At 71.1% G+C, this 453,919-nt stretch carries 420 protein-coding genes, 12 tRNA genes, 1 other RNA gene, 15 pseudogenes and 1 riboswitch (2 of these 449 cut by a window edge); of the genes and pseudogenes, 249 read left to right on the plus strand and 199 right to left on the minus strand.

Features of this window, described 5'->3' with window-relative positions; translation table 11 throughout:
• Both pks13 and C3V38_RS07685 read left to right on the plus strand, forming a co-directional pair.
• Positions 1-1,755 carry the 3' end of a polyketide synthase Pks13 gene (gene pks13 / locus C3V38_RS07680; protein ID WP_106385453.1) on the plus strand. The gene continues 3,309 nt to the left of window position 1, outside the view, so only the last 1,755 of its 5,064 coding nucleotides appear in the window; the start codon falls outside the window, past its left edge; it ends in the stop codon at positions 1,753-1,755.
• A 56-nt stretch (positions 1,756-1,811) separates the two neighbouring features.
• On the plus strand, positions 1,812-3,305 hold the full coding sequence (locus C3V38_RS07685) for an acyl-CoA carboxylase subunit beta (protein WP_106386405.1): 1,494 nt from the start codon (positions 1,812-1,814) through the stop codon (positions 3,303-3,305).
• 341 nt (positions 3,306-3,646) lie between these two features.
• Here the strand turns inward: C3V38_RS07685 and C3V38_RS07690 are convergent, their stop codons facing one another.
• From C3V38_RS07690 to C3V38_RS07725, 8 genes are all read right to left on the minus strand, one after another.
• A complete protein-coding gene (locus C3V38_RS07690; protein ID WP_106385454.1) occupies positions 3,647-7,006 on the minus strand; it encodes an arabinosyltransferase domain-containing protein in 3,360 nt (1,119 codons plus the stop codon).
• 22 nt (positions 7,007-7,028) lie between these two features.
• Positions 7,029-10,406, minus strand: a complete 3,378-nt coding sequence (locus C3V38_RS07695; RefSeq protein WP_106385455.1) for an arabinosyltransferase domain-containing protein — start codon at positions 10,404-10,406, stop codon at positions 7,029-7,031.
• 23 nt (positions 10,407-10,429) lie between these two features.
• Positions 10,430-12,373 (minus strand): arabinofuranosyltransferase, encoded by a 1,944-nt coding sequence (locus C3V38_RS07700; RefSeq protein ID WP_106385456.1) that lies wholly within the window; start codon positions 12,371-12,373, stop codon positions 10,430-10,432.
• A gap of 2 nt (positions 12,374-12,375) precedes the next feature.
• The gene (locus C3V38_RS07705) at positions 12,376-13,137 is read right to left on the minus strand and encodes a decaprenylphospho-beta-D-erythro-pentofuranosid-2-ulose 2-reductase (protein ID WP_106385457.1); all 762 of its coding nucleotides are present in this window, start codon (positions 13,135-13,137) and stop codon (positions 12,376-12,378) included.
• Between the two features lie 50 nt (positions 13,138-13,187).
• A complete protein-coding gene (locus C3V38_RS07710; RefSeq protein WP_106385458.1) occupies positions 13,188-14,636 on the minus strand; it encodes an FAD-binding oxidoreductase in 1,449 nt (482 codons plus the stop codon).
• Positions 14,637-14,810: 174 nt separating this feature from the next.
• Complete coding sequence (locus C3V38_RS07715) at positions 14,811-16,208, minus strand: lipase family protein (protein ID WP_165001082.1); 1,398 nt, start codon at positions 16,206-16,208, stop codon at positions 14,811-14,813.
• A 291-nt stretch (positions 16,209-16,499) separates the two neighbouring features.
• Positions 16,500-18,089, minus strand: coding sequence for an IS1182 family transposase (locus tag C3V38_RS07720; protein ID WP_106385459.1), 1,590 nt, complete (start codon positions 18,087-18,089; stop codon positions 16,500-16,502).
• A 64-nt stretch (positions 18,090-18,153) separates the two neighbouring features.
• Complete coding sequence (locus tag C3V38_RS07725) at positions 18,154-18,336, minus strand: hypothetical protein (RefSeq protein ID WP_106385460.1); 183 nt, start codon at positions 18,334-18,336, stop codon at positions 18,154-18,156.
• Between the two features lie 335 nt (positions 18,337-18,671).
• Between C3V38_RS07725 and C3V38_RS07730 the strand changes: the two genes are divergently transcribed.
• The 3 genes from C3V38_RS07730 to C3V38_RS07740 all read left to right on the plus strand — a co-directional run bounded on the left by C3V38_RS07730 (position 18,672) and on the right by C3V38_RS07740 (position 23,233).
• Entirely contained in the window at positions 18,672-19,220 is a 549-nt protein-coding gene (locus tag C3V38_RS07730) for a GtrA family protein (protein ID WP_106385461.1), read from the plus strand.
• Positions 19,221-19,225: 5 nt separating this feature from the next.
• Complete coding sequence (locus C3V38_RS07735) at positions 19,226-21,292, plus strand: DUF6541 family protein (protein WP_106385462.1); 2,067 nt, start codon at positions 19,226-19,228, stop codon at positions 21,290-21,292.
• A gap of 69 nt (positions 21,293-21,361) precedes the next feature.
• Positions 21,362-23,233 (plus strand): glycosyltransferase, encoded by a 1,872-nt coding sequence (locus C3V38_RS07740; RefSeq protein WP_106385463.1) that lies wholly within the window; start codon positions 21,362-21,364, stop codon positions 23,231-23,233.
• A gap of 14 nt (positions 23,234-23,247) precedes the next feature.
• On the opposite strand, the gene C3V38_RS07745 is transcribed toward C3V38_RS07740, so the two are convergent.
• Positions 23,248-23,820 carry a CPBP family intramembrane glutamic endopeptidase gene (locus tag C3V38_RS07745; protein WP_217354163.1) on the minus strand — a complete coding sequence of 191 codons (573 nt, stop codon included), beginning with the start codon at positions 23,818-23,820 and terminating at the stop codon, positions 23,248-23,250.
• Positions 23,821-23,893: 73 nt separating this feature from the next.
• Between C3V38_RS07745 and C3V38_RS07750 the strand changes: the two genes are divergently transcribed.
• Together C3V38_RS07750 and C3V38_RS07755 are read left to right on the plus strand one after the other, a co-directional pair.
• A complete protein-coding gene (locus tag C3V38_RS07750; RefSeq protein ID WP_106386408.1) occupies positions 23,894-24,544 on the plus strand; it encodes a hypothetical protein in 651 nt (216 codons plus the stop codon).
• A 107-nt stretch (positions 24,545-24,651) separates the two neighbouring features.
• Entirely contained in the window at positions 24,652-25,653 is a 1,002-nt protein-coding gene (locus C3V38_RS07755) for a hypothetical protein (RefSeq protein ID WP_106385464.1), read from the plus strand.
• A gap of 33 nt (positions 25,654-25,686) precedes the next feature.
• Here C3V38_RS07755 and C3V38_RS07760 read toward each other — a convergent pair whose 3' ends face one another.
• Both C3V38_RS07760 and C3V38_RS07765 read right to left on the minus strand, forming a co-directional pair.
• Complete coding sequence (locus C3V38_RS07760) at positions 25,687-26,889, minus strand: TerC family protein (protein WP_007633392.1); 1,203 nt, start codon at positions 26,887-26,889, stop codon at positions 25,687-25,689.
• 121 nt (positions 26,890-27,010) lie between these two features.
• A complete protein-coding gene (locus C3V38_RS07765; protein WP_106385465.1) occupies positions 27,011-27,484 on the minus strand; it encodes a PaaI family thioesterase in 474 nt (157 codons plus the stop codon).
• A gap of 139 nt (positions 27,485-27,623) precedes the next feature.
• Between C3V38_RS07765 and C3V38_RS07770 the strand changes: the two genes are divergently transcribed.
• Positions 27,624-27,815 (plus strand): ferredoxin, encoded by a 192-nt coding sequence (locus C3V38_RS07770; protein WP_061229493.1) that lies wholly within the window; start codon positions 27,624-27,626, stop codon positions 27,813-27,815.
• A 26-nt stretch (positions 27,816-27,841) separates the two neighbouring features.
• On the opposite strand, the gene C3V38_RS07775 is transcribed toward C3V38_RS07770, so the two are convergent.
• The 4 genes from C3V38_RS07775 to C3V38_RS07790 form a co-directional block, all read right to left on the minus strand.
• Positions 27,842-28,450: a TIGR03086 family metal-binding protein gene (locus C3V38_RS07775; protein ID WP_061916231.1), complete on the minus strand. Its 609-nt coding sequence runs from the start codon at positions 28,448-28,450 to the stop codon at positions 27,842-27,844.
• A gap of 129 nt (positions 28,451-28,579) precedes the next feature.
• Positions 28,580-29,557 carry a glycosyltransferase gene (locus C3V38_RS07780; protein WP_061229491.1) on the minus strand — a complete coding sequence of 326 codons (978 nt, stop codon included), beginning with the start codon at positions 29,555-29,557 and terminating at the stop codon, positions 28,580-28,582.
• On the minus strand, positions 29,547-30,365 hold the full coding sequence (locus C3V38_RS07785; RefSeq protein ID WP_106385466.1) for an ABC transporter ATP-binding protein: 819 nt from the start codon (positions 30,363-30,365) through the stop codon (positions 29,547-29,549). The genes C3V38_RS07780 and C3V38_RS07785 overlap by 11 nt, the downstream gene beginning before the upstream one ends.
• A gap of 12 nt (positions 30,366-30,377) precedes the next feature.
• Positions 30,378-31,265: an ABC transporter permease gene (locus C3V38_RS07790; protein WP_061916228.1), complete on the minus strand. Its 888-nt coding sequence runs from the start codon at positions 31,263-31,265 to the stop codon at positions 30,378-30,380.
• Between the two features lie 66 nt (positions 31,266-31,331).
• Here C3V38_RS07790 and C3V38_RS07795 point away from each other — a divergent pair, with 66 nt between their 5' ends.
• From C3V38_RS07795 to C3V38_RS07820, 6 genes are all read left to right on the plus strand, one after another.
• Positions 31,332-32,348, plus strand: coding sequence for an NADP-dependent oxidoreductase (locus C3V38_RS07795; RefSeq protein WP_061916225.1), 1,017 nt, complete (start codon positions 31,332-31,334; stop codon positions 32,346-32,348).
• A 92-nt stretch (positions 32,349-32,440) separates the two neighbouring features.
• Complete coding sequence (locus C3V38_RS07800; protein WP_061229487.1) at positions 32,441-33,808, plus strand: polysaccharide pyruvyl transferase family protein; 1,368 nt, start codon at positions 32,441-32,443, stop codon at positions 33,806-33,808.
• A 103-nt stretch (positions 33,809-33,911) separates the two neighbouring features.
• Positions 33,912-35,270 carry a TrkH family potassium uptake protein gene (locus C3V38_RS07805; RefSeq protein ID WP_061229486.1) on the plus strand — a complete coding sequence of 453 codons (1,359 nt, stop codon included), beginning with the start codon at positions 33,912-33,914 and terminating at the stop codon, positions 35,268-35,270.
• 19 nt (positions 35,271-35,289) lie between these two features.
• Positions 35,290-35,928 carry a TrkA family potassium uptake protein gene (locus C3V38_RS07810; RefSeq protein WP_061229485.1) on the plus strand — a complete coding sequence of 213 codons (639 nt, stop codon included), beginning with the start codon at positions 35,290-35,292 and terminating at the stop codon, positions 35,926-35,928.
• A gap of 141 nt (positions 35,929-36,069) precedes the next feature.
• Positions 36,070-37,050 carry a nitronate monooxygenase family protein gene (locus C3V38_RS07815; protein ID WP_061229484.1) on the plus strand — a complete coding sequence of 327 codons (981 nt, stop codon included), beginning with the start codon at positions 36,070-36,072 and terminating at the stop codon, positions 37,048-37,050.
• Positions 37,051-37,054: 4 nt separating this feature from the next.
• The gene (locus C3V38_RS07820) at positions 37,055-37,648 is read left to right on the plus strand and encodes a PadR family transcriptional regulator (RefSeq protein WP_061229483.1); all 594 of its coding nucleotides are present in this window, start codon (positions 37,055-37,057) and stop codon (positions 37,646-37,648) included.
• On the opposite strand, the gene C3V38_RS07825 is transcribed toward C3V38_RS07820, so the two are convergent.
• Complete coding sequence (locus C3V38_RS07825; RefSeq protein WP_106385467.1) at positions 37,606-38,883, minus strand: LLM class flavin-dependent oxidoreductase; 1,278 nt, start codon at positions 38,881-38,883, stop codon at positions 37,606-37,608. The genes C3V38_RS07820 and C3V38_RS07825 overlap by 43 nt on opposite strands.
• Positions 38,873-38,972: riboswitch (TPP riboswitch) on the minus strand. (Overlaps the previous gene by 11 nt.)
• A gap of 6 nt (positions 38,973-38,978) precedes the next feature.
• Positions 38,979-40,025 carry an NAD(P)H-quinone oxidoreductase gene (locus C3V38_RS07830; RefSeq protein ID WP_061917616.1) on the minus strand — a complete coding sequence of 349 codons (1,047 nt, stop codon included), beginning with the start codon at positions 40,023-40,025 and terminating at the stop codon, positions 38,979-38,981.
• A 116-nt stretch (positions 40,026-40,141) separates the two neighbouring features.
• On the opposite strand from C3V38_RS07830, the gene C3V38_RS07835 reads away from it, so the two are divergent.
• Positions 40,142-40,227, plus strand: a tRNA-Ser gene (locus C3V38_RS07835).
• A gap of 27 nt (positions 40,228-40,254) precedes the next feature.
• Here C3V38_RS07835 and C3V38_RS07840 read toward each other — a convergent pair.
• The 3 genes from C3V38_RS07840 to C3V38_RS07850 all read right to left on the minus strand — a co-directional run bounded on the left by C3V38_RS07840 (position 40,255) and on the right by C3V38_RS07850 (position 44,331).
• Positions 40,255-41,181, minus strand: coding sequence for a S9 family peptidase (locus tag C3V38_RS07840; RefSeq protein ID WP_083961735.1), 927 nt, complete (start codon positions 41,179-41,181; stop codon positions 40,255-40,257).
• Between the two features lie 221 nt (positions 41,182-41,402).
• Positions 41,403-43,148, minus strand: coding sequence for a bifunctional UDP-sugar hydrolase/5'-nucleotidase (locus tag C3V38_RS07845; protein ID WP_232303201.1), 1,746 nt, complete (start codon positions 43,146-43,148; stop codon positions 41,403-41,405).
• 118 nt (positions 43,149-43,266) lie between these two features.
• Positions 43,267-44,331: a histidinol-phosphate transaminase gene (locus tag C3V38_RS07850; RefSeq protein ID WP_007633350.1), complete on the minus strand. Its 1,065-nt coding sequence runs from the start codon at positions 44,329-44,331 to the stop codon at positions 43,267-43,269.
• 104 nt (positions 44,332-44,435) lie between these two features.
• On the opposite strand from C3V38_RS07850, the gene C3V38_RS07855 reads away from it, so the two are divergent.
• Together C3V38_RS07855 and C3V38_RS07860 are read left to right on the plus strand one after the other, a co-directional pair.
• Positions 44,436-44,527: transfer RNA gene (locus C3V38_RS07855), tRNA-Ser, on the plus strand.
• 52 nt (positions 44,528-44,579) lie between these two features.
• Positions 44,580-44,652, plus strand: a tRNA-Arg gene (locus C3V38_RS07860).
• On the opposite strand, the gene C3V38_RS07865 is transcribed toward C3V38_RS07860, so the two are convergent.
• Complete coding sequence (locus C3V38_RS07865) at positions 44,618-44,917, minus strand: helix-turn-helix transcriptional regulator (RefSeq protein WP_106385468.1); 300 nt, start codon at positions 44,915-44,917, stop codon at positions 44,618-44,620. The genes C3V38_RS07860 and C3V38_RS07865 overlap by 35 nt on opposite strands.
• Positions 44,918-45,010: 93 nt before the next feature.
• On the opposite strand from C3V38_RS07865, the gene C3V38_RS07870 reads away from it, so the two are divergent.
• From C3V38_RS07870 to C3V38_RS07970, 24 genes are all read left to right on the plus strand, one after another.
• On the plus strand, positions 45,011-45,199 hold the full coding sequence (locus tag C3V38_RS07870) for an AlpA family transcriptional regulator (protein WP_106385469.1): 189 nt from the start codon (positions 45,011-45,013) through the stop codon (positions 45,197-45,199).
• Positions 45,196-45,375, plus strand: a complete 180-nt coding sequence (locus C3V38_RS07875) for a hypothetical protein (protein ID WP_106385470.1) — start codon at positions 45,196-45,198, stop codon at positions 45,373-45,375. The genes C3V38_RS07870 and C3V38_RS07875 overlap by 4 nt, the downstream gene beginning before the upstream one ends.
• On the plus strand, positions 45,372-45,560 hold the full coding sequence (locus C3V38_RS07880; RefSeq protein ID WP_106385471.1) for a hypothetical protein: 189 nt from the start codon (positions 45,372-45,374) through the stop codon (positions 45,558-45,560). The genes C3V38_RS07875 and C3V38_RS07880 overlap by 4 nt, the downstream gene beginning before the upstream one ends.
• Positions 45,557-45,757 carry a hypothetical protein gene (locus tag C3V38_RS07885; RefSeq protein ID WP_106385472.1) on the plus strand — a complete coding sequence of 67 codons (201 nt, stop codon included), beginning with the start codon at positions 45,557-45,559 and terminating at the stop codon, positions 45,755-45,757. The genes C3V38_RS07880 and C3V38_RS07885 overlap by 4 nt, the downstream gene beginning before the upstream one ends.
• 543 nt (positions 45,758-46,300) lie before the next feature.
• Positions 46,301-46,540 (plus strand): hypothetical protein, encoded by a 240-nt coding sequence (locus C3V38_RS17590; protein WP_165001083.1) that lies wholly within the window; start codon positions 46,301-46,303, stop codon positions 46,538-46,540.
• A complete protein-coding gene (locus C3V38_RS07890; protein ID WP_165001084.1) occupies positions 46,537-46,824 on the plus strand; it encodes a WhiB family transcriptional regulator in 288 nt (95 codons plus the stop codon). Before C3V38_RS17590 ends, C3V38_RS07890 begins: the two co-directional genes overlap by 4 nt.
• Positions 46,817-47,092 (plus strand): HNH endonuclease, encoded by a 276-nt coding sequence (locus C3V38_RS07895; protein ID WP_106385474.1) that lies wholly within the window; start codon positions 46,817-46,819, stop codon positions 47,090-47,092. The genes C3V38_RS07890 and C3V38_RS07895 overlap by 8 nt, the downstream gene beginning before the upstream one ends.
• Before the next feature lie 204 nt (positions 47,093-47,296).
• Positions 47,297-47,689: a hypothetical protein gene (locus C3V38_RS07900; RefSeq protein WP_174705766.1), complete on the plus strand. Its 393-nt coding sequence runs from the start codon at positions 47,297-47,299 to the stop codon at positions 47,687-47,689.
• Entirely contained in the window at positions 47,646-49,061 is a 1,416-nt protein-coding gene (locus tag C3V38_RS07905; protein ID WP_106385475.1) for a hypothetical protein, read from the plus strand. Before C3V38_RS07900 ends, C3V38_RS07905 begins: the two co-directional genes overlap by 44 nt.
• Before the next feature lie 222 nt (positions 49,062-49,283).
• Positions 49,284-50,441, plus strand: a complete 1,158-nt coding sequence (locus C3V38_RS07910; RefSeq protein ID WP_165001085.1) for a phage portal protein — start codon at positions 49,284-49,286, stop codon at positions 50,439-50,441.
• Positions 50,438-51,181 (plus strand): N-acetylmuramoyl-L-alanine amidase, encoded by a 744-nt coding sequence (locus C3V38_RS07915; RefSeq protein WP_106385477.1) that lies wholly within the window; start codon positions 50,438-50,440, stop codon positions 51,179-51,181. The genes C3V38_RS07910 and C3V38_RS07915 overlap by 4 nt, the downstream gene beginning before the upstream one ends.
• A complete protein-coding gene (locus tag C3V38_RS17595; protein ID WP_165001086.1) occupies positions 51,178-51,318 on the plus strand; it encodes a hypothetical protein in 141 nt (46 codons plus the stop codon). Before C3V38_RS07915 ends, C3V38_RS17595 begins: the two co-directional genes overlap by 4 nt.
• Positions 51,315-51,620, plus strand: a complete 306-nt coding sequence (locus tag C3V38_RS07920; protein WP_129591176.1) for a hypothetical protein — start codon at positions 51,315-51,317, stop codon at positions 51,618-51,620. The genes C3V38_RS17595 and C3V38_RS07920 overlap by 4 nt, the downstream gene beginning before the upstream one ends.
• Positions 51,551-53,359, plus strand: a complete 1,809-nt coding sequence (locus tag C3V38_RS07925) for a hypothetical protein (RefSeq protein WP_129591177.1) — start codon at positions 51,551-51,553, stop codon at positions 53,357-53,359. The genes C3V38_RS07920 and C3V38_RS07925 overlap by 70 nt, the downstream gene beginning before the upstream one ends.
• A gap of 2 nt (positions 53,360-53,361) precedes the next feature.
• Positions 53,362-53,724 carry a hypothetical protein gene (locus tag C3V38_RS07930; RefSeq protein WP_106385480.1) on the plus strand — a complete coding sequence of 121 codons (363 nt, stop codon included), beginning with the start codon at positions 53,362-53,364 and terminating at the stop codon, positions 53,722-53,724.
• Positions 53,724-54,071, plus strand: a complete 348-nt coding sequence (locus C3V38_RS07935) for a hypothetical protein (RefSeq protein ID WP_106385481.1) — start codon at positions 53,724-53,726, stop codon at positions 54,069-54,071. Before C3V38_RS07930 ends, C3V38_RS07935 begins: the two co-directional genes overlap by 1 nt.
• 5 nt (positions 54,072-54,076) lie before the next feature.
• On the plus strand, positions 54,077-54,508 hold the full coding sequence (locus tag C3V38_RS07940; RefSeq protein ID WP_106385482.1) for a hypothetical protein: 432 nt from the start codon (positions 54,077-54,079) through the stop codon (positions 54,506-54,508).
• Between the two features lies 1 nt (position 54,509).
• Positions 54,510-54,902, plus strand: a complete 393-nt coding sequence (locus tag C3V38_RS07945; protein ID WP_106385483.1) for a hypothetical protein — start codon at positions 54,510-54,512, stop codon at positions 54,900-54,902.
• Between the two features lie 19 nt (positions 54,903-54,921).
• Positions 54,922-55,230 carry a hypothetical protein gene (locus C3V38_RS07950; RefSeq protein ID WP_106385484.1) on the plus strand — a complete coding sequence of 103 codons (309 nt, stop codon included), beginning with the start codon at positions 54,922-54,924 and terminating at the stop codon, positions 55,228-55,230.
• A gap of 35 nt (positions 55,231-55,265) precedes the next feature.
• Positions 55,266-55,388: a hypothetical protein gene (locus tag C3V38_RS18190; protein ID WP_256386836.1), complete on the plus strand. Its 123-nt coding sequence runs from the start codon at positions 55,266-55,268 to the stop codon at positions 55,386-55,388.
• Entirely contained in the window at positions 55,381-57,474 is a 2,094-nt protein-coding gene (locus C3V38_RS18230) for a phage tail tape measure protein (protein ID WP_106385485.1), read from the plus strand. The genes C3V38_RS18190 and C3V38_RS18230 overlap by 8 nt, the downstream gene beginning before the upstream one ends.
• On the plus strand, positions 57,467-58,894 hold the full coding sequence (locus tag C3V38_RS07960) for a hypothetical protein (protein ID WP_106385486.1): 1,428 nt from the start codon (positions 57,467-57,469) through the stop codon (positions 58,892-58,894). The genes C3V38_RS18230 and C3V38_RS07960 overlap by 8 nt, the downstream gene beginning before the upstream one ends.
• A 14-nt stretch (positions 58,895-58,908) precedes the next feature.
• Positions 58,909-59,496 carry a hypothetical protein gene (locus C3V38_RS07965; RefSeq protein WP_106385487.1) on the plus strand — a complete coding sequence of 196 codons (588 nt, stop codon included), beginning with the start codon at positions 58,909-58,911 and terminating at the stop codon, positions 59,494-59,496.
• Positions 59,497-59,517: 21 nt separating this feature from the next.
• Positions 59,518-60,531 (plus strand): DUF4185 domain-containing protein, encoded by a 1,014-nt coding sequence (locus C3V38_RS07970; protein WP_106385488.1) that lies wholly within the window; start codon positions 59,518-59,520, stop codon positions 60,529-60,531.
• Here C3V38_RS07970 and C3V38_RS07975 read toward each other — a convergent pair.
• Genes C3V38_RS07975 through C3V38_RS07990 form a run of 4 tightly spaced genes read right to left on the minus strand, consistent with a single transcriptional unit; the run spans position 60,521 to position 63,281 of the window.
• The gene (locus tag C3V38_RS07975) at positions 60,521-60,886 is read right to left on the minus strand and encodes a hypothetical protein (protein ID WP_106385489.1); all 366 of its coding nucleotides are present in this window, start codon (positions 60,884-60,886) and stop codon (positions 60,521-60,523) included. The two genes, C3V38_RS07970 and C3V38_RS07975, sit on opposite strands and share 11 nt — an antisense overlap.
• On the minus strand, positions 60,883-61,716 hold the full coding sequence (locus tag C3V38_RS07980) for a tyrosine-type recombinase/integrase (RefSeq protein ID WP_106385490.1): 834 nt from the start codon (positions 61,714-61,716) through the stop codon (positions 60,883-60,885). The genes C3V38_RS07975 and C3V38_RS07980 overlap by 4 nt, the downstream gene beginning before the upstream one ends.
• A gap of 12 nt (positions 61,717-61,728) precedes the next feature.
• Positions 61,729-62,937 (minus strand): hypothetical protein, encoded by a 1,209-nt coding sequence (locus tag C3V38_RS07985; RefSeq protein ID WP_254425917.1) that lies wholly within the window; start codon positions 62,935-62,937, stop codon positions 61,729-61,731.
• Entirely contained in the window at positions 62,937-63,281 is a 345-nt protein-coding gene (locus tag C3V38_RS07990) for a PadR family transcriptional regulator (protein ID WP_007633348.1), read from the minus strand. The genes C3V38_RS07985 and C3V38_RS07990 overlap by 1 nt, the downstream gene beginning before the upstream one ends.
• A 331-nt stretch (positions 63,282-63,612) precedes the next feature.
• Between C3V38_RS07990 and C3V38_RS07995 the strand changes: the two genes are divergently transcribed.
• On the plus strand, positions 63,613-65,103 hold the full coding sequence (locus C3V38_RS07995; RefSeq protein ID WP_371412147.1) for a DUF222 domain-containing protein: 1,491 nt from the start codon (positions 63,613-63,615) through the stop codon (positions 65,101-65,103).
• 88 nt (positions 65,104-65,191) lie between these two features.
• On the opposite strand, the gene C3V38_RS08000 is transcribed toward C3V38_RS07995, so the two are convergent.
• The gene (locus C3V38_RS08000; RefSeq protein ID WP_061229918.1) at positions 65,192-65,659 is read right to left on the minus strand and encodes a hypothetical protein; all 468 of its coding nucleotides are present in this window, start codon (positions 65,657-65,659) and stop codon (positions 65,192-65,194) included.
• A gap of 153 nt (positions 65,660-65,812) precedes the next feature.
• On the opposite strand from C3V38_RS08000, the gene C3V38_RS08005 reads away from it, so the two are divergent.
• Both C3V38_RS08005 and C3V38_RS08010 read left to right on the plus strand, forming a co-directional pair.
• Positions 65,813-66,733: a DMT family transporter gene (locus C3V38_RS08005; protein WP_061917507.1), complete on the plus strand. Its 921-nt coding sequence runs from the start codon at positions 65,813-65,815 to the stop codon at positions 66,731-66,733.
• Between the two features lie 58 nt (positions 66,734-66,791).
• On the plus strand, positions 66,792-68,741 hold the full coding sequence (locus C3V38_RS08010; protein WP_106385492.1) for a DUF2339 domain-containing protein: 1,950 nt from the start codon (positions 66,792-66,794) through the stop codon (positions 68,739-68,741).
• Here C3V38_RS08010 and C3V38_RS08015 read toward each other — a convergent pair.
• A complete protein-coding gene (locus tag C3V38_RS08015; protein ID WP_106385493.1) occupies positions 68,696-69,157 on the minus strand; it encodes a hypothetical protein in 462 nt (153 codons plus the stop codon). The two genes, C3V38_RS08010 and C3V38_RS08015, sit on opposite strands and share 46 nt — an antisense overlap.
• A gap of 183 nt (positions 69,158-69,340) precedes the next feature.
• On the opposite strand from C3V38_RS08015, the gene C3V38_RS08020 reads away from it, so the two are divergent.
• Positions 69,341-71,794, plus strand: coding sequence for a glycoside hydrolase family 65 protein (locus C3V38_RS08020; RefSeq protein ID WP_106385494.1), 2,454 nt, complete (start codon positions 69,341-69,343; stop codon positions 71,792-71,794).
• Here the strand turns inward: C3V38_RS08020 and C3V38_RS08025 are convergent.
• On the minus strand, positions 71,781-72,320 hold the full coding sequence (locus C3V38_RS08025; protein WP_106385495.1) for a PGPGW domain-containing protein: 540 nt from the start codon (positions 72,318-72,320) through the stop codon (positions 71,781-71,783). The genes C3V38_RS08020 and C3V38_RS08025 overlap by 14 nt on opposite strands.
• A 46-nt stretch (positions 72,321-72,366) precedes the next feature.
• Positions 72,367-72,996: a hypothetical protein gene (locus C3V38_RS08030; RefSeq protein WP_106386409.1), complete on the minus strand. Its 630-nt coding sequence runs from the start codon at positions 72,994-72,996 to the stop codon at positions 72,367-72,369.
• A gap of 147 nt (positions 72,997-73,143) precedes the next feature.
• On the opposite strand from C3V38_RS08030, the gene C3V38_RS08035 reads away from it, so the two are divergent.
• On the plus strand, positions 73,144-74,454 hold the full coding sequence (locus tag C3V38_RS08035) for a cytochrome P450 (RefSeq protein ID WP_106385496.1): 1,311 nt from the start codon (positions 73,144-73,146) through the stop codon (positions 74,452-74,454).
• A 55-nt stretch (positions 74,455-74,509) separates the two neighbouring features.
• Complete coding sequence (locus tag C3V38_RS08040; protein ID WP_254425919.1) at positions 74,510-75,121, plus strand: putative glycolipid-binding domain-containing protein; 612 nt, start codon at positions 74,510-74,512, stop codon at positions 75,119-75,121.
• On the opposite strand, the gene C3V38_RS08045 is transcribed toward C3V38_RS08040, so the two are convergent.
• The gene (locus C3V38_RS08045; protein ID WP_106385498.1) at positions 75,105-76,070 is read right to left on the minus strand and encodes a prephenate dehydrogenase; all 966 of its coding nucleotides are present in this window, start codon (positions 76,068-76,070) and stop codon (positions 75,105-75,107) included. The two genes, C3V38_RS08040 and C3V38_RS08045, sit on opposite strands and share 17 nt — an antisense overlap.
• A 36-nt stretch (positions 76,071-76,106) precedes the next feature.
• On the opposite strand from C3V38_RS08045, the gene C3V38_RS08050 reads away from it, so the two are divergent.
• The 4 genes from C3V38_RS08050 to C3V38_RS08065 all read left to right on the plus strand — a co-directional run bounded on the left by C3V38_RS08050 (position 76,107) and on the right by C3V38_RS08065 (position 77,612).
• Entirely contained in the window at positions 76,107-76,634 is a 528-nt protein-coding gene (locus C3V38_RS08050) for a tRNA adenosine deaminase-associated protein (protein ID WP_106385499.1), read from the plus strand.
• Positions 76,635-76,660: 26 nt separating this feature from the next.
• Positions 76,661-77,092: a nucleoside deaminase gene (locus C3V38_RS08055; protein WP_254425920.1), complete on the plus strand. Its 432-nt coding sequence runs from the start codon at positions 76,661-76,663 to the stop codon at positions 77,090-77,092.
• Positions 77,093-77,215: 123 nt separating this feature from the next.
• Positions 77,216-77,419: a CsbD family protein gene (locus C3V38_RS08060; RefSeq protein ID WP_007627815.1), complete on the plus strand. Its 204-nt coding sequence runs from the start codon at positions 77,216-77,218 to the stop codon at positions 77,417-77,419.
• 102 nt (positions 77,420-77,521) lie between these two features.
• Positions 77,522-77,612, plus strand: a tRNA-Ser gene (locus C3V38_RS08065).
• A 299-nt stretch (positions 77,613-77,911) separates the two neighbouring features.
• Here C3V38_RS08065 and C3V38_RS08070 read toward each other — a convergent pair.
• Positions 77,912-78,526: a TetR/AcrR family transcriptional regulator gene (locus tag C3V38_RS08070; protein ID WP_106385501.1), complete on the minus strand. Its 615-nt coding sequence runs from the start codon at positions 78,524-78,526 to the stop codon at positions 77,912-77,914.
• Between the two features lie 134 nt (positions 78,527-78,660).
• Here C3V38_RS08070 and tgt point away from each other — a divergent pair, with 134 nt between their 5' ends.
• A complete protein-coding gene (gene tgt / locus C3V38_RS08075; protein WP_174705767.1) occupies positions 78,661-79,941 on the plus strand; it encodes a tRNA guanosine(34) transglycosylase Tgt in 1,281 nt (426 codons plus the stop codon).
• Here tgt and C3V38_RS08080 read toward each other — a convergent pair.
• The 3 genes from C3V38_RS08080 to gluQRS are packed head-to-tail and all read right to left on the minus strand — an operon-like array spanning position 79,929 to position 82,101.
• Positions 79,929-80,252 carry a CHY zinc finger protein gene (locus C3V38_RS08080; RefSeq protein ID WP_106385502.1) on the minus strand — a complete coding sequence of 108 codons (324 nt, stop codon included), beginning with the start codon at positions 80,250-80,252 and terminating at the stop codon, positions 79,929-79,931. The two genes, tgt and C3V38_RS08080, sit on opposite strands and share 13 nt — an antisense overlap.
• Positions 80,249-81,124: a queuosine precursor transporter gene (locus tag C3V38_RS08085; protein ID WP_106385503.1), complete on the minus strand. Its 876-nt coding sequence runs from the start codon at positions 81,122-81,124 to the stop codon at positions 80,249-80,251. Before C3V38_RS08085 ends, C3V38_RS08080 begins: the two co-directional genes overlap by 4 nt.
• Before the next feature lie 53 nt (positions 81,125-81,177).
• Complete coding sequence (gene gluQRS, locus C3V38_RS08090; RefSeq protein ID WP_106385504.1) at positions 81,178-82,101, minus strand: tRNA glutamyl-Q(34) synthetase GluQRS; 924 nt, start codon at positions 82,099-82,101, stop codon at positions 81,178-81,180.
• Positions 82,102-82,230: 129 nt separating this feature from the next.
• Here gluQRS and C3V38_RS08095 point away from each other — a divergent pair, with 129 nt between their 5' ends.
• On the plus strand, positions 82,231-82,587 hold the full coding sequence (locus C3V38_RS08095; protein WP_061229690.1) for a 4a-hydroxytetrahydrobiopterin dehydratase: 357 nt from the start codon (positions 82,231-82,233) through the stop codon (positions 82,585-82,587).
• Positions 82,588-82,968: 381 nt separating this feature from the next.
• Here the strand turns inward: C3V38_RS08095 and C3V38_RS08100 are convergent.
• Positions 82,969-83,056, minus strand: a tRNA-Ser gene (locus C3V38_RS08100).
• A 96-nt stretch (positions 83,057-83,152) separates the two neighbouring features.
• On the opposite strand from C3V38_RS08100, the gene ffs reads away from it, so the two are divergent.
• The 5 genes and pseudogenes from ffs to recR form a co-directional block, all read left to right on the plus strand.
• An RNA gene (gene ffs, locus C3V38_RS08105) (signal recognition particle sRNA small type) lies at positions 83,153-83,247 on the plus strand.
• A gap of 63 nt (positions 83,248-83,310) precedes the next feature.
• Positions 83,311-84,585 (plus strand): aminotransferase class I/II-fold pyridoxal phosphate-dependent enzyme, encoded by a 1,275-nt coding sequence (locus C3V38_RS08110; RefSeq protein WP_106385505.1) that lies wholly within the window; start codon positions 83,311-83,313, stop codon positions 84,583-84,585.
• A 534-nt stretch (positions 84,586-85,119) separates the two neighbouring features.
• A complete protein-coding gene (locus C3V38_RS08115) occupies positions 85,120-87,603 on the plus strand; it encodes a DNA polymerase III subunit gamma and tau (RefSeq protein ID WP_106385506.1) in 2,484 nt (827 codons plus the stop codon).
• Between the two features lie 135 nt (positions 87,604-87,738).
• Entirely contained in the window at positions 87,739-88,074 is a 336-nt protein-coding gene (locus C3V38_RS08120) for a YbaB/EbfC family nucleoid-associated protein (protein WP_106385507.1), read from the plus strand.
• Positions 88,075-88,187: 113 nt separating this feature from the next.
• Positions 88,188-88,793 (plus strand): annotated as a pseudogene (gene recR / locus C3V38_RS08125) (recombination mediator RecR); the annotation flags it as partial.
• 153 nt (positions 88,794-88,946) lie between these two features.
• On the opposite strand, the gene C3V38_RS08130 reads toward recR, so the two are convergent.
• The 4 genes from C3V38_RS08130 to C3V38_RS08145 all read right to left on the minus strand — a co-directional run bounded on the left by C3V38_RS08130 (position 88,947) and on the right by C3V38_RS08145 (position 93,581).
• A complete protein-coding gene (locus C3V38_RS08130; RefSeq protein ID WP_174705768.1) occupies positions 88,947-89,876 on the minus strand; it encodes an amidohydrolase family protein in 930 nt (309 codons plus the stop codon).
• Positions 89,877-90,082: 206 nt separating this feature from the next.
• Positions 90,083-90,937, minus strand: a complete 855-nt coding sequence (locus C3V38_RS08135) for a type 1 glutamine amidotransferase (RefSeq protein WP_106385509.1) — start codon at positions 90,935-90,937, stop codon at positions 90,083-90,085.
• Positions 90,934-92,292 (minus strand): MurT ligase domain-containing protein, encoded by a 1,359-nt coding sequence (locus tag C3V38_RS08140; RefSeq protein ID WP_254425921.1) that lies wholly within the window; start codon positions 92,290-92,292, stop codon positions 90,934-90,936. Before C3V38_RS08140 ends, C3V38_RS08135 begins: the two co-directional genes overlap by 4 nt.
• Positions 92,293-92,318: 26 nt before the next feature.
• Positions 92,319-93,581, minus strand: a complete 1,263-nt coding sequence (locus C3V38_RS08145; RefSeq protein WP_254425922.1) for a serine hydrolase — start codon at positions 93,579-93,581, stop codon at positions 92,319-92,321.
• A 6-nt stretch (positions 93,582-93,587) separates the two neighbouring features.
• Between C3V38_RS08145 and C3V38_RS08150 the strand changes: the two genes are divergently transcribed.
• The 3 genes from C3V38_RS08150 to C3V38_RS08160 all read left to right on the plus strand — a co-directional run bounded on the left by C3V38_RS08150 (position 93,588) and on the right by C3V38_RS08160 (position 96,464).
• Positions 93,588-94,529 carry an exonuclease domain-containing protein gene (locus tag C3V38_RS08150; RefSeq protein WP_106386413.1) on the plus strand — a complete coding sequence of 314 codons (942 nt, stop codon included), beginning with the start codon at positions 93,588-93,590 and terminating at the stop codon, positions 94,527-94,529.
• Positions 94,530-94,663: 134 nt separating this feature from the next.
• A complete protein-coding gene (locus C3V38_RS08155; protein ID WP_106385510.1) occupies positions 94,664-96,025 on the plus strand; it encodes an aspartate aminotransferase family protein in 1,362 nt (453 codons plus the stop codon).
• Between the two features lie 7 nt (positions 96,026-96,032).
• Positions 96,033-96,464 carry a phage holin family protein gene (locus C3V38_RS08160; RefSeq protein WP_106385511.1) on the plus strand — a complete coding sequence of 144 codons (432 nt, stop codon included), beginning with the start codon at positions 96,033-96,035 and terminating at the stop codon, positions 96,462-96,464.
• Positions 96,465-96,537: 73 nt separating this feature from the next.
• On the opposite strand, the gene C3V38_RS08165 is transcribed toward C3V38_RS08160, so the two are convergent.
• From C3V38_RS08165 to C3V38_RS08185, 5 genes are all read right to left on the minus strand, one after another.
• Entirely contained in the window at positions 96,538-97,638 is a 1,101-nt protein-coding gene (locus tag C3V38_RS08165; protein ID WP_106385512.1) for a peptidoglycan recognition family protein, read from the minus strand.
• 249 nt (positions 97,639-97,887) lie between these two features.
• Positions 97,888-99,747: a 2-isopropylmalate synthase gene (gene leuA, locus C3V38_RS08170; protein WP_061229660.1), complete on the minus strand. Its 1,860-nt coding sequence runs from the start codon at positions 99,745-99,747 to the stop codon at positions 97,888-97,890.
• A gap of 159 nt (positions 99,748-99,906) precedes the next feature.
• Positions 99,907-100,344, minus strand: a complete 438-nt coding sequence (locus tag C3V38_RS08175; RefSeq protein ID WP_106385513.1) for a GNAT family N-acetyltransferase — start codon at positions 100,342-100,344, stop codon at positions 99,907-99,909.
• A 124-nt stretch (positions 100,345-100,468) separates the two neighbouring features.
• Positions 100,469-101,266, minus strand: a complete 798-nt coding sequence (locus C3V38_RS08180; RefSeq protein ID WP_082767814.1) for a trypsin-like serine protease — start codon at positions 101,264-101,266, stop codon at positions 100,469-100,471.
• Positions 101,267-101,354: 88 nt separating this feature from the next.
• Positions 101,355-102,299: a DMT family transporter gene (locus C3V38_RS08185; RefSeq protein ID WP_106385514.1), complete on the minus strand. Its 945-nt coding sequence runs from the start codon at positions 102,297-102,299 to the stop codon at positions 101,355-101,357.
• Between the two features lie 71 nt (positions 102,300-102,370).
• On the opposite strand from C3V38_RS08185, the gene C3V38_RS08190 reads away from it, so the two are divergent.
• A complete protein-coding gene (locus C3V38_RS08190; RefSeq protein WP_106385515.1) occupies positions 102,371-103,633 on the plus strand; it encodes an aspartate kinase in 1,263 nt (420 codons plus the stop codon).
• A gap of 132 nt (positions 103,634-103,765) precedes the next feature.
• On the opposite strand, the gene C3V38_RS08195 is transcribed toward C3V38_RS08190, so the two are convergent.
• On the minus strand, positions 103,766-104,311 hold the full coding sequence (locus C3V38_RS08195) for an SRPBCC domain-containing protein (protein ID WP_106385516.1): 546 nt from the start codon (positions 104,309-104,311) through the stop codon (positions 103,766-103,768).
• A 117-nt stretch (positions 104,312-104,428) separates the two neighbouring features.
• Here C3V38_RS08195 and C3V38_RS18310 point away from each other — a divergent pair.
• Positions 104,429-104,566: pseudogene (locus C3V38_RS18310) on the plus strand (BTAD domain-containing putative transcriptional regulator); the annotation flags it as partial.
• Between the two features lie 176 nt (positions 104,567-104,742).
• Positions 104,743-105,777 carry an aspartate-semialdehyde dehydrogenase gene (locus C3V38_RS08205; protein WP_106385518.1) on the plus strand — a complete coding sequence of 345 codons (1,035 nt, stop codon included), beginning with the start codon at positions 104,743-104,745 and terminating at the stop codon, positions 105,775-105,777.
• Positions 105,778-105,926: 149 nt separating this feature from the next.
• Here C3V38_RS08205 and C3V38_RS08210 read toward each other — a convergent pair whose 3' ends face one another.
• A complete protein-coding gene (locus tag C3V38_RS08210) occupies positions 105,927-106,868 on the minus strand; it encodes a DUF2382 domain-containing protein (protein ID WP_106385519.1) in 942 nt (313 codons plus the stop codon).
• Positions 106,869-107,077: 209 nt separating this feature from the next.
• Between C3V38_RS08210 and C3V38_RS08215 the strand changes: the two are divergent.
• Positions 107,078-107,248: pseudogene (locus C3V38_RS08215) on the plus strand (enoyl-CoA hydratase/isomerase family protein); the annotation flags it as partial.
• A 107-nt stretch (positions 107,249-107,355) separates the two neighbouring features.
• Positions 107,356-107,505 (plus strand): annotated as a pseudogene (locus C3V38_RS18035) (aspartate-semialdehyde dehydrogenase); the annotation flags it as partial.
• A 33-nt stretch (positions 107,506-107,538) separates the two neighbouring features.
• Here C3V38_RS18035 and C3V38_RS08225 read toward each other — a convergent pair.
• Positions 107,539-108,438: a 3-hydroxyacyl-CoA dehydrogenase gene (locus C3V38_RS08225; protein ID WP_106385520.1), complete on the minus strand. Its 900-nt coding sequence runs from the start codon at positions 108,436-108,438 to the stop codon at positions 107,539-107,541.
• Positions 108,439-108,757: 319 nt separating this feature from the next.
• Between C3V38_RS08225 and C3V38_RS08230 the strand changes: the two genes are divergently transcribed.
• From C3V38_RS08230 to C3V38_RS08240, 3 genes are all read left to right on the plus strand, one after another.
• The gene (locus tag C3V38_RS08230) at positions 108,758-109,024 is read left to right on the plus strand and encodes a BatC protein (RefSeq protein ID WP_106385521.1); all 267 of its coding nucleotides are present in this window, start codon (positions 108,758-108,760) and stop codon (positions 109,022-109,024) included.
• Positions 109,025-110,242: a cupin domain-containing protein gene (locus C3V38_RS08235; protein ID WP_106385522.1), complete on the plus strand. Its 1,218-nt coding sequence runs from the start codon at positions 109,025-109,027 to the stop codon at positions 110,240-110,242.
• A gap of 92 nt (positions 110,243-110,334) precedes the next feature.
• Positions 110,335-111,138, plus strand: a complete 804-nt coding sequence (locus tag C3V38_RS08240) for a sucrase ferredoxin (protein ID WP_174705797.1) — start codon at positions 110,335-110,337, stop codon at positions 111,136-111,138.
• Positions 111,139-111,152: 14 nt separating this feature from the next.
• On the opposite strand, the pseudogene C3V38_RS08245 reads toward C3V38_RS08240, so the two are convergent.
• Positions 111,153-112,131, minus strand: a pseudogene (locus tag C3V38_RS08245) (VOC family protein).
• A 614-nt stretch (positions 112,132-112,745) separates the two neighbouring features.
• Between C3V38_RS08245 and C3V38_RS08250 the strand changes: the two are divergent.
• Positions 112,746-114,026 carry an ATP-binding protein gene (locus tag C3V38_RS08250; protein ID WP_254425923.1) on the plus strand — a complete coding sequence of 427 codons (1,281 nt, stop codon included), beginning with the start codon at positions 112,746-112,748 and terminating at the stop codon, positions 114,024-114,026.
• A 2-nt stretch (positions 114,027-114,028) separates the two neighbouring features.
• Here C3V38_RS08250 and dcm read toward each other — a convergent pair whose 3' ends face one another.
• Positions 114,029-115,987 carry a DNA cytosine methyltransferase gene (dcm, locus tag C3V38_RS08255; RefSeq protein ID WP_106385524.1) on the minus strand — a complete coding sequence of 653 codons (1,959 nt, stop codon included), beginning with the start codon at positions 115,985-115,987 and terminating at the stop codon, positions 114,029-114,031.
• A gap of 146 nt (positions 115,988-116,133) precedes the next feature.
• Here dcm and C3V38_RS08260 point away from each other — a divergent pair, with 146 nt between their 5' ends.
• Genes C3V38_RS08260 through C3V38_RS08280 form a run of 5 tightly spaced genes read left to right on the plus strand, consistent with a single transcriptional unit; the run spans position 116,134 to position 123,275 of the window.
• The gene (locus tag C3V38_RS08260; protein WP_106385525.1) at positions 116,134-118,749 is read left to right on the plus strand and encodes a Z1 domain-containing protein; all 2,616 of its coding nucleotides are present in this window, start codon (positions 116,134-116,136) and stop codon (positions 118,747-118,749) included.
• Positions 118,746-119,774 carry a PD-(D/E)XK motif protein gene (locus tag C3V38_RS08265; protein ID WP_129591178.1) on the plus strand — a complete coding sequence of 343 codons (1,029 nt, stop codon included), beginning with the start codon at positions 118,746-118,748 and terminating at the stop codon, positions 119,772-119,774. Before C3V38_RS08260 ends, C3V38_RS08265 begins: the two co-directional genes overlap by 4 nt.
• The gene (locus C3V38_RS08270; protein WP_165001087.1) at positions 119,771-121,588 is read left to right on the plus strand and encodes a hypothetical protein; all 1,818 of its coding nucleotides are present in this window, start codon (positions 119,771-119,773) and stop codon (positions 121,586-121,588) included. Before C3V38_RS08265 ends, C3V38_RS08270 begins: the two co-directional genes overlap by 4 nt.
• Entirely contained in the window at positions 121,585-122,457 is an 873-nt protein-coding gene (locus C3V38_RS08275) for a hypothetical protein (protein WP_106385528.1), read from the plus strand. The genes C3V38_RS08270 and C3V38_RS08275 overlap by 4 nt, the downstream gene beginning before the upstream one ends.
• On the plus strand, positions 122,454-123,275 hold the full coding sequence (locus tag C3V38_RS08280) for a hypothetical protein (RefSeq protein WP_106385529.1): 822 nt from the start codon (positions 122,454-122,456) through the stop codon (positions 123,273-123,275). The genes C3V38_RS08275 and C3V38_RS08280 overlap by 4 nt, the downstream gene beginning before the upstream one ends.
• Here C3V38_RS08280 and C3V38_RS08285 read toward each other — a convergent pair.
• The 3 genes from C3V38_RS08285 to C3V38_RS08295 form a co-directional block, all read right to left on the minus strand.
• On the minus strand, positions 123,223-123,747 hold the full coding sequence (locus tag C3V38_RS08285; RefSeq protein ID WP_311201251.1) for a very short patch repair endonuclease: 525 nt from the start codon (positions 123,745-123,747) through the stop codon (positions 123,223-123,225). The two genes, C3V38_RS08280 and C3V38_RS08285, sit on opposite strands and share 53 nt — an antisense overlap.
• A gap of 204 nt (positions 123,748-123,951) precedes the next feature.
• Positions 123,952-125,052, minus strand: coding sequence for a hypothetical protein (locus C3V38_RS08290; protein ID WP_174705770.1), 1,101 nt, complete (start codon positions 125,050-125,052; stop codon positions 123,952-123,954).
• 35 nt (positions 125,053-125,087) lie between these two features.
• Entirely contained in the window at positions 125,088-126,242 is a 1,155-nt protein-coding gene (locus tag C3V38_RS08295; protein ID WP_254425925.1) for a phosphotransferase family protein, read from the minus strand.
• Between the two features lie 339 nt (positions 126,243-126,581).
• On the opposite strand from C3V38_RS08295, the gene C3V38_RS08300 reads away from it, so the two are divergent.
• Genes C3V38_RS08300 through C3V38_RS08310 form a run of 3 tightly spaced genes read left to right on the plus strand, consistent with a single transcriptional unit; the run spans position 126,582 to position 129,819 of the window.
• Positions 126,582-127,562, plus strand: a complete 981-nt coding sequence (locus C3V38_RS08300; protein WP_106385531.1) for an LLM class flavin-dependent oxidoreductase — start codon at positions 126,582-126,584, stop codon at positions 127,560-127,562.
• Positions 127,563-127,577: 15 nt separating this feature from the next.
• Positions 127,578-128,261, plus strand: coding sequence for a trimeric intracellular cation channel family protein (locus C3V38_RS08305; RefSeq protein ID WP_106385532.1), 684 nt, complete (start codon positions 127,578-127,580; stop codon positions 128,259-128,261).
• Between the two features lie 58 nt (positions 128,262-128,319).
• Positions 128,320-129,819, plus strand: a complete 1,500-nt coding sequence (locus tag C3V38_RS08310; RefSeq protein WP_106385533.1) for a glutamine synthetase beta-grasp domain-containing protein — start codon at positions 128,320-128,322, stop codon at positions 129,817-129,819.
• Between the two features lie 55 nt (positions 129,820-129,874).
• Here C3V38_RS08310 and C3V38_RS18040 read toward each other — a convergent pair whose 3' ends face one another.
• The 3 genes and pseudogenes from C3V38_RS18040 to arsB form a co-directional block, all read right to left on the minus strand.
• Positions 129,875-130,267 (minus strand): arsenate reductase ArsC, encoded by a 393-nt coding sequence (locus C3V38_RS18040; RefSeq protein WP_371412148.1) that lies wholly within the window; start codon positions 130,265-130,267, stop codon positions 129,875-129,877.
• 39 nt (positions 130,268-130,306) lie between these two features.
• Positions 130,307-130,711, minus strand: a pseudogene (locus C3V38_RS18045) (low molecular weight phosphatase family protein); the annotation flags it as partial.
• Positions 130,708-131,820, minus strand: coding sequence for an ACR3 family arsenite efflux transporter (gene arsB / locus C3V38_RS08320; protein ID WP_106385535.1), 1,113 nt, complete (start codon positions 131,818-131,820; stop codon positions 130,708-130,710). The gene arsB and the pseudogene C3V38_RS18045, both read right to left, overlap by 4 nt.
• Positions 131,821-131,918: 98 nt before the next feature.
• Between arsB and C3V38_RS08325 the strand changes: the two genes are divergently transcribed.
• Positions 131,919-132,269: a helix-turn-helix transcriptional regulator gene (locus tag C3V38_RS08325; protein ID WP_069390034.1), complete on the plus strand. Its 351-nt coding sequence runs from the start codon at positions 131,919-131,921 to the stop codon at positions 132,267-132,269.
• A 53-nt stretch (positions 132,270-132,322) separates the two neighbouring features.
• Here the strand turns inward: C3V38_RS08325 and C3V38_RS08330 are convergent, their stop codons facing one another.
• From C3V38_RS08330 to C3V38_RS08340, 3 genes are all read right to left on the minus strand, one after another.
• Positions 132,323-133,063 (minus strand): Fic family protein, encoded by a 741-nt coding sequence (locus C3V38_RS08330; protein WP_106385537.1) that lies wholly within the window; start codon positions 133,061-133,063, stop codon positions 132,323-132,325.
• A complete protein-coding gene (locus C3V38_RS08335) occupies positions 133,044-133,232 on the minus strand; it encodes an antitoxin VbhA family protein (RefSeq protein WP_067716182.1) in 189 nt (62 codons plus the stop codon). The genes C3V38_RS08330 and C3V38_RS08335 overlap by 20 nt, the downstream gene beginning before the upstream one ends.
• A 112-nt stretch (positions 133,233-133,344) precedes the next feature.
• A complete protein-coding gene (locus tag C3V38_RS08340; protein WP_106385539.1) occupies positions 133,345-134,139 on the minus strand; it encodes a phosphatase PAP2 family protein in 795 nt (264 codons plus the stop codon).
• A gap of 220 nt (positions 134,140-134,359) precedes the next feature.
• Between C3V38_RS08340 and C3V38_RS08345 the strand changes: the two are divergent.
• Positions 134,360-135,037: pseudogene (locus tag C3V38_RS08345) on the plus strand (acyl-ACP thioesterase domain-containing protein); the annotation flags it as partial.
• A 179-nt stretch (positions 135,038-135,216) separates the two neighbouring features.
• Here the strand turns inward: C3V38_RS08345 and bioD are convergent.
• The 4 genes from bioD to bioB are packed head-to-tail and all read right to left on the minus strand — an operon-like array spanning position 135,217 to position 139,616.
• Positions 135,217-135,996 (minus strand): ATP-dependent dethiobiotin synthetase BioD, encoded by a 780-nt coding sequence (gene bioD / locus C3V38_RS08350; protein WP_106385540.1) that lies wholly within the window; start codon positions 135,994-135,996, stop codon positions 135,217-135,219.
• A complete protein-coding gene (locus C3V38_RS08355) occupies positions 135,993-137,177 on the minus strand; it encodes an 8-amino-7-oxononanoate synthase (protein WP_106385541.1) in 1,185 nt (394 codons plus the stop codon). Before C3V38_RS08355 ends, bioD begins: the two co-directional genes overlap by 4 nt.
• Positions 137,174-138,538 (minus strand): adenosylmethionine--8-amino-7-oxononanoate transaminase, encoded by a 1,365-nt coding sequence (locus C3V38_RS08360; RefSeq protein ID WP_106385542.1) that lies wholly within the window; start codon positions 138,536-138,538, stop codon positions 137,174-137,176. The genes C3V38_RS08355 and C3V38_RS08360 overlap by 4 nt, the downstream gene beginning before the upstream one ends.
• A gap of 1 nt (position 138,539) precedes the next feature.
• Positions 138,540-139,616, minus strand: a complete 1,077-nt coding sequence (gene bioB, locus C3V38_RS08365; RefSeq protein ID WP_106385543.1) for a biotin synthase BioB — start codon at positions 139,614-139,616, stop codon at positions 138,540-138,542.
• Between the two features lie 106 nt (positions 139,617-139,722).
• On the opposite strand from bioB, the gene C3V38_RS08370 reads away from it, so the two are divergent.
• Positions 139,723-140,259, plus strand: a complete 537-nt coding sequence (locus C3V38_RS08370; RefSeq protein ID WP_061229771.1) for a TetR family transcriptional regulator — start codon at positions 139,723-139,725, stop codon at positions 140,257-140,259.
• Positions 140,260-140,312: 53 nt separating this feature from the next.
• On the opposite strand, the gene C3V38_RS08375 is transcribed toward C3V38_RS08370, so the two are convergent.
• The 4 genes from C3V38_RS08375 to C3V38_RS08390 form a co-directional block, all read right to left on the minus strand.
• Entirely contained in the window at positions 140,313-140,882 is a 570-nt protein-coding gene (locus C3V38_RS08375; protein WP_061229770.1) for a CAP domain-containing protein, read from the minus strand.
• Between the two features lie 157 nt (positions 140,883-141,039).
• Positions 141,040-141,663: a CAP domain-containing protein gene (locus C3V38_RS08380; protein WP_106385544.1), complete on the minus strand. Its 624-nt coding sequence runs from the start codon at positions 141,661-141,663 to the stop codon at positions 141,040-141,042.
• A 182-nt stretch (positions 141,664-141,845) separates the two neighbouring features.
• Positions 141,846-142,379, minus strand: coding sequence for a CAP domain-containing protein (locus C3V38_RS08385; protein ID WP_106385545.1), 534 nt, complete (start codon positions 142,377-142,379; stop codon positions 141,846-141,848).
• Between the two features lie 406 nt (positions 142,380-142,785).
• A complete protein-coding gene (locus tag C3V38_RS08390; protein WP_254425926.1) occupies positions 142,786-144,405 on the minus strand; it encodes an MFS transporter in 1,620 nt (539 codons plus the stop codon).
• 138 nt (positions 144,406-144,543) lie between these two features.
• Between C3V38_RS08390 and C3V38_RS08395 the strand changes: the two genes are divergently transcribed.
• Both C3V38_RS08395 and C3V38_RS08400 read left to right on the plus strand, forming a co-directional pair.
• Positions 144,544-145,683: a hypothetical protein gene (locus C3V38_RS08395; RefSeq protein ID WP_106385546.1), complete on the plus strand. Its 1,140-nt coding sequence runs from the start codon at positions 144,544-144,546 to the stop codon at positions 145,681-145,683.
• 163 nt (positions 145,684-145,846) lie between these two features.
• Positions 145,847-146,644 (plus strand): SurA N-terminal domain-containing protein, encoded by a 798-nt coding sequence (locus C3V38_RS08400; protein WP_254425927.1) that lies wholly within the window; start codon positions 145,847-145,849, stop codon positions 146,642-146,644.
• A 36-nt stretch (positions 146,645-146,680) separates the two neighbouring features.
• Here C3V38_RS08400 and C3V38_RS17600 read toward each other — a convergent pair whose 3' ends face one another.
• The 3 genes from C3V38_RS17600 to C3V38_RS18050 all read right to left on the minus strand — a co-directional run bounded on the left by C3V38_RS17600 (position 146,681) and on the right by C3V38_RS18050 (position 149,048).
• Complete coding sequence (locus C3V38_RS17600) at positions 146,681-146,833, minus strand: hypothetical protein (RefSeq protein WP_165001088.1); 153 nt, start codon at positions 146,831-146,833, stop codon at positions 146,681-146,683.
• 3 nt (positions 146,834-146,836) lie between these two features.
• Positions 146,837-147,730, minus strand: a complete 894-nt coding sequence (locus tag C3V38_RS08405; RefSeq protein WP_106385547.1) for a class E sortase — start codon at positions 147,728-147,730, stop codon at positions 146,837-146,839.
• Positions 147,731-148,760: 1,030 nt separating this feature from the next.
• Complete coding sequence (locus C3V38_RS18050; RefSeq protein WP_254425928.1) at positions 148,761-149,048, minus strand: hypothetical protein; 288 nt, start codon at positions 149,046-149,048, stop codon at positions 148,761-148,763.
• Positions 149,049-149,158: 110 nt separating this feature from the next.
• Here C3V38_RS18050 and C3V38_RS18055 point away from each other — a divergent pair, with 110 nt between their 5' ends.
• Positions 149,159-149,314: a hypothetical protein gene (locus tag C3V38_RS18055; protein ID WP_254425929.1), complete on the plus strand. Its 156-nt coding sequence runs from the start codon at positions 149,159-149,161 to the stop codon at positions 149,312-149,314.
• 68 nt (positions 149,315-149,382) lie between these two features.
• Here the strand turns inward: C3V38_RS18055 and C3V38_RS08415 are convergent, their stop codons facing one another.
• A complete protein-coding gene (locus tag C3V38_RS08415; RefSeq protein WP_106385548.1) occupies positions 149,383-150,237 on the minus strand; it encodes a universal stress protein in 855 nt (284 codons plus the stop codon).
• Positions 150,238-150,370: 133 nt separating this feature from the next.
• On the opposite strand from C3V38_RS08415, the gene C3V38_RS08420 reads away from it, so the two are divergent.
• The 3 genes from C3V38_RS08420 (at position 150,371) to C3V38_RS08430 (ending at position 152,964) form a co-directional block, all read left to right on the plus strand.
• Positions 150,371-150,808 (plus strand): Fur family transcriptional regulator, encoded by a 438-nt coding sequence (locus C3V38_RS08420; RefSeq protein WP_106386419.1) that lies wholly within the window; start codon positions 150,371-150,373, stop codon positions 150,806-150,808.
• Positions 150,809-150,863: 55 nt separating this feature from the next.
• Positions 150,864-152,390, plus strand: a complete 1,527-nt coding sequence (locus C3V38_RS08425) for a catalase (protein ID WP_106385549.1) — start codon at positions 150,864-150,866, stop codon at positions 152,388-152,390.
• Between the two features lie 91 nt (positions 152,391-152,481).
• Positions 152,482-152,964: a Dps family protein gene (locus C3V38_RS08430; protein ID WP_061914111.1), complete on the plus strand. Its 483-nt coding sequence runs from the start codon at positions 152,482-152,484 to the stop codon at positions 152,962-152,964.
• 349 nt (positions 152,965-153,313) lie between these two features.
• On the opposite strand, the gene C3V38_RS08435 is transcribed toward C3V38_RS08430, so the two are convergent.
• Genes C3V38_RS08435 through mbhE form a run of 15 tightly spaced genes read right to left on the minus strand, consistent with a single transcriptional unit; the run spans position 153,314 to position 167,822 of the window.
• Positions 153,314-153,796, minus strand: coding sequence for a Na+/H+ antiporter subunit E (locus tag C3V38_RS08435; RefSeq protein WP_106385550.1), 483 nt, complete (start codon positions 153,794-153,796; stop codon positions 153,314-153,316).
• Complete coding sequence (locus tag C3V38_RS08440) at positions 153,793-155,586, minus strand: proton-conducting transporter membrane subunit (RefSeq protein ID WP_061914115.1); 1,794 nt, start codon at positions 155,584-155,586, stop codon at positions 153,793-153,795. The genes C3V38_RS08435 and C3V38_RS08440 overlap by 4 nt, the downstream gene beginning before the upstream one ends.
• Positions 155,583-157,133 carry a complex I subunit 5 family protein gene (locus C3V38_RS08445; RefSeq protein ID WP_106385551.1) on the minus strand — a complete coding sequence of 517 codons (1,551 nt, stop codon included), beginning with the start codon at positions 157,131-157,133 and terminating at the stop codon, positions 155,583-155,585. Before C3V38_RS08445 ends, C3V38_RS08440 begins: the two co-directional genes overlap by 4 nt.
• Entirely contained in the window at positions 157,130-158,638 is a 1,509-nt protein-coding gene (locus tag C3V38_RS08450) for a complex I subunit 5 family protein (RefSeq protein WP_061914117.1), read from the minus strand. The genes C3V38_RS08445 and C3V38_RS08450 overlap by 4 nt, the downstream gene beginning before the upstream one ends.
• The gene (locus tag C3V38_RS08455) at positions 158,635-158,958 is read right to left on the minus strand and encodes an NADH-quinone oxidoreductase subunit K (RefSeq protein ID WP_061914119.1); all 324 of its coding nucleotides are present in this window, start codon (positions 158,956-158,958) and stop codon (positions 158,635-158,637) included. The genes C3V38_RS08450 and C3V38_RS08455 overlap by 4 nt, the downstream gene beginning before the upstream one ends.
• On the minus strand, positions 158,955-159,932 hold the full coding sequence (locus C3V38_RS08460) for a hydrogenase subunit MbhD domain-containing protein (protein WP_106385552.1): 978 nt from the start codon (positions 159,930-159,932) through the stop codon (positions 158,955-158,957). Before C3V38_RS08460 ends, C3V38_RS08455 begins: the two co-directional genes overlap by 4 nt.
• Positions 159,929-160,225 (minus strand): monovalent cation/H(+) antiporter subunit G, encoded by a 297-nt coding sequence (locus tag C3V38_RS08465; protein ID WP_061914123.1) that lies wholly within the window; start codon positions 160,223-160,225, stop codon positions 159,929-159,931. Before C3V38_RS08465 ends, C3V38_RS08460 begins: the two co-directional genes overlap by 4 nt.
• Complete coding sequence (locus tag C3V38_RS08470; protein ID WP_232302992.1) at positions 160,222-160,500, minus strand: hypothetical protein; 279 nt, start codon at positions 160,498-160,500, stop codon at positions 160,222-160,224. Before C3V38_RS08470 ends, C3V38_RS08465 begins: the two co-directional genes overlap by 4 nt.
• A gap of 15 nt (positions 160,501-160,515) precedes the next feature.
• A complete protein-coding gene (gene mgtE, locus C3V38_RS08475) occupies positions 160,516-161,901 on the minus strand; it encodes a magnesium transporter (RefSeq protein WP_061914127.1) in 1,386 nt (461 codons plus the stop codon).
• 1 nt (position 161,902) lies between these two features.
• Positions 161,903-162,253 (minus strand): monovalent cation/H(+) antiporter subunit G, encoded by a 351-nt coding sequence (locus C3V38_RS08480; protein ID WP_063935410.1) that lies wholly within the window; start codon positions 162,251-162,253, stop codon positions 161,903-161,905.
• 5 nt (positions 162,254-162,258) lie between these two features.
• Positions 162,259-162,531, minus strand: coding sequence for a monovalent cation/H+ antiporter complex subunit F (locus C3V38_RS08485; protein ID WP_061227546.1), 273 nt, complete (start codon positions 162,529-162,531; stop codon positions 162,259-162,261).
• Entirely contained in the window at positions 162,528-162,860 is a 333-nt protein-coding gene (locus C3V38_RS08490) for a Na+/H+ antiporter subunit E (protein ID WP_061227545.1), read from the minus strand. Before C3V38_RS08490 ends, C3V38_RS08485 begins: the two co-directional genes overlap by 4 nt.
• On the minus strand, positions 162,857-164,425 hold the full coding sequence (locus C3V38_RS08495; protein ID WP_061227544.1) for a proton-conducting transporter membrane subunit: 1,569 nt from the start codon (positions 164,423-164,425) through the stop codon (positions 162,857-162,859). The genes C3V38_RS08490 and C3V38_RS08495 overlap by 4 nt, the downstream gene beginning before the upstream one ends.
• The gene (locus tag C3V38_RS08500) at positions 164,422-164,754 is read right to left on the minus strand and encodes a sodium:proton antiporter (protein ID WP_061227543.1); all 333 of its coding nucleotides are present in this window, start codon (positions 164,752-164,754) and stop codon (positions 164,422-164,424) included. The genes C3V38_RS08495 and C3V38_RS08500 overlap by 4 nt, the downstream gene beginning before the upstream one ends.
• On the minus strand, positions 164,751-167,822 hold the full coding sequence (gene mbhE, locus C3V38_RS08505; RefSeq protein ID WP_106385553.1) for a hydrogen gas-evolving membrane-bound hydrogenase subunit E: 3,072 nt from the start codon (positions 167,820-167,822) through the stop codon (positions 164,751-164,753). The genes C3V38_RS08500 and mbhE overlap by 4 nt, the downstream gene beginning before the upstream one ends.
• Before the next feature lie 181 nt (positions 167,823-168,003).
• Here mbhE and C3V38_RS08510 point away from each other — a divergent pair, with 181 nt between their 5' ends.
• Positions 168,004-169,476, plus strand: a complete 1,473-nt coding sequence (locus C3V38_RS08510) for a hypothetical protein (RefSeq protein WP_061914132.1) — start codon at positions 168,004-168,006, stop codon at positions 169,474-169,476.
• 111 nt (positions 169,477-169,587) lie between these two features.
• Here C3V38_RS08510 and C3V38_RS08515 read toward each other — a convergent pair whose 3' ends face one another.
• The 4 genes from C3V38_RS08515 to C3V38_RS08530 form a co-directional block, all read right to left on the minus strand.
• Entirely contained in the window at positions 169,588-171,678 is a 2,091-nt protein-coding gene (locus tag C3V38_RS08515; protein WP_106385554.1) for an acyl-CoA dehydrogenase, read from the minus strand.
• A gap of 89 nt (positions 171,679-171,767) precedes the next feature.
• Positions 171,768-171,841 (minus strand) — tRNA-Pro (locus C3V38_RS08520).
• 52 nt (positions 171,842-171,893) lie between these two features.
• Positions 171,894-172,877 (minus strand): metallophosphoesterase, encoded by a 984-nt coding sequence (locus C3V38_RS08525; RefSeq protein WP_106385555.1) that lies wholly within the window; start codon positions 172,875-172,877, stop codon positions 171,894-171,896.
• A 62-nt stretch (positions 172,878-172,939) separates the two neighbouring features.
• The gene (locus C3V38_RS08530; RefSeq protein ID WP_106385556.1) at positions 172,940-175,318 is read right to left on the minus strand and encodes a transglycosylase domain-containing protein; all 2,379 of its coding nucleotides are present in this window, start codon (positions 175,316-175,318) and stop codon (positions 172,940-172,942) included.
• Positions 175,319-175,586: 268 nt separating this feature from the next.
• On the opposite strand from C3V38_RS08530, the gene C3V38_RS08535 reads away from it, so the two are divergent.
• On the plus strand, positions 175,587-175,964 hold the full coding sequence (locus C3V38_RS08535; protein WP_174705771.1) for a WhiB family transcriptional regulator: 378 nt from the start codon (positions 175,587-175,589) through the stop codon (positions 175,962-175,964).
• Between the two features lie 440 nt (positions 175,965-176,404).
• Here the strand turns inward: C3V38_RS08535 and C3V38_RS08540 are convergent, their stop codons facing one another.
• Together C3V38_RS08540 and C3V38_RS08545 are read right to left on the minus strand one after the other, a co-directional pair.
• Positions 176,405-177,559 (minus strand): ArsA-related P-loop ATPase, encoded by a 1,155-nt coding sequence (locus C3V38_RS08540; protein ID WP_106385557.1) that lies wholly within the window; start codon positions 177,557-177,559, stop codon positions 176,405-176,407.
• A 1-nt stretch (position 177,560) separates the two neighbouring features.
• Positions 177,561-178,616 (minus strand): ArsA-related P-loop ATPase, encoded by a 1,056-nt coding sequence (locus tag C3V38_RS08545; RefSeq protein WP_106385558.1) that lies wholly within the window; start codon positions 178,614-178,616, stop codon positions 177,561-177,563.
• 65 nt (positions 178,617-178,681) lie between these two features.
• Between C3V38_RS08545 and C3V38_RS08550 the strand changes: the two genes are divergently transcribed.
• From C3V38_RS08550 to C3V38_RS08565, 4 genes are all read left to right on the plus strand, one after another.
• Complete coding sequence (locus C3V38_RS08550) at positions 178,682-178,852, plus strand: DUF4177 domain-containing protein (protein WP_007629907.1); 171 nt, start codon at positions 178,682-178,684, stop codon at positions 178,850-178,852.
• Positions 178,852-179,331: a RidA family protein gene (locus tag C3V38_RS08555; protein WP_106385559.1), complete on the plus strand. Its 480-nt coding sequence runs from the start codon at positions 178,852-178,854 to the stop codon at positions 179,329-179,331. Before C3V38_RS08550 ends, C3V38_RS08555 begins: the two co-directional genes overlap by 1 nt.
• 2 nt (positions 179,332-179,333) lie before the next feature.
• On the plus strand, positions 179,334-180,215 hold the full coding sequence (locus tag C3V38_RS08560) for an MBL fold metallo-hydrolase (protein WP_106385560.1): 882 nt from the start codon (positions 179,334-179,336) through the stop codon (positions 180,213-180,215).
• A gap of 231 nt (positions 180,216-180,446) precedes the next feature.
• Positions 180,447-181,436 carry a type IV toxin-antitoxin system AbiEi family antitoxin domain-containing protein gene (locus C3V38_RS08565; RefSeq protein WP_061227533.1) on the plus strand — a complete coding sequence of 330 codons (990 nt, stop codon included), beginning with the start codon at positions 180,447-180,449 and terminating at the stop codon, positions 181,434-181,436.
• 133 nt (positions 181,437-181,569) lie between these two features.
• On the opposite strand, the gene C3V38_RS08570 is transcribed toward C3V38_RS08565, so the two are convergent.
• On the minus strand, positions 181,570-182,274 hold the full coding sequence (locus tag C3V38_RS08570) for a Crp/Fnr family transcriptional regulator (RefSeq protein WP_007629917.1): 705 nt from the start codon (positions 182,272-182,274) through the stop codon (positions 181,570-181,572).
• A 324-nt stretch (positions 182,275-182,598) separates the two neighbouring features.
• Here C3V38_RS08570 and nth point away from each other — a divergent pair, with 324 nt between their 5' ends.
• The 4 genes and pseudogenes from nth to C3V38_RS08590 all read left to right on the plus strand — a co-directional run bounded on the left by nth (position 182,599) and on the right by C3V38_RS08590 (position 186,231).
• Positions 182,599-183,390, plus strand: coding sequence for an endonuclease III (nth, locus tag C3V38_RS08575; protein ID WP_061227532.1), 792 nt, complete (start codon positions 182,599-182,601; stop codon positions 183,388-183,390).
• Positions 183,387-184,079, plus strand: coding sequence for a thioredoxin family protein (locus C3V38_RS08580; RefSeq protein WP_007629921.1), 693 nt, complete (start codon positions 183,387-183,389; stop codon positions 184,077-184,079). The genes nth and C3V38_RS08580 overlap by 4 nt, the downstream gene beginning before the upstream one ends.
• A gap of 89 nt (positions 184,080-184,168) precedes the next feature.
• A pseudogene (locus C3V38_RS08585) lies at positions 184,169-184,834 on the plus strand (CoA pyrophosphatase); the annotation flags it as partial.
• A gap of 200 nt (positions 184,835-185,034) precedes the next feature.
• Positions 185,035-186,231 (plus strand): MarP family serine protease, encoded by a 1,197-nt coding sequence (locus tag C3V38_RS08590; RefSeq protein WP_106385561.1) that lies wholly within the window; start codon positions 185,035-185,037, stop codon positions 186,229-186,231.
• Positions 186,232-186,323: 92 nt separating this feature from the next.
• On the opposite strand, the gene C3V38_RS08595 is transcribed toward C3V38_RS08590, so the two are convergent.
• The 4 genes from C3V38_RS08595 to C3V38_RS08610 all read right to left on the minus strand — a co-directional run bounded on the left by C3V38_RS08595 (position 186,324) and on the right by C3V38_RS08610 (position 190,673).
• Positions 186,324-187,193, minus strand: coding sequence for an alpha/beta fold hydrolase (locus tag C3V38_RS08595; protein WP_174521495.1), 870 nt, complete (start codon positions 187,191-187,193; stop codon positions 186,324-186,326).
• Positions 187,194-187,288: 95 nt separating this feature from the next.
• The gene (locus C3V38_RS08600; RefSeq protein WP_061227529.1) at positions 187,289-187,807 is read right to left on the minus strand and encodes a phage holin family protein; all 519 of its coding nucleotides are present in this window, start codon (positions 187,805-187,807) and stop codon (positions 187,289-187,291) included.
• Between the two features lie 81 nt (positions 187,808-187,888).
• A complete protein-coding gene (gene acs, locus C3V38_RS08605) occupies positions 187,889-189,856 on the minus strand; it encodes an acetate--CoA ligase (protein WP_061227528.1) in 1,968 nt (655 codons plus the stop codon).
• Between the two features lie 154 nt (positions 189,857-190,010).
• Positions 190,011-190,673: a PRC-barrel domain-containing protein gene (locus C3V38_RS08610; RefSeq protein WP_070722898.1), complete on the minus strand. Its 663-nt coding sequence runs from the start codon at positions 190,671-190,673 to the stop codon at positions 190,011-190,013.
• 146 nt (positions 190,674-190,819) lie between these two features.
• On the opposite strand from C3V38_RS08610, the gene C3V38_RS08615 reads away from it, so the two are divergent.
• Positions 190,820-191,578 carry a hypothetical protein gene (locus tag C3V38_RS08615; RefSeq protein WP_061227526.1) on the plus strand — a complete coding sequence of 253 codons (759 nt, stop codon included), beginning with the start codon at positions 190,820-190,822 and terminating at the stop codon, positions 191,576-191,578.
• Between the two features lie 461 nt (positions 191,579-192,039).
• Here C3V38_RS08615 and C3V38_RS08620 read toward each other — a convergent pair whose 3' ends face one another.
• The gene (locus C3V38_RS08620; RefSeq protein WP_106386424.1) at positions 192,040-192,873 is read right to left on the minus strand and encodes an HAD family phosphatase; all 834 of its coding nucleotides are present in this window, start codon (positions 192,871-192,873) and stop codon (positions 192,040-192,042) included.
• A 435-nt stretch (positions 192,874-193,308) separates the two neighbouring features.
• On the opposite strand from C3V38_RS08620, the gene C3V38_RS08625 reads away from it, so the two are divergent.
• From C3V38_RS08625 to C3V38_RS08650, 7 genes are all read left to right on the plus strand, one after another.
• Positions 193,309-194,379, plus strand: a complete 1,071-nt coding sequence (locus tag C3V38_RS08625; RefSeq protein WP_129591179.1) for a chromosome partitioning protein — start codon at positions 193,309-193,311, stop codon at positions 194,377-194,379.
• Positions 194,369-195,547 (plus strand): TadA family conjugal transfer-associated ATPase, encoded by a 1,179-nt coding sequence (locus C3V38_RS08630; RefSeq protein ID WP_043567754.1) that lies wholly within the window; start codon positions 194,369-194,371, stop codon positions 195,545-195,547. Before C3V38_RS08625 ends, C3V38_RS08630 begins: the two co-directional genes overlap by 11 nt.
• The gene (locus C3V38_RS17375) at positions 195,544-196,506 is read left to right on the plus strand and encodes a type II secretion system F family protein (protein ID WP_061914150.1); all 963 of its coding nucleotides are present in this window, start codon (positions 195,544-195,546) and stop codon (positions 196,504-196,506) included. The genes C3V38_RS08630 and C3V38_RS17375 overlap by 4 nt, the downstream gene beginning before the upstream one ends.
• The gene (locus C3V38_RS08635) at positions 196,503-197,195 is read left to right on the plus strand and encodes a type II secretion system F family protein (RefSeq protein ID WP_165001089.1); all 693 of its coding nucleotides are present in this window, start codon (positions 196,503-196,505) and stop codon (positions 197,193-197,195) included. Before C3V38_RS17375 ends, C3V38_RS08635 begins: the two co-directional genes overlap by 4 nt.
• A 138-nt stretch (positions 197,196-197,333) precedes the next feature.
• Positions 197,334-197,534, plus strand: coding sequence for a DUF4244 domain-containing protein (locus C3V38_RS08640; RefSeq protein WP_082767577.1), 201 nt, complete (start codon positions 197,334-197,336; stop codon positions 197,532-197,534).
• The gene (locus C3V38_RS08645; RefSeq protein WP_106385563.1) at positions 197,531-197,893 is read left to right on the plus strand and encodes a TadE family type IV pilus minor pilin; all 363 of its coding nucleotides are present in this window, start codon (positions 197,531-197,533) and stop codon (positions 197,891-197,893) included. Before C3V38_RS08640 ends, C3V38_RS08645 begins: the two co-directional genes overlap by 4 nt.
• Positions 197,894-197,991: 98 nt before the next feature.
• Positions 197,992-198,333: an Rv3654c family TadE-like protein gene (locus C3V38_RS08650; RefSeq protein WP_311199411.1), complete on the plus strand. Its 342-nt coding sequence runs from the start codon at positions 197,992-197,994 to the stop codon at positions 198,331-198,333.
• An 85-nt stretch (positions 198,334-198,418) separates the two neighbouring features.
• Here the strand turns inward: C3V38_RS08650 and C3V38_RS08655 are convergent, their stop codons facing one another.
• Positions 198,419-200,752 (minus strand): DEAD/DEAH box helicase, encoded by a 2,334-nt coding sequence (locus tag C3V38_RS08655; RefSeq protein WP_063935389.1) that lies wholly within the window; start codon positions 200,750-200,752, stop codon positions 198,419-198,421.
• A gap of 214 nt (positions 200,753-200,966) precedes the next feature.
• Here C3V38_RS08655 and C3V38_RS08660 point away from each other — a divergent pair, with 214 nt between their 5' ends.
• The 3 genes from C3V38_RS08660 to C3V38_RS08670 all read left to right on the plus strand — a co-directional run bounded on the left by C3V38_RS08660 (position 200,967) and on the right by C3V38_RS08670 (position 202,704).
• Complete coding sequence (locus C3V38_RS08660) at positions 200,967-201,170, plus strand: cold-shock protein (protein WP_007628711.1); 204 nt, start codon at positions 200,967-200,969, stop codon at positions 201,168-201,170.
• Between the two features lie 103 nt (positions 201,171-201,273).
• A complete protein-coding gene (locus tag C3V38_RS08665; RefSeq protein WP_063935388.1) occupies positions 201,274-201,861 on the plus strand; it encodes a hypothetical protein in 588 nt (195 codons plus the stop codon).
• Positions 201,862-201,918: 57 nt separating this feature from the next.
• The gene (locus C3V38_RS08670) at positions 201,919-202,704 is read left to right on the plus strand and encodes an NRDE family protein (RefSeq protein ID WP_061914157.1); all 786 of its coding nucleotides are present in this window, start codon (positions 201,919-201,921) and stop codon (positions 202,702-202,704) included.
• Positions 202,705-202,780: 76 nt separating this feature from the next.
• Here the strand turns inward: C3V38_RS08670 and C3V38_RS08675 are convergent, their stop codons facing one another.
• Both C3V38_RS08675 and C3V38_RS08680 read right to left on the minus strand, forming a co-directional pair.
• The gene (locus tag C3V38_RS08675) at positions 202,781-203,851 is read right to left on the minus strand and encodes a 2-oxoacid:ferredoxin oxidoreductase subunit beta (RefSeq protein WP_061914159.1); all 1,071 of its coding nucleotides are present in this window, start codon (positions 203,849-203,851) and stop codon (positions 202,781-202,783) included.
• A gap of 26 nt (positions 203,852-203,877) precedes the next feature.
• On the minus strand, positions 203,878-205,872 hold the full coding sequence (locus C3V38_RS08680) for a 2-oxoacid:acceptor oxidoreductase subunit alpha (protein ID WP_061914161.1): 1,995 nt from the start codon (positions 205,870-205,872) through the stop codon (positions 203,878-203,880).
• Between the two features lie 449 nt (positions 205,873-206,321).
• Between C3V38_RS08680 and topA the strand changes: the two genes are divergently transcribed.
• Entirely contained in the window at positions 206,322-209,321 is a 3,000-nt protein-coding gene (gene topA / locus C3V38_RS08685) for a type I DNA topoisomerase (protein WP_106385564.1), read from the plus strand.
• A 15-nt stretch (positions 209,322-209,336) separates the two neighbouring features.
• Here the strand turns inward: topA and C3V38_RS08690 are convergent, their stop codons facing one another.
• Positions 209,337-210,983 (minus strand): adenylate/guanylate cyclase domain-containing protein, encoded by a 1,647-nt coding sequence (locus C3V38_RS08690; RefSeq protein WP_061227514.1) that lies wholly within the window; start codon positions 210,981-210,983, stop codon positions 209,337-209,339.
• 72 nt (positions 210,984-211,055) lie between these two features.
• Here C3V38_RS08690 and C3V38_RS08695 point away from each other — a divergent pair, with 72 nt between their 5' ends.
• The 3 genes from C3V38_RS08695 (at position 211,056) to C3V38_RS08705 (ending at position 213,458) form a co-directional block, all read left to right on the plus strand.
• Positions 211,056-212,273 (plus strand): DNA polymerase III subunit delta', encoded by a 1,218-nt coding sequence (locus tag C3V38_RS08695; RefSeq protein WP_106385565.1) that lies wholly within the window; start codon positions 211,056-211,058, stop codon positions 212,271-212,273.
• Positions 212,274-212,395: 122 nt separating this feature from the next.
• Positions 212,396-212,468, plus strand: a tRNA-Thr gene (locus C3V38_RS08700).
• 186 nt (positions 212,469-212,654) lie between these two features.
• Positions 212,655-213,458 carry a crotonase/enoyl-CoA hydratase family protein gene (locus C3V38_RS08705; protein WP_061914167.1) on the plus strand — a complete coding sequence of 268 codons (804 nt, stop codon included), beginning with the start codon at positions 212,655-212,657 and terminating at the stop codon, positions 213,456-213,458.
• 26 nt (positions 213,459-213,484) lie between these two features.
• Here C3V38_RS08705 and C3V38_RS08710 read toward each other — a convergent pair whose 3' ends face one another.
• Positions 213,485-214,183 (minus strand): IclR family transcriptional regulator, encoded by a 699-nt coding sequence (locus tag C3V38_RS08710; protein ID WP_106386425.1) that lies wholly within the window; start codon positions 214,181-214,183, stop codon positions 213,485-213,487.
• 256 nt (positions 214,184-214,439) lie between these two features.
• On the opposite strand from C3V38_RS08710, the gene C3V38_RS08715 reads away from it, so the two are divergent.
• The 4 genes and pseudogenes from C3V38_RS08715 (at position 214,440) to C3V38_RS08730 (ending at position 218,956) form a co-directional block, all read left to right on the plus strand.
• Positions 214,440-215,606 carry an acyl-CoA dehydrogenase family protein gene (locus C3V38_RS08715; RefSeq protein WP_106385566.1) on the plus strand — a complete coding sequence of 389 codons (1,167 nt, stop codon included), beginning with the start codon at positions 214,440-214,442 and terminating at the stop codon, positions 215,604-215,606.
• A 104-nt stretch (positions 215,607-215,710) separates the two neighbouring features.
• Positions 215,711-216,772: an acyl-CoA dehydrogenase family protein gene (locus C3V38_RS08720; protein ID WP_106386426.1), complete on the plus strand. Its 1,062-nt coding sequence runs from the start codon at positions 215,711-215,713 to the stop codon at positions 216,770-216,772.
• Between the two features lie 12 nt (positions 216,773-216,784).
• Positions 216,785-217,983: pseudogene (locus C3V38_RS08725) on the plus strand (CaiB/BaiF CoA transferase family protein).
• An 82-nt stretch (positions 217,984-218,065) separates the two neighbouring features.
• Entirely contained in the window at positions 218,066-218,956 is an 891-nt protein-coding gene (locus C3V38_RS08730; RefSeq protein ID WP_061227509.1) for a hypothetical protein, read from the plus strand.
• Between the two features lie 102 nt (positions 218,957-219,058).
• Here C3V38_RS08730 and C3V38_RS08735 read toward each other — a convergent pair whose 3' ends face one another.
• On the minus strand, positions 219,059-219,892 hold the full coding sequence (locus tag C3V38_RS08735; RefSeq protein WP_061227508.1) for an HNH endonuclease family protein: 834 nt from the start codon (positions 219,890-219,892) through the stop codon (positions 219,059-219,061).
• 572 nt (positions 219,893-220,464) lie between these two features.
• Between C3V38_RS08735 and C3V38_RS08740 the strand changes: the two genes are divergently transcribed.
• The 3 genes from C3V38_RS08740 (at position 220,465) to C3V38_RS08750 (ending at position 225,789) form a co-directional block, all read left to right on the plus strand.
• Entirely contained in the window at positions 220,465-222,450 is a 1,986-nt protein-coding gene (locus C3V38_RS08740; RefSeq protein ID WP_106385567.1) for a hypothetical protein, read from the plus strand.
• A gap of 119 nt (positions 222,451-222,569) precedes the next feature.
• On the plus strand, positions 222,570-224,759 hold the full coding sequence (locus tag C3V38_RS08745) for a DUF6541 family protein (RefSeq protein WP_165001090.1): 2,190 nt from the start codon (positions 222,570-222,572) through the stop codon (positions 224,757-224,759).
• Positions 224,760-224,850: 91 nt separating this feature from the next.
• Complete coding sequence (locus tag C3V38_RS08750; protein ID WP_106385568.1) at positions 224,851-225,789, plus strand: SDR family NAD(P)-dependent oxidoreductase; 939 nt, start codon at positions 224,851-224,853, stop codon at positions 225,787-225,789.
• 11 nt (positions 225,790-225,800) lie between these two features.
• On the opposite strand, the gene C3V38_RS08755 is transcribed toward C3V38_RS08750, so the two are convergent.
• From C3V38_RS08755 to C3V38_RS08775, 5 genes are read right to left on the minus strand one after another with little or no spacing between them, the layout of a single operon-like run.
• The gene (locus C3V38_RS08755) at positions 225,801-226,565 is read right to left on the minus strand and encodes a hypothetical protein (protein ID WP_106385569.1); all 765 of its coding nucleotides are present in this window, start codon (positions 226,563-226,565) and stop codon (positions 225,801-225,803) included.
• 11 nt (positions 226,566-226,576) lie between these two features.
• Positions 226,577-228,229: an alpha/beta hydrolase gene (locus tag C3V38_RS08760; protein WP_165001091.1), complete on the minus strand. Its 1,653-nt coding sequence runs from the start codon at positions 228,227-228,229 to the stop codon at positions 226,577-226,579.
• A complete protein-coding gene (locus C3V38_RS08765; RefSeq protein WP_106385570.1) occupies positions 228,226-228,507 on the minus strand; it encodes a hypothetical protein in 282 nt (93 codons plus the stop codon). The genes C3V38_RS08760 and C3V38_RS08765 overlap by 4 nt, the downstream gene beginning before the upstream one ends.
• 8 nt (positions 228,508-228,515) lie before the next feature.
• Positions 228,516-228,902, minus strand: a complete 387-nt coding sequence (locus C3V38_RS08770; RefSeq protein WP_106385571.1) for a DUF2304 domain-containing protein — start codon at positions 228,900-228,902, stop codon at positions 228,516-228,518.
• Positions 228,899-229,663: a glycosyltransferase family 2 protein gene (locus tag C3V38_RS08775; RefSeq protein WP_254425931.1), complete on the minus strand. Its 765-nt coding sequence runs from the start codon at positions 229,661-229,663 to the stop codon at positions 228,899-228,901. Before C3V38_RS08775 ends, C3V38_RS08770 begins: the two co-directional genes overlap by 4 nt.
• Positions 229,664-229,726: 63 nt before the next feature.
• Between C3V38_RS08775 and C3V38_RS08780 the strand changes: the two genes are divergently transcribed.
• The 3 genes from C3V38_RS08780 to C3V38_RS08790 are packed head-to-tail and all read left to right on the plus strand — an operon-like array spanning position 229,727 to position 231,387.
• Positions 229,727-230,623, plus strand: coding sequence for a glycosyltransferase family 2 protein (locus tag C3V38_RS08780; protein WP_106385572.1), 897 nt, complete (start codon positions 229,727-229,729; stop codon positions 230,621-230,623).
• 7 nt (positions 230,624-230,630) lie between these two features.
• A complete protein-coding gene (locus C3V38_RS08785; protein WP_106385573.1) occupies positions 230,631-231,008 on the plus strand; it encodes a hypothetical protein in 378 nt (125 codons plus the stop codon).
• Between the two features lie 25 nt (positions 231,009-231,033).
• Positions 231,034-231,387, plus strand: a complete 354-nt coding sequence (locus C3V38_RS08790) for a hypothetical protein (protein ID WP_311201268.1) — start codon at positions 231,034-231,036, stop codon at positions 231,385-231,387.
• A 64-nt stretch (positions 231,388-231,451) separates the two neighbouring features.
• Here the strand turns inward: C3V38_RS08790 and C3V38_RS17605 are convergent, their stop codons facing one another.
• Together C3V38_RS17605 and C3V38_RS08805 are read right to left on the minus strand one after the other, a co-directional pair.
• Positions 231,452-233,173 carry a WXG100 family type VII secretion target gene (locus C3V38_RS17605; RefSeq protein ID WP_165001092.1) on the minus strand — a complete coding sequence of 574 codons (1,722 nt, stop codon included), beginning with the start codon at positions 233,171-233,173 and terminating at the stop codon, positions 231,452-231,454.
• Between the two features lie 218 nt (positions 233,174-233,391).
• Positions 233,392-233,973 (minus strand): DUF3558 family protein, encoded by a 582-nt coding sequence (locus C3V38_RS08805; RefSeq protein WP_165001093.1) that lies wholly within the window; start codon positions 233,971-233,973, stop codon positions 233,392-233,394.
• Positions 233,974-234,227: 254 nt separating this feature from the next.
• Here C3V38_RS08805 and C3V38_RS08810 point away from each other — a divergent pair, with 254 nt between their 5' ends.
• Complete coding sequence (locus C3V38_RS08810; RefSeq protein ID WP_106385577.1) at positions 234,228-235,604, plus strand: HNH endonuclease signature motif containing protein; 1,377 nt, start codon at positions 234,228-234,230, stop codon at positions 235,602-235,604.
• A 56-nt stretch (positions 235,605-235,660) separates the two neighbouring features.
• Here C3V38_RS08810 and C3V38_RS08815 read toward each other — a convergent pair whose 3' ends face one another.
• From C3V38_RS08815 to C3V38_RS08825, 3 genes are read right to left on the minus strand one after another with little or no spacing between them, the layout of a single operon-like run.
• The gene (locus C3V38_RS08815) at positions 235,661-237,652 is read right to left on the minus strand and encodes an arabinofuranosyltransferase (RefSeq protein WP_106385578.1); all 1,992 of its coding nucleotides are present in this window, start codon (positions 237,650-237,652) and stop codon (positions 235,661-235,663) included.
• On the minus strand, positions 237,649-238,989 hold the full coding sequence (locus tag C3V38_RS08820; protein ID WP_063935247.1) for a hypothetical protein: 1,341 nt from the start codon (positions 238,987-238,989) through the stop codon (positions 237,649-237,651). Before C3V38_RS08820 ends, C3V38_RS08815 begins: the two co-directional genes overlap by 4 nt.
• Positions 238,967-240,361 (minus strand): M1 family metallopeptidase, encoded by a 1,395-nt coding sequence (locus C3V38_RS08825; protein WP_106386431.1) that lies wholly within the window; start codon positions 240,359-240,361, stop codon positions 238,967-238,969. The genes C3V38_RS08820 and C3V38_RS08825 overlap by 23 nt, the downstream gene beginning before the upstream one ends.
• A gap of 168 nt (positions 240,362-240,529) precedes the next feature.
• On the opposite strand from C3V38_RS08825, the gene C3V38_RS08830 reads away from it, so the two are divergent.
• Together C3V38_RS08830 and C3V38_RS08835 are read left to right on the plus strand one after the other, a co-directional pair.
• A complete protein-coding gene (locus C3V38_RS08830) occupies positions 240,530-240,979 on the plus strand; it encodes a hypothetical protein (RefSeq protein WP_061227491.1) in 450 nt (149 codons plus the stop codon).
• Entirely contained in the window at positions 240,976-241,365 is a 390-nt protein-coding gene (locus tag C3V38_RS08835) for a transcriptional regulator (RefSeq protein WP_082767563.1), read from the plus strand. The genes C3V38_RS08830 and C3V38_RS08835 overlap by 4 nt, the downstream gene beginning before the upstream one ends.
• Positions 241,366-241,380: 15 nt before the next feature.
• Here C3V38_RS08835 and C3V38_RS08840 read toward each other — a convergent pair whose 3' ends face one another.
• The gene (locus tag C3V38_RS08840) at positions 241,381-245,262 is read right to left on the minus strand and encodes a Pls/PosA family non-ribosomal peptide synthetase (protein WP_106385579.1); all 3,882 of its coding nucleotides are present in this window, start codon (positions 245,260-245,262) and stop codon (positions 241,381-241,383) included.
• 38 nt (positions 245,263-245,300) lie between these two features.
• Here C3V38_RS08840 and C3V38_RS08845 point away from each other — a divergent pair, with 38 nt between their 5' ends.
• The 3 genes from C3V38_RS08845 to C3V38_RS08855 all read left to right on the plus strand — a co-directional run bounded on the left by C3V38_RS08845 (position 245,301) and on the right by C3V38_RS08855 (position 247,473).
• Positions 245,301-246,194, plus strand: a complete 894-nt coding sequence (locus tag C3V38_RS08845) for an SDR family oxidoreductase (protein ID WP_106385580.1) — start codon at positions 245,301-245,303, stop codon at positions 246,192-246,194.
• A gap of 146 nt (positions 246,195-246,340) precedes the next feature.
• Positions 246,341-246,547, plus strand: a complete 207-nt coding sequence (locus C3V38_RS08850; protein ID WP_106385581.1) for a PspC domain-containing protein — start codon at positions 246,341-246,343, stop codon at positions 246,545-246,547.
• 50 nt (positions 246,548-246,597) lie between these two features.
• The gene (locus tag C3V38_RS08855) at positions 246,598-247,473 is read left to right on the plus strand and encodes a crotonase/enoyl-CoA hydratase family protein (RefSeq protein ID WP_106385582.1); all 876 of its coding nucleotides are present in this window, start codon (positions 246,598-246,600) and stop codon (positions 247,471-247,473) included.
• Between the two features lie 122 nt (positions 247,474-247,595).
• On the opposite strand, the gene C3V38_RS08860 is transcribed toward C3V38_RS08855, so the two are convergent.
• Entirely contained in the window at positions 247,596-248,108 is a 513-nt protein-coding gene (locus C3V38_RS08860; RefSeq protein WP_106385583.1) for an inorganic diphosphatase, read from the minus strand.
• A gap of 183 nt (positions 248,109-248,291) precedes the next feature.
• On the opposite strand from C3V38_RS08860, the gene dacB reads away from it, so the two are divergent.
• The 4 genes from dacB (at position 248,292) to C3V38_RS08880 (ending at position 252,867) form a co-directional block, all read left to right on the plus strand.
• Complete coding sequence (dacB, locus tag C3V38_RS08865; protein ID WP_243699667.1) at positions 248,292-249,686, plus strand: D-alanyl-D-alanine carboxypeptidase/D-alanyl-D-alanine-endopeptidase; 1,395 nt, start codon at positions 248,292-248,294, stop codon at positions 249,684-249,686.
• Positions 249,673-250,686, plus strand: coding sequence for a tRNA lysidine(34) synthetase TilS (tilS, locus tag C3V38_RS08870; RefSeq protein ID WP_106385584.1), 1,014 nt, complete (start codon positions 249,673-249,675; stop codon positions 250,684-250,686). The genes dacB and tilS overlap by 14 nt, the downstream gene beginning before the upstream one ends.
• Positions 250,687-251,244, plus strand: coding sequence for a hypoxanthine phosphoribosyltransferase (gene hpt / locus C3V38_RS08875; RefSeq protein ID WP_070722341.1), 558 nt, complete (start codon positions 250,687-250,689; stop codon positions 251,242-251,244).
• 87 nt (positions 251,245-251,331) lie between these two features.
• Positions 251,332-252,867: an acyl-CoA synthetase gene (locus C3V38_RS08880; protein WP_106385585.1), complete on the plus strand. Its 1,536-nt coding sequence runs from the start codon at positions 251,332-251,334 to the stop codon at positions 252,865-252,867.
• Between the two features lie 317 nt (positions 252,868-253,184).
• Here C3V38_RS08880 and C3V38_RS17610 read toward each other — a convergent pair whose 3' ends face one another.
• Together C3V38_RS17610 and C3V38_RS17615 are read right to left on the minus strand one after the other, a co-directional pair.
• A complete protein-coding gene (locus C3V38_RS17610) occupies positions 253,185-253,346 on the minus strand; it encodes a hypothetical protein (RefSeq protein ID WP_165001094.1) in 162 nt (53 codons plus the stop codon).
• A gap of 145 nt (positions 253,347-253,491) precedes the next feature.
• Positions 253,492-253,656, minus strand: coding sequence for a hypothetical protein (locus tag C3V38_RS17615; protein WP_156482520.1), 165 nt, complete (start codon positions 253,654-253,656; stop codon positions 253,492-253,494).
• A gap of 213 nt (positions 253,657-253,869) precedes the next feature.
• On the opposite strand from C3V38_RS17615, the gene C3V38_RS18315 reads away from it, so the two are divergent.
• Positions 253,870-254,214, plus strand: coding sequence for a sigma factor (locus C3V38_RS18315; RefSeq protein WP_371412149.1), 345 nt, complete (start codon positions 253,870-253,872; stop codon positions 254,212-254,214).
• On the opposite strand, the gene C3V38_RS08890 is transcribed toward C3V38_RS18315, so the two are convergent.
• Positions 254,159-255,520, minus strand: a complete 1,362-nt coding sequence (locus tag C3V38_RS08890; protein WP_254425932.1) for an amidase — start codon at positions 255,518-255,520, stop codon at positions 254,159-254,161. The two genes, C3V38_RS18315 and C3V38_RS08890, sit on opposite strands and share 56 nt — an antisense overlap.
• 152 nt (positions 255,521-255,672) lie before the next feature.
• Between C3V38_RS08890 and ftsH the strand changes: the two genes are divergently transcribed.
• From ftsH to C3V38_RS08945, 11 genes are all read left to right on the plus strand, one after another.
• On the plus strand, positions 255,673-258,150 hold the full coding sequence (gene ftsH / locus C3V38_RS08895) for an ATP-dependent zinc metalloprotease FtsH (RefSeq protein ID WP_106385588.1): 2,478 nt from the start codon (positions 255,673-255,675) through the stop codon (positions 258,148-258,150).
• A 33-nt stretch (positions 258,151-258,183) separates the two neighbouring features.
• The gene (folE, locus tag C3V38_RS08900; RefSeq protein WP_106385589.1) at positions 258,184-258,807 is read left to right on the plus strand and encodes a GTP cyclohydrolase I FolE; all 624 of its coding nucleotides are present in this window, start codon (positions 258,184-258,186) and stop codon (positions 258,805-258,807) included.
• 41 nt (positions 258,808-258,848) lie between these two features.
• Positions 258,849-259,667, plus strand: coding sequence for a dihydropteroate synthase (gene folP, locus C3V38_RS08905; protein WP_106385590.1), 819 nt, complete (start codon positions 258,849-258,851; stop codon positions 259,665-259,667).
• A complete protein-coding gene (gene folB / locus C3V38_RS08910; RefSeq protein WP_106386432.1) occupies positions 259,667-260,062 on the plus strand; it encodes a dihydroneopterin aldolase in 396 nt (131 codons plus the stop codon). Before folP ends, folB begins: the two co-directional genes overlap by 1 nt.
• Complete coding sequence (gene folK / locus C3V38_RS08915; RefSeq protein WP_106385591.1) at positions 260,059-260,589, plus strand: 2-amino-4-hydroxy-6-hydroxymethyldihydropteridine diphosphokinase; 531 nt, start codon at positions 260,059-260,061, stop codon at positions 260,587-260,589. The genes folB and folK overlap by 4 nt, the downstream gene beginning before the upstream one ends.
• A complete protein-coding gene (locus tag C3V38_RS08920) occupies positions 260,586-261,062 on the plus strand; it encodes a DUF3180 domain-containing protein (protein ID WP_106385592.1) in 477 nt (158 codons plus the stop codon). Before folK ends, C3V38_RS08920 begins: the two co-directional genes overlap by 4 nt.
• 122 nt (positions 261,063-261,184) lie before the next feature.
• Positions 261,185-262,381 (plus strand): DUF6779 domain-containing protein, encoded by a 1,197-nt coding sequence (locus C3V38_RS08925; protein WP_106386433.1) that lies wholly within the window; start codon positions 261,185-261,187, stop codon positions 262,379-262,381.
• Between the two features lie 146 nt (positions 262,382-262,527).
• Positions 262,528-263,481 (plus strand): Rossmann-like and DUF2520 domain-containing protein, encoded by a 954-nt coding sequence (locus tag C3V38_RS08930; protein WP_106385593.1) that lies wholly within the window; start codon positions 262,528-262,530, stop codon positions 263,479-263,481.
• On the plus strand, positions 263,478-264,464 hold the full coding sequence (gene panC, locus C3V38_RS08935; protein WP_106385594.1) for a pantoate--beta-alanine ligase: 987 nt from the start codon (positions 263,478-263,480) through the stop codon (positions 264,462-264,464). The genes C3V38_RS08930 and panC overlap by 4 nt, the downstream gene beginning before the upstream one ends.
• The gene (gene panD / locus C3V38_RS08940; protein ID WP_007630228.1) at positions 264,465-264,890 is read left to right on the plus strand and encodes an aspartate 1-decarboxylase; all 426 of its coding nucleotides are present in this window, start codon (positions 264,465-264,467) and stop codon (positions 264,888-264,890) included.
• Positions 264,891-264,907: 17 nt separating this feature from the next.
• Positions 264,908-265,678 (plus strand): type III pantothenate kinase, encoded by a 771-nt coding sequence (locus C3V38_RS08945; RefSeq protein WP_106385595.1) that lies wholly within the window; start codon positions 264,908-264,910, stop codon positions 265,676-265,678.
• 33 nt (positions 265,679-265,711) lie between these two features.
• On the opposite strand, the gene ygiD is transcribed toward C3V38_RS08945, so the two are convergent.
• On the minus strand, positions 265,712-266,503 hold the full coding sequence (ygiD, locus tag C3V38_RS08950) for a 4,5-DOPA dioxygenase extradiol (RefSeq protein ID WP_106385596.1): 792 nt from the start codon (positions 266,501-266,503) through the stop codon (positions 265,712-265,714).
• A gap of 237 nt (positions 266,504-266,740) precedes the next feature.
• Here ygiD and C3V38_RS08955 point away from each other — a divergent pair, with 237 nt between their 5' ends.
• Genes C3V38_RS08955 through lysS form a run of 3 tightly spaced genes read left to right on the plus strand, consistent with a single transcriptional unit; the run spans position 266,741 to position 269,836 of the window.
• Entirely contained in the window at positions 266,741-267,181 is a 441-nt protein-coding gene (locus tag C3V38_RS08955; RefSeq protein ID WP_106385597.1) for a rhodanese-like domain-containing protein, read from the plus strand.
• A 39-nt stretch (positions 267,182-267,220) separates the two neighbouring features.
• Positions 267,221-268,180 carry a glutaminase A gene (gene glsA / locus C3V38_RS08960; protein WP_106385598.1) on the plus strand — a complete coding sequence of 320 codons (960 nt, stop codon included), beginning with the start codon at positions 267,221-267,223 and terminating at the stop codon, positions 268,178-268,180.
• 21 nt (positions 268,181-268,201) lie between these two features.
• A complete protein-coding gene (lysS, locus tag C3V38_RS08965) occupies positions 268,202-269,836 on the plus strand; it encodes a lysine--tRNA ligase (protein WP_061227470.1) in 1,635 nt (544 codons plus the stop codon).
• 16 nt (positions 269,837-269,852) lie between these two features.
• Here the strand turns inward: lysS and C3V38_RS08970 are convergent, their stop codons facing one another.
• Positions 269,853-270,335, minus strand: a complete 483-nt coding sequence (locus tag C3V38_RS08970) for a hypothetical protein (protein ID WP_106386434.1) — start codon at positions 270,333-270,335, stop codon at positions 269,853-269,855.
• Positions 270,336-270,502: 167 nt separating this feature from the next.
• Positions 270,503-273,082, minus strand: a complete 2,580-nt coding sequence (hrpB, locus tag C3V38_RS08975) for an ATP-dependent helicase HrpB (protein WP_106385599.1) — start codon at positions 273,080-273,082, stop codon at positions 270,503-270,505.
• Positions 273,083-273,299: 217 nt separating this feature from the next.
• Here hrpB and C3V38_RS08980 point away from each other — a divergent pair, with 217 nt between their 5' ends.
• Both C3V38_RS08980 and C3V38_RS08985 read left to right on the plus strand, forming a co-directional pair.
• Positions 273,300-275,951, plus strand: coding sequence for an ATP-dependent Clp protease ATP-binding subunit (locus C3V38_RS08980; RefSeq protein ID WP_106385600.1), 2,652 nt, complete (start codon positions 273,300-273,302; stop codon positions 275,949-275,951).
• 174 nt (positions 275,952-276,125) lie between these two features.
• On the plus strand, positions 276,126-276,698 hold the full coding sequence (locus C3V38_RS08985) for a hypothetical protein (RefSeq protein WP_254425933.1): 573 nt from the start codon (positions 276,126-276,128) through the stop codon (positions 276,696-276,698).
• Positions 276,699-276,747: 49 nt separating this feature from the next.
• Here C3V38_RS08985 and C3V38_RS08990 read toward each other — a convergent pair whose 3' ends face one another.
• Genes C3V38_RS08990 through C3V38_RS09000 form a run of 3 tightly spaced genes read right to left on the minus strand, consistent with a single transcriptional unit; the run spans position 276,748 to position 278,406 of the window.
• Positions 276,748-277,140, minus strand: a complete 393-nt coding sequence (locus C3V38_RS08990; RefSeq protein ID WP_061916548.1) for a DedA family protein — start codon at positions 277,138-277,140, stop codon at positions 276,748-276,750.
• 42 nt (positions 277,141-277,182) lie between these two features.
• Positions 277,183-277,497, minus strand: coding sequence for an antibiotic biosynthesis monooxygenase (locus C3V38_RS08995; protein WP_061227465.1), 315 nt, complete (start codon positions 277,495-277,497; stop codon positions 277,183-277,185).
• A 24-nt stretch (positions 277,498-277,521) separates the two neighbouring features.
• A complete protein-coding gene (locus C3V38_RS09000) occupies positions 277,522-278,406 on the minus strand; it encodes an A/G-specific adenine glycosylase (protein WP_165001096.1) in 885 nt (294 codons plus the stop codon).
• 38 nt (positions 278,407-278,444) lie between these two features.
• On the opposite strand from C3V38_RS09000, the gene C3V38_RS09005 reads away from it, so the two are divergent.
• Together C3V38_RS09005 and C3V38_RS09010 are read left to right on the plus strand one after the other, a co-directional pair.
• Complete coding sequence (locus C3V38_RS09005) at positions 278,445-279,098, plus strand: carbonic anhydrase (protein WP_061916542.1); 654 nt, start codon at positions 278,445-278,447, stop codon at positions 279,096-279,098.
• Positions 279,099-279,182: 84 nt separating this feature from the next.
• Positions 279,183-279,839 (plus strand): hypothetical protein, encoded by a 657-nt coding sequence (locus C3V38_RS09010; RefSeq protein ID WP_061227463.1) that lies wholly within the window; start codon positions 279,183-279,185, stop codon positions 279,837-279,839.
• 12 nt (positions 279,840-279,851) lie between these two features.
• On the opposite strand, the gene disA is transcribed toward C3V38_RS09010, so the two are convergent.
• A complete protein-coding gene (gene disA, locus C3V38_RS09015; protein WP_061227462.1) occupies positions 279,852-280,910 on the minus strand; it encodes a DNA integrity scanning diadenylate cyclase DisA in 1,059 nt (352 codons plus the stop codon).
• Between the two features lie 52 nt (positions 280,911-280,962).
• Positions 280,963-281,532 carry a hypothetical protein gene (locus tag C3V38_RS09020; RefSeq protein WP_106385601.1) on the minus strand — a complete coding sequence of 190 codons (570 nt, stop codon included), beginning with the start codon at positions 281,530-281,532 and terminating at the stop codon, positions 280,963-280,965.
• Positions 281,533-281,729: 197 nt separating this feature from the next.
• On the opposite strand from C3V38_RS09020, the gene C3V38_RS09025 reads away from it, so the two are divergent.
• Genes C3V38_RS09025 through rlmB form a run of 5 tightly spaced genes read left to right on the plus strand, consistent with a single transcriptional unit; the run spans position 281,730 to position 285,979 of the window.
• Positions 281,730-282,224: a CarD family transcriptional regulator gene (locus C3V38_RS09025; protein WP_061916532.1), complete on the plus strand. Its 495-nt coding sequence runs from the start codon at positions 281,730-281,732 to the stop codon at positions 282,222-282,224.
• Positions 282,225-282,246: 22 nt separating this feature from the next.
• The gene (ispD, locus tag C3V38_RS09030) at positions 282,247-283,065 is read left to right on the plus strand and encodes a 2-C-methyl-D-erythritol 4-phosphate cytidylyltransferase (protein ID WP_244881614.1); all 819 of its coding nucleotides are present in this window, start codon (positions 282,247-282,249) and stop codon (positions 283,063-283,065) included.
• Positions 283,062-283,544 (plus strand): 2-C-methyl-D-erythritol 2,4-cyclodiphosphate synthase, encoded by a 483-nt coding sequence (gene ispF / locus C3V38_RS09035; protein ID WP_106385602.1) that lies wholly within the window; start codon positions 283,062-283,064, stop codon positions 283,542-283,544. The genes ispD and ispF overlap by 4 nt, the downstream gene beginning before the upstream one ends.
• Positions 283,545-283,572: 28 nt before the next feature.
• Positions 283,573-285,009: a cysteine--tRNA ligase gene (gene cysS / locus C3V38_RS09040; RefSeq protein ID WP_106385603.1), complete on the plus strand. Its 1,437-nt coding sequence runs from the start codon at positions 283,573-283,575 to the stop codon at positions 285,007-285,009.
• Position 285,010: 1 nt separating this feature from the next.
• A complete protein-coding gene (rlmB, locus tag C3V38_RS09045) occupies positions 285,011-285,979 on the plus strand; it encodes a 23S rRNA (guanosine(2251)-2'-O)-methyltransferase RlmB (RefSeq protein ID WP_061227457.1) in 969 nt (322 codons plus the stop codon).
• Positions 285,980-286,314: 335 nt separating this feature from the next.
• Here the strand turns inward: rlmB and C3V38_RS09050 are convergent, their stop codons facing one another.
• From C3V38_RS09050 to otsB, 5 genes and pseudogenes are all read right to left on the minus strand, one after another.
• Positions 286,315-287,331 carry an aminoglycoside phosphotransferase family protein gene (locus C3V38_RS09050; protein WP_254425934.1) on the minus strand — a complete coding sequence of 339 codons (1,017 nt, stop codon included), beginning with the start codon at positions 287,329-287,331 and terminating at the stop codon, positions 286,315-286,317.
• Positions 287,332-287,354: 23 nt separating this feature from the next.
• Complete coding sequence (locus tag C3V38_RS09055; protein ID WP_061227456.1) at positions 287,355-288,203, minus strand: metal ABC transporter permease; 849 nt, start codon at positions 288,201-288,203, stop codon at positions 287,355-287,357.
• Positions 288,203-288,964, minus strand: a pseudogene (locus tag C3V38_RS09060) (metal ABC transporter ATP-binding protein); the annotation flags it as partial. The gene C3V38_RS09055 and the pseudogene C3V38_RS09060, both read right to left, overlap by 1 nt.
• Before the next feature lie 148 nt (positions 288,965-289,112).
• Positions 289,113-290,144 (minus strand): metal ABC transporter solute-binding protein, Zn/Mn family, encoded by a 1,032-nt coding sequence (locus tag C3V38_RS09065; protein WP_254425935.1) that lies wholly within the window; start codon positions 290,142-290,144, stop codon positions 289,113-289,115.
• Positions 290,145-290,299: 155 nt separating this feature from the next.
• Positions 290,300-291,058 (minus strand): trehalose-phosphatase, encoded by a 759-nt coding sequence (gene otsB, locus C3V38_RS09070; protein WP_061227453.1) that lies wholly within the window; start codon positions 291,056-291,058, stop codon positions 290,300-290,302.
• A gap of 182 nt (positions 291,059-291,240) precedes the next feature.
• Between otsB and ehuB the strand changes: the two genes are divergently transcribed.
• From ehuB to C3V38_RS09105, 7 genes are all read left to right on the plus strand, one after another.
• The gene (ehuB, locus tag C3V38_RS09075; protein WP_106385606.1) at positions 291,241-292,137 is read left to right on the plus strand and encodes an ectoine/hydroxyectoine ABC transporter substrate-binding protein EhuB; all 897 of its coding nucleotides are present in this window, start codon (positions 291,241-291,243) and stop codon (positions 292,135-292,137) included.
• Positions 292,138-292,143: 6 nt separating this feature from the next.
• Positions 292,144-292,875, plus strand: coding sequence for an ectoine/hydroxyectoine ABC transporter permease subunit EhuC (gene ehuC / locus C3V38_RS09080; RefSeq protein WP_106385607.1), 732 nt, complete (start codon positions 292,144-292,146; stop codon positions 292,873-292,875).
• Positions 292,872-293,516 carry an ectoine/hydroxyectoine ABC transporter permease subunit EhuD gene (gene ehuD / locus C3V38_RS09085; RefSeq protein WP_106385608.1) on the plus strand — a complete coding sequence of 215 codons (645 nt, stop codon included), beginning with the start codon at positions 292,872-292,874 and terminating at the stop codon, positions 293,514-293,516. The genes ehuC and ehuD overlap by 4 nt, the downstream gene beginning before the upstream one ends.
• A gap of 85 nt (positions 293,517-293,601) precedes the next feature.
• Entirely contained in the window at positions 293,602-294,363 is a 762-nt protein-coding gene (gene ehuA, locus C3V38_RS09090; RefSeq protein ID WP_106385609.1) for an ectoine/hydroxyectoine ABC transporter ATP-binding protein EhuA, read from the plus strand.
• A gap of 85 nt (positions 294,364-294,448) precedes the next feature.
• Entirely contained in the window at positions 294,449-295,918 is a 1,470-nt protein-coding gene (locus C3V38_RS09095; RefSeq protein ID WP_106385610.1) for an amidase, read from the plus strand.
• A complete protein-coding gene (locus tag C3V38_RS09100; RefSeq protein ID WP_082767558.1) occupies positions 295,915-296,664 on the plus strand; it encodes a GntR family transcriptional regulator in 750 nt (249 codons plus the stop codon). Before C3V38_RS09095 ends, C3V38_RS09100 begins: the two co-directional genes overlap by 4 nt.
• Positions 296,665-296,849: 185 nt before the next feature.
• A complete protein-coding gene (locus C3V38_RS09105) occupies positions 296,850-297,125 on the plus strand; it encodes a WhiB family transcriptional regulator (protein WP_063935329.1) in 276 nt (91 codons plus the stop codon).
• 126 nt (positions 297,126-297,251) lie between these two features.
• On the opposite strand, the gene C3V38_RS09110 is transcribed toward C3V38_RS09105, so the two are convergent.
• The 3 genes from C3V38_RS09110 to C3V38_RS09120 form a co-directional block, all read right to left on the minus strand.
• Positions 297,252-298,715: an NAD-dependent succinate-semialdehyde dehydrogenase gene (locus tag C3V38_RS09110; protein ID WP_061227447.1), complete on the minus strand. Its 1,464-nt coding sequence runs from the start codon at positions 298,713-298,715 to the stop codon at positions 297,252-297,254.
• Positions 298,715-301,792 (minus strand): FAD-binding and (Fe-S)-binding domain-containing protein, encoded by a 3,078-nt coding sequence (locus C3V38_RS09115; protein ID WP_106386436.1) that lies wholly within the window; start codon positions 301,790-301,792, stop codon positions 298,715-298,717. The genes C3V38_RS09110 and C3V38_RS09115 overlap by 1 nt, the downstream gene beginning before the upstream one ends.
• 92 nt (positions 301,793-301,884) lie before the next feature.
• Entirely contained in the window at positions 301,885-303,174 is a 1,290-nt protein-coding gene (locus C3V38_RS09120; protein ID WP_106385611.1) for an aspartate aminotransferase family protein, read from the minus strand.
• A gap of 86 nt (positions 303,175-303,260) precedes the next feature.
• Between C3V38_RS09120 and C3V38_RS09125 the strand changes: the two genes are divergently transcribed.
• Both C3V38_RS09125 and thpD read left to right on the plus strand, forming a co-directional pair.
• A complete protein-coding gene (locus C3V38_RS09125; RefSeq protein WP_106385612.1) occupies positions 303,261-304,271 on the plus strand; it encodes a D-2-hydroxyacid dehydrogenase in 1,011 nt (336 codons plus the stop codon).
• Between the two features lie 108 nt (positions 304,272-304,379).
• Positions 304,380-305,243, plus strand: a complete 864-nt coding sequence (gene thpD / locus C3V38_RS09130) for an ectoine hydroxylase (protein WP_106385613.1) — start codon at positions 304,380-304,382, stop codon at positions 305,241-305,243.
• A gap of 4 nt (positions 305,244-305,247) precedes the next feature.
• Here the strand turns inward: thpD and C3V38_RS09135 are convergent, their stop codons facing one another.
• On the minus strand, positions 305,248-306,168 hold the full coding sequence (locus C3V38_RS09135) for a LysR family transcriptional regulator (RefSeq protein ID WP_061916490.1): 921 nt from the start codon (positions 306,166-306,168) through the stop codon (positions 305,248-305,250).
• 154 nt (positions 306,169-306,322) lie between these two features.
• On the opposite strand from C3V38_RS09135, the gene C3V38_RS09140 reads away from it, so the two are divergent.
• Positions 306,323-307,636: a Glu/Leu/Phe/Val dehydrogenase dimerization domain-containing protein gene (locus C3V38_RS09140; RefSeq protein WP_217354138.1), complete on the plus strand. Its 1,314-nt coding sequence runs from the start codon at positions 306,323-306,325 to the stop codon at positions 307,634-307,636.
• Between the two features lie 312 nt (positions 307,637-307,948).
• On the opposite strand, the gene kstR is transcribed toward C3V38_RS09140, so the two are convergent.
• Positions 307,949-308,707 (minus strand): cholesterol catabolism transcriptional regulator KstR, encoded by a 759-nt coding sequence (gene kstR / locus C3V38_RS09145; RefSeq protein ID WP_061916493.1) that lies wholly within the window; start codon positions 308,705-308,707, stop codon positions 307,949-307,951.
• Positions 308,708-308,922: 215 nt separating this feature from the next.
• Here kstR and C3V38_RS09150 point away from each other — a divergent pair, with 215 nt between their 5' ends.
• From C3V38_RS09150 to C3V38_RS09170, 6 genes and pseudogenes are all read left to right on the plus strand, one after another.
• Positions 308,923-311,094 carry an acyl-CoA dehydrogenase gene (locus C3V38_RS09150; RefSeq protein ID WP_106385614.1) on the plus strand — a complete coding sequence of 724 codons (2,172 nt, stop codon included), beginning with the start codon at positions 308,923-308,925 and terminating at the stop codon, positions 311,092-311,094.
• A 102-nt stretch (positions 311,095-311,196) separates the two neighbouring features.
• Positions 311,197-312,240: pseudogene (locus C3V38_RS18320) on the plus strand (acyl-CoA dehydrogenase family protein); the annotation flags it as partial.
• 45 nt (positions 312,241-312,285) lie between these two features.
• Positions 312,286-313,500 carry an acyl-CoA dehydrogenase family protein gene (locus C3V38_RS18325; RefSeq protein ID WP_311201247.1) on the plus strand — a complete coding sequence of 405 codons (1,215 nt, stop codon included), beginning with the start codon at positions 312,286-312,288 and terminating at the stop codon, positions 313,498-313,500.
• A gap of 60 nt (positions 313,501-313,560) precedes the next feature.
• Positions 313,561-314,673, plus strand: coding sequence for a bifunctional MaoC family dehydratase N-terminal/OB-fold nucleic acid binding domain-containing protein (locus C3V38_RS09160; RefSeq protein ID WP_106385616.1), 1,113 nt, complete (start codon positions 313,561-313,563; stop codon positions 314,671-314,673).
• Complete coding sequence (locus C3V38_RS09165; protein WP_371412114.1) at positions 314,670-315,119, plus strand: MaoC family dehydratase; 450 nt, start codon at positions 314,670-314,672, stop codon at positions 315,117-315,119. The genes C3V38_RS09160 and C3V38_RS09165 overlap by 4 nt, the downstream gene beginning before the upstream one ends.
• Entirely contained in the window at positions 315,116-316,294 is a 1,179-nt protein-coding gene (locus tag C3V38_RS09170; RefSeq protein ID WP_106385617.1) for a lipid-transfer protein, read from the plus strand. The genes C3V38_RS09165 and C3V38_RS09170 overlap by 4 nt, the downstream gene beginning before the upstream one ends.
• A gap of 20 nt (positions 316,295-316,314) precedes the next feature.
• Here C3V38_RS09170 and C3V38_RS09175 read toward each other — a convergent pair whose 3' ends face one another.
• Positions 316,315-317,394 carry an alpha/beta hydrolase gene (locus tag C3V38_RS09175; protein ID WP_061227436.1) on the minus strand — a complete coding sequence of 360 codons (1,080 nt, stop codon included), beginning with the start codon at positions 317,392-317,394 and terminating at the stop codon, positions 316,315-316,317.
• A gap of 186 nt (positions 317,395-317,580) precedes the next feature.
• Here C3V38_RS09175 and C3V38_RS09180 point away from each other — a divergent pair, with 186 nt between their 5' ends.
• Positions 317,581-319,233 (plus strand): AMP-binding protein, encoded by a 1,653-nt coding sequence (locus C3V38_RS09180; protein WP_106385618.1) that lies wholly within the window; start codon positions 317,581-317,583, stop codon positions 319,231-319,233.
• 105 nt (positions 319,234-319,338) lie between these two features.
• Here the strand turns inward: C3V38_RS09180 and C3V38_RS09185 are convergent, their stop codons facing one another.
• Both C3V38_RS09185 and treS read right to left on the minus strand, forming a co-directional pair.
• A complete protein-coding gene (locus tag C3V38_RS09185) occupies positions 319,339-320,730 on the minus strand; it encodes a hypothetical protein (protein ID WP_106385619.1) in 1,392 nt (463 codons plus the stop codon).
• Complete coding sequence (gene treS, locus C3V38_RS09190; protein WP_254425936.1) at positions 320,727-322,541, minus strand: maltose alpha-D-glucosyltransferase; 1,815 nt, start codon at positions 322,539-322,541, stop codon at positions 320,727-320,729. Before treS ends, C3V38_RS09185 begins: the two co-directional genes overlap by 4 nt.
• Positions 322,542-322,575: 34 nt before the next feature.
• Here treS and C3V38_RS09195 point away from each other — a divergent pair, with 34 nt between their 5' ends.
• Genes C3V38_RS09195 through C3V38_RS09205 form a run of 3 tightly spaced genes read left to right on the plus strand, consistent with a single transcriptional unit; the run spans position 322,576 to position 324,228 of the window.
• A complete protein-coding gene (locus C3V38_RS09195; RefSeq protein ID WP_106385620.1) occupies positions 322,576-322,833 on the plus strand; it encodes a hypothetical protein in 258 nt (85 codons plus the stop codon).
• Positions 322,830-323,174 carry a hypothetical protein gene (locus C3V38_RS09200; protein ID WP_106385621.1) on the plus strand — a complete coding sequence of 115 codons (345 nt, stop codon included), beginning with the start codon at positions 322,830-322,832 and terminating at the stop codon, positions 323,172-323,174. The genes C3V38_RS09195 and C3V38_RS09200 overlap by 4 nt, the downstream gene beginning before the upstream one ends.
• Before the next feature lie 10 nt (positions 323,175-323,184).
• Complete coding sequence (locus tag C3V38_RS09205) at positions 323,185-324,228, plus strand: LLM class F420-dependent oxidoreductase (protein WP_061227559.1); 1,044 nt, start codon at positions 323,185-323,187, stop codon at positions 324,226-324,228.
• A 17-nt stretch (positions 324,229-324,245) separates the two neighbouring features.
• Here the strand turns inward: C3V38_RS09205 and C3V38_RS09210 are convergent, their stop codons facing one another.
• Both C3V38_RS09210 and kstD read right to left on the minus strand, forming a co-directional pair.
• A complete protein-coding gene (locus C3V38_RS09210) occupies positions 324,246-325,106 on the minus strand; it encodes a MaoC/PaaZ C-terminal domain-containing protein (protein WP_106385622.1) in 861 nt (286 codons plus the stop codon).
• A gap of 1 nt (position 325,107) precedes the next feature.
• Positions 325,108-326,814, minus strand: coding sequence for a 3-oxosteroid 1-dehydrogenase (gene kstD / locus C3V38_RS09215; RefSeq protein WP_061227558.1), 1,707 nt, complete (start codon positions 326,812-326,814; stop codon positions 325,108-325,110).
• 60 nt (positions 326,815-326,874) lie between these two features.
• Here kstD and C3V38_RS09220 point away from each other — a divergent pair, with 60 nt between their 5' ends.
• A complete protein-coding gene (locus tag C3V38_RS09220; RefSeq protein ID WP_174705772.1) occupies positions 326,875-327,660 on the plus strand; it encodes a 2-keto-4-pentenoate hydratase in 786 nt (261 codons plus the stop codon).
• On the opposite strand, the gene C3V38_RS09225 is transcribed toward C3V38_RS09220, so the two are convergent.
• Positions 327,657-328,418, minus strand: a complete 762-nt coding sequence (locus C3V38_RS09225; RefSeq protein WP_106385625.1) for an IclR family transcriptional regulator — start codon at positions 328,416-328,418, stop codon at positions 327,657-327,659. The two genes, C3V38_RS09220 and C3V38_RS09225, sit on opposite strands and share 4 nt — an antisense overlap.
• Positions 328,419-328,539: 121 nt before the next feature.
• Between C3V38_RS09225 and C3V38_RS09230 the strand changes: the two genes are divergently transcribed.
• From C3V38_RS09230 to dmpG, 3 genes are all read left to right on the plus strand, one after another.
• The gene (locus C3V38_RS09230) at positions 328,540-330,060 is read left to right on the plus strand and encodes an HNH endonuclease signature motif containing protein (RefSeq protein ID WP_165001097.1); all 1,521 of its coding nucleotides are present in this window, start codon (positions 328,540-328,542) and stop codon (positions 330,058-330,060) included.
• A gap of 83 nt (positions 330,061-330,143) precedes the next feature.
• Positions 330,144-331,061: an acetaldehyde dehydrogenase (acetylating) gene (locus C3V38_RS09235; protein WP_061916017.1), complete on the plus strand. Its 918-nt coding sequence runs from the start codon at positions 330,144-330,146 to the stop codon at positions 331,059-331,061.
• Positions 331,062-331,066: 5 nt separating this feature from the next.
• Positions 331,067-332,131 (plus strand): 4-hydroxy-2-oxovalerate aldolase, encoded by a 1,065-nt coding sequence (gene dmpG / locus C3V38_RS09240; protein ID WP_106385626.1) that lies wholly within the window; start codon positions 331,067-331,069, stop codon positions 332,129-332,131.
• Between the two features lie 57 nt (positions 332,132-332,188).
• On the opposite strand, the gene C3V38_RS09245 is transcribed toward dmpG, so the two are convergent.
• The 4 genes from C3V38_RS09245 to C3V38_RS09260 all read right to left on the minus strand — a co-directional run bounded on the left by C3V38_RS09245 (position 332,189) and on the right by C3V38_RS09260 (position 335,533).
• Entirely contained in the window at positions 332,189-332,710 is a 522-nt protein-coding gene (locus C3V38_RS09245) for a flavodoxin domain-containing protein (RefSeq protein WP_106385627.1), read from the minus strand.
• Between the two features lie 24 nt (positions 332,711-332,734).
• A complete protein-coding gene (locus C3V38_RS09250; protein WP_061227425.1) occupies positions 332,735-333,796 on the minus strand; it encodes a ferredoxin--NADP reductase in 1,062 nt (353 codons plus the stop codon).
• A 118-nt stretch (positions 333,797-333,914) separates the two neighbouring features.
• On the minus strand, positions 333,915-334,310 hold the full coding sequence (locus C3V38_RS09255) for a hypothetical protein (RefSeq protein ID WP_061227424.1): 396 nt from the start codon (positions 334,308-334,310) through the stop codon (positions 333,915-333,917).
• The gene (locus C3V38_RS09260) at positions 334,310-335,533 is read right to left on the minus strand and encodes a Rieske 2Fe-2S domain-containing protein (RefSeq protein ID WP_061227423.1); all 1,224 of its coding nucleotides are present in this window, start codon (positions 335,531-335,533) and stop codon (positions 334,310-334,312) included. Before C3V38_RS09260 ends, C3V38_RS09255 begins: the two co-directional genes overlap by 1 nt.
• A gap of 190 nt (positions 335,534-335,723) precedes the next feature.
• On the opposite strand from C3V38_RS09260, the gene hsaA reads away from it, so the two are divergent.
• The 5 genes from hsaA (at position 335,724) to C3V38_RS09285 (ending at position 340,885) form a co-directional block, all read left to right on the plus strand.
• Entirely contained in the window at positions 335,724-336,899 is a 1,176-nt protein-coding gene (hsaA, locus tag C3V38_RS09265) for a 3-hydroxy-9,10-secoandrosta-1,3,5(10)-triene-9,17-dione monooxygenase oxygenase subunit (protein WP_070722274.1), read from the plus strand.
• 33 nt (positions 336,900-336,932) lie between these two features.
• Positions 336,933-337,835: an iron-dependent extradiol dioxygenase HsaC gene (gene hsaC, locus C3V38_RS09270; RefSeq protein WP_106385628.1), complete on the plus strand. Its 903-nt coding sequence runs from the start codon at positions 336,933-336,935 to the stop codon at positions 337,833-337,835.
• Between the two features lie 89 nt (positions 337,836-337,924).
• On the plus strand, positions 337,925-338,509 hold the full coding sequence (gene hsaB / locus C3V38_RS09275; RefSeq protein WP_106385629.1) for a 3-hydroxy-9,10-secoandrosta-1,3,5(10)-triene-9,17-dione monooxygenase reductase subunit: 585 nt from the start codon (positions 337,925-337,927) through the stop codon (positions 338,507-338,509).
• Complete coding sequence (locus tag C3V38_RS09280; protein WP_106385630.1) at positions 338,506-339,690, plus strand: hypothetical protein; 1,185 nt, start codon at positions 338,506-338,508, stop codon at positions 339,688-339,690. The genes hsaB and C3V38_RS09280 overlap by 4 nt, the downstream gene beginning before the upstream one ends.
• A gap of 13 nt (positions 339,691-339,703) precedes the next feature.
• Positions 339,704-340,885: a sulfotransferase gene (locus C3V38_RS09285; protein WP_106385631.1), complete on the plus strand. Its 1,182-nt coding sequence runs from the start codon at positions 339,704-339,706 to the stop codon at positions 340,883-340,885.
• Between the two features lie 3 nt (positions 340,886-340,888).
• Here C3V38_RS09285 and C3V38_RS09290 read toward each other — a convergent pair whose 3' ends face one another.
• The 8 genes from C3V38_RS09290 to C3V38_RS09325 all read right to left on the minus strand — a co-directional run bounded on the left by C3V38_RS09290 (position 340,889) and on the right by C3V38_RS09325 (position 349,465).
• Entirely contained in the window at positions 340,889-341,710 is an 822-nt protein-coding gene (locus tag C3V38_RS09290) for an inositol monophosphatase family protein (protein WP_106385632.1), read from the minus strand.
• Positions 341,707-342,897, minus strand: coding sequence for an acyl-CoA dehydrogenase family protein (locus tag C3V38_RS09295; RefSeq protein WP_106385633.1), 1,191 nt, complete (start codon positions 342,895-342,897; stop codon positions 341,707-341,709). The genes C3V38_RS09290 and C3V38_RS09295 overlap by 4 nt, the downstream gene beginning before the upstream one ends.
• Positions 342,894-343,892 carry an acyl-CoA dehydrogenase gene (locus tag C3V38_RS09300; RefSeq protein ID WP_106385634.1) on the minus strand — a complete coding sequence of 333 codons (999 nt, stop codon included), beginning with the start codon at positions 343,890-343,892 and terminating at the stop codon, positions 342,894-342,896. Before C3V38_RS09300 ends, C3V38_RS09295 begins: the two co-directional genes overlap by 4 nt.
• Positions 343,893-343,911: 19 nt before the next feature.
• Positions 343,912-345,081 carry an acyl-CoA dehydrogenase family protein gene (locus tag C3V38_RS09305; protein ID WP_106385635.1) on the minus strand — a complete coding sequence of 390 codons (1,170 nt, stop codon included), beginning with the start codon at positions 345,079-345,081 and terminating at the stop codon, positions 343,912-343,914.
• 3 nt (positions 345,082-345,084) lie between these two features.
• The gene (locus tag C3V38_RS09310) at positions 345,085-346,026 is read right to left on the minus strand and encodes an enoyl-CoA hydratase (protein WP_106385636.1); all 942 of its coding nucleotides are present in this window, start codon (positions 346,024-346,026) and stop codon (positions 345,085-345,087) included.
• A gap of 47 nt (positions 346,027-346,073) precedes the next feature.
• Complete coding sequence (locus C3V38_RS09315) at positions 346,074-346,883, minus strand: SDR family NAD(P)-dependent oxidoreductase (protein ID WP_106385637.1); 810 nt, start codon at positions 346,881-346,883, stop codon at positions 346,074-346,076.
• Positions 346,880-348,517, minus strand: coding sequence for a FadD3 family acyl-CoA ligase (locus C3V38_RS09320; RefSeq protein ID WP_106385638.1), 1,638 nt, complete (start codon positions 348,515-348,517; stop codon positions 346,880-346,882). The genes C3V38_RS09315 and C3V38_RS09320 overlap by 4 nt, the downstream gene beginning before the upstream one ends.
• Positions 348,518-348,613: 96 nt before the next feature.
• Positions 348,614-349,465 (minus strand): mycofactocin-coupled SDR family oxidoreductase, encoded by an 852-nt coding sequence (locus C3V38_RS09325; protein ID WP_061915962.1) that lies wholly within the window; start codon positions 349,463-349,465, stop codon positions 348,614-348,616.
• 77 nt (positions 349,466-349,542) lie between these two features.
• Here C3V38_RS09325 and C3V38_RS09330 point away from each other — a divergent pair, with 77 nt between their 5' ends.
• The 4 genes from C3V38_RS09330 (at position 349,543) to C3V38_RS09345 (ending at position 353,519) form a co-directional block, all read left to right on the plus strand.
• On the plus strand, positions 349,543-350,790 hold the full coding sequence (locus tag C3V38_RS09330; protein WP_174705773.1) for an acyl-CoA dehydrogenase family protein: 1,248 nt from the start codon (positions 349,543-349,545) through the stop codon (positions 350,788-350,790).
• Positions 350,787-351,593 (plus strand): SDR family oxidoreductase, encoded by an 807-nt coding sequence (locus tag C3V38_RS09335; RefSeq protein ID WP_061915959.1) that lies wholly within the window; start codon positions 350,787-350,789, stop codon positions 351,591-351,593. The genes C3V38_RS09330 and C3V38_RS09335 overlap by 4 nt, the downstream gene beginning before the upstream one ends.
• Before the next feature lie 147 nt (positions 351,594-351,740).
• A complete protein-coding gene (locus tag C3V38_RS09340; RefSeq protein WP_061227407.1) occupies positions 351,741-352,322 on the plus strand; it encodes a TetR/AcrR family transcriptional regulator in 582 nt (193 codons plus the stop codon).
• A 27-nt stretch (positions 352,323-352,349) separates the two neighbouring features.
• Positions 352,350-353,519: an acetyl-CoA C-acetyltransferase gene (locus tag C3V38_RS09345; RefSeq protein ID WP_061915956.1), complete on the plus strand. Its 1,170-nt coding sequence runs from the start codon at positions 352,350-352,352 to the stop codon at positions 353,517-353,519.
• Positions 353,520-353,604: 85 nt separating this feature from the next.
• Here the strand turns inward: C3V38_RS09345 and C3V38_RS09350 are convergent, their stop codons facing one another.
• The 6 genes from C3V38_RS09350 to C3V38_RS09375 all read right to left on the minus strand — a co-directional run bounded on the left by C3V38_RS09350 (position 353,605) and on the right by C3V38_RS09375 (position 358,654).
• Positions 353,605-354,162 carry a hypothetical protein gene (locus C3V38_RS09350; protein WP_061227405.1) on the minus strand — a complete coding sequence of 186 codons (558 nt, stop codon included), beginning with the start codon at positions 354,160-354,162 and terminating at the stop codon, positions 353,605-353,607.
• Between the two features lie 166 nt (positions 354,163-354,328).
• On the minus strand, positions 354,329-354,922 hold the full coding sequence (locus C3V38_RS09355) for a hypothetical protein (RefSeq protein ID WP_061227404.1): 594 nt from the start codon (positions 354,920-354,922) through the stop codon (positions 354,329-354,331).
• Between the two features lie 162 nt (positions 354,923-355,084).
• Positions 355,085-356,167: a nitronate monooxygenase family protein gene (locus C3V38_RS09360; RefSeq protein WP_106385639.1), complete on the minus strand. Its 1,083-nt coding sequence runs from the start codon at positions 356,165-356,167 to the stop codon at positions 355,085-355,087.
• Complete coding sequence (locus C3V38_RS09365) at positions 356,164-356,934, minus strand: CoA-transferase subunit beta (RefSeq protein WP_106385640.1); 771 nt, start codon at positions 356,932-356,934, stop codon at positions 356,164-356,166. Before C3V38_RS09365 ends, C3V38_RS09360 begins: the two co-directional genes overlap by 4 nt.
• A complete protein-coding gene (locus tag C3V38_RS09370; RefSeq protein ID WP_106385641.1) occupies positions 356,934-357,863 on the minus strand; it encodes a CoA transferase subunit A in 930 nt (309 codons plus the stop codon). Before C3V38_RS09370 ends, C3V38_RS09365 begins: the two co-directional genes overlap by 1 nt.
• Positions 357,860-358,654: an enoyl-CoA hydratase family protein gene (locus C3V38_RS09375; protein WP_106385642.1), complete on the minus strand. Its 795-nt coding sequence runs from the start codon at positions 358,652-358,654 to the stop codon at positions 357,860-357,862. Before C3V38_RS09375 ends, C3V38_RS09370 begins: the two co-directional genes overlap by 4 nt.
• A 77-nt stretch (positions 358,655-358,731) precedes the next feature.
• Between C3V38_RS09375 and C3V38_RS09380 the strand changes: the two genes are divergently transcribed.
• Both C3V38_RS09380 and C3V38_RS09385 read left to right on the plus strand, forming a co-directional pair.
• Positions 358,732-359,505, plus strand: a complete 774-nt coding sequence (locus tag C3V38_RS09380) for an SDR family oxidoreductase (RefSeq protein WP_106385643.1) — start codon at positions 358,732-358,734, stop codon at positions 359,503-359,505.
• A gap of 23 nt (positions 359,506-359,528) precedes the next feature.
• Positions 359,529-360,446: an SDR family oxidoreductase gene (locus C3V38_RS09385; protein WP_106385644.1), complete on the plus strand. Its 918-nt coding sequence runs from the start codon at positions 359,529-359,531 to the stop codon at positions 360,444-360,446.
• Positions 360,447-360,556: 110 nt separating this feature from the next.
• Here the strand turns inward: C3V38_RS09385 and C3V38_RS09390 are convergent, their stop codons facing one another.
• The 4 genes from C3V38_RS09390 to C3V38_RS09405 form a co-directional block, all read right to left on the minus strand.
• Positions 360,557-362,074 (minus strand): hypothetical protein, encoded by a 1,518-nt coding sequence (locus tag C3V38_RS09390; RefSeq protein WP_106385645.1) that lies wholly within the window; start codon positions 362,072-362,074, stop codon positions 360,557-360,559.
• Positions 362,075-362,374: 300 nt separating this feature from the next.
• On the minus strand, positions 362,375-362,878 hold the full coding sequence (locus C3V38_RS09395; protein ID WP_371412115.1) for a nitroreductase family deazaflavin-dependent oxidoreductase: 504 nt from the start codon (positions 362,876-362,878) through the stop codon (positions 362,375-362,377).
• The gene (locus C3V38_RS18330) at positions 362,875-363,444 is read right to left on the minus strand and encodes a GNAT family N-acetyltransferase (RefSeq protein WP_371412150.1); all 570 of its coding nucleotides are present in this window, start codon (positions 363,442-363,444) and stop codon (positions 362,875-362,877) included. Before C3V38_RS18330 ends, C3V38_RS09395 begins: the two co-directional genes overlap by 4 nt.
• Positions 363,445-363,461: 17 nt before the next feature.
• Complete coding sequence (locus tag C3V38_RS09405) at positions 363,462-364,628, minus strand: steroid 3-ketoacyl-CoA thiolase (RefSeq protein ID WP_106385646.1); 1,167 nt, start codon at positions 364,626-364,628, stop codon at positions 363,462-363,464.
• Positions 364,629-364,794: 166 nt separating this feature from the next.
• On the opposite strand from C3V38_RS09405, the gene C3V38_RS09410 reads away from it, so the two are divergent.
• Positions 364,795-366,039, plus strand: coding sequence for a cytochrome P450 (locus C3V38_RS09410; RefSeq protein WP_106385647.1), 1,245 nt, complete (start codon positions 364,795-364,797; stop codon positions 366,037-366,039).
• Between the two features lie 249 nt (positions 366,040-366,288).
• On the opposite strand, the gene C3V38_RS09415 is transcribed toward C3V38_RS09410, so the two are convergent.
• From C3V38_RS09415 to C3V38_RS09435, 5 genes are read right to left on the minus strand one after another with little or no spacing between them, the layout of a single operon-like run.
• Complete coding sequence (locus C3V38_RS09415; RefSeq protein WP_106385648.1) at positions 366,289-367,194, minus strand: TIGR03619 family F420-dependent LLM class oxidoreductase; 906 nt, start codon at positions 367,192-367,194, stop codon at positions 366,289-366,291.
• A 1-nt stretch (position 367,195) separates the two neighbouring features.
• Positions 367,196-367,714: a nuclear transport factor 2 family protein gene (locus C3V38_RS09420; RefSeq protein ID WP_106385649.1), complete on the minus strand. Its 519-nt coding sequence runs from the start codon at positions 367,712-367,714 to the stop codon at positions 367,196-367,198.
• Positions 367,714-368,895, minus strand: a complete 1,182-nt coding sequence (locus C3V38_RS09425) for a thiolase domain-containing protein (protein WP_106385650.1) — start codon at positions 368,893-368,895, stop codon at positions 367,714-367,716. Before C3V38_RS09425 ends, C3V38_RS09420 begins: the two co-directional genes overlap by 1 nt.
• Positions 368,892-369,956: a thiolase domain-containing protein gene (locus C3V38_RS09430; protein ID WP_106385651.1), complete on the minus strand. Its 1,065-nt coding sequence runs from the start codon at positions 369,954-369,956 to the stop codon at positions 368,892-368,894. The genes C3V38_RS09425 and C3V38_RS09430 overlap by 4 nt, the downstream gene beginning before the upstream one ends.
• Before the next feature lie 10 nt (positions 369,957-369,966).
• Positions 369,967-371,028 (minus strand): Zn-ribbon domain-containing OB-fold protein, encoded by a 1,062-nt coding sequence (locus tag C3V38_RS09435; RefSeq protein WP_254425938.1) that lies wholly within the window; start codon positions 371,026-371,028, stop codon positions 369,967-369,969.
• A 90-nt stretch (positions 371,029-371,118) separates the two neighbouring features.
• Here C3V38_RS09435 and C3V38_RS09440 point away from each other — a divergent pair, with 90 nt between their 5' ends.
• Positions 371,119-372,153 carry an LLM class F420-dependent oxidoreductase gene (locus C3V38_RS09440; protein ID WP_106385653.1) on the plus strand — a complete coding sequence of 345 codons (1,035 nt, stop codon included), beginning with the start codon at positions 371,119-371,121 and terminating at the stop codon, positions 372,151-372,153.
• An 81-nt stretch (positions 372,154-372,234) separates the two neighbouring features.
• On the opposite strand, the gene C3V38_RS09445 is transcribed toward C3V38_RS09440, so the two are convergent.
• Positions 372,235-373,074 (minus strand): DUF1707 domain-containing protein, encoded by an 840-nt coding sequence (locus tag C3V38_RS09445; protein ID WP_106385654.1) that lies wholly within the window; start codon positions 373,072-373,074, stop codon positions 372,235-372,237.
• A gap of 165 nt (positions 373,075-373,239) precedes the next feature.
• Here C3V38_RS09445 and C3V38_RS09450 point away from each other — a divergent pair, with 165 nt between their 5' ends.
• Positions 373,240-374,919: an acyl-CoA synthetase gene (locus C3V38_RS09450; protein ID WP_174705774.1), complete on the plus strand. Its 1,680-nt coding sequence runs from the start codon at positions 373,240-373,242 to the stop codon at positions 374,917-374,919.
• Positions 374,916-376,376, plus strand: a complete 1,461-nt coding sequence (locus C3V38_RS09455) for an aldehyde dehydrogenase family protein (RefSeq protein ID WP_106385656.1) — start codon at positions 374,916-374,918, stop codon at positions 376,374-376,376. Before C3V38_RS09450 ends, C3V38_RS09455 begins: the two co-directional genes overlap by 4 nt.
• Positions 376,377-376,382: 6 nt before the next feature.
• Here the strand turns inward: C3V38_RS09455 and C3V38_RS09460 are convergent, their stop codons facing one another.
• The 7 genes and pseudogenes from C3V38_RS09460 to C3V38_RS09475 form a co-directional block, all read right to left on the minus strand.
• Complete coding sequence (locus tag C3V38_RS09460) at positions 376,383-377,447, minus strand: cell wall metabolism sensor histidine kinase WalK (protein WP_129591180.1); 1,065 nt, start codon at positions 377,445-377,447, stop codon at positions 376,383-376,385.
• The gene (locus tag C3V38_RS18075; RefSeq protein ID WP_254425939.1) at positions 377,444-377,926 is read right to left on the minus strand and encodes a hypothetical protein; all 483 of its coding nucleotides are present in this window, start codon (positions 377,924-377,926) and stop codon (positions 377,444-377,446) included. The genes C3V38_RS09460 and C3V38_RS18075 overlap by 4 nt, the downstream gene beginning before the upstream one ends.
• 78 nt (positions 377,927-378,004) lie before the next feature.
• Positions 378,005-378,211 (minus strand): annotated as a pseudogene (locus tag C3V38_RS18080) (hypothetical protein); the annotation flags it as partial.
• Between the two features lie 46 nt (positions 378,212-378,257).
• Positions 378,258-378,458: a hypothetical protein gene (locus tag C3V38_RS18085; RefSeq protein WP_254425941.1), complete on the minus strand. Its 201-nt coding sequence runs from the start codon at positions 378,456-378,458 to the stop codon at positions 378,258-378,260.
• A 107-nt stretch (positions 378,459-378,565) separates the two neighbouring features.
• Positions 378,566-378,820 (minus strand): annotated as a pseudogene (locus C3V38_RS18335) (HEAT repeat domain-containing protein); the annotation flags it as partial.
• A gap of 492 nt (positions 378,821-379,312) precedes the next feature.
• Positions 379,313-379,666: a response regulator transcription factor gene (locus C3V38_RS09470; RefSeq protein WP_007632417.1), complete on the minus strand. Its 354-nt coding sequence runs from the start codon at positions 379,664-379,666 to the stop codon at positions 379,313-379,315.
• 88 nt (positions 379,667-379,754) lie between these two features.
• The gene (locus C3V38_RS09475; RefSeq protein WP_106385659.1) at positions 379,755-380,561 is read right to left on the minus strand and encodes a crotonase/enoyl-CoA hydratase family protein; all 807 of its coding nucleotides are present in this window, start codon (positions 380,559-380,561) and stop codon (positions 379,755-379,757) included.
• 81 nt (positions 380,562-380,642) lie between these two features.
• Between C3V38_RS09475 and C3V38_RS09480 the strand changes: the two are divergent.
• From C3V38_RS09480 to C3V38_RS09495, 4 genes and pseudogenes are all read left to right on the plus strand, one after another.
• Positions 380,643-381,290, plus strand: a pseudogene (locus tag C3V38_RS09480) (AMP-binding protein); the annotation flags it as partial.
• Positions 381,291-381,401: 111 nt separating this feature from the next.
• Positions 381,402-382,376, plus strand: coding sequence for an IS481 family transposase (locus C3V38_RS09485; protein WP_106385357.1), 975 nt, complete (start codon positions 381,402-381,404; stop codon positions 382,374-382,376).
• Positions 382,373-383,368: pseudogene (locus tag C3V38_RS09490) on the plus strand (AMP-binding protein); the annotation flags it as partial. The gene C3V38_RS09485 and the pseudogene C3V38_RS09490, both read left to right, overlap by 4 nt.
• 2 nt (positions 383,369-383,370) lie before the next feature.
• Positions 383,371-384,477: a nitronate monooxygenase family protein gene (locus C3V38_RS09495; protein WP_174705803.1), complete on the plus strand. Its 1,107-nt coding sequence runs from the start codon at positions 383,371-383,373 to the stop codon at positions 384,475-384,477.
• Between the two features lie 119 nt (positions 384,478-384,596).
• On the opposite strand, the gene C3V38_RS09500 is transcribed toward C3V38_RS09495, so the two are convergent.
• Genes C3V38_RS09500 through C3V38_RS09515 form a run of 4 tightly spaced genes read right to left on the minus strand, consistent with a single transcriptional unit; the run spans position 384,597 to position 389,337 of the window.
• Positions 384,597-385,316: a hemolysin III family protein gene (locus tag C3V38_RS09500; protein ID WP_254425942.1), complete on the minus strand. Its 720-nt coding sequence runs from the start codon at positions 385,314-385,316 to the stop codon at positions 384,597-384,599.
• Positions 385,317-385,350: 34 nt separating this feature from the next.
• Complete coding sequence (locus C3V38_RS09505; protein ID WP_106385661.1) at positions 385,351-387,015, minus strand: AMP-binding protein; 1,665 nt, start codon at positions 387,013-387,015, stop codon at positions 385,351-385,353.
• Complete coding sequence (locus C3V38_RS09510) at positions 387,012-388,073, minus strand: acyl-CoA dehydrogenase (RefSeq protein WP_106385662.1); 1,062 nt, start codon at positions 388,071-388,073, stop codon at positions 387,012-387,014. Before C3V38_RS09510 ends, C3V38_RS09505 begins: the two co-directional genes overlap by 4 nt.
• 1 nt (position 388,074) lies before the next feature.
• Positions 388,075-389,337: an acyl-CoA dehydrogenase family protein gene (locus C3V38_RS09515; RefSeq protein ID WP_106385663.1), complete on the minus strand. Its 1,263-nt coding sequence runs from the start codon at positions 389,335-389,337 to the stop codon at positions 388,075-388,077.
• Between the two features lie 107 nt (positions 389,338-389,444).
• On the opposite strand from C3V38_RS09515, the gene C3V38_RS09520 reads away from it, so the two are divergent.
• The 12 genes from C3V38_RS09520 (at position 389,445) to C3V38_RS09575 (ending at position 401,119) form a co-directional block, all read left to right on the plus strand.
• Positions 389,445-389,639, plus strand: a complete 195-nt coding sequence (locus C3V38_RS09520; RefSeq protein WP_061229450.1) for a ferredoxin — start codon at positions 389,445-389,447, stop codon at positions 389,637-389,639.
• Positions 389,640-389,646: 7 nt separating this feature from the next.
• Positions 389,647-390,564 (plus strand): 3-oxoacyl-ACP reductase, encoded by a 918-nt coding sequence (locus C3V38_RS09525; RefSeq protein ID WP_106385664.1) that lies wholly within the window; start codon positions 389,647-389,649, stop codon positions 390,562-390,564.
• A 268-nt stretch (positions 390,565-390,832) separates the two neighbouring features.
• Positions 390,833-391,597 carry an ABC transporter permease gene (locus tag C3V38_RS09530; RefSeq protein WP_061229438.1) on the plus strand — a complete coding sequence of 255 codons (765 nt, stop codon included), beginning with the start codon at positions 390,833-390,835 and terminating at the stop codon, positions 391,595-391,597.
• Position 391,598: 1 nt separating this feature from the next.
• On the plus strand, positions 391,599-392,450 hold the full coding sequence (locus tag C3V38_RS09535; protein ID WP_061229437.1) for an ABC transporter permease: 852 nt from the start codon (positions 391,599-391,601) through the stop codon (positions 392,448-392,450).
• 10 nt (positions 392,451-392,460) lie between these two features.
• The gene (locus tag C3V38_RS09540) at positions 392,461-393,699 is read left to right on the plus strand and encodes an MCE family protein (protein ID WP_106385665.1); all 1,239 of its coding nucleotides are present in this window, start codon (positions 392,461-392,463) and stop codon (positions 393,697-393,699) included.
• Positions 393,696-394,751: an MCE family protein gene (locus tag C3V38_RS09545; protein ID WP_106385666.1), complete on the plus strand. Its 1,056-nt coding sequence runs from the start codon at positions 393,696-393,698 to the stop codon at positions 394,749-394,751. Before C3V38_RS09540 ends, C3V38_RS09545 begins: the two co-directional genes overlap by 4 nt.
• The gene (locus C3V38_RS09550; protein ID WP_106385667.1) at positions 394,744-395,883 is read left to right on the plus strand and encodes an MCE family protein; all 1,140 of its coding nucleotides are present in this window, start codon (positions 394,744-394,746) and stop codon (positions 395,881-395,883) included. Before C3V38_RS09545 ends, C3V38_RS09550 begins: the two co-directional genes overlap by 8 nt.
• Positions 395,880-397,145 carry an MCE family protein gene (locus C3V38_RS09555; protein WP_061229434.1) on the plus strand — a complete coding sequence of 422 codons (1,266 nt, stop codon included), beginning with the start codon at positions 395,880-395,882 and terminating at the stop codon, positions 397,143-397,145. The genes C3V38_RS09550 and C3V38_RS09555 overlap by 4 nt, the downstream gene beginning before the upstream one ends.
• On the plus strand, positions 397,145-398,383 hold the full coding sequence (locus C3V38_RS09560; protein ID WP_106385668.1) for an MCE family protein: 1,239 nt from the start codon (positions 397,145-397,147) through the stop codon (positions 398,381-398,383). The genes C3V38_RS09555 and C3V38_RS09560 overlap by 1 nt, the downstream gene beginning before the upstream one ends.
• Positions 398,380-399,798, plus strand: coding sequence for an MCE family protein (locus C3V38_RS09565; protein WP_106385669.1), 1,419 nt, complete (start codon positions 398,380-398,382; stop codon positions 399,796-399,798). Before C3V38_RS09560 ends, C3V38_RS09565 begins: the two co-directional genes overlap by 4 nt.
• Positions 399,798-400,340 carry a hypothetical protein gene (locus C3V38_RS09570; protein WP_106385670.1) on the plus strand — a complete coding sequence of 181 codons (543 nt, stop codon included), beginning with the start codon at positions 399,798-399,800 and terminating at the stop codon, positions 400,338-400,340. Before C3V38_RS09565 ends, C3V38_RS09570 begins: the two co-directional genes overlap by 1 nt.
• Positions 400,337-401,119, plus strand: a complete 783-nt coding sequence (locus tag C3V38_RS09575; RefSeq protein ID WP_106385671.1) for a hypothetical protein — start codon at positions 400,337-400,339, stop codon at positions 401,117-401,119. Before C3V38_RS09570 ends, C3V38_RS09575 begins: the two co-directional genes overlap by 4 nt.
• A gap of 16 nt (positions 401,120-401,135) precedes the next feature.
• On the opposite strand, the gene C3V38_RS09580 is transcribed toward C3V38_RS09575, so the two are convergent.
• The 3 genes from C3V38_RS09580 to C3V38_RS09590 form a co-directional block, all read right to left on the minus strand.
• The gene (locus C3V38_RS09580; RefSeq protein WP_106385672.1) at positions 401,136-402,584 is read right to left on the minus strand and encodes a trehalose-6-phosphate synthase; all 1,449 of its coding nucleotides are present in this window, start codon (positions 402,582-402,584) and stop codon (positions 401,136-401,138) included.
• A gap of 34 nt (positions 402,585-402,618) precedes the next feature.
• Complete coding sequence (locus C3V38_RS09585; protein ID WP_007633643.1) at positions 402,619-402,801, minus strand: hypothetical protein; 183 nt, start codon at positions 402,799-402,801, stop codon at positions 402,619-402,621.
• A gap of 69 nt (positions 402,802-402,870) precedes the next feature.
• Positions 402,871-404,253 (minus strand): threonine/serine exporter ThrE family protein, encoded by a 1,383-nt coding sequence (locus C3V38_RS09590; protein WP_254425943.1) that lies wholly within the window; start codon positions 404,251-404,253, stop codon positions 402,871-402,873.
• Between the two features lie 79 nt (positions 404,254-404,332).
• Here C3V38_RS09590 and C3V38_RS09595 point away from each other — a divergent pair.
• The 3 genes from C3V38_RS09595 (at position 404,333) to C3V38_RS09605 (ending at position 405,355) form a co-directional block, all read left to right on the plus strand.
• Positions 404,333-404,405 (plus strand) — tRNA-Thr (locus tag C3V38_RS09595).
• 166 nt (positions 404,406-404,571) lie between these two features.
• A complete protein-coding gene (locus C3V38_RS09600) occupies positions 404,572-404,946 on the plus strand; it encodes a nuclear transport factor 2 family protein (protein WP_106385674.1) in 375 nt (124 codons plus the stop codon).
• A complete protein-coding gene (locus tag C3V38_RS09605; protein WP_254425944.1) occupies positions 404,930-405,355 on the plus strand; it encodes a nuclear transport factor 2 family protein in 426 nt (141 codons plus the stop codon). Before C3V38_RS09600 ends, C3V38_RS09605 begins: the two co-directional genes overlap by 17 nt.
• A gap of 33 nt (positions 405,356-405,388) precedes the next feature.
• Here the strand turns inward: C3V38_RS09605 and C3V38_RS09610 are convergent, their stop codons facing one another.
• Positions 405,389-405,817: an HIT family protein gene (locus C3V38_RS09610; protein WP_106385675.1), complete on the minus strand. Its 429-nt coding sequence runs from the start codon at positions 405,815-405,817 to the stop codon at positions 405,389-405,391.
• A 124-nt stretch (positions 405,818-405,941) separates the two neighbouring features.
• Between C3V38_RS09610 and C3V38_RS09615 the strand changes: the two genes are divergently transcribed.
• Complete coding sequence (locus C3V38_RS09615) at positions 405,942-406,646, plus strand: TetR/AcrR family transcriptional regulator (RefSeq protein WP_254425945.1); 705 nt, start codon at positions 405,942-405,944, stop codon at positions 406,644-406,646.
• A 58-nt stretch (positions 406,647-406,704) separates the two neighbouring features.
• Entirely contained in the window at positions 406,705-407,961 is a 1,257-nt protein-coding gene (gene purD / locus C3V38_RS09620; RefSeq protein ID WP_106386444.1) for a phosphoribosylamine--glycine ligase, read from the plus strand.
• Positions 407,962-408,040: 79 nt separating this feature from the next.
• Here the strand turns inward: purD and idi are convergent, their stop codons facing one another.
• Together idi and C3V38_RS09630 are read right to left on the minus strand one after the other, a co-directional pair.
• Positions 408,041-408,616, minus strand: a complete 576-nt coding sequence (idi, locus tag C3V38_RS09625) for an isopentenyl-diphosphate Delta-isomerase (protein ID WP_106385677.1) — start codon at positions 408,614-408,616, stop codon at positions 408,041-408,043.
• A gap of 147 nt (positions 408,617-408,763) precedes the next feature.
• A complete protein-coding gene (locus C3V38_RS09630) occupies positions 408,764-409,903 on the minus strand; it encodes an acyl-CoA dehydrogenase family protein (protein WP_106385678.1) in 1,140 nt (379 codons plus the stop codon).
• 146 nt (positions 409,904-410,049) lie between these two features.
• On the opposite strand from C3V38_RS09630, the gene C3V38_RS09635 reads away from it, so the two are divergent.
• The 10 genes from C3V38_RS09635 (at position 410,050) to C3V38_RS09685 (ending at position 422,630) form a co-directional block, all read left to right on the plus strand.
• Positions 410,050-411,687 (plus strand): AMP-binding protein, encoded by a 1,638-nt coding sequence (locus C3V38_RS09635; protein WP_106385679.1) that lies wholly within the window; start codon positions 410,050-410,052, stop codon positions 411,685-411,687.
• Between the two features lie 49 nt (positions 411,688-411,736).
• Complete coding sequence (locus C3V38_RS09640; RefSeq protein WP_061229014.1) at positions 411,737-413,185, plus strand: family 43 glycosylhydrolase; 1,449 nt, start codon at positions 411,737-411,739, stop codon at positions 413,183-413,185.
• 131 nt (positions 413,186-413,316) lie between these two features.
• Positions 413,317-414,924, plus strand: coding sequence for a DASS family sodium-coupled anion symporter (locus tag C3V38_RS09645; RefSeq protein WP_106386445.1), 1,608 nt, complete (start codon positions 413,317-413,319; stop codon positions 414,922-414,924).
• A gap of 250 nt (positions 414,925-415,174) precedes the next feature.
• Positions 415,175-416,350 carry an aminotransferase class I/II-fold pyridoxal phosphate-dependent enzyme gene (locus C3V38_RS09655; RefSeq protein WP_106385680.1) on the plus strand — a complete coding sequence of 392 codons (1,176 nt, stop codon included), beginning with the start codon at positions 415,175-415,177 and terminating at the stop codon, positions 416,348-416,350.
• A gap of 67 nt (positions 416,351-416,417) precedes the next feature.
• The gene (locus C3V38_RS17620) at positions 416,418-416,561 is read left to right on the plus strand and encodes a hypothetical protein (protein WP_165001098.1); all 144 of its coding nucleotides are present in this window, start codon (positions 416,418-416,420) and stop codon (positions 416,559-416,561) included.
• A gap of 21 nt (positions 416,562-416,582) precedes the next feature.
• Positions 416,583-418,040, plus strand: coding sequence for an adenylosuccinate lyase (gene purB / locus C3V38_RS09665; RefSeq protein WP_061229011.1), 1,458 nt, complete (start codon positions 416,583-416,585; stop codon positions 418,038-418,040).
• 262 nt (positions 418,041-418,302) lie between these two features.
• Positions 418,303-418,500, plus strand: a complete 198-nt coding sequence (locus C3V38_RS09670; protein WP_129591181.1) for a hypothetical protein — start codon at positions 418,303-418,305, stop codon at positions 418,498-418,500.
• A gap of 55 nt (positions 418,501-418,555) precedes the next feature.
• Positions 418,556-419,419: an alpha/beta hydrolase gene (locus C3V38_RS09675; RefSeq protein WP_106385683.1), complete on the plus strand. Its 864-nt coding sequence runs from the start codon at positions 418,556-418,558 to the stop codon at positions 419,417-419,419.
• Between the two features lie 71 nt (positions 419,420-419,490).
• Positions 419,491-420,384, plus strand: coding sequence for a phosphoribosylaminoimidazolesuccinocarboxamide synthase (locus C3V38_RS09680; protein ID WP_106385684.1), 894 nt, complete (start codon positions 419,491-419,493; stop codon positions 420,382-420,384).
• A complete protein-coding gene (locus tag C3V38_RS09685) occupies positions 420,381-422,630 on the plus strand; it encodes a S9 family peptidase (protein ID WP_061916060.1) in 2,250 nt (749 codons plus the stop codon). Before C3V38_RS09680 ends, C3V38_RS09685 begins: the two co-directional genes overlap by 4 nt.
• Positions 422,631-422,788: 158 nt before the next feature.
• Here C3V38_RS09685 and C3V38_RS09690 read toward each other — a convergent pair whose 3' ends face one another.
• Together C3V38_RS09690 and C3V38_RS09695 are read right to left on the minus strand one after the other, a co-directional pair.
• Positions 422,789-423,343 carry a hypothetical protein gene (locus tag C3V38_RS09690; RefSeq protein ID WP_106385685.1) on the minus strand — a complete coding sequence of 185 codons (555 nt, stop codon included), beginning with the start codon at positions 423,341-423,343 and terminating at the stop codon, positions 422,789-422,791.
• Positions 423,343-423,618, minus strand: a complete 276-nt coding sequence (locus C3V38_RS09695) for a helix-turn-helix transcriptional regulator (RefSeq protein ID WP_061229006.1) — start codon at positions 423,616-423,618, stop codon at positions 423,343-423,345. The genes C3V38_RS09690 and C3V38_RS09695 overlap by 1 nt, the downstream gene beginning before the upstream one ends.
• Before the next feature lie 63 nt (positions 423,619-423,681).
• On the opposite strand from C3V38_RS09695, the gene C3V38_RS09700 reads away from it, so the two are divergent.
• From C3V38_RS09700 to purQ, 4 genes are all read left to right on the plus strand, one after another.
• A complete protein-coding gene (locus C3V38_RS09700) occupies positions 423,682-424,179 on the plus strand; it encodes a glutathione peroxidase (RefSeq protein ID WP_061229005.1) in 498 nt (165 codons plus the stop codon).
• An 87-nt stretch (positions 424,180-424,266) separates the two neighbouring features.
• Positions 424,267-424,971, plus strand: coding sequence for a DUF2334 domain-containing protein (locus tag C3V38_RS09705; protein WP_106385686.1), 705 nt, complete (start codon positions 424,267-424,269; stop codon positions 424,969-424,971).
• Between the two features lie 97 nt (positions 424,972-425,068).
• On the plus strand, positions 425,069-425,323 hold the full coding sequence (purS, locus tag C3V38_RS09710; RefSeq protein ID WP_106385687.1) for a phosphoribosylformylglycinamidine synthase subunit PurS: 255 nt from the start codon (positions 425,069-425,071) through the stop codon (positions 425,321-425,323).
• Complete coding sequence (gene purQ, locus C3V38_RS09715) at positions 425,320-425,997, plus strand: phosphoribosylformylglycinamidine synthase subunit PurQ (RefSeq protein ID WP_106385688.1); 678 nt, start codon at positions 425,320-425,322, stop codon at positions 425,995-425,997. The genes purS and purQ overlap by 4 nt, the downstream gene beginning before the upstream one ends.
• 93 nt (positions 425,998-426,090) lie before the next feature.
• Here purQ and C3V38_RS09720 read toward each other — a convergent pair whose 3' ends face one another.
• Entirely contained in the window at positions 426,091-426,294 is a 204-nt protein-coding gene (locus C3V38_RS09720; protein ID WP_106385689.1) for a hypothetical protein, read from the minus strand.
• A gap of 394 nt (positions 426,295-426,688) precedes the next feature.
• Between C3V38_RS09720 and C3V38_RS09725 the strand changes: the two genes are divergently transcribed.
• From C3V38_RS09725 to purM, 7 genes are all read left to right on the plus strand, one after another.
• A complete protein-coding gene (locus C3V38_RS09725) occupies positions 426,689-427,900 on the plus strand; it encodes a trans-acting enoyl reductase family protein (protein WP_106385690.1) in 1,212 nt (403 codons plus the stop codon).
• A gap of 72 nt (positions 427,901-427,972) precedes the next feature.
• On the plus strand, positions 427,973-430,273 hold the full coding sequence (gene purL / locus C3V38_RS09730; protein WP_106385691.1) for a phosphoribosylformylglycinamidine synthase subunit PurL: 2,301 nt from the start codon (positions 427,973-427,975) through the stop codon (positions 430,271-430,273).
• A gap of 39 nt (positions 430,274-430,312) precedes the next feature.
• Positions 430,313-430,981: a YoaK family protein gene (locus tag C3V38_RS09735; protein ID WP_106385692.1), complete on the plus strand. Its 669-nt coding sequence runs from the start codon at positions 430,313-430,315 to the stop codon at positions 430,979-430,981.
• 120 nt (positions 430,982-431,101) lie between these two features.
• Positions 431,102-432,643, plus strand: coding sequence for an LssY C-terminal domain-containing protein (locus C3V38_RS09740; protein WP_106385693.1), 1,542 nt, complete (start codon positions 431,102-431,104; stop codon positions 432,641-432,643).
• Positions 432,640-433,026, plus strand: a complete 387-nt coding sequence (locus tag C3V38_RS09745; RefSeq protein ID WP_063934955.1) for a sterol carrier family protein — start codon at positions 432,640-432,642, stop codon at positions 433,024-433,026. The genes C3V38_RS09740 and C3V38_RS09745 overlap by 4 nt, the downstream gene beginning before the upstream one ends.
• Before the next feature lie 154 nt (positions 433,027-433,180).
• Positions 433,181-434,812, plus strand: a complete 1,632-nt coding sequence (gene purF, locus C3V38_RS09750; RefSeq protein WP_106386446.1) for an amidophosphoribosyltransferase — start codon at positions 433,181-433,183, stop codon at positions 434,810-434,812.
• A gap of 65 nt (positions 434,813-434,877) precedes the next feature.
• Positions 434,878-435,960: a phosphoribosylformylglycinamidine cyclo-ligase gene (gene purM, locus C3V38_RS09755; RefSeq protein ID WP_061228999.1), complete on the plus strand. Its 1,083-nt coding sequence runs from the start codon at positions 434,878-434,880 to the stop codon at positions 435,958-435,960.
• A gap of 158 nt (positions 435,961-436,118) precedes the next feature.
• Here the strand turns inward: purM and C3V38_RS09760 are convergent, their stop codons facing one another.
• Entirely contained in the window at positions 436,119-436,304 is a 186-nt protein-coding gene (locus tag C3V38_RS09760) for a DUF3073 domain-containing protein (RefSeq protein WP_007630683.1), read from the minus strand.
• Between the two features lie 184 nt (positions 436,305-436,488).
• Positions 436,489-437,652: a folate-binding protein YgfZ gene (locus tag C3V38_RS09765; protein WP_106385694.1), complete on the minus strand. Its 1,164-nt coding sequence runs from the start codon at positions 437,650-437,652 to the stop codon at positions 436,489-436,491.
• 38 nt (positions 437,653-437,690) lie between these two features.
• Between C3V38_RS09765 and C3V38_RS09770 the strand changes: the two genes are divergently transcribed.
• The gene (locus C3V38_RS09770) at positions 437,691-438,599 is read left to right on the plus strand and encodes an aminodeoxychorismate lyase (protein ID WP_254425947.1); all 909 of its coding nucleotides are present in this window, start codon (positions 437,691-437,693) and stop codon (positions 438,597-438,599) included.
• A gap of 104 nt (positions 438,600-438,703) precedes the next feature.
• Here C3V38_RS09770 and C3V38_RS09775 read toward each other — a convergent pair whose 3' ends face one another.
• From C3V38_RS09775 to C3V38_RS09790, 4 genes are all read right to left on the minus strand, one after another.
• A complete protein-coding gene (locus tag C3V38_RS09775) occupies positions 438,704-439,393 on the minus strand; it encodes an FABP family protein (protein WP_174705777.1) in 690 nt (229 codons plus the stop codon).
• Positions 439,394-439,512: 119 nt separating this feature from the next.
• Positions 439,513-440,013 (minus strand): hypothetical protein, encoded by a 501-nt coding sequence (locus C3V38_RS09780; protein WP_063934952.1) that lies wholly within the window; start codon positions 440,011-440,013, stop codon positions 439,513-439,515.
• Positions 440,014-440,058: 45 nt separating this feature from the next.
• A complete protein-coding gene (locus C3V38_RS09785) occupies positions 440,059-440,889 on the minus strand; it encodes a sulfurtransferase (RefSeq protein WP_070722313.1) in 831 nt (276 codons plus the stop codon).
• Positions 440,890-440,899: 10 nt separating this feature from the next.
• Entirely contained in the window at positions 440,900-441,637 is a 738-nt protein-coding gene (locus C3V38_RS09790; RefSeq protein ID WP_070722311.1) for a DUF2993 domain-containing protein, read from the minus strand.
• Between the two features lie 82 nt (positions 441,638-441,719).
• Between C3V38_RS09790 and C3V38_RS09795 the strand changes: the two genes are divergently transcribed.
• The 6 genes from C3V38_RS09795 (at position 441,720) to pstB (ending at position 447,536) form a co-directional block, all read left to right on the plus strand.
• Positions 441,720-442,409, plus strand: coding sequence for a winged-helix domain-containing protein (locus C3V38_RS09795; protein WP_070722307.1), 690 nt, complete (start codon positions 441,720-441,722; stop codon positions 442,407-442,409).
• Positions 442,406-443,344, plus strand: a complete 939-nt coding sequence (mshD, locus tag C3V38_RS09800; protein ID WP_061228993.1) for a mycothiol synthase — start codon at positions 442,406-442,408, stop codon at positions 443,342-443,344. The genes C3V38_RS09795 and mshD overlap by 4 nt, the downstream gene beginning before the upstream one ends.
• Positions 443,345-443,596: 252 nt before the next feature.
• Positions 443,597-444,706 (plus strand): phosphate ABC transporter substrate-binding protein PstS, encoded by a 1,110-nt coding sequence (gene pstS, locus C3V38_RS09805; RefSeq protein ID WP_106385695.1) that lies wholly within the window; start codon positions 443,597-443,599, stop codon positions 444,704-444,706.
• An 80-nt stretch (positions 444,707-444,786) separates the two neighbouring features.
• Complete coding sequence (gene pstC, locus C3V38_RS09810) at positions 444,787-445,836, plus strand: phosphate ABC transporter permease subunit PstC (protein ID WP_106385696.1); 1,050 nt, start codon at positions 444,787-444,789, stop codon at positions 445,834-445,836.
• Entirely contained in the window at positions 445,836-446,750 is a 915-nt protein-coding gene (gene pstA / locus C3V38_RS09815) for a phosphate ABC transporter permease PstA (RefSeq protein ID WP_061228991.1), read from the plus strand. Before pstC ends, pstA begins: the two co-directional genes overlap by 1 nt.
• Before the next feature lie 9 nt (positions 446,751-446,759).
• Complete coding sequence (gene pstB / locus C3V38_RS09820; protein WP_061228990.1) at positions 446,760-447,536, plus strand: phosphate ABC transporter ATP-binding protein PstB; 777 nt, start codon at positions 446,760-446,762, stop codon at positions 447,534-447,536.
• Positions 447,537-447,670: 134 nt separating this feature from the next.
• Here pstB and phoU read toward each other — a convergent pair whose 3' ends face one another.
• The 3 genes from phoU to C3V38_RS09835 all read right to left on the minus strand — a co-directional run bounded on the left by phoU (position 447,671) and on the right by C3V38_RS09835 (position 449,857).
• Positions 447,671-448,453, minus strand: coding sequence for a phosphate signaling complex protein PhoU (phoU, locus tag C3V38_RS09825; RefSeq protein ID WP_061228989.1), 783 nt, complete (start codon positions 448,451-448,453; stop codon positions 447,671-447,673).
• A gap of 79 nt (positions 448,454-448,532) precedes the next feature.
• Positions 448,533-449,711, minus strand: coding sequence for a tRNA dihydrouridine synthase DusB (gene dusB, locus C3V38_RS09830; RefSeq protein WP_106385697.1), 1,179 nt, complete (start codon positions 449,709-449,711; stop codon positions 448,533-448,535).
• Between the two features lie 70 nt (positions 449,712-449,781).
• Positions 449,782-449,857: transfer RNA gene (locus C3V38_RS09835), tRNA-Lys, on the minus strand.
• Positions 449,858-449,960: 103 nt separating this feature from the next.
• Between C3V38_RS09835 and C3V38_RS09840 the strand changes: the two genes are divergently transcribed.
• The 5 genes from C3V38_RS09840 to C3V38_RS09860 all read left to right on the plus strand — a co-directional run.
• Positions 449,961-450,033: transfer RNA gene (locus C3V38_RS09840), tRNA-Glu, on the plus strand.
• Positions 450,034-450,237: 204 nt separating this feature from the next.
• A tRNA-Asp gene (locus C3V38_RS09845) sits at positions 450,238-450,314 on the plus strand.
• A gap of 47 nt (positions 450,315-450,361) precedes the next feature.
• Positions 450,362-450,438, plus strand: a tRNA-Phe gene (locus C3V38_RS09850).
• 83 nt (positions 450,439-450,521) lie between these two features.
• A complete protein-coding gene (locus C3V38_RS09855) occupies positions 450,522-453,761 on the plus strand; it encodes an arabinosyltransferase domain-containing protein (RefSeq protein ID WP_106385698.1) in 3,240 nt (1,079 codons plus the stop codon).
• A gap of 74 nt (positions 453,762-453,835) precedes the next feature.
• On the plus strand, positions 453,836-453,919 hold the beginning of the coding sequence (locus C3V38_RS09860; RefSeq protein ID WP_061228987.1) for an enoyl-CoA hydratase. The gene runs 702 nt beyond the window's last position; the window shows 84 of its 786 coding nt (coding positions 1-84); its start codon is at positions 453,836-453,838; its stop codon lies beyond the right edge, outside the window.

A 453,919-nucleotide genomic window follows, 5' to 3' on the forward strand; every position in this document is an offset into this window, starting at 1 on the left:
GGCGCGACCCTCACCGCCGTCGACCGGCCCGGCGTCCTGCCCGCCTCGGGGTCGGTCACCACGACCCTCACCCCGCACCCGGGTGGGGCGTCCCTGCAGGTCCACGTCCGGTCGGACGAGGAGTCCGCGCCGTTCGTGCTGGTCGCCTCCGGCGCGGTCAGTGGTGGCGCGCCGATCGATCCGTCGACGGCGCCGGAGATGCCGCACTTCGAGTCGGCCGAGTCCGACGCTCCGGTGGTCGGCGAGGACGAGGACGACGACGAGGCCGACACCCGCTGGAACCCCGCCTCCGGCGAGTTGATCAGCGACAGGCTCGCCCGGATCATCGGCTCCTCGATGGGGTACAGCCCCGACGACCTGCCGAGGGAGCTGGCACTGCTCGATCTCGGCCTGGATTCGCTCATGGCCGTGCGCATCAAGAACCGCGTCGAGCACGAGTTCTCCATCCCGCCGCTCGAGTTGCAGGCCATGCGTGACGCGTCGCTGAACGACGTCGCGGAGATGGTCCGGTTCGCGGTGGAGAACCCGGAGCAGGTCGGCGAGCTGGCGGCCCAGCAGGCCCGCGTTGAGGGAGCGGTCGATGTCGCGGCGCTGCGCGACGGCGACGCCGCCGACGGCTCGGGTGCGGCTGACTCCGACGGTGCGGCCCCGGCCGGCGACGCCGTGTCGGTCGCCCCGCGCGACGACACCGAGCGCATGGCGTTCGGCGCGTGGGCGGTGGTCACCGGCGCGGCGGCGCCCGGCGTGACCGGGGCGCTGCCCCCGATCGACGAGGCCACCCGCGAGGCGCTGGCCCGGCGACTGTCCGACCGGTCCGGCGGTGACATCACCGCCGATCAGCTGGCCGGCGCGTCGACGATCGCCGAGGTGGCCGATCTACTGCGCCCGTTCACCGAGGTCGCCGTCGAGGGCAACATCCGCGTGCTCGCCGAGGGGCAGGAGGGGCGCACGCCGCTGTTCCTGTTCCACGCGGCCGGCGGATCGTCGTTCGTCTACGAGCCGCTCGTCGAGCGCCTCGACGAGGGCACCCCGGTGTACGGCGTCGAGCGCGTCGAGGGCCCCCTGGAGGCGCGGGCCGCGACCTACCTCGACCGGATCCGCGAGCTCGCCGCGGGCCGCCCGGTGGCGCTGGGTGGCTGGTCCTTCGGCGGCGCGCTGGCCGTCGAGGTGGCCCGCCAGCTGCGGGCCGCGGGCGACGAGGTGTCGCTGGTGGTCCTGCTGGACACCGTGCAGCCGTCCGAGCCGATCCCGGACACGCTCGACGAGGCCGAGGCGCGCTGGAAGCGCTACTCGGAGTTCGCCAAGCGGACGTACGGGCTCGACGTGGAGGTGCCGCGCGACTTCCTCGCCGAGCACGGCGAGGACGGCGTGCTGGACATGTTGATGGGGGTGCTGGGCGCCGAGGCCAACGCGATGGGCGGCGGCGTGATCGAGCACCAGCGGGCCAGTTTCGTGGACAACCGCATCCTGCAGAGCGCGGACATGGGCTCGTGGGCCGGCGTGGGCGCCGAGGTGCCGTTCGTGCTGTACCGGGCCGAGCGGATGCACGACGGGGCGATCGAACTGGAGCCGCGCTACGAGCGCATCGACCCGGACGGCGGCTGGGCCGCCGTGGTGACCGATCTGGAGGTGGTCCACCTCGAGGGCGACCACCTCGCGATGGTCGACGAGCCGGTGGTCGGTACGGTCGGTAAGCATCTGGCGCGTCGACTCACGGAGCTCGACGCGGGCGTACGGAAGGGAACGAACGCGTGACGGCGAAGACGACCGCGGAGAAGCTCGCTGAACTGCGGGTCAGGACCGAGCAGGCCATGGACCCGGGCAGCGAACGGGCCAAGGCCCGCCGCGACGCCGCGGGGCAGACCCCTCCCCGCCAGCGGATCGCCGAGCTCCTCGACGCGGGCAGCTTCGTGGAGATGGGCCAACTGGTCAAGGCGCCGGGCAACCCCGACAACCCGTTCGGCGACGGCGTGGTGACCGGCCGCGGCACGATCGACGGTCGCCCGGTAGCGGTGTACGCGCACGACAACACGGTGTTCGGCGGGTCCGTCGGCGAGGGCTTCGGCAAGAAGGTCTGCGCCATCATGGATTTCGCGATCAAGGTCGGCTGCCCGATCATCGGGATCAACGACTCGGGCGGCGCCCGGGTCCAGGACGCCGTCACCTCGCTCGCGTACTACTCGGAGATCGGCCGCCGTCAGTACCCGGCGTCGGGCCACGTGCCGCAGATCTCCATCATGCTCGGCAAGTGCGCGGGCGGTGCCGTGTACGCGCCCGTGACGACCGACTTCGTGGTCGCCGTCCAGGACCAGGCGTACATGTTCGTCACCGGCCCCGACGTCATCCGTCAGGTGACCGGCGAGGACGTCACGATGGACGAGCTCGGGTCCGCGCTCGAGCAGGCGAAGCGGGGCAACGTCAACCACGTGGCCGTCAGCGAGCACGACGCGTTCATGTACGTGCGTAATCTGCTCAGCTACCTGCCGTCGTCGGCCAGCGAGAAGGCCCCGCGGATCAACCCGGGACTCGAGCCGGAGACCACGGAGTCGGACCTGCAGCTCGACACGATCATCCCGGACTCGGACAACGCCGCGTACGACATGCACGACGTGCTGATCCGGATGTTCGACGACGGCGAGTTCATGGAGACGTCGGGGCAGTTCGCCTCCAACATCATCACGGGCTTCGCGCGCGTCGACGGTGAGCCGGTGGGCGTGATCGCCAATCAGCCCCTGCACCTGTCCGGCGCGCTGGACATCGACGCCTCCGAGAAGGCGACCCGGCACATGATGCTGTGCGACGCCTACTCGATCCCGCTGGTCTTCGTGGTGGACACCCCCGGCTACCTCCCGGGTGTGGAGCAGGAGAAGCTGGGCATCATCCACCGTGGTGCCAAGATGGGCTTCGCGGTGGCGGCGTCCTCGGTGCCCAAGGTGACCTTCGTGGTGCGCAAGGCCTACGGCGGGGCCTACGCGGTGATGGGCTCGAAGAACCTGGGCGGTGACCTCAACTTCGCGTGGCCGACCGCTCGCATCGCGGTGATGGGCGCCGAGGGCGCGGTCGATCTGCTACAGCGCCGTCAGATCGAGGAGGCGGGTCCCGAGGAGGGGCCGAAGCTCCGCAAGCAGCTCATCGACATGTACAACGAGTTCATCGCGACGCCGTACACGGCCGCCGAGCGGGGCTACATCGACGCGGTGATCGAGCCCTCGCACACGCGGCTGGTGTTGCGTAGTGCGCTCGAGCAGCTCCGGGACAAGACGCGGGTCGAGCTGCCGCGCAAGCACTCCATCTTCCCGCTGTGATCCGATAGCAACAGCGCGCCAACGGCACCAGCGCACCGACGGGCGGCCCACCGACGAGGGGGCCGCCCGTCCCGCATTTCTCCGCCCCGCAGCCGCCTCTGAACCTGGCGTCTCGCTCCCGCTTCTGCCCGCGTTGGCCGCAGCCGCTCCTCGGCCTGGCGTCTCGCCGTCACCGCGGTGCGCGCGAGACGCCATGTCGGCGGGCGGCTGTGCTGGCGACGAGGTCTCAGGCCGGGGCCGCGCCAACGATCGAGGGCCCGCCGGTGGCTGCTGCCTCCGGCGGGCCCTCATCGGACCGGCGGGCCCTATTCAGGCCGGCGCGGTCCCGCGCGCTGAGCGGGTCACTCGGGGTCGGTCACGAAGATCGGCCCTTCGGGCTGCCACCAGCCCCAGCGCGTCTCGGTGCCGGTGGTCACCTCGGCTGGCGCCGGCGGCTCCTCCTGGTACGTGCCCAGCGGGGTGTAGGCCTCGATCGAACCCCAGTCCCGGTTCCAGTCGTGCCGCAGGTAGGACGGGATCGTCCGCGCCCGCTGCGCGGTCTCCACCCAGCCCAGTGGCCCGCCGGCCTCGTACGACATCCAGGTGCTCGTGGCGCTGACCGCCAGCGGACGGTCCGGCAGGATCCGGTACTCCGGCAGCTCGGCCACGCCCGCGTAGTGCGCGAACGGACGCTGGCACGGGAACTGCAGGCTCACCGCCCAGTCCAGCAGGACCGGCGACTCCGACCCCACCATCTCCTGGACCGTCACGAGCTCGGGAGCGCGCGGGGGCGTGATCGCGGCCCACTGCTCGGGGGTGAGGTCGTTGTCGTCGACCCGGACACGCATCACGTCGGCGTCGGCGGGGGCGTCCTGCATGTCCACCCGCAGGTTCCGCCACGTGGGGGCGGGGCCGATGTCGAACGGGACGACCGGCTCGCCGACCGTCTCGACGCCGGCCTCGCCCGAGCGGCCGAACTCCACGACCACGCTCTGGCCGTACTTGTAGATGCCGTCCGCGTCGAAGCGGCCGATGCGACCCGCCGCCGAGATGACCAACAGCGGATGCGACTCCCGGTTCTCCGGCAGGCGGTACCAGCCCGTCTCGAGGCTGGCCTCCCGCTGCGGGCCCACGAGGAACGAGCCGAGCACCGGTGTCGTGGCGGGATCGAGCCCGAAGGGCAGTGCGACGGTCGAGGAGTTGACGCCCTCGGCGCCCCGGCCGCCTCCGGTCCCGGCGCTCTCGCCGGTGTTGACCGACGGGCCGCCGCCGGGCTCGGACGTGGTGTTGGCGGCGCCGGGATCGGCGACCACCGCGTCGGCGGACAGGTCGGGCGCGACACCGTCGGGCGTGAACCCGGTGTTCCCGCCCGCCTCGATGGCCGCGGCACGGTCCTGCGGGTCGACGGTCCCGTCGGGCAGGGGAGTGGCGTCGAGCGGGGTGAGCATGCCGGCGTTGGTGTCGGGCTCGACGAGGACGCGGTCGGCGAGCATGCAGGGGTTCCCGGCGAGCGCGGACAGGTTGCCGGCGGCGATCGTGTACGCCGGGAACTGCTTGTGGACACCCTTGACGAACGACGCGATCGAGAAGATCACCAGCAGGCCGGCGACCACCGCGATCGGTGCCGCGGCGAAGGTCCGGACGCGGCGTCGGCCCTCGGTGGTCCGGGGCGCCTTGTCGCCGGTGTAGTCACGACGCAGGTGCTGCCACGCGGCGTAGGCGAACGTCAGCACCGCCAGGACGAGCAGCACGGTGGCGGCGTCGATGCCGCGGATGCTCGGCGCCTTGTCCCACCAGGGGATGCCGTAGCTCGAGACGTACCACCAGCCGTTGGGGCCGGCGAACGCCAGCGCCACCACCACGAGGATCACGCCGAGGAACAGCGTGCGGTTGCGGGCGGTGCGGACGGCGGACGCGGAGATCGCGAGGGCGCCGAGGGCGGCGATCGCGCCGCCGATGCCCGCGTAGACACCGAAGTGGTGGGTCCACTTGGTGGGCGAGAACATCATGAAGAAGGCCGTGCCCACGACCACGCCGACCAGGCGCCAGACCGGGCCCGAGGCGGCGCCCGGGACCTTGCCGCGGCGTAGGAGGGTGCCGACGACGACGGCGAGGCAGAGCAGCACCAGCAGGACCGGCAGTCGACGGGCGAGCGAGCCGTCCACCGTCGGGATCATGAGGTAGTAGTAGCGGACGAACTCCTCGAACCAGCTCAGGCTCGGACCGATCTCGCCGCGGACCCGGATGGCCTCGAGCACGGCGGCGAGGGTCTGCACGCCGAACACGCAGATCAGCACCATCGTGCCGGAGGCCAGGACGGGCGCGATGAGCGCGAGGTGCGAACCGATCACGCGGCCGCGGACGACGACGGTGCGCACGACGGCCCGCAGGCCCATGAGCAGTGCTGCGACGGCCATGAGCCCGGTGGGACCGGTGGCCAGCGAGAACGACGCGATGATGACGGCGATCGCGAACGGCAGCATCCGCCGGGTGGCGATGGCCCGTTCCACGGAGACCCAGGTCAGCAGCGCGCCCAGCGCGATGATGGGCTCGGGCCGCAGGCCGTTGTTGAAGGCCATCCAGAAGGCGAGGAAGACGGCGGCGGCGCTCCACACGACGACCGGGGTGGTGCGGGCGGCGCGTCCGAGGCGGGGCAGCACCTCCCGGCTGATGACGAGCCAGCACAGTATCGCGGCCAGGAGGGCGGGCAGCCGCATCCACGGGCTCGCGGTGGACACGTGGGAGAACAGCGTCAGCAGGTCGTAGTAGGGCGAGCCGAACGGCGACTCGGGGACCCCGTACCACCGGTAGTAGTTGGCCATGTAGCCGGCGGGATCGGCGGCGCGGGCCATGGACAGGATGTAGCCGTCGTCGGAGGTGTTGCCGCCGACGAAGTGCCAGACGCCGAGCGTGCCGATCACGGCGATGTCGGGCGGCCGGATCCGGAACCAGCCGCGGGGCAGGAAGCGGCGTGCGCGGCGACCGTCGGTCTGGTCCAGCGCGTGCAGCGCCCACAGGGCGACGGCGGTCGACAGCAGCCCGATGACGATCGCCGCCCACTTCCACGCGGTGGGGTCGGTGGTGAAGCGGGAGTCGACCTGCACGGTGACGTCGAGGCCCTCGGGCACCGCGGTGTCGGCGGGCAGGTCGGTGTAGACGCCCACGACCATGGGGCGCAGGTCGTCGGCGTCGACACGGCGCGCGGCACCGTCGATGCCGTCGAACGACGCCTCGACGTAGGTGGGCGCGGCGACGACGCTGAGCTGCGTGCAGTCCCCGGCCTCGACCCGGTCGCGGGGTGCGGAGACGATGACGCGGTTGCGGGAGACCACGTCGACCGTGTCGGCGGAGGCCCGGACGAACAGGGCGCGGTCACCGGCTTCCTCGCCACCCGCCGGGGCGGTGGACAGCAGGATCCCCCCGTCGACGGGCAGCTCACCGACCAGGTCGCACGGCGCGGTGGCGGTGAACCGCTGGGGCGAGTGCGCCATGAGGGGCGCGGTGACCGAGCCGACCGACCCGTTCTGCGGCCACTGCACGGTCGAGGTGGTCTGGGAGACCGGCAGGAACGGCAGGGCCAGGAAGCACAGTGTGCCCACGAGGCCGCTGACGATGGCGATGAGCCGGAGCCTCGCGACCCGCGGGTCGGCGGCGATCGCGCCGGAGGCCGGACTGGGAGCCGGGGGATGAGCCGGGGACGGTTCCGGGGAGGAGTCTGACACGACAGCCGATTCTAGGCGACGATCAGTTCATCGGACCCGGCGTGGTCCAGCCCCAACGCACCTCGCTTCCGCGCAGGAGTTCGGCGGGAGTGGCGTCCGGGTCGAGGGGTTCGAACCGCTGCAGCGAGCCCCAGTCGCGGGCCCAGTCGTGGTCGAGGTAGGTGGGGACGGTGATGGCCTCGACGGTCTGCCTGGTCCACAGGAGCGGGCCGCCGCCGCCGGCGCTCTGCCACCAGTTGGCGGCGGACGACGACTCGCGGTCGGCGAGGATCCGGTAGCGGGGGATCTCGGCGACGCCCCCGTTGTGGACGAACGGCCGCTGGCACGGGAAGGCCAGCGCGACGACCCAGTCGATGAGCACGGGGTCGGTGTGGCCGACGACCTCGTCGAGGGTGCGCAGCCGCGGGTTCCGCGGCGGGGTGACGGCCAGCCACTGGTCGGGGTCGAGATTGCCGTCCGCGGCCACCACGCGCACGACCTGGGCGTCCTCGGGGATCGAGTCGAGCGGGATGCGCAGGTTCCGCCAGGCGGGCGCGGGGCCGACGTCGATGGGGGTGGTGGAGCCCATGACCTCGAAGTCGGTGGGCCCGGTCGCGCCCACACGGCCGGGGCGTCCGTACTCGATGCGCAGGGCGCCGTTGCCGATGCGACCGGCGGCCGCCATGACGAGGAGCGGGCGGTTGGCGCTGCGGGCGGGCAGCTCGTACCACGCCGAGGTGAGCTCGGCCGCGACCTGCGGGCCGCGCCGGTAGGAGCCCAGGACCGGGGTGGTGTCCGGGTCGAGGCCGAACGGCAGCGCGACGGTGGAGCCGTTGACCGTGACGGCGCCGCGGCCGCCGGTGGTGCCGGCGTCCACACCGTCGCCGGGGTCGCGTTCGCCGGACTCGGAGGTCGCGAGCGCGCCGGAGGCCTCCGCGCTGTCGACGGTGATGGAGTCGGGGAGGCCGTTGGGGGCGAAGCCGTTGACGACGCCCGCGCCGAGGGAGATCTCGGGCCCGGCGCCGACCGCGCTGAGCAGGCCGTCGTTGGAGTCCTCCTCGACGAGCACGGAGTCGGCGAGCGCGCACGGCTCACCGGACAGCGCGCGGATGTTGCCGCGGCCGACGCTGTAGGCGGGGCTCTGGACGAACACGGCGGTGACCGCGGAGACCAGCTCGAAGATCACCACGGAGAACGCGACCACCGTCAGCGGGGTGCCGCCGATCCCGCGGCTCCGGCCGTCGGCGCGGCGGCGGGCGGCGGGGGTGTCGGCGTGCGTCCGCAGGAACGGCGCCGCGCGCCGGACGCGGCGCCACAGGGCGGCGCCGGGTTCCTCGGGCACGATCCCGGAGTGGATCAGGCCGGCGACGAGCAGGCACACCAGGGCGCCGATGAACGCGACGTACTGGACCTGGACCCCGCCCACGGCGGGGAAGGAGTCGGAGAAGGGGATGCCGTAGTCGGAGACGTACCACCAGGTGTTGTTGGTGGCGGTGGACAGGCCGACGACAAAGCACAGCGCCGCCCACACCAGCCAGCGACTCCGATTGAGCGAGACCGTCGAGGAGCGCAGGGCGATGACGGCGAGGACGGCGAGCGCACCCGCCAGACCGGCGAAGACCCCGAAGTGGTGGGTCCATTTGGTGGGGGTGAACACCAGGAACAGCAGCGATCCCGCGAGGACGCCGATGAGTCGGCGCGAGGGCCCGGCGGCCGCGCCGGGGATCTTCCCCCGCCTCAGCATGACGGCGGTGACCAGGACCAGGCACATGAGCATGAGCAGGACGGGGAAGCGGCGGGCGACACCGCCGTCGGCGGAGACCCCGAACAGCGCCTCCCACCGCTCCTTCTCCCCGTACCAGGGCAGGCTCGGACCGAGCTCGGTGCGGATGCGGGTGGCCTCGAGGACCGCGGCCAGCGTCTGGTCCGCGAACACGGTGTAGAGCAGCGCGAGACCCACGGCCAGGACGGGGCCGAGGATCGGGGCCCACCCGACCACCCGCGCGCGCCGCCGGGCCATGCTGAGGAACTCGCGGGCGCCCGCCGCGAGCGCCGCGACGCACATGAGCCCGGTGGGGCCGGCACCGAGGGAGAACGCGGCCACGCCGATCGCCGCCACGCCGGGCACGAGCCGGCGGGTGGCGATGGACCGCTCGACCAGCGACCACGTGAGCAGGGCGCCGAGCGCGATCACCGGCTCGGGCCGTAGCCCGTTGTTGAACGCCATCCAGAAGGCCAGGAACAGGGCGGCGCCCGTCCAGCGCGGCCCGCGCCAGGTGCGGGCGAGGCGGCCCAGCCGGGGCACGACCTCGCGGCTGATGATGAGCCACGACAGGATGCCGCACAGCAGGGTGGGCAGCCGCATCCACGGGCTGGCGGTGGAGATCTCGGCGAACACGCGCAGGATCTCGTAGTACCAGCCGACCGGGGACTCGGGGGAGCCGAGCCAGCGGAAGTAGTTGGCCATGTACCCGCTGGGCCCGGCCGAGCGGGCCATGGTGAGCAGGTAGCCGTCGTCGGAGGTGTTGGCGCCCACGAGGTGCCAGAAGCCCAGGACGCCGATGACGACCCCGTCGACCCCGGACAACCGCGACCAGGACCGCGGGACGAAGCGGCGGTGCGAGCGGCCGTCGATGCCGTCGAGGCGGTGCAGGAACACCACGGAGGCGAGGGTGGCGAGCACCCCGATCACCATGAGCACCAGCTTGAGCGCGGTGGGGCTGGAGGAGTACCGGGAGTCGACGGTGACCTCGACCGTGGACGCGCCGAGGCCGTCGGGCGCGGTCACGGGCGTGAGGTCGGTGAAGACCCCGGTGACCTGCGGGCGCATGGCCCCCGGGACGGCGGCGCGGACCGCGTCGTCGGCGTCGTCGGGGTCGCGCTCCAGGCCGGTGAACTCGGCGACGAGGATGCCCGTCTCGGCGCGCACGTTCAGCGTCTCGCACCCGGGGTCGCGCAGGGTGGACAGCGGCACCGACAGCAGCGTGATGTTGCGTACCGCCACCTCGATGACCGGGTCGCCCGCCGCGTCCTCGGCGCGCTGGACCACCAGCCCGTCGGAGATCCGCCCGGGGGCGCCCTCCGGCAGGGTGGAGAACACGATCGTGTTCTCGGGGACCTGCGCCAGCGGCGCGCACGGTGCGGTGATGGTGAGGTCGAGCGGTCGCCCGGAGACGAGCGGGGCGGTGACCGAGGCGTAGTCGGGCCCGGCCGTCCACTGCACCCGCGTGGTGTCCTGGTGCACGGGGAGGAACCCGGCGAGGATCGCCAGGACCGCTCCGAGGAAGCCGGTGATGACCGCCCACCGGCGGTCGCGGTCCATGCCGGGGTACGGGTGCAGACCGAGTGGACGCTCGACGTCGGTGTCGCGCACCTCGTCGTCGTCGCCCCGTCCCACGGTTCCCGTCCGCTCCGCTGTCATCGCCTGATCACCGCACAGCCTCCTCACCGCACCGTGATCACGGCGAACGGACCCACGTCGTGGACCTCGAAGTGGTCCCCCTCGACGGCCTCCCCGGGGATGGTGACGCCGAAGCGGCGGACGTTGGGGTCGTTGGGGTAGGTGTCCTCGGCCAGGCGCAGGGAGAAGCCGTCGCCCGACCGGCGCGTGACGATCGCGTCGGGGCCGCGCCACGGCGTCCCACGCATCATCGCGAACAGCTCGTCACCGCTGGTGGCGTCCTGCCACGCGACCATGGACTCGTTGCGGTCGGCGTACCGCCCCAGCGGATTGGCGTAGTGCGAGGTGACGGCCTGGTAGGCGAAGTACGGGTGGTAGGCCAGGAACGCGTCGGCGGTGCTGGCGACGACGAGGTCGGTCCGGTCGCGGCCGGGGAACGACTCCCGGATGACGCGGTCGACCTCGGCGTAGTGGGACTCGGGGCCGGGCGGGTAGCGGTCGGCCCGCTCGCCGTGACCGTCCGTGTCGGTGTAGGCCAGCCGGATCTCGTCGTGCAGATGGTCGGGGATCCCCTGCGCGTGGGCGAGCACGGCGAGGGCGGACAGCACACCCACCACGGCGCCGGCGCGCCGACGACGGTCGGCGGCCTCCGCGGCGGGCCGGGCCTCACCGGCCTGACGGCCGGCCGCGCGCACGACGAGCCCGGCGACGTCGACGACGGCGAACACCCCGGCCACCACGAGGAGGAGGATGAGCACCGGTTCGAGTCGGAACCCCAGCATGGTGGTGCCCAGGACGGTGACGGCCATCGAGGCGAGGCACCACAGGTAGACGGCCACGACGCCCAGGCCGAGCGCCTGCGCGCGGCGCGAGGTCCACGCCCGCGCGATGATCCACACGAGGCCGGCCAGGCACACGCAGCCGGCGAGGCCGCCGGCGGTCATCGGCAGCGGCAGCCGCGCTCCGGCCTCGGGCAGGTAGTGCATGGCGGTGCCGGAGTCGGCGGGCTCGCCGCGGAGCGCGGCCAGCAGGTAGGGCGCCCACACGAGCAGGGCGATGAGGATCGACCCGGACCCGATCACCGCGAGCCGGGCCGCGGGCAGCCAGAGCGGGATCACGCGTCGACCGCGCCGCGCGGCGAGCACCGCGGAGACGGTCGCGACGAGCGCCATGAGGACGACCGTGCCCGCCGCCAGGCCGGTGTACAGCGTGTAGGTGCACGCCGACGCCCCGAGGAACAGGGTCGTGGCCACGGTGGCGCCGCGGCCGGCGTGGCGGGCCGTCGGGCTGACCGCGTGCCACGCGAGGATGAGCACCGGCGGCAGGAACAGGGCCACCACGGCGCCGTACGGCTCGGGGCTGCCGTAGGCGAGCACGACGGAGGTCGAGACCAGGCCGACCGCGGCGCCGAGGTCGGTGCGCAGGATCCGCGTCCACAGCACGGTGACCAGCGCGGCCGCGACCGCCAGCGACAGGATCGCCCACGGCTTGAACGCCGCCCAGCCCTCGAGGCCGACCAGGTTCGCGAACCGCCCGCCCAGCCAGAACCACCCCGACGGGTAGAACGACGGCAGGTCGATGTACGCCATGTCGGGCAGCCCGAGCGAGGTCGCCGAGCGGCCGAGGAACTGGGTGCGGAACTCCTGGTCCACGCTCACGCCGTGCAGGTACAGCCGCGACGCCGCGAGCGGGATGCCCAGCGTGGCCGCCACGAGCAGGGCCGACCCGGTGGGGGCGGCGAGCTTGCCCAGCCGCACCAGCGTGGGCCGACCCCCAGGCCGCTCCCCGGCGCGCGCGGCGAGGATGCCTGCCGCCACCAGCGCGACAGCGGCGGTCTGACCGACCACGGTCAGGGCCCGCAGGACGTTGGAGTTGCCGTAGGCAGGGAAGGAGACGAGCGAGAAACCCACCAGGACCACGGCGGTGACGGCTGCGGCGAGCAGCGTCGCCGCCCCGGCCAGACCGGGTCCGCGCAGTGCCGGCGGCATGCTCAGAAGGGGAGCTTGCGGAAGATGGGGCGCGGCACGTGCGTGAGCACGGCCATGACCCCGCCGAACGCGGCCGGGGCGAAGACCGCGCCCTTACCGGCGCCGGCGTTCTTCACCGCGATGCGCGCGACCTCCTCCTTGTTGATGGTCAGCGGCGCCTCCTTGACGTGCGCTGACATCCGGGTGCGCACCTGGCCGGGGCGGATCACCAGGACGTCCACCCCGTGCTCGTCGAGCGCGTACCCGAGACCGGTGTAGAAGGAGTCCAGACCCGCCTTGGTGGAGCCGTAGACGAAGTTGGAGCGGCGGGCCCGCAGGCCGGCGGCCGAGCTCATGGCGATGATCCGGCCGAAGCCCTGGGCCTTCATCCGCTCGGCGAGCAGCACGCCCACCGAGACGGCACCGGTGTAGTTGATCTGCGCGATCTGGACCGCCTTGCGCTGGTCGGACCAGAGTTCCTCGTTCTCCCCGAGGAGGCCGAACGCGACGATCGCCACGTCGACGTCCCCACCGGCGAAGATCGTCTCGAACGTGGCCGGGTGCGTGTCGGTGGCCGCGGCGTCGAAGTCCACGACCTCCACGGCGCTCGCGCCGGCGGCCGTCATCTCCGCCCGCGCGTCCTCCACGCCGGGGTCGCCGGGCAGGCACGCCAGGATCACGCGCATCGGGCCCTGCTGCAGGTACTCGGCACAGATGGCCAGGCCGATCTCGGAGGTTCCACCGAGCAGGAGCAGGGTCTGGGGGACGCCGACGGCATTGATCATGGGCAGGAGTCTACCGACGGGGCCCGACACCCCTGGGGGCGCTCACCCGCTCAGAGCAGTTCGAGCCGCCGGCCCATGTCGGAGGCGAACACCCCGTGGGGGTCGATGCCGCGGCGGGTGGCGATCCACGAGTCGATCTCCGGGTACATGGCGTGGAACCGCTCGGCCGGGACGCGCGAGTCCTTGGCCGTGTAGAGCCGTCCGCCCATCGACATGACCTTGGCGTCGAGGTGGTTGACGAAGCTGTTGAGCCGGTCGTTGATGGGGAAGTCCACGCACACGTTCCACCCCTCCATAGGGAAGGACAGCGGGGCCTGGTTCCCGGGGCCGAACAGCTTGAACACGTTGAGGAACGAATAGTGCCCCGAGCGCTGGATGTCGCCGATGAGCTCCTTGAAGCCCTCGACCGCGCCGGGCGGGACGATGAACTGGTACTGCAGGAACCCCTTGGATCCGTAGGCCCGGTTCCACTCCGAGAACAGGTCGAGCATGTGGTAGAACGCCGGCAACGTCTTGATCTGGTTCCGCGACGTCCCGCCGAGCCGGTAGTAGACCTCGCCGATGGGGCCGAAGGTGTACTTGTTGGCCAGCCCGTTGGGGAACACGTCGGGGAACGTGATGAGCGGCTTGGCGTCCATCGCCAGCGGGTTCTTCGCCAGCTTGGGCGCGTACTCCTCGAGCTGGGCCAGCGTGGCCAGCGACCCGCGCGAGACCGCGGCCCGGCCGAGCTTGGGGGGCGCGCTGATCGCGTCGAACCACGCGGACGAGTAGGTGTACTTCGACTCCGACCCGTCGGTGTGCAGGGCGATGGTCTCGTCCAGCGAGCCGGTCTGGTCGGAATCCGCCAGGAAGTAGGCAGTCTCGGTGCGGGTCATGGCGATCCACACCTTGAGGATGATGCCGGTCAGTCCGTTGCCACCGACGGTCGCCCAGAACAACGTTCCATCGGGGTCGTCGGCGGTGCCGCCCGGCTCGAGTGTGAGCACGCGGCCGTCCGCGACGAGCAGCTCCATGCGCGTGACGTGGTTGCCGAACGAGCCGGCGGAATGGTGGTTCTTGCCGTGGATGTCGTGGCCGATCGCGCCGCCGACGGTCACCTGTCGCGTGCCCGGCAGGACCGGCACCCACAGCCCGAACGGGAGGGCCGCGCGCATGAGCTGGTCGAGGTTGACGCCCGCGTCGACCACTGCCAGCGCCTTCTCGGCGTTGAGTTCGTGGATGCGGTTGAACCGGCTCATGTCCACGACGAGTCCGCCGGAGTTCTGGGCGCTGTCGCCGTACGAGCGGCCGAGGCCGCGGGCGACCACGCCGCGCCGCAGGTGGGCTGGGGAGGAGGCGTTGGAGTCGTTGACCGCCGCGACGGCCGCGGAGATCTCGTCGACCGAGCGTGGGGTCAGCACGTGGCTCATCGCCGGGGCGGTGCGGCCCCAGCCGGTCAGGCGCCGGAGTTCGGTGTCCAGCGCGGTCGGGGCCGGTGGGGTGTTCTGCGCGGTGCTCACGCGGTCGAGGTTACCGCCCGGTGGGGCGCGGCCGCCGCGTCGCCGCGCCGGGGTGTGACGCGACCGACCGCGGGATCACGGTGGGATGACGGGGCGACGAGAGAGACGAGAGAGATGCCGACGACGACGAGGGGCGCTCGCTCGCCGGGGGCCCGCCCTCCTGGGCCGCGCCGGTCAGTCGGGCCGGCAGCCGGAGTCGAAGGGGACGCCGCGTGCCCGGTCGTCGACCCAGTCCAGCGCCGGGCCGACCGCGGTGTAGGCCGCGAGGATGTGTTCGCCGGGCACCGGCGTGTATTCGACGTCGGCACCGGCCGCGCACCACTCGTCCGCCAGCCGACGGGCCGTCCACTCGGGGACGAACGGGTCGCCCGGCCCCCGCGAGGACCCCGGTCCGGGGCCGATCGGCGCGGCGGCGTCACCGTGCCAGACCTGGACCGGCCCGGTCGGTACCTCCCGCGGGTCAGCGCCATGGGCGGGGTCGGGGGTTCCCAGGCGGTTGCGGGCCAGGACGGCCGCGACCGTGGGGTCCGTGCGGGGATCGACGTCGGTCAGGGCGGACAGCGGCGCGGGGATGAGCCCCCCGGCGGTGTTGGCGGCGGCGCAGGCATCGCGGAGGTGGTGCGCGATCACGTCGCCGGTGGCGTTGAGAAGGGGGTACATCTCGGGGTACTCGCGAGCCAGGCCGAGGACGGCGGCGCGGTAGAGGCCGGAGGCGATGGTGCCGTCCATCGTGTCGAACAGGTCGGAGTAGTCGGAGGGCACGCCGCCGACCGATGAGCCGACGAGCACGCCGGTCAGCTCGGGGGCGTACACGGGCTGCAGCTGCGCGGCCCAGCCCGTGGCGATGCCGCCGCCGGAGTAGCCGACCTGCACGACCCGCGAGTCGGCGAACAGCGGGTCGGCCTCACCGGGCGGGATGAAGGCGCGGGCGGCGCGGATGCCGTCGAGGACCGCGCGGCCGTTGGCGCGCCCCGCCGCGTAGGCCGCCCTGGGCCCCTGGAAGTCGGTGACGACCAGGCCGTAGCCGCGGTCGGCGAGGATCTGCAGGAACGGCGGGAGCTCGAGGTTGAACGTGTGCGGCAGCGTGTGGGACGGCATGCAGGTCAGGCCCAGCGAGTCGATCGTGACGTTGAACGACACGAGCGGCCGAGGATCGGGCCCGGGCCACGGGGTGGCCGGCTCGATGAGCGTCGACACGATCTGCTGCGGGCGGTCGTGGGAGTCGGTGCTCTGGACCAGGACCTGCCAGCCGCGGCCGAAGTTGCGGACGTTGTGCGGCGGGATCGTCACGTCCCGCGTGGCGAGGATCGTCCCCGGGGCGGTCGCGGGGTCGACGGCCGGCGGCGACGAGTACCAGGGGTCCGGGGACGGGCTGGGCAGGTAGCGCTCGGGCGTGCGCTCGTGCTCGGGCACGGGCCGGAGCGCGGCGAACGGGTCGGGGACCGTGACCGCGGACGACGCCGCACCGGTGGGCTGAGCGGCCCCGGCGGGCGCCGCGGTGAGCGCGCACGTCAGCGCAAGGAGTGCCGCCGCGACCGCGCGGCCGGGACGGAGGGGACGCCGCGACCTCATGCGCTCACGGTATACGGCGCGGTCGGCGGCGGACGAGTCGCGCGCGCCGGGGGTGACCGGCGCGCGCGAACAGCGGGTTCGGGGGTGGGCTCGTCCTAGGAGGCTGCTGAACAAGGCGCCATTGGGGGTTGCGGTGGTGTGAGCGGCTTGCGGATCGGTCTCGGTGGGCCGTCAAGCGGCGATTCAGGTCAGCGCTCTGGGTACGGCGACTGGGAGCGATGCGCCCGCCTGTGGTCCTCGTGTGGCTGACCGGCCTGCAGCAGGGAGGTTCATGAGGCCCTGGTTACTGGGTCAGGCCAGGGCCCAGGTCCCGTTCTTCATGGTCAGCCCCATGGCGAGCAGGCGTCGTAGGTTGAGGGCGGCGGCGCGGTGGTGGAGCCAGTTATTGTTCTTGTCCACGCCGCGATAGGGCACTCGTCGGGCGCCTCGGGTGAGCCAGGCGATGGAGCGTTCCACCATCGGGCGATGCTGCCGGTAGGTGGCCCGGAAGTCCTCGCCCTGTGCGCGCTGGCGGTGCTGGCGTTGCAGCACATGGTGCTCGCCCAGCAGCACCGAGCGGCCGGATTGTGAGGTGGTGCACCGCTGGCGCAGCGGACACTGCCGGCAGGCCGCACCGAACTTCGCCCGGCCCTGCGGCGACACTGTCCGCGTGACATCAGCCGGGCAGGTCAACGTGTTTGCCGCGGCATCGAAGGTGAAGTCATCGAGACCAAACCCGCCCTCCACAGCGGGCCTGGTCGGCCAGGGTTTGACCAGCGGCAGCCACTGCTTTCCGGCGAGGGTGGCCAGCATGTCTCCGGTGGCGTACGCCGAATCGCCCAGCACCTCAATGTTCTCGACGTCTGTAGTGGTGGGATCTGTGGTGACCAGGTCCGCGCCGACAGTGGCATCGGAATTGTCCGGGCCGCTGGCCCGGGCCAGCCGGGTCGCGGTGGTCAAGCCGGTGTCGGGTTCGACCACGATGTGGGCTTTGAACCCGTCCTGGCGACGCTGCTGGGTCTTGTGCGCGTGCCGGGCATCAGGATCGACAGTGGAGATCACCCGATCCGGGGCGGTACGGCGCGCGATGCGCCACCGCCCGTCGGTGCCATCGGAATCCTCGGCCGGTTCGACGTCCTGACCGGCCACCAACGCCAAGAGAGCGACCGCCTCGGCCGGCCTGCCACCAGCGGCGGTGATCGCCTCGACGTTCAAAGCCTCCAGCAGTGCCAACGCATCGGCTACCAGGGCGGAGACCAGCTCGTCGCGGGCGGCCTGGTCGTCCCACGCGATACGTGGTTTGCCCGCCGTCTCGTATCCGTGGCCGGTCACCTGGGCCAGGCGGGTGCACACGCTGGCGATGAGGTCTTTGGCGTCGGGGACCTCGCGGCCCACCCGACGGATCTGGGCGATCAACTGGGTGATCGTGTCCTGACGGGCAACCGCATCGTCCAGCACCGTCGAGTCCAGTGCCCGGCGGGTCTTGGACTTGACCGCCCCGGTCTCGGCGATGACCTGACGTACCACCTCGAAGATCCGCTGCGGACGCTCGCTGGCCGCCAACCGGCGCCGCCAATAGGTCAACGTCGACGAGTCAAAGCCCTTCGCATCGACCGCGTACCCGCAGGCAGCCTTCCACCGCAGATCGAACGTCAACGCATCCACGGCCTCACGGTCCGAATGGCCGTACAGGGCTTGCAAGACGATGACGGAGGCGATCACCTCACCCGGGATCGACGGCCGGCCCCGACCCGACCGGAACAGGTCGGCGAACAACTCCGCCGGGAACAACCGGTCCCGATGCTCGGCCAGCAATGCGAACACGCTGCCGGGCTCGAGCAGATGCCCCGCCACCGACTCCACATCCAGCAATTCCCGTTGCCGATCCGACTCACCCTGCATACACGCAGTATTTCAGGCGCCCCGCCAACCCGAGGTGCGGACACCCGGATTGTTCAGCAGCCTCCTAGGCGGAGCCGCGGGTGGCGGGCGTCGACAGGACGGCGCGGCCGGTGGGCGTGTACGACGGCGACGCCGGGCGACGGTTGGGCGTGCGCAGCGGCGACGACGGCGGGATCGCCCGCCCGGTGGGCGTGTAGGAGAACGCGGTCGGGGCGTTGTTCATGGCGGGACTGCGGTACTGCGACATGGGACTCACTCCTGGTCGTGGAAGGACGACGGGCCCGGCGCGTCACCGCTCGGGGCGGGGCGACGACGGGGGTCGTTCGCGTGCGTGGGGGTGGAGGCGACGGCGGCTCACCCGGGGAGAAGGCGCGGACCTCGTGGCGTGGGCGCCGGGAAGAGATGGGGTGTGCCGCGAGCGGATCGCTCCAGCGGGGTCGGACGTGGTCGGCGGAGGTGTCGCCGGACGGTTCGACCGGAAACGGGCTGGTGTGCCCGCGATGGAGAAAAGGATGACACGCCCGCCGGGGCCGCACAAGCCCCCTGTGTGGATGTTCACTCGTCGGAGCCGCGGCCTACCCTGTGCTGGTGAGTTCTTCCCCGAGAGACGCCGGCGCCAGGAGCGACTCCGCCGATTCCGCCGACCCGGTCGATCCCGTCGATTCCGTCCTCGACTCCCTGCGCGGCGCGGTGGACCCGCTGGAGTCGCGCCACGAGTCCGACCCGCGGGAGGGCACCGATCTCAAGACGCAGATCCTGCGGTTCTTCCTCACCGGGGTGCTCTCGGCGGTCGTCGACTACGGCCTGCTGCAGCTGCTCATGCTGGCCGGTCTGGGCTACGGCCCGGCCAAGGCGCTGTCGTTCGTCGCGGGCACGCTCACCGCGTACGGCATCAACCGCCGGTGGACGTTCCGGGCCGAGCCGTCGCGGGCGCGGTTCATCGCCACGATGTGCCTGTACGCCCTCATGTTCGGCGTGCAGTGGGGCCTGTTCATGGTCCTCGTGCCGTTCTTCCACGGACTGGACTGGAGCACCTTCTGGGCCACGACCATCGGGTACGTCATCGCCCAGGGCGTCGCGACCGTCACCAACTTCATCGTCCAGCGGACCGTGATCTTCCGGGTCCGCTGACCGGCATGTCCGTCGCGCTCCTGCTCGCCGCCGCGCTGGCGCTGCTGGTCGTGCCGGGCGCGCTGATCTGCCTGGCCGCCGGCGCGCGGTGGCGGGACGCGCTCGCCGCGGGCCCCGCCCTGACCACCGCTGTGGTGGCGGTCGGGTGCGCGGTCACGGCCGCCGCCGACGTGCGGTGGGGCCTCGCCTCGGCGGGCGTGACCGCCCTCGTGGGGCTGCTCGCCGCCGCCGCGCTCGGGATCGCCGCCCGGGTCACCGACCGGGGGACGTGGCGGCGGGGTGAGGAGTCCGACGTCGACGACGAGGTGCGCGGTCGCGGGCCGGGCCCGGGGGTGGTCGACCTCGTCGTCGTCGCTCTGGCCCTCGTCCCGGCGGTCCAGGTCCTCGTCGCCACCCGCGCTCTCACGGCCATCCCGCAGGGCTGGGACGCGATCTTCCACGGCGGCGCCACGCGGTTCATCGCCGAGACGGGGCGGGCCGGTCTCACCGACCTCGCGCCGGTGAGCCAGCCCGCCAACCCGCACTTCTTCTACCCGGACACCTACCACGCCCTGGCGTCCCTGCTGCTGGGCGTGGGCGGCGGCCTGCCGGAGGCCCTCAACGCGGTCTCGGCGGTCACCGGCGTGGTGTTCGTGCTGGGCGTCGCGGTCCTGGCGGGGCAGCTGTGCGGCGGGTCGCGGCTCGCGGCGGTCGGCGCGGCGGTCGTGGCGGGCGCGGCGTGGACCTTCCCGTACCTCGCGCTGGGCCGCGGCCCGGTGCTGCCGTTCGCGCTGGGCGTGGCGGTGATCCCGGGCCTGGTCCTGCTGGGCGAGCAGCTCGCCGCGCGGCGGCCGCGCATGCTCGCGCACGCGGCGCTGCTCGGGGCGGGCATGGCGGGGGCGTGGTCGGTGCACCCGTCGGTGGCGCTCGCGGCGGCGATCCCGCTGGCGGCCCAGGCCGTCGCCGCGGTGGTCGCCGCGCCCGGCGCGCGGCCCAGGTTCGCGGTCCTCGGCGGCTTCGCGCTGGCCGCGGTCGCGGCGGCCCCGTACGTGCTGTGGTCGGTGACCATGGTCTCGGCCGGGACCACCGAGTCGCTCGCCGGGTTCTCGTGGCCGCGCGAGGTGGGTGTGCCGCGCGCGGTGGCCGGGGTGTTCGACCTCGGGCCCACCGCGCTGTCCTCGATCGGGATGGCGGTCGCGGTGCTCGTGGGCCTGGCGGTGGCGGTCGTGGACCCGCGGCGCCGTCGCCCGCTCGCCGCCCCCGCCGCCGCGCTCGTGGTCTACGGCGCGCTGTACGTGCTGGCCGCGGCGGTGCACGGCGACTGGGTGCGGGTCTTCACCGGCTTCTGGTGGGACGACTTCTACCGGTTCGCCTCCCTGCTGGTGCTGCCGTCGGCCGTGCTGGCCGGCGCGGGCGTGCGGGCGCTCGTCCCGCTCGGTTCGGCCCGCCGCCCGGCCGCGCGGACCGGCGTCGTGGTGGTGGCCGTGCTGGGGCTGCTCACGGTCTCCGGGCACGCGGTCCTGGCCCGCGACCTGCGGGTGTGGGGCTACGGCGACGGCCCGGCGGTCAACGCCCGCGAACGCGCGGTGCTCGACGCGCTGGGGGAGCGGCACGAGGGCGGCGTGGTCCTCAATGACCCGTTCGACGGCACCGCGTGGGCGTACGCGCTGCACGGGGTGCCCGTGGTGTTCGGCGCGCCGCTCGCCGACGACCCGGTCGGGCAGGTCGGCGCCGACCGCATGATCCTGTACACCTCGATCAACCGCTACGGCTTCGACCCGTCGGTCACGCACGAGGTGCTGCGGCAGGACGTGCGCTGGGTGATCGTCGGCACCGGCGTCGTGGGCGGGCCGGGGCGGCCGGGCGGGTTCATCGGGCTCGACCTCAACCCCCACCTGCGGCTCGTCGAGGGCAACTCCGGCGCCCGGCTGTACGAGGTTCTGCCGGTGCCCGCGGACCACCCGCCGCTGCTGCCGCCGCCGGGGATCCCCCCGGTCACCCCGCCCGTGCAGCCCCCGAACACCGACTCACCGGTCGTCGACGCGGCCGCCGCCGGGCCGGCGACTAGCCTGGACGGCGCGACCGGGCCCTGAGCGGCCCGCCGCCGCGCGGCCCCGACGGGCCGTGTCCCCGCACCGACCCCACCAGGAGCGCATCGCCTCATGGACGCCACCACCGTGACCGCCGCGGGCACCGACACCGCCGCCCCGCAGCCCGAGCGCGACTTGTTGCTCCAGCGCACGCTGTTCTCGGGCCCGCGCCGGTGGGTCAACGACGACCTGTACTCGCGCATCGTGCGCGGGGTCGTGCGACGTACCCGCGCCGAGCTGCACATGGACGCCGGCGCGATCGTCGACACCAACACGTACTTCGGCCGGTTCGAGGCCTCCTACTGGCAGCGGTGGACCTCGGTCACCGAGCTCACCGTGCGCGTGTCCGTGGAGACGACCGGGCAGCTGGACGTGCTGGTCCGCGCCTCCGACATCGGCTCCCACGTGCGGACGGTGGACGTGGTCCGCCACCACGGTGACGGGATGGCGGTGCTGCACGTGCCGGTGGACGCGTTCACCGACGGTGGCGCGATGTGGCTGGAGCTGCACGCCGTGGACGCGCCGGCGACCGTGTCGGAGGTTGTGTGGAGTACGACGACGACGAGGCCCGCCCGCCGCGCCGCCGTGGCGATCTGCACGTTCAACAGGGCGGACGACTGTGCGGCCACCGTGGACTCGCTGGCCTCGGATCCCCTCGTCGCGGACCTCGTCGACGACCTCTACGTGACGGACCAGGGCACCGACCTGGTGGAGACCCGCGAGCCGTTCCAACACGCGGCCGAGGAGTTCGGCGACCGGCTGCACTACCTGCGCCAGCCCAACCTCGGCGGCGCCGGCGGCTTCAGCCGCGGCCTGTTCGAGGCCACCGCGCCGGGCGCCGCCGGGCCCGTGGACGTACTGCTCATGGACGACGACGTCCGGGTGGAGCCGGAGACGGTCCTGCGACTGTTCGCCTTTGCCGCCGTGACGCGCGAGCCGATGCTGGTCGGGGCGCAGATGCTGTACCTGTACAACCCCGACTACCTGCTGGTCTCGGCCGAGCGCACGCAGCTCGACGAGCTCCGCGGCGGCCTCGACGCCGACGAGTACGCGCTGCGCGACGAGTCGGTGGTCGAGAACCGGCAGGAGCGGCGGATCGACGCCGAGTACAACGCCTGGTGGTCCTGCCTCGTCCCCGGCGAGGCGGTGGAGGAGGTGGGCCTGCCGATGCCGTACTTCTTCCAGTGGGACGACATCGAGTACGGCCTCCGGTGCCGTCAGGCCGGGATCCCGACGGGCACGCTGCAGGGCGCGGCCGTGTGGCACGCCGACTTCTACTGGAAGGACGGCGACGACTTCGGCCAGTTCTTCTCCCAGCGGAACTCGCTGGTCACCGCCGCGATCCGGCAGGGGATCGACCCGAAGAGCATGGCCAAGAACCTCGGGCGCAGCGTCCTTCGGGCGATGGTGGGCATGCAGTACGGGCTGGCGGCCACGCGGATGCGGGGGATCGAGGCGTTCCTCGACGGGCCCGACGGCTCCCGCGGGGTGGGCGACGGCGGGCAGGCCGCGCTCGCAGCGATCCGGGCCGAGCGCGCGGAGTACCCCGAGACCGCCAAGCTCGCCGTGGAGGCGCTCCCCGCGGGGATCAGAGTCGAGCGCAAGGTGGGCATCCCGCGCGAGGACCGCGAGGACCAGGTGCTGGCCAAGCGGCTGCTCACCCAGAAGCTCGGTCGGCAGCGCCGCGGCGTCGTGGCGATCCCGTACGAGGACGCCGCCTGGTGGCACGTGTCGCTGTTCGACGAGGTCTACGTGACCGACGCCTCGCAGACCGGCGTGCACCACCGGAAGGTCGATCCGGCGCGGGTCTCCGAGCTGCAGAAGCGGCTGGCGGCGCTGCTCGCCCGGTTCGTCCGCGAGGCGCCCGCCGCGCAGCGGCGGTGGCGCGCGGCCCAGGCCGAGCTCACCACCCGGGAGAACTGGGCGCGGCTCTACGGGGTGTAGCGGCGCCGCCGCGTTCAGGCGGTGACGAGTCCGGCCACGACGTTCGCGACGACGTGGACGACGGCACCGGGCACGAACGTCCCGGTCCGGTGCCGGAGCCACCCCAGCGCATAGCCCGCCGCGAACTGGATGACGACGATCGGCCACAGGCCGGCGTCGATCAGGAGCAGGGCGAGGTGCGGGACGACGAACGCGGCCGCCTGCAGCAGGGTGCCCCGTGCGAATCCGAGTCGACGCACGAGGACGCCGCCGAGGAGTCCGCGGAAGAACACCTCCTCGCCCACCGCCCGCAGCGCGACGCCGACGACGGCCCCGGCCGACGTGACCCGGGCGATCGTGACGCGGGGATCGTCCACCACCTCGGCGGGCACCAACGCGAGCGCGGACCAGCTCGCGGCCACCAGGGGGAGGAGCAGGACGAGCGCCCACCCGTAAGCCGGGGGCGCGCCCCATCGCGCCCCGATCCTGTCGAGCGCGGCCGCCGTCGACCGGTCGCCCCGACGCGACTGCACGACCACGTAGATCACCGCGGGAGCGCAGAAGAGCACGAACTCGATCACCGGCCCAGCCTGGATCCACAGGGACACCTCAGGCTGTTGTAGGCGTGACATCATAAAGTGTGAACCACATCACTCACCGTCTCGCCGAAGGGTGGTCACCATGTCCACGCGCATCCCTCCCGTCCCCGAATACGCGTCCACGCCGATGCAGGACCGCGTGCCCTCGCCGATGCCGTCATCGGTGTCCACGGTCACGCCGCGATCGGTCGAGGCGCCCGGACCCGCTCCCGAGCGGGCCCACGGCGGGGTCATCCCCCACGTGCGGGTCCGGCTCGGTGGCGTCCTCGCGTTCGCCGGACTGGCGGTCGCGCTGCTCAGCCTGTACCTGCCGTGGCTGTCGGGCGGCGGTTCCCCGGTCACCGCGATCGCCCTCACGGACGTCCTCGATCTGAGGGCGATGATGCCGATCAACTTCCTCGGCCTCATCGCGCTGTGCGCGCTCACCTCGATCACGCTCGTCACCCGGTTGGGTGTCTTCGCTCTGCTCAACGCCGCGGTGGCGACTCTCGTGCTGATCGCCCACTGCGCCTTCGTCTGGGTGCTCATCGGCTCGACCGGCGCCTCCGACCCGCTGATCTCGGGCCTGCCCGCGGGCACCTCGGTCTCGTACGGCCCGTACATCTCCGCGCTCGGCTTTCTCCTGGTGATCGCCGGGTCGGTCTGGGCCGCGCGGGCGGCGGAGTACCGGTGGCCCGACCGCGCCGAGGGGCACGCTCTGATGAAGGCGATGAAGGAGGCCGTCGCGGGGTGATCCCTCCGGCGGCCCGCTGATCCACAGCCGCCCCGAATTCCACATCTGGCCGGCCCCGGCCCCGAGAACGGCCGGGGCGCGGCCGTGTCCGGGGGCAGAGTGGGGGCATGAACACTCCGACCTCGCCCCCGGCCGCGCCGGCGACCGCGGCCGACGTCCTCGGGTTGCCGCCGGGGCCGCTCACCACGGCCGAACTGGCCGCCGCCGTCCCCGACGCCCGGGACCGCGGCCGCTACGAGCGCATATGGCACGGGATGTACCGACGCGATGACCAGCCCGACGACCTCCGGCTCCGCAGTATCGCCCTGGCGCGGACCTGGCCGGACGGGGTGCTGCGCGGCCGCAGCGCCGCCCTGCTGTGGGGCGACGACTCGGTGCCCGCGGATGCCCCACCCGAGATCTGGCTGCCCTCGACGCGTCGGTCCCGCCCGGGTCGGATCTACCGCTACGGCACCCTGCCGCCGTCGGCTGTCACCGAGATCGACGGGTTGCGGGTCACCACCCCGCTGCGGACCTGCCGGGACCTGGCCGGCGACCTCGGGTTCGAGGATGCGGTGGTGTCGGTGGAGCGGCTGTGCGCGATGGTGCCCGAGCTGCCGGGCCAGCTGGCGGGCGCGCTCGAGCACCCCTCCGGCCGCGGCGCCCGGGACTTCGTAGCCGTCGCCCGCGCGGCGGACCCCCGGTCGGGTTCGGCCGTCTCGACGCGGGTACGACTGGAGCTCCGAGCGGCAGGGCTCGAAGGCTTCCGGCACGGGCACACCATGCGGATGGGGCACTTCACGGTGGAGCTGCCGCTGGCCGATCCCGATGCCCGCTGCGTGGTCTTCACCGCCGGGGACTCCGCGACGCCACCGAACCCGGGTCGCGGCGCCGAGCGGTACCGCGAGCAGTTGTCGCACGCAGGGTGGACGGTGATCGTGGTCCACGGAGCCGCCGCCCCGGGAATCGCGGCCCCGGCCGCGGATGACTACAGCGCGACTGACACCGGCGCGGGCCGCCGCGCGGCCGCCGTGCTGCGGGCCCGGTGGCCGTCGTCCGAGGTCCGCTACCCGCCGGCCGATGACCCCGCGGCCGACCCGCACGGGATGTGGTCCGGCCCGCGGCGCTGAGGCCGCGGGCCGGGATGCCGTGGGTACGGCGGATCAGCGGGTGTAGTCGGTGGCCTTCTCGTAGCGGCCCTGCTCGTCCCAGACCCGGCGCAGGAGCTGCTCGAGCTCCCACACGTCGCCCTCGCTGCCGAAGTACTTGCGGTCGATCGTGCCGAGCTTGTCCTCGTTCTCGAGGATCTTGCTCCACAGCCGGGCGCGCTCGACCGGGTCGTCGGTGAAGTCCTTGTTGAGGTACTCCCGCGAGTAACGCTTGAGGTTGCCCAGGACGGTGAGGGCCTTGCCGGCGGGGCTGACCAGCGACGCCACGATGGTCACGACGAGCACCACCACGATCACGCCCAGCGACAGCAGCGTGGGCACCTCGACCACGTCGACGTGCTCGCCACCGTTGATGAACGGCAGGTTGTTCTCGTGCAGGGCGTGCAGCACCAGCTTGACGCCGATGAAGCCCAGGATCGCCGCCAGGCCGTACTTGAGGTAGACCAGCCGGTCGAGCAGGCCCTCCAGCAGGAAGTACAGCTGGCGCAGGCCGAGCAGCGAGAACGTGGTGGCGGTGAAGACGATGAAGACGTTCTGGGTGAGGCCGAAGATTGCGGGGATCGAGTCCAGCGCGAACATGATGTCGGTGCCGCCGATGGCGACCATGACGATCATCATGGGCGTCATGACGCGCTTGCCGTTCTCGACGGTGAACAGCTTGTCGTGGTCGTAGTGGTCGGTCGCCGGGATGACCTTCTTGGCGAACCGGACCATGACGTTGTCGACCTCGTCGTCGTCCTCATCGTCTTCGGCCAGCAGGCGGCCGGCGGTGACGATGAGGAACAGGCCGAACACGTAGAACAGAGCGCTGAACTGGTTGAGCAGCGCGGCGCCCACGAAGATGAACGCGGTGCGGGCGATGATCGAGAAGACGATGCCGAACAGCAGCGCCTTCTGCTGGCCCGCCTTGGGCACCTTGAAGCTCGTCAGTAGCAGGAGGAACACGAAGAGGTTGTCCACCGAGAGGGCTTTCTCGGTGAGGTATCCGGCGAAGTACTCGATACCCATGTCCGTGCCGCCGAAGATCCACACGGCGAAGCCGAACAGGACCGCGACGCCCACGTAGAGCGAGGACCAGATGGCCGACTCTTTGATCGTGGGAATGTGCTCCTTGCGCACATGGAAGAAGTAGTCGAACAGGAGGAGTGCGACGATCAGGCCGACTGACAACGACCATGCGAGCGGGGTGGCTCCCAACGGGGTTTCCTTTCCGGGGAGGGCCGGTTGACCGGATCATCCTACCCGCGCCCGGCGGTGTCGACCCCCCGACAGATGGTCGCCGCCTGTCGGCGCGGGTACGTTCGCGCAGGTGGCGGCGCTACTTGCGGCGGCGGATGAACATCGTGTGTCGCGCCTCGACGACCGTCCTGCCGCGGCTGTCGGTCACAACCGCGGTGTGGACCACGCTGGTGCTGGACCGTGTGGTCAGCTGTTCGCGGATCGAGTCCGCCTCCGCGTGCGGCACCTCGACGACGCACCGGAGCCGGCCGCGGCCGGGGGAGCGGAAGTCGATCGTCGCGCTTTTGGTCCACACCTGGTAGCCGGCGCCCAGGTGCCCGGACAGCAGCGCCCCGTAGAGCACATCGGTCGCGGCGAACAGCGCGCCGCCGAACGCGGTGCCGTTGGTGTTGGCGGTCCACGGGGCCACGTGCATGTTCAGTTCCCCGCGGGTCCAGTCCGGGGCGACGTGCCGGATGCGGATCCCCGACCCCAGGAGCGGCGGGTAGAGCGAGGCCAGGACGGGGAACGCACGGGGGCTCGAGGTGTAGCGGTGCAGCATCGTCGTGGTCACCGCCCGATAGTAGTACCGAGGAGTCAGTTCGGTTCCCGGCAATTTGGCTCATTCTCTGGACACGGCACCGTGTTTTGTCTACTTTCAGGGCCACAACCATCGACTACGGGGCCCGGGGCCCTCGGCGGGGAGGCGTGACATGAGGATCATCGTGGATCCGGACCGGTGCGAGGGACAGGCGGTGTGCGTGGGACTGGCGCCGGCGGTGTTCGCGCTGGATGACGACGACGAGGTGGTGCGCCTGCTGGTCGACGACATCCCCTCCGAGCACGAGAAGCGCGCCCGCAAGGCCGTCGCCAAGTGCCCGATGGCGGCTCTGCGCGAGGCCTGAAGGGCACGGTGCCGCGGCCCCGCGACCTACCGGGCCGGCCAGGCCGAGGGATCGCGGCCGGTGAGCGCGAGCACCTCGTCCCGCGCCGACACGTCCGGGCCGTCGAAGCCCGGGACCGCCGGGTCGAACAGCTCCGGCGCCGGGTTCTCGGCGAGGTCGGTCCGGACGAACTCCACCACGGCCCGCTCGAGATCGTCGCCCCAGTGCAGGTCCATGCCCTGCGAGGAGGCGATGTCCCACGCGTGGACGGCCAGGTCGAACACCTGCTGGGCGAGGTAGTGCTTCGCGGGAGCGAGTCCGTACGACAGATGCACCTCCGTGTCCGCGCCGCCGGCGCACGTCCCGCGCCACGCCGCCCCCACCGGCGCTGTGACCGACTCCCAGTCCTCCACCAGTTCGGGACCGGAGGCGTCGCGCAGGCGACGCAGGCGGTCCTCGAGGTCGTCGGCCACCTCGTCGACCGTGCCGCCGGCGAGCAGGCCCGGCACCCACAGTTGCTCGTCCACCACGTGGGCCAGCACCTCGCGCGCGGTCCAGTCGCTACACGGGGTGGCGGCGTCCCAGTCGGTGACGGCGGGCAGCACCTCGTCGTAGAGGTCGGCGGCGCGGGACTGCAGCGCGATCCAGTCGGTCATGCCCCCATCCTGCCGCATGCCGGCACTCGGGCACCCGGGCCCGGCCCCCCGAATCCGCTACCTTCCCTCGGGATCCGCTACCCCTCAGGGCGTAGCGGATCCGGAGTCGGGGTAGCGGATTCTCGCGGGTCAGGCGCCGGGCTTCTCGAACCGCTCGCCCGCGCCCATGCGCTGCAGGCGCAGCCACTCGCGGAACCCCGCCGGATCACGCCGCGAGACGAGGAAGTACCAGCCGAATCGCACGATCTCCTGCGGGATGAGCCGCCGGTTGCCGGGCTGGGTGAGGACGTAACCGCGGTTGCGGTAGGTGAAGTGCCGCTTGACCGGGTCGTCGGGGAACTGCGTGTGCATGCGGCCGCCGAGGATCGGCTTGAACTCGTCCGAGCCCTGCGGGTGCAGGTACGCGGTGGTCAGGCACGTGCCGAACGGCAGCCCCGAGCGGACCAGGCGCCGGTGCACCTCGACCTCGTCGCCGCGGATGAACAGGCGCAGGTCGGGCACGCCCACGCGGTCCAGGCACTCGGCGGTGAACAGGGCGCCGTTGAACAGCGACGCGATGCCGGGCAGCAGGTCCTCGGTGGTCTCCCCGTCGCCGGCCGCGCCCGCTCCGGTGAACAGCTCCGAGCGCCGACGCCGCCACACCACGCCGCGCCGCAGGGGGAAGGCCAGTCGGTCGGGGTCGGCGAGGTCGCACACCACCGGCGAGACCTCGGCCAGGCCGTGGCGGTCCATGCAGTGCAGCAGCGTGGCCAGGACGTCGGGGCCCTCGGGGCGGCCGTCGTCGTCCGCGCACCACACGAGGTCCGCGCCGGTGGCCAGCGCGTGCAGCATGCCCAGTGCGAAGCCGCCCGCGCCGCCGAGGTTGTGCTTGGAGCCGATGTACGTGGCCTCGACCGGCTGCGACTCGACGAGCTCGCGTACGGCGTGCTCGTCGGCGTTGTCCACCACCACCAGGTGGTCGATCGGGCGGGTCTGGCCGCACACGACGGCCAGGGACTCGCGCAGCTGCTCGAGCCGGCGGTGGGTGACCACGACGGCCACGACCCGGCGGGCGTCGGCCGCTTTTCGGCCCGCGTCTCCCGCGGCGGCCCCGCCCTCAGCTCTCATGACGCATCCTGCCGATGTACTCGCCGATCGAGCGGCCGGCCTCGGGGCCCTCGTAGGCGGTGACGATCTCCTCGATGCTGCCGCGCTGGCGGATGCGACCGTGGTCGATCCACATGGCCGAGTCGCACAGCTGCGCGAGGAACTCGTTGGAGTGGGAGGCGAAGACCAGGATGCCCGAGCGGGAGACGAGGTCGGCGAGCTTGACCCGCGCCTTCTTCATGAACTCCGCGTCCACGGCGCCGATGCCCTCGTCGAGCAGAAGGATCTCGGGGTCGATCGAGGTCACCACGCCCATGGCCAGCCGCACGCGCATGCCGGTGGAGTAGGTGCGCAGCGGCATGTCCAGGTAGTCGCCGAGCTCGGTGAAGTCGGCGATCTCGTCGACCTTGGCCTTCATCTGCTTGCGCGTCTGGCCGAGGAACAGTCCGCGGATGATGATGTTCTCGTACCCCGAGATCTCGGGGTCCATGCCCACGCCCAGGTCGAACACGGGCGCCACGCGGCCGCGGATCCGCGCCGCGCCGCGGGTGGGTTCGTAGATGCCGGACAGCAGCCGCAGCAGCGTTGACTTGCCGGAACCGTTGTGCCCGACCAGGCCCACGCGGTCCCCCTCGCGGAGGGAGAGGGTGATGTCCTTGAGGGCCTCGACGACGACGACGTTGGACGCGTTCCGGCCGATCGCGCCCCCCGCGGAGCCGAGGACCGCCTTCTTGAGGGAGCGCGATTTGGCGTCGAAGATCGGGAAATCCACGCACGCGTCCACGCAGTCGATGGACACGCCGCCGGGGGTGGGCGCGACGGAGCTCATGGGATGTACCTCCTACACCCAGTACGGGACTCGGGAGCGGAACCGGCGCAGCGCCACGAACGCCAGGAGCAACCCGACGGCCGTGCAGGCCAGGACGATCCACCAGTGGTAGGCGTCGACGGACTGGCCGAGCATGGGCGCGCGGACGATCTCCAGGTAGTGGTAGAGCGGGTTGATCTCGGCGATGCGGGCGCGGTCGGCGATCTGCCCGCCCTGCTCGTACAGCGTCTGCGTGGTCCACACGATGGGGGTCATGTAGAACAGCAGCTGCACCATCGAGTCCAGCAGAGGGGCGATGTCCCGGAACCGGGTGGCGAGGATGCCGAAAAGCATGGACACCCACACACCGTTGACCATGAGCACCGCCAGCCCCAGCACGGACAGCAGGAGCTCCCAGCCCAGCGGCCGCGGGAAGACCACCATGAGCACCACCCAGATGACCAGGTTGTGGCACAGGAACAGGAACTGCCGCCACACCAGCCGGTAGACGTGCACGCTCAGGGCGCTGGGGAGCTGCTTGATGAGGCCCTCGTTGGCGATGAAGACCTCGGCGCCCTCCTTGATGCAGCCGGAGATGAAGCCCCACATGATGAGGCCCACGGTGACGTGCGGGAGAAAGTCGGCGAGCGGGATCTGGAAGAGGATCGAGTACAGCAGGCCGAGCGCCACGGCCATGACGCCGGTGGCGATGGTGATCCACAGCGGGCCGAGGGTAGAGCGGCGGTAGCGCTGCTTGATGTCCTGCCAGCCCAGGGACAGCCACAGTTCGCGCTGGCTCAGCCCCTGGCGCAGGTCGGCCACGGCCCGGCGGAAGGTGTGGGAGTCGTTGACGATCTCGCCCCGCACGCGCTCGTCGGGGAGCGTCGCCGAGGTCGGATCGGGAAGGGACTGGTCCTGCACGAGGGCTCAGCGTACTAGAGGTTCCGCCGGTGGCAGCCCCGCCGCGAGGGCGCGTAGACAGGAGAGATGACGACCAGTACGCAGATCCAGCTCGCGAGCCGTCCCACCGGATGGCCGACCCACGACAATTTCCGCACGGTCACCGTCGACCTCCCCGAGCTCGCCGAGGGCGAGGTCCGGGTGGCCAACGAGTTCATCTCGGTGGATCCCTACATGCGGGGCCGGATGAACGAGGGACGCTCGTACATCCCGCCGTTCGAGCTCGACGAGACCATGACCGGCGCGGCCGTGGGCAGGATCGTCGAGTCCCGCTCGGACGACCACCCGGTCGGCGCGGTGGTCCTGCACAACGACGGGTGGCGCGACGTCGCCCAGGGCGACGCCCGGCAGTTCCGCGTGGTGCAGGAGATGGACGGGGTGCCGATCTCGGCGTATCTCGGCGTCCTGGGGACCACGGGCCTCACCGCGTACGTCGGGCTGTTGCACATCGGCCGGTTCCAGGCCGGCGAGAGCGTGTTCGTCTCCGGCGCGGCCGGGTCGGTCGGTTCGGCGGTGGGGCAGATCGCCACGCTGATGGGCGCCTCGAAGGTCGTCGGCTCGGCCGGCAGCCCGGAGAAGGTGGCCACGTGCGTCGAGCGCTACGGGTTCGACGCGGCGATCAACTACAAGGAAGGCCCGGTCCGGAAGCTCCTGCGCGAGCACTTCGGCAGCGAGAACGGCGAGGGGATCGACGTCTACTTCGACAACGTGGGCGGTGACCACCTCGAGGCCGCGCTCGACCTGATGAACGACGGGGGCCGACTGGCCCTGTGCGGCGCGATCAGTTCGTACAACGCCACCGAGCGTGCGCCGGGGCCGGACAACATGTGGCAGGCCATCACCCGCGGCCTCACCCTGCAGGGCTTCACGGTGAACAAGTACATGCATCTGTTCAAGGAGTTCGCGGAGAAGGTCGGCCCGTGGGTCGCCTCGGGCGAGATCGTGTTCGACGAGACCGTCGTCGACGGCATCGACAACTCGGTCGACGCGTTCCTCGATCTGATGAAGGGCGCGAACGTGGGCAAGATGCTCGTGCGGATCTGATCCCACCGATCTGACCCCCAGTCCGGTCCGGCGGCCGGCGGCGGTCTGACCCGGGCGGCGGGGCCCCACGGGGGTGCGGCAGGGTTGACGTCATGACGCCGACTCGCCGAGCCGCGCCCGCCGCCCGCCTGAGACGACGGGCCCGACGCCGGCTCGACGCCGTGCGCGCCACCGCGGACGCGCGGTGGGGCCGGCCGCGGGAGGGCCACCGGCCCGTGTACCTCGTCGCTCCGGCCGGCCACCCCAACCACGGCGACGAGCAGCTGTTGGCGGGGTGGCTGCGCTACCTGCGGCACGCACTGCCGGGGACGCCCGTCGTGGTGGACTGCCACACGCCCGGCCAGGCGGCGGTCCTGCACCATTCCGAGCACCCGGACGTGCTCTTCACCGACACCCTGTGGCGCCTGGCCTCCGAGCACACCGGCGCCGACGAGGCGATCGGGTTCTGCCGCGCCGCGATGGGCGACCCCGGGCTGCGTCCGGCGCTGGCCACGGGAATCGACCTGCTACGCAGCGCGTCTGTGGTCCACCTCATCGGCGGCGGCTTCGTCAACGACCTGTGGCCGCATCACCTGGGCGTGGTCGCGGCGGCGGGGGAGGCCGGCCGGGCGGCGGGCGCGCGCGTGGTGGCCACCGGTCAGGGGTTCGTGCCGTGCGGGGACGCCGGACGGTTGGCGGGGGCGTTGCGCGACTACGACCTGGTCACCGTCCGTGACGCCGACTCGTTCGAGCTCCTCGCGGGCACGGGGGTGCCGGTCCGCCACGTGGCCGACGACGGCTGGCTCGCCCTGTCGGCGGCGGGTGTCGTCGAGGCCGGCGACCACCCCGTCTACTCGCCCGACCCGGACGCGTGCCGCGACCTGGTGCTCTGCGCCCAGTCCGACCTGGTGGAGCCGGAGGTCCTCGCCGCCACCGTCGCGCGGATCCTCGCCGCGTGGGCGGTGCCGGGCGAGCGGATCACCGTCGTCGAGTCGATCCCCGGTGGGGACCGGGTGGTGTGGGACAGGGTGTGTGCGCGCGCCGCGGCCGCGTCCGGTGCCGACGGTGGACGGGGCGGAGACAGCGACGACGACGAGGTGGGCCGCGCCCTGGCTGACCTGCGGTTGGCCCGTGCGCGTTTCGTACCGTTCCAGGAACTGTGGGCTACGGGTCTGCCCGCCCGGCCTGGGCAAGTCTGGCTGACCACCCGTTTCCATCCGCATCTCTTCGCGGCGGCCCGCGGGGCCTCCGGGGTGGCATTGCGGTCGGGGTCGGCCTACTACGACGTCAAGCACGGGTCGCTGCTCGCCGCCGGGTCGCGGTGGAGTTCTGTGGCGGCGGACGAGGACCCGCGCTCCGTCGTCTCCGGGGTGCCCGCGGCGGGTGGCGTCGATCCGGCCGCCGTCGCCGCGCTCGTGGAGGGCGCGGAGCGGTTGGCGCAGGAGATCTACGCGGGGGTCGTGGGCCGCACGCTGCGGTGATACGCAGGCGGATCACCGGGCGCGAACACCTACTGTTCATCGGGGGCGCCGAGGTCTACTGTCTGACCTCGTGACTGCGTATGGGCGGGTGTCACCGTCTGTGATGCGGCGGTGGGCGGGCTGGGCGACGTTGAGTCCGGTCCGGGTCGTCGCCCTGAGTTTCGCTGCGGCGATCGCGGTGGGGACCGGGTTGCTGCTGCTGCCCGCGGCGGTGGCGTCCGGCGGCGCCACCAGTGTGACCGCAGCGCTGTTCACGGCGACGTCGGCGATGTGCTTGACCGGGTTGATCGTGGTGGACACCCCTGTGCACTGGTCGGGATTCGGTCAGGCGGTCATTCTGGGGCTGATCCAGGTCGGTGGCCTGGGGATCATGACCATGGCCTCGTTGGTGGGGCTGATGTTGGCGCACCGGATCGGACTCAAGGCACGGTTGAACACCGCCGCCGAGGCCCGGGCGGCCGAACTCGGCGACGTGCGGGGCGTGGTCGTGGGCGTGGTCCGGATGAGTCTGCTGATCGAGGCGGTCACCGCGGCGGCGCTGGCGATTCGTTTCGCGGTCGGGTACGACGAGCCGGTGCTGCGGTCGCTGTGGCTGGGCGTGTTCCATTCGGTCTCGGCGTTCAACAACGCCGGGTTCGCGCTGTACAGCGACAACGTGATCGGCTTCGCCACCGATCCGTGGATCTGTGTGCCGTTGATGGTGGCCGTGATCCTGGGCGGGTTGGGCTTCCCGGTCCTGTTCGAGGTGGGGCGGCGCATCCGTCGGTCCGGGTCGGCGGCCAGGGAGCACCCGCGGTGGAGCCTGCACACCCGGCTGACCGTGCACGTCACGGTGATCCTGCTGCTGGCGGGGTTCGCGGCGGTCCTGGCGCTGGAGTGGACCCGCACGCTGCAATCGTTCGGTTTCGCCGACAAGGTCCTGGTGGCCGCGTTCCAGGGGACGATGCCCAGAACCGCCGGCTTCAACAGCGTCGACTACGCGCAGATGGACGATGCCACCCTGCTCGTGACCGACGTGTTGATGTTCATCGGAGGCGGCAGCGGAGGCACTGCGGGCGGGATCAAGGTGACGACCTTCGCACTTCTGCTGTTCGTCATGGTCGCCGAGGTGCGGGGCGAGAAGACGGTCACGATCTTCGACCGTCGTGTGGACACCCGCGTCCAGCGCCAGGCGTTGGCCGTGGCCCTCATCGGTATCGGATTGGTGACGGTCTCGACCATCGTGCTCCTGGCGGGGACGCCGTTCGGGCTTAATGAACTGCTGTTCGAGGTCACCTCCGCGTTCGCCACGGTGGGGCTGTCCACCGGCATCACCGCGCAGCTTCCCGAGTGGGGTCAGTGGATACTGATCGGACTGATGTACCTGGGCCGGATCGGCCCGATCACCATGGTCAGTGCCCTGGCCGCTCGCCAGCGCGGACGACGGTACGACCTTCCCGCAGAAAGGCCTCTCATTGGCTAGGAAATCAGCGCCGGACGCCGTGGCAGTGCTCGGTCTGGGTCGGTTCGGCAAGTCGCTCGCTCTGGAGTTGATGTCCCAGGGCGCGGAGGTGTTGGGCGTCGACGCGAGCGATGCGGTCGTGCAGAAGATCGCCAACCGCCTCACGCACGCGGTGGTGGCCGACACCACGGACGAGGAGTCCCTACGTCAGTTGTCGGTGCACGAGTTCGATCGCGCGGTGGTGGGGATCGGCTCCGACCTCGAGGCCAGCCTGCTGACCGCCTCGGCCCTGATCAATATGGGCGTGGCGAACGTGTGGGCCAAGGCGATCAGCAACTCTCACGCCAAGATTCTCACGCAGATCGGTGTGCATCATGTCGTGCGGCCGGAACACGACATGGGCAAGCGGGTGGCCCACCTGGTCCGCGGCCGGATGATCGACTACATCGAGTTCGATGACGGATTCGCCATGGTCAAGACGACCGCCCCCGCGTTCGCGACGGGTCGCAGTCTCGGTGCGACCTCGATCCGCACGGACCACGGCGTGACCGTGGTGGCGATCAAGCGTCCCGGGGAGGGCTTCACCTACGCCGCCGCCGACACGATCCTGCACCCGGGGGACACCATCATCGTCTCCGGAAAGGTGCGCGACACCGAACGCTTCGCGGAGCTGTCCTAGACCGCGATTCCCGTCCGTGAGGTGTGGGTTCTGTCGCTGACGCGAGGCGGACGTCTTTTGTGCAACTAGTTGCACAAAAGCCGGCGCGACCGTACGGTCGGGGGAGAAGTCTGCTCCGCCCCGCTCTCGAAAGGACTGCTCATGGCCCTTCCCTCCGTGCTCGCCGGCCCGCTCACCGTCCCGGTGGTCGCCTCGCCGATGTTCATCTACTCCGGCCCCGAGCTGGTGGCCGCGCAGTGTCAGGCGGGGGTGATCGGGTCGTTCCCGGCGCTCAACGCGCGGCCGCAGTCGGCGCTGGCCGAGTGGATCGAGCAGGTGCGGGAGAGCAACGAGGCGTTCGCCGCCGCGAATCCCGACCGGTACGTCGCCCCGTTCGCGGTCAACCAGATCGTCCATCGCTCCAATGATCGGCTCGAGCAGGACCTGGCCACCGTCGTCGAGCACGAGGTGCCGATCGTCATCACCTCCCTCGGTGCGCGCGAGGAGGTCAACGAGGCCGTCCATTCGTACGGCGGCATCGTCCTGCATGACGTGATCAACGACCGGTTCGCCCGCAAGGCCGTCGAGAAGGGCGCGGACGGGCTCGTCGCGGTGGCCGCCGGGGCCGGGGGCCACGCCGGCACGCAGTCCCCGTTCGCGCTGGTGCAGGAGATCCGCGAGTGGTTCGACGGGCCGCTGCTGCTGTCCGGGGCGATCGCCCACGGGCGGTCGATCCTCGCCGCGCAGGCGGCGGGCGCGGACCTCGCCTACGTCGGCTCCGCGTTCCTGGCGACGGAGGAATCGCGGGCCACGCCGGAGTACAAGCAGATGATCGTCGACAGTACGGCCGACGACATCGTCTACAGCAACCTGTTCACGGGCATCCACGGCAACTACCTGCGGGGCAGCATCGAGGCCGCCGGCCTGGACCCGGACAACCTACCGGAGTCGGACCCGTCGGCCATGGACTTCGGCTCCGGCGGGTCGAACGACTCCAAGGCGTGGCGCGACATCTGGGGCGCCGGACAGGGCGTGGGCGCCGTCCGCTCCACCGGCACCGTCCGCGACCTGGTCGACCGCCTGCGGGGCGAATACGACGAGGCGCTGGACGCCCTCACCGCCGGCGTCGGCGCGCTGCGCTGAGCCGATGTCGCTGAGGTTCGCGATCCTCACCTCGCTCACCGAGCGGGAGGGCAGCGGGATCGAACTCGCCCGACGCTTCGACAGGTCGATCGGGTACTTCTGGCCCGCCACCCACCAGCAGATCTACCGCGAACTCGACCGGCTGGCCTCGGCGGGCCTGATCCGGGAACTGCCACGGGACGGCCCGCCCCGGCGCGGACAACCCAGGCGGTTCGCGGTCACCGACGACGGCCGCCGATCGCTGGTCGAGTGGATCGGCGAGGACGACGCCCCGGACGTGACGCGGTCGACCCTCGCCGTCCGCGTCCGGGCCGCCGCCGCCACGGGCCGGACCGACGAGGTCCGTCGCGCCCTCGAGCACCACCGCGCCCGGCGGCAGGACAATCTCGAGCGGTACCGCGAAATCGAGAAGCGGGACTTCTCCGCCGTCGACCCGTCCGATCCGCGGGGCGTCCTCCAGCACCGCGTCCTCTCGCTGGGGATCGAGGAGGAGCGGGCCTGGCTGAGGTGGTGCGACGAGACGTTGGAGGCGCTGGACCGGCTGCCGCCGCCGGCTCACCGGGCGAGTAGCTCTCGGAGGGTCGACGCCCCGTCGTAGCTCGTCCGGAACAGTCCGCGGCGCTGCAGGACCGGGATCACGAGATCCACGAAATCCTCCAGACCGTCCGGGTAACTCGGAGGCATGAGGTTGAACCCGTCGGCCGCGCCCGCCCGGTACCAGCGCTCGATCTCGTCCGCGATCGATTCGGGCGTGCCGAGCATCGTGCAGTGCCCGCCGCCCGCCGCGAGGGTACCCAGCAGCTCACGCACGGTGGGCGAGTCCTTGCTGATGATCCGGAGGATGGTCTCGTAGCGGCCCTGCGGTCCCGCGAACTCGGCCAGCGGCGGCAACTCCGGAACAGGCGCGTCGAGCTCCCAGTCGGAGCAGTCCTGCCCGGTGAACATCGACAGCTGGGCCAACGACTCCTCGACCGGCAGCAGGGCGTCGAGCTCGGCCTTCTTCTGACGGGCTTCCGCCACAGTCGACCCGACATACGTCACCAGTCCGGGCATCACGACCAGCGAGTCCGCGTCCCTGCCCGCCGCCCGCGCCCGCCGCCTCAGGTCCGCGGCGTACGCCGACGCGGACTCGTCGTCGTACGCGACGGCGTAGATCCCCTCGGCGTGCCGCGCCGCCAGGTCCCGGCCCGGATCCGACGACCCGGCCTGGAACAGCACCGGCCGGCCCTGCGGCGACCGCGGCACGGTGAGTGGTCCGTCCACCAGGAAGTGCTCGCCCGCGTGGTGCACCGCCCGCACCTTCGCCGGATCGGCCCACAGTCCGCCACGGTCGAGGACCAGCGCGTCGGCGTCCCACGACTCCCACAGGGCGAGGGCGGCCTGCACGAACTCCTCGGCCCGCTCGTACCGCTCGGTGTGCCCCGGCAGGGCGGCCATCCCGTGGTTGCGCGCCTCCGCGTCGAACATGGAGGTCACCACGTTCCAGCCGACCCGTCCACCGCTGATGTGGTCGAGCGACGCCAGCATGCGGGCGGCGTGGAACGGTGTGAAGAACGTAGTGGACACGGTGCTCACCAACCCCACGTGCCGGGTCGCGCGCGCCATCGTCGACAGTGCGGTCAACGGCTCCAGGAACCACCACGAGCCGCTGGCGGGATCTCCGACGGAGTGGCCGTCGGCGAAGAACACCGCGTCGAGGCAGCCCCGCTCGGCCGTCCGGGCCAGCTCCTCCCAGTAGGCGATGTCGCCCAGTCGCTCCACCGGGGAGTCGGGTCGGCGCCATGCGGCCGAGTGGTGGCCGCATCCGAACAGGAACGCATTGATATGCAGCATGGGACATCCCTTCGCCGGCATTACCCGGAGCAGGTTCGACGGGTCTCATCTCAGCCGCCCCCTTCTGGGCGGCACCCCGTGTCGTGACCCCGAGACTAGACCCCGTCGACGGTCAGCAGGATCTTCCCGTGCGATTCCCCGGACTCCAGCAGGGCCAGCGCCTCGGCCGCCCGCTCCAGGGGGATCTCGCGCGAGACCCTCGTGGTGACATCGCCGGCGGCGATCATCGGCCACACGTGATCCACGACCTCCTGGCAGATGCCGGTCTTCCCGCCGGGGCCGTCCACCGGCCGCGCCCGGAGGTTCGTGGCGAGGACGCCGGCCCTCCTGGGCAACAACATGCCCAGATTGAGCTCCCCCTTGACCCCGCCCTGGAGTCCGATGACGACCACGCGACCGTCCGGCGCCAGGGACGCGATGTTCGGCTCGAGGTACTTCGCGCCCATCACGTCGAGGATCAGGTCGACGCCTCTGCCCCTCTCGTCGTCGTCGGTCCATTCCCCGACCCGTTCGACGAAGTCCTCGTCCCGGTAGTCGATCACCAGCTCGGCGCCCAACTCGCGGCACATCGCCACCTTCTCCGGCCCGCCGGCCGTGGTGGCGACCCGGGCGCCGAGCACGCGGCACACCTGGATCGCGTGGGAGCCGATGCCACCCGCGCCGCCGTGGATCAGCACCCGCGGTGCGCCCAGCTCGGTCCCGCCCCAGTGCGCGTCCGCCGCGAGGACGCCCCGACCGAGCCCGCCCGTCATCGCCAGGTTGGACCACACCGTGCACGCCACCTCGGGAAGCGACGCCGCCTCGTGCAGCGAGACACCCTCCGGAACGGGCATGACCTGGCCCGCCGGGACGGCGACCCTCTCGGCGTACCCACCGCCGGCCAGCAGGGCGCACACCTCGTCGCCGACCGCCGGGCCCTCCACGCCCTCGCCGACCGCCGAGATGCGTCCGGAGCACTCCAGGCCCGGGATCTCCGAGGCGCCGGGCGGCGGCGGGTAAAGCCCCTTGGTCTGCAGGAGGTCGGCACGGTTGACGGCCGACGCCGCCACGTCGATGATCACCTCACCCGCGGCCGGGACCGGATCGGCGACCTCGGTCAGATACAGGGAGTCGGGACCGTTGTCGTACGCGATGGCCTTCATACCCTCGACCGTAGCCGGGCTGGGTGAGGGCGGGTGAGGTGAACTAGCATGGGCGACGTCGTACAGCCGGTTCCACGTGGAACGGGTGTGGCCGCGCGTGTCGTGGCCGGCGGCGGGGAAGTGTGGCAGAGCGGCCGAATGCACTCGCCTTGAAAGCGAGCGTGCCTGAACAGCACCGGGGGTTCAAATCCCTCCACTTCCGCAAGGGGCCCGGTTCTCGATTGCCGGGTCAGGCGGTGGTCTCGCGCAGATCGGACGCCGAGACGTAGCGGATGATCTCGAGGATCCGCGTGTAGGAGCGGGACTTGCCCGACACGATCGAGGTGTGGTCCTCGTCCTCGAACATGACGACCTTGGCCCTGCCGCCCCGGCGATCGACCTCGTCGACGTAGCGCTGGGAGTTCTCCGGCGCCACGGTCGCGTCCTGCCTGCCGTGCAGGGCGATCACCGGGGTGCCCGTGTCGATGTTCTGGATGGGATCCACCGATGTGTATCGGCTCGACACCTCGTCGGGTGTGCCCCCGAGCAGGGTGACGATCCTGTCATCCCCGTGGGTGGCCCCGTAGGTCATGTCCAGTGGCCCGGCGATCGAGATGGCGCGGGTGGGGCGGAAGCTCGGCTTGGAGCCCACCTCCCCGTCCTCGAGCCGATGTCGGGTCGCCGCCCAGACGGCGAGTTGTGCGCCGCTGCTGTGGCCCACCACCACCTCGTCGTCGGTCGTGATCTGCGGGAACCTTCTGTCGACCTCGGTGACGTGGTCGAGCGCGTCGGCCACGTCGCGGAAGGTGACGGGCCAGCCGCCGCCCGACCCGATGTGCCGGTACTCGACGTTGTAGACCGCCATCCCGCGGCTGGCGAGATCGCGGGCCAGGTGATCGAACGAGCCCGCCCCGCTCTCCTTGTGCCAGGACCCGCCGTGGATGAGCACGGCAAGAGGGATGGAGTCGACCTTCTGGTCACCTGCCGGTAGGTAGAGGTCGGCCCAGTTGTGCTCCGGGTCGGGGGCGGGATAGCGGGTGGGATACTCGAAGCGCTGTACCGTCACCTCGTCCAGCCGGACGGGACCCGCGTACGTCGGTTCGACCGCAGGGGCCGCGCTCGTCGCCATGCATCCCGCGAGGAACATCGAGCCGACCGTCAGGGCCGCGCCGAGCACGGCCGGCCGTCTGTATCTGCTCGGATCTCGCCCTGACATGGCGCCCACTTCCTCAGGAGTAAATAAGGCTGTAATCCCTTTTTCTCCATGGGGGCACGTCAGCGAAGCGCGGACGTGTGGCCGACGGTGCGGAGAGTGAAACCCATCTTACAAATATGTGGAGCGATTCGGCGTAGTGGGTGTCCCCGGCTTCCTCCGCGCCCGGGTACGCGGATCTGCTGTCAGTCGATCACGCGGACGCGGCCGGGCTCGGGCGCCCGCAACGGGCCCGCATCGGTCGCGTAGCGGATCACCGCGTCGAGATCGGTCAGGCCGGCCTCTCGGCGGTCCCCGCGCTCGGCCAACACCGAGCCGCCCCACTCCGGGGAGGAGAGGAACTCGCTCACCACGACGGTGTACTCCCGCCGGGGATCGATCGGCTCGTCGTCGACCTCTATCTCCGTCACCCGGTCGCCCGCGGGCCGCCCGGCGTCGACGGTGTAGCGCACGTTGGCCGACACCGCGGGGCCGTTGCGGCCGATGTCGTCGGCGAAGTGGTTGAAGGCGGCGCGGAGTTCCCCGCCGGTGACGGTGACCAGGTACAGGCGGTCGCCGTACGGCTGCACGGTGTGCAGGGTGGCGTAGTCGAGCGGGCCCGCGGGCAGATCGGTGCGCAGCGAGTCGGGGTTGGACACGGCGAGCTGCGCGCCCCGGCCGCGGGTGGCGGAGAGCTGCGCATCGGCGATGAGGTCGGCCAGCGGGGACTCCCCGTCGGCGTTCATGGCGCGGCTGATCGTCTCGTCGGCGGTGCCGATGACCTCGCGGGCCTCGGGCGCCGCGGCGGCCTGTGCCTGGCGGACGAGTTCCTCGGTCCCGGGGTCGGGCTCGATATCCAGGTTGACCGTCTGGTTGAACGCCGAGGTCTGCGGGCGGACCACGTCTCCGGTGGCGGTGTCGACGGCGAGGTCGACGACCGTGACCGACCGGCCGTGGGACGCCGGCGCCACGACGATCCGCTCGTCGTTCTCCGAGTCGAAGACGCGGCACGTGGCCGGGCCCCCGGAGGCGCCGACGATGAGGGCGTCGACGGTCGGGTTGAGGTCCTCGACCAGTTCGAGGTCGGTGAGGGCCTCGGGGCACGAGCCGGGGTCGAGGTTGCCGTGGGCCGTATCGGACTGGACCAGGGCGACGATCGTCTCGACGCCGAGGAACCGCAGCGACTCGACGGTCTCATCGATCGCCCGGAACGGGTCCGCCAGGCGGGTCGTGGTCTCGGGGACGGACTCGGACGGCGCGGTGACCGCCACGACCCCCACCCGGACGTCGCCGACGCGGTGGATGGCGAACGGGAACGTCGGGGCCGCGTCGTGCGACGGGATCACGTTGGAGGCCAGGAACGGGAAGGCCGCACCGCGGAAGGGCGGCAGGGGCGGGTCGACCCGACAGTCCTCCTCCGTGAGGCAACCCGGCTTGACCAGTGAGCGGACGTGGTCGGCGCCCTTCTCCAGCTCGCGCCGGCCGATGCCGGCCCCGTCCACGCCGAGCCGGTTGAAGAACTCGACGGTCGGACGGTCGCCCAGGAGCCCGGCCTCGGTCGCGGTCCCACCGATCGAGTCGCCAGTGGCGAGCAACAGCGTGTTCTCGGCCTGGGCGCGGAGCTTGCCGATCGTGGCGGCGAGGTGGGGACCGCCGCCGGCCGGTCGGACGTTACCGGAGCCGTCCCGCAGTTCGCCCTGGAAGCCGACGGGGCGGGAGAGCGCGCCGGAGAACTCGCCGATCCCGAGGATCCGCACGGTCGTGGTCTCGGCGGCCGGGCTCCACGGACGCCCGGTCTCGCTGGTCCGGGCGTCGGCACCCGGCACGGCGACCAGCGCGGACACGAGGGGCGCGAGGGCGAGGGGGATCAGTGCCCGGCGGGCGGGGCGTCGGGATGTGGGCGTGGGCGGGGCTGCGGGACTCGCCTCACGGCGGGGACCTCGCAGCTGCACACCGACTCCTGGGGGATCGTGACCCACGGCTCTCGCGGGACGGGCGCGACGACCGGGGCGTCGCGTCCAAACCCGACCCATCGTGCCGCCGCGAGGTCACGGGACCCCGCCGGAAGCATCACATTCTGGTCACAAATTTGCGGGCGGCCGCGAGGAACCGGTCGTTCTCGTCCGGGTCGCCGATCGTCACCCGCACCCCGTCGCCGGCGAAGCACCGAGTGACGACGCGGTGGTCGCGGCAGTGGGCGTCGAAGTCGGACGCGGCCTCCGCGAGCGGGAGCCAGACGAAGTTGGCCTGGGTGTCCGGGACCGCGTGGCCCATGTCGAGCAGCGCGTCGCGCACCCGCGAACGCTCGGCGACGACCGCGTCGGTGCGCGCCCGCAGTTCGTCCCCGGCCTCCAGGCAGGCGATCGCCGCGGACTGGGCCAGCGAACTCACGGAGAACGGCACGACCATCTTCGCCACCGGCACCACCAGGTCGACGGGCCCGACGAGGTAGCCGACGCGCAGGCCGGCGAGCCCGTACGCCTTGGAGAAGGTGCGCAAGGAGACCACATTGCGACGGGCCATCACCTCCGCGACACCGTCCACCTTGTCGTCGTCGTCGCCCCTCACGTACTCCACATAGGCCTCGTCCAGCGCCACCGTGACCCGCTCGGGGACACGGTCCAGGAACGCGCGCAGTTCCGCGCGCGGAACGGCCGGCCCCGTGGGGTTGTTGGGGGTGCAGACGAAGATCAGGCGGGTCCGGTCGGTGACGGCCCCCGCGATCGCGTCGAGGTTCAGCGACCCGTCGGCGCGGTTCGGGATCGACACGGGCACGGCGTGGGCGATGCGGGAGATGATCGGGTACGCCTCGAAGGAGCGCCAGCCGAAGATCACCTCGTCGCCCGGGGCGCACACCGCCTGGACCAGCTGCTGGCACAGGGCCACCGAGCCGCAGCCGGCGGTGACGTTCTCGGCGCCCACGTCCAGGAAGTCCGCCAGGCGCTCGACGAGTGCGCGGGAGGTGATGTCCGGGTACCGGTTGGCCGCCGCCGCAGCGTCGGCGATCGCCGCGGCCACGCTCGGCAGCGGGCCGGCGGTGGTCTCGTTGGACGCGAGCTTCACGGCGCCGGGCACGGACGCACCGGGCACGTAGGCGGGGATCGCGTCGAGGTCACTGCGCACGTCAGGGGACATGCCTACAGAGTAGGACCAGCGGTTCTCGGGCCGGTGTCCGGCCGTTTTGCGAACCGGCGGGACGTGTGTGTACTGTAAATCCTCGTTGGCTCGCAGAGCCTCCAGGAGGCGTGCCAGAGCGGCCGAATGGGACTCACTGCTAATGAGTTGTCCTCCTAAAAGGGGACCGGAGGTTCAAATCCTCTCGCCTCCGCCATGCCGGAAGCCCGGGAGACCGGACTTCTGGCACGACAGAAGAATATGAATATGCGCCCGTAGCTCAATGGATAGAGCACTTGACTACGGATCAAGAGGTTAGGGGTTCGAGTCCCTTCGGGCGCACACCAGAAGCGCCCCCGTCATCGGACGGGGGCGCTTCTCCCGTTTCGATCCAATGCAGCGAGACGCCGCACGCGAGCGCCCATGCGATGAGCACCGGTCGCCGCGGGGTGGTCGCGCCCTGCTCGACGCGCGCGATCGTATTCCGCGCCACCCCGATCGTCTCGGCGAGTTGCGATTGATTCAGCTCCGCCACCTCGCGCGCCTTTCGAGCGCGATCCGCGAGGTTCCAAGTCGGGACACGCCCGCTGTCAACTGCCCTGGTCATAAGCCAAACGGTAAGGCTTATGCGTCATTTGACGCAAGGGGCAATATCGTTCTCCGTTGACACAAAGGTGTCATCTGACCCACTATGTAGAGCATGACCACCGAACTGATAGGGGCGAGTGAGGCAGCTCGCATCCTCGGCGTCGCTCGGCAGACCGTCGCGCGCCAGGCCAACGACGGCCTTCTGCCGACACTGGGCCGCATTGGTCCGCGTGAGGCGTTCGTGTTCCAGAGGTCCTCGATCGAGGCGCTCGCCGCCGAGCGGGCTGGGGTCAAGCGGTGAGTTCCGCCGACGCCCTCCGCGCCCTCCGCGTCGCCGCGCGCGGGTTCGCCCATGCCGAGACCGAGGCCGCCAAGGCTGACGGTGACGTGCACGCCGACCCGACCGAGGCGCTACTCGCGCTCTCGTCCGCCGCGATCGCGTACACGTCCGCCCTCCGGGCCGAGGTGAACCGATGACCGACTATCAGATGGTCTCGCCGTCCGGTTCCGTCACCGCTTCTGTTCGACAGTCCGGTGATGAGGTCCAGTTCCACGTGGACATCGACACGAGCGCGGGCGCTACCGCCGTTCACGAATCACTCGTCGTCCTCGACAATCTCGCCGCCTCGATCCGCGAGCAGTTCGGGGTGACCGACCGATGAGCCTCGACTACTCGCGTCCGTGGCACCCGAGGTCGTTCCCGGCCTCGAACGTCCGGTGTCGCGTGTGTGACCGCAAGTTCCAGGCCGGCCACGTGCCCGCTGGTGACCCCGTGTGCGCCGAGTGCGTACACGAGGTGACCGCCGGGCACGAGGCCGGCCTGTTCGACATCGAGGGCCGGGGTGATGCCCCAGCCTGACCACGCCCGCGAGCACGTGGCACCCGGTCACGCTGCACGCACCGTCGCTATGTTGCGAGTCCGACGTTAACCGACCGCAGGCGAGTATCGAATGCCCACATTGACCCCGTAGCGGGTCCTGGACGCCTCGCCCGTCCGCATCGCTCCACCGCCGCAGGCCAGCGCAGGGGGACCGATGGAATACCGACTGCTCTCCCAAACCGGGAGGGCTAGAGGTGCTGGTAGCGGCGAGCGTGGGAGGAATTTATCGGCGAAAGCCGGGTGACCTAGGGCTGCTCCGGGAGAAGTGCACCTACAGCGACCCACCACCCCGCTACCCACCGCCGAGCGATAGGAAACCTCGATGAGTAAGCGCCGCACTCGAACACAACGTAAGACCGCGAGCCCGGTCGGGACGACCGAGAGGACGCGGGCCCTCACCGCCGAGTTCGGACCTAAGCCGAACTTCCTCACGTGGAAGGCGTACCACTTCCTCGCCGTCGAGGACCCGGACAAGCTCCGCGCCCTCTGCTCTCGCCGGCCTGCCGCATTGGAGACGCACCGATGACCGCCCGCCCCGCGCACGCCGACGAGCTGGCCGTGTCGCTGCTCCGGCTGCACACGCTCCGCGCCACGCTGACCGACTTCACCGAGTCGCTGTCCGGCTCCGAGGCGCTATGGGATCACCTCGACCCGATGACCAAGACCCGCGCGCTCCAGCTGCACGACCTGACCAACCTCATCGGCGAGGACCTGGACGCGATCAAGAGCCGCATCAACCACCCCGCCGGCGGTGCGCTATGAGCTGGCGCGACCGTGCGGGCTGTCTGGGCCGTGAGTGGCCGCCGTACGACCTGCCGGACATGTCGGTGGCCGAGCGCCGCAAGGTGGCCCGCTGGTACTGCCTGGAATGCCCTGTGGTCCGCGAGTGTGCCCGCGACGCCCTCGACCGCGGCGACGTGTCGGTCATCCGCGCCGGCCTGTGGCTCGCTCCCGCGTCCACGCATCAGTCGCGCTCCACCCGCGCCGCCCTCGCCGCCGTGGCCGAGGGGGCCGAGCCCGCGCCTGCCGGGGTGGACCATGGGTAAGGCGTGGGGTGGCCGGCACTCGCAGATGCTGGTCGCGCTGACGTTGCTCACGTACGGCGATCGTTGCCACCTGTGCGGGACCACCGGGGCCACCACGGCGGACCACCTGGTGCCCCGCTCGAAAGGTGGTAGCGACACCCTGGCCAACCTCCGCCCCGCCCATGCCTCGTGCAACTACTCGCGCCAGGCCGAGTCGGTCGAGGCGTGGCGTGCGCGAACAGGGTTCGGTGTCGAGGGATCGGCGAACGTCAACGGTCGCAAGTGGTGACGAGTCGATGACCGCTCGCGCTCTCGTCGCCCCTCGGCCGGAAAGTCTTTTGAGACGAGACCGGCCTCGGAAGCCCCGCGCCCCCTTTTCTCCCCCCCACGACCAAACAAGGGGGGTACGGGGCATCCCCCCACCCCCCACCCCCCTCAAACCCGCGAAACGCGACCCGATCGAGCCCGACACCGACCACGAGAGGACGGGGCCATGAGCGAGACGACACCCGAGGACGACGGGGCCCTGTTCCCCGAGCCGGTCACCCCGGACGGCCGGCACGCGACCGCGTTCCGCCGCGCGTTCACCGCCGCCGAGGACTCGAACCTGCTCGGCGACGTGGACGCCGCCCTCATGTCGGTGGCGCTGGCCGGTGCTGCCGCCCTCGACCGGGCCGAGGCCATGCCACCCGGCAAGTCGGTGTACCCGGTCGCGCAGCTGCTCGGCCCCACCCGCGAGGTCCTGGAATCGCTCAAGCTCTCGCCCACCGTCCGTGACTCCCAGATCGATGACGAGCTGAAAGCCGCCCTCAATGCCCTCAACGAAACCACCGGCCCCGCCGATGCCGACCCCTCGGTACCTCACCCCGAGGACGCCGGGCACTAGGACGTACGGGCCGGCGATCAGCAAGACCGCCGAGCTGCTGGGAACGCCGTTCATGCCGTGGCAGAACGCCGCCGCCGACCTCATCGGCGAGGTGGACGCCGCCGGCCGACACACGTTCTCGCTGGTCGTCATCACCGTGCAGCGCCAGGCCGGCAAAACGACGCTGCTCGGCGCGAACAACATTCACCGGTGCCTGACCGGGCCCCGCCGCAAGGTGTGGCGAACCGCGCAGACCGGGCAGGACGCCCGTAAGAAGTGGATCGAGGTCGCCGACGCGGTGCGCGCCTCACCGCTCGCCCCCCTGGTCGAGGTCAAGCGCACCAACGGGTCCGAGGCGATCCTGTTCCGCAACCGCTCGGCGTTCCGCCCGTTCCCGCCGACCGAGGACGCGCTGCACGGCGAACAGTCCGATTGCGTGGACGTGGACGAGGCGTGGTCGTTCACCGAGTACGAAGGCGACTACCTCATGCAGGCGATCGAGCCGACGCAGGCGACCCGGCCCGGTGCGCAGACCATCATCGTGTCCACCATGGGCACCGCCGACTCGTCGTGGTTCCACAACCTCGTCTCGCGTGGCCGGGCCGGCGAACCGGGGATCGCCCTGATCGACTTCGGTATCCCCGACGACGCCGACCCGATGGACCTCGACCTCGTGGCCGCCGCCCACCCCGCGTTCGGGCACACCATCGACCTCGCCGCCCTCAAACGGGCACAGACCCGGCTGACCCCGGCACAGTTCGCCCGCGCCTACGGCAACCGGCAGACCGGCGCGGCCGAGCGCCTTATCACCACCGCGGCACTCGATGCCGCCGCCGTGACCGCCGAGTTCGACCGGTCCCGAGCCCCGATCGCGTTCGGTGCGGCCGTGGACCTCGACCGCACCGAGACCGCGATCGTCGCCGCCGCCGAGGTGGACGGGCTCCCGGTCATCGAGGTCATCGAGCGCCGCCCCGGCACCGCCTGGGCCCCCGGTCGACTGGTCGAGCTGGTCGGCCGCTGGTCCACGGTCGGCCTCGTCATCGACCCGACCGGGCCGTCCTCGACCCTGCACGACGCGACCCGCCGCGCCGGCATCGAGCCGCTGGCGTTCGCCGCCCGCGACCGCTCGACCGCCGACACCGACCTGCTCGACCGGTTCCAGCACCTCGACCCGGACGACGGCACGCCGGCCCCGCTGGTCCGGTTCGTGCGCTCGGCCGACTTCCTCGCCGCCGTGGACATCGTGACCATGCGCCGCCTCGGCGACTCGCTCGCGTTCTCCCGCCGGGGCTCGCCCGGCCCGATCGCTGTCCTCGAAGCCGCCTCGAACGCCTGCTACGCGCTGGCGCATCGACCGGCCGACCCCGTAGCCCCTGAAGTGAGGTTCGCATGATCGCCGTCGAAGTCACCGCCTGGTCGCGCCTGGTCACCTGCTCCGAGTGCCCGTCGTGGCGGCACCTGACCGGCACCCGCGCCGGCGCGTGGCGGGTGGCCGCCGAGCACCTGTCACGCACCCATGGCGACGTGCACGCCGCCACCAACGCCCGCCACGCTGCCGCCGAGGCCGAGCGCCGCGTCCTCGGCGGGCGTGCGAGGTCTACGGATAGTGACCGGCGTGGGATTCCTCGACACGATCCGAACCGCCGCCCGGCTGCCCGAGCTGCTGGCCGCGTCGTCGGCGACGCTGCCCCCGGTGCACCTGGCCTCACCGTGGGCCCCGTACCCGAACCACCTGCACCCGATTGTGGTGGGGGACGTGTTCGACCTGGCACACCAGACGATGACCCGCGACGCCGCGATGCGAGTCCCCACGGTGGCCCGCGCCCGCCGGCTCATCTGCACGACGATCCCGAGGTTCCCCCTCGTGGCGATCGGCAAGGACGGTAAGCCGCTCGAAGAGCAACCGCCGTTCCTGACCCGCTCGGACGGCACCCTCTCGGCGTACCACCGCGTCCTGTGGACAGTGGACGACCTCATGTTCCACGGCTGGTCGCTGTGGGCCGTCAAGCGGTACGCCGACACGGGCAAGGTCTCGGCCGCCGAGCGAATCCCGTTCCAATCCTGGTCATTCGGCGACGAGGGGACGATCCTCATTCACGGTAAGACCGTCGACCCGGCCGAGGTCGTGCTCATCCCCGGCCTGGACGAGGGACTACTCGCCTACGGCGCGGACACGATCCGGCACGCCGAACGGCTCATCAAGGCCGCGATCACCGCCGCCGAAACGCCCTCGCCCACGCTCGAACTGCACCAGACGACGCCGGCCCCGATGAGCGAGGAAGAGATCGACCGGCTCATTCAGCGGTGGGCCGACGCCCGCCGGGGCAAGAACGGCGGCGTGGCGTTCACCAACTCCGCGATCGAGGCCAAGGAACACGGCGCGGCCGACGAGCACCTACTCGTGGAAGGCCGCAACGCCGCCTCGGTCGACGTGGCCCGCGCCGTGGGCATCCCCGCCGCCATGGTCGACGCCACCGGCCCCCAGTCCTCGCTGACCTACCAGACCGTCGAGTCGCGCAACGCCGAGTTCGTGCACTACGGCCTCGCCCCGTTCATGGCCGCAATCTGTGGCCGCCTCGGCATGGACGACGTAGTGCCCGCCGGCGTCCGGGTCGAGTTCGACCTCGGCGACTATGCCAGCCCGCCCGGTGGCACGCCCACGGTGTCCAGCCCCGACGACCACCGCCCCGTGCCCGAGGCCGACCGCCCCGAGAACCGCACCCCACCCGAGCAAACCGTCCGGGTCAAGATCGACGGAGGCACCACCACATGAAGGACTGGCACACCCTAGAGCCCGACCTGTACAGGCTCATGAACAAGCACTACACGCCGGGCCGGCCGTCCTCGATCCGGTGCATCGTCAGGCACCACAACGCCGGCGTGAACCTCACCACCGGCGACGTGTGGAACATCTGGCAGTCGCGGCAGGCGTCCGCCCACTATCAGGTCGAGGTCAACGGCAGGATCGGCCAACTCGTCAACGATTGGGATACCGCGTGGCACGCCGCCTCGGCGTCCATGAACGCGCAGTCGATCGGGATCGAGCACGCCAACTCCGGCGGCCCGCCCGGCTGGCCGATCAGTGACGCGACGATCCGCGAGGGCGCCCGCCTCGCCGCCGCCCTGTGCAAGGCGTACGACCTCGGACGCCCCCACTACGGCACCAACATCCGCGACCACCGCGAGTTCACCTCGACCTCATGCCCGTACGCGCTCGCCCCCGGCGGCCCGTACCACCAACGGTGGATGGACGAGGCCGTCCAGTTCTACGACGAACTGACCACCGGACCCAAGCCGCCGGCCCCGCCGGCACCGACCTCGAAAGAGGACACGATGAACGCCGAACAGTCCCACCAGCTCGCCGACGTGACCGGTCAGCTCACCGGCTCGCCCACACCGGGCGAGTTCCCCGGCTGGCCGCAGCTCGGCAACCGAACCCCCGTCGACGCACTGGCCGTCATCGGCAAACACCTCGGCCTGCCGGGGTTCTACGACCCGAGGACCCGCAAGTGAGCACCGCCGCTGTGGTGCTGCTGCTGGCCGCCGGGTTCGTGGTCGGCGCGCTGTCCGTCGCCGTCGCCGTCGCCGTGTGGCTCGCCCGCGTCGTCCGGGCCGCCGGCCTCACCACGAAAGGGACCCCGAGTGCATGACTTCCCCGCTCCAAGTACCGGCCACCCCGCCGCCGGAAGAGCAACCCACGCAGGTACAGCGCCCATGGCGGGCCACCCTGCGCACCGTCTCGGCCGCCGTGTGGGGGCTCATCCCGCTGTGGCCGATGATCGTCCGCGAGACCGGCCTGTCGACCACGATCCCGTGGGTCGCCACGTCGCTGGCCATCACCGGGGCGATCACCCGGATCACGTCCACGCCGAGGTTCGAGGCGTGGCTCGCCGAGTGGCTGCCGTCGTTCTCGGCCGACCCGAGCGCCGGCGCGAAACACCGCCGGGGGTAGTCCTCGCCGACGCCGCCGACGAGGACACCGCGACCGTTGTTACCTCGCCCTCGGCGTCCGGCGTCGCCGCCTCGGCCGCCGCCCGGCAGATCACCGCCCTGGTCCTGCCCTACGGGGTGCCGGGCCGGCTCACCCAAGGCGCATACCGCGTCACCCCCGGATCGGTGGTCGTGCCCGACGACCTCAAGCGGGTCAAGCTGCTCAACCGCCACCGCAACGACCCGGCCGGCGCGACCTCGGTCGGTCACCTCGTCCACGCCGAACACACCGCCGCCGGGCTGGCGTGCACGTTCCAGCTCGGCACCTCACCCGAGGCGACGCAGGCCCTGGCCGACGCCGCCGACCACACCCGCGACGCCGTATCGGTCGAGCTGTCCGAGGTCATGTTCTCGGCCGACACGATCACCAGGGCTCGGCTCGACGCCGTGGCCCTGGTCGACGTGCCCGCGTTCGACGACGCCCGCGTGGTCACCGTGACCGCGCACCGCCGCGCCCCTGCCGCACCACCCACCCCCGCACGAAAGGCACCCACCATGGACCCCAAGGCCCTGTTCCAGATGCTCCGCGAGGCCGGCCTCACCGACGCCGACGCCCGCGCCCGCGTCGCCGAGGCGTACTCCCAGGCCGAGGCCGACGCCCTCGAAGCGGTCGACGTGCCCGGCGAGGGTGACCCCGCCGGCGACGGCGACGGCGACGGCGACGGCGATCCTGCCGGCGATGCCGGTAACGGCGGTAACGCCGGTAACGCCGGTAACGTTTCCGGTTCCCCGGCGGCTGCCGCGGTCTCGGCGTCGCGCCGGCCGGCCCGCGCGCCCCGCGGACTGACCCACATCGCGCAGCGGCCGACCGAACTGTCGTTCTCGGCGGTGATGGACACGCTTATCTCGGCCCGCCTCGGCGACCGATCCAACGCCGTGTTCGCCGCGCTGGCCGACATCACCCAGACCGCCACCATGGACACGCAGAACGCCAAGTGGCTCGGCGAGCTGTGGTCCGGCGGCGAGTACGAGCGCAACGTCGTCCCGCTGGTGACGAACACGCAGCTGACCAGCCCCACCGTCACGGGGTGGCGGTGGACCACCGAGCCGACGATCCAGCCCTACGCCGGCAACAAGACCGAGATTCCCACCGGCCCGGTCGGGTTCGAGAAGATCAGCACCGAGGCCAAGCGCCTCGCGTTCGGTAACGACATCGACCGGATTCACTGGGACTTCGGGCAGACCGAAATCATCGAGTCGTGGTTCCGCAAGCTCGCCGAGTCCTACGCCCGCGTCACTGACGAGATCGTCGCCGACTTCATCTCGACCAACGCCCGCGCCGTCACCGGGGCCGGCTCGACCGGCACCCCCGCGCCCGACATGCTCCGCGCCGCCGCGATCGGTGCCCGCCGGGTGAAGATCGACGCCCGCACCTCGGCGTCGTTCGTCCTGGTCAACCCCGAGGACATGCTCACCCTGCTCGACTTCTCCAAGCTCGACAGCCCCGAGTTCCTCGACGTGCTCGGCATCGCCCCGACCCGGTGGGTCTCGTCCGAGTTCGTGGACCCCGGAACCGTCCTGGTCGGCACGAAACAGGCCGTGCAGTACAGCGAACTCGGCTCGGTGCCCATCCGAGTCCTGGCCGAACACGTCAGCCACGGCGGCCGAGACGGGGCCGTGTTCGGCTACCACGCCGAGCTGCTGACCTCGAACAAGGGACTGGTCAAGGTCGCGTTCGGCTCCGCACCGGTGGGCGGCTGACCATGACCAGCCCGATCGTCTCGCCCGGCGGGGATGCCGACGTGCCCCCGCCGGGTGAGGCCACGGTCGAGGCCGTGCAAGCGTGGCTCGGCCCGATGGACGAGGACGCCGAGGTCCTGGCCGACACCGTGGCGGCCGTCAACTCGCTCATCGTGACGTGGCGCGGACCCCGGCCCGAGACCGGGTGGCCGGCGCACGTGGTGCGCGGGCTGAACATGCTCGCCGCCCGCCTCATCCGCCGCCGCAACTCCCCGGCCGGCGTCGAGGCCGCCGGCGAGCTGGGGCCGCTGTACGTCCAGCGCAACGACCCCGACGTGGCGATGCTGCTCGGCCTCGGCACCTACACCCGCCCGGCGGTGGGCTAATGGGCCACCTCGACGTGCTCGACCAGCTCGGCCGCCTGCTCACCGAGGCCGGCGTCCCGGCCGACGCCGACCCGCGCAACCTCCGGCCGCCGTGCGCGTGGCTGTCCCTGCGCACCCTCGACCCGAACATTCTCACCGGCGGCACCGTCCGGGTCGACGTGTTCCTCATCGCCCGAGACGCCGGCGTGGCCGCCGCCCACGCCGCCCTGTCCGACATGCTCACCCGCGCGTTGACCGTGGTCGACGCCGATGAGCCGATCGCCCTCGACCAATCGGTCACCCTCTCGTCCGGTGGGCCGCTCCCGGCCTACCGGCTCACCACCGACATCGAGTTCTGCGAGGAGTAGACACCATGCCCGCAACCTTCATCACCACCGGACCCGGCACCCTCAAGTTCGGCCCCACCGGCTCCGGTCAGATCGACGCCTCGTGCCAGGTCACGAGCATGTTGGTCGACTCGGACACCAACGCCGAGGACCCGATCCACGTCCTCTGCGGCGATACCGTGGCCGGGGAAGAGACCACCGCGTTCACCCTCAAGGCGACGTTCCTACAGGACGACCTCAAGACCGGCGGGCTCACCGCCTACACGTGGACCAACGCCGGCAAGACCGTCGACTTTGAGTTCGTCCCGAACACCGCGAACGCCGCCAAGGTCGCCGGCAAGGTCACCGTCCGCCCCATGCCGATCGGCGGCGAGGTCAAGAAGCGCAACACCCACGACATCGAGTGGGCGATCGTCGGCACCCCTACGCCCACCTGGTCCACCGCGTCGGCGGGCTGACGTGACCACCCCGGCCGGCGGCTCGCAGATCAAGGTCGAGGGAGGGGCCCGGCTCCGGCGCACGCTCCGGCAAGCCGGGGCCGACCTCGGCGACCTGACCGCCGCGCACTCGGCGACCGCCCGCATGGTCGCCGCCGCCGGCCGGGCCCGCGCCCCCAAGGTGTCCGGCCGCCTGGCCGACACCGTGCGCCCCTCCGGGACCAAGACCAAGGCCGTTGTCCGCGCCGGGTTCGCCCGCGTCCCGTACGCCGGCCCGATCCATTGGGGCTGGCCGGCCCGCAACATCTCCGCGCAACCGTTCCTGTCCGACGCCGCGACCTCGACCGAACCGGCGTGGCAACAGATCTACCTCGACGCCCTCGACCGCACCATCTCCCGAGTCGAAGGCGCATGACGAAAGGCACCACCCCGCCATGAGCAACTACATCAACCTCACCATCGAGGACGCGGCCGGCACGGCCAGCGAACACACCGTCGCCCCGCGCCCGTTCGACCAGTTCGGTTACCTCAAGTGGGCCGGCCCGGCCCTCGGCGTCGACTCGATCCAGGACGACCCTATGGCGTTCGCCCTGTACGGGGCGATCCGCGCGCTAAGGCGCACCGGCCATCTCGACACCGGCGAGGACATGGCCGCGCAGATGCAGCGCGTGGTGTCGATGGACTACACCGACGCCGACGCCGAGCCGGGGGCCGCCGTGGACCCTACGACGCCGGCACCGTAGAGCGCGTTCTCGCCGGCCTGGCGCTGGCGTGGGGGATGCCGCCTCACGAGCTGGCCGGCGCTACTGCTGCCGAGTTCTACGACTGGCGCATGGTCGCCACGATGCAGGACCTGATCGATGAACGCGCCGAGGCAATGAAGGAGGCCAGAAGTGGCTAAGACCGCGATCCTCAAGGTCGACATCATCTCGGACGCCCGCAAGGCCAACCAAGGGTTCGACCAGGCCGCGAGCAAGGTCTCGGCGTTCGAGCGAGGGCTCGCCGGCGCGAACCGGGCCGCGACCGTCGTCGGTGCCGGCATGATCGCCCTCGGCGTGCAGGCCGTGCGCGCCGCCTCGGACGCGCAGCAAGCCGCCGGTGCGGTCGAGTCCGTGTTCAAGGGCAACGCCCGTCAGGTGACCCGGTTCGCCGAGAACGCCGCGCAAGCGGTCGGGTTGTCCCAGTCGGCGTACTCTAACTTCGCCGCCCGCGTCGGGTCCCAGTTCAAGAACCTCGGCGTGCCCATGGATCAGCTCGCCGACAAGACCAACGACCTGATCGTCCGCGCCTCGGACCTGGCCGCCACGTTCGGCGGCACCACCGCCGATGCCGTCGACGCCCTCTCGGCCGCGTTCCGAGGCGAGTTCGACCCGATCGAGCGGTACGGCATCTCGATCCGCAAGAGCGACATCAACGCCCGGCTCGCCGCCAAGGGGCTCGACAAGCTCGAAGGGGCCGCCCTCAAGGCCGCCGAGGCGCAAGAAATCTCGGCCATGATCGCCGAGCAATCCGCCGACGCCCACGGGCAGTTCGCCCGCGAGGCCGACACCGCCGCCGGTCAACAGCAACGCCTCACCGCCGAGTGGGAGAACGCGAAAGCCGAACTCGGCGAGGCGCTGCTGCCGCTGCTGACCGACTTCGCCGAGTGGCTATCCAAGGCCGCCCGGTGGCTCGCCGACAACAAGGAAGCGGTCAAGAAATGGGCGGTCGCCCTGGGCACCGCCGTCGTGGCAATCAAGGGCATTTCGGCCGCGATCAAGACCTACAAGACCATCTCTGCCGGGGTCAAGACCCTCAAGGCCCTGTTCGGCCTGGGGCAGACCGCCGCCATGGCCGGGCAGGCCGCCGGCGTCGCCACCGCCCACGCCACCGCCGCCACCGCCACGAGCACCGCCTGGGCCACCGCCGGGACCGCCTCGACCACCGCCGTCGGAGCGTTCGCCGTCGCCGCCGGTATCGAGGCCCTGGTCATCTCGGCCGCGCTCATCGCCGCCGCCGTCGCCTCGGCCGCCGCCTGGGCCGAGCGCAGCGACGAAATGGCCGGCGACCTCGGCGAGCTGTCCACCACCGCCACCGCCACCGCCGACACCATCCGCGAGTCCTGGTCCGGCGTGTTCAGCGGTGCGGCGAACGCCCTCGGCTGGGCCGTGTGGAACGCCACCACCCTCGGCACCACCCTGTCCGGTCAGGTCGGCACGCTCGCCGAATGGGCCGCCGCCTGGGCCAGCGCCGGGGCCACCGCCACCAACGCCGCCTACGGGGTCGCCGTCGCTCTCGGCCTGGTCTCGATCGCCGGTGCCCCGGTGGTCGCCATGCTCAACAACGCCGCGATCGCCTCGCAGCTGTGGGCCGCCGTGTTCCTCGGTGTCACCGCCTCGATCGCCGGCGGGCTCGGCCTGGTCACCGCCCTCATCGGCGGGGTGATCGGCGCGGTACAGCGCGCCCTCGGCCCCACCGGGCAACTCGGCAACGTCGGCCGGCTCGCCGGCGCGGCAATCTCCGGGGCCATGTCCGCCGCGGCCGGCGTCATCAACGGGCTGGCCGGCGCTGCCTACCGGGTCATCGGCGCTCTACAGTCGGTCATCGCGTGGGCACGCTCGGCCGCCTCGGCGGTGGGCCGGGTGCGATTCTTCGACGGGGGACTGTCCGCCCGGTTCGGCGCGGTCCCGCCCGAGGTGACCGGCGTCGCCGCCGCCGGCGTCCGGTTCCTGCCGCCCGACACCGTGTTCGCCGCCGCGAACGCCGGCACCTACTTCCTGCCGCCCGACACCGTGTTCGCCGCCGCCGCCGAGGGCTGGCTCGGCGCGCTGTCCGGGTCGGCCGGCACGGCTACGAGGGTCGACGCCCGCACCTACATCACCATCGACGGGGCCCTCGATCCGCAGGCCGTCGCCGACCAGGTGCGCCGGGTGCTGTCCGACACCGACCGCTCGCGCGGGTCCCGCATGGCCGGCTCGCTGACCCGGACGGTGGGCGGCCGTGTTTAGACCTCACCCCGACATCCTGTTCGGTCAGACCGCCCTCTGCGCACCGCGCACCGTCGACGGGCTGCCCGTCCTCGCACACGACGAGGCAACCCTCATCGATCGCATGTCGATCACGTGGGGCCGCGAGGATCACTGGGACCAACCCGAACCGGCCACCATCCGGTTCACGTTCTTCGACCCAACGACCGACTGGGCCCTCAAGATCGGCACGAACAACGCGATCGGGCTCGGCGTGCACGTGTCGATCCGGCTCCCGGACGGGCACGGCATCGCCGAGGCCCCGACCGGGACGTACGTCATCTTCCAAGGATTCACCACGAAAGTAGAGGCCGAACGCCGGCGGGTGAACACCACCGCCGGCAAGCGCACGGGGTGGGTCGTCACCGTCACCGCCGGCGACCGGACCTCGGCGCTGGGCAACGTGCCGTTCACGTTCGAGAACTGGCCGCCCGAGCGCATGATCGACCGGGCGATACGGCTCCGCGACCGCGCGGCCGGTGTCGGAATCCGACAGTTCTACTTCGACGCCGACCACGTAAACGGCACCGTCTCGGCCCTAGAGGTGCGCGACCTCACCGGCCTGGACGTAGCGCAACAGCTCTACACCAGCTTCGGCCACCAGTGGACCTACCACCCGAACCGCAACGTCGTCATCCGAATCCCCGAGCACCGGTTCCCCGACTCCCCGCACCTGGTAGACACCGGCGACGGCACGGTCATCCCCCGGATGCCGGACCTCGCCGACTGGACCGGTGCCGAGGACCCGATCGACCGGGCCGTGCACGTGGGCACCGCCGTCGACGGGTGCACCGTCGAAAGCGACGCCCACCTGTCCACCGATCAGCTGTCCTACGTCACCCGCGTGGAATGCAAGTGGCAGAACCGCCACGACGCGAACCGCACGATCCTGACCTACCAGACCAAGCTGTTCGCCGTCGCCCCGTTCCGCACCCTCAAGTACGACTCGTGGTTTGACGACGGGATCACCGTCGACCCGGTGCTGCAACGCACCGCCGACAAGGCGTTCTACCAGGAATCGGGACCGCATCACCCGGCGATCACCTACCGGACGAAACCGTTCGGCGGGTTCACCGACGCCAAGCACGCCGTGTGGTTCCTCACCCCGGCCGAGCGGCGCGGGTATGCGTTCCTGTCCGGCTCGCCGTGGATCGCCGACCTCGGCGGCGTGCCCCCGATCGTCACCCCGTGCGGCGGCACGATCACCTACGCCGCCGGCGAGTGGACCGTCACCACCCGACTACTCCGCGGCCACCGCACCACCATCGGGACCGGCCTGACGTGGGCGGTGGTCGACGGCTCACTGACGTGGGACGCACCCGCCCCGGCCCGCCGGTTCGCCGATCCCGTCACGTGGGGCGACACGTGGTTCATCCGCGACCCCGCTATCCGCACCGCCTGAGAGGACCCCGACCGATGACCAGCTACACACCGCTCTACGGGCTGCCCTACCCCGACGCCTCGGACCCGATCCGCGACGGCGCGGCGACCATGCGCTCGCTCGCCGAGGCGCTCGAGAAGGCCATGCGCGAGCTGCCGGCCACCGGCCCGGTCCCGCCGCCGGTGACCGCGACGCTCACCCGCACCACGAACCAGACGATCCCGAGCGCCGTCGACACCGACCTACAGCTGACGACGACGCTGTACTCGCTCGCCCCCTCCGGCAAAACCTGGTCCGGCACCACCGGCGCGCTCACCGTGCCGGTCAAGGGCATCTACCGCGTCACCGGCAACGCGGTCTACAACGAGCCGACCCCGTTCAACACCGCCGGCGTGCTCTCCCGCACCCGCATCAGCACACGGACCAACCTCGCCGCCACGACCGGCCCCGGATCGAACAACGCCGGCCCCATCAACATCACGACCGAGGTCGCCCTCAACGCCGGCGACGTGCTCCGGTTCGCCGTCTACCAGGGGTCGGGCACGAACAAGACGATCGGCAACACGTGGTTCGGCGGCGAGTCCTGGCCTCGCCTCTCGGCAACCCTCATCGCCTACCAGTAACCCCACCCGAAAGGAACCACCATGGCAATCCGCACGAGAACTCTGACCGGCCCGGCAGAAACCGGCGCCTGGGGATGCGGGGCGACTGACCTCGGCATCCTCCGGGACCTCGGCAACGGCCGGGTCCTGGCCGTGTTCGGCGACACGTTCGACGGCGATCGGGTCGGCGTCGGCGCGTGGCGCTCCCCGGTCGGACTGCGAGGCACGATCGGCGGCGACGGCCTGCCCGTGTTCGACCAGGCCGCCGGCACCGATCCGAGGTGGGCCCGGCAGTTCTGGGACTACCCGCACGACAACCCGACGTTCTCGACCGTGCTGCCCTCCGACGTGGTGCGGCTGCCGGACGGGGCCCTGGTCCTGCACGTCATGGTCAACAAGGGGCTCGGCAACGTCGTGTGGACCGAGCTGTGGCGCTCCACCGACAACGGCACCACCTGGGGACACGCCGGGTTCACGATGGACGCCGGCTGGGACGGCGGTAAACGTCAGCTCTGGACGATGGAGTACAACCCGGCGGACGGCTACGTCTACGTCATGTCGACCGGGTTCCAGCGGGACAAGGGCATCATCCTGTGGCGCTCCCGCTGGGACCGCATGTGGCAACTCGGCGAGTGGCAACCGTGGACGTTCAAGAACGGCCGGTGGCAGTGGGGCCAGGTCGGCGACGTGCCCGGCGAGATCGTCGGCGGTAAGTGGGGCGAGCTGAACCTGCGCATCGTGGACGGCACCTGGTGCCTGACCGGGTTCGACGCCGCCGCCGGGCAGATCGTCACCCACGTGCTCCGCGGCGGGCCGACCTCCGACTTCCGATACATGCCCCGCGTGGTCCACGCGCAGAACGGGCCGTGGGAGGCCGATGGACTGCTCAACATCTGCGCACAACCCTATGGCGGGTACGTGGTGCCGGGATCGCGCCTCGGCGTCGACGGCGGGTTCAAGGTCGTGGTGTCCCAGTGGAACACCCACGCCTCGGCCGCCGGCCCCGAGGGGTGGCCGTACCGGTGCCTCGGCTACTCCGGTCGGGTCAACCGGTGACGCACTCGGCCACCTCACTGACCCGGCGATCGCCCGGTGACAGTGGCCCGGCAGGCCAGTCGGTGAACGACTGAGCGAGGTGGTCGACCGCTGAGACCATCCCGTCGCCGGCGAGGGAGTTCGTCCACCACACTCCGGTGGCGGGCTCCCCGCCGGCGACGAACTCGACGGCCACGAGGTGCCCCTCGTCAGTCGGGGTCGTCGCCGCCCGCCCGGTCGTCTCGATCGAGGGACTGTCCCCGCCGGCGATACTCGCCACCACCTCGGCGGGGACCTCGCCGCACGCGGGGCGATCCTCGCCCGCGCACCCGGCGAGACCGACGACCAGGACGACGGCGACGAGGACGCGACTCATGCCGCCGACCCTATCGCGTTCACCGTGGCCCGCAGCCGATCATCGGGCACCACGACATACCGCCGCGTCGTGGCGGGCGAGGCGTGCCCGAGTAGCTGCTGCACGGTGAACGTGTCCCGGTCCACGCCGTACGCCCGCGTGGCGAACCGGTGCCGCAGCTGGTGCATGGTGGTCTCGCCGGGCAACAGGTCGGCGACGATCTTCCCGACCCACCTCGGCGACAGGTGCCCGCCGGCCGCACCGGGGAACAGGAACCCGCGCTCGACGTGGCCGCGCAGCTCGGCCGCGAGCGAGGCAGACAACGGCACCAACCGGTCCCGGCCGCCCTTGCCGTGGACCCACAACGACCAGCCCTCAAGGTCCTCGACCAGATCGCGCGAGTGCACGGCGGCGACCTCGGCCCGTCGCAGGCCCGCCTCGGCCGCGAGCCGCAGCATGAGCCGGTGCGCCGGCTTGCGTGCCGCGAGCAACGCCCGCGCGTACTCGGATTCACCGGCGGGCCGGGGGCACGGCGGGGCCGGCCGCACAGTCGGTAGCGCCTCGGCCGGGTTCGTCTCGGTGCGCCCGGCCGCCACCGCCCACCGGTAGAACGCGAGCAACGACCCGCGCACCCCGCGCCTGGTCTCGGTTGCCCAATCCTGCCGGCCGCACCACGCCACCAGACGATCCCCGTCGACCTGCCACGGCGACCCGCCGAGCCCGCGCGCCACCCGGTGCAAGTGCGCGCGCCGCGTGGCCGCTGTCGTGGCCGGCGTCCCGCCGGCGCGTAGTGCGGTGAGGAAATCATCAACGGCTGCCACCCACGCGGCCGGGACTGGACGTGTGCTCATGGCTTGTGGATATTAACCAACCATCCGCGCCACGGCCGGGACAGCCTCGACCGGGCTACTAACCCACCGGCGGTCCCGGTACTCATCGATCCAGGTCACCGCCTGGTCCTCGCCAGAGCAAGAGGTTAGGGGTTCGAGTCCCTTCGGGCGCACAAGTGCAGGAGACCCCGCCACCGGCAGAGATGCAGGAGGCGGGGTCTTCTCGTCGGCGGTGGGGGACGGCCCGGGCCGGCGTGACTCGTTCACAGAGTGGCGCCGGAACGTCCGCACGGTCTCGACCTGGTCCCACACCACGATCACCCAGACGGCCGCGACCAGCCCCCAGCGGATGGCGGTGGCGAGGCCGCCGTCGCCGTCCGCGGGGACGAGATCCGGGTGCAGCACGGTCTGCTGGCTCAGGACGAGGGCGGTGAGGAAGACGCCGAACACGATGTCGGTGGCCATCTCGAGCGCGAGGCGGCCGCGCGACCGTCCCGGCCGCGCCAGGCGCCACACCTGGATGAGCGCGAGCGCGCCGATCAGGACCAGGTAGCTCACGACCCAGCCGGTCGGGATGCCCGGGTTGATCAGCGGCTCGCCCCCGTTGAGGTGGCCGATGTAGAGGAACGTCGACGGGATGAACGGCACGCCGGCCAGGAGCGCCAGCATCACGAGCGAGACGATCGCGTCGGCACGCGTGTCGGTTCCGCTGCCCGGGCGGTCGAGGTCGTCCGGATCCCAGGTCGGCGTCCGCGAGAGCGCGTTGCGTGCGCCCTCCGGGGTGGTTCGCTCGATGATCACCACCACGAGTGTCCACGCCGCGAAGGTCCAGAGGAGGGCGGCGGACGCGGAGGTGATGAGCTGGGCGATGAGGTCGCCGAGCTGGGGGACAGGCGTGGTGGAGACGTAGAGGATGCCGCCGGCCACCGCGGCGATCGTGCCGACGACGGGCACAAGCCACCGCAGAACGCGAGACCACACGGGGTAGACGTCGGGCCCGACGAGGTACTGACGCACGCCCGAATACCGGCGCGCGAGCTGCGCGGGGTCGCCCAGGCGACGCAGGACCGTGTGCTCGGCGGTGGCGGTATCGATCCGGCCGTCGGGGCCGGTGTCGGCGTCGAGTTCGGCGGCGATCATGTCGTCGATGGTCGCGGCGATCTCCTCCGAGATGTCGCCGCGCTGGCCCTCGGGGAGGTGGCGGACCACCTCGGCGATGTAGCGATCGGTGAGTCGGGGCATCACGCATCCGCCTTCCGCAGATCGTCGTAACCGGCGCCCAGCGCCAGCCATTCGGTGTGCAGCCGCTCGGCGGTCTCGGCGCCGAGGGCGGTGGTCTCGTAGTACTTGCGGGGCCGGGGGTCGTCGGTGCGCCAGGTCGACGTGAGCAGGCCCTGGCCCTCCAGGCGGCGCAGCAGCGGGTACAGGGTGTTGGCCTCGGTGACGATGCCGACGTCGGCCAGCGTGGTCAGCAGTCCGTATCCGTACTTGGGCGTCCGGCACGCGATGAGGCTCGCCAGCACCACGGATCCCCGCCGGATCTCCTGGAGGTGGGTGCCCTGTACTGCGTCTACCTCGTCGTCCATGTCTCACACCATAGTGTGCGACGCACACTATGTAAATGGCGCACACCGTGTCCGCCGCGCGGGGTCGCCCGCGCGGGACCGTGGCATCTCTCCAGGGGGGTATGACGGGGGCGACGACGACGAGGTCGCCGCTCGCCTACGTGTGCGCACGCTCGGAGCGCGTGGATCTGCGCCATTCGAACCCTTGTGCACCTGTCGGCGCGCCGGTATGATCGAACTATAGTTCGACATTGGTGGTCATTGTTCGGTGTGGCGCTCGGCGGGGGGGTGGGGGTTGGTGACGACGGCGAGGACGTTGTTCGCGGTCCCTGAGGGTCTGGGCGCGTTGGACATGGCGGCGGTCAGTGAGGCGGCTCGCGCGGCGACGCTGGCGCAGAACCGAGCTGGTGCGACGCGGTTGGAGGCTGCGTATGTGTTGGTCGCGCAGTTCACCCGCGCGGCGCAGACCGAGGACGAGCAGGGGCCTGCGGGGTCGGGTCGGCCGGGGTATGCGCGGTTGGCGCCGGCGGCGCGGGCGCGTGATCATCTGGTGGCGGCGTGTCAGTTGACGTGTTGGCATGCCGAGCGGCTGGTCACGGCGGGGGTGCAGATCCATACCCGTCTGTCCCGCCTTGCGTCGGTGGTGGCGCGGGGGGTGATGCCGGAGCAGATGGCGGTCGATATCGCGTGCCGTCTGGCCGAGGTGCCCGATGCGATCGTGGCCGATGTGGAGGACGAGGTGCTGGCCCGGTTCGCCGGCGATCTCGAGGGTGGGGATCGGCCGAGCCGGTCGGCGGTGGACTCGGCGATCGATGAGGCGGTGGAGCGGTGCGATCCGGCCGGGGCGCAGGAGGCGGCCGAGGCGGCCGCGCAGACCCGCCGGGTCCGGTTCCGCGGTGGGCGTGACGGGATGGCCACGATGTGGGCCAAACTCACCGCCGCTGATGCGGAGTTGCTGCGCCGGCGGATCGATACCGATGCCGCGGTGGCGGCCGCGGACGGGTTGGACCGGCCGATCGATCAGCTGCGCGCGGACGCTCTGGCCGCGCTGGCGGTCTACCCGCCCGACACCGCCGCCGGCGATACCGCCACCACCGACGCCGCCGCGACCGACACCGCCGACGCTGCGGCTGCTGCGGTGGCTGAGGAGTGTGGGATCGAGCTGGGGCAGGTGCGTGCGGGGGCGGATCTGCCGCGGCCGTCGTTGGGGAACGCGGCGCGGGCGGGGGTGCCGATCCGGATCAGTGTGATCGCCTCGGCGGTGCGGGGTCTGCCGAACCGGGTGGAGTTCGTCCACGGCACCTACAGCAGTTTCGAGTGGTTGTGCACGGAGTTGCTGGAGGGCGATGAGGCCAGTGTGCGGTTCGAGCTCATCGACCCCGCGCCGGGCGCGCTGGACAGCCCCGAGCACGCGCTGCGGTACATGATCACCCCGGCGATGGCCGAGCGGATCCGGCTGCGCGACGGCACGTGTCGGCACCCGGGGTGTTCGGTGCCGGCCAAGGACTGCGATGTGGATCATGTGATCGCGTTCAACAAGGGTGATCCGGAACTGGGTGGGCCGACCCTGGAGTGGAACCTGGTGTGCTTGTGCCGCAAGCATCACCGGGAGAAGGCGTTCGGCACCAACACCTACCGGACCGGGCCGCTGGGTGAGTTGATCATCTGCACCGACACCGGGCACGAGCACCGCACCAGACCCAAAGGCCCCCTGGCCCGGGCCCGCGACGCCATCGCCGAACGCGAGTGGGAGGCCTTCGCCGACCGCATCATCGCCGACGACGGCACCCTCATCAACCCACCAGGCCACCCCAGACACGGCCCCCACACCCGCCCCGCCTGACACGCCGCGGCGGCGCTTCCGGCGTGCGTGAAAAGCACCTCGACGGGCCGGCCGGCGTGTGACCGGGCCGGGTCACACGCCGTCGGAATCACCACTGTGGCTCGACGACGATCCACACCACCATGCCGTCGAGCCCCCACAGCGCATCACTGGTGTCGCTCAGGTCGTCGTCGCTTTCGAGGTGCCCTTCTTCCAGAAGAGCGGCCGGGTGAGCAAGCGCCGCCTCGTAGACGGTTCGCGCCTGCGGGCCGGTGAGCATTCCGCAGCCGCGCGGGGCAGGTGTAGGTGCCGGCAACTCGAATTCCGCCGGCGGGGGGCCTGGCCACGCGGGGACGTCGTCGGCGGTCGAGGCGGTGTCGACCATCCCCGGTTGGCACACGATCACGCTCTCCGGGGCGGCCGGCTCCTGCTGGGCGTCGGACGAAACCGAACTCTCGACGGTGGCTTCCGGCGTCGGTGGCGGTCGGAGGGAATCGCCGCTGCCACTGCCGCATGCCACGAGCAGTCCGGTCGCCGCCAGTCCCGCGCCGACGGTGGTGACGAGTCGAGTGCGCATCGCGGCCCCTGTCCGGCGTGAGGAGTACCGGCTGATCGTGTCACACCCCGCGCGGGCATCGCTGTGCGTCGGCTCGGCCTGTCCCCCTCGCGTGAGGGGGTGGTGTGAAGCGGGTCGACGACGGCGAGGGCGGCTGCTTCATAAGGTGTGACGATGCCCGAGTCCGCGCGTCAGGCGCTCCGCCGGAACGGCGGCCATCTGGCGTCGGTGGCGCTGGTGCTCATGTGGAGTTCCGGCTACGTCGGCGCGGAGCTCGGCACCCGCGCCGGCGGCACACCGCTGCAGCTGCTGGCCTGGCGGTTCTCGATCCTCGGCGTTCTGCTGGTGAGCGTCTGCCTCGTGCTGCGGGTGCGGCTGGACGACCGTGCGTCGTGGACCCGGCAGGCCGCCCTCGGCCTGTTCAGCCAGGCCGTGTTCCTGTTCATGATCTTCGAGGGGGTCGCGCGCGGCGTCGACGGCGGCACCGCGGCCCTCATCGCCGCGCTCCAACCGCTGCTCGTGGCCACCGTCGCCGGTCGTGTGCTCGGCGAACGCACGACGGCCGGCATGTGGATCGGTATGGCCCTCGGACTGGCGGGCGTCGTGGTGGTCGTCTCCGGCGGCCTGGACGCGGGGTCCGCACCGTGGTGGGCGTACCTGTTCCCGGCCGCGGGCATGCTCAGCCTGGCGACGGGCACGGTCCTCACCCAGCGCCTGCGGCCCACCGAGACGCTGCTGCAGTCCATCACCATGCAGTCCGTCGTCGCGGGCGTGGTGCTGATGGTCGCAGCGGTGCTGACCGGTCAGGCTGCGCCCGAGGCGGAAACCGACTTCTGGACGGCAGTGGCCTGGCTGGTCTTCCTGTCGACGCTGTGCGGATACGTCCTCTTCGTCTTCGTCACGCGCACGCGCGGCGCCACCGTGGCCAGCGTCCTGCTGTACCTCACCCCGCCCACGACCATGGTCTGGGTGTGGCTCATGTTCGGTGTCCCGATCACCCTCCCGGCGGTGGTGGGGATGGCCGTCAGTGCCGTCGGCGTGATCCTCGTACTACGGTCGCGTCCGGCACCGGCGGCTCAGCGCGCACGGCGGTAGCGCCCGGGCCCGGACGTGACATGTGGACGCCGTGGCCGGGGCGGGAGATGATTCGGGGGTGAACCCCGAGCAGCCTGACCTGCAGCGCGCCCTCGCCGACCTCGACGCCCGCCTCGGGCACATCACGGCGGAGGTCGCGGAGGTCCGGGCCGGGCTGATCGCGCTCGGTCGGCACGCCGGCCCCGCTCAGGCCCCGCAGGCGGCCAGGCCCGGGTCGCCCTGGCAGCCGCCCGGACGGCCAGCGCCCGAACCGCCAGCGCCCGAACCGCCAGCACCCGTACCGCCAGCACCCGTACCGCCAGCGCACGGGGTGCGCCCGGGCCGACCGTGGCAGCCGCCCGCGCGCGAGCACGCATGGCAGTCTGCGCCGCCGCAGCAACCGTGGGCGCCGCCGGCCGAGGCGCGTCCGCCGCGGGCGCCGCGGGTCACCGTCGCCACCGTCATCGCGGCGATCGGCGGATCGGTCATGCTCGCCGGCATCGCCTTCCTGCTGGTCGTCGCCATCCAGGCCGGCCTCTTCCCGCCCATCGCGCGGGTGATCGGCGCCGCCGCGCTCGCGGTGGTCCTCATCGTGCTCGGCCTGCGACTGCAGGCGCGCCACGAACCGACGGCCGAGGCCCCGGTCAACCCCGGCGCGCTCGCGCTCGTGGGGACCGGGCTCGCCGCCGCGATGCTCGACGTCATCGCCGCGACCACCCTCTACCTGTGGATCCCCGTCCCGGCCGCGTTCATGTTCGTCGGCGGACTCGCCCTCGGCGGCGTGGCGCTGGCCCAACGGTGGGGCTCGGGGCTGCTCGCGTGCCTCGTGTCCGCGGGCACGATGCTGCTCGCGCCGTTCATCTCCACGGACGTCGAACTGCCGGTCTTCGTCGCGATCGTCGGCATCGCCACCGCCGCCCTCGCCGCCGATCTCGGGGTGGCCGTCCGCGTGGCGTGGTCCGTCCTCCCCGGCGTCCTGCTGGCCGGATACCTCTCGCAGGCCGCACTCCACTCCCGCGGTGAACAGATCGCGCTCATCGCGACCGCGCTCGTCTTCGCCACCGTCGGAACAGGGGTCGCCTGGTACGACTCACTCCGCCGTAGCCCCGCCGTCGAGAACGCGGCCCTCGTCGTCGTCCCCACCGCGCTGCCCCTCGCGCTCCTGCCCGCCACGTACCTCCTCCGGCCCGGCTGGCCGTACGGCCTTCTCCTCGCCGCGGCCTACCTACTCGTCGCCGGCCGCGCCGGCCGGACCGGCACTAACCACACAGTCCACACAGGTCACACGGACCGCGACCGTCCTGCCACACACCTGTCCGCCGTGACCGGCATCGTCGGCAGCGCGCTGCTGCTGCTCACCTGGGTCGAGCTGGGCGGGCGCGAGATGACCGGCTTCGCCCTCACGCTCAGCGCGCTGACGTACGTCGCGGCGGCCGGTGTATGGGGCCGGCGGTGGCTGCACTGGGTGGCCGGCGCCGCGTCCGTGCTCGCCCTGCTCGTGTACCTGGGTGTCAACGAACCGCACCTCGCGCTCAGCGAACGGCTCGCGGTGCGTGAGTTCAGCTACTGGGACGTCGTCTCCGCGCTCGCCGCCACCGCGCTGGCGGCCGCCGTGACCTGGTGGGTGCGGCGCCGACTGCCCCGCGAGGCCGGGCGCGTGACGATGGTCGGTGCGGTCGTCGCCCTGGCCACCTTCTCGGTGATGATCGTCGCCGCCGGCGTGACGATCGGCGACCTCGCCGGTGCGGCGCGCACCGGCTTCCTCGCCGCGCACCTCGTGGTGACGGTGCTGTGGATCTGCTGCGCGGCGTGGCTCGTCCTCACCCCGAGCCCCCGTATCGCCGACGCCCGCCGGCTCGGGTTCGTCCTGGGCGCACTCGCGCTGGCGAAGCTGCTCCTGCTCGACCTCGCCACGCTGCCGGGCCTGTTCCGCGTGCTGTCGTTCATCGCGGTCGGCGCCGTGATGCTCGCGGTGGCCGTGCGCTACCGCAAGGAGACCGACCCGTCGGGCAGCGGCTCGCCCACGTAGATGAGGAAAGCCCGCGGCTCGGAGCCGGACATCAGCACCTGCACCTCCGGGTGGTCGACCTCGTCGGGATCGTCCGACGGCTGGCTCCACACGACCTCCCCCGCGTCGGTCAGCTCGCGGAGCGCCATCCGCGTGGCGCGCACCCACCGCACGCGCTTGAGTGCCGGCTCGTCCCGGAGCAGGTCGTCCGCCAGCCCCTCCCGGTCGCGCAGATCGACCATGAGACGCTCACCGTCCGGGCACTCGTACGCCATACAGACCTGGTCGACCAGGACGGCCAGCGGCCACGAGGGCGCCGAGCCGAGCAGATCGACGATGATCATGCGCGCGTCCTCCACCTGGCAGGCCGTCGGCGTGGTGAGGATCTGCATGCGGTCGGCGACGCCCTCGGTGATCTCGATCAGCTGAACGGTCATGGTGAACTCCCGGGTCCGACGAGACGGTCCACAAGGGGTTTCGCGGCGCGGCCCGAACCGTCCCGACTGTGACCTAGATCATAGCGCATCGGCGCAGTCGGCGGGTCTCGGCGGGATGACGATCCCGAGAACCGGATCGCCGACCGGGCCCGCCGACGACTCGGGTGTGGTTGTGTCACAGGTGTGACCATCTCGCACACCGGTCCCCTGGACACCACCGGCGACACCGCCGGTGATACCGACGCCGCCTTCACCCTCGCCTACGACGGCGTCGAGCCCCGGGACGAGGGCCTGCGCGAGACCCTCACCTCCACCGGTAACGGCTACATGGCGACCCGCGGCGCGGCCGAATGGGAGGAAGCCGACGACGTCCACTACCCCGGCACCTACGTCCACGGCCTCTACGACCGCGCCACCACCCTGCTCGGCGGCGTCCCGGTCCACAACGAGGACCTGGTCAACCTGCCGAACTGGCTGCCGCTGAAACTCCGCGTCGACGGCGCGGAGGTCCTGCGCCTCGCGGACGTGGAGGTCCTCGACTACCGGCACCGGCTCGACCTCCGCGCCGCCGTGCTCACCCGGCACCTGCGCTTCCGCGACCGCGAGGGACGGGAGACCGAACTGGTCAGCCGCAGGTTCACCTCCATGGCGTCGATGCACCACGCCTACCTCGAGTGGACCCTCACCCCGCTCAACTGGTCCGGGCCCGCCGAGGTCGTCAGTGCGATCGACGGGCGCGTCACCAACGACGGCGTGCCCCGCTACCGCGACCTCGAGGGCACCCACCTCCACCCGGTCGGAACGGAACTCCCGGAGCCCGAGGTGATGGCGCTCAAGACCCGGACCCGCCAGTCCGAGGTCACCGTCAGCGTCGCCGCCCGGACCCGTGTCCTCGCCGTGGGCCAGCAGGTCGAGGTGTCCCGCACCGACTTCCGGACCCCCGACCACGTCCAACAGACGCTGCACCTCGACCTCGAGCGCGGGGTGCCGGTGACCGTGGAGAAGTCGGTGGCGCTGTTCACCTCGCGCGACCCCGCGACGGGCGAAACGCTCGTGCGGGCGCACCGCTCGGTGACCCGGTCGCGCCCGTTCGAGTCCGCTCTCGCGCACCACCGGGAGTCGTGGAGCCGCCTGTGGCAGGCGTGCGACGTGCAGGTGTTCGGCGACGACGAGGCCCAGCACCTCCTGCGCGTCCACATCAGCCACATCCTGCAGACGTGCTCACCCAACACCGCCGATCTCGACGCCGGCGTCCCCGCCCGCGGGATCAACGGCGAGGCCTACCGCGGCCACGTGTTCTGGGACGAGCTGTTCGTCCTGCCGTTCCTCACGTACCGGCTGCCGGGTGTCACCCGCAGCCTGCTCATGTACCGCTACCGTCGCCTGGCCGAGGCGCGCGCCGCCGCCCGGGCCGCCGGCCGCGCCGGCTTCATGTTCCCCTGGCAGAGCGGATCGCTCGGCACCGAGGAGACCCAGGAGGTCCACCTCAACCCGATGTCGGGGACGTGGGACGTCGACCTGTCCCACAACCAGCGGCACGTCAGCGCCGCGATCTTCTACAACGTCTGGCAGTACATCACCACCACCGAGGACACGATGTTCCTCGAATCCCACGGCGCGGAGCTGATGCTCGGCATCGCACGGTTCTGGTCGTCGGCCGCCCACTACTCGTCCGACCGGGAACGCTACGAGATCCACGGCGTGATGGGCCCGGACGAGTACCACGAGAAGTACCCGGGCGCGGCCGAGGGCGGCCTCCGCAACAACGCCTACACCAACGTCTTCGTGGCGTGGATCTGCGACATCTCCGCGCACCTGCTCGACCTGCTGCCCGCACCGCGCGCGGACGCCGTCCGCGCCCGGCTGGAGCTCCGCGACGAGGAGATCGAGCGATGGAAGGACATGAGCCGCCGGATGTTCGTGCCGTTCCACTACGGGATCATCAGCCAGTTCGAGGGCTACGCCGACCTCGAGGAACTGGACTGGGACGCCTACCGCGCGAAGTACGGCGACATCCAGCGCCTCGACCGGATCCTCAAGGCCGAGGGCGACACCCCGGACCGCTACAAGTTGGCCAAGCAGGCCGACGCGGTGATGCTGTTCTTCCTGTTCGGCGACGAGGAACTGCGCCGTGTCTTCACCCGGCTCGGCTACGAGTTCCCCGACGACGCCGCCCGCCGCACGATCGAGTACTACGACCGTCGGACCTCGCACGGATCGACCCTGTCGTACATCACCCATGCCGGAGTCCTCGCCCGCTTCGACCCGGACTCCTCATGGGAGCGGTTCACGGTGGCGCTGCGCAGCGACGTGAGCGACATCCAGGGCGGCACCACCAGGGAAGGCATCCACATGGGCGTCATGGCGGGCACGGTCGACCTCGTGCAGCGTTTCTACGCCGGCATGCGGGCCGAGGGCGGGATGCTCCACCTGGAGCCGAATCTGCCGGGGGCGATCGACGGTGTCTCGTTCACGGTGATCTATCCGTGCTCGCCGCTCACCGTGACGGTGATGCGCGACGAGGTGGTGATCCGGCATCGCGACGGCGTGATCGACGCGACGCCGGTGCGCGTCCGCGTGGCCGGTGAGGAGCGACTGGTCGCGGTCGGCGCCGAGGAACGGTTCAGCCTGGTGTGACCTCGGCACGGGCGTGGCGTCGCGCGGCACGCGCCCGGCGACGTTCCTCGCGACGCTGACGGTCGTGGACCGTCTCGGCCTCGTGGTCGTACGGGCTCCCCCGGAACCGACGGAAAGCGTAGACGAGCAGCGCCAGTGCCACGAGCCCCGAGAAGATGAGGGTGCCGCCGGTGCCCCACCCGCCGACCAGCCACATATCCGGGGAGAGCGGCCACCATCCCGGCACCGCGGATCCGATGCCCCAGAAGAGCCCCAGCCCGATCAGCCAGGCCACGCCGAGCGCCGAGCCGGCGATCCTGGGCCACGACTGGACCCCGCGGGAGGCGCCCTCCATGGCGAGCCGCTTGACCGTGAGGAGGCGCCGGTCGAACCACTCGTACTGTCTCGAGAGCACGACGGTTCCGGCGAAGAGCATGAGTAGTCCGGGGCCGGGCAGGAACAGCGCGGCGACGCCCAGGGCGACGAGCGTCCAGCCGAGCACCTCCAGGCCGAGGCGCCTCGCCGCGACGTAGCCGAGTCTTCTCACCGGACCATCGTGACAGAAACCAGGGGCGGCACAGGGTGTGTGGGGGTCAGGCGGGGACCGTGGATCGGTACTCGTCGGCGGCGCGGACCCCCGCCTCGAGGTCGACCTCGGGCCAGCCGTCGGGAGAGTGGAGCACCGCGGCCAGCTGCGCGGCGGTGAGTCCGGCCCCGGCGTCCAGCAGCGCCTCGACGGCGTCCGGGTCGGGGTCGTCCAGGAGCGTGGAATCGGCCAGGTCGTCGATGATGTCGTGCAGCGCCGCCCGCGTCACGGGAAATAGTTCGGGGTCGAAGCCGTCGTCGACGGGCTGGTCCAGCCGCCACCAGCGCGTCCCGTCCCAGCCGTACAGGAATCCCAGGTACGCCCCCCGGAACCGCGCGTGTTCGGCGCCGCGGCGCCACCAGCCGGGTGCGTCGCCCACGAGGTCGGTGCCGGCCTCGCCGGCGCGCCCGCTGCCCTCGGTGAGGGAGAACTCGTGGTGCCAGCCGGCGAGGAGGGCGCGCCCGTCACCGGGCCGCAGGAGGGCCATCCACATCCCCTCCGCGCCGGCCCAGTGCAGGGCCGTGGCGGTGGGCGGATCGTGCTCGAATCCGACCGCCGCGCGGACCGCGGCGTCCACGGCGAGGAGGGCGGCGATGTCGTCGGGCGTCGAGTCCGTGTCCACCGGGAGCAGGGCCATGCGGCCCAGGTTAAACCCGATCGACGACGACGAGGTGACGATCGCGGTGAACGTCCGGCGCCCCGCGGGTGTCACAGGGGTGCACGACCGCGCGGATCGTGGAGCGAACCCGCTGCGGCCGGCCCGGGCGGCTCGTACGGTGGACGCATGACCAGTGACACCGCACACAGGCTCCCGCCGGGCCCGCGGGCGCCCCGTCTCCTGCAGGCGGTGCTCGCCCTCGCCGCCCCCGCGGCCGTGTTCCCCGCGGCGGCCCGCCGGTACGGGGTGCCGTTCACGCTCGATCTCATGCCCCGGGGGCGGAAGGTCGTCGCGGTCTCCGAGCCCGCGCAGGTCAAGGACGTGTTCGCCGGCTCGCCGTCGGTCTTCCACGCCGGTAAGGGCAACGAACTGCTCCGGCCCCTCCTGGGAGATCACTCGCTCCTGCTGCAGGACGGCGACGAACACGCCCGCGCGCGGCGGCTCCTGGCGCCCGCGTTCGGGCGGCGCGAGATCGCCGGCTACCGCGAGCTCGTCGAGGAGGTGACCGCCGAGCAGCTGTCCCGGTGGCCGCGATCGGGGCGGGTCCGCGCGCACGTCCTGCTCAACCAGCTCACCCTCGAGGTGATCCTGCGGGTCGTGTTCGGCGTGACCGACTCCGCGCGGTTGGACCGGATACGGCCGATCGTCGCCCGGGCGGTCGACGCCGGGCCGGTCGTGATGATCGGCCTCGGGATCGGTCCGTTGCGCAGGCTGTGGCCGTGGAGCCGCGAGGTGCGCGACCTCGAGACCATCCACGAGTTCCTCGGCGAGGAGATCGAGGCCGCCCGGCGCGACCCGGCGCTCGCGGAGCGGCGGGACCTCATGGCGCTGCTGGTGCGCGCCTCGGCCACCGACGCGCAGGGGCTCTCGGACGCGGAGCTGCGCGACCAGCTCATGACCCTCGTCGCGGCCGGGCACGAGACCACGGCCACGGCCATGGCGTGGTCGATGCTCGAGCTGGCCCGCCATCCGCGGGTCCAGGAACGCTGCGTCGCCGAGATCGCCGGGGACGGGGCGGAGTACCTCGACGCCGTGCTCAAGGAGGTCCTGCGACTGCATCCGGTCGTGCCCATGGTCATGCGGGAGCTGCAGGAACCGGCCACCATCGGCGGGCGCACCTATCCGCGGGGCGTGACCGTGTCGCCGTCGATCGTCCTGGCCCACCGCTCGTCGGGGACCTATCCGTCGCCCGGCGACTTCGACCCGGGGCGGTTCCTGGGCGAGGTGCCCACGCCCACGGAGTGGCTGCCGTTCGGTGGCGGGGCGCGCCGGTGCATCGGTGCGTCGTTCGCGATGATGGAGGGCGAGGTCATCCTGCGGCAGCTTCTCGGGCGGTACCGACTGGAGCCGGTCGGCAGCGGGCGGGAGTGGCCGCGCTCGCGCAATGTGACGCTCTACCCCTGGCGCCGGGCGCGCGTGGACCTGCGTCCACGCTGAGGTGGCGGGGGAGATCGATGTGCGTTTTACTGAAGATTTTCCTACCGTGGTCGGTGTGAACGCTCCTCAGTCGTCCTCCCCGCCGTCCGAAGCGCCGCGCGCCTCAGCTCCCCGCATGTACACGTGGATCTCTGAGACCGGCAGGGTGATCGAGCAGGTCAGAGTCGTCCCCAGGGGTGAGTCCGCGCGTGCCCGTGGGCGGATCGTCTCCGCCGCGCATCCCGAGCACGTGGCCTTCACGGTCGAATACGACGCGGAGATCGGCTCGGATCAGGCCCTGCGTCGGGTCGGGCTGACGGTGAGCACCGAGGAGTACGAGCGGTCCATAGACCTGGCCTGCGACGACGAGGGCGCCTGGCTTCTCGACGATCCGAGCGGCACCCGGTCCCGCGTGGTCGACGACGGAGTGGTCGACGTGGACGTCACCTACAGCGTGTTCTTCGCCAGCGTCATGATCCGGCGCCTCGGGCTGCACGCCCAGCCCGGATCCGAGGAGCAGCGCGTGCTCTCGGTGGACTGCATGACTCTCGACGTCACCCAGGACACGGTCACCATGTCGAGCGACGACGAGCAGGTCCACGGGTTCACGGCGACCGCCTCGACCAGCGCGACTGTTGACGCCGACGGCGTCATCATCGACGTGCCGGGGCTCAGCCGCCGGGCCTGAACGGCCTGCCGCCGGGCCTGACCTCCCGGCCCGCCGCCCCCGCCGCGCGCAACTCCTCGAGCCACCCCGCGGCTCCCGGCGTGACCTCCACCGGCCCGCCGGTCCCGGTCTGCGCCTCCTCGTAGGCGCGGCGTGCGCGGTGCCCGTCGTCGACGAGCGGTCCCAGCGTTCCCCGCTCGGCCAGCGACGCCCGAGCGTCCCGGAGATCGGCCAGGCAGTCGTCCAGCACGCCCAGTAGCGCGTCCCGGTTGGGCTCACAAATGGCCCGCACCAGATCGGGGGCCGTGCTCGCCACGCGTGTGCCGTCGCGGAACGATCCGGCCGCCAGTGCGAGCGCGAGGTCCCCGCCCCGCCCACCGGCCAGCGCGAGCGCCTCGGCGAGGACGTGTCCGAGGTGGGAGATCCGGGCGACCGCCGCGTCGTGCTCGGCCGACGTCGCCGAGAGGATCCGCGCACCGGTGTCGGAGGCGAGGCGCGCGACCCGCGCCCAGGTGTCTGGGTCGGCGTCGTCATCCGCCGCGACGAGCCACCTGGCGTCGCGGAACAGGTCCGGGTCGCTTGCGTCCCAGCCGGAGTGGGCGGTGCCGGCCATGGGGTGCCCGCCCACGAACCGCGCCCCGAGACCGTGCCGCCGCACCGCGTCCAGGACGGGCCCCTTGACGCTGATGACGTCGGTGAGGGCGGTGCCGGGCGCGTGCTCGGCCACCGCGCCCAGGACCGCGTCGAGGGCGGGGAGGGGGACGGCGACGACGACGAGGGCATCGGCCTGCCGGGCCCGGCGGAGCGTGTCGTGCAGGTCGGTGGTGACGGCGAAACCGGCGGCGGTGGCGGCCTCGGCGCCTGCGGCGGAACGGTTCCATCCGAAGATCCGTTCGGGGCCGAGGGCCCGCATCAGCGAACCGCCGATCAGACCCGCCCCGAGCACGCACACGTCCGCCGTCACCGTCACCTGACAAGGTTCTCACAGCAGACTACGGTTGAGCCCATGGCCAGCAGCTCTGACCGACACGCCCGCGACTCCGACGACGACTCGGTGACGGGCATCGCGCTCGGGGTGGTGCAGGACGGCGGGTCGTGGCAGGTCACCCGCCTGGAGGACGCCGCGCTGGCGAGTCTCGACGACGCCGCGCGGCAGGTCCGCGCGCTGCGGGCGGAGGGGCCGTCGTTCGGGCTGGTGGACGTGGACCACGAGTTCTTCGTGATCCTGCGCCCGGGGCCGTCCGGCATGCGGCTCATGCTCTCCGACGCCACGGCGTCGCTGGACTACGACATCGCCGCTGACGTGCTCGACGAGCTCAACGTGGATGTGCCCGACATGACCGACGAGGAGCTCGAGGACACCGATCCCTGGGGCGAGGGCGACATGGCGATCCTCGAGGACATGGGCCTGCCGGCCGGGGTACTAGAGATCATCGTCTCCGAGGTGGACCTGTACGCGGACGAGCAGTTGCAGTCCGTGGCAGAGCGGATGGGCTTCGGCGACGAGTTCGAGCGGCACCTGCCCGACTCGTGAGGGCGCACCGGGCGAACGAGGCCCTCGTGCGTCGTGCGCTGGCCGTCGCCGCCGGGACGCCGCCGGAGGATGTGCCCGTGGGCGCGGTCGTCGTCGGTCCGGACGGTACCGAGTTGGCCGCCGCCACCAATCGCCGGGAAACCGACGGTGACCCGTTCGCGCACGCCGAGGTGCTCGCGCTTCGCGAGGCCGCCCGGGTGCTCGGTGACGGCTGGCGGCTCGAGGACTGCACACTCGTGGTGACGCTCGAGCCCTGCACGATGTGCGCGGGGGCGGCGGTCGCGGCGCGGGTGGGCCGGATCGTGTTCGGGGCGTGGGAGCCGCGGACCGGGGCCTGCGGCTCGCTGTGGGACGTCGTGCGCGATCGGCGGCTGGTGCACCGACCCGAGGTGTACGGCGGCGTGCTGGAGGACGAGTGCGCGGCTGTTCTCGAGGGTTTCTTCCGCGCCCGCCGCTGACGCCGGTCCGCCCGCCCGGTGATCCGATCGTGACCTGCGCGCGGTGGAGGCCTCGGCCGGGCGTGGATACGGTGGATCTCGAGAGGCGCCGGGCCCCGGCGCCGCGATCGAGAGGAGTACCACATGGGAGTGGGAGACAAGTTCTCGAACAAGGCCGAGGAGCTGGGCGGCCGCGCCAAGGAGTCCGCGGGCGCCGCGACGGGCGACCGTGATCTGCAGGCCGAGGGTCAGGCCGACCAGGGCGCGGCGGGCCTGAAGCAGGGCGCCGAGAAGCTCAAGGACAAGGCCAACGAGGCCGCCAGCAAGCTCACCGGCAACGACAAGTGAGTGCGCGCCCGCGCCGCCGCCGGCGGGGCGGGCCCCGGTAACCCGGGAGCGCAGGGCGCGCCGATTTTTCTCCGCGGGCCCTCGTGCAGTAGCCTGATCGGCGGTGGCGTGTCCGAGCGGCCGAAGGTGCAGCACTCGAAATGCTGTGTTGGGTAACCCCCAACCGTGGGTTCAAATCCCACCGCCACCGCCACGGGGAGAGCCCCGGATCTCGAGAGAGGTCCGGGGCTCTCGCCATTTCCGCGGTCGGGCCCGCCGCCGCTCCAGGCCCGCAACCGCCACCTCGGCCCCGCCGGGCAGCCGCTCCCGCGCCTGGCGTCTCGCTCCTGTGCCTGCTCGCGTCGACTGCTCCCGCCCCTCGCCATGGCGTCTGGCCCGCCCCGCGGTACGCGCGAGACGCCATGGCGAGGGGCGGCGGCTGCGAGGGGCGGTTACGAGTGGGGGGGCGGCTGCGAGGGGCGGGCGCGCGGTGGGTCGGGGCCGTGGGCAGGCTCAGGTGTGGTCTGCGGCGCAGGTGACATCGTCGACGAAATCCGGGAGCGATACGACCGCGTTGAGCGTCGCCAGTGCCGAATCGATCACCGCCGCCTGCGGGAGCCCGGACTCCTCGCCCAGCAGCGCGAGCTCCTCGACCCCCGCGAGCCAGGCACGCGTCAGCACCAGCGCCATCGGGCCCGCCCCGTCCACCCCGATGCTGTCGAGGATCCGCAGACTGATCGTGCGGTGCATGCCGTCGACGACCTGCTCCAACGCCGGATCGACCGCCCGGCCCGAACGCAGGACCGCCACGTAGTTGTCGCGCCGACGCTGGATGTAGCGGACCAGAGCCGTGACGATCGCGCGGGTGCAGTCCTCCGCGCTGGTGCCCTCCGGGACCTCCGTCAGCGACAGCACGTGGTCGGCCGCCGCCCGGACGACAGAGGTGAGGTAGTCCAGCTTGGTGGGGAAGTAATGGAACAGCAGACTGCGGGACACACCGGCCCGCTCCGCCACGTCGTCCAGGGACAGAGCATGGAAAGGCACCGTCTCCAACAGCCGGATCCCCAACACGACCAGTTGCGAACGGCGTTCCTGCTTGGAGAGCCGTCGTCCTCCCGTTGCGGTCATGGCACACCTCGTCGTCGTACTCATCGACGCGCGCGTCGCGCCCCCCGGCGTCGCCACCCACGTCCCCCGGCCGACGCACAGCTCCATCTTAGGGTCACGTCCACGATCCCGGACCGACATGCCACGATGGAGTGATGCCCGACAGCGCCGCACCCGACACCCGCCCCACCACCTTCGACGTGGGGGAGCGGATGGTTCTCGACGGCACCGCCGGCGGGCGCACCGGCGTCATCCACACGCCCCACGGCGACATCGCCACCCCGGCGTTCATCCCCGTCGGCACCAAGGCCACGGTCAAGACGCTCACACCCGAGCAGGTCCGCTCGACCGGCGCGCAGGCCGTGCTGGCCAACGCCTACCACCTGTACCTGCAGCCCGGCCACGAGATCGTCGACGCCGCCGGCGGTGTGGGCGAGTTCATGCGCTGGGACGGGCCCACCTACACCGACTCCGGCGGGTTCCAGGTGATGAGCCTGGGCGTGGGGTTCAAGAAGATCATCGAGATGAGCGCGGGAACCAAGGCGGCCCCCGACGACTCGGCGACCAACAAGGGCCAGGGCCGGCTCGCGAAGGTCGACGAGGACGGCGTCACCTTCACCTCGCACCTTGACGGCTCGCGGCACCGCTTCTCGCCCGAGGTGTCGATGCGGATCCAGCACTCGCTGGGGGCCGACATCATCTTCGCCTTTGACGAGCTCACCACCCTGATGAACACCCGCCGGTACCAGGAGAACTCGGTGGAGCGGACCCGCCGGTGGGCGCAGCGCTGCCTCGACGAGCACGAGCGGCTGTCCACTGAGCGGACGCATCGGCCGGGGCAGTCGTTGTGGGGAGTGGTCCAGGGCGCGCAGTTCGAGGACCTGCGGCGGCAGGCCGTGCGCGGGCTCGTGGAGATGAGCGAGCGCGCCGAGGACCAGGGGAGGCGCGGGTTCGGCGGCTACGGCATCGGCGGCGCGCTGGAGAAGGAGAACCTCGGCACGATCGTGGGCTGGTGCACCGAGGAGTTGCCCGAGGACCGGCCACGGCACCTTCTGGGCATCAGCGAGCCCGACGACATCTTCACCGCGGTGGAGAACGGGGCCGACACCTTCGACTGCGTCGCGCCCACCCGGCTCGCGCGCCATGGCGGGATCTACACGCTCGACGGGCGGGTCAACATCACCCGCGCGCAGTTCCGGCACGATCACACGCCGCTCGACCCGGAGGGCCCGTCAGAGGTTTCGCGCGAGTACAGCCGCGCCTACCTGCACCACCTGTTCAAGGCCAAGGAGTTCCTCGGCTCCACCCTGCTGACACTGCACAACCTCGCCTTTGTGGTGCAGCTCGTCGACGAGGTGCGCGCGGCCATGGCGGCCGGGCCCGACGAGTACCTCGCCTACAAGACCGAATTCCTGGGCCGGTACTACTCGAAGTAGATCGAGTGGTGCAGGGAGCAGCCCGGGTTGAACGGCGACGCGCACGACGGGCAGGAGTCCGCCTCCAAATAGTCGCTGATGGAGAGCGTCGACCGACACACCCCGCACAGGATCGCGGGGGTGTCGAACCGGTCCGCCGGCCACGCCGAGACCGGGTGGTCGACGGCGTCGGCGTGGCAGCGGAAACACGGGTAGAACTCGCCGCAGCAGTGAAAGCGGATCGCGACGATGTCCAGCGGGCCGGCGTAGTGGACGCAGCGGGTCTGATCATCGACGGTCGCGCCGAGGACCGTCACGGCGGGCGGGGTCATGCCGCCGATTGTGACAGGGCCGACCCCGACAGTGCGGCCTGGTAGCTGGGCTCGCGCTTCTTGATCCACGCGATGACCAAGTACGTCACGGGCAGGAGCACCGCTTCGACGAGGGTCTTCCAGACGAACCCGATGACGACGTAGTTCCAGTAGTCACCCGACCAGAGCGCCATGCCCAGTGCCGGGGCGGCGATCGTACAGAAGACCGTCGTGTCGGCGAGCTGGCCGACCACGGTCGAGCCGAGCAGCCTCGCCCACAGACTCCGCTCACCTGTGCGCCGCTTCATCCACACCAGGACGTACGAGTTGAGCAGTTCGCCCACCACGTACCCGGCGAGCCCCGCGAGGAAGAACTGCGGAATGACGCCCGCGACAGCCTCGAACGCGTCCTGGTTCTCGTAGAACGGCGCGGCGGGCAGATACACGGTGGCCGTGAAACTCAGTGCCGCCAGGGCGAGGACCGCGAACCCCGACAGCACGACCTGGCGCATCGCGCGGAAGCCGTACACCTCGCTGATCACGTCGCCGAGCACGTAGGCCAGCGGGAAGAGCAGGAAGGCGCCGTCGGTCACGAGACCGTCGACGGACACGAACCCGAGTTGGAACGACAGGTCGGGGAAGAGGAGGACGCCCTTGGTCCCGGTGACGTTGCTGATGAGCATCACGCCGACGAACAGGGCGATGAGGTAGGCGAAGTAGGGGCTGCCGAAGGTGGCGAACGCGGGCTGGCTGCGGTCGGGGGTCCGGGTGCGGTCGGGGGTCCGGGAGCTGCGCGCCGGCTCGGGAGTGATCCCGTCCGGCCGCCCAGTCCCTCTCGATAGCCCGGTCCCGTGCGGATCCCGGGGCTCGGGGGTCTGCGATGAAATGGTCACGAGCGACGATTATCCGGGCAGACGCGCGCCCGCGACGAATCCGGCCCGCGGAGTCACGCCACCACCCAGGGGCCGGATCGCAGGGACTCGGCCGTGACCACCCCACGCAACGCCTCGATCGAGTCCGCGCCCTCCGGCCCACCGAGCGAGGCCACGATCCGGGCGATCGCGGCCCTCGTCGTCGTCCCCTCTTGCGCCAGGTCGGCCAGCGTCACCGCGCCGTCCCGCTTCGCCAGCCGCTGACCCGCGGCGTTCACCGCGAGCGGCACGTGGACGTACTGCGGATGCGGGAGGCCGAGCAGATCCGCGAGGTGCACCTGACGGGGAGTCGAGGAGAGCAGGTCCTCGCCGCGTACGACCTGGTCCACGCCCTGCTCGGCGTCGTCGACCACCACCGCCAGGTTGTACGCCCACACGCCGTCTCCGCGGCGCAGCACGACATCGTCGACGATCCCCGTGTAGTGCCCCTGGACGAGGTCGGGGATCGTCAACTCGTCGACCGTCGCGCGCAGCCGCAGTGCCGGCACCCGGCCGGGACCGAGCGCCGAGCGGCGACGCTCACGCTCCGCCTCGGGCAGATCCCGGCACGTACCCGGATAGGCGCCGGGCGGGGAGTGCGGCGCCTGCGGGGCCTCGGCGATCTCTCTACGCGAGCAGTAGCACTCGTAGACCAGGCTCTGGTCCGCCAGCTGGTCGGCGGCCGCGGCGTAGGCGTGCGAGCGCGCGGACTGCCACATGATCTCGCCGTCCCAGTCGAGGCCGATCGCCGCCAGGTCCGCCAGCTGCCGCTCCGCCACCCCGGGCCGGGCGCGCGCGGCGTCGAGGTCGTCGACCCGCATCCGGAACGACCGCCCCGAATCCCGCGCCAGCACCCACGCCGCCACCGCCGTGCGCAGATTGCCCAGGTGCAGGTCGCCGGAGGGACTCGGAGCGTAGCGGCCGGCGCCGGGCGGGAGGAGGCTAGCGGGAGTTTCCACGTCAACAGGGTAGGTGGCGCGGTCGTGGAGGGGCGCGGGGCGCAGGGGCGCGCCGGGTCGTGGTGGGGCGGGGCGCGTGGGCCGCGCGCCAGGACCGCCCGCCGCGCGGCGAGGTGCCAGACTGGAGGAATGAGCGCAGACGCCGACAACTCACGCCCCGACGCCGACGACCAGACCCGCCTCACCGAAGAGCAGATCGCTGAGGGCCTCGCCGACCTGCCCGGCTGGGCCCTGTCCGAGGGATCGCTGACCTACACCGCCGTGTGCGAGTCGCCGCAGGCCGCGATCGACCTGGTCGCCGCCATTGGCCAGGCCGCCAACTCGCAGAACCATCACCCCGACCTCCTGTGGAGCTACGACGAGGTGACCCTTGACCTGCGCAGTCACGACGTCGACGGCGTCACCCGGCGAGACCTGCGGCTGGCGCGGTCGATCTCGGCGCTGTCCGGCGAGTTCGACGCGACCCCGCTCGGCCTGGGGGAGTAGGGCCGGAGGTCAGGGGCCCGGTCCTCTGCTCGGCGTGGAGGCGGCGTCCGGGGGGGGCGCGGCCGTGACGCGGCCTACCCGGCGAACGCGGCGGCCGCCCCGGCGAGGTCGAGCAGCGGCTGCGGCATGATCCCCAGCAGGACCCTCACGATCGCCGGGACCGCCACAACCGTGTCGGACATCTGACCTCATCTCCCTACCCAGCGCTGGTGGAATGGTCCCGTGGGCCAGCGTGAGTGGGGCCGGATGCGCTGGCGGTGTGCCCGGCGGGGCGCGGGGACTCGGGCGCGTGGGGGTGCGAGCGGGTATGCCTTGCCAGGCGGCGTACCGGGAAATGTGCGACGCGGCCCGGTGCTCGAGAGCTCCGGGCCGCGTCCGCGGCGGAGGATAGGGGATTTGAACCCCTGAGGGGCTATAAACCCCAACCCGCGTTCCAGGCGAGCGCCATAGGCCACTAGGCGAATCCTCCGTGGAGGACAATACCGAGGAAGGCCGAGCGGAGGCAAACCGTCATCCTCCGGGGTGGGTGGCGTGCGGGCTCGGGGGTGACCCGGCTATACTCGTACCCGGACCCCGCGCGGCGTCCATCCTGTGAACTCCCCCAGGGCCGGAAGGCAGCAAGGGTCAGCGGGCTCTGGCGGGTGCGCGGGGTCCCCTTATGTCTTGGGACATGTCTTAGGGCACTAACACCACCGATGTAGTCGACCCCCGCCGGAGGCCACCGTGGCGCTGTCCGATCTCCCCGCCGACGACCTCGCTCGCATCGAGTCGCGACTGGCCGCCGAGTACGACGCGCTCGCGGACAAGGGTCTCGCCCTGGACCTCACCCGCGGGAAGCCCTCGCCCGAGCAGCTCGATCTCTCGGAGGCGCTGCTGTCGCTGCCGGGGGAGGGGGACCACCTGGCCGGCAAGACCGACGTGCGCAACTACGGCGGCGGCGCCGGGCTCCCCGAACTGCGATCGATCATCGCCGAACTGCTGGGCACCGAGACGGGCAGGGTGATCGCCCAGGACAACGCCAGCCTGTCGATCATGTACGACCTGCTCGTCTTCTCGATGCTCTTCGGTACGCCCGACTCGCAACGGCCCTGGAAGGACGAGCCCGCCCTGCGCTGGCTGTGCCCGGTGCCCGGTTACGACCGCCACTTCTCCATCACGCAGGCCCTCGGCATCGAGATGATCCCCGTGCCCCTCGGGCCCACGGGTCCGGACATGGACGAGGTCGAGCGCCTCGTGGCCGCCGACCCGTCCATCAAGGGCATCTGGTGCGTCCCGATCTTCGCCAACCCCACCGGCGCGGTCTACGACGACCACACCGTCTCCCGCCTGGCCCGTATGGCCACCGCGGCACCCGACTTCCGCGTGGTGTGGGACAACGCCTACGTCGTCCACACGCTCACCGAGGACTTCCCCAAGGTGCCGGACGTGGACGCCCTGGCCGCGGAGGCCGGGCACCCCAACCGCTTCTGGCAGGTGTGTTCGACCTCCAAGATCACCTTCGCCGGCGCGGGCGTGTCGTTCCTGTCGTCGTCCTCGGCGAACCTGGACTGGTACCTCGGCCACACCTCTGTGCGCACGATCGGCCCGAACAAGGTCAACCAGCTCGCGCACGCGCGCTTCTTCGGCGACGCCGAGGGGGTCCGCGCCCATATGCTCCGCCACCGCGAGGTCATCGCGCCGAAGTTCGAGGCCGCGGCCGCCGCGCTGGCCCGCCGTCTCGGCGAGTACGACGTCGCCCGCTGGACCCGGCCCGAGGGCGGCTACTTCATCGACCTCGAGGTGGTCGACGGGACCGCGACCGAGACCGTTCGCCTGGCCAAGGAGGTCGGGGTCGCGCTGACCCCCGCCGGCTCGGCCTATCCCTACGGGCAGGACCCCGACGACCGGCACATCCGTCTGGCGCCCACCCTCCCGCCGCTCGCAGAGGTCGAGACCGCCATGGACGTGGTGGGTCTGTGCGCGCTACTCGCGGCGTGCCGCGCGACGCTCGCCGGCTGACGTCCCGGTGGGCGGGATCGCTGTAACAGTTGGCTCGCTGTCGTTAATCCAGGCCCCTACCGGAGCAGGCTGCTCTCCGGCGATGGCGCCGCGCTCGATCTCGAAGTGACCAGCGGTTCTACCTGCGAGTGATCTCAGACACGTTCTCGCATGATGGACGTTGCGATCCGCAGGTTGGGCGACCCTGTGACGTGGGCAAACGCCTGAACGGCTGACTGTTGAGCAACTGTCAGCAACAAGAACGTCTTGGCGCGGGAGTGGGTCATCTGGTTGTATCTATCCCGTCCGGGCCAGAGGGATGCGGACACCGGAGTACAGCTGAGGGGCTGTAAGGGGCCGGTGTCAGGTATCGGTTCGGGAACCGTGCTGCGGGGGTCTGAGGGGGCCCGATCCGCGCGCGAGGGACGTCGGGAGGGGCTGCGCAGAGCGTGGCCCCTCCGGTCATTTCCGCACTCATATGCGCACACCCCGCGGGGTGCCTGCCGGGACGCGATCGGTCTCATCGTCGTCGTACCCCCTGGGTACCCTCTAGGCGTGGCTCTCTATCGGAAGTATCGCCCCGCCTCCTTCGCCGAGGTCGTGGGCCAGGAGCACGTCACCGAACCGCTGTCGGTGGCGCTGTCCTCCGGCCGTATCAACCACGCCTATCTCTTCTCCGGGCCGCGCGGCTGCGGCAAGACCTCGTCCGCCCGTATCCTCGCGCGCTCACTCAACTGCGTGCAGGGCCCCACCGCGACCCCGTGCGGCGAGTGTGACTCGTGCGTGGCGCTCGCGCCCGGCGGCAACGGGACGCTCGACGTCACCGAGCTCGACGCGGCCAGCCACGGCGGTGTCGATGACACGCGTGACCTGCGCGAGCGGGCGTTCTTCGCGCCGGCGTCGTCGCGGTACCGGGTGCTCATCATCGACGAGGCCCACATGGTCACCAACGCGGGCTTCAACGCGCTGCTCAAGATCGTGGAGGAGCCGCCGGAGCACCTCATCTTCATCTTCGCGACCACCGAGCCGGAGAAGGTGCTGCCCACCATCCGCTCGCGCACGCACCACTACCCGTTCCGGCTGCTCACGCCGTCGTCGATGCGGGGGTTGCTCGAGCGGATCTGCGACCAGGAGGGCGTGAAGGTCGAACCGACCGTGTTCCCGCTGGTCATCCGCGCGGGCGGAGGCTCGCCGCGTGACACCCTCAGCGTGCTCGACCAGCTCATGGCCGGCGCCGGCGAGGAGGGCATCACCTACCCGCGCGCGGTGAGCCTGTTGGGGGCCACCGAGGTCGCGCTCATCGACGACACAGTGGACGCCCTTGCCGCCGGCGACGGCGCCACGTTGTTCCGGACCGTCGACAAGGTCGTCGAGGCCGGGCACGACCCGCGCCGGTTCGCCGCCGACCTCCTGCAGCGGCTGCGCGACCTCATCATGGTGCAGTCCGTGCCACAGGCGATCGAGCGCGGTCTGGTCGACGCCCCGGTCGAGCAGGCCGAGACCATGAGGCGGCAGGCCGAGCAGATCGGCCCCGCGACCCTCGCACGCTGCGCGGACATGGTGCACGAGGGGATGGCCTCGATGCGCGGGGCCACTTCACCGCGGTTGCTGCTGGAGATCCTCTGCGCCAAGCTCCTGCTGCCGTCGGCCGACGACTCCATGGCAGCCCTGCTCCAGCGCGTCGAATCGCTGGAGTCGGGATCCGTAATCCCGGGCACCGCGCCGGTCGCCGCGGGTGGCGCAGGTGGCGCGGCCGCGTCGGGTGGCGGGGTAGGGGGCGACGACGACGAAGCCCGCACCGCCCCCGCCGGCGGGCCCACCCCACAGTCTTCGGCACCCGCGGAGGGGCGACCCAAGTTCGTCCGCCGGTCGCAGCAGCAAGCCGCGGAGACCGCAGCGCAACCGGCGCCGCCCGCCGCCGCGCCGGCGGCTACCAAGCCTGCCGCGCCGCCCGCCGCGCCGCCCGCCGCTGCGCAGGGGCCGACTACGTCAGCATCGGCCCCGTCTGCGCCGCCCGCCGCGGAGCCCGCGCCCAGCCAGCCGGCCGTGGCCGCCGATCCCGCCGCGCCGGCCGTGCCCGGCGAGTCCGTGGCCGAGCAGCAGGCGGCCCACCAGTCGTCGCCACCCACCGGTTACCGGGAGCCGTATCAGGCGGAGCCCCAGTCGCCGGAGCCCGCTCCCGCTCCCGCTCCCGCTCCCGCTCCCGCGGCCGACGGGGGATCGGCGGCGGAGACCGACGACCCGTGGCGGGACCGGCCCGCTCAGCAACTCGAGCCGGGGGCCCCGTCGCAGCCCACGCAGCGGCCCTCCGCTCCGGGATCGCTGTCGCCGACGCCCACCGGTCCCGAGCCGGGCCCCGAGGCCGCGCCCGAGTCCGGACAGTCGGCGGCGGCCCCGGCTCCCGGTATCGAGGCCGAGGACATCCGCCGCGCCTGGCCGGCGATCCGCGAAGCCGTCCGTACCCGTACCCGCACGGTCGAGGTGATGCTCGCCGGTGCGACGGTCGCGGGCGTGGACGGCCGGGTGATCCACCTGGTCCACGACTACGCGCCGCTGGCCAAACGACTGTCCCAGCCGCACAACGCGACCGCGATCACGGACTCGATCACGGAGGTCGTGGGCGGTGACTGGACCATCCGCTGCACCTCCGGAGGCGCGCCCGCAGGTGCCGGAAGCGCTCCCGCTGCCCCGGAGGCGGTTCCACCGGCACCCGTGCGGGGGGCCGCCGCGGACCCTACTGACGCCCCCGGTTCTCCCCGACAGGGTGAGCCGCGGGGCTGGGAGCGTCGTCTCCGCGCCGCGGACGCCGCGCAGGGCGAGAGCGGCGGTCGAGGTGGCTACGACGACATCCCGCCTCCGCCCGAAGAGCCCGACCCCGAGCCGGGTGAACCGGACAGCCCGCCCCCGCCGCCGGTCAGCGAGGACGAGATGGTCGACGAGGCACGAAGCGGCCCCCAGAATCTCGACCACCGCACCGGCGAGGACATCGCGTTGGCCCTGCTCAAGGAACACCTCGGGGCCCGTCCGCTCGAGCGCTGACCCACCCGGATCGCCGCGCGCCGGGGCACGGTGTCCCAGCTGGCGGTTACGCTGGACGTCGACCGACCGGGGCCGCCCCGGCAGGAACAGGCACGACCGCACCACCGCCCGCACACCGCCGAAAGGACCCCAGTTATGCAGCCCGGACCCGACATGAACGCCCTGCTCCAGCAGGCCCAGCAGATGCAGGCCCAGCTCGCCGAGGCGCAGCAGGAGATCGCCGCGAGCACGGTCGACGGCCAGGCGGGCGGCGGGCTCGTCACCGTCTCCATGCGCGGTACCGGCGAGGTCACCGGCGTGACCATCGACCCGAAGGTGATCGACCCCGAGGACGTCGAGACGCTGCAGGATCTGCTCGTCGGCGCGTTCGGCGACGCCCACACCAAGGTGCAGGAACTCGCGGAGTCCCGCCTCGGCCCGCTCGCCTCCGGCGGCGGCCTCGGCGACATGATGGGCGGCCTGGGCATGTGAGCCCGCGGGACCCGGTGTGCACCGGGCCCCGCCACCCGGGGCCGGGGCGCCCCGGGACCCCGCCACCCGACGACGCAGCCGTCGCCGGGCCAGCAAGAACACAGGAAAGCGCGATGTACGAGGGACCGGTCCAGAACCTGATCGACGAGTTCGGCAAGCTGCCGGGCATCGGGCCGAAGTCCGCGCAGCGCCTGGCCTTCCACCTGTTGCAGGCCGAACCCGAGTCGGTCGAACGCCTCCGATCCGCGCTGCAGGCCGTGGTGGAGGGCGTCACCTACTGCGAGGTCTGCGGCACCGTCGCGGCCGCCGAACGGTGCCGCATCTGCTCCGATCCCCGCCGCGACCCCACCCTCATCTGCGTGGTCGAGGAGCCCAAGGACATCGAGGCCATCGAGCGCACCCGTGAGTTCCGGGGGCTGTACCACGTGCTCGGCGGAGCGCTCGACCCGATCAACGGCATCGGACCCAACGAACTGCGCATCGCGGGACTCATGCGGCGGGTCGGGGCCGAGGTCGAGGGCGAGGAGATCGCCGAGATCATCATCGCCACCGATCCCAACACCACCGGCGAGGCGACCAGCACCTACCTGGCCCGTCTCCTGCGACCGTTCCCCGACCTCATCGTGAGTCGCCTGGCCTCCGGTCTACCGATGGGCGCCGACCTGGAGTTCGCCGACGAACTCACCCTGGGCAGCGCACTGTCCGGGCGTCGCATCCTCTCCGGCGGTCCCGCGCAGCCGTCGCGTTCGGGTGGCGTGCTGCGGCCCGAGCAGGTCGACCCCGCGCAGCCGGCAGTGCCCGCCCCGGACCCGGGTGTCCCGGCTCCGGCCGATTCCGCCGCGGGGCCGGAGGACGGCTACCCGGGCACGGAGTCAGAAGCAGAAGAGTCGCGCGGCGTTTCCGTGCCACACCGCCCGTAGCCAGTCATCGCCCAGCCCGAGCCCTGCCAGGGCCTCGAGTTGATGGGCGTACGGGTACGGGATGTTCGGGAAATCGGTGCCCAGGAGCACCTTGTGGCCCAGGTCGGCCAGCCGAGCGCGCTCGGCATGCGGGAAGGGCATGGTCTCCTCCACGAAGTCCGTGAAGGCCATCGTCGTGTCCAGGTAGACGTTGTCGTACCGCTCGGCCAGATCGAGGAAAGCCGAGTACTCACCCATCCCCATATGGGCGACGATCAGCGGCAGCTCGGGGAAGCGCTCGAGCACGGCGGCCACCGGCTCGGGGCCCGTGAACTCGCCGGCCACCGGGCCCGAACCGCAGTGGATGACCGTCGGCACCTGCGCCTCGGACAGCACGCCCCATACGGGGTCGAGCAGCGGATCGCGGGGGTCGTACTCGCCCACCTGGATGTGCGATTTGAACACCCGCGCACCGGCATCGACGGCATCCCGGACGTAGTCGCCCGCCGTCGGCTCGGGGAAGAACGTCGCCGTGTGGAGGCAATCCGCGTGGCGTGAGGCGAACTCCGCCGACCACGCGTTGAGCCACGCCCCCATGTCGGGCTTGTGCGGGTACAGCATCGACGAGAACGCCAGAACCCCGTACGACCGCAGCCGCTCGACGCGCTCGTCCTCGGCCTCACGGTAGGTGATGGGCCACGGGCGGCCGATCTTCGGCCCGGCGGCGTCGAAGTAGTCCCACACCTTGGCCATCACCCGGGGCGGCATGAAGTGGGTGTGCACGTCGATGATGCCCGGCAGTCCGAGCGGCTCCCACAGGGCGCGGACCTGCGCCGCCTCGACGGCGGGATCGGGAGGGGTCACGGACCCGGTGAGGGTGGCGGTGCCGTGGTGTTCACACATGCGTCCGAGGGTATGTCAGCGAACCCGGCCCGCCCGGAAAACGCGGCGCGGACTCCGGTGTCACCCCCGAGGCGCGAGCCGGCCGAGAGCTGGGCGGGCCTCGTCACGAGCCGCGCTCCGGTCACCTGGGCCAACAACGCCGCCTCAACCCGCAACGCAGTCTCAACCCGCAACGCAGCCTCGCGGGCGCCGGCCGGGTCGGCTGGTCAGCGCCGGGCGGGCGCGATCCGCTCCCGGCGCAGCCGCTCCACCGCCGGCACCTCGACCGGCGGCAGCGAGTCCACGCCCAGCGCGCGGCACAGCAGCAGGTCGGCGAGCTGCGGATTGCGGGCCAGCACCGGTCCGTGCATATAGGTGGCGATGATCGAGCCCTGCACCACGCCCTCGGCCAGCCCGCCGGCGGGGACCGGTCGCCCGGCAGGCACGCCGTTGCCCACACCGGAGGTGACCCGGCCCAGGGGAGCGGCGTCGGAGCCCAACACGGTGGCGCCCATGTGGTTCTCGAAGCCCGTGAGCGGCTGCGTCAGGCCGTCGACCTGCGGCGCGACCACCAGCTCGCCGATCGAGCGGGTCGCCTGCGGAGACGTGGTGACGTCCAGCAGTCCGAGCCCCGGCGCGCGCGAGCCGTCCGAGACGACGAACCACTCACCGAACACCTGCATCCCGGCGCAGATCGCCAGCACCGGCGCCCCACGCTCCACCGCGCGTTGCAGCCCCGGCGATGCGGACAGGTGCCGGGAGGCGAGCTTCTGCGCCGCGTCTTCGCCACCGCCGACCGTGTACAGGTCGCACGAGTCGGGGACGGCGTCCTCGAGGGTGATCCGCACGATCTCGGCGTCGTAGCCGCGCCAGCGCAGCCGCTGGCGCAGGACCAGGGAGTTGCCGTCGTCGCCATAGGTCCCCATGACGTCGGGCAGGACGAGGCCGATCCGCACGGTCGACTCCGTGGGCGGGGCCGAATCCGGGGCGACGGTGTCCAGCGGGGAGGCCGACGCCCCCTCCCGGCGGGCCCCCGCGTCGCGCGGGTCCGGATTGCCCTCGCCGGAGTGATGCTCGCTCATCGTCCCTGCTCCTTCTGGGTGGCCGCGGTGCCGGGCCCGGCGTCAGCGCCACGGGTCTCCGGGTCAGCGGGACGGTGCCCGGCGGCGGCCATGGCCCGCCCGAGGTCACGGAACGCCGTGTAGTTGGCCAGCACCTCGACCCGCCCCGGGGGACAACGCCGGATCGCGGCCAGCGGATCAGGTTCCAGCTCGTGTCGGACCCCGGCGTACGTCAGCCGCACAGACAGATCCGCCGCCCGCTCGCCCGAGGCGTACACGGTCACGCCCTCGAAGCTCTCGAACCGCACGTCCCACAGCCATGACAGGTCCACACCGTCGGCGACCTGCCCGTTCACCGCGATCACCAGGCCGTCGGCGGACGTGTCGATCATGCCCAGAGCCTCCTGCCAGCCGGCCGGGTTCTTGGCCAGCAGTAGATGCGCGGACCGCCCGTTCACGTCGACCGTCGAGTAGCGCCCCGCCACGTCGTCGACCTGCTCGACCGCCCGCACCGCGGCGGCCGGGTCGGCGCCCATGGCCACCGCGGCGGCCACGGCCTGGGCCGCATTGCCGCGGTTGGCCCGCCCCGGTATCGCCAGCGACAGGGGAGCGGTGAACCCGCCGGGGCCGTGGATCGCCTCGTCGTCGACCCACCAGTCCGGCTCGGGCCGCGCGAACTCCCGGCCGTCGGGAAGGGTACCGGTCGACCGCCACCGCACCGCGCCCGTCTCGTCGATCGTCCGAGTGATCGGCTCCCCGGTGCGAGGGCAGCTCACCGAGTCACCCGCCCACGCCGACCCGGCCGCCACCCACACGACCGCCGGGTTGTCGTAGGCCACCGAGGTGATCATGACGTCGTCACAATTCGCCACCACCGTCGCCTGCGGCTGCGCCGCCACCCCGGCCCGGAGGCGTCGCTCGATCGCGTTGATCTCGCCGACCCGGTCGAGCTGGTCGCGGCTGAGGTTGAGCAGCACGATCGCCTCAGGGGAGGTGTTCTCCGCGACGGCCGGCGTGTGGAGTTCATCCACCTCGATGGCGGCCAACCCGGCCACACTGTCGGCCACGAGCGCGGAGACGATCCCGGCGTCCATGTTGTCGCCGCCGGTGTTCGAGGCGACCCGGCCCACGGTGGACAGGGCGGAGGCGACCATCCTCGTCGTCGTCGACTTCCCGTTGGTCCCCGTGACCAGCACCGTTCGCCGGCCCGCCGCGAGCTGGCGCATGAGGCCCGGGTCGAGCTTGAGTGCCACGAGGCCGCCGATCATCCCACCCGACCCGCGCCCCGACACCCGCGACGCCCAGGTCGCGAGGCGGGAGACGGCCACGGCCGCCCGGCCGCGGGGGGTGAGTGCGGTGTTCGCGCGGGAGGTCATGCAACGAGTCTAGGCAGCCCGCCCGGTCAGAACGGCGCCGCACCGCCGAGCGCGGCCACCACGTCGGACCCCAGGTGCGTCATCACCTCGTCGGGCCCGGCGGCCATCGAAGACGCCGAGCCGATCACCGCGATCGCGTACCGGCCGGACGCGGTGTTCACCACGGCGATGTCGTGCGATTCCGTGTCGGTCTCGCCGGTCTTGTTGGCGGCCGTGCCCTCGGGCAGCAGGCCGGGCAGCTTCCACCGCCGTTCCTGCCGCAGCATCGTGTCAAGCACCGTCCGTGCCACCGCGGGCGAGGTCAGGGCGGTGCCTCGGGGTGCCCGGCCGTCGGCGGCGCGCACCAGCTCGGTGAGGTACTCGACGCTGCCGCGGGCGCTGACCCGGCTCCAGTCGCCGGTCCACCCGAAGCGGAACGCGCCGCCGGTGTGGAACTGCTCGGACAGGCCCACCCTGTCGGCGATGGCGTTGAGGGCGGTCACCGGATCGTCGGTGGCCGCCGCGTCGGGACCGGTGGCGGACAGGTCGTAGAGGAGGTTGGCGGCGTCGTTGTCCGAGACCGTGAGGGCCGCGTCGAGCAGGTCGCCGAGTTTCCCGTAGGGGGTCCGCGCGTCGAGGTCGTCCTCCCACGCCTCGAGCGCGCCCACGGCGAAGGCCACCTTGATCACCGAGGCGGCGTAGCGCGGTTCGTCGTCGCCCGCGCACACGAGCCGCTCGTCAGGCGAGTCGATGGCCAGTACGCACGCCGCGATCTCGTGCCCCTCGGCCGCGGCATCGGCGACCGCGCGGTCGAGCAGGGGGCGCACCTCGGCCCACCGCGCCGGGAGCGGGCGCTCTACGCGGCCCGGATCCCAGACGTGGCCGTCCGCGGCGCGCGCTCGACGTGGGGAGCCGGCATCCCGGTCGGCTGCATCCCGGTCGGCGGCGTCCCGCGAGACCGCGGCGTGGGACTCGGCGCCGGAGTCGAGACGTCCGCCGGGGGACCCGCCCGGCGCGGTGTGGGCCAGCGCCACGACCACCGCCACCCCCACCGCGAGGTACGCCGCCAACGCGAAACCGACCCGGCGGCGGGTACGACGCCGCGCGCGGCCGGGCGCGTCACGCAGCCGCGCCGCGGGGGTGTCGGCCCGGTACCGCCGCACGGGACCCCCTCCGGTGCGCCGGATCCACATCCCGCGCGGTTCGAATGGGTAGACCCTAACCCGCCGGCCCGACACCGGGGTGTCGGCGGAGTGAACGCCGTGACCGGCGACGGTCGCGGCCGGGATGTCGGAGGGGTCTGAGACCATGTGGGCATGTCGGGTTGGGTCGTGGTGGACGTCGAGACGTCGGGGATGACGCCAGCGGTCGACCGGGTGTTGTCGGTGGCCGCGGTGGTGATCGGGGACGACGGCGAGGTGGTCGAGGAGTTCACGACCCTGCTCAACCCGGGGGTCGACCCGGGGCCCGTCCACGTGCACGGCCTCACCCCGGCCCTCCTCGCGGGCAAACCACGCTTCTCGGACGTGGCGGCGGAGTTGGGCCGGGTGCTCGACGGGAGGACGGTCGTCGCCCACAACGCGGCCTTCGACGCGTCGTTCCTCGCCGCGGAGGCCCGGCGGGCCGGGCTCGTGCCACCGCTCGAGCGGTTCGTGTGCACCCTCGACTTCGCCGGTCGCCTCCACCTGTCGACCGCCGATCTCAAGCTCTCCACCCTCGCCGCGCACTTCGGGGTCCGGCAGCGGGCCGCGCACGACGCCCACGACGACGCCCTCGTGCTGGCCGGTGTGTTCGCCGGGCTGCTCGAGGTGGCCACCGCCAAGGACGTGCGGCCCTCGGTGCGCGAGCTCGACGCCATGATCGCCCACCCGGAGACGGGCTACCTGGTGTCCACGGTGTGGGCGGAGGCCCTCGCCGCGCCCCGGCTGTGGCGACCGGCCGGGAGGCTGAAGCGCGGCGGCGGGCTGGTGCAGGGCATGGAGGTGGTCTTCACGCAGGACGTGGATCGCGACCCGGAGGAGATCGTCTCCCTCGTCGTCGACTCCGGTCTCTACGTGGCCGACCGCATCTCGTCCCGTACCTCACTCGCGGTGTGCGACGCACCCTCCGCGGTGCGCGGGCGCACCGCGTTCGCGCGGAAGAAGGGGCTCGAACTGGTGCCGTACGCCCGGTTCGAGGACATGCTCGCCGACGTCGCCCCCGGCCGGCCGGTCGCCGGCGCGCAGGCCGTGGACAGCGCACAGGAGGCGCTCTTCTGACGGCGTCGGTCTACGCACCGGGCGACGGCGGCCGCAGCAGCTGATTCCGCATCGTGGAGTGCTCGCCCGGGGGTGCGTTGCGAAACTGACATGATGTCCGAGGACAACGCCGTCGACCACAGGAGTATCTCCCCGTGCCCGCACCCCAGAACGCCGCCGCCCGAGAGGTCTACGAGAAGGAACGCGCCCACGTCCTGACCCCGTGGTCGGCCTGGGGCACGACCGATCCGATGGTCGTCACCGCCGCCGAGGGCTGCCATCTGACCGACGGCGACGGGAACCGCCTCCTCGACTTCACGTCCCAGCTGGTCAACACCAATATCGGCCACCAGCATCCGGTGGTCGTCAAGGCGATCCAGGACCAGGCCGCCGAGCTGTGCACCATCAACCCGGCGCACGCCAACGCCGCCCGCGCCGAGGCCGCCCGCCTCGTCGCCGAGGTCGCGCCCGCCGGGATGAACCGCGTGTTCTTCACCAACGCCGGCACCGAGGCCGTCGAGCACGCCGTCCGCATGGCCCGCCGCCACACCGGCCGCCACAAGACCCTCTCGGCGTTCCGCAGTTACCACGGCGCCACCACCACCTCGATGAACCTCACGGGCGACACGCGCCGCTGGGCCAACGACCTCGGCAACACCGGTGCCGTGCACTTCCACGCCCCGTTCCTGTACCGCTCGCAGTTCTACGCGGAGAACTCCAAGCAGGAATGCGACCGTGCGCTCGAGCATCTGGACTCGCTCATCGGGCTCGAGGGGCCCGACCACTTCGCCGCGCTCATCATCGAGTCGGTGCCCGGCACCGTCGGCATCATGGTCCCGCCGGCCGACTACCTCCGTGGCGTGCGTGAGATCTGCGACAAGTACGGGATCGTCATGATCTGCGACGAGGTCATGTCCGGGTTCGGCCGCACCGGCGAGTGGCTGGCCCTCGACAACTTCCGGTCCGGCGACGACGACTGGGCACCCGACCTCATCACCTTCGCCAAGGGCTCCAACTCCGGGTACGTCCCGCTCGGCGGCGTCATCCTCCACGACCGGATTGCCGCGTCGTTCGAGACCACGCCGTACACCGGCGGCCTCACCTACGCCGGACACCCGCTGGCCTGCGCGTCGGTCGTCGCGACCATCAACCTCATGCGCGACGAGAAGATCGTCGAGAACGCGAAGATGATCGGCGAGGACGTGATCGGTCCGCGCCTGCGCGAACTCGCCGAGAAGCACCCGTCGATCGGTGAGGTCCGCGGCCTCGGCGTGTTCTGGGCGGTGGAGATGGTGGCCGACCGCGAGACGCGCGAGCCCCTCGCCCCCTACGGTGGATCATCGGAGGCCATGGCCCGCACGTTCGGAGCGGCGAAGAAGGACGGCCTGCTGCTGTTCATGAACTACAACCGATTCCACGTGGTGCCGCCGTGCATCATCACCCCGGACGAGGCCACCGAGGGCCTCGACATCTTCGACCGCGCACTCGACGTGGCCGACGAGTACGTGAGGAGCTGATCATTCGATGGCGCTGATATTGCGGCTGATCGTCAACGCTGTCGCCCTGTGGGTGGCGACGCTGATCGTGCCCGGCATAACCCTGCACGAGATCTCCGGGGCCGCAGCCTCTGGCGCCGGCGACATCGAGAACGAGGTGAACGTCCCCACCATCACGGCGCTGCTCGTCGTCGCGGTGGTGTTCACCATGGTCAACGCGGTGATCAAACCGATCGTTCAGCTGCTGTCGCTGCCGCTGACGATCCTCACCCTGGGCCTGTTCCTGCTGGTGGTCAACGCGCTGATGCTCATGCTCACCGGCTGGATCACCACCACGTTGCAGCCCTTCGGGGCCGAGTACGTGGTCAGCGGGTTCTGGGCGGCGTTCTTCGGGGCGATCGTGATCGGCCTGGTCAACTGGGTGCTCGGAATGCTGATCCCCAGCCGCACCCGCGACTGAAGCGCCGGCGGCCCGGCCCGCGCCCCGCGCCCCGCGCCGGGTCCGCCGCCGGGCCGGCGCGGCCCAGCTCAGGTCAGGAGCCGAACGCCGCCGAGGAGACGGCGGTCGGGGCCCAGCCCCGCGCGGCCTGGTCGCGGATGAACTGCATCTGCGGGTAGAAGGAGTTGCCCGGGCATGCCGTGCCGCCCCAGTCGCGGTGACCCGAGACCGCCATGATCGGTCGCGTCGCGCCGCCCTGCGGATTGCGATAGGTGATGCCCGCCCGCGGGTTGATGCCCGTGGCATTGCAGAGGGCACGCACGCAGTCGATGGTCGCGCCCACGGCGGCGGCGGTCGGCGGGGCGCCGGTGAAGTCGCCCAGCAGGCTGATGCCGATGTTGCCGTTGTTGACGCCGCCGACGTGTCCGGCGGTGACGACCGGGGGAGCGATGCCCGCGACGGGCGGGACCTGGAACACCGGGTTGCCCACCGGTGTGCCGCCGCGGCCCTGGTAGATCCGGCCCTCGGGATCGATGATCAGGTGGTACCCGACATCGCCCCAGCCCAGGGTGTTGGCGTGGTAGTTGTAGATCGCCCGCACGCTGGCGGCACGGTCCGGCCCGGGAAGGACCGCGGTGTGGTGGATGGTGATGGACTGCGCGGGGAAGTAGGTCGGCGCCCACCGGAATCCGGAGACGTCGCCGGCGCCCCACGCGGCACGCGGGATCACCGGCAGGCCGGCCAGACCGATGCTGCCGAGGCTGTAGTTGCGCGGGGTTCCCCGGCCGTCGTCGAAGACGGTGGCCTCGGAGCCCGCGGGGGCGTCCACCTCGTAGCCGACGGCGCCGTCGGGCGCGGCGACGAGCTCCGCGGCGGGCGTGCTGCCGGCGTCCGGCGCGGAATCCATGGCCTCGAGCGGCAGCCAGTCGCCGACGGAGCCGTCGGGGAACGCGAACCGGATGCGGCCGGCGATCTCCTCCGGGCTCGGGAAGGTGACGCCCACGAAGCCGAGCGGTCCGTTCGGCTGGATCATGCCGCTGCCGGTGGAGATCGACTGCATGAGGTCCTGGGCCACGCCGAGGGAACCGGTGGCGAAGGGATCGGCCCCGGCTACGGGGCCGCGGACGGAGGTGGCGACGGCGGCGCCCACGCCGACCGATGCGGCGGTGAGGAATCCACGGCGGGTCACGGACATAACGGCTCCAGACAGACGGGTAGGGAAGGCGACGCCGTACCTATCGGCGCGACCCGACGCCACATTACGCGTTTGTTGTGATCGAATCGAGACCATCGTTACCGGAGTGATACATGTGAAGGATGAGGTTCAGGAGGCGTCGTACGCTGGCGCACGAGAAGACCGTTCCGCACACCGCCACTCGGGCGATGTCTGCGGAACGGTCTTGTCGATGGGGGACTGCCGGGCGCGCCGGAGCCGCTCAGCCCGTCAGGGCGCCCAGGTGCGCGCGCCCTCGACCGAACCCACGGCCTCGGCGCCCTCGGCCTCGTCGGCGTACGCACGGTTCACGGCGGAGACCACGGCGCGCAGGGACGCGGTGGTGATGGAACCGGCCCGGCCGACACCCCAGAAGACCCGGTTGCCGAACTGCACCTCGACGTACGCGGCTGCGGTCGCGTCATCCCCGGCGGTCATCGCGTGCTCCGAGTAGTCGAGGATGCGCACCTCGTCGTCGAACATCTCGTTCAGGGCGGCGACGAACGCCGCCAGGGGGCCGTTACCGGACCCCGTCAACTCGCGCGTCTCGCCCTTCCACTTGATGACGGCCTCGATGAAGTCCTCGCCGTCGTCGGTCTCGGCCGGCGAGAGCACCTGGGACATGCGCTCCATGGGCGAGATGCGGTCCAGGTACTCGAGGGAGAAGATGTCCCACATGGCCTTGGGCGTGACCTCGCCGCCCTCGGAGTCGGTGACGTTCTGGACGATCTGTGAGAATTCCATCTGCAGGCGCCGCGGCAGCTGCAGGCCGTAGTCGCTCTTCATGATGTAGGCGACGCCGCCCTTGCCGGACTGCGAGTTCACGCGGATGACGGCCTCGTAGGTGCGGCCCTCGTCCTTCGGGTCGACGGGCAGGTACGGGACCTCCCACGTGATGTCGGTGATGTCCTCGCCGCGGGCATCGGCCTCGGCCTGCAGGGCGTCGAAGCCCTTGTTGATGGCGTCCTGGTGCGAGCCGGAGAACGCGGTGAAGACCAGGTCGCCGCCGTAGGGGTGACGCTCGGGCACGGGCAGCTGGTTGGCGTACTCGACCGTGCGGCGGATCTCGTCCATGTCGGAGAAGTTGATCTGTGGGTCGACGCCGCGGGTGAGCATGTTCATGCCCAGCGTCACCAGGCACACGTTGCCGGTGCGCTCGCCGTTGCCGAACAGGCAGCCCTCGATGCGGTCGGCGCCGGCCTGGAAGGCCAGCTCGGCGGCGGCCACGCCGGTGCCGCGGTCGTTGTGCGGGTGCAGCGACAGGATGGTCGAGTCGCGGTGTGCCAGATTGCGGTGCATCCACTCGATCTGGTCGGCGTAGACGTTGGGCGTGGCCATCTCGACCGTCGCCGGCAGGTTGATGATGATCGGGTTCTCCGGCGTCGCGCCCACGATCTCGGTGACCGCGTCGCAGACCTCCTTGGAGAAGGCCAGCTCGGTGCCGGTGAACGACTCGGGGGAGTACTCCCAGCGCCAGTTGGTGTCGGGGTAGTCCTTCGCGATGGTCGTGACCAGCTCGGCGGCGTCGGTGGCGATCTTCTTGATGGCCTCGCGGTCCTTACGGAAGACCACCTTGCGCTGCAGGATCGACGTCGAGTTGTAGAAGTGCACGATCACGTCGGACGCGCCCTCGCACGCCTCGAACGTGCGACGGATGAGATCCTCGCGGCACTGGACCAGCACCTGGATGGTGACGTCGGAGGGGATCGCGGCGTCCTCGATGATTTCGCGGACGAAGTCGTAGTCCGTCTGCGAGGCGGACGGGAAGCCGACCTCGATCTCCTTGTAGCCCATGCGCACCAGCAGGTCGAACATGCGGCGCTTGCGCGCGGGGCTCATGGGGTCGATCAGGGCCTGGTTGCCGTCGCGCAGGTCCACGGCGCACCACTGGGGGGCGTGGGTGATGACCTCGTCTGGCCAGGTGCGGTCGGGCAGCGAGACGTCCTCGACCTCCTCGGCGAACGGCCGGTACCGGTGCCACGGCATGGAGGAGCCGCGCTGTTTGTTCCACGACGGCTGGTCGGGGCGGCCGGGCTTGGAGGGGGGCGTCAGGGTCGACGACGACGAGACGAAGGCATCAGCGGGATTCATCGTAGGGGCTCAACTTCCGTGGAGTTCGATCGTTTCAGGATCGGACCGGCGCGACGAGATCCCGCGACGGGGAGCCGGTCCGCTCTAGCGGGCCCCGCCGCGGCATCCAAGAAGGAGCACGCGCTGCATGCAGGTCACCATACACCTTCCCGCCAGACGTCACGGAATCGGAATGACGAAGGTGGTGGGGCCGGCGGTGACGTCGTTCGGGGTGCGCAGAGGGGAGCCGGGGCACAGGTCCCGGACGTCGTCGTCGTGCATCGATCCCCAGACGCGTCGACAGCCGGCTTCCTCGGCCACCGAGACGGCCTTTTCGACGAGCCGGTGCGCGATGCCCTGGCGGCGCAGGTCCTCGCGGACGCGGATGCCGTAGACGAACAGGTCGGGGCTGTCTCCCAGGTGGCCGGTCTCCACGGCGACGAGCATCGCCACCGGGACCCCGTCGTGGAGGGCCATCAGGAGCAGGTTCGAGCCGCGGTCGAGGAAGTCCTGCGTCCACTCGGCGGTGGGCGGGGAGTCGAACAGGTCGCCCGCGGACAGCACGAGGTCCAGGTCTGCGCGCGAGGCGCGACGGATCAGGAGCTCCGGCGGGGTCATTTCTCCAGTGTGGCAAATAGCGCCGTGGTTCGGCACGGGCGCGTCGCCGGCGCACGTCGCGGGGTCGGGGCGGCGGGTCGGTCGGCGCATCTGTCTGCGTCTCGGGTGGGGGAGGGGCCCGCTGTCACCGGTGGGTGATCATCCAGTCGATCCACCCGTTCTGGGCCGGGATCGATTCGTACCACGCGGGGTTGGTCCCGTTCGGCTGGCGGCGACCGTGGTCGGAGCCGGAGTGGATGCCGACGAGGCGGTCGCCCTGGAAGACGGGCCCGCCCGAGTCGCCGAGGCCGTAGCCGCCCTCGATGGTGTGCGAGCGGCCGATCCGGGAGCCGCCGCGGGGTTCCATCCGGTCGAGGCGGGTGAGCCCGGTGCGCAGGTCGGCCGAGCGCAGGCCGCGGGGGGTGGTCTCGCCGAAGCCGTGGAAGCGCAGGACGGCGCCCGGGGCGGGGTCGACGCCGGCGCGCAGGACGGACGGCGACGGCGCGGGGTGGCGGAGCTTGATGAGCATGAAGTCCCCGGCGGGGGCCTTGTAGACGGCTTCCGGGGTGTGACGGCCGAAGCTGCCGGTGTCGAGGGAACCGAAGGCGCCGACGACCTGCGGGGTGGCGAGCGGGGCGGTGGTGGCGAAGCCGCCCGGCACGGTGGCCCAGTTGCCGAACCCGAGGGTGTAGGCGTTGGGGTCGGTGGGGCCGCAGTGGGCGGCGGTGGCGACCCAGCGCGGGTGGACGACGACTCCCGAGCAGGGCGCGCCGAGCACGCCGCCGAAGGTGGTGATCTGCACTGCCCACGGCGCCGGGCCCGAGGGTGCGCCGCCGACCACGGCGCCGGCGGTGGGGGCCGTGACGGCGAGCGTGGCGGCGACCGTCCCGACGGCCGCGCCGATCGCCGAGAGAAGCCGACCCGTGTGACGTGTGAGGCGCATGTGATTCAGCTTAGGCGATCGGGAGGCGAGGTCGGGCCGCTCGGCGAGAGTGCTCATGGCAGGAAAATCGCGTCCGCCGGTGCCCGCGTTACCGGGACGGCGGCTCCGCGCGGGTGTCGGGGGGTGTCTCCGACGGCGCCGCCTCCGACCCGTCCTCCGACCCGTCCTCCGACCCGTCCTCCGACGGCGCCGGATCGACCTCCTTGTGCGCGAGCCGCACCGTCGCCACGACCATGACGATGAGCGTGGCGGCGAGGATCGCCAGCTCGGGGCCGTCGACCGCGAACCACTCGCCGAGGACCACCACGCCCAGCGCGAGCGAGATCACCGGCGTGGTGACGGTCGAGGCGGGGACGGCCTGGTGGACGCCGCCGGCGGAGAACGACATCTGTTGCAGCGTCAGCGCGAGGACGGCGGCCACGACGAGCCCGTACACCTCGCCGGTGGTGGCCACGAGCAGCGGTCCGCCCTCGTAGAACCGGTCGGCGACGCCCTTGGTGAGGAGCGCGACGTAGGCGAACGCGGTGCCGCCGGCCACGCCCAGTAGCAGGGCACGGTTGCCGTCGGCGCGGAGCGCGCGGGAGAGGCGGAGGAGGACGACGACGACGAGGGCGCCCGCCGCGCAGGCCAGTGCCCACTGCCACCAGGGCGGATGTGCCTCGCCTCCGGTGGGCCGGCCGTAGATCACCAGGACGACCACGCATCCCGCCAGGACGTGCCCCCAGAACAGTTCGGTCTTGGTGACCCGCCGCCCTGTCACCCATGCGCCCAACGGGAGGGCGAAGGTAAGTGAGAGGACGGTGATCGTCTGGACCAGGATCAGCGAGCCGTAGATCAGCGCCAGCCCCTGGAACACGAAGCCGGCGAGGCTGATGGCCATGCCGGTCCACCAGTACCTGCTGGTGAGGATGTGGAAGTCACCCTCACGTCGACCCTGCGCGCGGCGCGGTGAACGGTGCCGCATCACGGTGCCGAAGGCCTGGCTGAGGGCGGAGGCGAGGGCGAGGAGTACAGCCGCCCAGGTTTCAGTCATCACTCACGAGTAAACACCTCCCGTAAAGTGGGTCTGCGTTAAGTCGATCAACACCGGAAGGGTGTGACCGCGTGGCACTCGTAGTGCAGAAGTACGGCGGCTCCTCCGTGGAGTCCGCAGAACGGATCCGTCGGGTGGCCGAACGGATCGTGGAGACCAGGAAGGCGGGCAACGACGTCGTGGTCGTGGCCTCGGCCATGGGCGACACGACCGACGAGCTGCTGGATCTGGCCGACCAGGTCTGTCCCTCGCCGCCGCAGCGCGAGATGGACATGCTGCTGACGTCGGGTGAGCGCATCTCCAACGCGCTGCTCGCGATGGCCATCAGCTCGTTCGGGATGGAGGCCTACTCGTTCACCGGGTCGCAGGCCGGCATCATCACCACCACCCGGCACGGCAACAGCCGGATCATCGACATCACCCCGGGCCGTGTCCGCGAGGCGCTCGATCAGGGCAAGATCGCCCTCGTCGCGGGTTTCCAGGGCGTGTCCCGTGAGACCCGTGACGTCACCACCCTCGGACGCGGCGGCTCCGACACCACCGCCGTCGCGATGGCCGCGGCGCTGGGCGCGGACGTGTGCGAGATCTACTCGGACGTCGACGGCATCTACACCTCCGATCCGCGGATCGTCCCGAACGCCCGCAAGCTCGACACCATCTCGTACGAGGAGATGCTCGAGATGGCGGCGGTCGGCTCCAAGATCCTCAACCTGCGCAGCGTCGAGTTCGCCCGCCGCTACCACGTGCCGCTGCGCGTCCGCTCTTCGTATTCGACCAACCCGGGCACTCTCGTGGCCGGAAAAGTGGAGGACATCCCCGTGGAAGACGCAGTCCTGACCGGAGTCGCTCACGACGCCTCGGAGGCCAAGATCACGGTGGTCGGCATCCCCGACCAGCCGGGGTACGCGGCCAAGATCTTCCGCGTCGTCGCCGATGCCGAGATCAACATCGACATGGTCCTGCAGAACGTCTCCAAGGCGGAGGGCAAGACCGACATCACCTTCACCTGCCCGCGCGAGGTCGGCGCCAAGGCGGTCGAGGTGCTGTCCAAGGCCAAGGACGAGCTGGGCATCGACCAGGTGCTCTACGACGACAACGTCGGCAAGGTCTCCCTCGTCGGCGCGGGCATGAAGTCGCACCCGGGCGTCACGGCGACGTTCTGCGAGTCGCTGTCCGAGGCGGGCGTGAACATCGAGCTCATCTCCACCTCGGAGATCCGCATCTCGGCGCTGGTCCGCGAGGATGAGCTCGCCGACAGCGTCCGCGCCCTCCACGCGGCGTTCGAGCTGGGCGGCGAGGAGGAGGCGCAGGTCTACGCCGGCACCGGCCGCTGACCCGCCCTTCCCCCGCCCCCGTCGAGAAGAGCGTTTCGCCCGGGCCTATCCGGGGTGGTCTCTAGGAGTGTTCGGAACGCTCTTTTCGACGGGGACCGTGCCGCGTTATGCCCCGCTGGCGCCGGGGCGTGCTCAGCGCCGCCGCGATACCTCGGCGGCCAGGGCCTCGTTCATCCGGTCGAACATAGGGAGAGTCGTCTCGCGGATAGAGCCGATCATCGGCGGCACCGCGATTCCGGAGAACCGTTCCTCCTGGTGCAGGACCACCCGGCCGTCGCCGGCGGGCTCGATGGTGAACCAGTGCTCGCCGTCGAAGATCCCCGGCAGCATCACCGAACCCTTCCACCGCAGCTCCCGGCCGGGCTCGACGGTTAGGACCGTCGGCGTGAACGTCATGCTCCCGCCGTTGGTGTCGATCAGCTCGTTGGTCAGCGTCCCGCCCTCGACCAGGTCGCCGGCAGAGGAGACGATGAAGGGATTCCACCGCGGGTACGACTCGCGGTCGGCAAGGACGGCCCACACCTCGTCAGCAGTGGCCTCGATCTCCAGGGCCGAGCTCATCTCGTAGTCGCGGGACACCGCCCAGATCGAGTACGCGACGGCCGGAAGCAGCACCGCCGTGGCGGCGATGGCGGTGAAGCGCAGGATCGGGCGTCGGCGTCTTGCGGCCTTGGCCATGGTCGTGTCCCCCTCGGGTGCCGGTGCCGCCGGGCGGCGACGCGGCCCACGGTAACCGTGCGGACGCACCGGTCTCGCCGCTCACTTTCGAATGGCTAAACGCGCACTCGGCGGCACTGTCCTCACGCTTTCAGCGCGTTCCGCCGTCAGATCGAGGCGTTGGACGTGTGCAGCCGACTCCGGACCACGCTCAGGGAGGAGTTCGGGGTGGAGCCCAGCCGGGCCACGCTGGAGTATCACGCGGGCCTCGGCTGACGGACAGTCCAGAACCTGTCCGCTCCGTCCTGTCCCCTCCCGGCCGGCTGTGACGCACGACTCTCGACCGAAACGCCACGGGCGGTAGCATGGGCGTTTGCCGGTCGCCCGTGCCCGGACGGAGATCCCGTCCGCGGGAGCCGGTCCCGAGATCTTCAAGGAGTTGATCCTCTCTCATGACCACTGTCGCCGTCGTCGGAGCCACGGGCCAGGTCGGGCGCGTGATGCGCACCCTGCTCGAGGAGCGGAACTTCCCGGCGAACGAAGTGCGGTTCTTCGCCTCCGCCCGCTCGGCCGGCACCACGCTGCCGTTCCGGGGCGAGGAGATCGTGGTCGAGGACGTCGCCGCCACCAGCGACGAGGATCTCGAGGGCATCGACATCGCCCTGTTCTCGGCCGGTGGCACGCTGTCCAAGGCGCAGGCCCCTCGGTTCGCCGCGGCCGGCGCCGTGGTCGTCGACAACTCCAGTGCCTGGCGCAAGGACCCCGACGTTCCGCTCGTCGTCTCCGAGGTCAACCCCGACCAGACCGTCAACCCGCCCAAGGGGATCATCGCCAACCCCAACTGCACCACGATGGCCGCGATGCCGGTCCTCAAGGTGCTGCACGACGCGGCGGGGCTGAAGCGGCTCGTGGTGTCCACGTACCAGGCGGTGTCGGGCTCGGGGCTGGCCGGCGTGGCCACGCTCAACGACCAGGTGACCAACAACGTGGCGGCCGGGCACGAGCTGGTGCATGACGGCAGCGCGCTGCAGGCCGGTGAGACGGGTCCGTACGTGGCGCCGATCGCGTTCAACGTGGTGCCGCTGGCGGGTGCGATCGTGGACGACGGTTCCGAGGAGACGGACGAGGAGCAGAAGCTGCGCAACGAGGCGCGCAAGATCCTCGACATCCCGGGGCTGCCCGTGGCTGGCACCTGCGTGCGCGTGCCGGTGTACACGGGCCACACGCTGACCATCAACGCCGAGTTCGACGAGGACATCACGCCGGACCAGGCGCGCGAGCTGCTGTCTAAGGCGCCGGGAGTGAAGGTCGTGGACGTGCCGACGCCGCTCGAGGCCGCGGGCAGCGACGAGTCGCTGGTCGGTCGCATCCGTCAGGATCAGTCGATCGAGGGCAACAAGGGCCTCAACCTGGTGGTTTCTGGCGACAACCTGCGTAAGGGTGCGGCGCTGAACACCATCCAGATCGCGGAGCTGCTGGTCAAGTAGCGCTTCTGCTGGTCGAGTGGCCAGGCGCGGGCTGAACAGGTCGGGAGTACAAGACGGCAAGGCCCCGCAGACGCACACAGGCGAGAGCCGCCGCCCGGTCACGCGGACCGAGCGGCGGCTCTCCTCTATCCGGGTTGACTCGGCCTACGTCAGCGACCGTCCGCCGTTCCCGGCCGGTCATCGCGATGTCCGCGGCCGCCGCGGTCCCCCGTCACGTCACCTTCGACGTCGATGTGCTCGGTACGGAGTTGATCGGACACGGTCTCGGTGTCGGTGACCTTCTCCTTGCCCACGTTGACGCGCTCGCGCTCGACGGTCTCCTTCTCCACCACCGGCCGCTCCTCGCGGAGGACTATCTCCTCATCGCGGTCGCCGTCGGCGGTCTCGTCGAGGCCGCCCTTACGAACCTTGCCCTCGACGTCCTCGCGCTCGACCACGAGCTTCTCTTTGGAGACCGGGACTTCGACTGTCTCCTTCTCGGTGGTCGTGTACTTGCGGAGCCGAACTCGCCCGACCTCCTCTTCGCGGGTGCCCACGTTGAGGCGTTCTTCGTGGGCGGTGACGGTCTCAGTGCCTTCGTGATCCCGATCGCCCCTGCGCCGATCGTCGGCTCCGGCGGCACCTGCTGTGCCGGCGGCTCCGGCGGCACCTGCTGTGCCGGCGGCTCCTGCGGCACCTGCTGTGCCGGCGGCACCCGCTGCCCCCGCGGTGCCGGCAGCACGATCATCGCGGTCGCCCCGTTCGGTGCGTGTACCGGTCCCGCCGCCGCGCCGACCTCCGTCTGCGAGTTGGTAGTGCTCGTACAGGCGATTCTCCTCGTCCGGGGAGAGGTGCCCGCCGGCGTCCACGCGGGGCGCGTCCTTGACCTGGTCTTTGGAGTACGTGACGTGGAGGTCGTCACCCTCCATGCGTGCGCCCTGCAGTGGGACGAAGCTCTCGGACATTCCGAACAGTCCCGTCGAGACGGTCGCGAACTTGGGCTCGTCGCTGCCGTCATCAAGGTAGATCGTGCCGATCTTGCCGATCTTTTCACCAGCGTGGTCGTACGCGGTCGCGCCGGTGAGTCGATCCAGTGAATCCTTGCCGATCATTTCGGACTCCTTATGTCGTCGGATCGTGCCGTTGCCGACGTTAGGAGTCACCATTGCCAGCCGCGACCGGAAGGTCGGCGACGAACATCGCGGACAACCCCGAAATGGTCACCTGTCCAAGGCTCTGGCCAGCATCACATCCGCTACACGAGGGGTTCGTAACGGTTGCACCTCAACGCGATAGGACTGCGACCCGGCCCGCAGATCTCGGCGGCGGCGCGATGCTCGCGATGGCCCACGACTACCGGGTGATGCGCGACGACCGCGCCATTACCGCGATGAGCACGGGCCACCGCTACCCCGGAGCCGAGGCGAAGGAGGCGGGCCTCGTCGACGACACCGCTGCGGAGTCCGACCTGACTTCCACAAGCTTTAGTGTCACTCTGCGTTGATCGCGTCGATGACGGCTCGTGCGGCGTCGGGGATTGGGGGTTCGACGAGCATTTCGTGGTCGCCGATGGCGACGGTGACGGTGCGCAGGGGCTGCAGGGGCATCACCCGGGACCAGGCCTGCGAGTTGCTGGGCAAGGCGGCCGTCGTGAAGGTCGTCGACGTGCCGACCCCGCTCGAGGCCGCCGGCATCGACGAGTCGCTGGTGGGCCGGATCCGCCGGGACCAGTCGATCGAGGGCGACAAGTGCCGAGGGGGCGGCGCCGCCTCGGCCCGTCGCTCAGTTGAGGTTCCAGTCCTCCACGGGCTCGATGATGTTGCCCTCGGAGTCGTAGCGATAGAAACCCTGACCGTCGCCGAGTCCCGCCTTTCCGGCGTCGATTCCCTCCTGGAGCATGTCGGCGAACTTGATCCTGGTGGGGTCGCCGGATGCGCGGGAGATGTTGGCGGCCACGTTGAAGCCGACCGTGTCGAACACCTGGAACGGGCCGTGCGGCGAGTTGGTGGCGGTGCGCCAGACGTTGTCGATGTCGGCGGGATTGGCGACGCCGTTGACGTAGAGGGCGGCGCCGGCGTTGAGCCACGGGACCAGCAGGCTGTTCAGGAGATAGCCGGGCGTCTCTTTGTGGATGGGCACCCCAACGAGGCCGATCTCGCCGGCGAACTCGAGGACCGCGTCGAAGTACTTCTTGTCGGTCTGCGGGGTGACCATCACCTCGCCGGTGTTGTAGCGCCACACGAGGTTGGCGAAGTGCAGGGCCAGGAACTTCTCGGGGCGGCCGGTATCGGCGGCGAAGTCGCTGGGCCGCAGCGTCGAGGTGTTGGTGGTGAAGATCGTCTTCTCCGGGGCGTGGTCTCCGATCTGCGCCCAGACCTGCTTCTTCAGGTCGAGCTTCTCCGGGATCGACTCGATTACCAGGTCGGCGTCGGCGACCGCCTCGGCGATGTCGGTGGTCGTCTTGATGGATTTGATGGCGTCATCGAAACGGGCCTCGTCGAAGTCGGGGAGGTCACGCCGGTAGTAGCCGCGCATCCACTCCCATCGCTCGGGCAGTTCGGCGAGCAGTTCGTCCGAGATGTCGTAGCCGGTCACGGTCTTGCCGTGGTAGGCGGCCTGCATGATGATCTGGGATCCGAGTACGCCGGTTCCGAAAACGGTTACGTCGGTGATGTCGGTCAAGGTGATTGCAGCTCCTCTCGTTCACGCTGATGCGTGCGGTGGTTCCGCGAGATCGACGTTACGCCGGTCCGACCTGGGTCGCAGGCTGACGGCAGCTTGCGTGTCGTGCGCCGTGAGAACCCCCGTCGGCCGATGCATGGGAACCGACTGGGGCCCGCGGAATCGGTTGCTGCGGGCCCATGGCGTGCGGTCGTGCCGAGGTCCGGCCGGTGCCATAGTGGGAACCGGAACGGCCATTGTGTCCGGAACCGCAGTCGGGCACATGGCGACACCGCACGATCGCGCAGGTCATCGACCTGCACTGACGAGAGGAACGCAGATGGCCATCAACGACGACGACATGACCACTTCCGCCGCTCAGGGCGAAGGGGTCGCCGACGGCGGTTCCAACCCGGGCGGCCACGACGGCGGCGCCGACGGGTCCGCCCACCACACCAAGGGCGAGGGCGAGGGTCTCGCGGACGGCGGCTCGAACCCGGACGGTCACGACGGCGGCGCAGACGGCTCGGCAGATGCCGGTGAGGGCGTCGCGGACGGCGGCTCGAATCCGGATGGTGCCGACGGCGGCGCTGACGGCACGCAGTAATTGCGGGCGCTTTTTCGGTGCGTCGCGTGCGGCTCGGATGAGTTCGCGGGCCAGGTCTGGGGTCGGCGCCCGCTACTGACCCGGGCGTCCGAGCTGCCGCGCGACTACTCCGACCTGCTGTCGCCGGCGATGGTCGACGAGATCATCGCCGAGCGCGGCGTGCGCACGCCGTTCGTCCGTATGGCGAGGGAGGGCACGCTCGTCGACCGGGCGAGCTTCACCCGGTCGGCGGGCTTCGGTGCGCAGATCGGCGACCAGCTCGACCCCGACGGCGTGCTCACGCAGTACGCCGCCGGGGCGACGCTCGTCCTGCAGGGTCTGCACCGGTTCTGGCCGCCGATCATCGACTTCGTCCGGGGCATGACCTCGGACATCGGGCATCCGGTGCAGACCAACGCGTACATCACCCCGCCCGCCAACCGCGGGTTCGATCCGCACTACGACGTCCACGATGTCTTTGTCCTCCAGGTGTCCGGGACTAAGCAATGGCGGGTACACGAGCCCGTCCACCACCATCCGCTCGCGGACCAGCCGTGGACCGACCACCGCGAGGCGATCGCCGACCGAGCGAAGGACGCGCCGGTGATCGACGCCGTGCTCGAGCCGGGGGACTGTCTTTACCTCCCGCGCGGCTGGGTGCACTCCGCCGAGGCGCAGGGCGAGACCTCCATCCACCTCACGGTGGGCGTGGCTCCGCTGACCGGGCATGACGTGGCCGAGGCTGTGCTCGAGGCCCTGGCCGCCGACGAGCAGGTGCGCGAGTCCCTGCCTTTCGGCCTCGCCTCGGTGGACGCCGCGCGGGCCTGGGAACCCACGCGGGAGGTGGTCGCGCATATCGCCAGGCTGTTGACCGAGAAACAAGACGAGCTGTCGAGGAAGGCCGCGGGCGAACTCGCCGAAAGGTACCTGGACCTCACCCGGCCCGCCGCGGTCCGACCCCTCGCCACGCTGGAGGCCATCGATTCACTCGACGCGGACACTGTGGTGCGGTGGCGGGACGGCCTGCACGGCGCGCTCGGCCCCGCGCCCGAGTCCGGCAGGATCGCCCTGCGCCTGCCCACCAAGTCGATCAGCTTTCCGGCGGAGTGCGAGCCCGCGCTACGGGTGATGATCGACGGCGACCCGGTCCGCGCCGGCACGCTCCCGGGCCTGGACGCGGCAGACGGCGTGGTGGTGCTGCGCCGGCTGCTGCGCGAGGGTGTGGTGGTGGCGCTGTGAGCAGGCCTGCGGACTGGGAGCCGTGCAGTGACTCGTCGCTGCGCCGCGGCGATCCCCTGGAGGGGTCGGGTTCGCGGGGGCTGCGGTGGCTGATGGTCGAACTCGCGGGTCCGTGGGGGTACTCGGCGTTGCTGGACTCCCCGAACCTCCTCCCGGCGGAGCTCGGCCGCGAGATCGCCGGCCGCGCCCAGGAGGCGGACGTCAGGGTGGCCGCGATCCGCCGACCGGGTCGTCGTCGTCACCCAGAAGAGCGACGCTGGCGGTGGGCGCTGGCCGACGCGCGGCCCGGGCACGAATCTCTGCGGTGGGGCGAGGTCGACGGGCCGGTCGGCTACGCCGAGATCCCCCTCGACGGCTCCGCCGGCTCTCCCGGCGGGGAGCCGCTGGTCGCGGTGTGCGCGCACGGTAAGCACGATCAGTGCTGCGCGGTGCGGGGGCGCAGCGCCGCGGCCCGGATCGCCGAGCGATACCCGGAGGCGACCTGGGAGTGCTCCCACCTGGGCGGGGATCGCTTCGCCGCGACGATGCTCGTTCTGCCGCACGGTTTCTTCTACGGCCGCATCGACCAGGCGGAGGATCCGGCCGACATCGTCACCCGCTACACCGAGGGCCGTGTCGACGAGCGGTACCTGCGGGGGCGCAGTAGTCATTCGGCGGCTGTGCAGAGCGCGCAGCATCATGCCCGTACGGTGATGCCGGACGACCGCATTGACGCCTTCGCCCCGGTCCGCGTGGTCGAACGAGACGAGCACGTCGAGGTGACGCTCGAGGGGCCGAGTGGTCCGGTCGAGGTGTGGCTGCGGGAGACCTACTCGGAGCCGATCTTCACGATGTGCCGGGCCCACGCCCCAGGCCCGGTGAGGCAGTGGGAGCTGATCGAGGTCAGGGGCGCGTAGGTCGCATCAGTGCGTCAGACGGTCTCCACCACGGGCTCGGACAGGGAGTCGGCCGCGGCCTCGGCGGCGGTCTCCTCGAGCGGGATGGTGCAGGCCAGGGGCTCGCTGCCGGACCAGTCGTGGCCCCAGTAGCTGTCGGCGGTGATGTTCTGCGGCAGGTACTGGTCCTCGTCCACCATGAGCCCGTCGTAACCGAACTCGATGTCCCAGCCGCCGGGCGCGCGCAGGTAGTAGGACACCATCTTGTCGTTGGTGTGGCCGCCGAGGGTGGAGGAGATGCCGAAGCCGTGCTCGGTGGTGCGCTCCATGGCCTGGGCGACCATGTCCATCTCGGCCACCTCGAGCATGATGTGGACGATCCCCGGGCCCATGTGCGGGGCGGGCATCACGGCGAAGCTGTGGTGGCGGGGGTTGACGCCCATGAACTGGATCCGCAGCGGCGGCATGCCGGGCGCGGAGGGGAAGGGGAACGCGCCGCGGGTGTGGAAGCCCAGCACGTCGCGGTAGAAGCCGATGGTGGCGTCGTAGTCGGTGGTGGGGACCACGAGGTGGCCCAGGCCCAGCTCGTCGGTGACGAACTCGGTGCGGTACCTGGTGGAGACCGTGGAGTGGTCCAGCTCGGCGCCGTGGAAGATCTCCAGGCGCTGGCCGCAGGGGTCCTCGAGGGTGATGGATGATGGCGCCGTCGACCTTGATGGCCTGTGCCTCGTCGTGGGTGAGGTCGCGGTAGGCGATGCCGTGCTCGGTGAGGGTGGCGCGGACGCGGTCGAGGGCGATCTCGTCGCGCACCTCCCAGCCCACCGCGGCGAGGTTGTCCTTCTCGGCGCGGCGCAGGGTGATGCGGCGGGCGCGCTCGTCGAGGCGCAGGTGGAGGGTGTCGTCGTCGCCGCCGGCGCCCACGCCCAGGTCCAGCACGTCGTGGGCGAGGGTGCGCCAGCGGTCAAGGTCGGTGGTGTCGATCCTGAGGTAGCCGAGGGCACGGATGTCGCCCATGGGGTGTCCTTTCGAGAGGTGGCCCGCGAGGGCCCGGGTGTCGCCGACGGGAGCGCCGCACGCGCGCCCGGGTAGGGATGAGGACACTGTGACCGTGATGTGGCGCGCGTCACCGCTCGATTCCGGTGGGTGGGAAAGGTGCAGGTGGGCTGGTGGGTTTTATGACGACGACGACGACGACGAGGTGCCCGCTCGCCCGGCCGACTTCGTCGACCCGGTGGCGCATCACTTCGGCGGGGGTGTTCGCCGAGCGCGGCGAGTCGGCTGGAACTTTCACCACGACGGTTCGGCCGGTCGGACGACTGACCGGCGGTAGTCGTCGTGGTCGGCCGATAGCCATTACGCGACCGCGGCGCCGTCGGCAGCGAGTCGCGAGCGGTGGGCGTCGAAGCGGGTGTTAATGTCACCGGAAGGCCGATGTCAGCGAGGTTGACTCCTGCGCCGGAGAAACCCGGTCGGGGCGGCTCGACCGAATCCTGTGGGTCGGCGGCAGTATCGGAGCGTCGCCGATGCTCGGCGGGCCCGGCCGGGCTCCGGTGTCTGACCTGTGGGCGACAATGGTCGTCGCCATCGGCTGAGCAGGTCAGTCTCGAGGAAGTAGAGAGAATCAACACGTGAACCCCGGAGTCGCCATCGCATCCGTCACCCCCTCGGCCGCGAGGCTCACGGAGTCCCTGAGGGATATCGGGTACGACTTCAGCTCGGCGGTGGCTGACCTCATCGACAACTCGGTGAGTGCCGGTGCGGAGAAGATCCGGGTCTTCATGGAGTTCGACGGCGAGGACTCTCGTGTCCTCATCTGTGACGACGGGCACGGAATGTCGGTGAACGGTGCTCTCGAATCGCTCCGGTTCGGCAGCCGCCGTGACTACGAGTTGGGGGATCTCGGGCGGTACGGGCTCGGACTGAAGACCGCTTCTCTCTCGCAGGGACGTTCGGTCACAGTCGTCAGTCGCACAGCCCGGATGAAGGAACCCCAGATCCAGAGATTGGATCTCGACCTCATCGCCGAGCGCGATGACTGGATCGTCGTGGTCCCGCATCCTGATGCCGCGACCACCAGAGCTCGTGAGCTGCTGGCCGGTGAGCCAGGGACCGTCGTGATCTGGGAGAAGCTCGACCGGATACTGCCGGCCAGGCAGTCAACCGGTGGGTGGGCGAAAAGGCGATTCGACAGCCTGCGTGAGAAGCTCATGGCGCACCTATCGATGGTGTTCCACCGCTTCCTGGCCGGCGAGGGGACCGCGCGGAAGATTGAGATCTGGGTGGACGACCAGCCGCTCACGCCGTGGGACCCCTTCCAGCGAAACGAGCCGGAGCTGAAGGAACTCGGCCCGGAGTCGTTCGAGGTGATGGTCGGCGACCATGCCGGAAAGGTTCATCTCCGCCGCTTCATCCTGCCGTCGCGAAACGCGTTCTCGTCGCCGGAGGCCTTCGAGGCGGCGTCTGGTCCGCTCAAGTGGAACCGCCAGCAGGGCTTGTATATCTACCGCGCCAACCGGCTCGTGCAATGGGGCGGATGGGCCGGGACCCGGGCGTTGGACGAGCACACGAAGTTGGCACGAGCCTCGGTCGACTTCGACACCGACCTGGACGCGGCGTTCAACATCAATGTTGCGAAGATGCGGGTCGCTCTCCCCCCACAGCTCAAGCAGATGCTGGGACGCCCGATCTCGGAGCTCTGCATCCTCGCCAACAACGCTTACCGCGTCGACGCTCCGCGTAGGCGTAACAATGGCGCAGCCGGCATGCCGAGCGAGGTGTCCAACGGCGCCGAGATCGGGCTGGCGATCAAGGCGGCGCTCGTCCGTACCGGCAACTTCGACGCCCTCAAGCAGATCTCGGACCTGCTGAAGAAGGAGTCGCCGGACATGGCGAAGTCGCTCGGGTTCTGACCTCAGAAAAGCGAGGTCGGTTCATCTCGTTTGTCGTTGGCGTACGCACAGTGGTCCGACAGCGGGCACATGCTGCACCGAGGTTGGTCGATGGTACAGACCGACGCCGCGAGCTCGATGAGACCGAGCTGGGCGTCACGCGACTCCTCACCTATACCGACCAGTCTGGCGACTGCCAGTCGGCCGTCGGTCAGCTTGTTGCGCTTGTCGACGTCGTTGCCCAGGAACCGACTGGCCACCCGGAGAATGCCCTTTCCGGTGAGAATGGGCTCCTCTGATTCCAACCCGTTCTCGTCGGTTGTCGGCACGGCCAGCTCGGCCAGGTCCGCGATGGACGCAGGGATCGTCGGAAGGGCGGTGCGGTCGATCGTCGGCGACCAGAGGGCATCCGGGGCATCGGCCATCTGTCCGGCCAGCTCACCGAGCTGGTCCGCGCGCGTCGAGCGTCCGACTCCCTCGGCCATGTTCTTGAGGATGGCCAGGGCGTCGTCCGCGGGAAGGGAGCCTCGGGGGACGTCGAGCGCTGCGATGGCGGGGAAGAAGCTGCGCGTGACGGTCCGTGACGCTCTGGCGAGGAGGATCTCACTGGCGACGAAGACCCACCGCGAGCCTGATCGGAACCAGGGGAGGGCGAGGTCGTCCACTCCGCGCCCCCGGTACCAGGTTGCCATCCTCGCCGATATCTCGCGTGTGTTGAACGGCATCGACCGGCCGGCAGCCAACGCTGATCTGATCGACTTGCCCACGGTCTCGGCGACCAAGGGGGGGACCGCGTTACCGATCTGCTTGAAGGCGGCGGACGGTGGTCCCGAGAAGCGGAAGTAGTCGGGGAAGGACTGGATGCGCGCGGCCTCGCGGACGGTGAGCGTCCTCGGCTGGCGGGGGTGGATGTACCAGTACCCGTCCTTGGCGATGTGCGCGGTGATCGTCCTCGAGAGGTCGTTCTCGTCGAGACGCTTGTACTTGTCGTCGAAGATGTCGTTGCGGTACCGCTGGTGCTCGGGCGCGAGGTCGGAATATTTGGTCTTGTGCGTCATGGTCTCGAACGCCGCACGATCGTCTTCACGAACCGGACGGGTTATGTGGTCGAACACCTTATGGGCGTCCGCACCCGCCACACCGCGCCGCATCCTCTGTTGATACTCGGTTACCGGACCGTCGTAATCCGCCCAGCCCTCGGCGCCACCCTCGGGGCGCCAGCCGCCCTCGACCTCGGGAAGCTCCCCGATCGCGTTCCACAGTGTCGTCTTGGTAGGGGCGTCGGCGGGCCACTCGAAGGCGACGCCGTCTCGCAAGGCGACCACGAGGAGGCGCTGACGCATCTGGGGAACGCCGTACCTCCACGTCTCCACGATGCGGGTGTGGACGGAGTAGCCGTCCTGTTCCAGCTCTTCGACGATCGACCGAAAGATGAACATCTCGCGGTCGAGTGCGAGGTCCGGAACGTTCTCCATGAGCACAGCGCGAGGCCGCGCGCTTCCGACGATCTCGAGGAATGAGCGCCAGAGATCCCGCCGTTCATCGTGGGGATCACGTTCTCCGAGCTGGACGCGGTGTCGGATCATGGATCGGCCGGCCTTGGAGAACGGTTGGCAGGGCGGGCCGCCGGCGATGATCTCGACCCGGGCCTCCTTGATGAGGCCCGCGACGCGTTCGACGACGTCCGCGTCCGCGAGATCCCAGTCCAGGGACAAACCCGCGAAGTGGTGGGCGTGGGTGCGGACAGCGGCTTCGTAGTGGTCTGCGCCGAGCACGACGTCGTAGCCGGCCTCCTCGAGACCGAGACTTATCCCTCCGGCGCCGGAGAAGAGGTCCGCAGCGAGATGCGCGCCACGCCCCCGCAGCGATTTGGTGAGACGCTTGAATTCCCCGACGTCCGCGGCGTGGTGCTCGTGCGGAGGCAGATCGAGGAACGGGCCGCGGATGAGTTTGACGCCATACGGCGTCGCCTTTCGGACCACGTGTCGCTCCTCTGTACGGGTGAATGACCCTCTACCGGAGAGTAGGCGCCACCCACGACATCGCGAAAAAACGGGGGCTCTCGCTACGAGTGTCGGAAGCAAACATTAGTATTCGGTAAGCAATTTTGACAAAGCTGGGAGGGCAAGTGTCATTCGAGGTCTCGGACGTCGACATCGAGGACTACCAGGATCAGGTCGACCTGGGTAAGTCGCCCGACCAGATCATCCGGAAGTTCGTCGCCCGCGGGCGAAGCGAGGAGCAGGTGCAGGCGATCCGCGCGGCGTTCGAGATCAGGGCGGGAAAGATCCGGAAGATGGAGTCGGTCGGGGTCATCTCCGCGCGAACGGAGAAAACCGGGACGTGGTACTCCGGAGTCCAGCTGGAAGACGTCGCCTGGCCGATGCTGCGCGCTCGGCTCGAATCGCAGCTGCCGACGGACGCCGTCCAGTCCATTCATGAGGCCTCGGACCGCGTGCTCGCGGAACTCGGCGCACCGGCCATCCCCGGGCGTGAGCTCCGCGGGCTCGTCCTCGGGTTTGTCCAGAGCGGGAAGACCACCAGCTTCATGTCTGTGATCGCCAAGGCGGCGGATCGCGGATACCGCTTCTTCATCGTCTTGTCCGGGATCACGGAGAATCTCCGGAGTCAGACGCAGCGCCGCATCGATGAGATGCTGATCGAAGGCAATCCGCAGTTCGTGACTCTCACGAATTCCGAGTCCGACTTCGAGGCGCCGGAACAGTTGAGCAAGATCGCAGCGGGGACCGACCTGAGGCTGATCGCTGTGGTGAAGAAGAACCCGCACCGTCTCAAGCGCCTTCTCGACTGGCTGAAGAGCGCTCAGCGAGATGCCGACGCGTTCCCGATTCTGATCATCGATGACGAAGCCGATCAGGCCAGCATCGACGTAGGTCAGGGTCGCGTCTCACGGATCAACAGCCTCATCCGGCAGCTTCTTGAGTTCGAGAGGTCGGGTTACATCGCCTATACCGCGACCCCGTTCGCGAATGTGCTCATCGATCCCGAGAACGCCAACGACCTGTACCCGAAGGACTTCATCGTCGATCTTCCCAAACCCGAGAACTACTTCGGCTCGGCTGAGCTCTTCGGGCGTGGGCTATTGGAGACCGATGAGTCCGAACCGGTCGACGGACTCGACGTGATCAGGTCGATCCCCGAAGAGCATGTCGACGAGGTGCGTCAGCCCCGCGGGAAGGGGGCGGTCGAATCGTGGGATCCGTCGGTACCGGATTCACTGCTCACCGCGCTGCGTTGGTTCATCCTGGCGACCGCGGCGAGGCGGGTGCGAGGAACGGGGAACAAGCACTCCACGATGCTCATTCATACCTCGATGCTGGGGCGGGCCCACGAAAAGCTGGCGGAGGTTGTCTCGGAGGCGATCGAAGCGGAGGCGGCCCAGCTCCGGGCCGGCTCGGCTCGACCACATCTCCGCGGCCTCTGGGCATCGGAGAGCGCGGCGATCGACTCTGCTCGCTTCGGAAACAGGCCGATCACGTTCGAAGCCCTGGAGAATGAGCTCGACGGCGTATTCGCGGATCTGCGGCTGGTGATCGATAACTACAGGTCCTCCGACAGACTGCACTACGGAGATGAGCCCCAGGCCGTGGTGGTGATCGGTGGCAATACACTGTCGCGCGGACTCACTCTCGAGGGGCTCGTGACCAGCTATTTCGTGCGAGCCTCGAACGCCTATGACTCCCTTCTCCAGATGGGCCGGTGGTTCGGGTACCGGAGGGGGTACGAAGATCTGCAGCGGGTATGGATGACAGACGAGCTGAACGAGTTCTTCGTCGATCTCGCAACGGTGGAAGAGGAGTTCCGCCAGTTCGTTAAGCAGTATGAGTTCGAAACGACCCCGGCGAAAGTCCGTCCAGTTATAAGGACGCATTCTTCCTTGCTCGTCGCGGCAAGGAACAAGACCAGATCCGCGCAGCGCGTCTTCGTCAGCTTCTCGCAGGAGGTGCTGCAGACTATTCTCTTCGAGCACCGAGACGCCGACTGGCTGCAGGCGAACAAGACGGCGACGTCCGAGTTGCTCTCCACGGCCGAATCGCTGGTCGGGCCGTGGCGCCCCTCGGGGATGACGGCATCCGCGAAGCTATTCCGTGACGTTCCGGTCGAGGCGGTATTCAGTTTCCTCGAGATGTACGAGTTCCACCACGCCGCCACCCGGATGAAGGGCGAGCTGATCGGTAAGTACATTCGCAAGCAGAATGAGCTATCGGCTCTACGAAAATGGAACGTCGCTGTGATGAGCAGCCCGAGTGGACGCCACGAGCCGATCGAACTCGCGCCCGGAATGGAGGTGGTGCCCGTCGAGCGTTCGAGGATGAAGCATCAGAACGGGAATCACGCCAACATCCGGACGTTGATCGGATCAATGGACCGCTTGGTTGATCTGGACGTCACTGCAGAGCAGAAAGAGTCGCTGCTGAGGGGTGACCTGTCGACCCCCGCGAAGAACCGACTCCGAGAGGAGCACGTCGGAGATCGAGGCCTCTTGATCGTCTATCCGATCGCAAAGGACTCGTCGCCGAAGTTGGACTACGCGGATACGAAAAAGGACTCGCAGAAAACGAGTCTCGATGCTGTTGACGACGTTGTCGGCGTCGCTTTCCAATTCCCGAAGGCGCATGACATCGGGTCCGCTGTCGAGTACATCTCAGTTCCACCGCCCGTTGAGGACTTCGAGGTGGACGACGTGTTCGCGCTCGATTCGGCCGATGAGGTTTACAAGTGACGCACGATGAGGTCCGAGAGCCGTCCAAGTCGACCTTCGCGTTTCTTGAAGCGGCGTTCAACCGCGGGGATATCGTCGTGCGTGAGACAGGCGTCGACGCTGAAGCCGGACCGATACGTCACGCGATAGATCCAGCAGGTCGCCGCATTCTCATGATCCCTATCTCGGAAGACGAGTTCGACGCCTTCGTCGACGACAGCGCCGGAACATCGGTCTCTCTCCGGCGAGAGAGATATGCAGAGGGGAATCGCATCGAGCCCTTCCTGGTGTTCCGATGCGAACCGGCATTTTTGCGCGACACATTCGCCGCGTTCATCGACGATGTTCTCGACGAGTTCGAATCTGGAGCGTCCGTCTCCAGTGGGTCGCCCGGGGCGGCTCGAGTGGTGCTCGACCGATGGAGGCGACTGTTCGCAACGCGCGGTGCGGGGCTGTTGGCCGACAAGAAAATCGTGGGCTTGGCAGCTGAGCTGCGCGTGCTCGTCGCACTTCTGCGTGAAATCGGCCCGACTGCCCTGGAGTCATGGAGCGGACCAGACGGTGCGGATCACGACTTCGTGCTGTTGGATTGCGCTATCGAGGTGAAGGGAACTCAGAGAAAGACGGGTATGGAGGTGGAGATCAACGGGGTCGGACAGCTCGACGTCCCTGACGATCGCCCGCTTTTCCTGGCTGCGGCGCGGGTCGCGTTCTCCCCGGCCGGCGACGTCTCGATTCCAGCGCTGGTGGATGCCGCTCTGGAACTCGGGGCGGAATCCGAGTCCTTCGCGGAGAAGCTAGAAGCGGTGGGGTATCACCACTCCCGCGCAGATGACTACGAGAAGAAGAAGATGGATTTCCTGGAGGATCGCTTCTTCCGGATCGTCGCGGATTTCCCGCGTATCGACCGCGCGAGGCTCCGCGATATCCCACATTCAGACAGAATCCGCAACGTCACCTATCTGCTCGACCTCACAGCCCATGAGACGGTAACGGGGTCCCTTGACGCCTACGACATCCATTCCTTCCTCGAGGAGATTCTGTGAAACCGCTTTTCAGGTGGTCAGAGCCGTTCGGCGCGCACGGCGGTTTTCACGCCCATTCCGCAGGGCAGACTCTCGGACGTCCGGACCTCGACCACCATTCTCTGCTCTTCCGAGAATCCGTCCAGAATAGCTGGGACGCCCGGAAGGATGAGCGACACGGGATCACGTTCCGGATGGACCTCCTCAAGCTGCCGGTGGCCGCGCGCCGAGCGTTGTTCGAGACGGTGCTGGCGGACTCTCCGGCGGCGTTGCACTACGAGAGAATCGGTCCTGAGCAGGCGTCGTCTCTGCTCGTCATCTCGGACCGCAGGACACGTGGTCTCGGAGGTCCGACGCGATCCGATGTGGCGTTCAGCGGACGCAAGGACTTCGTCGGCCTCGTGCGCAATATCGGGAGGAGCCAAGACAAGGCCGTGGGGGGAGGCACGTACGGCTTCGGGAAGGGGATTCTGTTCGAGACGAGCGCGGTGGGCACGATCGTCATCTACACCAGAACCCGCTTCGAGAACAGGCTTCAGAGCCGTTTCATCGCGGTCGGTATCGGCGATGACTACGAAGAGGCGGCGAAGCCGTATACCGGACGTCACTGGTGGGGGCGTCCAGACTCTGACGTGGGAGCCGAGCCGTACCTCGATACAGAAGCGGATGCCTACGCTGAGGCCATCGGCCTGGATCTCCTCGGTACGGATACCGGGACGGCCATCGGGATCGTCGCTCCGACCATCGATGGCGAGCTGATAGAAGCCGGGGACGTGGAGCGGCTGGCGAACGCCGCACTGGAGTGGGCGTGGCCGCACATGGTTGGAGAGCGTGGGAGGCCGACGATTCAGTTCGGGTTCAGTGCGGATGGCACGGAGCTGGCAGTACCGGAACCGAAACGCCATCCGCTGTATAAGCACTACGCGCGGGCGTACGAACTGGCGATCGCCGCAAATGACGCGAACACCCGTTCGTCGAACAAATTCGTCGACAAGTATCCGGATCTGGTCGCGAGGATATGGTCCGAGCGTCCGAAATTGGCATCCGGCAGTCTCGCAGTCGCCAGATTCACCCCGAGGGGCCTTGCGATCGATGAACCGAAGCTGTCGAAGGTGGCGTTGATGCGCAACCCTCGTTTCGTCGTGAAGTACATGGCGGTCGAACGCGATCCTTCCGATCTCGAGATGGCCGGGGTGTTCATCGCGGACCCGGGAGTGGATGAGCAGTTCGCCAAATCTGAACCGGTCGCCCATGACGACTGGCAGCCGGTCAGCCTCGGCAATCACCAGGCCAACATCGTCCGGATCACTCTGAACCGCATCAAGAAGATGTTCAGTGACAGGGGCGCCGGGAGCGTGAACGACCGACCTGAAGAGCGGCACCTCAAGGGCGTCGCCGCGCTTTCCGCTGCCCTGGGGGACGTCGTCTCGGGAATCGAGGGCGGTGGCCCCAGAGTGCAACGACCGTCCCCCCGCCGGCCTCGGAAGCCGGCGACGAACACCAAGCCACCGCTGGCACATTCGGCGCTCGTTGAAGCTGTCCAGCTGAAAGTCGCTGACGGCGCGACGGTGGCCGAGTTCACGGTCAGATTGCGGGTTGCGGAATCGCCTCTACCCGTCAAGTTCACCGCGACACCGAAGGTTGTTCTGGACGGGGGTGGTCTGGAGTCGATCAACGGCGTTCTCGGGTGGAAGGAATCCGGGGAAGAGGACGAGGCGGTCGGCGACCATCTCGTCTGGGAGGTGCCCGGTGAACATCTGGTGACCGTGTCGTTCCCTCAGCCTGATCAAGCGCGATTGACTCTGGAGGTTCGCACCGAGGTGGTAGGGCAGTGATCACAACGGCGGGCTTTCTCGAACCAGATCCGGGCCTCTTCCAACTCGATGAACCTGTTTTCTCGGTGAACGGTTTCGAGGTCGCCGACTCTGAAGCTATCGAGGGCTGGGACTACTCGGTTGATCTCGGCGTCAGCTGGGAGGTGGAGATCGACAAAGTCCGACTCCTCGAAGAGTGTGGACTCGGCCCGTCAACCGACATCCGACTCGGATTCCGATGGCGTTCGAGCAAGACTAACCTCTATAGCTCGGGTCTGGGCGGAGCGGTGGTCCACGGAAGCAACCGCATTCGTGCGTCGATACCTTCCGACCGGACGGGAGGAATCCTGCGGATCTCCCTCTACGCACTCGTGATGTCGGTTGAGCCCACGGAGTGTTCGCCTCTAGCGGCCAAGCGCCCCGGCTCAATTTTGTGGGCCGAGGACAGGCAGGTGTTCCTCGAGGGTGTGGGTTCGCGATTCCCGCTCGTCGCTGTCGAGTTCCCGGCGGGAGAGATGCAGAAGGGGATGTGGGAATTCGACCCCACCTCCGTCGACCTCGGCGCGAGCGCCATGGGCAGCTTCAACTTGCGGCTCAACACGGCGCATCCTTCCGTCCGGAAGCTTCTCGATTCACCGAACGCGGCGGAATCGAAAGTGCTGCAGGCGATCCTCAAAGCGGACCTGCACCGTAATCTGATCAGCTGGGCGCTGCGCGAGGGCCCACAGATTCGTTCCTACGACGATGACACCATCGGCGGCGTTCTCTGGGCGACGTTCCGCCGTTACTTCGCAGAGGCGGACTTTGAAGAGATGAGCAGTGCGATGGAGACGACTCCTTGGCGCGTAGAGGCGCGCATCCAAGCGGTGACCTCGGAGCCGGCGAAATGACGCGGGAACTGTCCTATCCCCGCATTCCGACTCAGGTAGCGATCGGGCTTCTGAGGGAATTCGAGGGGAAGAGCCTGGACGACCTCCGACAGTCATCTGCGACTGATCACCTTCGGGCCTACTTTCATCCGAATCACCCCTTCCAGGTGGAGGAGGAGACGCTGGAGACGCTTCGCGCCGGCGTCGAGGTGATCGCCCGGAAGTATGGGTATCCGGATGAAGCGGGAGGAAAGAAGTCCCCCGGTGATTTCGACCGCGATGTCGCTGCCTATCTCGTCGAGATGATGAAGATCCTCCCGGTCGAGGCCGCCATCGACGAGGTCTGGAACTTCTTCACCCTTGTGTTACTGCCTCATGTCGGTATGTGGCGGTATCCGAACAAGCCCGGCGACTACGAATACGAGCGTCTCATCGGTAAGCCCCGAAACGTGTTCCGCAAGCTATGGTGGCGGGCGTACGTGCTCGGTCCCGAACTGTCGAACAAACTCGGTGAGGACGAAACGGTCGGCATTATGGAGCGGTCCTCCGTCGGTGGGAACGTTCAGTTGGCGCGTGCAATCGTCCGATCGCATGATCGCGTGCGCTCCCAGTTCGACGGAGCGCTGTCTTCGTCAGAATTTCTCCGAACTGCCATGGTCAGAATCCGTGCGATTAACTCGGTTCGTGGGCTCACCTTTCTTCCGGATGACGTGCTGCAGCGAGAGATTGACACAGTGTTCAACGAGGTCCGTGATGCTTACATCAAGGCAGTCGAATCCGGTCAGGCTAAGTCGGGTCGCCACCTGAGGCGGCTCGTTGCATCAGGTGCTTTCGGATAGTCGAGGCGACGTGGTCCGGGTCCTCGTGTTCCCAGTAGCGGAGAACGGTCCAACCCCTGGCGCGGAGCAGCTCGTCAGTCCGCCTGTCCCGCTGGGCATTCGCGCGAAGCTTGTCGGACCACCATTCCCTGTTGTTCTTGGGCAGGGTCCCGTGGTCGGGGCAACCGTGCCAGAAGCAGCCATCGATGAAGACCGCCAGCTTCCGATTCCTCCACCCGATGTCCACTCGGAAACGCTGATCAGGCAAGGGGCGGAAATCGACCCGGTATCGGATCCCGGCGGCGTGAAGCAGTCGTCGAACCGCCATCTCACACCCGGTATCGCGTCGCTTCTGCCGAGCCATGTTGGCTCTGACAGTTTCCGAAGAGGCGGCCGGGCGCCCGGTCCGCGGGTGGGAGTGTCCGGGTTCTGGTGCCATCAGGTGGAGGGGCCGGCCGTCGTAGACCAGGAGCCGAACACGCCCACAGGGCATGAACCCTTGCTGGATCTCCCCCTGCGTGGAGTGCTCAATGGCCCCGACGCGGTGGTGCGAAAGATGCTCGACGTGCGCACCTCGAAACCGTGTCCTGCCGCACCGCTGAACTGCCGACTTGTGGTCACAGTGAAATTCTACGGAGTGAGTACGAGCGGGTGTCGGGCTTCGTCGGCGACGCTCGGGCGGTCACTGGTCCGGCTCTCACCCGGCCATATCGCCCCAGTCGGTGAACCCCGACGGATCGTGGCGGCCCAGGTTCGCGTGCTCGAACAGGCCCCAGCCCACGGAACCGTTGCAGGTCGCGCGGGCCACGTGGTCGACGGTGTTGAACGGCAGCATCGCCACCACATCGGGCGAAGTCATGTCGTAGGTGACCGACTCGCTCCAGTCGCGGCCCATCCAGCGGCCATGGGACCACGCCGGGTCGCCCACGTACCCCGAGCCCATGCTCAGCGGCACGCCGCCGAGCGTCTCGACCTCCAGCAGCAGCGGCTCGCCGCGCGGCGTGGTGAGGTGCAGACGAGCACAGTCGGGGTGACGGGTGCCGCTGCGGTAGTCGACCTCCATCCGCGGCCAGCCCAGCTGCTCGATCCGCCCGTCGGCGAACACCCGACTCGCGTGGTTGAGCGTGCGGTGCCCGTCGGGGCTCTCCTGCAGGATCACGACCATTGCGTAGTCGTCGAAGCGCAGCGGAACGTAGGTCCACCAGAAGCCCTCCCGCGGCTCGGCCGCCCACCGGCCGGCGGGATCCGACTCGCCGCTCGGCCGGATGCCCCACGAGCGGTCTCGCGTCCCCAGCCACACGTCGGGATCCACGGCGAAGTCGCGCCCGTCGACCGAGAGCGTTCCCGACCAACTGCCCACCTGCGCGAAGCGGCTCGCATCGAGCATCGCGCGGGTGCCCTCGAGCAGGACGTGTCGGTCCTCCAGCACCGCGTCGAACGAGCCCTCCCACGTCATCTCCAGCGACAGGTCCGGGTGCTCGCACACCAGCCGCAGAGTGCGCAGCGGTTCGATCACCTCGATCCGGAACCCGCCCACCGCGGGCGCGAGCGACCGGGAGTCGAGGGCGTCGGAGAACCGCACGGATCGCTGGGTGTCGCCGTGGCGGACGGTGACGAACGCGTCCACGACCCCTAGGTTGGGATACACACCGAACCCCGTCACGAGAAACACGTCGCCGGTGCGGTCGTACGCGTTGAAGTAGTAGCGGTCGTAGAAGTTCCGGTCGCTCGTGCCGACCTGGGCCATCGGCAGCGGCGTCTGGTGGACGGGGAACTCGTCGAGCGGGGTGGGTTTCACGTGGATCCTCGGGTGGTGCCGTGGGACGGGCGAGATCAGTCGGCGATCAGGCGGGCGAGCATGGGGTGGTGGAGGACGTACTCGTCTGGGTGGGAGGGGGCCTCCTGCTCACCGAAGTGGATACGACGACGAGTGATCCGCGACAGGATGATGGCCTGCCGAAGCCCGGCGTAGACGTAGTAGAACGGCAGGTCCCGGACGGTGGAGCCGGTCAGCTGCTCGTACTGCTCGACGACCTCGGAGTGGTCGAACACATCCGGGATCCCGGGGAAGCCGAAGGTCACCGCGAGGTCCTGGAACAGGTCGTGGAAGTACAGGAACCATCCGAGGTCGACCTCAGCGGACGCGATGGTCGCCATCTCCCAGTCCAGGACGGCGGTCGGGGCGGTGCCCTCGTAGAGGATGTTGCCGATCCGGGCGTCGCCCCAGCTCAGCACGTCGGGGCCGGTCTCGGCGGGCCAGTGGTCCTCGATCCAGTCGAAGGCCCGCTCGATGAGCGGGATCCTCAGCCCGTCCTCGCGGGTCGTCCACTCGTAGTAGGCGCGCTGCTCGTCGACGTGGGCGCGCAGGGCGCTCACGCCGGGCGCCGGGGCCAGCGCCGGCAGGAGGTTGGCGGGCGTGGGGATGCGGTGGATCTCCGCGAAGACCGCCACGGACTCGCGCTGGAGCTCGGCCCGCTGCTCGGGGGTCATCTCGAGTAGCCAGCCGTCGAAGACGTACGGGGGATTGTCGACCGGCGCCTGACCGGAGGCGCGGTCCATCACCAGGAACGGCGCTCCGAGCACAGCCGGGTCCTGCTCGAGCCAGCGCACTCGCGGCACCGGCAGATCGGTGGCCTCGCCGACCGTCCGCATCACGTCGAACTGCTTCTGTAAGTCGTAGACGGGGAACACTGGGAAGGCGTCGTCCAGCGGGCACATCCGCGCGACCAGGTGCGCAGACCGCCGTTCGGACGGGCCCGCCGGTGCGCTGGCCCCGGCCGGGGTCCACGTGGCGTCGAAGAGCACTGAGATGTTGGACATCCCCGAGCTCTCCGGTCGGCTCACCGCCGTGACCTCGACCCCGGCTGCAGCGTCGCCCTCGTCGCGCTCGGCCAGCCAGATCGTGAGGCGCTCACGGAATTCGTCGAGATCGGCCTCGCCGGAGGTGACCCGCTGGTGGAGCGGCTCATCTGAGCGTGGCTGCGTCATGTGATCGGACCTCATGTGCTCGGACCCTTCGTGCGGATCTGATGCGCGGGCGGGACCCCGCGCCGAGCCCAGTGTGACCCAAGGCACAGGGACGGAGGCCCGAAACGCCAACGCCCGCAGGCGGCCACGGGGTGTGGGACGGGAACCTCGTCGTCGTCGTCGTTCCGTTCCGGTCCCACGCATCACCGACGGCGGCACCCGTGTGACCCACGCCCGTCACGGGGGCGGGCGCGGTTGGCACCGATCCGTGACCCGTCACGGACCTCGCCGTATCGGTAGCCTCGACACACGAGCCGCGGATGTTCGCGGCGGTAACGGTGAGCTACGAAAAGGTGTGTTGTGTCGGTCCCCTTGAGCATTCTCGACCTGGTCTCCATCTCCGAGGGCGCCACCGCGCGTGACGGCATCGCCGCGTCGATGGAGTCGGCCCGCCTCGCCGACCGGCTGGGTTTCTCGCGGCTGTGGTTCGCCGAGCACCACAACACTCCCAACCTCGCCTCGAGCGCCACGTCGCTGCTCATCTCGCAGGCGGCATCGGTGACCGAGCGGATCCGCGTCGGCTCCGGCGGCGTCATGCTGCCCAACCATGCGCCGCTCATGGTGGCCGAGCAGTACGGCACACTCGCCAACATCCACGGCGACCGGATCGACCTCGGCCTGGGCCGCGCCCCCGGCACCGACGGCATGACCGCGCAGGCCCTGAGCCGCTCGTCGGCCGAGCCGCAGGCGTTCGCCCGCCACATCTACGACCTGCAGGGCTGGTTCGGCGAGTCCGGCACCGCCCACAGCATCCCCATCTTCTCCGCGGTCTCGCAGGGGATGGAGGTGCCGATCTGGGTGCTCGGCTCCACCGTCAACGGCGCCTCGATCGCCGGCCAGCTGGGCCTGCCGTTCTCGCTGGCCTCGCACTTCGCACCCGACCAGATCGATGACGCCATCCGCGTCTACCGCGACTCGTTCAGCACCGAGGCGCCCACCGCGCGCATCGAGAAGCCCCAGGTGATGGCCGGCATCAACGTGGTCGTCGCCGACACCGATGAAGAAGCCCAGCGCGAGTTCACCACGCTGCAGCAGATGTTCCTCGACCTCCGCGCCGGGCGCAGCCGCAAGATCCAGCCGCCCGTCGACCCCGCCCAGTTCGCCGGCGCCACCAACCCGATGCTCGACATCAGCGCTGTCGGCTCGCCCGACACGGTCAAGGCGCAGCTGGAGGAGTTCATCGAGCGCACCGACGCCGACGAACTCATCACCGTCACCTACGCCTACGACCCGGCCGTGCGGAACCGGTCGATCGAGCTGCTCGCCGACCTCTGGTTGTAGTCACGCGGCGCACCCGTGGAATTCCTCACCATACTGTTCCTCATCGGTATCACCGCCGAGGCGATGACCGGCGCGCTGGTCGCCGGTCGCGAGCGCATGGACCTGTTCGGGGTGGTGATCGTCGCGTGCGTCACCGCCATCGGCGGTGGCTCGATCCGGGACGTCCTGCTGGGCCACTATCCGCTCATCTGGGTGGAGAATCCGTCCTACCTCGCGTTGGTCGCGCTGGCCGCGGTCGTGACCGTGTTCGTCGCCCCGCTAATGCGGCACTTCAGGGTGCTCTTCCTCGGGCTCGACGCACTCGGACTGACCGTCTTCGCGATTTTCGGTTCCCGGATCGCCCTCGAGATGGGCCACGGCGTCCTCATCGCCGTCGCTGCCGCGGTCATCACGGGCGTGTTCGGGGGAGTCATGCGTGACCTGCTGTGCGACCGGGTGCCGCTGGTATTCCGGCAGGAGCTGTACGCCAGCATCGCCATTCTGGCCGCGCTCGTCTTTGTGGGCCTCAACGCTGCGGGCATCCCGGAGAACTGGAGCGCGGTGATCACCCTGGTCGTGGGGTTCGGCCTGCGCGTGGCCGCGATCCGCTTCAAGCTCGGACTGCCGGTGTTCGACTACTACCAGGAGGCCGAGCGCCGTCCACGTGGTCGTCGTCGACATCGCTGGAGTATCCGGGGCTCGTCGGAGGACCTGGACTGACACCGCGGACGCCCGGTCGACCGGAGGCGACCGGGCCCCGCCGCTGGTAGAACGGGGCATGGCCATCGACGCACTGGAACCCCACCCGCTCGTCCGACTACTCGGCACACCGACGGCCGACTTCACCGCAGCCGACCTTGTCCGGGCCGCCGAGCAGCTGGAGCTGAGCCAGGTCAACCTGCGCTACGTCGGCGGCGACGGCCGTCTCAAGACCCTCGCCTTCCCCATCAACTCGCGCGAGCACCTCCACGAGGTGCTCACCCGCGGCGAGCGAGTGGACGGCTCGAGTGTCTTCCCCGGCACCGACACCGAGGCCAGCGACGTCTACATCGTCCCGCGCCACCGCACCGCCTTCCTCAACCCCTTCGGGGAACGCACCTCACTCGACGTGCTCTGCTCGTTCTACGCACCCGACGGCACGCCGCTGCCCTACGCGCGCGAACAGGTCGTGCGCCGCGCCGCCGAGATGTTGACGCGGGAGACCGGCATGACGCTCGAGGCCTTCGGCGAGCTGGAGTACTACCTCGCCGCCGATCCCGAGCCGATCTACCCCGTCGAATCCGAGCGCGGCTACCAGGAGTCGGCGCCCTTCTCCAAGCACGAGCGGGTCCGCGAGCAGGTGCTGGGGCACCTCCGCGAGATGGGGGTCGCGATGAAGTACGTCCACGGCGAGGTCGGCAACATTCTGGAAGACGACCGACAGCTGGTCCAGCACGAGATCGAACTCCAGCCCGTCCCCCTGGAGCAGGCCGCCGACGCCATCGTCCTGACCAAATGGGTGGTGCGTCAGGTCGCCTACGCCCACGGCCTCGAGGCGACCTTCGCCCCACTGGTGAGCGGCGACGGCGCGGGCAACGGCCTGCACATCCACAGCCGCCTGGTGCGCGACGGCACCAACGTCATCGTCGACGACGCCGGCATCACCGACACCGCGCGCAGACTGATCGCCGGCTACCTCTCGACCGCCCGGGCACTGTCCGCGTTCGGCAACACCGTCCCCACTTCGTACCTGCGGTTCGCCGAGGGCGACGAGTCGCCCGAGGACATCTGCTGGGGCATGCAGGACCGCACCGGCCTGGTCCGGGTCCCGCTGGCCTGGGGCGGCAACGTCCTGGGCGACATGGTCGCTCACGCCAACCCGGGCAGCTCCGAGCCGATCCCCGAGCCCGCCACGCACCCCCAGACCGTCGAGTTCCGACTCGCGGACGGCTCCGCCGACGTGCACCTGCTCCTGGCGGGTATGGCCGTGGCGGCCAGGCGCGGGCTCGACGACCCGGGCAGCCTGGAGCAGGCCGAGCGCCTCAACGCCGCCGACGGCGAGGACTTCGAAACCCTGCCCACCTCGTGCGCGGAGTCGGCCGACGTGCTGGAGGCCGAGCGCGAGATGTTCGAGGCCGACGGTGTGTTCCCCGCCGCGCTCATCGACTCGGTGCTCGCGGGGCTATGCGGTGATGACGACGATGACGATGACGATGACGACGACGACGAGGTGGGCGACTCCGGAAGCGGCGACGCAGACCGCGAGGAGCTCATCCGCCGTCACTGGCACGTCGGCTGAACCCGCCCGGTCGGCGAGGTGGCCCGGGGGAGCGGGCCTGCCCCCTGCCCGTCCGCTACGACTCGGGCTCGAGCAGTTCGGAGATCAGCGCGCTGACCCGCCGCTTGATCTCGTCACGGATGGGCCGGACGGCCTCGATTCCCTGGTCCGCCGGGTCCGCCAGCTCCCAGTCCTCGTACCGCTTGCCGGGGAAGACCGGGCACGCGTCGCCGCAGCCCATGGTGATGACCACGTCTGACGCGCGGACGGCGTCGGTGGTGAGGACCTTCGGCGTGGCCGAGGTGATGTCGACGCCGTCCTCGGCCATCGCCTCGACGGCGACCGGGTTGATCTGATCCTTGGGTGCCGACCCGGCGGACAGGACGTCGATGCGTCCTCCGGCCAGGTGGGACAGGTAACCGGCGGCCATCTGGGAGCGCCCGGCGTTGTGGACGCAGACGAACAACACCCGGGGCCTGGACTCGGTCAGCTCGGCGAGCAGGGTGCGGACGCGGCGATCGATGTCGTCGCGGACCAGACGCATCCGCTCCATGCCCTCGATGCCCCGGTGCGACGGCTCGTCGGTGCGCCAGATTTCGAGCGCGCTGACCTCGTCGTCGTCGATCTCCCCGGCGGCCTCGTCGCCCAGTACGATCACCCGGTCCACCTGTCGCAGCAGGTCGGGGTCGACGGCCGTGGGGGTCTCGCCGGACATGTCGGCGCCGACCTCGGCGACCGCCTCCGCGGACAGCGCGTTGACCGCCGAGCCGGGCTTGGTGCCCGCCGAATGGACGGCGACGGCGTCACCGGCGTGCAGGCGCATGAGCGCCGCCGCCATCTGGGACTTGCCGCCGTTCTTCACGCACACGAACAGAACGCTGGGGAGGTGGTGCGCCTGCTGCTCGGCGGTCATGAGCGGGTCCCGGTCACCGAACGATCGGGCAGCGTCGGGTCGCCCGGGAAGAGTTTCGGTCCGGCCCACAGGGCGACGTAGACGAGCCCGATGAGGACCGGGACCTCGATGAGCGGCCCGACCACGCCCGCGAGGGCCTGGCCGGACGCGATGCCGAAGGTGCCGATCGACACCGCGATCGCCAGTTCGAAGTTGTTGCCCGACGCGGTGAAGGCCACGCTGGTCGACTTCGCGTAGTTCAGTCCCACCGCCCGCGAGGCGAACAGGCTGACGAGGAACATGAGGACGAAGTACAGCAGGAGGGGCACGGCCATCCGCGCCACGTCGAGCGGCTGGGACGTGATGGCATCGCCCTGCATGGCGAACAGCAACACGATCGTGAACAGCAGCCCGTACAGGGCCCACGGGCCGATCCGGGGGAGGAACGTCTCCTCGTACCACTCCCGGCCCTTGGCCCGCTCGCCGAACACTCGGGTGAGGAAGCCGGCCAGTAGCGGGATGCCGAGGAACACCAGCACCGAGAGCACGATCGCCCACACGGCGAACTCGGCCGTCGTGGTCTCCAGCCCCAGCCAGGAGGGCAGCAGCTGGAGGTAGAACCAGCCCAGGGCGCCGAACGCCACGACCTGGAACACCGAGTTGATCGCCACCAGCACCGCGGCGGCCTCCCGGTCCCCGCAGGCCAGGTCGTTCCAGATGAACACCATGGCGATGCAGCGGGCCAGGCCCACGATGATCAGCCCGGTACGGAACTCCGGCAGGTCGGGTAGGAAGACCCACGCGAGGGTGAACATGAACGCCGGACCGGCGATCCAGTTGAGGAACAGCGACAGCGTGAGCAGTTTCCGGTCACCGGTGACCCGGTGGGTCTCGTCGTAACGGACCTTCGCGAGGACCGGGTACATCATCACCAACAGGCCGATGGCGATCGGGACGGAGATCCCGCCGATCTTCACCGAGTCCAGCGCCCGGTCGAGGCCGGGGATGAACCGTCCGAGCAGCAGCCCGACGGCCATCGCCGTGAGGATCCAGAGGGCCAGCCAGCGGTCGAGGAACGACATCTTCTTGGCGACCGGTGCCACGCCGGGACCGGTCATCATGGTGCTCATCCGGGGAAACGTCCTTAGATCGATGATTGTCTATGGGGGAGGCTAGGCTGACATATCGGTGAGTGTCAATGTATCTTCGGGGGCAGGTGAGGTGGACGATGACAACAGTGGAACCCGGCCTGTCGGCGCCGGAGCAGGACGCGTGTTGTTCGATGTCGGCGGGGCCGGTGGACGCTCCCACCGCCGAGCGGATGTCGGCGCGACTCAAGGCGCTCGCGGACCCGATGCGGCTGCGCCTCCTGTCGCATATCGCGGCGCAGGGGTGTGACTCGGTGTGCGCATGCGACCTCCTCGAAGTGGTCGACATCAGCCAGCCCACGATCAGTCACCATCTCAAGAAGCTCGTCGAGGCCGGGTTGCTGGTGCGCGAGCAGCGCGGCAAGTGGGCGCACTACTCGGTGGTGCGCGAGTCCTTCGACGACCTGCGCAGCTTCCTCGACTTGTCCTGACCGGGCGCGACGACGCGGTGGGGAGCCCGGTGGGGAGCCCTGGCGACAGTCGGTTACCCGGTGCGGCCGTAGGGCGTGATGACCGCGGCCCTGTGGTGCTCGCGCATGGCGCGGAAGCGCGCGGAGGAGTCGAGCAGCGAGCGGTTGCCCAGGGTGGTGGCCAGGCGGCCCTCGGCGAGTTCTGTGGCCGGGTGGACGGCGTGTCTGAACTGGTCGGCGAGGTAGTCCGGCCGCCCGTACACCGACATATGGCGGGCGGCGTGGGCCGCTGAGGCGTCGATGCCGGCCCAGTTGACGGCCCACCCGGCGTGGCGGAACATCTGGTCGAGGAAGACTCGCTGAGTGCGGCTGTTCCCGTCGCGGAACGGGTGTACGAGGGTGAGCTCGGACCAGTGCTCGACGATGGTGTCGGTGGCCGCGTCGGGGTCGGTGGTGCTGGGCGGTCGGGTGGCGATCTGCCGGAAGACCCGGTCGAGCTCGTCGGGCAGGAACTGCGGGCGGGCATGAGGGATGCCGAGGGCGCGGGTGTCGACGGTGCGGAGCTCGCCGGCCCAGTCGAAGATGTCCTGGAGGATGTAGAGGTGGATCGCGCGGAGGTGCTCGAAATCGAATCGACCCTCCAGCGGGCTGAGTTCCAGTTCCACGACCCGGAAGAAGGCCAGGTCGCGCTCGTATTCCGCCAGCTCGGCGGGGTCGGAGATGCCCAGCCGGTTACGCAGAACCCCCGAGGGTTCCTTGTACGGATCTCGGGGGTTCGTGGGCGTGAGGGCAGCGTCAGGGAGCGGTGCGCTCACGCACCGCGGCGCGGATCTCGGCGAGAGCCCGGTCGCGGGTGAGGAGCCCGTCGGCGAACCGGCGGGTGATCTCGAGGGCCTCGGGTGACGGCTCCATGCCGGCCATGCGATGGCCGGCGGCGGCTCCTGCGAGTGCCTGGTCGGTGGTCGGGCGGATGCGGGTGGCCACACAGTCTCCTTGCATCGACGTGCAGCCGATTCTACCTGCTCAGCGGCACTAGAGGGCATCTGTGACCCGAACTGTGCGGCGAGACCTCGACGGTGATGGGGGTGACCGGCACTCAGCGCTCCCGACGGGGTGTTCGGACGAGCCGGTCGGTGCCGCCGCCCCGCCGGTGGTGCCACGCCTCGATGCGATCCAGGACGATGCGATCCAGGACCACGACGACCACTGCGACCCACAGCACGGATACGCACCAGCCCGCGATCACGTCGCTCGGGTAGTGGACTCCCAGGTACATCCGCGAGACCCCGACGGCGAGCACGTACACCGCCCCCGCGACCACGGCACTCCACCTCCACCGCGTCCCCCAGCCCAGGACCACCAGCGACGCCGCGAGCGCCATGCTGGCCATCGCATGGCCGCTCGGGAACGAGTAGGAGTTCTCCGTGACAAGGTGTTCCCAGAAATCGGGGCGGGACCGCTGGAAGACCGATTTGAGCGCGGTGTTGAGCAGTGTCGATCCGACGACCGCCGCCGCCAGCAGCGTGGCGTTCCGCCGAGAGCCGCGGCACCACAGCGCCACCGCCGCTCCGGTCGCAGCCACCGGGACCACGACGATCCCCCCGAGCAGCGTCACCGCCTCCATCACCGCCGTGAGCGAGGGGGTCGACACCGAATGGAGCCACAGCATCACCGGTCGGTCGAAGGGGAAGATCTCCTGCTCGGCCACGTCCTCCGCGAGCAGGACGAAGAACAGGAGTGGGAGGAAGAAGGCGAGCCCGGCCACCGCGAGAGCCGACACCGATCTGCGTGCCAGGCTCCGGCCGACGAGGTTCCCGTCCCGGTCGGTTCCCCGGTCGGCCACCGGCTCGACTTCCGGGTCGGCTTCTGGGCCGGTGTTGTCAGACGTCACGCTGACCAGCCTAGGGAGGTTCACCGAGAGCACTCGGATCGGACGAGCCCGGATCGGCGCGAGCGAGTGCTCCCGCCACGGCCCGTTGATCGGTACTCTGCTCCCACCACCGCCCGAGCTCACCCGCACAGCGGTCCGCCGCCCTGTGTGCCCGGTGGCCGGCGAGCTGTGGTGCTCGACGGTGTGGAAGGGGTCCCTCGAATGGACGATCTCGGTCGCGGTGCGTCACTGCACGCCCTTGAACCGCCGCCCTCGCCGGAGGCGGGATTCTCCACTCGCCGTCGGGTGCGGACGGGCGACGTCGATCCCCCAGCGCAGGCTCCGGCTGGACAGCGTCGCCCGCTACCTCCAGGACATCGCCGCGGACAACCTCGACGCCACCGGTCATGCCCGGACCGACCCGTTCTGGATCGTGCGCCGAACTGTGATCGACGTGATCGAACCGATCTCGTGGCCGGCCACCGTCGGACTCCAGCGGTGGTGCTCCGGCCTGTCCAGCCGGTGGGCGAACATGCGCGTGCGGCGGCTGACCGTCGAGGACTCCGAGAACCCTGAGGACCCCGACGGCATGCCAGCACCCGGCACCGCGGCACCCGGCCCCCCGACTCTCCGAGGCGGGCTGGTGGAGACCGAGGCGTTCTGGATCAACGTCACCGCGGCCGGGTTGCCCGCCCGGATCAGCGACTCCGGCATGGCCAGCCTGGCCGGCACCACCGACATCCACCGCCTCCGGTGGGCCGGCCTGACGCAGGGCTGCCCACCTGAGCGGCCCGGCGAGCCGCAGGACAGGCCGCACCTCCTGCGCAGCACCGACTTCGACCCGCTGCAGCATGTCAACAACGACGCGTATCTGGCGGTGGTCGAAGACGAGCTCCAGCAGCACGCAGACCTGCTGCAGCGCCGTCACCGGGTCGTCATCGAGTACCTCCGCCCGGTGACACCGGGGGCGACGATGACCGTCCGCCGCCGACGCGCGGGGGGACCGGCTCGAGCTGTGGTTGATGGTCGACGGCGTCGTGGCTGCCTCCGTCCTCGTCACCCCGATTCCCGCCGCCTCCGCCAGCCCCACCGCCTCCGTCAGGTACCGACCGCAGGAGTGACCTGCGCGCTGGGGTCGTCCCGCCGGAGGGCGGTCACCGGCCCCGACTCGAACCACCCCGGTGCGCGCCGCCCGAACTCGGCCGGCGACAGCGCCCCGGCAACCGCGGGCACCCGGCCGAGCACCGGAACCCCGGTCAGGCGGGGCAGGTCCTCGAGGTTGCAGCGCTCGGCGAGGTCCGGGTCGGCCGGCCAGGACCCGATGACGATCCCCGCGCACCGCAGACCCGCCGCCTCGATCGCGCGGACGGTGAGCTCGGTGTCCGACAGCGTGCCCAGTCCGGCCCTCGCGACCACGATGACCGGGGCGTCGAGTGACCGGGCGAGGTCGAGGACGGTGAGGCCGGCACCGAGCCGGACGAGCACGCCGCCGGCGCCCTCGACCAGATCCAGACGCCCGCGTGCAGGTCCGGAGGTCGCCGGGGAGTCGGGCACCGACCCGCCGGGCGCGCGGAGCCACGCGCGGATCGGATCGATCAACTCGGGCAGCGTGGACTGCGGCAGGCCGGCGACGCGGGCGGCGGTCTCGGGTGCCAGCGGATCGGGCAGCCGACGGACCTCCAGCACCCGCCGCACACCGGACAGGCGCGCGGCCTCGTGGGCGTCCCCGGGCTCGTCCGGCCCGACCCCGGTCTGGATCGGCTTGCAGATCCCCACGTCCAGGCCCTCCGACAGGCCGTGGGCGGCCAGCGCGGCGGTGGCGACGGTCTTGCCCACGTCGGTGCCGGTGCCGGTCACGACGACCGGCGTGCCCGTCACGCCGACACCCCGTCAAGCCGCGTGGAGACCGTGACCCGATGCCCGTGCTCGTCGAGCACTCGCGCGAGCACGTCGCTCGCGCGCTCGAGGTCGGCGCCAGACAGGTCCGCACGGGCGGTCAACCGCAGTCGGGCGGTGCCCTCGGGCACCGAGGGCGGCCGGAAGCAGCCCACGCGCACGCCCAGCTCGAGGCACCGGGCGGCCGCCGAGACCGCGCGGGCGGGGTCACCGAGGATCACCGACACCACCGCCGAACTCGGTTGCTCCGCCCCCGTCACGGCGGCCAGGCGCTCGGCCACCTCGAGCACCCGGGCGGCACGGGTGGGCTCCTCGCGCAGGACTCCCAGCGCCGCGCGGGCCGCGCCCACGGCGGACGGGGCGAGGCCGGTGTCAAAGATGAAGGTGCGCGCGGTGTCCACCAGGTGGCTGCGGACGCGCTCCGAGCACAGCGCCACCCCGCCCTGGGAGCCGAGCGCCTTGGACAGCGTCGCCGTGACCACCACGTCCTCCTGCCCGCTCAGCCCCAGCTCCTCGACGAGGCCGCGACCGCCGCTGCCGCGCACGCCCAGGCCGTGGGCCTCGTCCACCAGCAGCACGGCCCCGTGCGCGCGGCTCGTGCCGTGCAACGCCAGCAGCGGGGCCAGCTCCCCGTCGGCGCTGTACACCGAGTCGGTCACGACCAGCGCGCGTTCCTCGGAGCGCGCGGCCAGCGCACGGGCGACCGCGGCCACGTCACCGCGGTCGACGACCACGACCCGCGCCCGCGACAGGCGGCACGCGTCCACGAGCGAGGCGTGGGAGCCGCCGTCGGAGACTATGAGCGACCCCCGCCCCGACAGCGCCACGACCGCGCCGAGGTTGGCGGTGTAACCCGAGGAGAACACCAGCGCCGAGGGCTGGCCGCAGAACTCCGCGAGTTCGCGTTCGAGCGCGAGGTGGTCCTCGGTGGTGCCGGTGACCAGGCGCGATCCGGTCGCACCCGCGCCCCAGCGGCGGGTCGCCGCCACGGCGGCCTCGATCACCTCGGGGTGACGACCGAGGCCGAGATAGTCGTTGGAAGCCAGGTCGATCACCCCGTCGTCGGCGGGCCGCGGGCGCAGGACACGATGCAGGTCCCGGGCGGCCCGGTCGGCGGCGGCGTCGTCGAGCCAGTCAAGAACGGGGGACCGCCGCGCGCTCATCGGCCCGCCCCCGCAGCCGCTCCGGCCACCGCGGCCGCACAGATCAGGTCGATCTCCTCATCCGTAGAGGTGTACGGAGGCATCGTGTATACGAGGTCCCGGAAGGGGCGTAGCCACACGCCGTGGGAGGTGATCGCGCTCGTCGTCGTCGTCATCTCCACCGGCCGGTCCAGCTGCACCACACCGATCGCGCCCGACACCCGCACGTCCACCACGCCCGGCAGCTCGCGCGCGGGCGCGAGGCCGCGCCGAAGTCCCGCCTCGATGCGCGGCACCTGCTCGCGCCACTCGCCGGCCTCCACCAGATCCAGGGACGCGCACGCCACCGCGCACGCCAGCGGATTGCCCATGAACGTCGGCCCGTGGGCCAGGCCGCCCGCCTCGCCGGCGCTGATCGCCTCGGCCACGTGGTCGGTGGTCAGCGTCGCGGCGAGGGTGAGATACCCGCCGGTCAGCGCCTTGCCCACGCACATCACGTCCGGCGCGACGCCCGCGTGGTCGGCCGCCCACAGCTCGCCGGTGCGGCCGAAGCCGGTGGCGATCTCGTCAAAGATGAGCAGCGCGCCCGTCTCCTCGGCGAGCCGACGCAGATCGCGCAGGTAGTCGGGGTGGTGGAAGCGCATCCCGCCGGCGCCCTGGACGACCGGCTCCACGATGATCCCGGCCAGCTCGCCCGAGTGCTCGCGGATCACCCGCTCGAGCTCCGCGACATACGCCGCGTCGTAGTGGGCGGGCGGTGCGGGCGCGAAGACCTGCTCGGCCACGACGCCGCGCCACATCGCGTGCATGCCGCCCTCCGGGTCGCACACGCTCATGGGCGTCAGGGTGTCGCCGTGGTAGCCGCCGCGCCACGTCGCCAGACGGGTCCGCCCGGGGTGGCCGATCGAGCGCTGGTACTGAATGGCCATCTTGGCCGCGACCTCTACGGACACAGAGCCCGAGTCGGCGAGGAAGACCTTGTTCAGCGCGCCGGGGGCGAGGCGGGCGAGCCGCGTGGCCAGCTCGACCGCCGGTTCGTGCGTGAGCCCACCGAACATCACATGGCTCATCGTGTCGATCTGCCGGTGCGCGGCCGCGTCGAGGTGTGGGTGCCGGTAACCGTGGATCGCCGCCCACCACGAGCTCATGCCGTCGATGAGCTCGCGCCCGTCGGCCAGCCGCAGCCGCACACCCTCCGCCGAGACCACCGGCAGTGGCTGGGTGCTCGCGGGGAACCCGCCGTAGGGGTGCCACACGTGCTCGGCGTCGGCGGCGAGAAGGGCGGCGGTGCGCGCCTGCGCGGCGTCGGCGGCGAGGAGGGCGGAGGGGGTGTCGACGACGACGAGGCCCTCGGAGCGGCGGAGGTGGACGGAGGCCGACATGTCAGGCGTTCGCGGGCTCGCTCGTGCCGGCTCCGCGCGTGCGGATGGCCACCTTCTCCTCCCGCCTCCCGGGGGCCTCGACGGGCTGGTCCATCCGCAGGACCTCGAGACCGGCGTCGGCGATCATCTGCAGGTCCTGGGCGCCGGGCTGGCCCTCGCTGGTGAGGTAATCGCCCAGGAACAGCGAGTTCGCCACGTACAGGGCGATGCCCTGCAGGTTGCCCAGGTGTCGCTCGCGTCCGGCGGCCACGCGGATCTCGGTGTCGGGGGCGACGAAGCGGACCATGGCGAGGATGCGCAGGCAGTCGCGCGGGTTGAGCGTGTCGACGCCCTCGAGCGGGGTGCCGTCGAAGGGCAGGAGGAAGTTCACCGGGATCGAGTCGACCTCCTTGGCGCGCAGATCGAAGGCCAGCTCCACGAGCTGCTCGCGGGTCTCACCCATACCGGCGATGAAGCCCGAGCACGCCGACAGGCCCGCGCCGTGCGCCTGGGCGACGGTGTGCTCGCGGTCGGCGTAGGTGTGGGTGGTGCAGATGTCCTCGTAATGGCTCTCGGCCGTGTTGAGGTTGTGGTTGTAGGCGTCGGCGCCGCTCGCGCACAGCTTCTCGGCCTGGCCGTCCTTCAGTGCGCCCAGGCAGGCGCACACCTCGACGCCCGGGGTGTCGGACTTGATGGCCTCGATGATGTCGGTGACCTTGCCGACCTCGCGGTTGCTGGGGCCGGTGCCGCTGGCGACCAGGCACACGCGCGAGGCGCCGGCCGCGATGCCCGCCTTGGCGGCGGTGACGGCCTCGTCGGTGTTCAGCCACGTGTAGCGCAGGATGCCGGCCGTGGAGTTGAGGCGCTGCGAGCAGTAGAAGCAGTCCTCCGGGCACAGGCCGGACTTGAGGTTGACCAGGTAGTTGACCTTGACCTTGTTGCCGAAGTGCTCGAACCGCAGCCGGGACGCCGCGGCCACGACCTCCATGAGCTCGGAGTCCGGCGAGTCGAGGACTGCCAGGGCGTCCGCCGCGGTGACGGCTCCGCCGGCGAGGACGTGGTCCGCGAGCTCGTGCCAGCGGGGGGTGGTGACGGGCATGGCTTCCTCCTGAACGCCGTTCATCGAACGGTGTTCAAGCTAGCCGAGCGCCCCCGTCTTGTACAGCGTTCAGGAGGATCGGGGTGGCGCGGTAAGATCATCGATCGTGGCCCTGACAACGACAACGGTCGTCGACACCGCGCTCGACCTGCTCCGCGAGTCCGGGCTGCCCGGGATGTCGATGCGCACGTTGGCGACGCGGTTGGGCGTCCAGCCGAGCGCGCTGTACTGGCACGTGCCGTCCAAGCAGGCGCTGCTCACCGCGGTCGCCGAGCGGGTCCTCGCGGCCATGGGCTCGGTGAGCTCGGGTGCGTCTGCGGCCGCCGAGCTGCGGGAGGTGGGTGCGGTGCTGCGCGCGGCGGTCACGGGCGTGCCGGACGGCGCGGAGATCGTCGCACTCGGACTCGCGGCGGGTGCGGTGAACCCGGTCGCAGGGGCGGTCGAGGCCACCTGTTCCCGCCACGGCCTGGAGGATCGGGCCGCGGGCCTGACGACGGCTCTGACCTCCTACGTGCTGGGCCTGAGCCTGGAGGAGCAGACGCACCACAATCTCACCGTCGCCGATCCCGCGACGCCGCCGGTCGAGTTCGAGGCGCGGTTCGAGCTGGGCCTGGACGCGCTGCTCGCGGGCGTGCCCGCCTGACGCTCGCCGCAGCGCGCCACGGGCGGGCCGGCCACGTCGCGCCGCCGGCCGGATCAGTAGCGGGCGAACACCTGGGTGGCGTAGAGCTTGCCGTCTGCGGCCACGGCGGCGCCCATGCCCATCGAGGTGTGGCCCGGGTTGAGGAGGTTCGCGCGGTGGCCGGGGGAGGTCATCCACTGGTCCACCAGCTGCTGCGGCGTGGCGTGCGCATAGTTCTGCAGCACGTTCTCGCCGAAGTGGCGCCACCCGCCGGGGATCTCGTCGCGCACGTGCGGGTTGTGGAACATGCGGTTCTGAGCGGCCTGCGTACCGCTCCAGCGGACCGCCACGTCCGTCAACCCGCCGTGGCTCTCGAGCGGGCCGAGACCGTGCGCGCTGCGAGCGGCATTGGTGGCGTTCTCGAGCTGGGCGCGGTACTCGGCGGAGGCGGGATCCAGGGTGGGCGCACCCCCGGCGGGCGCGGGAGCGGCGAATCCGATCGTCAGGCCGGGCAGGTAGATCTGCGGCAACTGGATCTGGGGCGACTGAGCCGACGCCTGGGGTCCGGCGCCGAGGGCGACGGTGGCGGACGCCGCGGCGACCAGGATCAGGCCGCGGCGCAGATGGTGGAGGGCTCGGGTCACGAGGGTGGGTACCTTTCGTGTGCTGCGACCCGACGGTCGGATCGCCAGCCGAGACGGTAGGGCCGTCCGGCGCCCTAAGCCAGCCGTCATCACCCCGTGACCGGCCTGACCTGCACTCCGCCGGGGCGAGCGCACCCCCGCTGGACGGGTGTTCGTGTCAGTCGCGGGCGAAGTCCTGGACCACGTGCACGGTTCCGTCCTCCGCGGTGACCACTCCCACGCCGACCCGTGTGAACTCGCCGTCGAGCATGCGCTCCCGCATCCCGGTGTCGGTGAGCAGCGCGGACAGCGTCTTCTGCGGCGTCGCGCCGGCGGGCAGGGTCAGCACTGTGCGGTCGCCGGACTCCTCGCCCGCGGGAACCTCCTCCGAGTCGGCGTCCTCACCCGCCCGGGCGTCGGCGGGAACCGGGACGTCGCCCGTGGCCGGATCGCCCGCGGCGAGTTCGGCCGCGCGCTCACGGGCCGATGCCTCCAGCACCGGGTCGGTGACCAGTCGGTCCGCGCCCACCACGAGACGGGCGTCGTTGACCGCCGCCACCACGCTGCCCTCGAACGCCATCAGCCGTACCTCCTCAGGTAGGAGATCGGCCGTGGCGGGATCGGCTGCCGCGGCGCCGCCGGGCTGGGCGCCGGCGGGGGCGAGCGACGACAGGCCGGGGATCGCCAGGCCGAACGGCAGGGCGAACTCCAGCGATCCCTGGGCGGCCGCGGTGCCCGTGCCGGAGACGAGCAGGAGGGCTGCGGCGCCCGTGGCGACAGCGGAGCGGAAGTGGTGACGCACGCGATGGTCCTTTCCTCGGTCCCCGGCTCGCGCCGGGATTGCGTGGGCGAAGTGGGCTGGGCGGCGGGCTCGCCGCAAAGTCACTCCTGCAACTATCGCCACTCTAGTCACACGCGTTACAGGTATGCGATTCGTGAACGGGGCCTCGCCGCGCCGAGAGTGCGGCCGCACGGGCCGGTGGGTCAGCGCAGGCTGACGAAGTTCTGCGTGGAGTACAGCTTCCGGCTGTCGGCCACGTCCGCGCCCACGCCGAGGTGCGTGTGAGCGGGATTGAGAAGGTTGACGCGGTGCGGCGGCGAGTTCATCCACTGACGCACCAGGGTCTCGCCGCTGGCGCCGCACCAGTTCTGCAGCACGTTCTCGCCATAGCTGCGCCACTGTCCGGGAAAAGCCGCGGTGACCCGGGCGCGGATGCCGGGATTGTGGTACATCCGGTCCTCGGCGGCCATCTGTTCGCTCCAGGTCTGCGCGATTCCGTCCAGGCTCCCGAGCCGCTTGACGGGGGCCACCCTCGCGGCGGCGCGCTCGCGATTGGTGTGTTCGTGGACGTCCTCGATCACCTGCTCGAGCTCCGCGGGGGTCGCGGACTCGCAGGGCGCCGGCGTGGCCATGGTGAATTCGAGGGACTGGGCGCCGGTGGCCGGGGCGGCCAGGACGGTGAGGGTGGCGGCGGCGATGGCGACAGCGCGTACGCGGAGCCGGACGATACTTCTCATGAGGAGATCCTGAGGGGATATGGGGGATGTGAGGGTGGCGGAGGGGTCGCCACGACCTGAGGATAAGGTCACGTCCCGGCGGCCACGCGAGAATCCACCCCCGCCGGCCCGGGGGCCGGATCGCGAAAAGGCCAGGTCGGCACGACGAGTATCGCCCCGTCATCTAAACGATCGTCCAAGAGCGCCGAACGCGGCCCGCCGGGTCCACGGATCGAGGCCCTGACCCGGCCCGCGGTGCCCGGGCCCGACGGGACATGAATGAGCGTTCTCTCTCCTTTCGCACGGTGAGACGATCGCCACACCCGGTCAGATCAGCCCCGCGGCCACCCGGCCGGAGGGGGTGGGTCGATTCCCTCCGCCTGAACCGCCCATCCGCGCGGAGGCCGGGTGTCGCGGAGGCAGGGCGTCAGGCGCAGCGCTTCTCGCGGCGGCGATCCACCACGCTGAACGCCAACGCGCCCGCCGCCAGCATCGCGATGATGCCCAGCGCCGCGCGGAACGCCAACAGCCAGTCGCCCTGGGTCTCGACGATGCCGAAGAGCACCCCGGGCACGATCGCCGTGCCGACCGCCGTGCCCATGCGCTGACCGAGCGAGATGATGCTGCCCGCGACGCCGCCGTAGGCCGGATCCACGGCTCGCAGGGTGAGGGTCTGGTTGGGCGAGATGGTCATGCCCTGGGCGATGCCGATGAACGCCGCCGGGACCATGAACACCAGGTAGTGCAGCGCGCCGGATTCAACGAAGCCGGCCAGGACCATGAACGTCACCAGCGCGGTGATCGTGATGGAGAAACCGGTGATGACCATCCGCCGCCCGAGGCGCAGCACGAAACGTCCCGCGACCTGCGCGGAGATCGCCGCACAGACCGACGCCGGGAGGCTGATGAACGCCGAGTCGATGGGTGCGTAGCCCAGGTGGAACTGCAGGTACAGCGGCATGATGACCCACAGGCTGGTGCCGCCCACGAAGTAGATGGACACGATGATCATGCCGTTGCGGAAGCCCGCGTCGCGGAAGATGTCCGGGTTGACCAGCGGCGGCCGCCCGAGCCGCTCATAGCGCCGCTCCCACCACGCGAACACCCCGAGCAGGGCCAGCCCGGCCGGCACGAGCGCCCAGTACGCCGGATGCAGGTCGCGGCCGAGGAACGGCAGCATCACCGCCAGCACGGCCACACCGAGCAGCCCGATACCGATGGGGTCCAGATCGAGCCGCCGACGCCCGGGGACCCGCCCGGCCGCAGACAGACCTCGCGTGCCCGGGGTGTCCGCTCCAGTGGCGGAGCCGCCGGCGTCGTCGTCGTTGTCGTCGCTGTCGTCGTCACCCCGCCGGGCGGTGGCCCGCTCCGGGCGCGCCATCACCGCCGCGCGCGCTGTGGACCCGCCCACGTCCGGCCCGTCGTCGTCGGCGCGGGGGATGGTCCGGTCGTCGGCGAGCCAGCGCTGCCCCAGCACCAACGCCAGCACGCCCAACGGCACGTTGACCAGGAACATCGCCCGCCAACCCAGGTCCTCACCGAGCGCCTCGATGAGCAATCCACCCACCAGCGGCCCCGACGCGGTGGCGATCGAGACGGTGGTGGCCATGGTCGCGAAGGCGCGGGCTCGCGCCTCCTTGCGGAAGTACTTCTGGATGAGCCCGAACGTCTGCGGGTTGAGCATCCCCGAACCGACGCCCTGCACCAGGCGCGCGAGGTTGAGCATCTCGATCGACTGCGCGAAACCCGCGATCAACGCGCCGACGGTGAACACCGTGACGCCGGCCAGGAAGATCCGCTTGCGGCCGGTCGCGTCACCGAGGCGCCCCGACGGCACCAGGAGCAGGCCGAACGCCAGCGCATAGCCCGAGATCACCCACTGCAGGCTGCTGGAGTCGGCCCCGAACGTCGTGCCGATCACCGGCAGGGCCACGTTGATCACCGACAGCGCCAGCAGCGCCATGAACAACGGCACCATCAGCGGCGTGAGGATCCTCGCCGTGCTCACCGGCCGGGGGGTCGCGGTCTCCACACGTTGATCGGTCACTCCCGCGATGGTAACCGCGGCGCGGACGCACACCCCGGGGCCGGACCCGGCACCCACTGGCGCCCACCGGATGTCACAGCCCCGCAACAACCCGGTCACAACCTTCTCCCGCACCTGTGTCGTCGGTAACGTCAGGTCATGGCTGATCCAATCCGCACCGCAGAAGCAGATCCCATCCCGTACGCCGACCTCACCGAGCTGGGCGGCACCACCGGCCGGGCAGTGTCCATCTTCCTGCCCACGGCCCGCGGGGGCGCGGAGGTCCGCGAGAACCCCATCCGCGCCAAGTCGCTCATCAAGGAGGCCGAGGCCCAGCTCCGCGCCCACGGCGCCTCGGAGGAGGAGACCGCCGAGATCCTCGGGCCGCTGGTCACGCTCCTCGAGGACGACCCCTACTGGAACTACATGGCCGACGGCCTCGCGATGTTCGCCGCCAAGGGCATCTGGCGCGCGTACCGCCTGACCACCGATCTGCCGGAGGCGGTCCACGTGAGCGACCGGTTCGCGCTGCGTCCGATAGTGCCGGCGGCTGTCGGAGACCGCACGTTCCTGGTGGTCGCGGTGAGCCAGAACAAGGTCCGGCTCCTCGAGGGGACCGCGACGACGATCCGCGAGCTCGACCTGGGTTCGATCCCCTCGTCGGTGGACGACATGGCGGGTGACACGCAGCCGCCGCCGCACCAGCAGCAGCGCTTCAGCGCCGGGGCCGGCGCCGGACACGCGGGCAGCACCGCGGGTGGGGGAATCGTGCACAGTCACGGGACGGGCGCCGAGGTCGGCGACGTGCAGTTGGACAAGTTCCTGCGCCAGGTCGCGAACGGCCTGCAGGAGGTGCTCGAGCCCAACGACCGCCGCCTCGTCGTGTTGGCGTCCGTCGCCGAGTACATGCCGCGGTTCCGCGAGTACCTGAACTACGAGAACCTCGTCGACGAGGTCGCGGCCGGCAACCCCGATGCGCTGTCACCCGGGGACCTGCACGAGCGGGCGTGGAAGGTCGTGCAGCCCGCGTTCGGCCGTCTCGCCGAGCGCGACGCCGAGCGCTTCGGGGACGCGATCGGCGCCGGCCGAGCGATCGCCGGCGGCGGCTCGGACATCCTCCGGGCCGCGCAGGAGGCCCGGGTCGAGCGGCTCATCCTCACCCGCCGCCGCTGCGCCGCCGACCACGGCCCCGATGACCTGGACTCGGCGATCGGCCAGGTCCTGGCCACGTCCGGGTCGGTGATGGTGGTGGACTCGCTGCCGCAGGACGTGGCGGAGGGCGCGATCCTGCGGTTCTGACGCGCCAGGGTGGCGGGCGGCGCGGGTGGGGCCCGCGCCGCCCGCCGCGCTGTTCGCGCCCGGGTGCGGGTGCGCCGCGCCGCCCGCCGCGCGTACAGCTCCCGCTCAACTCGGATGTGTACCGTCGGCGTCTTCACGCACACGAACAACGTGAGGAGATCGAGTGCGCTCGAGGACATGGAGGGCGGCCGTCGCCGCCGCGGGACTCGCACTGGTGGTCGCGGGGTGCGGCGCCGGGGGCGACGACGACGAGGGCGGCGCCACGGCCGCGCCCGCAGCAGCCGAGCAGTCCGGACAGGCGGCCGGGCCGGAGCAGGGCGGCGAGCAGTCGCCCGACGGGCCCGACACGTCGGACATCCCGGACCCGGTGGCCGAGGTGAACGGCACCGAAATCTCGCGCGACGAGTTCCTGTCGGTGTTCGAGAATCAGTACAAGCAGATGAGCATGCAGGCGCAGATGACGGGCCAGCCCGTCGACGAAGCGCAGCTCAAGAAGCTCACCACCGACGGTCTGGTCGGCACCGAGCTGCTGACCCAGGAGGCCGAGAAGCGGGGCATCGAGGTCTCCGACGAGGAGATCAAGGCGGAGCTCGAGGAGTTCGCCGAGACCAACCAGGTCAGCGCCGACGAGTTCATCGCGGCGATGGGGGAGCAGGGTCTGGACCGCGACGCGGTGATGGAGCAGATCGACAAGCAGCTGCGCGTCGAGAAGCTCATCACCGCCGAGTTCGGGGAGTTCGAGGTGACCGACGCCGAGATCGAGGCCGCCTACGAGCGGATCGGCCAGCAGCAGGCGATGGCCGGCGGCGGTGCCGGTGAGTCCGGTGGTGGTGGGCTGCCGCCGCTGGAGCAGGTCCGCGGCGAGGTCTCCGAGCAGGTGCGGGTCCAGAAGGAGGCCGGGGCGATGGAGGAGTTGTCGCAGAAGCTCCGCGCGGACGCGGACGTCACCGTCCACCTCTGACCCCTGGATGCCGCGCGCCGGGCCTCCGCGCGGCACTTACACGGTGACGTCCGTATAGGGCATCTGCGCCGAGACCCACGGGAACACGACCTCCATGAGGAGCAGGATCACCGTCGCCAGCAGGGCCAGCGCGATCAATGCCTTCACCGGCCGCGGGCCGGGTAGCGATCGCCACAGGTAGGCGTACATCGGTCAGTCCTCCAACGCGGCCGGGCGGCCGTCGGTCTTGGCCGTGGTCTCGGTGAGCACGGCGTGCACGATCAGCCTCTCGGCATTCGAGTACATCGGGTGGCAGGTGGTCAGGGTGAGCAGGCGTTCGGGGGCTCCGGCGATCTCCGCCGCGCCGACCTCCTCCGCCGTACCCGCCGCGCTGGACCCGCCTGCTGCCCCCGGCACCGGCGCGATGACCTCCACCGCGTCCGGTGAGGTGACGTGCACGCCCCGGACGTGGGCGTAGTCGCCGGTCGCGATCCGATCCGACTGCTCCGGCGCGAGGCAGTTCTGCGCAGCAGCCAATCGTTCGGCGCTGCCGGCCTCCACCGGAAGTACGCGGTAGGTCAGCCACTGCGTGGCGGTCTCGATGACGACGGCGTCGCACGACCCCAGCCGGTCGAGATGCTCGAACACGGCGCCGGACCCGTTGCGGTGACCGGCCAGCGCGGAGTTGCCCACCTCGCCCGGCATCTGGGTCCCGGGATAATGTCCCGGCCCCGTGCGCAGGTCGTCCGCGCGCGTCCCCTCGACCACCGCGTAGGCCGCGTCGTCACCGAGCGTCGGCAGGTGGAGGCGGGCGAACGCCTCGCCCAGGGCCGGAACGGCGGGCGGCACCGGTTCGCCATCGGACGCGCGGGTGGCCGGGTCCGCGGACCCGGCGGCGGTCCCCGCGGCGTCAGCGGCGGCTTCTGAGACCGGGCCGCTCGACCATCGCTGCTCGAGCCCGGCGGCCGCCTCGTTCTGCAGGCGCCGCGAGTCGAGATTGCTCCAGAACGCCTCGTAGAACAGGTAGAGCAGTAGCACCGCGCCCACCGTGAGCAGCAGCTCGCCGACTATCCGGGCGGCGCCGAGTCGGCTGGTTCGTGTCGTCATCGACCCCCCGGTCGTCCGTGTGTCCCGTGTGGCCTGTGTCGCCCTTGTGGCCGAGTTTGCCCGGGCTCGCGCCCACCCACCGCCCGCGCTTGCATCGTCCAGCGCTGGAGAGATCGTCTCACGGCCACTCCACAGGCCCTCCCACTCGGATGGACGTACTCATGGCGGAAATGGACGTAGCCATGGCGGTGTACTGCCCGATTCGCCGCCAAGGTTGCGTCCAAATCGGGCCGGGACCGCGCGTACCGGGCCGCGCCCACCGGGCGGGGTGTCGCGGAATCACGGCATGGACGCGTCGACCCGGACTCTCGCAGCACTCCTCTCCTCTGCGGTGGTCGCCGCAGGCGTCAGCGCGGCGATGCCCCCTGCTGCCGTCGCTCAGCCGGCCTCCCCGCCCGGCCTCGGCCCCGCCCACCCCGCTCGCGCCAACGGTCAAGCTCTTCCATCCGGACACCGCGGCGGTGCTGGCGGAGGTGCAGCTGACCAAGGGCGCGCTGCTCGGCGGGGTCTACGGGTACCTCGACGCGCAGGACCGGGTGGTGGTCGCGGACGGGGACCGCAGGCTCCTCGCCGTCGGGCATCATCGTGCTCCCGACGGCTCCTGGCGCATGACGGTCGACGTCCTGGCCGACCTCGCGCCGGCCGTCCCTGACGGGGACGCGATCACCGGGCTCATGCCCGCCTTCGACGGGCGCGTGTGGTTCGCGACGTCCGGCGGGGTGGTGGGCACCGTGCGGCCCGGCGGTGCGAGGAGCGGCGGTGACGGAGGCGGTCACGCAACGGTCGGCGCGGACCACGGTGCCGGTGTCGACGACGACGAGCTCCGCTTCCTCGCCCTGCCCGCAGGGGAGAAGATCTCGAACGGGCTGACCGTCCGGCGGGGAGGCGCGTCGGTGATCACCACCCGCGCGCTCTATGAGATCGACACCTCGGCCGACGGGTCGCCGACCGTGCGCTGGCGGCGCGGATACGAGGTGGGCCCGGCGCGGAAACCGGGCCTGTTGGCGCACGGGTCGGGGACGACTCCCACCTACTTCGGCCCCGGCGACTCGCTGGTGGCGATCACCGATGACGCCGAGCACCCGGACCTCGTCGTCCTGAGTCGTGAGGACGGGACCGAGGTGTGCAGGATGCCCGCCTTCGCCACCACCGTGCGGCCGGACTCGGCGGCGGCCGACGGCGTCCTCATCGACGGGCCCGCCGCGACGGAGAACTCGATCATCGCGTTCGGCGGCGCCCTGGTGCTGGTCAACACGTACGGCTCCTCGACCGCGCGCACGGCGTCCCTGCCCAAGCTGACGACGGGTGACGGGCTCATCCACGCGCTGGCGTACGGTCCGCGGCGAACCCACACGCTCGGCTCGGCGGCGCTGCCGCTCGATCAGGGGCTGGCCCAGAAGGTCGGCGGTCGATGTCATCTCGACGGACGTGGAGACGGGCCGCGAGGTCGCCCGGACCTTCGTCGGCCACGCCCCCTACGACGAGCCGATGGAGCTGACCGGCACGATCGCCTCCCGCGGCGACGCCCCGGGCATCATGTGGCAGCCGATCCCCACCCGGATGCTGCGCATCGGCCCGGCCTGAGCTGCGATCCCGTGCAGGACCAGCCGGACCCGACGTCGCGGAGGATGTGGGGTCGGATGCGCGCAGGGTCAGGCGGTGGGGCGGACGACCGCGACCGGGCACGGCGCCGTCTGCAGCAGGCGCCGACTGACCGATCCCAGCAGCAGGCCGGCGAAGCCGCCGTGGCCCCGCGAACCGGTGACCAGCAACGGCGCGCCCGCAGCTTCGTCAGCGATCGTGACGGCGGGCTCGCCGACGACGAGGATGAGCTCGACCTTCACACCGGGATGGCGGGCCTCGTGCGGGGCGAGCGAGTCGAGGACCTCCTTCTCGTCCTCGGCGAGAATGCTCTCCGCGAGTTGATCGAGGTCGAACAGTGAGGCCCCCGGGAGTCGGGGCACCTCGACCGAGTGGATCGCCCGCAACCCGCTCCCGCGGCGCTCGGCCTCGGCGAACGCGTACGCGACGGCCGCGCTGCTGGCCTCCGACCCGTCGGCGGCCAACACGACCGGGCCCCCGGTGGGCTCCGCGGGCGTGTGCGGCGTGATGACGATGACCGGGCAGGGCGCGTGCTCGACGACCCCGGCCGAGGTGGACCCCATCGCGAAGTCCTCGCGCGCGGTGAGTCCGCGGCTGCCCACGACGATCGCCGACGCGTCGCGGCCCGCCTCGACCAGTGCCCCGACGGGGTTGTCGGCGATCACCCGATACGTGGTGGGGAGGTCGCCGACGAGATCGGCGAGCTGGTCACGCATGGCGCCCTCGACGTTGGCGCGGGCGGTGTCGTCGAAGGCGACCACGCGACCGACGGCGCGGTCGGCCGAGATCACCTCGAGAGAGGCGCCCAGCCCGCGGGCCCGCGAGGCGGCCCAGGCCACGGCTCGACGGGAGTCCTGCGAGCCGTCATAGCCGCACACGATAGGTCCGGTGGCGGTATCCGTCATGGCTTCCTCCTGCGCGTTCTCGGGTCGCGGGCCAGCCTAGTCGGCCGCGGCCGCCGCGCGACCCCGAGCATTTCCTATAACGGAGTCGTTCTCTTTCTGGACTAATTCCAAAAAGCGGGCTATGGTGGATGCCATGACGACAGCAGAGGAACAGGGAGCACTGCTCCGGCACGCCGGGTTGAGGGTCACCTCGCCGCGTCTTGCGGTCCTCGACGTCGTCGCCGGTCGTCCCCATATCGCGGCGGAGGACGTCGCCTCCCTCGTCCGGGAACGACTGGGCGCGGTGTCCACACAGACCGTCTACGACGCGCTGCGGGTGTGCACCGAGGTCGGTCTCATGCGCCGTATCGAACCCGCCGGCTCGCCGGCGCGGTACGAACGACGCACGGGGGATAACCACCACCACCTCGTGTGCCGGCACTGCGGGCGCATCGAGGACGTCGAATGCGCGGTCGGGCACGCACCCTGCCTCTCCGCAGACAGGGACCACGGCTTCCATATCGACGAAGCCGAGGTCACCTACTGGGGCGCATGTCCCGAATGCCGGACAAAGCAGTCCGCGCTCGTCTAAGACTGAGACCAAGATCAGACCCCCTCCACACCACTCACACGAGGAGAATCACGACGTGACCGTTCACCCCGCCGACCGCGGCGTTCGCGACTTCCAGCCCGGTTCGCACACCACCACCGACAGCGGCCAGCCCGTCCCCAGCGACGAGTTCAGCGCCCAGGTCGGCAGGAGCGGCCCGCAGCCGCTGCACGACTTCTACCTGATCGAGAAGCTCGCCCACTTCAACCGCGAGAACATCCCGGAGCGTCTGCCCCACGCCAAGGGCTCGGGCGCGTTCGGCGTCTTCGAGACCACCGAGGACATCTCCGACATCACCTCCGCCGGCCTGTTCCAGAAGGGCGTCAAGACCCCGATGCTCGCCCGCTTCTCCACCGTCGCCGGCGAGAAGGGCAGCCCGGACACCTGGCGCGACCCGCGTGGCTTCGCGTTGAAGTTCTACACCGAGGAGGGCAACTACGACCTCGTCGGCAACAACACCCCGATCTTCTTCATCCGCGACGCGATCAAGTTCCCGGACTTCATCCACTCGCAGCGCCGCAAGAACGCCTCCGGCCTGCGCAACCACGCCATGCAGTGGGACTTCTGGACCCTGAGCCCCGAGTCCACCCATCAGGTCACCTGGCTCATGGGCGACCGCGGCATCCCCGCCACCTGGCGTCACATGGACGGCTTCGGCTCGCACACCTACCAGTTCATCAACGCCGAGGGCGTGCGCCACTGGGTCAAGTTCCACTTCAAGACCAACCAGGGCATCAAGAACCTCACCCAGGCCGAGGCCGACAAGCTGGCCGGCGAGAACGCCGACTACCACCGTGAGGACCTGTACGAGGCCATCAAGAACGGTGACTTCCCGTCCTGGGACCTGCACGTCCAGGTCATGCCGGTCGCCGAGGCGGCCACCTACCGGTACAACCCGTTCGACCTGACCAAGACGTGGTCGCAGCGCGACTACCCGCTGCGGAAGGTCGGCACCATGACGCTGAACCGCAACCCGCAGAACCACCACGCGCAGATCGAGCAGGCCGCGTTCGCGCCGACCAACATCGTCAAGGGCATCGGCTTCTCGCCCGACAAGATGCTGCTCGGCCGCGTCTTCGCCTACCCGGACATCCAGCGTTACCGCATCGGTGCCAACTACCAGCAGGTTCCGGTCAACCGGCCGCTCTCGGAGGTGAACTCCTACTCCAAGGAGGGCGCCATGCAGTTCGAGTTCCCGCACCCCGCGCAGGCCGAGTACCACCCCAACTCGCTCGGTGGGCCGTCGGCCGACCCCGCCAAGGCGTACGACTTCGGAGCCTGGGACGCCGAGGGAACCGAGATCTACCGCGGTGACCTCACCCCCCACGCCGATGACACGGACCAGGTCCAGGCGACGATCCTGTACCGCGAGGTGATGAACGACGAGGAGCGCGAGCGCCTGGCGGCCAACATCGCCGGCCACGTGTCCGCGATCCACCCGGACGAGACCGAGCTGCTCGATCGCGTCTACGCCTACTGGGCCGCCGTCGACGAGGGCCTGTGCCAGGCCGTGAAGGCCGGCGTCGAGGCCGGCCCGCGCGGAAACCACCGGCTGCAGGACTGACGGCAGTCAACAGAACGGGCATACTGGGAACGTCCAGTGCACGATCCGATTCACCTCCACGACCCGGAAACCGGGTCAGAAGGGAGCCACGATGGCTGCTGATTCGAATGGTCTGTTCACCTCGTTCGTCCCCGCCGAGGCTCAGGAGGCGGTGACGAACGCGCTGCAGGAGTCGCTGGTCGACCTCATCGACCTGTCGCTCGTCGCCAAGCAGGCGCACTGGTCGGTCGTCGGTCCGCGTTTCCGGAGCATCCATCTCGCGCTCGACGAGGTCGTGGCGGACGCCCGCACCTTCGTCGACGAGGTCGCCGAGCGGGCCACCGCCGTCGGCGTCAGCCCGGACGGCCGCTCCGCGACGGTCGCCGCGAACAGCGCGCTCGACGAGGTCTCGGCGGAGTTCACCTCGGACGACAAGGTCGTGCTGGTCATGACCGAGGCCCTCGAGGCGGCCATCAAGCGCCTGCGGGCCAACATCGGCAAGGTCGGCGACGACCCGGTGACCGAGGACCTGCTCATCGGCATCAGCGCCCGGCTCGAGCAGCTGCACTGGATGTGGCAGGCCCAGTCGGTCTGATCCGGACGTCCTGGCGGCTCCCAGCCGCGAAGTCCGCTACTCCGCCTACGGATCCGCGCCCCTTACAGGGGTAGCGGATCCCGCGGCGGGGTAGCGGATTTCGTCATTTCGGCCGGGGACGACGACAAGGTGGACCCGTACCCCGGCGGCGCCCGGGCTCAGCGGGACCGGACCACCGCCAGCGCGTCCCGTGCAGACCCGCGAGGTCGCGGTAGAACAGCACCTCGCTCCGGTGCCCACCGTGCAGCGGCGGGCGCATGCCCTCGTCGGGATTCGGCGGCGTGATGTAGAGCGTCGGTGGCAGCCCGTCGCTCTACCGGGTGTGCGGCGCGAGCGGACGGAGTGCGGGTCAGCCGCCGACGATCCGGGAGATCCGCCTGGTGAGCTCCCGCCACGACCCCTCGGTGTCGAGGTCGGCGGACAGGACGTGCAGGTCCGCCCACTCGTCTTTCTCGTCCACGACCAGCGAACCCGGCATGAGGTTGACCATCCACAGGGCCAGACGCCGGCCCCCCGGGTGACGAACCCCGATCGGGACGCGGATGACATGCGGTGCGATGGGCAGCGTGGGCGAGAACGCGCGGTGCGCGACGTCGATACCACCGCGGATCGCCGACCAGACGAACCACACGATCAGCCCCGGGATCTCCCACGGCCGCCCCCGCTGCGCACTGTCGCGCCGGCCCGGGGGCAGGACACGCAGGCTCAGGGCGGTGGCCACGGCAGCCGCGGCCAGGCCGTAGTACCAGTAAGCGGGATCCCCGCCGGCTAGGATCCACCACAGCAGGAGGAGCCCGAGGAAACGGCCGATCGTGGACGCGAGACGGGTCATGACACCACCCCGGCCAGGGCCAAAACGAGACCGAACAGCACCACCACGGCACCGCTGCCCGCCCGGGACGTCAGGCCGGACTCGAGGGTGTCGAAGGCGCGGCTCGCCGCGGCCGACGGGATGACACGCGCGAGGTCTCTGTCCGCCCGGGCCCGCAGGTCGCGAACGGAGGCGACCGCCGAGCGGGACACGGAGCCGACAGCGCGGGCGAGGCGTTCCTCCGGCACGACGATGTCGCCGGGAGGGACGGCCCGGCCGTCCGCGCGGCGCGCCCACCCGGGCAGGAGAGCACGGTGGGCGAGCAGCACCGCCAGCGCGGCGATCGCCAGGCCGAGGAGTACGGGCCAGGTGGCGTCCCACAGCGTCACGGGATCGAGGCTGGGCACCGCCGTCAGCGGGAGCCACCTCTCGGTGACGACCCACGGCACCACGATCCCGGCGGCGACCAGCACGAGCCACGCGCCGAGCTCGGCGTCGGGCCGCGGCCGGACGTCCGGCTCGCGCCGGACGAGGAGCCAACCGGCGCGGAGCAGCAGCAGCGTGGAGCCGGTCGCGACCAGCGGCAGCAGATCCACCAGGTCGACGCCGCCCAGCTCGACTCCCTCCACGGCATTCTTGGCCGCGTACTTCCCCACCGAACCGGAGCTGAACGGCGCCCCTGCGACCGCAAGAGCCGCCCCGCCGAGGCCGACGGCCACCACCCACCGGCGGGCCCCGTGGGCATGATGCGACCACACGGGCACCCCGAGGAACAACGCCCCCTTGGCCAACGCGTGGTGGACGGCATAGGCGACCGCGGCCGGCGCCACCGCGGCGGCGAGTTCGGGGGAGGACAGGGCCACGCCCACGAGTGCGGCGAGGAACCCCATCTGGCTGATCGTCGAATAGGCCAGGACCACCTTGGGTTCGTTCTGCAGTTCGCCCGCGGGCACCGCGAGGAACGCTCCGGCCAGCGCCACCACGACCAGGGCCAGGCCCCACCCGGGCAGGTCCGCCTCGCCGAGTGGCAGGAAGCGCAGCCATCCCATGAGCCCGGCCTTGACCATGGCGCCGGACAGGACGGCGCTGGCAGCGGGTGGAGCGGCCGGGTGGGCGAGGGGTAGCCATACGTGGAGCGGCAGCGTGCCCGCCTTGACCCCGAACCCGACGAGCAGCAACGCCACGATGAGCGCGGTGTGATCCGACTCGGCGACGGCCCGCGGCGCGTCCTCGACGAGCGGCCCGCCGATGGCGGTGATGAGCAGGAGCGCGGCCAGGACGGCGCCTTCGCTGAGCACCGCCAGCACGATGTACACGCGCCCGGCCCGCAGCGCCTCCGTGGTCCGCGAGTTCACCACCAGGCCGTACGCGGCGAAACTCATGAGCCCGTAGCCGAGGTAGAACGTCGCGGTGTCCCCGGCGGTGAACACCACCGTGGTGCCCACATGACAGACCAGTAGGAACGCGACGAGGCCGCGCCCGCCCCGGTAACCCGCCCAGGCGACCGCGGCGAGTGCGGCGGCGTAGAGCAGCGCCGAGACCAGGACGAGGGGGCGGGCCAGGCCGTCCACGTGCAGGTGGGTACCCACGAGCAACCACGGCACCGTCAGCGACGCGCCGGGGATCGCGGTGAGGGCCATGGCCGGCAGCGCGGTGAGCGGCGCTATCGCGAGCCATAGTCGCTGCACCGGGGACTCTGGCGCGGGGACCGAGGCGTCGGCCGCCGGGCGTGGGGGAGCGGCGGTCACGCCGATGAGGGTGGCGATCGTCAGCGGCAGGATGAGGGCGAGGATCCACAGGGCGGTGGTCACGAGGGGAACACCCCCCGGGCGATGAAGGTGGCCAGCGCCATCGGCGAGTACGGGGCTGCGGCGATGATCCCTACGAGCAGCGAGGCCGCCGCGGTGAGCACCGCCGGGACGAGAAGGGCCGGTAGGGCCTCGGCCCGCCGGCGAGCGCGGTCCCGGATGGCCTCGTCCGGCTGGTCGGAGTCCGGTTCGTCACCGTCGGGCCGCTCGACGAACCACATCGAGTACACCAGCGGCAGGAAGTAGGCGCTGTTGAGCAGGGCGCTGACGACGAAGATCCCCAGCACCCAGGAGTGGTCGGAGTCGAGGGCGCCCAGTCCGAGCTGCCACTTGGAGACGAACCCGGCGGTCGGAGGTAGGCCGATCATGCCGAACGCGCCCACGGTGAACGCCGCGCATGTCCACGGCATCCGTCGTCCCAGACCCGCGAGTCCCGAGACGGTCTTGACGCCCAGGGTCTCGGCGAACAGGCCGGCGCAGAAGAACAGGGTGATCTTCATCAGCCCCTGGTGCACGAGGTGCGTGAGGCCGCCGGCGGTGCCGACCTCGGAGACCAGCGCGATCCCGATCGTTACGTAGGAGACCTGACTGACCGTGGAGTATGCGAGGCGCTTCTTGAGGTCTTCCTGCATCAGCGCGCGCACCGACCCGTAGATCACGGTGAACGACGCCAGGGCCAGTAGCGGCAGCAGCACCCCGAGTTCGTCGGCGACCCCGACGCCGTAGACGTCGTCCACCAGGCGGACCAGGCCGAACACGCCGGCCTTGACCACCGCGACGGCGTGCAACAGGGCGCTGACCGGGGCGGGTGCGACCATCGCGCGCGGCAGCCAGCCATGGAGGGGGAACAGGGCGGCCTTGACCCCTAGACCGCCCGCGATGAGCACGAAGATCGCGGTCGCCGTGGAGGGGTCCGTCGCGGCGAGTTCGGCCACCGCTGCCACACCGCCCGGTGTGAACTCCACGTCACCGACCAGCGCGGACAGCCACGCCACGCCCACGAGGACCGAGAGCCCCCCGCTCAGCGCGTAGCGCAGGTAGAGCCGACCGGAGCCGAAGGCCGCGGCCGTGCCGTTGTGCACGATCAGCGGGTAGGTCACCAGGGTGAGCAGCTCGAAGAACAGCAGGAACGTCACGAGGTTCCCGGAGAACGAGATGCCGACGGTGGCGGTGACACACAGCGAGAAGAACCCGAAGAAGCGGGCGCGGTGCGGCCGTCCCTCGAGGTACCCGATCGCGTAGATCGTGGTGAGCAACCACAGCAGCGAGCTCAGCCCGGCGAACAACAGGGACAGCGGTTCGACCCGCAGGATCAGGTCGATACCGGGCAGCAGGGCACTGCGCCATTCGGGTCGGGCGCCCGCCACGACGGCCGGGACGAGCGTCACGACGATGAGGAGTTTGACCGCCGCGCCGGTGACGTTGACGGTGGTGCGTGCCCGCGTGCGGGGGTCGGGGATGAGGAAGACGACGACGGCCACCAGGGTCGACAGCACGAGCGGTGCGACGGCGAGCAGGGAGGACTCGCCGACCCAGGACGGCGGGGTCATGACGTTCCTCCCGGGCACATGCCGAGGACCGCCAGATCGGCCAATGGTCCGGAGGCGACGATCGCGAGGGTGGCCAGCAGGGCCGCCGTGAGGGGCACGAGGGTGGCGGCGCGAGGGGCGGATCGGACGCCGCCACCCGTGTGCCCCGGCCGCTCCTCGCTGGATTCCCCGGGCAGTAACGTCTGGACAGGCCGCAACAGGTACGTGGCCGCGACGAGGGTGCCCGCCACCGCTACCGCCGCCACCCACCACCGCCCGGTGTCGACGGCGGCGAGGAGGAGCTGCCATTTACCGGCGAAGCCCAGGGTGATCGGCAACCCGGCCAGGCTCACCCCGGCCACCGCCACGGCCATCGTGACGATCGGCATGCGGCCGCCCTGATCGGTCATCGCCTCGATCCGGTCGGTACCCAGGCGGTCCTTCACCAGGCCGGCGGACAGGAACAGCGACGACTTGGCCAACCCGTGTGCGAACGCCAGGAGCGCCACGGCGACCCACGCTGCCCGCTGCTGCTCGGCCGTGTCTGCCGCGGCCGACAGCGGGAAGTAGAGGAACAAGTAGCCGATCTGCGAGACGGTCGAGTACCCGACCAGGCGCTTGAACCGCGGGGTACGCGCGGCGGCCACGCCGGCCCACAGGACCGAGCCGGCCGCGGCGACGCCGAGCATCGTTCCCACCACGGGGTCGGGGCCGGTGACCTCGGTCCACACGCGGAACAGCACGACGAACGACGACTTCACCACGAGGGCGGACAGCAGCGGGCTCACCGCCCCCGGTGCCCCGCCGTGAGCATCGGGCAGCCACCCGTGCAACGGGAAGAGCGCGGACTTGAAGGCCATGCCGGTCGCGGCGAGCGCGAGGATCACCGTCACGTGTAGTCCCGGCTCGCCGGCGGCCAGACGCTCGCCCGCCAGACGCAGGTCCAACGTCCCGGCCGCGGCGTACACCAGCGTCAGCGCGACCAGGAACAGCAGCGACCCGGTCACCGTGACGATGAGGTAGCGGAACGCCGCCCGCCACGCGTCGCGTCCGCCGAGCGCCACCAGCACCACCGCCGCGAGTCCGACGATCTCGACGGCCACGTACAGGTTGAACAGGTCCCCGGAGAGGAACACCGCCGCCAGACCCGACCAGAGGAGCAGCCAGGTGGGCCAGAACCAGTCGCGGGCACCCTCCGTGCCGGTCGACCGCGGGTGGATCGCGGCGAACACCGAGACCAGTGTCCCGACCACCGAGGTCAGCAACAGGAACAGCGCGGCCGGCCCGTCCGCACGCACCGAGATGCCCAGCGGCGGGAGCCGGCCGGCCAGGGCCGCCTCGAGCGGTCCCCCGGAGGCGACGGCGACGGCGATCGTGACCCCCACCGCCGCGGCGGCGACCGCCCCGGCGAGTCCGAACGCCGCCCGCGCCCGGGTGGGGACGAGGACGCACAGGACCGACCACGCCAGCGGGAGTAACACCGCCGTCGGCAGCAGCATGGCGGCCCAGGAGGGGGAGGGGGTCATGACGGCCCACCGCCGAGTCGGGTCCCGCTGCCCGCGCGGTCGTCGTCCGCGGACTCGGCCTCGTCGATCCGCCGGGCGAGCACCACCCCGAAACCGGTGAACGCCACGGTGATGACGATCCCCGTCAGTGCGAGTGCGTGGAGCACCGGGTCGGGGGCCGGATCCCGCCCCGCGACGGCCAGCAGGATCACCAGTGAACCGGCGGCCGCGACGTTGAGGGCCACCAGACGGCGGAACCGGTCCGCGGCCACGAGCATCGTCACCAGTCCCAGGGCGAGCAGGGCCGCACCGACCGCGGTGTACCAGGCGAGCGTGGTCACGGGCGCTCACCGCCGAGGACCTGATGCGGTCGACGTCGCACGGTGAGGAACAGGGTCGCGAGCGCGGCACCGATCGACACCGCCAACGCGGTCTCGACCGCCACCGTCGCCGGGGTCTCGAGCCCGGCCGGCATGTGGAGCCAGTGACCCGCCGTCAGGGCGCCTGCGCCGCCGGCGGCGAGGAACGCCAAGGGACCGACCGAGAGCACGACCCGGCCCCGGGCACCCTCGAGCACGGCGGGGGCCGCTCCGGCCCCGGCGGCGAGGATCGCCGTGCCGGCCAGCATCGCCCCGCCCTGGAACGCGCCGCCGGGTTGGTAGGCGCCGGCGAACAGCAACCAGGCGGCCAGCAGAAGCAGGACGGGCGAGGCCACGCGGAGGAAGTCCACGAGTGTCCCGGGAGGGCGGGTGGTGGACCCGGCGTCGCGCGCCGCCGGTGCGGACCCGGGCGGGGCCGCCGAGGCGAGCGCGTAGGCACCCACCACCGCGACGAGCAGCACCGCCACCTCCAGCAACGTGTCGTAGGCGCGGAAGTCCAGGAGCACGGCGGTGATGTCGTGCCCCACCGCCGCCGAGGGCATGGCCTCATCGACCACGCCGGTGAGCGGGGCGGCGTCGCCGGAGTCGTTGGCGGAGAGGACTCCGGAGACGAGGCCGACGACGAGGCCGGCCCCGCCGAACGCGGCCGCGGCCCACGCGATGATCCGTCCCCGGCCCCGCCCCGTAGTCGCCTCGGAGGACCGGCGATTGGCGAGGGCGTCGACGAGCAGGGCCGAGGTGACGCCCGTCCCGATCGCCGCCTCGGCCAGGGCGACGTCCGGGGCACGCACCGAAGCCCACAGGGCCGCCAGCAGCCCGCCGAGGAGGATGAACGTCACCACCGATGCGAGGCGGTCGCGCACGAGCAGCGCCACCGCCGCGGCCGTGATCACCGCGCCGCCCACGGTGAGGTCGAGGATTCCCGGGGCGGTCACGGCGACGCCTCCCTGTCGGAACCGAGCAGGGTCGCCCCGACCGCGGCCGCACCCATGCCGAGGACCCACACCAGGAGAAACGCCGCCGCGGCCCAGAGGCTGTCGGACGCCAGGGCCAGGGCGAGCATGACGAACCCGAGTCCGAGCGTGTCGGCCTTGGTGACGGCGTGCAGCCGGCTGCGCAGGTCGGGGAAGCGGAGCAGCCCCACGGTCCCGGCGGTGAAGAACAGTAGGCCCGCCGCGGCGGACAGGATCACCGCGACGTCGCGGGCCACGTGCAGCGTGTCGGTCATCGGCCCCCCGGTTCCGCGGTGACGATCGTGACCGTGACGACCAGAGCGAGCGCCACCAGGGCCAGGGCGGCCGACCGCACCGCCGGGGCGCCTGACAGAACGGACAGGGTGCACAGCAGCGCCGCGCCGGTGGTGCCCGCCAGCACCACGCCCGTCACCCGGTCGCGGTATGTGGGACCACGCACGACCCGCACGAGGCACGCCAGGATGTTGATGACGAGAGCGACCACGAGGAGTTGCAGCGCCACCTGCACACCGTCCATTGCTCGCGTCACCTCCTTCTCTCCTGTTTACAGGCCCAGGACGGCCCGCGCTATGAGGAAGTACACGACCAGCCCCGTGGCATCGACGAATGTGGTGATGAACGGGTTGGAGAACACGGCCGGGTCCGCGCGGACGGCCTGGGCGAGCAGCGGCATGAGCCCGCCGACCGTCGCGGCGATCGTGCACAACGCTAGCAGAGTGAGCCCGATGACGAGGCCGAGGTCGGCGTCGTAGACGAGCCCGGTGACCGCGAAGCCCACCGCACCCAGGACGAGTCCGAGGGTGAACCCGGCCCGGATCTCCTGGCCGAGCACCCGCAGGGCGTCGCGTGGGCGCACGTCGCCGAGCGCGAGCGCACGGGTGACGGTGGTGGCGGCCTGGTTGCCGGTGTTGCCGCCGGTGCCGATGATGAGCGGGACGAACAACGACAGCGCCACCACCTGCTCGATGGTCGCCTCGAACACCTCGAGGACCTGCACCGTCAGCGCGGCGCCGAACGCCAGCACGAGCAGCCACACGACGCGGGAACGCACCAGCGTCCGCACGGGCGTGGCGAGGTAGGGGCGCCGGAGCGGTTCGGAGCCACCGGCACGTGCGGTGTCCTCGGTCTCGGCGTCCTCGAGGATCCGCAGTGCGTCGTCGAAGGTGAGGATGCCTACCAGCCGGTCCTCGTCATCGACGATCGGGAGGGCGATGAGGCGCTCGTCCGCGGAACGGCGTGCGGCCGCCTCGGCGGATTCGCGGGCGCGTGCGGTGATCGCCGGGTTCATGAGTTCACGCACCGGCGTGCCCGGCTCCGCACGCATGATCGCGCGCAGTCCCACGATCCCCACCAGGCGCCGTTGGTCGTCGGTGACGGGGATCGCGTAGATCGTCTCCGCCTGGTCGATCCGTCGCCGGACCCGCTCGAGGGTCTCGCCGGCGGTGACGTCGGGGTGGGTGGAGACGAACTCCGGGCTCATCCGTCGGCCCACCGAGCCGGTGGGGTAGTCGAGCACCGCCGCGGTGAGCGCCTGCTCGTCGTGGTCGAGCTCCCGCAGGAGCCGCGTGGCCACGTGGGCGGGGAGCTCGTCGACGAGCCCGGCGCGGTCGTCGGGGTCGAGATCGGTGAAGAGCTGGTTGACACGGTCCGCGTGCAGTTCCCGGATCAGCTCGGACTGCAGCGGCGGGTCGAGCGCCTCGAAGACCACCAGGGCGGTGCCCTTGGGCAGGAGCCGGAAGACGACGGCCCGGTCCCTGGCGCCACTGCGCTCGAGGACATCCACGACCAGCGAGGGCGGCAGAGCCTCGACCATCTCGGCCGCGGCGTGCAGATCCCCTGCGCCGATGAGGGCGTCGAGCCGTCGTGCGGCCTCGGCCGGGTCGCGGACGGTCACCGCTCCCGGCGAACGCGCATCATCTGGCCCGGTCATGTCACCCCTCGTCGGCGATGTCGTCGTAGGCGGTCAGCGGGTCGAGCCGGCCGTCGGCGCGGTAGGCGGCCCGGGCCAGGGTGATGGAGGCGACCGTGGTGACGACCACCGTCGCGCCGAGCGCCACCAGTGCCATGAGGGTCGCCATCCAGGTGAACCCGGTGGTCAGCTCGTGCACGTACGCCGACAGGATGAACAGCATCATGCCCAGGCCGGTCGCCACGGACAGGATGTTGATGCGGGTCAGCGCGTCGCCGGCGCGTGACATGGTCACCGCGGCCACCAGGAAACACAGTGACCCGAGCAGGGCCAGGACGCCGATCAGCAGGTCCGTGATCATCGAGGTGTCCATCGCGATCACCGTTGTCCCCGGGAGAGCAACCGCGCGAGCGCGACGGTCGAGAGGATCCCGATGAGGGAGCCGAGCATGACGACGTCCAGCGCCACCGCGGACCCCTGGCGGATGACGAACAGCACGAACAGCGCCACCGCGCAGAAGTAGCTCAGATCGGCCATGACGGCGCGGTTGGCGTCTCCGGGCCCGCGCACGGCCCGGACGGCCGCGACCACCATGCTCGCGACGACGATCACGGTCGACGCCCCCAGAAGAACCGTCAGGAGCGGACTCACGCGTCATCACCTCGCAGGACGGACAGCACCCGGTTCTCCGTCTGACCGAGCAATTCAATCATCTCCTCCCGTGGACCGCCCAGCACCACGTGGACCCACATCTCGTCGTCGCCGATGACCGTCACGAGAGTTCCCGGCGTGACGGTGATGGCCCAGGCCAGCGCGGTGATCTCCACGTCGGTGCGGCAGCGCATGGGGTACCGCACCAGCACCGGGGTGCCGATGGGGCCTGGGGTGACGGCCTCCTTGGCCAGCGCCCACGACGACAGGACGACGTTCCACAGCAGCCAGCCCAGGACGAGCGGGGCGCGGAGCACGCGGCGGATCACGAGGCGCCCCCGATCGTCGACTCCGTCACGGCCTCCGGTCCGTCGAGGACGGCCGTGACGTAGGCGTCGGTGTCGACGAGGCCGGTGACCGCCCGGTCCACCTCGGGCGCGACCGCTCCGTAGCCGAGGAAGAACACCACGGACACGGCGGCGAGTGCACCGCCGGGCACGAGCAGTCCCGCGGGCACGCGGGGAGCCGGGCGGGCTTCATCGCCGTCCTCGTCGCCCTCCTCGTCCTCGTCGCAGGGATCGGCGTCACCCGTGTGTCCGAGCGACGGACCGCCCCACATGGTGCCGCGCCACAGCCGGAGCATGGCGACGAGGCCGATGAGGGAGGCGACGAGGACGACGACGACGGTGACGACCCCCCACGCGCCGCCCGCCCCGAGGGCGGCGTCGACGACCTCGAGCTTGCCGATCAGTCCCGAGGTGGGGGGCAGTCCGACGAGGGCCGCGATCGCGATCACGATGAGGACGGCCAGCGGGCGATCGCGGTACCACAGCCCGGACAGCCCGCCGAGCTGCCCGCTGCGGTAGACGTGCTCGGCGGCGCCGAACAGCATCACCAACGCGCCGATGGTCACCATGTGGTGGATCATGTAGACGATCGCCCCGCCGGGGGCTTGCGCGACGGCCAGGGCGGCGAGGATGACGCCGACGCCCGAGACCATCTGCCACGCGAGGATCTCGCGGACCCCGACCGGGGAGGCCGAGGCGACGGCGCCCCACAAGGTGGTCACGAGCGCGACCACCAGCAGGACCCGCCCCCACGCGGGGTCGAGGTCGAACACGGTCGCCCAGATGCGGATGACCGCGTAGAGGGCGACCTTGGTGTGCAGTGCCGAGAACAGCGCCATGACGCCGGAGGAGGTCCCGGGGTAGGCGCGCGGCAGCCAGCCGTGGACCGGCACGGCACCGGCCTTGATGCAGAGCGCGATCAGCACGACACTCACCGCGGCGGCGACGCGTCCGTCCTCCTGCGCGGCACCTGCGAGTACGGCGAGGTTGACGGTGCCCGCGGACGCGTAGACGAAGCCGACGCCGGCGAGAAGCAGTGTCGAGGTGAGGAGGTTGATGACGACGAACAACCGGCCGACGCCGAGGCGCCGCCACGTGCCCGTCATGGCGATGAGGGCGTACGAGGGCAGCAGCATGACCTCGACGAAGACGAAGAGGTTGAACAGGTCGCCGGTGAGCAGGGCGCCGTTGGCCCCCGCGAGGAGCAGCAGCGCGAGCGGTGCGAAGTAGCGGCTGCGGCCGAACTCCCCGGTGCGGTCACAGAAGATCAACGACGCTAGCGCGACCACGCCCGTGGCGACCAGCATCAGGGCGGTGAAGGTGTCCGAGACGAACGGGATCGCGACGCCGGGGACGAACCCGCCGACCGAGCCGGCGATGACGGGCTCGGATCGGTGTCGCACGAGGAGCGCGACACCCGCCACCGCGGTGGCCGCCGGGACGGTCAGGGTCACGAGTCGGCCGACCGTGCGCGACGGCAGGATCGCGGTCACGGCGGCGGCCATCACCGGGATGGCGGCCAGCAGCGGCAGCAACAGGGCGGTCACGGCGCGGGCTCCTCACCGGTCGGCGGGACGTTGTGGGTGTCGTCGTCGCGACTCACCACGGCGAGGGAGAGCATGAACACGGTCACCGCGAGAGTGATGACGATCGCGGTGAGGACGAAGGCCTGGGGGAGCGGGTCGGCGGAGACGTCGAGCCCGTTGACGCCCTCCAGCGGCTCGGCGCGCCACGCGGCGACCCCGGCGCTGAGGAGCGCGAGGTTGACGGCATGGCTGATGAGCGACAGCCCGAAGACCACGCGGACCATGCCGCGCTGCATCATCAGGTAGACGCCGCCCGCGGTGAGGACGCCGATCATGATCGCGATCGTCACGGGGCGACCTCCTCGACGCCGCGGCCCTCGCCGCGATCCCCGTCACGATCCCGGCCGGGGCTCGCGTCCTGCCGGGCCCGGCGACCGCGCGCGCTCACACGCCGACCGGTGTCGGGCTCATCCGGGCCGGGGACCACCTCGATGGGTGCGCGTCCCGCGCCGAGCGTGTTGAAGGCGGTCATGACCAGGCCGAGCACGCCGGCGAAGACGCCGAGATCGAAGATGAGGGCGCTCGACAGGTGCTGTCCCGCCACGTACCAGTGGGCGGGCTGGAGGAACTGCCCGAGAAAGTAACCACCGATGCCGGTGAGACCCGCCACGACGAGTCCGCCGCCGATGAGCGCGACCGGGGTGGACGGCCGGCTCACCGGGCGGTCCGACTCACGGGCGAGATAGATCAACGCGAACGCGCAGGCGGCGACGAGGGCCGCGATGAACCCGCCGCCGGGCTCGTTGTGGCCGCGCCACAGCAGCATCACGGAGACCACACCGAGGATCGGCGTCACGGCGCGCGCGAGCAGCTTCAGCGGCACGGTGTTGCGGGTGGCGTCCTCCAGCGCCTCCGCCGCGGTCCCGGTGCTCTGCACGGTGCCCGGCAGCGGGTCGGCGGCGGGCGGCGGGTCGATGGCCAGGGCGGTGGCCCGCACCGAGCCGAGGACCCCGAGGATCGCGATGCCGGCGACACCCAGAACGGCGACCTCGCCGAAGGTGTCGAGCGCACGGAACTCCACCAGGATGGTGTTGACGACGTTGCTGCCGCCGGTGATCTCCGGCCCGTTCTCCAGCAGGTACATGCCGACCGGGGACCGCTCGCGGCGTCCGGTGAAGACGAGGACGCCGATGGTGGCCGTGATCCCCGACAGCACGGCCAGGATGATGGCAGCGGTGTTCCGGGGGCGGGAGGCGGCGATGAAATCGCGGGGCAGGCGCCGAAGGACCAGCACGAACATGATGACGGTGAGGGCCTCGACCAGGAGTTGGGTCATGCCGACATCGGGTGCCCCGAGTCCGAAGATCTGGATGGTCACGGCGATGCCGACCGCGGACAGCAGCACGGCCGCGGCGAGCCGGGAGTGGGCGGCGCACAGTCCGAGGACGCCGACGATCACGACGATGAGCAGGACGACGTCGATCGACCTGTCGAGTCCCCCGACGCGCGGGGGGATCGTCGTGCCGGTGGCCAGTGCCCATCCGCCGATCCCGACCGCGTAGACGGTGAGGACGGCCAGCAGCGCGCCGGCGTGACGGGCGGGCGAATCCGACGCGGTGGGCCGGACGAGGGCGCGCCCGGCGCGGGTGACGGCGGAGGTCAGGGACTCCAGCACGGAGGCGCCGGTGAACGGCAGCAGCTCTCGGTCCAGCAGGCGGTCGACCGCGCGGCGGTGCCACACCAGCAAAGCGCCGACCACGAGGATCAGAGCGGTGAGCCCGACCTCGAGGGTGAGCCCGTGCCACAGGACGAAGTGGGCCTCGAAGAGCAGATCCGCCTCGTCGGCGCCGGCGGGCAGGCCGCGGTACTCGGCGAATCCCCGCTCCACCGGCTGCCATCCGAACGGCCCCGCGGCCGCCTTGGCGACGGCGGTCATGGGCGCGTCGAAGATCCCCACCACGAGTGCGAGCGGTAGTCCGATCGCGGCGGGCAGGGCCGCGGGCAGCCACAGGCTGACCGGCGCCTCGTGGACCTCCCCCACGTCCTTCGCGGGACGCGAGGGATCGCGGTAGGCGCCGAGGAACCCGCCCAGCACGATCCGCGCGCAGTAGAGGAAGGTGAGGATCGCCCCGATCACCGCGGCGGCCAGCAGCGCGGTGACCGCGACCGGCTGCCCGCCGGCGACGTCGCCGAACGCGATGAGCATGGACTCCTTGGACACGAAGCCGAGGGTCGGCGGGACGGCGGCCATGGCGGCCGCGCCCAGCACGGTGGCGCCGAACGCCCACGGCATGCGCCGCCACAGCGGGCCCAGGTCGCGGATGTCGCGCGCGCCCGCCTCGTGGTCGATCACGCCGACGAGCATGAACAGGCCGGACTTGAACAGGGCGTGGGCGACGGTGTGCAGCGCGGCGGCGGCGAGCGCCTCCTGCGTTCCCACGCCGATCGCCGCGGTGATCCACCCCAGCTGGCTCACGGTCGAGTAGGCCATGAGCTGCTTGAGGTCGGTCTTCTGCAGCGCGAACACGGCCGCCATCACGGCCGTGCCCATGCCCACGGACACGAGCAGGGCGTTCCAGACGGGGACGTCGTGGAAGGCGGGGGAGAAGCGCATGAACAGGAAGATGCCGGCCTTCACGACCGCCGCGGCGTGGAGATACGCGCTCACGGGGGTCGCCGCGGCCATGGCGTCGGGCAGCCAGAAGTGGAACGGGAACTGCGCGGACTTGGTGAACGCGGCCACCGCGAGCGCCACGGCGACCGCCGCGGTGAACCCGGGATCGGTGTACCAGACGTCGTGGGACAGGGCCTCGGAGATCGAGGTGGTGCCGGTGCGGATCCACATGGCCACGAGCGCGCCCAGCAGCACCAGCCCGCCGACGACCGTCACGGTGAGCGTGCGGAAGGCGGAGGCGTACGCGGGGCGGCCCGAGTTGGCGATCAGCGCGAACGACGCGAGCGACGTGAGCTCCCAGCACACGTACAGCAGCACCATGGAGTCGGTGAGCACGAGTCCCAGCATCGAGACCGTGAACAGGGTCATGAGCTGGAAGAAGCCGTAGTGCTGTGGGCCGCGCGTCCGGGCCCGGCCGTCGCCGTGCGCCTCACCGCCGGACAGGTACGACGACGAGTAGATCAACACCACAGCGCCGATCACCAGCGCGAGCATCGCGAAGAGCAGTCCGGTGGGATCGGCGAACAGGTCCAGGGTCCAGTGGCGGGCCGGCACCCAGGGGATCCGCACCACCTCGGTGGGCATCCCCGACAGGGCCAGCGAGAGCGGCGACAGGAGGGCGAACGCGCCCAGGAGGTAGAGCGCTGCGAGCGGCCATCCCGCACCGCGCCCGAGCCACCTCGTGAGCGGCCACGCGAGAAGCGTAGCCAGGCCGGCCGAGGCGATCGCGAGGTCGGGGCTCATGGCTCCTTCCTGCCCGGCGCGGCAGAGGTCGCTGTGCGGTGGCGTGCGGCGATGCGGGCGAACGAGTGCCCGGATCGGGGGTGCGGGACAGGCCAGAGTCTAACAACCCCCTCGGACACCGATACGGGGGCATGCCGAGTGACCTGCGGGAACCCGCACCCCACCGGATTACGATCCGGCCATGACCACCTCGGATTGCCCCTCCGGCCCCTCAGTGGACACCGACGTACTCACCCCGGTCGGCGACCCCCCGTCCGCCCACGAGCCCGGGCCGAGCGGCGCGGCCGATCCCGAGGCCGCACCCGCCCCCGCCCCCGCGCCCGCGGGCGGGCCGGGTCCGCTCCGCCGGCTCGCGGGCCTGGTGCTCGTCATCGCACCCCTGGTGCTCGCCGCGCTGTGGGCGGTGGTCGGCCCGACGCCCCAGCAGGAGGAGGCCGCCCCCGGGGCCGGAGGGCCCCTGCGCTCCGCGCTGTCCGAGGCGTCGGCCAACTCCTCCTTCACCGTCGCCGGCACCGAGCAGCTCCGCTCCGGCTCAGCCGAGCTCGCCGACGGGGCCGGGCAACTCCGCGACGGTTCGGCCGAGCTCGCCGCCGGCATGGAGCAGCTGCAGGCCGGGATGGGCCAGGCCGGCACGGGCGCCGACGAGGTGGCCGGCGGGGTCCGGCAGGTCGTCGGCGCGGTCCGCGGGGTCGCCGTCATCCAGGGGCAGGTCTCCACTGCGATCGAGGACGCCCTGTCCCGTCTCCGGGGGGACGCTCCCGAGGTGGTCCAGGCCCGCAACGCCCTCATCGGCCTGCGAGACCAGCTCTCCGCCCAGGGGCTCGACCAGAACACCCTGAGCAACCTCGACCGGCTCGACTCCGGCGCCGCCGAACTGGCCCGCCAGCTCTCCCAACCCGGGGCGGACCTGCGCGACGGCGTCTACGAGGCCACCCGCGGTGCCCGCGAACTCGCCACCGGGGCGGGGGAACTCTCCACCGGCGCCGACGCCCTGCGCGACGGTGCGGCGAGCGTCGCCGACTCCGCCGGCCGCACCCAGGACGCCATCGGCAGGACCGGGCGCGCGCTGGCCGCCGAACAGGGCGAGGCCGCGCCGGCCGCCGCCGCAGCCGCCGACGACGCCCAGCGGCGAACCTCCGCCGGGATCCTCGGCGTGGCCGCCGCCGCCGTGCTCGGCGCCCTGCTCGTCCAACTCGTCCGCCGGCCCGGCTCGTCGCGCGCCGAGTCCGTCCTGGCCCTGACCCTGCTCACCGCGGGCCTGTCCGCGTGGGCGGTGGCCACCGCGGACGGCCTCTCCGCGGCCGGGGTGGCCGCGGTCGTGGCGGTGGTCGCCCTCGTCGTCGTCGCCTCCTCCGCCCTGTGGAGCGCACTGGTCGCGGTGCTCGGCGCGTGGCCGGGGCGCATCGTGGGGGCCCTCCTCGCCGCCGCGTCGGCCGGCGCGGCTTGGTGGGTATGGGTCGCCGGGGGCGCACCGTCCGCGCTCGTCACGGCGACCTCCGCCACCACCACCGGGCAGGCCACCGCCGCACTCGACGCGCTGATGCTGGCCGGGCCCGCGCCGGTGGCGTGGACCGGCGCGGCGGTGTTGGCGGCGGTCGCGGTGTGCTCGCTGCTCGCGGTACGCCTCGCCGGACGGCCCCGGGCCCGCCGGTAGGTCCCGCGCCGAGGCGGCCCCGGGCCCGCCGCAACGAGAAGAGCGTTCCGCGCACCTCCCTCTCGGGAAACGTGTGCGGAACGCTCTTCTCGATGAAGGGGGCGCGCGAGGTCAGTCGGCCAGACCAGCGACCTCGTGCTCGTCCGCCGGCTCATCGGTCAGCGTGTCCACGCCGCCGTCGGTGAGCATGGGCACGTCGAACACGAACTCGGGGATCGCGAACGCGTCCACCAGCGTCCGAGCGCGACCGGCGAGCTTCGTGCACAGGCGGTTACGGGCTGCCGTGGCCGCCTTGGTGCGCTCCGTGGTCAGGCGGTTGTGCTCGAGGAACCAGCCCTTGTCGGCGTCCACGATGTCCAGCACATACAGGTCGCACAGCATCCCCAGGACCTCCTTGGCCTCCGGGTCCTCGCAGGCGTCCACGGCCTCGGCGAACCGGGCGAACACCCAGCTGTCCATGTGCGCACGGCCGGCCTGCAGCAGGTGATCCTGCGCCGAGTTGAACACCTTGAACGCCGCCGACCCGTCCTGGCCCTGCGCCTTCCGCAGGCGGCGGGCGACCGTCTCCAGCAGGTGCTCCTCGCGGTCGACGAGCAGCTCGAGCTGGTTGCCGCGGTCGAGAAGGTCGGTGTGCTCGCGGTCGGTCACCGCGTCCACCATCTTCTGCCACAGGGTCGACGCCCGGGCCTTCTCCTGCACCACGTCGAACGCGGTGTTCAGCGCGAACGCCACGGTCTCCCGCTGGTCCATGTCCCCGAAGTCGGACGCGTACGCCGACAACAGCTCCTTGCCCACGAGCTGCGTGAGCACCACGTTGTCGCCCTCGAAAGTGGAGAAGACGTCGCAGTCCTTGCGCAGCTCGGTGATGCGGTTCTCGGCCATGTAGCCGGCGCCGCCGCAGGCCAGGCGGGCCTCGGTGATCGTGTCGTTGGCGAACGCCGTGACCGTCGCCTTGATCCCGGCCGCGTGGGTCTCCATCTCGCGGCGCTGCGACTCGTCGAACGACTCCGGGTCCTGCTCGAACCGGTCGAGTTCGGCGATGATCGCGTTCTGTGCGCACGCGTAGGCGAACGCCCGCGCCACCCGCGGCATCAGCCGACGCTGATGCTCGCGGTACTCGAGCAGCGGGATGCCCTTGCCGGTCTCCGGGTGGTCGAACTGGCGGCGGACCAGCGAGTACCGCACCGCCATCGCCAGCGCCGTGCGGGCCGCCGCGCCGGAGGCCGCGCCCACGGACACCCGGCCGCGGATGAGCGTGCCGAGCATGGTGAAGAACCTGGCGCCCACCGACTCGATCGGGGAGGAGTACGTGCCGTTCTCGTCGACGGCGCCGAAGCGGTCGAGCAGCGCCTCGCGCGGCACCCGCACGCCTGAGAACCAGATGCGGCCGTTGTCCACACCCAGCAGGCCACCCTTGTGGCCGTGGTCGGTGGTGCTCACGCCCGGCAGGTCGTTGCCCTGCTCGTCCCGGATCGGCACGAGCAGGCAGTGCACGCCGTGACGCAGCTCCTCGCCGTCCTCGTGGGTGATGAGCTGGGCGAACACGGCGGCCATCCGGCCGTCGCGGGCCGCGTTGCCGATGTAGGCCTTCTCGGCACTGGGGGTGGGCGTGTTGATGACGAACTCGCCGGTCTCCCGGTCGTACGTGGCCGTGGTCTCCAGGTTCTGCACGTCCGAACCGCCGCCGATCTCGGTCATGGCGAAGCAGCCCAGCAGGTCCAGGGACATGACGTCGGGTAGGTACTTCGCACGCGTCTCGGCGTTGCCCAGATTGGCGATCGCGCCACCGAACAGGCCCCACTGGACGCCGGCCTTGACCATCAGCGACAGGTCGAGGTGGCCGAGCATCTCGAACGACGTGAGCGCGCCGCCCGTGTCGCCGGTGCCGCCGTCCTCCTCGCGGAAGCCGAGCTTGGGCATCCCTGAGTCGGACAGGCGCTGGAGCTGGGCGAGGACGTGGTCCCGGTGTTCCTCCATGGTCAGCCCGATCGGGTTGAGCATGTCCGGGGTCATGGAGTCGCGGGTGAACTCGCGCGTGTCCGCCCAGGTCCCGTCGAGCACCTTCTGCAGGGCTGCCGAGAGGACCGCGTCCCCCGCGCCGGTGGTGGTGATGCGGCCGAAATTGGGGTGCACGGGCGCGCCGTTCTCGGGCGCGGAATCCCCGGAAGTGGTGGGGTTCTGAACGTCGGTCTCGGAGGTCATGCCACGAGAATACGGAGTGTCGTCCGCACTGTGCACCGGTAGATGAGCGGAGGGCCCGGACCACTCACGTGATCCGGGCCCTCGCATTGTCGGGGTGGCGGGATTTGAACCCACGGCCTCTTCGTCCCGAACGAAGCGCGCTACCAAGCTGCGCCACACCCCGGTCGACAACGAGGATTACTGTAGCGCCCCGTGACCGGAATCGCGAAACCGGGTCAGGCGGGCAGGGGCACTTTCTCATGCTGCGGGGTCACGGGGACCTCGGAGCCGCCGTCCCCACCGCCTGGGACGGCGACCAGTTCGAGCAGTGTGGCCTCCGGACGGCAGAACGTGCGGATCGGCACGTACGGCGAGGTGCCCAGGCCGGCGGAGACGTGCAGGACCAGGTCCCGGCCCCACGCGGAGAGACCCTGGGCCCGCGATCGGTCGATGCCGCAGTTGGTGATGATCGCGCCGGTGGGCAGCCGGATCTGGCCGCCGTGGGTGTGCCCCGCCAGCGCCAGGTCGTACCCGTCGGCGTCGAAGCGGTCGAGTACGCGCGGCTCGGGCGAGTGCAGCAGCCCGAGCCGCAGGTCGAACGCCGGCCCGGCGGGCCCGGCGATCTCGTCGTAGCGGTCGCGGCCGATGTGGGGGTCGTCGACGCCGGCTACCAGCACGCGGCGTCCGTCCACCGCGATCTCGGAGCGGCGGTGGGTGGCGTCGACCCAACCGCGCTCGGTGAAGGCGGCTTTGAGGTCACGCCACGGCAGGGGCACGGCGGAGTGCTTCTTGGCGCCGAGCCCTATGTAGGACAGGGGGTTCTTGGGCACGGGCGCGAAGTAGTCGTTGGAGCCGAACACGAAGGCGCCGGGCCGATCGAGCAGCGGGCCGAGGGCCTGGACCACCGAGGGCACGGCCCGTTCGCTCGAGAGGTTGTCGCCGGTGTTGACCACCATGTGCGGCTGCAGCTCGGCCAGCGCGGAGATGAACTGCTGCTTGCGCCTCTGGCCCGGCATCATGTGTAGGTCGGAGATGTGGAGGATCGACAGGGGCTCGGAGCCCGGGGCGAGCAGGGGCAGGGTGTGCCGGCGCACCGTGAAGGCGTTGCGCTCCCAGCCGCTGGCGTAGACGGTCCCGGCAACGGCGGCGCCGGCGAGGACGGCGGCCGCACGGGCGGGGGAGGTCGGCGAAGCCGGGTTCTTCCGTGGGGGACGACGCATCTTCCCAGACTACCGACGCCGCGCGGCGTCGCCGCCGGACGCGAGCCCCGCGTGTGGCGCGGCTACCGTGGCGGCGAGATGGTGATGGGTGCCAGGCCGGGCACGGTGAGGACCAGGGGCTGGTCGCCGACCGCGGCGCCGGGCCCGGTGGCGCCCTGTCCCCGGGCGCCGGAGGTCCCGCCGCGCCCGCCCGATCCGTCGGACACACGCAGGGTCACCTGGGAGCCCGGGATTCCGGTGCCGCCGTCGAGGCCGATGACCGTGCCGTACGGGCGGCCGGTGCCGGAGACGAACTGGGTGTTGACGGTGAAGCCCGCGTTGGTGAGCAGGGAGGTGGCGGCGGACTGGCTCATGCCCTCCACGTCCGGGGTGCCCTCGCCGCTCGTCCCGGCTTCGTAGGCGGGGTCGGGCGCGGGCAACTGGACCGGGCCGTAGATGTCCGCGATCGGGGAGAAGGCCGAGAACCAGGTCTGCGCGGGCTCGAGGCCGCCGAAGAGGTTGCCGTAGGCGCACTGGCGCAACGGGCTCGTACACAGCTCGGTGGTGGTGGTGCCGTCGTTGAAGGCGTAGACGGCCGCGGCGTAGTTGTTGGTGAAGCCGAGGAACGCCGACGAACGGTTGGCCTCGGTCGTACCGGTCTTGCCGGACACGGGGCGGTTCCAGCCCGCGCCCGCCGCGGCACCCGCGGCGGTGCCGGCGCCGACGGAGTCCTTGGACATGGCGACGGCGAGGGTGTTCGCGAGCCCCTCCTCGACCACCTGCTCACACTGCGGTTCGTTCAGCTCGACGGGTTTTCCGGTGCGGTCGGTGATCGACTCGATGGGGCTGGGAGGGCACCACACGCCGCCGGACGCGAGGGTGGCACCGACGTTGGACAGTTCCAGCGCGTTGACGGCGGTGGGGCCCAGGGTGAAGGACCCGAGGTTGTTCTTCTTGATGAACCCGCTGATCGAGTCGCCCCCGGCCGCTGTGCCCTTGCGATCGTACGAGCGCATGCCCAGCCGGACGGCCATGTCGACGGTGGGCGCGACCCCGACGTCCTTGATGAGGTTGACGAACGTGGTGTTGGGGGACTGCGCCAGGGCGTCGGGCACCCGCAGGGACGCGGGGTACGAGCCGGCGTTCTCCACGCAGTACTGCCCGGCCGGGCAGCCGGCGGCGCCGCCGGACCCGAGGCCCGCCACCTGGACGCGGCGCGGCACCGACAGGGAGGTGTTGGTGCCCATGCCCTTCTCCATGGCGGCGGCCACGGTGAAGAGCTTGAACACTGAGCCCGCACCGTCGCCGACCATCGAGAAAGGCTGCGGCTGGACGGTCTGGCTGTCGCCCAGTTCGAGGCCGTACTGCCGGCTGGAGGCCATCGCGACGACCTTGTGGGAGTCCTTGCCGGGTCGGACGACGCTCATCACCTCGGCCACACCCTGTGCGGTGGGGTTGCCGTAGGTGTCGACGGCACGCTGGACGTTGTCCTGCACGGTCGTGTCCAGGGTGGTGCGGATCGTGTAGCCGCCCTGCTCGACCATTTCCCGGCTGAGCCCGTTCTCGTCGAGGTACTGCAGCACGTAGTCGCAGAAGAAGCCACTGTCGCCTGCGGTGATGCATCCGCGTGGGAGCGAGTTGGGCCGTTCGAGCACCCCGAGGGGCTCGGCCATGTACTGCTCGCCCTCGGCGGGGGTGATCGCCCCGGTCTGGACCATCGTGTCGATCACCGTGTCGCGGCGCTGCTTGGTGTCCTCGGGATTGGTGAACGGGTTGAATCGGCTGGTGGACTGCACCATGCCCGCGAGCATCGCCGCCTGCGGGACCGTCAGGTCAGCGGCGTCGACGCCGAAGTACGTCTGGGCGGCCGTCTGTACGCCGAACGCGCCGTTGCCGAACGAAACCAGGTTGAGGTACTTGGTGAGGATCTCGTCCTTGCTCAGCTCCCCGTCGAGCGTGAGCGCCATCCGGATCTCTTTGATCTTCCGGGCGGGGGTGGTCTCCACGGCCGCACGGCGTTCCGCGTCGTTCGTGGCGGAGACGAGGAACTGGTAGTTCTTGACCAGCTGCTGGTCGATGGTCGACGCGCCCTGCTCGACCTCGCCGGAGGTGGCGTTGGTCAGGGCCGCGCGGACGGTTCCTCGCCAGTCGACGCCGCTGTGGTCCGCGAATCGACGGTCCTCGATCGCGATGATCGCGAGCTTCATCCGCGGCGAGATCTGCTCGCTGGGAACCACCACCCGCTGCTGGTCGTAGAGCCACGCGATGGGTTGCCCGCCGGCGTCGGTGACGGTCGAGATCGAGGGCAGGTCGCCCTTGATGAGATCGGCGGACGTCCCGGCCAGGGAGTCGGCCATCTTGTTGGACGCGAGACCGGCCGCGCCCGCGATGGGGAACAGCGAGCCCGCCGCAACCACCCCGGCCGCCACACAGGTCGCGACCAGCTTTCCCAGCGAACTCATAGCCGACACGCGCCCAGAGTACGTGACAGGCATCGTCGGACCACCCCGTGAGCGGTGTTCGGGTGTCAACTCTTTACTTCTGTTGTGTGACTACGGTAACAATATGGGGGAACGCGGGACGTTCCGGACCGAAATGGGGTCGATCTTCTCCGGCCCCGGTGGGGGCGCGCCGCGTACACAGTGAGCCCACCGCGCCGGGCGGGCTCAGAAGGCCGGAGGCGTGTGCGGTGAACCCGCCTACGCCTTCACACAGACTAGGGGTTTTTCGATGACGGCTACCCTCCCCGGGACCACCCGCTCCTCCGGTAACCGGGTCCGCCCCGGCTCAAGCAACCCCCTCGGCTCCGAGGAGGTCATCATCGGTGAGGGGCGCCAGGAATGGGTCGCCCGGGCCCGCTGCAAGGACATCGACCCCGACGAGCTCTTCGTCCGCGGTGCCGCCCAGCGCAAGGCCGCCTCCATCTGCCGTCACTGCCCGGTACTCCTGCAGTGCCGGGCGGACGCGCTGGACAACCGCGTCGAGTTCGGCGTGTGGGGCGGGATGACCGAGCGTCAGCGACGTGCCCTGCTCAAGCAGCATCCCGAGGTTCGGTCCTGGGCCGATTTCTTCGCCCAGCAGGTCGAGCGGCACTCCGCCGCCTACTGAGTCAGCTCAGATCCGGGCGTCGACGCCCCCTCGCGTCGTCGCCCATCACCCCGATCGGCTTCCCGACGCGGCCCGCGACATCTGACGCGGGCCGCGTTCGCGTATCCCGGCCGGAGCCGATCAGCCCGCTCGGTGGGGTTTACCGGCTCGCGGTCCGTCGAGTGCGGTGGCCCGGCTCGCGCCGCCCCGCGCCGGCTCGTGCGCGCATTCGGCCAGCGCACGCACGCTCAGATGTGCTGCCTCTTCGGCATGCGATGGCCGAGTGGTCCCTTCTCGCAGCGCACCCCGGCGGTGTTCGAGCTTTCCGGCAGCGCGGGTCAGAGGGGCAGCGCATCTGCCGCCGGGTGTGCTGCCCCTTCGACCCCGCGACGGCTGGGTGGTTCACCTCGCGACGGCCGGGGTGTCGACCCACGGCGTACCCGGCGGGGCGGGCGGGCCCGTCAGCCGCAGAGCTGGTCGCCCACCGAACGCAGTGCCTCGAGGTTGGAGATCTCGAACGGCAGCGACGGCACGCCGACGATCCGCACGTCCGGATGCGTGTCGGTGAACGACTCGAGCAGCCGCAGCTCCTGCTTGGCGGTGCCGGCGCGGTCGGCGTGGATGCGCAGGACCGCCTCGGCCTCCGCGTTCCGGCCGCTCAGCCGGTCGGCGGCCGCGCAGGCCTGCTCGGCGCTCAGGTCGGTCAGCCGCGGGTGGGTCCGGTTCACCACGACGCCCGCGAGGGGCATGCGTTCCTCTGCCAGCCGCTCGGCGAAGTAAGCGGCCTCACGAAGCGCGGGGCGCTCTGCGGAGGAGACCACGAGGAACTCGGTGCCCTTGCGGCGCAGGATCGCCTGGGTGCGGGCCGCGCGCGTGGTGAAGCCGCCGAATGTGGAGTCCAGCGCCACCACGACCTCGGAGGCGTCCTTGAGCATCGACGAGCCCACCACGGCCGACACCCCGCGCATGGCGGTGCTCATCGCGCCGGAGACGAAGCGCCCCACCCCGCGTCCGGGGGTCGAGAGCAGCCGCATGAGGCGGCTGTCGAGGAACGCGCCGAGTCGGCGGGGGGCATCGAGGAAGTCCAGGGCGTTGCGTGAGGGAGGGGTGTCGACGACGACGAGGTCCCACGCCGAGTCGTCGAGCAGCTGCCCGAGCTTCTCCATGGCCATGTACTCCTGGGTGCCCGCGAACGAGGTGACCATGGTCTTGTAGAAGCGGTTGTCGAGGATCGCGCGGGCGTTCTCCTCGGAGGTGTTGGCCACGACGAGCTCGTCGAACGTACGCCGCATGTCGAGCATCATCGCGTGGAGCGAGCCGCTGCCGGCCGAGCCGATCCCGCCGGACCCGCTTCCGGCCGCCCCTGTGCCCCCGGCCCCGGCGCCGCCGAGCTCGACGGGCGCGGGCTCGTTGGAGAGCTCGTCGATCCCGAGAGCCTGCGCGAGGCGGCGGGCCGGGTCGATCGTCAGCACGACCGTGTCGCGGCCGAGTTCGGCGGCCCGCAGCGCGACCGCGGCGGCTGTGGTGGTCTTGCCGACGCCGCCGGCGCCGGTGCACACCACCACGCGGGTCGCGGGGTCGGTGAGCATGGCCGTGATGTCGAGACGACGTGTCATGTCAGTGCACTCCCTGGTCGACGAGGGCGGAGGCGAGGTCGTACAGGTCGGCGACCTCTACCCCGTGGGGCAGGGCCGGCAGGACGAGGGTGGGGCAGGCCGCTGACGTGAGCGTCTCGCCGGCCCGGAGCTGTCCGCGGGCGACACGGGCGTGCTCGATGGCCTGGACCAGCAGCCCCTCGAAGCCCTCGTCGTCGACCTCCACCCCGGTCTCCTCCAGGCCGGCGCGCACCGACTCGGCGTCGATGGCTTCCTCGGCGATCCTCTCGAGCGCCTCGTCGTCCAGGTGTCGCGTCTCGGCGCGGTTGATGATCACCTGGCCGACACGCAGGCCGTGGCTCTTGAGCTCGTCGATCGCCTCGAGGGTCTCCTGCACGGGCAGGGACTCCAGCAGCGTCACCAGGTGCACGACCGTCCTCGGCGAGTGGACCAGTTCCGACACGGCCTCGGCCTGGCGCCGGATGGGTCCGCCCCCGCCGGCGAGGTCGGCCATCGCGGTGGTGACGTCGAGGAATTTGCCGATCCGGCCGGTGGGCGGTGCGTCCACGACCACCGCGTCATAGACGACCTCGCGCTTGGCGTGCTCGCGCGTGACGACCTCGTAGATCTTGCCGGTGAGCAACACGTCCTTGAGTCCGGGCGCGATGGTGGTGGCGAACTCGATGGCGCCCACCGACTTCATCACCTTGCCCACCACGCCGAGGCGGTAGAAGGTGTCGAGGTAGTCGAGCATCGCCGCCTCGATGTCGATGGCCAGCGCGAACACCTTGCCGCCTCCGTCGACCCGCGCGACGAGCTCCTCGCTGTACGGCAGCGGTTCGCGGTCGAAGGTCCGGGCGATCCCCTGGCGCTCCTCGACCTCCACCAGCAGTACGCGCTTGCCGGTCGAGGCGAGGGCCAGCGCGAGCGAGGTGGCGACCGTCGTCTTGCCCGTCCCGCCCTTCCCGGACACGTAGTGCAACTCGGCCCGCTCGGAGCTGTCCGACCATCCGGTGGACAGCGCATCGGCGATGGTCGCCCGTGTCGACCGCGTACCTGGGTTCTCAGTGGACGGCATGGCCCCACACTAAGCGCTCACACCACCGCGCGCGGGACGCTCGTCACTTACCTAGAGTGGGGCCCATGAGCGAATCCACCGGAACAGACCGGTTCGAATACGTCACCGTGCCGCTGCTGACGCACGCCACCAAGCAGATCCTCGACCAGTGGGGGAGCGACGGCTGGGAACTGGTCTCCGTGCTGCCCGGCCCGACGGGTGAGCAGCATGTCGCCTACATGAAGCGACGGCTCTGATGTCCGAGTCCGAGTCCGGGGGCTACTGGAGCCGCAAGCTCGAGCAGCTCGGCGTGGAACTGCCGACGGTCGTCCCGCCCGTCGCCAACTACGTCCCCGCCGTCCGGGCGGGCACGTTCGTCTACACCTCGGGCCAGCTGCCCATGGTCGACGGCGCGCTGGCCGCCACCGGCAAGGTGGGGGCCGAGGTCGGCCCCGAGCAGGCCGCCGACCTGGCCCGGACGTGCGCACTCAACGCGCTGGCCGCCGTCGACGCGCTCGTCGGCATCGACGCCGTGGTGAAGATCGTCAAGGTCGTCGGCTTCGTCGCCTCGGCGCCCGGCTTCACCGGGCAGCCCGCGGTGGTCAACGGTGCGTCCGACGTGCTCGGCGAGATCTTCGGCGACGCCGGCGTCCACGCCCGCTCGGCCGTCGGCGTCTCCGAGCTGCCGCTCGACGCGCCCGTCGAGGTCGAGCTGGTCGTCGAGGTCGAGGTCTAGCCATGACAGCAGGACTGACCCCGATCAGCTTCCCGGCGTACGAGACGCTCCGGCCCGTCACGGACCTGTCCGGGGTCATCCTCTGCGACAACCCCTCCGAGATGACCTTCGAGGGGACCAACACGGTCGTCCTGCGGGCCCCCGGGTCGCCCACCTGTGTGGTGGTGGACCCGGGGCCCGAAGACCGCGCGCACGCCGAGCGGATCGCGACGATCGTGGGGGAGATCGAGCTCGTCGTCGTCACCCATCGCCACGGTGATCACACCGACGGCATCGATCACCTGCGCGCCTTCACCTCCGCCCCCGTCCGGGCCGTGGAGGAACGGTTCTGCCGCGACGCCGCACCGTTGGTGACGGGGGGTGACGTGACAGGAGGTGGCGCCACAGGGGGCGGCGACGACGAGGTGATCCACGCCGCCGGCCTGGACATCACCGTGTGGGGCACCCCGGGGCACACGGCCGACTCGGTCAGCCTCGAGGTGCGGCCCGCGGGCGCCGGGTTCACCGCCCGGCCCGACTGTGTGGTCCTCGGTGACACGATCCTCGGCAGGGATTCGACCGTGCTCGACTCGACCGACGGCGATCTCGGCGACTACCTGGGCAGCATGGATCTGCTCGCCGCGCGGGCCGACGGTGTGATCGGCATCCCCGGCCACGGGCCCGACGTCGAGAACACCGGCCGTGCCGCCCAGGTTCTCGGGCAGCACCGGCGCGATCGACTCGAGCAGATCGTCGCCGCGCGGGCCGAGCTGGGCCGCGACGCCTCCGCCGAGGCGATCACGCAGCACATCTACCGCGACGTGTCGCCGTTCCTGCTCAAGGTGGCCGAGCAGTCGACCACGGTGGCGCTGCGCTACCTCGACCGCCTCGACGCGCAGGCCTGAGCCGGGGCGGCACCCGCCCACAGCTCCCCGGATCCGCTACCCGCCCTCCGGATCCGCTACCCGTACAGGAGTAGCGGATCCCCAGTGGGGGTAGCGGATCTCGGTGGAGGGCGGGGTGATGGGCCGGGGTGTCGACCCGCGTTGTCCACAGGGCCGGGCGTCTCCACAGGAGGCCGGCCCGCGAGGCCCTGAACCGCCGGGACGTGGCGACACCGGCGGGACGATGTCCGCATGAACACCTCGACACCCGCCCGGAACCGCCCCACCCGCCTGTCGACGTACGCCGATCTGGCGAGGGGCGGCCTGACCCACGCCGACATCGCACGGCTGATCGCGAACGGCGAGCTCAGACGTGTCCGCACCGGGGTCTACGCTCACGCCGCGGACGACGCCGGCCCGGACGGCCGATCGCCCGGTGAACCCGCCTATGAGCGGCGTCGCCGGGTGTTCGTCGAACGCACGGCGGCCGCAGCGCGAGCGGTGGAACCGGGGACGGTCTTCTCCCACGCCTCGGCGCTGGCCCTGCACGGGCTACCGCTCCACGGGATGGTGCTCGATCGTCCCACCGCCACTCGTCACCGCGCGGGCGGCGGGAGTCGTCGCAGCTCCGCGCTCATCGTCGCGAACCTGCCGCTCGACGGGGTGGTGCAAATGCTCGACGGCATACCGGTGACCTCGCCGGCCCGGACGATCGTCGACGTGGCCCGGACGTCCGGGTTGGAGAGCGGGGTGTGCGCGGCGGACCAGGCCATCCGCCGAGGCCTCTGCACCCGGTTCGACCTGCAGGTGGAGGCCGAGGCGGCGAAGGGGAGAACGGGCGTCTCCCGGGCGCGGGCCCTGCCCGAGCGGACCTCCGGGCTGGCCGAGTCGGTGCTGGAGACGCTGATCCGGCTCATCCTGGTGATGGCGGGGCTGCCGGAGCCCGAGCTGCAGGTGCGGCTGGCGGTGCGCGGAGGCAAGAGGTTCCGGGTGGACTTCTTCTGGCCGCAGTGGCGCCTGATCGGCGAGGCGGACGGCTTCGGCAAGTACGGGACGGAACCGGAGGAGATCCGCCGGAACTGGGCTGCCGAGCGGCGCAGGCAGGCCCAGTTGGAGGACGCCGGATACGTGGTGATCCGGTGGACGTGGGCGGACCTGCAGGATCCCCGGGCGATCGTCCGTCGAGTCCGTGAGGAGATGTGGCGGCAGGAACGACTCGGGCTCGGCCCGAACTCTGCTTGATCGAGAAAATCCGCTACTCCGACCCGGGATCCGCTACCCATGTCGGGGTAGCGGATCCGGAGTCCGGGTAGCGGATTTCGGATGGGGTCCGGGGTGGGCCGCGACGGGTGGGGCTGAGCCGGCCCGACCAGCGTCAGCGGGCGCGGCGGGCCAGGCGCTCGGTGTCCGAGATGATGACGCTCTTGCCCTCGAGCCGCAGCCAGCCGCGGTGCGCGAACTCGGCCAGCGCCTTGTTCACCGTCTCGCGGGAGGCGCCGACGAGCTGGGCGATCTCCTCCTGCGTGAGGTCGTGCGTCACGCGGATGTTGCCGCCCTCCTGCGTGCCGAAGCGCTGCGCCAGCTGGAGCAGGGCCTTGGCCACGCGACCGGGGACGTCGGTGAAGATGAGGTCGGCCAGGTTGTTGTTGGTGCGGCGCAGGCGGCGGGCCAACACGCGCAGCAGCTGGTCGGAGATCTCGGGCCGCTCGGCGATCCACCGCTTGAGGGCGGAGCGGTCCATGGCCTGGACGGTGACGTCGGTGACGCACACGGCCGACGAGGTCCGCGGACCCGGGTCGAAGATCGACAGCTCACCGAACATGTCCGACGGGCCGAGGATGGACAGCAGGTTCTCGCGGCCGTCGGGCGCCTTGCGGGACAGCTTCACCTTCCCGGAGGTGACGATGTACAGGCTGTCGCCCTGCTCGCCCTCGCGGATGATCACGTCACCCTTCGAGTACTCCTCGCGGGTCAGATCGTCACGCAGAGCGGAGACCGCCGCGGGCTCCACACCCTGGAAGATTCCGGCACTGGTGAGGACGTCGTCGGCAGACTGGTCCGTGCGGCGATCAATCGTCACAGTCTGTGACCCTCCGTTCGGGCGGGGACATGCTCGTCCGCGCCATGGCGTGCGTGTGGCGAAAGCCACTGTAGTCGTTCACGCGTCGAGATGTGGTCGACGCGCGGTCAGCGGGATGGTTCAGGCGTCGATCTGCTCGGGTTCGTCGAGGATCGCGTTCTCGAATCGGTCCATGAGAAGCGCGAACCCGGCGAGGAGCACCGGCACGAGGACGACGAGGATTCCCTGCATGCCCATGATTATCCACCGCCGACCGCGTGGGTGCACACGTGCCCGTCCGGAGCGGCGCGGCGCCGTGTGCGCGCGGAGCCGTAATGTGGACTCATGCCCGACCCCGCTCCAGCCGTGAAGCGCCGCAGACGAGGGGTGGCCGCGAGGGGGGTGGAAACCGACCTCGGGCGCACCCGGCGCGCCAGGCGCATGCTGCGCACTCTCGAGAAGGCGTTCCCGCACGTCTACTGCGAGCTCGACTTCACCACCCCCCTCGAACTCTCCGTCGCCACCATCCTGTCGGCCCAGTGCACGGACAAGCGCGTCAACGAGGTCACCCCGGCGCTGTTCGCCCGCTACAAGACGGCCGCGGACTACGCGGGATCGGATCGCGAGGAGCTGGAGGAGTTCATCCGCCCGACGGGCTTCTACCGCAACAAGGCGCGCAGCATCCAGGGCCTCGGCGCGGCCCTGGTGGAGAGGTACGACGGCGAGGTGCCGCAGCGGCTCGAGGACCTGGTCACCCTCCCGGGATTCGGGCGTAAAACCGCGAACGTGGTGCTGGGCAACGCTTTCGGCATCCCGGGGCTGCCCGTCGACACTCACTTCATCCGGCTTGTGAACCGCTGGAAGTGGACCGATGCCACCGACGCGGTCCGCATCGAGCGCGAGGTGTCGCAGATGCTGCCCCGGGCCTCCTGGACCGACGCCAGTCACCGGATCATCTTCCACGGCCGCCGGGTGTGCCACGCGCGGACCGCGGCCTGCGGGGCGTGTGTCCTGGCCGACGACTGCCCGTCCGCGGGCGAGGCCGGCCCGCTCGATCCGGCCGCGGCCGCCCGCCTCGTGGCGGGACCCGAGCGTGATCACCTCCTCGAGCTGGTGGGACTGGGGGAATACGCGTGAGTGCCTCCACCCGGTGGTCGCTGGTCGCGCTCGTGGCGCTGGTCGGCGTCGTCGTCGCCCTCCTCACCACCTTCGGTGACTCCGGCGACGGTTCCGGTGACCCCACCGCCGCCCCCACCGTTCCCCCCGCCGGTGCCCCCGGGGCGCCGCCGATCGGAGGCCCGCCCGCGGACGAGCCACACACGGTCGTGGACGCCGGGACCCGCGCCACCGCCGACCTGCCGGCCTGCCGCGACAGCGCCGCGCCCGCCACCACGACCGGCCCCGTCGCCGGCCTCATGGTGCGGTGTATGGACGACGGCTCCACCACCACGCTCGGCAAGATCCAGGCCGGCAAGCCCATGGTCGTCAACATGTGGGCCTACTGGTGCGAGCCGTGCCGACGCGAGCTGCCCGCGATCCAGGACGCGGCCGCCACGCTCGGTGACGACGTCCGGGTGGTCATCTCGCACACCGACCCGTCCGAGACCAAGGGCTTCGACACCCTCGGCGCGCTCGGTATCGACGAACTCGTGTCGGTCTCCGACCACGACGAGGAGCTCCCCACCGTGCTCGGCGCGCCGCCCGTCCTGCCGCTCACCCTCTTCGTACGGGCCGACGGGACGGTCGCCCACGTGCTGGTGCAGCCCATGGACAGCGAACAGGACGTGCTGGACGCCGTCGCCGAGCACCTGGGGGTGACCGCGTGAGCGAGACCGCGAACGACCCGGCGAGCCGTCGCGTGCCCCGTCCCGGTGACATCACCGGCGTCCCGCATCCGGGGTGGATGGACCCGCTGATGTCGGCGTGCACCGACGGCAGCTTCGACGGGCTGCTGCCCCAGCGCAAGCCGCCCGCCCATCGCGGGCCCAACGAGGTCGGCCGCCCGCACCGCGACGCCGCCGTGTTGGTGCTGCTGTCCGGCTCGCCCGACGCGCCGGGACCCCTACCGCCCGAGGACGCGCGGGTCCTGCTCACCCATCGCGCGCCGACCCTGCGCAACCACTCCGGACAGATCTCCTTCCCGGGCGGCGGGGTCGACGACACGGACAGCGGTCCCGTCGAGGCCGCTCTGCGCGAGGCGTGGGAGGAGACCGGCCTGGACCCGGCCGGCGTAGACGTCCTGGCGGTGCTGCCGGAGCTGTACATCCCCGTGTCGAACTACTCGGTCGCGCCCGTCCTGGGGTACTGGCGTGAGCCGATGGAGGTCGGCGTGGTGGACCCGGGCGAGACCGCGCGTGTGATGACCGTGCCGGTCAGCGAACTGCTCGACCCCGCCAACCGCTTCCTGCTGCGGCACACCACCGGCTGGACCGGTCCCGCGTTCCAGCACGACGATCTGGTGGTGTGGGGCTTCACCGCCGGAATCCTCGCCGCGATGTTCCACTCCGCCGGCTGGGATCTGGAGTGGGACACCGACGACATCCGCGATCTCGAGAAGACCCTCGCCGCGTCCGGCAACGGCGAACAGCACCGCATGTCGGCCGAGGAGGCCCGCCGCGAGTCCGCTGATCCGCTGGCCGACCGCACCGTCGCCGGCGTGCCCGGGGTGAGCGCCGGAGCCGACACCGCCGAGCCCGCGGACACCCGTGACGCCGGTGACGCGGCACCCGACGGCGAGGAGCCCCTCGACCTGCCCGCCGACAATCCGCGGAGGGGGCTTCGGTGACGGGGTCGCAGTGGCTCGACCTCGCCCTGTTCGCCCTGGCCGCCGCCGCCGCGATCTCCGGTTGGATCAACGGTGCCGCCGCTTCCGGGTTCGCCCTGCTCGGCGTGGGCATCGGTGCGACCTCCGGACTCCTCGTGGCGCCGCACCTGGTCCGCGAGGTCGACTCGGCGCTGGGTCGCCTGGTGGCGGGGTTGGCGATCATCGCCGTGATGGTCATCATCGGGCAGGTCGCCGGGGTGACGATCGGTCGGGCCGCCCGGCGCTACATCTCCGGCACCGGCGCGAGGCTTCTCGACAGCACCCTGGGCGCGGTGTTCCAGTCCGCCGCCATGCTGCTGGTGGCATGGCTGGTCGCCGTGCCCATCGCCGCCCAGGAGGGCCCCGGGCCCGGCAAGGCGGTGCGGGGCTCGACGGTGCTGGCCAAGATCGACGACGTCGCACCCGAGCAGCTGCAGCGCATCCCGGCGGCGTTCACCCAGGTCCTCGGCACGACCGGGTTCCCGGACATCCTCGGCCCGTTCGGCACCACCCCGCTCCAGGAGGTCCCGCCGCCCGACCCGGTGCTGGCGGGATCGGAGGTCGTGGCGCGGGTGAAGCCGTCGGTGCTGAAGATCCGCGGCCGCGCCGAGTCGTGTAGTCGGGCCCTGGAGGGCTCCGGCTTCGTGGCCGCCCCGGGCCTGGTCATGACCAACGCGCACGTGGTGGCCGGCACCGGCTCGGTCACCGTGGTCGCCGGCGACGGCGAACTCGACGGCGAGGTCGTGGTCTACGACTCCTCGGTGGACGTGGCAGTGCTGCGCGTGCCCGGGCTGCAGGCGCCGGTCCTGCCCTTCGCCGAGAACCGCGCCCGTACCGGCGACGACGCGATCGTCGTGGGCTATCCCGGCAACGGTCCCTACCGGCCGGACGCGGCCCGGATCCGCGAGCGGGTGACCCTGCGCGGACCCGACATCTACCGTCAGCAGACCGTGGAGCGCGAGGTCTACATCCTGCGGGGCAGCGTCCGCGAGGGGAACTCCGGCGGCCCGCTGATCACACCCGACGGGAAGGTCGTGGGCGTGGTGTTCGGTGCCGCGATGGACGCCGCCGACACGGGTTACGCGCTCACCGTCGAGCAGGTCCTGCCGCAGCTGCAGGCGGCGGTCGACGCGCCGGGCGCGGTGCCGACCGGCCCCTGCGTCGGCGTCCGCTGACCGGACCGGGGCCCCGCAGCGCCGGGGGTCCGGTACCCGCCGTCGGTGGGGGCCGGTGCCTGCTGTGCGCGGGCGGCGCGGGGCGGCCCCGGTCAGGCCGGGGTGACGCGGCGCGCGAAGTCGACGATGAGGCGGGACGTCTCCGCCGGGGCCTCCATGGCCGGGAACTGACCAGCGCCAGGGACGAGCGCGGTGGTGAAGTCGCCGGCCCAGGCCGAGGACGCGCGGACGGTCGCCGGCAGGATGAAGCGGTCCTCGGCACCGCTGATGCCGAGCACGGGCTGCGGCAGAACGCCGGAGACCGCGCGGCGGAAATCGCGCCCGTCCGGCCGGAGCTGGCTGCGCACCATCCAGCGGCGGCTCTCCAGCGACAGGTGGGCCACCTTGGGGATGAGCATCGCCCGCCGGAGCAGGTCGACGGTCTCGCGGAAGTCGTCGGTGCCCGGCCACGCGGGGCCCGAGCGGCTGCGCAGCATCTCCTCGACGTCCGCGGCCCCGTCGCGGGTGAGGCGCCTCTCGGGCAGGCGCGGAAACTGGTCCGCGAGTAGGCGGGGCACGAGCGCCCGCCGTTGGTGTCGGTCGAACAGTGCGGCGCGACGCGTGGCGAGCGGGTGGGGGGACCCGACGACGACTAGGCCCCGCACCGCGCGGGGCCGGCGGTACGCGGCGGTCCACGCGTAGAAGCCGCCCTCGCCCTGTCCGACGATCACGGCCGAGGAATGGCCGAGCGCCCGCACGAGATTCGTGATGTCGGACGCGAGGGTCCAGGCGTCGTATCCGCGCGGCGGTTTGTCGGAGTCGCCGTGGCCGCGCAGGTCGACGGCGACGGCGTGGAAGCCCGCCTCCGCCAGCGCGAGCATGGGCGTGCGCATCGTCCACCAGATTCCGCCGAGGCCGTGGACGAGCAGGACCAGCGGCGGAAACTCCCCGGCGACGGCGTCTGCGGGGAGCGCCTCGGCCACGTGCAGGCGGATGCCGTTGGCCGAGACGTCACGATGCCGCCACGACCCGTCGATCCTGACGATCGAAGGGTCGGGCGGCCTGTGAGCGGGCGTTTTCAGTTGCGCACGGGGGGTTCGGGCGTGCTGGTGACCCGCACCGTGTGGGGCCGCTGCGGCTCGGACCCCTTGGGCATGGCCAGCTTGAGGTCCGACACCGAGTCGATGGTGCGCTGCGGCTTACGGATCTTCTTGACCTTGCGGTACCCGAGCAGTCCGCACACCGCGGCCAGAAGGACCAGCACCACGAACACGATGAGGAAACCCATCCAGTCCCAGCTCTTGGTTCCGAACCACAGCGAGATGAGCTTCGCCCACATGAACACGAACGGGAAGAAGGACATCAGGAGGAATACGAGAGCGGCCACGAAGAACCCGGACCCGGTCGCGGCCTTCTTCACCTGCTCGGTGATCTCGGTCTTGGCCAACTCGATCTCGGCCCGCATGAGAGTGGACACGTGGGTCGACGCGTTCTTGACCAGGGTGCCGATGCTGGCGTCGCCCCGGCCGATCGAGTCCGCGTCATGCAGGGGGATCGAGGCCTCGGTCGGCTTGTGCGTTCCCTGGGCGTGGCTCACGGTTGCTCCTCCATTGTCCGGCGACGGCTGCACCGTCATCCATCGTGCCACGTCACGTGGCGACCTTCACCCGCTACCCGGTCATCCGCGCGTGCCCTTCTCGCGGATCTGGTCCATGATCGTCGGATCCGCCAGGGTCGAGGTGTCGCCGCCCTCGCGGCCCTCGGCCATGTCCTTGAGCAGTCGACGCATGATCTTGCCGGAACGGGTCTTGGGCAGTTCCGGCACGATCGTGATGTCGCGGGGCTTGGCGATCGGTGAGATCTCCCGCGACACCTCGGCGCGCAGTTCGTCGATGAGCTTCTGCCGGTCCTCCTCGGCGTCCACGTTCCCGCGCAGGATCACGTAGGCGACGATCGCCTGGCCGGTGGTCTCGTCGTTCGCGCCGACCACGGCCGCCTCCGCGACCGCTCGGTGACCGACGAGCGCCGACTCGACCTCGGAGGTCGAGATGCGGTGGCCCGAGATGTTCATGACGTCGTCGACACGGCCGAGCACCCACAGGGCGCCGTCCGAGTCCAACTTGGCGCCGTCACCGGCGAAGTAGTACCCCTCCTCGGCGAAGCGAGACCAGTAGGTGTCGCGGTAGCGCTCCATGTCGCCCCAGATGCCGCGGAGCATCGCGGGCCACGGCTCGGTGAGGACCAGGAAGCCCTGCTCGTCCGCGGGGACCTCTTTGGCGTCCCCGTCGACGATCGCCGCCGAGATCCCGGGCAGCGGCCGCATGGCCGAACCCGGCTTGGTCTCGGTGATGCCCGGCAGCGGCGAGATCATGATCGCACCGGTCTCGGTCTGCCACCACGTGTCGACGATGGGGGCCTTACCGCCGCCGATGTTCTCGCGGTACCAGCGCCACGCCTCCGGGTTGATCGGCTCGCCGACCGAGCCGAGGAGGCGGATCGAGGACAGGTCGTGGGCTGCCGGGATCTCCTTGCCCCACTTCATGAACGTGCGGATCAGGGTCGGAGCCGCATAGTAGATGGTGACGCCGTACTTCTCGATGATCTGGAAGTGCCGGTGCTCGTCGGGGGAGTTGGGCGTGCCCTCGTAGACGATGCACTCGGCGCCGTTGGCCAGGGGGGCGTACACGCCGTAGGTGTGGCCGGTGACCCATCCGACGTCCGCCGTGCACCAGTAGACGTCCTCGCCGGGCTTGTGGTCGAAGACGTTGTGGTGCGTGTAGGCGGCCTGCGTGAGGTAGCCGCCGGAGGTATGGACGATGCCCTTGGGCTTGCCGGTCGTGCCGGAGGTGTAGAGCAGGAACAGGGGGTGCTCGGAGTCGAAGGCCTCCGGGGTGTGCTCGGTGGACTGCTCGGGGATCACCTCGTCCCACCAGACGTCGCGGCCCTCGGTCCACTCGACGTCGAGGCCGGTGCGGCGCACGACGAGAACGTTCTCCACGGACCGGGCGGGGCCGTCCACGCCCTCGAGATTCCCGGCAAGGGCGTCGTCGACGCCGGCCTTGAGCGGGGCGGGCCTGCCGCGGCGGAACTGGCCGTCGGCGGTGATGACGAGCTTGGCCTCGGCGTCGTCGACGCGCGAGCGCAGGGCCGCGGGCGAGAAGCCGGCGAAGACGACGGAGTGGGTCAGGCCCAGGCGCGCGCACGCGAGCATCGCGATGTAGACCTCGGGCAGCAGCGGCATGTAGATGGCCACCCGGTCGCCGGCCACCAGGCCGAGCGAGCTGAGGTAGTTGGCGGTCCGGCTGACCTCGTCCTTGAGCTCGGCGTACGTGATGTCGCGGGCGTCATCCGTGGGCTCGCCGATCCAGTGGATGGCGACGCGGTCACCATTGCCGGCCTCGACGTGCCGGTCGACGCAGTTGTAGGCGACGTTGAGCTTGCCGCCGACGAACCATTTGGCGACGGGGGCGTCGGACCAGTCCAGCACCTCGGACCATTCGGTGTCCCAGTCGAGACGACGGGCCTGCTCCTCCCAGAACGCCAGACGGTCGTCCGCGGCACTGTCGTACAGATCTGCCTGCGCGTTGGCCTGCGCGGCGAAGTCGGGATCGGGCGCGAAGGACGGGGTGTGTTCGGGAGCGGTCATCAGCGGCTCTCTCTCGGGGATGAGGTTTCACGGACGGCCGGGGTCGCCGCGGCGGACGTGACCAGACCGATGTCTGTGAGCGTAGTCACATGCGACCGGTCGTGTCGGGCAACCCACCCGAGGGGGTATGACGGGGGAGTCCTGCCCGCCACCATCAGTCGCGACGCGGTTCCGGGCCCTTCGGGCCGGCGTCCTCGGACCGGCCCGTGCCCGGGGTCGCGGGGCCCGGGCCGGTGGCCTTCGCGGGCGCGGGGGAGTCGGTGGTCTCCTCGCTGTCCGACGTTCTCGTCGTCGTCGCCCCCTTGCCGTTCCGGCCCGCCGACGCCGGGTCCGCCGCGGCGTCCTCGCCCGCGCCGACGGTCTTGGTGGGGTTTCCCGCTCCGGCCCCCGCGGTCTCCTTCGCGGCGCCCCTCGACGTGGTCTTCCCGTCGTCCTCCGCCGGCTTTCCGGCCGCGCCCGCCGACGGGCCGGACGACTGCGCGGCCGTGCCGCGGAGGCGCGTGGGCGTCTCGATGCCGTAGTACTCGAGCAGCTTGGCCTCCTGCTCGGGGGTGAGGGCGTCCTCGGTGTTGTCGGGGCGCGGGGAGTCGCGGATGACGGCGCGGGTGTGGTCGACGTGGAGTTCGTCGTCGAGGAGCCGCGCCCCGTGGAGGGGGACGATCGCGTCGGCGGAGAAGATGCCGGTCGAGACGGCCGCGAATGTGATCTTGCCGCTGGCGTCGTCCACGTAGACCTGGCGCACCGCGCCGATCTTGGCCCCCGTCGAGTCGAAGGCGGTCGCGTCGAGCAGTGCGTCGAGCTGGTCCTTGAGGTTCACGCGGATCTCCGGGGTGTCGAGGGTGGGCGGGCGGTGCCGGCGCGGGCCCCGACCGGGTGGAGGTGATTACACCAGCTCCACACCGGTTGAGGCAGCTGAAAATTGCCTGTGTCGGCCGATTGTGACCCGATGGGTAACCTCGACCCGTGACCTCCGCAGCTCCCGACCCGCTCGCCCCGCTGACCGCCCTGCCGGGCGTGGCCGAGGCCGCGGACACCGCCCGCGACGCCCTCGCCGCGGTGCACCGGCACCCCGCCAACCGCCGCGGATGGCCCACCACCGCCGCCGAATCGGTCCTGCGCGGGGCCCGCGCCTCCGCCGGAGTCGAGGGCGCGTCCGTCCGTCTGGACAGCGACGGCGAGCCCGACGAGATCCTGTCCGGCGCCCTGCGGGTCGCCGGTGAACTCACCGGCGAGTCCCTGGATCGTGCCGTCGCCGTGTGGACCCGCTCGCCGCTGCAGGAGCTCGCCCACCTGCATCTCCTCGCCGCGGCCCGGCCCGACGTCGACCCGCAGACGCTGGGCCGCCCCCGCGCCGGAGATGGCGTGGCCGAGCGACTCCAGGGCCTGGCCGGGCTCGTCACCGGCGGCACGCGCGTGCCGGCACCGGTGCTCGCCGCGGTCGTGCTGGGGGAACTCTCCGGGCTCGCGCCGTTCGGTTCGGCCGACGGGATCGTCGCCCGCGCCGCGTTCCGGCTGGTCGCGGTGTCCACCGGCCTCGACCCGCACTGCCTGGGCGTGCCCGAGGTGACCTTCTACCGCGACCCGGAGGCCTACCGCGCCGCCGTCGCCGGCTTCATGGCGGGGACCGAGGAAGGCGTCGCCGCCTGGATCCTCTACTGCTGTAAGGCGCTGGAGGCGGGGGCTCGTGAGGCCACCTCGATCGCCGATGCCGCCGGGGCCTGACACGCGAACGGCGGGTCGGGTCTGGCGCGCGCACGGCGCACTGGCTTGACACGCGAACGGCGGGTCGGCCGAAGCCGACCCGCCAACTCACTGCGGTTCATCGAGAGATCCGGGTACCAAGCGTCCTGTGGTCCGCCGTGTCGCCGGCCCGGGACAACCGTCGGTGACGGCTGGCGCGGACCCACGGCTGGTGTTGCCTCTCGGGCGTTATCCGTCGCGTGGGTTTCCGAACGTCGATGACGGTAGATCAGGCGGGGGGCCGTGACTTCTCTTCCGTCGCGGTCCTGGCGTCCTCACCACCGTGCCTTGAGCATGCCGTCGAGCACCCTGCCGGGGCGATGGTGGGAACCCCCAAAGAACCCGCCGACTCCTCGGTCGATCCGGCTATCGCTTCTGACTCCGTCCGCGGCCCACGATGAGTGATTGGGGCGTCGGCGGATCTACCGCACCGGGCCGTGCAGCTACGGCGCCGCCCGCCTCGCACCACGCGCGAACGCGGCGGCCGCCGCGCTCATCGCCACGACGATGGCTCCGACACCCACGATCGGCCCCGTCGCCCGCTCGAGCGTCGGCAGAAGCGGGGTGGGGTTGGAGAACGTCAGGATCGGCCAACCCCGCTCGAGCGCTTCGCGGCGCAGCGCGCGGTCGGGGTTGATCACCGTCGGATGGCCCACCAGCTCGAGCATCGGCAGGTCGGTCGAGGAGTCGGAGTAGGCGTAGCTCGCGTCGAGGTCGTAACCGTACCGGTCGGCGAACCCGCGGATGGCCTCCGCCTTGCCGGGGCCCTGGCAGTAGAACTCGATCTGCCCGCCGTACCGGCCGTTCTCATCGCGGTTCATGCGCGTGCCGGCGTAGTGGTCCACGCCGAGCATGCGGGCGATCGGCGCGACCAGCTCCTCGCCCGAGGCGGACACGATCACCAGGTCGTGGCCCAGCGCGCGGTGTTCGGCGAGCAGTTCCTGCGCCTCGGAGTACACGGTGGGAGAGACTTTCTCGGTGAGCGCCTCGGTGACGATCCGCTCGACCTGCTCGGGCGCCCAGCCCCTGGTGGCGGTCGCCATGGCCTGGCGTACCTTCTGCATCTGCTCGTCGTCGGCGTCGGAGAGGCTGAACGCCAGCTGTGTGTAGGCCAGGTCGATGACCGACCGGCGGGAGAGCAGGCCCTCGTCGAGAAACGACTTGTTGAACGCGAACACCGACGAGGTCGCGATGATCGTCTTGTCGAGGTCGAAGAACGCGGCCACGCGGCGCGGCCGGTGCGAGATCCTGGGGCCCGGTGGGCGGGGGGCGGACACGACACCCACGATACGGTCCTTGTGTTGCCCACGCAGATGGGTGATACTGGATGTGCCCTTAACGGGGCATCCCCCTACAGGTGCTCAGTTCATCCCCCCGAGAACTGAGGCTTTGAGAAACCGCGGCACCCCCTGCCGCGGTTTCTCGCATTTGTGGGTATCCGAAGGCGCCACGGGCATTCGCAGCCGCTCCCCGGGATGGCGTCTCGCACCCGCCGCGGGCTGCGCGAGACGCCATGTTCGCGTGCGGCTGCGATTGGGAAGGCCGGGCGGCTGCGGCTGAGCGGGCCGAAGACCGCGTCGACACCACGGGTGAGTGCGCCACGAGCGCCACGCCCCGCGCGTTCTCCACAGCCCCGTCCCCCTCCACAGGCCGACCGCCGTCCCGCGTCGCCGCGGGGTCGACGGTCGCCGGCATGGGCGAGGGTGGGCGCCGTGGACACGACTACGAGAGCGCTGACCGTCGCGGTGGAGATCACCGATCCCGACCTGGACGCCGACGTGCGCGCGGTGCTGGCCGCCCTGGCGATGGAACCGGGGACGGGGCCCGCCGACGTCCTGGTGACCGACCGCGCCGCCGAGCGCGTGGACCGCGACGGCGACCGTGCCAGCGGTGCCGGCGGTGCCGTGTCGGACGCCGCCGCGGGGAGGGTGGGAACCGGCGGGTCACGGGTCGTGCGGGTCGGCTCGGACCGCGATCCGGGTGACGACGACGAGGTGATCCGCCTGCCGTCCGGGACCGGCGATCTCGTGGGGGTGCTGCTCGCGCCGGTGCCGACCCGGGCGGGAGCGGTGGTGGTGGTCGTCGGCGCGGTGGGCGGTTGCGGGGCCAGCACGCTCGCGGCAGCGATGGCGGTCCGTGCCGCGCCGTCTCACCGGACCCTTCTGGTGGAGACGGACCCGCACGGCACCGGCGTCGACCTGCTGCTGGGGACGGAGGACCACTCCGGCCTGCGCGTTGAGGATGTCCGGGCCGACCTGGGCGGGCCCGACCCCGACGCCCTGTGGGGCGCGGCACCCGAGGTGCTGCCGGGACTGCGGGTACTGGCCAGGTCCAGAAGCCGTCCGGCGGACGCCGACCCCGCCCCCGCCCCCGATGGCGGACCGGGTGCCGTGCGGGCCCACCGGGCGGGCAGCGGACTCGCGGTGAGCGATTCCGGCGGCGCCGAGGACTGCGGGCCGGTGCGCGACGAGGCTGACCTCGTCGTCGTCGTCACCAGGGCCGACCTCCAGGGCGCGGTCGCGGCCCGACGGGCGGTGCGGCGGTCACCCGGCGCGGCGTTGGTGATCCGGACCGGGCGCGGTGACCCCCTGCATGCGGCCGACGTCGCCGGATCGGTGGGGGCTCAGCGGTGGCACGTGCTGCCCGAGATCGGCTCCGTGCGGCGCGCGGCCGGCGCCGGCGAGCTGGCCGATGCGCTGCGTCGCGGTCGCGCGGGCGGGATGCGGCGGCTGTGCGCACTCGCCGACACCCTGCTCGGGGAGGTGGGCGCCGGTGAGCGCTGAGGACCCCGGCGCCCCGCCCGCCGACCTGGTCGACCGCGTCCGCGCGCGCCTCGCCGGCCTGGGCGTGGATCCCGAACCCGACGAGGTGGTCCGCGCGGTGCGCGCCGAGTCCGGCGTCCTCCACGGACACCTCGACCTACTGCGCACCGCCCGGCTCGTCCGCGAACACCTCGCCGGCGCCGGGCCGCTCGAGGCGCTGCTCGCCAGTCCCGGGGTGACCGACGTGGTGGTCGACGGACCGGGCCCCGCGCTGGTCGATCGCGGTCGGGGGCTCGAGGAGACCGACGTCGTGGTGCCGACCGAGGCCGAGCTGCGCGCGCTCGCGGTGCGACTGGCCGGGCGGGCGGGCCAGCGGCTCGACGACGCTCGCCCCTGGGCCGACGGCGTGGTGCGGTCGCGCGACGGTATGGCGTGGCGGCTGCACGCGGTCCTTCCTCCGGTCGCCGTCGACGGGACGTGCCTGTCGCTACGGGTGTCGAGGCCGGCGCAGTCGACGTTCGACCGGCTCGTGGCCGCGGGCACCGTCCCCGACGACGCCGAGCCGCTGCTCCGCGCGCTCGTCGCGGCCCGGGTCGGCTACCTCGTCGTGGGCGGCACCGGTTCCGGCAAGACCACACTGCTCGCCGCGCTGCTGGGGCTGGTCCCGGACTCGGAGCGGCTGCTGTGTGTCGAGGACTCGCCCGAGCTGCGACCCGCGCACCCGCACGTCGTCAGGCTCGTGGTGCGGCACGGCAACGTCGAGGGCGCCGGCGAGGTGACGATGGCCGACCTCGTCCGGCAGGCGCTGCGCATGCGGCCCGACCGCATCGCCGTGGGCGAGGTCCGCGGCGGCGAGGTCGCCGACCTGCTCGCCGCCCTCAACACCGGCCACGACGGGAGCGCGGGCACGGTCCACGCCAACTCGCCGACCGAGCTGCCCGCGCGACTGGAGGCGCTCGGTGCCCTCGGCGGTCTGGATCGCGCCGCGCTGTCCGCCCAGGTTGCCGCGTCGCTGCGAGTCGTGGTGGGCATGCGCCGCCTGCCCGACGGGATGCGCGGCGTCGACTCGATCGGGGTGGTGCGCCGCGAGGCACAGGGGATCGTGGTGGACCCGGCCTGGCGTGCCGACGGGGGAGACGTGCCCGGTCGTGCGGCCCTCGACGCGATGCTCGCGGAGCGCGTCCGATGACGGCCGCGCTGGTGCTGGTGGCCGTCGCGCTGCTGGTGTGGCCGGGCGGGCGCGCGGCTGACCGGCTGGCGGCGCTCGAGTCCGGTGGGTTCGACCGGGCCGCGGGCGACGGTGCCGCGGGCGGGGCGACCGGTTCCGCGGGTGCCGGAGCCGCGGCTGGCGGAGCCGCGACCGGCGCCGCCCAGCGCATCGGCGCGCTGGGCGGCCTCGTCCTGCAGGTTCCGGCGAGCCTCTCGTGGCCGGTCGCGGCGGGGCTGGTCGGCCTGGTCGGCGCCGGACCACTGCACGCCTGCGCGGCCGCGGTGCTCGGCGGTGTCGCCGCCGACCTGCACGGCCGCGCCACCGAACGCCGCGGCCGCCTCACGCGGTTGGGCGCGTGGGAGCGCGCGCTGGACGACGCCGCCTCCGCCCTCCGGGCGGGCGCCGGGCCGGGGGCCGCCCTCGGCCGGGCCGCTGACGCGGCCGCTGCCCACGACCCGCAGGTCGGGAACATCCTCGCCGCCGCCGGATCGCACGCCCGCCTGGGCGGCGACGTCACCGCGGCGCTGCGACCCGCCGCGACCACCACGACCGGTCCGGCCGCCGCGGCCACCGCCGACGGTTCGAAGCGTGACCTCGGGGGCGACCGTGTCCCCGGCGAGCTCGCCGGGGCCTGGCTGCTCGCGACCCGGCACGGGGTCGAGCTCGCCGACGTCGTGGACGGTCTCCGCGCCGACGTGGCCTCCCGCCGCGAGCGCGCCGTCCGGACGCACGCCACCCTCGCCGGACCCCGAGCCACCGCCGTCATCCTCACCGCCCTGCCCGGCCTGGGCGTGCTGCTCGGCGCGGGTTTCGGAGCCGACCCCCTGGGCGTCCTGCTGGGCGGGACACTCGGCGGCGCCCTGTGCCTGGCAGGGGCGGTTCTCCTCGCGGCCGGTCTGGTGTGGACCGACCGGATCGCGGGCGGGGCGGGCAGGTGAGCCCGGCAGTTCTCCTACTCGCCGCCGCGGTGTGCATCGCGCCGTGGCGCCCGCGGGCCGCCGAGAGACTCGACGCGGTCCTCCCCGATCCCGCGGGGCCTGCTCGGCAGCACGCGGCGCCGGGGCGCCCGCACGGCGTGGCGACGTCCGCGGCCGCGGCGTTGACGGGCCGCATCGCCGGTCCAGTGGTGCGCCTGGTGGCCCCGCTCACCCGGCGCCGCCACGCCCCAGCCGACACCGAGGTGCTCGCCCACCTGCTGGACTTGCTCGCGGTCGCCCTGCTCGCGGGCCTGCCCACGCCGGACGCACTGTCCGCGGTCGCCGACGCCGTCGAGCACTCCGACCCCGACGCCGCGGAACCCCTGCGCGCGGCGGCCGCCCGCATGCGGCTAGGCGCGACGTCGGCCGAGGCCTGGCGGGACGTCCCGGGCGCCGCCCGGCTGGCCCCCGTCGCTCCTGTGCTGATCCGCGCGGGCGACGGCGGCGGGTCGGTCCGCTCCGCGCTGGAGCACGCCGCCGCACGGATGCGCTCCGAGGCCGACGCCGCCGCGACCGCCCGCGCCGAGCGCGCCTCCGTCCTCGTGGCCGGGCCCCTCGGCCTGTGCTTCCTGCCCGCGTTCGTCTGCCTTGGCGTGCTCCCCGTCGTGGTGGGTCTGGCCGACGGGATGCTGCCGGGGGTCATGCCGTGAGCAGCGCCGCCGGCCACTCGGATTCCGGGGCGGAGACGCCGCCCCGGTCAGTGAAGAAGGAGAAACCGCATGTCCACTCACCACACCCATCAGACCGCCACCCTCGCCACCCGGACTCTCGCCACCCCGACGGCGGCGGTGGCGCGCGCCCGTTCCGCCCTGCATCGCCGATTCCACGCGACGACCAGCGCGGACGCGGGGATGTCCACCGTCGAATATGCCGTCGGGACCATCGCCGCGGCGGCGTTCGGGGCCGTGCTGTACACGGTCGTCAGCGGCGACTCGATCCCGGACGCGCTCGGCGGCATCATCGAGCAGGCTCTCAACACCTCGGTGTGACGGTGCCGCGACGGCTCCGCGCGGCGGCGGCCCGCGACGACGGGTCGGTGACCGTCGAGGCCGCCCTCGGGATCGCCTCCCTCGTGGTGGTGGTCGCGCTCGCCGCCGCCGGTGCCGGCGCCGCGTTGGCGCAGATCAGGATGGTCGACGCCGCCCGCGAGGCGGCGCGGGTGGCCGCGATGTCCGGGGTGGAGGAGGGCACGGCGGCCGGCCGGGTTGCCGCGCCCGGTGCCGACGTCTCGGTCGTCGGCGGCGGGGGAGCCGTCACGGCCGAGGTCGTGGCGCCGGCGCGGGGCCTGCCCGGCGTGGAGTTACGCGGTCGGGCCGTGGCGCGCGCCGAGCCGGGCGCTGCGCCATGACCGGGCGTGGCGCCGTGGCCGGGCGTCGTGCTGTGACGGGGCGTAGTGCGGCAGCCTGCCGACGCGCCGTCGTAGCCGTGCGCACGGGGTGGCGCCGGGTGGGTGACGACGACGAGGGGGCCATGACCGTGGCGACCGCCTTCGCGGTGGCGGCCGTCCTGGCGCTGGCCGTGGCCGTTCTGTTGGTGGGACGGGCGGCAGTGGCCACGCATGCCGCCCGATCCGCCGCGGACCTGGCCGCACTGGCCGGCGCGCACGCGCTCCGCGAGGGCCTCGACCCGTGCACGGCGGCGTCCGGGATCGCTGCCGCGAACGGCGCGGACTTGCCGGTGTGCACGGTCGACGGCCACGACCTGGTGGCCCGGGCCGAGGTGCACGTGGATCTCGGCGTTCTCGGCTCGCGAGCGGTGTCGGCGGTCGCGCGGGCGGGGCCGGTGTGAGATCCGGGCCGGTGTGAGACCCGGCCCAGGTGAGACCTGGGCCTACGTGGGTCCGGGCCGCGGTGGGCGGTCGACCGGCGGCCCGCTACCCGGCGACCCCGGCGAGTTGCCCGACCACCTCCGTGAGCAGCGCGATCGCACCCGGCTTGGAGAGCGGGTCGTTACCGTTTCCGCACTTGGGGGACTGGATGCAGGAAGGGCAGCCGGACTCGCACTCGCAGGCGCGGATCGCGTCCAGGGTCGCCCGCAGCCACGGGGTCGCGCGCCGGAAGCCCCGCTCGGCGAAGCCCGCCCCGCCGGCGTAGCCGTCGTAGACAAATACCGTGGGCAGGCCGGTGTCGGGGTGCAGGGCGGTGGACACCCCGCCGATGTCCCAGCGGTCGCATGTGGCGACCAGGGGCAGCAGCCCGATCGCGGCGTGTTCGGCCGCGTGCAGCGCCCCCGGCCAGTCCGCCTCCTCGAGCCCGGCCACGCGCAGGAGCTGCGGGGTGAGCGTGTAGACCACCGCACGCGTGGCCAGGGTCGTCTCCGGCAGGTCCAGTGGGGGCACGTCGAGGATCTCCCCGCCGCGCAACCGCCGCTGATAGCCGGTGACCCGAGTGGTCACCTCCACGTCCGCCAGCGACAGGGTCACGGGCCCGGCCGGCACCGTCTCCAGCGTCTCCATGAGGTCGATCGACACCTGCTCTCGCGCGGAGGTCGTCCACTCCGGCACCTCGGGGTGACACAGGGCCAGTCCCTCGTCGAGGTCGAGTTCGTCGACGATGAACGACTCGCCCTGGTGCAGGTACAGCGCGCCGGGGTGGACCTGCGAGCGGGCGCGGACGGAGTCGATAGTGCCGAGCATCCGGCCGTCCACCGCGTCCACGATCACCACCTCCGCGCCGCCCTTGCCGCGGATGTCGACCTCGGCGTGCGGGGTGTGGTCGTCGGCGGCCGGGTACCAGCCGGCGGGCCGGCGGCGCACGAGGCCGCGCGCGGCGAGATCCTCGAGCACCTCGGTCGCGCCCCAGGCCCGCGCCTCGTCGTGCGACATCGGCCGCTCGCTCACGGTGCACCGCAGCTGCCCGGCCAGCAGGACGGGGTTGCGGGGGTCGGTGACGGTGGCCTCGACGGGCCTGCCCAGCAGGGCCTCGGGGTGATGGACGAGGTAAGTGTCCAGCGGGTCGTCGCGCGCGACCAGCATGACCAACGCGCCCTGGCCGCGGCGCCCGGCGCGCCCGGCCTGCTGCCAGAACGAGGCGATGGTGCCCGGGAACCCCGCGCTCACCACGGCGTCGAGGCCGGAGATGTCCACGCCCAGCTCGAGCGCGGACGTCGAGGCCACGCCCACCAGCTCGCCCTCGGCGAGGCCGCGTTCGAGTTCGCGGCGGTCGTCGGCGAGGTAGCCCGCGCGGTAGGCGGCGATGCGGCCGGCGAGCTCGAGTCCGCGCGCCCCGTGTTCCGAGGCGAGGCGCTCGCGGGCGCGCAGCGCGGTGGATTCGGCGCCGGCGCGGGACCGGACGAACGTCAGGGTGCGCGCGCCCTCGGCGACGAGGGAGGCCATGATCGCCGACGCCTCGACGGGCGCGGGTCGGCGGACGGGCGCGCCGTGCTCGCCGGCCAACCCCTCCATCAGCGGCGGTTCCCACAGGGCGACGGTGCGGCCGCCCTGGGGCGAGGCGTCGTCGGTGACCTCGACGCACTCCCGGCCGACGAGGGTGGTGGCGGCGGCCCCGGCGTCGGAGGTGGTGGCGGAGGCCAGGATGAAGGTCGGCGCCGCGCCCATGGCGCGGGCGAGCCTGTCGAGCCGTCGTAGGACCAGGGCGACGTTGGAGCCGAATACACCACGGTAGGAGTGGCATTCGTCGACGACGACAAAGCGGAGCCCCCGCAGGATCCGTGTCCATTGGCGGGCCCTGCCGAGCATCGACAGGTGGAGCATGTCCGGATTGGTGACGATCCACCGGGAGTTCTCCCGGATGAACGGTCGGGCGTCGGACGGGGTGTCTCCGTCGTAGGAGGCCGGTGCGATGTGGGAGAGCACGGGCACCGAGTCCACCAGCGAGATCACCGACGACAGCTGGTCCTGCCCGAGAGCCTTGGTCGGGGCCAGGTAGAGCACGCAGGCGTTGCGGTCCTCGGCGAGGGCGCTCAGCGCGGGCAGTTGGTAGCCGAGGGACTTCCCGGACGCGGTCCCCGTCGCCACCACGACGTGTCGACCGGCGTGCGCGTGTTCGGCGGTGGCGACCTGGTGCGCCCAGGGCCGGTCCACGCCCCGGGCGCGCAGTTCGTCGACCAGGCCCGGGTGGGCCCAGGTGGGCCAGTCGGTGTACCGCGCCTCGCGGGCGGGCAGGTCGGCGGCGTGGGTCAGTGGCGACGGACCGGCCGGGAGCTGTTCCAGCAGGTGGCCCAGGAGTTCGCGTCCGAAAGTCGTCACCCTTCGACCGTAGAGGCATCCGCTCCGCCGGTCGATTCGCCGCCGGCCGAGGACCGACGTGCCAGGATCTGTTCTCCTCCCGCTGTTGTCGTGGTCTACTGGAGCCGGTCGTCACAACCGCCCACCGGGCAGCCGGTGAACGGGGGCGTCGGCCCGACACGCGCGGCCATCCCGCGAGTCGCACCTGGCAGTACGGAAAAGGAACGCAGTAAACATGGCACAGGGCACCGTCAAGTGGTTCAACGCGGAGAAGGGTTACGGGTTCATCGCTCCCGAGGACGGTTCCGCCGACCTCTTCGTCCACTACTCCTCCATCGAGGGCACCGGCTTCAAGTCGCTCGAGGAGAACCAGCGCGTCGAGTTCGAGGTGGGCGAGGGTCAGAAGGGGCCGCAGGCGCAGGAGGTCCGCGCCCTCTGACCGATCCGGTCCGGCACGACGAGGCCCCCACCGCACTCGCGGCGGGGGCCTCGCGCCCGTGTCGGGGTCGGCGGTGTCGGGGGCCGACCGTAGGCTCGGAGCCGTGACGCAGCTGTCGTTCTTCGCCGCGGACGACCATGTCCCCGACCCCTCGGACCTCGAGGGCGTCCTGGCCGCCCGCGGCCAGTCCACTCTGGCCGGTGAAGTGGCTCAGGTGTCGGTGGCGCTCGACGCCGCGTGGCGGGCGGACGCGTTCGAGACGATCCTGACGCAGGCGGGGCTGGATCCCGTGCGCTCCGAACCGGATCCCGACGGCCGGTGCACGGTTTCCACGGCTCGGACGTCGGTGCTGACGCCGGTGGTCCGCCGCTGGCGGCGGGGTGCCGTCACCGCGGTCCCGGAGGGGTGGACCCCCTCGGCCGGGGCGCTGCGCATCTGGGTCCTCACCGCCGGACACGTCGCCGATACCGGTGTGGTCGAGCTGGGCATCGACGCCGGACTGGAGCACCACGCCCCCCGCCGGGACGCGCTGCGTGCGGCGCTGGAGCGGGTCGGCATCCGGACGACGTACGTCGGGTCGAAGGGCGGCGGCCCGCTGCTGCGACTGGGCACGGCCAGGGCGCGGGCGCGGCTGGCGCAGAACATCGGCGCGCCACCCGCCGGGGTGCCCGCGGAGCACTGGCCCGGCTGACGCAGGGCGCGTCCCCGCCGCGCGCTGCCTCGTCGCAGGTCGACGTACCGTGGGGGTATGTGCATGCTCGTGGTCGCGCGACGGGTCCACCCCCGTTATCCGCTCATCGTGGTGGCCAACCGGGACGAGGACCTCGCCCGGCCCACCGAGCCGCTACACGAGTGGACGGTGGAGCACGACGGTGTCGCGGACGTCGTCGCCGGCCGGGACGCCACCGCCGGTGGAACCTGGATGGCACTGGCGACGGGCGGGCGGTTCGCCGCGGTCACCAATGTCCGCGAGCCCGGGCCGGCGATCCCCGCGCCGGCGTCGCGTGGCGAGCTGCCGGTCGGTGCGCTCACCGGGCCGGTGCCGGTCACGGAGTTCGCCCACCACGTCGTCGCCGATCTCGATCGCTACGGAGGCGTCAACCTCCTCGCCGGGGACCTCGACCGGATGTGGTGGGCGTCCAACCGGTCGACCCGCGGCCCGGTCGCCCTCGGCACCGGTGTCCACGGGTTGTCGAACGCCTCGCTGGACACTCCCTGGCCCAAGGTGGTGGGTGCGGTCCGCGACGTGAGGACGCTCGTGGGCACCGACGTCATGGAGGACCCGGACTGGTCCGGGGCACTGATGGACGTGCTGGCCGACCGCCGCCCCGCGGCACCGTGGAAGATGCCGCGCACGGGCGTACCGCTGGCGCACGAATGGCGCCTGTCGGCGCGGTTCGTCCGCATCGGTCGGCGGTACGGCACCCGGTCGACCACCGCCGTGCGCGTCGACCAGCACGGCTCCGCCGACGTGGTCGAGCGCACGTGGGACACCCGCGGACGCGTCACGGGGACGGTCACCAGGCGCGTGTGAGCCGGTGACCGCCCACCGTGAGCGGTGGCGCGTGCGCCGTCGGCCTCGCGGGACGCGGCGCGGGCGGTGCGGCGTCCTACTCGACGGTCCAGGTGCTGGAGCCGTCGAGGAGGGCCTGCAGATCGCTGGTGGCGATCTGCTTGGCGTGCTCGACCTGCCCGCGGGCGAGGTCGTCGTAGGTGTCGCGGGCGACCTGGCGGATGATTCCGGTGACCGTGTACTCCAGGTCCTGGCTGGACAGGTTGGCCAGGGCGTGGGCGTAGGTCGGGTCGTCGGTGTGGGCGTCGTGGACCACGATGTCGGCCTCGTCGACGTCCGCGGTGGCGGCCACGGCCAGTGAGAAGCCGCGGCGGACCACGCAGTGCTGGCCGGAGTCGCCGAAGATGATCTTCTCGCCGTGGCGCACCGGGATGAGGTGGTCGGCGGCGTCCTCCTTGCGCAGCAGGTCGAAGGAGCCGTCGTTGAAGATCGGGCAGTCCTGCATGATCTCCACGAAGCTGGTGCCGCGGTGGCGGGCGGCGGCCTCGAGGACCTCGGTCAGGCCCTTGCGGTCCGAGTCCAGGGCGCGGGCCACGAAGGTGCCCTGGGCGCCCAGTGCCAGTGACAGGGTGTTGAACGGGTGGTCCAATGAGCCCATGGGGCTGGACTTGGTGACCTTGCCGGTTTCGGAGGTGGGGGAGTACTGGCCCTTGGTCAGGCCGTAGATCCGGTTGTTGAACATGAGGATGTTCATGTTCACGTTGCGGCGCAGGGTGTGGATCAGGTGGTTGCCGCCGATGGACATGGCGTCGCCGTCGCCGGTGACGACCCACACCGACTGGTCGGGGCGGGTGGTGGCCAGGCCGGTGGCGATGGCCGGGGCGCGGCCGTGGATCGAATGCATGCCGTACGTCTCGAGGTAGTACGGGAAGCGGCTCGAGCAACCGATGCCGGAGATGAAGGTGATGTTCTCGCGCTTGAGGCCGAGCTTGGGCAGCAGCGCGCGGATGGTGGCCAGGATGACGTAATCGCCACAGCCCGGGCACCAGCGCACCTCCTGGTCGGAGGTGTAGTCCTTGGGCTTCTGCGGCGCGTCGGTCTTGGGGACCGAGGACAGCGCGTCGAGCGGCAGCTTGGTGCCGACGAGTCCGGGTTCGGTTGTTGTCATGGGGGTCCTCTCCTCGCTCGTCTGTTTCAGCGGGTTCGGTTGGCGGTGGTGGTGCCGGTGGCGGTGTGACCGATCTGCCGGGCGCGGGCCGCGGGCTCACCGGTGGTGGTGACGACCCCGTCGAGCGCGACACGGTACTTGTCGTGCTCGGCGTGGGAGAGGCGGCCGGCGAACTCGGCTTCGATGGCGTTCTGCAGCTCCTCGGCGGAGAACGCCATGCCGTGCACCTTGGTGATGGGCTGGATGTTGGCGGGGAAGCGGGCCTTGAGCAGCATCGACAGCTGACCGAGGTTCATCTCCGGCACCAGCACGCGGCGGTAGCACCCCAGCACCTCGCCGATGTTGTGGGGCAGCGGGTTGAGGTGACGCACGTGTGCGCGGGCCACGCGGTGGCCGTTGGCGCGGGCGCGGCGCACGGCCTCGCCGATGGGGCCGTAGGACGAGCCCCATCCCACGACGAGGACGTCGGCCTCTCCCGACGGGTCGTCGACCTCGAGGTCCGGCACGTCGATGCGCGCGATGCGCAGGGCGCGCGTGCGGGTCATCAGGTCATGGTTGTCCGGCGTGTAGGAGATGTTGCCGGTGCCGTTGGCCTTCTCCAGGCCACCGATGCGGTGCTCGAGGCCCGCGGTACCGGGCACGGCCCAGTCGCGGGCGAGGGTCTCCGGGTCACGGGCGTAGGGCAGGTAGTCGGGGACCGTCGCGCCCTCCTCGCCCGCCTCGGGTGCGGTGGCAAGGTTCCTGTCGATCTTCGGCAGCGCGTCGACCTCGGGCAGCAGCCACGGCTCGGAGCCGTTGGCGATCGCGCCGTCCGAGAGCAGGATGACCGGCGTGCGGTAGGTGACCGCGATGCGGGCGGCCTCGCGGGCGGCGTCGAAGCAGTCCGCGGGGGACTGGGGGGCCACCACGGCCACCGGCGACTCACCGTTGCGGCCGAACAGCGCCTGCAGCAGGTCGGACTGCTCGGTCTTGGTGGGCAGGCCGGTCGAGGGACCGCCGCGCTGGACGTCGATGATGACCAACGGCAACTCGGTCATGACGGCCAGGCCGATCGCCTCGGACTTCAGGGCCAGACCCGGCCCGGAGGTCGAGGTCACGCCCAGCGCGCCACCATAGGAGGCGCCGAGCGCGGAGGCGATTCCGGCGATCTCGTCCTCGGCCTGGAAGGTGGTCACGTCGAACTGCTTGAGCTTGCTGAGCTCGTGCAGGATGTCCGAGGCCGGGGTGATGGGGTAGGTGCCCAGGAAGACCGGCATGTCGGCCGAGATGCCGGCGGTGACCAGGCCGTAGGCCAGGGCGGTGTTGCCGGTGACCTGACGGTAGCGGCCCGCGGGGAGCTTGGCGGGGGCGATCTCGTACTCCGACGCGAACGCCTCGGTGGTCTCGCCGTAGTTCCAGCCCGCCCGCAGCGCCAGGGTGTTGGCCTCGAGGATGGTCGGCTTCTTGCCGAACTTGTCGGCCAGGAACTTCTCGATCGAGTCGACCGTGCGCCCGTACATCCACATCAGCAGACCGAGCGCGAACATGTTCTTGCAGCGCTCGGCGTCCTTCTTGCCGATGTCGACCGACTCCACGGCGCCGATGGTCAGCGTGCTCATCGCGACCTCGTGCACCTGGAACGCCTCGAACGCCGGCGAGCCCAGCGGGTTGGACTCGTAGCCCACCTTCGTCAGGTTCCGCTTGGTGAACTCGTCGGAGTTGACGATGAGGATCCCGCCCGAGGGCAGGTCGCCGATGTTGGCCTTCAGCGCGGCCGGGTTCATCGCCACCAGGACGTCGGGACGGTCACCGGCGGTGAGGATGTCGTAGTCCGCGATCTGGATCTGGAAGCTCGAGACGCCGTGGATGGTGCCCTGGGGAGCCCGGATCTCGGCCGGATAGTTGGGCTGGGTCGCCAGGTCGTTACCGAACGCGGCCGCCTCGGACGTGAACTGGTCACCGGCGAGCTGCATGCCGTCACCCGAGTCACCCGCGATGCGGATGACCACCTTGTCCAGCTTGGTCTTGGACGCATTGCCCACCGCTGCTGACCTCCAGAAAGTCGTGATGATCGGGACTCGTCGTGGCTCCCGTACGGCCATCGACGGTACGCCCTTCAGGGCGCAGCCCGCGGCCACGGCCGAATTGCCGGAACTGTAACAGGTTCCAATCCGCGGCCGTGGATGTTCCTCTTCATCGTAGACCGATCTGTCTATCTCCGCCACTCGCGACGGTGTGCGCTGGGGGGGGACGACGAGGGGGCGCTCGAGTGCGCGATGCATATAGAGGGATAGGCCGGACCGTCCCGGGGGGTGGTGGCGTCCGGGTGGGCGTGCTCACGGTGCCCGCGCAGGGGTGGATCGCGTTTCTTCCCGTGACGGACCGGCCTGGTATGAATCTGTATGGAAAGGCTCCGGCACGCGTACCGTAACCGGGACCGGAGTCGACGGCGGGCGTCGCCGACGGATCAGCGCAGGTTGGGAGCACTCCAGTGGCGAGCAAGAAGACAGCATCGGGCGGCAAGCGGAGCCTGGTGATCGTCGAGTCCGCCACCAAGGCGCGCAAGATCCAGCCCTATCTGGGGTCCGACTATGTGGTCGAGGCTTCCGTCGGTCACATCCGCGACCTGCCCAAGGGCGCCGCGGACATCCCGGCCAAGTACAAGAAGGAGCCGTGGGCGCGGCTGGGCGTGAACCCGGAGGACGACTTCGAGCCCATCTACGTGGTCAGCGCCGACAAGAAGAAGAAGGTCTCCGAGCTCAAGAAGGAGCTCGCGGGGGTGGATCAGCTCCTGCTGGCGACGGACCCCGACCGCGAGGGTGAGGCGATCGCCTGGCATCTCCTCGAGGTGCTCAAGCCCAAGGTCCCCGTCAAGCGCATGGTGTTCCACGAGATCACCAAGCCCGCCATCCTCGCCGCCGCCGAGAACACCCGCGAGCTGGACACCGACCTCGTCGACGCCCAGGAGACCCGCCGCATCCTCGACCGTCTCTACGGATACGAGGTCTCGCCCGTGCTGTGGAAGAAGGTCATGCCGCGGCTGTCCGCCGGGCGTGTGCAGTCGGTGGCCACCCGCGTCATCGTCGAGCGCGAGCGCGAGCGCATGGCGTTCGTCGCCGCCGACTACTGGGACATCACCGCAACCCTGGCGACGCAGCGCTCGGCCGGAGGTGACGCCGGTGAGCCACGCAGCTTCACGGCCAAGCTCTCCGCCGTCGATGGCGCCCGGGTGGCGCAGGGCCGTGACTTCGGCCCGGACGGCAGGCTGAAGACCACCGGCGCAGCCAAGGACTCCGTCGTGCTCGACGAGCCCGCGGCCCGCGCGCTGGCCGGGGCTCTCGACGGTGCCGACTTCGTCGTCGACACCGTCGAGTCCAAGCCCTACACACGGCGCCCCTACGCGCCGTTCATGACCTCGACCCTCCAACAGGAGGCCGGCCGCAAGCTCCGGTACACGTCCGAGCGCACCATGCGCATCGCGCAGCGGCTGTACGAGAACGGCTACATCACCTACATGCGAACGGACTCCACCACCCTGTCCGAGGGTGGCATCGCCGCCGCCCGGGCGCAGGCGACGGAGCTCTACGGCAGCGAGTACGTCTCGCCCACGCCGCGGCAGTACACGCGCAAGGTCAAGAACTCGCAGGAGGCGCACGAGGCCATCCGCCCCGCCGGTGAGTCATTCGCCACCCCCGGCCAGCTGCACAGCGTGCTGGACGCGGAGGAGTACCGCCTCTACGAGCTGATCTGGCAGCGCACCGTCGCCTCCCAGATGGCCGACGCCCGCGGCACCTCGGTGAGCATCCGCATCAGCGGGCAGGCCGGGGCCAACGCCTCCGGATACTCCCGCGCCACCTTCTCCGCCTCCGGCCGCACCATCACGTTCCCGGGCTTCCTCAAGGCCTACGTCGAGGCCGCCGACGATGCCGCCGAGTCCGCCGACAAGCCCATGGCCGACGACGCCGAACGGCGCCTGCCGCAGCTGTCCGAGGGACAGCACCTCACCGGCTCGGACCTCCTGCCCGAGGGCCACACCACCAGCCCGCCGGCCCGCTACACCGAGGCCAGCCTCGTCAAGGCGATGGAGGAGATGGGCATCGGACGCCCGTCGACCTACGCCAGCATCATCCGCACCATCCAGGACCGCGGCTACGTCTACTCGCGCGGCAACGCGCTCGTGCCCAGCTGGGTGGCGTTCGCGGTGGTCGGGTTGCTCGAGCAGAACTTCGGCCGGCTCGTCGACTACGACTTCACGTCCCTCATGGAGGACGAGCTCGACGCGATCGCCGAGGGTCGGGAGAACCGGAGCGACTGGCTGCGCCGCTTCTACTTCGGCGTCGGTGGCCCGGGGGGCCACGGCGAGGGGGGTGAGGGCGACGCGGACTCGAACTACGCGGTGGGGCTGAAGAACCTCGTCGACGTGAACCTCGAGGCCATCGACGCCCGCAGCATCAACTCGATCCGCGTGTTCGACGACGCCGAGGGGCGCCCCGTCTACGTGCGCGTCGGTCGCTACGGTCCGTACCTCGAGCGGATGGTGACGGGCGAGTCCGGAGAAGAGGAGTCGCAGCGCGCCAACCTGCCCGAGGGCATGAGCCCCGACGAGCTCACCCTGGAGGTGGCCGAGAAGCTCTTCGCCACCCCGCAGGACGGGCGTCCGCTGGGCGTGGACCCCGAGACCGGGCACGAGATCGTCGTCAAGGACGGACGCTACGGGCCCTACGTCACAGAGAAGCTGCCCGAGCCGAGCGACGCCGAGAAGGCCGCGTGGGCGAAGAAGGTGCTCGCCGACGCCGAGGCGGAGAAGAAGCGGATCGACGCCGAGCGCGACGCCGCGATCGCCGCGGCGAAGGACGACGAGGCCAAGGCGGAGGCCAAGAAGGCCGCCACGAAGGCCAAGGCCGCGGTCACGCGCAAGGCGAAGAAGGACTCCGAGAACCCGACCGGGCCCAAGCCGCGGACCGGGTCGCTCATGCAGTCCATGGATCCGGCGACGGTCACGTTGGAGGAGGCGCTCAAACTCCTGTCACTGCCCCGCGTCGTCGGTGTCGACCCCGCCAGCGGCGAGGAGATCACCGCACAGCTCGGCCGGTACGGGCCGTACCTGAAGAAGGGCACCGACTCGCGCACCCTCGAGTCCGAGGACGCGGTGTTCACGGTGACGCTCGAGGAGGCGCTGAAGATCTACTCCGAGCCCAAGCGTCGGGGCCGCCAGGCCGCTGCGCCCAAGGCACTGCGCGAGATGGGGATCGACGAGGTCTCCGGCAAGCAGATGCTGGTCAAGGACGGCCGGTTCGGCCCCTATGTGACCGACGGCGAGACCAACGCGTCTCTGCGCAAGGGTGACACCGTGGAGAGTCTCACCGATGCGCGGGCCGCCGAGTTGCTCTCGGAGCGTCGGGCCAAGTCGCCGCCGGCCAAGAGGGCCCCCGCCACGAAGTCGGGCGCCCGTAGAGCCCCGGCGAAGAAGGCGGCCTCCTCCCGTCGCTGACGGACTGCGGGTCGGTCAGAGCGTCGCGTCGTCGACGACCGCGTCGGCTGCCGGAGCGGCGGCGGGGCGTGCGTCCGACGCCGCGGATGCGACGGACCCGGCGTCGGTCGCGGACCGCCGTACGGCGTCGCCCGCCTGCCACCGATCCGCCAGGGTGGGGCGAAGGGGCCGAGCGAGCTGGGTCATGATCCCGCGGCCGCGCAACTCGACGCTCTGGCCCAGCACCCACCGCGCGGCTTCCGGGCCGTCCGCGTGGTGGATCGTCGCCGCCGAGGCCAGCACGTGCCCCTGCTCCATCTTGGCCAACGTCGTCAGGCGCGCGGCCTCGTTGACCGGGTCGCCGATCACCGTGTACTCGAACCGCTTGGCGTGACCGATGTGCCCGGCGATGACCGTCCCGTAGGAGACGCCGATGCCCGCGGAGAGCGGCGACAGCTCGGCGAGGCGGCTCTGCAGTGCGCGGGCGGCGCGCAGGGCGCGGCCGGCCTCGTTGTCCACCTCCAGGGGCGCGCCGAAGACCGCGAGGAGTGCGTCTCCCTGAAACTTGTTGATGTACCCGCCGTTGGAGTCGACGGCCTCGACCGCGATCCGGAAGAACTCGTTGAGCACCGACACGACCTCGGCGGGCTCGTGTGCTGCCGCGAACTCGGTCGACCCGGTGAGGTCCACGAACAGCACCGCGACCTCCCGCTCCTGCCCACCGAGTTCGGTGCCGCGCTCGAGGGCGTTGCGGGCAACGTCCTCGCCGACGTAGCGGCCGAACAGGTCCTGGATCGCCTCGCGCTCCTGCAAGCCGGTCACCATCTCGTTGAAGCCCTGCGCCAGGCGGCCGATCTCCGAGCTGTCGTAGATCGTCACGCGCGTCTCGAGGTCGCCCTGCTTGACGCGGCTGACACCCGCTTGCATCTCGCGGACGGGGTCGGCGATCGAGTCCGAGACCAGCCCCATGCCGATGGCGCCGGCGATGACGGCGACGCTCGCCAGGACCGCCAGCGCGACGAGGATGGTCCCGGGGTCGTCACCGAACAGTCCGAACCAGTGGCCGGTGAGGATGAGCAGGATGCCCGCGATCGGGATGACCGTCGTCAGCGCCCAGCCCAGGAAGATCCGGCGCCGGACGCCGGGGACGTGCCGGTTGGCCGGCACGCCGCTGGCCAGCGCGCGCACGGTGATCGGCCGCATGATCCGCTCGGCCTGGAGATAGGAGATGAGGACGGTCGTGCTCCCGCCCAGGAGGCTCGTCACCGACACGATGAGGGCGAGCCTGGGGGAGTGCCCGACGTTGACGGCGGCGAACAGCAGGGTCCCGATGAGCCACATCGTGCCCGAGATGATCGCCTGGTGGAACGGCAGACGCAGGGTGCGGCGGCGGATGGCGCCGTCGAACTCCGCGCCCGCCCGGTCCACTCTGAGCACGGGTAACAGGAGCAGTGTGGAGGCGATGACTCCGCCGATGAAGGCCAGCACCAGGTAGCCGATGAAGAGGTACTGGTTGAGGAACCGGAACTCGTCGAGGTCCAGGAACCGGTCCACCGGCAACACGAAGCGCAGGAACGAGAACACGAAGACCGCGCCGATGATGTTGGCCTGCACCATCGTGAGCGCATACACGGGCCAGGGGGTGGCCCACAGCCACCTGAACAACCTGACCCAGCGCTCCATCGGTCCCAGCCTAGTTCGCGCCGGTGCCGGTGGGGGCTCAGGTGTGTCGGTCCGCGGGGATAAGGTGGGGCCATGCCCGGGGTGTTCGAACGATTGGCCGGACAGGCCGACGTCGTGGCGGAGCTGACCGCTGCCGCGACGGCCGCCCGTGCCCGCGTCCCGGGCCAGGGGTGGGACGAGTCCGACCCGCGCATGGTCCACGCGTGGTTGTTCACCGGGCCGCCGGGCAGCGGACGCAGTGTGGCGGCAATGGCATTCGCGGCGTCCCTGCAGTGCGAGGACCCCGACGTGGTGGGGTGCGGTCGGTGCCGCGCGTGCCATACCGTCCTGGCGGGAACTCATGCCGACGTCCACCTGCTCGCCCCGCAGGGCGTGAACATCCTCCTCAAGGACGTCAAGGAGACCATCCACCGCGCGGCCAGCCGTCCAGGGACCGGTCGGTGGCAGATAGTCGTGGTGGAGGAGGCGGACCGGCTCACGGAGCAGTCCGGCAACGCGCTGCTCAAGGTGGTGGAGGAGCCGCCGAGCCGGACCGTGTTCCTGCTGTGCTCGCCGACCACCGATCCGATGGACATCATGGTCACACTCCGCTCGCGGTCGAGGAACGTCGCGCTGCGCCAGCCGAACGCCGAGGCGGTCGAGCGGGTCCTTCTCGCCGACGGCGACGCGATCGAGCCGGATCTCGCGCGGTGGGCCGCCTCGGTTTCCTCCGGGCACGTGGGGCGGGCGCGGTGGTTGGCCACCGATGAGGCGACCCGCGAACGTCGGGACGTCGTCCTCCAACTGCCGATGGTCATGCACAACCCCGGGCGGGCCTTCCCGCTCGCGAGCCGGCTCGTCAGTTCCGCCGAGCAGGAAGCGCTCGCGCGCAACACCGAGTCGGACGAGCGAGAGGTCGAGGAATTACGTACCGCCCTCGGCGCCGGCGGCACAGGTAAGGGCACCGCGTCCGCCGGCCGCGGGGCGACGGGCGCGGTCAAGGAACTCGAACGTGCACAGAAGTCCCGGCGAACCCGCTCCACCCGTGACTCGCTGGACCTCGCCCTGGTCGACCTGGCCGGCTTCTACCGGGATGCACTCATCGTCGCGCTCGGTGCCCGCGACGTCGCCGCGGTCCACCCCGACAAGGCCGAGGAGGCTGCGCGCCTCGGCGGGCACTATTCGGCTGCCTCGATCCTCAAGGCGATCGAGGCGGTGCAGGAGTGCCGGGCCGCGATCAAGGTCAACGTCAAGCCGAAGTTCGCGGTGTCGGCGATGGTCGGTGCGATTCGCGCGGCGCTCAGCTCCTGACCCGCCAGGCTGGAGTGGGCCGGCGTGAGCGCCGGGGGAGTGACGGCGGAGGCGTCCCGGCGCGGGCCGTTTTTCGGCTCAGGGGGTCCGTCGGATATAGTTGCGTCGCCCCACAAGGGCTCGCCGCGTTAGCTCAGTCGGTAGAGCATTTCACTCGTAATGAAAAGGTCGTCGGTTCGATTCCGACACGCGGCTCCGCAGAGAGTTCCTCAGACCCCCGGTCCTCACGGCCGGGGGTTCTGTCGTTCCGCAACCGTGCGTACGGGCGGACCCGAGAGGGCGGTGATCGTTGACGGTGACGCGCCGGGTCGATACTGTCGGGTAACGGTTTACGTAGTTAGATAGCGAGCCGGTTTCCGCGACCACGAAAGAAGTCCCCTCATGGCCTCAGCGCCCCTGCTCGTCGAGCGAGCCGACCACATCGAGACGTGGACCCTGAACCTCCCGGACACCCGCAACCCCATCTCGGATCCGGCCATCGTCGACGCCCTCTGTGGGCAGGTTGCGGTGGTCAATGCCGACCATGATGTGCGCGCCGTGGTGCTCACCGGCGCGGGTTCGGCGTTCTCGGCGGGCGGCAACGTGAAGGACATGGCCGACCGGGCCGGCATGTTCGGGGGTTCGCCGTATCAGCTCCGCGACGGCTACCGCCACGGGATCCAGCGAATCCCCCGCGCCCTGTACCACTGCGAGGTCCCTGTGGTGGCCGCGGTCAACGGGCCGGCCGTCGGGGCGGGGTGCGATCTCGCGGTGATGTGCGACCTGCGGGTGGCGTCCACCAGCGCGTGGTTCGCGGAGAGTTTCGTGCAACTGGGCATCATCCCCGGCGACGGCGGGGCCTGGCTGCTCACCAAGGCGATCGGTCCGGCGCGTGCGGCGGAGATGGCTCTCACCGGCGACCGGGTGCAGGCGGAGCAGGCCGCCGAGTGGGGCCTGGTCAACCAGGTGGTCGACCCCGACGACCTGATGGACTCGGCCCGCGGTCTCGCCGCCCGGGTGGCCAAGAACCCGCCGCACTCGGTCCGGATGGCCAAGCGACTGCTGCGCGAATCCCAGCACCAGTCGCTGGAGTCGCTGCTCGAGCTGTCCGCGGCGATGCAGGCCCTGGCCCACCACACCGAGGATCACCACGAAGCGCTCGCGGCGTTCGGGGACAAGCGCGCCGGTCGGTACGAGGGGCGGTAGCCGGCGGCGGCTGCGGGCCCTTCCGGCTACCGGAGGCCCCACGAGGCCGCGTGCTCGAGGCACACGCCCGCGAGCTCGTCCTTGCGGGCGAGGATCTCGGCCCGACTGCCGATCACGCCGACCGTCGCGATGGTGCGGCCGCGCTCGCGCAGTGCGACGGAGACACCGTCCCCGCCGTCGACGGCCACGCCGGGCGCGAGGCAGACCCCGGTATCGATCAGGTCGTCGAGAGCGGCGAGGAACCGGTCGACGTACTCGGCGTCCTCTCCGGGCCGCGAGTTGAGGTAGGCCCATACGTCCCGCCGCTCGCGGTCCGCGAGGAGTAGCCACCCGGACGAGGTCCGCAGCAGAGAGCGACGCAGTTTGTTCTCCGCGAGGTAGGCGTAGTGCGGGTCGGAGGAGACGAAGTCCACGTAGAACAGGTCGTCGCCGACATCAGTCGACAGAGTCGTCGTGAGTCCGGTCTGTGAGTGCAGCGCCTCCAGCTGCTCGTGGCTCACCGAGGTGACAGGTGGCCGTCCGGCGATGACGTTGAGCAGGTACGGAGCGGTGCCGAGCGTGTAGACCCGGTTCCGCTCGTCGAGATACCCCACGGCGACCAGGCCGTTGAGGAGCCCCTGGGTCGAGCTGATGGGCGCGTCGAGGGCCTTGGCCACCGCGGTCAGCGTCATCCCCGAGGCGGAACGCGCGACGAGTTCCATGATCGCGGCGACCCGGTCGACCATCCGGTGGCGTGGTCGTTCGCCGGTCCGGCCGGCGTCGCGCGCGGAGTCGCCGCCCGTCGTCTCGCTCTCCGTCATGAGGTAACAGTATCCGGCCAATTGGAAGTCGGCGCTTCGATTCCTAGACACGTACCTCATTCCGCCAGTGCGTAAAACGCGCAGCCGTGCGATGCTGGTCCCGTGCTGCCGGTCACTACCGGCGCCGGGAATCCCCGGACCGGCGAACCCCGGTCACCGCACCCCGACCCGAGGAGCACCGATGAGGTCCGCGCTCGCCCCACCCACGACCCTGGAATCGGCGGAGATGACCGCCCTGCGGGCGGAGGTCCGTACCTTCCTCGCGGACGAGATCGCGGCGGGGCGACTGACCCCGTGGATCGACACCTGGCTGACCAGGTGGGACGAGGACTTCACGCGCCGACTGGCCGAGCGTGGGTGGGTCGGGATGACGATCCCCACCGAGTACGGCGGTCGCGGTCGCACATTCCTCGAGCGCTTTGTCGTCACCGAGGAACTGCTCTCCGTGGGCGCACCCGTGGCCGCGCAGTGGGTCGCCGACCGGCAGATCGCCCCATCGCTGCTGCGCTACGGCACCGAGGAGCAGAAGCGCGAATACCTGCCCAGGATCGCGGCGGGCGAGTGCTGCTTCGGCATCGGGATGAGCGAGCCGGATTCGGGCTCCGACCTCGCCAGCGTCCGCACGAAGGGCGTGAAGGTCGACGGCGGCTGGTCGATCACCGGCACCAAGGTGTGGACGTCCGGCGCCCAGCACGCCGAGGCGTTCATCGCCCTGTGCCGGACCGAGCCCCTGGACACCACGAACCGCCACGCGGGCCTGAGCCAGTTCATCGTCGATTTGCGCGGTGAGGGCGTGACCGTCCGGCCGATCGTGTCACTGTCGGGCGATCACCACTTCAACGAGGTGATCCTCGACGAGGTGTTCGTCCCCGACGCCATGGTGTTCGGGGCCCTCGGTAACGGGTGGGAGCAGGTCAACTCCGAGCTCGCCTTCGAACGCAGCGGCCCCGAGCGGTTCCTGTCCTCGTTCCGCCTGTTCGCCGCCGAGATCGGGGCGGTCGCGGAGGGAGCGCTGCCCGCCCGCGCGGACCTGGGTCGGTCGGTGGCGCGGATGGCCGGCCTGCACTCGCTGAGCCAGAACATCGCCGGCGCGCTCCAACGAGGTGAACCCGCCGACACCGCCGCCGCGCTGGTCAAGCTGCTCGGCACCACCACGGAGGGGGACCTCGTCGACGCGGTCTCCACCGGCCTCGGCGACGAGTTCCGGCCGGGCGACGGCGACGCGGCGGCGTCCGAGCTGGCCGACCTGCTCCGCGCCGGACTCCATCAACGCCCCGGCTTCACGCTGCGCGGCGGGACCAACGAGATTCTGCGCGGCGTGATCGCGCGGGGACTGGGGATGCGATGAGCCACGCCACCACTGATCTGCAGACCACCACCGACCAGCAGGCCGCCACATCCGACCAGCAGGCCGCGACCGCCGACCTCGCCGTCGACGAGGACCTTCTGGCCATGATGGGCGACGTCCTGGCCGAGCACTCCGGCCCGGGCATCGAGCCGGACCCCGCGGCCGTGTGGCGGACCCTGGCCGAGGTCGGCCTCGCCCGGCTCACCGCCCCCGAGACCTCAGGTGGCAGCGGTGCCGGTTGGGCCGAGGCGGCTGCCCTTCTCCGCCTGTCCGCGGCCGCGGGAGTGGCCGTTCCCTACGCCGAGACCGACCTCGTCGTCGGGCCCCTCCGCCGCGCCGCCGCGCTCGACGACGCCTCCGCCGGGATGGCGACCCTCGCGGTGCTCGGCCCCGACGGACACGCACGGAGGGTCCCCTGGGCGGGTGCGACCGACACCGTCCTGTTCGTGCGACCGGCAGGAGGGGACGACGACGAGGTGGGCGGCCGCCCGGCCGGCGGGTACGAGGTGGCCGAAGTGCGGACCGGCCGGACCGGCGTCGCGGCGGCCCGAGGGGTCTCCGCGGTCCCGCTGGCCGACGTGACGCCGCCCGAGGACGTCGAGTGGACCGCCGTCGAGCCGGGCCCGGTCGAGGTCGCAGTCCTGCGGGGAGCGTTGGCGCGAGCGGTGCAGTGCCTGGGCGCCGCCGAGGGGATGCTCGACTCGGCCGTCGCGCACACCACCGAGCGGACCCAGTTCGGCCGGCCACTGGCCCGATTCCAGTCGGTGCAGAACCTCGTCGTCGACATCGCCGCGGAAACCGTCCTCGCCCGGGCGGCGGCCGATCAGGCCGTCGCCGATGCACTGGCCACCGACCTCGCCGGTCCGCTGTCCGGATTCCGGGTGGCCGTCGCGCGAAGCGTCGTCTCGCAGGCGCTCGCCGTGGCCGTCCGCAACGCACACCAGGTCCACGGCGCGATCGGGACGACCCACGAGCACACCCTGCACCGCGTGACCCTGCCCGCCCTGCAGTGGCGTGGGGAGTTCGGCTCGGCCGCCTACTGGGAGTCGCTGCTCGCCGACGCGGCGGTCCGCGACGGCATGGACGGTGCGTGGCCCCTGATCGTCGAGGGCGCCCCGGTGGAGAGCCCCGCCGCCGCGTGGCTCGACCGCGTGACGGGAGCCTGAGCCGTGACCGACATGCCGCGCACCGGCGCGCTCACCGACATCCGGGTGGTGGACCTGTCCCGCGTCCTCGCCGGTCCCCTGTGCGGGCAGATGCTCGCCGACCACGGTGCCGACGTCATCAAGGTCGAGCCCCCGGACGGGGACGAGACCCGCGGGTGGGGGCCGCCGTTCGTGCGGGCCGACCACAGTGCCTACTTCGACGGGCTCAACCGCAACAAGCGCAACGTGAGCATCGACCTGCGCACCGAGGACGGGCAGGCTCTGCTGCGGCGGATGCTCGAGGGCGCGGACGTGGTGATCGAGAACTTCAAGGCCGGGACCCTCGAACGGTGGGGCTGGCGGACGAGGTGATCGCCGAGCGGTTCCCGCGACTGATCCACTGCCGCATCACCGGGTACGGCGTCGACGGCCCCCTGGGCGGGGCGCCGGGCTACGACGCGGTCCTGCAGGCGCTGTCCGGCCTGATGAGCATCAACGGAGAACCCGAGGGCCCGGCGATGCGGATCGGCATCCCGCTGGTCGACATCGTCACCAGCCTCAACGCGATGAACGGGATCCTGCTGGCGCTGCACGCCCGCGAGTCGACCGGGCGCGGGCAGTTGATCGATCTCGCGCTGCTCGACAATGCCGTGTCGATCCTGCACCCGCACGCCGGGAAGTGGTTCGCGAGCGGCGAACAGCCTGTCAGGACCGGGGTCGCCCACCCGACGATCTGCCCCTACGAGACCTTCACGTGCGTGGACGGTCACTTCTTCATCGGGGCCGGCAACGACCGCCAGTTCCGTTCCCTCGCGGCTGCGCTGGGCGCGCCCGACCTCGCCGACGACCCCCGTTTCCGCACCAACTCCGACCGGCTCGCGCACGCGGAGGAGCTCCGGGTGATCCTCGGGGATCTCGTCGGCTCGATCGGCCGTGAAGACCTCGCGGCTCGGCTCCGCGCCGCGGGAGTGCCCTCCGGGGCGGTCAACCAGGTCGGCGAGGCACTCGAGATGCCGCACGTCCTGCACCGCGAGATGGTGGTCGAGCGGGAGGGGTACCGCAGCGTCGGGATTCCGGTGAAGATGTCCGAGACGCCCGGGTCCGTCCGTTTCGGCCCACGCCCTCGCGGGGCGGATACCGACGAGGTGCTCACCGGGTTCGGGATCGGCCGGGCGGAGGTGGCCCGCCTGCGCGAGGCGGGCGTGGTGAGCGGCGGGGACGGCCGCCCCTGACGGCGCCCCTGACCCCGGCGGACGGCGCACCTGAACCAGCGTTCTCGGTACCCTCGGAACCAGTACCGAGAAAGGTCGTGTCGTGGAATTCCTCCTCATCGCCGCAGTGATCGCGGTGGCCGTCGCTGTGATCTCCCGCAGCCAGAACAAGGGCCAGACGCAGCTGGAGGCGCACCACAACCGTCATCTCGAGGACTACCGCGCCGAGGCGTCCCGCTGGATCGAGCGGCTCGGCGGGCAGGTCTTCAATCTCGACGGCACGGACGAGGCGTCGAAGCAGGCGATGGCCGACGCCTCCGAGCGCTACACCGCCGCCGTGGCGGAGCTGGAGAAGGCGCGCACGCCCGTGCAGGCCCAGCTGGCCAAGGACACCGCGCTGGAGGGCCTGTACTACGTGCGCGCCGCCCGTTCGGCGATGGGCCTCGACCCCGGCCCTGAGCTGCCGCCGACCCCCGGCCAGGATCGCGCCGGCCGGGTGACCGAGGACCGCGAGGTCGAGGTCGAGGGCCGCAAGTTGAAGGCCGCCACCGACCCGAGCGACGAAACCCCGCACTACTACCCGGGTGGTGTCGTGGCGGGCCGCCCGGTGCCCGCGGGCTGGTACTCGGAGCCCTGGTGGGCGTCCGCGCTGGCCACCGGCGTCTGGACGATGGGCTCGATGATGATGTTCAACATGCTGTTCGCCGGAATGGCGGGCGTCGGCTACTCCGGTGAGGATTTCGCGGCCGGGGTCGGCGAGGGCGGCGCCGACGTCGGTGACATGGGCGGCGCTGACGGCGGCGACGGCGAGGGCTTCTTCGACGGCGGCCTGTTCGGCGGCGACGGTGGCGAGGGCGGAGACGCCGGTGGTGACGGCGGTGGTTTCTTCGACGGCGGGCTCTTCGGCGGCGATGGCGGAGGGGGAGACGGCGGCGGCGGGTTCTTCGACGGGGGTCTGTTCGGCGGCGACGGCGGCGGCTTCTTCGACTTCTGAGCGGCCGGATCGATCAGCCCGGGCAGGTCGACCAGCCCGGGTGCGCCGCTCAACAGTCCGCCCGGCCCGCCCGGCCCGCCCGGCCCGCCGGGCCCCCGGGCGTCAGCAGCTTGCCAGGATCCGGTCCATCGCGTCGCGCTCGGCGGCCGTCACCCACAGCCCGTAGCGCTCCTTGACCAGCACCTGCCGTGACACGTACGAGCAGCGGAACTCGCGACGCGGCGGTAGCCATGTGGCGGTGTCGCCGTCGCCCTTCTGCTGATTGGCCCACCCCGCCACGGCCATGAGGTTCAGTGGGTCGTTGGCGAAATCGCGCCGCTGTTCCTCGGTGAGCTGCTGGGCGCCCTTCTGCCACGCGTCCGACAGCGCCACCACGTGGTCGATCTGCACCTCCGAGGAGGTGTCCTGTCCGCGCGTGAACTCGATGCGCTCCCCGGTGTACGGGCCCTCGAGGACGCCGGTGAGGACCACGCAGTCGCGGGTTCCCGGCCGGAAGGTGAGGTCCGTGAGGTCCCGCTTGAGGATGTCGTTGCGGGTGTCGCAGCCGTTGCGCCCGAATTCGACGGACACGTCGTCGGTCCAGGACTGGCCGAACAGGTCGCGGTCGTAGCCCGTCCTGGGCGCACGGCCCTTAACCTCGAGTTGCGGTAGCGCCACCTTCGCGGCGATGACCTGCGGGTCGCCCGACAGGTCCGCTGGCGGCGCGGGGTCGGCCGGCGGCGCGGGGTCGGCCGTTGTGCCCGCGTCCGGCGCGGGCGGGGCCGGTGGGATCGGCGACGACGACGAGACGGGCCCGCCCGGATCGACCTGCGAGCTCTGGGGAGTTCCGGTCGTGCCGGGAGCGCCGTCCCCGGCCTCCGCGCACCAGCCGATCCCTGCCAGCATGGCCACACCGAGGACGACTGCACCGACTGCACGAGGGGTTCCGGAACTCATGCGGGGCACCCTAGCGACGGCCTCGGACATCCCCGCCCGCGGCAGGGCATCAGCAGACGCGGCTGCGCATCAGCGGGAGCGCATGCACGCGGCCCGGCCCACAGCCGCTCTCCTCCCTGGCGTCTCGCTCCCGGCGCTGGCGTCTCGCTCCCGCGGATGCGCGGGATACTCATCGTCGCTCCTCGCCATGGCGTCTGGCCAGCGCAGGGGGACGGGCGAGACGCCATGGCCGCGCGCGGCTGTGGCCGAGGCGGTGGGTGGGGGACATGCTGGGCTCGCAGCCGCTCCCGGCGCCAGCGTCTCGCTCTCGGGCCTGGCGTCTCGCTCCTGTCACCGCTCGCGCTGAGGGCGCGCCCGGCCCACCCCCGCTCTCCTCCCTGGCGTCTCGCTCCCGTGGATGCGCGGGATATTCATCGTCGCTCCTCGCCATGGCGTCTGGCCTGCGCAGGGGGACGGGCGAGACGCCATGGCCGCGCGCGGCTGTGGCCGAGGCGGCGTGTGCGGACTTTCCCGGCCGACGCGCGCGGACACCGAAGACTCCGGGGCCCGGGATCCGGCTAGCCTTGCCCGCGATGCCGCCCGCGACCCCCGACCGCAGCCCCGCACCCGCCGAGACGGATCCTGCCGCCGAGACCGGTCCGTGCACCGAGTCCGCGCCCGCGCCCTCCCGCCCCGTGCTCGGCCGCCGCGCATTGCTCGTGTCCTGCGCGTTCGTGGTGCTGGCGGCCACGGGGGTGCGGCTGTGGGTCGCGGCGGCGGGCTGGTTTTACTGGGACGACCTCATCCTCCACGGCCTGGCCGCCCGGCACGCGTGGCCGGATCCGGACCTGCTGTTCACCGACCACGACGGTCACCTCATGCCCGGCGGGATGGCCCTGGTCTGGCTGTCCGCCCATCTGGCGCCGCTGGACTTCCGGATGCCGCTGCTGCAGATCGCACTGCTCCAGCTGGTCTCCGGCGCGGCGCTGGCCCGCATGCTGTGGGTGCTGCTGTCGGGGCGGACGGTCCTGCTCGTCCCGCTGACGGCGGCACTGGCGATCCCGCTGGGCCTGCCCGCCGCGACATGGTGGGCGGCGGCGCTCAACGCGCTCCCGCTCACCGCCGCGATGGCGTGGGCCGTCGCGTCGATGGTCCTCCTCGCGCGCACGGGCAGGACGCGGCACGCGGTGGGTGCGGCGATGGCCACCGCGCTGGGGCTGCTGTTCGTGGAGAAGGCCCTCATCGTCCCGGCGGTCGCGGCCGTCGTGCTGCTGGGCGGGTGGTGGACGACGAGCGGAACGCGCGCCGACCTGCTCGCACTGTGGCGGCGGACCCGCGCCGCCTGGCTCGCTCAGGCCGTGATCGTGGCGGTGTGGGCGGCGGTCTTCCTCGTCGTCGTCGGCCGTCTCGGCGGGGGCACGCTCGACCCGGACCCGAACGGGGCGGCGAGTGGCGCGGCGAGTGGCGCGACCGGCTCTGTAGGCCCGGCAGACGGGGCGGGAGGCGACGGCGCACCACTGCGGTTCGCGGCTCTGGTCGACCTCGCCTACCGGCTGGCAGTCGCGCCGACGCTCGGCGGAGGGCCGTGGCGGTGGGATCGCTGGCACCCCGGTCCGCCGATGGCCGACCCGCCCCTCGCCGCGGTGATCGCCGGAGCGGCCGCGTGCGTGGCCGTGCTGGCGTGGTCGCTGACCACCCGACGCCGCACCGGCGCGATCTGGGCGGGCGCGGCGCTGTACCCGCTGGTCCCGGTGGTCCTCGTGGCGGTCGGCCGCGCCGGTCCGGACACCGCCGCGGAGATCGTCCAGACGCTGCGCTATCACTCCGAATATCCCGTCGTACTGGCCGCGGCGGCAGCCCTCGCCCTGGCGGCCCCGCGGCGTGGAACCGGGCCGGCGACCCGAGGCGGGCCGCACCGCACGCACAACGCGGCGACGCGCGGCGGGTGGCCGGCCGCGGGCGCGCTCGGCCTCGCGGCGCTGCTCGCCTCGACCGCGATCTCGACCGTCACCTACCGGCAGACCTGGGCCGAGCAGCCCGCCCGCGACTACCTCCAGCCGCTGCTCGCCGCGCTGCACGACCGCACCGAACCGCTGCTGGACAAGGACGTTCCGCCCGAGGTGCTACTGCCCGTCGCGGCCCCCGCGCACCGGCTGTCCTGGCTGCTCGCCGGCGTGTCCGGTGTGCCGGAGGTGAGGGCGTGGACGCGTGAGCCGGTGGTGATCGACGCGCACGGAAGGATGCACCCGGCCGACGTGGTGCCCGGCCGCACGCTCCCGCAGGGTTCCGAGCCGGGCTGCGGCCACCGGATCGACGCGGACGGCGCCCGGATCGAGCTGGACGGGCCGCTGATCGGGCGCGACTGGGTGGTGCGGCTCCACGTGTTCGCCGAGGCCGACGGTCACGTGTCCGTGCGCCTCGACGACGGCGAGCCCGCGATCGTGCCCGTCGAGGCGGGCCTGGGCACGGTGTACGTGCGTCTCGTCGGCGGGGGGAGCGGACTCACCGTCTCGCCTCTCGGCGGGCTGAACGAGCTGTGTCTGGGCAGCGGACCGGTCGGGGTGCTGGTGCCGCGCTGAGGTCTCCCGGCGCGGTGGACCATAATGGGCGGGTCGGCAAGGCGGGACACGAGACGAGCCCGTGGACCGGGACGAGACGCTGACAGGGCGGGGAACGGAGGCGGGTCATCGACATCGCGATGGTCATGATGACCCTCACCGCGCTCCTCGTGGTGCCCGGCGTGATCGTCGGCGCCGCCGCGCAGCTGCCCCTGCGACTGTCGGTGGCCACGTCGATCCCCGTCTCGTTCGGTATCGCCGCGATCGCCGGCTACGTTTACGGCCGGATCGGCGTGCCGTGGTCGCTGGGCGGCTACGTGCTCGCCACGGCCGCCACCGCCGCCGTCGTGGGTGTGGTGGGGTTGGCCATCACCGGGGTGCTGTGGATGGGGCGACGACGACGAGCGCGCCGATCCCGGCCGGCGGACGGGCCCGACGGGCGCCCGGTCGGCGGGACGGTCCGGGGCGGCCGGATCCGCGGCGCTCGCGGGACCGCGGGGGTCGAGCAGCCCGGCCGGCCGGGCGGTCGGCGAGGGCGGCGCGCGTGGTGGTGGCTGCTGCCGGGCGCGGCGGTGCTGGTCAGCGCCTGGCTGATCGGGCAGATGATCCTCACCGAGCTGTCGGCGATGCCGGGCGGCACCGCGAACATCTTCCAGGGCTGGGATGCCCACTGGCACGCCAACTACATCCGCTTCATCCACGACGTGGGCCTGGCCTCGCCCGATCAGGCCGGTGCGCTGCGGTATCCGGAGAACGGCGCGACGCTGTACTACCCGAGCACGTGGCACGCGATCGCCGCGCTCGTAATGGGGTTGTGCGGCATCGGGGCGGTCGAGACGTACAACCTCGTCCAGATCGGCAGCGTCGCGCTGGTCTTCCCGCTCGGCGTGGCGGCGCTGGCGTGGCTCATCACGCACCGGTCTTTCTCTCGGCCGGTCGTGGCCACGTCTGCGGCCGTCGCCGCGATGGCCACCCCGCTGTTCCCCGGATTGCCGTTCGTCGAGGTGATGGTGGCCGCTACCCCGTCCGCCGTGGCCAACGGGATGGCCGGTCTCGGCGCCGCGGTCGTGGTGGCGGCGCTGGCGGACCGGCGGCTCATCCCCGCCGCGGCACTCGGCCTGGTCGGCATCGGCGGCGTCCACCCCTCGGCGATGGTCACCGCCGGGGCGTTCGTGCTGTTCTGGTGGCTCTTCGACGGGCTGTGGCGGCCGGTGCGCGGGCGGGTGCGCGACTTCGTGGTGCTGGCCGGCATCGGCCTGGCGGGGGTGCTGACGCTGCTGCCGCAGGTCCTCACCGTCTCGGAGGAGGCCGACGACATCTCGGCGTTCGAGTTCGAGATCGGCGCCGATCGCGCCGCGACGTGGGGCAAGGCGGTCGCCCTGCAGGTCCGGCACGTCGAGGACTGGGGCGTGCGCTGGGTGCTCCTGTCTCTCGCGGTGCTGGGGCTGCTCGTCATGCTGCGCCGCCGCGTGGTGTGGCCGCTCCTGCTGTGGGGCGGTCTGCTCGTGGTGTGCGTGAACGCCATGAGCGTCTTCGGCAACTGGACCGGCGGCGTGCTCCGAGGGATCGGCAGCATCTACTACAACGACCCCCGCCGGATCGGGGTGGTGCTCGCCGTGGTGGTGGCCGCCGCCGTCGGCGTGGGCGTGGCCGCCACCGTACAGGGCCTGGCGGGTTGGCTGGGCCGGCTCATGGACCCCGTCACCGATCCCGAGGGCCGCGGCGTGGAGCTGGCGCGGGTGGCCGTGGCGCTGGCCGCCCTGGTCGGCGTGGGCTCGTGGGTCGTCCAGGCCTCGCCCGAGTACGCCTCCGCGGCCGGCACCAGCCAGCGCTGGGGCCGCATGGTCGACCAGCACGACCTGCGTGCTTTCCAGTGGTTGTCCGAGCAACCGCAGGCCTACTCAGGACTGATCTACACGAACCCCGACGAGGGCTCCGGGTGGATGTACGCCACCCATGGCCTGCCCTCGACGGCGCGGCACTACCTGCAGCCCGGTTCCACAGCCCCGCTGACGACCTACCTGTTCTCCCGGATGGACCGGGCCGGCGAGGACCCGCGGGTCGATCAGGCGCTCGCCGACCTGGGCGTCACCTACGTGTACGTCAGCCCGCCGAACTACTGGGGGTTCCAGGGGCCCAACAAGCACCTGCTCGACCTGACGACCACGCCCGGCCTGGTCACCGTGTACGCGGATTCTCAGGTACGCATCCACGCCGTGCGCGCCGCGTTCACCGACGCCGAGCTCGCGCAGATCCTGGAGGACTCGCCGTTCCCGCCGGAGCGGCGGACCCCGCTCACCAGGGCGACGGAACTCTACGGGCCGGAGTGAGCTCGCGGGGAACCCCGCGGTCGTATCGTGAACACTGTCCTCCGACAGGGGGGAGCGGCGGCGGGGCCCGTCGCACGAGGGAGGGGAACGTATGCGTGCACTGGTGACGGGCGGGGCCGGGTTCATCGGCTCAACCCTGGTGGACAGACTGTTGGGCGAGGGCCACGACGTGACGGTGGTGGACAACCTGTCGCGGGGGCGGTTGGAGAACCTCGCGGCCGCGCGCGAGGCGGGTGACCGCTTCGTCTTCCACCAGTTGGATCTCACCGACCCGGCGATCGAGGACGTCGTCACGCAGGCCCGGCCGGAGGTGATCTTCCACCTGGCCGCGCAGATCGACGTGCGCCTGTCGGTCGAGGACCCGGTGCACGACGCCGAGGTCAACGTGGTCGGCACTGTCCGCCTCGCGGAGGCCGCGCGCAAGGCCGGTGTGCGGCGGATCGTCTTCACGTCCTCCGGCGGGTCGATCTACGGACCCGTCACCGAGCTTCCGGTCGCGGAGACCCGCCCGGTCGATCCGCTGAGCCCCTACGCGGCGGGCAAGGTCGCCGGTGAGATCTACCTGGAGATGTTCTCGCGGCTGTACGGCATCGAGTGGGCGGGCGTGGCGCCCGCGAACGTGTACGGGCCGCGTCAGGACCCGCACGGCGAGGCCGGGGTCGTGGCGATCTTCTCGCAGCGTCTGCTCGCCGGGCAGCCCACCCGGGTGTTCGGCGACGGTGGCAACACCCGTGACTACGTGTTCGTCGACGACGTGGTGGACGCCTTCGTGCGCGCCGCCGAGGTGCCGGCCGCCGCCGGTCTGCGGTTCAACGTGGGCACCGGCGTCGAGACCACCGACCGTGGACTGCACACGCTGGTCGCCGAGGCCGCGGGCGCGGCCGACGATCCCGAGTACGCGCCCGCCCGCCTGGGCGATGTCGCCCGCTCGGCGCTGGACGCCGGCCGCGCGGCCGAGGTGCTGGGCTGGGTCCCTCAGGTGACGATCCGTGAGGGCGTGGCCCGCACGGTCGACTACTTCCGCGACTGATCCAAGCGGGTTTACTCGCCCCGCTCGTCGCCGTCGGCCTCGTCGGCCGGCTCGGCCGCCCCCACCCCCTCGGTGGTCCGAGCCTCGGCCGCGTTAGCGTCGAGCGCGGCGGCTCCGACGGTGTTGGGCTGGGGGAGCACGTTCGGGCGGGGGAGGAACGGCCGCAGCAGGTCCGGGAAACCGGGTGCGGGCCGGGCACCGTCGGGCTGCCGCACCTCGAGGCCGCCCTGACCATCCTGCGCGCCACCCTCACCCTGGTCGGCCTCTCCGCCGCCTGTCTCGCCGGTGCCGGGGCCCGCGCCGGGGTCGTCCCCCGGGGCGCCCCCGGTCCCGGCGCCCCCGCCGGGGTCCGGCGCGGGCGCCGCCGGCGCGACGGGGACGGCGGGCGCAACGGGCGCGACCGGTGCCTGACGGACCGGTTGGACGGTGGCGTCCTGCCGCGCGGGGGCCGCGGTCGGCACGGTCGTCGAGGGCGCCTGCGTCGCGACGGGCGTGGAGGTCGCCTCCTCCGAGGTGGTCTCGGTGGGCGGCTCGCCGGTCTCCTCCGAGGTGGTCTCGGTGGTCGCCTCGGAAGTGGTGCTCGCGATCGGCTCGGCGGTGGGGCCGCCGGTCTGGGCGGTCTCCACCTGGGCGCGGGCGCGCTCGACGGCCTGGGCGCTGCGGTGGGAGTCGTACCAGAGGCCGGTCGTGATGAGGCCGACGGACAGGACCCCCAGTGCGCTCATCCCCACGGCGGTGAGGGACGGGCGGGTGAACCGGGTGTCGAGCGATGCCATGGGCCCCAGTATCAGACAGCCTCCGTGCGAACGCCAACACCTTCCCCCGCCGCGCGCGTAGCCGGCGGGACGACCGTCAGTCGTTCGGGCGCTTCCCAGGTGACCTCGGCGTCGCCGTAGGGTTCGCGGTCGCGGCGCAGCCAGAGGCCGGCGACATGCCGCCGGAGGACGGGCAGCAGTTGGCCGTCGTCGCCGCGTCGGACGGAGGTGTGGCGGGCGCGGATCTCGCGTTCGCGCCACAGGGGTACCGGACCGCCGAGCATCACGGTGAGCATCACGCGGAACGCGTCGCTGTCGCGGTCGAACACCCCGCCGTGCCCGCGGGTGCCGTAGACGGGCGTGCCGTCGGCGAAGTAGCCGGTGTCGAGGCGCACGCCGCCGTCGCCGAGGTCGGAGTGCGACCACTGCCGCCGCAGCCCGAAGCGGACCTGGAGCAGCTCGACGGGATCGCCCGGTGCGGTGAGGGTGTAGCGGCGCACCGGGCCGGGGGCGCGCCAGTCCGACGGCCCAGTCACCCCCACGCCGAGGTCGGGGGATTCGGCGTAGATGACCCGATCGGCGCGCAGGCCGAGGCGCTCGGCGGTGCCGACGATCCGCCCGCCGTAGGAATGACCCACCACGGTCAGAGCGGCGCCGGGGCACTCGATCTCGATCACCCGGTCGACCTCGCGGCAGAACCGGACCAGCCGCGGCGCCATCGTCTCGGCGTACCGCGGGTTGCCGGCGTCGGCCATGATGTCCTGCGGGAACTCGCCGTCGAGGAACGCGATCACCGCCAGCCGGCCGACGGCGGCGTCGACGAGGTCCACGGCGACGTCGGTGTTGACGTGCGACATGTCGAGGTTGGTGCCGGTGCCGGGGACGTACACCGTGACCGCCTCGGTGCGCGGCCCGAGGTCGCCCACGACCTCGATCATCCGGCCACCGCGCCGCGGGGAGAAGGCGGGGAAGGAACGACGACGACGACGAGCGTCGCGCCGCGCCATGGTCTCCAGTCTGCCTATGCGCGGGGACCACGGGGTGCCCGCCAGTTGCTCACGGTGGAGGGCCCTGCGCACGGCCACCGCGTTGGCGCGGGCCCGCATCGGCCAGGGCACGCCGTACGTCCCGCCGACGGCCTCGGGCTCGGCGAGGGCGAGCACGCGCCTGTCGGCGACCGGCAGGTGCTCGATCCGCGAGTAGACCTCCTCGGGCTCGGCCGTCGCCCACCCGGCCACGGTCGCGGCCGTGTCGATGCCGCCGGGCGGTATCCCGGTGGCCCCGCTGCCCTCGGCGCTCGGGTCGGCGCGCCCATCTTCCGCGGGCCCGGCGGGCCCCGCGAGCCTGGTCAGGTCGGCGAGCGCGTTGTGCCGGGCCCGGTCCAGCCGCTCGCGCTGCCGGGCGCGCTGCGGCGCGGGAAGGGGGTCTGGGCCGTCGAGGTCGTCAACGGAGTCCTCGGCGAGTTCGACCAGCCGGTAGACGCCGGCAAGCTGTTCGTCGAGGCCGCGGGCCTCGCCGCCGATCGCGTCGGCGAGGGCGTCGAGCGCGGGGGAGCGGGTCGGTGCGGTGAGCAGGGCGTCGCGGGCGGTCGCGAGGGCGTCTCGGGTCGCCAGGAGGGCGGCGGCCAGCTCGAGCAGCGCGACGACCCGGGCCGGCGGCGGGTTCTCTGGCAGTGCCCCGGTCATCGGATGCCTCGGTGCGGTTGGGACGCGGCCACCGCGCGGGCCGCCTCGCCGGCCGACGCTTCGGTCAGCGTGCCGTCCGCCAGGGCGCCCGCGATTTCGGCCAGTCGCGCGATCCTGTCGGCGGCGGGGCTCAGGAGGGCGCGGACCTCGTCGTCGTCGCCCCTCTCGGCCCCCGCCGTGTCGGACGCGTGCCCGCCTCGGGCGCGGTCGAGGCGAGCGCCCGCCACCTCGAGGCGCCGCAGCAGGCGCGCGGCCTCGCCATGCACGGCGTCGTCCACGGGCGGGGTCAGAGCCGCAGCGGGTCGTCGTCCGCCGCCGGCTTCATCGCGCGGACGTCGACCGTGTCGTCGGGACGCACGGCGTTCTGCAGGGCGAGGGTGCGCGCCAGGCGCGAGTAGCGCAGCTCCTGCTCGCGGAACCGCACGTAGGTGGAGACGGTGACGAATGCGAAGCCCATGACCAGCGCGTAGAGCACCAGGTCGGTGCCACGCTGGACGCCCAGCGCGTTGGCGACCACCGTGAGGTCGTCGGGGCGGATCACGGCGTACACCATGAACACCACGAACAGCACGAACCCGATCTTCACGCCCGCCTTGGCGCGCGCCTTGCGGCGGTTGGCCAGGAAGAACAGGACCAGCGCGGCGCCGGCCAGCAGGAGCAGGACCTTGATCATCGGGGCAGCCTCCGTCCCACGAAGCCATCGGAGAGGATGTTGATGCCGTTGAGCAGTGACTGCCCCTTGGACATGGAGTACTCGGTGTAGAGGATGTCGACCGGCTGCTCGGCGACCCGCCATCCGTGCGAGTCCATGAGTTCGACGAACTCGCTGGCGTGGCTCATGCCGTTCATCCGCAGGTTGAGCTCGTCGGCGACGCGGCGGTTGAACACGCGCAGGCCGTTGTGCGCGTCGGTCAGGCCCAGTCGGCGGGTGCGGGGGCTGAGCAGCACGACCGTGCGCAGGACGAGCCGCTTGAGCAGCGGCACCTGGTCGTCCCGGCCGCGCGGGCGGCCGAAGCGGGTGCCCACGATGATGTCCACCGGCTCGCTGCGCAGCCGCTCGACCATCGCCTGCACGTCCTTGACCTGGTGCTGACCGTCGGCGTCGAACGTGACGAAGTAGCGGGCGCCGGGCTGGGCGCGGGCGTACTCCACACCGGTCTGGATGGCCGCCCCCTGGCCGAGGTTGACCGGGTGCCGCACCAGGTGCGCGCCGGCGCGGTGGATCGCCGAGGCCGAGTCGTCCGCCGACCCGTCGTCCACCGCCACGATGTTGGGGAACGTCTCGCGCGCACTGCGCAGCACGTCCTCGATCACGGTGCCCTCGTTGAAACAGGGCACGATGAGCCACACATCGCGGTTGCCGACGGGGCCGTGGCCGCCCGCCGGTCCGTCCGCCGCTCCCGGCTCGCTGTCCCGCACTCTGTCACCCGTCATCGCGGGTCGATACTATGCGATCAGTCGGACAACCCGGTGATGAGAAGGACGGCGGTTCCCCTGATGGCCATTGACGTGATGCTCCCGTACTACGGGGACGTCGACCACTTCAAGAAGGCCGTGGACAGTGTCCTCGCCCAGAGCTACCGGGACTTCCGCCTAGTCGTGGTGGACGACGGCTACCCGGACCCCGAGCCCGCCCGCTACATGGGCGAGATCACCGCGCGCGACGAGCGGGTCTCGTATGAGAAGAACGAGACGAACCTCGGCGCCAACGGCAACTACCGCAAGTGCCTCGACATGGTCACCGCGCCGATCGTCGTGGTGATGGGCGCCGACGATGTCATGCTGCCCAATTACCTGCAGGTCGTGGCCGACGGGTTCGCCGCCGTGCCCGACGCCGCCGTCATGGAGGTGGGCGTCAGCGTCATCGACGAGCACGGAGCGCCCGTGCGCGGCCTGTCCGACTCGGTCAAGGCCTTCACCCAGCCCAAGACCCAGGGCCGTACCGTCCTGCACGGCGAGAAACTCATGACCTCGCTCATGCACGGGAACTGGACCTACTTCCCGTCGCTGGCGTGGAACTCCGAGTGGGTCAAGCGGATCGGCTTCCGCGAGGGCTTGGACGTGGTGCAGGACCTCGCGCTGCTGGTGGACGTCATCACCGGCGGCGGCCACATGATCTACGACCCCACGCTGGCGTTCCTCTACCGCCGGCACTCCGCCTCCGATTCCTCCGTCCGCGCCCTCGACGGTCGGCGGTTCGACGAGGAGGCACGCTTCTTCGCCGCCGAGGCCGACGCGTTCGCCGCCCGCGGCTGGAAGAACGCCGAGCGGGCCGCGCGCCTGCACGTCACGTCGCGGCTCAACGCGCTGTCGCTCATCCCGACCGCGGCCAAGGCGGGCAAGCTCGCCGAGGGCGGGAAGAAGCTGCTCGGGCACACGTTCCGCAAGTTCTGACGCGGCGATGACCTGCGGCGCGGATCCGGGCGGCGAGGGTCGCCGTGGCGCCGGTCGCGAGCCCGCCCGCGCGCGGTGGGGCCTGGGCCTGTCCATGTACGCCGTCGAGGTCGTGGCGGTGGGCTTTCTCGCGCTGCTCTTCGGCGGTCTGTCCGCGATGCTCGCCGACACCTGTTTCAGCGGGAGCACCGAGCTCATCTGCGAACCACGCTGGCAGACGATCATGGCGGCCACGCCGATCACCGCGTGGCTCGTCACGGTCGCCGCGTTCGTGGGGCTGATGTGGTGGCTTCGACGGTTCTGGCTGGTGCTGGCCGCGATGGTGGCGACCCCGGCCGTGCCGTTGGTGGCGTTCCTCGTCATGGAGGCGGTGGTCACCGCGTGAACCGGGTGGTGGTTCCGGTGGGGCTGTGGTGATCCCGGCGTCGTGGGTGCCGCACCGGCGTGACGACGGCGAGGTGGTCGGCTGGATCGACATGACGGTCGCCGAGCCGCTGGTCGTGCCGATCGACAGACTGGGTCGGCCGATGGACCCGGTCGATGACTGGCACGACGCCGAGCAGGTCCTGGAGCGGGTGGGCCTGCGGTTTCTCCTGGGTCGCTATGTCATCGACGAGGGCGGCCGTGAGGTCGTGGTCCGCATCGCGCATGTCTACGACGACCGCATCGTGCTGACCACCGCCCTCACCGATGCGATCGAGGAGGTAGGCCGCGAGATCGTGGTGCCGTTCCCGGCGCCGGCAGGTCTCCGACGCGTGGAGTGACGGGGCAGCGGCGTCCCGCGGCCGCGGACCACCTTCGCGAGCGGGTGGACTCGCCGGTTCCGGATTAGCCCTGTGTCGCGACTCCCCAGCCCTGGGTCGCGCCTCCGCCGGTGTAGTCGCGGCCGAGGGTGCGCCCGCGGTACGGCTCGGCGGCGTCGTCCGTGGGCGCTGGATCCTCGACTGGCCTGCGCCCGAGCACCGCCGGGGCGACTTTGACCGGTTCGCCGATGATGGCGGTGGTGTTGGTGGCGTTGGTCAGGTAGCTCGCCGGCGTGTGACCTCGCCGATCACTGTTTTGGCCCGCGTTGGCCGCGCCCATCACCCCGCCCATCGGCATCGCGCCGGCGCGCCCGGCCTGGGCTGTACCTGTCGACGACGACGAGAGCGCCCCCGCACCCGACCCCGCCGTCCCACCGGGCGCGGGACCTGCCCCGGGACCGCCCGCGGCAGGTCCGCCCCCACCCGGGCCCGCCGCGCCGCCGGCACCGAAACCGGCCAGTGTCCCGGCACCACCCATCCGGGATGCGCCCACGCCCGCACCGGTCGCGGCGGCGCCGCCACCGCCGAGCAGGCCGCTGGTCGAGCTGAAACCGCGATCGCGGCCCCGGCCGTCCCCGTTCGCCCCGCCCCGGATCCCCCGGATGCCGCCCGCACCGACGCCTGCCGCGCCGCGCTGGCCGTTCGCCCCGGTCATCGGCGTCATCGGCGCCCCGGCCGGGGCGGTGGCCGCGTTCACGCCACCACCCGCAGCCCCGTGCCCCGCGCCCGCCTGTCCGGCCACCGACTGCCCGGCGCCCGCCTGCCCTGCACCGGCGGTGGCCGTCCCACCTCCGTCGGCTGCGCCCGTCCGCGAGGCCAGAAGCGCCTGCTCGGTGGCGGCATCGCGGCCCGCGCCCGGCGAGTTCGTCGTCGTCCCGCCACCTCCGGCCCCGCCCGCCGGACCGCCGGCCTCCACGGCGCCCGTGGTGAGCGCGGCGAGCGTGGCCGGGTTCGGCGCGGCCGGCTGCGCCGGGCGCGCGAGGCCCTCGGTGTTCCAGACCCGCGCCATGTCGATCCCGTCCGGACCGCCCAGCGCCGACGTGGAGACCACCCGGTACGCCGCGGTGAAGTCCAGATCGTCGAGGTTGGCGTCCATCACCGCGGGGCTGTACTCGGTGTTGACGATCGCCCGCGCCTGCTCCTCCGCCGCAGCTTTCTGGGCGCGTGACGCGGCGGCCGGCGACAGACCCGCCGGTCCGAGCTCGCGCCCGGACAGCTGCGCGAGCTGCGCCTGCGCCGCCTGCTCGGCCACGTTCGTGCGCGTGGTGACGAACCCGTCGTGCGCGCGTCCGGCCTTCTCGGCGACCTTCTCCAACTCCCCCGACAGCGCCACCGCCGAGTCGACAAGGCCGCGCACCGAGTCCTGTGCGCTCGATGCGAACTCGCCCTGCCACCCGTGCCCGAGCACATTGTTCAGATCGGACTGGAGTTGCGTCGCCGCGGTGTGCAGCGCCTCGGAGACCGCTCCCGCCCGCTGCTGGATCTGGCTGAACTGCTCGGGCTCAAGCGCCTGCGCACACTGGGCGATCCGCTCCAACGGCGAATCCGACACGTCCTCCGGCCCCACCCGCCCGTAACCACCCATCACGCACGAGTCCTCGAGGATGAACCCATCCGACTCACTCGCACGAATCAGACCCAGGCTTCGCAACCCTGCCGGCTCCTCGACCGCTTTCGACAACGCCCCCGCCAACGCCTCGTCCTGCGCCTCGATCAACCCGCCCGCGGCGGCGAACAACGCCGACATGGCGCGGGCCTGACTAACGAAGCCATTCAGGAGCCCCGGAAGGTCCTCACTCGACAGAAGGGAGTACACGGCCCCCAGTTGTCTGGCCGTCGGAAAGGCGCCAGCACTGACCGCTTGCCCTTGCCACTCATGTGATCCAGATGCTGACATGACTCGGTCGATAAACTGTCCGCAAGCAGCAACACAGACATCAGCGATTCCTGGTTCAAGATGAACAGTCACTTGTGATCCCCTCTTGGCAAGTACTTCATTACCGGGTGAACTGACTCTTCGAGCGCAGTACATGGGTCTGCAAAGTTCTGACCTCTGAACGATGCGAGACCGTGTACCAACGAAACACTCACAAAGAGAGTGCCTTCTGACGAAAAGAAGAGTTGCCGACAGCTGTTGCTGCCCATGTCCGCCTTACTAAGCAGCCGGAGTCCCTCGCGACCTGACACGGCAAATTCGCTTGCGACGAACGATTCATCGCGCAGGTAATCTTCGCGGGACTTCCAAGTGGACAGCACTCCGAAGATGACTTCTTCGTTCTTCCATCCACAGGCAAGTAGCTCCCCAGGACGGTCGATTCGCAGCTCACTATCCGCCCGCACCGGTGAGCCAACTCCCTCTTCGATAGCTTCAACCGGAATCTCGGCACACGGGTCGAAGAGGGCGGGCCTCTGCTCGACCGGCAGATCCCACGAATTGCCGGACTCTTCGGGGGCGGCTGCGCTCGTCGTCGTCGGCGCCTCTTCTCCCCCGTCCGCCGACGCGCACCCGGACAGCACCACGCCGACCGCAACGAGCGCGGCGCCCACAGCTCTACTTCTTCCCACAACCTGTACGACGCCCCGCCCGGCCGAACGGTTCCACCGTCGCCCTGGGTTCCCGAACCGGAGGCGTTGCGGCGAGCCATGAGGGGCAAGATTGAGTCGGTGCGCGGTCACATCCAGTGATCTTTGCAGCTGTGCGAGGCCTGCGGGTGGGTCATCCGACGCGCGGCCACGTGGCGCCAGTCGGCGTGACCTGCGGTGACGGGTTCGTGTCGTACCCGGATGGTCTAATCGAACACATGAGCGACGGGGTGAGTGATGCGGGCAGTGCCTCCACGGCGGGCGGTGAGATGACCGCCGTGCTGTCCGCGCTCGATGCGCACCTCGGCCGCGACTGGTCAGACGTCCCGGCCGCCGAGTTGCACGCCGAACTCGTCGCGCTCGAGCAGGCCCAACGCAGGCTCCGCGCCACCCAGGCGCGCGTCATGGCCGAGGCGCGCAGAGCCGGGGCCGCCAGGCAGATGGGCTACATCCACGAACGGCAGATGCTCACCGGCGGCCTCGGCCTGGCACCCGGCGAGGCGCGCGGCCGCCTCGAGGATTCTGCGATCGCCGACACCGCCCGCATGGCCGCCACCGCGGCCGGGACGATCTCGGCCGGGCACCTGAAGATCATCAACACCACCCTGGCCGCGCTACCGGACGAGGTCGACGACGACGAGCGCCACCGCCTCGAAGCCGAGCTGATCGCCCTGGCCGCCGGACAGTGCACGACCCGCCGCCTGCAGGAGAACGCCCACCGCCTGTTGGACCAGATCGACCCCGGCCGCACCGAACGCGGCGCCGGCGAACGGGCCCGGCGTCGCTCGGTCACCTGCTCCGGACAAGGCCTGGACCTCATGGCCAGGGCGTCGATGACCATGGACCCCCAACTGGCGGCCCTGATGCGCGAAGTCCACGCCCGCTGGGCACAACCCGGACGCCTATGGCCCGACGAGCAGACCCCCGATGAGCGCAGCGACGGTCAACGCATGCACGACGCCCTCGTCCACGCCCTGACCCTCGCACTGAACACCGACGCGCGCAAGACCGGCGCCGCAGCGGCGATCGTCGTACGCATCGACCTCGACCAACTGGCCACCCTGGCCGGATGCGGGCAGACCGACTCCGGGATCCGCGTGCCCGTCGACCAGGCCATCGCCATGGCGGCCGGCAACCACTGGTTCCTCGCCCTGTGCGACCAACAGATCGACCTCAAGCTCTACCGCAGTCGCCGCACCGCCTCCCGCTACCAACGCCTGGCACTGTTCGCCGCCTACGGCGGCTGCACCCACCCCGACTGCGACCAGGACGCCAGACACTGCCAAGCCCACCACGCCGGCAAACCCTGGGCCGCCGGCGGCCTGACCAACATCGACGAACTCGCCCTGACCAGCCCCGACTGCCACGCCATGATCCACGACACCGGCTGGACCACCATCCCCGACCGCACCGCACCCCAAGGCGTCCGATGGATCCCACCCACCGGCACCCCACGCGCGGCCAACCCACCCCCACCCAAACCCGGCCCACCGCCACTCGGGCCACTCGACGCACCCCTCCTGCCGTTCGCACTCCTCCACGACCTCGGCCACGCCATCGCCCAACACACGGGCAACTCCGAGGCCGCAGCATGACCACGCGGGAGCGAGGGGTCACGGCGGAGCGACCACGATCGGGCCGACAGGCTGGGTCAGCGCCGGACGATCACCATCCGCGACCCCACTTCGCGCACGTCGAACAGGGCTGGATCGTCGAAATGCAGAGGGGCGAAAACGATCTCCTCCCGGACATTGTTCTGGGACCGCGGCATCACGTTGACCATGGCCGGGAACACCCATCTCCGGGACCCTTCGCGATCCAGGACAAGGACGTCGGGGCCGCGGAACGGGCTCGACTCGATCGCGGCCGTCAGCTGCGCCGGCGAGTCCGTGTCGGACCATCGACGGATCTCGTCGAGTCGCTCCTCGTAGCGGCCCGCCGGGGTCGCATAGGCCTGCGCCGGCGCCTGGAACGAGAAGAAGGGCCGGTACGCGTACAGGGCCGGATCCGCGGTCAGCAGGACCAGGTCGGACGGGGCGCGGTCGCCGGTCATCTCGTCGATCGCCCCGAGCACGTCCTCCGGCACCCCGGGGTTCGCCCGGGCGGCCGCGGCGAAGTCGGAGTCCTCGTCGGAGACGTGCTGCACCATCTGCACCGCGGCGAGTCCGGCGATCACGACCGCGGCGGCGGTCACTCGCCCGCGGGAACGCTCGGGAGAAGTCCGCACCGCCCACCGAGCCAGGGCGAGCGCGCCGGCGATCCCGGCCAGCGAGAGCGCCAGAGTCACCACCGGGATCATGCGGAACGGCAGCAGCGTGCTCCCGGTCACCGCGCGCAGTCCGGACAGGATGTACCACCCGAGCGCGGCCACCACCGTCAACCCCAGCGCGCGGGCCAGCACCAGCCGTCGGCCGACGGAGGGGAGCGGGTCGTACTCTCCGCACGCGGAGTCGGCGGCGGCGTCAGCCCCGGCGCCGGACCCGGCACCGACACGTGCGCGCACCGACTCCGCCGCGCGATCGGCGACCGCCCCGACCCGAGCGGGCCACACGGTGACGACCAGCCACACCACGCCGATCAGACACAGGAGTCCGGCGGCGGACGGCTCGAACATCGGCAGCGGCCACCGCGACGCCACCTCGGGCGCGAAGTCGTTCGCCACCGACGGCTCGGTCTCCGCGCCGCCCAGCACCGCCAGCAGATAGCGGTGCCAGAACAGCAGAGCGATCCCCACCGAGATGCCGGCCATCGCCGCCAGACGTCCGAGCAGCGCCCCGACCACCGCGCGGTCGGCGCGGTGCCGCCAGGAATGGAGGACGACGACGAGACCGACCATCAGCGCCGCGAACCCCGCGATCAGCGTGTAGCCGAGCGCGGCCCAGCCGAGATACACGCCGATCGTCACCACGAGCGGCCACGTGGGCCGACGGCCCGCCCCCGCTCCCGCCCGGGCGCCGGCGGCGCGCGCGCAGAGCAGGAATGTCGCCACGACGACCTGCGGGAGCAGGCAGATCAGGATCCACGAGTAGGGCTCGTAGGCGTTGGTGTGACCGCCGACCACGGAGGTGGCGAGGCCGAACAGCACGGCCAGCCGGGCGGGGACCAGCCAGCGCCACGCCACGAACGCGATCGCGCCCGCGATGGCCATGGTGACGATCGCGTACGGCTTGTAGAACACCCAGCCGTCGACCCCCAGCAGTGCCGCGAGCCGTCCGCCCACCCAGAACCACTGCGGCGGATAGAACGGGGCGGCGTCGGCGTAGAAGGGGTCCGCGATCGCGGGGGAGTCCTCGAAGCGGGTGACGTAGGCGACGCGGTTGAGCTGGTCGCCGCCCAGGCCGAACAGGTAGTGGGGGGTGCCGCTGAGGAGCAGGCCCAGGTGGGAGGAGGCGAGGAAGGCCGGCCCGGCGGTGCCGAGCGCCCACAGAGTCCGGTCCCCGGTGGAGCGGCGCAACAGCAGCCACGCGGCGGCGATTACGGCCAGCGCGGCCAGTGTCCCGCCGAACGTCTCGGGCAGCCAGCTCGGCTCAGCGAAGGGCAGCGCGTCGACCGCGAGGAAGGTGGCGGCACCGACGATCGCGGCGACGAGGAGCGCGGCGAGGAGCTCAACCCCCCGCCTGGCCAGCGGGCGGAGTGCCGTCACTCCGCGGCTCCCGGACGTCGCGCCGCGGCGATCAGGCCCACCACATGCAGTGCGACACCGAGGCCCGGCCCGGCCAGTAGCGCGATCGCCGCGCGCGCGTCGAGCGAGCCGGGGACGGCCACCAACAGGATGGCGGCGGCGACCACCGCGACCCACCACCCGGCGTTGTAGAGCAGATGGCGATCGAAGGCGAGGGCGGCGTTCCCGGTGACCATGAGCGCGGCGGTACCCACGGAGGCGGCGGTCAGGGCGGCGAGGACGGCGCCGGGCAGTTCGAAGTCGCCGCCGAACAGCACCCGGATCAGCCAGGGGCCGATCAGCCATGCGGCGCCCGCGCCGACGATCCCGACGGCGGTCACCAGGCCCAGGGGTGCCGCCAGGGAGCGCGGGCCGCTGTCGCGGCGGCGGACGAAGTAGACGATGATCGCGCTCTGGAAGCTGGTCAGCGGCACCAGCAGCGGGGCGCGGGTGAGGGTGATGGCGAGGATCACCGCACCGACGAGCGGAGCCGGATCGGAGTCGCGGACGGTCGCGGTGACGAACAGCGGGAACCCGGTGACCAGGGCGGAGGTGCCGGCGGAGGCGAGCATCGCGGTGGCGGTGTTCCGCCAGAATCGTCGGCGACCGGAGTCCACGGCCGAGGCCAGCGCGGCGCGGGTGCCGGGAGACAGCGCGATGAGCAGCGCCCAGGTCACGGCGCCCGCGACGGTGGCCACGGCGAAGCCGAGCCCGGTGTCGCCGAGCCCCCACGCGACGCCCGCGACGGCCAGGCGCAAGGCGGCGTCGACGGTGAGCAGGACGGCGTACAGTCCCCACCGCTCTGTCCCGGACAGGACACCGGCGGTGGCGGCCTGGAGGGTGAAGCCGAGGATGCCGAACGCCATGATCGCCACCCCGGCGCCCGAGAACGTGGGCAATCCCAGCGGCGGCCACGCCGGTGCGCTCACAACGACCGCGGCGGCCAGGATCAGGCCCAGGGTGAAACCGGCCGGCAGCAGTCGGACGGCGCCCCTCGACGATCGGGTGCGCGCCTCCGCGGCACTGCGGTCATCGGCACCGGGGTCACCGCCACCGGGGGCGGGGTTCTCCCGCGCCGAGCGAACGGCCCGGGTGACCTCCTGCATCAACCCGTTCGCCACGCCGCCCAGGGCGAAGAACGCACCCCAGTAGGTGGCGAACAGCGGGTAGTCCGCCGGACCCAGCGCGCGGCCGGCGATGAGCATCACCAGGTACCCCGAGGCCGCGGCGAACACGGTCGCGAAGGTCAGCGCCCGCATGCCGCCCGCGGCCCCCGGGGCGGCGCCGGGCTCCGCCTCAGCGGGGGCCGGGGTGGTCATGAGGCATGCCGAGGGTCGGCGGCAGCGGCTCGGAGAACAACCAGGCGTCCCACAGGGGCTGCAGGTCGACCGGGGAGTGGTCGGCGGCCATGCGGAGGAAATCGTCCGTGGTGGCGGTCCTGCCGGAATAGGTCGCCACCCACGACCGGAGGAGGTCGAAGAACGCGGTGTCACCGACGACCTGGCGCAGGGCGTGCAAGGTCAGGGCGCCGCGCTTGTAGACCCGGTCGTCGAACATGTCCTTCGGTCCGGGGTCCGCCAACAGGATGTCCTGCGGGGAGCTCTGCAGCTTGGAGTAGTAGCGCAGGGCGTGGCTGCCGGCGTCGGCGCCGCCGGAGAACTCGGTCCACAGCCATTCGGCGTAGCACGCGAAGCCCTCGTGCAGCCAGATGTGCTTCCACTCGGCGGCGGTGACGGCGTTGCCGAACCACTGGTGTGCCAGTTCGTGGGCGATCAGCCGCTCGTCGCGGTCACCGGACTCGGCGGTGCCGCGGCCGAACGTCGACATCCCCATGGCCTCGAGCGGGATCTCGAGCTCGTCGTCGGTGACCACGACCGTGTACTCGTCGAACGGGTACGGGCCGAACAGCCCGCTGAACACGTCGATCATCTCGGCCTGGCGGGCGAACGCCTGCCGGAACCCGCGCTTGAGGTCGGCGGGCAGGAAAGCGTGGACGGGGACCGCGCCGTCGCCCACCGTCAGGTGCTCGTAGCGGCCGAGGTTGATGGTGACCAGGTAGGTGGAGGTGGGGTACGGCAGGTCGAAATCCCAGGTGGTCACGCTGCCGCCGCGCTTCTTTCCCACCAGCGCGCCGGTGGCGACGGCCCGGTACGGCGAGTCCGTGGTCAGGCGGATGCGGAACGGTGCCTTGGACGAGGGATGGTCGTCGCAGGGGAACCAGCTGGCCGCGCCGTTGGGCTGATTGGCCACGAGCACCCCGTCGGTGAGTTCCTCCCAGCCGACCTCGCCCCAGGCGCCGCGGATGGGCCGCGGGTTGCCGGAGTAGCGGATGGTCAGCGCGAACTCGGTGCCCGGCTCGAGCGGCTCGGCGAGCGTGACGGCGAGCTTGCCGCGGGGCCGGGAGTAGCGGGCGACGCGGCCCCGGTCGATCGACACCTTGGACACGTCCAGGTGCGGGGAGAGGTCGAGCCGGATCGCGTCGAGCGGCTCGGTGGCGGTCGCGGTCGCGGTGATGACGGCTTCGCCGCGGAGGTTGTTGGAGCTCATCTTGTAGGTGAGGTCCAGCTCGTAGCGTGCGACGCGGTAGCCGTGGTTGCCGGCCGTCGGCAGGTAGGGGTCGACCGGATCGCCGCTCGACGGGCCGTGGTGGCCCGCGAGTCTGGCGACGAGGTCCTTGCTGGCTGCCTTCAATTCCATGACCTGCGCGAGTCTAGAGGACCTCCCGGCTCGACCGCCCCGGCCGACGCCCCCTACGACCGATCCCGAGAGACTACTTGCCAACCGAGAAAGTACTTGCCTATAGTTGAGTCATCGCCTCGAGGGAAACGCCAACGGGGTCCCACCGAGAAAGGTGTCGTCATGAACACGGAGAACCCCACGACCGACCCGGTCGACCGCGCCGAGGCCGCCCGACTGCTCGCCGAGGCGGAGGGGCGCCCGCCGGTGAGCACCGCCCACGACGTCCGCGTCTTCGCTGGCTTCGCCGCGGCGATCGCGGTGCTCATGGGCGTCGGCACCATCGCGATCATGTTCACCAACTGGGCGCTCATCCCCTACGTGGCCCTGCTGTTCGTGGCGATCTACTGGCAGCGGCGGGCGATCAACGCCAGCCCGCGGGGCTCGGGCCGGACGTACACGTGGGGCATCGCGGGATCGGGCGTGATGATCCTCGTCGTCGTCACCGCCCTGAACGTCCTCCGCACCACGATCGGCCTCACCGCCTGGTGGTACGCGCTCGGCGTGGTTCTGGTCGCGCTGCCCGGCCTGGTGGCCGCCGCGCTCATCGTCCGGCGAGGTGCGGCGCGATGAGGGACGAGAAGGTGACGACGACGAGCACCGCCGCCGCATCGGGGGGCTCCGCCCCGGGGGCGGGCTCCCGCCGGGATGGGCAGGGCCGGCCCGGGGGGCACGCCCGGCATCGTCTCGACGAGGTCATCCACGCCCCGGTCCGCTTCTCGATCGTGGCGGCGCTGGCCGGCGTCGACGACGCGGAGTTCGCCACGATCCGCGATGCGGTCGAGGTGACCGACTCGACGCTGTCCAAACAGGTCGCCGTGTTGGAGAAGGCCGGCTACGTCACGGTCCGCAAGGGCTATGTGGGCAAGCGGCCCCGCACGTGGCTCTCGCTGAGCCGGGACGGGCGCAAGGCGTACGAGTCCCACCTCGCGGCGCTGCGCGCGATCGCCGGCGCCTGACCGCGCGCCGCCGCTCTAGCCCCGCCAGGGCGAGATCGGGTTGCCCTGCCACCGCGTGCCGGCGGGGATGCGGTCGCCGCGCATGACGAGCGAGGCCGGACCGACGGTGGAGCCCGCGCCGATCGACGACGCGGGAAGCGCGACGCAGTGACTGCCCAGAGTGGCGCCGTCGGCGAGATCGACGCGGTCGATCTGCATGATGCGGTCGTGGAACAGGTGCGTCTGGACCACACAGCCGCGGTTGACGGTGGCGCCCCGACCGAGGGAGATGAGGTCGGCCTCGGGCAGCCAGTACGACTCGCACCACACGCCCCGGCCCACGCGCGACCCCAACAGCCGCAGCATGAGGTTGAGGACGGGCGTGCCGGAGGCGGGCCGCGCCACCCATGGCGCGGCCATCAGCTCGACGAACATGTCCGCCACCTCGTTGCGCCACACGAACGACGACCAGAGCGGCTGCTCGCCGGCGCGGATCCGGCCCACCAGCACCCACTTGGCGAGCACGGCCGCCACCAGGGCGACCAGGCCCGCGTAGGCGAGGACCGGGCCGGAGAGCAGGGCGGCCACGCCGAAGCCCCACTCGCGATGCGCGGCCTGCAACAGCACCAGCACGCCGACGAGCAGGAGGAACGACAGCCACACGGGGACCAGTCGCAGCGTCTCCCACGCCCCACGCGCGATCTTCAGGCGGCGCGGCGGCCGGTAGGTGCGCCCGTCGTCGTCGCCGTCGGCGGTGGCGCGCGGCAGCTTCTGCGGCGGCGAGCCCAGCCACGAGGTGCCCTTCTTGGCCTTCTGCGGGGCGGACGACAGGACGGCGACCAGGCCGCGCGCCGGGACCTTGCGGCCTGCGGAGGCGATCCCGGAGTTGCCGAGGAACGCGCGTTTGCCGATCTGGGCGTGCTCGAGCCGCATCCACCCCGAGCCCAGTTCGTAGGGGGCGACCATGGTGTCGTCGGCGAGGAACGCGCCGTCGCGGACGGTGGTGAGCGAGGGGATGAGCAGGACGGTCGACGCCTCGACGTCGCGGCCGATCCGCGCGCCCAGCAGGCGCAGCCAGACCGGGGTGAGCATCGATGCGTACAGCGGGTAGAGCCAGGTGCGGGCGGCGTCCATGATCCGCTCGCTGCACCATGCCTGCCAGGCGATGCGCGAGTGGACCGGGTGGAAGCCCGGGGTCAGTCGGATCGAGAGCAGGCGGATCGACAACAGCGTGAACGCGGCGAACAGGGCGAACGCGAGTAGCGCACCGGGGACCGACCACAGCGCGGCGCGCGCCGCCAGCTCCCCGACACCCGCGGCGTCGCCTGCGCCCCACGCCACGAGCGCCAGTCCCGCGGCCAGGGCCAGGAGCGGCATCCCGCCCAGCACCAGGGCGGAGAGCTGGTACGCGAGGCTCCAGCCGCGGCTGTGGGGCGCGGGCTCGGCGGGCCAGCTCGACCCGCGCTTGCCGCGCTTGAGCGCCGGTGAACCCGCGTAGCGCTTGCCGGCTTTGACCGTGCCCACCACGGCCGAGCCGATCTCGACGTGCGCACCGCGGCCGATCACCGCGCCGGGCAACAGCATGGACCGCGCGCCGATCACGGCCTGCTCGCCGATCTCGATCCTGCCGATGTGCACCACGTCGCCGTCCACCCAGTGCCCGGCCAGGTCGACCTCGGGCTCGACGGAGGCGCCGTCGCCCACCGTGAGCAGCCCGGTCACGGGCGGCAGCGTGTGCATGTCGACGTCGCGTCCGATCCGCGCGCCCAGGAGCCGGGCGAACGTGGTCAGCCAGCCGGCCCCGGTCAGGGAGACGGCACCGGAGGACTCCACGAGCCGCTCGGCCGCCCACAGACGGAGGTGCACCGACCCGGCGCGCGGGTACGTCCCCGGACGGATGCCGGCCGTGAGGAGCCGGCACAGGCCGGCGGTGACGACCATCCGGCCGACGGGCAGCAGCAGTAGCACCGCGAGCACTCCCAGCACCCACCACGACACGGGCCGCGCCCACGCCACGCCGAGCTCGGCCGCGACGTTGTTGGCGAGTCCCAGCCATGTCAGCCACCGCAGGCCGGTCACGGTGAGCAGCGGGATCGTCGAGAGGACCTGAACCGTCTGAGCGACGGGCCCGACGGGCCGGACGTGGCGCGGCGCGACCTCGGCCTCCGGCTCGAGCTCGTCGAGGAAGGCGGCGAAGTCGCCCAGGCGGGAGCGGTCGTAGATGTCGCCCACCGTCACGGCGGGGAAGCGCTCGCGGACGCGGGCCACGACGTGCGCGGCGGCCAGCGATCCGCCGCCGAGGGCGAAGAAGTCCTCGTCGACGCCGGAGACGTCGGCGCCGAGCGCGGCGGACCACAGCTCGGCGACCCACGCCTCGGTGCCGTCGAGTTCGGACTCGGCGGCCGAGGTCTGGGCCAGCGGCCAGGGCAGGGCGGCGCGGTCGACCTTCCCGGAGGTACGGGTGGGCAGTTCGTCGACGAGCGCGAGCCGCGGTACGACGCCCGCCGGCAGCTGTTCGCGCAGCAGCCCGGCGGCCGCCGCCAGATCGAAGCCGTCCGGGTCGTCGGCGACGAGGTACGCCACGAGCACCGGCTGTCCGGCCTCGGTCTTCTGCACCGCGGCCGCGCCGGCGCTGACGCCGGGGAGCGCGGACACCGCGGTGTCGACCTCGCCCAGTTCGAGGCGGCGTCCGCCGATCTTGACCTGGTCGTCGACCCGACCGTGGAAGTACAGTCCGTCGGCCTCGAGCCGCACCATGTCGCCCGACCGGTAGGCGCGGTCCCAGCCGAGGGTCTCCATGGGCGCGTACTTCTCGAGATCCTTCTCGGGGTCGAGGTAGCGGGCCAGCCCGACGCCGCCGATCACCAGTTCGCCGGACTCGCCGTAGCCGACCGGCTGCCCGGCGGGATCGACCACCGCGAGGTCCCAGCCGTCGAGGGGCAGCCCGATCGACACCTCGCCGGCGCCGGTCAGCGGGGCGGCGCACGCCACGACGGTGGCCTCGGTGGGACCGTAGGTGTTCCACACCTCGCGGCCGTCGGCGGCGAGCCGCGCGGCGAGCTCCGGTGGGCACGCCTCGCCGCCGAGGATCACCAGGCGGACGTCGGTGAGCATCGAGTCCGGCCACATCGAGGCCAGCGTCGGCACCGTGGAGATCACGGTGATCCGCCGCTCGCGCAGCCACGGCCCCAGGTCGAGTCCGGACTTGACGATCGAGCGCGGCGCGGGCACGAGGCACGCCCCGTGGGCCCAGGCCAGCCACATCTCCTCGCACGAGGCGTCGAAGGCCACGGACAGGCCGGCGAGCACGCGGTCGCCCGGGCCGAGGGGGGAGTCCTGCAGGAAGATCCGTGACTCGGCGTCGACGAACGCGGCGGCGCTGCGGTGCGTGACGGCCACGCCCTTGGGCAGGCCGGTGGTTCCGGAGGTGAAGATGATCCAGCAGTCGTCGTCGACGGTCGGCCGGCGGTGTCGAGCGGGATCGTCGGGGCGGTCGGGGTCGGTGACGGCCATGCCGTGGGCGGTGTACACGGCGGCGACCCGCGCCTGGCCGAAGACCAGCTCGGCCCGCTCGGCCGGGTCGTCCACGTCGACGGGGACGTAGGCCGCGCCGGCGGCCAGGGTGCTGAGGATCGCCAGGTACAGCTCGGCCGAGCCGGAGGGCATGTGGATGCCGACCCGGTCACCGGCGCCGACGCCCTGGTCCTGCATCCACGCGGCGGAGACCTGGATCTGCCGCCAGACCTCGCCGTAGGTGAGGACGCGCGTGCCGTCGTCGAGGCACGGGGCGTCCGGGTGCCGTTCGACCGCCGACCCCAACACGTCGAGGAGTGTCCGTGGGGTCGCAGCGTGCGAGCTGCGCAGATACTGCTCTGGGATGGTGGCCACGTGCGGATGGTATCGCTCTGAGGTGAACATCCCGCCGCGGTCACCTCCGGGCTGGTTAAGTGAGGCGCATGACTTCTGGGAGCCTTCGGAACAGGACCGTCGTGATCGTGGGAGCGGGCCCGGGCTTCGGTCACACGCTGGCCCTGCGCGCCGCGGCGCAGGGCGCGTCGGTGGTGGTCGCGGCGCGGACGGCCTCGCGGGTGGAGGAGATCGCGGACGCGGTCCGTCGGGACGACGAGGTGCGCCGTGCCGGCGGCACGGCGATCGCCGCGCCCGTCGACGCCACCGACCCCGACTCGGTGCGTGCCCTGCGTGAGACCGTCGAGGGCCACGCCGACGCGGTGCACGGGCTCGTGTACAGCGCCTTCGCGGTGCCCAGCATGAAGCCGCTGGCCCGGACCGATCACGGTCAGATCTCCGCGGGGATCGACCTGTCCGTCCTCGGCGCGCTGCGCACGACGCAGGAGTTCACCCCGCTCCTCGAGGCCGGCGCGGGTGCCGATGACGCCACCCACGTCGCCGGCGCCACCCACGCCACCGGCGGTGCCGCCTCTCGCCCCGGTGCCGCCTCTCGCCCCGCCACGAGCTCGGTCGTCATGATGGCCTCGGCCGTCATCCACCACTCCCGCAAGCGCTACGCGGGTTACAAGATCGCCAAGACCGCCCTGGTCGCGCTGGGGCATTCGCTGGCCACCGAGCTCGGGCCGCGCGGCATCCGCGTCAACACCGTCGCGCCGGGTTACATCTACGGCGACACCCTCAAGGCGTATTTCGAGAGCCTGGCCACCAAGTACGGCGGCACGGTCGAGGACGTCTACGCGCACACGGCGGAGAAGACGGACCTGCGTCGCCTGCCCGACGAGGCGGAGATCGTCGACCCGGTTCTGTTCCTGCTCTCCGACGCAGCCTCGGCCGTCACCGGACAGACGCTCACCGTGGACTGCGGCGAGTTCCACACCTGACACGAGCAGCACCACCCCGAGGCGTGGGATCAGGGTCGGGATCCGGGTCCTTCCCCGATGTGGTGCGAGGCGCGGTGGTGGAGAGTGGAGCTCACCGGGGAACACGTCCCCGATCGTCCGGACAGGACGACGACGAGGAGATCGCCATGACCCACGAATTCGCCTCTCAGCCGAAGCGCCTGACCCGATCCGAGGACCGCTGGATCGGTGGCGTGTGCGGTGGCCTGGCCGACGACTTCGGCCTGGACCCGGCGTTGGTGCGCGTCCTGTTCGTGGCCTCGCTGCTGCTCCCGGGCCCGCAGCTGCTCATCTACGTGATCCTGTGGTTCGTCATGCCCGACGCCCGCGCCTGACCGGGGACGGGCCCTCCCCGTTGTCGGGACCGCTCTGGCAGGCTGAGCGCATGAGCATTGCAGACACCTCAGCCGCCGCCCCGTCCGCCGCTGGTGAATACGCGTCCGTCCGCGTCGAGAAGGCCACCCGGCACCCGCACGTCGCCCAGGTGACGCTGATCGGCCCGGGCCGGAACAACGCGATGGGCCCGGACTTCTGGGCGGAGATGCCCCGGGTCATGGCCGAGCTCGACGCGGATCCCGACGTCCGCGCCGCGGTCATCGCCGCGCAGGGCCGCAACTTCACCTACGGCCTGGATCTGATGGCGATGATGCCGCAGTTCATGGAGTTCCTGCCGCAGGACAAGGCCCCGGACGCGTCCCGCAACGAGCGCGTCCTCGACTTCGTGGAAAACATGCGCCGGGCCGTCGACGCCGTCGCGTCCGCCAAGACGCCGACGGTGGCGGCCGTGCAGGGTCGCTGCATCGGAGGCGGGATCGACCTCATCTCGGCCTGCGACGTCCGCCACGGCTCCGCGGACTCGACGTACTCGGTGCGCGAGGTCAAGGTCGGCATCGTCGCCGACATGGGCTCGCTGGCGCGGCTGCCCTACATCATCGGCTCGGGCCTGACCCGCGAGCTGGCGCTCACCGGCCGCGACATCGACGCCGAGACCGCCCTGCGGTACGGCCTGGTCACCCACGTCGCCGACGACGCCGCCGGGGTCCTCGACTCGGCACACGCCACGGCCGCCGAGATCGCCGACAACCCGCCGCTCGTGGTGCGCGGCACCCGCGAGGTGCTCAATCGCGCGATCGAGGGGCCGATCTACGAGTCCAACCGCTACGTGGCCACGTGGAACGCCGGCTTCCTGGCCTCCGCCGACATGATGGAGGCGATCAGCGCGACGCTGGAGAAGCGCGAGGCGAAGTTCACCGGCCGCTGACCGGTCGGGGTCGGCCTCTGCACCACGCGACCGCCACCCTGCCACCAACGAGAAGACAGTTCCGCACATCGCCACTCGGGCGACACGGGCGGAACTGTCTTCTCGATGAGGTCGGGCCTCGTTCAGCCCCGGAAGGGCTCGGCCTTCTCCTCGGGGTGCTCGACGAAGTTCTCCAGGCCCTCGGCGACGAGCTTCTCGCCGTGCGCCTTGTCCCGCCACTCGCCCGGGGTGACGTGCTTGCCCGGCTCGAGGTCCTTGTAGTGGAGGAAGAAGTGCTCGATGGCCTTGAGCTCGAAGTCGGGGACGTCGTCGATGTCCTGGATGTGATCCCAGCGCGGGTCGAGGTCGGGCACGCACAGCAGCTTGTCGTCGCCGCCGGCCTCGTCGGACATCGTGTAGACGCCCACGACGCGGGACTTGACGATCACGCCCGGGAACACGGACTCGTCGAGCAGCACGAGGGCGTCGCAGGGGTCACCGTCGTCGGCGAGGGTCTTGTCGATGTAGCCGTAGTCGGCCGGGTAACCCATCGAGGTGAAGAGGAACCGGTCGAGGTAGATCTTGCCGGTCTCGTGGTGGATCTCGTACTTGTTCCGCGAACCCTTGGGGATCTCGATGGTCACTTCGACGGTCACGGGCTACCTCACAAATCGTCATGCTCCGGAACCCGAGACGGCTCTCCCGGGCAATTCGGGGTGATTCTAGTAGGCGCCACCGGCGTCGGGGGTGGGCGCCGTCACGCGGGCCGCTAGCGTGGGGCGGCAGCAGGCGACATGGACAGGTGCGGTGGACGTGCGGGCGTCCGGGAAGTGGGTCGAGTGACCGAGCGGGGAGTGTGGCGCGGGCGCGGGCTCGTGTGGCGGGCGGGTGTCGTGCTCGTCGTCGTCGCCGTCCTCGTCGCCGGACTCGTGGCGGCGGCCCTGGTCACCGACGTCGACCAGCGCGGCGGACTCATCGGGGACACCTCCTCCGACGCCGCCTACGACGTGAATCCCGGCCTGCTGCCGGCCGACGGCTCGGCCCCGATGCCCGACCCGGCCGCGCTCAAGCGGATCCTGACCCCGCTCGCCCAGGACCCCGCGGTCGGCGACCTCACCGCCAGCGTCGTCGACGACGCCACCGGACAGGTGCTGTGGGAGGTCCGCCCGCGCGAGGCCAAGGTCCCGGCGTCCACCACCAAGCTGCTCACCGCGGTCGCCGCCATGCTCCAGCTGCCGCCGGACGCCAGGGTCGACACCACCCTGGCGCGGGGCGCCGAGCCGGACACCCTCGTCGTGGTCCCGGGTGGCGATCCGACCATGTCAGGCGGGGCGAAGCCGGGGCCGTTGTTCCCGGGCGCGGCGACCGTCGTCCAGGCCGCCGACGTGGTGCGCGCCGCCGGGATGACGCCCGCGCGGATCGTCGTGGCCCCCGGCCCGTACACCGGACCGCGGATGGGGCCGAACTGGGTGCCCGCGGAGATCGCGGCCGGCAACGTGGCGCCGGTGGACGCGTGGATGCTCGACGCCGGGCGCCTGGACCCGGCGGACGAGTACTCGCCCCGCTCGACCGAGCCCGCGCTGGCCGCCGGGCGCGCCCTGGCGCGCGAGCTGGGCGTGGACCCGGAGCGGGTCAAGGTCTCGGAGACCGCCGTGGAGACGGGCGGGGAGCTGGGCCGGGTGTCGTCGGCGCCGCTGACCGAGCGGGTGCGCTCGATGCTGGTGTACTCGGACAACGTCCTGGCCGAGACCATCTGCCGCGAGGTCGCGCTCGAGCGGGACCCCGACCGGCCGGCGGGCTTCGCCCAGGGCACCGCCGCGGTGGTCGACACCCTCGCCGAGCACGGCCTGGACATGACGGGCGTGCGCCTGGACGACTGCTCCGGGATGAGCTCCGGCAACCGCCTGTCCGCGGCCGCGCTCACCGACGTCCTGCGCACGGCGGCCGCCCCCGACGCGACCCGCGAGATGCGCGACCTGCTCGACACCCTGCCCGTGGCCGCGGGCTCGGGCACGCTCGCCGACCGCTTCACCGGCCCGGCGGAGGCGGGCGCCGGCTGGGTGCGGGCCAAGACCGGGACCCTCAGCGGCACCAGCGCGCTGGCGGGCACGGTGACCAGCGCGGACGGGCGGTCCATGAGCTTCGCCCTGCTGTCCTCCGGTACCGACCCCTCGGTCGCGCGCCCGGTCCTTGACCGCATCGCCGCCGAGCTGCGGACCTGTGGCTGCCGCTAGCGGGGCCTGGACCGGCGCCGCGTGGACGGTGCGCGCCGCCGTGCGGGCGTTCCGACGCGCCCACCCCGAGGTCGGTGACGAGGTGTGCGTGGCCCTGTCCGGGGGCGCCGACTCGCTGGCCCTGACCGCCGCGGCCGCCGCCGAGTTCGCCGACGTGACGGCCCTCGTGGTGGACCACGGCCTGCAGCCCGGGTCCGACGAGGTCGCCCGTCGCGCGGCGGCCGCGGCCCGCGGGCTCGGGGTTGACGCGGAGGTCCTCGTCGTCGTCGTCGACCAGAGGGGTTCCGGCCCCGAGGCCGCCGCCCGCAGCGCGCGGTACACCGCGCTGGAGGCCGCGCGCCGCGACCGACCCGTCCTGCTCGCCCACACCCTCGACGACCAGGCCGAGACCGTCCTGCTCGGCCTGGGTCGGGGCTCCGGCGCGCGGTCGTTGCGCGGGATGGCCGCGTGGGACGCGCCGTGGGGCCGCCCCCTCCTCGGCGTGCGCGCCGCCGACACCCGCGCCGCCTGCCGCGACCTGGGCCTGACCTGGTGGGACGACCCGCACAACATCGACCCCGCCTACACGCGCGTGCGGGTGCGCCACGAGGTACTGCCGCTGCTCGAGGACGTCCTGGGCGGTGGGGTCGCCGAGGGACTGGCGCGCACCGCGGAACTGGCGAGGGTCGACGACGACGAGCTCGACCGCCTCGCCGAGGCCGTTCCCGTCGGCGACGACGGCGCACTGGACGTGAGCCGGCTGGAGCGGGTGCCGACCGCAGTGCTCACCCGGGTCCTGCGCCGCTGGCTGCTGTCCCGGGGGGTCACCTCCCCGACGTACGCACACCTGACAGCGGTGGCCGCGCTCGTCACGGACTGGCGCGGACAGGGCGGCGTCGCGGTCGGCGGCAGCGGACCCGCCGGGGCGCGCGGGGTGGGCCCGGCGGCCAGGTTGGTCGCCCGGCGCCGACATGGAAGGCTGGTGGTGGAGAACGAGCGGGCGAGTGGAGCGGGGACGTAGATGACCACGGACAAGTACGCGGACGAGATCGAGTCCGTACTCCTCGATGAAGACGCGATCCGGGAGCGGATCGCCGAGATGGCCGCCACCGTCGGCGAGCGCTACGCGGACGTCGAGAAGGAGGTCGTGCTGATCGCCGTCCTCAAGGGCGCCGCGATCTTCGTCTCCGACTTCGCCCGCGCGCTGCCCATCCCGTCCGAGATGGAGTTCATGGCCGTCAGCTCGTACGGCTCGTCCACCAGCTCCTCGGGCGTCGTGCGGATCCTCAAGGACCTGGACCGCGACATCGCCGACCGCGATGTGATCATCGTCGAGGACATCATCGATTCCGGCCTCACCCTGTCGTGGCTGATGCGCAACCTCAAGACCCGCAACCCGCGCTCGCTGGAGATCGTCACCCTGCTGCGCAAGCCCGACGCGGTGAAGGCCGATCTCGACATCCTCGAGATCGGCTTCGACATCCCCAACGAGTTCGTGGTGGGCTACGGCCTGGACTTCGCCGAGCGGTACCGCGACCTGCCGTACATCGGCCGCCTGCACCCGCGCATGTACTCCTGACCTGCGGCGGAGGTGCGGCCGCCGTGGCCGGCGGAGAGCGATGACCGATCCGTGACGCAGGTCACACGCCGGGGTTACGCTCTGGACATGTATCCAGGTACCTTCGCCGCCACCACCCCGGACAGGCCCGCCGTGATCCGTTCCGCGACGGGTGATCAGATCACATACGCCGAGCTGGAGGCCCGCTCGGCCCAGCTCGCGCACCTCCTCGTCGACGACTGGGGGCTTCGCCCCGGCGAGACGATCGCCGTGGTCTCGGACAACACGCTCGAGATGGTCGAGATGTATTGGGCGGCCCTGCGGACCGGCCTGTACATCGCCGCGATCAACCATCACCTGACCCCGGACGAGTCCTCGTACATCATCGGCGACTGCGGTGCCCGCGCCCTGTTCGTCTCCGCGCCGGTCGCCGATCACGTCGACCTGACCCCGGAGGCCCACCCGGTCGTCGAGCACCGGGTGGTGTTCGGCGGCGCGCTCGACGGGTTCGACGACTACCGGTCGCTGCTCGAGGGCGAGTCGACCGAGCCCCCGGCGGATCAGCCGCGCGGCCACGACTTCCTCTACTCGTCGGGCACCACCGGCCGGCCCAAGGGTGTCCGCGTGGACCCGCCGCAGGGGCAGATCGACGAGGTGGCCGACCACTACACGCCGGTGTTCAGCTTCCTCTACGGCTTCGACGCCGACAGCGTCTACCTGTGCCCGGCCCCGCTGTACCACGCTGCCCCGCTGCGCTTCTGCGGCGTGGTCAACTCCGTCGGCGGGACCGTGGTGCTCATGGACCGCTTCGACGCGGAGGAGGCGCTGCGGCTCATCGAGGCCTACGAGGTGACGCACTCGCAGTGGGTGCCGACGATGTTCGTGCGCATGCTCAAGCTGCCGGAGGAGACCCGCGCAAAGTACGACCTGTCGAGCCTGACCCACGCCATCCACGCCGCCGCGCCGCGCCCGCCCGAGGTCAAGCGCCGGATGATCGAGTGGTGGGGGCCGGTGATCCACGAGTACTACTCGGCGACCGAAGGCATGGGCATCACGTTCATCAACTCGCAGGAGGCGCTCGAGCGCCCCGGATCGGTGGGGCGGGACGGGCTGAAGGGCACCGCCCACATCTGCGACGACGAGGGCAAGGAGTTGCCGGCCGGCGAGATCGGGACCATCTACTGGCAGAACGACGAGGGCGGCTTCGCCTATCACGGTGATCTGGAGAAGACGGCGTCCGTGCGCCACCCCGACCATCCCACCTGGGCGACCTTCGGAGATGTCGGCTACCTCGACGAGGACCGGTTCCTCTACCTCACGGACCGCAAGGCGTTCACCATCATCGCCGGCGGGGTGAACATCTACCCGCAGGAGATCGAGAACGCCCTGGTCCTGCATCCGGCCGTCGAGGACGTCGCCGTGATCGGACTGCCGGACGAGGAGATGGGGGAGCGGGTCCACGCCGTGGTCGTGCCCGCCGCGGACCGCGCGGACGCCCCGGGGCTCGCGGAGGAGATCCTCGACTCCCTGAGGGGGAACATCTCCGATTTCAAGATCCCCCGCGGTCTCGACCTCGTCGACGAGTTGCCCCGCACGCCCACCGGGAAGCTGGTCAAGCGCCGCATCGTGCAGCAGTACGTCTGACGCGGGCCCGGCGGCGCCGGTGGACGGTGTCGCCGGGGACTGTGGCGGAGCTCTCGGACGGTGTGCGGGAACAGATCTGGCACCGTCGTGGTTCTACTGGGCGGATCGGGATGCAGCAGTGTCCCCCGGGCTCAATCACACAGCCCTCGCGGAGTTCCGTTCGGCTGGAGCCGCGTTGCGCCCCTCGCCGTGAGGCGACCCCGCGTCTCGGTCCGCCCACTTCGCAGTCAGGCGAGAGAAGCCGCCGACCTCGCGGTCGGCGGCTTCTCCGATGTCGGATCTCGCTCTGGTTCCTGCTTCCCCCCGGGCCGGCTCGGTCAGGCGACACTCGCCGTGAGATCGGCGGAGGTCATGATGCCGAGGTAGTCGAGGAGCCCGAGGAAAAAGGACGGGAGGTTGGTCGCGGCATCTGCCACGGTCGATCCCGAGTTGAGCCCGAAAGCTGCTGAACCTTCTGCGAATACTCCGAGGCTGCCCATGGTGGTGCCCCTTTCTGTGCGGGTGGGGGCTGGCGGCCGGACGCCGCGTCCGGCCTGACGAAACCAATTGTGAGATATCTCACATGCGCCCCCGCCGAAGATGATGCGCTTCTTATCTGGTCCAGTCAAGCCCCGATATAGTGCGTCAGTCGGCGACGCTGGCCACCAGATCGACGGCGATGCCGTCGAGCAGCGCGGCGAGGAAGGATAGCGCCAGCGACGGCAGGCTCGTCCCCATGTCGGCGAGAGTGGAGCCCGAGTCGAGTGCGAACTCGGCGGATCCGGCGGCGAGCGTTGCGAGACTTCCCATTGTTCGTCCTTTGTTGTCGAGGGCTCCCCGTCAGGGGGCGGCCGGTCTGTGGTGGGCGGCGCCAGCGTGACCCGGCTGGTGGCAACGAGCGAACAGAGTCGCCTCCGTAGCCGGTCTCATCATCGCCGGATGGTGCCGGCCGGGCCGGTGCTTTGACGGTTTTCCTTATGGTGGGAGCGTGCGTGAGCTGAGAGGGTGACGGGCGTGGACGTGGTGACGAGCTTCGAGCGCGAGCGGCCCCGTCTCGTCCGGATCGCCGGGCGCCTGCTGGGGGATCATGCGGAGGCCGAGGGCATCGTCCAGCAGGCCTGGCTGCGCCTCGCGCGCGCGGACCAGGCGGCCATCGACTCGCTGCCCGCCTGGCTCACGACCGTCGTCACGCGATTGTGCCTGGACCGGCTCAAGGCGGCGGTGCCGCGACCGCTCGACCGCTGGGGTGGTAGCGCGACGTCTAGAAGCGCTTCGCCGGCCTGCCGGAGGACTGAGGTCGGGAGACCGAGCGTTAGGAGGAGCCGGCCTCGCCCGGGGTCTCTTCGCCGACGGCCGCCCGCTCGATGACGGCGGCGAGGGCGAGCAACGTCGCCTCGGAGCCGGGGCGCCCCAGCAGCTGGACCGAGGTGGGCAGGATCCGTCCCGCCGGGGTGGTCGCGCTGCCGCACGGCACGGAGAGCGCGGGCCAGCCCAGGACGTTCGCCAGCGGTGTGAAGGGCGAGAACCGCAGGGACGCCCACAGGGAGCGCCCCCAGGATCGCCGGTGCCAGTCGGTCGCCTCGGGCGGGACGTCGGCCAGCGCCGGGGTCAGCCACACCTCGACCCCGGCGCGGTCCATGGCGCGCTCCACGTCCGCGCGGAGCGCCCGGACGCCTCGGTTCCAGCGGGTGTCATCGTCGCCGGCGCCACCCCGCCGGAACACGGTGCGGCCGAGCAGCGCGTGGTGTCGGGTGCGACGCTCCATCGCCGAGAGGGGGAGGTTCTCCTCCTCGGCGGCGCGCGCCACGGCGGAGGTCCACCGCGCCAGGTAGAGGACCGGGTCGCGTGGGGACGGCAGGGGGGTGTCGACGACGACGAGGTTCTCGGCGAGGAGCTGTGAGGCGGCTTCCCGCGCCGCGCGAACCCAGGGTGCGTGAACGCGCACGAGATCGCGGCCCAGCCGTATCGGGCTCGCGACGGACAGGCCGACGCGGGTCCCGCCGGGTACGGGGCCGGTGCGGGCGAGCTCCGGGCGGCCCGCCATGACCGACAGGGCGAGCGCGACGTCGCCGACCGTCCGGCCCAGCGGGCCGGATTCGGCCAGGCCGCCCCAGTTGTCCCCGGACAGGCGCGTCGGTACGACCCCGGCCCCGGGCTTGATGGTGACGATTCCGCAGGCCGCGGCGGGGATGCGCAGCGAACCCATCCCGTCGTCACCCACCGCGAGCGGCACCATGCCGGAGGCGACGGCCGCGGCCGAGCCGCCCGAGGACCCCCCGGCGGACAGCGACGTGTCCCGGGGGTTGCGGGTGATGCCGTGGGGGTCGGAATCGGTCATCCCCCACGTGCACAACTGCGGGGCGGCGGTGACGCCCACCGGGACGGCGCCGGCCGCCAACAGGGGGGCCACCACGGGGTTGTCGAGGGTGACCGTGCTCTTGATCGCCAGCGGGACCCCCGCCAGCGGGAGTCGCGCGCGGGCCTCCGGTGTCCCGGCGTCGACGGCGGCCCCGGCTGCCCGGCCGTCCGCCCGCAGCAGGGTGGTGAAGGCGCGCAGTGACGGGTTCAGATCGTCCACCCGGTCGAAGGCGGCGTCGAGCGTCTCCAGCGCGCCGGTGACGCCGGTGCGCACGGCCTCCGCGGTCGCGATCGCGGACAAGGGATCGGTGGTCACGGCCCCGATCGTACGACGGCGGGGGTGTGTGCCCGTGGCGATCATCGGGGTGGAGTGTCGGTGCCGGCGGGTAGCCTGGGGCGATACCGACGACGTCGGGCGCACGACCGGGCCCTCCGACCGGCTGGGCCGTCCTTCCACACGAGGACCGAATGGAACGCAAGAGCAACACCGTCTTCCGCAACGTCGCGATCGCGGGCGTGATCATCCTGGCCATCGTCGGGTTCTCGTTCTTCGCGAACGACGACCGCGGTTTCGCCGAGGTCGACACCTCGGTGGCGTTGGCGCAGGTCGACGCGGGCAACGTCAGGGAAGTGCTGATCGAGGACCGGGAGCAGCAGCTGCGGCTCACGCTCGAGAACCCGATCACGCCCGAGGAGGGTGCGGAGGAGACCGACCAGCTCCTCGCCAAGTACCCGGAGCGGGCCGCGGATCAGATCTTCGACCGGGTGGCCGCCGCGGAGCCGGAGAAGTACGACACCTCGGTCACCCAGCAGGGCTTCCTGTCGCAGATGCTGTCGTTCCTGCTGCCCATGCTCATCCTGTTCGGGCTGCTGTTCTTCTTCATGTCGCGGATGCAGGGCGGCAAGGGCGGACTGTTCGGGGTGGGCAAGTCGCGCGCCGTCGAGTTCACCAAGGACATGCCCCAGACCACGTTCGCGGACGTCGCGGGCGAGGACGAGGCGGTCGAGGAGCTCAACGAGATCAAGGACTTCCTGCAGAACCCCGCGCGATACGAGCGTCTCGGCGCCAAGATCCCTCGCGGTGTCCTGCTGTACGGCCCGCCCGGCACCGGAAAGACCCTGCTCGCGCGCGCCGTCGCGGGCGAAGCCGGGGTGCCGTTCTACTCCATCTCCGGTTCGGATTTCGTCGAGATGTTCGTCGGTGTCGGCGCCTCGCGTGTGCGTGACCTGTTCGAGAAGGCCAAGCAGAACGCGCCCTGCATCGTGTTCGTCGACGAGATCGACGCCGTGGGCCGGCACCGCGGGTCGGGCACCGGCGGCGGTCACGACGAGCGCGAACAGACCCTCAACCAGCTCCTCGTGGAGATGGACGGGTTCGACGACCGCTCGACCGTCATCCTCATCGCCGCCACGAACCGGCCCGACGTCCTGGACCCGGCGCTTCTGCGCCCGGGCCGGTTCGACCGTCAGGTCCCGGTGACCAATCCGGATCTCAAGGGCCGTGAGGCGATCCTCGCCGTCCACTCGGTCGGCAAGCCGCTGGCGGCGGACGTCGACATGACGTCGCTGGCCCGGCGCACGATCGGTATGTCGGGTGCGGACCTGGCCAACGTGCTCAACGAGGGCGCGCTGCTGGCGGCGCGTCTGGGCCGCGACGAGATCGACATCGAGATCCTCGAGGAGGCCACGGACCGCGTGGTGGGCGGCCCGCGCCGCAAGCACCGGGTGATCAGCGAGCACGAGAAGAAGGTCACCGCCTACCACGAGTCGGGACACGCCCTGGCCGCGTGGGCGATGGAGGACCTCGAGCCCGTCCACAAGGTCACCATCCTCGCCCGCGGCCGCACCGGCGGTCACGCCCTCGTGGTCCCCGAGGACGACAAGTCGTTGATGACGCGCGCAGACATGATCGCGAGGATCGTCATGGCGATGGGCGGTCGCGCCGCCGAGGAGTACATCTTCGGCGAGCCCACGTCGGGAGCCAGTTCGGACATCGAGCAGGCCACCCGCATCGCCCGCACGATGGTCGCCGAGTACGGCATGAGCGCCAAGCTCGGCGCCGTGAAGTACGGCGGCGAGGGCGGGGACCCGTTCCTCGGCCGCGGCGGCTCCGCGGCGGGGGAGTACTCGCCCGAGGTCGCCAAGATCATCGACGACGAGGTCCGCCGGATCATCGACGCCGCCCACACCGAGGCGTGGCAGGTGCTCGAGACCAACCGCGACATCCTCGACGCGGTCGCGGGCGAGTTGCTCGAGAAGGAGACCCTGCGCCAGGACGATCTCGAGAGGCTCTTCGCCGACGTGGTCAAGCGCCCGCGGATCACCGAGTTCGACGACTTCGGTGGCCGCATCCCGTCGACGCGGCCGCCCATCAAGACCCCGGGAGAGCTGGCCAAGGAGCGCGGCGAGCCGTGGCCCCCGCCGGTGACCGACCCGTTCGCGATGCCGGTCCTGCCGACCGGTCGCGATGCGGGTGACCGCGCGTCGGACGGCGACCCGCGGACCCACGACCGGCCGGGCGACGAGCGCAACGGTGTCGGCGCCTCCGCCGGTGTGCCCCGCGGCCCGGCAGGTTCCGCCGACCGCGGTCAGGGCTCGTCCGGCATCCCCGCCTATGGGACGCCGCCGCCCCCGGGCTGGTCGGCGCCGGGTTGGCCCCCGCGCCAGCCCGCCCGCCACGGTGACCACGGAGCGAGCGGGGCGGAGACCACGCGTCTGCCCGCCGCGCCCGTGAACGGTCGACCCACCGACGGATGGGGAGGCCCCGAGAGTGACGACCGTCGCGAACACCCCGCCGAGCCGTCGAACCGCGCCTGGTCGCGGGTGGGAGACGGCGGGACGGACGGCGCCCCCCGCGGCACCGGCTCCGACGTCCCGGGCGGTGGTTCACACCGCCGCGAGGACAAGGACCCCGACTGGCAACCGCCGTGGGAACGTGAGGACTGACCGCCGCGGCCGCTTCGTGCGAGAAGAGGATTGATGACGACCCCTGACCACATCCCCCCCGCCGACGCGCGCTCGATGCACACGGGGGAGGTCTTCGACGCACCCCGCGCGGAGGCCGCTGTCCGTGAGCTGCTGATCGCAGTCGGCGAGGACCCGGACCGCGAGGGCCTGCAGGACACGCCCGCCCGGGTGGCGAGGGCCTACCGCGAGGTGTTCGCCGGCGTGTACACGGACCCCTCCGAGGTGCTGTCCCGCACCTTCGACGAGGACCACCGCGAGCTCGTGCTGGTACGTGACATCCCCATCTATTCGACGTGCGAACACCATCTCGTCCCGTTCCACGGGGTCGCCCACATCGGCTACATCCCCGGGCAGTCGGGCGCGGTGACGGGCCTGAGCAAGCTCGCCCGCCTCGTAGACCTCTACGCCAAGCGCCCCCAGGTGCAGGAGCGCCTCACCAGTCAGGTCGCCGACGCGTTGGTCGACAAGCTCGACCCCTCCGGCGTGCTCGTGGTGATCGAGTGTGAGCACCTGTGCATGTCCATGCGCGGGATCCGCAAGGCGGGCGCGGTCACCACGACGTCGGCCGTCCGCGGGATCATGCGGTCCAACGCCTCCACGAGGGCGGAGGCGCTCGGCCTCCTGCGCGGGACGTGAGCACGCCAGGTCGGCTGCCCCGCCCGGCGCACTGCGCGGTGATGGGGGTCCTCAACGTCACGGCGGACTCCTTCTCCGACGGTGGGCGGCATCTCGCGTTCGACGACGCGGTCTCGCACGCCCGGCGGATGGTCTCCGAGGGCGCGGACCTCATCGACATCGGCGGCGAGTCCACCCGGCCCGGTGCGCTGCGGGTCGAGGAGTCCGACGAGGAACAGCGCGTCGTGCCGCTCGTCCGCGAGGTCGCCGGCTTCGCGCCGGTCTCGGTGGACACCATGCGTTCCCGGGTCGCCGCCCGCGCGATGGAGGAGGGCGCGGCGATCATCAACGACGTCTCCGGCGGGCTCGCCGATCCCGACATGCTCCGGGTCGTCGCCGAGAACCGGAGATCGATCATCCTCATGCACTGGGTGTCCCCGGACGAGTACCGGGCCGGCGCCGGTGGACGTGCCGACTACGGCGATGACGTCGCCGGCGCGGTGCGCGACCACCTGGCCCGCCGGGCCGACGCCGCCCTCGCGGCGGGGATCGACGCCGCGGACGTCGTCCTCGACCCCGGGCTGGGCTTCGCCAAGAACGGGGAGGACAACTGGGCTCTGCTCCACGGGCTCGACCGGCTCGTCGATCTCGGGTTCCCGGTCCTCGTGGCCGCCTCCCGCAAACGCTTCCTCGGCTCCCTCCTGCCGGAGCCCGACGGGCGGCCCCGCGCGGTGACCGGCCGGGACCCGGCGACGGCGGCGATCAGCACGCTCTCGGCCGCCGCCGGTGCGTGGGCCGTGCGCGTCCACGACGTCGCCCCCAGCGCGGACGCGGTGCGGGTCGCCGCCGCGTGGGCGGCCGGACGAACGGGAGCGCGCTGATGGCCGACCGCATCGAACTCCGCGGACTGAAGGTGCGCGGCAACCACGGGGTCTTCGACCACGAGAAGCGGGACGGCCAGGATTTCCTCGTGGATCTGGTCCTGTGGACCGACTTCACCGCCGCGACCGCCTCCGACGACCTGGCCGACACGGTCGACTACGGCGCACTCGCGCTGTTCGCGCGCGATGTCGTCGCCGGGCCGTCCTACGACCTCATCGAGACGGTGGCCTCGCGGATCGCCGACGGCGTCATGGAGATGGCACCCGACGCCCACGCGGTGGAGGTGACGCTGCACAAGCCGCAGGCCCCCATCCCGGCCGAGTTCGCCGACGTCGCCGTCGTGGCACGGCGCTCCCGCGGCGGCAGGAGCCACCACGAGCGGGGCGAGCGGTGAGCTGCCGGGCGGTGCTGTCGATCGGCGGGAACCGGGGCGACGCCCTCGAGCTCCTGCGGGGCGTCGTGGACGCCGCGGCCGCCGACGGGATCCTCCGCGCGGCGTCCTCGGTCTACGCCACCCCGCCGTGGGGCGGCGTCGAGCAGGACGACTTCCTCAACGCCGCTCTCCTCGTGGAGCACCCCGGCACTCCGGCCGACGTCCTCGAGTGGGGCTTCGCCCGCGAGCGCGCGGCCGGCCGCACCCGCGAGGTGCGGTGGGGACCGCGGACCCTGGACGTGGACGTGGTGACCGCCGACGTCGACGGCGAGACCGTGGTCTCCGACGATCCGACCCTTACCCTTCCCCATTCGCGTGCGGCCGAGCGCGCCTTCGTGCTCGTGCCGTGGCTGGAGATCGATCCCGACGCCCGCCTGGCCGGCGTGCCCGTCACCGACCACCTCGCGGCGCTCGACCCGGCGGACGTCTCCGCGGTGCGTCGGCTTCCCGGGGCCCTCGCTCCTCAGAGCCGGGTGTCGCCGTCATGACGCGGGTGGCCAAGTCGACCCTCGCGTTGGTGGCGCTCGTCGCGGCGGTGGCCGCCTACGTCCTCGTCGACGCGTTCCTGGGATCCATGCCGCCGATCGGCTTCGGCTGGGTGACGCTGCTGGTGGTCGCGGCGGTCGACGTCCTGTTGGCCATCCGCATCCGTGCGGCGATCTCGGACGGCGGCGTCGGGCAGGACCGTAGTCAGATGCACCCGCTCACCATCGCCCGGTGCGCGGCGCTGGGGCAGGCCTCGGCGGTGCTCGGGGCGGCCACCGGTGGGTTCGGGGCGGGGCTGGCCCTGTTCTTCCTCCCACGCCTGGGCGAGCTGGCGGCCGCGGCGGCGGAGCTCCCCTCGTCCCTCGCCGTCCTGGTGTCCGGGGCGGTCCTGGTGGGGGCCGGGCTGTTCCTGGAGTCGGCGTGTGAGACCCCGCCCGACGACGACGAGAACGGCGGGCTGGGCGAACCCGCCTGAGCCGGCCGTGCGGGAACGGCGGGTGAGATCCCGCCTGGCGACCCGACTTTCGTCGGCCCCGTTGGAGCGGACACGCGCTGGTTACCTGTGTGACCCGTGATTCTCTGAGTATCATGCGGGTCATGAGTTCCGACGGCGCGATGGACAAGCCCCGGTCAGCTCGCCCCGCGCGCGGCGACGATCGCGGACTGGCGAGCATCGCTCTGGGGGTGCTGCTGGTCCTGGCGCTCATCGCCACCGTCGTCATGGTCTTCTCGGACAACCCGGTGTGGATGCGGATCGGGACGCTGTCCGCCCTGTGGGCGGCGTTCATCGGGGCGTTCCTCGTGGCGCGCTACCGCAGGCAGGCCGCGGCGGAGGCCGCCCGGGTCCGGGACCTGCACACCGTTTACGAGCTGCAGCTCGAGCGTGAGATCTCGGCCCGCCGGGAGCACGAACTGGTGGTGGAGAAGGAGCTGCGCGCCAGCGTCCGCGCCGAGACCGAGGACTCGGTGCTCGCGCTGCGTCAGGAGATCGCCGCGCTGCGTGAGCAGTTGTCGGCGCTGGGGGTCAGCCTCCCCGAGGACCGCTTCGCCGTGGGCGGCCCGGGCGCCGCCGGGCAGCTCGGCGCGGGCTCGTCCCTGCCGTCCGTCCCGTCGGAGCGGGTCGCGCCCCGCCGTCGTACCCCCGGGATGACGCCGCCGCGGGTCGGCGCGAGGACCTCCGCTGACACGGAATCGTCCGGGGAGAAGACGACCTCCGACCGGCCCGGCCAGTCCGCGCCGTTCACGCGGTCGACGCAGCCGGGGAGTCCTTCGTCGCCGACCGAGCCGTCCCCGACCGAGCCGTCGGTGGCCGGGGTCGGGCCGGATGCCACGCCGAGCACCGAGCGCACCGAGCGGCTCGCCCCGGTCGCCGGACGTGGGGCCGCCGCGGACGCGCCGACCGGTGAGCCGCGTCGCCCCGCCGTGCGCCCGGTGGCCGGGCAGCCGTCCCGTGACCCGAGCTCGAGCGGCCCGGCGGCCGCGCCGAAGACCGGGTCGAAGCCTGCTCCGCAGACCGGGTCGAAGCCTGCTCCGCAGACCGGGTCGAAGCCTGCTCCGCAGACCGAGCCGAAGCGCGAGCCCGCTCCGAAGGCCGAATCGACGTCCGAGCCGCGGCGTTCGTCGGAGCCCGCGCCGGCGTCGGCTCCCGAGCCCGCGTCCCAGCCCGCCTCCGAGTCGGCGCCGGCGAGCCGCCACGGCGAGGGTCGCGGGCTGTCGGTGGCCGAGCTCATGGCACGCCTGGGGGAGGGCGAGGCGCCCAAGCCGAGCCGTCGCCGACGCCGCGCGGAGGACTGACGCGCGAGCCGCTCCTCCGGTTCTGTGAAGTGCGCCACTCCATACTGATTCGGCCCGCCCACAGGACTACTCTCGCCTGCGAGATGTCCGGGACCCGCCGACAATGAGCGGGCCTGGAACGGATCGAGCACTGGAGCACCCCTGAGATGTCCGACCACGGCGTCACCGGAACACCCCCTGCCCGCCTGTCGATAGGCCTCGTGTCCGCCGGCCGGGTGGGTACCGCGGTCGGAGCCGCCCTCGAACGCCGCGGCCACGTCGTGTCCGCGCTGGTCGCGCGCTCCGAGCGGTCGCGCGACCTCGCCGCGCGCCGACTCCCCGAAGCCCGCATCGCCGATCCCGCCGCGGTTGCGGCGGCCGGCGAACTCCTCATTCTCGCCGTGCCGGACGCCGCACTCCCCGGCGTCGTGGCCGAGCTCGCCGAGGCGGGCGCGTTCAGACCCGGCCACATCGTCGTCCACGTCGCGGGCGCGGTCGGCGCGGAGGTCCTGCGCCCGGCCGCCGACGCCGGCGCCGTGGTCGTGGCGGCCCACCCGGCCATGACCTTCACCGGCGGCTCGGCTGACGTCGACCGCATGGAGGGCTGCTCGTGGGCCCTGACCGCGCCGGACGAGGTCGGCCTCGTGGTGGGTCAGATGCTCGTCATGGAGACCGGCGGTCTGCCCGTCACCGTCGCCGAATCCCACCGCGCTCTCTACCACGCGGCCCTCGCCCACGGCGCGAATCACCTGGTCACCCTCGTCAACGACGCGGCCGAGGCGCTCGCGGCCTCGTTCTCCGTCCTGCCCGGCGGGGCCGTCGAGGGCGATCCCGACGGCATGCTCGGCGCGGACGCGGAGGCGCTCGCCCGCCGGACGCTGGAGCCGCTGCTGCGGGCGGCCCTCGACAACGTCCTGGCCTCCGGCGACGCCGCGTTGACGGGGCCCGTGATGCGTGGCGACGCCGTCACCGTCTCCCGTCACCTCGACTCCCTCGAGGACGTCGACGGCGGCATCGCCACCGGGTACCGGGCGCTCGCCCTGCGCACGGCCGACCGCGTGGGCGCCGGCCCCGACGTGACCGACCTGTTGGCCCCCGACCTCACGGAGCAGCTTCGATGACCTCCACGACGTACCCGGTGCGCACCGCGGTACCCGGCCGTCCCGCCACCGGTTACAACCGCGGTGAGTTGACCGTCCACCACGACCCGGCCACCCTGAGCACCGTCACCGAGTCCCTGCGCAAGGTCGGCAGGCAGGTCACGTTCGTGCCCACCATGGGTGCGCTCCACGAGGGGCACCTCGCGTTGGTCGAGGCCGCCCGCCGGACCCCCGGCTCGGTCGTGGTCGTGTCGATCTTCGTCAATCCACTGCAGTTCGGCCCCGGCGAGGACCTCGACGCCTACCCGCGGACGCTGGACGAGGACGTCGCCCGCCTCGCCGACGCCGGCGTCGAGCTGGTCTTCGCGCCCAGTGCCGCCGCGATGTACCCCGACGGTCCGCGGACGACGCTCCAGCCGGGGCCGACGGGCGAGATCCTCGACGGCGCGGCCCGCCCCGGCCACTTCGCCGGAATGCTCACCGTGGTGAACAAGCTGTTCAACATCGTCCGCCCGCACCAGGCGTTCTTCGGCGAGAAGGACTACCAGCAGCTCGTGCTCATCCGCCAGATGGTCGCGGATCTCGACATGGACGTCCGCATCGTCGGGGTGCCCACCGTCCGCGAGTCCGACGGTTTGGCCATGAGCTCCCGCAACCGCTACCTCTCCGCCGACGAGCGGGAACTCGCCACCGTCCTCAACGCCGCCCTGGTCGCCGGGACGTTCGCGGCGAAGGGCGGACGGAAGGCCGTCGTCGACGCCGCCCGCGCGGTCCTGGGCGAGCGCCCCCAGATCTCCGTGGACTACCTCGAGCTGCGGGGAGCCGACCTCGGCGAACCGCCGGAGGAGGGCCCCGGCCGACTCCTCGTCGCCGCCCGTATCGGGACCACCAGACTCATCGACAACGTCGGCGTGGCCATCGGCACCGGCTTCCTCGCCGCCGCCGAGGCCACCGTCGCCGCCCAGCAGGCCGAGATGGCCGAAGACCTGAAGAAAGGCCTGTAGATGCAGCGCACCATGCTCCACTCCAAGATCCACCGGGCCACGGTGACCCAGGCGGATCTGCACTACGTCGGCTCCTGCACGATCGACGCCGACCTCATGGATGCCGCCGACCTGCTCGAGGGTCAGCAGATCGACATCGTCGACATCGACAACGGCAGTCGTCTGACCACCTATGCCATCACCGGCGAGCGCGGCTCGGGGGTCATCAGCATCAACGGCGCCGCCGCGCACCTCGTCCACCCCGGCGACCTGGTCATCATCATCGCCTACGCCCAGATGGACGACGCCGAGGCCCGCGCCTACAAGCCCCGCGTCGTGTTCGTCGACGGCGAGAACCGCATGCTCACCGAGGGCACCGACCCGGCGGACGTCCCCGAGGGGTCGGGCCTGAAGAACCCGCGCGTGCCCGAGCCGGCCGCTGTCTGACCCGGCACGGACAGGACATGCTGCTCACCGTCGACGTCGGTAACACCCACATCCGACTCGGCGTCTTCCAACCAGGCGGCGGCCGGCTCGAGCGCACCTGGAGCATGCGCACCTCCCCGGCGGTGACGTCCGACGAGCTCGCCCTGACGATCCGCGGACTGCTGGGGGACTGCGCCCGGCAGCTCACCGGCATCGCCGCGATGTCGGTGGTCCCGTCGGTCACGGGCGAACTCCGGAGGATGGCCGCCGACTACTGGCCGCAGCTGCCGGCTGTCGTCGTCGCGCCCGGGGTGAAGACCGGGGTGCCGCTCAAGGTCGACAACCCGCGGGAGGTGGGCTCGGACCGCGTGGTCAACGCGCTGGCCGCCCACCACCTGTTCGACGGGCCCGTCGTCGTCGTCGACGTCGACACGGCGACCACCGTCGACGCGGTCTCCGCGCGCGGCGAGCTCCTCGGCGGGGCGATCGCGCCGGGCATCGACATCTCCGTCGACGCCCTCGCCGACCGCACGGCCCTTCTGCGCAAGATCGAGGTCGTGCGGCCGCGGGGCGCGCTGGGCAAGAACACCGTCGCCGCACTGCAGGCGGGCATCGTGATCGGGTTCGCCGGCCAGATCGACGCCCTCGTCGAACGTCTTCGTACCGACGTCGACGAGCTGGCCGACGCGTCGGTCGTGCTCACCGGGCTGCGCGCGGACGTCGTCGCGGAGGAGTCGCGGACCATCACCGACGTCGAGCCCGAGTTGGCGCTCGAGGGGCTGCGGCTGGTGTTCGACCGCAACTGCTGACCGCCCGGTCGCGCGAACCCTGCCGCGGCCCCGTCAGGCCGCGGAGCGGTAGCTGGTCATGGACACCGAGCCCCACGCGTAGCCCTTGCTGAAGGCGTCGAGCGTCTCGCCGGTCGCGGCGGCCATCCCGGCCGTGTACAGCAGGGGCAGGAAATGGTCGGCGGTCGGCACGGACGCCTGCGCGTCCGGATGCTCCAGTAACGCCAGGGCGTCCTCGGGCCGCGAGGTGAGCAGCTCCCGGGCGTGGTCGTCGAAGCGGTGCGCCCAGTCGGTGCCGGCGTTGCCGCGGGACGGATCGACAGCGCCGAGGTTGTGCACCACGTTGCCGCTGGCCAGGACCAGCACGCCGGAGTCGCGGAGCGCGGCGAGCTTGGTGCCCAGGTCGAAGTGGTAGCTCGGGGGCTTGGTGGCGTCGACCGAAAGCTGGGCGACCGGGACGTCGGCATCGGGGAAGACGTGCGCGAGCACTGACCACGTCCCGTGGTCGAGGCCCCACGAGTCCAGGTCGGCGCCCACCCAGGTCGGCTTGGCGACCTCGGCCACCTCGGTCGCGAGCTCGGGCGCGCCCGTGGCGGGGTACTCGAACTCGTTGAGCTCGCGGGGGAAGCCGAAGAAGTCGTGGATGGTGCGCGGTGACCTCATCGCGGTGACGGCCGTGGCGTTGATGTACCAGTGCGCCGAGACGGCCAGCACCGCCCGGGGGCGCTCGGGGAGCGAGTCGCCGAGCGCGGCCCAGTGGCGGGTCCACTCGTTGACCTCGAGGGCGTTGAGGGGGACGCCGTGGCCGATGAAGACGGCGGGCTGGCGGGCGGGTGAGGGGGTCATCGCTGCTCCTTCGTTCTCTGTACATGATGCATCAACTACCTCTGTCGGCGCCAGTGGCCCACCCGTCCGTGCCTCCGCCCTTGCGGTAGATAGACCGGTCTGTCTAATATTGCCGACATGAACGCGCGACGAATGCCCCCGGCCGGTCCGGCGCCATCCGTGCGGGTTCAGCACTGGTGTCCCCGGCCGGCAGCCCCTCAGCCAGTCCCACGCCGACACCCCTCCCGGGAGCACCAGATGACGTCAAGCGTCCGTACCTTCACCAACACCACCGCCACCCGTTCCGCCGCCACCGGCGACACGGTCCTCACCGCCGTCGAGTACCCCGCCGCCGTGCGGGCGGGCGCGCTGGTCGTGGACATCCGCTCCCGCGCGCAACGCGAGCGCCAGGGCGTCCTCGCCGGCGCGATCGCCGTCGAGGCCCGGCCCGCCGTGGACCTGATCGACCCCCGCTCGGCGGCGCCCCTCGCGGCCGTCGGTGAGGGTCGCGAGGTGGTCCTCGTCAGCGACGACGGCCTGGACGCGGAACTGTTCGCCCTCGAGCTCCACTCGCGCGGTGTTCGCGGGGTCCGTGCGGTGGACGGCGGCCACGACGCGCTGCGCGCCGCCCGGGCACTCGCCCTGCTCTCGGACGCCGAACACCTGCTGCGCGAGCGCTCCGCCATCTCCGCGCACTGACCGGCGGCGCCCGAGGGCGCGCGCCGGTACGGTCGCAGCATGACGGACATTTCCGCCGACCTCCTCGCCGAGATCCTGGACGAGGTCCGCGACGACACCTTCGGGGAGCTGGCGCCGCACCTCGGCGACTACGAGCACCCCAGCCCCGACGCACTCGCCCTGGCGGTCTGCGACATGGGCGGCCGGATCATCTCTGCCGGGGACGACGAGCTCCTGTTCGACCTGCAGTCCGCCTCCAAACCGTTCGTCTACGCGCTCGCACTGGATCAGAAGGGTGTCGACGAGGTCGCCGCCCGGATCGGCGTGGAACCGTCGGGCGAGGCGTTCAACGAGATCTCGTTGGAGTCGGACACGGGCCGCGCACCCAACGCCCTGGTCAACGCCGGCGCACTGGCGGCGCACGCATTGGTGGGGGACGAGGGCGACGACGAGGAGTCCCGGTTCGAACAGATCAGGGGGTTGTTCTCCCGCCTTGTGGGCCGGGAGGTCGAGGTGGACGAGAAGATCATCGAGATCGAGTCCCGCCGTCAGAACCGCAATCAGGCCCTGGCCCATCTGCTGGCGGAGGCGGGCAGTCTGGCGCAGGACCCTCACGAGGTGGTCGCGGGCTACAGCCGTCAGTGCGCGATCCGGGTCGATACCCGCGAGCTGGCCCACATGGCCGCCGTCCTCGCGAACCGGGGACGGGCACTGGACGGCGGCGAGCAGATCCTGGGGCACCGGGCGACGCGCTACGCCAACAGCGTGATGTTCACCTGCGGGATGTATGACGCGGCCGGAGACTGGGTCTACCAGGTGGGGCTGCCGGCCAAGAGTGGCGTCTCGGGCTGCCTGTTCGCCGTGGTACCCGGTCGGCTCGGGGTCGCGGCCTTCTCGCCGCGGCTGGACGAGCACGGCAACAGTGTGCGGGCGGCGGCCGCGATCGAGGAGCTCTCGGACCGACTGCACCTGCACGTGTTGGACGAGGTGGGTGGCTACGGGTTCGATCCCGCCGCGTAGGGACGACTATCCTCGTCAGTCGTGACCGACTCGACTCCCGCCGCGCCCGGGGCCGCCACCGGTGAGCCCGCCGACGACACCCCTGAGCAGCTGCGTATCCGCCGCGACAAGCGGCAGCGCCTCCTCGACTCCGGAGAGCAGGCGTACCCCGTCGAGGTCCCCCGCACCCACGGGCTCGCCGAGATCGCCTCGGACCCGCGCTTCGCCGCGTTGGAGCCGGGGGAGGAGACCGACGTCGTGGTGTCGGTGGCCGGCCGGGTGCTGTTCATCCGCAACACCGGGAAGCTGTGCTTCGTCCGGCTCCAGGACGGGGTCGACCCGTCGGCGGACCTGTCCACCACGGTGCCGGAGAGCGGATCCGGGCCGCTGACCCCGCAGCTGCAGGCCATGCTGTCGCTGGCCAACGTGGGTCAGGAGCGGCTCGACGCGTGGAAGCAGGACGTCGACCTCGGCGACCACGTCTCGGTGACGGGCCGTGTGGTGCGGTCCAAGCGCGGGGAGCTGTCGGTGATGGCCGACGAGTGGGTGCTGGCGTCCAAGGCGCTGCGCCCGCTTCCGGTCGCGCACAGGGAACTGAGCGAGGACACGCGCGTCCGCCAGCGCTACACCGACCTCATCATGCGCGACACGGCGCGCCGCAACGCGCTGACGCGGATCAAGGTCGTGCGCGCGCTGCGTGACGCGCTGGAGAAGCGCGGCTTTCTCGAGGTGGAGACGCCGATGCTGCAGACGCTGCACGGCGGCGCCGCGGCCCGGCCGTTCGTCACCCACTCCAACGCGCTGGACCTGGACCTGTACCTGCGCATCGCGCCCGAGCTGTACCTCAAGCGTTGCGTGGTGGGCGGGATCGAGCGCGTCTTCGAGATCAACCGCAACTTCCGCAACGAGGGCGTGGACTCCTCCCACAGCCCGGAGTTCGCGATGTTGGAGACGTATCAGGCGTACGGCGACTACGACACCTCGGCCACGATGATCCGCGAGGTCATCCAGGAGGTCGCGACCGCGGTGTTCGGCTCGACCACGGTCACGCTCGCCGACGGCACGGAGTACGACCTGGGCGGTCAGTGGCGCGAGATGCGCATGTACCCGTCCCTCAACGAGGCGCTGCGGGCGAAGCACCCGGACCTGGTCGGTGACGACGACGAGGACCTCGTCACCGTCGAGTCGACCGTCGACGAGCTCACGGAACTGGCCGGGAAGGTCGGGCTGGAGGTCCCCGGTGGCAAGGGGTGGCTACACGGCAAGCTCGTCGAGGAACTGTGGGAGCACCTGTGTGCTGACCAGCTCGAGGGGCCCGTGTTCGTCCGTGACTTCCCCGTCGAGACCTCCCCGCTGACGCGCGACCACCGCACCGACCGCGGGGTGACCGAGAAGTGGGACCTCTACGTCCGCGGGTTCGAGTTGGCCACCGGCTACTCCGAGCTGGTGGATCCGGTGATCCAGCGACAGCGCTTCGAGGACCAGGCCCGCCTGGCCGCGGCCGGCGACGACGAGGCGATGGTGCTCGACGAGGACTTCCTCGCCGCGATGGAGCAGGGCATGCCGCCGACGACCGGGCTCGGCATGGGGATCGACCGGCTGCTCATGGCCCTGACCGGGCTGGGCATCCGCGAGACGATCCTCTTCCCGATGGTCAAGCCGCTCCCGCGCGACTGATCGGCGCGGCGGCTGCTCATTCGTCTGCGTGCGTCCCGTGAGCCCCGTGGGCCTCGACGTCGGGGAAGACGTAGTCAGCCGCGCGTGCGGCCCACGCCGAGCCGGCGGCCACCAGGACGAACCCGAGCGCGGCGACCCACGGCCCGAACGTGACTGACGCGCCGGTCGGGAGGCCGGACAGGGTCGGTTCGTCGTTTCCGGTGGAGGACATGAGTGTCCACACGAAGGCGAGATGGGCGGCGAGCACCACCAACGAGACGACGGCGCCCGCGGCGGCGAAAGCCCCGAGCCGCGTCACGGCGGTGACCCCCACCAGGAACAACAGCACGACGAGGCCGAGGAAGAGCACCGGGGCGACACTGCGCACGTCGATGATCTCCGTGATGCCCAGTGCGGTGATCTGGTCACCGCCGTCCGTGCGCAACCACGGCAGGTAGAGGCTGACCAGTGCGAGGGCGAGGCCGACGACGGCGATGAGGGCTCCGACGCGGTTCCTCACGTGCGGCACGACCTTCGTCCGGGCCGGGGTCCGGGTGGGCAGCGGGGAGCGGTGTGGGGAGGGGGGCGTGTACGCGGTCACTGTGATCACCCTTCCGGCGTGGATCGCGTGTGTGGTGCCCATCACATATTAACCGTGAAACCGCTGGAGAGCCACCTCGCGCGGGGTCAGCGGCGCCGGTTGGTGCGCCGCGTCGGCTCGGCCGTCATCGGGTCCTCCGGCCACGGGTGTCGCGGGTAACGGCCGCGCATCTCGGCCCGGACCGCGGGGTAGGCCTCCCGCCAGAAGAACCCGAGGTCGCGCGTGACCGCGAGCGGCCGTCCGGCGGGCGAGAGCAGGTGGACCGTCACCGGGACCCGACCGTCGCAGATACGGGGCGAGGTGGTCCAGCCGAAGCACTCCTGCAGCTTCACCGCGAGCACCGGCGGGTCGTCGGTCCCGACGGCGGGGTAGTCGACGCGGTACGACGACGAGGAGGGCACCTCCAGGCGGTCGGGCACGAGCTCGTCGAGCCGACCGGCCTCGGGCCACGGCAGCAGGCGTCGCAGGGCCGGGCCGAGGTCCCGTCCCGCGAAGCGGGAGCCATGGGCGAGGGCGTCGATCTCCGGGGCGAGCCAGTCGTCCAGCCGGTCGGCGAGTCCCGCCGCGGACACGTCCGGCCACGGCGCGCCGAGCTCGCGGCGTACCAGCGCGAGGCGGCACCACAGGCTGACGGCGTCGTCGTCGGGATCCAGTGCGGCGAACCCGCGGGCCCGGATCGCCGCCGACACCGCCTCCCGGGCGGCCGCGGGGGAGGGCCGCACCGGAGTGGAGGAGAGTTCGATCGCCCCGAGCCGGCGGATGCGTCGACCCGTGACCGCACCCCGGTCGAAGACGGCCGTCTCGTCGTCGTCGAGGAGGTGCGAGGCCGCACGCTCAGCGCCCTCCCGGTCCATCGGGGCGGCGGCGCGGATCACCGCGCCGGCCTCGCCGGCCGCGCGCCCGGCCGCACGTCCCACCTCGGCGACGGCGAGCCAGTCGTGGCCCGCCAGCCCGGAACCCGGCGGCAACACCGCGCCGGTCCCGGAAGTGAAGGTGTACTGGTCGCCGCGTCGGCGCGCGATGCGGTCCGGGTGGGCGAGCGCCACGACCGTCCCGACGGCGTCGTCCGACTCCATCCCGGCCGGGTCCGCGCCGCCGGATCGTCCGCTGACCATCCGCTCCAGTCGCCGGGCCTCGCGTTCCCACGTCGCCGCGTCCGGCGCCCGCCCCGCGCGCAGCGCACGCAGATTCGCCGTCAGGTCGCCGCCGGGGGAACGGCGACCAGACGCGAGCAGCGCGACCACCTCGGCGGCCACCTCCGCACCGACGAGTCCCGCGCCGTCCAGCAGTGCGCGGGCGTGACGGGGATCGGCGGGCACCCGCGCGAGGTCGCGCCCGCGGTCCGTGGCGCGTCCGTCGGCGTCGAGCGCCCCGAGCCCGCGCAACACGCTCTCGGCGCGGGTGATCTCCCCGGCCGGCGGCTGATCGGGCAGCGCCAGGCCCTCCGCCCGGGGCGCGCCCCAGCAGGCCACGTCCAGCGCGAAGGTCGTCAGGTCCGACGTCGCGATCGCCGCCGTGCGGTGGGCGGCCAGTCCCGCGTACTCCTGCTCGGTCAGGCAGCGCACCGCGAGCCCGGGGCCGAGGCGGGCGGCGCGGCCCGCGCGCTGCACGCACGAGTCGCGCGACGCCGACACCGTCACCAGCCCCGTCATGTCCCGTGCGATGTCTCGCCGCGGCTCGCGGCTCAGGCACGCGTCCACCACCAGCCGCACCCCGGCCACAGTCAGTGAGGACTCCGCCAGGTCGGTCGACACCACGATCCGCGGCAGCGCCGTGTCGCATTCGCCGCTCCGGCTCCGGGAACCGGACACCGCCCGGTCCTGGGCGGCGGCGTCCAGCCCGCCGTGCAGAGGTAGAACCTCGACCGCGTCCCCCAGCCGCGCGGCGAGCGACCGCACCACGCGCTCGATCTCGCGCACACCCGGCAGGAACACCAGGGCGTCGACCCCGCTCACGGTCACCTCGTGTGCCGTCACCGCCGCCACGTGATCGAGAAAGCCGTCGGCGACCCCGCGGGCGTCCAGGCGGGCGGTCGGCGGTGGGGCGTACCGGATCTCCAGGGGGTGCGATTCCGCAGGCACGTCGACGACGGGCGCCGCGGAACCCGCCCCGGGCTCCTCGGCCGCGGTCCCGCCGCCGAGCAGCCGGGCGAAGCGTCCCGCCTCGACCGTCGCGGACATCGCCACCACCGGCAGGTCGTCGCGCAGCTGCCGCACCTCACACAGCAGTGCGAAGGCCAGGTCGGACTCGACGTCGCGTTCGTGGACCTCGTCGAGCACCACGGCCCCGACGCCGGGCAGGTCGGGATCGGCGATCAACCGACGCACCAGTACCCCCGGAGTGACGAACTCGACGAGGGTGTCCCTGCCGACGCGCGAGTCCCCACGGACCGTGTAGCCCACCACGCCCCCGGGTCCGGTCCCCGTGAGTGCAGCCAGTCGCCGCGCCGCCGAGCGGGCGGCAACCCGACGGGGCTGGGTGACGATCACCCGTCCCGACACCCCGTCGGCGACGGCGACCGCGGGCGGGACGAGGGTCGTCTTGCCGGTGCCGGGCGGTGCCTGCACCACCGCGGTACCCGCCGTGGCGAGGGCGTCCCGCAGGGCCGGAAGAGCCCGGGCGAACGGCAGATCGCGGCCGATGCGGTCGAGATCGAACGCGCTCACGGGGCCTCGCCGCCGATCGCGTAGCTCATGGAGACGACCCTAGTGGCCGGCGAACCGGCCCGATGCGTGGCGTTCGCTGACGGCGTACACGATCATGCAATCGATCCCCGACCTGCCGCGTTGAACACTGGTGACGGGCCTCGTGCTGCTCCTGCGGTGCAGAGCGCCAGAACCGGCCACTACAGTGGTGAAAAACCGAGGAATGTGAGGTAGCACGATGTTCGAACGGTTTACCGACCGCGCGCGTCGCGTCGTCGTCCTGGCCCAGGAAGAGGCCAGGATGCTCAACCACAATTACATCGGCACCGAGCACATCCTGCTGGGTCTCATCCATGAGGGTGAGGGAGTGGCCGCCAAGGCCCTCGAGTCCCTCGGGATCTCGCTGGAAGCGGTGCGGAGTCAGGTCGAGGAGATCATCGGCCAGGGCCAGCAGGCGCCCAGCGGGCACATCCCGTTCACGCCGCGCGCCAAGAAGGTGCTGGAACTGAGCCTGCGGGAGGCGCTCCAGCTCGGCCACAACTACATCGGCACCGAGCACATCCTGCTCGGCCTGATCCGCGAGGGCGAGGGCGTGGCGGCCCAGGTGCTGGTCAAGCTCGGCGCCGACCTCACGCGGGTCCGCCAGCAGGTCATCCAGCTTCTCTCCGGTTACCAGGGTAAGGAGGCCGAGGCCTCCGGGACACCCGCGGGTACCGGTGGCCGCGAGTCCGGGACCCCGTCCTCGTCGACGGTCCTGGACCAGTTCGGCCGCAACCTCACCCAGGCCGCCATGGAGGGCAAGCTCGACCCGGTCGTCGGTCGCGCCAAGGAGGTGGAGCGCATCATGCAGGTGCTCTCCCGGCGCACCAAGAACAACCCGGTGCTCATCGGTGAGCCCGGCGTCGGTAAGACCGCGGTCGTCGAGGGCCTCGCGCAGGCCATCGTCAACAACGAGGTCCCCGAGACCCTCAAGGACAAGCAGCTCTACTCGCTGGACCTGGGCTCACTCGTGGCCGGTTCCCGCTACCGCGGTGACTTCGAGGAGCGTCTGAAGAAGGTGCTCAAGGAGATCAACCAGCGCGGCGACATCATCCTGTTCATCGACGAGATCCACACGCTCGTCGGCGCGGGAGCCGCGGAGGGCGCGATCGACGCCGCGTCGATCCTCAAGCCCAAGCTGGCCCGCGGCGAGCTGCAGACCATCGGTGCCACCACGCTCGAGGAGTACCGCAAGCACATCGAGAAGGACGCGGCCCTCGAGCGGCGCTTCCAGCCCGTTCAGGTTCCCGAGCCGGGCGTCGAGCTGTCCATCGAGATCCTCAAGGGTCTGCGGGACCGCTACGAGGCGCACCACCGCGTCACGATCACCGACGCGGCGCTGGCCGCCGCCGCCCAGCTCGCGGACCGGTACATCAACGACCGCTTCCTGCCGGACAAGGCGATCGACCTCATCGACGAGGCCGGTGCCCGCATGCGCATCAAGCGGATGACGGCTCCGCCGGACCTGCGCGAGTTCGACGAGAAGATCGCCGAGACCCGCCGCGAGAAGGAGTCCGCGATCGACGCGCAGGACTTCGAGAAGGCCGCCGGCCTGCGCGACACGGAGAAGAAGCTCATCGCCGAGCGCGCCGAGCGCGAGAAGCAGTGGCGCGCCGGTGACATGGACGTGGCCGCCGTGGTGGACGAGGAGCAGATCGCCGAGGTCCTGGGCAACTGGACCGGCATCCCCGTCTTCAAGCTCACCGAGGAGGAGACCACCCGTCTGCTCCGCATGGAGGAAGAGCTGCACAAGCGGATCATCGGCCAGGAGGACGCCATCAAGGCCGTCTCCCGGGCGATCCGCCGGACGCGTGCCGGGCTCAAGGATCCCAAGCGTCCCTCGGGCTCGTTCATCTTCGCCGGCCCGTCCGGCGTGGGTAAGACGGAGCTGTCCAAGGCGCTCGCGAACTTCCTGTTCGGTGAGGACGACGCGCTCATCCAGATCGACATGGGCGAGTTCCACGACCGCTTCACCGCCTCGCGGCTCTTCGGTGCGCCCCCCGGGTACGTCGGTTACGAGGAGGGTGGCCAGCTCACGGAGAAGGTGCGGCGCAAGCCGTTCTCGGTCGTCCTGTTCGACGAGATCGAGAAGGCGCACTCCGAGATCTACAACACCCTCCTCCAGGTGCTGGAGGACGGCCGTCTCACCGACGGTCAGGGACGCATGGTGGACTTCAAGAACACCGTGCTGATCTTCACCTCGAACCTCGGGACCAAGGACATCTCCAAGGCCGTCGGGATGGGCTTCCAGTCCTCCGACAACACCGAGGACGCCTACGAGCGGATGAAGCAGAAGGTCAACGACGAGCTGAAGAAGCACTTCCGCCCGGAGTTCCTCAACCGCATCGACGAGATCGTGGTGTTCCACCAGCTCACGCAGGAGCAGATCGTCCAGATGGTCGACCTCATGATCGGCCGTGTCCGGGACGCCCTGAAGGCCAAGGACATGGACATCGAGGTCTCCGATCGGGCCAAGAGCCTGCTCGCCAAGCGCGGGTTCGACCCGGTCCTGGGCGCGCGGCCGTTGCGTCGCACGATCCAGCGCGAGATCGAGGACACCCTCTCGGAGAAGATCCTCTTCGGCGAGGTCGCGGCCGGCGAGCTGGTGAAGGTCGACGTCGAGGGCTGGGACGGCGAGTCCGAGCGCACCGAGGACGCCAAGTTCACCTTCACCGGTGCTCCCCGCCCGGACGCCCCGCAGGACCGCCAGGGCGAGGAGATCTCGGCGAGCGTGGCGCCCACCGGCGAGGCCGGCCCGGGCGACTCCCTGCCGCCGAGCTCCGGCTTCGGTGGCGGCGCCACCGGAGGCCCCTCGGGCAGCGGCGGCGGCGCTGCTCCGGCCACCACCTGATCGCCTCCGGCGCCTGACATAGTGAAGGCCCCCGCCACACGGCGGGGGCCTTCCTGCGTCTGCGGGTGTCCACGCCGGTGGCGCGGAACCAGGCGTCCAGCAATCGGGCGATCACCAGCACGTGGTCTCCCGCCTCGAGGACGGCGCCCAGGGCTCGACGAGGAGATCCCCACGTTGAAAGCTCAGCAACGCGGGATCCTCACCGCGGCCGGACGGCTGGAGGACCTCCCGTACGAGAACGAATTCTCCACCTTCGTCTTCCTCCAGCCCGCCGAGGCGGGTTCGGCCTTCGCGCGCGGCGACGCCGACGCGTGGGCGATCTGGGATCCCTACACCACGATCGCACAGACGACGTCCGAGACGAGGACGCTCGCGTCCGCGGCGGGCGCGGGCAACGGCTTCTGGTTCAGCCTGGCCTCGCATGACGCGCTCGGCGACTCCCGCCGCCAGACGGCGATAGCGGACCTGCTCGTCCGCCTCGCCGAGGCGGGCACGTGGACCGCCGAGCACCCGCAGGAGTGGGTGCGGTTCTACGGCGAGGCGGTGGGCCTGACCCCGGAGGCGGCGGAGCTGTCCCAGGGCCGCAGCACGCGACAGCCGGTGGCGCTCGCGGACACGCTCGCCCGCGAGCAGGCACTCGCGGACGTGTTCACCGAGGACGGTCAGATCGATCCGGTGGACGTCGCGGCACTCGCTGACGACCGCTTCGCCGAGGACCTCGCTCCGGTGGTCGGACCGCTGCCCTGAGCCCGCCGCCGCACCGGCCGCCGCACCGGCCGCACATCCGCGGACCCGGTCAGGCGGTGACGCGGTGCCAGAGGGGGGCGATCGCTGCCCAGCCGACCATGCCGACGGTGGAATACAGCAGGGCCCACAGCACGCACCCGACGGTGACTGCGGGCAGGTACCTGCGCAGTGGCATCACGGTGAAGCCGGCGCTGAAGTTGATGGCGGTCTGCACTCCCACCGTGAGGAAGGACAGTGGTACCGCGATTACGCCGTAGCGGGCGGACAGCCGCTGGGCGCGCTGCATGGTCGGTCCCTCGAGCCGGTGGGCGAACCGCCCGCTGAGCCGGCCACCACGTAGCGCGCCCCGGCCGAGCCAGTAGGTGGCGTTGGCGCGCAGCATGACGATCACGAACAGCGTGCTGAACGCGAGGGCGAAGGGCTGCTCGGCGATCCGGTCCATACGAGGGATGTGCGGCGTGCGGTGCGGAAGGCGCGGCTGGTATCAGGCGGAGGCGGAGGGCTTGACGTCCATCACGACGTCGAACTCCAGCAGGTTGGCACCCTCGGCGACGGGCTCGCCCCGCTGGCCGGCGTGGGCGGCGCGGGCGTCCCCGTCGCGCCAGGCGGCGAACGATTCGTCGTCCTCCCACATGGTCACCACGAAGTAGCGGGTCTCCCCGCCGGTGGGACGCAGCAGCTGGAAGCCGAGGAAGCCGGGGGAGTTCTCCACCGTGTGGGCGCGCTCGGAGAAGCGGCGCTCGAGCTCGGCACCGGCCTGCGGCGGGACGTTGAGGGCGTTGATCTTCACGACGGCCATGCAGGTGAGCCTACCCTCAGTCGGCTACGCGGGCAGTGAGTACTGTTCCCCGGTCCGCACCACGAGTCCGTCGGCCAACAGGGAGTCCAGCGCGCGGTCGCGTTGGACCGTGTCCGGCCACACGGCGTCCAGGCGAGCGGAGGTGGCGGTGCCGTCGCCGTCGCGCAGCACGTCCAGCAGTAGGCCGCGCACCTGCCGGTCGGTGCCCGCGTACGTCTGCGCCTTGCGGCGGGGCCCGTCCCACGCGGGTCTGCCGGCGGCGACCCACGCGCACGATGCGGCGAGCGGGCACGCGTCGCAGTCGGGGGTGCGCGCGGTGCACACGAGCGCGCCCAGTTCCATCATCGCGATCGAGAACGCCACCGCCTCCTGGCGATCGTCGGGGAGCAGCGCCTCCACGGCGGCGAGGTCGCGCCGGATCGACGGCGGCCCGGCCTCGGCGACCCCGTTGACCGCCCGGGCGACGACGCGCCGCACGTTGGTGTCGACCACCGGTACCGCCTGTCCGTGGGCGAAGCAGGCGACGGCGCGCGCGGTGTAGTCGCCGACGCCGGGGAGCGTGAGGAGGTCCTCGACCTCGGTGGGGACCTCGCCGTGGAACTTCTCGACGACGACGGCAGCGCACTCCCGCAGTCGCAACGCCCGCCGCGGGTAGCCGAGTTTGCCCCACATGCGGATCACGTCCGCGGGGGCGGCGGCGGCGAGTTCGGCCGGGCCCGGCCACCGCGCGAGCCAGTCGCGCCAGACCGGCTCGACCCGGGCGACGGGCGTCTGCTGACTCATCACCTCACACAACAGGATCTCCCAGGCGCTCACGCCGTCCTCGCGCCAAGGCAGGGGACGGCCGGCACCGGAGAACCAGGAGAGCAGGGAGGGAGTGTCGATGCCGTGGGCCCCGGGGGAGGTCACCGATGATCCCTCCGGAAGGTACGTGCACAATGTGAGACATGCCTCATACCAACCCGATCAGTGCCTGGGCCTCGCTGCGCGACGGCAACCACCGGTTCGTCGAGGGCCAGATGCGTCATCCGAGTCAGAATACCGAGCGGCGCGAGAAGCTCGTCGCCGCGCAGCACCCCAAGGCGGTGCTGTTCGGGTGCTCCGACTCGCGGGTGGCGGCCGAGATCATCTTCGACCAAGGTCTCGGTGACCTGTTCGTCATCCGCACGGCGGGTCACATCATCGACACCGCGGTGCTCGGGTCCATCGAGTACGCCGTGCACGTGCTCGACACCCCTCTGATCGTCGTGCTGGGCCACGACAGCTGTGGCGCGGTGAAGGCCACCACGGACGCGTTGGCGACCGGGGAGATCCCGCCCGGTTTCCTGCGTGACGTGGTCGAGAAGGTGTCGCCGTCGATCCTCAACGGCCGTCGCGAGGGACTGAGCACGACAGACGACTTCGAGGCGCGCCACGTGCTGGAGACGGGCGAACTGCTCAAGCAGCGGTCCAAGATCATCAGCGACCGGATCGACGAGGGCCGTCTGGCGATCGTCGGGGTCACCTACAAGCTCTCCGACGGTCACGCGTACCTCCGCAGCGCCATCGGAGACGTCCAGGACGTCCCGCACGGCCCGGGCGAGGAGATGGTCGCGGTCTAGCGGCCACCCACCGGCGGTGCCGTCTGGGGGACACGCCGCGCCGCAGGTCCGACGGGGCGCGGGCTCGGCTCTAGAGTTGGGCACGTGCACGAACCCCAGGGCCCCCTTCCGCGTGAAGTCTATGTGCGTCGCCGCGTCGCCGCGGTGGTCGTCGCGGTCGTCGCCGCCCTGGTCGTGGTGCTCGCGCTCTTCCTCGCCTCGCGGGACACCGGCACGGACACCCAGGAGACCGCCACCGGCGACGCGGGCTCCACTGAGCCGGTGGCCACCTCGGAGACGTCGACCACCGAGACCTCGTCGCGCGACGACGACGGTGGTGCCTCGCGGGGCCGGTGCGCGGACGAGGACCTGCGCCTGGACGTCTGGCCCGCCGAGCCGAACGTGGCGGTGGGGCAGGACGTGCGGTTCTTCGTGAACATCGTCAACGTCTCGGACACCACCTGCGACCGCGATCTGGCGGAGGCGCCGCTGTCGTTCGAGGTGTACCGCCTGGACGACAACTCCAAGGTGTGGTCGAGCATCGACTGCACGACCCCGCGCGACGAGGACGAGGTCGAGTTGCGTCCCGACGAGCCCGAGCCGCGGCAGATCGACTGGACCGGCCGCCGCTCGGCGGAGGGCGCGTGCTCCGAGGCAGACCGCACGCCCGTGGAGGTGGGCGCGTACCAGGTGTACGCGCTGGTCGGGAACGTCTTCAGCCCGGCGGCCACGTTCAACGTCGTCGAGGCCCCCGAGTCCTGAGCCGCGCCCGGGTCAGACGATGCCCAGGCCCGTGAGGCGCTGGTGGACGTGCCGCGCCCACAGCGCGCCGACGCCCTCGACGTCCGCGAAGTCCGACTGCTCGGCCGAGAGCAGCGCCGGGACCGAGCCGAAGCGCTCGACGAGGGCCGTGATCTGCACCGGCCGCAGGCGCGGGATGTGCGTCAGCATGCGGTACCCCCGGGCGGTCACGTGGTCGTCGAGATCCTCGGGCTCGGCCGGCAGCCCCAGGCAGCGCGCCACCGGAGCGGGCAGGAGGAGGTCGGCGTCGGAGAGTGCGGCCAGCCGCTCGAGCCCGACCTCGATCTGCTCGGCGGTCGGGACGGGGCGGCGATCACCGTCGACAGGCTCGACCCGCAGGTGGTCGGCCACGAGACCCCGCAGTTCATCCGGGGTGTCGGAGAGCAGCTCCTCCAGCTGGAGAGCGGTCTGCCGGCCGTACTCGCCCATCTCCACGGTGAGCTCGGCGAGCTCGGCGCCCAGGCGCTCGAGGCGGAGCAATCGCTGGGCCATGGCCACCACGTCGCGGACGGAGGCGTAGTCGCCCATCTCCGCCCGGTCGAGTCGGGCGCGGGCGCGGGCGGCGTGGGCACCGTGACGCTCCATGGTCGCGACCGTCTGGTCGGCGCGCGCGAGCAGCACGACCGGGTCCGCGAGCACGCGGGCCAGACCGCCGGCGTAGACGGTGACCGTGGTCATCGACGCCGAGACGGCGACGGTGGGCACGCCGGTGTGCGCGGCCGTCCGCTCCGCGGCGCGGTGTCGGGTGCCCGTCTCGACGGCGGGCAGCGAAGGATCCGGTACGAGATGGACGTTGGCACGGGTGATGCGGGAACCATCGGTGGAGAGCACGACCGCGCCGTCCATCTTGCTCAGTTCTCGCAGGCGGGCCGGGGTGAACTCGACGTCGAGTTCCACGCCGCCGTCGCAGACGGCCCGGACGACCGGGTCGTCGCCGAGCACCACGAGGCCACCGGTGCCGCTGCGACGGATCCGGTCGAGTGCGTCACGCAGCGCCGTGCCCGGGGCGAGACGGCGCAGCACGGCGCGCATCTCGGGGTCGACCGACGAACCGTCAGCCGAGCGGGCGGAGAGGGCGGACGTGTCAGTGCCCCTCGGACTCGCCGACGAACTCCGTCGGACGGGTGTACTCGCCGGCCTCGAGGATCTCACCGACGACGGCGGCCAAGGTCTCGATGCGGTCGCCGTTCGAGAAGGAGACGGTGGCGGGCACCGAGGTGCCGATGCTCAGGTCCTCCGCCGACGGCAGGGTGGCGGTGGTCTGCTCGACGCACACGCCCTCGACCGGGACGGGCTCGGCGTTCTCGCGGGCGTCGACCACGATCGAGCAGCCACGCTCGAGCGGCTGAGTCTCACCGAGTTGGACGGGGGTCCCGTCGATCTGGACGCTGTCCAGGGAGACGGGCTCACCCAGGCCGTGGCCGCTGAAGGAGGCGACGAAGCCGACGCGGGCCTCCCCGCCGTTCTCGGGGACGACCACCTGCAGGTCGTTGACCGCGAGGTCGCCGGCCTCACCGCGTCCACCGTCGACCGCGGCGACCTGGTTGGCCGTCTGCGAGACCTGGCCGGCGCTGCAGGCCGACGCCCCGAGGGCGGCGCCCACGGCCAGGACTACGAGCGCGGTGCGGCGCAGGCCGGTGTTCGGTGAAGTCACGTCAGGCTCCTCGGGGATGGTCGTCTCTCAGGCCGGTCTCATCGTAGTCCACTGCGGGTCCGGACCTGCGGCAGAGTGTCCCGCTCCCGCCCCCGCGAACGTGCCGTCACGCCCGGCAGGTTGCTGACCTGCGCAAACGGAAAACGCCTGCACTGAGGGCGTGCTAAGATAGGTAAGTCGAAAGGGGAAAGCCACTCATGGAGTTCAAGGTCGGCGACACCGTCGTCTACCCGCATCACGGCGCCGCCACCATTCAGGCGATCGAGATGCGGACGGTCAAGGGCACCGAGAAGGAATACCTCGTCCTCAAGGTCTCACAGGGCGACCTCACGGTGAAGGTACCGGCCGAGAACGCCGAGTACGTGGGCGTGCGCGACGTCGTGGACCAGGCGGGTCTCGACAAGGTCTTCGAGGTCCTGCGCACCGAGCACGCGGAGGAGCCCACCAACTGGTCCCGCCGCTACAAGGCCAACGGCGAGAAGCTCGCCTCCGGTGACGTCAACAAGGTGGCCGAGGTCGTCCGTGACCTCTGGCGCCGCGACCTCGACCGCGGCCTGTCCGCCGGCGAGAAGCGGATGCTCGCCAAGGCGCGCCAGGTGCTCGTCGGTGAGCTGGCGCTCGCCGAGCGCTCCGACGAGGAGCGTGCGGACGCCCTCCTCGACGAGGTGCTGGGCTCCGCCGCCCCGGCGTGACACCCGCCGCCCACCAGACGGCATGACGGGTCAGCGCACGCCCGGGGACGCGCCCGGACACGGTATCGACGGCCACCCCGCCCGCACGGGCAGGGTGGCCGCCGTCGTCCCCGCGGCCGGATCCGGCGTCCGGCTCGGAGCAGGACTGCCCAAGGCGTTCGTCGAGCTACACGGCCGCACCATGCTCGAGCGGGCCGTCGCCGGCCTGCTGACCTCCGGTGCCGTCGACGACGTCGTCGCCGTGGTCCCCGCGGACCGCGTCGCACAGGCCGAGTCGGAGCTGGCCCACCTCCGGGACGACGACCACCTCGTCGTCGTCACCACCGGGGGCGCGGAGCGCACCGACTCGGTGCGCAACGGTCTCGCGGCGCTGACCGCCCACCGACGCCGCCCCCGCGCGGCGGTCTACGACGTCCTGCTCGTGCACGACGCGGCGCGCTGCCTCACGCCCCCCGACGCGATCCGGCGCGTGGTGACGGCCGTTCGCGGCGGCGCGGTCGCGGTGGTCCCCGTCCTCCCGGTCGTCGACACCGTCAAGCAGGTCGACGCTGACGGCTACGTCGTCGGCACTCCCGACCGTGCCGCCCTCCGCGCCGTTCAGACGCCCCAGGGCTTCGCGCCCGACGTCCTGCTCGCCGCCTACGACGCCGCCGGGGACGTGACCACCGACGACGCAGGACTCGTCGAGCGGACCGGCGACCGCGTCGCCACGGTCCCCGGCGACCCGCTCGCGTTCAAGATCACCACCGCCGATGACCACGCCCGGGCCCTCGCCGAACTCGACCCCGGTGCGCCCGCCCCCGGCGCGCTCGTCCACGTCGGCCCCCAGGAGGAGAAATGACCGGACCCGTCATCCCCCGAGTCGGGATCGGCACCGACGCCCACCGCGTCGAACCGGGCAAGCCCTGCATGATGGCCTGCCTGCACTTCCCCGACGACCACGGCTGCGAGGGGCACTCCGACGGCGACGTCGTGGCCCACTCCCTGATCGACGCCCTGCTGTCGGCCGCCGGGCTCGGCGACCTCGGTGCTCTCGTCGGAACCGGGCGGCCCGAGTACGACGACGTCTCCGGCGAACGACTGCTGCGCGAGGCGTGCGACGAACTGGCTCGGCACGGATGGATCATCGGCAACGCCGCCGTCCAGATGGTCGGCAACCGCCCCAAGATGGGCCCCCGACGCGTCGAGGCCGAACGACGGCTCGGTGAGATCATCGGCGCACCCGTCTCCGTCTCCGCCACCACCACTGACGGAATGGGCTTCACGGGACGCGGCGAGGGGGTCTCCGCCGTCGCCACGGCGCTGGTCTACCGGGCCTGACGCGGGCGCACCGGTAGACTCGGGCCCCGTGACGCTCCATCTCTACGACACCGCCACCCGCTCCCTCCGGGAGTTCACCCCCGTCCGGGAAGGGCACGCGTCGGTCTACCTGTGTGGAGCCACCCCCCAGGCCATACCCCACATCGGTCACGTCCGCTCCGGCGTCGCGTTCGACGTCCTGCGCCGCTGGCTGATCGCCACCGGCTACGACGTCGCGTTCGTGCGCAACGTCACGGACATCGACGACAAGATCCTCACCAAAGCCGCGGAGAACGGCCGCCCCTGGTGGGAGTGGGCCGCAACCCACGAACGCGAGTTCACCCGCGCCTACGACGCGCTCGGCGTGCTACCGCCGTCCACCGAACCCCGCGCCACCGGGCACATGACCCAGATGATCGAGTACATGGAACGCCTCATCGAGCGCGGGTACGCCTACCCGGCCGAGGGCAGCGTCTACTTCGACGTCGCGGCGTGGTCGGCCGCGCCCGAGGGCGACTACGGGCACCTGTCCGGCCACCGGCTCGACGAGGTCGACCAGGGAGAGGCCGCCGACCTGCGCGGCAAGCGGGACCCCCGCGACTTCGCGCTGTGGAAGGCCGCCAAGCCGGGCGAACCCAGCTGGCCCACACCCTGGGGCGACGGTCGGCCCGGCTGGCACCTCGAGTGCTCCGCGATGGCCACCTGGTACCTGGGCGGCACTTTCGACATCCACGGCGGCGGGCTCGACCTGCAGTTCCCGCACCACGAGAACGAGGCCGCGCAGTCTCACGCCGCCGGCGACGGGTTCGCCCGCTACTGGCTGCACAACGGCTGGGTGACGATGGCCGGCGAGAAGATGAGCAAGTCGCTCGGCAACGTGCTCAGCGTGCCGAACATCCTCACCGCCGTCCGGCCGGTGGAACTGCGCTACTACCTCGGAAGTGCGCATTACCGCTCGATGCTGGAATACTCTCCCGAAGCACTGCAGGAGGCGGCCGCCGCGTACCGGCGGATCGAGGCGTTCGTGCAGCGGGTGGACGAGGCCGCAAAGTCGGGCACGGGGCCGGACGTCGGGGTGCCCGTCGGTGAGTGGACGGAGGCGTTCGCCGCCGCGATGGACGACGATCTGGGGGTGCCCGCCGCACTGGCGGAGATCCACGGCCGGGTCCGGGCCGGCAACACCGCGCTGTCGGCGGGCGACACGGAAGCGGCGCTTACCGCGGCCTCGTCCGTCCGGGCGATGACCGCGGTACTCGGGGTCGACCCGCTCGACCCGCAGTGGACCTCCGCCGCGGGCGGCGACGACGCCGCCCTCACCGCCCTCGACCTCCTCGTCCGCGCGGAGCTCGAGGCCCGCGCTCAGGCACGGGCCGACAAGGATTTCGCCACCGCCGACGCCATCCGTGACCGACTGGTCGCGGCGGGTATCGACGTGGCCGACACCGCGGACGGCCAGAAGTGGTCGCTCGCCCACCGGAAGGACTGACATGGCAGGTAACTCGAGTCGGCGCGGAGCCATCCGCAAGTCCGGCACCAAGAAGGGCCAGGTCGTCGGGTCGGGCGGCCAACGACGCCGAGGACTGGAGGCGCGCGGCGCCACCCCCAAGGCGGAGGACCGGACCTACCACCCGGCACACCGCCGGGCCAAGGCCGCCAACCGCAAGGCCGAGGGCGCGCAGCAGCGCCGCCGCCAGGCACAGAAGCAGGCCGACGGCCCCGAGTACGTGGTGGGCCGCAACCCGGTGCTGGAATGCCTCCGAGCCGGCGTTCCCGCGACCGCGCTATACGTCGCGATCGGCTCGGACGCTGACGAGCGGCTGACCGAGGCCGTCCACCTCGCCGCCGGCAAGGGCATCTCCATCCTCGAGGTGCCGCGCACCGACCTCGACCGCATGGTGTCGAACGGCATGCACCAGGGCGTCGGCCTCCAGGTGCCGCCTTACCAGTACACCGACCCCGCTGACCTGCTGGACATGGCGATGGGTTCCTCCGAGCCCGCGCTGCTCGTGGCCTTGGACAACATCACGGATACGCGCAACCTCGGCGCCGTCATCCGCTCGGTCGCGGCCTTCGGCGGGCACGGGGTCCTCATCCCCGAGCGTCGCAGTGCCTCCATCACGGCCGTCGCGTGGCGGACCTCCGCCGGTGCCGCCGCCCGGCTCCCCGTCGCCAGGGCGACCAACCTCAACCGGACGCTGCTCGACTGGGCCAAGGCCGGGGTGCAGCTCGTCGGTCTCGACGCCGGCGGTGACGTCTCGCTGGACGACTACGACGGCACCGGGCCCACGGTCATCGTGGTGGGCTCCGAGGGCAAGGGTCTGTCCCGGTTGGTGCGTGAGAACTGCGATTCGATCCTGTCGATCCCGATCGCCTCGGAGGTGGAGAGCCTCAACGCCTCTGTCGCGGCGGGCGTGGTGCTGTCGGAGTTCGCGCGGCAGCGGCGCGTCAAGGGCTGACGGCGGCTGGCCGGCTGACCGGACTCGCGGTCGCCGGCTGACCGGTGCGCTCGGACCCTCCACTTCGGTTCACGGGCAGCCGCGCCTGTACATGTCACCCCGCCCGTCGGCATGGCGTCTCGCGTCCGCGGATGTCACGCGGCCCGTCGGCATGGCGTCTCGCTCGGGCATCGGGGCTGGCGAGACGCCATGTCGGGGAGCGGCTGCCCACGGGGCCGGGCAGTTTCGGGTGCGAGACGCCATGTCGGGGAGCGGCTGTGTTCTGGCCGGGCAGTTTCGGGAGCGAGACGCCAGTGCGGGGAGCGGCTGCGAGTGGCGCGGGCCCTGTTTCGTGCTCAGGCCCGCGGGCGGTGGGGTGACCGGCAGCGGTCGAACGCCGCGCGCGCGTACTCCCACGTCTCGACCCCGTAGTACAGGTGGCCCGCGATCATGTAGAGCGCGGCGAGTCGCTGGTACGTCCACGCCCGGTCGAGAAAGGTGTCGTCGACCCGGCCGACGTACCGGGCCAGGACGCCCTCGACGAAGCGCGGGCCGTATTCGTACAGTTCGGCGAAGTCCACGGCCGGGTCTCCCAGGCACATGTCGGTGAAGTCGATGAGCCCCAGCTGGCCGGGGGCGGAGTCCCGGTCCCAGTACAGGTGGCGCGAGTAGACGTCGTTGTGGAGGAACACCCGCGGCAGCAGGGTGGACTGTAACGCGCCGACCTCGTCGCAGATCTCGTGGGCGGTGCGCATCTCGTCGGGGGTGAACACCGACGGCAGGTCGTGGGCGACGATGCCGCGCACGAAGTCCAGGTTCTCGGGTTGGTAGGAGTACGGGACCCGGTCGAGCGGCGGGCCCGAGACGTCCTGGATGTGCAGCGCGGACAGGAGTGCGCCCAGCTGGCCCGCGATGACCGTCTTCTCAGGGTGGGGCAGGCTGTGCAGCAGTTCCGGGGTGAGGCGCTGACCGCGCACCAGCGGGTAGCCGGCGAACCGCCCGTGTTCGGGAGCGTGCGAGTAGCGGGGGAGTGCCGCCTCCACACGCCCGGCGAGGTGCTCCAGGACCGCGATCTCGGTGGGCAGCTGGGTGAGCGCCTGCTCGTCGTCGGGGAAACGGAAGACCAGATCGCGGTGCCCGAGGGCGTCGTCTCCGTGGCAGCCGTGGCAGATCACCACGACGTGGTCCCAGCCCTCGTCGACCCGCTCGGCGCGGTCCCAGCTCAGTGTGGGGTAGTCGGCGCGGATGGCCGCGAGCCCGGCGGCGGCGGGAGGAGCACCGGGGCCACCATCAGGATGAGCACCCGGGCCGGTAACCGGAGAGCCGGCGCCCGCGGGGCCACCATCGGGGTGAGCACTGTGGTCGCTGTTCACGGCTCACACGCTAGTACCGGGGGTCAGCGCCGGACCGCCGCCACCGCGCGACATGCCAGGTAGATGACGAACGAGACGGTGGTGACGAACACCGAGACGGGCACGCCGGGGGCGAGCGAGAGCAACATCCCGCCCACGGCGGCGAGCTCGGCGAAGAGGATCGTCAGCCCGATGGCCTTCGCGGGGCTGGAGGTGACGGCGGCCGCCGCGGCGGCGGGGGTGATGAGCAGGGAGAGCACGAGCAGCGCGCCCACCACCTGTACGGCCTGCGCCGCCGCGAGCCCCACGAGCACGGCGAAGATCATGTTGAGCGCCCGCACGGGCACACCGCGCGCCGCGGCCACCTCGGGGTCGGCGGAGGAGAACACGAGCGGCCGGTACAGCGCGATGAGCGCCACGCAGATGATCGCCGCGACCACCGCCATCTGCACGAGGCCGTTCTCGGAGACGCCGACGATCTGCCCGGTGAGCAGGGAGAAACTGGTGCCGGACCGCCCGGGATAGAGGTGGATGAACAGCACTGCGAGCCCGAGGCCGAACGCCAGCACGACCCCGATCGAGGAGTCTCGTTGGGAGGCCCGCGAGCCCATGATCCCGAACATCAGCGCCGCGATCACCGACCCCACGATGGCCCCCAGGCCGAGGTTGAGCCCGAACAGCAGCGCGGCGGCGGCACCGGTCAAGGCGAGCTCGCTGGCGCCGTGGACGGAGAACGACATCTGCCGCATGATGATGAACGGTCCGATCGCGCCGGAGAGCAGGCCGAGCAGCGCGATCGCGGCGAGACCGAAGATCACGAAGTCCTGCTGCAGCAGGTAGGCGGTGGTCTCGGTGTCGGCGATGGACTCGACGATCTCGAGCAGGCGGTCCATCAGTGCGCTCCGTCCCCGGTGTGGTCGTGGTGGTGTCCCGTGGTCCAGGGTTCGGTACACAGGTGCTGGGTGTCGCCCACCACGATGATCTGTCCGCGCACGCGCAACACCTCGACGGGGGAGGAGTACAGCTCGGACAGGACCTCGCTGGTGAACACCTCGTCGGGAGTGCCGATGCGGTGCCGCCCGTCGACGAGGTAGACGATCCGGTCGACCATCGGCAGGACCGGGTTGATCTCGTGGGTGACGAACACGACCGCCGTGTCGTGCTCGCGGCGTCGGTGATCGAGGACGGAGGCGACGGTGCGCTGACCGGTGAGGTCCAGGCTGAGCAGCGGTTCGTCGCAGAGCATGACACACGGGTCGGCGGCGATGGCCTGGGCGACGCGCACACGCTGTTGTTCGCCTCCGGACATCCGCCCGAGCGGCTTGTCGGACAATGTCGTGGCCTCGAGGCGGGCGAGGGAGTCGGCGACGATGCGGCGCTTGTCGGCGCGCCGGGACGGCCGGCCGGGTCCCCAGCGGGTGCCGTCGATCCCGAGGGCGACGAGGTCGCGGCCGCGCAGGGTGATGCCGGGGTCGAACGCGCGTTGCTGCGGGACGTAGCCGAGGGGGGTGGCGCGGTCGCCCGGCGGCCGGCCGTCGACGAGGACGCTTCCGGCGTCGGGGCGGTGCTCGCCGAGCAGGACTTTGAGCAGGGTGGTCTTGCCGGCGCCGTTGGGCCCGAGGACGGCGACGAACTCGCCGGGCCGCACATCGAGGTCGAGGTCGCGGATGAGGGTGCGGCCGCCGCGCGAGACGGTGACGCCCCGCAGGGAGACGACCGGACCGGCCCCGGGGGCGCCGCGCTCATGGTCGGCGGACGGGTCGGCGGCGGGGTCGGTGCCCGTCTGGTCGGTCACCATCCGATCAGTGCCCGACGTCGGCCACAGGGGCGGCGTCGGCGAGCGCGCCGGCCACCCGGTCGACGATGCCGGAAATCCAGCCCAGGTAGTCGGTGCCCTCGGGGAGGGTCTCGGTGAGGTCGACGACGACGAGGTCCGCCTCCTCCGCGGCGTCGCGGACGCGGGCGGTCACGGAGGTCTCGGTCTGGGTGTTGAAGGCCAGGAAGGCGACCCGTCGCTCGGCGAGCAGATCGAGCAGGGCGGCGAGGTCGGCGGCGGACGGGTCGGTGTCGTTCTCGACGGAGGCGAGGAACCCGCGCGGCGTCAGGTCGGTCAGGTGTGCGGCGTCGAACAGGTGCGCGCCGACCCGCTCGGTCTGGGCGTACGGGAAGTGGCCGCGGTCGTGGATCTCCTCGAGCTCGGCCTCGAGTGGCCCCAGGGCGTCGGCGAAGGCGCGGGCGTTGGCGCGGTACTCCTCGGCGTGCTCGGCGTCGATCGCGGCGAGTTCCTCGCCGACGCGCTCGGCGACGGCCGCGACGGTGGGCAGGCTGAACCACACGTGCTCGTTCTCGCCGGCGGCGTGCTCGTGGCCCGGCTCCTCGTCCTCCTCGCCACCGTGCACCTCGCCACCGTGGTCGTGGCCGGCGACCGCGCCACCGGTGACGCGCGTGAACTCGTCGGCGGCCCGCACGACCGGCACGTCGTCGGCGTTCTCGAGCGCGAGGTCCACGAATCCGTCGTATCCGGCGCCGTTGTAGATCACCAGGTCGGCGGTGGCGACGGCCGCCGCGTCCGCCGGGCTGGCCTCGTAGGAGTGGGGATCGGCCGCCGGGTCGGAGATGACGGACTCCACCGTGGCGTTGTCGCCGGCCACCTGCGCGGCGATGTCGGCGTACACGGTCGTCGAGGCGACCACCTGGGGGCGGTCGCCGTCGTCGGTGGCGGCCTGACCGTCGGCGCCGCAGGCGGCGAGTGTGCCCGCGCCGAGCAGGGTCACCGCGAGCGCGGCCAGCGCTCGGCGTGGGGGGATGCGCTTCTGGCGGGGGGTCGACGACACGAGCACCACTCTCGTAGTAATGGGAACCGTTGTCGTTAAGTGTAGAACCGCGGAGGCCGCGGCGTGTGAATCCGGGGGTGCGAGACGCGCGTGGGCCGGTGCGTGACGGGACGTCGTCGACGCCTGCAGCGAGGGCGGCCGCGCACGCCGCGATGTCAGCTGCGCAGGTCGGCGAGGGTGCCGAGCAGCTCGACGACCGCGGGGATGTCGGCCACGCGGTGGGCGGCCGCGGTCTCGCCCTCCCCGACCTTGATGCCCACGTCCTGCGGGCGCAGGCGGGCGAAACCGCGCTCGTCCGTGACGTCGTCGCCGATGAACAGCGCGACCTCGGCGCCGGTCTGCTCGACCATCTTCTCGATGGCCGCGCCCTTGCTCGCCTCGCGGACGGCGATCTCGACCACGTTCTTGCCCTCGGTGACGAACACCCCGTCGAGAGCGGCCGGCCCGGCCATGGCCTCGGACTGCGCACGGTCGCGAGCAGCGGGATCCGGCACCGGCCGGACGTGCAGGACGGCGGCGGTGGGCTTGGTCTCGACGTGGGCGCCGGGGGTGCGGGAGACGATGTCCTCCAGCTCGGAGCGCACCCGCTCGAGCAGCGCCACCTCGTCGTCGTCGAGGGGCGAGTCGAAACCGCCCTCCCACTCCGACCCGTGGCTCCCCACCAGCACCACCGGCGCGCCCGCGCCGCTCACCTCGGACAGTGCGGCGCGGTTGCGGCCCGACAGCAGCGCCACCGTCGTGCGGGGCAGGTCCGCGAGGCGCGCCAGCGCGTCCACGGCACCGGGCGCGGGCACAGCGCTGGTGGGGTCGTCGACGAACGGCGCGAGCGTGCCGTCGTAGTCGCACGCCACCACCAGGGTGGGCGCCGCGGCAGCGCGTCGGAGGGCCTCGTCGAGCGTCTCGGGTGGCGTCATGTGGCTCAGGATAGGCGCGGTGGCGAAGCGAAAAACCCTCTACTGGCGATGTGACGCGTGCTACGTTAAGCAAACCCATAGGAACCACCAGTCGGGCGTGGCGATCACGCACCGGAGAGCGCACGAGGATTCGGGCACACGGGTGAGCCTGGTGTCCGACCGCGATCGGAAGGTTGAAGACCATGGCACCATCAGCGCTGAGAACATCCGTCCGCCGTCGTTCGAAGGGCGTGGTCGCCGCCGTCGTGGTGGCCGGGCTGGCGCTCACGGGGTGTACCTCGACGAACACCGATGACGACTCCAGCCTGCTGCAGACGCTGCAGGAGCGCGGCAGCGTGACCGTCGGCTTCGCAGGGGAGGCACCGTACTCGTTCATGGAGAACGGAGAGCTGACCGGCGCCACCGTCGCGCTGCACCGGGAGATCTTCGGCAACCTGGGCATCGAGACCGTCGAGGGCGTGAACGCCGACTTCGGCGCCCTGATCCCCGGCCTGCAGGCCAACCGCTTCGACGTGGTCAGCGCGGGGATGTCGATCCTGCCGGAGCGCTGCGAGCAGGCCGCGTTCAGCGAGCCGGAGTTCAACTACACCACCGCGCTCATGGTCGAGGAGGGCAACCCGATGAACCTCACCGACATGCAGTCGGTGGCGGACAGCGGGGCGCGGCTGGCGACCATGACGGGCGCGATCGAGTCCGACTACGCGACCGAGCTGGGCATCGACTCGATGCAGGTCGCCACGCCGCAGGACGGGATGGACGCGGTGACGTCCGGGCGCGCCGACGTCTTCGCGCTGACCGGGATCTCGCTCAACTGGATGAAGAACAACAACCCCGACGCGCCCGTCGAGGTCACCCAGTCGTTCGTCGCCGAGATCAACGGGGTGCCGCAGGTCGGCGCCGGCGGCACCGTGTTCCGCACCGACGACCAGGACCTGCTGGACGCCTACAACGAGGAACTGGCGAAGATCACCTCCGACCCGGAGAAGTACCTCTCCATCGTGGGCGAGTTCGGGTTCACTGAAGAGGAGCTGCCCGATCCCGAACTGACGACCGCCGACCTGTGCGCCGGGGTCGAGTAGCCGGCGGTGGACAGTAATATCGATGCCTTCCTGGAGGCGTGGCCGCGTTTCCAGGAAGGCATCGTCACCACCGTCTATCTCACTCTCGGTGGCGCGGCCCTGGCGTTCGCGCTGGCGCTCGTGCTGGGTGTGGCGGCGGGCTCCCGTTTCATGCTCACCCGCGGGGTGTCGAGGACGATCGTCGAGTTCTTCCGCGGGACTTCACTGCTGGTGCAGCTGTTCTGGCTGTTCTTCGTCCTGCCGCTGCTCGGCTACGAGCTCGACCCGCTGTTCTGCGGGATCCTGGCGCTGGGGCTCAACTACGGGGCGTACGCGGCCGAGGTGGTCCGCGGGTCGCTGGCCGCCGTGCCGGCCCCGCAGTGGGAGGCCGCACTGGCATTGAACTTCACGTCGTGGCAGCGCCTGTACCGGGTCGTCTTCCCGCAGGCGTGGGTGCAGATGATCCCGCCGCTCAACAATCTGCTGATCCAGTTGCTCAAGGGCAGCGCACTGGCCAGCTTCATCCTGCTCCAGGATCTGACCTTCCATATCGGCGAGCTGCGGCGGGTCACCGGTGACACCGTCTTCGCCTTCGGGATCGGACTGGTGCTTTACTTCCTCATCGCCTACGTCCTCACCCTGTTCATGAACATGCTCGAGGTCGGCGCGAAGTCCCGACTCGGCGTCGGGCCGTCGATGCGGGAGGTCCTGAGTCTGCGTCCCGAACGGGTCGACGAGGCAGTGGGGGTCGGACGATGAGAGTCGACTGGAGTTGGGAACGCGCAGCCGAGGCCGTGCCCGTCCTGCTCGAGGGCTTCAGGATCACGCTGCTCGCCACCGTGGTCGGGTTCCTCATCGCCGCCGCGCTGGGGCTGGTCGTGGCGGTGCTCCGACGGGCCGCGCCCGCGGTGATCACGGTGCCCCTGCGCATGGTGACCGAGTTCATCCGGCTCACCCCGCTCGTGGTTCAGCTGCTGTTCGCCTACTTCCTGCTCCCGCAGTTCACCGCGTTGCAGATCGGCATCGGCGTGATCGGCGTGCATTACGCGACCTACATGGCCGAGGTGTACCGCGCGGGCATCGACGCCGTTCCGCGCGGACAATGGGAGGCCGCGCAGGCGCTGTCCCTGCCTGCGGGGCGGACGTGGCGGGCGGTCGTGCTCCCGCAGGCGATCCGCAACACCGTCCCGGCGCTCGGCAACTACGCGATCTCGCTGTTCAAGGACACTCCGTTCCTCTTCGCCATCACCGTGGTGGAGATGGTCACGGCAGCCCAGCAGTACGGCGCCCGGAACTTCCAGTACCTCGAACCGATCACGCTCGCCGGTGTGATCTTCCTCCTCGCGAGCTACCCGACATCGATCCTCATCCGGAGACTGGAGAAGTCCCTTGCCTACTGACGACACCACCCCGGCCGGCGACGCCGCCCCCGCCGGTCACGCGGCACCGGCCGGAGCGGGGTCCACGGGCGCCGATGACGCCCCGATGGTGGCGTTCGAGAAGGTGGTCAAGAAGTTCGGCGACCACACAGTCCTGGACCACCTCGACTTCACCGTGCGGCGCGGAGAGCGCGTGGCGCTGATCGGACCGAGTGGATCGGGCAAGACGACGATCCTGCGGCTGCTGATGACGATCGAGTCGGTGGACGACGGCGTGATCTGGGTGGAGGGCGAGCCGCTGACCCACCAGCTCAGGGACGGCAAGCTGGTCAAGCCCTCTCAGAAGCATCTGCGCGCCGTGCGATCGAAGATCGGAATGGTGTTCCAGCAGTTCAACCTGTTTCCCAACATGACGGTGCTGAGGAACATCACCGAGGCGCCCATCCACGTCCTGGGCCGATCGAAGGAGGAGGCGGAGGCGCGAGCGCGGGAACTCCTGGCCACCGTGGGGCTCTCGGACAAGGAGAACGCCCATCCCACCACTCTCTCGGGCGGCCAGCAGCAGCGTGTCGCCATCGCCCGTGCGCTAGCCATGGACCCGGACGTCCTGCTGCTCGACGAGGTCACCTCGGCCCTCGACCCGGAGCTGGTCGCGGACGTGCTCGGGGTCCTCCGGATGATCGCCGAGTCCACCGACATCACGATGCTCATCGTCACCCACGAGATGGGCTTCGCCCGCGACGTCGCCGACCGCGTGCTCGTGTTCGACAAGGGCAAGATCGTCGAGGAGGGGACGCCGGAAGCGATCTTCACGGACCCGCAGCAGGAGCGGACCCGCACGTTCCTCAAGGCCGTCCTCGACCGCTGAGGTCCGCGCGACGGCCGGACCTTGACCGGGCGCAGCGGAGCTGTACGATTGTCGACAATCAGACGGTCCGGCGGAAGGTGCCTGTATGACATTCACCCTGACGGCACTTGAGCTCGCCGAGTGTTTCCGTGACGGTGCATACTCCCCGGTGGAGTCGGCCGAGGAGGCGCTCGACGCCATCGAGCGGGTCGACGGGGGGATCAACGCCTTCTGCCACGTCGACCGCGAGGCGACCCTCGCCGAGGCCCGTCGTTCCGAGGAGCGGTACAGGACCGGTGCGCCGTTCGGTCCGCTCGACGGGGTGCCGACGTCGATCAAGGACATCTTCTACACCCGGGGGGTCCCGACCCTGCGGGGGTCCCACCTACTGGCCGACAAACCGGGCGCCACCGATCCGGTGTCCTGGCCCGACGACGCCCCGGTGACCTCCGCGGTCCGCGAGGCCGGCTGCGTGGTGATCGGCAAGACCACGACCCCGGAGTTCGCCTGGAAGGGCGTCACCCACAACACGCTCACCGGGATCACCCGCAATCCGCACGACCCGGCCCTGACCCCGGGCGGCTCGAGCGGTGGGGCGGCGTCGGCGGTCGCCGCCGGGCTCGGTCAGCTCGCACTGGGTACCGACGGCGGCGGCTCGGTCCGGATCCCCGCAGCGTTCTGCGGGATCGTCGCGCTCAAGCCCACCTACGGGGTCATCCCGATGTTCCCGTCGAGCCCGTTCGGAACGCTCGCGCACGCCGGGCCGATGACCCGCACCGTGCTCGACACCGCCGCGTTCATGGACGCTCTGCTGCGCCCCGACCCGCGGGACTGGTCCGCCGTCCCCGCACGTGCCACCACGCCCGGGCCCGGTGGGTACCTGGCCGCGGCGACCGAGGGGACGCGGGGCGAGCGCCCGCTCGAGGGGCTGCGGGTCGCCTACAGTCCCACGCTGGGCTTCGGTAGGAACGATGCCGACGTCGAGCGCGAGGTCACCCGCGCGGTCGGCGTCCTCTCCGAGCTCGGGGCGCACGTCGACACCGTCGACCCGGGCGTGACCGACCCAGTCGACGCATTCCACGTCCTGTGGTTCGCGGGCCTGGCCGCGGTCCTCGCGCCGCACGGGCCGGGCGCGATCGAGCGCGTGGACCCGTCGATGCGCGAGGCCCTCGGGCGGTACAGCGACTACTCCGCCGCCGATTATCTGGACGCGGTGGCCGTCCGCATGGCGCTCGGGGCACGGATGGCCGACTTCCACCAGCGGTACGACATCCTCATCACGCCCACCACCCCGATCCCGGCCTTCGCCGCGGGGTCGGACGTGCCGCCGGGCTGGCACAGCCCCGACTGGACCTCGTGGACGCCCTACACCTACCCGTTCAACATGACCCAGCAGCCGGCGCTGAGTGTCCCGTGCGGGATGACCGACGCCGGGCTGCCGGTGGGCCTGCAGGTGGTGGGGGCCCGCTTCGAGGACCGGCTCGTCGTCCGGGTCGGCGCCGCCCTCGAGGCCGCGCTGGGCAGGGTGGTGCCGACGCCCCGGGTCCACGCCGGCGCCGGGGGCGACGCCCGATGACGACTCCGGTTCCGGAATCCGCCACCGGGCCGGCCGCAGCATCCGCCACCGGGCCGGCCGCAGCACCCGCCGCGGAGTCCGCCCCGGGCCTGGCCCCCGTCGTCCGCGAGTCGACTCCGTCGCTCATCGCGCGCACGCTCCGTCGTGCGATCTCCGACGGCACGTTCGGCCCGGGCACCCAGCTCGGCGAGGCCGCGTTGGCGCGTTCGCTCGGCGTGAGCCGCGGCCCCCTGCGCGAGGCCATGCAGCGGTTGACGCAGGAGGGCCTCCTGGTCTCCCACCGCAACCGCGGGCTGTTCGTCGCCGACCTGACCCCCGAGGCCGTCGAGGACATGTACCTGCTGCGCACGACGGTGGAGACGGCCGCCCTCGACCGCGTACTCGACCTGGGACTGGGGGCCGACACGGCCGACGCGCTCGACGCCGCCGTCGACGCGATGGCCGCCCTCGCCGCCGAGCCGCGATCGGCGGCCATGGTCGCGGCGGATCTGGACTTCCACCACGCCCTCGTCGAGGCCGCGCGGAGCCCGCGACTGTCGCGCGTGCACGAGACGGTGCTGGTCGAGACGAGCATGTGCCTCCACGCCATGCGGGGTACGTATTCGGACGCCGCGTCGAGGCTCGCCGAGCATCGCGCGATCGCCGACGCGGTACGCGCGGCCGACCCGGGCCCGGCCCGCGCGCTGCTGGTCGACCACATGAGGGACGGTCTCGCGCGGGTCCTCGGATCCGGCCAGGCCGTCTGACCACCCCCGGCGCGCGGCCGTCTGACGCGCACCTCGACACCGGCGATGACCAGCGGAAAGGCGTTGATGGCCGTGATCGTCACGCGCATGAAGGAACTTTAGCGGTGCCGACCCATCCCACCCGTGGGGGTGTGCCGAATCACCTCCGATGTGACGGAAGCTGGAACGGACGGTGGGAGGGAAAGATGCAGCACAGCGTGTTGACCAAGACCGACGAGCAGTGGGCGTGGGCAGATCTCGGTCGGTGTCGGGACATTCCGGACCTGTTCTACAACGGGGAGGATGAGGCCAAGGCGACGCGGCGCCGCAAGGAGACCGCGGCCAAGAAGCTCTGCGCGCAATGCCCCGTCATCGACGCCTGCCGCCGCCACGCCACGTACAACCGTGAGCTGTACGGCGTGTGGGGCGGGATGACCGAGGCCGAGCGCCACCGCCAGGCCGGCCGGGTGCGCACCGGCTAGACCCTCCCTGTGTTCGCGCGACACCCGAAATTCGCTACTCGGACGCCTGATCCGCTACCCCTGTGGAGGTAGCGGATCCGGTGCCGGGGTAGCGGATTTTCTTCGCTCTCGCCCCCGGTCGCCCTGTCAGCGCACGGGGATCGCGACGAGCTTGGTCTCGAGGAATTCCTCGATCCCCGTCGTCCCGCCCTCGCGGCCGAGCCCGGACTGCTTGATCCCGCCGAACGGCGCTGCCGGGTTGGAGACGACGCCCACGTTGATGCCGACCATGCCGGCCTGGAGCCGCTCGGACATCGTCATCGCGCGGTCGAGATTCTCGGTCATGACGTACGAGACCAGCCCGTACTCGGTGTCGTTGGCCAGCGCGACGGCCTCGTCATCGGTGTCGAACGGCACGAGCGCGGCGACGGGGCCGAAGATCTCGGTGGACATCAACCTGGCGTCCGGGGTGACGCCGGTGAGGACGGTGGGCGGGTAGAAGAAGCCGGGGCCCTCGCCGCGGGTGCCGCCGGTGAGCACCGCGGCACCGCGGCTCACGGCGTCGTCGACCAGCTCGGCGACCTTGTCGACGGCCTTTTCCTCGACCAGCGGTCCCACGTCGGTGCCCTCGGCGGTGCCGTCGCCCACGGTGAGGGAGGCCATCCGCTCGGTCAGTCGGCGACCGAACTCGTCCAGCACCGACCGGTGCACGAGGATCCGGTTGGCGGACGTGCACGCCTCGCCCATGTTGCGCATCTTGGCGGCCATGGCGGCGTCGACGGCGGTGTCCATGTCCGCGTCCTCGCAGACCACGAACGGGGCGTTCCCGCCGAGCTCCATGGAGGTGCGCAGCACGCCGCGCGAGCACTGCTCGAGCAGCTTCCGGCCTACGGGTGTGGAGCCGGTGAAGGAGAGCTTGCGGGCGATCCCGGAGTCGATCCACGGCTCCACCACGCCGCCGGCGTCGGTCGTGCACACCACGTTGAGCACGCCCTCGGGCAGACCGGCCTCGCGCAGGACGTCCACCACGTACAGGGAGGTCAGCGGCGTGAGGTTGGCGGGTTTGAACACCATGGTGCAGCCGGCGGCCACGGCCGGGCCGATCTTGCGGGTGGCCATGGCCAGAGGGAAGTTCCACGGGGTGATGAGGATGGACGGGCCCACCGGCTCCTGCGTCACCATGAGTCGGGTCTTGCCGTCGGGGGAGCGGCGGGCGTCGCCGTGGATGCGGGAGGCCTCCTCGGAGAACCAGCGGAAGAATTCGGCGCCGTAGCTGACCTCGCCGCGCGCCTCGGCCAGCGGCTTGCCCATCTCGGTGGTCATGAGGAGGGCGATCTCGTCGGCGCGGTACACCAGCAGCTCGTAGGCCCGGCGCAGGATCTCGGCGCGCTCGCGCGCGGGGACGGCGGCCCAGCTCTCCTGCGCCCGCCCGGCAGCGGAGATCGCGGCGGTGGCGTCGTCGGCCCCGCCGTCGGCGAGGGTGGCGATGGCCTCGCCGGTGGCCGGGTTGACCACGTCGAACGTGGCGCCGGAGGCGGCGTCGCGCCACTGCCCGTTCACGTACACGCCGGTGCCGAGTCCGGCGATGATGTCGGTGACGGAGCGGGTCATTAGGGCCTCCTGGTGGTGGGCGGGATGGTGGCGTCGGGATCGGGGCTGGAGGGGTTGGAATCGGCGGGATCGGGATCGAGGAGTTCGAAGAGGTGTCGCCCGGTGCGGCCGAGTTCACCGGTCTGGGTGGCGCACGAGAACCCGTCGGTGAGGACAGGCGCGTCGGGGTCGGCGCGCAGGGCGGGTGCGAGGGCCTGTTCGGCGACGGCGGCGGTGACGGCCTCGTGGCCGGCGGTGAAGCCGAAGTCGCCGGCGACGCCGCAGCAGCCGGTGGCTTCGCGGACCGAGCCCACGCCGAGGGCGGCGAGCGTCGCGCGTTGCACGCGATTGCCGAACGTCGCGTATTCGTGGCAGTGGGTCTGCACGGTGACGCGGTCGGGCGCGGTGCCGCCGGGCCAGGCGGGCGCCCGGCCCTCGGAGGCGAGGCGGCCGAGGTGGTCGGCCGACGAGCGGATCCGCGCCGCGACGCGCCGGGCCGCGTCGGCGTCGGGGGTGTCGGCGAGGAGGTGGGGGAGGTCGCCGCGCAGCGTGGCCGCGCAGGACGGTTCGACGACGACGACGGGCACTTCCGCCCCGTCCGGCCCGCGGATCGCGTCGAGGTGACGCGTGGTCGCGCGCATGGTGCGTCGGGCGGCGTCCAGTCGGCCGGTCGTGACGTGGGTGAGGCCGCAGCAGTGGCCGGCCGAGCAGGCGACGGAGGTGTGCGAGCCGCCCAGGACGCGGGCGGCGGCGCCGGCGACGTGCGGGCGCAGTCCCCGGGTGAACGAGTCGAGGAACAGCACGACCTCGGCCGAGGTCCGCGCAACCGCCCGGCCGCCCGAACCGGCGACCGCGCCCGTACCGGCAGCGGATCCCTTGCCCGATCGCCGGGCCAGGTCGCGCACGTGCCACACGCTGGCCGGGACCCGGGCGAGCTCGTCGCGGAGCTGCCGGGCCGAGGCGAACCGCGGCAGCGCGCGCTCGCCGGTGATTCCGCCGAGCCGGGCGCCGGCCCGCCCGAGCGGGGTGGCGAGCAGGGCGTTGAGCGGCCCCGCGGCGCGGGTGGTCCCGCGCAGCCATAGCGGGAGCAGGCCGAGGGAGTAGTGGACGCGCGGCCGGACGCGTCGGCGATAGCGGCGGTGCAGCGCCTCGGCCTTGAACGTGGCCATGTCGACGCCGGTGGGGCAGTCCGAGGAGCACGCCTTGCAGGCCAGACACAGCTCGAGCGACTCCTCGACAGCCGGGTCGTCCACGCCGATCGTGCCACGCACGACCTCCTGCAGGACGCGGGCCCGACCGCGGGTGGAGTCCTTCTCGTCGCCGGTCGCGCGGAAGGACGGACACATCACGCCGCCGGTCGACGTGCGGCAGCGGCCGACCCCGATGCAGGCCTGCACGGGGTGAGCACCGTCGGCGGAGGTGAGCAGTCCCAGGTCACGCCGGCCGATCCCGGGCCCGACGCCGGCCAGGGCGAGGTCGGCGTCGATCGGCCGGGTGGCGGTGAGGCCACCGGGTGCGAGCAGCCCCGCGGGGTCCCAGATGCGCGCGAAACCCTCGAACGCGCCCAGCATCTCCGGCGAGTACATCAGCGGCAGCAGTTCCGAACGGGCGCGGCCGTCCCCGTGTTCACCGGACAGGGAGCCGCCGTGGCGCACGGCGAGGTGGGCGGCGTCGGTGCAGAAGGCGCGGAAGACCGCCCGCCCGGCGTCCGAGCGCAGGTCGAAGGTGATCCGGATGTGCATGCATCCGGCGCCGAAATGGCCGTACATCACGCCGGCGAGCCCGTGCCGTGCGAGCAGTTCGCGGAACTCGGCCAGGTAGTCGGCCAGCCTCTCGGGCGGCACGGCCGAGTCCTCCCAGCCGGGCCAGGACTCGATGGTGGCGCCGGTGGCGGGATCGGTGAGCCGGGAGCTCAGGCCGGCGCCGTCCTCGCGGACCCGCCACAGGTCGGCGCGGGTCACCGGATCCGTCACGACGAGGGCCTCGAGGGCGTGACCGTCCCGGGCCAGCTCGTCGGCCACGCGCGTCACCCGGGCCCCGAGCCCACCACCGGCGCCGCCCGCCTCGTCGTCGTGCTCGTCGTCGTCGTTCCCGTCGTCGTCGAGTTCCACGAACAGCCACGCGCGCCCGGAGGGCAGATCGGCGACGGCGTCGGCGCCGCGGCGCTGCCGCATGGTCGCCACGATCACCTCGTCGATCCCCTCCACCGCCGTGGGGCGGTGGCGCAGGATCGCCGGGACGTCGCGGGCGGCGTCCACGACGTCGGCGTACCCCACTACCAGCAGGCCGGTGCGCGCGGCCCGGGGCACGGCGCGCATGGTCGCGGCGGTGACGATCGCGCATGTGCCCTCGGAGCCGACCAGCGCGCGGGCCACGTCGAAGCCCTCCTCCGGCAGCAGGTGCCGCAGGTGGTAGCCGGAGACCTGGCGGGGGATGCGGCCGAGCTCGGTGCGGATCGCGGCCAGATGAGCGGCGGCCAGGTCGCGCAGCTCGGCCGTGAGGTACTCGGCGCGCGCGGCGGCGGCCGCGTCCCCGGCGTCGGTGGCCTCGACGCCTCGGCGCGTGGCGGTGAGGCGCAGGCCGTCGGCGGTGACCAGGCGCAGCGTCTCGACGTGGTCGGCGGTCCGGCCGTGACGCACGGAGTGGTTCCCGCACGCGTCGTTGCCGATCGCCCCGCCCAGGCACGCCCGCGACTGGCTCGAGGGATCTGGGGCGAAGGTCAGGCGCGAGTCGGTCGCGGTGTGGACCGCTGTGCGCAGGGCGGTGAGGACGGTGCCGGCCTCGGCGGTGACCGTCCGCGCGGCCTCGTCCACGGCCAGCACCCGGTGCATGTGCCGCGACAGGTCCAGCACCAGCCCGGTGCCGACGGAGTTGCCGGCCATCGAGGTACCGCCGCCGCGGGCGGTCGCGGGTACGCCGAGGCGGTGGCACACGGCGAGTGCGGTGGCGACCTCGGCCTCCGAGCGGGGGAAGAGCACCGCGGCCGGGGTGACCCGGTAGTTGGAGGCGTCGTAGGAGTACTCGGCGACCCGGCGGCGATCGGCCTCCGGGGCCAGGCCCGCGGCGGTGAGCGCGTCGACCAGCTCGTCTGCCGCCACCGTGGACCGGCCGGACCCGCCGGACCCGCCGGACCCGCCGGACCCGCCGGACCCACCGGCGCGGCCGGGCGCGGTCGCGTCGACGCGGGCGGTCACGCCGCCCCGTCGCGCACCCGGTGCACGGCCCGGGTGAAGCGCTCGACGCCGGCGTCGACCTCCTCGGAGGTCACCACCAGAGCCGGGATGAGGCGCACCACCGACCCTGTCGGCCCACACGTCAGGGTGAGCAGGTCCTCGTCCACGCACGCCTGCTGGACGGCCGTCGCCAGGCGCGCGGCCTCGAGCGCGCCGGCGCTGCCGGCGGGCGCGGTCGGGTCGCCGAACTCGACGCCCAGCATGAGCCCGGTACCGCGGATGTCGCAGATCTCGCTCACGTCCGCCAGGCTACGCCGCAGACCCGCGAGCAGCTGGGATCCGCGGTCTGCCGCGCACTGGACGAGGTTCTCGCGCTCGACCACGCCGAGCGTGGCGACCCCGGCCGCGGCCGCCACGGCGTTGCCGCCGTAGGTGCCGCCCTGGGATCCGGGCCAGGCCTTGGCCATGAGGTCGGTGGACGCCGCGATCGCGGAGATGGGGAAGCCCGACGCGATGCCCTTGGCGGTGATGATGACGTCCGGGACCAGGCCCTCGGTGTGCTGGTGGCCCCAGAAACGGCCGGTGCGCCCGATGCCGGCCTGGACCTCGTCCAGCACGAGCAGCGCGCCGATCCGGTCGGCGCGCTCGCGCAGACCCTGGAGGTAGCGCGGGGGAGTGGCCATGTACCCGCCGTCGCCGAGGACGGGTTCGATGAGCAACGCCGCGATCTCGCGGGCGTCGACGCGGGTGGCCATGAGGTAGTCGAGCTCGGCCAGCGCGAAGTCCACGGCGTCGTCGGTGGTCCAGCCGTGGCGCAGCGCGTGGGGGAACGGGGTCATCACCACGCCGCCCATGAGGGGGGAGAAGCCGGCGGAGAAGCGGGTGCCGGCGGTGGTGAGGCTGGCCGCGGCGACGGTGCGGCCGTGGAAGCCGCCCTGGACGGTGACGATGTTCGGTCGGCCCGTGGCCATGCGCGCCAGCCGCACGGCGGCTTCGACCGCCTCGGAGCCGGAGTTGGCGTAGAACACCGAGTCGATGCCGGCCGGCAGGTGCTCGCCGAGCTTGGCGGTGAGCTCGAGCAGCGGCTGGTGCATGACGGTCGTGTACTGCGCGTGGATGATCTTCCCGCACTGCTCGCGCGCGGCCGCCACGACGTCGGGGTGGCAGTGGCCGGTGCTGGTCACGCCGATGCCGGTGGTGAAGTCCAGGTAGTCGCGGCCGTCGGTGCCGTGGATCCACGAGCCGAGGGCGTGGTCCACGACGACGGGCGTGGCCTGCTTGAGAAGGGGCGACAGGTGCGCGGTCATGCGGTCAGTGTGTGGCCGCGCCCGGTCGATTGTCAACAATCCGACGATCGCGCGACGCGATCGGACGGCCGCGCTACCGTGGCCGCATGGACCGCCGCACCGACCGCCGCACCGACCCGAGCCCCGCCCGCGACTCCCGGCCCACCGTCGTCGTGCTCACCGCGGACGGCGTCGAGCCGCCCACCACGCTCGACGAGATCCGTGGCCTCGCCGACGTGCGCGAGTGCACGGCCGACACCCTCGCCGACGCGCTGCCCGGCGCGCAGATCCTGCTGGTATGGGACATCTTCTCCGACGCCCTGGCCTCCGCCTGGCACGCCGCCGACGCGCTGCGGTGGGTCCACGTGGCCGCCGCCGGGGTGGACAAGCTGCTCTTCGACGAGCTGCGCGACTCCGACGTCCTGGTCACCAACGCCCGCGGCGTCTTCGACGGTCCCATCGCCGAATACGTCCTGGCGTGCGTGATGGCCCACGACAAGCGCCTCCACGAGACCGAGGCGCTGCAGCGCGCGGGGCGGTGGTGCCACCGGGAGACGACCCGGGTGGCGGGACGGCGCGCCCTGGTCGTGGGCACCGGCGGGATCGGACGGGCCACCGCGAGGCTCCTGCGGGCGGTCGGACTCGACGTGGCCGGGGCGGGACGTCGACCGCGCGACGACGACGAGGACTTCGGCCGCGTCCTGGACTCGGCCCGCCTGGTCGACCATCTCGGCGACGTGGACCATCTCGTCATGGTGGCGCCGCTGACCGACGCGACGCGGGGGATGCTCGGCCCCGCGGAGCTGGCCGCCCTTCCCGACGGTGCCCACGTGGTGAACGTCGGTCGCGGAGAGCTGGTCGATCAGGAGGCCCTCACGCGCGAGATCGGGGCGGGCAGACTCTCGGCGCACCTGGACGTCCTCGTCGTCGAACCCCTCCCCGGGGGCGACCCCCTCTGGACGCTCGACGGCGCGCACATCAGTCCCCACATGTCCGGCGACGTCGTGGGGTGGCGGGACACACTGTCCGGACAGTTCCTCGACCACCTGCGCACGTGGGCGGGCGGCGGGACTCCCGGCCCACCGGTGGACAAGGGTCGAGGATACGTCAGCGGCTGAGAGTTGTCCGAGATCGTCGCCACGGATACGGTCGGCCCCACGAGGGCGGCACCCCTCGTTTTCCCGAGTCAGCCGGGGTTTTCAGGCTGAGGAGAGAAAGGAGTCGTAGTGACCATTGCCGTTGATGACTACCAGACCCGCGTGAGCGGGCGACCGGAGATCGTCGAGCGCCGTGACCCCGTCCTGTGGGGACGCAGTGAGGATCCCGAGGTGCTCGAGTTCGAGGAGAAGGGATTCGTCCAGCGCGAGGGCGCCCTGGACCAGAGCCGGATCGACGCCTGCTGGGAGGAGCTCCGACGGTTCGGGGACGACCCCGCGATGAAGGACGATCCCCGCATCATCCGCGAGGAGGGCGGCCGGGCCGTCCGGTCGATCTTCGACGTGCACGAGCTCAGTGAGGTCGTGTGGGAGGCCGTCGAGCAGTCCGGCGCGATCGATCTGGCCCGCCAGATCCTCGGATCCGATGTGTACGTTCACCAGAGCCGGCTCAACTACAAGCCCGGCTTCGCCGGCGGCGCGTTCTACTGGCACTCGGACTTCGAGACGTGGCACGCCGAGGACGGCATGCCCAAGCCGCGCGCCTGCAGCGCCTCGATCGCGCTCACGCCCAACGAGACCTACAACGGTCCGCTGATGATCATGCCGGGCACGCACAAGTACTACGTCCAGTGCGCCGGTGAGACGCCCGAGGACTACTACAAGGAGTCGCTCGTGACGACCGCGCCGAAGGTGGGCGTTCCGTCCGAGGAGCACATCACCGAGATGTACCGCGAGCACGGACTCGACGTCCTCACCGGCGGCGCGGGCTCCATGACGATGTTCGACTGCAACGCGCTGCACGCCTCGGGTGGCAACATCACCCCGCTGCCGCGCGCCAACGTGTTCATCGTGTTCAACAGCGTCGAGAACGAGCTCGCCGAGCCGTTCGCGGGCACGCCGCCGCGCCCGGACTTCCTCGTGCGTCGGCCCTGAGGTCTCACGCCCCGCCCGGGGGGTCCAGGCCGACCTCCCGGGCGGCGGCCGTGAACGCCGCGACGAACGCCTGGAGCGGGCGCCTCCGGGCGTCGCGGCGACGATGGGTGATCGACACCGTCCTGGTGAGCCCGTCCCTCAGCGGCAGAACGTCCACGTCGGCAGCGAACGTGGTCAGGCCGAGATCGGAGGCGAGCGTGACGCCGAGGCCGGCGGCGACCAGGGCCAATGCCGTGGACTGCTCACCCGCCTCGTGGCGCACCTCCGGCTCGAAGCCCGCTTCCCGGCACGCGATCCGCACCGCCCGGCCGAAGTGCGAGCGCGGGTGCGCGACCACCCACGGCGCCCCCGCGAGGTCGGACAACGACACCTGCGCGGTCGGCATCGACCCGCGCGGCACCACCGCGTGCAGGGCCTCCCGCGCGATCGGCAACCGCACGAGGTCCGGCACGTCCGCCATCGCGTAGCTCGAGTAGTCCAGCACGAACGACAGGTCCAGCGAGCCGTCGCGGACCGCGCCCGCCGTGTCCTCCGGGGCCAGTTCGTGGCTGCGCACGACGATTCCCGGATGGTCGCGGGACAGGATCGCGATCCCGGCCGGCAGCAGCGTGGTGGCCACCGACGCCCATACCCCGGCCGTGAGCGTCGTCCCGACGCCCGCCCTCGCCGACTCCATCGCGTGGCTCGCGTCCTCCACCGCGGACAGGATCGTGCGCGCGTGCTCCGCCAACACGAGTCCCGCCTCCGTCAACGCGAGACCACGACCCCGCTTCTCGAACAGGGGCGTCCCCGCCTCGCGCTCGAGCAGCGAGAGCTGCTGCGACACGGCCGAGACGGTGTACCCCAGGCCCGCGGCGACCGCGGTGACGGTGCCCCGTCGCTCCAGTTCGTGGAGCAACCGCAGGCGGTGCAGGGACGGCTCCATGCCCCGAGAGTAGGAGCCCCCGGGTCGAACGTGCAGGAAAAGTGAACGGTCGGGTCCACGAAGTCTCGCTGGACCCGCCCGGGGACGCGGACCCATGCTGGGGACACCCCCGCCGGACCCGCCGACGGACGAGGTCGCCGAGGAGGCGAGCACCATGACATCCATCGAGATCCCGGGCACGACCGGCCACACGGGGGCCGGCCCGCAGACCGGGCCCGCCGCACAGGCCGTTTCCGCACCGGCCACAGCTCCGGCCCTGACCTCGGCCACGGCTCCGGCCCTGACCGCGGCCACGGCCCCGGCCGAGACGTCGAGTTCCCGCCGCGAACCCTACTTGCGCCTGCACTGGGAGGACGATCAGACCTGCGCCCGCGGCTATCTCGTCGTGGACACGCTCGTCGGCGGCCTGGCCACCGGCGGCACCCGGATGCGCGCCGGATGCACCCTCCGCGAGGTAGAGGACCTGGCGCGCGGAATGACCCGCAAGACCGCGGCTTTCGACCTACCCGTCGGTGGGGCCAAGGGCGGAATCGACTTCGACCCCAAGGACCCGCGGGCCGTCGAGGTGCTCGGCCGCTTCTGCGAGGCGATGCGCCCGTTCCTCGACCGGCACTGGGTGACCGCCGAGGACCTGGGCGTGCCGCAGCACCTCATCGACGAGGTCTTCGGCCGCCTCGGCATGAGGCAGTCGTACCAGGCGGCGATCGAGCGGTCCGCTGACCCCGCGGCCACGGCCGATCGGATCTTCCGCGGGCTCAACGCCGAGGTCCCGGGTGGGCTCCTGGGCGACGTGATCGGTGGCTACGGCGTCGCGCAGGCGTGCCTCGCGGCAGCGCACGTGCGCAGCTGGGACATCGAGCGCACGTCGGTCGCGATCCAGGGCGTCGGCACCATGGGCGGTGGCGCCGCCTGGTATCTGCACGAGGCCGGGATGCGGGTGGTCGCGCTCGCCGACGCCGCCGGCACACTCTACGACCCCGCCGGCCTCGACGTCCCGGCGCTGCTGGCGACCCGCGACCGCTTCGGCGAGATCGACCGCGCCGCCGTACCCGCCCGGGTGCAGCGTCTGGACCGCGACAGCATCCTCGGCATGGACGTCGACGTCCTGGTTCCCGCCGCCGTGTCGTACGCGATCACCGCCGAGAACTGCGCGCAGGTCACGGCGCCGATCGTCGTGGAGGCCGCGAACGCCGCCACGACCGCCGATGCGGAGCTCGACCTCACGACCCGCGGTATCGCGGTGCTGCCGGACTTCATGGCCAACGCCGGCGCCGTCGCCTGGGCGTGGTGGCTCATCCTCGGCGAGGTCGACGACCGGCCCGAGACGTCGTTCCTACGTCTCGGACGGGAGATGACGGCGAAGGTGGCGGACCTACTCGCCGGCTGGGACCCGACCAGCGGCCCGCTGCGGTGGGCGGCCGACGTCTCCGGCGCGATCCGGACGGTGCCGCCGGTCGTCGTGCCCTGACCGCGGGCCCGGGCTCCCGCCCCCGAGGCGCCCGGGCCCCGCACCCGCCGCAGCCCGCAACCCCGCACGTCTCCATGGCGTCTCGCTCGCCCCGAAGGGTGGGCAAGACGCCATCGCGAGGAGCGGCTGCAGTTCAGGCGGACAGGCCAGGAGCGAGACGCCAGATTGAGGAGCGGGCGGCCGGGCGGGGGAGCGGTTGCGTGGGAACGCTCATGTGCCCCGCCGTACGCGCACTGTCAGACTGTGCGGCCCCGTCCCGCGACAGCCCCGGTGGCCCCGGTGGCCCCGGCGATCCCGGTGGCCCCGGCGACCCTATCCGGTGGCGGCGTCGGCTGCCCCGCCAGCGCTGGCAATCCCGGTGGCGGCGTCGGCTTCACCGGCCTCGTTGCCGTTCCCGTTTCCGATCGCCGTGTGTAGGCGCGCGCGGCGGGGCGAATCGTCGGTGCCCAGCAGCAGGTCGATCGTCAGCGCCAGCCGGGTGGCGACGTCCGCGGCCGACGACCGCCGGGTGAGCCACGAGACAAGGTTGGACATCCACACGTCCGAGACCACGCGCGCGATCGAGAGCTGGAGTTCGTCCGGTTCGCCCTGTGCCAGCGCGCGGGCGATGATGCGGTCCATGAGGAAGCCGACCTCCTCGACCTCGTTGGCCACAGTGGCGTCGGCGAACATGAAGGCCCGCGTCATGGCCTCGGTGAGGTTCGGGTCGCGCTGCATCGACTTGGTGATCATTTCCACCACGACCTTCATCCGCTCCTGCGCGGTGTCGCCGGGCGGGGCCGAACGCTCCGTGCGCTGATCGAGCCGGCGGAACTCGCGGGCGAGCGCCGAGACGAGCAGGTGCACCTTCGACGGGAAGTACCGGTAGAGGGTGCCCACGGCGACCTCGGCCTTCTCTGCCACGGCGCGCATCTGCACGGCCTCGTACCCGCCCTTGGCGGCCAGGGCCAACGTGGCGTCGAGGATCCGGCGACGGCGCTCGCGTTGCGACGACGTACTGGGCTCGTCGGCTCTGGTAGCGGCGGCGGCGGACGCGGCGGCGGAGCCGGTCTCGGTCGAGCTCTTGGTCATGGCAACGAACCTTCTGCGCTGGTCGGATCGGGACTGCTGATCGGGCTGGCGGTCTCGGGTTGGCGTACCGGGCGGGGACCCGGGTGTACCGATCGGACCCTACTGGTGCATTCTAGAACACGTTACCTAGAACACGTTCTATTGTAGGCGTGTACGCGCGGGCCCTCGCGTCCCGCGCCGGGTACGCGTCCCCCGCCCGAGTCGAGGAGCCTGCAGTGAGTATCGCCACCACACCGGACCAGACCGAGATTCAGAGTTCGATCAAGGCCTGGGCGAAGTCCGCCGATCCCGTGGCTACGGTACGCGTTCAGGAGGAGGATCCGGAAGCCTGGAAGGCGGTGTGGCCCCGACTCGCCGAGCTGGGGCTGTTCGGTGTCGCGATCGCCGAGGAGCACGGCGGTGCCGGCGCGGAGATCGTCGACCTGGCCTGCATGCTCGAGACCGCAGCCGCCCACATGGCGCCGGGCCCGGTGCTGTCCACCGCCCTGACCGGGGTGCTGGTCTCCCGTGCGGGCGGGGCCGTGGCGCAGGCGCTGGGGGAGACCCTCGCCGAGGGTGGCCTGCCGGTGGGCGTGTGCCTGGGCATCGGCACCGCGACGCTGGACGGCTCGGGTGAGGTCACCGGCGACCCCGGCATCGCCTACGGCGGCACCCCCGGCGGAGGACTGCTCTTGCCCGTCGAGATCGACGGCGCCACGCGCTGGGCGCTGCTCGAGGCGGGCACGGCGGGCGTGACGGTCACCCCGTCGACGCCGTACGACATCTCGGCCTCGATCGGCCGCGTTCGCCTGGAGGGCGTGACGATCCCGGCCGACCGGATCCTCAAGGGCATCACCACCGAGCACGTCCACCAGCTGTTCGTCACGCTGGCCGCGGCGGAGGCTGCGGGCGTCGCCGACTACACGCTCGCCACCGCCGTGGACTACGCAAAGATCCGCGAGCAGTTCGGCCGCACCATCGGCTCGTTCCAGTCCATCAAGCACCTCGCCGCCGACATGCTCTGCCGCACCGAGCAGGTCCGCGCGCTGGCGTGGGACGCCGCCGTCGCTGCGGAGGACCTCACCGACTCCGACTCCGAGCTGCCCGTCGCCGCCGCGGTCGCCGGGGCGCTGGCCTTCGACAACGCCGTGCGCAACTCCCAGGACTGCATCCAGATCCTCGGCGGCATCGGCTTCACCTTCGAGCACGAGGCCCACTTCTACATGCGGCGCGCGAGCGCGCTGCGCCAGATCATCGGTGGGTCCGCCCGCTGGCGACGCAGCCTGGCCGAGCTCACCCTCGCCGGCAGGCGCCGCCACCTCGACATCGACCTGTCCGAGATCGACGGGCTGGACGCCACGCGCGAGGAGATCCGCGCACTCGTGGCGAAGGTCGCCGCCGCGGAGGGCGACGAGCGCAAGCAGGCCCTGGCCGACACCGGCCTGTTCATGCCGCACCTGCCCGAGCCGTGGGGCCTGGGCGCCGGCCCGGCCGAGCAGCTGCTCATCGACTCCGAACTCGAGGCCGCCGGCGTCACCCGCCACGACATCACGATCGGCGGCTGGGCCGTACCCACCATCCTGCAGGCCGCCCCCCAGCACGCCGATCTGCTGGTGCGCGACACCATGGCCGGGAAAATCAGGTGGTGCCAGCTGTTCTCCGAGCCCGGCGCCGGCTCCGACCTCGCCGCTCTGCGCACCACCGCCGAGAAGGTCGACGGCGGCTGGAAGCTCAACGGCCAGAAGGTGTGGACGTCGCTGGCCCGCGAGGCCGACTGGGCCATGTGCCTGGCCCGTACGGACTCCGGCGCGCCCAAGCACAAGGGCATCACCTACTTCCTGGTGGACATGCGCTCAGAGGGCATCCGGACCCGGCCGCTGCGCGAGATCACCGGCGAGGCCCTGTTCAACGAGGTCTACCTCGAGGACCTGTTCGTGCCCGACGAGTTCCAGATCGGGACGGTCAACGACGGCTGGAAGATCGCCCGCACGACACTCGCCAACGAGCGCGTGGCCATGGGCGGCGGCTCCTCCCTCGGTGACGCCGCGGAGGAGATCATCGGCCTCATCAACGCGGCCGGGGTCTCAGGCGACGCGCTGGTTCTGGACGAGTTCGGCAAGCACGTCGCCGACGGCGTCGTGGGCAACCTGCTGGACCTGCGCACCGCGCTGCGCAGCCTCGCCGGTTCCGGGCCGGGCGCCGAGTCGAGCGTCCGCAAGATCGTCGGCGTGCGCCATCGCCAGGACATCGCCGAGTTCGGCCTGGAGCTCACCGGCACCGGCGGCGTCGAGTTCACCGAGCAGGGCCGCAAGTTCCTCATGGTCCGCTGCCTGTCGATCGCGGGCGGCACCGAGCAGGTGCTGCTCAACGTGGTCGGCGAGCGCATCCTCGGCCTGCCCCGAGACTGACCACCGCCTGCCACCCCCCGCCCCGTTCTCCGCCCCCGTATCCGAACAGGACTGATCGTGGACTTCACGCGTACCGAGACCCAGGCCGCCGTCGCCGAGGCGGTGGCCGGCGCGCTGTCGACGGCCGCCCCGGCCGAGGAACTGCTCACCGCGCTGCCCAGCCGCAGTGTCGACGACGCCGGCTTCGACGAGCGCCTCTGGTCGGCGTTCGCCACCTCCGGGTTGCTCTCGCTGGGCCTGCCCGCAGCACTCGGCGGCGACGACCTCACACCCGCCGACATCGCCGTGGTTCTCGAGGAGGTCGGCCGTGCGGGCGTGGTGATCCCCGCCCTGGAGACGCTGGGCCTGGGCGTGCTGCCGATCGTCACCCTCGGGACCGCGGACCAGCAGAAGCGACTGCTCTCCGGCATCGAGGACGGCCGTATCCTCACCGCCGCCGTCGCCGAGCCCGGCAGCCCCCTGCCGCTCGAGCCCACCGTGCGGCTCGAGGGCGGGAAGCTCACCGGGACCGCGACGTCGGTGCGGTACGCGGCCCAGGCACGTCACGTGCTCGTGCCGGCGACCACGCCAGAGGGTGCCGTCCTCGTCGTCGTCGCCCCCGACGCCCCCGGCGTCACCCTGACCCCCACCCTCGGCTCCCTGGGCGTGCCCGAGTACGCGATGCGGTTCGGGGCCACCGAGGTCGACGACGACGACGTGCTCCGCGGCTCGGGAGCGGGGTCGGTCCTCGAGGAGTTCCGGCGTCTCGTCCTGGCCGCCAGTATCGCCCACGGTGACGGTCTCGTGGCCGGCGCGCTGGACGTGACGGCCGGCTACCTCAAGGAGCGGGTGCAGTTCGGTAAGCCGCTCGGCTCGTTCCAGGCGGTGCAGCAGGAGCTGGCGGACGTCTACATCGTCTCGCAGACGCTGCACGTGATCGCGCAGTCGGTGGCGTGGCGGATCTCCGAGGGGCTGACCGGGCCCGGTGACCGCTACGAGACCGATCCCACGATCGGCGCGTACTGGCTGGCGACCGAGGGCCCGCGCGCCGTGCAACTCCTGCACCACCTGCACGGCGGCGTCGGTGTGGACGTCACGTACCCGATGTTCAGGTACTCGTCGGCGGTCAAGGACCTCGCCCGCTTCGTCGGCGGCGCGCAGCTGCACCTCGACGCGCTGGGCGCGGCGATCGCCGCCGACCCGGTGGAGCAGGTGGCCCCCGCCTCGGGCGACGCGGACGCCGCCGACGCCGAGGGCGCGTTCATCGACCTGACCGCCGAGCAGCGCGCGCTGCAGGCCGAGCTGCGCGAGTACTTCTCCACCCTCATCTCGCCGGAGGAGGCCGCGGACATCGCGACCACGCGTCACGGCGACACCTACGCGGAGATCATCACGCGGATGGGCCGCGACGGCTGGCTGGGCGTGGGCTGGCCCACCGAGTACGGCGGCAAGGGCTTCGGCCACATCGAGCAGCAGATCTTCACCAACGAGGCCACCCGCGCCGACGTGCCGCTGCCGTCGGTGACGCTGCAGACCGTCGGCCCGACGCTGCAGAAGTACGGCACCGAGAAGCAGAAGGAGAAGTTCCTCCCGGGCATCCTCGACGGGACCGTGCACTTCGCGATCGGGTACTCCGAGCCCGACGCCGGCACCGACCTCGCCGCGCTGCGCACCACGGCGCGCAGGGACGAGGCGACCGGCGACTGGATCATCAACGGGCAGAAGATGTGGACCACCGGCGGGCACCACGCCGACTACATCTGGCTCGCGGCCCGCACCGGCACCCCCGATTCCCGGCACCGCGGGCTGACGATCTTCATCGTGGACACCAATGATCCCGGCTTCTCGTTCACGCCGATCATCACCTGCGACGGCGCCCACCACGTCAACGCGACCTACTACTCGGACGTGCGCGTGCCGGCGGACATGGTGGTCGGTGAGGTCGACGGGGGCTGGAAGATGCTCACCACGCAGCTCAACCACGAGCGCGTCATGCTCGCGCCGTCCGGACGCCCGGGCGGGTACTACGACGAGCTCGCCGCCTGGGCCCGCGGCACCGGCGTCGACGGCGTCCGCCACCTGGACCGGCCCGAGGTACGGCGCGGTCTCGCGGAGATCTTCGCGATCGTCCGACTCAACGAGCTGCTCAACTGGCAGGTCTCGTCGACGGGGGACAATCCGTCGATGGGCGACTCCGCCGCGTCGAAGGTGTTCTCCACGGAGAAGATCCAGCACGTCGGCCGGATCGTCGAGGAGCTGCTCGGCCGCTTCGGCGACCCCACCGATCCCGACACGGCGGCGCTGCAGCGCTGGTTCGACATGATGAACAAGCGCAACGTCGTGATCACCTTCGGCGGCGGCGTCAACGAGGTCATGCGCGAGCTGGTCTGCATGGGCGGCCTCGGCATGCCCCGCACGGCGCGCTGACGCCGGCCCCGTCCCGACAGCGCGGCCCGCTGCGCATCCCACCCCGACGAGAAGGCACCCATGAGTGACGACACGGTGTTCGACGACACGGTGACCGACGAGCGCGCCGCGCGCATCCTCGCCGCGGCCGACGAGGTCAAGGCCTCCGGCGGCAGCGCCCGTCGCGCGGGCCGCGACCCCATCAACCTGCCGATGATCCGCAACTGGACCGAGGCGATCGGCGACACCAACCCGATCTACGAGACCGAGGAGGCGGCCGTCGCGGCCGGCCACGGCGGACTCGTCGCCCCGCCCGCGATGGCGCAGGTGTGGACGATGCGCGGACTCGGCAAGACCCGCGAGGCCGACGACCCGCTCGGCCGCATGACCGACATCCTCGACGCCGAGGGATTCACCTCGGTCGTCGCGACCAACTGCGACTCGGTCTACCACCGCTACACCCGCCCGGGCGAGGAGGTGACCATCGAGTCGATGCTGGTCGACGTGGTGGGACCCAAGACCACGGGCCTGGGCGAGGGGTGGTTCTTCACCACCCGCAACTACTGGCGCGTCGGCGACGAGGTCGTGGCCGAGATGGACTTCCGGATCCTCAAGTTCCGGCCGCCGGCCAAGACCGCGGAGCCGGCCGGCTCGGCTTCGTCGGAGGAGCGGATCGTCGCCAGTTCCGGCTCGGCCACCGACGACCTGGTGGTGGGCGAGGTCCTGCGCCCGTCGGTCTCCCACGACACGCGGTTCTTCTGGGACGGCGTCGCCGCCCACGAGCTGCGCATCCAGAAGCGCGAGGACGGCTCCCTGCAGCACCCGCCCGTGCCGGCGCTGTGGAAGGAGAGGTCCGAGCAGACCGACTACGTCGTGTCCTCCGGCCGCGGCACGGTGTTCAGCTTCGTGGTCCACCACGCGCCGCGGGTGCCGGGCCGGACGAAGTTCCCGTTCGTCATCGCGCTGGTGGAGCTGGAGGAGGGTGTGCGCATGCTCGGCGAGCTGCGTGACGTCGACCCGGCGGAGGTCCGCATCGGCATGGAGGTCGAGGTGGAGTTCCTCGACATGCCCGGCGACGAGTCCGAGGACGCGGCCTTCGGCACCGAGCCGTGGACCCTCTACGCGTGGCGCCCCGCTGGCACTGCGCCGATCGACCGTCAGATCCCCGAGGTCCGGGAAGGGGCCGCGAAGTGAGCGAGAACAGTGCAGTGAGCGACGTGATCTGTCCGGCCACCCCGCCCGCCGTGCGAGTGGGGGACCGGCTGCCCGAGCTGACCATCGAGGGGACGCCGACGTTCATCGTCGCGTCGGCCCTGGCGACGCGGGACTTCCAGGACGTGCACCACGACCGCGACCTGGCCCACGCCAAGGGCTCGAAGGACATCTTCGTCAACATCCTCACCGACACCGGCCTCGTGCAGCGGTACGTGACGGACTGGGCGGGCCAGCGCGCGCGCATCACCTCGATCAAGCTGCGCCTCGGCGTGCCCTGGTACGCGTACGACTCCCTGACCCTCACGGGTGAGGTCACGGGGATCGACGGCGACGGGCTGGTCACGCTGAAGATCGTCGGCACTGACTCGCTGGGCGCGCATGTCACCTCGACCGCGACCCTCTACATGAACGGAGGCCCGCAGTGAGCTCCCTCGCGGACAAGGCGTCGATCGTCGGCATCGGCGCCACCGACTTCTCCAAGGACTCCGGCCGGTCCGAGCTCCGTCTGGCCGCCGAGGCCGTCCGCGCGGCGGTGGCCGACGCCGGACTGCAGCCGTCGGACGTCGACGGCCTGGTGTCGTTCACGATGGACACCAACACCGAGGTCGCCGTCGCCCGCGCCGCCGGGGTCGGCAGCCTCAACTTCTTCTCGCGTATCCACTACGGAGGCGGCGCGGCGTGTGCGACGGTCCAGCAGGCGGCGATGGCCGTGGCGACCGGCGTGGCGGAGGTCGTGGTCTGCTACCGCGCGTTCAACGAGCGCTCGGGGATGCGCTTCGGCCAGGTCAACTCGGCGCTCGTGCACCAGGTGAACTCCTCGGGCACGGACAACGCGTTCTCCTACCCGCACGGGCTGTCCACCCCGGCCGGGTTCGTCGCGATGGTCGCGCAGCGCTACATGCACGAGTACGGCGCCACGAGCGAGGATTTCGGCCGCGTCGCGGTGGTGGACCGCAAGCACGCCGCGGCCAACCCGGCGGCGTTCTTCTATGGCAAGCCCATCACGCTGGAGGAGCACCAGGCCTCGCGCTACATCGCCGAGCCCCTGCACCTGCTGGACTGCTGCCAGGAGTCGGACGGCGGCCAGGCGATCGTCGTGACCACGCCCGAGCGGGCCCGCGACCTGCCGCACGAGCCGGTCTCGATCGCGGCGGCGGCCTCGGGCTCCGGGCCGGACCAATACATCATGACCTCGTATTACCGCCCCGAGCTCGCGGGTCTGCCCGAGATGGGGATCGTCGGCGACCAGCTGTGGTCCCAGTCGGGCCTGCGGCCCGAGGACATGGACATGGCGGTGCTGTACGACCACTTCACGCCGTACGTGCTCATGCAGCTCGAGGAGCTCGGCTTCTGCGGGCGCGGCGAGGCCAAGGACTTCGTCCGCGAGCCGGGTGCCCTCGAAGTGGGCGGCCGGCTGCCGCTCAACACCCACGGCGGCCAGCTCGGCGAGGCGTACATCCACGGTATGAACGGCATCGCCGAGGGCGTGCGTCAACTCCGCGGGGAGTCGGTCAACCAGGTCGCCGGCGCCGAGAAGCTCGTCGTCACCGCAGGGACCGGCGTGCCCACCTCGGGACTCGTCCTCACCGCGCAGCCCTGACACGCGCCAGCGCCGCCGGCTCAGCGGCGCAGGCACCCCCGGACGAACGAGCCGATGTCGCGGACCGCGACCCGCGCCTCCGGGACGAGCGGGTGGAAGACCTGGAACACGTGGAACTGGTCCGGCCACAGCTGGAACTCGTGGCGCACGCCGTGCTCGGCGAAGTTCTCTGCCATGCGCTCGATCCCGCCCCGGAAGATCTCCTGGCCGCCGGCCTGGATGAGGAACGGCGGCCAGTCCGGGGACGGCTCGTAGTTGATCGGGGAGATGGCCGGATCGTCCGGGTCCACCCCGGGCGCGTACTGCCGTCGGCACAGTTCGGCGAGCCCCAGGGCGAGGAACGGGTCCTTGCGCGCCCGGTCCCGCTCGGTCATGTCCGTGAAGTCCAGGTCGACCCAGGGGGAGAGCAGCACGACGCCTGCAGGCATCGGCGCCCGCGTCCTCTCGAGGTGGGCCACCAGCTGCAGGGCGAGGTTGCCTCCGGCCGAGTCGCCGGCGACCACGATGTTCGCGGCCGGGAACCCCATCTCGATCAGCCACTCCCAGCCGGCGATGGTGTCCTCGGTGGCCGCCGGGTGCGGATGTTCGGGCGCGAGCCGGTAATCCGGTAGGAAGACCGGGACGCCGGTCTCGCTGGCGATCCGGGACGCGAGCGCCTTGTGTGACCACGGGGATCCGAACGCGAAGCCGCCACCGTGGACGTGGTAGATCACCTTGTCGGAGTCGAAGAACCGCTTGCGGCCCACCCACAGGCCGGGCACCGGTCCGTCCCACGACCAGTCGTTGGTGCTCTCCAGCGCGGCGGCGCGGCCCGCTCCCGAGGTGAGGGCCCGCAGCCGCCCGAGCGAGGCGTCGGTCGCGGGCATCCGGTCCAGGGCGGGGCGCACGATCAGGCGCAGGGCCTCGGCGAGGCCCCGCGAGCGGAGCGTCCCCTGTTCGGCGGGCCCCTGGAGGACGGGCCCGCGTCGGGACGGCCGGTCGGCCTCGCGGTCGGACGAACGGCGGCCGTCCTGGGGGACGTCGCCGGACCCGGTCGAGCGTGGCAGTCGGAGGCCGCCGTCGTACGGCGGGCCGGGATGTCGGGGCCGTGATCCGCTCATGTGCGCAATGTAGACGCTCGACTGACGGTGGTCACCCGTAACCATGCCCGGAGGTTCGTCGCGAGGTGGAACCTGTTGCAGTAATGCCCGATTGTCGCTGCTCAGTACCCGGTCTGGACATGAGAACAAGTTCAGGCCACAATGTGAGAGAAGACACACAGCCCCCGCTCTTAAGGACCTGCCCCGATGACCGACGCAGTTGCCGATCAGTCCACCGATCCCCTCGCCGGAACCAACCCGGACATGAACGAAGCCGCCGTGTTCGAGGCCGTGGCCGACAGGATCCCGGACAACCCGCTGCTCACCATGGACGGTGTCGACTACACGTACCGGCAGATCGATGAGCTCGCCAACCGAATGGGTCACCTCCTGAAGGCCCACGGTGCGGAGCCGCTCAGCCACGTCGCGCTGTACATGAAGAACAGCGCCGAGCACATGGCCGCCATCGTGGCGTCCATGAAGATCCGCGTGGCCGGGATCAACGTCAACTACCGCTACACCCCGGCCGAGCTCGTCTACCTGTTCAACGACTCGCAGTCGGTCGCCGTGATGGTCGACGCCGAGTTCGCCGAGACGATGGCCGCCGCGGTGCCGCAACTGACCAGCACGCGCACGATCCTCGCCGTCGGCGGGACGCCTCAGGTCCTCGCGGACGCGTGTGCTGCCGCCGGCCTCACCCTGGTCGACGTCGACGCCGAGCTGCCGCAGCAATCGGCGGAGCGCGGGTTCGAGCCGGCCCGCGGTGACGACCACTGGATCGTCTACACCGGCGGCACCACCGGGTTCCCCAAGGGCGTCCAGTGGACGATGTCGGACTACTACTACGCCTGCCTGTCCGGCGGTAACCCCTACGGAGACAAGCGGCACAGCCCGCAGGAGGTCGCGGACAACGTCTCGCCCGACGGCGGATTCCGCGTCGTCATCTCAGCCCCGCTCATGCACGGCGCCGGACTGTTCACGCTGCTGACCTCCGTCAACATGGGTGGCCACCTGATCCTTTTCCGCGACTTCGACCCGGAGGTCATCGTGGACGCGACCGCCGAGCACAAGGCCGGCCTGTTGATGTTCGTCGGCGACGGCATGGCCGTGCCGATCACCGACGCCCTGCTCGAGGCCAAGAAAACCAAGGACTTCAGCTCGATGTTCATGGTCGCCTCCGGCGGCGGCATCTGGTCCAAGTCCTCGCGTGACCGCCTGCACGAAGAGTTCCCGAACGTCATAATCCGCGACAACTTCGGCGCCTCCGAGACCGGCAACGACGGCGAGCTGAACCTCAACGAGGACGGCGAGATGGTCCTGGCGCCGACCCCGCGCCTCGGGCTGATCGACGAGTCCAACCAGCCGGTCGCCCCCGGATCAGACGTGGTGGGCTACATCGTGCGCCGCGGTCACGTCCCGCTCGGCTACTGGAACGACCCGGAGAAGACCGCCAAAACCTTCCCCGTGGTCGACGGTCAGCGGGTCGCGGTGCTCGGCGACATGGGCCGGATCCGCGAGGACGGCTCCATCGTGTTCCTGGGCCGCGGCTCGGGCTGCATCAACACGGGCGGGGAGAAGGTCTTCCCCGAGGAGGTCGAGCAGGCGCTCAAGGCCCACCCGGCCGTGCACGACGCGCTGGTCGCCGGCGCCCCCGACCCGCGCTTCGGACAGAAGGTCGCCGCAGTCGTGTCCTTCCGCGAGGGCACGTCGGCCGAGCCGGAGGAGCTCTCCGCATTCCTGCGTGAGTCCCTGGCCAACTACAAAGTGCCCAAGGTGATCGTCGTCGTGCCCGAGATCCGCCGCTCGCCCGCGGGCAAAGCCGACTACAAGTGGGCCAAGGAGCAGATCTCCACCAAGTGACGCACGAGCAGTGACGCACGAGCAGTGACCACCCCGGCCGGGCCCGTACCAGCGGCCGGGCCGCGGTGCGTCGCATGGAGCGTGCTTCGCGGGGTGCGTAGCCGGTCAGCCGGCGGCGAGGATCCGCTCGACCGCACCCATCGGCACCGGGACCCACCCGGGTCGATTACGTGACTCGTAGACCACCTCGTACAGGGCCTTGTCCAGTGTGTACGCCCGCAGCAGCGCTCCGGAGTCGCGAGGATCGGCGTCGCTGACCTCGGCGTACCCCGAGCAGAAGGCGTCGACGTTGCGGTCACGCCACTCGCGGGCCCGGAAGCGCAGCTGCCGGTCCTCCACGCCGACGAGCGTGTGCTGGGCCGCGTAGTCGAGACTGCGCAGGATGCCCGCCACGTCGCGGGCAGGCGAGTCCGGCACCCGGCGCTCGGCGAGGGGTGCGGCCGGCTCCCCCTCGAAGTCGATGACGATCCAGCGGTCCGGTGCCCGGAGGGTCTGGCCGAGGTGCAGGTCGCCGTGGATGCGGTGCACGCGTACCGGGCCGGAGCCGGCGACCTCGTCGAACACCGCCCGCGCGGCGTCCGCGAACTCCGCCAGCGCCGGTACCTCGGCCACCGCCGCGTCCAGCCGCGCCCGCATCGACGCCACGAGGTCCGTACCGTCGCGCGTCGCCACTCCGGTCGCGGCCGCCAGGTCCTCGTGCACCTGCGCCACGGCCGCCCCGAGCCGGCCGGCCTCGTCGGCGAAGTCGGTGCCCACCTCCTCGGCCAGCAGATCGGCCTCGGCGAACAGGTCTCGGACGCTCGCCGTGGCCATCGCCCACCCGTCGGCCGCGCCCGCCATGAACTCCTGGGCCATCGCCAGGGTCGTGGGCCCGTTTCCGGTGTCGCCCCCCTCGCCGTCGTCCCCGTCGCCGCTCAGTTCCACCCATCCCCGCAGCGCCGCCACCGCCGGGCACTCCCGGTCGGCCAGCGCGGCGTGCAGCTCCACGTCGGGGTTCACGCCCGGCTGGACCAGCCGGAACACCTTGACCATGAGGTCGTCGCCGTACACCAGCGACGAGTTGGACTGCTCACCCTCCAGCAGCCGCCCCCACGTGGGCTCGGGCAGCGTGGCGCCGGGGACCAGTCGGAACCGCAGCCCGCCGACCTCGTCCTGCCCGGCCAGGTGGCGGAGCAGGGACTCGGTGCCGCGGGGGTCGCGCAGTCCGTCGTAGATCACGGGGGAGGCGCCCTCCGGGGTCAACGGGAACGCCCGTCGGTCACCCGGCAACTCGGCCGCGGTCGCGATCGGCACCTGGTAGCGCTGGGGCCGACCGTCCACCTCGAGATCCACCAGCAGGTGCTCGACCAGCACCTCCGGATCGTCCAGGAACACCTCGCGCCGGGTGATCCGCACTCCGGTGAGTTCCAGCCCCTTGCCTGCGAACCACCGCTGCTCGGGTAGCCAGTCGGTGAGCAGTCGGGCCAGGGTGTCGTCGTCGATGGGGGAGATACTCATCTCGGTCCCTCCTCCGGGCTGCGCAGTTCGAGCCAGTAGAAGCCGTACCCGGGCAGCGTGAGCTGGTACGGGTCGGCGTCGATCTCCGGGAACGGCACCCCGCCGGTGAGCTCGACGGGCTGACGACCAGCGTGCTCCGCCAGGTCCAGGCGCACCGCCTGCGGGAACCGCGACAGGTTGTTGACGCACAGGATCACGTCGGTGCCCGTGCCGTCGGAATCCAGCGAGCGCAGGTAGGACAGGATCGACGGGTTGGACCCGCCGAGGTCGGTGAACTCGCCCAGCCCGAATGCCGGGTGGCTCTTGCGGACGTGGATCATGCGCCGCGTCCAGTGCAGCAGGCTGGCGGTGGAGTTCATCTGCGCCTCCACGTTGACGCCCTGGTAGCCATACAGGGGGTCCATGATCGCGGGCAGGTACAACCGGCCCGGGTCGCAGCGGGAGAACCCGGCGTTGCGGTCGGGGCTCCACTGCATGGGCGTGCGGACGGCGTCGCGGTCGCCGAGCCAGATGTTGTCGCCCATACCGATCTCGTCGCCGTAATACAGCATCGGCGAGCCGGGCAGGCTGAGCAGCAGCGCCGTGAACAGCTCGAGCTGGTTGGTGTCACCGTCGAGCAGGGGGGCCAGGCGCCGGCGGATGCCGATGTTGGCCTTCATCCGCGGGTCCTTGGCGTATTCCGCGTACATGTAGTCACGTTCCTCGTCGGTGACCATTTCGAGCGTGAGCTCGTCGTGGTTGCGCAGGAAGATCGCCCACTGCGCCGAGGACGGGATATCGGGGGTGTGGGCGAGGATCTCGGTGACGGGGAAGCGGGACTGCCGCCGCACGGCCATGAAGATCCGCGGCATGAGCGGGAAGTGGAACGCCATGTGGCACTCGTCGCCCACCTCGGGCTCGCCGTAGTAGTCCACCACGTCGTCGGGCCACTGGTTGGCCTCGGCGAGCAGCACACGCCCCGGGTACTCTTCCTCGACCACGGCGCGGCACTTGCGCAGGAACTCGTGGGTCTCGGGCAGGTTCTCGCAGTTGGTGCCGTCGCGCTCGAACAGGTACGGCACGGCGTCCAGGCGGAACCCGTCGATGCCCAGGTCCAGCCAGAACCTCAGGACGTCGATCATCGCCTCCTGGACCTCGGGGTTGTCGTAGTTGAGATCGGGCTGGTGGGAGAAGAAGCGGTGCCAGTAGAACTGCCCGCGTACGGGGTCGTAGGTCCAGTTGGAGGACTCGGTGTCGACGAAGATGATGCGGGCCTCGGGGTACCGCGTGTCGTCGTCGGACCACACGTAGAAGTCGCCGTACGGGCCCTCCGGGTCGGCGCGGGACTCGGTGAACCAGGCGTGGGTGTCGGAGGTGTGGTTCATGACGAGGTCGGTGATGACCCGGATGCCGCGGCTGTGCGCCTGATCGAGAAACTCGACGAAGTCCTCGACCGTGCCGAACTCGGGCAGCACGGTGCGGAAGTCGCGGATGTCGTAGCCGCCGTCGCGCAGCGGGGAGTCGTAGAACGGCGGCAGCCACAGGCAGTCCACGCCAAGCCACTGCAGGTAGTCGAGCTTCTCGGTGAGGCCGCGCAGGTCGCCGGTGCCGTTGCCGTCGGAGTCGTAGAAGGCCCGGACGAGGACCTCGTAGAACACCGCGGTCTTGTACCAGTCGCGGTCGATCTCCAGCTCGGCCGCGTGCCGGTAGTCGTCTGCGCTGGGCTCCACGACGTGGCCGTCGTCGGTGAGCTCGGGGTCGGCCGGCCGCGGGTCGGCGTCGCGTGAATCGACGGGGCGGGACTCGGACTGCAGGCGCGGCTTGGGTGCCATGTGGGCGAGCCTACGGCCCCGTACGATCCGGTGCATGCGGAAAATCGACCCGACCGAGCGGGTCCGCGGCGTGGTGCGGGCCTTCCGGGGCCGGCACGGCCGGCGCGCCCGTGCGCTCGCCGTGCGGTTGGACGGCGACGACGACGAGGTGGTCCTCCGCCCGTGGGAGCTGCGGTTGCCGAGGGCGGTCGTCTACGCGGCGGCCCGGTCCAGGGGCTGGGAACCCGTCGGGGGCACGCGGGCGCTCGTCCAGCGGGGCCCGTGGCTCGAGCCGATGCGGTTCACACGATGAGCCCCGGCTGGGTGCTCACGGTCCTGGCACTGCTCCCGCTGCTCGCGTGGGTGATCGCCGCCGCGGTGATCGCCGCCCGCCGGTGGTGGCGGCGTCGGGGGGATGACCGTGCGCGCCGGCTGCGGTTGGCCCGGATGTTGCGCGGTGGCGAGCTCGTCGTCGTCCCCACCTCGGACATCGACCTCCCCGAGGCCACCGTCCTCGCCGTCGCGGCGGATGCCGGGTACCGACTCGTGGGCTACGAACGCGCGGACACGCCCCTGCGCCGCCGGGTCGGGGTGTTCGTGCGCATAGGCGGGGAGGTCGACGCGGTGATCAGCGGCGTGCCCGCACCCCGGTAGCGTGACGCGCATGCGCATCGGGATGGCTCTGAACTACAGCGGCGGGTTCGCCGAGACGGCCGCGGAGGCCGCGGACCTCGAGAGGGCGGGACTGGACATCGCGTTCGTCCCGGAGGCGTACTCGTTCGACGCCGTGAGCCAGCTCGGCTACCTCGCGGCCAAGACGTCCACCATGGAGCTGGCGTCGGGGATCCTGCAGATCTACACCCGGACGCCCACGCTCACCGCCATGACCGCGGCCGGGCTGGACTTCGTCTCCGACGGCCGGTTCGTGCTGGGCCTGGGCGCCTCGGGCCCGCAGGTCGTGGAGGGCTTCCATGGCGTGAAGTACGACGCGCCGCTGGCCCGCACGCGCGAGGTGATCGAGATCTGCCGCAAGGTGTGGCGCCGCGAGAAGGTCGTCCACGACGGGAAGAAGTACCAGATCCCGCTGCCCGCCGACCAGGGCACCGGGCTGGGCAAGCCGCTCAAGCTCATCAACCATCCGGTGCGCTCGACCATCCCGATCGTCCTGGCCGCGCTCGGGCCCAAGAACGTCGAACTGGCCGCCGAGGTCGCGAACGGCTGGCAGCCGCTGTTCTTCCACCCGGAGAAGGCGCACCTCGCGTGGGGTGACGCCCTGGCGGCGGGCAGGGCGAAGCGCGACCCGTCGCTCGGCGAGCTCGACGTCTACGCCGGCCCCGCCCTGGCGATCTGCGACGAGGCCGAGGTGCCCTTCTACCTCGACCTCGTCCGGCCGCACCTGGCCCTCTACATCGGTGGCATGGGCGCGCGCGGTAAGAACTTCTACAACGAGCTCGCGTGCCGCTACGGCTACGAGGACGAGGCCGCCCGCATCCAGGACCTCTACCTGGACGGCAAGAAGGAAGAGGCTGCAGCGGCGGTCCCCGACGAGCTGGTCCGCTCGGTCTCCCTCATCGGGCCCGCCGGATACGTCGCCGAGCGGGTCGAGGCGTTCCGCGAGGCGGGCGCCACCACGCTCACCGTGGTCCCCATGGCCCTCGACGCGCCCGGCCGACTGCGCCTCGTGGAGCAGTTCCGCGAGATGTGCTGACCTGCGCTGGGCGCCGGTCAGGCGAGCTCGACCACCACGTTCTTCAACACGGGGGCGTCGTCGCGCTCCGCGACGGTGGCCGCCACGAGCAGGCGCGAGCCCTTCTCCCACACGCGGACGCGCATGGTCTCGCCGGGGAAGAAGATGCCGCCGAAGGTGACGCCGTACCCGCTGACGCGGGAGACGTCGCCGCCCAGCACCTCGTCGACCACCGCACGCAGGACCACCCCGTACGAGCACAGGCCGTGCAGGATCGGACGCGGGAACCCGGCGGCCTCGGCGAACGCGGGGTCCGAGTGCAACGGGTTGCGGTCACCACACAGGCGGTAGAACAGCGCCTGCTGGGGGAGCGTGGCCACCTCGATGGTGTGGTCGGCGTCCCGCTCGGGGTACTCGACCTTCTCCGACGTTCCGCGCTCGCCGCCGAAGCCGCCCTCGCCCTTCGCGAAGATGCCGGACCGGGAGGTCCACAGCTTCTCGCCGTCGGCGGAGACCGTCTCGGACTCCTGGATGATCACCGCGGCCGACCCCTTGTCCTGGATCTCGGCGATCTTCGTGGTGGTCACGGCGGTGCCGGCGGCCGGGATGGGGCGGTGCAGCGTCACGGACTGGCTGCCGTGGACGACCTTCGCCAGGTCGATCTCCCCACCCGGGAACGACACCTTCGGCGCCTCGGTGACGTTCATCGTCGCCGCGACGGTGGCGAACGACGGCAGCACCTTGGGCGCGGAGTCGTGGACATACTCCAGCCCTGTGGTGTCCGTGGGGTCGGCGGCCGCGCCCACGGACAGTGCGTAGAGCGCCACGTCGGAGGCGGTCCAGGAGAATTCCTGGGAGGGCAGCTGTGCCCCGAGGGCTGTGTCGAGATCGATCGGCACGTCAGACTCCCGTCTTCTGGGTGGAGGGGGTGGAGGCGAGCATGTGCTCGACGGCGAGGTAACCGAACACCATGGCGGGTCCGATGGTGGCGCCCGGGCCGGCGTAGGTGTGGCCCATGACCGGCGAGGACGCGTTGCCCGCGGCGTAGAGTCCCTCGATCACGGAGCCGTCCTCACGCAGCACACGGCCGTGGACGTCCGTGTTGGCGCCGCCCTTGGTGCCGAGGTCGCCGGGCACCATCGTGGCCGCGTAGAACGGGGCCTTGCGGACGGGGCCGAGGCTCGGGTTGGGCTTGTTGGTCGGGTCCCCGTAGTAGTGGTCGTAGCCCGACTGACCGCGCTGGAAGTCCTCGTCGCGGCCCTTCTCGGCGAAACCGTTGAAGCGCTCGGCGGTGCGCTCGAGGGCGTCGGCCGGTACGCCGATGAGTTCGGCGAGCTCGGCGAGGGTGTCCGCCTTGTGGAAGTTCTCCGTCGCCAGCCACTTCCTGGGCAGCGGCTGCTTGGCCTGCAGACCGGCGAAGAGGTACCGGTTCTTGTACTCCTGGTCGAAGATGATCCAGGCTGGCAGGTTCTCGGCCGGGCCCTCACCCTGGCCGTACTCGCCGCCGTACATCCTGTGGCCTGCCTCGACATAGGGCAGCGACTCGTTCATGAAGCGCTCACCGCGCGGGTTGACCATGAACGAGCAGGGCAGGGACCTCTCGGCCAGCGCGAACCACGGACCACGCGGGAGCATGATGGTGGGACCCCACCAGGCGTCCTCCATGAAGGACAGCTCGGCGCCGACCTGCTCCATGGCCTCGATGCCCTCACCGGTGTTGGCGGCCGCACCCACGGTCCAGTCGGTGGGGATGGGCTGACGCTGGTACTTGTCCCGCATCTCCTGGTTGTGCTCGAATCCACCGGAGCCCATCACCACGCCGAGGCGCGCGCGCAGCGTGACCTCCTCACCGTTCCGCATCGCGGTGATGCCGACGACCCGCTCCTCGTTGCCGGAACCCTCGGTGACCAGACCGGTCATGGGCGTCTCGAGCCACACCGGCACGCCCGCGTCGAGCAGGCCCTTGCGCAGGCCGGCGATGAGCGCCCGGCCCATGCCCACTGAGTTCTGCCCCCGGGCCTTCGCGAGGAACATACGCAGCGACACCTTGATCGAGCGGCGGATGCCCTTGGTGGTCGGCCGCTGCAGCAGGTTGAGCCACCGGTAGTCGGACTGCATGACCACCATGTTCGCCGGGGCCTTGGCGTAACCGGGCTCGAGCTTGTCGGCTTCGGACCCCAGTTGTCGTAGGTCGAACGGCTTCGGCTCGACGGACCGGCCTCCGAGGCGACCGCCGGGAGCCTCGGGGTAGTAGTCGGAGTAGTCCTTGACCCACTCCAACCGGAGCGGGGAGTTGGCGAGGACGAAGTCGAGGACCTCGGGCCCGCGGTCGACGTAGGTGTCGATCCGCTCGGCCGGGACGACGTCGCCGACGATCGAACGGAGGTAGGTCCGCGCGGCCTCGGGGGTGTCGAGGACACCGTCGCGCTGGAGCACCGAGTTGTTGGGGATCCACACGCCGCCGCCGGAGCGGGCGGTGGAGCCTCCGTAGTGCGGGGCCTTCTCCACGAGGACCACGCTGAGGCCCTTCTTTGCTGCCGCGAGGGCGGCCGTCATGCCTGCTCCACCGCTGCCGACGACGACGACGTCGAATTCCTGGTCTGCCATGTAGAACACGTTATAGAACTGATCGTCGTCACGCCAGACGCCCCAGGTAGCATGCCCGTCATGCTCACCGAGGAGACCCGCGCCACTCTGGCCCAGCGACTGTGGGACGCCGAGACCGACGTCTCGCCGATCGCCCCGCTGACCGACGACCATCCGGACATGAATGCTGACGACGCGTTCGAGATCCAACTCGTCAACATTCGCCGCAAGCTCGACGCCGGTGCAGTCGTCATCGGCCACAAGGTGGGTCTGGCGTCCAAGGCGATGCAGGAGATGATGGGCGTCGACGAGCCCGACTACGGTCACCTGCTCGACACCATGGAGTATCCGGAGGGCGCGCCGATCGAGGCGGCGCGCTTCTGTTTCCCGCGCGTCGAGGTGGAGGTGGGCTTCATCTTGGGTGCTGACATCCCGCCGGAGGGGTGCTCGCAGGAGGAGGCCGCGGCGGCGATCGAGTGGGTCGTCCCGTCGATCGAGCTCATCGACTCCCGGATCCGCGACTGGAAGATCAAGCTGCCGGACACGATCGCGGACAACGCCTCGTCGTGCGGTTACGTCATCGGCCGGCAGCGCGTGCGTCTGGCGGACATCGACGTGGCCGCAATCGATGCGACGCTCTACAAGAACGGCGAGTTCCTCGCCTCGGGCCGCTCCGACGCGGTGTTGGGCAACCCGCTGAACTCGGTGGGATGGTTGGCCTCGACGGTCGCGAAATTCGGCGTCCGACTGCGCAAGGGCGACATCATCCTCCCGGGCACCGCCATTCGCGCGATGGACGCGACGCCGGGCGACACCTTCCGTGCGGAGTTCGCGGGCCTGGGCGACGTGACGATGGCGTTCCGCTAACGGTCCGAGCTCAGGGCGCGCCCGGCTGCCGCGGCCGCGCGGGTGACCAGCGGTTCGAGCCGGGCCAGGGCGCTCTCGTCCGCCGCGCTCGCGGACAGGGCAGCTACTGCCCGTGTGCCGCCGGCGCCCTCCTCGTCGTCGTCGAACACCGGCGCCGCCACGCAGTACAGCCCGGGGATGAGCTCGGCGCGGTCCACCGCGCGCTTCTTCCGGCGGATCTCGCCGAGCTCCACCTCCAGCGCGTCGGGCGAGGTCAGTGTGGTCTCGGTCCACGCGATCATCGGCCACCGCGCGACGCGGCCGGCGGCGTCCTCGTCGAACGCCAGCATCGCCTTTCCCACCCCCGTGCAGTACGCGGGTAGCCCGCCCCCGATCCGTGACGGTGACGGGATCGGGCGTGGGCCGTGCAGTTTGTTGAGATAGACCACCTCGTCCCCGTGCAGGGTGGCCAGGTGGACGGTCGCGCGCGTGGCCTCGAAGAGGTGCGCGAGGAACGGCGTGAGTGCCCGCCGAATCCGCTCATATTCCGGCGAGACGGGGATCGGGTCCAGTTCGTGGACCAGCGGCCCGAGTCGGTAGCGCTGGCCGATCCGCGTCACCGCGTCGTTGCGCTCGAGGGCGGTGAGCAATCGCAGCGCCGTGGACTTGGCCAGCCCCGTCTCCCGCGCTATCTCGCTCAGGGTCATCCCGGTGCCCGCCGCCGTCACACGCAGCACCTCGAAGGCGCGATCGACGGGGGAGGTGGGCGGCTCGGTCATGCGGTGAGTGTAGCGCGCGGGTCGGACACGCCGGGGTCGTTGAATCGAACGCTTGCGCTATTCCTGCGCGCCGATTAGGGTCGTATATACGTTCTACTAAGGCGGCGTGGGGGTGGTGAAGATGTCGGAAGCGAAGCCGTTGTTCGCCGTCTCCGATCCACTCGGCGCTGCCGACATGAAGGCGGTCAGTGACGCGGCGCGGGCGGCGACGCTGGCACAGAACCGGGCCGGTGCCACGCGGTTGGAGGCCGCGCACATGCTCGTCCAGCAGTTCTCCCGCGCGGCGGAGGCGGAGGCAGCCGACGCGGAGCGCCGCGAGGCGTCGCCGCGGCCGGCCTATGCGCGGCTCGCTCCGGAGTCGCGGGCCCGGGACCATCTGGCGGCGGCGTGTCAGCTCACGTGCTGGCACGCCGAGCGACTGGTCACGGCCGGAGTGCAGATCCACTCCCGGCTGTCGCGCCTGAGGTCCTCGGTCGACCGGGGGTTGGTGCCCGAGCAACTAGCCATCGATATCGCCTGCAAGTTGGCCGCAGTGTCGGACTCGATCGTCTCTGACGTGGAGGACGAGTTGATAGCCGGGCTCACCGGAGACCTGGGGGGCGGGGACCGGCCGAGCCGCACCGAGGTGGACTCGCGGATCGACGAGCTCGTCGGCCGGTTCGACCCCGCAGGGGCGGAGGAGGCGGAGGCCGAGGCTCTCGCTACCCGCATGGTGCGGTTTCGGACCGGCCGCAACGGTATGACCGACCTCTTGGCGAAGCTGCCCCCGGCGGAGGCCGAGTTGTTGCGCGGGCGCATCGAGGCAGAGGCCCGCGCCGCGTCGGCGGACGGCGTTTCCGGGACGCTGGACCAGCTTCGCGCAGACGCCCTCGCGTCGCTGGCTGTGTACCCGAACAACGGCGATTCGAGCTGCGCGAGTGGCGGTGACGCGGTCAGCGGTGAAGCCGCGGACGAAGAAGCGATCGAGCTAGGCGATGTCCGAGCGGGCGCGGACCTGCCGCGGCCGTCGCTCGGTAACGCCGCGAACGCCGGGCAGGCGATCCGGATCAGCGTGATCGCCTCGGCCGCGCAGGGGCTCCCCAACCGGGTCGAGTTCGTCCACGGCGCGTACAGCAGCTACAACTGGCTCTGCCAGCAGCTCCTGGAGGGCGACGACGCCAGCGTGCGCTTCGAGCTGATCGACCCCGCGCCCGGCGCCGTCGACTCGCCGGACCACGCACTGCGATACCTGATCAGCCCGGCCATGGCGGAGCGGATCCGCCTCCGGGACGGTACGTGCCGGCACCCGGGGTGTTCGGTGCCGGCGAAGGACTGCGACGTGGATCATGTGATCGCGTTCAACAAGCGCGATCCGGAACTCGGTGGCCCGACCCTCGAATGGAACCTCGTGTGCCTCTGCCGCAAGCACCACCGCGAGAAGACGTTCGGTACCAACGCCTACCGTCCCGGCCCGCTCGGTGAGCTGATCATCCTCACAGAGACCGGTCACCGGCACCGCACCAGACCACGGGGCCCGTTGGCCCGCGCCCGCAACGGTATTCGGGAACGGGCGTGGGAGGACTACGCCGACCGGCTGATCTCCGCGGACGGGTACATCACCAACCCGCCGGGGACGGAGCGGTCCCGCGGGCGACCCGCCTAGCGAGCGCCACCGGACCAGGTCGTTGTGCCGTTGAGTGGCACAACTGTTTGTGGCGTGCGTTCCCCGCGCGGGACACTGCTCTCATGACAGAGAAGGCCAAGCTCACAGCAGCGATCGTGGGGTCCGGCAACATCGGCACCGACCTGATGTACAAGCTCGAGCGCAGTGAGTACATCGAGCCCAAATGGATGATCGGCATCGACGCCGAATCCGAGGGTATGAAGCGCGCCGCCGAACACGGCCTCGTCTGCATGGCCGGCGGCGCTGACGAACTGCTCGCCTCCATCGAGGCCGGCGGCGAGAAGCCCGACCTCCTCTTCGAGGCCACCAGCGCATACGTGCACAAGGACTACGCGCCCAAGTACGAGGCCGCCGGCATCGTCGCCATCGACCTGACGCCCGCGGCCGTCGGTCCCATGGTGATCCCACCCGCCAACCTCCGCGAGCACCTCGGCGCGCCCAACACCAACATGGTCACGTGCGGCGGCCAGGCCACCATCCCGATGGTCCACGCCGTCTCCTCGGTCGTCCCCGTCGACTACGCGGAGATCGTCGCCTCGGTGTCCAGTGCGTCCGCTGGCCCCGGCACCCGCGCCAACATCGACGAGTTCACGCAGACCACCAAGCTGGCCATCGAGAAGGTCGGCGGCGCCAAGCAGGGCAAGGCGATCATCATCCTCAACCCGGCCGAGCCGCCCATGATCATGCGCGACACGATCTTCTGCTCGATCCCTGAGGACGCCGACCACGACCTCATCACCACCGCCATCCGCAAGCGCGAGAAGGAGATCCAGGAATACGTGCCGGGCTACCGGCTGCTCCAGGAGCCGCAGTTCGACCCGCCCACCGAGATCACCGGCGGCATGGCCCGCGTGGCGATCTTCGCCGAGGTCGAAGGCGCGGGGGATTTCCTGCCGCCCTACGCCGGCAACCTCGACATCATGACCGCCGCCGCCGCGAAGGTCGGCGAAGAGATCGCCAAGAGCAAGCTCGGAGTGTGACAGACATGGGCAAGACCAACCCCCACAACGCCGACGCACGGGCGTACAGCTCCGAGCTCGACATCCGCATCACCGACTCGTCGCTGCGGGACGGCTCCCACCACAAGCGGCACCAGTTCTCGGTCGAGGACGTCCGCAACGTCGTCGGCGCCCTCGACGGCGCGGGAGTCCCCGTCATCGAGGTCACCCACGGTGACGGGCTCGGCGGCGCGTCGTTCAACTACGGCTTCGCCAAGTCCTACGACCAGGATCTCATCAAGGCCGCGGCAGAGACCGCCAAGCAGGCCAAGATCGCGTTCCTCACACTCCCCGGCCTGGGTATCAAGGACGACATTCTCGCCGCGCGCGACAACGGCGGTTCCATCTGCCGCGTCGCCACGCACTGCACCGAGGCCGACGTCTCCATCCAGCACTTCGGCTACGCACGGGAACTCGGCCTCGAGACCGTCGGCTTCCTCATGATGAGCCACACCCAGCCGCCGGAGGTGCTCGCCAAGCAGGCGCGCATCATGGCCGACGCCGGCTGTCAGTGCGTCTACATCGTCGACTCGGCCGGCGCGCTGGTAATGGACCAGGTCTCCGACCGTGTCTCCGCGCTCGTCGCGGAGCTCGGTGACGACGCCCAGGTGGGCTTCCACGGCCACGAGAATCTCGACATCGGCGTGGGCAACTCGATCATGGCCATCCGCGCGGGTGCGCAGCAGATCGACGGTTCAACCCGCCGCTTCGGCGCGGGCGCGGGCAACACGCCTGTCGAGGCGCTCGTCGGGTGCTGCGACAAGCTCGACATCCGCACCGGCATCGACTTCTTCAAGATCGCCGACGCGGCCGAGGACGTCGTCCGTCCGCTCATGCCCACCGAGTGCGTCGTCGACCGCCAGGCCATGATGCTCGGCTACGCGGGCTGCTACTCGTCGTTCCTCAAGCACGCCGAGGGGCACGCGCAGCGCTACAACGTGCCCGCGTCGGAGATCCTGCTCCGCGCCGGCGAGCGTCGTCTGGTCGGCGGTCAGGAGGACCAGCTCATCGACATCGCGTTGGAGATCCAGAAGGAACTGGCGAACGCCTGATCCTCACCCCGCCCGCCGCAGTCGCGCACCCGGGGCGGGGCGGGGGCGCCGTGGCTGTCACGGGTCGACCCTGACCCCGCCGAGTGCCCAGGTCACGACCGGCTCGAGGGTCGCCGCGTCGACCAGTTGGAGGCGGCGGGAGTGCAGTAGCAGCTGCGCGGCGGGAGCCTCGGGCGTCCTGCGGAGTTCGCGGCGCAGGGCGGCCATGAGGACGCGGTCGGGCCAGGTGAGCCGCGCCGGGTCGAGGTCCCCGCGGAGCTGGAATGTGGTGACGGCGCGGCGGGTCGAGGCGACGAGCTTGGCGGCCAGGTCACCGCGCCCGGGGTCGTCGGCGGGGGAGAGTCCGACGACGACGAGGGCTGCGCGCCCGGGAGCGGAGCGGATCGCCCGGATGATCCGACGTCGCCCGAGGATGCGGGTCGCGTAGACAGGTGCGAGCACGATCAAGGGGTCGGCGTCGTGGGCGGTGGTCAGCGTCGACAGTTCGACGGCGGGCGTGCTGAGCTGCTCCGCTAGGGCGACGGCGTAGCGGCGCGTGGAACCGTACTTCGAGGTGAAGGCGACGACCGGGGAGTTCACGCTCCCCAGTCTGTCACCGTGGACTCACTCGGAGTAGGAAACCTCGACGCGGTCGGTCTTGGGCAGGAGCTGACAGCTCAGGACGTAACCCTCCTCGACCTCCTCGGGGTCGAGGATCCCGTTGTGGATCATCTCGACCTCTCCGGACTTGAGGATGCAGGCGCACGCGGAGCACTCGCCCTTGCGGCAGGAGAACGGCGCCTTGATGCCCTTGGAGAGCAGGACGTCGAGGAGGGGGGTCTGACGTGGCCAGGGCACCTCGTGCACCTCGTCGTCGAGCTCGACGATCGCGGTGGCCGGGCCGGCCCCGTCCTCGCCGGGGGAGTCGTCGATGACGATCTCCGCGAACGGGTCTCCCTCGATGGAGGAGAACACCTCGGTGTGGATGAGGTGCATGTCGGCGCCGGAGCGGCGCAGGCCGTTCTTGACGGTCTCCATGAACGGCGCGGGGCCACAGATGTAGGAGTGGCGCTTGGCGGCGACCGGCTGGAGGAGGTTGCCGATCATCTCGGCGGTGGGGATGCCGGAGACGGACTCGAGCCAGTGGACGACCGTGAGGCGGTCGGGGTTCTTGCGCTGCAGGTCCTGCAGCTCGTCCTTGAAGATGACCGAATTCTCGTCGCGGTTGGCGTACACCATGACGATGTGGCCGGTGCCCTGCGCGAGCGCGGACTTGAGGATCGACATCACCGGGGTGATGCCGGATCCGGCGGCCAGGAGGATGAAGTCCTGGTCGAGGTTCTTGGGGGTGAAGATGCCGGACGGTGCGAGCACGTGCATGCTCATGCCGGCCGCGGCGTTGTCGCACAGCCAGTTGGAGCCGTAGCCGTCGATCGTGCGCTTGACGGTCACCTTGAGACGGGCGTCCTCGGTGGGGGAGCTCGACAGGGAGTAGCAGCGCGCGACGGAACCCGTCCGGTCGCTCGGGATCCGCAGGGTGAGGAACTGCCCCGGGGTGTACCTGAAGTCGTCTTCGCCGCCTGCGGGGATGTCGAAGACGATCGACTTGGCGTCGGCGGTCTCCTCGATCACGTCTGCGATCGTGAGTGCGCGGACGAAGGAGCCGAGCTGTGGGGTGTCGGTCATGGATGCGGAGCCTATCGCTTTGATACGCGGGGGACGGGGGTCGCAGGGCACTGTCGCAGACGGCGGCGACCTCCACCGAGCGCTTCCCACTCAGTGGAAGTCCTGTGCCGTTGCGGTGTCACTCGGGGACGAACAGCGGGTTGACCATGTGTTCGTCGTCGGCCGGGTCCACGCCCTCGGAGATGGTCAGCAGACCCTCCGCGTAGGCGTAGCGGATGCTCGCCAGCATCCGGGGGCAGGTGTCCTCACCCTCCGGCCGTTCGCCGCCCGCGCGCCAGTCGGTGAGTACGGGGCACGTGCGGTCGCTGCCCTCGGTCCACTGGATGGACGTGTGCTTCTCGCTGTTCTTGCGAACCGAGACGCACGCCCCGCAGCTACGGCACTCGACGGGTTGGAAGCCCGCTCGTGTGTAGGTCTCGCGGTCGAGGTCGGTGTACGAGTGGAGTCGCGCGGCGCGCGCCGGGTCGGTGTCGTCCCAGGTCGGCGCGCGCCGCGCGTCGTTCTTCTTGAACATCAGTTCTGCGACCGGGTGGCGCCCGCCTCGCCGGCGACCTCTGCCATGCCGGTGTACTGGGTCTGCTCGTCGGAGATCTCGGCCTCACCGGCCTCCTGCCTGCGCATGTTCTCGGCGACCTCCTTCTCCCAGTACTGGTTGGCGGCGGTGGTGTCGACCTCGAACTCGAAGCGCTCGGTCATCTCCGGCGTCACCTTGTCGCGGTCCACGTAGAACTGCTCGTACCAGCGGCGGAGCTGGTAGACGGGGCCGTCCTCCTCGCAGAGGAGCGGGTTGGCGATCTGGGACTTGCGCTGCCAGATGCGGACGTCCTGGAGGAAGCCCTCGCCGAAGAAGGTCGCGATCTTGGCGGCCATCTTCTCGGAGGTGGCGTCGTCGAAGCCCCGGGGCTTCTTGACCGACAGCCCGTACATCAGCACGAACGAGTTCTGGTCGATCGGGTAGTGGCAGTTGATGAGGATGGCCTCGGTTTCGAAGCCGCCGTACATCTGCTTGAGCGGGTTGATCATGTACGCCGGGCCGAAGTAGGAGGCCTCGGATTCGAGCAGCGTGTCCCCGTACTTTCCGCCGGACGGGTCGTGGTCGGGACGCCCCTTGGTGTTGAGGTACTGGGTCGCCTTCTGGCCCTCGAAGACGTTCTTGAAGTAGGTCGGGAAGGCGTAGTGGATGTAGTAGAAGTGCGCCATGTCGACCACGTTGTCGACGATCTCCATGCAGTTGGACCCCTCGATCACGAGGCGGTTCCACTGCCAGTCGGTCCACTCGCCGGTCTCGTACTCGGGGATCGCGGGGATGGCGTCCTCGGGCTGCGGCGGTTTGCCCTCGTGGTCGTGCCACACGAAGACCTGGCCGGACTGGACGTTGGTGATCCAGGAGCGGGTCTTGGCGCGCAGGGGCACGCGCTTGGCGTACGGGATGCCCTTGCACTTGCCGTCGCCGCCCCAGCGCCAGTCGTGGAAAGGGCAGGCGATGTTGCCGTCCTTGATGGAGCCGTCGGACAGGTCCCCACCCAGGTGGCGGCAATAGGCGTCGAGCACGTTGATCTCGCCCTCGTCGTTCGCCCACACCACGAGCTTGGTGCCGAAGGCCTGGATGGAGTGGGGCTCGCCGTCGGTGAACTCCTTGGCGGTGCCGATGCAGTGCCATCCGCGCGCGTACCGATCCCGGACCTCGCCGGTATCGATTTCGCGGACGGCTCCGGGGGCCGAACCGGGTGCGGTCATGATGATCCTCCTGAGTGGCGCGAGCCGTATGAGAACAGGTTATAGAATGAGGTGGCGGGCCACAACCAGGGAGCGTTCGTGCTGGCACGGGGTGCCAGGGTGTTCCGCCTGCTAGGGGTTGCCTGGTGCAAAACTGTAACGTGTTCTAACCTAGACCGCATCACTCCCACGCACTGCCAGAGAGGTACACATGAGCGAGTACGCCTCCCACGAGGTCATCGACCGCATCAAGGCCCTGCTGCCCGGTTTCGCCGAGCGCGCCCAGGAGACCGAGGACCTGCGCAAGGTCCACCCGCAGAACATCGCGGAGCTCGATGAGGCCGGCTTCTTCAGGCTCTGTCAGCCGGCCCAGTGGGGCGGCTACGAGGCGGACATGGAAACCTTCTACACCGCCGCCATGACGATCGCGACCGCGTGCCCGTCCACCGGTTGGTGCGCGAGCATCCTCGGCATTCACAACTGGCACCTGGCGCTGTTCCCGCAGCAGGCGCAGGAGGACGTCTGGGGCGAGGACCCGACCGTGCGGATCTCGTCGTCGTACGCCCCGATGGGCGCGGCCAAGAAGACCGCCGACGGGCTGGTGCTCAACGGCAAGTGGTCGTGGTCCTCGGGTAGTGACCACGCCGACTGGGTCTTCGTGGGCGGTCCGGTCCTCGACGAGAACGACAAGATGGTGGACTTCTGCACCTTCCTGGTCGAGAAGTCGCAGTACGAGATCGTCGACGTGTGGCACGTCGTCGGACTCAAGGGCACCGGGTCCAACGACATCGTCGTCTCCGACGCGCTGATCCCCGAGCACCGTGTCCTGTCCTTCGGCCTCATGGCCGCCACCAAGGCGCCGGGGCTCGAGGTCAACACCAACCCGATCTACAAGATGCCGTGGGGCACCATCCACCCCACCACCATCTCCACGCCGATCGTCGGCATGGCGTTCGGCTGCTACGACGTCCACCGCTCGCACCAGCAGGAACGGGTCCGCGCCGCGTTCGGGACCAAGGTCAAGGACGACCCGTTCGCGAAGGTCCGTCTGGCCGAGGCCGCCGGCGACATCGACGCCGCGTGGCTGCAGCTCATGCGCAACGTGCGTGAGGAGCAGGACCTCATAAGAGCCGGGGATTTCCCGGGCATGGACATCCGCACGCGCGCTCGCCGCGACCAGGTCCGCGCCACGCAACGCGCGATCGACGCGATCGGGCTGCTGTTTCAGAACTCCGGTGCCCGCGCGCTCGAGGTGAGCTCGCCGATCCAGCGGTTCTGGCGCGACGCCAACGCGGGTAGGGTCCACGCCGCCAACGAGGCGACGAAGGCGTACATCATGTATGGACAGAACGAGTTCGGCGAGAAGGTCACCGACTCGATGGTCTGATCCGTCGTCGGCGGATCGAGAGGACTGGCATTTATGGCGATCAGCAATTTCGGGTACGTCCGGGTCTTCGCCACGGACATGGACGCCTGGCGCGAGTACGGCACCAAGGTTCTGGGCTTCGTCGTGGGCTCGGGCGAGGACCCCGACGCCCTCTACTTCCGTATGGATGACCATCCCCACCGGTGGATCATCGTCCCCGGCGAGGAGGACGAACTCTCCGCGGTCGGCTGGGAGTGCGCCAATGAGGGCGAGTTCGAGGACGTCAAGCGGCGCCTCGACGCGGCCGGGGTGCCGTGGGAGGACGCGCCGGCCGAGGTCAAGCGTGACCGCAAGGTGCGCGGGCTGATCACCTGCCAGGACCCGGCCGGGTTCACGCTGGAGATCTACCACACCATCGCGCTGCAGCACCGCCGCATCCCGACGCCGTACGGCCACGAGTTCGTGACCGGCGACCAGGGCGCGGGCCACATCGTGCTGTCCACGCCGGACGAGGCCGCCGCGCTCGAGTTCTACAGGGGTGTGCTGGGCTTCTCCCTGCGCGACTCGATGAGCCTGCCGCCGGAGATCGTCGGCCGCCCGGCAGACGGCGAGCCGGCGTGGCTCCGGTTCCTCGGGTGCAACCCACGCCACCACTCGCTCGCGTTCACGCCGTTCCCCAACCCGACCGGGATCATCCACCTCATGGTGGAGGTCGGTACGGCGGACGACGTCGGGCTGGCGCTCGACCGGGCCATGCGCAAGAAGATCCGGTTGTCGGCCTCGCTCGGGCGGCACGTCAACGACAAGATGCTGAGTTTCTACATGAAGACGCCCGGCGGCTTCGACTGCGAGTACGGCTGCGAGGGCCAGCAGGTGGAGGACGACGAGAAGTGGGTCGCCCGCGAGTCCACGGCCGTGAGCCTGTGGGGTCACGACTTCTCCGTCGGCCGCACGTAGTTACCTAGGCTGGGCCCCGTACCCCCCGCGGGGCCCGGCCGTCGCCGCGCCCACCCCGACGATCTTCAGTCCAGGAAGGACCGACCCCCATGAGCAGCACCGACGAACGCCCGGAGGGGCAGTCCTTCAGCAGCCGTGAACTGCGTGACGCGCTGGGCCAGTTCTGTACGGGCATCACCGTCATCACCGCGGTCGAGGACGACAAGCCGGTGGGCTTCGCCTGCCAGTCGTTCTCGGCGTTGTCGCTCGAACCCCCGCTGGTGCTGTTCTGCCCGATGAAGACGTCGGGGTCGTGGAAGGGCATCGAGAAGGCGGGCCGGTTCGCGGTGAACATTCTCTCCGAGGACCAGGAGGACGTCTCCTCGACGTTCGGCCGCCGCGGGGACGACAAGTTCGCCGAGATCGACTGGTCGCCCAGCCCACTGGGCTCGCCGGTGATCAACGGTGTGATGGCGTGGCTGGACTGCGAGATCGACCAGGTCCTCGACGGCGGGGACCACTGGATCGTACTGGGACGGGTCGACAACCTCGGGCCGACCAAGCGGGACATCCGCCCGCTGCTGTTCTACCGCGGCGCCTACCTCAGCATCGAGGAAGACGTCGTGGATCCGACGCCCGAGCAGGAGGAGTTGGCCAACTTCATAACCTCTGCCGACAGTTACACCTGGCTGTGAGCGGGGTGACCGGGCCGCTGGCGAAGGCGCTGGCGGAGGCGGAGGAGGTCATCCGGTCGGCGCCGCACGTGCGCACCGACGAGGACGTGGCCGAGGGACTCGAGTACCTGCTCGGGACGATCCGCGGGGCGATAGAAACGGGCCAGCACCGCGGACGCACGCACCCGCAGCTGTTCGAGGCGACGGGCCCGTACACCAAGATGGGACTGGATAACCCGGACACGCTGTACTACTACGCCAACCTCGCCGACGGCGCGGAGTACGCCATCGAAGGCCGCCGTGGCACCACGGCGGACCTGTCGTTCCAGGTCATGGCGGGGACGTACTCGGCCGATGAGCGCGCCGCGTCGCACGCGGCGTTCGACGACCGTCGTCTGGAGATCGACGAGGGGGGACGGTATGGCTTCCGCCTGGGACCGGCGAGGTACGACGACGACGAGGGCGACCCCGGCTACGTGGTGCTGCACCCCGGGTCGTCGATGATCGCCGTCCGCGAGGTGTTCTCCGACTGGAGCCGGGAGGAGGCCGGGTCGGCGATCATCCGCAGACTCGACACGGTCGGCACCGCGCCGGAACCCGTCTCGCTCGCGGGGCAGGAGAAGTTCTACGCCAAGCTCGCCGAGGCGCTCGTCGGGCGACTGCGGACGTGGCTGGCGTTCCCCGGCTGGTTCTTCGGAGAGCGGCCCCGCAACACGCTGAACGTGCCCCGGCAGACCCCGGGCGGGCTCACGACCCAGTTCTCATCCGCCGGGATCTTCGAGCTCGGCCCCGACGAGGCGATCGTGATCTCGGTGCCCGTCGCCGGGGTGCCGTACCAGGGCTTCCAGCTGGGCAGTATGTGGTACGCGTCGCTGGAGTACGTGCACCACCAGACGAGTCTCACCGCCGACCAGGCGCACGTTACCTCCGACGGGCTCATCCACCTGGTGGTGTCCGAGCGCGATCCGGGCCTGGCCAACTGGGTCGAGACGCTCGGCCGCCGCGAGGGCATCATGCAGTTCCGGTGGCAGCGGACCGACGGGCCCATCGGCCCGGAGCTCGGCCCGACGGTGAAGGTCGTACCGTTCGACCGGGTGCCCGACGAGGTCCCGTGCCACGAGGAGCTGCGCGTGACCGGGGAGCAGTGGCGTGAGCGGATCGCCGCGCGCCAGCAGGCGTTCGCCCGGCGCGGATTGTCGTGAGAAGGGGACTGTCGTGAGCGATGAAGACCGGGTCCACGTCGGGACCGTCGACGATCTCCACGCCAGCGCCTCGCGCACCGTGGGGCTCGAGGACTTCGGCGACGGGGAGGACCGCCACCGCGAGGCCCTGGGCGTCCTGCTCGACTCCCTGCACACCGACGCGGGACTGACCCCCGCCGGGAGCAAGTACTGGCGCTCCGTGCTCAAGGGCGCGTTGACCGCGAGGCTCCTGTCGACGTCGGCCCTCGCGTCCGACCCCGCGCGGGCTGAGGTGGCGATCGAGCGGCCCGTCGTCGTCACCGGGTTGCCCCGCACCGGCACCACGGCGCTGCACCGGCTCCTGGGCGCCGACCCGGCCAACCAGGGGCTCGAACTGTGGTTGACCGAGGTCCCACAGCCGCGGCCGCCGCGGGAGACATGGGAGGACGACCCGGCCTACGTCGGGCTGCGCGACCTGTACTCCGGCTTCATGGCGGAGAACCCCGACTACGGCGGCGTGCACTACATCTCCGCCGACGACCTCGAGGAGTGCTGGCAGCTGCTGCGGCAGTCGCTGACCTCGGTGTCGTACGAGTGCCTGGCCCGGCTCGACGGCTACTCGCAGTGGCTGACCGGCGTCGACTGGGTGCCCGCGTACCGCCGGCACGAGCGCAACCTGCAGCTCATCGGCGGAGGCGACCCCGACCGGCGCTGGGTGCTCAAGAACCCCAGTCACCTGTTCGCGCTCGACGCGCTGCTCGAGGTGTACCCCGACGCGGTGGTGGTGCAGACGCACCGCGACCCGCGGAAGTCGATGGCGTCGATGTGCTCGCTCGCGCACCGCACGGCCGCCGACTGGTCCACGCGGTTCACCCCGGAGTACATCGGCTCCTCGCAGCTGGACCTGTGGGCGCGGGGGGTCGAGACGTTCGACGCCGCGCGCGCCCGCCACGAGGCGGACCCGGCGTCGCGGGCGACGTTCGTCGACGTCGACCACCACGAGTTGTTGGACGATCCCGCCGGGGTGGTCGAGCGCGTGTACGCCGCGGCGGGCACGGAGCTGGCGGAGGATGTGCGCGCGGCCGTGGTCGCGGAGAACGAGCGCAGCCTCTCCGGGGACCGGGCTCCCGCGCACCGTTACACGCTCGCCGACTACGGGCTCAGCGAGGAGCGGATCGCGGAGCGGTCCGCCGGCTACCGCGGCCTCGACGCCTGACGCTCAGAGGTACTCGGCGACCGCCTCGATGACGCGGTCGGCGACCTCGCGGGTGCAGACGAGCAGATCGGGGTACTCGATCTCCTCGACGTTGTAGACCAGTTCGCTGCCGTCCAGGGCGCTGGCGTGAAGGCCGCGCTGCTGCACCACTCCGACGGTCGCGGCGGAGTCCCACTGGTGGTGACCGCTGGTGTGGATGTACGCGTCGCACTCGCCCTCGAGCACGGTGGCGGTCTTGCCGCCGCCGGACCCGAGGTGCACAAGGGACGCGTCGAGTTTGGCGGCGAGATCCTCGGCGAACGCGGGCGGCTCGGCCTCGGAGACGGCGATGCGCAGACGGTCGTCATCGCGGGGCGGCACGAGAGGCCCGGGCCGGGGGCCGCGGATGATCGACATCGGCTGGTACGTGGTGGCGCCGCGTCCGGTGAGGACCCTGCCGTAGGCGGGCATGGCGATCGCGCAGGCGGTGATCCCGCCGACGCCATCGGGGCCGGACTCCCACAGCGCGACGTGCACGGCCCAGTCGGGGCGCCCCTCGGTCACGTAGGAGCGCACCCCGTCGAGGGGGTCGACGAACCACACCCGGTCGGCCTCCAGCCGGGCGCGGGAGTCGGGGTTCCACTCGCCGTACACGAGGTCATCGGGCCGCGCGACCGCGAGGCGGTCGAGGATGACGGACCGGGCCTCGCCCTCGGCGAACTCGCCCAGCTCTTCGGGCGCCACCCTGGAGACCCGGAGGTCGGTGAGCAGGCGTCCGGCCTGGGCCGCGAGGTCCTCGGCCGACCGCTGGTCATTGGTCCGTCCATGCGCGGGGAAGGGGGTCATGCGCCCGATTCTAGAGGCCCCGCCCACAGGCCCGCCGCCACCTCGAGCGCGGAGAGGAGCTCGTGGGGCTGCCCGAGCAGCTGCGCCGTGCCGTGCGCCCGCTTGAAGTACAGGTGCGCGTCGTACTCCCACGTGATGCCGACGCCACCGTGGAGCTGGATCGACTCCCCGGAGATCCACTGCAGTGCCTCCGAGCAGTAGACCTTGGCCGCGGCCGCCTCGATCTCCGCGGCGTAGGCGGCCGCGTCGGCGTCGGGTCCGTCGCCGACGGCCTGGAACCGCGCCACCAGCGCGGCGGCGGAGTAGGACAGCGAGCGGGCGGTCTCGACTTTCACGTACATGTCGGCCATGCGGTGCTTGAGCGCCTGGAACGAGCCGATGACCCGGCCGAACTGCTTGCGCTCCTGCGTGTACCGCACGGTCGCGTCCAGCACGGCGCGTGCGGCGCCGACCTGCTCGGCGGAGACGGCGGCCCACGCGGCGGAGCGCAGGCGCGACAGGAAGCTCGGCCGGGTCGCGATCGCGGTGGCGCGCGCGCCGTCGAACTCCACCCGGCTCAGGGTGCGCGTCGGATCCATCACCGGCAAGCGCGTGATGGTGACCCCGTCGGCGTCGGCGGGCAGCTCGAACAGGCCCACCGTGTCGCCGGTGACGGCCACGACCAGCAGGGTGGACGCGGTGTCGGCGCCGAGCACGTGGTGGGCGGTGCCGCACAGCGTCGCACTCGCCGCGTCGAGGCCACCGTCCGCGCGGACGCCAGGTGTGGCCCAGCCGTCGCGGCCGGCCCAGCACAGCGCGGCCACCTCGCCGGCGGCGATGCCGGGCAACAGGCGTGCGCACGCGGCCTCGTCGCCGGAGGCCAGCACGGCCTGGGCGGCGAGGACGGCGGAACCGAGCATCGGCGACGGCGTGAGGCGGCGACCCAGCTCCTCGCACACCAGGTGCGTCTCGACCCAGGTCGCACCGGCCCCGTCGTAGTCCTCGGGCACGGACAGGGCGGCGGCACCGATCTGGTCGACCAGCGTCGTCCAGAGGGCGGGGTCGTACCCGTCGGCGGAGGCGAACGCCGCGCGGACCGCCGCGGAGTCCGACTTCTTCTCGAGCAGCGAGGCCACCGACTGCCGCAGGGCGGCCTGCTCCTCGGTGTCGACGCCGGGGGAGGCGGTCGCCGGGGCGGGGGCGCTCATCGGGCCGCCCCCGCGCGCAGCGAGTCCAGGACCCGGCCGCGGTGGTAGCTCTGCGTGCCCCACGCGGTCTGCAGTGCGCGGGTCTTGGTCAGCCACAGGCCGAGGTCGTGCTCGAGCGTGTAGCCGATCGCGCCGTGCACCTGCAGGGCGGTGCGGGCGGACAGGTAGGCGGCGTCGGCCACGGCCACGCGGGCGGCGGAGACGTCGCGGACCGCGGCGTCGGGGTCGCCGGGGTTCTCGGCGATCGCCAGGGCTCCGGCCCACAGCAGCGGGCGGGCCATCTCCAGCGCGATCGCGACCTCGGCGAGCTGGTGCTTGAGCGCCTGGTACTCGCCGATGAGCTTGCCGTACTGCTTGCGCTGCTTGGCGTAGTCGACGCTCATCGTGAGCATGGCCTGGCCGAGCCCCTGGAGCTGGGCCGCGGTGCCGAGGGCCCCGTGGTTGACAAGGTCCGTGGTGCTCACCGCGGCCGCGCGGGCACCCATGGTGGGCGTGGCCACCGTGCGGGCCCGGTCGACCGACCGACGAGTCTCGCCGGCCTCGGCGGTGAACACCTCGTCGTCGTCGACGACCCACAGGTACCCGGCGACGTGGGCGTCGGGGGCGAACGGGGAGACCCCGGGCGCGGCGACGGAGGCCAGCGCACCGCCGGCGATCTCGCCGGCCACGTCCTCGGCGTCGGAGTCCCCGCCGAGGGCGGCGGCGATACGGGGCGCCACCATGACGGTCTCCACGACGGGACCCGGCACCGCGTGGCGGCCCAGGACCTCGAGCGCGGCCACGGCCTCCACCGCGGTGGCCCCGGCACCGCCGGCGGCCTCGTCGACGAGCAGGGCGGCGGCGCCCGTCTCGGCGACGCGTCCCCACACGGCGGTGCCGGCGGCGGTGTCGCCGTCAGCCCAGGCACGGATCACCGCGGGCATGTCGGACTTGGCCAGCAGGGAGTCGATGCTGGCGGCGAAGTCGGTGATCTCGGGATCGAGTGCGAACTGCATGATGTGTGAAACCGCCTTCTCAGCCGCGCGGGAGGCCGAGGAGTCGCTCGGCGATGATGTTCTTCTGGACCTCGTTGGTGCCCGCGTAGATGGGGCCGGCGAGGGCGAACAGGTAGCCGTCCATCCACTGCTCGCCGGCGAGCTCGCCGGTCGTGTCCAGGACGTCCAGGGCGGTCTCGTGGGTCGCGATGTCCCAGTTCGACCAGAAGACCTTGTTGATCGAGGACTCGAAGCCGAGGTTGGCCCCGCCGGTGAGCGTGGTGACCGTGTTCCAGGTGCTCAGCTCATAGGCGCGGGAGCCGATCCACGCGTCCACCACGCGGTCGGCCAGCGCGCCGCGGGTGCGGTCGTCGAGGTCGCCCGCGCGGGAGTCCCACAGCTCCAGCAGCCGGTCCGTGGTGGCCAGGAATCGCCCGGGGGAGCGCAGGGACAGGCCGCGCTCGTTGTTGGCGGTGGACATGGCCACCTTCCAGCCCTGGTTGACCTCGCCGATCACGCCGGACTCGGCGGGGTTCGCCGGGTCGTCGGGCACGAAGACGTCCTCGAGGAACAACTCGGCGAAACCGGGAAGCCCGTCCAGCTGGTCGATGGGGCGCACGGTGACGCCCTCGTCCCGCAGATCGAACATGAAGTACGTCAGGCCCTTGTGGCGGGGCTCGTCGGGGTCGGTGCGGAACAGTCCGAAGCCCTTGTCGGCGAAGGAGGCGCGGGTCGACCACACCTTCTGGCCGTTGAGGATCCAGCCGCCGTCGACCTTCTTCGCGGTCGAACGCAGTGAGGCCAGGTCAGAGCCGGCCTCGGGCTCGGACCACGCCTGCGCCCAGATGTCGTCGGCGCGGGCCATGCGCGGCATGATGTGCGCGAGCTGCTCGGGGGAGGCGTGGTCGAACAGGGTCGGGGCCAGCAGGAAGATACCGTTCTGGCTCACGCGCAGCGGCGCGCCGGCGCGGAAGTACTCCTCCTCGAACACCACCCAGTTGACCAGGCCGCAGTCGCGCCCACCGAACTCCTCTGGCCACGAGACGACCGACATGCGGGCATCGGCCATCGTGCGCTCCCACTCGCGGTGGGCCTCGAAGCCCTCGCGGGTGTCCATGTGCGGTAGCGGCTCGGACGGCACGTTCTCGACCAGCCACTGCCGGACCTCGAGGCGGAATTCTTGCGTCGAGGCGTCCAGGTCCAGATCCACGCCTCAGCTCTCCTTCTTCTCGGCGCCGGCCCCGGTGGCACCCTTATTGGCGCTGTCGCGCATCGAGCGGGCGTCCATCCCGCCGAGGGAGGCGGAGAACGAGTCGGTGTCGTCCGGTTCGGCGTTGGCGGAGTGGGCGAACATGTGCCAGCCGAACGCCGTGTCCAGCGAGGTCTGCAGTCCCATCTGGTCTTCGTTCGAGTTGATGACCTTCTTGGTCAGCGTCAGCCCGAACGCGGGCATGCCCTTTATCTCGCCGGCGATCTCGTCGACCTTCGCCTGCAGCTCGTCGCGCGGCACGACGTGGTTGAGCATGCCCCACTGGAGGGCCTCGGCCGCCCCGAATCGTCTACCGGTGTAGAGGATCTCCTTGGCGCGGCGCGGTCCCAGCACGAAGGCGTGCGCGAAGTACTCCACGCCGGGGATGCCCATCTTGACCACGGGGTCGGAGAAGAACGCGTCGTCGGCGGCCACGATGAAGTCGCAGACCCACGCGAGCATGAGCCCGCCGGCGATGCAGGCGCCGTGCACCTGGGCGATCATCGGCTTGGGGATCTCCCGCCAGCGGCGGCACATCTGGACGTAGACCTCGGTCTCGCGCGCGAGTCGCCGGTCGCCGCCGCCGCGGGTGGTGTGGTCCCACCAGATCGCGGCGCGGTTGGTGTACTCGACGTGGTGGTCGCGCTCGGGCGTGCCGATGTCGTGACCGGCCGAGAAGTGCCTGCCGTTCGCTCGCAGGACGATCACCTTGACCGAGTCGTCCTCCACGGCCTTGATGAACGCGTTGTCCAGGGAGTACGTCATCACCGAGTTCTGCGCGTTGCGGAAGTCGGGGCGGTTGAGCGTGACGTACGCGGTGCCGTCGGAGACCTCGTAGGCCACCGGCTGCGTGTCCGGTCCGAGGTCGTCGACCCCGAGGACCGGAGGGATGGGTGCATCGGTCATGACCTGCAACTCTCCTCACCTAGCAAGTGCTTGGTTGGTACTGTACCTCACGCCCCGTACCCCCCGTCCACGTCGAGCTTCTGGCCCGAGATGAACCCGGCGCGGTCCGACGCCAGGAACGCCACCGCCTCCGCGATGTCGTCGGCCGTGCCGAACCGGCGCAGCGGGATGGTGGAGCGCGTGACCTCCAGCGCCCGCTCGTCGAGGTCGCCCGAGGCGATGAGCCGGGACGCCATGCCGTCGGTGAGCATCCCCGGGCCCACGCAGTTCACGCGCACCCCGAATCGCCCCTCCTCGGCGGCGAGCCCGCGCACGAGCTGCTCGACCGCGCCCTTGGGGGCCGCGGACAGGCCGTCGCGCACCGGGTAGCGGGTCGTGGCTGCGGTGGTGACGACGACGACGTTGCCCGTCACCGCGCGCAGGTGCGCAAGCGCGGGGCGCGCGAGGGCGAAGAACGCCCCGGCGTCCTCGTCGAGTTGCCGGCGGAACTCGGCTGGCGCGATCCGGGACAGATGCACCATGGGCACGTGCGGACCGGCGCAGTGGGCGAGCACGCGGATCCCCCCGTGCCGGGAGGCGATCCCGTCGATGGCGGCGGCGACCTCGTCGTCGTCACGGTCGTCGCTCGTCCCGCCACCGCTCGTCCCGCCACCGGGGGCGAGGCGGACGCACTCCACGGCCCGCGGCGACCCGTCCGCCAGCTCGGCGGCCAGGTCGGCCGGTTCGGTCGAGCGGTACCCGAGCACCACCGGCGCGTCAGGGAACTCGGCGGCCAGGCGGCGGGCGACGGCCGCGCCGATCCCGCCCGACGCCCCGGTGACCACCACGGCGCCGCGCCGGCACGCCGGGGCGCTCATCGCAGCTCGGTCTTGAGGGCCTTGCCCGAGGCGTTCCGCGGGAGTGACGCGACGAACTCCACCGTCCGCGGCCGCTTGAAGTTGGCCAGGTGCTCTCTACAGAAGTCCAGCACGTCCTGTTCGGTGAGGGTCGAGCCCTCGCGACGGACGATGAACGCCTTGCCGACCTCGCCCATCCGGTCGTCCGGCACGCCGATCACGGCCGACTCCACCACGCCGTCCAGGCGGGCGAGGGTCTGCTCGATCTCCGCCGGATAGACGTTGAAGCCGCCATTGATGTACATGTCCTTGAGCCGGTCGGTGATGCGCAGGTTGCCGTCGGCGTCGATCTCACCCACGTCGCCGGTGTGCAGCCACCCGTCCGGGTCGATCGTCTTGGCGGTGTTCTCCGGGTCGTCGAGGTAGCCCTGCATGACCATCTCGCCGCGGGTCAGGATCTCGCCGTGCTCGCCGATGCGGATCTCCATGCCGGGGTAGGCGCGGCCACACGTGGTGGAGACCGTGACATCGTCGTCGCCGGTCCGGGTGGTGGTGATGAAGCCCATCGTCTCGGTCTGTCCGTACGCGGTGATAACCGTCTCCAGGCCCAGGTCGGACTGCATGCGCTCGATGAGCGCCACCGGCACGACCGACGCGCCGGTCACCGCCACGCGGAGCGACGACAGGTCGTAGTCGCCGCGGGCCGGGTCGTCGAGCAGGGTCTGGAAGATCGTCGGCGCACCGGTGAGGATCGTGATCTTCTCGTCTCGGATCAGCCGCATGGTCTCGGTGGTCGAGTAGACCGACAGCGGGACGATGGTCACCCCGAACAGGACGCACGCCAGGAAGCCCGCCTTGTAGCCGAAGCTGTGGAAGAACGGGTTGGCGATGAGGTAGCCGTCCCGGTCCGTCAGCCCGTTGTTTGAGCCCCACGCGCGCGAGCCCGCGACGGTCTGGCGGTGCAGGGCCACGACACCCTTGCTCTTACCGGTGGTGCCTGAGGTGAACAGGATGTCGGCGACGTCGTCGCCCGTCACCGCGTCCGCGCGGGCGTCCGCCCGGGCGAGCAGGTCGTCGGTGGCCAGCGCGCGGAGGTCGTCGAAGTCGAGGACGTCGACGCCCCCGGCGGCGCCCGCGCCCGCGCGGACCGTATCGCCGGCGTCGAGAGGGATGCGGACGATCGTCCGCAGGGTGGTCGCGCCGGCGAGCGGGCCCTCTGCCGCCCCGGTGGTTCGGGCTGCGTCGACGAGGTCGACGATCCGCTCGGAGCCGAGGAACGCCCCCGCGACGACAGCCGCGACCGCGTTGGTGCGCTGGACGATCTCGAGCGTCTCGCTACCGGTGTAGCGGGTGTTGGCCGGGACCATCGTCGCGCCCGCGAACTGGACGCCCAGCGACGCGACCACCCAGTGCCGCGTGTTCGGCGCCCAGATGACGACCCGGTCGCCCGGCTCGACCCCGCGCGCGACGAGCCCCGCGGCGAAACGGCGCACCTCGTCGAGCAGCTGCGACCACGTCCACCGGGTGTGCTGGCCGGGCTGGACGTCGGCGATCGCCTCACGCTCCGGCCACGTCTCGGCGGCCCGGCGCAGGGCGGCGGGAGTGCTCTCGACAGGAGAGGTCTCGACTGGCGTGGTCTCGACGGTGGTGGTCATCGCGGACTCCTCGGTGGGGCTGCGGGTGTGGCGCGGGCAACCCTACCAAGCAAGTGCTTGGTACGGATGCCCGGCACGGACCGCGGGAGCCGGGCGCTAGTACTTCAGGGCCCCGCGGTCGACAGTGAGTTGGACGCCGGAGACCGACCGCGAACCGTCGCCGGCGAGATACGAGACCACCTCGGAGACCTCCTCGGGCGGCATGAAGTCGGAGAGGGTGCTCGCGCCGTCTCTCCGCGCGTTCTTCAGCGGCATCGGCGAGAAGCTGTGGAGGAACGAGGGGAATCGGCCGAAGAGCTCGCCCATCGCCTCGGGGTCGATCATCGGGGTGTCGACCGAGTAGGGGTGGATCGAGTTCACGCGGATGCCGTACTCGCCCACCTCGAGCGCGAGGGCGTTCGTCAGTGCCACCAGCCCCGCCTTGGAGGCCGAGTAGTGCCCGTTGCCCGGCGTGGCCTTGAGCCCCGCGGACGAGCTGACGACGATGATCGAGCCCCCGTTGCCCGCCTCGATCATCGCCGGGACGGCCGCACGGATCGTCCGCCACGTCCCGCTGAGGTTGACGCCGATGACCGTGTCCCAGTCGTCCTCCGGCATCTCCCACAGCCGGCCCCAGCTGAGCACGGCCGCGTTGGCGACCAGGATGTCCAGCCGCCCGAAGGTGTCGATCGTGCGGGAGACCAGGTCCTGTAGCGCGGCGAGGTCCCGGATGTCGAGGACCGCCGAGATCGCGCGGCGGCCGGTCTCCTCGACCAGGCGGACCGTCTCGGCGAGGTCGTCCGGCGTGGGTGCGGGGTACGTCGCGGCGTCGGAGACCGGCGCGCAGACGTCGGAGACGACGACGTCGGCGCCCTCCGAGGCGAGCCGGACGGCGTGGGCCCTGCCCTGGGCCCGGGCGGCGCCCGTGATGAACGCGACTCTGCCGGTGAGGGGAGTGGGGGAGGTCATGGCGATATCCAACTCCACGTCGCCCCGGGGAGAGGGCGGTTCCGGCGAACCAAGCAAGTGCTTGGTAGTGTGTGGGCATGACCGAGAGCACGGCATCCGAGAAGGGCACGCCCGCGGCGGAGATGACCGACGACGAATTCGCCGCGGAGTTCCGCGACTGGCTGGACGCCAACCTCGTGGGCGAGTTTGCCGAGATCAAGGGCGTCGGCGGGCCGGGGAGCGAACACGAGTTCTTTCCCCAGCGCCTGGCGTGGGAACGGCACATGGCGGCCGCCGGCTGGACGTGCGTCGGCTGGCCCGTCGAGCACGGCGGACGCGGCGCGTCGCTGAGCCAGCAGGTTCGCTTCCACGAGGAGTACGCCAAGGCCGACGCCCCCGCGCGCGTGTCCCACCTCGGCGAGACCCTGCTGGGCCCCACGCTCATCGCCCACGGCACGCAGGAGCAGAAGGACCGCTTCCTGCCGCGGATCATCGACGTCACCGAACTGTGGGCGCAGGGCTATTCGGAACCGGGCGCAGGATCCGACCTGGCCAACGTCGCCACCACCGCCCGGCTGGGCGAGGACGGCAAGTGGCACCTGCACGGTCAGAAAGTGTGGACCTCGCTCGCCCACCTGAGCCAGTGGGCGTTCGTCGTGGCCCGTACCGAGGAGGGGACGAGCCGCCACAAGGGCCTGAGCTTCCTGCTCGTCCCGCTCGACCAGCCCGGCGTGGAGATCCGGCCGATCCAGCAGCTCACCGGGACCTCCGAGTTCAACGAGGTCTTCTTCGACGACGCCGTCACCGATGCGGAGATGATCGTGGGGGAGCGCGGCGAGGGCTGGAAGGTGGCCATGACCCTGCTCGAGTTCGAGCGTGGCGTGTCCACGCTCGGCCAGCAGGTCGGCTTCGCCCGCGAACTCGAGCAGATCACCGCCATGGCGCGCGCCAACGGCAGCGCCGAGGTGCCCGCCGTGCGCGAGCGCATCACCCGCGCGTGGATCGGCCTCAAGGTGATCCGCGCCCACGCGCTGCGCACGCTCGCCGAGCGCGACTCCTCCGGCGGCAACGCCTCCGCGGCCAAGCTGCTCTGGGCCAACTGGCACCGCGACCTGGGAGAACTCGCGATGGAGGTCCAGGGCGCCGAGTCGCTCACCGGGCCCACCCATACCTCCGAGGGCGTCCCCAACGACCTCCGCGACCCGGAGAACCTCGAGCTCGCCCAGTGGCAGCGACTCTTCCTGTTCACCCGCTCCGACACCATCTACGGCGGATCCAACGAGATCCAGCGCAACATCATCTCCGAGCGCGTGCTCGGACTACCCCGAGAGGCCAGGCCGTCATGACCCAACACAAGTCCCCCCTCGCAGCGGTCCCCGAGGAGACCCCGGGCCACGGGCTGCTCAAGGGCAAGAAGGTCATCGTGACGGCCGCCGCCGGCACCGGCATCGGCTTCTCCGCGGCCCGTCGAGCCGCGCTCGAGGGCGCCGACGTCCTGGTCTCCGACTTCCACGAGCGGCGCATGAACGAGGCCCGCGACGCGCTCGCCGCGGAGTTCCCCGAGAAGCAGTTCGAGGCGATCACCTGCAACGTGCAGTCCACCTCCGATGTCGACGCGCTGATCTCCGGCGCCGCCGAGAAGCTCGGCCGCGTTGACGTGCTCATCAACAACGCCGGACTGGGTGGCGAGACCGAGCTGGTCGACATGACCGACGAGGATTGGGACCGCGTCCTCGACATCACGCTCAACGGCACATTCCGCGCCACCCGCGCCGCGCTGCGCTACTTCCGCGACGCCCCGCACAACGGTGTGATCGTCAACAACGCCTCCGTCCTGGGCTGGCGCGCCCAGCGCGCCCAGGCCCACTACGCGGCCGCGAAGGCCGGTGTCATGGCCCTGACGCGGTGCTCGGCCATCGAGGGCGCGGACTTCGGAGTGCGTATCAACGCGATCGCCCCGTCCATCGCGCGCCACAAGTTCCTCGAGAAGTCCGCCTCGGCCGAGCTGCTCGACGAACTCGCCGCCAAGGAGGCCTTCGGCCGCGCCGCCGACGTGTGGGAGGTCGCCGCCACCATCGCGATGCTCGCCAGCGACTACACCACCTACCTCACCGGTGAGGTCGTCTCCATCTCCTCGCAGCGCGCCTGACGCCGCTTCCACTAACCAGCCGGATTGCTGGATGAATGTTATCCACACCATGAGCGACAGGGCTCTGGCGTCCCAGGGCGTCTCGATCGCACGAGATGCGGAGGGCACGCCGTTACCTAGCAAGTGCTTGGTTGGTAGTGTGGGCGCATGAGCAGTACGACCAGGCGTGAGGAACTCCTGTCCATCGCGGCGGAACTCTTCGCAGAACGCGGCCTGCGCGCGACCACCGTCCGCGACATCGCCGACGCCGCGGGCATCCTCTCGGGAAGTCTGTACCACCACTTCGCCTCCAAGGAGGCGATCGTCGACGAGATCCTGCGTGGCTTCCTCGACGCGCTCTTCGGCGAGTACCGAAGGATCGTCGGCTCCGGGCTCGGCCCGCGCGCGACCCTGGAAGCGCTGGTCCGCGCGTCGTTCGAGGCCATCCACCGCGACCGCAACGAGGTGGCCATCTACCAGGACGAGCTCAAGCACCTCCGCGGCAACCCGCGATTCGACTACCTGCGCGAGCGCAACACCGAGTTCCGCGAGATGTGGACCGACGTGCTGAGGCGGGGGATGGAGTCCGGGGATTTCCGGGGCGACCTCGACGTGCGCCTGACTTACCGCTTCCTCCGCGACACCGTGTGGGTCGCCGTCCGCTGGTACCGGCCAGACGACGACAACGACCACGCGGCGATCGCCGACCAGTACCTCAACATCGTTCTCGACGGCCTCACCGTCGGCTGACCTTTCTCACCCACCCCGAGGAGATCCATGACCAGCGTGACCGGCCGTGAGGCCTACGTGATCGACGCCGTCCGCACCCCCGTCGGCAAGCGCGCCGGAAGCCTGTCGGGGCAGCACCCGGCCGACCTCGGCGCGCACGTGATCCGGGCCGTCGTCGAGCGCACCGGGATCGACCCGGAGGTCGTCGACGACGTCATCTTCGGCTGCGTCGACACCATCGGCCCCCAGGCCGGAAACATCGCCCGCTCCGCGTGGCTCGCCGCCGGGATGCCGCTCGGCGTGCCGGGCACCACCGTCGACCGCCAGTGCGGCTCGAGCCAGCAGGCCATCCACTTCGGCGCCCAGGCCATCTGGTCCGGCACCCAGGACGTCATCCTGTTCGGCGGCGTGCAGAACATGAGCGCCCTGCCCATCTCCTCGGCCATGCTCGCCGGCCGCGAGTTCGGCTTCGACGACCCGTTCACCGGCTCCACCGGCTGGGTCGAGCGCTTCGGCTCCCAGGAGATCTCCCAGTTCAACGGCGCGCAGATGATGGCCGACAAGTGGGGCATCTCGCGCGAGGAGATGGAGAAGTGGGCCCTCCAGTCGCACGAGCGCGCTCGTGCCGCGATCGCCGCCGGCCGCTTCGCGAACGAGTACGTGCCGATGGCAGGCCTCGAGGCCGACGAGACCACCCGGGAGACCACCCTCGAGAAGATGGCCTCCCTGCCGGTGCTGGCCGAGGGTGGTTCGCTCACCGCCGCCGTCGCCTCCCAGATCTGTGACGGCGCCTCCGCCGGCCTGTTGGCCTCCGCCGAGGCCGTCGAGAAGTACGGGCTCAAGCCCCGCGCCCGCATCCATCACCTCACCGTTCGCGGCGACGACCCGGTGATGATGCTCTCCGCGCCGATCCCCGCCACCAAGTGGGCGCTGGAGAAGACCGGCCTGTCGATCGACGACATCGACGTCGTGGAGATCAACGAGGCGTTCGCCCCCGTCGTCCTCGCCTGGATCAAGGAGACGGGCGCCGACCCGGCCCGCGTCAACCCCAACGGCGGCGGCATCGCCCTGGGCCACCCGCTCGGCGCCACGGGAGCCAAGCTGTTCGCCACGATGCTCAACGAACTCGAGCGCAGCGGCGGCCGCTACGGCCTGCAGACCATGTGCGAGGGCGGCGGCACCGCCAACGTCACGATCATCGAGCGACTGGACGCCTGACAGCGCCACTGACATGGAGTAGGGCCCCGCACCACCCGGTGCGGGGCCCTTCTCTCTGCGCCGGCGAGGCCGGGCATGCGGTGCGTCAGGAGCCGAGGCCGTTGAGGGAGCCGGTGGTGCCGCCGCCCTGGACGGGAGCGGGGGTGATTCCGGTGCTGCCACCAGCGCTACCGGCGAACGCGTCCAGCGGACCGCCGACCACGGCGGGGAACAGGTGCGGCTCGGCCGGGCCGTTGTTGCTCAGGCAGATCACCGCGAGCGCGTAGACGTTGGACGGCACGTTCTCGGCGACCAGCCGGCCCGGCTGACCGGGCAGCGTCATGGGGAGGGTGAAGATGCCGGGCACGCCCGGGCCGCGCAGCGCGACCACGTCGCCGCGGTTGCCGAGCGTCCGGATGATGGCCATGAGATCGCCGCCCCCGGCGATGGCCGCGCCGGCCACGTCAGCACCCGCGGCGGGCGGGACGAGCATGCCGAGGCACGTCTGGCCCGGCAGCGGCTGCGTGATGTCGACGACGACCTGGTTGCCGAACACGTGCGGAACCGGGACCGCGGCGTTCGCGGCACCGGCGCCGGCTACGGTGAGGCCGGCGGCCATGCCGACGGCGGCGAATCCTGCGGCGATCTTCTTTGCGAGGGACATGGGCACTCCTACGTGAGGTAAAGGATGGTCGGTGGTGCTCATCACACCTGTCGCTCAGGTTGCGCTCAGTGTTACACAGGCGCAGGCCGTCCGCCCGGTGAACGACGATGCCCGGCCGGGGCGGACCCGGCCGGGCAGCGTGGGACGCGATTTAGCGCGATTGAGGTCAGTTCTCGGTCTCGCCCTGTGCAGAAGAGAGAGTGCCCAGGTCGAGTGCGCCTTCAGTGTCTCCTCCGCCGAGGACGGACGAGAGGGTGTCGAGGCCAGCACCCTCGCCGGAGCTCATCGCGCCCAGGCTGCCGAGAGCTGCGTCAAGCGGGTTGCCGACGACGACGAGCGGGGTGATGGACGGCTCGCCGGGCACGCAGTAGGTAACGGCGGAGTAGACGCCGGACTCGACCGTGGCCGAGACGGTCACGTCGCCGAGAGTGACATTGGCGATGGGTGAATTCAGCGGGCTGCGAAGGAACGTGGCGACGGTGTCGCCACTCAGAAGCTCGGTGATTGCACCGAGGTCGAGGGTCGAGATGGCGGCGAGCTTGCTGGCGAAGGTTGCGGCTTCAGCTGTGGGTGCGACGGCGGCGACGCAGGTAGCGACATCTCCGAGACCGTCATTCTCGAAGGTGATGGAAATCGTGTTGCCCTCGACGACAGGGCTCGATGCGGTGGCGGCCGACGCCGCGCCGGCACCGGCGACGGTCAGGGCGGCGGTGGCGCCGAGGACGGCGGCCGCGCGGACGGCGGTACGAACAGAAGTCATGGGGTCCTCCGGGAGGGGTGGGGGATATGAGCCCGCGCGTGCGGGGACGTTTCTCAGGATATGCCAAGACTCCCCTCATGTTCCGGGTACGCACCAAATGCGACGAACCCGCCGACCCAGAGGGCCGTGCGGGTGCGTCGGTGGCGACGGTCGAGCGGGCCGTCAGCCCAGGGCGCGGAGCGCCGCGAGGCGCTCGTGCGCCTGCGCCACGATCCGCTGGATCAGCTCGTCGCAGCTCGGCAGGTCGTCGATCAGGCCGACGACCTGTCCGGAGGCGAGCACGCCGGCCTCGGTGTTGCCCTCGACCAGTCCGGCCTTGAGCAGCATCGGGGTGTTGGCGGCCATGACGATCTGCTGCCAGGTGCGGTCGGTGGCCTTCTTCATGTTGAGGCCGTCTTTGGCGAGCTGCTGCCACTTCATGCCCGTCATGGACTTGAACTTATTAGCGTTCTGCACCGCCGCGGTCAGCCCCTTGAGGGGGCTTCCGGACTCCAGCGCGTTGACCAGGCCCGTCCGCAGGACGCGGTGCGGCATGCCGTCGACGCGGGTGGAGACGACCGTGTCCTGCAGGCCCCGCTCGAGGTATTGCTTCTTCACCGCGTCCGGCACCTGCGAATCGCTGGTGAGGAGGAACCGTGTTCCCATCGCGACGCCGGCGGCGCCGTAGGACAGCGCCGCGACCAGGCCGCGTCCGTCGAAGAACCCGCCGCCGGCCACGACGGGGATCGAGGTGTTCCCCGCGCCGCCGAGCGCGTCGATGACGCTGGGGAGCAGGAGGGTGGTGGCGACCTGGCCGGTGTGTCCGCCGCCCTCACCGCCCTGGACGATAACCGCGTCGGCGCCCCAGGAGGCGACCTTGACGGCGTGCTTAGCGGCACCGATGGAGGGGACGACGACGAGGCCGTTCTCCTTGAGCCTGGCGATCAGCTCCGGCTTGGGCGCGAGGGCGAACGACGCGACCTTCACCCCGTGGCGGATCATCAGCTCGCACCGCTCGGCGGCGTCCTCGGCGTCCGCCCGGAGGTTGACGCCGAAGGGCTTGCCGGTGAGCTTCTTCGTCCGCACGATGGCGTCCTCGAGCTCGGCGTAGGTCATCGTGGCCGAGGCGATGATGCCCAGACCGCCGGCGTTGGCGGTCGCGGCGGTCAATTCGGGTCCGGAGACCCAGCCCATGCCCGTCTGGACTATGGGGTATTGGACGCCGACGAGCTCGGTGAACGCGGTCGTGATGGTGGGAGCGCTCACGCGGCTGACACCTCACGGTCGCGGAACCCGCGGGGGTCCAGCACCTCACGAATGATGCGCAGCTCCTCGGCCGAGGGATCGCGGGTGACCGCTGCGTCGGCGAGGCCCTCGATCACGAAACCGGTGCTCTCGGCGACCTCGTCGGCGGTCACGCCCGGGTGCAGGCTCAACGCGCGCATGCTGTGGTCGGTGCCGCCGAAGTCGAACACGCCGAGGTTGGAGACCACGCGGTGGAGATGGTGGTAGCGGAACGCCGGGTCGCCCTCGGTGTAGCGGTCGTAGCCGATGCCGCAGACCACGTCGACGTTCTCGGTGAACACGCGCGAGGAGTGCTTGCCGACCCAGTAGCTGGTGGCGTGGTTGATCGTGTTGCCGGGGGCCCCGCGCAGGCCGAACATCTGGCGGGTCGGCTTCTGCACGTCGTCACCGAAGGCGGACAGGTTCTGGTTGCCGAACCGGTCGATCTGGTTGGCGCCCATCACGACGTGGCGGGTGCCGGCCTGCAGGACGTCGAAGACGCGGGGAAACGGGATGTAGCCCTCGAAGTCGATGGTCTCGCCCAGCGGCGGGGTCTGGCCGAGGAAGCGGTACTCGCCGTCGGTGATGAGCAGGTCGGGCTCGGTGGTGAGTCGGGCCAGGCGCGCCCCGATGGTGGCCATCGGGGTCATGGGCGAGGCGAAGATCTCACCGGCGCCGGCGAAGATCTCCGCGCACGCGACAGCGCAGTACTCGGCCCTCGTTGCGGACTGGGTGGTGACGTCGGACATCACTTGGCTCCCTTCTCGGCGGCCTTCTCGGCAGCGGCCTTCTCCGCGAACGCGGTGACGGCCTTCTGGTAGTCCTCCTCGGTCCCGGACAGGAACTCGTCGACGAACGCCTTCCACGAGTCCTCTTCCTTCGCGGACGCGGCGTAGTGCTTCTGGAACGCCTCGTCGCGGGCGTAGCCACCGGCGAAGGTGAAGTGGGCGCCATTCGGTGCCTCGGAGACGGTGTCGACGAACATGCGGCTGATCAGCATGCGCTGCGGTCCGACCTCGTTCATGAGTGCGTCGGCGGAGTCGACGATCTCATCGGCCTCGAGCAGGACGGTGTCGGCGGCCATGGCGTACAGGTCGTCGAAGTAGCCGTCGGCACCGGTGAACGCCGCGTTGCCGTACTTGTCGGCCTTATCCAGGTGGATGAGCGCGGCGTCCATGCGCAACGCGGGCATCGCGACCAAGGTCTCGGTCTTGCCCTCGAAGTCGTACGGGGAGTCGATGGTTTTGAGCTCGTCGCCCCAGAAGCGGAAGACGTCGGAACCCAGACCGGCGCGCGTGGGCAGGAACGGCAGGCGCTGAGCGGCGGCGGTGAGGCCGGCGCGGACCATGCCCTCGTCCATCTCACGGGAGATGATCGAGCCCTCGGTGCGGCGACGCGCGAACCACGGGTCGTAGAACGGAGCTGAGTCCAGGGTGACGAAGCCGTAGTAGGCCTTGGAGACCTTGCCGGCCGAGCAGAGCAGACCGAGTTCCGGGCCACCGTAGGTGATGACGGACAGATCGGTGAGATCCTCGCGGCGGAGGATCGCGCGGACCAGGGCCATCGGCTTGCGACGCGAACCCCAGCCGCCGATACCGATGGTCATACCGCTCTCGAGGCGCGCGACGGCCTCGTCGAGGCTCGTGCGCTTGTCGCGCGGGGTGGGGGTGCTACTCACTTGTTCTCGCCCGTCCTCTCGGATCGCTTGACTCGTTTATCCAGATTCGTACCGCTCTTGACGAACTCGTCACGGTGCTCGTCGGCCACGCCGGCGAGGTTGAGCTCGAACGTGAAGCCCTGCTCCATGCGGTACGAGGACTTCACGTCGACCGGATCGATATGGTTGATGGCCTCCTTGGCCGCCCGGATAACGCGGGTGTCCTTGGCGGCGATCGCCTCCGCCAGCTCGCGGGCCGCGGCGTCGAGCTGGTCGCGCGGCACGACGTCGTAGACCGTGCCCCACGAGTGCAACTGCTGCGCGGTGACGTTGCGGGAGGTGTAGTACAGGGTGCGCAGCATGTGCGGAGGGACCATGCGTGACAGGTGGGTGGCGGCGCCGAGCGCTCCGCGGTCCACCTCCGGCAGGCCGAACACGGCGTCGTCGGAGGCGACGATGCAGTCCGCGTTGCCGACCAGGCCGATCCCGCCGCCGACGCAGTAGCCGTTGACCGCGGCGATCACGGGGACCGCGCACTCGTATACGGCGTTGAAGGCCACGTAGCAGCCGCGGTTGGCGGCGAGCAGGTGGTCGAAGCCCTCGAAGTCCTGCATCTCCTTGATGTCCACGCCGGCGTTGAACCCACGACCCTCGGCCCGCAGGATCACCACGTGGACCTCGGGGTCGCGGCCCGCGGCGAGGATCTGCTCACCGAGTTCGAACCATCCCGCTGACGGGATGGCGTTGACAGGGGGGTAGTCGACCGTGACGGTGGCTATCCCGTCCGCACCCGTGTCGACCTTGATGCCCATGGATCTCCCTTCGCACGCCTCCGTCGTCCTCGACGGCGCGGTGACTAACCAAACGCTTGCTTGGTAGGCTAGCACGCATGACGAACATTGATCTGGGTCTGGCGGGGAAGGTCGTCCTCGTCACGGGCGGCGTACGCGGCGTGGGTGCCGGCATCAGTACTGTCTTCAGGGAGGCCGGGGCCGTCGTCATCACGTGCGCGCGCCGTCCCGCCGACGAGGACTCGGATGTCGCCGACCTCGAGTTCCACTCGATCGACCTCCGCGATGCCGACGCGGTCCGCGCCCTGGTCGACGGCATCGTCGACCGCCACGGCCGTCTCGACGTGGTCGTCAACAACGCCGGCGGAGCACCGTTCGCCCTCGCCGCCGACGCGAGCGCCAACTTCCACTCGAAGATCGTGGCGCTGAACCTCCTGTCCGCGCTGACCGTGTCGCAGGAGGCGAACCGTGTGATGCAGCCGACCGGAGGGTCGATTGTCAACATCTCGTCCGTTTCGGGTCATCGCCCGTCCCCGGGCACGGCCTCGTACGGCGCCGCGAAGGCGGGCCTCGACTCGCTCACTCAGTCCCTCGCCGTGGAGTGGGCGCCCGCGGTCCGCATCAACTCGGTGGTGGTGGGCCCGGTCAAGACCGAGCTGGCAGAGATGCACTACGGGGACGCTGACGGCGTCGCCGCGGTCGACGCGACCATCCCCATGGGCCGCATGGCCGAGCCGCGGGATGTCGGCCAGGCCGCAGCCTTCCTGGCCTCGCCGTTGGCCGCCTACATCACGGGCGCCGAGTTGCTGGTCCACGGGGGCGGCGAGAAGCCGGCCTTCCTCTCGGCGTCCACAGCCGACAACAAGCACTGATCAGTCAGAACAAGGAGATTGTCATGGGAATCTGCGACGGACGCGTCGTCATCGTCACCGGCGCCGGCCGCGGAATCGGCCGTGAGCACGCGCTCGCCTTCGCGGCGGAGGGGGCCAAGGTCATCGTGAACGACCTCGGCGCCGGCCTGGACGGGTCGAACGTCGGCGAGTCCCCGGCGGAGCAGGTCGTGGCGGAGATCAAGGCCGCCGGCGGCGACGCCGTCGTCAACGGCAACGACATCTCCTCGTGGGAGGGTGCCCGCGACCTCGTCCAGCAGGCTATCGACACCTTCGGTGGCCTCGATGTGCTGGTCAACAATGCCGGCTTCCTGCGCGACAAGATGCTCGTCGGTATGAGCGAGAGCGACTGGGACAACGTCATCAACGTCCACCTCAAGGGCCACTACGCGCCGCTGCGTCACGCCGCCGAGTACTGGCGCGCGGAGTCCAAGGCCGGCCGTGCGCGCCAGGCGCGGGTGATCAACACGTCGTCCGGCGCCGGCCTTTTCGGCTCGGTGGGCCAGGGCAACTACGCGACCGCCAAGGCCGGCATCGCGTTGCTGACCATCCAGACCGCGGCCGAGATGAAGGGCTACGGGGTCACCGCCAATGCGATCGCCCCGTCCGCCCGGACCCGGATGACGACGTCGGCCGGGGAGGCCATGGCCGCGCAGATGGCCGCCCCCGAGGACGGGTCGTTCGACGCGATGGACCCGGCCAACGTCTCGCCGCTGGTCGTGTGGCTCGGCTCGGAGGAGTCGGTCGAGGTCTCGGGCCGTGTGTTCGAGGTCGAGGGTGGCAAGGTCACCGTCTGCGACGGGTGGCAGCGCGCGGCGTTTGAGGACAAGGGTGCGAAGTGGGATCCAGCGGAGCTCGGCGCTGTTGTTCCGCGGTTGCTGGCGGAGTCTCCCGCGCCGGTGCCGGTGTACGGCGCCCGCTGACGCCAGTCGCAGGGGACCGGGCACGAGAGAGCCCCGCACCGTCACGGTGCGGGGCTCTCTCGTCTGTCTACGGGCCTCTGTCTACGGCCTCGTTGAGGGGCTGACGCGACTCAGCTGCCGGGAGTGCAGCGCTGGGCGTCCGCGGATCCGAGCGCTGCCAGCTGGTCTACCTGCGCCGACGGCAGGTCGCAGAGGGTCGGCAGCGGCGGGAGGGCGACGCCCCCGGTCGCGGTGGCGGTGGCGATGGCGGCGCCGCCGCCGGCGACCGCGGTCACCGCGAGCACGGGCAGGAGGCTGCCGCCCGCCTCCATGGAGGCGGCGGTACCCATCGTGGAACCGAGGTTGGTGGAGGTGGTTCCCTGCGTGGAGCCGTTGGCCAGCGATCCCGTGAACGCGGTGAGCGACCCGTTGACCGTGGTCAGCTCCTCGACCGAACCGAGGAGCACGTCGGCGCCGCCGCCGGCCGAGCCGTTGATGGTGTCCGAGCTCTGCCCGGTCGATCCGCCATTGCCCGAGATCGAGCCGGAGATGTCGGACATCGAACCCGCGAGCGCCGGCAGGACGCCGCCCTCGGCGATGGAGCCGATGATCGGCGACAGTGCACCGCCGTCGGTGATCGACCCGCCCACCGGTTCGGTGATCTCGTTGGCGGAGCCGTTGGTCAGCGAGCCCTGCAGTCCCTTACCGACGAGCACGGCGGAGCCGCCGATGCCCTCGGTCGACCCGTCCGGGAACTCGGCCGACAGGGCCGGCAGCTCGGCGGAGCCACCCAGCAGGTTGAGCTCGGTGGACAGCGGCTCCATGCCGACGGAGGTGATCAGCGGGGTCATGCCGGTCGACCCGGTCAGCGGAGCGAGATCCGACGACCCGCCGAGCAGGTCGGTGGACAGCGGCGCCATGTCGTCGGAGCCCGTGGCGATGAGCTCGGTCGAGAGCGGCTGCATTCCGTCCGAGCCCGTGTTGATGAGGTCGACGGACAGGACCAGCGGCGTGGTGGCCGTGGAGCCGCCGATGAGATCCACCGACAGGGTGAGCGGGGTCTCAGCGGTCGAACCGGTGGTGATCAGGTCCGCAGACAGGGGGGTGTTGGCCGTCGAGCCACCGATGAGCTCGGTGGACAGCGGCTGCATCCCGTCCGAGCCCGTGGCGAACAGATCCGTGGACAGCGGCCCGAGGTTGTCCGAGCCCACGTCGCCGATGACGTCGGTGGACAGGGTGAGGGTGCTGAGCGAACCCTCCAGGCCCGGCAGCTGAGCGGACCCGGCGAGCGGCGCCGTGCTGAGCGCGGGCAGGTCCGAGGACCCGCCGAGCGGGTCGGTGCTGAGCGTGGGTTCCGAGGAGGTGAAAGCCTGCGAGCCGGCGAGCGGCTCCAGATCCGACGAGCCGGGGATGGCGCCCTCGGTGAGGTCCGAGGATCCGGCCAGTGGGTTCAAGCCCGCGGAGTCCGTGGGAAGGCCGGCCGAGTCGGTGGGGAGCCCGCCCCCCGCGGAGCCGGACTGGAGGAGCTCGCCGAGCATGCTGGTGACGCTGGCGGAGTCGATGATCTGTGCGTTGGCGACGCCGTTCGTGCCGGCCGCGGCCAGCACCACGGATGCCGCGACCGCGGCAACCTTGGTGGACTTGTTCATAAAAGTGCCTTCCCCTGAGAGCTGCCCGCCGACGAGATGGCGAGACGACGTTCGCGCAGGTCCCACGCGATTCCAAAAGTTAGAGTCCCTTAAGCCTCAATGCAAGTCAAGGTTTTACTCAGGAAGCGATAAAGATGTGCTTCCTGTTATCTAAAGGTACCGGTGAGGCGGTTCGGAAGCGCACAAAACATGGGAGCGCCCTTAACTTCCCGGCCCGCGACGGCAGGCAGGGGGAGACGACCACGGCAAAGCGGCCGGGCCTCTCGAGGGGAGGCCCGGCTGCTGGTGGGGACTGAACGCTCAGTGGGCGGGTTCGCAGATGATGACCGGGATGACCCGGCTCGTGTTGGCCTGGTAGTCGGCGAAGTCCGCGTAACGCTCGACGAGCCTCGGCCAGAGTTCGTCCCGCTCGGCCGATGTGGCCTCTCTCGCCGTCATCGCCCGGCTACGGCGACCCACCTGGACGGTGACGGCCGGGTCGGCGAGAACATTGAGGTACCACTGAGGGTGCTTGGGCAGCCCGCCCTGGGAGGCGACGAGCAATACCCGGTCGCCGTCGGGGAAGTGCAGCAGTGGGACGGTCCGGGGCTCGCCGGATCTACGGCCCGTGGTCGTGAGCAGGCACACGGGGACCGGCGCGCGGAGCGCCGACCCCACCCGCCACGACCCACCGAGCCGTCCACCGGAGACCCGGTAGGCCCACGTGTTGACCCGCGACATCACCTTGATGACGCCGACGACCCACGGCGCGCCACGCCGCGGGTCGTCGACCCCTGTCTCGGGGCGGGAGTGGTGCTCGGTCACTTGTTCGCGGACAGGGGAGCGCGGACGATCACGTGCTTGCCGGGGAAGAACGCCGCCAGTTCGCGGCGGCTCTCCTTGAGCGACCGGAGGCCGAAGCCCTTCTTGCGCTCTTCGGGCCGGATCCAGATGGCCACGTCGACGTCGCCGTCGTTGATCTGCTCGCCGAAGACGAGGCCGACAAGGGCGTCGCGTTCGGTGTCGACGGCGACGAACCACATAGCGGATTCAGCCTCGATGCGGTCCAGGCCGTCCCGGAGCTCCTGCTCGGTCTTCTCACGGTCCCAGGCGCCTCCGGTCGCGGACGTGGAGTCCGACGAGCGAGAGTGATAGAGCGCGGTGTGGTCCTCGGACTCGGTGAACGGGCGGAGCGCGAAACCCCGCCCGGCCTCCCCGTCGGGCGCGCCGGTCGCGGAACCGGTGAACGCCTCGAGGGGGGCCTTGAGTACCTGTCGCCGCCTCGTCGGCGGACACGGACAGCAGGCTCGCGACCGCCCCCACCGCGTCCTCGGGGCCGTCGGCCGACGACACCGCGGCGAAGATCTCCCGCCGCCGGCTCGTCGCCATATGGATGACGTCGCTCATGTCAGATCCTCTCAATGATGCTCGCCGACGCCTGGGCGCCTCCCGCGCACATCGTGATGAGCGCGCGCTCGCCGTCCGTGCGCTCGAGCTCGTGTAGGGCGGTGGTGATGAGCCGCGACCCGGTGCTGCCGACGGGGTGGCCGATCGCGATGGCGCCCCCGTTGACGTTGACCTTGTCCATGTCGGGCCCGTGCACCTGCGCCCAGCTTAGGAGCACGGAGGCGAACGCCTCGTTGCATTCGAAGAGATCGAAGTCGGAGATCGACATGCCCGAGCGGTCGAGGACGCGCTGCGTGGCCTGGACCGGGCCATCGAGGTGGTACTCGGGCTCGCCGCCGACCAGTGCCTGGTGGACGATGCGCGCGCGGGGATTGAGGCCGTGCGCCTTGGCGACGTCCTCATCCATGAGCAGGACCGCTGCCGAGCCGTCGGACATCTGGCTCGAGGTGCCGGCGGTGTGCAGGCCGCCCTCGAGGACCGGAGTGAGGCCGGCGAGCGCCTCGGCGGTGGTCTCCCGCAGGCCCTGATCGCGGGTGACGGTCACCGTCTCGCCGGTGTAGGTGCCGTCCTTGAGGCGCTCGGGGGTGTCGACCGCGAAGGTCTCCCTGTCGAACCGGCCTTCGTCCCACGCGCGCTGCGCATTGGCCTGCGACCGGACGCCCAGCTCCTCGAGGTCGGCGCGGCTCAGGCCGCGACGCTTGGCGATCCGGTCGGCGGCCGTGAACTGGTCCGGCAGATCCACCGTCCAGTCGTCGGGGCGGGGCATGCCGTTCTCGCCGTTGCCGACGGCCGCGCGGAGCGCGATCCAGCTCATCGACTCGACGCCGCAGGCGATGCCGACGTCCATGGCACCCGCGTGGATGAGGTTGGCGATGAAGTGGGTGGCCTGCTGCGCGGACGAGCACTGGCAGTCGATGGTCGTGCACGCGGTCTGCCAGGGCAGGCCGGAGGCGAGCCAGGCGCCGCGGGTGACGTTGTTGCCCTGTGCGCCGGCCTGGGTCACGCAGCCGCCGACGACCTGCTCGACCAGGGTGGCGTCGATGCCTGCGCGGCGGATGACCTCCTTCTGGGAGGCGCCCAGCAGGTGCGCGGGGTGGAGGCCCGACAGCGCGCCGCGTGCCTTGCCGATCGGGGTGCGCACGGCCTCGACGATGACGGGATTTCCCATGGTTTTCCTTCCGGGAATCCGGCCGGAGGTAGGCCTGGCCGGAGCTGAACGTGTTCTAGTATGGTGTATGGAACGTGTTCTAGATTACAGCCCGGGCGAGGGGTTCGCAGTATCCGGGTTGTGGGAGTGAACACCTGACGCAAACCGACGCGGCCAAGGAGTGCCAGTGCAGCCAGTCACCATTCCCGAGGGGTTCGACTTCACCGACCCGGAGCTCTACCAGAGGCGACTTCCGCATCCGGAGTGGATGCACCTGCGGCAGACCGAGCCGATCTGGTGGTGCGCCAACGAGCCGGGTGCGGACGGGTACGACGACGAGGGCTACTGGGTCGTCACCAAGCACGCGGACGTGAAGGAGATCTCCCGGCGCACAAACGAGGTCTTCTCCACCTGGGAGAACACCGCCATCCCGCGCTTCGCGCCCGGGACCGAGCGCGAGATCGTCGAGATGACGCGTTTCCTGTTCATCAACCAGGACGGCGACGAGCACAAGAAGTACCGCCGCATCATCTCCAAGGGGTTCACCCCGCGGAACATCGAGAAGATGCGTGAGAACCTCGCCGAGAAGGCGCGGAGCATCGTGGAGACCGCCGCGGCCAAGGGCGGGGGAGACTTCATCACCGAGGTGGCCTCCGAGCTACCGCTGCAGGCCATCGCCGAGCTCATCGGTATCCCGCAGGAGGACCGCCACCAGATCTTCGAGTGGTCCAACAAGATGACCAGCTACGACATCCCGGAACTGGCGGACGAGTCCAACGCCGCCAACGCCGAGATCCTCGGCTACGCCATGGAGTTGGCCGCCAAGCGCGAGGTCGACCCGCGGGACGACCTGGTGACCAAGCTGGTCCAGGCCGACGTCGACGGCGAGAAGCTCTCCGCGGACGAGTTCGGCTGGTTCGTGGTGCTGCTCGCGGTGGCCGGCAACGAGACCACCCGTAACGCCACGACCCACGGCATGATCGCGTTCCTGGAGAACCCGGACCAGTGGGAGCTGTTCAAGGCCGAGCGCCCGGAGACCACCTACGACGAGATCCTCCGCTGGGCCTCGCCGATCTCCTCGTTCCAGCGCACCGCCACGGAGGATGTCGAGATCGGCGGCGTGACCATGAAGAAGGGCGATCGCGCCGCGATCATGTACGGCTCGGCGAACTTCGACGAGGATGTCTTCGAGGACCCGTTCAGCTTCAACATCCTGCGCGACCCGAACCCGCACCTGACGTTCGGCGGTAACGGCCCGCACTACTGCATCGGCGCCAACCTGGCGAAGCTGCAGATCGAGCTGATCTTCAACGCGATCGCGGACCACATGCCCGACATCACCTCGATGGGCGACGCGACCCGCCTGCGCTCGGGCTGGCTCAACGCCATCCAGGACTGGAAGGTCGACTTCAAGTGCCCGGTCATGCACTGAGCTGACACCGCACTCACGGCCGCGCACCCTGCAGTGGTCGAGCAGCCCCGATCTCGCCTGTTGTCGCAGGCAGGACCGGGGCTGACGTGTTTCCGGGGTCGCCCTCGCACGGGGGGCAGACGCTCCCGCGGAGGTGGGAGCGTACGCGGCGAAGGAAGCGTCCATGAGCGGGACCCGCTGTCCGAACTCGGGCGGTACCAGGACATCGCTGCGCACGAGCCCGCCTGTGCGGCACCGCAGGGCCGGGTGTCAGCCGGTGAGGCCGTACTTCTCGCCGAAGCGGTGGAGCGCATCGATTTTCTGCTGGGCCGTGGCGTCATAACCGAGGCCCTCGATCATCCACGGCATCACGATGATGTCCGTGACCCCGGCCTCGGCCAGCTCGGTGAACCCGCGGGTGCCGAACTTGTCCAGGCAGACCACCTGGATGGCGAAGGGTTTGCCGTCGCCGCGGTCGGCGAGCGAGCGGCCGCTGTCTTCGAGCAACTCGCCCAGGCGCGTGACGGTGGCCGCGATCTCGTCGAACTTCATCATCGCGCTGGTCCAGCCCTGGCCGATCCGCGCCGCCCGCTTGAGGGCGATCTCGGTGTGGCCGCCCACGTAGAACGGCACCAGCTCGCCAGGGGCCGGGGTGAAGATGAGCTCGTCGAAGTCGAAGTGGTCGCCGTGGAACTCCATCCACTCGCCCTTCAGCGCCTCGCGCATGATGGCCAGCGACTCGTCGGTGCGCTTGCCTCGGCCCTTGAACGGGGCGCCGCACCACTCGAACTCGTTGGGATCCCACCCGATCCCCACGCCCAGGTCGAGCCGGTTGCCGGTGAGCAGTGCAACCGAGGCGACCTGGCGGGTCAGCAGCAGCGGGTTACGGGGCCCGACCTTGAGGACCTGCGGAGAGAACCGGATGGTCGAGGTGGCCCCGCCCATGGCGGCGGAAGCGATCAGCGGCTCGACCCACTGCGTGTTCTCGTCCCACATCCGCGAGCCGTCCGGCGTGTACGGGTAGTCCTTGTCCTGTCGACGCGGATGGAACAGAGAATCAGGCAGCACGATCCGGTCGAAACCGGCGGCCTCGGCGCCGCGGGCGATCGAGATGTACTGGTCGACGGGGGAGAAGGAGACGGGGACGGAGAACTCGACGTCCACAACGCGTGCCATGTCAGGTGTCCTTCCGGAGAGCGCCGGCGATGGCCGCCCTGTCGTCGTCGGTCAGCGGCCGCAGGCCAGAGGTCAGCGCGACGTCCTGCTCCCAGAAGGCGCGGAGGGAGACCAGGCGGCCGTCGGAGTCAACGCGGTAGTCCACGCCGATGTCGATCTCCATGATGCTGGAGCCCATATGCGTGCGCATGGTGCCGATGCACAGTAGTTCGTCGCCGGCGGCGATCCCGCGGTCGAAGCGGAACTCGATGTGGTCCGGGGTGGCAACGGCCTTCTCCCAGAACTCCAACAGCCGCTGGGTACCGCGGTGGCCGATGCCCTCGGCGTCGAACATCGACGGACCGACGGGGTCCTCGATGCAACCCTCGGGCGACCATCCGGCGAGCCAGGCGTCACGGTCACCGGCGTTGGTCGCGGCCCACGATCGGCGGGCGGCGGCGTAGGCCGGACTCGCCAGGGCGGCCTCGCTCAACTCGAGCGGCCGGTACTGGCCGGTCTCGTCCAGGTAGGGGTTGTTCATCACATACGCTCCGTTCCCACGACCCACATCGAGAAGTACTGGGAACCCCCGCCGTAGGCGTGCCCGAGGGCCCTTCGGGCATCGGGGATCTGGTGCTCGTCGGCGCGATTCATCACCTGGCGGGCCGCTTCGGCGAACCGCAGCATGCCCGAGGCGCCGATCGGGTTGGAGCACAGGACGCCGCCGGACGGGTTGACGGGCAGCGAGCCGTCGCGCGCAGTGGCGCCGGATTCGGTCATGCGCCAGCCCTCGCCCGGTTCCGCGAACCCGAGACTCTCCAGCCACATGGGCTCGAACCACGAGAACGGGACGTAGATCTCGGCGGCGTCGATCTCCTCGGCCGGGTTGGTGATCCCGGCCTCGGCCCACAGAGCGGCCGCGGCATCGCGGCTGGCCTGCGGGTTGGCGTAGTCGCGTCCGGCGAAGGTGCCCGGCTCGGTGCGCAGGGCGGTGGCGTGGATCCAGGCGACCTGGCGGCCGTCGGACTCCATGGCCTCGGCGGCCTCGGCGTCGCCGATCACGATCGCGCACGCGCCATCGGAGGACGGGCAGGTCTCGTCGAAGCGGATCGGGTCCCACAGCATCTGGCCCTCGAGCACCGTGTCGACGGTGATGTCGGGCTGCTTGAGGTGCGCGTACGGGTTGATGGAGCCGTTGAGCCGGTCCTTGACCGCGACCATGGCGCCCACGTGCTCCGGGGCGCCGGTGCCCCGGATGTAGGAGCGCACGTGCGGGGCGAAGTAACCGCCGGCGCCGGCGCCGACCGGTGCGGTGAACGGCACGGGCAGCGACAGGGCCCACATGGCGTTGGACTCGGACTGCTTTTCCCACGCCACGGCCAGCACGCGGCGATACCGCCCCGACTGGACGTGGGAGGCGGCCACGATCGCGGTGGATGCGCCGACGGAGCCGGCGGTGTGCACGCGCAGGAGCGGCTTGCCCACGGCGCCCAGGGCGTCGGCCATCATCAACTCGGGCATCATGACGCCCTCGAACAGGTCGGGGGCCTTGCCCACGATCACCGCGTCGATGTCGTCCCAGCCCACTCCGGCATCGGCCATGGCGGCGTCGATGGCCTCGCGGCAGAGGCCGGCCATGGAGACGTCGGTGCGGCGGGAGACGTGGTGGGTCTGACCGGTGCCGAGCACGGCGGCGGGCAGGCCGGAGCTGTGGGCGCTCATTCGGCGCGTCCTTCCAGGAGGCAGATGAGGTTCTGCTGCAGCAGATGGCCGCTGGTCGCGTGGGCCAGGGCGCGCTCGGTGGCTCCGGACCAGATGGCCTCGGCGGCGTAGCCGATGCGCTCGAGCCCCGCCGAGAACAGCGGGTCGGCGACCAGCGAGCCGCCCGACGGGGTCACCACGACGTCGCTGGGCAGGTCCAGCGCCGCGCGGAGGAGCAGTTCCTGGTGCGTGTACTGGGTGTGCAGCTCGGCGACGCCGACGCCGCCGAGGTCGGGACGATCCGACGACGACGAGCCGCTCGCCCGGACCGCGGCAGCACGGGCTGAGGGCGAGTCCGTGAGATCGCGCGCCCCGAACTCGGCGGAGTCGGCGATGTGCTCGATCCCCGAGATGTAGGCCGGGTCGGCGACCAGTTCGCGGGCGCAGTCGCCGGAGGCGAGGATGATCGCGGCGGCGCCGTCGGTGACGGGCGGGCAGTCGTGGCGGCGCAGCGGGTCGGCGATGTACGGCTCGTCCAGGAGCTCAATGGCGTCCCGGCCGTGTGCGCGGCCGGCGACGGCGGCCATCTCGGCCTCCGACCAGCGCCCGGCGTCGATGCCGGACCGGGCCTGCAGCGCGGCCACATGGTGGCGGCCCGGCCACAGCGGGGCAACGGTGTAGGGGTCGAGCTGCAGCGCGAGCGCGGTGTCGAGGTCGGTGCTGGCCGAGGCCTTGCCGAAGCCGTAGACCAGCGCGGTGTCGGCGTGACCGGCGGCGATCTTGAGGTAGGCCTCGAACAGCGCCCAAGCGGCGTCCATCTCGACGTGCGATTCGGAGATCGGCGGCACGGCGCCGATCGAGTCGACGGCGGAGATGAAGGAGAAGGCGCGGCCGGCCAGGTAGTCGGACGAGCCCGAGCACCAGAACTCGATGTCGGTGCGGTCGAGGCCGGTCTGCCGGTAGCACTCGGCGAAGACCGGGGCGAGCATCTCGACACCGTTAGTGGTGCCGAACGTGGACTCGGAATGGCGGGCGTGGGCGAAACCGATGACGGCCACGTCCCTGGGAGCACTGTGGGTCACGAGGTGTCCTCTACAGGTGTGCGGCGACGGTGACGGGATCGGTGTCGGGCTCACCGCTGGGTTCGAAGTGCGTGATGGCCTTCATGGACGCGGGCCGCTCGGACTCCGGCGCCCACACCGCGCGCACGCGCATCCCGATCCGCACCGCGGAGGCCTCGCAGCCCAGGACGAGGTGCTGGACGGGCACGTCGGAGCCGTCGAGCAGGATGTAGGCCGTGACGTACGGGGGCGTGATCTCCTGCCCCGCGAACGGCACGTTGACGATGCCGAACGTGGTGACGGTCCCGGTGTCGGCGACCTCGATGTACTCGCCCATGGCCACCCCGTCGGACGGGCAGTAATCGCGCGGCGGGACGTAGACCTCGGGGCCGTTGGAGCGGCGGCGCCCCAGCACCCGGCCCTCCACGATGGCGCGCAGGAACTCGCTCTCCGCGGGCGCGGCCGTGTGGGTGACCGCTAGGCCGATGGGCGTGACGACGCCCGAGACGGGCTCGGCAGCAGCGGGTTCGGCGGTAGCGGGCTCGGCGGGGGTGGGCTCGCCGTCAGTGGGCGGGGCGTCGGTGGCGGCGGTGTTGTCGTCGTCGTCTCCCTCGGGGACCACGCACGCGATGTCGTGGACGTCGCCACGTCGCTCGGCCGCCCACCGCACGCGCACGCGCATTCCGGTGCTGACGGCCTCGTGACCGTCGGCGGCCAGGGGGAGGAGCATGGCGGTGTCCGCGCCGTCGAACCGCACGAGCGCCCAGGCGAACGGGGTGTCGAGCGGGTTGACGTCGGTGGGGTCGGGAACCCAGGTCCAGGCGACGACGACGCCGCCGACCCCGTCGCCCGAGCCGACCTCCGCTGTCTCGGTGAGCGGCGCCCGCGTATGCGGGTCGAACTCGACCGGCGGGACGTGCACGGTGCCCCGGGAGTCGCGGGTGCCCGCGATGCGGCGGTCGCGGAGGCCGGTGAAGAACGCTCCCAGCACGGGGCCGGTCGACCTGGTGTAGTCGAAGGACGGCGTGAGCGAGGCGGACAGCACGGGCTTGTCCGGCGAGGTGATATCGACAACGATCCTTCTGAACGTCACGGCCGTAAGTAGAACACGTTCCACCGTAGCCTGTGCGGCTTTCCGTGGAGTGCGTCGCGCGAATCCGGAGGCGTGGGTCACACTGTGTCCATGAAATTCGCCTTGCAGCTCGGATACTGGGGCGCGCAGCCGCCCACCAATCACGCCGACCTCGTGGTGGCCGCGGACAGGGCGGGGTTCGACACCGTCTTCACCGCAGAAGCCTGGGGTTCCGACGCGTTCACCCCGCTGGCCTGGTACGGCTCACTCACCGAGAACATCCGGTTGTCGACCGCCGTCGTGCAGCTCTCCGCCCGTACGCCCACGGCCACCGCGATGACCACCATGACGATCGACCACCTGTCCGGCGGGCGCTTCTGCCTGGGGCTGGGTGTCTCGGGGCCGCAGGTGGTGGAGGGCTGGTACGGGCAGGCGTTCGCCAAGCCGCTCGCCCGGACCCGCGAGTACATCGACATCATCCGCAGGGTCCTGCGCCGCGAGGAGCCCGTGACCTCCGACGGCCCCGCCTACGCGCTGCCCTACCAGGGGGCGGACGCCTCCGGCTTCGGTAAGCCGCTCAAGTCGATCCTGCATCCGCTGCGTGAGGACGTGCCCATCTGGCTGGGCGCCGAGGGGCCCAAGAACGTGGCCTTGGCCGCCGAGATCGCCGATGGCTGGCTGGGCTTCCTCGCCTCGCCGCGCACGGCGTCCGAGTTCAACTCCTGGCTCGATGAGGGCTTCGCCCGTCCCGGCGCGCGGCGCACCCGCGAGGACTTCGAGGTGGCGTTCCTGTGCCAGCTGCACATCACCGATGACCGACGCGGCGTGATCGACGCCTACAAGCCGTTCACCGCGCTGTACGCCGGCGGCATGGGGGCCGAGGAGAAGAACTTCCACGCCGAGGCGTTCCGCAGGATGGGGTTCGCCGAGGATGTGGACCGCATCACCGAGCTGTTCCGCGCCGGCCGCAAGGACGAGGCCGCGGCCGCCGTGCCGGACGAGATGGTGGAGGCCACGGCGATCATCGGCGACGAGGCGCAGGTGCGCGAGCAGATCGCCGAGTGGGAGGCCGCAGGCATCACGATGCTCGTGGTGACCGCGCGGACGGTCGAGGAGATCGAGCGGATCGCGCAGCTGATCGACTGAGCGCAGCGGCGCCCGTCGCGCCCGCTCGCCCGGCCCCGCCTCCGGGCCTGACCGGCGTGCGCGCCCGGAGCCGCTGTGCCCTCAGTCCGGCTTGTCGGCCTTACGGAGCTGGCCGTCGGGACCGAAGGTGGCGGTGCCCATGCCGTCCCCGTGGATCAGGGAAACCGCGTACTCCGGTTCGCCGAGCGGGTCCGCGAACACGCTCACATGGCTCAGCCTCGCGCCGGACATGTCGAGTTCTTCCGGGGCCGACGCGATGGTCTGATCGATCACGGCCGAGTCGATATCGGCGATTCGGAAGGTCGTCGATTCGGTCCGGGAATGGAAACCCGACTGCGTCCACTCGCCTCCACGGAACTGGTAGCTCAGGCGCTTCCCGGGCTCGGCCGGGTCCTCGTACATGGCGCCGGCGCTGGTGCCGTGGATGCTGAAGGTGTCGAGGTCCAGGCCGGCGAACTCGATCTTCGCCGAGCTGATCACGCGCTCAATCCCCTCTGCGGTGTGGAGCGGGCCGGGGACCGAAGCGTGCTCCGTGGACGCGGGATTCGAGGGGGTGTCCGATACGGAGGCGGCGATCGCCCCGCCGGCGATCGCGAGCACCACCACCGCGACCGCGATCCCGATGGTCCATCCCCGCTTCGCGTGGCCGAGGTTTTCACGACGACGGGCATCCCGACCGGCGTACCCGGAGCCGGTGGCGGCGTTGTCGTCGTCATCGCCGTCTAATCCCAGGTCGTCGTCACCGCCGCGCAGGTCGGCCACGAGCGGGCGTAGCTCGTCGATGTACGTGGCCTTGGTGGCGGTCCGGATTCGCTCGAAGTGTTCGAAGTGGTCGAGCCGGCCCGCCGCGAAGGCCTCGTCGAGGGCCTGCTGGACGGCGGTGCGCTGGGCGTCGGATGCGCGGGTACGGTGCTTCGCCATGAGCGAGAGCGTAACCGCCGGGCCTGGTCAGATCATCTGGGAGCCTCGACCTCACGTTCCTGGCCGCCGAGGCCGAAGGTCGCCGTACCAAGCGAGCCGCGCGCAAACCGAATCGTCGGGGAGAAAGACCGCCACTAGAGTAGAACACGTTCTATCGTGAGGCGCATGAGTGCACCTACGCCAACCGTCCCCGCCGACGCCGGAATCCTGGATCCGCGGACCGGCGAGCACGTGACCAGCGTCTACCGCATCGCCGAGGCCGAGCCCGACCGGGTCGCCGTGATCGAGGGCGGCTCCGCTGACCAGTCCGGTCGCCAGGTGACCTTCGGCCAGCTCGCCGAGGCCGCGCACGGCTACGCGCGCGGCCTGCAGGACCTGGGCCTGAAGACCGGTGACTGCATCGTGCTGCTGGCGCCCAACTCGATCGAATTCCTCGAGGTCTACTACGCCGCGCTGGAGATCGGTCTCTACGTGGCGCCCGCCAACTGGCACCTCACCGGCCCCGAGGTCGCGTACATCATCGACAACTCCGGTTCGACCGTGTTCATCGCGGACCAGCGGTTCGCCGACGTCGCAGGAGTCGCCGCAGCCGAGGCGGGCCTCGACATGGCCCGCTGCTACGCGATCGGCGACGTCCCCGGATTTCGTCCGCTCGCCGAGCTGACCAGCCCGGCTGCGGGTGACGGGGCGGGGGAGGCCTCGTCGTCGTCGCTTCCCTCGGACCGCACCCTCGGCGCACCGATGCTCTACACCAGTGGAACCACCGGCCGCCCCAAGGGCGTGCGCCGGCCGCTCACCGGCGCGAGCCCCGACCAGGTGACGGTCCCCAACTACTACTTCTTCGCCGGCTTCAACATCCACGCGCCGGACAACGTCCACATCTGCGGCTCGCCGCTGTACCACACGGCCGTGCTGAACTTCGTCACCATCTCGCTCAACCTGGGCCAGGCCGTGGTGCTCATGGACAAGTGGACGCCCGAGGAGATGCTGCGGCTCATCGATGCGCAAGGGGTCACCCAGTCGCACATGGTGCCCACCCAGTTCTCGCGGCTGCTCGAGCTGCCCGAGGACGTGCGCGCGAAGTACGACGTGTCGAGCCTGCGCACGATCATCCACGGCGCCGCGCCCTGTCCGAAGCACGTCAAGCAGGCGATGCTCGACTGGTGGGGCCCGGTGCTCACCGAGTATTACGCCGGCACCGAGGGCGGCGGTTGCACCATCACCGGTGAGGAGTGGCTGCGCAAGCCCGGCAGCGTGGGCAGGCCGTGGACAACCACGACCTTGAAGATCCTCGACGACGACGGGAACGAGGTGCCCACCGGCGAGACCGGCAATGTGTACTTACAGATGCACGGCTCCAAATTCGAGTACCACCAGGACAAGGAAAAAACAGCGAAGACCTACGTCGGCGAGCTGTTCACCATGGGCGACATCGGGTACGTCGACGCCGACGGCTACCTGTTCCTGTGCGACCGCAAGAACGACATGATCATCTCCGGCGGCGTGAACATCTACCCGGCCGAGATCGAGTCCGAGATGACGCGCCACGAGGCGGTACGCGACGCTGCGGTGTTCGGGATCCCGCACAAGGACTGGGGCGAGGAGGTCAAGGCCGTCGTCGAGCTGGCCGAGGGCTTTACCGAGTCCGACGAGCTCAAGGCGCAGATCCTGAAGGGCCTGGCCGGGCGGCTGGCCAAGTACAAGATTCCGCGCACCATCGACGTGGTGGCGGAGCTGCCGCGCCAGGCCAACGGCAAGCTCATGAAGCGCACGCTCAAGGACCCCTACTGGGCGGACGCGAAGTACGGCCCCGAGCGGGCGGCGAGCCCTAGTCTGGACAAATGACCAGCACTCCCACCGCCCGCGACCTCACCCTCGCCCAGATCCTCGAGCGGCAGCGCCTGGCGTTCCTCGCTGACCCACAACCCGGAGCGGCAGTCCGCCGCGACCGGATCCACCGGCTCAAGCAGTTCGTCCTGGACAACGCCGCAGAGCTCACCGAGGCGATGCGCGAGGACTACGGCTCCCGACCGGAGACGTTCTCCACCCTCACCGACATCGCCTCCTCCATACCGGACCTCGACCACCAGCGGGCCCACGTGCGCAAGTGGATGAGGCCCACCCGTGTCTCGCGGGCGCTCGAGGCGGTCGGCTTCACACAGCAGGTCCGCCACGACCCCAAGGGTGTCGTCGGCATCATCGGGCCCTGGAACTTCCCGCTGTACCTGACGATCGTCCCCGCCGGGTCCGCCCTCGGCGCCGGCAACCGGGTGATGATGCGGCCGTCGTCCGTCACCGCGCGCACCACCGAGGTGCTGTGCCGGCGTGCACCCGAGTATTTCTCCGTGGACGAGCTCGCCGTCGCCGGCCCGGAGCACGGCCGCGGCTCGGACTTCTCCACCCTGGCCTTCGACCATCTGTTCTTCACCGGATCGCCGGGGGTGGGCAGGTCGGTGGCAGCCGACGCAGCGCGGAATCTCACCCCGGTGACGCTCGAGCTCGGCGGCAAGAACCCGGTGGTGGTGGACTCCAGTGCCGACGTCGACAGGGCCGCCCGCAGCATCGCCTCGGCCCGCATGGTCAACGGCGGTCAGGTGTGCATGTGCCCCGACTACGTGTTCGTCCCTCGCGACAGGCTCGACACGTTCTGCGACACCGTCCTCGACCAGTGGCGCGCCACCCTCCCCGCCATCGTCGGCAACCCCGAGTACACCTCGACCGTCAACGCGTCGAACTACGAGCGGATCGTCGGGCTCGTCGACGACGCCGTCGCCAAGGGCGCACGCCGACGCGACGCCGCACCGGCGGCCGAGCGGCTCCCCGACCCGGTGACCCGCAAGATCGCGCCGACCCTGCTCACCGGCGTCACACCGGACATGAAGATCGACTCCGACGAGGTGTTAGGCCCGGTCCTCACCGTCTTCCCCTACGACACGCTCGACGACGCGATCCGGTACGTCACCGACCGACCAAGCCCGCTGGTGTTGTACTGGTACGGGGAGAAGAACGAGCGCTTCGAGGTGGTCGCCGACCGGACGCGCTCCGGCAGCATCTACGGCAACGACTTCGGGGTCGGGATGGCCTCTTCCTCCATCCCCTTCGGCGGCGTCGGCAACTCGGGCATGGGTGGCTACCACGGTCACTATGGATTCCGAACGTTCACGCACGAGCGGGCGGTGGCGCTGCACTCGTTCGACGCCGACGTATCGCAGCTCATGGTACCGCCGTTCACACGGGGCAAGAGGCGGCTCGCCTCGGCGTACCTCGGCGCGATGCGGACGCGGACACGTCTGCGGTTGTAGCCCGGCTCAGGTGGTGGGCGACGCGGCACCGGCGCTCCACAGGGGGACCGTCAGCCGGAACGTGGTGCCCTCGCCCTCCACCGAGTCGAAGTCGAGGCCGCCGCCGTGCGCGTCGGCGATCGCCTGCACGATGTTCACCCCCAGGCCGGTCCCGGGGATCGAGCGGTGCTGGGAGGTGCTCGACCGGAAGAACCGGGTGCCGAGGTGTTCCTGTTCGGCCTCGGGGATGCCGCTGCCCGTGTCGGCGACCGTGATGGTGGCGACGTGCTCGTCGACGGTCAGGCCGACGGTGACCGATCCACCTCCGAGCGTGAACTTTATCGCGTTGCTGACGAGGTTGGTCACGGCCCGCTCCAGCAGGAGGGCGTCACCGATGACCTCGGCCGGCTCGACCTGCTCGACCAGCGCCAGGCCCGCGCGGTCGGCCGCGGGCTGCAGCGACTCGGTCACGTTCCCCACCACCTCGTCGAGGTCCAGCCGCTCGTGGGCGATATCGAGGTTCTGCGCCTCGATGCGGCTGAGGATCAGCAGGTCCTCGATGAGTCCGCGCAAGCGGTCGGCATTACGTTGGACCACCCCGACCAGGCGATGTTGCGCGCTCGTCAGCTCCCCGCGGTCGCCGTCGCAGAGCATCTCCGTGTAGCCCACGATCGACGCGAGCGGAGTGCGCAGCTCGTGACTGACCGTGGAGACGAATGCGTCTTTCTGCCGGTCCAGCTCCTCGAGCCTGCTGAGCTGCTCCTCGCGCCCGGCCTCATAGTCGTCCCGCGTGTCGAGCAGGGTGTTGAAGGCCTGGGCCAGCGCGCGTACCTCGGCCGGCCCGTCGTCGGTGCGCGCCCGGGTGCCCCGGCCGCCCACCGTGTCGAGTCGGGCCACGGCGGCCATCTCCTCGATGGGGTCGACGATCTCCTCGGCGGTCCGACGGGTCCCGCGGACGATGGCGAGGGCGGCGGCGAGGGTCATCGCGAAGGCCGCCGCCGAGCCGCCGACCAGCACCCAGGTCCGCAGGCCCCGCATCCGGACGCGCTCGTCGCTGGCGACGGTGTGGATCGAGTCCGCTGCCGCGATCATCTCGGAGAAGTCGGCCAGCGCGCTGACGAATCGCGCGCGGGCGGTCGGATCGTCGGCGGCCGAGTACCCTCCTCCATCCCCACGATCGAGTCGGCGTACGACCACCAGCTCGAGGACGAGGTGGTCAGCCTGGCCAGGGCGGGGGCGAACTCGGCGTCGTCGCCGATCAGCCGGTCCGACTCGGCGAGCGTCTCGTCGGAGTCGGCTTTGAGCGCCCGCAGTCGGTCCTCCGCCCCCGGTACGTCGTAGACGCGATCGATCCGCAGGTCGGACTGGGCCCACCGCATCGCCATCACCAGGTGGCTCGTGGTGTCGACGACCGGTGTGTAGACGGTGCTGGTGCGCTGCGAGAGCTGGTGCTGGAGGAGCAGCAGCAGCGGCCCCAGCAGCGCCACCACCACGACGAGGATCAGCATCTGGCGGCTCTTGTCGCGCAGGATCCGCGAGACCTCGGGCGCCTGCTTCTCGCGCGGGCTCATGACACCTTCTCGGTGCTGAATCCGCGGCGACGACCCGTCGTTGACGACGATTACTTCGTGGCGGTGGTATCGGAGGCCGAGGAGGGACCTGGCGGCCTCGACGACGCCGGCCTCCTCGTTGTAGGCGGGGACGACGACCGAGACCCCCGGCGCAGTGTGGCTGCCGAGCCGTTCGACACGACCGGAGTGACGACGACGACGCGTTCCCTGAAGTCGACGGCCGCGGCGATCACGAGCACCAGGTACGAGGAGCTGATGAGCAGGAAATAAACGAGGATGGGCCAGGCGATCACGTCGAGCAGCGTCGCGATCACCACGCGGAGGGTCTCGATCACGGGGTGGGCTCCTCCTCCTGTGAGGCGCGTTCCGGGTCGTCCTCGGCGGCCCGGCGGGCGGTCGCGGCCATCGCGTACAGGTCCGGCCTGCGGTCACGGATGCCGAGTGCGGTGACCGCGCCGAGCGAGGCGAGGGCCGCGAGGTCGGCGGGTGACGTGGCCGCGGTGTCGCGGACGCAGATCTCCGGCGGGAGCACGCCCTGCCGGAGGGTCTCGACGAGAACCTCGCGGCCGGTCCCTCCGAGGGAGGCCAGGGCGCCGGCGGCCAGGCGGACGGCCGCCGGTTCGCGGGGGCCAGTGCGCGGCCGAGATCGTCGATGACGCGAGCGTCGCCGATCACCCCGAGAGTGCGCGCGGCCGCCGCGCGGACCCGCTCGTCCCGGTCGGTGCGGAAGATCTGGAGGACCCTGGGCAGCAGCGAGGCCATGCCCCCACGCGAGGCGACGGTGGCGGCGACGTACCGCACGCCGGGGTCCGGGTCGTCGAGCCCGCGCCGGACCGCCTCGCGGACGTCGCGCACCGCGGTCGAGCGCACGGCCCGGTCGCGGTCGGAGATCATGCCGGCCAGCACGGGGGAGTACTCGGTGCGCCGGGTGGCGCCGAGGACCTGGGCGGAGCGGGCGCGGGTGGTGGCGGACCACGAGTGGACGCCGCGGAGCGCGCCCTCGACGGTGCCGTGCCGTTCGAGGATGTCGACCAGCGCGGTGGCGGCCCCGCCGCGGACCTTGCCGAGTAGGTCGAGGACCGCCCGGTCGACGACCCGCTCGCGGTATCTGCCGAGCTTCCCGAGCGCCTCGTCGTCGGGCTCCTCGTCTGCGGCGAGCGCCAGCAGACGCGGGCGGAGCGGCTCGAGAATGCGCGCGATACGGCGGCTGCGGCTGACCCGGGCGACGTGCGCCCAGATCATCACCACGACGAGTACACCGATCGCGGCGATGAGGGCCCACAGGGAGGCGGTGAGGACGCCGGAGGCGATCTCCGGCGCGAGGTCGTCGAGCAGGGAGGGCGAGGGGTCGTCGTAGGAGGGCAGCACGTTGTGGGTCCCGCGGGGCTAGCGCCCGAGCAGCGCGTCGACCCGGCGGAGCAGCTCCCGCGGACTGAACGGCTTGATCACGTAGTCGTCGGCGCCGGCGGCGAACCCCGCGTCGACCTCGGCGTCGCGGGCCCGGGCGGTGAGCAGCAGCGCGCGGCAGTCGGCGGGGCCCTCCCCGTCACGCAGCCGGCGCAGGACGTCGAGTCCGGAGAGCCCGGGCATCATGACGTCGAGGATCGCCAACGCCGGCTCGAAGCTCGTGATCGCCTCCAGGGCCTCGACCCCGTCCCGGGCCGCGCGTACCTCGTACCCGGCGTTGGAGAGTTTGAAGGCGACCAGCTCGCGGATGTCCTCGTCGTCGTCGGCGATCACTACCCGCGGTCCTGCGCCACTTATGTCCCCACCCTCGTTCGTCGACGATCGTCGAGTCGACCTTATAGGCAGGTATGGACACGGGTAGTCACTGTCCCCGGAACTCGGGCTTACGCTTCTCCGCGAAGGCCCGCGGGCCCTCCTTCGCATCGGCGGAGGCGAACACACGCCCGCCCACCTCGGCGTCGACCTCGAAGGCCTCCTCTTCGTGCATGCCCTCGGTCCGACGGATCGTCTCGATCATCCCCTGGACGGCGAGCGGGCCGTTGGCGGCGATGGCCTCGGCGATCTCCAGCGCCTTGTCCAGGACGGAGCCGTCGTCGACCACGTGGCCGATGAGGCCGAATCGCTCGGCCTCATCGGCGGACAGGTGACGGCCGGTCATGAGCACCTCCATCGCCACGGTGTACGGGATCTGGCGGACCAGGCGCACCGCGGAGCCGCCCAGGGGGTACAGGCCCCAGCGCGCCTCGGAGACACCGAACTTCGCCGACCGGCCGGCCACGCGGATGTCGGTGCCCTGCAGGATCTCGGTGCCGCCCGCGATGGCCGGGCCCTCGACCGCGGCGATCAGCGGCTTGCTCAACCGGCGCCCCTTGAGCAGCGCGGGAAGCTTCGTCAGATCCCAGCCACCACCGGCGAACTTGTCGCCAGGGGCGTCCTTGTTCATCGCCTTGAGATCAGCGCCTGCACAGAAGAAACCGCCCGCGCCGGTGAGGATGCACGCCCGGATGTCCGGGTCGGAGTCCACGAGGTCCCAGGCGGCCTCCATGCCACGCATCATCGGGCCCGACAGGGCGTTACGCGCCTCGGGACGGTTCATGGTGACTATCAGGACATGCCCACGCCGCTCCGTGAGCAGGTGCTGGTCCTCCGGGGTGACGGTCGTGGTCATGGGGCCTCCTGCGGGATCTCTTCAGGACGCGATCGAATGTAACCCACACCACGCGGGCGGAACAGGTTCTACTTTGGGGCCATGGCATACACCATCGGGGATCTGGTCGAGCACAGCGTGGACCGCGTACCGGACAGGCTGGTCCTCGTCCAGGGGGATCGGTCCCTCACGTTCAGGCAGCTGGAGGAGCGGGCCAACCGGCTCGCGCACCACCTCCAGTCCGTGGGGGTGGGACCGGACGACAAGGTCGCGGTCTACAGTCGCAACACCGTCGAAGCCGTGGAAGCCATGGTGGCGATCTTCAAGATCCGCGCCGTCATGGTCAACGTCAACTTCCGTTACGTGTCCGCGGAGCTCGAGTACCTGCTCGACAACTCCGACGCCGTGGCGGTGATCCACGAGCGGCGGTACTCGGACATCCTCGAGCAGACCCTGCCCCGGACGCCGGGCGTGCGGCACTGTCTGGTCGTCGAGGACGGCACCGACGGGCCCGACCCGGCCGCTCCCGAGGGTGTCACGGTCGCGCACTACGACGAGGCGCTGGCGGCGCAGTCACCGGAGCGCGACTTCGGTGAGCGGTCGGACGACGACATCTACATGCTCTACACCGGCGGCACCACGGGTTCGCCCAAGGGCGTGATGTGGCGTCAGAAGGACGTCTTCATGGTCCTCGGCGGCGGCATCGACTTCCTCACCGGCGAACGCGTCGCCGACGAGTGGGAGCTAGCTGTACTGACCACGGACGTTGTGTCACTGGTCGGCATGGCGGGCTGACATAAGGAAGACCTCCGTGTGAGGTGTGAAAGCGACAAAGCAACCACACTCACAACGGAGGTCTTCATGTCCCACGGTAACGCCCCGCTGACTCCGACGGGCAGGCTGCGTCTGGCCCGGTGTGTCGTCGAGGACGGCTGGACCCGTGTCCGTGCTGCCGAGCGGTTCAACGTCTCGGTGGGCACCGTGCGCAAGTGGGTCAACCGGTATCGCGAGTACGGCAAGGACGGCATGGTCGATCGCTCCAGCCGGCCCCACCACAGCCCGGGCCGGACACCGCGGCGGCGGGAGCGGCGGGTGATCGGCCTGCGCGTGTCCCGCCGGTGGGGGCCGGCCCGGATTGCCTACCACCTGGGCATGCAGCCCTCGACCGTGCACAAGATCCTGTCCCGCTACGGCTGTCTGCGCCTGTCGTTCACCGACCCGGCCACCGGCGCCCCGGTGCGTGCCGGCAAGCGGCAGGTGCGCCGCTACGAGCACGAGGCACCGGGCGATCTGGTGCACGTGGACATCAAGAAGCTCGGCCGCATCCCCGATGGCGGTGGTCACAAGGTCCTCGGCAGAGCCAAGGGAAAGCGCAACAGCAAGCGTCGAATGGGCTACTGGTACATCCACAACGCTGTCGATGACCACTCGAGGCTGGCTTATAGCGAGCTGCTGGAAGATGAGCGCAAGGAGACCGCGGCCGAGTTCTGGAAGCGGGCCGAGGCCTTCTTCGCCGATGCCGGTATCACCGTGCGCCGGGTCCTGACCGACAACGGCAGCTGCTACCGCTCCCATGCCTTCGCCGACGCCCTCGGAACCGAGGTCACGCACAAGCGCACTCGCCCGTACCGGCCGCAGACCAACGGCAAAGTCGAGCGCTACAACCGCACGATGCTCGAGGAATGGGCCTACGCCGAACCCTATTCCTGCGAAGCCGACCGCGCGGCACGTCTACCGGCCTTCCTGCACCACTACAATTTCCACCGCGGCCACACCGCGCTAAGAGGCGCCTCACCCGCAGACCGCGTACACAACCTGCGTGGACAGTACAGCTAGCGAACAAGGCCGTCGAGGGCGGCGTGCTCGTCCGGTGCGCCCTGCCGCCGCTCATCCACGGCGGCGCACAGTGGGCCATCCTCATGGCGCTGTTCGCCGGCCACACCAGCGTCCTCATCCCGGAGTTCGACCCCGAGGCGGTCTGGCAGGCTGTGACGGACCACAAGATCAACCTCATGTTCATCACGGGCGACGCCATGGCGCGGCCGATGATCGAGGCGTGGGACCCGGAGAAGTACGACGCGTCGTCGCTGTTCTACCTCGGCTCCTCGGCGGCCCTGTTCTCACCGTTCGTCAAGGACCAGTTCGTTGACGCCTTCCCGGGCGCGATGATCTCGGACTCGATCGGCTCCTCGGAGACCGGGTTCTCGGGCATCGCGCTGGCGGAGAAGGGCAAGACCCACACCGGCGGGCCGCGGGTGAAGATCGACGGCGAGACCACCGTCCTCGACGCCGACGGCAACGAGGTCGAGCCCGGCTCGGACGTCATCGGCAAGGTGGCTCGCACCGGCCACATCCCGCTGGGCTACTACAAAGACGAGGCCAAGACCGCCGAGACGTTCAAGACGTTCAACGGCAGGCGCTACGCCATCCCCGGGGACGACGCCCGCGTGGAGGCCGACGGCGCCGTCACGATGCTCGGCCGGGGTTCAGTGTCCATCAACACCGGCGGCGAGAAGGTGCACCCGGAGGAGGTCGAGGCCGCGCTCAAGACGCATCCCGACGTCTTCGACGCCCTGGTGATCGGCGTCCCCGATAAGCGGATGGGTCACAAGGTCGCCGCGGTGCTGCACACCCGCGACGGGAAGTGCCCGCCGATCGAGGAGCTCAACGAGTACGCGCGCAAGGAGATCGCCCGGTACAAGTGCCCGCGCGCGCTGTGGGTCGAGCCGTCGGTCAAGCGCAATCCCGCCGGCAAACCCGACTACCGCTGGGCCGCGGAGATCGCCGCGTCCAGTCCCGCCGACGACAGCCAGGAGATCAGAAAGTGAGCATTCGTACCTCTCTCACCGAGGAGTTCGGGATCGAGTATCCGATCTTCGCGTTCACCCCGTCCAAGGCGGTCGCGGCCGCCGTGACCCGCGCCGGTGGGATGGGGGTGCTGGGCTGCGTGCGGTACAACGACGCCGCGGAGCTCGACGAGGCCCTGACCTGGATGGACGAGAACACCGACGGCAAGCCGTACGGCGTCGACATCGTCATGCCCAACAAGGTGCCCACCGAGGGCAGCCCCTCCGACATCGCCGCGATGATCCCGGAAGAGCACAAGTCCTTCGTCAATCGCGTCCTCGACGACCTCGGGGTGCCGCCGCTGGGCGACGACGCCGCGAAGAACGCCGGCGTCCTCGGCTGGCTCCACTCGGTGGCGCAGTCTCACGTCGAGACGTCCCTCCGGCACCGGCCGGTGCTGGTGGCCAACGCGCTCGGGTCTCCGCCGAAGCACATCATTGACCTCACCCACGAGAACGGGTTGAAGGTCGCCGCGCTGGCCGGCGCCACCAAGCACGCCCTCGACCACGTCGAGATCGGGGTGGACATCATCATCGCTCAGGGCGGCGAGGCCGGCGGGCACACCGGCGAGGTCGCGACGATGGTGCTCGTGCCCGAGATCGTCCGCGCGCTCGACGGGCGCGCGCCCGTCCTGGCCGCCGGCGGGATCGGCGACGGGACGCAGGTCGCGGCGGTCGTGGGAATGGGCGCCCAGGGCGCCTGGATGGGGTCGCGCTGGCTCACCGCCTCCGAATACGGAGAGGACGGCGGGTCCAGGACCATGCAGAAGGCGCTCGTCGCGGCGACCAGCCGGGACACCGTCCGAACCCGCATCTACTCCGGCAAGCCCGCCCGCCTGCTCAAGAGCAAGTGGACGGACGCGTGGGCGGCCGCCGACGCCCCGCAGCCGCTGCCCATGCCGCTACAGAACCTGCTCGTCGCCGAGGCGCACCAGCGGATCTCCGAGGCGCAGGATCCCGAGATCGTGGCCATGCCTGCCGGGCAGATCATCGGCTCGCTCGACGGCGTGGTCCCGGTCGCCGAGACCATGAAGCAGATCGTGGCCGAGTACGAGGCCGCCGTCGAACGGCTGCGCGGCACGCTCGGCTGACCCATCCACGCAAATCCGCTACTCCGAACCCGGATCCGCTACCTCTCTGGGAGTAGCGAATCCGGATCCGGAGTAGCGGATTTAGTGTTGAGGCGCCTGAGGCCGGCGAACCGGTGTCGTCAGCTCCCCAGCACGAACAGCAGCATCGCGGCCCAATGGCACGCGAACGCGATCACGGTGCACGTGTGGAACACCTCGTGGAAGCCGAAGACGCCGGGTGCCGGGTCGGGTCGCTTGAGGCCGTAGACCACCGCGCCGCCGGTGTAGGCGACCCCGCCGACCAGCACCAGGATGACGGCGGCCAGGTTGGCGGTGATGAGGTCGCCGGCGAACCACACGGCGGTCCACCCCAGACCGATGTACAGCACCACGTACAGCCAGCGCGGCGCGGACAGCCAGAACAGGCGGAACAGGATCCCCAGCAGAGCCCCCGACCACACGAGCGTCAACAGGATCTGGGTGGTCGGCGGTTCCAGTGCCGCGACCGTCATGGGCGTGTACGTCCCGGCGATGAGCAGGAAGATGTTGCTGTGGTCCAGACGGCGCATCAGGGCTGCGGCCCGTGGCCTCCAGTTCACCCGGTGGTACAGAGCCGATATCCCGAACAGCAACGTCGAGGTGGCCAGGAACACGGCACAGGCCCAGGTCAGCGCCGTCCCCTCGGCGAGCACGGTGAGCACGACACCCAACGCGACCGCCACGGGCAGCGTGCCGGCGTGGATCCACCCGCGCAGTAGCGGCTTGGGCGGGACGGGCGAGGAGATGCCGAAGTCGTCATCGGCGGCGACGGCATCGTCGTTGATGCCGTCGCCGGCGGGATGCTTCAGGTCGGGGTTCACGGCGTGGTCCACACCCTGAAACCTACCGAGGACCTCATCCGGGGGTGAACGCTCCCGCCCCGTCGGGGCGGACCCAGACCCGGTCCCCGGCGGGGTTCGTCCCCAGAGAGGTGAGGTCGCGGGCCCGGAACTTGAAGCTCGCGGTCCTCGGGAGCGCCGATGTGACCCGGAGCAGCGACGGCCACTGCTTGGGGCCGAGGTCGGGTTGGGCGGCGAGGAAATCGTCGAACCCGTCCGCCAGGGCCGAGGCGTCTGCGCCCTCGCGCGGCACCACCGCCGCCGCGACGGCGTCGCCGATCACGGCCGGGCCGCGTACGGTCCCCGCCGGCACGGCGTACACGCCGACCTCGGCCACATCGGGGTGGCGTCGCAGTACGCGTTCGATCGGTGCGGCCGCCAGGTTCTCCCCGTCCACGCGCATCCAGCCACCGGACCGGCCCGCGAAGTAGACCCATCCGTCGTCGTCGACGTACGCGAGGTCACCGGAGTGGAACCGGCCGCCGCGCATCCTCTCGGCGTCGGCGGCGGGGTCGCCGTAGTACCCGGAGAACAGGCCCGGCCCGTCGGCGACCATCTCACCCACGGCCTCGTCGGAGTTGAGCAGGACGCCCGCGTCATCGAAGCGGGCGCGTGGGCACTCCTCGCCGGTCTCGGGGTCCACGACGAGCACCCCGGCCGGCAGCGGTCCGAGCGCGGCGTCGGGGGTCTCGGGCGTGCGGGTGACGGAGATGCCGCCCTCGCTCGAGCCGAACCCGTCGACCACGGTCACGCCGAATCGGCGCGCGAACTCGCGCCTCACATCGGCGGGGGCCTCGTTGCCGTAGACGACACGCATGGGGTTGTCGGCGTCGTCGGTCCGCTCGGGGGTGGCGAGGATGTAGGACAGGGGCGCGCCGACGTAGTTCGCGAACGTGCAGCCGTGGCGCCGGACGTCGTCGAGCCAGTTGGAGGCGGAGAACCGGCGGCGGAGCGCGATGGAACAGCCGGAGAACAGGGCGATCGGCCAGGCGACCATGACGGCGTTGGAATGGAACAGCGGCATCGCGCTGTAGACGCAGTCGCCCGGGCCGATGCCGAACCGTTCGGCGAGCATGCGGCCGGGCACGGAGATCTTGTTCTGCGTGATCCGAACGGCTTTGGGGTCGCCGCTCGTGCCGGAGGTGAAGACCAGCGCCACCAGGTCGTCGGGGCCGGTCGGCACGTCCGTGACCGCGGGGAGCGCGGCGTCGGCGTGACGGTCGAGCAGCGCGGCCCACTCGGGGGAGTCCACGTTGACCACCGGGATGCCGGGGACGAGACCGTGGAGGAGCGCCTCGTTGTCGGCGTCGGTGAGGATGAGTGCGCAGTCCGCGAGCGCCGCGTCGCGCAGGAGCGCCTCGCCGCGGCGCGTGGGGTTGAGGCCGGCCACGACGATCTCCGAGCACGCTGCCGCGCCGAGCAGGTGGAGATACTCGGGGGTGCCGGACATGAGGAGACCGATGTGGGGTGTGCGCGGCGGTGATGACGACGACGAGGCGATCAGTTCCCGCAGCGCCGCGATCCGCACGGCCGACGCGCGGACGGCGTTCGACCAGGGCGTGAGCCGGTCGTCGGACCAGATGCCGCGGTCGCCGACGGCGGACAGGGCGTGGACGGCGTCGGCGACGGAGGTGAACGGCCGGGCAGCGACGTCCGCGATGGTCTTCACCGCGCCGCTCACGCCGGGTAGTCCCAGGGGTCGCCCGAGGTGGCGAGCACGTCGCCGAGGTCGAGGAGCTGTCGGGTCGCGCCGCCGAGCCGGAACTCGTTCGCCTTGGCGGCGAGGAAGTAGCGGTGCGCGGGCTCCGAGCGGTCCAGGCCGACGCCGCCGTGGACGTGGACGGCGGTGTGCGCGAGTCGGTGACCGGCCTCGCAGGCCCAGAAGTGGGCGGAGGCAACGGCCGCGTGGGCGGTGGCGCCCGGGGCGCCTGCGCAGGCGTCGAGCTCGTAGGCGGCGCGCAGGGTGGACAGTCGCACGGCATCGACGTCGATCATCCCGTCGGCAAGGCGCGCGGCGACGGCCTGGAAGGTGCCGATGGGTCGGCCGAACTGGTGCCGCGTGCCCGCGTATGCGGCGGTGCGCTCGAGCGCGGCCTCGATGACACCCCACTGGTGGGCGGCCAGGTGGACGCGGCGGCGCAGGGCGTCGAACTCGGCGGGATCCCTGTGAAGGGGTTCGGTGTGGAAAACCGCGGGGGTGACGATCCCGGCGCACGAGAAATCAATCGGGATTGTGCGCTCGACGCTGAACTCGCCCGGCATCAACAGTTCGTCAGGCATTGTTCGCAGGTACAGGTAGGCGATCGGTGCCCAGTCGACCTCGAGGGCATCGCCGTCGGCGACCGCCGCGATGATGCGCCCAGTGGCCACGCCGTCGGCGAGGTCCGGGTCGCACCCGCCCAGGGCGTTGAGGAGATAAGCGGCGCGGATCGCGGAAGACAGGGGGACGGGTGCGAGGACACGGCCGAGCTCGCGCATGACCAGCGCCTCGCCCACGACGCCGAGCCCGGCACCTCCGAGTCGCTCGGGCGCCAGGGCCGCGGGCACGCCGGCCCGGACGAGCTCATCCCAGAACCGGGCGTGGAAGCGGGCGGTGTCCTTGTCCGTTCCGCCCGATTCGGTGCCGGGGCCGAACCGGGCGTCGAGCTCGCGCAGCGACTCGTCGGTGACCAGACGCTCGCCCATGTCGCGGACGAGGGCGGTGAGTTCGGAGGTCGTGTCGTCGACGGAGAAGTCCATGTCAGTGCTCCTTCCGGGGTCCGGCGCCGGTGGCAGCGGGGGAGACCCGGGGCGCCGGTGGCAGACCCAGGCCGGCGGTGGCGATGATGTCGCGCTGGACCTCGTTGGTGCCGCCGCCGAAGGTGAGGATGAGCGCCGAACGGTGCAGTCGCTCGATGCGCCCGTGCAGGGCGGCGGTGGGGGAGTGGGCGCGCTGATAACCGCTCGATCCGAGCACCTCCATGAGCAGGCGGTAGGCCTCGCAGGCCGTCTCCGTCCCGTACACCTTGGTCGCCGACGCGGCGATGCGCGTCGGGGCCGCGGTGTCGGCGGAGACGATCTCCCAGTTGCGCAGGGCCAGGTACTCGGCCATCGCGTGGACGCGGGCCAGGTGGGCGCGGACCCATTCGATCTCGATCACCGGACCGTCGCCCGGCAGACCCACGTCCGCGCCGGGCGTCGTGCGTGCCCAGGCCACCACCTGCCGCAGCGAGGCCTGAAGCGGCCCGGCGGAGGTGAGGGCGACGCGCTCGTGGTTGAGCTGGTTGGTCATGAGCGGCCAGCCGCCGTGTTCGGGGCCCACGAGGTTGCTCGCGGGGACGACTACGTCCTGGTAGTAGGTGGCGCTGGTGTCCGGGCCGGCCATCGTGTGCACGGGGGTCCAGGAGAAACCCTCGGCATCGGTGGGTACGACGATCATCGAGATGCCCTTGTGGCGCGGAGCGTCCGGATCCGTGCGCGCGGCCAGCCAGATCCAGTCGGCGTAGGCCACCAGGGACGTCCACATCTTCTGGCCGTTGATCCGGTAGACGTCCTGCCCCTCGAACCCGCCGGTGCCGGGCTCGCGCACCGCGCGCGTGCGCAGGGAGGCCAGGTCGGTTCCGGAGTCGGGCTCGGAGTAGCCGATACCGAAGTGCAGTTCGCCGCGGCTGATCCGGGGCAGGAAGTAGTTCTTCTGCTCGTCGGAGCCGAACGCCATGATGGTCGGCGCGACGGAGTTGATGGTGAGGAAGGGCACCGGCACGCCGGCGATCGCCGCCTCGTCGGTGAAGATGAGCTGGTCGATCATCGGCCGGTTTTTCCCACCGAACTCCTCGGGCCACCCGAGCGTGAGCCAGCCGTCGCGGCCCATCTCCGCCACGATCTCGCGGTACGCGTCGCCGTGTCCGTACTCGCCGGTGGTGGAGGTGAAGGCCTCGCGCCGTTCGGGGGTCATGAGCGCGGCGAAGTACTCGCGCAGCTCTCCGCGCAGACGTTCCTGGTCGGTGGTGTAGGTGATGTCCATATGCCCTAAGCTCATCGGTGAGTGGAACACGTTCTAGTGGCGTGACTCACATAGTATCCAACCATCTCGCGGCCATGGTTGCCGTGGGTGCGACCGAGGAGGACGGCATGAGAATCGAAGTCGATCCCGACCGCTGTGAAGGACAGGCCGTGTGTGTCGGCCTGGCGCCCAAGGTGTTCGAGCTGGGTGACGACGACGAGATCGTCCGCGTGGTCGTGGACGAGGTGCCCGCCGAGCTCGAGAAGCGGGCCCGCAAGGCAGTGGAGAAGTGCCCGATGGCGGCACTCGAGATCAAGGAGTGACATCACTATGACGCAGCAGTCCCTGGATGCCGATCTGTCGCTGGACGGGCGGGTCGCCGTCGTGACCGGGTCGGGCTCCGGTCTCGGTGCAGCGGAGGCGGTCGAGCTGGCCCGTTCCGGCGCGGCGGCGGTCGTCATCAACGACGTCCGGTCCTCCGAGGCCACGGACTCGGTGATCGCGGACATCGAGGCCGCCGGCGCCAGGGCGGAGCTCGTCGTGGGCGACGTCTCCGAGCGGGAGACCGCGGACGCGATGGTGGCGGCCGCGCTCGGGATGGGCGGGCTGCACGTCGTGGTGAACAACGCGGGCATCACCCGCGACAAGATGCTGTTCAACATGTCGGACGAGGATTTCGACGCGGTGATAAGGGTGCACCTGCGCGGGCACTTCCTACTGACCCGTAACGCGGCCGCCCACTGGCGGGCCGAGAGCAAGAAGGCGGAGGGGCCCGTCTTCGGGCGACTGGTCAACACCTCGTCCGAGGCCGGGCTCTTCGGCCCTCCCGGGCAGGCGAACTACGGTGCGGCCAAGGCGGGTATCACGGCCCTGACCCTGTCCGCGGCCCGGGTGCTCGAACGCATCGGGTGCACGGCCAACGCGATCGCTCCGCGCGGCCGCACCGGCATGACCGAGGGTGTATTCGAGGCGTGGGACGAGTCCGAGGGGCCGGACCCGCTCTCCCCGGATCGTGTCGCCGACCTCGTGTCGTACCTGGCGTCGCCGGCGGCGGCACAGGTCAACGGCCAGCTGTTCGTGGTATATGGCGGCATGGTGGCCCTCGTCGAGGCACCCGTGGTCGAGAAGCGGTTCGACGCCGCCGGCGGTGTGTGGGATCGCCGCGGGTTCGCCGATGCGGTCTCCGGGCACTGGTCAGACCGCCCGGAGGGCAAGTCCTTCTCCGCCGCGGAGATCATGAAGCTCTGACCCGGGCCCCGTCCTGTGTGACGTCCCCGGTGTGGTCGCGAGTTGACCGCACCGGGGACGACTCGGGCGCCCCACCTGCCGTGTTAGATTCCCCGGACACCGCAGGCGGGGCCTCCGGACGGGGGTGGGGGGAAGCCCTTGCCAGATAGAACGCGTTCTAGATATCGTGTAACCGCGATCACACCAAAATGGTCACTTGTTCAGCGGATCGGCTCTCGTGACCCGGTGTCGCGTGGTCCGCAGGGAAGACAGACGGGAGGGGGCACCAATGGCGAGAGTCCTCGATGCTCCGCTCAAAGGCGTCGGCGAGTTCTTCGCCATGACCCTCGACACGTTCGTCTCCTTCCCCTCGATCGTCCGTCAGGGCCGCGAGTTCATCGAGCAGTCCTGGTTCATCGCTCGCGTGTCGACCATGGCCACCGTGCTCGTAGCCATCCCGTTCACGGTACTGGTGAGCTTCACCCTCAACATCCTGCTGCGTGAGATCGGCGCGGCCGACCTGTCGGGAGCCGGCGCCGCGCTGGGTGCCGTCACCCAGGTCGGGCCGATGGTCACCGTCCTCATCGTCGCGGGCGCGGGCGCGACCGCCATCTGTGCCGACCTCGGCGCGCGCACCATCCGCGAGGAGATCGACGCGATGGAGGTGCTGGGGATCGACCCGGTCAAGCGGCTCGTCGTGCCGCGAGTGGCGGCCTCGACGTTCGTCGCGCTGTTGCTCAACGGACTGGTGTGCACGATCGGCATCCTCGGTGGATTCCTGTTCTCCGTGCTGCTGCAGGGGGTCAACCCGGGCGCGTTCGTCAACGGCATCACCCTGCTGACCGGGCTCGGCGAGCTGATCCTCGCCCAGATCAAGGCCGGCGTGTTCGGGCTGCTGGCGGGGCTCGTCGCCTGCTACAAGGGGCTTTACGTCCGCGGCGGGCCGAAGGAGGTCGGCAGCGCGGTCAACGAGACCGTCGTCTTCGCCTTCATGTGCCTGTTCGTGGTCAACACCGTCATCACCGCTGTCGGCGTCAAGGTCCTGGGGGCGTGACATGGCGGTGATCGAGACCGCCCGGTTCCCGCGCCTGTCACGGGCCCGGAACTCCGCGGTCAAGAGCTTCGACGATTTCGGCGACCACGCGCTGTTCTTCTGGCGCGCGCTGGTGGCGACGCCGCGCGCGCTGACCCAGTACCCCAAGGAGACGCTCCGGCTCATCGCCGAGATCGCCATGGGGACAGGGGCACTGGCCATGATCGGCGGCACCGTCGTCATCGTCGCCTTCCTCACCCTGGCCACCGGCGGTGTGATCGCCGTCCAGGGCTTCTCCTCGCTCACCGACGTCGGCGTCGAGGCGCTCACCGGCTTCTTCGCCGCCTTCATCAACGTCCGCATCGCGGCGCCGGTGATCGCGGGGATCGGCCTGGCGGCCACCATCGGCGCCGGGGCCACGGCCCAGCTCGGCGCCATGCGCGTGTCGGAGGAGATCGACGCGCTGGAGGTCATGGCGATCGACTCGATCACCTACCTGGTCTCCACCCGCATCGTCGCCGGGATGATCGCCGTGGTGCCGCTCTACTCGCTCGCGGTGATCGCCTCGTTCATCGCCAGCCGGTTCGCCACCGTCAACATCTACGGGCAGTCCGGCGGCGTCTACGACCATTATTTCGCGACGTTCCTCATCCCGACGGACATCCTGTGGTCCTTCGTCCAGGCCATCGCGATGGCCATCACGATCATGCTCATCCACACCTACTACGGGTACAACGCCGCGGGCGGCCCCGCGGGCGTCGGCTCGGCGGTCGGTAACGCCGTCCGCACGTCGCTCATCGCCGTCGTCACCGTGACCCTCCTCGTCTCGCTCGCCATCTACGGCGGGGACGGCAACTTCAATCTGTCGGGATAGGAGAGACGATATGGCGAGGACGGTGAGTCGGAGCGACACGACGCCCCGGCGGATCGCCGGTGCGGGACTGGCGCTCGTCATCGTCGTGGTGGTTGCGCTGTCACTGCTGTTGTTCGTCCGGGCATTCGACAGCCGCGTGCCGCTGACGGTGCGCAGCGACCGCGCGGGACTGGTCATGGAGGCCGACGCCAAGGTCCGCTCCCGCGGCGTGGAGATCGGCAACGTCACCGACATCAGGCAGGAGTTCGACGGCGCGACGATAGAGATCGAGGTCGACCCGGCCGCGCTCGAGGCCGTCCCGTCGAACGCGGTGGTGTCCATCGGTTCCAACACCGTCTTCGGTGCCAAGTCCGTAGACTTCGAGCCCCCGGCCGACCCCGCCCCGACCCACCTCGAGAAGGGCACCGTGGTGCAGACCACCAGCGTCACCACCGAGGTCAACACCATGTTCGAGGAGCTGACCGACACCCTCACGGCGATCGAGCCCGAGAAGCTCAACGCCACCCTCGGTGCGATCTCGGGCGGCCTCGACGGGCGAGGTGACCAGATCGGCCAGACCATCACCGAACTCAACGAGTACCTGGGCGAGATCAACCCGCAGATCGAGACCCTGCAGCGGGACCTGTCCAAGGGCTCGCGCGTGGCCCACCTGTACGCGGACGTCACGCCGGACGTCATGCGGGTCCTCGACTCGGGCACGGACGTGGGCACAAACATCCTGGCCAACCAGGCCCGCTTCGAGGCACTTCTGGCCTCCGCGATCGGCACCGGCGAGACAGGCAAGCGACTGCTGGCGGAGAACGGCGACGAGCTGGTAAAGACGCTGGCCGACCTGCGTGCGTCCACCAGCCTGCTGGCCGAGTACTCGCCCATGCTCACCTGCCTCATCGTGGGGCTCAACCAGGGGGTCGCCGGCGCCGGGCAGGCGTTCGGCGCGACCAACCAGTCCGGACTCGCGTTCCGGGCCGGGTTCCAGCAGGGCGTCAAGGCGTACGAGTACCCCAAGGACCTGCCCAAGGTGAACGCCAGTACCGGGCCCAACTGCTACGGGCTGCCGTTCCCGGACTCGGCGACGCACGCCCCGTTCGTGGTCACCGACACCGGTACCAACGTCATGGAGGGCCAGCCCAACGTGTTCACCTCCCGAGACAAGCCGCTGATGGGCCCGCTGCCGGAGCCGCAGCCGGGCGTCCCAGCGCCGCCGACGCTGCTGCAGCTCATGCTCGGCATGGACGGAGGTAACCCGTGAGCGCCGCCCGCGCCGCCGCGCGCGAGCTGAAAGCGACCACCGTCAAGCTCGGGATTTTCGCCACGGTCATGATCCTGGTCCTGGTGGGCCTGATCGTGGTGTTCAGCGAGTACCGCTCGGGCGATTTCGAGCGCTACAACGCCCACTTCGCTGACGTCTCGGGCCTGGAGTCCGGGGACAAGGTTCGCATCGCCGGTATCGAGGTGGGGCAGGTCCGCAGGATCGACCTCGAGGAGGCCAACACCGCGAACGTGTCGTTCACTGTGGCCGGCAACCAGGTGGTCCACCAGAGCACCGAGGCCGTGGTGCGGTACGAGAACATCACCGGCGACCGCTACCTCGAGCTCAAGCGCGGCGAGGGCCTGCAGACCCCGCTCGAGCCCGGCGGGACCATCCCGCTGGACCAGACCGCCCCCGCACTAGACCTGGACGCCCTGCTCGGCGGCTTCCGCCCGCTGTTCAAGGCACTCGACCCGGCCCAGGTCAACCAGCTCTCGGAGTCGATCGTCAAGGTGTTCCAGGGGGAGGCCGGGACCGTCCAGGACCTGCTGGCCGCGACGTCGTCGCTCACCCAGACCCTCGCCGACCGCGACCAGCTCATCGGGGACGTGATCACCAACCTCACGTCCGTGCTCACGACCGTGTCCGAGAACCAGGAGAACGTGGACTCCATCGTCGACGATCTGCAGCAGCTCGTCTCCGGGCTGGCCACCAACTCGGAGCCGCTCGCCGAGTCGGTGTCCAGGCTCAACGACTCGAGCGCCAATATGACCACCCTCCTGTCGGACGTGCGGCCCTCCCTCAAGCAGGACATCGCCCAGGTCGACCGCGTGGCCACGCTGATCAACGACGACGAGGAGTTCGTCGAGGGCGTCATCAACCGGCTGCCGTCCGACTTCGAGAAGATGAGCCGCCTCGGCGTCTACGGCAGCTTTTTCCAGTTCTACCTCTGTGGCGTGATCGTCGAGTTCACCAACCCGGTCACGGGCAAGAGCTCGTTCATGCCGCAGTATGAGCAGAAGACGGGACGGTGTGCGTTCCCCGATGAGTAAGAACAAGGACAACAAGCCACCCCGGGGGCAGCTGCGCTTCCGCGACCGCGACCCGGTCAGGACCGGGATCTGGGGTGCGGTCGGGGTGGTCCTCCTCATGGGGGTATCCCTGAACTACGACCGCATCCCCTACGTCAACGGCATGCACGGGGCCACCGCCTACGTGGCCGACGCCGCCGGGCTCAACACCGGCGACGAGGTCCAGGTGGCCGGGATGAAGGTCGGCAGCGTCCGCAAGATCCAGCTCGACGGCGACAAGGTGCGTGTGCATTTCGACATCAGCACCAAGGTCGACCTGGGGACCGACACCTCGGCCCAGATCAAGACCGACTCGATCCTCGGCCGCCGGGCCCTGGCCGTGTTCTCCGACGGGCGCGGCGAGCTCGCCGACCGCACCATCCCGCTCGACAGGACCTCGGTGCCGTACTCGCTGACCTCTGCGTTGGGGGACCTCAGCGACACAGTCGAGGCCATGGACACCGACTCCGTCCAGGAGGCTCTCGACGTGCTGTCCGAGACCATGGAGCAGTCCTCACCGGAGGTCGCCGGCGCGATCGAAGGCATCACCCGGCTGTCGCAGTCGCTCAACAAGCGCGACGAGGCGGTGTTGGACCTGCTGGACAAGGCGGCCGGGACCACGGACGTGCTGGGCCGCCGCAACGAGCAGATCAACCAGCTGATGGTGGACGGCAACACCCTGTTCACCGCGCTCGACCTGCGCAAGCGGGCGTTGAACGAGCTGGTGACCAACATCGACACGCTCGCCCAGCAGCTGTCCGGCGTCGTCCAGGACAACGAGGCGCAGCTCGGACCCGCGCTCGACAAGCTCGAGCGGGTCTCGGACCTGCTCATCCGCAACCGGGAGGACATCGACCTGGGCCTGCGTCGGATCGTGCCGTACTCCACGGCGCTCGGCGAGGCGGTCGCCTCCGGCCCGTGGTTCAACGCGTACGTGGTCAACCTCTCGCTTGGGCACTACCAGCAGACGCTCGTGCGTGACCTCATGCCGCTCATCGACGACCGTGTCCAGCCCGAGCCCGGGCTGGTCCGCGAGCCCACGATGCCCGGTGTCCCGGAGGCGACCCTGCTGGACGAGTTCCCCGGGTGGGGCGAAGGGAATATTCCGGGATGAGACGACTCCTTTCTCCGACTGTCCCCAAGGTGATCGCGCTGATCGCCGTGGTGGCCCTGGTCGCCGGCGGGGTGTGGTGGTTCTCCTCGCGCACCAAGACCATCACCGCGTTCTTCCCCACCACGCAGGGGGTCTACAAGGACGACACGGTCCGGGTGCTCGGGGTGCGCGTCGGCACGATCTCCGACATCACCACCGAGGACGGCATGTCGCGGGTGACCATGAAGGTGGACGAGAACGTGGCCGTCCCGGAGGACGCCAATGCGCTGCTCGTGGCGCAGTCCCTCGTCGCCGAACGGTTCATCCAGCTCACGCCTGCGTACACCGGCGGGGCCGAGATGCCGGACGACGGGGTCATCCCCATCGAGCGGACGGCCGTTCCGGTCGAGTGGGACGGCGTCAAGGAGCAGCTCATGAAGCTCTCCACGGCGCTGAGCCCGGAAAAGGGCGAGAAGACCGGCCCGCTCGGCGACTTCGTGGACTCGGCGGACTCCATGTTCGAGGGCAACGGTGCCGAGATCCGCGACGCGCTGTCCGAGGTCTCGCGGACCATGTCGCTCATGTCCGACGGGCGGGAGAACCTTTTCACCACCCTGAAGAACCTGCAGTTGTTCGTCACCGCGCTCTCGCAGAGCGAGGAGCAGATCGTCTCCTTCGGTGGGAAGCTCGCCAGCGTCTCGGAGGTGCTGAGCGGTCAGACCGAGCAGATCGACGCCGCGCTGCGCGACCTCGACCTGGCGATCATGGACATCAACCGGTTCCTCGAGAACAACGGCGACCGCCTGTCGGTGGGCGTGGACAAGCTGGGCCAGGCCACCAAAGTGGTCCGCGACCGCCGCGCCGATGTGGAGGGCATGCTGCACGTGGCGCCCACCGCGATGTCGAACTTCTACAACATCTACCGGCCGTACCAGGGGACGCTGCACGGGATCCTGGCCATGAACCAGATGGCCAACCCGGCCAACTTCCTCTGCGGCGCGATCGCCGGCCTGGACAACAACACGTCGGAGTCCGACGCCGCACTGTGCGCGCAGTACATGGCGCCACTGTTCAACTCGCTGACCTCCAACTACCCGTACGGTCAGGTGACCCCGCCCATCACCCCGACCGCGGAGCCGGATCAGATCATCCAGGCGCAGCGTCCGGGCACCCAGACCCCGCCCGGCGTTCAACCGCCCTCGGCGCAGCCGGATCCGCTGGTCAACGTGGTCAACAAGGGTGACAACCTCACCGACACCCTGCTTCCGACGGGAGGTGCGTGATGGCCGAGGCGACTTCCCGCGACCGCGCGCAGCGGAACGGGCCGCGGCGTTCCCGGCTGCTGGTCGGCGGCGCGCTCGGCGCGGCCGTCCTGCTGGCCGGGACCGGCTGTACCTGGAACGGGCTCAACTCACTGCCCCTGCCCGGGGCGCAGGGACACGGAGACGGGGCCTACCAGGTCACCATCGAGATGCCCGACGTCACCACGATCACGCGTAACTCGCCGGTGCGCGTCAACGACGTCAACGTGGGCTCGATCAGCCACATGGAGGTCGAGGACTACACGGCGATCGTCACGGTGACCCTCAACGGGGACGTACGGCTGCCGGCCAACGCCCACGCCAAGATCGGGCAGACCAGCCTCCTCGGCTCGCAGCATCTCGAGCTGTTCCCACCGCCGGACGGAGGGGCGGAGGGCACGCTCGCGGACGGTGACGTGATCCCGATCGAACGGGCGGGCGTCTACCCGACCACGGAGCAGACCCTCTCGGCCCTGTCGGTGGTGCTCACCGACGGCGGCCTGGCCCAGTTCTCGACCATCTCCGAGGAGCTCAACACCGCCCTCGACGGACGGCAGGTGGACGCCAAGGAGGTCATCGGTCAGCTGGAGACCACCGTCAGCGGTCTCGACGACCAGCGGGCCGACATCATCGCGGCCATGGAGGGCCTGGACCGCCTGGCCCGGCAGATCGACGAGCAGAACGACACTCTGGCCAAGGCGCTCTCGCAGATGCCCGCCGCGCTCGAGCTCATCAACGACCAGAAGCAGGAGCTCACCACGGCCCTGGTGTCGCTGGGCGATTTCGGCCACAAGGCCAGCCAGATCATCGATGCCGGCGGCGGGCAGAACCTCGTCGCGAATCTGGAGGACCTCGTCCCGGTCCTCGAGGCACTGGCCAACTCCGGGCGTGACCTCACCCAGGTGCTGAGCACGCTCATCACGTTCCCGTTCCCGCAGTCGGGCATCGACAACTTCCTGCGGGGCGACTACGCCAACCTGTACATCCACGCCGACATGTCGATGCCGCGTCTGAGCGAGACGCTGCTGCTGGGAACCGAGTTCGGTAACCGCATGGCGGGCCTGGAGGGCTACGTGGGACTGGCGCCCGGCTCGTCGATGGAGCCGGACCCGTTCGCGCTGGACGTCGCACCGGCCGAACCCGCCGAGCCGCCGGCCGGCGAGGCACCCGCGCCCGCGCCGGACCAGTCCCCGGCACCGACCGAGGAGGCCCCCCGATGACGCGACTGGTCAAGATCCAGCTGACGGTCTTCGCAGTGGTGACGGTCGTGGCGCTCACCGTGATGGCCGTGGTCTACCTGCAGCTGCCGCGGGCGCTCGGCTGGAAGCGCACCGACGTGGCGCTGGAGATGCCGGACACCGGCGGGCTGTACGAGAACGCCAACGTCGCCTACCTGGGCAACACGATCGGCCGGGTGGACTCGGTGACGCTCAAGCCGGGCATGGTGGTGGCGAAGCTCCACTTCGACTCGCGGGCCGATGTGCCCGAGAACGTCCGCGCCGAGATCCGCAGCGTCTCGGCGGTGGGGGAGCAGTTCGTCGAGTTCGTCCCCGAGGGGTCCCCCGAGGGTCGGCTCGCCGACGGCACGGTGCTCGGCGAGGACAGGGTGGACATGCCGCAGGGCATCGGCCCGGTGCTCGACCAGGCGACGGTGCTCATGGCGTCGATCGATGACGCCAAGATGCGCCGGGTGATCTCGGAGTCGTTCGACGCGTTCAACGGGTCGGCGCGCGACCTGCAACAGTTCCTGGATTCCGCCCAGCTCCTGCTGGAGGAGGCCAGGACGAACGAGGACGTGACGCGCAGGCTCATCGCCGACGCCGAGCCGGTACTCGACTCGCAGCTGGAGTCCGCGGATTCGATCCGGGCGTGGACCCGCAACGTCGCGGACATCACGGACCAGCTGCGGGGGAACGAGCCCCAGCTGACCTCGATCATCCAGCGGGGACCCGACGCACTGGGCCGGGCCACCAAACTGCTCAACGACCTCCAGCCCACTCTGCCCGTGCTGGTGGCGAACCTGGTGAGCGTCGGCGAGGTGGGCGTGGTCTACAACCGCTCGATCGAGCAGCTGCTGGTGATCTACCCGGCGCTGGTGTCGGCGCTGCTCACCGCCATCGACGGGGCCAGGGACACCGGGCAGATCAAGGTTGACTTCAACCTGCAGATCAACGAGCCCCCTCCGTGCACCACGGGGTTCCTGCCCGCCGAGGACCGGCGCAGCCCGGCGGATCTCACGGTGCCGGCGCAGATCAACGGGATCTACTGCAAGATCGCCAAGGACTCCACCATGACCGTCCGTGGTGCGCGCAACCTGCCGTGCATGGAGTTCCCGGGCCGCACCGGCGCCTCCCCGGAGGAGTGCCGGGCGGACGACTTCGTCCCCCAGGGCATCAACCCGCCGAACACCAGTGAGGTGGGACCGCCCGGGGACAATCCGAACGCCTGGAACGTGGTGCCGTCGGGCGCCACCGCAGGTCAGGAGGGGACCACCTCGGCGGCCGTGTACGACCCGTCTACGGGCGAGTACGTTGGCGCGGACGGCGCCGCGTACCGTCAGCTGGACCTGGGCGCCGACAGTCGGCTCGACAAGGACGCCGACCTGGCCGCCATGATGACGAATGGAGTCGCGTAGTGCCACAGCCAGACCAGGCCTCCACCGACGGTGGGAGGGCCGGGCTGATCACGGCTGCGGTGATCGCCGCGATCTGCCTGGTCCTGGCGCTCGTCGCCACTGTTTTGTGGCTCGGCGAGCGCAACCAGGCGGCGGACGTCCGGGCGGACCGGGCCTCGCAGGCCGAGCTCGATGCCGCGTACCAGGACACGGCCGTCAACGTCATGACCAAGCTGATGACCATCCGGCAGGAGACCCTGTCTGAGGACGTCGACGAGATCGTGGGCCTCATCGAGGGCGACTTCTCGGAGCAGTTCGCCCCGCGCCGCGACTCGTATGAGGACGTGGTGACCACCACCAAGGTCGTCGCCGACGGCGTGGTGACGGCGGCGGCGGTCGAGCACTCCTACCCCGACCGGGCCGAGGTGATCATGGCCATCGACCAGACCATCGGCAATCCGAAGTCCGACGAGGACCAAGACCGCCAGTACCGCGTCCGCGTGACCGTCAACCGGCACGACGACGGCACGATGAAGGTGTCGGGGGTGAACTTCATCCCATGAGCAGCCCGAACTCCGACGTGCGCGCCGCCCGCCGCGCCCAGCGTGAAGCCGAACGCGCCGCGCGCGCCCAGCGCAAGGCCGACGCCGCGCGGGAACGCGCACTCGAAGCCGCCCGCGCCGGCGGTCTCTTCGAGGGGATGGCGGCCATGCCCCGGACCGAGACCTCCGAGGCCGTCGACACTTCTGGGGACACCGGGTCCGCCGGGTCGGCCGAGGACTCGGGAGCCACCGGGGCCGCCCCTGCACCGACCGCCGCCCGGACCCCGCTCGACCCGGCCCGCCGGCGCACCCTGATCACGGCCCTGTTGGTGGTGTCGGTCCTCCTCGTCGTCGTCGCCGGTCTCGCGAGCTGGCAGTACGTCGAGGCGCGTGAGGCCACGGCCACCGAACAGCGGATCGCGGACGCGCCCCGCGCGGCCACCGACGAGGCGCGCGAGATCACCACCCAGATGTTCACCTACGACCACCGGACGGTCGACGCCGACCTCGCCGCCGTGCGCGACCGGCTCGCGGACCCGGCCCTGACCGAGTTCGTCGAACAGTCCATGCCGACCGTGGCCTCGGCCGCCAAGCAGCAGGAGGCCACCGTCTACGCGACCGTCGCCGCCGCGGCCCCGCAGGAGGTCGTGGACGCCGATCACGTCACCGTGCTGGTCATGCTCAACCGCATGGTCTCGACCAAGGAGAACCCCGAGGCCGCGAGCTCGGCGTCGCGGCTCAGCGTGGCCATGGAGCGTCAGGACGGGACGTGGAAGCTCGCCGAACTGGAGGCGCTGTAAGGAGCCTCGCTATAGGCTAGTCGCCGGACGTCGCGTCGAGCGTCTGAAAGAAGCGGCGGGCCCACGCGTGGACGTCGTTGCCCAACACCTGACGACGCAGGGTGCGCATGCGCCGGCGACGCTCCTCGGCGGAATCGTTCACCGCGGTCATGATGGAGTCCTTGACGCCGTCGAGGTCATGGGGGTTGCACAGGTACGCTTGGCGCAGCTCCGCGGCCGCGCCTGCGAACTCGCTCAGCACCAGCGCACCGTCGCCGTCCGTGCACGAGGCCACGTACTCCTTGGCCACCAGATTCATGCCGTCGCGCACCGGCGTCACCAGCATGACGTCGGCGGCCGCGTAGAACGCCGTCAGTTCCGACTTCGGCACCGGACGGTGGATGTACGTCACCACCGGGTGCCCGATCTCCCCGAACGACCCGTTGATGCGGCCGACCGACTCCTCGATCCGTGACCGCATGATCTGGTACTGCTCGACGCGCTCACGGCTCGGTGTGGCCAACTGGAGCAGGGTCACGTCCGAGGGCTCCAGACGGCCCTCCTCGAACAGCTCCTCCAGCGCACGGAGGCGGACGTCGATGCCCTTGGTGTAGTCCAGCCGGTCGACGCCCAGCATCAGCACGCGTGGTGACCCCAGCTCCTCGCGCAGGCGGGAGGCACGGTCGCGGGTCTCGCGACTGCGCGCGGTGGCGTCGACGGACGCGGAGTCGATGGAGATCGGGAAGGCGCCGACCCGCACCATGCGGTCTCCGACGCGGATCTCGGAGGCGCGCCCACGGGCTGAGCGCAGCCGGACTGACGGGTGGCCGCGCAGTCGGCTGGCGAGGATCCGGAAGTTGTCCGCACCACCGGGCAGATGGAAGCCGACCAGGTCGGCACCAAGCATGCCCTCGACGAGGTCGGTCCGCCACGGCAGCTGCATGAACAGCTCGACGGGCGGGAACGGGATATGGAGGAAGAACCCGATGGTCAGGTCGGGGCGCAGCTCGCGCAGGAGCGCGGGCACCAGCAGCAACTGGTAGTCCTGCACCCACACCGTGGCGCCCTCGGCGGCGGCCTCGGCCGTGGCCTCGGCGAAGCGCGTGTTGACCTCGCGGTAGGCGGTCCACCACTCGCGGTGGTACTCGGGCGGCACCACGACGTCGTGGAACAGGGGCCACAGCGTGCCGTTGGAGAAGCCCTCGTAGTAGAGCTCGACGTCACGCGCGGACAGTGTGACCGAGTGGAGGCGGATACCGTCCGCGTCGAACGGCTCGGGAGAGGCGTCCGGGACGCCGGGCCACCCGACCCAGGCGCCGTCGTTGGCCTTGAGGATCGACTCGAGCGCCGTGACGAGGCCGCCGGGGCTGGCCTTCCAGTGCTCGGTGCCGTCCCGATCGATGACGAGGTCCACTGGGAGGCGGTTGGCGACGACGACGAAGTCGGCTCCCGCTCCGGTCGACGTCTGCCCGGTACCGCTCGTCATCCGTGTGCCCTCGTCTCGAGTCGTCGTGTTCTGCCTACTCCGCGTCGGCCGTCACCTGCGGCTCCGGGCCGATCCCCAGCATGTCGAGGAGCATCCGGCACTCGTCCGCGTCGGCGGAGTACGACGCCACGACCCGGCGGGCCTGATCGGCCGTCTCGTCTGCGACCGGCTCCAGATCGTCGAGTTCGGGTTCCTTGCTGGCGGCGGCGGATGCCATCGATGTCCTCCTGGGGTCGGTGGGGGACGAGGGCGCCGGGTGGCGGCGTCGTCCACGGCCGATTCTACGTCACTGGTCGGCGGCGGCCGACCTACGCAGATTCCGGGTGACCCATTCACCGAACACGATCCCGGCGGCCAACGCCACCGCGATCGCCAACGCCTGGAACATCAGCCCCAGGCCGATGCCCGTCTGATCGCTCGTCAGCGCGGACAGGCCGCGGTACACCGACAGGCCCGGCAGGAACGGGGTGATGCCGGCGACGGTGACGACCAGCGGCGGAACGGTCGCGATACGGGCGAGGATGCCGCCGAACAGGCCCATCGTGCACGCCGCGAGCGCCGAACCGACGACCACGCCCAGGCCGGTGGCCGTGACCGCCTGGAAGATCAACATTCCGGTCGCCCCGACGGCTGCGGCGAGCCAGGTCGAGCGCACCGTCGCGTAGCTGGCCACAGCGAACCCGGCGGCGCCCACGCCGGCGGCCAGCACCGCCACGTGGACAGCGGCGTTGCCGGCGATGGCCGGATCGATCGGGGGAGGGGACATGCCCAGGCGGTCGAATGCCGCGAGCCCGATCGTGATTCCGCCCAGGACCCCGCCGGTCATGACCATCGTCTCGACCCCTCGCCCGGCGGAGGTCACGGGGAACCCGGTGATGGCATCCTCGATCGCGCCGACGAGGGTCAGGCCGGCGAGCAACACGATGATCCCCGCCGCCACCAGCTGGGACGGTTGGACCTCGATGAAGTTGTCGCTCACGGCCACGTACGCTGCCAGAGCCCAGGCGGCGGCGATGAACCCCCCGACCACCTGCTGGAAGAAGCTGGGCAAGCGGTGTCGATCCAGGGCCCGGTTGGCGTACATCAGGGCGAACGTCGAGACCATCGAGATGAGGCCGGCCAATGGGCTGCCCCCTAGTTGGATGACGACCGCGCACCCGAGCATCGCCCATCCCAGGACCGCGACCCGGAAGGAATGCGGATGCGGGGAGGCCACGATCTTCTCGACCTCGGCCGTGGCCTGGTCGACGGTGAGTTGACGGCGCACGACGAGGTCGATGAGGCGGGAGACGCGGGTCACTCGCGTCATGTCGACCGTGCGGTAGTTGACCACCCGGATCACCGAGATCGGCGGCCGCCCGCGTCGCCGGTTGACGCCGATGGTCAGCGACGTGAAGGTGACCTCGACCGTCGCGCCGGGGAGCCCGAACGCCGCCGCCACGGACTCCGCCTGGGCGACGGTGTCCGCGGCACCCTCGCCCGAGGACAGCAGGATCCCGCCGATCTCAAGGGCGAGGTTGAGTACGTCGGTGACGGCGCCGTCGTCGTCGAGGTCGACCGGGGCCATGGGGGACAGTGGCGGTTCCACCGCCAGGTCCATGGCCGACTTGCGCAGTCCCAACCACGCCAGGGGGCGGGTGAGCGGTGCCGGTGCGTCGCGGGTCTCCACGGTGCACACCGTAGTCAAGAGCCCCGACGGCGGCCGGGTTAGGATGTGTGCCGGGTCCCGCGACGGCGCGGTGACCCGTGCTGGAGTGGCGCAATTGGTAGCGCACCCGACTTGTAATCGGGCGGTTGCGAGTTCAAGTCTCGTCTCCAGCTCTCGAGCCCGTCCCGGCAGCTTGGTCGGATGCTGAGAACACGCCAAGGTTGTGGTTGTGGATTGCCGGCTCCGGGCGAGAATTCGCAGATCAGTCGACATCGTCAGCGTTTTGCCGCCGGTGAGTAGAATGTTCTCTAATGCCGCCGCCAGGAAGACGCCGCCGAGATGACTGAGTCCGCCACAGATACCGCCATCGCGTGGATGGCCGCCCTCGCCGCCGGTGACGCCGAGGGCGCCATCGCATTATCGTCCCCTTCGATCGTCTACACGACGGGCCAGGTCAGACGCTACGTCGGCCATGACGGGATCCGCGACATCGTGTCCGATCTGGCGCGGCTTGGAGGCTTCCTCACGATCGGGGTGGAGGGGGAGGTCCTGGAATCCGAGGGTGTGGTCGCGCTTCGTCGGATCGAGCGGTTCACGCTGCCCAGCGGGGGGATCGAGATCCGTGGGTGCTCCTTCGTGGAGGTGGAGGACGGGGTGGTCACGCGATGGGCGGACTACAAGAGTATGGAGACGATCGATGACGTCATCGGATGACGGGGTGGGGGCCGGCACGGGCGGGCGACGGCCGCGCTACGGGGGCCCCGGGGAGGTGGCGAAGGCTCTGGTCGAAGCGGCGTTCTCCGGCGACTTCGAGGCCGCCAGGGCATGCTGCACTCCTGATCTCGTCCTGACGATGGAGGGGATCCAGACTGTTCACGGACACCAGGGCCTGAGACACGTGATGGAGTTCAACGCCGAGGTCTCCCGGGACGTCGGTGTCGATATCCACCACGTCCTCGGTTCAGGGAACACCGCGGCGATCAACCGGACCACCCATCTCACGATCGGTGGTAAGCGGATCCACCTCGAGGTCGGGTCGTTCTTCGTCGTCCGTGACGGTCTTGTCGCGGAGTGGACCGACTACCAGGACATGCGGGTCGTCACGCGAGCTCTCGGGCACTGAGTCGGGGTCGGTGACCCGGCCCGGAAATACGGGTCAGTCCCCGGGGACGAACTGCCCGTAACCGAGATCCCGCAATGACCGTCGGAGGGTCGCGGCCGCCGCGTCGGCCTCCTCGGCCGGTGTGTCGGGATTCGCGAGCGACAGGTCGAAACCGGACATGTCGTCGGCGGGGAAGATGTGGACATGGGTGTGTGGAACCTCGAACCCTGCGATGAGGTAGCCGGCGCGCGTGGCGCCGAATCCCTCCACGACGGCCTTGCCGACGGCCTGTGCCACCTCGTTGAGCCGGGTCAGCAGCGCGGGTTCGAGATCGGTCCACCGATCGACCTCGGCGCGTGGAACGACCAGGGTGTGGCCGGGCGCCACCGGCGCGATGGTGAGGAACGCGACCACCTCGGGGTCCTCCCACACGAACCGACCCGGCAGTTCACCGGCGATGATCTTGCTGAAAACCGTTGACATGGCCGACAGCTTACGTATGGGGGCGGTGGTCTCAGGTGGAAGATCGGCAAGAAGTGGTCTAATGGACGTGTCTGCCACCAGGCGGGTGGCATCGCCCTCTCTACTCACGCGAAGGAGCATCGACATGGTCGAAGCAGTTGTTGCGACAGCAGGGGGCACGGTGAAGAAGAGGGCTTACCACCACGGCGATCTGCGCAACGCGATCATCCAGGAGGCGACCGCGCGTGCGAGGGTCTCGGGTGAGAAGGCGATCGTGCTGCGTGAGATCGCCCCGCACATCGGCGTCTCCGCGACCGCGGCGTATCGACATTTCGCAAACCGTCAGCAACTCGTCGAGGAGGTCGCGGCCCTGGGCTTCGTCGAGATGAAGGATCGACTCGAGAACCTGGTCGCCGGGGGCGTCGAGTCCGATCCCGTCCTCGCCGCCTACAGGGAATTGCGCGAGGCCGCTCTCGCGATCGTGGGTTTCGCCATCGACGAGCCGGCGTGGGCGCGGACGATGATGGAGAACCTGGGTTCGTCGGAGACCGTCGCGACGCACGCCGGTGACATCAACCTGGTCCTTCAGGCGATCATCGAGCGAGGAATCGAGGCGGGGGCGTTCCGGCCCGGGACCGTCATGAACGACGAGCTCCCGCTGTGGGCTGCGATGGACGGTCTGAGCGCGCAGGCGCTGTTCGGGATCCGCCCGATGCGCACTCCGGAGGCACTCGACTCGGCCGCTCGGACCATCGATCTGTGTCTGACGGACATGCTCACCGATGCGGGCCTGCGGGTCCGCGACACGGCGTTCCCGGCCGTCTCCGTCTCCGTCGACGTCAAGGTCTAGACCCCTCGGCCTCCGGTCCGGGTCAACCCGATCCGGCGGCCGGACTACTGTGGTCACCGTGCGCATTCTCGTGATCGGTTCCGGTGCCCGTGAGCACGCCCTCCTCGTCGCCCTCGCCGCGGATCCCACGGTGACGGAGCTCCACGCAGCGCCGGGAAACCCCGGCATGGTGCAGGCGCAGTGCCACGAGGTCGCGGTCACCGATCCGGCCGACGTGACGGCCCTGGCCCGCAGGGTCGACGCCGGGTTGGTCATCATCGGCCCCGAGGTGCCGCTGGTCGCCGGAGTGGCCGACGCCCTTCGCGGCGCCGGTGTCCCCGTGTTCGGGCCGTCCGCCGATGCCGCCCGCATCGAAGGGTCCAAGGCATTCGCCAAGGACGTCATGGCCGCCGCGGGAGTCAAGACGGCGCGAGCCGAGATCGTGGACTCGCCCGCCGACCTCGATGACGCCCTCGACCGGTTCGGCCCGACCTGGGTTGTCAAGGACGACGGCCTGGCCGCGGGCAAGGGCGTCGTGGTGACGCCCGATCGTTCCGCCGCCCGCGCACATGCCCTGGCCTGTCTCGACGACGGTCATCCGGTGTTGTTGGAGTCGTTTCTCGACGGTCCGGAGGTCTCCCTCTTCTGCCTGGTCGACGGGGAGACCGTCGTGCCGTTGCTGCCCGCCCAGGACCACAAACGGGTCGGCGAGGGAGATCGCGGCCCGAACACCGGCGGCATGGGTGCCTACGCCCCGCTGCCGTGGTTGCCCGAGGGGATGGTCGACCGGATCGTCTCCGAGGTGTGTGAGCCGGTGGCCCGCGAGATGGTCGCCCGCGGATGTGGCTTCTCCGGGCTCTTGTACGCCGGGTTGGCGATCACCTCCTCCGGGCCCGAAGTCGTGGAGTTCAACTGCCGCTTCGGGGATCCCGAGACGCAGGCCGTGCTGGCCCTGCTCGAGTCGCCCCTGGGGGAGACCCTGCACGCCGTGGCCACCGGCCGGCTCGCCGACCTCCCGCCGCTGGTGTGGCGCGACGGGGCCGCGGTGACCGTGGTCCTCGCTGCCGAGCATTACCCGGCCACGCCGCGGCGAGGAGACCTCATCGAGGGCGCCGAGCAGCCGGGGGTGCTGCACGCAGGCACCGCCCGCGATGCCGAGGGGCGCCTCGTCTCCGCCGGCGGCCGCGTCCTGTCGGTCGTCGGAACGGGAGAGGACCTGGCCGCGGCCAGGGCCGAGGCGTACCGGATCCTCGACGGGGTGGACCTGCCCGGCGGCCACTTCCGACGCGATATCGGGCAGGCCGCGCAGGAGGGGCGCATCAGCATCCCCGGCTGACATGTTCGGTCGATGCACCGGGGCAGGTCTCGCTGAGCGGCGGCCCGCTGCCGCTGGTAGTCCCGGGCGTGCCGCGCGATCAGCGCGCGTAGAGCTTCATGCGGGGGACCTGCGCGACCAGCCACGGGCTGAACGCGAACGGGGTGGCGTCGACCGCCTTGCGCACGTCCTCGGGGTGGGCCCAGTGGTGGGCGCAGACCTCGTCGGCGTGCGGGTCCAGCTCGGCGCGGATGCGGGCGGTGAACACCGGGCAGATCTCGTTCTCCACGATCCCCGAGTCGTCGACGGCCCGGTAACGGAAGTCCGGCACCGCCGGCTCGATGGAATCGACCCGGGTGCCGAGCTCCTGCTCGGCCCGCCGCACGATCGCCTCCACCGGGTCTTCGCCCGGGCCGGGATGGCCGCAGAACGAGTTGGTCCAGATTCCGGGCCAGGTCCGTTTGCCCAGCGCCCGCCTCGTCAGGAGGACGCGGCCCTCGTCGTCGACGACGTGACACGAGAACGCCAGGTGGAGCGGGGTGTCGGTGGTGTGAACGGTGGCTTTGTCCGCGGTGCCGATGGGCGTCCCGTCCTCGTCGAGGAGGACGACGAGCTCGGTCGGGCCGGAGGCGGACGACGAAGCGGGGCCGGCAGCGGAGCCGGAATGAGAGGACATGCGGCCCAGCCTAGGGACTTCCCGCCGCCCGGGTACCGCGGCGAACCGGGGGACAGCCCGGCCGGGGGAGGCGCGGCGCGCGGAGGCGCGCGGCGAGAGGAGGTGCGACGAGGGGGCCGGTCCTCCGCCCGCCGGCCGGGCCGTGGGTCAGCCGGCGAGGCTCCGCGCGATGACCAGGCGCTGGATCTGATTGGTGCCCTCGAAGATCTGGGTGATCTTGGCCTCACGCATGTAGCGCTCGACCGGGAACTCACGCGTGTAGCCCACCCCGCCCAGTACCTGCACGGCGTCGGTGGTCACCTTCATCGCCGCGTCCGTGGCGGTGAGCTTGGCGATCGAGGCCTCCCGCGAGTACGGCCGGCCGGCGTCCTTGCGGCGGGCCGCGTCGAGGTACGCCGCGCGCGCTGAGGCCACCGCGGCGGCCATGTCCGCGAGTAGGAAGCCCAACCCCTGGTGGCCGATGATGGTCTTGCCGAACGCCTCGCGTTCGTTCGCGTAGTCCACCGCGTCGTCGAGCGCGCGCTGGGCGATCCCCGTGGCCACGGCCGCGATCCCGAGGCGGCCCGAGTCCAGCGCGGAGAACGCGATGCGCAGCCCCTCGCCCTCGGCGCCGATGAGCCGGCCCGCGTCGATGCGCGCGCCCTCGTACGAGGCCGTGGTGGTGGGCACGCCGTTCAGGCCCATCTTGTCCTCGGGCGTGCCGAAGTGCAGGTTCTCGGTGTCGCGCGGCACGAGCAGGCAGGAGATGCCGCGCGAGCCCTCGCCGGTGCGGACGAAGGTGTTGTAGACATCGGCGATCCCGCCGTGGGTGATCCACGACTTGGTGCCTGTCACCACGTACTCGTCACCGTCACGCTCGGCGCGGCACCGCAGGGCGGCGGCGTCCGACCCGGCCTGCGGCTCGGACAGCGAGTACGCGCCGATCTGCTCACCGGCGAGCAGTCCGGGCAACCACTCGGCCTTCTGCTCGTCGGTGCCGGCGGTGGCCAGCGGGAAGCAGGACAACCCGTGCACGCTCGTCGCCACCGCGACGGCCGCCCACCGCGCGCCGAGTTCCTCGAGGACCTGCAGGTACACCTCGTACGGCTGGTCGCCGCCGCCGAACTCCACCGGGTAGGGCAGACCGAGCAGGCCGACGTCACCGAGCTGGGCGAACAGCCCCTCCGGGTAGGTGTGGTTCCGCTCGTGTTCCGCGGCGATCGGCTCGAGGAGCTTGTCCGCGACCGAGCGCGTCATCTCGAGGAGTTCGTACGCCTCGTCGGTGGGGAGCAGTCGGTCCACGGCCATGGGGTCCTCCGGGTGCGTGCGGGAAAGCTACTGGGTCCCATTAGAGTGCACGCTCGGACCACGGGCCCTGTAGCCCCAAAAGCGGGGGTGCCCGTCGGTGGGTGGTGGTGGTGCTCACTCCGCCGACTGGACCACAATCGCCGACTATGACCGAGAAAACCGCGTCGACCGCCTCCACGCCCCTGACGCCGGAGGAGCTGCTGGCGATCTACGACGTCCCCGGCGCGAGCGCCGCGGAGTTCCTGTGCGACCGGCACGATCCGGACGCGGTCGCGTTCACCGTCATCGAACCGGACCTGTCCGGGCGCGACATCACCTACTCCGAACTGCGCACGGAGAGCGAGAAGGTCGCCGCCGCACTGGCCGCTCTCGGTGTGACCCGGGGCGACCGCGTGGCCACGCTCATGTCCAAGTCCGCGGACCTCGTGTTCATGCTCATGGGGATCTGGCGGCTCGGCGCGGTCCACATGCCGCTGTTCACCGCGTTCGCGTGGCCGGCCATCGAGATGCGCATCACCGGCGGCGACGCGAAGGTGATCGTCTCCGACGCCGACCAGCGCGGCAAGCTCGAGACCACGTCGGTGCCCGTGGTCGTCGCGGGACTGGCCGACTGCCCGGAGGCCCGCGAGGGCGACCTCGACCTCGCCACCGTCGTCGCGGCGCGGGAGCCCGGTCACCCGGCCGCGGTCACCGGCCCGGACGCCGGCATGGTCATGCTCTTCACCTCCGGCACCACCGGCACGCCGAAGGGCGTCGTCGTGCCGGTACGCGCGCTGGCCGCCTTCCACCAGTACATCGAGACCGGCCTGGACGTGCGCGCGGACGACGTGTTCTGGAATGGCGCCGACCCGGGTTGGGCGTACGGCCTGTACTACGGCATCCTCGGTCCGCTGGCGGTCGGTCGCCGCAGCCTGCTGCTCCACGCCCGGTACACCCCGGAGCTGGCGTTCGCGGTGCTGCAGTACTTCCACGTCTCCAACTTCGCCGCCGCGCCGACGGTCTACCGGACCATGCGCGCCAAGCGCGACATCGCGCCGGACGTGCGCCTGCGTCGGGCCTCCGCGGCCGGCGAGCCGCTCACCCCCGAGGTGATCGAATGGTCGACCGAGCAGTTCGGAGTCGAGGTGCGCGACCAGTACGGACAGACCGAGCACGGCATGTTCATCATCAACCCGTGGCACGACTCGCTGCGTCAGGACGTGCGCCCCGGATCGATGGGTGTGCCCCTGCCCGGCTGGTCATGCACCGTGCTCGCCGCGGACGCGGACGAGCCCGCGCCCGTGGGGGAGCTGGGCCGGGTGGCCATCGACGTCCCCGCCAGCCCGCTCATGTGGTTCACCGGCTACCACGAGGCGCCGGAGAAGACCGCCGAGCGCTTCAGCGCGGACGGCCGCTGGTACTACACCGGCGACGCGGCCAAGCTGGACGCCGACGGCCACTTCTACTTCTCCAGCCGCGACGACGACGTCATCATCATGTCCGGCTACCGCATCGGCCCGTTCGACGTGGAGTCCGTGCTGGCCAAGCACCCGGACGTCCTCGAATCCGCGGTGATCGGCGTCCCCGACGAGCTGGCGGGCGAGGTGCTCGAGGCGTACGTCGTCCTGCGCGACGGTGTCGACGGCGGCCCGGAGACCGAGTCCGCGCTGCAGAAGTGGGTCAAGACCGAGTTCGCGGCCCACGCGTTCCCGCGCAGGGTCCACTTCGTGCGCGAGCTGCCCAAGACCCCGTCGGGCAAGATCCAGCGCTTCCTGCTGCGCAAGGAGCGCTCCGGGCAGGCCTGAGGGCGAGGAAGCGGGACGCGCGGCCCGGCCGCCGGACTACCCTGAGCGCATGACTCCCACGGCCACCGTCCGTTCCCCGGAGCCGGCGGCCCTCGTCGTCGTCGCCCTCATCACGGCGGTCACGGTCACCTCCACCACCACCGTCGCGACGGCCGCGGCCAACCCCGTGATCTCGTCGATCGCCCCCGACCCCTCGGTGCAGCGCGGCGCCGACGGCGCCTTCCACGTCCACGCCACCTCGGACGACTGGGGTGACGGTGCCGGGCGGCGCCTCGTGCCGCACTTCCGGTCCTTCGACCTGGTGGAGTGGGAGTACGTGGGCGACGCGTTCGCCGCGCCGCCCTCGTGGGCGCCGGCCGGATCATCGCTGTGGGCGCCCGACGTCCACCTCGCCGACGCCGGGGCGGTCATGTACTACACCACCGGCGGCTCCGCGCCCTGCATCGGCCGCGCCACCGCGCCCGGTCCGGACGGCCCGTGGATCCACGACGCCACCCCGATCGTCTGCTACGGCGCCGACGAGCCCTACCAGGACCTCGACCCCATGGACCCGGAGGTCGTGTTTACCGAGGACGGCCCGGTGATGCTCATGGGCAACTTCGAGGGCATCCACGCCGTACCGATGAACGCCGCAGGCACCGCACTGGACGGCGATCCGGTGCTCGTCGCGGGGCCGGGCGTCGAGGCGCCGGCCGTGGTCGCCCGCGCCGGGCGCACCCACCTGTTCACGAGCGCCGGCCTGTGTTGCGACGGCGAGCGGTCGCAGTACCGGGTGCTCGGCGGACGCGCGGACGACCTGCTCGGCCCGTACGAGGACAGGACCGGTCGGCCGTTGCTCGAGCGCGGCGCGGGCGACGTGATCCTCAGGGGCGACGAGAACTGGGTCGGGCCTGGGCATGTCGACGTCGCCATCGATGACGCCGGGCAGGACTGGATGCTCTACCACGCGGCGCCGCGCGGTCAGGCCGTCCTGCCGGGCGGTGTCCAGCGCCGCTACATGCTGATCGACCGCCTGGACTGGGTGGGTGGCTGGCCGGTGGTCGGGGACGGGACGCCGTCCGAATCGCGACGGGTCGACCCGGTGGTGGACCTGCCCGTGCGCCTCACCGCGGTCGGAGACGCCGCGCTGAGACGGGTCGACGACGACGAGGTGCTCGATCTCCCGATACGGATCGCCTCCACCGGGTCGGCGTACACGGGCGAGCTCAGGGCCACGATCACCGGCCCCGACAAGCGACGCACGGCGCTGCCGATCGTCTCCACGGGCGGGGACCTGCCCGCCGCGCCGGCGGCGGTCGCCGCCGGGGGAGCGCTCGACCGCACCCTGACCCTGCGCCCGCCCCGCCCGCTGGCCGCCGGCCGCCACGAGCTGGTGGTCTCGATCGGACCCGCCGGCGGTGTGGCGCAGGAGCTCGCGGTGTTCGGGCTCGAGGTGGCCCCGGACGGCTCGCTGTCGCTCGGGTCCGGCGCGCTCGGATCGGTACCGCTCGGATCGTGAGTGCCGGAAACTGAACCGACGACGGTCGGTAACGGAGAGAGGGAGGCGACATGGTCACCGGGGACGACGATCGGAGGGGCGACGACACGGTCCGCCCGACGGAGGACGGTGCCGAGGATCGCCGACTCCTCATGGCGCCGCACCTGCGTGGGCTGGAGCCGGACCCCCATCGCGGGGTCGAGGTCGATCAGAAGTCACCTGGCGAGCTCGACGAGGCCGTGCCGCGCGCGGAGTTCATCCGGAGCGTCGTGGGCACGATCGCGGGGCTGGCGGTCGCCGCGCTCGTCTACCTGGTCATGCCGGGGGATCTCGAGCACAACGCGCGCCTCACCGCGGCGGTGGCCGTGCTGCTGGGCATCTGGTGGATGACCGAGTGCATCCCCATCCCCGCCACCGCGCTGGTGCCGCTCATCGCGTTCCCGGTGCTCGGGGAGGACATCTCGGTCGACGACGTCGGCGCCCAGTACGGCAATAACATCATCTTCCTGTTCATGGGCGGGTTCCTCATCGCGATCGCCATGCAGCGGTGGAACCTGCACCGGCGGATCGCCCTGCTCACCGTGCGCGCGATGGGCACCCGGTCCACGAGCGTGATCGCCGGGTTCATGATCGCGACCGGGTTCCTGAGCATGTGGGTGTCGAACACCGCGACGGCCGTGATGATGCTGCCGATCGGTGTGTCCGTGCTGATGCTGGCCTCCGAACTCGGCGGCGGCGACGGCGACGGGAAGACCGCGATGCCCGAGATGGACCCGCAGGCGGATCCGACCTCCGATGCGGTGAAGGAGGCGGTGATCCGCTCCAACTTCGGCACGGCCCTCATGCTCGGCATCGCCTACGCGGCGTCCGTCGGGTCATTGGCGACGATCATCGGGACCCCGCCGAACACCCTGCTCGCCGGATATCTCAGCGCCGAGCACGACATCCAGCTGGGCTTCGGCCAGTGGATGCTGGTCGGGCTGCCGCTCGCGGTGGTCATGCTGGTGATCACCTGGCTGCTGCTCACCAAGGTCCTGTTCAGGCCGGAGATAGAGCGGATCCCCGGTGGGCGCAAGCTGTTCGACGACGAGCTGCGCAGACTCGGCCCGACGTCGTCCGGCGAGAAGCGCGTCCTGGTCGTGTTCGCGGCGGCCGCGGTGGCGTGGGTGGCGGTCCCGCTGGTGTTCGAGGAGCCGCCGATCTCGGACGCGGGCATCGCGCTCGCGGCCGGCCTGCTGCTGTTCCTGCTGCCCGCCGGGTCTCAGCGCGGCGTGCGACTGCTCACCTGGGACGCCGCGCTGGCACTGCCCTGGGGCGTGCTCCTGCTGTTCGGCGGCGGACTGGCGCTGTCCTCGCAGTTCTCCGGCTCGGGTCTCACCGACTGGATCGGCGAGCAGGCCGGTGCGCTGGGCGCCCTGCCGGTCATCCTGCTGGTGGTGGTGGCCACCACGGGGATCATCTTCCTCACCGAGCTGACCAGCAACACCGCCACCGCCGCGACGTTCCTGCCGGTCGCCGGCGGCGTCGCCCTGGGCCTCGGGGTCGACCCGATGTTGCTCGCGGTGCCGGTGGCGCTGGCCGCGACGTGCGCGTTCATGCTCCCCGTGGCGACGCCGCCCAACGCGATCGCCTACGGCTCCGGCTACGTGACGATCGGTCAGATGATCCGGGGCGGTCTGTGGCTCAACCTCATCGGGATCCTGCTCATCACGCTGGTCACCATGACGTTGTTGGTATGGGTGTTCGGGTTGACCGTCTGACGGACGGGGCGCGGGAGACCGCGAGCGCGGTCTCCCCCGAGTTCGCGCCTCATCACGATCCGGGGGAAGCCCGCCGTCACCGACGACGTGCCCGCGACCTTGACGGATCCCGCGGCCTCGAACAGTGCGCGGAACCCGGGTCGGACCCGTCGACCTGCGACGGGTCCGCCGCTGGTCCGCCGACGCGCCCCCGGCATCCCACCGACCGGCCCGTGGTGGACACCGCCGATCGGGGCGCTAGCGTCGGGGCATGTCCGTCCCACGCGAACCCTCCCGCCGCTCGGCTGTCGAGCCGTTCCACGTGATGACCGTCCTCGCGGCCGCGGCCAGGCGCCAGGAGACCCACGGGGACGTGATCTCCCTATGCGCCGGGCAGCCCTCGACCCCGGCCCCGGCGCCGGTACTGGCCGCGGCCCACCGGGCCCTGGACACCGAGATCCTCGGTTATACCGAGGCCGTGGGCATCCGGCCCCTCCGCGAGGCGATCGCCGCGTATCACCGGCGACGGGACGGGCTCGACGTGCGCGCCGACGACGTCGTCGTCACCACCGGTTCCTCCGGCGGCTTCACCGCCCTCTTCCTCGCCGCTTTCGACCCCGGCGACATCGTGGTCATGGCGCGCCCCGGCTACCCCGCCTACCGCAACACCCTCCAGGCGCTGGGGTGCCACGTCCACGAGATCGCGTGCGGGGCGGACACGCGGTATCAGCCCACCGTCGCGCAACTCGAGGCGGCCACGGCGGAGCTCGGGCGCGCCCCCGCCGGGCTCATCGTCGCCAGCCCCGCCAACCCCACCGGCACGATCATCGACGCGGACGAGCTCGCCGCGCTTGCCCGGTGGTGCGAGTCGAACGGCACGCTACTCATCAGCGACGAGATCTACCACGGCGTCACCTACGGCCGGGAGTGCGCGAGCGCCTGGCGGGCCAGCCGCGAGGCGGTGGTCATGGGCTCGGTGTCCAAGTACTTCTCCATGACCGGCTGGCGGATCGGGTGGATGCTGCTGCCGGAGTACCTGCGGGACCCCGTCGACCGGCTCGTGGGCAACCTGACGATCTGCCCACCCGCCGACGCGCAGTTCGCGGCCGTCGCCGCCTTCACCGACGACTCGACCGCCGAGCTCGACCTCCACGTCGAGCGCTACGCCCGCAACCGGGACCTCGTGCTGCGTCGGCTCGTCGATCTGGGGGTGAAGGAGGTCGCCCCACCCGACGGCGCGTTCTATGCCTACTTCGACGTCTCCCGCTGGACCGACGACTCGGTGGCGTGGTGCGCGCGGATCCTCGACCGCACCGGGGTCGCGCTCACGCCGGGCGTCGACTTCGACACCGTCGACGGCCGGCACACGGTGCGGTTGAGCTTCGCGGGGGCGACCGACGAGATCGCCGAGGCCATGGACCGGCTCGAGGCGGAACTGGCCCCGTAGGCGCCCGCCCGTGTGCGCCGTGGGCCCCGTGGACGCGGCGTCCCCGCCGGGCGGCTACCGTCGGCGCATGGGCTCAGCCGAGATCATCACCGTCAGCGTCTTCATCACCCGGCCGTGGCTGCTGCTGCAGGCGCCGCTGACGGTCGAGCAGGTCTACCTCAATGCCCGCGAGATCCTCTCCGGGTCCACCGGCGGCTCGGTCATCTCCTGAACGGGCTGCGATACTGGGGGCGTGACCGCCCAGAACGCCTCGCCCGCCCGGGCCGCAAAGCCCCGGATCTCCAATGTCCTCGCCTCGCGCTACGCGAGCGTTGACCTGGCCACGCTGTGGTCCGCCGAGCACAAGATCGTGCTCGAGCGCCAGCTGTGGATCGCGGTACTCCGCGCGCAGCGGGACCTGGGGATCGACGTCCCCGACGGCGTGATCGAGGCCTACGAGGCGGTGGTCGACCGCGTCGATCTCGCGTCGATCGCCGAGCGCGAGCGGGTCACCCGGCACGACGTCAAGGCACGCATCGAGGAGTTCAACGACCTCGCCGGGCACGAGCACATCCACAAGGGCATGACGAGCCGTGACCTCACCGAGAACGTCGAGCAGTTGCAGGTGGTGCGCTCGCTCGAGCTGGTGCGCGACCGGGGCGTCGCCGCGGCCCGTCGCCTGGCCGAGCACGCCGTGGCCCACCGCGACACGGTCATGGCGGGACGCAGCCACAATGTCGCCGCGCAGGCGACCACCCTCGGTAAGCGCTTCGCCTCCGCCGCCGACGAGCTGCTGGTCGCCCTCGAGCGGGTCGAGTCGCTCCTCGAGCGGTATCCGCTGCGCGGCATCAAGGGCCCCATGGGCACCGCCCAGGACATGCTCGACCTCCTCGGCGGTGACGCCGCCAAGATGGCCGAGCTCGAGGGGCGGATCGCCGAGCACCTGGGCTTCGCCCGCACCTTCGACTCGGTCGGGCAGGTCTACCCGCGGTCGCTGGACCACGAGGTCGTCTCCGCGCTCGTCCAGCTCGGGGCGGGCCCGTCCTCGCTCGCGCAGACCATCCGACTCATGGCCGGTCACGAACTCGTCACCGAGGGGTTCCAGCCCGGGCAGGTCGGCTCGTCGGCGATGCCGCACAAGATGAACACCCGCTCGTGTGAACGGGTCAACGGCCTCCAGGTCGTCCTGCGCGGTTACGGGTCCATGGCCGCCGAGCTCGCGGGCGCGCAGTGGAACGAGGGGGACGTGTTCTGCTCGGTGGTCCGACGCGTCGCACTGCCCGACGCGTTCTTCGCGCTGGACGGGATGTTCGAGACCTTCCTGACTGTGCTCGACGAGTTCGGCGCCTACCCCGCCGTGATCGACAAGGAGCTGCAGCGCTACCTGCCGTTCCTCGCCACCACCAAGGTGCTCATGGCCGCGGTGCGCGCGGGCGTCGGTCGCGAGCTCGCCCATGAGGCGATCAAGGAGAACGCCGTCGCCGTGGCCCTGGCCATGCGGGAGGAGGGTCGCGAGCCCGACCTCATCGAGCGGCTCGCCGCGGACGAGCGGCTGCCTTTGGGCCGTCCGGCGCTGGAGGAGGCGCTGGCGGACCGCGCGGCGTTCATCGGTGCGGCCGGCGACCAGGTCGATGCCGTGGTCGCCCGCGTCGAGGCGCTCGTCGCCCGTCACCCAGAGGCCGCCGGCTACGCGCCGGGCTCGATTCTGTAGAACCCGAGCGGGTCGCGTCCGCCTCGCGGATCGGGGCTGACGCGCCGCCCCGGGGACCGCGCAGCCGCTCCCGGGGATGGCGTCCCGCTCCCGCCCTTGCTCGCCTCGATCGCAGCCGCTCCTCGGCATGGCGTCTCGCTCCCGCCGTTGCTCGCCTCGATCGCAGCCGCTCCTCGGCATGGCGTCTCGCCTGCCCCGGCGCGGGGGCCAGACGCCATCGTCGGGGGCGGGAGTGTTGATCTCCGGGCAGCCGCTCCTGGAGATGGCGCCTCGCCCCCGCCCTTGCTCGCCTCCCTGGAACACCCGGTGCTCCGGTGCGATCCAGTCAGGACTCGCCACCGCGAGTTCGGCGGTCGGGATCGACCCGGCGGCGTTCATGGAGCAGTTCCAGGTACCTATCGCCTTCTCGCTGATGTCACTGGGCGTGGACAACCTCATCCTGCGTCAGCTCGGCATCTGAGGACCGCCCGGCGATCGGCCCCTGGTCGGCGCGGGCGGGCACTAGTCTCATCACCATGTACGAGACCGTGATCCCCGTCCCCGGCACCTCTGGACTACAGGCGAAGCTGCACCACGCCGACGAGCCGAGGGCTCTTATGGTGCTGGTCCACGGCTTCGGCGAACACTCCGGTCGCTACGCGCGAACCATCCGGTTCCTCACCGATCGCGGGATCACGGTCGCGACCTACGACCTGCGTGGTCACGGCACCGCCCCGGGGCCGCGATTCAAAGTCGCGATGGAAACCCACATCGAGGACAACCTGGCGGTGCGTGACGCGGTGGCTGAGTGGTCCCGGTCGGAGGAGGGGGCCGGAGCCGACGCCCTCCCGAGACTGCTCATGGGGCATTCCATGGGCGGGCAGGTGGCCGGTGAATCCGCGCTCAGGAGACCCTGGGACCTCAAAGGGCTCATCCTGTCCTCGCCGGGGCTCGCCGTGGGTGAGGGCACGCCAGCGGCGCTCAAGGCGGTCGCTCCCGTGGTCGCGCGCCTGCTGCCGTTCCTTCCGGTCGAGAAACTGGATGCGAACGACATCTCGCGGGTGCCCGAGTACGTGGAGGACTACTGCTCGGACCCGCTGGTGCACCAATCCGGGGTGCCGGCGCTGACCGCGGGGACGATGTTGGCTGGCGGCGCCAGGCTGATCGAGCGTTCCCGGTCCCTGCGGTTGCCCACGCTCATCCTCAACGGTTCCGCCGACACCATCACCTCCCCGACGGGGTCGCGCCGGTTCGCGCAGGTTGCAGGCACGGATCACGATCCGCGCCCGGAGATCACCTACCGGGAGATCGAGGGCGGGCTGCACGAACTGTTCAACGACCTCTGCGCGGACGAGGCGTACGCGGCACTGGGGGAGTGGCTCGACGCCCGGCTGGGCTGAGTCTCCGCGCGGGGCCGGCCGGCTCGACGCACCGCCTCGTCGGTGATCGTCGTCCGGCTACGCTGGCCGTCATGCGACCCGATCTGTCCTCCTACCGCCACCTCGTCTCCGGGAAGGTCCGCGAGATGTACGAGATCGACGACGAGACGCTGCTCATGGTGGCCACCGACAGGATCTCGGCGTACGACCACGTGCTCGGGACTCCCATCCCCGACAAGGGCCGGGTGCTCACCGCGATGAGCGCGTTCTTCTTCGACGCGCTCGACGTGCCCAACCACCTGGCGGGACCACTCGACGACGAGCGCATCCCGGCCGAGGTGCTGGGGCGCGCGATGGTGGTGCGTCGGCTCGATATGGTCCAGGCGGAGTGTGTCGCCCGCGGTTACCTGACCGGGTCGGGCATCACCGAGTACCGCGAATCGGGCACGGTGTGCGGCATCGAGCTGCCCGACGGCTTGGTGGAGGCCAGCAAGCTGCCGGAACCGATCTTCACCCCGGCCACCAAGGCGGCGGTGGGGGACCACGACGAGAACATCTCGTTCGACCAGCTCACCCGCATCGTCGGCGACGAGCTCGCCGAGCGGCTGCGGTCGGAGACCCTCGACATCTACTCGCGGGCCGCGGAGATCGCCGCCGACCGTGGCGTGCTGCTGGCGGACACGAAGTTCGAGTTCGGGCTGGCCGACGGGGAGCTGATCCTCGCCGACGAGGTGCTCACGCCGGACTCGTCCCGGTACTGGCCGGCCGACGATTACTCGCCGGGCCGCGTGCAGCCGAGCTTCGACAAGCAGTTCGTGCGCAACTGGCTGACCGGGCCGGAGGCGGGCTGGAACAAGGATGCCGACACCCCTCCGCCGGTGCTCCCCGACGAGGTGGTGGCCGCCACGCGCGAGCGGTACATCGAGGCGTATGAGCGGATCTCCGGTCTGTCGTTCGCGGACTGGATCGGCGGTGGCGACGCGTGAGCGCCTTCGACGCCACCTCGCGGAGTTCCGCGACCGAATCGACCTCGCCCGCGACTCCGACGACCCCGCCCGCGCCGCCCGTCGCCGAGCGTCGCCCGCACCGGCGCGAGCACCACGGTCGCGTCTTCGTCGACGACTACGAGTGGCTGCGCGACAAGGATGCCCCGGCGACGCGCGAGTACCTGGAGGCGGAGAACGCCTACACCGACGCCATGACCGCCGACCTCAAGCCGCTGGAGGACGAGGTCTATGAGGAGATCCGCTCGCGCGTGAAGGAAACCGACATGTCGGTCCCCGTGCGCTCCGGCGGCTGGTGGTACTTCTCGCGCACGGAGGAGGGCCGCTCGTACGCGAAACACTGTCGCGTGCCGGTTCCGCAGCAGTACGTCGACGACCCCGCGGACCCGGCCGGGTGGGCGCCGCCGGAGGTCTCCCCGGACGAGGAACTGCCCGGCGAGCAACTGCTCATGGACGGAAACGCCGAGGCCGAGGGGCACGAGTACTTCGCGCTCGGCGCCTTCTCGGTCAGTCACGACGGGACGATGCTGGCGTGGGCCACCGATACCGAGGGCGACGAGCGCTACACGCTGCGCTTCCGCTCGCTGGACGCCGAGGTCACCGCGCCGGACGAGGAGATCTCCGGCATCGCGGCGGGCGTGACCTGGTCTCGCGACGGCCGGTACGTGTTCTACGTGACCGTCGACGACGCCTGGAGACCGGACACCGTCTGGCGTCACCGCCTCGGGACGACGAGGGACGACGACGACGAGGTGTTCCACGAGCCCGACGAGTCCTACTGGATCGGGGTGGGCGAGACCCGCAGCGAGAAGTACCTGCAGATAGCGGCGGGTTCCAAGATCACCACCGAGGTGTGGTGTCTGGACTCGAGCGATCCCGCGGGTGAGTTCTGGTGCGTCCGACCGAGGGAGGAGGGCGTCGAGTACGACGTCGAGCACGCGGTGATCGGCGGAGAGGACCGGTTCCTCGTCACGCACAACGACGGCGCGCCGAACTACGTGGTGGCCGAGGCGCCCGCGGGCCCGATCGAGGGTCCGCTGCGGGACCTGCGCACGCTCGTTGCGCACCGCGACGACGTCCGCGTCGAGGGCGTGGACGCCTTCGCCCGGGTGCTGGTGCTGGGCTACCGCGAGGGGGCGCTGCCGCGCTTCGCGCTCATGCCGATCGACCCGGATTCCACGGCGGGGACCGGTGGGTATTCGCGATTCGATCCCGTCGAGTTCGACGAGGAGCTGTTCACCTCCGGTCCCGGATCGAACCCGGAGTGGAACTCGCCGGTCCTGCGGTTCGGTTACGGCTCGTTCGTCACACCGGGGCGGGTCTACTCGCTCGACCTGACGACCGGCGAACGCACGCTGCTGCGTGAGCAGGAGGTGCTCGGCGGCTACGACCCGAGCGGTTACGTGCAGCGGCGGGAATGGGCGACCGCCGGGGACGGCACGCGCGTGCCGATCTCACTCGTGATGTCGACCGACACCGCCGCCCGCGTCGACGCCGACGAGCAGGTACCGACCCTGCTGTACGGCTATGGTTCGTACGAGTCGAGCATCGATCCCGCGTTCTCGGTGGCCAGGCTGTCGTTGCTCGACCGGGGGATGGCCTATGCCGTGGCGCACGTGCGCGGTGGCGGCGAGATGGGCCGGCTCTGGTACGAGAACGGCAAGAAGCTGGCCAAGCGCAACACCTTCACCGACTTCGTCGACTGCGCGCGGCACCTCGTCGACTCGGGACTCACCGCGCCGGACCGGCTGGTCGCCGAGGGCGGCAGCGCGGGCGGCCTGCTCATGGGGGCGGTCGCCAACCTCGCCCCCGACCTGTTCGCGGGGATCCAGGCCGTGGTGCCGTTCGTCGACCCGCTCACCTCGATCCTCATGCCGGAGTTGCCGCTGACGGTGATCGAGTGGGACGAGTGGGGCGACCCGCTGCACTCGGAGGAGGTCTACGACTACATGGCCTCCTACGCCCCGTACGAGAACATCGCGGCCGAGGAGTACCCGGCCATCCTCGCGGTGACCTCGCTCAACGACACCCGCGTGCTGTACGTGGAGCCGGCCAAGTGGGTGGCCAAGCTGCGGGCCGTGGCGCCGTCGGCCAACTCCGCCGACCGGCCGGTGCTGCTGCGCTGCGAGATGAGCGCCGGGCACGGCGGCGTGTCGGGCCGCTACGAGCGATGGCGGCAGACGGCGTTCGAGTACGCGTGGACGATCCGCACCGCCGGCGCCGGATAGGACCACCCGCCACCAGGATCCGCTACTCCCGCTTCGGATCCGCTACTCCCACACGGGTAGCGGATTCCGAGCGGGAGTAGCGGATTCCGGGGTTGTGGGGCGCTCCACGGCGGGGTTGTGGGGCGCTCGCCAGCGGGGTGGTGTGGGCGCGCCCGGGCTCAGGCCGGGTCGTCGGCGGGTTCCATGGTGTTGGCCATCGCGGCGGCGGGGATGACCGCACCGGCGAGGAACAGGATGATGCCGAGCCCGCCCATCATGTAGGCCAGACGGTGGCCCTCCCCGAGCTGCAGGCTCGAGCCGAAGATCAGGACGAGCGAGATCACGAACAGTCCGCTCGTCACCAGGTTGAGCGCCCGGGACCGGGCCTCGAGCAGGGTGGCGGTCTCGAACTCGTCGAGGTAGCGGGCGGGTGCGGTGTCCTTGGAGTCGATCGTCACCCGGAGCATGGTCCAGACGGTGCAGATCACCACGGTCATGGGTAGCCAGGCCAGGATGATCGGGAACCAGAAGTAGCCGGCCACCGCGATCGCGGCCATGATGCTCAGGCTCGCCCAGTTGAGACGGACGAGGAGACGGCGACGAGCTGCCGTCCGCCAGGTCGGCAGGCTCATCTCGGTGCGTTCCAGGTTCTTCTCGTACCGCCGCTCCGCGGTGGTACGAGTGTCGGAGGTCGGGCTGTCGGGGGTCGGGTTGTCGTGAGTGCGCGTGGTCATCACGAGTCCTCTCGGTCGCGGCGGTAGATCTCTGCGGACATCGGGCGGAACTCCTCGCGGGAGAACACGGCCTCGACCGGAAGGTCGAACACCTCGCAGATGCGAAAGGCGAGGTCGAGGCTCGGGTAGTGGTCGCCGCGCTCCAGCGCACCCACGGTCTGTGGGTTCACCGAGATCCGCTCGGCGAGTGCTGCGCGGCTCAGTCTCTGTTCCGCACGCAGCACGGCGATCCGGTTGAAGATCGGGAGCTTTTCTCCCCGTCGTACTGGGCTCATGGACCTAAGTGTTGTGAAAACCCAACGGTTTGTCAATAGAAGGTTCCGAGTAGGCTGGGTCACATGAGCAACGGCAGCGTCCACGACATCTCGTTCACCACTATCGACGGCGAGCAGGCCAGCATGGTCGACTACGCGGGCCACGCCGTCCTCGTGGTCAACGTCGCCAGCGAGTGCGGTCTGACCCCGCAGTACGAGGGCCTGCAGCAGCTCGCGGACGACTTCCGCGATCGCGGACTGTTCGTGATCGGCTTCCCGTGCAACCAGTTCATGGGGCAGGAACCGGGGGACGAGAACACCATCAAGGAGTTCACGTCCGACAAGTACGGGATCACCTTCCCGCTCGCCGCCAAGGTCGACGTCAACGGCCCCGACCGGCACCCGCTCTACGTCGAACTGACCAAGGTCGCCGACGCGGACGGCGAGGCAGGCGACGTGCAGTGGAACTTCGAGAAGTTCCTGATCTCTCCCGAGGGTGAAGTCGTCGGCCGGTTCCGGCCCAAGGTCGAGCCCGGGGCCCCCGAACTGGTGGAGGCGCTCGAGGAGGCACTCCCGATCTGACGGCCTGAGCAGGCCCGTCGGGGCCCGGCCATGAGACGTACACCTCGTCGTCGTCGTCATGTCACCCCGGTCTGCCAGCATGCGGCCATGACCCCGCGCCTCATCGTCTCCCTCTCGGGTCTGCGCGACACCAGCCTCGACCACGCCGTCGACCTCGTCGGTGAGCTCGAGCGCAGGTCCGTTCCCGTCTCCCTCCTCGTCGCCCCGCGACGGGGTCGCGAGTACGAGCTCGCCGCCGACCACGGCACCCAGGAATGGCTGCGGCACCGCCGCAGGCAGGGTGACGCCATCGTGCTGGGCGGCTACGACGACGCGGCGACCAAGCCCCGACGACCGGAATTCGCGTCCATCGGCCCCGCCGAGGCGACCGTGCGTCTCACCGCCGCCGACCGGCTGATGGCCGATATGGGGTTGCGGACCCGGGTCTTCGCGCCGCCGCGGTGGAACGCCTCTCCGGGTTGCCTCAAGGCGCTGCCCGACGTCGGGTTCAGGCTGTGCGCCGCCCTCACCGGGGTCCACGACGTCGTCCGCGGAACCACCGAGCGCGGCCGCGCCCTGTCGATCGGGGAGGGATTCGTCGCCGATGCCTGGTGGTGCCGGGCGCTCGTCGCCGCCGCCGGCCGCACCGCCGCAGTGGACGGGCTCGTCCGGCTCAACGTCTCCGCCAAGCAGCTCTCCCGCACGGCACCGCGGGACGCGCTGCTCGACGCCGTCGACCTCGTCACGGGCGAGTACGGAGCGCGGGTCGCGCGCTACGAATGGTCGCCCGCCGCGCTGGTGGGCGCCGCCTGAGCTTCGGCCGCGGAACCGGCTGCGGGTAGGATCGACAGGTGAGTCCCGGCCGGTCCGGGCCCGCCCCGCGAAACCGCCCCGAACGAGGAGTTCCCACGTGGCCCGAGTCGTCGTCGAAGTCATGCCCAAGGCCGAGATCCTCGATCCGCAGGGTCGGGCAATCCACCGTGCCCTCGGCCGTCTCGGCCACGACGGCGTCACCGACGTCCGGCAGGGCAAGCGGTTCGAGCTCGAGGTCTCCGACTCGGTCACCGACGCCGAGCTCGAGGAGATCGCCTCGTCACTGCTGGCCAACACGGTGATCGAGGACTGGAAGGTCGTCCGCGTCGACACCGCGGGAGTCGCCTCGTGAGCGCGCGGATCGGCGTCATCACCTTCCCCGGCACGCTCGACGACATCGACGCCTCCCGCGCCGTGACCCGCGCCGGTGGCGAGGCCGTCTCGCTGTGGCACGACGACGCCGACCTCAAGGGCGTCGACGCGGTGATCGTGCCCGGCGGCTTCTCCTACGGCGACTACCTGCGCTGCGGAGCCATCGCCTCCATGGCCCCCGTCATGGGTGAGGTCATCACCGCCGCCCGCGACGGGATGCCCGTGTTGGGCATCTGCAACGGCTTCCAGATCCTCTGCGAGGCCGGCCTCCTGCCCGGCGCCATGGGTCGCAACCGCGACATGCACTTCATCTGCCGCGACGAATGGCTGCGCGTCGAGAACACCGACACCGCCTGGACCTCGCGCTTCGAGAAGGGTGCCGAGATCCTCGTCCCCCTCAAATCCGGCGAGGGCCGCTACATGGCGACCGCGGAGACGATCGAGGAGCTCGAGGGTGAGGGGCGCGTCGTGTTCCGCTTCGCCAGCGACGCCCCCAACGGCTCCACCAACCACATCGCCGGCATCACCTCGGAGAACGGGCGCGTCGTGGGCCTCATGCCGCACCCCGAGCACGCGATCGACCCGCTCACCGGCCCGTCCGATGACGGCCTCGGTCTGTTCCTGTCCGCGCTCGACGCGGTCGTGAGGGTCTAGCCAGGCACTGCTGACCGCAGTCGACGCCGCGCCACAGGCAAAGCGAAGGGCCCGCTGGGATCTCTCCCGGCGGGCCCTTCGGTGTTGCGGCGATCAGCCGAGCGGGTTGCCCGTGGTGCTGCCGAGGTCGGCGCCGATTCCGGCGACGAGGCCCAGCAGAAGGGTGGGCAGGCCGGCGACGAAGCCGACGATGGTGTCGATGGCGGAGGAGCCGGTAGCGTTGGCCGCCAGGCTGCCGAACACCTCGAGGCTCAGGGGGGCGGTGGCGTTGGCGATCGAGCCGGTGATGTCATCCATGGGGGACTCCTTGATGTACGCGCCCCGGGGGGAATGGGGCGAGTGCCGGCGACCCGGGTGGTCGCGCGTGCTTGACGATTGTGCACCGTGTGCCGCGGCGCAGCTCAGAATTCGCTTAACTAGTGATGCATATCACGTGGCCAGCAACAGTGCTGTTAAGCGGTATAGGGACCGGCTTTCACGAAGGGTCGACCGATCCAACCTAGGAGTGCGCTGGGAAACGCGTTCTCGGGCTGGGTGAGTGAGTGCGACAGGCGCCTGAGGCTCGTCTGCCGGGGCGCGGCCGGGGAACGCGCGGCCGGGGTGGCCGCTGCGCTCGGCGGCGTCCCACGGCAAATACGCGGGTGGGATCGGGGCCCGGTCACGAGGGGCTTGTATGCGGTACAACCGTGGAATGAGCGAATCCAGCAACCAGCCCGCGTCCTCGTCCGACAAGGCCGATCGCCCCTTTGACATCGTGCTCTACGGTGCGACCGGCTTCACCGGGGGCCTGGTGGCCGAGTACCTGATGCGGAACATGCCGGTGGGTGGCTCGTGGGCGGTCGCCGGCCGTAACCGGACGAAGCTCGACGCTGTTGTCGCGCGACTGGCGACCGAGATGCCCGACGTCCCCGCCCCGGGCGTCGTGGTCGCGGACACCGAGGATGCGCGGTCGCTGGTCGAGATGGCGCTGTCGGCCCGCGTCGTCATCACCACCGTCGGCCCCTACCTCGAACACGGCGAGCCCCTCGTGGCCGCCTGCGCCGAGGTAGGCACCGACTACGTGGACCTGACCGGCGAGCCCGAGTTCGTCGACCGCATGTACCTCGAGCACAACGACGCGGCCGTCGCCTCCGGGGCCCGGATCGTCCACGCCTGCGGCTTCGACTCGGTCCCCCACGACATGGGCGTGTTCTACACCATGAAGCACGTGCCCGAGGGCGTGCCCGCGGTCGTCTACGGGGCGGTCCACGCGGACGCCCGGTTCTCGGGCGGGACGTTCCACTCGGCGATCGGCCAGTTCGCCCGACTGCGAGAGGCCGCGAAGACGGCCGCGCGGCGGCGGCAGAAGGAGGGGCGCGTTGCCGGCCGGCGGATCAAGTCGGTCACGGGTAAGCCGCACCACGACAGCGCGCTGGGCCGTTGGCTCGTGCCGCTGCCGACCATCGACCCGCAGGTCATCCTGCGCTCGGCCGCCGCGCTGGACAGTTACGGCCCCGACTTCACCTACTCGCACTACGCCTCGGTCGGCTCGCCCGTCACCGCCGCCGCCGGGATCGTCGGGGTGGGCGCGCTCGCGGCGGGGTCGCAGGTCGGCCCGATCCGATCGCAGATCCTCAAGAGGATCGACCGCGGCGCCGGACCGAGTGAGTCCCGCCGGGCCCGCTCGTCGTTCGACGTCACCTTCGTCGCCCTGGCCGGTGGGCGGCGAGTCGTCACCCGCGTCTCGGGCGGGGACCCGGGTTACACGGAAACGTCCATGATGCTGGCCGAGTCGTCGCTGTGCCTGGCGTTCGACGACCTGCCCACGCTCTCCGGTCAGCTCACCACCGCCCAGGCGATGGGCGACGCGCTCCTCGAGCGGGTGCAGCGCGGCGGCCTGACGTTCGAGGTCCTGTCCAGCTAGTCGAGTGCCGCGCCGGTCACGGGGTACGGGAGCGGATTCGCCCGCCGGGGGGCTCCGACTAGACTCGGCCCCGTGACCTCTCACGTGGACTCCATCTCGCACGCCTCCTCCACCCCCGAGCTCGCCCAGCCGTGGGCAGAACTCGGACTCAAGGAGGACGAGTACGCCCGCATCCGCGAGATCCTGGGGCGCCGCCCCACGGACGCCGAGCTGGCCATGTACTCGGTCATGTGGTCGGAGCACTGCTCCTACAAGTCCTCCAAGGTGCACCTGAAGTACTTCGGGGAGACCACCACCGAAGACATGCGGTCCACCATGCTCGCGGGCATCGGTGAGAACGCAGGCGTGGTGGACATCGGCGACGGCTGGGCCGTGACCTTCAAGGTGGAGTCGCACAACCACCCCTCGTACATCGAGCCGTACCAGGGCGCCGCGACCGGCGTCGGCGGGATTGTTCGCGACATCATGGCGATGGGCGCGCGGCCCGTGGCTGTCATGGACCAGCTGCGCTTCGGACCGGCGGACGCCGACGACACACACCGTGTGCTCCCGGGCGTCGTGGCGGGCGTCGGTGGTTACGGCAACTGCCTGGGCCTGCCCAACATCGGTGGCGAGACCGTGTTCGACGAGTCCTACGCCGGCAACCCGCTGGTCAACGCCCTGTGCGCCGGTGTTATGCGGGTGGAGGACCTCCACCTGGCGTTCGCGTCGGGCAAGGGCAACCGCATCATCCTGTTCGGCGCCCGCACGGGCCTCGACGGGATCGGCGGCGTGTCGGTCCTGGCGTCGGAGACATTCGACGTGGGCGAGGACGGCGCGCCCGTGAAGCCGCGCAAGCTGCCCAGCGTGCAAGTAGGCGACCCGTTCATGGAGAAGGTGCTCATCGAGTGCTGCCTCGAGCTGTACCGCGAGAAGCTGGTCGTGGGCATCCAGGACCTCGGTGGCGCCGGCCTCGCATGTGCGACCTCCGAGCTGGCCGCGGCCGGTGACGGCGGCATGCACATCGTTCTGGACAACGTCCCGCTGCGTGCGGAGGGGATGAGCGCCGCGGAGATCCTCTCCTCCGAGTCGCAGGAGCGCATGTGCGCCGTGGTGGCCCCGGAGAACGTCGACGCGTTCATGGAGGTGTGCCGCCGCTGGGACGTTCTGGCCGCCGATATCGGCGAGGTCACCGACGGCGATCGGCTCACCATCGAGTTCCGCGGCGAGATCGTCGTTGACGCCCCGCCGGAGTCGCTGGCCGACGAGGGGCCGGTCTACGAGCGTCCCGTCGAGCGCCCGGCTGATCAGGACGCCCTGCAGGCCGACACCACCGCCGGCCTCGCCCGCCCGGCGACCGGCGACGCGCTCCGGCAGACGCTGCTGGACATGGTCTCCAGCCCAGCCCTGTGTTCGCGCAAGTTCATCACCGAGCAGTACGACCGATACGTGCGCGGCAACACGATCCTCGCGGAGTACGCCGACGGCGGCGTCCTGCGCATCGACGAGGAGTCCGGCCGCGGCATCGCCCTGTCGACCGACGCCTCGGGCCGCTACACCCGGCTCGACCCGTACGCGGGCGCCCGGCTAGCCCTGGCGGAGGCCTACCGCAACGTCGCCGTCACGGGCGCGACCCCGGTCGCGGTGACCAACTGCCTCAACTTCGGCTCGCCCGAGGATCCGGGTGTGATGTGGCAGTTCCGCGAGGCCGTCCACGGGCTCGCCGACGGGTGCGCGGAGCTGGGGATTCCCGTCACCGGCGGCAACGTGTCCTTCTACAACCAGACCGGCACCACGCCGATCCTGCCGACGCCCGTCGTGGGGGTGCTCGGCGTGATCGACGACGTCGCGCGTCGCACGCCCACCGCGTTCGGCGACACCCCCGGCGAGAGCATCTACCTTCTGGGCGAGACCCGCGACGAGTTCGACGCCTCCATCTGGGCCCAGGTCGCCCACGACCACCTCGGCGGGACTCCCCCGACCGTGGACCTGACGTGGGAGGCCACGCTCGCCCGCATCATGGCGACCTGCTCCAAGGACGGACTGATCACGGGCGCCCACGACCTGTCCGAGGGAGGCCTCGCCCAGGCGCTGGTCGAGTCGGCGCTGGCGGGGGAGTGCGGCATGCGCATCGTGCTGCCGGAGGACGCGGATCCGTTCGTGTGGCTGTTCTCCGAGTCCTCGGGCCGCGTCATCGTCTCGGTGCCGCGCGGCGAGGAGATCCGCTTCCAGCAGATGCTCACCGCGCAGAACATCCCGCACGCCCGCATCGGTGTGACGGACCCGGACCCGAGCACGTTCGAGGTGCAGGACCAGTTCACACTGACGATCGACGAGCTGCGCGACGCACATGAGGGGACGCTGCCGGCGCTGTTCGGCGTCGACCCCGTCTGACGGTCACCGTCGACGGTAAGGCCGGGGCGAGTCGGGCACATGCGTGATCTGCGCAGACGCGAACGGGTGCTGGCCGTGGTGCTCGCCGGCACGGCCGGGTTCGTCGACGCGGTCGGGTTCCTCGTGGTGGGCGGCTACTTCGTGTCGTTCATGAGCGGCAACTCCACCCGCATGGTCGTCTCCCTCGCGGACGGCGACCTCGGCGCCGCCGGCATCGCGGCCGTCGTGCTGGTGTCGTTCTTCACCGGCGCGGTGGCAGGCGCGGTCGTCACGCGCCGCCGCAACCTCGACGACCGGCCGGCCGTCCTCACCCTCGTCGCGGCGCTGCTGGTGGCGGCCCTCGCGGCGCAGCGGCTCACCACGGCCGAGATCCTCGCGGTGCCGCTGTCGGTGTCGGTCGCGGCCACGGCGATGGGCGCCATGAACTCGGTGTTCCACTCCGGCGGCGAGGTCTCGCTGGGCGTGACCTACATGACGGGCGCGGTGGTCAAGTCCGCCCACCGCCTGGTCGACGCGCTGGCCGGTGGCTCGTGGGCACCGTACCGCCAGCAGGTGGCGCTGTGGTCGGCGCTCGTGCTGGGTGGCGTGGCGGGGGCCCTGCTCCACGTGGTCATGGGCGCCGACGCGTTGGCCCTGGCCGCGGCGGTCGTGATCGGCGCCGTGATCGTGTCGGTCCGGCTGCGGGCCCGGGACCTCCGGACGCCGTGACGGCCGGTCAGGGCCCGGTGGTCCCGGGCCCGCGCGCCGGGCCGTCTTCGACACCAGTCGCCCCACGAGCGGGGCGATCGCCGCGAGCGCGATCGCGGGCCCGGACGCTATCGTCGAGCCATGTCCACCAGCGAGCGCACGGCGTCGACTGCCTGGGGCGACGCCGCCCCCGCCGCCCCGCCCGCGTCCCCGGATGCGCAGGTCCCCGTCGGGCCGCCCGTCTACGTCAGTCCACCGTCGAAGGTCCGCGACGACACGGTGCGGCCGCCGCTGCCGGGAACCGTGGTGGATACCGTGTTCTTCGCCCTGGCCACGGTCGCGGCGGCGTGGTTGGGCTGGCGGCTCCTGGACGACGTGTGGCACCACGCGTGGTGGCACGTGTTTCTGCTCGTCCCGTTCTGGGCGCTGGTCGCCTACCTGGTGTTGCCGCGGCTGCAGACCCTCCTCACGTCGGTGTACGTGCCCGGCTACTTCATCGCGCGCACCCGTACCTCCGACGGCCTGCTGGGGGATCCGGTGAACCTCGCGGTGGACGGCACGGCGCGGCAGATCCACGAGGCGATGACGGCCTGTGGCTGGATGCTGGCCGACGACGTCACCGTCAGGTCCTCGTGGGGCATCGTCGTCTCGTCGGTGCTGCGGCGGTCCTACCCGTCGGCACCGGTCAGTCCGCTGACGCTCTTCGGACGTCGGCAGTGCCTGGCCTACCAGCAGGAGGTGGAGGGCAACGCCGCCCAGAGGCACCACGTCCGCTTCTGGCGCTGCCCGGACGGGTGGCTGTTGCCGGGCGGCCATCGGGTGCAGTGGCTCGGCGCGGGCACCTACGACCGCGCCGTGGGACTGTCCCTGTTCACTCTCCAGGTCACCCACAAGATCGACGCGGACATCGACGTGGAGAGGGACTACATCGTCGACTCCATCCGCTACCACGTGCCCGAGGCGGGGGTGCGGGTGCTGGAGAACTTCTCCACCGGCTACCACTCCCGCAACGGCGGTGGCGACGCGATCCGCACCGACGGCGACCTGCCGGTGGTGGACCTGGGGCGGGTGCCGGTGCCCGAGGTGTCGTCGACCGACCTGCCGTTCGGGGTCGTCCGGGCCGCGCGGGGGTACGACGACCCGCTCTCGGAGGGCGGCGTCGCCTCGGGGGACGCGGACCGGCCGGCCGACTACGTGGACCCCGACCCCGGTCACCTGCCGCGTCCCGCCGCGCTGACGGCGGGATGCGCGCTGGTCGCGGTGACCGTGCTCGTCCTCACCGTCCTGGCGCTGCGCGACGTGCTGGGCGGGGCCGATCTCGAGGAGTTCGCCGGCCTCGACGAATCCGAGGTCGGGCCCGCCATCATGGCGCTCGCCGTCTTCATCGGCGCGGTGTACGGGGCGATGGCCGTTCTCGCGCTGCTGACGTGGCTGGGGTACGCGCGGCCGCGCGTGTGGCTGCTGACGATGACGGTGGTCAGCACGATCTCCACCGAGTACGGGCGCCTGACCACCGACGCCGAACAGGACACCTTCCTCGGGGGCTATCCTGTCCTCGCCGTGAACGTCCTCATCCTGTTGTTGCTCACCAGCCGGCCCGCGCGCACGTGGAGCCGGCGCACCGCGCAGGAGCGGGGTGCGCGCCGACGGGTCCTGCCGGCCGGCGCGGGAGTCCCGGCGTGAGCCGCGTCCCCGACGCCGCAGCGGTGCGGGCGGCCGTCGAGGCGGTGGCCCCCTGGCTCGACGACGACGAGACGAACGCCAGACCGGGTCGCTCGGCCCTCGCGGCGGCGGTCCGCGGCACCGTGGAGAGCCTCGCGGCCGAACTGCCGGGGCGGTCGGTCGAGGTCCGTGTGCCGCCGTACGCCGCCGCGCAGTGCGTCGAGGGGCCGAGGCACACGCGGGGGAGCCCGCCCAACGTCGTCGAGACGGACCCGCGGACGTGGCTGGAGCTGGCCACCGGCCGGGTGACGTGGGAGACCGCCGTCGCCGAGGGCCGGGTTCGGGCCTCGGGGTCGCGGGCGGCGACGGTCGCCGCGGGACTGCCCGTCGTCCGCCGGGCGTGACCGCCGCGCTCGTGTGGTCCGGTCGCCCGCCGGGTGGAGGGGGTGCGGCGGCTGGCTTTGGGGTCACGGGGGTCGGGGAACGTAGACTTGCAGTACACACCGTCGGGGTCCGTCCGGGCGGGGAGTCCCGAAAGCCGTGAGGGAGCACCAGCTGGTGGAGAGCACGTCGTCACGTCCGGCACCGTCCGGGGTACTGCGCCGTACCGGTGGCCCCGCAGCCGTGGGGCTCGGGCTCCCGGACCCGTCCGCACCCGGACCGGCGGGTCTGCCGATCGACACCGAACGCATCGGTCCCGTCGAGGAGTGCGGCGTCTTCGGGGTGTGGGCCCCCGGCGAGGACGTCGCCAAACTCACCTACTACGGCCTGTACGCGCTGCAGCACCGCGGCCAGGAGGCGGCCGGCATCGCGGTCGCCGACGGCGAGCAGGTCCTCGTCTACAAGGACCTCGGCCTCGTCAGCCAGGTCTTCGACGAGAAGACGCTCGAGTCGATGCACGGCCACGTCGCGATCGGCCACTGTCGGTACTCGACCACGGGCGCGGCGAGCTGGGACAACGCCCAGCCGATGTTCCGCCCCACGACCGAGGGCGGTTCCGTGGTCCTCGGGCACAACGGCAACCTCGTCAACACCCGCGAGCTCAAGCGGCACGCCACCGAGCTGGGCATCCGCGGGTACACCGAGGACAGCGCGCACTCGGACTCGGACATCATCTCCACGCTGCTCGCGCACGAGGCGCGGGAGGGCGGGCTAGAGGAGGCCGCCGCCCGCCTGCTCCCGCACCTGCGGGGCGCCTATTGCCTCACCTTCTCCGACGAGAACACCCTGTACGCGGCGCGTGACCCGCACGGGGTCCGCCCACTGGCGCTCGGTCGCCTGGAGCGCGGGTGGGTCGTCTCCTCGGAGACCTCCGCCCTGGACATCGTGGGCGCCTCGTTCGTCCGCGACATCGAGCCCGGAGAGCTCATCGCGATCGACGCCGACGGTGTACGGTCCCGCAAGCTCTCGCCCTCGACCCCCAAGACGTGCGTCTTCGAGTACGTCTACCTGGCCCGGCCGGACTCGGTGATCAACCAGCGTCTGGTCAACTCCGCCCGCGTCGAGATCGGTCGCCGGCTGGCCCGTGAACACCCCGCCGACGGCGACCTGGTCATCCCGGTGCCCGAGTCCGGCACGCCGGCGGCCGTCGGGTACGCCCAGGGCTCGGGCATCCCGTTCGCGCAGGGGCTCACGAAGAACGCCTACGTGGGCCGCACGTTCATCCAGCCCAGCCAGACCATTCGTCAGCTGGGCATCCGCCTCAAACTCAACCCCCTGCGCGAGGTGATCCGGGGGCAACGCCTGGTGGTGGTGGACGACTCGATCGTCCGGGGCAACACGCAGCGTGCCCTGGTGCGGATGCTGCGCGAGGCGGGCGCCCTCGAGGTGCACGTCCGGATCGCCTCGCCGCCGGTGCGCTGGCCGTGCTTCTACGGCATCGACTTCGCCAGCCCGGCGGAACTCATCGCCAACGGCGTCGACGCGTCGGACGGGATGCTCGAGGGAGTGCGTCGCGCGATCGGCGCGGACAGCCTCGGGTACGTCTCGGTCGACGGGATGATCGAGGCGAGCGGCCAGCGCAGCGAGGAGCTGTGCGCGGCGTGTTTCGACGGGCACTATCCCATCGAACTCCCCGACGACTCGGCCATGAGCGCGGCCGTGCGTGCGCTCGCCGCCGAGGTCGGCGAGCTGGAGATCGCCGAGGCCCCGGACAGCAGCGAGATCGCGGACGCCGTCCACAGGCTCTGACACCGGCGTCGACCGCCGACCCCCACCGGGCGCCCGAGAGCGGCGCCGACGAGGAGAGACACCACATGACCGAGAACCCACACCCCCCGACCGGCGCCTCGTACGCCGCCGCCGGCGTCGACATCGACGCGGGTGAGCGCGCGGTAGAGCTGTTCGCGCCGCACGCCAAGCGGGCGACCCGGCCGGAGGTGATGGGGGGCCTCGGTGGCTTCGCCGGGCTGTTCTCACTGAAGAACACCTACCGCCAGCCGCTGCTCGCCTCGTCCACGGACGGTGTCGGCACCAAGATCGCGGTCGCCCAGGCGATGGACGTGCACAACACGGTCGGGATCGACCTGGTCGCCATGGTGGTCGATGACCTCGTGGTGTGCGGCGCCGAGCCGCTCTTCCTTCAGGACTACATCGCGATCGGCAAGGTCGTCCCCGAGCACGTCGCCGACATCGTCGAGGGCATCGCCGAGGGATGCGTCCGCGCCGGCTGTGCGCTGCTGGGCGGCGAGACCGCCGAGCACCCGGGCCTCATGGCGCCGGGCGAGTACGACATCTCCGCCACCGGCGTGGGGATCGTGGAGGCCGACGAGATCCTCCAGGCCGAGAACGTCCGGCCGGGCGACGTCATCGTCGGAATGGCCTCCTCGGGGCTGCATTCCAACGGGTACTCCCTGGCCCGGCACGTACTGCTCGACCTCGCGCGGCTGCCCCTCGAGGGGCACGTCGAGGAGTTCGGCCGCACGCTGGGCGAGGAGCTGCTCGAGCCGACGCGGATCTACGCTCTCGACTGCCTGAGCCTCATCGCCGAGACCGACGTCCGCGTGTTCAGCCACGTCACCGGCGGTGGCCTGGCCGAGAACCTGGCCCGCGTGATGCCGCGCGGTCTGGTCGCACGGCTCGACCGCGGTCGGTGGCCCGTGCCCGCCGTGTTCGGCACGATCGCGCACCACGGCCGCGTCGAGCAGGCGGAGATGGAGCGCACGTTCAACATGGGCGTGGGCATGGTCGCAGTTCTGCCCGAGGAGGACGTGGACCGGGCCCAGGCCGTCCTCACCGCCCGCCACGTGGAGAACTGGGTGATCGGCCACGTGGAGAAGGCCGGCGAGGACGCCGACGCGCCCCGCGTGGTGCTCGAGGGCTCACACGCGCGGTTCTGACCGCCCCACGCGGGCTGCACGACGACAGCGACCCGGCCGGGGCAGTTCCGGCCGGGTCGCTGTGGTTCTCGGTTTACCCCCGCCCGCGCCACGTACGTGGGCCGGGCATCCGTAGGGGGATGCCCGGCCCACGAGAGGTCTGGCGGGAGCGGGAGTGGTCAGTACCTGGTGTCGCCGTCGGACCACGACCCGTAGGGGTCGTCGTCCTCGTCGGTGCTGAGCCGCATGGACGACCCCCCACCCGACAACTCCTGCTGAAGACGTTCTAGGTCCGTCTGCGGAGTGTTGTACTTGAGTTCGCGAGCGACCTTGGTCTGCTTCGCCTTCGCGCGGCCTCGGCCCATTGACCTGACCCCCTCGGAAACGGTGCTGGGCCACCTCGGGGGTGCCCATTGCAAGTGTGAGTATCTGCCTGACCACAGGATAGCGTGCCCGGCGCGGAATGTCCGCCCGGGTGTCGCGGAGCGGCCCGCGGGTCGGCCACACACGGGGGTGGGAGCGGCCGCCACGCCGGGGCCACTCGGGCCGTCAGGCCTGGCCGCGGAGCCGTCGGATCGCCTCGCGGCCGGCCTGCGGGCCGCTGTCCTGCGGGGCGGTGTCGGGGTCGACGGCGGCGTCCACTCCGCCGATCTCGAGGGCCGAGTCCATGGGGACCGCGCGCTTGAGCAGGGCGAGGGCGACCGGCCCGTCCTCGTGGTGCTGGACGACCGTGCCCACGCGGCCGACCGGGCGGCCGCCGGCGCGGACCTCGGCGCCGACCGCGGGCAGCTCGTCGCCGCTCGACCCGTCCAGCTGCAACCGCACGAGGACGCGGGGGGAGCGCCCGAGGTTGTGGACCCGGGACACCGTCTCCTGGCCCCGGTAGCAGCCCTTGTCGAGGTGCACCGCGCCCCGATGGGTCACGTCGCCGATCCATGTGGGGATCTCGTGGGGGATCGTCTTCTCGTCGGTGTCCACGCCCAGGCGACCCCTAGGCGGGGTCGTCGCGGCCGCACGCAGCGCCTCGAACGCCCAGGAGCCCGCGGGTCGCGCCCCCGCGTCGACTGCGGCGGTGAACCACGCCGTCAGCGCCGGGCGGGGGACCACCAGGTCGACCGAGCCCGCCTGGGGCCACGGCATCCGACGGGCGATCCCGCCACCCGGCAGCGCAACACTCGCGTAGTCCCCGGTCGGGAGCTCCACCTCGGCGCCGCCGGGCGAGGTGAGGATCGCGGGCAGGCCTGCCCCGGCGAGGGTGAGGACCGCGAGGTCGGCGGACGCGGGGGCCGCGTCGGCCCAGAAGACCATCTTGGTGAGGAACTGCAGCAGCGGCTCGCCCCGGCCGGGTTCGGTGTCCACGACCACCGTGGCGTCCACGTCGGCGAGCACGGCGTGGTGCTCGATCCGCCCATTGGCGTCCAGGACCAGGGTCTCGCCGCCGCCGCCGTCGCCGATCTCGGCGACGTGCTGGGAGACGAACCCCTCCAGCCAGGTCAGTCGCTCGCCGCCGCCGATGGTCAGGACATCGCGATGGGAGCGGTCGACGATCACGAACCCTGAGTCGGCGGCCCGCTGCTCGCCGAAGGGGTCGCCGTAGTGGTGGGGGACCCCCGCGTCGGCGGAGTCGTCGCTCGCGTCCACCGCCCCGGGGCGGGCCAGGATCGGGCTGCGGTAGCGGCTGTCGGTCCGGTCGGGCACAGCTGGATCGGTCACGATCGCGAGTGTACGTACCAGGTCGTAGTGTGGGCTTCATGGGTACTCCAGCAGGAACGGCGATCGATCGACCCGATGACGCCAGGGTCGTCGTCCTGGTCTCCGGTGGGCCGGAGGGGTCACGGCCACGGGTCCACCCGGCGTCCGAGCCGTTGCTGCTGGCGGACGACCTCGCCGCCGTCCGGGGGGACGGGTGCTTCGAGACCCTCCTGGTGGTGGATGGCCGCCCGGCCAAACCCGAGCGGCATCTCGCGCGTCTGGCGAGGTCGGCGGCCGCGTTGGGGCTCACGGGTCCCTCGGAGTCCGCGTGGCGGGCCGGAATGGACCTGGCCGCGCGCGAGTGGGGCCCCCGGACCGAGGCCATGCTGCGCCTGGTGCTGACCCGTGGACCCGAGCGGGGCGGGCAGGAGACGGCGTACATCACCGTCGCGCCCGTCAGCGGGTCCGCACTCCGGGCGCGAGCGGAGGGGATCGCCGTGACGGCCCTCGGTCGGGGGTACGCCTCCGACGTCGCCGGATCCGCGCCGTGGCTGCTGATCGGCTCCAAGACCCTGTCGTACGCCACCAACATGGCGGCCCTCCGGCACGCCGCGGCGGGCGGGTTCGATGACGTGGTCTACCTCTCCTCGGACGGTGAGGTTCTCGAGGGGCCGCGCTCGACGGTGGTGATCTCCCGCGACGGTGAATTGCTGAGCCCACCGGCGGAGGTCGGGATCCTGGAGGGCACGACCCTGGCCGCGATGGCGGAGGTCGCGGCACGCGACGGTGTGCCCGTGCGGCGTGAGCGTCTCCTGCTCACCGACCTCGTGTCGGCCGACGCGATGTGGCTGCTGTCCTCGGTGACGCTGTACGCCCGGGTCCGCCGGATCGACGACACGACGCTGCCGGGAGGGGATCCCGGGATCGACGTCGCCGGGATGGTCGATCGCGCGGTCGGACGCGCATGAGAACCGCCCACCCGACCGGAGTCGGGTGGGCGGGAGCGGAGCCGGCGGCGGGGCCGATCGGCTACGCGGGGCGGGGTCGGTTGCGCGGTGCGGGCCCGTCCGGGTCAGCCCGCGACGCGGCGCAGGCGCGCGGACATGTGAGGGACCAGTCCCTTCTCCGGGTGGACCCGTTCCTCGACCCAGCCGAGGTCGCCGCCCTCGACGATCCCGTAGATCCTCTTGGCACCGCCCCGCTTGGGGCCGGTGGGTGAGGCGAGGACCACGTCGGTGGCCATTTCCCATGCCGACTGGGTGATGGGGGTGCCGTAGTACATCTCGATGATCCCCGAGGCGTGGGCCACGAGGAACTCGAGCTGGTCGTCCGCCGAGATCCTCCAGAACCCGGTCTCGCGGTAGGCCGTGTCGTCCACGGCGCCTCCGGAATCGTAGGTCCACGAGCGGGAGGTCCAGCTCAGGTAGTTCTCGCCGTCGTGCGAGACCACCACCTGCTGGCCGAACCGGTGCTGACCGCGGTCCTCGGTGTCCGCCTCGCCCTCACCCTCCCAGACACCCACGAGGGGAAGTAGGGCTAGCAGGCCGGGGTGGAGATCTGGCCCGAAGCGCAGGTTGGCGGTGTCCTCGGGGACAGGGAGTTCGGAGAACGCGGGGATGTTGCGTCGGGCGGTCTCCTCGGAGCGCTGCGCGGCGGCGTTGACGGCAGCGTTCCCGGACCCGCGCACCACCGAATCGCCCCCTACCCCGTCAGGGGTGGGCGGCGTGGGGTCTCCGGCGTTCGGCTGGCCGTTTTCCGTCACGACTCGTCGGTGACCGTGCGGTAGACGATGTAGCAGGTGGCCCACAGGATGGCCAGCGTGCACAGGACCAGGAGGATCTCGAAGAAGAGCACCATGGCCCAATCCTAACCCCGAGGCGTTCAGCCCACTGCGATGCGGGCGTCGATCGAGTGGATGAGGCAGTCCTCGGGCGGCACGACGAAGTCCTCGGAGACCCTGGCCTTCACGCCCAGAACGGTCGCGAGCGTGAACTCCGCGTGCACGACGCCCTCCCGGCCCGGGGGGTCCACGGTGAGCACGATGTCGCGCACCTCACGGATCACCGAGTACTGCAGGTGCAGGTGGAGGTCCCACTGGAGCTGGGCCGCGTTGAAGCCGGTCCTGAGCCCGTTCTCGCGCCGCACGCAGTCACGCGCGAACGGGACGCGGAACGCCGCGGCCGGCGCGGTGAGGGCGGTGAGGTACATCCGCACCGCCGCCTCGCGCTCCTCGGGGGAGTAGGGGCCGGGGTGATCGGGTACCTCCGGGGCCGCCCCCCGACGCTGATCGATACCCACGAGGACCGCGGAGGCGATGGAGGCGCCGACGGCGACGACGGACGCCCGCCCGGCCATGCCGAGCGCACGGGACAGCAGAGACATAAGATCGAGACTAGTCAGCCTCACGCCCGCGCGGGGCGCGACGCCTCACCGCTCGACCGGGACCCCGATGAGGGAGCCGTACTCGACCCAGCTGCCGTCGTAGTTGACGACGTCGGGCTGGTCGAGGAGCTCGTGGAGGACGAACCAGGTGTGGCTCGACCGCTCGCCGATCCTGCAGTAGGCCACGATGCGCCGATCGGGGTCGGTGATCAAGTCCGAGTAGATCTCGCGCAGTTCCGCGTCGGAGCGGAAGGTGCCGTCGCGGGTGACGGCGCGGTTCCACGGGATGCTGACCGCGCCCGGGATGTGGCCGCGCTGGCGTCCTCCCTCCTGCGGCAGCCCGGCGGGAGCGGCGAGGCGACCGGTGTACTCGTCCACCGAGCGCACGTCCACGAAGCCGTCGCGGCCCAGCCCGGCGAGGACGTCGTCGCGGAAGGCGCGGATCGACAGGTCCTGCGGGTCGGCCACGTAGTCGGTGACCGGGCGCCGGGGCGTCTCGGTCTCGAGGGGGCGTCCCTCGCGTTCCCACAGCATGCGACCACCGTCGAGGAGTCGGACGTCGCGGTGCCCGTAGAGGCGCAGGTACCAGTACGCGTAGGCGGCGAACCAGTTGTGGTTGCCGCCGTAGACGACGACCGTGTGGTCGCGACTGATGCCCCGCTCGGACATGAGTTCACCGAACCGTTCGCGGTCGACCAGGTCGCGTGTGTACTGCTGCTGCAACTCGGTCCGCCAGTTGAGTGGGACGGCCCCCGGGATGTGGCCGTCGGCGTGATAGGCCGTCACGTCCTCGTCGACCTCGAGGAAGACCACCGAGTCGTCGGCCAGGCGCGAGGCGGCCCAGCGGGTGCTGACCAGTACGTCGTCGCGACTCATGTGGGCGAGTCTAGTGTCCGGGGCGCGCGAGGCCGTCGAGCGGCGCTCCGCCGCGTGCGGCGGCGCCGGCGGCGGTGATGGTGCCGCCGGTGACCGTGAGCTCCTCGACCGTCGCGCCCAGGGGGAGGACGTCGGGCTCGAGGGTCAGTGCGGTGCGGCGGAGCGCGAGCTCGCCGTCGCCGTCGGGGAACCCCGCCGGTCCCGTCGCGGGTGCGACGGGGACGAGGTGCGCGCCTCGGGCGTCGACGACGAGGTCGACGAACGCGGAGACACGGGTGTCGGTCCCCTCGATGGTCCCGGTGACGCGGGCCCGGTGTTCGGTCCCGCCGGCCAGGCTCGGGTCGTCGGCCGCGCCGACCAGCACGTCCCGCATCCCGAGGGCGGGCCCGAGCGAGTCTCCGGTGATCTGAACCGAGATCGTCGCCTCCGGGGCGGTGGGCGGTGCGCCCGGGTCGCCGGGGACGCGGACATCGGTGGCCGCGGCCTCGACCGCCACGGGGCCGAGACCGGGCCGTTCGACGCCTTCGATCCGGATGGCGGCCGAGGCGAGGGTGTCGGGCGCGACCCACCGTGACCCGGGCGCGCCCCCGATCTTCACCGACGGCACCCCGACCTCCCCGGGGGCGGCGATCCGGGTCGACAGGTCCGCCTCGATCCGGGAGGCGTAGACGGCCTCGGCGGCGAACGCACCACAGGCCACCACGGGCACCGCGGCGACCGCGACGAGAGCGGGTCGGGGGATCCTCATGGGATTCAGGTGTACTCGACTCCCTGTTCCGGGGGTAGGGGTCGCTAGTATTCCTTTCGGCCCCGGATGGAGAGGAAGCGACATGGACGTAGTGCTCCTCGCCGCTGAAGCAGACCCGGAGGCGGTCATCCCGGCCCTGCCTCTGCTCCCGCACTCGGTCCGGGTGCTCCCCCCTCTCGCCTCGTCGGTGGGTGAGCTGTCCGGGGCGGCACTGGCACTGGTCGACGCGCGGAGCGATCTGGCGGCGTCCCGGGCGTTGTGCAGGCTCCTGGCGGGTGGCGCGGACATCGCCGTCATCGCGGTGGTGTCGGAGGGCGGTCTGATCGCCGTCAGCGGTGACTGGGGGTTGGACGACATCCTCCTGCCCACGACGGGTCCGGCCGAGGTGGACGCCCGGTTCCGGTTGGCGGCCGCGCGACGCTCCACCCAGGGCGAGGCGGACGGCGGCCTCCTCACGGTCGGCGATCTGGTGATCGACGAGGAGACCTACGTGGCCCGCGTCAAGGGACGGCCCCTGGATCTGACCTACAAGGAGTTCGAGCTCCTCAAGCACCTCTGCCAGCACCCCGGGCGCGTGTTCTCCCGCGCACAGCTCCTGCAGGAGGTGTGGGGGTACGACTTCTTCGGCGGCACGCGCACGGTCGACGTGCACGTCCGGCGCCTGCGCGCCAAGCTGGGCCCGGATCACGAGTCCCTCATCGGCACGGTCCGTAACGTCGGGTACAAGGCGGTCAGACCGACGGACCGCCGCGAGGAGGGAGGGGACGCATGACGGTCGATGAACGATCCATGGACGCCGCCACCGCCGACCGGGTGGAGGCGATGGCCGCGGAGGCCGAGACGCTGGACGGGGTGGCCCCGCTGGGGGAGCAGCCGCTACGGGCGCTGCGGGCGCCGTCCGCCCGGGTCCGTCACTTTCTCGCGAGCGCTCCCGGCACGGACGGGCCGGCCGGGTATGCGCAGCTGACGGGCAGCGGACCCGGGTCGTCCGCCGAGCTGGTGGTCCACCCCGGACACCGCCGGCGGGGACTGGGCACCGCTCTCGTGCGCGCGGTGCTGGAGGCGGAACCGGATGTCGCCGTGTGGGCCCACGGGGATCTGCCGGCCGCGCGGGGTCTCGCAGACGGCATGGGCCTCGCGCGCACGCGCGAACTGCTGATGATGCGCAGGCGCGCCGCCGACGTCCCGGCGCTGCCGGACCAGCGCCCGGCCGAGGGGATCGAGACCGGCACGCTCGCCGACGCCGCCTCCGAGGGCGGGCAGCGCTGGCCGGGCCTGGACGCACGGGCGGAGTTCCTGCGCGTCAACAACGCCGCGTTCTCGTGGCACCCGGAGCAGGGCGGCTGGAGTCGTGATCAGCTCGACGAGCGGCTGGCCGTGGACTGGGTCGATCCTGCCGGCGTGTTCCTGGCCGTCGACGTCACGGGGCCGCGGTCGCGCTTGGCCGGGTTCCACTGGACCAAGACCGTCGCGGAGCCGGGGGAGCCGGTGGAGGGCGAGGTCTACGTCGTCGCGGTGGACCCGGCGGAGCAGGGGCGCGGTCTCGGCGGGCTACTCACCGCCCTCGGCGTCGCGCACCTCGAGGACACCGTCGGCGCGGAGTCGGTGGTGCTCTACGTCGAGGGTGACAACTCCCCGGCGATCAGTACCTACGAGCGTCTCGGATTCACGGTCGAGCACCGCGATGTGACGTACGCCTCGCGGTGATGACCGGGATGGCGGGGGTGCCCGTTCTCAGTGTCACCCCAGGTGGGGGCCTCGCCGGGCGGGCTCCGCGGGCAGGGTGAACTACGCGCGAACAGGGAGTTCATCTCGGGTTCACCTACTTCCTCGGGGCTGTTCACGTCCGAGCTTTAGGTTCTCTCCCCGTCGGGCCGGTGTGTGCGGTCCGGCCCCGCGACCAGATCGCCAAGAACGTGAACCGGTGGGGCATCCCGCCGGATGAACCTAGGAGATTTTGTGGACCTCAAGCGCACCGGTGCTCTGCTCGGCCTCGCTGCCCTCACGACGGTCGGCCTCGCCGCCTGCTCGGATAACAATGCCGGTTCCGGCGATCAGGCCGCTCAGCAGGTCGCCGACGCGGAGTGCGGCGGCAAGGCCGCACTCAAGGCCTCCGGCGCCTCGTCGCAGAACAACGCGATGACCGTCTTCGCCAACTCCTACGCCATGAGCTGCGAGGGCCACACCCTCGACTACAACTCGAACGGCTCCGGCGCCGGCGTCAAGGAGTTCATCGGCGGCCAGACCGACTTCGGCGGCTCGGACTCCCCCCTCAAGGACGAGGAGTACACGCAGGCCGAGCAGCGGTGCGAGGGCCCGGCGTGGAACCTGCCGGCTGTCTTCGGCCCGATCGCGATCGCCTACAACCTGGACGGCGTCGAGGTCGCGCTGTCGGCCGACACGCTCGCCAAGATCTTCAAGGGCGAGATCACCAACTGGAACGACCCGGCCATCGCCGAGGAGAACCAGGGCGTCGAGCTGCCCGACCAGGACATCACCGTGATCTTCCGCTCGGACGAGTCGGGCACCACCGACAACTTCCAGAAGTACCTCGAGGCGGCCGCGCCCGAGGTGTGGACCGAGGGCGCCGGCAAGACGTTCAACGGCGGCACGGGCGAGGGCGCCAAGGGCAACGAGGGCGTCTCCGCCGCCGTCGCGCAGACCCCGGGCACCATCACCTACACCGAGTGGTCCTACGCCAAGAGCCAGGACCTCGGCATGGTCAAGGTCATCACCCCGGCCGACTCCGAGGGCGTCGAGCTCAACGCCGAGACCGCCGGCACCACGATCGACTCGGCCACCCTGAAGAACGAGGGCTCCAACGACCTGGTCATCGACACCTCGTCGTTCTACGTCCCCGAGGCCGCGGGCGCCTACCCGATCATCATGCCGACCTACGAGATCGTCTGCTCGACCTACGGCGATCCCGAGACCGCCGAGGCCGTCAAGTCCTTCCTCAACATCGCGGTGTCCGAGGACGTCCAGGGTCAGCTCGAGCCCGAGGGCTACATCCCGGTGCCCGACGAGTTCCGCGAGAAGCTGGTGACGGCGATCTCCGAGATCTCCTGATATTTCCGGTCACCGCGTCCACCCCTGTACGGTCGGGCGCGGTGACCGACCCCTTTCCCACCTGAGCGACTGAAGGTCTCATGACAGTTCACGAATCCGTCGACCGTGACGCCGGCAAGAACTCCTCGTCCGGCGGGCCCGCCGACGGCACCGCCCCGGCGTCGGACGCGGACACGGGCGGCGGGAGCGGCCTGCGCGACGCCGGGTCGTCCCAGAGGATCGACGCGATCTTCCGCGGGCTCACCGTTTTCGCGGGCGCGGTCATCGTCGCGCTCATCGCCCTCATCGGGATCGTTCTGGTCATGCAGGCGACGCCGTCGCTCATGCAGAACAACGTCAACTTCTTCACGTCGTCCGTGTGGAACACCACGGACCCGGAGAACATGTCGTTCGGCATCCTCGACCTGCTCAAGGTCACGGTGCTGAGCTCCGTCTTCGCCCTGGTGCTGGCGGTGCCCGTCTCCATCGGGATCGCCACGTTCCTGGTGCAGTACGCGCCGCCCCGGCTCTCACGGACGCTGTCGGCCCTCATCGACCTGCTGGCCGCCGTGCCGTCGATCATCTACGGCATGTGGGGTCTGCTCGTCCTGGGGCCGTGGATGGTCCCGTTCGCCACGTGGCTCAACGAGAACCTCAACTGGTTCTTCCTGTTCGGCGACGGCAACGTCACGATCGCCGGCGGCGGCACCATCTTCACCGCCGGCGTCGTCCTGGCGATCATGATCCTGCCGATCATCACCTCGATGTCCCGCGAGACCATTCGCCAGACGCCTTCTCTGCACCAGGAGGCGGCGCTCGCGCTGGGCGCCACCAAGTGGGAGAAGATCCGGATGACCTGCTTCCCCTACGCCAAGTCGGGGATGATCGCCGGCTCCATGCTCGCCCTCGGTCGCGCGCTCGGAGAGACGGTGGCGGTCCTGATCATCCTCCGCGCGGCGAGTTCGCCCAGCACACTGTCGCTGTTTGACGGCGGGTTCACCTTCGCCTCCAAGATCGCGTCCGGTAGCGCCGAGTTCAACCACCCGCTGCCGACCGGTGCGTACATCGCGGCCGGCCTCGTGCTCTTCATCCTCACCTTCATCGTCAACCTCATCGCGCGCTCGGTGTCCGGTGGAAAGGTCAACGGCTGATGTCCCAGGCAACCCCCGACCTCGCCAAACCGGCCAAGCCGGCCGACACATTCCTTCCGATCTCCGGTGGCCGGAAGATCAAGGACAAGGCGGCGACCGTGGTGTTCACGGTCTGCTTCGTGCTGGCCGTCATCCCCCTGGTCGCCCTGCTGTTCAAGGTGATCGTCTCGGGTTTCCCCGCGATCATCAACGTGAACTGGTGGACCAACTCGTTCAATCTCGTCGCGCCGTCCTCGATGGCGGGCGGGGTCGGTCACGCGATCTACGGCAGCCTCGTACAGGCGCTGATCGCGGCCGTCATCTCGATACCTCTGGGCGTCGCCGCGGGCATCATGCTCGTCGAGTACCCCGACTCCAGGCTCGCCAGGCCCACGACGTTCATGGTGGACGTCCTCGCCGGCGTCCCGTCCGTGGTGGCTGCCATCTTCATCTTCGGCGTCTGGATCTCGGTGCTGAAGTTCAACCTCAGCGCCTTCGCCGTGGCTCTGGCGCTGGTGCTGCTCATGCTGCCGCTCATCGTGCGGTCGACCGAGGAGATGCTCAAGCTGGTCCCCGATGAACTCCGGGAGGCCTCCTACGCGCTGGGCGTGCCCAAGTGGAAGACCATCGTCAGCGTCGTGGTCCCGACCGCGCTGTCGGGCATGATCTCGGGCATCTTCCTCGCGCTGGCCCGCGTGATGGGCGAGACGGCGCCGGTGCTCATCCTCGTGGGCTACACGGCCCGCTACAACTACGACGTGTTCGAGGGCAACATGGCCTCGCTGCCGCTGCTGATCTACAACCAGCTCTCGAACCCCAACGAGGCCGGCCAGTACCGCATCTGGGGTGCTGCCCTGACGCTCATCATCATCATCGGGCTGGCGAACGTGCTCGCCACGTTCGCCGCCAAGGCGCTCGCGCCCAAGACCAAGTAAGGACCCGATATGGCCAAGCGACTCGACCTCGAGAGCGTCGACATCTTCTACGGCGACTTCCACGCCGTGAAGGACGTGAACCTCCATGTTCCGCCCCGCTCCGTGACGGCGTTCATCGGCCCCTCCGGCTGCGGCAAGTCCACGGTGCTGCGTTCGCTCAACCGGATGCACGAGGAGATCCCCGGTGCTTCGGTGAAGGGCTCCATCAAGCTCGACGGAGTCGACATCTACGACAAGAAGATCGACCCGGTCGCCGTCCGCCGCACTATCGGGATGGTCTTTCAGCGCCCGAACCCGTTCCCCACGATGTCGATCAAGGAGAACGTCGTCGCGGGTCTGCGTCTGCAGGGCGTGAAGAACAAGAAGACCCTCGACGAGGTCGCCGAGAAGTCGCTGCGCGGTGCCAACCTGTGGAACGAGGTCAAGGATCGTCTCGACAAGCCGGGCGGTGGCCTGTCCGGCGGTCAGCAGCAGCGTCTGTGCATCGCCCGCGCGATCGCCATCGAGCCCCAGGTACTGCTCATGGACGAGCCCTGTTCGGCTCTCGACCCTATCTCGACCCTGGCGGTGGAGGATCTCATCGCCGAGCTCAAGAACGACTTCACCATCGTGATCGTCACGCACAACATGCAGCAGGCCGCCCGTGTGTCCGACCAGACGGCGTTCTTCTCCCTCGAGGCCACCGGAATGCCCGGGCAGCTCGTGGAGGTCAACTCCACCGAGCGCATCTTCTCCAACCCCGAGAACAAGCAGACCGAGGATTACGTCTCGGGCCGCTTCGGCTGAGCCGACCACGACCCGGATCGCCTCGCGGCACGAGCCGGATCCCGCCACACACGAGACCGCCCCGCCCCGGGATCGGAACCCCGGGACGGGGCGGTCTTCATCGTGCGTGCCGCGTTTGGCGCGCCACCCGCTGGTCAGGACCCCTGTGGTGACCCTTCGTCCTCATCCGGTTCGTGCTGCGCCATCCGCTGTTTGAAGGCACGGTCCGTCTCGTTGAAGCGGCGAACCAGCTCCTCGCTCGACGGCGACGGCTCCTCGGGATCGCTCTCGGGGGTGGTGGCGTACTCGCCGGTCGCCAGGAAGATCACGCGCTGCGCGACCTCGACCGCGTGGTCGGCGAACCGCTCGTAGTACCGGCCCAGCAGGGTCACGTCGACCGCGCAGGCCACGCCCCACTTCCACTCGCGAACGGTGAGCAGGGTGAACAGGTGGCGACGCAGGTCGTCGACCGCATCGTCCTGCTGTGCCAGGGTCGCGGCCTGCTCGGGGTCCCGGTTGAGCAGCACCTCGGTGGCCGAGCGGCCGAGGGCGACGGCCACGCGGCCCATCTCCGCTAGGTAGCCGTTGACCGGCTCTGGCAGAACCGGCTCGGGATGGCGCCGGCGGACGATCTTGGCGACGTGGCCCGCCAGGGTGCCCATCCGGACCAGGTCCTGCACCAGCTGTATCGACGTGACCACCTGGCGGAGGTCACGCGCTACCGGGGCCTGGAGGGCGAGCAGCGCGAAACCGCGCTCCTCGTTCTCGGTCGCCAGCCGCGACATCTCCGACGACGACTGTAGGACCTTCTCCGCGGCGACGAGGTCGACCTGGAGCAGAGCGTGGGTGGCCAACTCCATGTCATCGGTCGCGAGGGAGCACATCCGGGCCATGGAGGTGGCCAGATCCGCGAGTTCTTCGGAGTAGACAAGACGCATACCGCCAGCATACGCCCATGTCAGCGCGGTGATCTCCGCTCACGGTGAACGCCCGGTGAACTCGGGGTCACCCCGGGGGTCAGCCCCCGGAGTTCTCGGCGTCCGCGCCGGCGAGCGCCACCGCGTCGTCCTCGGGGTCGTCCAGCCACCCTTCGGGCAGCAGGACCTTCGACGGCGAGCCCTGCCGCCCACGCGGTCCGTAGCCGTCCGCGGGGAACGGCTCGTCAGTCGGCAGGTCGGCCAGCATCGCGGCGAGATCGTTCAGGGTGCGGACGGCGGACAGGGCCACCCGCTTCTCCGACCCGGCGGGGAACCCGCGCAGGTACCAGGCGACGTGCTTGCGGATGTCCCGCATGCCCTTGTCCTCGCCGTGGTGCTCGGCGAGGAGTTCGCCGTGGCGGTACATGATCCGGGCGACCTCTCCGAGAGTGGGCGGGGTCGGCGCCTCGCGGCCCGCGAGGCGGGCGGCCAGCTCGGAGAACAGCCACGGACGGCCGAGACAACCGCGGCCGATCACCACGCCCGCGCACCCGGTCTGCTCGCGCATCCGCACCGCGTCCTCGGCGGAGAAGATGTCGCCGTTACCGAGAACCGGCACGTCCGATACCGCGCCGACGTGCTCGACCAGTCGCGAGATCTGCGACCAGTCCGCCTCCCCCGAATACCGCTGGGCTGCGGTCCGCGCATGGAGCGCCACCGCCTTGGCGCCCTCCTCCACGGCGATCCGACCGGCGTCGAGGTGAGTGTGGTGCTCGTCGTCGATCCCGACGCGCATCTTGACCGTCACGGGGATCTCGGTGCCCTCGGTGGCCCTCACCGCCGCCGCCACGATCGACCGGAACAGGCGGCGCTTGTAGGGGATCGCGGATCCGCCGCCGCGCCGGGTGACCTTGGGGACCGGGCATCCGAAGTTGATGTCGATGTGGTCGGCGAGGTTCTCGTCGACGATCATCCTGGCCGCCGCGTACGTGTACTCCGCGTCGACCGTGTACAGCTGCAGACTGCGGGGCGACTCGTCGGACGCGAACGTCGCCATGTGCAAGGTCGCGGGCTGCCGCTCGACCAGCGTACGGGCGGTGACCATCTCGCACACGTACAGTCCCGACACCGATCCCTGCTGCTCCCGCTCGATCTCGCGGCACAGGGTGCGGAAGGCGACGTTGGTGACCCCGGCCATCGGCGCGAGGACGACGGGCGACGCGAGCTCGAGCGGGCCGATGCGCAGCGCGGGGGAGGCGGTGGCGGTGGGGGCGGACATGGATCAAGTGTCCCAGTGGTCGGCGTACGCGTCCAAAATCGGTGACGAGCAGCCGACCAGGCGACCGCGGTGGTGCCCCCAGTCGGGCTCGAACCGACGACCTGCGGATTAAAAGTCCGTAGCTCTACCAACTGAGCTATAGGGGCGACGGCCACGATACCGCCCCGCCTCCCGGTTGGTTTATCCGCCCGGCGGGCGGTGCCCTACACTGGAGCGCGCTGCGGACCGGCGATCCCGGACGTGGCGTAGGCCCCCTTCGTTTAGCGGCCTAGGACACCGGCCTTTCACGCCGGCAGCGCGGGTTCGAATCCCGTAGGGGGTACACAGTCGAGGTCCCGGTCACCGAGCAGGTGGCCGGGACCTCGTGCGTTCAGTGCCTCGCGACGATGGCGCCACCGCGCCCCCCTCGGGAACGGGGGCGCCCCGTTTCGAACGCGGCGCTGACCAGCGCACGACCGGGGGACCGGGGCCCGATTTGCGCATCGACGGCGGCGTCCACTAATGTTCTTTCTCGTGCGGAGAGCACGGCCCTGTGGCGCAGTTGGTTAGCGCGCCGCCCTGTCACGGCGGAGGTCGCGGGTTCAAGTCCCGTCAGGGTCGCCAGAGGCAACCGGCGCATTCGGTTTCACCGGGTGCGCCGGTGGTCTTATGGCCAGGTAGCTCAGTTGGTACGAGCGTCCGCCTGAAAAGCGGAAGGTCGTCGGTTCGATCCCGACTCTGGCCACCACGGACATGACGCGCCGGAGGGTTATCCCTCCGGCGCGTTCGTCGTTTCGGGGATCGTCGACCCCTCGTTATAGCGTGGACGCCATGCCATCGACTGCCAGCGAGGTCCCTGTCGTGCCGGAGAGAACCCAGTCGGGACCTCGGTGGGGGATCATCGCCGCTGTCAGTGGACTGATCGGCATCCTGCTCGCGATCGTCGTGCCGCTGCTCCCCGTCACGCAGACCACGACGAGTATCAGCTGGCCCGAGGGCGGCACCCTCGACCCGGTCACCGCGCCCCTGGTGGCGTACTACCCGCTCGACATCGAAGTGGGACTCCCGTGTTCGGCGGTGACCGAGCTGCGCGAGCAGGGCCGCGAGGACGGCGTCCTCGTCTCCACCGCGCCGCGCGAGGCGGGGGAGGACGCCGGCGCGCGCGGCCTCATGGTGTCCGTGGCCGGCCCGAACGTCGAGGTGCGCAGCCGCAACGTCCTCATCGCCTCCGCTCCGACCGAGGCGGTCGCCGCGCCCGGCGGCTGCTCGAGCATCCACGTCATCGCCGACTCCGGTTCGATCGGTGCCGAGTTCACCGGACTCTCCGTCGACGGGCAGGGCGTCGGTGGCCGCATCGACCGCGACCTGCGACCCCAGGTGGTGGGCGTCTTCACCGATCTGGAAGGCGCGGCCCCGGAGGGCATGTCCGTCGACATCACGGTCGACTCCCGCTACACCACGCAGGCGACGGCGCTCAAGCAGATCGCGATCGTCGTGGGCATCCTCGCCATCATCGTCGCGCTGGTCGCCCTACACCGGCTCGACCTGCGTGACGGACGGCTGGCCCGCCGGATCCTCCCGCCGGGCTGGTGGAAGCCTCGACCGCTGGACGTGCTCGTCGTGGGCACCCTGCTCGTGTGGCACGTCATCGGCGCCAACACGGCCGACGACGGCTACATCCTCACCGAGGCGCGCGCGGCGGTCTCCAGCGGCTACATGCCCGAGGTCTTCCGCTACTACGGTGCCCCCTACGCCCCGTTCGGGATGCCGTACTACCTCTACACCGCGATGAGCGCGGTGTCGTTGGGCAGCATCTGGCTCCGTCTGCCCGCCCTACTTCTGGGCATCGGATCGTGGATCCTGCTCTCGCGGGAGGTCATCCCGCGCCTGGGCATCGCCGCTCGTCGAGCGCCCGCCGTCCGGTGGAGCACCGCCGCCGTCTTCCTCGCGTTCTGGCTCACCTACAACAACGGCCTGCGCCCCGAGCCGATCATCGCCTTCGGCGTGCTGGCCACCTGGGTCTCGCTCGAACGGGCCCTCGCGACCGGCCGACTGCTGCCGGCGGCGACGGGATTCATCATCGGCGGGCTCACCCTGTCCGCGGCGCCGACGGGCACGTTCTGCATCGCCGTCATCATCGCCGCCTCGCGCCCGCTGCTGCTGCTCATCATCCGGCGGGCGCGGCGCGACGGGTGGGTCCCGACCGTGGCACCCCTGCTGGCCGCGGGGCTCGGGGTACTGCACCTGATCTTCCTGGACCAGCCGCTGGTCACCACGCTCCAGTCGTCGGCTCTGCTCGGCGACGTCGGGCCTACCGGCCGCTGGTTCGAGGAGGTGTGGCGCTACGAGTGGCTCATGAACCCCACCCCGGACGGCTCGCTCGCGCGGCGGTTCGCGGTGCTCGCCATGTTCCTCTCGCTCATCACCTGCGCGGCGATACTGTTCCGCAAGGGACGCGTCCCCGGCGTGGCGATCGGGCCGGCCCGGCGCATCGTGGGCCTGGCGGCGATCTCCATCGCGTTCATGGCGCTCAACCCCACCAAGTGGACCCACCACTTCGGCGCGTTCGCGACCATCGGTGCGGCGCTCGCCGCCCTCGTGACCATGGCGGTCCTGCCCACCGCGACGCGCTCGCTACGCAACCGCATGCTGTTCCTGGCCGCCGTGTTCTTCGTCCTGGCGCTGAGCTTCACCTCCACCAACGGCTGGTGGTACATCTCCATCTACGGCATCCCGTGGGGCGGCGCACAGCCGTCCGTCGCCGGGGTCACACTGTCCTCAGTGTTCGTCGGCCTCATGCTGCTGGCTCTCCTCGCCGCGCTGGTGCTGCACTACCGCGAGCCGTTCCTCACGCCGACCGGGCCGCAGCGGCCCGACCGCGACCGCGGGCCCCTCCGTCGCTTCGCCCGCGAGATCTCGCGGGCCCCGCTCGGGCTCGCGGCCGCCCTCGTCGTCGTCATCATCGTCGCCTCCATGGCCGCGGCCGTCCGCAACCAGTACCCCGCCTACTCGGTGGGTCTCCAGAACCTGCGCGCACTGTCCGGGAAGCCGTGCGGCATCGCCGACGCCGTCCTCGCCGAGCCGGACGCCAACGCCGGCCTCCTCGCGCCCATGAGCGAGCCGCGTGACCAGCTCGAGGCCGGGGCCGAGGCGATCCGGTTCGAGCCCGACGGCATCCCCACCGACCTCACGGCGACGCAGGACGTCGACACCGACACCCCGGGCACCGGCGAGAGCTCCGACACCACGTCGACCACCGCCGGCACCGAGGGCGGTGTCCGCGCCGGAGAGGGCATCAACGGCAGCCACGCCGTCCTGCCGTTCGGTCTCGACCCCGCCCGCGTGCCCGTCCTGGGCAGCCACCAGACCGGTGCGCAGTTCAACGCCGAGACGACCACCGACTGGTATCCGCTGCCCGCGCGGTCGGACGAGAACCCGCTCGTCACCATCGCCGTGGCCGGCTCCTTCGCCCCGGACGCCCTGCGCGTCGAGTACGCGACCGGCGGTGGCACCGAGATCGCCGGCTCCGTCCTTCCCCTGGACATCGGCCCGGCCCCGGCGTGGCGCAACCTGCGCGTGCCCGTGGATACGCTGCCCGACGACACCACCGCGATCCGGCTGGTCGTGCGCGACCTCGACCCGGACCCGTCGCGCTGGATCGCATTCACCCCGCCGCGCATGCCGGAGCTCGTGACGATGCAGGAGCTGGTCGGGGACACCCGACCGGTCCTGCCCGACTGGGCCGTGGCGTTCCACGTGCCGTGCCTGCGGCCGTTCGATGAGTACGCCGGCATCCACGAGCTGCCCGAATACCGCGTCCTTCCCGACCGCGGTCTCGCGGTGAGCTCCACCAACACATGGCAGTCGTGGGACGGTGGAGGGCCGCTCGGCTTCATCGAGCTGCTGCTCGAGGGCGAGACCGTGCCCACCTACCTCGAGCACGACTGGGACCGGGACTGGGGATCGCTCGTGCGGTACACACCGCTCGTGCCCGAGGCGCGCGAGGCGACCGTCGACCACGGAGAGGCCGTACGGTCGGGGCTGTGGAACGGCGGGCCGCTCGCGCGCTGACCGGCTAGCATCGGACCCGGAGTTTTTACAAGGACTTCCAACTAATCGTAGGCAGACACAGAGTGGAGACGCGCATGTCCGTGACCGAGAAGCAGTTCGAGAACATCCTGGTCGAGCAGACCGACCGGGTCGCGACCATCACCCTCAACCGCCCCAAG

Origin of the sequence: Dietzia sp. oral taxon 368 (assembly GCF_002999155.1) — a bacterium.
In the GTDB taxonomy this organism is placed as follows: domain Bacteria; phylum Actinomycetota; class Actinomycetes; order Mycobacteriales; family Mycobacteriaceae; genus Dietzia; species Dietzia cinnamea.

What these genes read in the sequence shown, in the direction of transcription:
- C3V38_RS07950 (WP_106385484.1), top strand. Translation starts at nt 54,922, where the DNA reads ATGAGCAACTACATCAACCTCACCATCGAGGACGCGGCCGGCACGGCC.
- C3V38_RS08420 (WP_106386419.1), top strand. Translation starts at nt 150,371, where the DNA reads ATGACGACAGCAGAGGAACAGGGAGCACTGCTCCGGCACGCCGGGTTG.
- C3V38_RS07975 (WP_106385489.1), bottom strand. Translation starts at nt 60,886, where the DNA reads ATGAGTCGCGTCCTCGTCGCCGTCGTCCTGGTCGTCGGTCTCGCCGGG.
- C3V38_RS08785 (WP_106385573.1), top strand. Translation starts at nt 230,631, where the DNA reads ATGACCTGCGGCGCGGATCCGGGCGGCGAGGGTCGCCGTGGCGCCGGT.
- C3V38_RS08005 (WP_061917507.1), top strand. Translation starts at nt 65,813, where the DNA reads ATGCCCGAGTCCGCGCGTCAGGCGCTCCGCCGGAACGGCGGCCATCTG.
- C3V38_RS09330 (WP_174705773.1), top strand. Translation starts at nt 349,543, where the DNA reads ATGACCGAGAGCACGGCATCCGAGAAGGGCACGCCCGCGGCGGAGATG.
- C3V38_RS08515 (WP_106385554.1), bottom strand. Translation starts at nt 171,678, where the DNA reads ATGACCTCCGAGACCGACGTTCAGAACCCCACCACTTCCGGGGATTCC.
- C3V38_RS09260 (WP_061227423.1), bottom strand. Translation starts at nt 335,533, where the DNA reads ATGACCGCACCCGGTTCGGCCCCCGGAGCCGTCCGCGAAATCGATACC.
- C3V38_RS09670 (WP_129591181.1), top strand. Translation starts at nt 418,303, where the DNA reads ATGGCGCCTCGCCCCCGCCCTTGCTCGCCTCCCTGGAACACCCGGTGC.
- C3V38_RS07865 (WP_106385468.1), bottom strand. Translation starts at nt 44,917, where the DNA reads ATGACCAGGGCAGTTGACAGCGGGCGTGTCCCGACTTGGAACCTCGCG.
- mbhE (WP_106385553.1), bottom strand. Translation starts at nt 167,822, where the DNA reads ATGAGCCCCGACCTCGCGATCGCCTCGGCCGGCCTGGCTACGCTTCTC.
- leuA (WP_061229660.1), bottom strand. Translation starts at nt 99,747, where the DNA reads ATGAATCCCGCTGATGCCTTCGTCTCGTCGTCGTCGACCCTGACGCCC.
- C3V38_RS07895 (WP_106385474.1), top strand. Translation starts at nt 46,817, where the DNA reads ATGGGTAAGGCGTGGGGTGGCCGGCACTCGCAGATGCTGGTCGCGCTG.
- C3V38_RS09655 (WP_106385680.1), top strand. Translation starts at nt 415,175, where the DNA reads ATGTCCGTCCCACGCGAACCCTCCCGCCGCTCGGCTGTCGAGCCGTTC.
- ispF (WP_106385602.1), top strand. Translation starts at nt 283,062, where the DNA reads ATGACCGGACCCGTCATCCCCCGAGTCGGGATCGGCACCGACGCCCAC.
- C3V38_RS09140 (WP_217354138.1), top strand. Translation starts at nt 306,323, where the DNA reads ATGACATCCATCGAGATCCCGGGCACGACCGGCCACACGGGGGCCGGC.
- C3V38_RS08360 (WP_106385542.1), bottom strand. Translation starts at nt 138,538, where the DNA reads ATGTCGGCCTCCGTCCACCTCCGCCGCTCCGAGGGCCTCGTCGTCGTC.
- C3V38_RS08565 (WP_061227533.1), top strand. Translation starts at nt 180,447, where the DNA reads ATGAACACCTCGACACCCGCCCGGAACCGCCCCACCCGCCTGTCGACG.
- C3V38_RS09455 (WP_106385656.1), top strand. Translation starts at nt 374,916, where the DNA reads ATGACCAGCACTCCCACCGCCCGCGACCTCACCCTCGCCCAGATCCTC.
- nth (WP_061227532.1), top strand. Translation starts at nt 182,599, where the DNA reads ATGCCCGACCCCGCTCCAGCCGTGAAGCGCCGCAGACGAGGGGTGGCC.
- C3V38_RS08180 (WP_082767814.1), bottom strand. Translation starts at nt 101,266, where the DNA reads ATGCGCCTCACACGTCACACGGGTCGGCTTCTCTCGGCGATCGGCGCG.
- ehuA (WP_106385609.1), top strand. Translation starts at nt 293,602, where the DNA reads ATGGTGGCGTTCGAGAAGGTGGTCAAGAAGTTCGGCGACCACACAGTC.
- C3V38_RS09525 (WP_106385664.1), top strand. Translation starts at nt 389,647, where the DNA reads ATGACGCAGCAGTCCCTGGATGCCGATCTGTCGCTGGACGGGCGGGTC.
- C3V38_RS08205 (WP_106385518.1), top strand. Translation starts at nt 104,743, where the DNA reads ATGACCACTGTCGCCGTCGTCGGAGCCACGGGCCAGGTCGGGCGCGTG.
- C3V38_RS08295 (WP_254425925.1), bottom strand. Translation starts at nt 126,242, where the DNA reads ATGACGCAGCCACGCTCAGATGAGCCGCTCCACCAGCGGGTCACCTCC.
- C3V38_RS07770 (WP_061229493.1), top strand. Translation starts at nt 27,624, where the DNA reads ATGAGGATCATCGTGGATCCGGACCGGTGCGAGGGACAGGCGGTGTGC.
- C3V38_RS08740 (WP_106385567.1), top strand. Translation starts at nt 220,465, where the DNA reads ATGCCGCCCGCGACCCCCGACCGCAGCCCCGCACCCGCCGAGACGGAT.
- C3V38_RS08535 (WP_174705771.1), top strand. Translation starts at nt 175,587, where the DNA reads ATGACGGCTACCCTCCCCGGGACCACCCGCTCCTCCGGTAACCGGGTC.
- C3V38_RS07830 (WP_061917616.1), bottom strand. Translation starts at nt 40,025, where the DNA reads ATGAAGGCCATCGCGTACGACAACGGTCCCGACTCCCTGTATCTGACC.
- C3V38_RS09440 (WP_106385653.1), top strand. Translation starts at nt 371,119, where the DNA reads ATGAAATTCGCCTTGCAGCTCGGATACTGGGGCGCGCAGCCGCCCACC.
- mgtE (WP_061914127.1), bottom strand. Translation starts at nt 161,901, where the DNA reads ATGACCGGGCCAGATGATGCGCGTTCGCCGGGAGCGGTGACCGTCCGC.
- C3V38_RS08030 (WP_106386409.1), bottom strand. Translation starts at nt 72,996, where the DNA reads ATGGCCCTGCTCCCGGTGGACACGGACTCGACGCCCGACGACATCGCC.
- C3V38_RS09720 (WP_106385689.1), bottom strand. Translation starts at nt 426,294, where the DNA reads ATGGATGACATCACCGGCTCGATCGCCAACGCCACCGCCCCCCTGAGC.
- C3V38_RS08325 (WP_069390034.1), top strand. Translation starts at nt 131,919, where the DNA reads ATGACAACAGTGGAACCCGGCCTGTCGGCGCCGGAGCAGGACGCGTGT.
- C3V38_RS09485 (WP_106385357.1), top strand. Translation starts at nt 381,402, where the DNA reads ATGTCCCACGGTAACGCCCCGCTGACTCCGACGGGCAGGCTGCGTCTG.
- C3V38_RS17615 (WP_156482520.1), bottom strand. Translation starts at nt 253,656, where the DNA reads ATGGGAAGTCTCGCAACGCTCGCCGCCGGATCCGCCGAGTTCGCACTC.
- C3V38_RS08285 (WP_311201251.1), bottom strand. Translation starts at nt 123,747, where the DNA reads ATGCCCTGTGGGCGTGTTCGGCTCCTGGTCTACGACGGCCGGCCCCTC.
- C3V38_RS09295 (WP_106385633.1), bottom strand. Translation starts at nt 342,897, where the DNA reads ATGAGCGCCCCCGCCCCGGCGACCGCCTCCCCCGGCGTCGACACCGAG.
- C3V38_RS09640 (WP_061229014.1), top strand. Translation starts at nt 411,737, where the DNA reads ATGACTCCCACGGCCACCGTCCGTTCCCCGGAGCCGGCGGCCCTCGTC.
- C3V38_RS17375 (WP_061914150.1), top strand. Translation starts at nt 195,544, where the DNA reads ATGACGGCCGCGCTGGTGCTGGTGGCCGTCGCGCTGCTGGTGTGGCCG.
- hsaA (WP_070722274.1), top strand. Translation starts at nt 335,724, where the DNA reads ATGAGCGAGTACGCCTCCCACGAGGTCATCGACCGCATCAAGGCCCTG.
- C3V38_RS08150 (WP_106386413.1), top strand. Translation starts at nt 93,588, where the DNA reads ATGTCGGGTTGGGTCGTGGTGGACGTCGAGACGTCGGGGATGACGCCA.
- C3V38_RS07780 (WP_061229491.1), bottom strand. Translation starts at nt 29,557, where the DNA reads ATGAGAGCTGAGGGCGGGGCCGCCGCGGGAGACGCGGGCCGAAAAGCG.
- C3V38_RS09560 (WP_106385668.1), top strand. Translation starts at nt 397,145, where the DNA reads ATGGCCGAGGCGACTTCCCGCGACCGCGCGCAGCGGAACGGGCCGCGG.
- C3V38_RS09250 (WP_061227425.1), bottom strand. Translation starts at nt 333,796, where the DNA reads ATGACCGACACCCCACAGCTCGGCTCCTTCGTCCGCGCACTCACGATC.
- C3V38_RS08840 (WP_106385579.1), bottom strand. Translation starts at nt 245,262, where the DNA reads ATGTTCACCTCAGAGCGATACCATCCGCACGTGGCCACCATCCCAGAG.
- C3V38_RS09520 (WP_061229450.1), top strand. Translation starts at nt 389,445, where the DNA reads ATGAGAATCGAAGTCGATCCCGACCGCTGTGAAGGACAGGCCGTGTGT.
- C3V38_RS08435 (WP_106385550.1), bottom strand. Translation starts at nt 153,796, where the DNA reads ATGACCCGTCTCGCGTCCACGATCGGCCGTTTCCTCGGGCTCCTCCTG.
- C3V38_RS09575 (WP_106385671.1), top strand. Translation starts at nt 400,337, where the DNA reads ATGAGCAGCCCGAACTCCGACGTGCGCGCCGCCCGCCGCGCCCAGCGT.
- C3V38_RS07795 (WP_061916225.1), top strand. Translation starts at nt 31,332, where the DNA reads ATGACGACCAGTACGCAGATCCAGCTCGCGAGCCGTCCCACCGGATGG.
- C3V38_RS07815 (WP_061229484.1), top strand. Translation starts at nt 36,070, where the DNA reads ATGGCCCTTCCCTCCGTGCTCGCCGGCCCGCTCACCGTCCCGGTGGTC.
- C3V38_RS08675 (WP_061914159.1), bottom strand. Translation starts at nt 203,851, where the DNA reads ATGACAACAACCGAACCCGGACTCGTCGGCACCAAGCTGCCGCTCGAC.
- C3V38_RS09100 (WP_082767558.1), top strand. Translation starts at nt 295,915, where the DNA reads ATGACGACTCCGGTTCCGGAATCCGCCACCGGGCCGGCCGCAGCATCC.
- C3V38_RS07970 (WP_106385488.1), top strand. Translation starts at nt 59,518, where the DNA reads ATGGCAATCCGCACGAGAACTCTGACCGGCCCGGCAGAAACCGGCGCC.
- C3V38_RS09605 (WP_254425944.1), top strand. Translation starts at nt 404,930, where the DNA reads ATGACGTCATCGGATGACGGGGTGGGGGCCGGCACGGGCGGGCGACGG.
- C3V38_RS08660 (WP_007628711.1), top strand. Translation starts at nt 200,967, where the DNA reads ATGGCACAGGGCACCGTCAAGTGGTTCAACGCGGAGAAGGGTTACGGG.
- C3V38_RS09550 (WP_106385667.1), top strand. Translation starts at nt 394,744, where the DNA reads ATGAGTAAGAACAAGGACAACAAGCCACCCCGGGGGCAGCTGCGCTTC.
- C3V38_RS08930 (WP_106385593.1), top strand. Translation starts at nt 262,528, where the DNA reads ATGTCCGACCACGGCGTCACCGGAACACCCCCTGCCCGCCTGTCGATA.
- C3V38_RS08140 (WP_254425921.1), bottom strand. Translation starts at nt 92,292, where the DNA reads ATGACCTCCCGCGCGAACACCGCACTCACCCCCCGCGGCCGGGCGGCC.
- C3V38_RS07825 (WP_106385467.1), bottom strand. Translation starts at nt 38,883, where the DNA reads ATGCTGCATATCAATGCGTTCCTGTTCGGATGCGGCCACCACTCGGCC.
- C3V38_RS09630 (WP_106385678.1), bottom strand. Translation starts at nt 409,903, where the DNA reads ATGGCCGTGGACCGACTGCTCCCCACCGACGAGGCGTACGAACTCCTC.
- C3V38_RS08185 (WP_106385514.1), bottom strand. Translation starts at nt 102,299, where the DNA reads ATGACTGAAACCTGGGCGGCTGTACTCCTCGCCCTCGCCTCCGCCCTC.
- C3V38_RS09385 (WP_106385644.1), top strand. Translation starts at nt 359,529, where the DNA reads ATGGGAATCTGCGACGGACGCGTCGTCATCGTCACCGGCGCCGGCCGC.
- C3V38_RS08035 (WP_106385496.1), top strand. Translation starts at nt 73,144, where the DNA reads ATGACCAGTGACACCGCACACAGGCTCCCGCCGGGCCCGCGGGCGCCC.
- C3V38_RS08750 (WP_106385568.1), top strand. Translation starts at nt 224,851, where the DNA reads ATGCGTGCACTGGTGACGGGCGGGGCCGGGTTCATCGGCTCAACCCTG.
- C3V38_RS08550 (WP_007629907.1), top strand. Translation starts at nt 178,682, where the DNA reads ATGAGCGAATCCACCGGAACAGACCGGTTCGAATACGTCACCGTGCCG.
- ygiD (WP_106385596.1), bottom strand. Translation starts at nt 266,503, where the DNA reads ATGACCCCCTCACCCGCCCGCCAGCCCGCCGTCTTCATCGGCCACGGC.
- C3V38_RS09125 (WP_106385612.1), top strand. Translation starts at nt 303,261, where the DNA reads ATGGACCGCCGCACCGACCGCCGCACCGACCCGAGCCCCGCCCGCGAC.
- C3V38_RS08120 (WP_106385507.1), top strand. Translation starts at nt 87,739, where the DNA reads ATGCAGCCCGGACCCGACATGAACGCCCTGCTCCAGCAGGCCCAGCAG.
- phoU (WP_061228989.1), bottom strand. Translation starts at nt 448,453, where the DNA reads ATGCGTCTTGTCTACTCCGAAGAACTCGCGGATCTGGCCACCTCCATG.
- C3V38_RS08050 (WP_106385499.1), top strand. Translation starts at nt 76,107, where the DNA reads ATGGCCAGCAGCTCTGACCGACACGCCCGCGACTCCGACGACGACTCG.
- C3V38_RS09195 (WP_106385620.1), top strand. Translation starts at nt 322,576, where the DNA reads ATGCGGAAAATCGACCCGACCGAGCGGGTCCGCGGCGTGGTGCGGGCC.
- C3V38_RS09255 (WP_061227424.1), bottom strand. Translation starts at nt 334,310, where the DNA reads ATGTTCAAGAAGAACGACGCGCGGCGCGCGCCGACCTGGGACGACACC.
- C3V38_RS08850 (WP_106385581.1), top strand. Translation starts at nt 246,341, where the DNA reads ATGACCCACGAATTCGCCTCTCAGCCGAAGCGCCTGACCCGATCCGAG.
- C3V38_RS08230 (WP_106385521.1), top strand. Translation starts at nt 108,758, where the DNA reads ATGGCCATCAACGACGACGACATGACCACTTCCGCCGCTCAGGGCGAA.
- C3V38_RS07880 (WP_106385471.1), top strand. Translation starts at nt 45,372, where the DNA reads ATGACCGACTATCAGATGGTCTCGCCGTCCGGTTCCGTCACCGCTTCT.
- C3V38_RS09445 (WP_106385654.1), bottom strand. Translation starts at nt 373,074, where the DNA reads ATGGCGAAGCACCGTACCCGCGCATCCGACGCCCAGCGCACCGCCGTC.
- C3V38_RS08745 (WP_165001090.1), top strand. Translation starts at nt 222,570, where the DNA reads ATGGTCATGATGACCCTCACCGCGCTCCTCGTGGTGCCCGGCGTGATC.
- C3V38_RS07885 (WP_106385472.1), top strand. Translation starts at nt 45,557, where the DNA reads ATGAGCCTCGACTACTCGCGTCCGTGGCACCCGAGGTCGTTCCCGGCC.
- C3V38_RS09225 (WP_106385625.1), bottom strand. Translation starts at nt 328,418, where the DNA reads ATGACCGAGCCGCCCACCTCCCCCGTCGATCGCGCCTTCGAGGTGCTG.
- C3V38_RS08540 (WP_106385557.1), bottom strand. Translation starts at nt 177,559, where the DNA reads ATGACACGTCGTCTCGACATCACGGCCATGCTCACCGACCCCGCGACC.
- C3V38_RS08855 (WP_106385582.1), top strand. Translation starts at nt 246,598, where the DNA reads ATGAGCATTGCAGACACCTCAGCCGCCGCCCCGTCCGCCGCTGGTGAA.
- C3V38_RS09315 (WP_106385637.1), bottom strand. Translation starts at nt 346,883, where the DNA reads ATGAGCGCCCCGGCGTGCCGGCGCGGCGCCGTGGTGGTCACCGGGGCG.
- otsB (WP_061227453.1), bottom strand. Translation starts at nt 291,058, where the DNA reads ATGACGCCACCCGAGACGCTCGACGAGGCCCTCCGACGCGCTGCCGCG.
- C3V38_RS08395 (WP_106385546.1), top strand. Translation starts at nt 144,544, where the DNA reads ATGGCTGATCCAATCCGCACCGCAGAAGCAGATCCCATCCCGTACGCC.
- C3V38_RS07820 (WP_061229483.1), top strand. Translation starts at nt 37,055, where the DNA reads ATGTCGCTGAGGTTCGCGATCCTCACCTCGCTCACCGAGCGGGAGGGC.
- kstD (WP_061227558.1), bottom strand. Translation starts at nt 326,814, where the DNA reads ATGGCAGACCAGGAATTCGACGTCGTCGTCGTCGGCAGCGGTGGAGCA.
- C3V38_RS08525 (WP_106385555.1), bottom strand. Translation starts at nt 172,877, where the DNA reads ATGCGTCGTCCCCCACGGAAGAACCCGGCTTCGCCGACCTCCCCCGCC.
- C3V38_RS08430 (WP_061914111.1), top strand. Translation starts at nt 152,482, where the DNA reads ATGGCTGCTGATTCGAATGGTCTGTTCACCTCGTTCGTCCCCGCCGAG.
- C3V38_RS08835 (WP_082767563.1), top strand. Translation starts at nt 240,976, where the DNA reads ATGAGGGACGAGAAGGTGACGACGACGAGCACCGCCGCCGCATCGGGG.
- C3V38_RS09325 (WP_061915962.1), bottom strand. Translation starts at nt 349,465, where the DNA reads ATGACCTCCCCCACTCCCCTCACCGGCAGAGTCGCGTTCATCACGGGC.
- purM (WP_061228999.1), top strand. Translation starts at nt 434,878, where the DNA reads ATGACCGAGAACCCACACCCCCCGACCGGCGCCTCGTACGCCGCCGCC.
- C3V38_RS09515 (WP_106385663.1), bottom strand. Translation starts at nt 389,337, where the DNA reads ATGGACATCACCTACACCACCGACCAGGAACGTCTGCGCGGAGAGCTG.
- C3V38_RS08070 (WP_106385501.1), bottom strand. Translation starts at nt 78,526, where the DNA reads ATGACCGCAACGGGAGGACGACGGCTCTCCAAGCAGGAACGCCGTTCG.
- C3V38_RS09055 (WP_061227456.1), bottom strand. Translation starts at nt 288,203, where the DNA reads ATGGACCGCCTGCTCGAGATCGTCGAGTCCATCGCCGACACCGAGACC.
- C3V38_RS07995 (WP_371412147.1), top strand. Translation starts at nt 63,613, where the DNA reads ATGGCGGCGGTCAGTGAGGCGGCTCGCGCGGCGACGCTGGCGCAGAAC.
- C3V38_RS09740 (WP_106385693.1), top strand. Translation starts at nt 431,102, where the DNA reads ATGTCCACCAGCGAGCGCACGGCGTCGACTGCCTGGGGCGACGCCGCC.
- C3V38_RS08095 (WP_061229690.1), top strand. Translation starts at nt 82,231, where the DNA reads ATGAGCGCAGACGCCGACAACTCACGCCCCGACGCCGACGACCAGACC.
- ispD (WP_244881614.1), top strand. Translation starts at nt 282,247, where the DNA reads ATGACGGGTCAGCGCACGCCCGGGGACGCGCCCGGACACGGTATCGAC.
- panC (WP_106385594.1), top strand. Translation starts at nt 263,478, where the DNA reads ATGACCTCCACGACGTACCCGGTGCGCACCGCGGTACCCGGCCGTCCC.
- C3V38_RS07915 (WP_106385477.1), top strand. Translation starts at nt 50,438, where the DNA reads ATGAAGGACTGGCACACCCTAGAGCCCGACCTGTACAGGCTCATGAAC.
- C3V38_RS09695 (WP_061229006.1), bottom strand. Translation starts at nt 423,618, where the DNA reads ATGAGCCCAGTACGACGGGGAGAAAAGCTCCCGATCTTCAACCGGATC.
- C3V38_RS17610 (WP_165001094.1), bottom strand. Translation starts at nt 253,346, where the DNA reads ATGGGCAGCCTCGGAGTATTCGCAGAAGGTTCAGCAGCTTTCGGGCTC.
- C3V38_RS07685 (WP_106386405.1), top strand. Translation starts at nt 1,812, where the DNA reads ATGGACCCGGGCAGCGAACGGGCCAAGGCCCGCCGCGACGCCGCGGGG.
- C3V38_RS09105 (WP_063935329.1), top strand. Translation starts at nt 296,850, where the DNA reads ATGCAGCACAGCGTGTTGACCAAGACCGACGAGCAGTGGGCGTGGGCA.
- ftsH (WP_106385588.1), top strand. Translation starts at nt 255,673, where the DNA reads ATGGAACGCAAGAGCAACACCGTCTTCCGCAACGTCGCGATCGCGGGC.
- C3V38_RS08920 (WP_106385592.1), top strand. Translation starts at nt 260,586, where the DNA reads ATGACGCGGGTGGCCAAGTCGACCCTCGCGTTGGTGGCGCTCGTCGCG.
- C3V38_RS09200 (WP_106385621.1), top strand. Translation starts at nt 322,830, where the DNA reads ATGAGCCCCGGCTGGGTGCTCACGGTCCTGGCACTGCTCCCGCTGCTC.
- C3V38_RS09725 (WP_106385690.1), top strand. Translation starts at nt 426,689, where the DNA reads ATGAGCGAATCCAGCAACCAGCCCGCGTCCTCGTCCGACAAGGCCGAT.
- C3V38_RS07990 (WP_007633348.1), bottom strand. Translation starts at nt 63,281, where the DNA reads ATGGACGACGAGGTAGACGCAGTACAGGGCACCCACCTCCAGGAGATC.
- C3V38_RS08775 (WP_254425931.1), bottom strand. Translation starts at nt 229,663, where the DNA reads ATGACGGGTGACAGAGTGCGGGACAGCGAGCCGGGAGCGGCGGACGGA.
- C3V38_RS08720 (WP_106386426.1), top strand. Translation starts at nt 215,711, where the DNA reads ATGATGGGCGACGTCCTGGCCGAGCACTCCGGCCCGGGCATCGAGCCG.
- C3V38_RS09160 (WP_106385616.1), top strand. Translation starts at nt 313,561, where the DNA reads ATGAGTGACGACACGGTGTTCGACGACACGGTGACCGACGAGCGCGCC.
- C3V38_RS18050 (WP_254425928.1), bottom strand. Translation starts at nt 149,048, where the DNA reads ATGAGCCCGTCACCCGTCGTCAGCTTGGGCAGGGACGCCGTGCGCGCG.
- C3V38_RS09610 (WP_106385675.1), bottom strand. Translation starts at nt 405,817, where the DNA reads ATGTCAACGGTTTTCAGCAAGATCATCGCCGGTGAACTGCCGGGTCGG.
- C3V38_RS09790 (WP_070722311.1), bottom strand. Translation starts at nt 441,637, where the DNA reads ATGAGGATCCCCCGACCCGCTCTCGTCGCGGTCGCCGCGGTGCCCGTG.
- C3V38_RS07785 (WP_106385466.1), bottom strand. Translation starts at nt 30,365, where the DNA reads ATGAGCTCCGTCGCGCCCACCCCCGGCGGCGTGTCCATCGACTGCGTG.
- C3V38_RS09110 (WP_061227447.1), bottom strand. Translation starts at nt 298,715, where the DNA reads ATGACCCGCTCCGTCACCGACATCATCGCCGGACTCGGCACCGGCGTG.
- C3V38_RS08755 (WP_106385569.1), bottom strand. Translation starts at nt 226,565, where the DNA reads ATGGCATCGCTCGACACCCGGTTCACCCGCCCGTCCCTCACCGCCGTG.
- C3V38_RS09375 (WP_106385642.1), bottom strand. Translation starts at nt 358,654, where the DNA reads ATGGGCATCAAGGTCGACACGGGTGCGGACGGGATAGCCACCGTCACG.
- C3V38_RS09025 (WP_061916532.1), top strand. Translation starts at nt 281,730, where the DNA reads ATGGAGTTCAAGGTCGGCGACACCGTCGTCTACCCGCATCACGGCGCC.
- C3V38_RS07980 (WP_106385490.1), bottom strand. Translation starts at nt 61,716, where the DNA reads ATGAGCACACGTCCAGTCCCGGCCGCGTGGGTGGCAGCCGTTGATGAT.
- bioB (WP_106385543.1), bottom strand. Translation starts at nt 139,616, where the DNA reads ATGCCCGTCACCACCCCCCGCTGGCACGAGCTCGCGGACCACGTCCTC.
- C3V38_RS08545 (WP_106385558.1), bottom strand. Translation starts at nt 178,616, where the DNA reads ATGCCGTCCACTGAGAACCCAGGTACGCGGTCGACACGGGCGACCATC.
- C3V38_RS08715 (WP_106385566.1), top strand. Translation starts at nt 214,440, where the DNA reads ATGAGGTCCGCGCTCGCCCCACCCACGACCCTGGAATCGGCGGAGATG.
- C3V38_RS09645 (WP_106386445.1), top strand. Translation starts at nt 413,317, where the DNA reads ATGGCGCCGCACCTGCGTGGGCTGGAGCCGGACCCCCATCGCGGGGTC.
- C3V38_RS07900 (WP_174705766.1), top strand. Translation starts at nt 47,297, where the DNA reads ATGAGCGAGACGACACCCGAGGACGACGGGGCCCTGTTCCCCGAGCCG.
- C3V38_RS09425 (WP_106385650.1), bottom strand. Translation starts at nt 368,895, where the DNA reads ATGAGCGCCCACAGCTCCGGCCTGCCCGCCGCCGTGCTCGGCACCGGT.
- C3V38_RS09770 (WP_254425947.1), top strand. Translation starts at nt 437,691, where the DNA reads ATGGGTACTCCAGCAGGAACGGCGATCGATCGACCCGATGACGCCAGG.
- C3V38_RS09135 (WP_061916490.1), bottom strand. Translation starts at nt 306,168, where the DNA reads ATGGAGCCGTCCCTGCACCGCCTGCGGTTGCTCCACGAACTGGAGCGA.
- C3V38_RS09540 (WP_106385665.1), top strand. Translation starts at nt 392,461, where the DNA reads ATGGCGAGGACGGTGAGTCGGAGCGACACGACGCCCCGGCGGATCGCC.
- treS (WP_254425936.1), bottom strand. Translation starts at nt 322,541, where the DNA reads ATGGCACCCAAGCCGCGCCTGCAGTCCGAGTCCCGCCCCGTCGATTCA.
- acs (WP_061227528.1), bottom strand. Translation starts at nt 189,856, where the DNA reads ATGACCGCTCCCGAACACACCCCGTCCTTCGCGCCCGATCCCGACTTC.
- C3V38_RS17600 (WP_165001088.1), bottom strand. Translation starts at nt 146,833, where the DNA reads ATGTACGCCTACCTGTGGCGATCGCTACCCGGCCCGCGGCCGGTGAAG.
- pstB (WP_061228990.1), top strand. Translation starts at nt 446,760, where the DNA reads ATGGCCAAGCGACTCGACCTCGAGAGCGTCGACATCTTCTACGGCGAC.
- C3V38_RS09175 (WP_061227436.1), bottom strand. Translation starts at nt 317,394, where the DNA reads ATGAGCGGATCACGGCCCCGACATCCCGGCCCGCCGTACGACGGCGGC.
- C3V38_RS07700 (WP_106385456.1), bottom strand. Translation starts at nt 12,373, where the DNA reads ATGCCGCCGGCACTGCGCGGACCCGGTCTGGCCGGGGCGGCGACGCTG.
- C3V38_RS08955 (WP_106385597.1), top strand. Translation starts at nt 266,741, where the DNA reads ATGACGTCAAGCGTCCGTACCTTCACCAACACCACCGCCACCCGTTCC.
- C3V38_RS18190 (WP_256386836.1), top strand. Translation starts at nt 55,266, where the DNA reads ATGCCGCCTCACGAGCTGGCCGGCGCTACTGCTGCCGAGTTCTACGAC.
- idi (WP_106385677.1), bottom strand. Translation starts at nt 408,616, where the DNA reads ATGTCCTCTCATTCCGGCTCCGCTGCCGGCCCCGCTTCGTCGTCCGCC.
- C3V38_RS09565 (WP_106385669.1), top strand. Translation starts at nt 398,380, where the DNA reads ATGACGCGACTGGTCAAGATCCAGCTGACGGTCTTCGCAGTGGTGACG.
- C3V38_RS08195 (WP_106385516.1), bottom strand. Translation starts at nt 104,311, where the DNA reads ATGGCCAAGGCCGCAAGACGCCGACGCCCGATCCTGCGCTTCACCGCC.
- C3V38_RS09290 (WP_106385632.1), bottom strand. Translation starts at nt 341,710, where the DNA reads ATGACCCCCTTCCCCGCGCATGGACGGACCAATGACCAGCGGTCGGCC.
- C3V38_RS09705 (WP_106385686.1), top strand. Translation starts at nt 424,267, where the DNA reads ATGACCCCGCGCCTCATCGTCTCCCTCTCGGGTCTGCGCGACACCAGC.
- kstR (WP_061916493.1), bottom strand. Translation starts at nt 308,707, where the DNA reads ATGACCAAGAGCTCGACCGAGACCGGCTCCGCCGCCGCGTCCGCCGCC.
- C3V38_RS08385 (WP_106385545.1), bottom strand. Translation starts at nt 142,379, where the DNA reads ATGAGAAGTATCGTCCGGCTCCGCGTACGCGCTGTCGCCATCGCCGCC.
- C3V38_RS09635 (WP_106385679.1), top strand. Translation starts at nt 410,050, where the DNA reads ATGACCGAGAAAACCGCGTCGACCGCCTCCACGCCCCTGACGCCGGAG.
- tgt (WP_174705767.1), top strand. Translation starts at nt 78,661, where the DNA reads ATGCCCGACAGCGCCGCACCCGACACCCGCCCCACCACCTTCGACGTG.
- C3V38_RS08705 (WP_061914167.1), top strand. Translation starts at nt 212,655, where the DNA reads ATGGCCTCAGCGCCCCTGCTCGTCGAGCGAGCCGACCACATCGAGACG.
- C3V38_RS07965 (WP_106385487.1), top strand. Translation starts at nt 58,909, where the DNA reads ATGACCAGCTACACACCGCTCTACGGGCTGCCCTACCCCGACGCCTCG.
- ehuB (WP_106385606.1), top strand. Translation starts at nt 291,241, where the DNA reads ATGGCACCATCAGCGCTGAGAACATCCGTCCGCCGTCGTTCGAAGGGC.
- C3V38_RS09585 (WP_007633643.1), bottom strand. Translation starts at nt 402,801, where the DNA reads ATGGCATCCGCCGCCGCCAGCAAGGAACCCGAACTCGACGATCTGGAG.
- C3V38_RS09600 (WP_106385674.1), top strand. Translation starts at nt 404,572, where the DNA reads ATGACTGAGTCCGCCACAGATACCGCCATCGCGTGGATGGCCGCCCTC.
- C3V38_RS08925 (WP_106386433.1), top strand. Translation starts at nt 261,185, where the DNA reads ATGAGTTCCGACGGCGCGATGGACAAGCCCCGGTCAGCTCGCCCCGCG.
- C3V38_RS07985 (WP_254425917.1), bottom strand. Translation starts at nt 62,937, where the DNA reads ATGCCCCGACTCACCGATCGCTACATCGCCGAGGTGGTCCGCCACCTC.
- C3V38_RS09420 (WP_106385649.1), bottom strand. Translation starts at nt 367,714, where the DNA reads ATGAACAACCCCTACCTGGACGAGACCGGCCAGTACCGGCCGCTCGAG.
- C3V38_RS08710 (WP_106386425.1), bottom strand. Translation starts at nt 214,183, where the DNA reads ATGGTCGACCGGGTCGCCGCGATCATGGAACTCGTCGCGCGTTCCGCC.
- disA (WP_061227462.1), bottom strand. Translation starts at nt 280,910, where the DNA reads ATGCGCGCCGTGCTGCGCCGTCTCGCCCCGGGCACGGCGCTGCGTGAC.
- hsaB (WP_106385629.1), top strand. Translation starts at nt 337,925, where the DNA reads ATGAGCAGCACCGACGAACGCCCGGAGGGGCAGTCCTTCAGCAGCCGT.
- C3V38_RS07755 (WP_106385464.1), top strand. Translation starts at nt 24,652, where the DNA reads ATGAACACTCCGACCTCGCCCCCGGCCGCGCCGGCGACCGCGGCCGAC.
- C3V38_RS09405 (WP_106385646.1), bottom strand. Translation starts at nt 364,628, where the DNA reads ATGGGAAATCCCGTCATCGTCGAGGCCGTGCGCACCCCGATCGGCAAG.
- C3V38_RS09555 (WP_061229434.1), top strand. Translation starts at nt 395,880, where the DNA reads ATGAGACGACTCCTTTCTCCGACTGTCCCCAAGGTGATCGCGCTGATC.
- C3V38_RS08830 (WP_061227491.1), top strand. Translation starts at nt 240,530, where the DNA reads ATGAACACGGAGAACCCCACGACCGACCCGGTCGACCGCGCCGAGGCC.
- C3V38_RS09675 (WP_106385683.1), top strand. Translation starts at nt 418,556, where the DNA reads ATGTACGAGACCGTGATCCCCGTCCCCGGCACCTCTGGACTACAGGCG.
- C3V38_RS08530 (WP_106385556.1), bottom strand. Translation starts at nt 175,318, where the DNA reads ATGAGTTCGCTGGGAAAGCTGGTCGCGACCTGTGTGGCGGCCGGGGTG.
- C3V38_RS08760 (WP_165001091.1), bottom strand. Translation starts at nt 228,229, where the DNA reads ATGACCGGGGCACTGCCAGAGAACCCGCCGCCGGCCCGGGTCGTCGCG.
- C3V38_RS07740 (WP_106385463.1), top strand. Translation starts at nt 21,362, where the DNA reads ATGGACGCCACCACCGTGACCGCCGCGGGCACCGACACCGCCGCCCCG.
- C3V38_RS09390 (WP_106385645.1), bottom strand. Translation starts at nt 362,074, where the DNA reads ATGAACAAGTCCACCAAGGTTGCCGCGGTCGCGGCATCCGTGGTGCTG.
- C3V38_RS08690 (WP_061227514.1), bottom strand. Translation starts at nt 210,983, where the DNA reads ATGGAGCGCTGGGTCAGGTTGTTCAGGTGGCTGTGGGCCACCCCCTGG.
- C3V38_RS07695 (WP_106385455.1), bottom strand. Translation starts at nt 10,406, where the DNA reads ATGACAGCGGAGCGGACGGGAACCGTGGGACGGGGCGACGACGACGAG.
- C3V38_RS09220 (WP_174705772.1), top strand. Translation starts at nt 326,875, where the DNA reads ATGCTCACCGAGGAGACCCGCGCCACTCTGGCCCAGCGACTGTGGGAC.
- C3V38_RS17590 (WP_165001083.1), top strand. Translation starts at nt 46,301, where the DNA reads ATGACCGCCCGCCCCGCGCACGCCGACGAGCTGGCCGTGTCGCTGCTC.
- C3V38_RS09185 (WP_106385619.1), bottom strand. Translation starts at nt 320,730, where the DNA reads ATGAGTATCTCCCCCATCGACGACGACACCCTGGCCCGACTGCTCACC.
- C3V38_RS07725 (WP_106385460.1), bottom strand. Translation starts at nt 18,336, where the DNA reads ATGTCGCAGTACCGCAGTCCCGCCATGAACAACGCCCCGACCGCGTTC.
- C3V38_RS09355 (WP_061227404.1), bottom strand. Translation starts at nt 354,922, where the DNA reads ATGACTTCTGTTCGTACCGCCGTCCGCGCGGCCGCCGTCCTCGGCGCC.
- dmpG (WP_106385626.1), top strand. Translation starts at nt 331,067, where the DNA reads ATGGGCAAGACCAACCCCCACAACGCCGACGCACGGGCGTACAGCTCC.
- C3V38_RS07940 (WP_106385482.1), top strand. Translation starts at nt 54,077, where the DNA reads ATGCCCGCAACCTTCATCACCACCGGACCCGGCACCCTCAAGTTCGGC.
- C3V38_RS07800 (WP_061229487.1), top strand. Translation starts at nt 32,441, where the DNA reads ATGACGCCGACTCGCCGAGCCGCGCCCGCCGCCCGCCTGAGACGACGG.
- pstC (WP_106385696.1), top strand. Translation starts at nt 444,787, where the DNA reads ATGACAGTTCACGAATCCGTCGACCGTGACGCCGGCAAGAACTCCTCG.
- C3V38_RS09535 (WP_061229437.1), top strand. Translation starts at nt 391,599, where the DNA reads ATGGCGGTGATCGAGACCGCCCGGTTCCCGCGCCTGTCACGGGCCCGG.
- C3V38_RS07715 (WP_165001082.1), bottom strand. Translation starts at nt 16,208, where the DNA reads ATGAGGTCGCGGCGTCCCCTCCGTCCCGGCCGCGCGGTCGCGGCGGCA.
- C3V38_RS09345 (WP_061915956.1), top strand. Translation starts at nt 352,350, where the DNA reads ATGACCAGCGTGACCGGCCGTGAGGCCTACGTGATCGACGCCGTCCGC.
- C3V38_RS08135 (WP_106385509.1), bottom strand. Translation starts at nt 90,937, where the DNA reads ATGAGCGAGCATCACTCCGGCGAGGGCAATCCGGACCCGCGCGACGCG.
- C3V38_RS08845 (WP_106385580.1), top strand. Translation starts at nt 245,301, where the DNA reads ATGACTTCTGGGAGCCTTCGGAACAGGACCGTCGTGATCGTGGGAGCG.
- C3V38_RS08060 (WP_007627815.1), top strand. Translation starts at nt 77,216, where the DNA reads ATGGGAGTGGGAGACAAGTTCTCGAACAAGGCCGAGGAGCTGGGCGGC.
- C3V38_RS08240 (WP_174705797.1), top strand. Translation starts at nt 110,335, where the DNA reads ATGGTCGAACTCGCGGGTCCGTGGGGGTACTCGGCGTTGCTGGACTCC.
- C3V38_RS08015 (WP_106385493.1), bottom strand. Translation starts at nt 69,157, where the DNA reads ATGACCGTTCAGCTGATCGAGATCACCGAGGGCGTCGCCGACCGCATG.
- C3V38_RS09780 (WP_063934952.1), bottom strand. Translation starts at nt 440,013, where the DNA reads ATGTCTCTGCTGTCCCGTGCGCTCGGCATGGCCGGGCGGGCGTCCGTC.
- C3V38_RS08695 (WP_106385565.1), top strand. Translation starts at nt 211,056, where the DNA reads ATGCCCGGGGTGTTCGAACGATTGGCCGGACAGGCCGACGTCGTGGCG.
- C3V38_RS07870 (WP_106385469.1), top strand. Translation starts at nt 45,011, where the DNA reads ATGACCACCGAACTGATAGGGGCGAGTGAGGCAGCTCGCATCCTCGGC.
- C3V38_RS07705 (WP_106385457.1), bottom strand. Translation starts at nt 13,137, where the DNA reads ATGATCAATGCCGTCGGCGTCCCCCAGACCCTGCTCCTGCTCGGTGGA.
- C3V38_RS08670 (WP_061914157.1), top strand. Translation starts at nt 201,919, where the DNA reads ATGTGCATGCTCGTGGTCGCGCGACGGGTCCACCCCCGTTATCCGCTC.
- C3V38_RS09700 (WP_061229005.1), top strand. Translation starts at nt 423,682, where the DNA reads ATGAGCAACGGCAGCGTCCACGACATCTCGTTCACCACTATCGACGGC.
- C3V38_RS09450 (WP_174705774.1), top strand. Translation starts at nt 373,240, where the DNA reads ATGAGTGCACCTACGCCAACCGTCCCCGCCGACGCCGGAATCCTGGAT.
- dusB (WP_106385697.1), bottom strand. Translation starts at nt 449,711, where the DNA reads ATGTCCGCCCCCACCGCCACCGCCTCCCCCGCGCTGCGCATCGGCCCG.
- folP (WP_106385590.1), top strand. Translation starts at nt 258,849, where the DNA reads ATGGGGGTCCTCAACGTCACGGCGGACTCCTTCTCCGACGGTGGGCGG.
- C3V38_RS08480 (WP_063935410.1), bottom strand. Translation starts at nt 162,253, where the DNA reads ATGGACACCTCGATGATCACGGACCTGCTGATCGGCGTCCTGGCCCTG.
- C3V38_RS09380 (WP_106385643.1), top strand. Translation starts at nt 358,732, where the DNA reads ATGACGAACATTGATCTGGGTCTGGCGGGGAAGGTCGTCCTCGTCACG.
- C3V38_RS09795 (WP_070722307.1), top strand. Translation starts at nt 441,720, where the DNA reads ATGGACGTAGTGCTCCTCGCCGCTGAAGCAGACCCGGAGGCGGTCATC.
- C3V38_RS08560 (WP_106385560.1), top strand. Translation starts at nt 179,334, where the DNA reads ATGACAGCAGGACTGACCCCGATCAGCTTCCCGGCGTACGAGACGCTC.
- C3V38_RS08780 (WP_106385572.1), top strand. Translation starts at nt 229,727, where the DNA reads ATGGCCATTGACGTGATGCTCCCGTACTACGGGGACGTCGACCACTTC.
- hsaC (WP_106385628.1), top strand. Translation starts at nt 336,933, where the DNA reads ATGGCGATCAGCAATTTCGGGTACGTCCGGGTCTTCGCCACGGACATG.
- C3V38_RS08280 (WP_106385529.1), top strand. Translation starts at nt 122,454, where the DNA reads ATGACGCGGGAACTGTCCTATCCCCGCATTCCGACTCAGGTAGCGATC.
- C3V38_RS08445 (WP_106385551.1), bottom strand. Translation starts at nt 157,133, where the DNA reads ATGACCCCGCCGTCCTGGGTCGGCGAGTCCTCCCTGCTCGCCGTCGCA.
- C3V38_RS09205 (WP_061227559.1), top strand. Translation starts at nt 323,185, where the DNA reads ATGCGCATCGGGATGGCTCTGAACTACAGCGGCGGGTTCGCCGAGACG.
- C3V38_RS08145 (WP_254425922.1), bottom strand. Translation starts at nt 93,581, where the DNA reads ATGGTCTCAGACCCCTCCGACATCCCGGCCGCGACCGTCGCCGGTCAC.
- C3V38_RS08210 (WP_106385519.1), bottom strand. Translation starts at nt 106,868, where the DNA reads ATGATCGGCAAGGATTCACTGGATCGACTCACCGGCGCGACCGCGTAC.
- C3V38_RS08000 (WP_061229918.1), bottom strand. Translation starts at nt 65,659, where the DNA reads ATGCGCACTCGACTCGTCACCACCGTCGGCGCGGGACTGGCGGCGACC.
- C3V38_RS09510 (WP_106385662.1), bottom strand. Translation starts at nt 388,073, where the DNA reads ATGGACTTCTCCGTCGACGACACGACCTCCGAACTCACCGCCCTCGTC.
- C3V38_RS08450 (WP_061914117.1), bottom strand. Translation starts at nt 158,638, where the DNA reads ATGACCCCCTCCCCCTCCTGGGCCGCCATGCTGCTGCCGACGGCGGTG.
- C3V38_RS09180 (WP_106385618.1), top strand. Translation starts at nt 317,581, where the DNA reads ATGACCGACGCAGTTGCCGATCAGTCCACCGATCCCCTCGCCGGAACC.
- C3V38_RS08510 (WP_061914132.1), top strand. Translation starts at nt 168,004, where the DNA reads ATGACCACCTCGGATTGCCCCTCCGGCCCCTCAGTGGACACCGACGTA.
- C3V38_RS08415 (WP_106385548.1), bottom strand. Translation starts at nt 150,237, where the DNA reads ATGACGGATACCGCCACCGGACCTATCGTGTGCGGCTATGACGGCTCG.
- C3V38_RS07850 (WP_007633350.1), bottom strand. Translation starts at nt 44,331, where the DNA reads ATGTCCCCTGACGTGCGCAGTGACCTCGACGCGATCCCCGCCTACGTG.
- C3V38_RS09580 (WP_106385672.1), bottom strand. Translation starts at nt 402,584, where the DNA reads ATGACGAGCGGTACCGGGCAGACGTCGACCGGAGCGGGAGCCGACTTC.
- C3V38_RS07890 (WP_165001084.1), top strand. Translation starts at nt 46,537, where the DNA reads ATGAGCTGGCGCGACCGTGCGGGCTGTCTGGGCCGTGAGTGGCCGCCG.
- C3V38_RS09350 (WP_061227405.1), bottom strand. Translation starts at nt 354,162, where the DNA reads ATGTCCCTCGCAAAGAAGATCGCCGCAGGATTCGCCGCCGTCGGCATG.
- C3V38_RS17605 (WP_165001092.1), bottom strand. Translation starts at nt 233,173, where the DNA reads ATGTCGGCGTTGTTCGCCGCCGCGGGCGGGTTGATCGAGGCGCAGGAC.
- C3V38_RS07750 (WP_106386408.1), top strand. Translation starts at nt 23,894, where the DNA reads ATGTCCACGCGCATCCCTCCCGTCCCCGAATACGCGTCCACGCCGATG.
- C3V38_RS09475 (WP_106385659.1), bottom strand. Translation starts at nt 380,561, where the DNA reads ATGACCACGACCGTCACCCCGGAGGACCAGCACCTGCTCACGGAGCGG.
- C3V38_RS09235 (WP_061916017.1), top strand. Translation starts at nt 330,144, where the DNA reads ATGACAGAGAAGGCCAAGCTCACAGCAGCGATCGTGGGGTCCGGCAAC.
- C3V38_RS07775 (WP_061916231.1), bottom strand. Translation starts at nt 28,450, where the DNA reads ATGACCGACTGGATCGCGCTGCAGTCCCGCGCCGCCGACCTCTACGAC.
- C3V38_RS17620 (WP_165001098.1), top strand. Translation starts at nt 416,418, where the DNA reads ATGGGCTCAGCCGAGATCATCACCGTCAGCGTCTTCATCACCCGGCCG.
- C3V38_RS08945 (WP_106385595.1), top strand. Translation starts at nt 264,908, where the DNA reads ATGCTGCTCACCGTCGACGTCGGTAACACCCACATCCGACTCGGCGTC.
- panD (WP_007630228.1), top strand. Translation starts at nt 264,465, where the DNA reads ATGCAGCGCACCATGCTCCACTCCAAGATCCACCGGGCCACGGTGACC.
- C3V38_RS09680 (WP_106385684.1), top strand. Translation starts at nt 419,491, where the DNA reads ATGCGACCCGATCTGTCCTCCTACCGCCACCTCGTCTCCGGGAAGGTC.
- C3V38_RS08990 (WP_061916548.1), bottom strand. Translation starts at nt 277,140, where the DNA reads ATGGACCGGATCGCCGAGCAGCCCTTCGCCCTCGCGTTCAGCACGCTG.
- C3V38_RS09690 (WP_106385685.1), bottom strand. Translation starts at nt 423,343, where the DNA reads ATGACCACGCGCACTCACGACAACCCGACCCCCGACAGCCCGACCTCC.
- C3V38_RS08080 (WP_106385502.1), bottom strand. Translation starts at nt 80,252, where the DNA reads ATGACCCCGCCCGCCGTGACGGTCCTCGGCGCGACCGTCGATGATCAG.
- C3V38_RS08175 (WP_106385513.1), bottom strand. Translation starts at nt 100,344, where the DNA reads ATGACCCCGCCGGAGCTCCTGATCCGTCGCGCCTCGCGCGCAGACCTG.
- C3V38_RS09415 (WP_106385648.1), bottom strand. Translation starts at nt 367,194, where the DNA reads ATGGCACGCGTTGTGGACGTCGAGTTCTCCGTCCCCGTCTCCTTCTCC.
- C3V38_RS09340 (WP_061227407.1), top strand. Translation starts at nt 351,741, where the DNA reads ATGAGCAGTACGACCAGGCGTGAGGAACTCCTGTCCATCGCGGCGGAA.
- C3V38_RS08820 (WP_063935247.1), bottom strand. Translation starts at nt 238,989, where the DNA reads ATGACCACCCCGGCCCCCGCTGAGGCGGAGCCCGGCGCCGCCCCGGGG.
- C3V38_RS09615 (WP_254425945.1), top strand. Translation starts at nt 405,942, where the DNA reads ATGGTCGAAGCAGTTGTTGCGACAGCAGGGGGCACGGTGAAGAAGAGG.
- C3V38_RS08160 (WP_106385511.1), top strand. Translation starts at nt 96,033, where the DNA reads ATGGCGCTGATATTGCGGCTGATCGTCAACGCTGTCGCCCTGTGGGTG.
- C3V38_RS08735 (WP_061227508.1), bottom strand. Translation starts at nt 219,892, where the DNA reads ATGAGTTCCGGAACCCCTCGTGCAGTCGGTGCAGTCGTCCTCGGTGTG.
- C3V38_RS09760 (WP_007630683.1), bottom strand. Translation starts at nt 436,304, where the DNA reads ATGGGCCGAGGCCGCGCGAAGGCGAAGCAGACCAAGGTCGCTCGCGAA.
- C3V38_RS09855 (WP_106385698.1), top strand. Translation starts at nt 450,522, where the DNA reads ATGCCATCGACTGCCAGCGAGGTCCCTGTCGTGCCGGAGAGAACCCAG.
- C3V38_RS08165 (WP_106385512.1), bottom strand. Translation starts at nt 97,638, where the DNA reads ATGTCCGTGACCCGCCGTGGATTCCTCACCGCCGCATCGGTCGGCGTG.
- C3V38_RS08980 (WP_106385600.1), top strand. Translation starts at nt 273,300, where the DNA reads ATGTTCGAACGGTTTACCGACCGCGCGCGTCGCGTCGTCGTCCTGGCC.
- C3V38_RS08405 (WP_106385547.1), bottom strand. Translation starts at nt 147,730, where the DNA reads ATGACGACACGAACCAGCCGACTCGGCGCCGCCCGGATAGTCGGCGAG.
- C3V38_RS09735 (WP_106385692.1), top strand. Translation starts at nt 430,313, where the DNA reads ATGCGTGATCTGCGCAGACGCGAACGGGTGCTGGCCGTGGTGCTCGCC.
- C3V38_RS09005 (WP_061916542.1), top strand. Translation starts at nt 278,445, where the DNA reads ATGCCTCATACCAACCCGATCAGTGCCTGGGCCTCGCTGCGCGACGGC.
- C3V38_RS08770 (WP_106385571.1), bottom strand. Translation starts at nt 228,902, where the DNA reads ATGATCAAGGTCCTGCTCCTGCTGGCCGGCGCCGCGCTGGTCCTGTTC.
- C3V38_RS08810 (WP_106385577.1), top strand. Translation starts at nt 234,228, where the DNA reads ATGAGCGACGGGGTGAGTGATGCGGGCAGTGCCTCCACGGCGGGCGGT.
- C3V38_RS09300 (WP_106385634.1), bottom strand. Translation starts at nt 343,892, where the DNA reads ATGCAGTTCGCACTCGATCCCGAGATCACCGACTTCGCCGCCAGCATC.
- C3V38_RS18075 (WP_254425939.1), bottom strand. Translation starts at nt 377,926, where the DNA reads ATGAGCCCGCGCGAGAAGCAGGCGCCCGAGGTCTCGCGGATCCTGCGC.
- C3V38_RS07735 (WP_106385462.1), top strand. Translation starts at nt 19,226, where the DNA reads ATGTCCGTCGCGCTCCTGCTCGCCGCCGCGCTGGCGCTGCTGGTCGTG.
- C3V38_RS09230 (WP_165001097.1), top strand. Translation starts at nt 328,540, where the DNA reads ATGTCGGAAGCGAAGCCGTTGTTCGCCGTCTCCGATCCACTCGGCGCT.
- C3V38_RS09530 (WP_061229438.1), top strand. Translation starts at nt 390,833, where the DNA reads ATGGCGAGAGTCCTCGATGCTCCGCTCAAAGGCGTCGGCGAGTTCTTC.
- C3V38_RS08995 (WP_061227465.1), bottom strand. Translation starts at nt 277,497, where the DNA reads ATGGCCGTCGTGAAGATCAACGCCCTCAACGTCCCGCCGCAGGCCGGT.
- rlmB (WP_061227457.1), top strand. Translation starts at nt 285,011, where the DNA reads ATGGCAGGTAACTCGAGTCGGCGCGGAGCCATCCGCAAGTCCGGCACC.
- C3V38_RS09320 (WP_106385638.1), bottom strand. Translation starts at nt 348,517, where the DNA reads ATGACCACCACCGTCGAGACCACGCCAGTCGAGACCTCTCCTGTCGAG.
- glsA (WP_106385598.1), top strand. Translation starts at nt 267,221, where the DNA reads ATGACGGACATTTCCGCCGACCTCCTCGCCGAGATCCTGGACGAGGTC.
- C3V38_RS09335 (WP_061915959.1), top strand. Translation starts at nt 350,787, where the DNA reads ATGACCCAACACAAGTCCCCCCTCGCAGCGGTCCCCGAGGAGACCCCG.
- C3V38_RS07930 (WP_106385480.1), top strand. Translation starts at nt 53,362, where the DNA reads ATGACCAGCCCGATCGTCTCGCCCGGCGGGGATGCCGACGTGCCCCCG.
- C3V38_RS09310 (WP_106385636.1), bottom strand. Translation starts at nt 346,026, where the DNA reads ATGACCGATGCACCCATCCCTCCGGTCCTCGGGGTCGACGACCTCGGA.
- mshD (WP_061228993.1), top strand. Translation starts at nt 442,406, where the DNA reads ATGACGGTCGATGAACGATCCATGGACGCCGCCACCGCCGACCGGGTG.
- C3V38_RS09095 (WP_106385610.1), top strand. Translation starts at nt 294,449, where the DNA reads ATGACATTCACCCTGACGGCACTTGAGCTCGCCGAGTGTTTCCGTGAC.
- C3V38_RS09365 (WP_106385640.1), bottom strand. Translation starts at nt 356,934, where the DNA reads ATGTCCGACGTCACCACCCAGTCCGCAACGAGGGCCGAGTACTGCGCT.
- C3V38_RS07805 (WP_061229486.1), top strand. Translation starts at nt 33,912, where the DNA reads ATGCGGCGGTGGGCGGGCTGGGCGACGTTGAGTCCGGTCCGGGTCGTC.
- C3V38_RS08465 (WP_061914123.1), bottom strand. Translation starts at nt 160,225, where the DNA reads ATGACCGACACGCTGCACGTGGCCCGCGACGTCGCGGTGATCCTGTCC.
- C3V38_RS09785 (WP_070722313.1), bottom strand. Translation starts at nt 440,889, where the DNA reads ATGAGTCGCGACGACGTACTGGTCAGCACCCGCTGGGCCGCCTCGCGC.
- C3V38_RS07905 (WP_106385475.1), top strand. Translation starts at nt 47,646, where the DNA reads ATGCCGACCCCTCGGTACCTCACCCCGAGGACGCCGGGCACTAGGACG.
- C3V38_RS08880 (WP_106385585.1), top strand. Translation starts at nt 251,332, where the DNA reads ATGTATCCAGGTACCTTCGCCGCCACCACCCCGGACAGGCCCGCCGTG.
- C3V38_RS08355 (WP_106385541.1), bottom strand. Translation starts at nt 137,177, where the DNA reads ATGAGCGCGCGGCGGTCCCCCGTTCTTGACTGGCTCGACGACGCCGCC.
- ehuD (WP_106385608.1), top strand. Translation starts at nt 292,872, where the DNA reads ATGAGAGTCGACTGGAGTTGGGAACGCGCAGCCGAGGCCGTGCCCGTC.
- C3V38_RS08310 (WP_106385533.1), top strand. Translation starts at nt 128,320, where the DNA reads ATGGCCATCGACGCACTGGAACCCCACCCGCTCGTCCGACTACTCGGC.
- C3V38_RS07935 (WP_106385481.1), top strand. Translation starts at nt 53,724, where the DNA reads ATGGGCCACCTCGACGTGCTCGACCAGCTCGGCCGCCTGCTCACCGAG.
- C3V38_RS09460 (WP_129591180.1), bottom strand. Translation starts at nt 377,447, where the DNA reads ATGATCGCGGCAGCGGACTCGATCCACACCGTCGCCAGCGACGAGCGC.
- folB (WP_106386432.1), top strand. Translation starts at nt 259,667, where the DNA reads ATGGCCGACCGCATCGAACTCCGCGGACTGAAGGTGCGCGGCAACCAC.
- C3V38_RS08555 (WP_106385559.1), top strand. Translation starts at nt 178,852, where the DNA reads ATGTCCGAGTCCGAGTCCGGGGGCTACTGGAGCCGCAAGCTCGAGCAG.
- C3V38_RS07720 (WP_106385459.1), bottom strand. Translation starts at nt 18,089, where the DNA reads ATGCAGGGTGAGTCGGATCGGCAACGGGAATTGCTGGATGTGGAGTCG.
- C3V38_RS08130 (WP_174705768.1), bottom strand. Translation starts at nt 89,876, where the DNA reads ATGTGTGAACACCACGGCACCGCCACCCTCACCGGGTCCGTGACCCCT.
- arsB (WP_106385535.1), bottom strand. Translation starts at nt 131,820, where the DNA reads ATGAGCACCATGATGACCGGTCCCGGCGTGGCACCGGTCGCCAAGAAG.
- pstA (WP_061228991.1), top strand. Translation starts at nt 445,836, where the DNA reads ATGTCCCAGGCAACCCCCGACCTCGCCAAACCGGCCAAGCCGGCCGAC.
- folE (WP_106385589.1), top strand. Translation starts at nt 258,184, where the DNA reads ATGACGACCCCTGACCACATCCCCCCCGCCGACGCGCGCTCGATGCAC.
- C3V38_RS07920 (WP_129591176.1), top strand. Translation starts at nt 51,315, where the DNA reads ATGACTTCCCCGCTCCAAGTACCGGCCACCCCGCCGCCGGAAGAGCAA.
- hpt (WP_070722341.1), top strand. Translation starts at nt 250,687, where the DNA reads ATGACCACGGACAAGTACGCGGACGAGATCGAGTCCGTACTCCTCGAT.
- C3V38_RS09120 (WP_106385611.1), bottom strand. Translation starts at nt 303,174, where the DNA reads ATGACCGCGCACCTGTCGCCCCTTCTCAAGCAGGCCACGCCCGTCGTC.